This is a genomic window from Erwinia sp. L03-1 (genome assembly GCF_058686115.1).
In genome coordinates this window covers 1,152,822-1,614,194 of sequence record NZ_CM178762.1, presented here as the reverse complement: position 1 = coordinate 1,614,194, position 461,373 = coordinate 1,152,822, and the positions used below count along the sequence as shown (strand labels likewise).

The 461,373-nt window shown below is 53.9% G+C and carries 373 protein-coding genes, 10 tRNA genes, 14 pseudogenes, 1 riboswitch and 1 other annotated feature (1 of these 399 cut by a window edge); of the genes and pseudogenes, 164 read left to right on the top strand and 233 right to left on the bottom strand.

Features of this window, described 5'->3' with window-relative positions:
• Positions 1-467: the beginning of a serine-type D-Ala-D-Ala carboxypeptidase DacD gene (gene dacD, locus AC4PCC_RS07330; protein ID WP_492126906.1), read on the bottom strand. The gene continues 703 nt to the left of window position 1, outside the view; 467 of the gene's 1,170 nt are visible here — the first part of the coding sequence; it begins with the start codon at positions 465-467; its stop codon lies off the left edge, out of view.
• Positions 468-736: 269 nt separating this feature from the next.
• On the opposite strand from dacD, the gene AC4PCC_RS07325 reads away from it, so the two are divergent.
• From AC4PCC_RS07325 to sbcB, 7 genes are all read left to right on the top strand, one after another.
• On the top strand, positions 737-1,885 hold the full coding sequence (locus AC4PCC_RS07325; protein ID WP_492126905.1) for an acyltransferase family protein: 1,149 nt from the start codon (positions 737-739) through the stop codon (positions 1,883-1,885).
• Between the two features lie 320 nt (positions 1,886-2,205).
• Positions 2,206-3,288: an acyltransferase family protein gene (locus tag AC4PCC_RS07320; protein ID WP_492126904.1), complete on the top strand. Its 1,083-nt coding sequence runs from the start codon at positions 2,206-2,208 to the stop codon at positions 3,286-3,288.
• 135 nt (positions 3,289-3,423) lie between these two features.
• On the top strand, positions 3,424-3,786 hold the full coding sequence (locus AC4PCC_RS07315; RefSeq protein ID WP_492126903.1) for a GtrA family protein: 363 nt from the start codon (positions 3,424-3,426) through the stop codon (positions 3,784-3,786).
• Positions 3,783-4,727, top strand: coding sequence for a glycosyltransferase family 2 protein (locus tag AC4PCC_RS07310; RefSeq protein ID WP_492126902.1), 945 nt, complete (start codon positions 3,783-3,785; stop codon positions 4,725-4,727). Before AC4PCC_RS07315 ends, AC4PCC_RS07310 begins: the two co-directional genes overlap by 4 nt.
• Positions 4,717-5,169 (top strand): hypothetical protein, encoded by a 453-nt coding sequence (locus AC4PCC_RS07305; RefSeq protein ID WP_492126901.1) that lies wholly within the window; start codon positions 4,717-4,719, stop codon positions 5,167-5,169. The genes AC4PCC_RS07310 and AC4PCC_RS07305 overlap by 11 nt, the downstream gene beginning before the upstream one ends.
• Positions 5,156-6,400, top strand: a complete 1,245-nt coding sequence (locus tag AC4PCC_RS07300; protein WP_492126900.1) for a hypothetical protein — start codon at positions 5,156-5,158, stop codon at positions 6,398-6,400. Before AC4PCC_RS07305 ends, AC4PCC_RS07300 begins: the two co-directional genes overlap by 14 nt.
• A 106-nt stretch (positions 6,401-6,506) precedes the next feature.
• Positions 6,507-7,934: an exodeoxyribonuclease I gene (gene sbcB / locus AC4PCC_RS07295; protein ID WP_492126899.1), complete on the top strand. Its 1,428-nt coding sequence runs from the start codon at positions 6,507-6,509 to the stop codon at positions 7,932-7,934.
• Between the two features lie 110 nt (positions 7,935-8,044).
• Here the strand turns inward: sbcB and AC4PCC_RS07290 are convergent, their stop codons facing one another.
• Entirely contained in the window at positions 8,045-9,412 is a 1,368-nt protein-coding gene (locus AC4PCC_RS07290; protein ID WP_492126898.1) for an APC family permease, read from the bottom strand.
• A gap of 608 nt (positions 9,413-10,020) precedes the next feature.
• Between AC4PCC_RS07290 and AC4PCC_RS07285 the strand changes: the two are divergent.
• Positions 10,021-10,844, top strand: a pseudogene (locus AC4PCC_RS07285) (NAD(P)/FAD-dependent oxidoreductase); the annotation flags it as partial.
• A 48-nt stretch (positions 10,845-10,892) separates the two neighbouring features.
• Here AC4PCC_RS07285 and AC4PCC_RS07280 read toward each other — a convergent pair.
• The 8 genes from AC4PCC_RS07280 to AC4PCC_RS07245 all read right to left on the bottom strand — a co-directional run bounded on the left by AC4PCC_RS07280 (position 10,893) and on the right by AC4PCC_RS07245 (position 19,245).
• On the bottom strand, positions 10,893-13,151 hold the full coding sequence (locus AC4PCC_RS07280; protein WP_492126897.1) for a glycosyltransferase family protein: 2,259 nt from the start codon (positions 13,149-13,151) through the stop codon (positions 10,893-10,895).
• Positions 13,151-13,960 (bottom strand): glycosyltransferase family 2 protein, encoded by an 810-nt coding sequence (locus AC4PCC_RS07275; protein WP_492126896.1) that lies wholly within the window; start codon positions 13,958-13,960, stop codon positions 13,151-13,153. Before AC4PCC_RS07275 ends, AC4PCC_RS07280 begins: the two co-directional genes overlap by 1 nt.
• Positions 13,961-13,972: 12 nt before the next feature.
• On the bottom strand, positions 13,973-14,329 hold the full coding sequence (locus tag AC4PCC_RS07270; protein ID WP_492126895.1) for a DMT family transporter: 357 nt from the start codon (positions 14,327-14,329) through the stop codon (positions 13,973-13,975).
• Positions 14,326-15,147, bottom strand: a complete 822-nt coding sequence (locus AC4PCC_RS07265) for a sugar phosphate isomerase/epimerase family protein (protein WP_492126894.1) — start codon at positions 15,145-15,147, stop codon at positions 14,326-14,328. Before AC4PCC_RS07265 ends, AC4PCC_RS07270 begins: the two co-directional genes overlap by 4 nt.
• Positions 15,148-15,150: 3 nt before the next feature.
• Complete coding sequence (locus AC4PCC_RS07260; protein WP_492126893.1) at positions 15,151-15,927, bottom strand: NAD-dependent epimerase/dehydratase family protein; 777 nt, start codon at positions 15,925-15,927, stop codon at positions 15,151-15,153.
• Positions 15,928-15,941: 14 nt separating this feature from the next.
• The gene (locus AC4PCC_RS07255; protein WP_492126892.1) at positions 15,942-16,943 is read right to left on the bottom strand and encodes a glycosyl transferase family 2; all 1,002 of its coding nucleotides are present in this window, start codon (positions 16,941-16,943) and stop codon (positions 15,942-15,944) included.
• Between the two features lie 4 nt (positions 16,944-16,947).
• On the bottom strand, positions 16,948-18,072 hold the full coding sequence (locus tag AC4PCC_RS07250) for an NAD(P)/FAD-dependent oxidoreductase (RefSeq protein WP_492126891.1): 1,125 nt from the start codon (positions 18,070-18,072) through the stop codon (positions 16,948-16,950).
• A gap of 345 nt (positions 18,073-18,417) precedes the next feature.
• On the bottom strand, positions 18,418-19,245 hold the full coding sequence (locus AC4PCC_RS07245) for an SDR family oxidoreductase (RefSeq protein ID WP_492127466.1): 828 nt from the start codon (positions 19,243-19,245) through the stop codon (positions 18,418-18,420).
• A 177-nt stretch (positions 19,246-19,422) separates the two neighbouring features.
• On the opposite strand from AC4PCC_RS07245, the gene hisL reads away from it, so the two are divergent.
• The 12 genes from hisL to AC4PCC_RS07185 all read left to right on the top strand — a co-directional run bounded on the left by hisL (position 19,423) and on the right by AC4PCC_RS07185 (position 29,276).
• Positions 19,423-19,470: a his operon leader peptide gene (gene hisL / locus AC4PCC_RS07240; protein ID WP_156485023.1), complete on the top strand. Its 48-nt coding sequence runs from the start codon at positions 19,423-19,425 to the stop codon at positions 19,468-19,470.
• Positions 19,446-19,567, top strand: a sequence feature (His leader region). Its footprint overlaps the gene before it by 25 nt.
• 79 nt (positions 19,568-19,646) lie before the next feature.
• A complete protein-coding gene (gene hisG / locus AC4PCC_RS07235) occupies positions 19,647-20,546 on the top strand; it encodes an ATP phosphoribosyltransferase (RefSeq protein WP_067708359.1) in 900 nt (299 codons plus the stop codon).
• Positions 20,547-20,548: 2 nt separating this feature from the next.
• The gene (gene hisD / locus AC4PCC_RS07230) at positions 20,549-21,856 is read left to right on the top strand and encodes a histidinol dehydrogenase (protein WP_492126890.1); all 1,308 of its coding nucleotides are present in this window, start codon (positions 20,549-20,551) and stop codon (positions 21,854-21,856) included.
• Positions 21,853-22,944: a histidinol-phosphate transaminase gene (hisC, locus tag AC4PCC_RS07225; protein WP_492126889.1), complete on the top strand. Its 1,092-nt coding sequence runs from the start codon at positions 21,853-21,855 to the stop codon at positions 22,942-22,944. The genes hisD and hisC overlap by 4 nt, the downstream gene beginning before the upstream one ends.
• The gene (gene hisB, locus AC4PCC_RS07220; protein WP_492126888.1) at positions 22,941-24,008 is read left to right on the top strand and encodes a bifunctional histidinol-phosphatase/imidazoleglycerol-phosphate dehydratase HisB; all 1,068 of its coding nucleotides are present in this window, start codon (positions 22,941-22,943) and stop codon (positions 24,006-24,008) included. Before hisC ends, hisB begins: the two co-directional genes overlap by 4 nt.
• Positions 24,008-24,598: an imidazole glycerol phosphate synthase subunit HisH gene (gene hisH, locus AC4PCC_RS07215; protein ID WP_067708371.1), complete on the top strand. Its 591-nt coding sequence runs from the start codon at positions 24,008-24,010 to the stop codon at positions 24,596-24,598. The genes hisB and hisH overlap by 1 nt, the downstream gene beginning before the upstream one ends.
• A 5-nt stretch (positions 24,599-24,603) precedes the next feature.
• On the top strand, positions 24,604-25,341 hold the full coding sequence (gene hisA, locus AC4PCC_RS07210; RefSeq protein WP_492126887.1) for a 1-(5-phosphoribosyl)-5-[(5-phosphoribosylamino)methylideneamino]imidazole-4-carboxamide isomerase: 738 nt from the start codon (positions 24,604-24,606) through the stop codon (positions 25,339-25,341).
• A complete protein-coding gene (gene hisF / locus AC4PCC_RS07205) occupies positions 25,323-26,099 on the top strand; it encodes an imidazole glycerol phosphate synthase subunit HisF (protein ID WP_067708376.1) in 777 nt (258 codons plus the stop codon). Before hisA ends, hisF begins: the two co-directional genes overlap by 19 nt.
• Positions 26,093-26,704 (top strand): bifunctional phosphoribosyl-AMP cyclohydrolase/phosphoribosyl-ATP diphosphatase HisIE, encoded by a 612-nt coding sequence (gene hisIE, locus AC4PCC_RS07200; RefSeq protein ID WP_067708380.1) that lies wholly within the window; start codon positions 26,093-26,095, stop codon positions 26,702-26,704. Before hisF ends, hisIE begins: the two co-directional genes overlap by 7 nt.
• A 53-nt stretch (positions 26,705-26,757) precedes the next feature.
• A complete protein-coding gene (locus AC4PCC_RS07195; RefSeq protein WP_492126886.1) occupies positions 26,758-27,234 on the top strand; it encodes a YbaK/prolyl-tRNA synthetase associated domain-containing protein in 477 nt (158 codons plus the stop codon).
• Positions 27,235-27,302: 68 nt separating this feature from the next.
• Positions 27,303-28,100 (top strand): ABC transporter substrate-binding protein, encoded by a 798-nt coding sequence (locus tag AC4PCC_RS07190; RefSeq protein WP_492126885.1) that lies wholly within the window; start codon positions 27,303-27,305, stop codon positions 28,098-28,100.
• 60 nt (positions 28,101-28,160) lie between these two features.
• A complete protein-coding gene (locus AC4PCC_RS07185) occupies positions 28,161-29,276 on the top strand; it encodes a succinylglutamate desuccinylase/aspartoacylase family protein (protein ID WP_492126884.1) in 1,116 nt (371 codons plus the stop codon).
• Between the two features lie 85 nt (positions 29,277-29,361).
• Here AC4PCC_RS07185 and kdoO read toward each other — a convergent pair whose 3' ends face one another.
• The 9 genes from kdoO to rfbC form a co-directional block, all read right to left on the bottom strand.
• Positions 29,362-30,255, bottom strand: coding sequence for a Kdo hydroxylase KdoO (gene kdoO, locus AC4PCC_RS07180; protein WP_492126883.1), 894 nt, complete (start codon positions 30,253-30,255; stop codon positions 29,362-29,364).
• Positions 30,256-30,780: 525 nt separating this feature from the next.
• Complete coding sequence (gene gnd, locus AC4PCC_RS07175) at positions 30,781-32,187, bottom strand: NADP-dependent phosphogluconate dehydrogenase (protein WP_345828187.1); 1,407 nt, start codon at positions 32,185-32,187, stop codon at positions 30,781-30,783.
• A gap of 271 nt (positions 32,188-32,458) precedes the next feature.
• Positions 32,459-34,897, bottom strand: coding sequence for a glycosyltransferase (locus AC4PCC_RS07170; RefSeq protein WP_492126882.1), 2,439 nt, complete (start codon positions 34,895-34,897; stop codon positions 32,459-32,461).
• Complete coding sequence (locus tag AC4PCC_RS07165; protein WP_492126881.1) at positions 34,887-36,029, bottom strand: GT99 family glycosyltransferase N-terminal domain-containing protein; 1,143 nt, start codon at positions 36,027-36,029, stop codon at positions 34,887-34,889. Before AC4PCC_RS07165 ends, AC4PCC_RS07170 begins: the two co-directional genes overlap by 11 nt.
• On the bottom strand, positions 36,026-37,363 hold the full coding sequence (locus AC4PCC_RS07160) for an ABC transporter ATP-binding protein (RefSeq protein ID WP_492126880.1): 1,338 nt from the start codon (positions 37,361-37,363) through the stop codon (positions 36,026-36,028). The genes AC4PCC_RS07165 and AC4PCC_RS07160 overlap by 4 nt, the downstream gene beginning before the upstream one ends.
• Entirely contained in the window at positions 37,353-38,186 is an 834-nt protein-coding gene (locus AC4PCC_RS07155) for an ABC transporter permease (protein ID WP_492126879.1), read from the bottom strand. The genes AC4PCC_RS07160 and AC4PCC_RS07155 overlap by 11 nt, the downstream gene beginning before the upstream one ends.
• A gap of 74 nt (positions 38,187-38,260) precedes the next feature.
• Entirely contained in the window at positions 38,261-39,073 is an 813-nt protein-coding gene (locus AC4PCC_RS07150; RefSeq protein WP_492126878.1) for a glycosyltransferase, read from the bottom strand.
• A gap of 116 nt (positions 39,074-39,189) precedes the next feature.
• Positions 39,190-40,074 (bottom strand): dTDP-4-dehydrorhamnose reductase, encoded by an 885-nt coding sequence (gene rfbD, locus AC4PCC_RS07145; protein ID WP_492126877.1) that lies wholly within the window; start codon positions 40,072-40,074, stop codon positions 39,190-39,192.
• On the bottom strand, positions 40,071-40,607 hold the full coding sequence (gene rfbC / locus AC4PCC_RS07140; protein WP_492126876.1) for a dTDP-4-dehydrorhamnose 3,5-epimerase: 537 nt from the start codon (positions 40,605-40,607) through the stop codon (positions 40,071-40,073). Before rfbC ends, rfbD begins: the two co-directional genes overlap by 4 nt.
• A 483-nt stretch (positions 40,608-41,090) precedes the next feature.
• Between rfbC and rfbB the strand changes: the two genes are divergently transcribed.
• Together rfbB and rfbA are read left to right on the top strand one after the other, a co-directional pair.
• Positions 41,091-42,158: a dTDP-glucose 4,6-dehydratase gene (rfbB, locus tag AC4PCC_RS07135; RefSeq protein WP_492127465.1), complete on the top strand. Its 1,068-nt coding sequence runs from the start codon at positions 41,091-41,093 to the stop codon at positions 42,156-42,158.
• Between the two features lie 17 nt (positions 42,159-42,175).
• Entirely contained in the window at positions 42,176-43,048 is an 873-nt protein-coding gene (gene rfbA / locus AC4PCC_RS07130; RefSeq protein ID WP_492126875.1) for a glucose-1-phosphate thymidylyltransferase RfbA, read from the top strand.
• A gap of 56 nt (positions 43,049-43,104) precedes the next feature.
• Here rfbA and galE read toward each other — a convergent pair whose 3' ends face one another.
• The 14 genes from galE to wbaP all read right to left on the bottom strand — a co-directional run bounded on the left by galE (position 43,105) and on the right by wbaP (position 61,228).
• Complete coding sequence (galE, locus tag AC4PCC_RS07125) at positions 43,105-44,118, bottom strand: UDP-glucose 4-epimerase GalE (protein ID WP_492126874.1); 1,014 nt, start codon at positions 44,116-44,118, stop codon at positions 43,105-43,107.
• Positions 44,119-44,169: 51 nt separating this feature from the next.
• Positions 44,170-45,066 carry a UTP--glucose-1-phosphate uridylyltransferase GalF gene (gene galF / locus AC4PCC_RS07120; RefSeq protein ID WP_492126873.1) on the bottom strand — a complete coding sequence of 299 codons (897 nt, stop codon included), beginning with the start codon at positions 45,064-45,066 and terminating at the stop codon, positions 44,170-44,172.
• A 160-nt stretch (positions 45,067-45,226) separates the two neighbouring features.
• Entirely contained in the window at positions 45,227-46,567 is a 1,341-nt protein-coding gene (locus tag AC4PCC_RS07115) for a lipopolysaccharide biosynthesis protein (protein WP_492126872.1), read from the bottom strand.
• Entirely contained in the window at positions 46,564-47,787 is a 1,224-nt protein-coding gene (locus AC4PCC_RS07110) for a glycosyltransferase (protein WP_492126871.1), read from the bottom strand. Before AC4PCC_RS07110 ends, AC4PCC_RS07115 begins: the two co-directional genes overlap by 4 nt.
• 4 nt (positions 47,788-47,791) lie before the next feature.
• Entirely contained in the window at positions 47,792-49,042 is a 1,251-nt protein-coding gene (gene wcaK / locus AC4PCC_RS07105; RefSeq protein WP_492126870.1) for a colanic acid biosynthesis pyruvyl transferase WcaK, read from the bottom strand.
• A gap of 190 nt (positions 49,043-49,232) precedes the next feature.
• A complete protein-coding gene (locus AC4PCC_RS07100; RefSeq protein WP_067708456.1) occupies positions 49,233-51,449 on the bottom strand; it encodes a phage tailspike protein in 2,217 nt (738 codons plus the stop codon).
• 85 nt (positions 51,450-51,534) lie between these two features.
• The gene (locus AC4PCC_RS07095) at positions 51,535-52,569 is read right to left on the bottom strand and encodes a glycosyltransferase (RefSeq protein ID WP_492126869.1); all 1,035 of its coding nucleotides are present in this window, start codon (positions 52,567-52,569) and stop codon (positions 51,535-51,537) included.
• Positions 52,570-52,679: 110 nt separating this feature from the next.
• Positions 52,680-53,432, bottom strand: coding sequence for a glycosyltransferase family 2 protein (locus AC4PCC_RS07090; RefSeq protein WP_067708462.1), 753 nt, complete (start codon positions 53,430-53,432; stop codon positions 52,680-52,682).
• A 128-nt stretch (positions 53,433-53,560) separates the two neighbouring features.
• Positions 53,561-54,685 carry an EpsG family protein gene (locus tag AC4PCC_RS07085; RefSeq protein ID WP_492126868.1) on the bottom strand — a complete coding sequence of 375 codons (1,125 nt, stop codon included), beginning with the start codon at positions 54,683-54,685 and terminating at the stop codon, positions 53,561-53,563.
• A 41-nt stretch (positions 54,686-54,726) separates the two neighbouring features.
• Positions 54,727-55,632 carry a glycosyltransferase family 2 protein gene (locus tag AC4PCC_RS07080; protein ID WP_492126867.1) on the bottom strand — a complete coding sequence of 302 codons (906 nt, stop codon included), beginning with the start codon at positions 55,630-55,632 and terminating at the stop codon, positions 54,727-54,729.
• A 97-nt stretch (positions 55,633-55,729) separates the two neighbouring features.
• On the bottom strand, positions 55,730-57,910 hold the full coding sequence (gene wzc, locus AC4PCC_RS07075) for a tyrosine-protein kinase Wzc (protein ID WP_492126866.1): 2,181 nt from the start codon (positions 57,908-57,910) through the stop codon (positions 55,730-55,732).
• A gap of 12 nt (positions 57,911-57,922) precedes the next feature.
• Positions 57,923-58,357 (bottom strand): arsenate reductase/protein-tyrosine-phosphatase family protein, encoded by a 435-nt coding sequence (locus AC4PCC_RS07070; protein ID WP_492126865.1) that lies wholly within the window; start codon positions 58,355-58,357, stop codon positions 57,923-57,925.
• Between the two features lie 15 nt (positions 58,358-58,372).
• On the bottom strand, positions 58,373-59,506 hold the full coding sequence (locus tag AC4PCC_RS07065) for a polysaccharide export protein (RefSeq protein ID WP_067708480.1): 1,134 nt from the start codon (positions 59,504-59,506) through the stop codon (positions 58,373-58,375).
• 288 nt (positions 59,507-59,794) lie between these two features.
• Positions 59,795-61,228: an undecaprenyl-phosphate galactose phosphotransferase WbaP gene (gene wbaP, locus AC4PCC_RS07060; RefSeq protein WP_067708484.1), complete on the bottom strand. Its 1,434-nt coding sequence runs from the start codon at positions 61,226-61,228 to the stop codon at positions 59,795-59,797.
• A gap of 802 nt (positions 61,229-62,030) precedes the next feature.
• On the opposite strand from wbaP, the gene AC4PCC_RS07055 reads away from it, so the two are divergent.
• Complete coding sequence (locus AC4PCC_RS07055; RefSeq protein ID WP_492127464.1) at positions 62,031-63,608, top strand: TerC family protein; 1,578 nt, start codon at positions 62,031-62,033, stop codon at positions 63,606-63,608.
• Between the two features lie 126 nt (positions 63,609-63,734).
• Here AC4PCC_RS07055 and asmA read toward each other — a convergent pair whose 3' ends face one another.
• From asmA to udk, 3 genes are all read right to left on the bottom strand, one after another.
• Positions 63,735-65,576, bottom strand: a complete 1,842-nt coding sequence (asmA, locus tag AC4PCC_RS07050; protein WP_492126864.1) for an outer membrane assembly protein AsmA — start codon at positions 65,574-65,576, stop codon at positions 63,735-63,737.
• Positions 65,577-65,599: 23 nt separating this feature from the next.
• Entirely contained in the window at positions 65,600-66,181 is a 582-nt protein-coding gene (gene dcd / locus AC4PCC_RS07045; RefSeq protein ID WP_067708487.1) for a dCTP deaminase, read from the bottom strand.
• Between the two features lie 117 nt (positions 66,182-66,298).
• Positions 66,299-66,940 carry a uridine kinase gene (gene udk, locus AC4PCC_RS07040; RefSeq protein WP_492126863.1) on the bottom strand — a complete coding sequence of 214 codons (642 nt, stop codon included), beginning with the start codon at positions 66,938-66,940 and terminating at the stop codon, positions 66,299-66,301.
• Between the two features lie 286 nt (positions 66,941-67,226).
• Between udk and AC4PCC_RS07035 the strand changes: the two genes are divergently transcribed.
• The 3 genes from AC4PCC_RS07035 to yegD all read left to right on the top strand — a co-directional run bounded on the left by AC4PCC_RS07035 (position 67,227) and on the right by yegD (position 72,067).
• Positions 67,227-67,856, top strand: a complete 630-nt coding sequence (locus AC4PCC_RS07035) for a phosphatase PAP2 family protein (RefSeq protein WP_492126862.1) — start codon at positions 67,227-67,229, stop codon at positions 67,854-67,856.
• 138 nt (positions 67,857-67,994) lie between these two features.
• Positions 67,995-70,601, top strand: coding sequence for a diguanylate cyclase (locus tag AC4PCC_RS07030; protein ID WP_492126861.1), 2,607 nt, complete (start codon positions 67,995-67,997; stop codon positions 70,599-70,601).
• Positions 70,602-70,714: 113 nt separating this feature from the next.
• Entirely contained in the window at positions 70,715-72,067 is a 1,353-nt protein-coding gene (gene yegD, locus AC4PCC_RS07025; RefSeq protein WP_067708498.1) for a molecular chaperone, read from the top strand.
• A gap of 35 nt (positions 72,068-72,102) precedes the next feature.
• Here the strand turns inward: yegD and AC4PCC_RS07020 are convergent, their stop codons facing one another.
• Entirely contained in the window at positions 72,103-73,071 is a 969-nt protein-coding gene (locus AC4PCC_RS07020; protein WP_492127463.1) for an aldo/keto reductase, read from the bottom strand.
• 277 nt (positions 73,072-73,348) lie between these two features.
• Between AC4PCC_RS07020 and AC4PCC_RS07015 the strand changes: the two genes are divergently transcribed.
• From AC4PCC_RS07015 to AC4PCC_RS06980, 8 genes are all read left to right on the top strand, one after another.
• Complete coding sequence (locus tag AC4PCC_RS07015; protein WP_492126860.1) at positions 73,349-74,593, top strand: MdtA/MuxA family multidrug efflux RND transporter periplasmic adaptor subunit; 1,245 nt, start codon at positions 73,349-73,351, stop codon at positions 74,591-74,593.
• Positions 74,593-77,712 (top strand): MdtB/MuxB family multidrug efflux RND transporter permease subunit, encoded by a 3,120-nt coding sequence (locus AC4PCC_RS07010; protein ID WP_492126859.1) that lies wholly within the window; start codon positions 74,593-74,595, stop codon positions 77,710-77,712. The genes AC4PCC_RS07015 and AC4PCC_RS07010 overlap by 1 nt, the downstream gene beginning before the upstream one ends.
• Positions 77,709-80,813: a multidrug efflux RND transporter permease subunit MdtC gene (mdtC, locus tag AC4PCC_RS07005; protein ID WP_492126858.1), complete on the top strand. Its 3,105-nt coding sequence runs from the start codon at positions 77,709-77,711 to the stop codon at positions 80,811-80,813. Before AC4PCC_RS07010 ends, mdtC begins: the two co-directional genes overlap by 4 nt.
• Positions 80,814-80,939: 126 nt before the next feature.
• The gene (gene baeS / locus AC4PCC_RS07000) at positions 80,940-82,325 is read left to right on the top strand and encodes an envelope stress sensor histidine kinase BaeS (RefSeq protein ID WP_067708519.1); all 1,386 of its coding nucleotides are present in this window, start codon (positions 80,940-80,942) and stop codon (positions 82,323-82,325) included.
• 22 nt (positions 82,326-82,347) lie between these two features.
• Positions 82,348-83,055, top strand: a complete 708-nt coding sequence (baeR, locus tag AC4PCC_RS06995; protein WP_492126857.1) for an envelope stress response regulator BaeR — start codon at positions 82,348-82,350, stop codon at positions 83,053-83,055.
• A 161-nt stretch (positions 83,056-83,216) separates the two neighbouring features.
• The gene (trhP, locus tag AC4PCC_RS06990) at positions 83,217-84,584 is read left to right on the top strand and encodes a prephenate-dependent tRNA uridine(34) hydroxylase TrhP (RefSeq protein ID WP_492126856.1); all 1,368 of its coding nucleotides are present in this window, start codon (positions 83,217-83,219) and stop codon (positions 84,582-84,584) included.
• Between the two features lie 241 nt (positions 84,585-84,825).
• Positions 84,826-85,728 (top strand): lipid kinase YegS, encoded by a 903-nt coding sequence (gene yegS / locus AC4PCC_RS06985; protein ID WP_492126855.1) that lies wholly within the window; start codon positions 84,826-84,828, stop codon positions 85,726-85,728.
• A 440-nt stretch (positions 85,729-86,168) separates the two neighbouring features.
• Positions 86,169-87,014: an SDR family oxidoreductase gene (locus tag AC4PCC_RS06980; protein WP_492126854.1), complete on the top strand. Its 846-nt coding sequence runs from the start codon at positions 86,169-86,171 to the stop codon at positions 87,012-87,014.
• Here the strand turns inward: AC4PCC_RS06980 and AC4PCC_RS06975 are convergent, their stop codons facing one another.
• From AC4PCC_RS06975 to AC4PCC_RS06960, 4 genes are all read right to left on the bottom strand, one after another.
• Entirely contained in the window at positions 87,015-89,078 is a 2,064-nt protein-coding gene (locus AC4PCC_RS06975) for an FUSC family protein (protein WP_492126853.1), read from the bottom strand.
• 236 nt (positions 89,079-89,314) lie between these two features.
• The gene (gene fbaB, locus AC4PCC_RS06970; RefSeq protein WP_067708539.1) at positions 89,315-90,367 is read right to left on the bottom strand and encodes a class I fructose-bisphosphate aldolase; all 1,053 of its coding nucleotides are present in this window, start codon (positions 90,365-90,367) and stop codon (positions 89,315-89,317) included.
• Positions 90,368-90,519: 152 nt separating this feature from the next.
• The gene (gene thiD / locus AC4PCC_RS06965; RefSeq protein ID WP_492126852.1) at positions 90,520-91,320 is read right to left on the bottom strand and encodes a bifunctional hydroxymethylpyrimidine kinase/phosphomethylpyrimidine kinase; all 801 of its coding nucleotides are present in this window, start codon (positions 91,318-91,320) and stop codon (positions 90,520-90,522) included.
• Positions 91,317-91,463: a hypothetical protein gene (locus AC4PCC_RS06960; protein ID WP_492126851.1), complete on the bottom strand. Its 147-nt coding sequence runs from the start codon at positions 91,461-91,463 to the stop codon at positions 91,317-91,319. The genes thiD and AC4PCC_RS06960 overlap by 4 nt, the downstream gene beginning before the upstream one ends.
• 36 nt (positions 91,464-91,499) lie before the next feature.
• Positions 91,500-91,602: riboswitch (TPP riboswitch) on the bottom strand.
• 324 nt (positions 91,603-91,926) lie between these two features.
• Here AC4PCC_RS06960 and AC4PCC_RS06955 point away from each other — a divergent pair.
• The 3 genes from AC4PCC_RS06955 to AC4PCC_RS06945 are packed head-to-tail and all read left to right on the top strand — an operon-like array spanning position 91,927 to position 96,755.
• Complete coding sequence (locus tag AC4PCC_RS06955) at positions 91,927-94,227, top strand: type VI secretion system Vgr family protein (protein ID WP_492126850.1); 2,301 nt, start codon at positions 91,927-91,929, stop codon at positions 94,225-94,227.
• Between the two features lie 15 nt (positions 94,228-94,242).
• Positions 94,243-96,264 carry a DUF3289 family protein gene (locus AC4PCC_RS06950; RefSeq protein WP_492126849.1) on the top strand — a complete coding sequence of 674 codons (2,022 nt, stop codon included), beginning with the start codon at positions 94,243-94,245 and terminating at the stop codon, positions 96,262-96,264.
• Positions 96,261-96,755, top strand: a complete 495-nt coding sequence (locus AC4PCC_RS06945) for a hypothetical protein (RefSeq protein WP_492126848.1) — start codon at positions 96,261-96,263, stop codon at positions 96,753-96,755. Before AC4PCC_RS06950 ends, AC4PCC_RS06945 begins: the two co-directional genes overlap by 4 nt.
• 59 nt (positions 96,756-96,814) lie before the next feature.
• Here the strand turns inward: AC4PCC_RS06945 and AC4PCC_RS06940 are convergent.
• The 5 genes and pseudogenes from AC4PCC_RS06940 to AC4PCC_RS06920 form a co-directional block, all read right to left on the bottom strand.
• Positions 96,815-97,708: pseudogene (locus AC4PCC_RS06940) on the bottom strand (IS3 family transposase).
• A gap of 247 nt (positions 97,709-97,955) precedes the next feature.
• The gene (locus AC4PCC_RS06935) at positions 97,956-98,207 is read right to left on the bottom strand and encodes a type VI secretion system tube protein Hcp (RefSeq protein ID WP_492126847.1); all 252 of its coding nucleotides are present in this window, start codon (positions 98,205-98,207) and stop codon (positions 97,956-97,958) included.
• A gap of 1 nt (position 98,208) precedes the next feature.
• Positions 98,209-98,472, bottom strand: a complete 264-nt coding sequence (locus tag AC4PCC_RS06930) for a hypothetical protein (RefSeq protein ID WP_492126846.1) — start codon at positions 98,470-98,472, stop codon at positions 98,209-98,211.
• A pseudogene (locus AC4PCC_RS06925) lies at positions 98,450-98,967 on the bottom strand (DUF2778 domain-containing protein). Before AC4PCC_RS06925 ends, AC4PCC_RS06930 begins: the two are co-directional and overlap by 23 nt.
• A gap of 476 nt (positions 98,968-99,443) precedes the next feature.
• The gene (locus AC4PCC_RS06920) at positions 99,444-99,833 is read right to left on the bottom strand and encodes a hypothetical protein (RefSeq protein WP_492126845.1); all 390 of its coding nucleotides are present in this window, start codon (positions 99,831-99,833) and stop codon (positions 99,444-99,446) included.
• Positions 99,834-100,215: 382 nt separating this feature from the next.
• Here AC4PCC_RS06920 and AC4PCC_RS06915 point away from each other — a divergent pair, with 382 nt between their 5' ends.
• Together AC4PCC_RS06915 and AC4PCC_RS06910 are read left to right on the top strand one after the other, a co-directional pair.
• A complete protein-coding gene (locus AC4PCC_RS06915) occupies positions 100,216-100,464 on the top strand; it encodes a hypothetical protein (RefSeq protein WP_345828240.1) in 249 nt (82 codons plus the stop codon).
• Between the two features lie 100 nt (positions 100,465-100,564).
• The gene (locus AC4PCC_RS06910) at positions 100,565-101,002 is read left to right on the top strand and encodes a GNAT family N-acetyltransferase (RefSeq protein ID WP_492127462.1); all 438 of its coding nucleotides are present in this window, start codon (positions 100,565-100,567) and stop codon (positions 101,000-101,002) included.
• 142 nt (positions 101,003-101,144) lie between these two features.
• On the opposite strand, the gene apbC is transcribed toward AC4PCC_RS06910, so the two are convergent.
• The gene (gene apbC / locus AC4PCC_RS06905; RefSeq protein ID WP_492126844.1) at positions 101,145-102,257 is read right to left on the bottom strand and encodes an iron-sulfur cluster carrier protein ApbC; all 1,113 of its coding nucleotides are present in this window, start codon (positions 102,255-102,257) and stop codon (positions 101,145-101,147) included.
• A 170-nt stretch (positions 102,258-102,427) separates the two neighbouring features.
• Here apbC and metG point away from each other — a divergent pair, with 170 nt between their 5' ends.
• From metG to sanA, 6 genes are all read left to right on the top strand, one after another.
• A complete protein-coding gene (metG, locus tag AC4PCC_RS06900) occupies positions 102,428-104,458 on the top strand; it encodes a methionine--tRNA ligase (protein WP_492126843.1) in 2,031 nt (676 codons plus the stop codon).
• A gap of 155 nt (positions 104,459-104,613) precedes the next feature.
• Complete coding sequence (locus AC4PCC_RS06895) at positions 104,614-105,009, top strand: CidA/LrgA family protein (protein ID WP_492126842.1); 396 nt, start codon at positions 104,614-104,616, stop codon at positions 105,007-105,009.
• A complete protein-coding gene (locus AC4PCC_RS06890) occupies positions 105,002-105,694 on the top strand; it encodes a CidB/LrgB family autolysis modulator (protein WP_492126841.1) in 693 nt (230 codons plus the stop codon). The genes AC4PCC_RS06895 and AC4PCC_RS06890 overlap by 8 nt, the downstream gene beginning before the upstream one ends.
• 126 nt (positions 105,695-105,820) lie before the next feature.
• Positions 105,821-106,705, top strand: a complete 885-nt coding sequence (gene cdd / locus AC4PCC_RS06885; protein WP_492126840.1) for a cytidine deaminase — start codon at positions 105,821-105,823, stop codon at positions 106,703-106,705.
• 163 nt (positions 106,706-106,868) lie between these two features.
• The gene (locus tag AC4PCC_RS06880) at positions 106,869-108,566 is read left to right on the top strand and encodes an NAD-dependent malic enzyme (protein WP_492126839.1); all 1,698 of its coding nucleotides are present in this window, start codon (positions 106,869-106,871) and stop codon (positions 108,564-108,566) included.
• Between the two features lie 165 nt (positions 108,567-108,731).
• Positions 108,732-109,466: an outer membrane permeability protein SanA gene (gene sanA, locus AC4PCC_RS06875; RefSeq protein WP_492126838.1), complete on the top strand. Its 735-nt coding sequence runs from the start codon at positions 108,732-108,734 to the stop codon at positions 109,464-109,466.
• Positions 109,467-109,516: 50 nt separating this feature from the next.
• Here sanA and mglC read toward each other — a convergent pair whose 3' ends face one another.
• The 7 genes from mglC to AC4PCC_RS06840 form a co-directional block, all read right to left on the bottom strand.
• Positions 109,517-110,527: a galactose/methyl galactoside ABC transporter permease MglC gene (gene mglC, locus AC4PCC_RS06870; RefSeq protein ID WP_067708577.1), complete on the bottom strand. Its 1,011-nt coding sequence runs from the start codon at positions 110,525-110,527 to the stop codon at positions 109,517-109,519.
• Positions 110,528-110,546: 19 nt separating this feature from the next.
• The gene (gene mglA / locus AC4PCC_RS06865) at positions 110,547-112,067 is read right to left on the bottom strand and encodes a galactose/methyl galactoside ABC transporter ATP-binding protein MglA (protein WP_067708580.1); all 1,521 of its coding nucleotides are present in this window, start codon (positions 112,065-112,067) and stop codon (positions 110,547-110,549) included.
• Positions 112,068-112,158: 91 nt separating this feature from the next.
• The gene (mglB, locus tag AC4PCC_RS06860) at positions 112,159-113,154 is read right to left on the bottom strand and encodes a galactose/glucose ABC transporter substrate-binding protein MglB (protein ID WP_067708584.1); all 996 of its coding nucleotides are present in this window, start codon (positions 113,152-113,154) and stop codon (positions 112,159-112,161) included.
• Between the two features lie 296 nt (positions 113,155-113,450).
• Complete coding sequence (gene galS / locus AC4PCC_RS06855) at positions 113,451-114,491, bottom strand: HTH-type transcriptional regulator GalS (protein WP_492126837.1); 1,041 nt, start codon at positions 114,489-114,491, stop codon at positions 113,451-113,453.
• A 176-nt stretch (positions 114,492-114,667) separates the two neighbouring features.
• Positions 114,668-115,834, bottom strand: coding sequence for a DUF418 domain-containing protein YeiB (gene yeiB, locus AC4PCC_RS06850; RefSeq protein WP_492126836.1), 1,167 nt, complete (start codon positions 115,832-115,834; stop codon positions 114,668-114,670).
• Between the two features lie 44 nt (positions 115,835-115,878).
• On the bottom strand, positions 115,879-116,544 hold the full coding sequence (gene folE / locus AC4PCC_RS06845; protein ID WP_067708593.1) for a GTP cyclohydrolase I FolE: 666 nt from the start codon (positions 116,542-116,544) through the stop codon (positions 115,879-115,881).
• Between the two features lie 172 nt (positions 116,545-116,716).
• Positions 116,717-117,853 (bottom strand): YbfB/YjiJ family MFS transporter, encoded by a 1,137-nt coding sequence (locus tag AC4PCC_RS06840; protein ID WP_492126835.1) that lies wholly within the window; start codon positions 117,851-117,853, stop codon positions 116,717-116,719.
• Between the two features lie 128 nt (positions 117,854-117,981).
• Between AC4PCC_RS06840 and ptrR the strand changes: the two genes are divergently transcribed.
• The 4 genes from ptrR (at position 117,982) to AC4PCC_RS06820 (ending at position 121,748) form a co-directional block, all read left to right on the top strand.
• Positions 117,982-118,875 carry a putrescine utilization regulator PtrR gene (ptrR, locus tag AC4PCC_RS06835; protein ID WP_492126834.1) on the top strand — a complete coding sequence of 298 codons (894 nt, stop codon included), beginning with the start codon at positions 117,982-117,984 and terminating at the stop codon, positions 118,873-118,875.
• 44 nt (positions 118,876-118,919) lie between these two features.
• The gene (locus tag AC4PCC_RS06830) at positions 118,920-120,044 is read left to right on the top strand and encodes an S-(hydroxymethyl)glutathione dehydrogenase/class III alcohol dehydrogenase (RefSeq protein WP_492126833.1); all 1,125 of its coding nucleotides are present in this window, start codon (positions 118,920-118,922) and stop codon (positions 120,042-120,044) included.
• Between the two features lie 12 nt (positions 120,045-120,056).
• Positions 120,057-120,899, top strand: coding sequence for an S-formylglutathione hydrolase (fghA, locus tag AC4PCC_RS06825; RefSeq protein WP_492126832.1), 843 nt, complete (start codon positions 120,057-120,059; stop codon positions 120,897-120,899).
• Positions 120,900-121,592: 693 nt separating this feature from the next.
• Positions 121,593-121,748: a hypothetical protein gene (locus AC4PCC_RS06820; protein WP_492126831.1), complete on the top strand. Its 156-nt coding sequence runs from the start codon at positions 121,593-121,595 to the stop codon at positions 121,746-121,748.
• A 79-nt stretch (positions 121,749-121,827) separates the two neighbouring features.
• On the opposite strand, the gene cirA is transcribed toward AC4PCC_RS06820, so the two are convergent.
• The 5 genes from cirA to yieE form a co-directional block, all read right to left on the bottom strand.
• A complete protein-coding gene (gene cirA / locus AC4PCC_RS06815; RefSeq protein ID WP_492126830.1) occupies positions 121,828-123,795 on the bottom strand; it encodes a catecholate siderophore receptor CirA in 1,968 nt (655 codons plus the stop codon).
• Between the two features lie 213 nt (positions 123,796-124,008).
• Positions 124,009-124,797 (bottom strand): ABC transporter ATP-binding protein, encoded by a 789-nt coding sequence (locus AC4PCC_RS06810; RefSeq protein WP_492127461.1) that lies wholly within the window; start codon positions 124,795-124,797, stop codon positions 124,009-124,011.
• Positions 124,794-125,876, bottom strand: coding sequence for a FecCD family ABC transporter permease (locus AC4PCC_RS06805; RefSeq protein WP_067708617.1), 1,083 nt, complete (start codon positions 125,874-125,876; stop codon positions 124,794-124,796). Before AC4PCC_RS06805 ends, AC4PCC_RS06810 begins: the two co-directional genes overlap by 4 nt.
• A gap of 150 nt (positions 125,877-126,026) precedes the next feature.
• Positions 126,027-127,493: an amino acid permease gene (locus tag AC4PCC_RS06800; RefSeq protein WP_492126829.1), complete on the bottom strand. Its 1,467-nt coding sequence runs from the start codon at positions 127,491-127,493 to the stop codon at positions 126,027-126,029.
• 225 nt (positions 127,494-127,718) lie between these two features.
• Positions 127,719-128,585, bottom strand: coding sequence for a DNA-binding transcriptional regulator YeiE (yieE, locus tag AC4PCC_RS06795; RefSeq protein ID WP_492126828.1), 867 nt, complete (start codon positions 128,583-128,585; stop codon positions 127,719-127,721).
• 127 nt (positions 128,586-128,712) lie between these two features.
• Here yieE and AC4PCC_RS06790 point away from each other — a divergent pair, with 127 nt between their 5' ends.
• The 3 genes from AC4PCC_RS06790 to AC4PCC_RS06780 all read left to right on the top strand — a co-directional run bounded on the left by AC4PCC_RS06790 (position 128,713) and on the right by AC4PCC_RS06780 (position 136,310).
• A complete protein-coding gene (locus tag AC4PCC_RS06790; RefSeq protein WP_492126827.1) occupies positions 128,713-129,771 on the top strand; it encodes a YeiH family putative sulfate export transporter in 1,059 nt (352 codons plus the stop codon).
• A gap of 85 nt (positions 129,772-129,856) precedes the next feature.
• Positions 129,857-130,699 (top strand): deoxyribonuclease IV, encoded by an 843-nt coding sequence (nfo, locus tag AC4PCC_RS06785; protein WP_492126826.1) that lies wholly within the window; start codon positions 129,857-129,859, stop codon positions 130,697-130,699.
• A 652-nt stretch (positions 130,700-131,351) separates the two neighbouring features.
• Positions 131,352-136,310, top strand: a complete 4,959-nt coding sequence (locus AC4PCC_RS06780) for an RHS repeat domain-containing protein (RefSeq protein WP_492126825.1) — start codon at positions 131,352-131,354, stop codon at positions 136,308-136,310.
• A gap of 98 nt (positions 136,311-136,408) precedes the next feature.
• Here AC4PCC_RS06780 and fruA read toward each other — a convergent pair whose 3' ends face one another.
• The 4 genes from fruA to AC4PCC_RS06760 all read right to left on the bottom strand — a co-directional run bounded on the left by fruA (position 136,409) and on the right by AC4PCC_RS06760 (position 140,769).
• Positions 136,409-138,112 (bottom strand): PTS fructose transporter subunit IIBC, encoded by a 1,704-nt coding sequence (gene fruA, locus AC4PCC_RS06775; protein WP_492126824.1) that lies wholly within the window; start codon positions 138,110-138,112, stop codon positions 136,409-136,411.
• 16 nt (positions 138,113-138,128) lie between these two features.
• Positions 138,129-139,067, bottom strand: coding sequence for a 1-phosphofructokinase (gene fruK, locus AC4PCC_RS06770; RefSeq protein ID WP_492126823.1), 939 nt, complete (start codon positions 139,065-139,067; stop codon positions 138,129-138,131).
• A complete protein-coding gene (gene fruB / locus AC4PCC_RS06765) occupies positions 139,064-140,197 on the bottom strand; it encodes a fused PTS fructose transporter subunit IIA/HPr protein (protein ID WP_492126822.1) in 1,134 nt (377 codons plus the stop codon). Before fruB ends, fruK begins: the two co-directional genes overlap by 4 nt.
• Before the next feature lie 374 nt (positions 140,198-140,571).
• Positions 140,572-140,769, bottom strand: a complete 198-nt coding sequence (locus tag AC4PCC_RS06760) for a proteinase inhibitor (RefSeq protein ID WP_492127460.1) — start codon at positions 140,767-140,769, stop codon at positions 140,572-140,574.
• On the opposite strand from AC4PCC_RS06760, the gene AC4PCC_RS06755 reads away from it, so the two are divergent.
• Together AC4PCC_RS06755 and yeiP are read left to right on the top strand one after the other, a co-directional pair.
• Entirely contained in the window at positions 140,705-140,887 is a 183-nt protein-coding gene (locus tag AC4PCC_RS06755; RefSeq protein ID WP_492127615.1) for a hypothetical protein, read from the top strand. The two genes, AC4PCC_RS06760 and AC4PCC_RS06755, sit on opposite strands and share 65 nt — an antisense overlap.
• A gap of 157 nt (positions 140,888-141,044) precedes the next feature.
• Positions 141,045-141,617 (top strand): elongation factor P-like protein YeiP, encoded by a 573-nt coding sequence (yeiP, locus tag AC4PCC_RS06750; protein WP_067708645.1) that lies wholly within the window; start codon positions 141,045-141,047, stop codon positions 141,615-141,617.
• Positions 141,618-141,690: 73 nt separating this feature from the next.
• Here the strand turns inward: yeiP and AC4PCC_RS06745 are convergent, their stop codons facing one another.
• On the bottom strand, positions 141,691-142,011 hold the full coding sequence (locus AC4PCC_RS06745; protein ID WP_492126821.1) for a YmdA family protein: 321 nt from the start codon (positions 142,009-142,011) through the stop codon (positions 141,691-141,693).
• A gap of 125 nt (positions 142,012-142,136) precedes the next feature.
• Between AC4PCC_RS06745 and AC4PCC_RS06740 the strand changes: the two genes are divergently transcribed.
• The 7 genes from AC4PCC_RS06740 (at position 142,137) to yejF (ending at position 150,658) form a co-directional block, all read left to right on the top strand.
• The gene (locus tag AC4PCC_RS06740) at positions 142,137-143,114 is read left to right on the top strand and encodes a CobW family GTP-binding protein (RefSeq protein WP_345828270.1); all 978 of its coding nucleotides are present in this window, start codon (positions 142,137-142,139) and stop codon (positions 143,112-143,114) included.
• A 43-nt stretch (positions 143,115-143,157) separates the two neighbouring features.
• The gene (locus AC4PCC_RS06735; RefSeq protein ID WP_492126820.1) at positions 143,158-143,865 is read left to right on the top strand and encodes a phosphatase PAP2 family protein; all 708 of its coding nucleotides are present in this window, start codon (positions 143,158-143,160) and stop codon (positions 143,863-143,865) included.
• A 536-nt stretch (positions 143,866-144,401) separates the two neighbouring features.
• Positions 144,402-144,977: a bifunctional murein DD-endopeptidase/murein LD-carboxypeptidase gene (gene mepS, locus AC4PCC_RS06730; protein ID WP_067708656.1), complete on the top strand. Its 576-nt coding sequence runs from the start codon at positions 144,402-144,404 to the stop codon at positions 144,975-144,977.
• Between the two features lie 123 nt (positions 144,978-145,100).
• On the top strand, positions 145,101-146,906 hold the full coding sequence (locus tag AC4PCC_RS06725; protein WP_067708659.1) for an extracellular solute-binding protein: 1,806 nt from the start codon (positions 145,101-145,103) through the stop codon (positions 146,904-146,906).
• A gap of 10 nt (positions 146,907-146,916) precedes the next feature.
• Positions 146,917-148,008: a microcin C ABC transporter permease YejB gene (locus AC4PCC_RS06720; protein WP_345828275.1), complete on the top strand. Its 1,092-nt coding sequence runs from the start codon at positions 146,917-146,919 to the stop codon at positions 148,006-148,008.
• The gene (locus tag AC4PCC_RS06715; protein ID WP_067708665.1) at positions 148,008-149,033 is read left to right on the top strand and encodes a microcin C ABC transporter permease; all 1,026 of its coding nucleotides are present in this window, start codon (positions 148,008-148,010) and stop codon (positions 149,031-149,033) included. The genes AC4PCC_RS06720 and AC4PCC_RS06715 overlap by 1 nt, the downstream gene beginning before the upstream one ends.
• A gap of 2 nt (positions 149,034-149,035) precedes the next feature.
• A complete protein-coding gene (gene yejF / locus AC4PCC_RS06710; protein WP_492126819.1) occupies positions 149,036-150,658 on the top strand; it encodes a microcin C ABC transporter ATP-binding protein YejF in 1,623 nt (540 codons plus the stop codon).
• On the opposite strand, the gene AC4PCC_RS06705 is transcribed toward yejF, so the two are convergent.
• From AC4PCC_RS06705 to rsuA, 3 genes are all read right to left on the bottom strand, one after another.
• On the bottom strand, positions 150,603-150,947 hold the full coding sequence (locus AC4PCC_RS06705) for a YejG family protein (protein ID WP_197473350.1): 345 nt from the start codon (positions 150,945-150,947) through the stop codon (positions 150,603-150,605). The genes yejF and AC4PCC_RS06705 overlap by 56 nt on opposite strands.
• A 269-nt stretch (positions 150,948-151,216) precedes the next feature.
• Positions 151,217-152,416, bottom strand: a complete 1,200-nt coding sequence (locus tag AC4PCC_RS06700; protein ID WP_156485022.1) for a Bcr/CflA family multidrug efflux MFS transporter — start codon at positions 152,414-152,416, stop codon at positions 151,217-151,219.
• A 33-nt stretch (positions 152,417-152,449) separates the two neighbouring features.
• Positions 152,450-153,157, bottom strand: coding sequence for a 16S rRNA pseudouridine(516) synthase RsuA (rsuA, locus tag AC4PCC_RS06695; RefSeq protein WP_067708677.1), 708 nt, complete (start codon positions 153,155-153,157; stop codon positions 152,450-152,452).
• Between the two features lie 234 nt (positions 153,158-153,391).
• On the opposite strand from rsuA, the gene radD reads away from it, so the two are divergent.
• Entirely contained in the window at positions 153,392-155,146 is a 1,755-nt protein-coding gene (gene radD, locus AC4PCC_RS06690; RefSeq protein ID WP_492126818.1) for a DNA repair helicase RadD, read from the top strand.
• 139 nt (positions 155,147-155,285) lie between these two features.
• Positions 155,286-155,570 carry a 50S ribosomal protein L25 gene (gene rplY, locus AC4PCC_RS06685; protein ID WP_067708683.1) on the top strand — a complete coding sequence of 95 codons (285 nt, stop codon included), beginning with the start codon at positions 155,286-155,288 and terminating at the stop codon, positions 155,568-155,570.
• 147 nt (positions 155,571-155,717) lie between these two features.
• Here rplY and yejK read toward each other — a convergent pair whose 3' ends face one another.
• A complete protein-coding gene (gene yejK / locus AC4PCC_RS06680; protein WP_492126817.1) occupies positions 155,718-156,722 on the bottom strand; it encodes a nucleoid-associated protein YejK in 1,005 nt (334 codons plus the stop codon).
• A 157-nt stretch (positions 156,723-156,879) separates the two neighbouring features.
• On the opposite strand from yejK, the gene AC4PCC_RS06675 reads away from it, so the two are divergent.
• From AC4PCC_RS06675 to AC4PCC_RS06650, 6 genes and pseudogenes are all read left to right on the top strand, one after another.
• The gene (locus AC4PCC_RS06675; protein WP_067708690.1) at positions 156,880-157,107 is read left to right on the top strand and encodes a YejL family protein; all 228 of its coding nucleotides are present in this window, start codon (positions 156,880-156,882) and stop codon (positions 157,105-157,107) included.
• A 21-nt stretch (positions 157,108-157,128) separates the two neighbouring features.
• Positions 157,129-158,880, top strand: coding sequence for an LPS biosynthesis-modulating metalloenzyme YejM (gene yejM / locus AC4PCC_RS06670; protein ID WP_492126816.1), 1,752 nt, complete (start codon positions 157,129-157,131; stop codon positions 158,878-158,880).
• 84 nt (positions 158,881-158,964) lie between these two features.
• A tRNA-Pro gene (locus tag AC4PCC_RS06665) sits at positions 158,965-159,041 on the top strand.
• A gap of 394 nt (positions 159,042-159,435) precedes the next feature.
• Complete coding sequence (locus tag AC4PCC_RS06660; RefSeq protein WP_492126815.1) at positions 159,436-159,621, top strand: hypothetical protein; 186 nt, start codon at positions 159,436-159,438, stop codon at positions 159,619-159,621.
• A gap of 144 nt (positions 159,622-159,765) precedes the next feature.
• Positions 159,766-160,779 (top strand): annotated as a pseudogene (locus AC4PCC_RS06655) (IS630 family transposase).
• A gap of 243 nt (positions 160,780-161,022) precedes the next feature.
• A pseudogene (locus tag AC4PCC_RS06650) lies at positions 161,023-161,256 on the top strand (hypothetical protein); the annotation flags it as partial.
• Between the two features lie 144 nt (positions 161,257-161,400).
• Here the strand turns inward: AC4PCC_RS06650 and AC4PCC_RS06645 are convergent.
• The 5 genes and pseudogenes from AC4PCC_RS06645 to AC4PCC_RS06625 all read right to left on the bottom strand — a co-directional run bounded on the left by AC4PCC_RS06645 (position 161,401) and on the right by AC4PCC_RS06625 (position 165,329).
• The gene (locus tag AC4PCC_RS06645; RefSeq protein ID WP_492126739.1) at positions 161,401-162,609 is read right to left on the bottom strand and encodes an IS256 family transposase; all 1,209 of its coding nucleotides are present in this window, start codon (positions 162,607-162,609) and stop codon (positions 161,401-161,403) included.
• A 230-nt stretch (positions 162,610-162,839) separates the two neighbouring features.
• Positions 162,840-162,986 carry a hypothetical protein gene (locus AC4PCC_RS06640; protein WP_492126814.1) on the bottom strand — a complete coding sequence of 49 codons (147 nt, stop codon included), beginning with the start codon at positions 162,984-162,986 and terminating at the stop codon, positions 162,840-162,842.
• A gap of 102 nt (positions 162,987-163,088) precedes the next feature.
• Positions 163,089-163,344 (bottom strand): annotated as a pseudogene (locus AC4PCC_RS06635) (CcdB family protein).
• A 36-nt stretch (positions 163,345-163,380) separates the two neighbouring features.
• Complete coding sequence (locus AC4PCC_RS06630) at positions 163,381-164,409, bottom strand: ElaD/SseL family deubiquitinase (protein WP_492126813.1); 1,029 nt, start codon at positions 164,407-164,409, stop codon at positions 163,381-163,383.
• A 320-nt stretch (positions 164,410-164,729) separates the two neighbouring features.
• The gene (locus tag AC4PCC_RS06625; protein ID WP_492126812.1) at positions 164,730-165,329 is read right to left on the bottom strand and encodes a LysE family translocator; all 600 of its coding nucleotides are present in this window, start codon (positions 165,327-165,329) and stop codon (positions 164,730-164,732) included.
• Between the two features lie 752 nt (positions 165,330-166,081).
• Here AC4PCC_RS06625 and AC4PCC_RS06620 point away from each other — a divergent pair.
• Positions 166,082-166,882, top strand: coding sequence for a 4'-phosphopantetheinyl transferase family protein (locus AC4PCC_RS06620; RefSeq protein WP_492126811.1), 801 nt, complete (start codon positions 166,082-166,084; stop codon positions 166,880-166,882).
• 19 nt (positions 166,883-166,901) lie between these two features.
• On the opposite strand, the gene AC4PCC_RS06615 is transcribed toward AC4PCC_RS06620, so the two are convergent.
• The 9 genes from AC4PCC_RS06615 to AC4PCC_RS06575 all read right to left on the bottom strand — a co-directional run bounded on the left by AC4PCC_RS06615 (position 166,902) and on the right by AC4PCC_RS06575 (position 198,638).
• Complete coding sequence (locus AC4PCC_RS06615) at positions 166,902-168,557, bottom strand: multidrug ABC transporter permease/ATP-binding protein (protein ID WP_492126810.1); 1,656 nt, start codon at positions 168,555-168,557, stop codon at positions 166,902-166,904.
• Between the two features lie 87 nt (positions 168,558-168,644).
• Positions 168,645-169,289 (bottom strand): DNA oxidative demethylase AlkB, encoded by a 645-nt coding sequence (gene alkB, locus AC4PCC_RS06610; RefSeq protein ID WP_067705604.1) that lies wholly within the window; start codon positions 169,287-169,289, stop codon positions 168,645-168,647.
• 31 nt (positions 169,290-169,320) lie between these two features.
• The gene (gene apbE, locus AC4PCC_RS06605; protein WP_492126809.1) at positions 169,321-170,358 is read right to left on the bottom strand and encodes an FAD:protein FMN transferase ApbE; all 1,038 of its coding nucleotides are present in this window, start codon (positions 170,356-170,358) and stop codon (positions 169,321-169,323) included.
• Positions 170,359-170,770: 412 nt separating this feature from the next.
• On the bottom strand, positions 170,771-171,904 hold the full coding sequence (gene ompC, locus AC4PCC_RS06600) for a porin OmpC (protein ID WP_067705608.1): 1,134 nt from the start codon (positions 171,902-171,904) through the stop codon (positions 170,771-170,773).
• A 447-nt stretch (positions 171,905-172,351) separates the two neighbouring features.
• Positions 172,352-173,521, bottom strand: a complete 1,170-nt coding sequence (locus AC4PCC_RS06595) for a beta-barrel domain-containing protein (RefSeq protein WP_492126808.1) — start codon at positions 173,519-173,521, stop codon at positions 172,352-172,354.
• A complete protein-coding gene (locus AC4PCC_RS06590; protein ID WP_067705612.1) occupies positions 173,518-175,659 on the bottom strand; it encodes a type I secretion system permease/ATPase in 2,142 nt (713 codons plus the stop codon). Before AC4PCC_RS06590 ends, AC4PCC_RS06595 begins: the two co-directional genes overlap by 4 nt.
• A gap of 36 nt (positions 175,660-175,695) precedes the next feature.
• Positions 175,696-177,048, bottom strand: coding sequence for a TolC family outer membrane protein (locus tag AC4PCC_RS06585; protein ID WP_345828301.1), 1,353 nt, complete (start codon positions 177,046-177,048; stop codon positions 175,696-175,698).
• 384 nt (positions 177,049-177,432) lie between these two features.
• Positions 177,433-179,823 (bottom strand): hypothetical protein, encoded by a 2,391-nt coding sequence (locus tag AC4PCC_RS06580; protein ID WP_492126807.1) that lies wholly within the window; start codon positions 179,821-179,823, stop codon positions 177,433-177,435.
• Positions 179,824-180,371: 548 nt separating this feature from the next.
• On the bottom strand, positions 180,372-198,638 hold the full coding sequence (locus AC4PCC_RS06575) for an Ig-like domain-containing protein (RefSeq protein WP_492126806.1): 18,267 nt from the start codon (positions 198,636-198,638) through the stop codon (positions 180,372-180,374).
• 611 nt (positions 198,639-199,249) lie between these two features.
• Here AC4PCC_RS06575 and AC4PCC_RS06570 point away from each other — a divergent pair.
• Genes AC4PCC_RS06570 through rcsB form a run of 3 tightly spaced genes read left to right on the top strand, consistent with a single transcriptional unit; the run spans position 199,250 to position 203,728 of the window.
• On the top strand, positions 199,250-200,404 hold the full coding sequence (locus AC4PCC_RS06570; protein ID WP_492126805.1) for an MFS transporter: 1,155 nt from the start codon (positions 199,250-199,252) through the stop codon (positions 200,402-200,404).
• A 20-nt stretch (positions 200,405-200,424) separates the two neighbouring features.
• Positions 200,425-203,076, top strand: a complete 2,652-nt coding sequence (gene rcsD / locus AC4PCC_RS06565; RefSeq protein ID WP_492126804.1) for a phosphotransferase RcsD — start codon at positions 200,425-200,427, stop codon at positions 203,074-203,076.
• 1 nt (position 203,077) lies between these two features.
• On the top strand, positions 203,078-203,728 hold the full coding sequence (gene rcsB / locus AC4PCC_RS06560) for a response regulator transcription factor RcsB (protein WP_067705624.1): 651 nt from the start codon (positions 203,078-203,080) through the stop codon (positions 203,726-203,728).
• Positions 203,729-203,786: 58 nt separating this feature from the next.
• On the opposite strand, the gene rcsC is transcribed toward rcsB, so the two are convergent.
• A complete protein-coding gene (gene rcsC, locus AC4PCC_RS06555) occupies positions 203,787-206,639 on the bottom strand; it encodes a two-component system sensor histidine kinase RcsC (protein WP_492126803.1) in 2,853 nt (950 codons plus the stop codon).
• A 31-nt stretch (positions 206,640-206,670) separates the two neighbouring features.
• Between rcsC and AC4PCC_RS06550 the strand changes: the two genes are divergently transcribed.
• The 3 genes from AC4PCC_RS06550 (at position 206,671) to AC4PCC_RS06540 (ending at position 208,845) form a co-directional block, all read left to right on the top strand.
• Entirely contained in the window at positions 206,671-206,937 is a 267-nt protein-coding gene (locus tag AC4PCC_RS06550) for a hypothetical protein (protein ID WP_492126802.1), read from the top strand.
• 152 nt (positions 206,938-207,089) lie between these two features.
• Positions 207,090-208,301: a winged helix-turn-helix domain-containing protein gene (locus AC4PCC_RS06545; protein ID WP_492126801.1), complete on the top strand. Its 1,212-nt coding sequence runs from the start codon at positions 207,090-207,092 to the stop codon at positions 208,299-208,301.
• Positions 208,288-208,845 (top strand): hypothetical protein, encoded by a 558-nt coding sequence (locus AC4PCC_RS06540; protein ID WP_492126800.1) that lies wholly within the window; start codon positions 208,288-208,290, stop codon positions 208,843-208,845. The genes AC4PCC_RS06545 and AC4PCC_RS06540 overlap by 14 nt, the downstream gene beginning before the upstream one ends.
• 1 nt (position 208,846) lies before the next feature.
• Here AC4PCC_RS06540 and AC4PCC_RS06535 read toward each other — a convergent pair whose 3' ends face one another.
• From AC4PCC_RS06535 to AC4PCC_RS06505, 7 genes are all read right to left on the bottom strand, one after another.
• Positions 208,847-209,119 carry a helix-turn-helix domain-containing protein gene (locus AC4PCC_RS06535; RefSeq protein ID WP_492126799.1) on the bottom strand — a complete coding sequence of 91 codons (273 nt, stop codon included), beginning with the start codon at positions 209,117-209,119 and terminating at the stop codon, positions 208,847-208,849.
• Positions 209,120-209,136: 17 nt separating this feature from the next.
• Positions 209,137-210,114: a fimbrial protein gene (locus AC4PCC_RS06530; protein WP_492126798.1), complete on the bottom strand. Its 978-nt coding sequence runs from the start codon at positions 210,112-210,114 to the stop codon at positions 209,137-209,139.
• A 42-nt stretch (positions 210,115-210,156) separates the two neighbouring features.
• Complete coding sequence (locus AC4PCC_RS06525) at positions 210,157-210,900, bottom strand: fimbrial biogenesis chaperone (protein WP_492126797.1); 744 nt, start codon at positions 210,898-210,900, stop codon at positions 210,157-210,159.
• A 24-nt stretch (positions 210,901-210,924) separates the two neighbouring features.
• A complete protein-coding gene (locus tag AC4PCC_RS06520) occupies positions 210,925-213,435 on the bottom strand; it encodes a fimbria/pilus outer membrane usher protein (RefSeq protein ID WP_492126796.1) in 2,511 nt (836 codons plus the stop codon).
• 92 nt (positions 213,436-213,527) lie between these two features.
• On the bottom strand, positions 213,528-214,112 hold the full coding sequence (locus tag AC4PCC_RS06515; protein ID WP_067705633.1) for a fimbrial protein: 585 nt from the start codon (positions 214,110-214,112) through the stop codon (positions 213,528-213,530).
• Between the two features lie 499 nt (positions 214,113-214,611).
• Positions 214,612-217,251, bottom strand: a complete 2,640-nt coding sequence (gene gyrA / locus AC4PCC_RS06510; RefSeq protein ID WP_492126795.1) for a DNA topoisomerase (ATP-hydrolyzing) subunit A — start codon at positions 217,249-217,251, stop codon at positions 214,612-214,614.
• A 57-nt stretch (positions 217,252-217,308) separates the two neighbouring features.
• The gene (locus tag AC4PCC_RS06505; protein WP_492126794.1) at positions 217,309-217,446 is read right to left on the bottom strand and encodes a hypothetical protein; all 138 of its coding nucleotides are present in this window, start codon (positions 217,444-217,446) and stop codon (positions 217,309-217,311) included.
• A gap of 100 nt (positions 217,447-217,546) precedes the next feature.
• Here AC4PCC_RS06505 and ubiG point away from each other — a divergent pair, with 100 nt between their 5' ends.
• The 4 genes from ubiG (at position 217,547) to yfaE (ending at position 222,582) form a co-directional block, all read left to right on the top strand.
• Positions 217,547-218,275: a bifunctional 2-polyprenyl-6-hydroxyphenol methylase/3-demethylubiquinol 3-O-methyltransferase UbiG gene (ubiG, locus tag AC4PCC_RS06500; RefSeq protein ID WP_345828318.1), complete on the top strand. Its 729-nt coding sequence runs from the start codon at positions 217,547-217,549 to the stop codon at positions 218,273-218,275.
• 540 nt (positions 218,276-218,815) lie between these two features.
• Positions 218,816-221,101, top strand: coding sequence for a class 1a ribonucleoside-diphosphate reductase subunit alpha (gene nrdA, locus AC4PCC_RS06495; RefSeq protein ID WP_492126793.1), 2,286 nt, complete (start codon positions 218,816-218,818; stop codon positions 221,099-221,101).
• A gap of 88 nt (positions 221,102-221,189) precedes the next feature.
• Positions 221,190-222,320, top strand: a complete 1,131-nt coding sequence (gene nrdB / locus AC4PCC_RS06490) for a class Ia ribonucleoside-diphosphate reductase subunit beta (RefSeq protein ID WP_067705644.1) — start codon at positions 221,190-221,192, stop codon at positions 222,318-222,320.
• A gap of 1 nt (position 222,321) precedes the next feature.
• A complete protein-coding gene (gene yfaE / locus AC4PCC_RS06485; protein ID WP_067705646.1) occupies positions 222,322-222,582 on the top strand; it encodes a class I ribonucleotide reductase maintenance protein YfaE in 261 nt (86 codons plus the stop codon).
• 51 nt (positions 222,583-222,633) lie between these two features.
• Here the strand turns inward: yfaE and AC4PCC_RS06480 are convergent, their stop codons facing one another.
• A complete protein-coding gene (locus tag AC4PCC_RS06480) occupies positions 222,634-223,830 on the bottom strand; it encodes a nicotinamide mononucleotide deamidase-related protein YfaY (protein WP_492126792.1) in 1,197 nt (398 codons plus the stop codon).
• 393 nt (positions 223,831-224,223) lie between these two features.
• On the opposite strand from AC4PCC_RS06480, the gene AC4PCC_RS06475 reads away from it, so the two are divergent.
• Positions 224,224-224,655 (top strand): glycoside hydrolase family protein, encoded by a 432-nt coding sequence (locus tag AC4PCC_RS06475; RefSeq protein ID WP_492126791.1) that lies wholly within the window; start codon positions 224,224-224,226, stop codon positions 224,653-224,655.
• A gap of 102 nt (positions 224,656-224,757) precedes the next feature.
• On the top strand, positions 224,758-225,105 hold the full coding sequence (locus tag AC4PCC_RS06470) for a hypothetical protein (RefSeq protein ID WP_492126790.1): 348 nt from the start codon (positions 224,758-224,760) through the stop codon (positions 225,103-225,105).
• A gap of 120 nt (positions 225,106-225,225) precedes the next feature.
• On the opposite strand, the pseudogene AC4PCC_RS06465 reads toward AC4PCC_RS06470, so the two are convergent.
• Positions 225,226-225,453 (bottom strand): annotated as a pseudogene (locus AC4PCC_RS06465) (Tn3 family transposase); the annotation flags it as partial.
• A gap of 51 nt (positions 225,454-225,504) precedes the next feature.
• A pseudogene (locus tag AC4PCC_RS06460) lies at positions 225,505-225,866 on the bottom strand (DDE-type integrase/transposase/recombinase).
• A 215-nt stretch (positions 225,867-226,081) separates the two neighbouring features.
• Between AC4PCC_RS06460 and AC4PCC_RS06455 the strand changes: the two are divergent.
• Entirely contained in the window at positions 226,082-226,318 is a 237-nt protein-coding gene (locus AC4PCC_RS06455) for a type II toxin-antitoxin system CcdA family antitoxin (RefSeq protein ID WP_492126789.1), read from the top strand.
• Between the two features lie 2 nt (positions 226,319-226,320).
• Complete coding sequence (locus AC4PCC_RS06450) at positions 226,321-226,635, top strand: CcdB family protein (protein ID WP_492126788.1); 315 nt, start codon at positions 226,321-226,323, stop codon at positions 226,633-226,635.
• A 413-nt stretch (positions 226,636-227,048) separates the two neighbouring features.
• Here the strand turns inward: AC4PCC_RS06450 and menE are convergent, their stop codons facing one another.
• The 7 genes from menE to elaB form a co-directional block, all read right to left on the bottom strand.
• Positions 227,049-228,464, bottom strand: coding sequence for an o-succinylbenzoate--CoA ligase (menE, locus tag AC4PCC_RS06445; RefSeq protein WP_492126787.1), 1,416 nt, complete (start codon positions 228,462-228,464; stop codon positions 227,049-227,051).
• Positions 228,465-228,557: 93 nt separating this feature from the next.
• A complete protein-coding gene (gene menC, locus AC4PCC_RS06440; RefSeq protein WP_492126786.1) occupies positions 228,558-229,526 on the bottom strand; it encodes an o-succinylbenzoate synthase in 969 nt (322 codons plus the stop codon).
• A complete protein-coding gene (gene menB, locus AC4PCC_RS06435; protein ID WP_492126785.1) occupies positions 229,526-230,383 on the bottom strand; it encodes a 1,4-dihydroxy-2-naphthoyl-CoA synthase in 858 nt (285 codons plus the stop codon). The genes menC and menB overlap by 1 nt, the downstream gene beginning before the upstream one ends.
• A gap of 9 nt (positions 230,384-230,392) precedes the next feature.
• Complete coding sequence (gene menH / locus AC4PCC_RS06430; RefSeq protein ID WP_492126784.1) at positions 230,393-231,157, bottom strand: 2-succinyl-6-hydroxy-2,4-cyclohexadiene-1-carboxylate synthase; 765 nt, start codon at positions 231,155-231,157, stop codon at positions 230,393-230,395.
• Complete coding sequence (menD, locus tag AC4PCC_RS06425) at positions 231,154-232,923, bottom strand: 2-succinyl-5-enolpyruvyl-6-hydroxy-3-cyclohexene-1-carboxylic-acid synthase (protein WP_492126783.1); 1,770 nt, start codon at positions 232,921-232,923, stop codon at positions 231,154-231,156. Before menD ends, menH begins: the two co-directional genes overlap by 4 nt.
• 52 nt (positions 232,924-232,975) lie before the next feature.
• Positions 232,976-234,274, bottom strand: coding sequence for an isochorismate synthase (locus AC4PCC_RS06420; protein ID WP_492126782.1), 1,299 nt, complete (start codon positions 234,272-234,274; stop codon positions 232,976-232,978).
• A gap of 152 nt (positions 234,275-234,426) precedes the next feature.
• Complete coding sequence (gene elaB / locus AC4PCC_RS06415; RefSeq protein ID WP_416249259.1) at positions 234,427-234,741, bottom strand: stress response protein ElaB; 315 nt, start codon at positions 234,739-234,741, stop codon at positions 234,427-234,429.
• A gap of 344 nt (positions 234,742-235,085) precedes the next feature.
• Between elaB and AC4PCC_RS06410 the strand changes: the two genes are divergently transcribed.
• On the top strand, positions 235,086-236,741 hold the full coding sequence (locus AC4PCC_RS06410; protein ID WP_492126781.1) for a glucan biosynthesis protein D: 1,656 nt from the start codon (positions 235,086-235,088) through the stop codon (positions 236,739-236,741).
• 42 nt (positions 236,742-236,783) lie between these two features.
• On the opposite strand, the gene AC4PCC_RS06405 is transcribed toward AC4PCC_RS06410, so the two are convergent.
• The 16 genes and pseudogenes from AC4PCC_RS06405 to lrhA all read right to left on the bottom strand — a co-directional run bounded on the left by AC4PCC_RS06405 (position 236,784) and on the right by lrhA (position 255,719).
• Positions 236,784-237,245 (bottom strand): GNAT family N-acetyltransferase, encoded by a 462-nt coding sequence (locus tag AC4PCC_RS06405; protein ID WP_492126780.1) that lies wholly within the window; start codon positions 237,243-237,245, stop codon positions 236,784-236,786.
• A gap of 28 nt (positions 237,246-237,273) precedes the next feature.
• Positions 237,274-238,572: an HdeD family acid-resistance protein gene (locus AC4PCC_RS06400; protein WP_492126779.1), complete on the bottom strand. Its 1,299-nt coding sequence runs from the start codon at positions 238,570-238,572 to the stop codon at positions 237,274-237,276.
• Positions 238,573-238,816: 244 nt separating this feature from the next.
• Positions 238,817-240,274: an NADH-quinone oxidoreductase subunit NuoN gene (nuoN, locus tag AC4PCC_RS06395; protein ID WP_492126778.1), complete on the bottom strand. Its 1,458-nt coding sequence runs from the start codon at positions 240,272-240,274 to the stop codon at positions 238,817-238,819.
• Between the two features lie 6 nt (positions 240,275-240,280).
• Positions 240,281-241,801 (bottom strand): NADH-quinone oxidoreductase subunit M, encoded by a 1,521-nt coding sequence (nuoM, locus tag AC4PCC_RS06390; RefSeq protein ID WP_345828349.1) that lies wholly within the window; start codon positions 241,799-241,801, stop codon positions 240,281-240,283.
• Between the two features lie 218 nt (positions 241,802-242,019).
• The gene (gene nuoL, locus AC4PCC_RS06385) at positions 242,020-243,858 is read right to left on the bottom strand and encodes an NADH-quinone oxidoreductase subunit L (protein WP_492126777.1); all 1,839 of its coding nucleotides are present in this window, start codon (positions 243,856-243,858) and stop codon (positions 242,020-242,022) included.
• Positions 243,855-244,157 (bottom strand): NADH-quinone oxidoreductase subunit NuoK, encoded by a 303-nt coding sequence (nuoK, locus tag AC4PCC_RS06380; protein ID WP_067705691.1) that lies wholly within the window; start codon positions 244,155-244,157, stop codon positions 243,855-243,857. Before nuoK ends, nuoL begins: the two co-directional genes overlap by 4 nt.
• Positions 244,154-244,708, bottom strand: a complete 555-nt coding sequence (gene nuoJ, locus AC4PCC_RS06375) for an NADH-quinone oxidoreductase subunit J (protein WP_067705694.1) — start codon at positions 244,706-244,708, stop codon at positions 244,154-244,156. The genes nuoK and nuoJ overlap by 4 nt, the downstream gene beginning before the upstream one ends.
• 10 nt (positions 244,709-244,718) lie before the next feature.
• Positions 244,719-245,261 (bottom strand): NADH-quinone oxidoreductase subunit NuoI, encoded by a 543-nt coding sequence (nuoI, locus tag AC4PCC_RS06370; RefSeq protein ID WP_067705696.1) that lies wholly within the window; start codon positions 245,259-245,261, stop codon positions 244,719-244,721.
• A gap of 11 nt (positions 245,262-245,272) precedes the next feature.
• Positions 245,273-246,250 (bottom strand): NADH-quinone oxidoreductase subunit NuoH, encoded by a 978-nt coding sequence (gene nuoH, locus AC4PCC_RS06365; RefSeq protein WP_067705697.1) that lies wholly within the window; start codon positions 246,248-246,250, stop codon positions 245,273-245,275.
• A complete protein-coding gene (nuoG, locus tag AC4PCC_RS06360; protein ID WP_492126776.1) occupies positions 246,247-248,973 on the bottom strand; it encodes an NADH-quinone oxidoreductase subunit NuoG in 2,727 nt (908 codons plus the stop codon). The genes nuoH and nuoG overlap by 4 nt, the downstream gene beginning before the upstream one ends.
• Before the next feature lie 206 nt (positions 248,974-249,179).
• Positions 249,180-250,526 (bottom strand): NADH-quinone oxidoreductase subunit NuoF, encoded by a 1,347-nt coding sequence (gene nuoF, locus AC4PCC_RS06355; protein WP_345828357.1) that lies wholly within the window; start codon positions 250,524-250,526, stop codon positions 249,180-249,182.
• Entirely contained in the window at positions 250,523-251,038 is a 516-nt protein-coding gene (nuoE, locus tag AC4PCC_RS06350; RefSeq protein ID WP_067705701.1) for an NADH-quinone oxidoreductase subunit NuoE, read from the bottom strand. Before nuoE ends, nuoF begins: the two co-directional genes overlap by 4 nt.
• A gap of 2 nt (positions 251,039-251,040) precedes the next feature.
• Positions 251,041-252,854 (bottom strand): annotated as a pseudogene (gene nuoC, locus AC4PCC_RS06345) (NADH-quinone oxidoreductase subunit C/D).
• 121 nt (positions 252,855-252,975) lie between these two features.
• Complete coding sequence (locus AC4PCC_RS06340; RefSeq protein WP_067705705.1) at positions 252,976-253,650, bottom strand: NuoB/complex I 20 kDa subunit family protein; 675 nt, start codon at positions 253,648-253,650, stop codon at positions 252,976-252,978.
• A gap of 15 nt (positions 253,651-253,665) precedes the next feature.
• Positions 253,666-254,103, bottom strand: a complete 438-nt coding sequence (locus tag AC4PCC_RS06335) for an NADH-quinone oxidoreductase subunit A (protein ID WP_067705708.1) — start codon at positions 254,101-254,103, stop codon at positions 253,666-253,668.
• Between the two features lie 689 nt (positions 254,104-254,792).
• Positions 254,793-255,719 carry a transcriptional regulator LrhA gene (gene lrhA / locus AC4PCC_RS06330; RefSeq protein ID WP_492126775.1) on the bottom strand — a complete coding sequence of 309 codons (927 nt, stop codon included), beginning with the start codon at positions 255,717-255,719 and terminating at the stop codon, positions 254,793-254,795.
• Between the two features lie 1,023 nt (positions 255,720-256,742).
• Here lrhA and AC4PCC_RS06325 point away from each other — a divergent pair.
• Complete coding sequence (locus tag AC4PCC_RS06325) at positions 256,743-257,957, top strand: pyridoxal phosphate-dependent aminotransferase (RefSeq protein WP_067705710.1); 1,215 nt, start codon at positions 256,743-256,745, stop codon at positions 257,955-257,957.
• A gap of 224 nt (positions 257,958-258,181) precedes the next feature.
• Positions 258,182-258,778, top strand: coding sequence for a 5'-deoxynucleotidase (gene yfbR, locus AC4PCC_RS06320; protein ID WP_492126774.1), 597 nt, complete (start codon positions 258,182-258,184; stop codon positions 258,776-258,778).
• A 41-nt stretch (positions 258,779-258,819) separates the two neighbouring features.
• Here yfbR and AC4PCC_RS06315 read toward each other — a convergent pair whose 3' ends face one another.
• The 4 genes from AC4PCC_RS06315 to yfbV form a co-directional block, all read right to left on the bottom strand.
• Complete coding sequence (locus tag AC4PCC_RS06315; protein WP_067705714.1) at positions 258,820-260,652, bottom strand: SLC13 family permease; 1,833 nt, start codon at positions 260,650-260,652, stop codon at positions 258,820-258,822.
• 79 nt (positions 260,653-260,731) lie between these two features.
• Positions 260,732-261,391, bottom strand: a complete 660-nt coding sequence (locus tag AC4PCC_RS06310; protein WP_067705716.1) for a sugar phosphatase — start codon at positions 261,389-261,391, stop codon at positions 260,732-260,734.
• Positions 261,392-261,411: 20 nt separating this feature from the next.
• Entirely contained in the window at positions 261,412-261,906 is a 495-nt protein-coding gene (locus AC4PCC_RS06305) for a YfbU family protein (RefSeq protein WP_067705718.1), read from the bottom strand.
• A gap of 148 nt (positions 261,907-262,054) precedes the next feature.
• Positions 262,055-262,507 (bottom strand): terminus macrodomain insulation protein YfbV, encoded by a 453-nt coding sequence (gene yfbV, locus AC4PCC_RS06300; RefSeq protein ID WP_492126773.1) that lies wholly within the window; start codon positions 262,505-262,507, stop codon positions 262,055-262,057.
• A gap of 326 nt (positions 262,508-262,833) precedes the next feature.
• Between yfbV and ackA the strand changes: the two genes are divergently transcribed.
• The 4 genes from ackA (at position 262,834) to AC4PCC_RS06280 (ending at position 268,690) form a co-directional block, all read left to right on the top strand.
• Positions 262,834-264,036, top strand: a complete 1,203-nt coding sequence (ackA, locus tag AC4PCC_RS06295) for an acetate kinase (protein WP_492126772.1) — start codon at positions 262,834-262,836, stop codon at positions 264,034-264,036.
• Between the two features lie 159 nt (positions 264,037-264,195).
• The gene (gene pta, locus AC4PCC_RS06290; RefSeq protein ID WP_492126771.1) at positions 264,196-266,340 is read left to right on the top strand and encodes a phosphate acetyltransferase; all 2,145 of its coding nucleotides are present in this window, start codon (positions 264,196-264,198) and stop codon (positions 266,338-266,340) included.
• A 354-nt stretch (positions 266,341-266,694) separates the two neighbouring features.
• A complete protein-coding gene (locus AC4PCC_RS06285; protein WP_492126770.1) occupies positions 266,695-267,696 on the top strand; it encodes a TIGR04086 family membrane protein in 1,002 nt (333 codons plus the stop codon).
• Between the two features lie 727 nt (positions 267,697-268,423).
• Positions 268,424-268,690: a hypothetical protein gene (locus AC4PCC_RS06280; RefSeq protein WP_492126769.1), complete on the top strand. Its 267-nt coding sequence runs from the start codon at positions 268,424-268,426 to the stop codon at positions 268,688-268,690.
• A 228-nt stretch (positions 268,691-268,918) separates the two neighbouring features.
• Here the strand turns inward: AC4PCC_RS06280 and yfcD are convergent, their stop codons facing one another.
• Together yfcD and yfcF are read right to left on the bottom strand one after the other, a co-directional pair.
• Entirely contained in the window at positions 268,919-269,458 is a 540-nt protein-coding gene (gene yfcD, locus AC4PCC_RS06275) for an NUDIX hydrolase YfcD (RefSeq protein WP_067705729.1), read from the bottom strand.
• Positions 269,459-269,553: 95 nt separating this feature from the next.
• Entirely contained in the window at positions 269,554-270,198 is a 645-nt protein-coding gene (gene yfcF, locus AC4PCC_RS06270) for a glutathione transferase (RefSeq protein ID WP_492126768.1), read from the bottom strand.
• A gap of 219 nt (positions 270,199-270,417) precedes the next feature.
• On the opposite strand from yfcF, the gene AC4PCC_RS06265 reads away from it, so the two are divergent.
• The gene (locus tag AC4PCC_RS06265; RefSeq protein ID WP_492126767.1) at positions 270,418-271,311 is read left to right on the top strand and encodes a TIGR01777 family oxidoreductase; all 894 of its coding nucleotides are present in this window, start codon (positions 270,418-270,420) and stop codon (positions 271,309-271,311) included.
• A gap of 190 nt (positions 271,312-271,501) precedes the next feature.
• Here the strand turns inward: AC4PCC_RS06265 and hisP are convergent, their stop codons facing one another.
• From hisP to pdxB, 14 genes are all read right to left on the bottom strand, one after another.
• Positions 271,502-272,275, bottom strand: a complete 774-nt coding sequence (gene hisP / locus AC4PCC_RS06260) for a histidine ABC transporter ATP-binding protein HisP (protein ID WP_067705734.1) — start codon at positions 272,273-272,275, stop codon at positions 271,502-271,504.
• A gap of 8 nt (positions 272,276-272,283) precedes the next feature.
• Positions 272,284-273,000: an ABC transporter permease gene (locus AC4PCC_RS06255; protein ID WP_067705735.1), complete on the bottom strand. Its 717-nt coding sequence runs from the start codon at positions 272,998-273,000 to the stop codon at positions 272,284-272,286.
• A complete protein-coding gene (locus AC4PCC_RS06250) occupies positions 272,997-273,683 on the bottom strand; it encodes a histidine ABC transporter permease HisQ (protein ID WP_492126766.1) in 687 nt (228 codons plus the stop codon). The genes AC4PCC_RS06255 and AC4PCC_RS06250 overlap by 4 nt, the downstream gene beginning before the upstream one ends.
• 96 nt (positions 273,684-273,779) lie before the next feature.
• On the bottom strand, positions 273,780-274,562 hold the full coding sequence (gene argT, locus AC4PCC_RS06245) for a lysine/arginine/ornithine ABC transporter substrate-binding protein ArgT (RefSeq protein ID WP_492126765.1): 783 nt from the start codon (positions 274,560-274,562) through the stop codon (positions 273,780-273,782).
• Between the two features lie 281 nt (positions 274,563-274,843).
• Complete coding sequence (locus AC4PCC_RS06240; protein ID WP_067705739.1) at positions 274,844-275,413, bottom strand: UbiX family flavin prenyltransferase; 570 nt, start codon at positions 275,411-275,413, stop codon at positions 274,844-274,846.
• A 107-nt stretch (positions 275,414-275,520) separates the two neighbouring features.
• Entirely contained in the window at positions 275,521-277,038 is a 1,518-nt protein-coding gene (purF, locus tag AC4PCC_RS06235; protein ID WP_492126764.1) for an amidophosphoribosyltransferase, read from the bottom strand.
• Between the two features lie 36 nt (positions 277,039-277,074).
• Entirely contained in the window at positions 277,075-277,560 is a 486-nt protein-coding gene (gene cvpA, locus AC4PCC_RS06230) for a colicin V production protein (RefSeq protein WP_067705742.1), read from the bottom strand.
• A gap of 618 nt (positions 277,561-278,178) precedes the next feature.
• Positions 278,179-278,934 carry a cell division protein DedD gene (dedD, locus tag AC4PCC_RS06225; RefSeq protein WP_492126763.1) on the bottom strand — a complete coding sequence of 252 codons (756 nt, stop codon included), beginning with the start codon at positions 278,932-278,934 and terminating at the stop codon, positions 278,179-278,181.
• The gene (gene folC, locus AC4PCC_RS06220; RefSeq protein ID WP_492126762.1) at positions 278,924-280,186 is read right to left on the bottom strand and encodes a bifunctional tetrahydrofolate synthase/dihydrofolate synthase; all 1,263 of its coding nucleotides are present in this window, start codon (positions 280,184-280,186) and stop codon (positions 278,924-278,926) included. The genes dedD and folC overlap by 11 nt, the downstream gene beginning before the upstream one ends.
• 61 nt (positions 280,187-280,247) lie before the next feature.
• Complete coding sequence (gene accD / locus AC4PCC_RS06215) at positions 280,248-281,159, bottom strand: acetyl-CoA carboxylase, carboxyltransferase subunit beta (RefSeq protein ID WP_067705746.1); 912 nt, start codon at positions 281,157-281,159, stop codon at positions 280,248-280,250.
• Positions 281,160-281,304: 145 nt separating this feature from the next.
• On the bottom strand, positions 281,305-281,970 hold the full coding sequence (locus tag AC4PCC_RS06210) for a DedA family protein (RefSeq protein ID WP_492126761.1): 666 nt from the start codon (positions 281,968-281,970) through the stop codon (positions 281,305-281,307).
• A 29-nt stretch (positions 281,971-281,999) separates the two neighbouring features.
• Positions 282,000-282,815: a tRNA pseudouridine(38-40) synthase TruA gene (truA, locus tag AC4PCC_RS06205; RefSeq protein WP_492126760.1), complete on the bottom strand. Its 816-nt coding sequence runs from the start codon at positions 282,813-282,815 to the stop codon at positions 282,000-282,002.
• Positions 282,815-283,825: an aspartate-semialdehyde dehydrogenase gene (locus tag AC4PCC_RS06200; RefSeq protein ID WP_067705751.1), complete on the bottom strand. Its 1,011-nt coding sequence runs from the start codon at positions 283,823-283,825 to the stop codon at positions 282,815-282,817. Before AC4PCC_RS06200 ends, truA begins: the two co-directional genes overlap by 1 nt.
• An 84-nt stretch (positions 283,826-283,909) precedes the next feature.
• Complete coding sequence (pdxB, locus tag AC4PCC_RS06195) at positions 283,910-285,088, bottom strand: 4-phosphoerythronate dehydrogenase PdxB (protein WP_492126759.1); 1,179 nt, start codon at positions 285,086-285,088, stop codon at positions 283,910-283,912.
• A 139-nt stretch (positions 285,089-285,227) separates the two neighbouring features.
• On the opposite strand from pdxB, the gene AC4PCC_RS06190 reads away from it, so the two are divergent.
• The 3 genes from AC4PCC_RS06190 (at position 285,228) to AC4PCC_RS06180 (ending at position 287,747) form a co-directional block, all read left to right on the top strand.
• Positions 285,228-286,139: a DMT family transporter gene (locus AC4PCC_RS06190; protein ID WP_067705754.1), complete on the top strand. Its 912-nt coding sequence runs from the start codon at positions 285,228-285,230 to the stop codon at positions 286,137-286,139.
• Positions 286,140-286,308: 169 nt separating this feature from the next.
• Positions 286,309-287,346: a flagella biosynthesis regulator Flk gene (gene flk, locus AC4PCC_RS06185; RefSeq protein ID WP_067705755.1), complete on the top strand. Its 1,038-nt coding sequence runs from the start codon at positions 286,309-286,311 to the stop codon at positions 287,344-287,346.
• A 104-nt stretch (positions 287,347-287,450) separates the two neighbouring features.
• On the top strand, positions 287,451-287,747 hold the full coding sequence (locus AC4PCC_RS06180) for a hypothetical protein (RefSeq protein ID WP_492126758.1): 297 nt from the start codon (positions 287,451-287,453) through the stop codon (positions 287,745-287,747).
• On the opposite strand, the gene AC4PCC_RS06175 is transcribed toward AC4PCC_RS06180, so the two are convergent.
• Together AC4PCC_RS06175 and fabB are read right to left on the bottom strand one after the other, a co-directional pair.
• On the bottom strand, positions 287,741-288,913 hold the full coding sequence (locus AC4PCC_RS06175; protein WP_492126757.1) for an MFS transporter: 1,173 nt from the start codon (positions 288,911-288,913) through the stop codon (positions 287,741-287,743). The genes AC4PCC_RS06180 and AC4PCC_RS06175 overlap by 7 nt on opposite strands.
• 219 nt (positions 288,914-289,132) lie before the next feature.
• Positions 289,133-290,353 (bottom strand): beta-ketoacyl-ACP synthase I, encoded by a 1,221-nt coding sequence (gene fabB / locus AC4PCC_RS06170; RefSeq protein WP_067705765.1) that lies wholly within the window; start codon positions 290,351-290,353, stop codon positions 289,133-289,135.
• A gap of 155 nt (positions 290,354-290,508) precedes the next feature.
• Between fabB and mnmC the strand changes: the two genes are divergently transcribed.
• The gene (gene mnmC, locus AC4PCC_RS06165) at positions 290,509-292,518 is read left to right on the top strand and encodes a bifunctional tRNA (5-methylaminomethyl-2-thiouridine)(34)-methyltransferase MnmC2/FAD-dependent 5-carboxymethylaminomethyl-2-thiouridine(34) oxidoreductase MnmC1 (protein WP_492126756.1); all 2,010 of its coding nucleotides are present in this window, start codon (positions 290,509-290,511) and stop codon (positions 292,516-292,518) included.
• A gap of 78 nt (positions 292,519-292,596) precedes the next feature.
• Here the strand turns inward: mnmC and AC4PCC_RS06160 are convergent, their stop codons facing one another.
• The 6 genes from AC4PCC_RS06160 to prmB all read right to left on the bottom strand — a co-directional run bounded on the left by AC4PCC_RS06160 (position 292,597) and on the right by prmB (position 297,321).
• On the bottom strand, positions 292,597-292,878 hold the full coding sequence (locus AC4PCC_RS06160; RefSeq protein WP_067705769.1) for a YfcL family protein: 282 nt from the start codon (positions 292,876-292,878) through the stop codon (positions 292,597-292,599).
• A 30-nt stretch (positions 292,879-292,908) separates the two neighbouring features.
• Positions 292,909-293,454 carry an elongation factor P hydroxylase gene (locus AC4PCC_RS06155; RefSeq protein WP_067705771.1) on the bottom strand — a complete coding sequence of 182 codons (546 nt, stop codon included), beginning with the start codon at positions 293,452-293,454 and terminating at the stop codon, positions 292,909-292,911.
• 106 nt (positions 293,455-293,560) lie between these two features.
• Complete coding sequence (locus AC4PCC_RS06150) at positions 293,561-294,364, bottom strand: sulfite exporter TauE/SafE family protein (protein WP_492126755.1); 804 nt, start codon at positions 294,362-294,364, stop codon at positions 293,561-293,563.
• Between the two features lie 9 nt (positions 294,365-294,373).
• Entirely contained in the window at positions 294,374-295,198 is an 825-nt protein-coding gene (gene mepA, locus AC4PCC_RS06145) for a penicillin-insensitive murein endopeptidase (protein ID WP_492126754.1), read from the bottom strand.
• A gap of 4 nt (positions 295,199-295,202) precedes the next feature.
• Complete coding sequence (aroC, locus tag AC4PCC_RS06140) at positions 295,203-296,288, bottom strand: chorismate synthase (RefSeq protein ID WP_492126753.1); 1,086 nt, start codon at positions 296,286-296,288, stop codon at positions 295,203-295,205.
• A gap of 100 nt (positions 296,289-296,388) precedes the next feature.
• A complete protein-coding gene (gene prmB / locus AC4PCC_RS06135) occupies positions 296,389-297,321 on the bottom strand; it encodes a 50S ribosomal protein L3 N(5)-glutamine methyltransferase (protein ID WP_492126752.1) in 933 nt (310 codons plus the stop codon).
• A gap of 184 nt (positions 297,322-297,505) precedes the next feature.
• On the opposite strand from prmB, the gene smrB reads away from it, so the two are divergent.
• Positions 297,506-298,057, top strand: a complete 552-nt coding sequence (gene smrB / locus AC4PCC_RS06130; RefSeq protein WP_345828401.1) for an endonuclease SmrB — start codon at positions 297,506-297,508, stop codon at positions 298,055-298,057.
• 26 nt (positions 298,058-298,083) lie between these two features.
• On the opposite strand, the gene sixA is transcribed toward smrB, so the two are convergent.
• The 4 genes from sixA to AC4PCC_RS06110 form a co-directional block, all read right to left on the bottom strand.
• Positions 298,084-298,566, bottom strand: coding sequence for a phosphohistidine phosphatase SixA (sixA, locus tag AC4PCC_RS06125; RefSeq protein WP_073981000.1), 483 nt, complete (start codon positions 298,564-298,566; stop codon positions 298,084-298,086).
• 170 nt (positions 298,567-298,736) lie between these two features.
• Positions 298,737-300,896 (bottom strand): fatty acid oxidation complex subunit alpha FadJ, encoded by a 2,160-nt coding sequence (gene fadJ, locus AC4PCC_RS06120; RefSeq protein ID WP_492126751.1) that lies wholly within the window; start codon positions 300,894-300,896, stop codon positions 298,737-298,739.
• Complete coding sequence (gene fadI, locus AC4PCC_RS06115) at positions 300,896-302,206, bottom strand: acetyl-CoA C-acyltransferase FadI (protein WP_492126750.1); 1,311 nt, start codon at positions 302,204-302,206, stop codon at positions 300,896-300,898. Before fadI ends, fadJ begins: the two co-directional genes overlap by 1 nt.
• A gap of 164 nt (positions 302,207-302,370) precedes the next feature.
• Complete coding sequence (locus AC4PCC_RS06110) at positions 302,371-302,667, bottom strand: YfcZ/YiiS family protein (protein ID WP_345828404.1); 297 nt, start codon at positions 302,665-302,667, stop codon at positions 302,371-302,373.
• Positions 302,668-303,037: 370 nt separating this feature from the next.
• Here AC4PCC_RS06110 and fadL point away from each other — a divergent pair, with 370 nt between their 5' ends.
• Positions 303,038-304,321: a long-chain fatty acid transporter FadL gene (fadL, locus tag AC4PCC_RS06105; RefSeq protein WP_492126749.1), complete on the top strand. Its 1,284-nt coding sequence runs from the start codon at positions 303,038-303,040 to the stop codon at positions 304,319-304,321.
• 189 nt (positions 304,322-304,510) lie between these two features.
• Here fadL and mlaA read toward each other — a convergent pair whose 3' ends face one another.
• From mlaA to ccmA, 10 genes are read right to left on the bottom strand one after another with little or no spacing between them, the layout of a single operon-like run.
• A complete protein-coding gene (mlaA, locus tag AC4PCC_RS06100; protein ID WP_067705789.1) occupies positions 304,511-305,272 on the bottom strand; it encodes a phospholipid-binding lipoprotein MlaA in 762 nt (253 codons plus the stop codon).
• A 37-nt stretch (positions 305,273-305,309) separates the two neighbouring features.
• Positions 305,310-306,521 (bottom strand): c-type cytochrome biogenesis protein CcmI, encoded by a 1,212-nt coding sequence (ccmI, locus tag AC4PCC_RS06095; protein ID WP_492126748.1) that lies wholly within the window; start codon positions 306,519-306,521, stop codon positions 305,310-305,312.
• Entirely contained in the window at positions 306,518-306,979 is a 462-nt protein-coding gene (locus tag AC4PCC_RS06090) for a cytochrome c-type biogenesis protein (RefSeq protein WP_492126747.1), read from the bottom strand. Before AC4PCC_RS06090 ends, ccmI begins: the two co-directional genes overlap by 4 nt.
• Positions 306,976-307,530 carry a DsbE family thiol:disulfide interchange protein gene (locus tag AC4PCC_RS06085; RefSeq protein ID WP_492126746.1) on the bottom strand — a complete coding sequence of 185 codons (555 nt, stop codon included), beginning with the start codon at positions 307,528-307,530 and terminating at the stop codon, positions 306,976-306,978. The genes AC4PCC_RS06090 and AC4PCC_RS06085 overlap by 4 nt, the downstream gene beginning before the upstream one ends.
• Positions 307,527-309,482 carry a heme lyase CcmF/NrfE family subunit gene (locus AC4PCC_RS06080; protein WP_492126745.1) on the bottom strand — a complete coding sequence of 652 codons (1,956 nt, stop codon included), beginning with the start codon at positions 309,480-309,482 and terminating at the stop codon, positions 307,527-307,529. Before AC4PCC_RS06080 ends, AC4PCC_RS06085 begins: the two co-directional genes overlap by 4 nt.
• Positions 309,479-309,970, bottom strand: a complete 492-nt coding sequence (gene ccmE, locus AC4PCC_RS06075) for a cytochrome c maturation protein CcmE (RefSeq protein ID WP_492126744.1) — start codon at positions 309,968-309,970, stop codon at positions 309,479-309,481. The genes AC4PCC_RS06080 and ccmE overlap by 4 nt, the downstream gene beginning before the upstream one ends.
• The gene (gene ccmD, locus AC4PCC_RS06070; protein WP_492126743.1) at positions 309,967-310,200 is read right to left on the bottom strand and encodes a heme exporter protein CcmD; all 234 of its coding nucleotides are present in this window, start codon (positions 310,198-310,200) and stop codon (positions 309,967-309,969) included. The genes ccmE and ccmD overlap by 4 nt, the downstream gene beginning before the upstream one ends.
• Positions 310,197-310,940: a heme ABC transporter permease gene (locus AC4PCC_RS06065; RefSeq protein WP_492126742.1), complete on the bottom strand. Its 744-nt coding sequence runs from the start codon at positions 310,938-310,940 to the stop codon at positions 310,197-310,199. The genes ccmD and AC4PCC_RS06065 overlap by 4 nt, the downstream gene beginning before the upstream one ends.
• A gap of 58 nt (positions 310,941-310,998) precedes the next feature.
• A complete protein-coding gene (gene ccmB, locus AC4PCC_RS06060) occupies positions 310,999-311,658 on the bottom strand; it encodes a heme exporter protein CcmB (protein WP_492126741.1) in 660 nt (219 codons plus the stop codon).
• Positions 311,658-312,275: a cytochrome c biogenesis heme-transporting ATPase CcmA gene (gene ccmA / locus AC4PCC_RS06055; protein WP_492127459.1), complete on the bottom strand. Its 618-nt coding sequence runs from the start codon at positions 312,273-312,275 to the stop codon at positions 311,658-311,660. The genes ccmB and ccmA overlap by 1 nt, the downstream gene beginning before the upstream one ends.
• A gap of 251 nt (positions 312,276-312,526) precedes the next feature.
• Between ccmA and AC4PCC_RS06050 the strand changes: the two genes are divergently transcribed.
• From AC4PCC_RS06050 to AC4PCC_RS06025, 6 genes are all read left to right on the top strand, one after another.
• Positions 312,527-313,390 (top strand): formate/nitrite transporter family protein, encoded by an 864-nt coding sequence (locus AC4PCC_RS06050; protein ID WP_231877614.1) that lies wholly within the window; start codon positions 312,527-312,529, stop codon positions 313,388-313,390.
• A gap of 476 nt (positions 313,391-313,866) precedes the next feature.
• Positions 313,867-313,942 (top strand) — tRNA-Lys (locus tag AC4PCC_RS06045).
• Between the two features lies 1 nt (position 313,943).
• Positions 313,944-314,017, top strand: a tRNA-Gly gene (locus AC4PCC_RS06040).
• Between the two features lie 74 nt (positions 314,018-314,091).
• Positions 314,092-314,166: transfer RNA gene (locus AC4PCC_RS06035), tRNA-Arg, on the top strand.
• Between the two features lie 179 nt (positions 314,167-314,345).
• Positions 314,346-315,605: a tyrosine-type recombinase/integrase gene (locus AC4PCC_RS06030; protein WP_492126740.1), complete on the top strand. Its 1,260-nt coding sequence runs from the start codon at positions 314,346-314,348 to the stop codon at positions 315,603-315,605.
• A gap of 220 nt (positions 315,606-315,825) precedes the next feature.
• Entirely contained in the window at positions 315,826-317,034 is a 1,209-nt protein-coding gene (locus tag AC4PCC_RS06025) for an IS256 family transposase (protein WP_492126739.1), read from the top strand.
• 193 nt (positions 317,035-317,227) lie between these two features.
• Here the strand turns inward: AC4PCC_RS06025 and AC4PCC_RS06020 are convergent, their stop codons facing one another.
• The 9 genes and pseudogenes from AC4PCC_RS06020 to AC4PCC_RS05980 all read right to left on the bottom strand — a co-directional run.
• Complete coding sequence (locus AC4PCC_RS06020; RefSeq protein ID WP_492126739.1) at positions 317,228-318,436, bottom strand: IS256 family transposase; 1,209 nt, start codon at positions 318,434-318,436, stop codon at positions 317,228-317,230.
• A gap of 61 nt (positions 318,437-318,497) precedes the next feature.
• Entirely contained in the window at positions 318,498-318,890 is a 393-nt protein-coding gene (locus AC4PCC_RS06015) for a hypothetical protein (protein ID WP_492126738.1), read from the bottom strand.
• A gap of 367 nt (positions 318,891-319,257) precedes the next feature.
• A complete protein-coding gene (gene qatD / locus AC4PCC_RS06010; RefSeq protein WP_311092710.1) occupies positions 319,258-319,986 on the bottom strand; it encodes a Qat anti-phage system TatD family nuclease QatD in 729 nt (242 codons plus the stop codon).
• The gene (gene qatC, locus AC4PCC_RS06005) at positions 319,983-321,323 is read right to left on the bottom strand and encodes a Qat anti-phage system QueC-like protein QatC (RefSeq protein WP_311092709.1); all 1,341 of its coding nucleotides are present in this window, start codon (positions 321,321-321,323) and stop codon (positions 319,983-319,985) included. Before qatC ends, qatD begins: the two co-directional genes overlap by 4 nt.
• On the bottom strand, positions 321,320-322,066 hold the full coding sequence (locus tag AC4PCC_RS06000) for a Qat anti-phage system associated protein QatB (RefSeq protein ID WP_492126737.1): 747 nt from the start codon (positions 322,064-322,066) through the stop codon (positions 321,320-321,322). Before AC4PCC_RS06000 ends, qatC begins: the two co-directional genes overlap by 4 nt.
• Before the next feature lie 9 nt (positions 322,067-322,075).
• Positions 322,076-323,845 carry a KAP family P-loop NTPase fold protein gene (locus tag AC4PCC_RS05995; RefSeq protein WP_311092707.1) on the bottom strand — a complete coding sequence of 590 codons (1,770 nt, stop codon included), beginning with the start codon at positions 323,843-323,845 and terminating at the stop codon, positions 322,076-322,078.
• 108 nt (positions 323,846-323,953) lie between these two features.
• The gene (gene hxsA / locus AC4PCC_RS05990; protein WP_176018044.1) at positions 323,954-324,586 is read right to left on the bottom strand and encodes a His-Xaa-Ser repeat protein HxsA; all 633 of its coding nucleotides are present in this window, start codon (positions 324,584-324,586) and stop codon (positions 323,954-323,956) included.
• A complete protein-coding gene (hxsC, locus tag AC4PCC_RS05985) occupies positions 324,583-325,695 on the bottom strand; it encodes a His-Xaa-Ser system radical SAM maturase HxsC (RefSeq protein ID WP_492126736.1) in 1,113 nt (370 codons plus the stop codon). The genes hxsA and hxsC overlap by 4 nt, the downstream gene beginning before the upstream one ends.
• Positions 325,688-326,509 (bottom strand): annotated as a pseudogene (locus tag AC4PCC_RS05980) (His-Xaa-Ser system radical SAM maturase HxsB); the annotation flags it as partial. The pseudogene AC4PCC_RS05980 and the gene hxsC, both read right to left, overlap by 8 nt.
• A 61-nt stretch (positions 326,510-326,570) precedes the next feature.
• Between AC4PCC_RS05980 and AC4PCC_RS05975 the strand changes: the two are divergent.
• From AC4PCC_RS05975 to AC4PCC_RS05950, 6 genes are all read left to right on the top strand, one after another.
• A protein-coding gene (locus tag AC4PCC_RS05975; RefSeq protein ID WP_492125232.1) for an IS3 family transposase occupies positions 326,571-327,721 on the top strand; the annotation gives its coding sequence in 2 pieces (ribosomal slippage) (positions 326,571-326,829 and positions 326,829-327,721; 1,152 coding nt in all).
• Positions 327,722-328,156: 435 nt separating this feature from the next.
• Complete coding sequence (locus AC4PCC_RS05970) at positions 328,157-328,738, top strand: DUF4755 domain-containing protein (protein WP_492126735.1); 582 nt, start codon at positions 328,157-328,159, stop codon at positions 328,736-328,738.
• 136 nt (positions 328,739-328,874) lie between these two features.
• The gene (locus AC4PCC_RS05965; protein ID WP_492126734.1) at positions 328,875-329,519 is read left to right on the top strand and encodes an EcsC family protein; all 645 of its coding nucleotides are present in this window, start codon (positions 328,875-328,877) and stop codon (positions 329,517-329,519) included.
• 63 nt (positions 329,520-329,582) lie between these two features.
• The gene (locus tag AC4PCC_RS05960; protein WP_492126733.1) at positions 329,583-329,900 is read left to right on the top strand and encodes a hypothetical protein; all 318 of its coding nucleotides are present in this window, start codon (positions 329,583-329,585) and stop codon (positions 329,898-329,900) included.
• A gap of 216 nt (positions 329,901-330,116) precedes the next feature.
• The gene (locus tag AC4PCC_RS05955; RefSeq protein WP_492126732.1) at positions 330,117-330,884 is read left to right on the top strand and encodes a HEPN domain-containing protein; all 768 of its coding nucleotides are present in this window, start codon (positions 330,117-330,119) and stop codon (positions 330,882-330,884) included.
• Positions 330,885-331,046: 162 nt separating this feature from the next.
• Positions 331,047-332,087 carry an IS481 family transposase gene (locus tag AC4PCC_RS05950; protein WP_492126731.1) on the top strand — a complete coding sequence of 347 codons (1,041 nt, stop codon included), beginning with the start codon at positions 331,047-331,049 and terminating at the stop codon, positions 332,085-332,087.
• Positions 332,088-332,195: 108 nt separating this feature from the next.
• Here the strand turns inward: AC4PCC_RS05950 and AC4PCC_RS05945 are convergent.
• Positions 332,196-332,489, bottom strand: a pseudogene (locus AC4PCC_RS05945) (winged helix-turn-helix transcriptional regulator); the annotation flags it as partial.
• Here AC4PCC_RS05945 and AC4PCC_RS05940 point away from each other — a divergent pair.
• Positions 332,475-332,588 (top strand): annotated as a pseudogene (locus AC4PCC_RS05940) (SDR family oxidoreductase); the annotation flags it as partial. The pseudogenes AC4PCC_RS05945 and AC4PCC_RS05940 sit on opposite strands and share 15 nt — an antisense overlap.
• Before the next feature lie 57 nt (positions 332,589-332,645).
• Here AC4PCC_RS05940 and AC4PCC_RS05935 read toward each other — a convergent pair.
• The 3 genes from AC4PCC_RS05935 to AC4PCC_RS05925 all read right to left on the bottom strand — a co-directional run bounded on the left by AC4PCC_RS05935 (position 332,646) and on the right by AC4PCC_RS05925 (position 334,118).
• Positions 332,646-332,945 carry a hypothetical protein gene (locus AC4PCC_RS05935; protein ID WP_067705812.1) on the bottom strand — a complete coding sequence of 100 codons (300 nt, stop codon included), beginning with the start codon at positions 332,943-332,945 and terminating at the stop codon, positions 332,646-332,648.
• The gene (locus AC4PCC_RS05930; RefSeq protein WP_067705814.1) at positions 332,945-333,223 is read right to left on the bottom strand and encodes a cupin domain-containing protein; all 279 of its coding nucleotides are present in this window, start codon (positions 333,221-333,223) and stop codon (positions 332,945-332,947) included. Before AC4PCC_RS05930 ends, AC4PCC_RS05935 begins: the two co-directional genes overlap by 1 nt.
• Before the next feature lie 157 nt (positions 333,224-333,380).
• Positions 333,381-334,118, bottom strand: a complete 738-nt coding sequence (locus AC4PCC_RS05925; RefSeq protein ID WP_492126730.1) for a YoaK family protein — start codon at positions 334,116-334,118, stop codon at positions 333,381-333,383.
• A gap of 164 nt (positions 334,119-334,282) precedes the next feature.
• Here AC4PCC_RS05925 and AC4PCC_RS05920 point away from each other — a divergent pair, with 164 nt between their 5' ends.
• The 6 genes from AC4PCC_RS05920 (at position 334,283) to AC4PCC_RS05895 (ending at position 340,004) form a co-directional block, all read left to right on the top strand.
• Positions 334,283-334,498 carry a hypothetical protein gene (locus tag AC4PCC_RS05920; protein ID WP_492126729.1) on the top strand — a complete coding sequence of 72 codons (216 nt, stop codon included), beginning with the start codon at positions 334,283-334,285 and terminating at the stop codon, positions 334,496-334,498.
• 114 nt (positions 334,499-334,612) lie between these two features.
• Complete coding sequence (locus tag AC4PCC_RS05915; RefSeq protein WP_492126728.1) at positions 334,613-334,825, top strand: hypothetical protein; 213 nt, start codon at positions 334,613-334,615, stop codon at positions 334,823-334,825.
• 177 nt (positions 334,826-335,002) lie between these two features.
• Positions 335,003-336,643: an NAD-dependent malic enzyme gene (locus AC4PCC_RS05910; RefSeq protein WP_492126727.1), complete on the top strand. Its 1,641-nt coding sequence runs from the start codon at positions 335,003-335,005 to the stop codon at positions 336,641-336,643.
• 151 nt (positions 336,644-336,794) lie between these two features.
• Positions 336,795-338,066, top strand: coding sequence for a mechanosensitive ion channel family protein (locus AC4PCC_RS05905; RefSeq protein WP_492126726.1), 1,272 nt, complete (start codon positions 336,795-336,797; stop codon positions 338,064-338,066).
• A gap of 144 nt (positions 338,067-338,210) precedes the next feature.
• Positions 338,211-339,437: an L-lactate MFS transporter gene (locus AC4PCC_RS05900; protein ID WP_492126725.1), complete on the top strand. Its 1,227-nt coding sequence runs from the start codon at positions 338,211-338,213 to the stop codon at positions 339,435-339,437.
• 432 nt (positions 339,438-339,869) lie between these two features.
• Positions 339,870-340,004 carry a hypothetical protein gene (locus AC4PCC_RS05895; protein ID WP_492126724.1) on the top strand — a complete coding sequence of 45 codons (135 nt, stop codon included), beginning with the start codon at positions 339,870-339,872 and terminating at the stop codon, positions 340,002-340,004.
• 50 nt (positions 340,005-340,054) lie between these two features.
• Here the strand turns inward: AC4PCC_RS05895 and AC4PCC_RS05890 are convergent, their stop codons facing one another.
• Positions 340,055-340,936 carry an SMP-30/gluconolactonase/LRE family protein gene (locus AC4PCC_RS05890; RefSeq protein WP_492126723.1) on the bottom strand — a complete coding sequence of 294 codons (882 nt, stop codon included), beginning with the start codon at positions 340,934-340,936 and terminating at the stop codon, positions 340,055-340,057.
• A gap of 48 nt (positions 340,937-340,984) precedes the next feature.
• Here AC4PCC_RS05890 and AC4PCC_RS05885 point away from each other — a divergent pair.
• Together AC4PCC_RS05885 and AC4PCC_RS05880 are read left to right on the top strand one after the other, a co-directional pair.
• Positions 340,985-341,603 (top strand): annotated as a pseudogene (locus AC4PCC_RS05885) (AAA family ATPase).
• Between the two features lie 38 nt (positions 341,604-341,641).
• Positions 341,642-341,869, top strand: coding sequence for a plasmid partition protein ParG (locus AC4PCC_RS05880; RefSeq protein WP_492126722.1), 228 nt, complete (start codon positions 341,642-341,644; stop codon positions 341,867-341,869).
• A gap of 85 nt (positions 341,870-341,954) precedes the next feature.
• Here AC4PCC_RS05880 and AC4PCC_RS05875 read toward each other — a convergent pair whose 3' ends face one another.
• The 6 genes and pseudogenes from AC4PCC_RS05875 to AC4PCC_RS05850 form a co-directional block, all read right to left on the bottom strand.
• Positions 341,955-342,332, bottom strand: coding sequence for a hypothetical protein (locus tag AC4PCC_RS05875; protein WP_492126721.1), 378 nt, complete (start codon positions 342,330-342,332; stop codon positions 341,955-341,957).
• A 148-nt stretch (positions 342,333-342,480) separates the two neighbouring features.
• The gene (mazF, locus tag AC4PCC_RS05870; protein WP_064645507.1) at positions 342,481-342,813 is read right to left on the bottom strand and encodes an endoribonuclease MazF; all 333 of its coding nucleotides are present in this window, start codon (positions 342,811-342,813) and stop codon (positions 342,481-342,483) included.
• A complete protein-coding gene (locus AC4PCC_RS05865) occupies positions 342,814-343,125 on the bottom strand; it encodes an AbrB/MazE/SpoVT family DNA-binding domain-containing protein (protein ID WP_492126720.1) in 312 nt (103 codons plus the stop codon).
• Between the two features lie 846 nt (positions 343,126-343,971).
• On the bottom strand, positions 343,972-344,454 hold the full coding sequence (locus tag AC4PCC_RS05860; protein ID WP_492126719.1) for a hypothetical protein: 483 nt from the start codon (positions 344,452-344,454) through the stop codon (positions 343,972-343,974).
• Between the two features lie 1,045 nt (positions 344,455-345,499).
• Positions 345,500-346,444, bottom strand: a complete 945-nt coding sequence (locus AC4PCC_RS05855) for an SGNH/GDSL hydrolase family protein (protein ID WP_492126718.1) — start codon at positions 346,442-346,444, stop codon at positions 345,500-345,502.
• Between the two features lie 497 nt (positions 346,445-346,941).
• A pseudogene (locus AC4PCC_RS05850) lies at positions 346,942-347,058 on the bottom strand (IS6 family transposase); the annotation flags it as partial.
• 31 nt (positions 347,059-347,089) lie between these two features.
• On the opposite strand from AC4PCC_RS05850, the gene AC4PCC_RS05845 reads away from it, so the two are divergent.
• Positions 347,090-347,455 (top strand): hypothetical protein, encoded by a 366-nt coding sequence (locus AC4PCC_RS05845; protein ID WP_492126717.1) that lies wholly within the window; start codon positions 347,090-347,092, stop codon positions 347,453-347,455.
• Between the two features lie 498 nt (positions 347,456-347,953).
• Here the strand turns inward: AC4PCC_RS05845 and AC4PCC_RS05840 are convergent, their stop codons facing one another.
• The 4 genes from AC4PCC_RS05840 to AC4PCC_RS05825 form a co-directional block, all read right to left on the bottom strand.
• Positions 347,954-348,241 carry a hypothetical protein gene (locus AC4PCC_RS05840; RefSeq protein WP_492126716.1) on the bottom strand — a complete coding sequence of 96 codons (288 nt, stop codon included), beginning with the start codon at positions 348,239-348,241 and terminating at the stop codon, positions 347,954-347,956.
• 251 nt (positions 348,242-348,492) lie between these two features.
• A complete protein-coding gene (locus tag AC4PCC_RS05835) occupies positions 348,493-349,302 on the bottom strand; it encodes a hypothetical protein (RefSeq protein ID WP_492126715.1) in 810 nt (269 codons plus the stop codon).
• Between the two features lie 52 nt (positions 349,303-349,354).
• Positions 349,355-349,807 (bottom strand): universal stress protein, encoded by a 453-nt coding sequence (locus AC4PCC_RS05830; RefSeq protein ID WP_067705826.1) that lies wholly within the window; start codon positions 349,805-349,807, stop codon positions 349,355-349,357.
• A gap of 12 nt (positions 349,808-349,819) precedes the next feature.
• Positions 349,820-350,602, bottom strand: a complete 783-nt coding sequence (locus AC4PCC_RS05825; RefSeq protein WP_492126714.1) for an IclR family transcriptional regulator — start codon at positions 350,600-350,602, stop codon at positions 349,820-349,822.
• Between the two features lie 164 nt (positions 350,603-350,766).
• Here AC4PCC_RS05825 and AC4PCC_RS05820 point away from each other — a divergent pair, with 164 nt between their 5' ends.
• From AC4PCC_RS05820 to ypdK, 3 genes are all read left to right on the top strand, one after another.
• A complete protein-coding gene (locus AC4PCC_RS05820) occupies positions 350,767-352,371 on the top strand; it encodes an MFS transporter (protein ID WP_492126713.1) in 1,605 nt (534 codons plus the stop codon).
• A complete protein-coding gene (locus AC4PCC_RS05815; RefSeq protein ID WP_492126712.1) occupies positions 352,368-353,396 on the top strand; it encodes an HlyD family secretion protein in 1,029 nt (342 codons plus the stop codon). Before AC4PCC_RS05820 ends, AC4PCC_RS05815 begins: the two co-directional genes overlap by 4 nt.
• Before the next feature lie 96 nt (positions 353,397-353,492).
• Positions 353,493-353,564 carry a membrane protein YpdK gene (gene ypdK, locus AC4PCC_RS05810; protein WP_156484989.1) on the top strand — a complete coding sequence of 24 codons (72 nt, stop codon included), beginning with the start codon at positions 353,493-353,495 and terminating at the stop codon, positions 353,562-353,564.
• A gap of 41 nt (positions 353,565-353,605) precedes the next feature.
• On the opposite strand, the gene alaC is transcribed toward ypdK, so the two are convergent.
• On the bottom strand, positions 353,606-354,841 hold the full coding sequence (alaC, locus tag AC4PCC_RS05805) for an alanine transaminase (protein ID WP_492126711.1): 1,236 nt from the start codon (positions 354,839-354,841) through the stop codon (positions 353,606-353,608).
• 118 nt (positions 354,842-354,959) lie between these two features.
• Positions 354,960-355,487, bottom strand: coding sequence for a GNAT family N-acetyltransferase (locus tag AC4PCC_RS05800; RefSeq protein ID WP_492126710.1), 528 nt, complete (start codon positions 355,485-355,487; stop codon positions 354,960-354,962).
• A gap of 154 nt (positions 355,488-355,641) precedes the next feature.
• On the opposite strand from AC4PCC_RS05800, the gene AC4PCC_RS05795 reads away from it, so the two are divergent.
• The gene (locus AC4PCC_RS05795) at positions 355,642-357,327 is read left to right on the top strand and encodes a LytS/YhcK type 5TM receptor domain-containing protein (RefSeq protein WP_492127458.1); all 1,686 of its coding nucleotides are present in this window, start codon (positions 355,642-355,644) and stop codon (positions 357,325-357,327) included.
• Positions 357,328-357,352: 25 nt separating this feature from the next.
• On the top strand, positions 357,353-358,084 hold the full coding sequence (locus tag AC4PCC_RS05790; RefSeq protein ID WP_492126709.1) for a LytR/AlgR family response regulator transcription factor: 732 nt from the start codon (positions 357,353-357,355) through the stop codon (positions 358,082-358,084).
• 227 nt (positions 358,085-358,311) lie between these two features.
• Here AC4PCC_RS05790 and glk read toward each other — a convergent pair whose 3' ends face one another.
• Together glk and AC4PCC_RS05780 are read right to left on the bottom strand one after the other, a co-directional pair.
• The gene (gene glk / locus AC4PCC_RS05785; RefSeq protein WP_067705838.1) at positions 358,312-359,277 is read right to left on the bottom strand and encodes a glucokinase; all 966 of its coding nucleotides are present in this window, start codon (positions 359,275-359,277) and stop codon (positions 358,312-358,314) included.
• 159 nt (positions 359,278-359,436) lie between these two features.
• Positions 359,437-361,089: an alpha-keto acid decarboxylase family protein gene (locus tag AC4PCC_RS05780; protein ID WP_492126708.1), complete on the bottom strand. Its 1,653-nt coding sequence runs from the start codon at positions 361,087-361,089 to the stop codon at positions 359,437-359,439.
• 208 nt (positions 361,090-361,297) lie between these two features.
• Between AC4PCC_RS05780 and mgrA the strand changes: the two genes are divergently transcribed.
• Positions 361,298-362,287, top strand: a complete 990-nt coding sequence (mgrA, locus tag AC4PCC_RS05775) for an L-glyceraldehyde 3-phosphate reductase (protein ID WP_492126707.1) — start codon at positions 361,298-361,300, stop codon at positions 362,285-362,287.
• Positions 362,288-362,343: 56 nt separating this feature from the next.
• On the opposite strand, the gene AC4PCC_RS05770 is transcribed toward mgrA, so the two are convergent.
• Entirely contained in the window at positions 362,344-363,582 is a 1,239-nt protein-coding gene (locus AC4PCC_RS05770; protein WP_492126706.1) for an Nramp family divalent metal transporter, read from the bottom strand.
• 441 nt (positions 363,583-364,023) lie between these two features.
• On the opposite strand from AC4PCC_RS05770, the gene AC4PCC_RS05765 reads away from it, so the two are divergent.
• Both AC4PCC_RS05765 and AC4PCC_RS05760 read left to right on the top strand, forming a co-directional pair.
• Positions 364,024-364,986 (top strand): Rpn family recombination-promoting nuclease/putative transposase, encoded by a 963-nt coding sequence (locus AC4PCC_RS05765; RefSeq protein ID WP_492126705.1) that lies wholly within the window; start codon positions 364,024-364,026, stop codon positions 364,984-364,986.
• Between the two features lie 323 nt (positions 364,987-365,309).
• Positions 365,310-366,497 carry a NupC/NupG family nucleoside CNT transporter gene (locus AC4PCC_RS05760; protein ID WP_492126704.1) on the top strand — a complete coding sequence of 396 codons (1,188 nt, stop codon included), beginning with the start codon at positions 365,310-365,312 and terminating at the stop codon, positions 366,495-366,497.
• Positions 366,498-366,548: 51 nt separating this feature from the next.
• On the opposite strand, the gene AC4PCC_RS05755 is transcribed toward AC4PCC_RS05760, so the two are convergent.
• Positions 366,549-367,856: an NtaA/DmoA family FMN-dependent monooxygenase gene (locus AC4PCC_RS05755; RefSeq protein ID WP_492126703.1), complete on the bottom strand. Its 1,308-nt coding sequence runs from the start codon at positions 367,854-367,856 to the stop codon at positions 366,549-366,551.
• A 1-nt stretch (position 367,857) separates the two neighbouring features.
• Positions 367,858-368,778: an aliphatic sulfonate ABC transporter substrate-binding protein gene (locus tag AC4PCC_RS05750; protein ID WP_492126702.1), complete on the bottom strand. Its 921-nt coding sequence runs from the start codon at positions 368,776-368,778 to the stop codon at positions 367,858-367,860.
• An 87-nt stretch (positions 368,779-368,865) separates the two neighbouring features.
• Here AC4PCC_RS05750 and AC4PCC_RS05745 point away from each other — a divergent pair, with 87 nt between their 5' ends.
• From AC4PCC_RS05745 to AC4PCC_RS05725, 5 genes are all read left to right on the top strand, one after another.
• Positions 368,866-369,831, top strand: coding sequence for a LysR family transcriptional regulator (locus tag AC4PCC_RS05745; RefSeq protein ID WP_492126701.1), 966 nt, complete (start codon positions 368,866-368,868; stop codon positions 369,829-369,831).
• 110 nt (positions 369,832-369,941) lie between these two features.
• Entirely contained in the window at positions 369,942-371,024 is a 1,083-nt protein-coding gene (locus AC4PCC_RS05740; RefSeq protein ID WP_492126700.1) for an LLM class flavin-dependent oxidoreductase, read from the top strand.
• Positions 371,024-371,995 carry an ABC transporter substrate-binding protein gene (locus tag AC4PCC_RS05735; RefSeq protein ID WP_492126699.1) on the top strand — a complete coding sequence of 324 codons (972 nt, stop codon included), beginning with the start codon at positions 371,024-371,026 and terminating at the stop codon, positions 371,993-371,995. Before AC4PCC_RS05740 ends, AC4PCC_RS05735 begins: the two co-directional genes overlap by 1 nt.
• Positions 371,992-372,579: a cysteine dioxygenase family protein gene (locus AC4PCC_RS05730; RefSeq protein WP_492127457.1), complete on the top strand. Its 588-nt coding sequence runs from the start codon at positions 371,992-371,994 to the stop codon at positions 372,577-372,579. Before AC4PCC_RS05735 ends, AC4PCC_RS05730 begins: the two co-directional genes overlap by 4 nt.
• A complete protein-coding gene (locus AC4PCC_RS05725; RefSeq protein WP_492126698.1) occupies positions 372,572-374,179 on the top strand; it encodes a rhodanese homology domain-containing protein in 1,608 nt (535 codons plus the stop codon). Before AC4PCC_RS05730 ends, AC4PCC_RS05725 begins: the two co-directional genes overlap by 8 nt.
• A gap of 70 nt (positions 374,180-374,249) precedes the next feature.
• On the opposite strand, the gene AC4PCC_RS05720 is transcribed toward AC4PCC_RS05725, so the two are convergent.
• Positions 374,250-375,002, bottom strand: a complete 753-nt coding sequence (locus AC4PCC_RS05720) for a helix-turn-helix domain-containing protein (RefSeq protein WP_492126697.1) — start codon at positions 375,000-375,002, stop codon at positions 374,250-374,252.
• A gap of 138 nt (positions 375,003-375,140) precedes the next feature.
• On the opposite strand from AC4PCC_RS05720, the gene AC4PCC_RS05715 reads away from it, so the two are divergent.
• Positions 375,141-375,812, top strand: a complete 672-nt coding sequence (locus AC4PCC_RS05715) for a YoaK family protein (RefSeq protein WP_492126696.1) — start codon at positions 375,141-375,143, stop codon at positions 375,810-375,812.
• A 96-nt stretch (positions 375,813-375,908) separates the two neighbouring features.
• Here the strand turns inward: AC4PCC_RS05715 and AC4PCC_RS05710 are convergent, their stop codons facing one another.
• From AC4PCC_RS05710 to AC4PCC_RS05695, 4 genes are all read right to left on the bottom strand, one after another.
• Positions 375,909-376,388, bottom strand: a complete 480-nt coding sequence (locus AC4PCC_RS05710; protein WP_492126695.1) for a nuclear transport factor 2 family protein — start codon at positions 376,386-376,388, stop codon at positions 375,909-375,911.
• Positions 376,389-376,436: 48 nt separating this feature from the next.
• Positions 376,437-377,015, bottom strand: coding sequence for a TetR/AcrR family transcriptional regulator (locus tag AC4PCC_RS05705; RefSeq protein WP_492126694.1), 579 nt, complete (start codon positions 377,013-377,015; stop codon positions 376,437-376,439).
• A 331-nt stretch (positions 377,016-377,346) separates the two neighbouring features.
• Positions 377,347-377,422, bottom strand: a tRNA-Ala gene (locus AC4PCC_RS05700).
• A 45-nt stretch (positions 377,423-377,467) separates the two neighbouring features.
• Positions 377,468-377,543 (bottom strand) — tRNA-Ala (locus tag AC4PCC_RS05695).
• Positions 377,544-377,959: 416 nt separating this feature from the next.
• Between AC4PCC_RS05695 and AC4PCC_RS05690 the strand changes: the two genes are divergently transcribed.
• Together AC4PCC_RS05690 and AC4PCC_RS05685 are read left to right on the top strand one after the other, a co-directional pair.
• Positions 377,960-378,745, top strand: a complete 786-nt coding sequence (locus tag AC4PCC_RS05690; RefSeq protein WP_067705857.1) for a formate/nitrite transporter family protein — start codon at positions 377,960-377,962, stop codon at positions 378,743-378,745.
• Between the two features lie 152 nt (positions 378,746-378,897).
• On the top strand, positions 378,898-379,257 hold the full coding sequence (locus AC4PCC_RS05685; protein ID WP_067705859.1) for a YfeC-like transcriptional regulator: 360 nt from the start codon (positions 378,898-378,900) through the stop codon (positions 379,255-379,257).
• A gap of 265 nt (positions 379,258-379,522) precedes the next feature.
• Here AC4PCC_RS05685 and gltX read toward each other — a convergent pair whose 3' ends face one another.
• Positions 379,523-380,944, bottom strand: coding sequence for a glutamate--tRNA ligase (gltX, locus tag AC4PCC_RS05680; protein WP_492126693.1), 1,422 nt, complete (start codon positions 380,942-380,944; stop codon positions 379,523-379,525).
• Positions 380,945-381,218: 274 nt separating this feature from the next.
• Between gltX and AC4PCC_RS05675 the strand changes: the two genes are divergently transcribed.
• The 4 genes from AC4PCC_RS05675 to AC4PCC_RS05660 all read left to right on the top strand — a co-directional run bounded on the left by AC4PCC_RS05675 (position 381,219) and on the right by AC4PCC_RS05660 (position 381,609).
• Positions 381,219-381,294: transfer RNA gene (locus tag AC4PCC_RS05675), tRNA-Val, on the top strand.
• A gap of 51 nt (positions 381,295-381,345) precedes the next feature.
• Positions 381,346-381,421 (top strand) — tRNA-Val (locus AC4PCC_RS05670).
• A gap of 32 nt (positions 381,422-381,453) precedes the next feature.
• Positions 381,454-381,529, top strand: a tRNA-Val gene (locus AC4PCC_RS05665).
• Between the two features lie 4 nt (positions 381,530-381,533).
• A tRNA-Lys gene (locus AC4PCC_RS05660) sits at positions 381,534-381,609 on the top strand.
• A 165-nt stretch (positions 381,610-381,774) separates the two neighbouring features.
• Here the strand turns inward: AC4PCC_RS05660 and AC4PCC_RS05655 are convergent.
• Positions 381,775-383,310, bottom strand: coding sequence for a M12 family metallo-peptidase (locus AC4PCC_RS05655; RefSeq protein WP_492126692.1), 1,536 nt, complete (start codon positions 383,308-383,310; stop codon positions 381,775-381,777).
• A 367-nt stretch (positions 383,311-383,677) separates the two neighbouring features.
• Here AC4PCC_RS05655 and AC4PCC_RS05650 point away from each other — a divergent pair, with 367 nt between their 5' ends.
• On the top strand, positions 383,678-384,022 hold the full coding sequence (locus AC4PCC_RS05650; protein WP_492126691.1) for a FlxA-like family protein: 345 nt from the start codon (positions 383,678-383,680) through the stop codon (positions 384,020-384,022).
• On the opposite strand, the gene AC4PCC_RS05645 is transcribed toward AC4PCC_RS05650, so the two are convergent.
• Positions 384,019-384,939, bottom strand: a complete 921-nt coding sequence (locus AC4PCC_RS05645; protein WP_492126690.1) for a LysR family transcriptional regulator — start codon at positions 384,937-384,939, stop codon at positions 384,019-384,021. The genes AC4PCC_RS05650 and AC4PCC_RS05645 overlap by 4 nt on opposite strands.
• 94 nt (positions 384,940-385,033) lie before the next feature.
• On the opposite strand from AC4PCC_RS05645, the gene AC4PCC_RS05640 reads away from it, so the two are divergent.
• Entirely contained in the window at positions 385,034-386,059 is a 1,026-nt protein-coding gene (locus AC4PCC_RS05640; protein ID WP_492126689.1) for a bile acid:sodium symporter family protein, read from the top strand.
• 52 nt (positions 386,060-386,111) lie between these two features.
• On the opposite strand, the gene AC4PCC_RS05635 is transcribed toward AC4PCC_RS05640, so the two are convergent.
• From AC4PCC_RS05635 to zipA, 4 genes are all read right to left on the bottom strand, one after another.
• Positions 386,112-387,620 carry a PhoPQ-activated pathogenicity-related family protein gene (locus AC4PCC_RS05635; protein ID WP_492126688.1) on the bottom strand — a complete coding sequence of 503 codons (1,509 nt, stop codon included), beginning with the start codon at positions 387,618-387,620 and terminating at the stop codon, positions 386,112-386,114.
• Between the two features lie 104 nt (positions 387,621-387,724).
• Positions 387,725-387,937 (bottom strand): DUF3820 family protein, encoded by a 213-nt coding sequence (locus AC4PCC_RS05630; protein WP_492126687.1) that lies wholly within the window; start codon positions 387,935-387,937, stop codon positions 387,725-387,727.
• Between the two features lies 1 nt (position 387,938).
• On the bottom strand, positions 387,939-389,957 hold the full coding sequence (gene ligA / locus AC4PCC_RS05625) for an NAD-dependent DNA ligase LigA (protein WP_492126686.1): 2,019 nt from the start codon (positions 389,955-389,957) through the stop codon (positions 387,939-387,941).
• 86 nt (positions 389,958-390,043) lie between these two features.
• A complete protein-coding gene (gene zipA / locus AC4PCC_RS05620) occupies positions 390,044-391,042 on the bottom strand; it encodes a cell division protein ZipA (protein WP_492126685.1) in 999 nt (332 codons plus the stop codon).
• 219 nt (positions 391,043-391,261) lie between these two features.
• Between zipA and cysZ the strand changes: the two genes are divergently transcribed.
• The 5 genes from cysZ to crr all read left to right on the top strand — a co-directional run bounded on the left by cysZ (position 391,262) and on the right by crr (position 396,272).
• On the top strand, positions 391,262-392,017 hold the full coding sequence (gene cysZ / locus AC4PCC_RS05615) for a sulfate transporter CysZ (protein WP_492126684.1): 756 nt from the start codon (positions 391,262-391,264) through the stop codon (positions 392,015-392,017).
• Positions 392,018-392,151: 134 nt separating this feature from the next.
• Entirely contained in the window at positions 392,152-393,123 is a 972-nt protein-coding gene (cysK, locus tag AC4PCC_RS05610; RefSeq protein ID WP_492126683.1) for a cysteine synthase A, read from the top strand.
• 391 nt (positions 393,124-393,514) lie between these two features.
• Positions 393,515-393,772, top strand: a complete 258-nt coding sequence (gene ptsH / locus AC4PCC_RS05605) for a phosphocarrier protein Hpr (RefSeq protein ID WP_067705882.1) — start codon at positions 393,515-393,517, stop codon at positions 393,770-393,772.
• A 225-nt stretch (positions 393,773-393,997) separates the two neighbouring features.
• Positions 393,998-395,725 carry a phosphoenolpyruvate-protein phosphotransferase PtsI gene (ptsI, locus tag AC4PCC_RS05600; protein ID WP_492126682.1) on the top strand — a complete coding sequence of 576 codons (1,728 nt, stop codon included), beginning with the start codon at positions 393,998-394,000 and terminating at the stop codon, positions 395,723-395,725.
• 43 nt (positions 395,726-395,768) lie between these two features.
• Positions 395,769-396,272: a PTS glucose transporter subunit IIA gene (crr, locus tag AC4PCC_RS05595; protein WP_416250272.1), complete on the top strand. Its 504-nt coding sequence runs from the start codon at positions 395,769-395,771 to the stop codon at positions 396,270-396,272.
• Between the two features lie 72 nt (positions 396,273-396,344).
• On the opposite strand, the gene AC4PCC_RS05590 is transcribed toward crr, so the two are convergent.
• The 16 genes from AC4PCC_RS05590 to AC4PCC_RS05515 form a co-directional block, all read right to left on the bottom strand.
• Complete coding sequence (locus AC4PCC_RS05590; RefSeq protein WP_492126681.1) at positions 396,345-396,665, bottom strand: FCD domain-containing protein; 321 nt, start codon at positions 396,663-396,665, stop codon at positions 396,345-396,347.
• Positions 396,666-396,730: 65 nt separating this feature from the next.
• The gene (locus AC4PCC_RS05585; RefSeq protein WP_492126680.1) at positions 396,731-398,080 is read right to left on the bottom strand and encodes an ATP-binding protein; all 1,350 of its coding nucleotides are present in this window, start codon (positions 398,078-398,080) and stop codon (positions 396,731-396,733) included.
• A complete protein-coding gene (locus AC4PCC_RS05580; RefSeq protein ID WP_492126679.1) occupies positions 398,077-398,757 on the bottom strand; it encodes a response regulator transcription factor in 681 nt (226 codons plus the stop codon). The genes AC4PCC_RS05585 and AC4PCC_RS05580 overlap by 4 nt, the downstream gene beginning before the upstream one ends.
• Before the next feature lie 256 nt (positions 398,758-399,013).
• The gene (locus AC4PCC_RS05575; RefSeq protein ID WP_492126678.1) at positions 399,014-400,126 is read right to left on the bottom strand and encodes a filamentous hemagglutinin N-terminal domain-containing protein; all 1,113 of its coding nucleotides are present in this window, start codon (positions 400,124-400,126) and stop codon (positions 399,014-399,016) included.
• A 154-nt stretch (positions 400,127-400,280) separates the two neighbouring features.
• Positions 400,281-401,342: a filamentous hemagglutinin N-terminal domain-containing protein gene (locus AC4PCC_RS05570; protein ID WP_492126677.1), complete on the bottom strand. Its 1,062-nt coding sequence runs from the start codon at positions 401,340-401,342 to the stop codon at positions 400,281-400,283.
• Between the two features lie 376 nt (positions 401,343-401,718).
• The gene (locus AC4PCC_RS05565) at positions 401,719-403,386 is read right to left on the bottom strand and encodes a ShlB/FhaC/HecB family hemolysin secretion/activation protein (protein WP_492126676.1); all 1,668 of its coding nucleotides are present in this window, start codon (positions 403,384-403,386) and stop codon (positions 401,719-401,721) included.
• 61 nt (positions 403,387-403,447) lie between these two features.
• Entirely contained in the window at positions 403,448-404,545 is a 1,098-nt protein-coding gene (locus tag AC4PCC_RS05560) for a filamentous hemagglutinin N-terminal domain-containing protein (protein ID WP_492126675.1), read from the bottom strand.
• Positions 404,546-404,823: 278 nt separating this feature from the next.
• On the bottom strand, positions 404,824-405,720 hold the full coding sequence (gene cysM, locus AC4PCC_RS05555; RefSeq protein ID WP_492126674.1) for a cysteine synthase CysM: 897 nt from the start codon (positions 405,718-405,720) through the stop codon (positions 404,824-404,826).
• A gap of 76 nt (positions 405,721-405,796) precedes the next feature.
• Positions 405,797-406,885, bottom strand: coding sequence for a sulfate/thiosulfate ABC transporter ATP-binding protein CysA (gene cysA, locus AC4PCC_RS05550; RefSeq protein WP_492126673.1), 1,089 nt, complete (start codon positions 406,883-406,885; stop codon positions 405,797-405,799).
• The gene (gene cysW / locus AC4PCC_RS05545; RefSeq protein WP_492126672.1) at positions 406,875-407,750 is read right to left on the bottom strand and encodes a sulfate/thiosulfate ABC transporter permease CysW; all 876 of its coding nucleotides are present in this window, start codon (positions 407,748-407,750) and stop codon (positions 406,875-406,877) included. Before cysW ends, cysA begins: the two co-directional genes overlap by 11 nt.
• Positions 407,750-408,583 (bottom strand): sulfate/thiosulfate ABC transporter permease CysT, encoded by an 834-nt coding sequence (gene cysT, locus AC4PCC_RS05540; RefSeq protein ID WP_067708201.1) that lies wholly within the window; start codon positions 408,581-408,583, stop codon positions 407,750-407,752. The genes cysW and cysT overlap by 1 nt, the downstream gene beginning before the upstream one ends.
• Positions 408,583-409,599, bottom strand: a complete 1,017-nt coding sequence (locus tag AC4PCC_RS05535) for a sulfate ABC transporter substrate-binding protein (protein ID WP_492126671.1) — start codon at positions 409,597-409,599, stop codon at positions 408,583-408,585. The genes cysT and AC4PCC_RS05535 overlap by 1 nt, the downstream gene beginning before the upstream one ends.
• Positions 409,600-413,314: 3,715 nt before the next feature.
• On the bottom strand, positions 413,315-414,211 hold the full coding sequence (locus tag AC4PCC_RS05530) for a Dyp-type peroxidase (protein ID WP_492126670.1): 897 nt from the start codon (positions 414,209-414,211) through the stop codon (positions 413,315-413,317).
• Between the two features lie 128 nt (positions 414,212-414,339).
• Positions 414,340-414,957 (bottom strand): RpoE-regulated lipoprotein, encoded by a 618-nt coding sequence (locus AC4PCC_RS05525; RefSeq protein WP_492126669.1) that lies wholly within the window; start codon positions 414,955-414,957, stop codon positions 414,340-414,342.
• 128 nt (positions 414,958-415,085) lie between these two features.
• Positions 415,086-415,541, bottom strand: a complete 456-nt coding sequence (locus AC4PCC_RS05520; RefSeq protein WP_492126668.1) for a DUF2919 domain-containing protein — start codon at positions 415,539-415,541, stop codon at positions 415,086-415,088.
• A gap of 51 nt (positions 415,542-415,592) precedes the next feature.
• On the bottom strand, positions 415,593-416,018 hold the full coding sequence (locus AC4PCC_RS05515; RefSeq protein WP_067708187.1) for a GNAT family acetyltransferase: 426 nt from the start codon (positions 416,016-416,018) through the stop codon (positions 415,593-415,595).
• A 207-nt stretch (positions 416,019-416,225) separates the two neighbouring features.
• Here AC4PCC_RS05515 and amiA point away from each other — a divergent pair, with 207 nt between their 5' ends.
• From amiA to tkt, 4 genes are all read left to right on the top strand, one after another.
• Positions 416,226-417,098, top strand: a complete 873-nt coding sequence (gene amiA / locus AC4PCC_RS05510; RefSeq protein WP_492126667.1) for an N-acetylmuramoyl-L-alanine amidase AmiA — start codon at positions 416,226-416,228, stop codon at positions 417,096-417,098.
• Positions 417,099-417,151: 53 nt separating this feature from the next.
• The gene (gene hemF / locus AC4PCC_RS05505; protein ID WP_492126666.1) at positions 417,152-418,060 is read left to right on the top strand and encodes an oxygen-dependent coproporphyrinogen oxidase; all 909 of its coding nucleotides are present in this window, start codon (positions 417,152-417,154) and stop codon (positions 418,058-418,060) included.
• 418 nt (positions 418,061-418,478) lie between these two features.
• Entirely contained in the window at positions 418,479-419,429 is a 951-nt protein-coding gene (gene tal / locus AC4PCC_RS05500; protein WP_067708175.1) for a transaldolase, read from the top strand.
• A gap of 125 nt (positions 419,430-419,554) precedes the next feature.
• Complete coding sequence (tkt, locus tag AC4PCC_RS05495; RefSeq protein WP_345828509.1) at positions 419,555-421,555, top strand: transketolase; 2,001 nt, start codon at positions 419,555-419,557, stop codon at positions 421,553-421,555.
• 67 nt (positions 421,556-421,622) lie between these two features.
• Here the strand turns inward: tkt and AC4PCC_RS05490 are convergent, their stop codons facing one another.
• Positions 421,623-422,708, bottom strand: a complete 1,086-nt coding sequence (locus AC4PCC_RS05490) for a DUF1176 domain-containing protein (RefSeq protein WP_492126665.1) — start codon at positions 422,706-422,708, stop codon at positions 421,623-421,625.
• Between the two features lie 897 nt (positions 422,709-423,605).
• Here AC4PCC_RS05490 and AC4PCC_RS05485 point away from each other — a divergent pair.
• Entirely contained in the window at positions 423,606-426,044 is a 2,439-nt protein-coding gene (locus AC4PCC_RS05485; RefSeq protein ID WP_492126664.1) for an autotransporter outer membrane beta-barrel domain-containing protein, read from the top strand.
• A 62-nt stretch (positions 426,045-426,106) separates the two neighbouring features.
• Entirely contained in the window at positions 426,107-427,030 is a 924-nt protein-coding gene (locus AC4PCC_RS05480; protein ID WP_261433654.1) for an IS5 family transposase, read from the top strand.
• 68 nt (positions 427,031-427,098) lie between these two features.
• Here AC4PCC_RS05480 and nudK read toward each other — a convergent pair whose 3' ends face one another.
• Positions 427,099-427,680: a GDP-mannose pyrophosphatase NudK gene (gene nudK / locus AC4PCC_RS05475; protein WP_492126663.1), complete on the bottom strand. Its 582-nt coding sequence runs from the start codon at positions 427,678-427,680 to the stop codon at positions 427,099-427,101.
• 181 nt (positions 427,681-427,861) lie between these two features.
• Complete coding sequence (gene ansP / locus AC4PCC_RS05470) at positions 427,862-429,322, bottom strand: L-asparagine permease (protein ID WP_067708140.1); 1,461 nt, start codon at positions 429,320-429,322, stop codon at positions 427,862-427,864.
• A gap of 361 nt (positions 429,323-429,683) precedes the next feature.
• Here ansP and narQ point away from each other — a divergent pair, with 361 nt between their 5' ends.
• Positions 429,684-431,351, top strand: a complete 1,668-nt coding sequence (gene narQ / locus AC4PCC_RS05465; protein ID WP_492126662.1) for a nitrate/nitrite two-component system sensor histidine kinase NarQ — start codon at positions 429,684-429,686, stop codon at positions 431,349-431,351.
• Between the two features lie 215 nt (positions 431,352-431,566).
• A complete protein-coding gene (acrD, locus tag AC4PCC_RS05460) occupies positions 431,567-434,695 on the top strand; it encodes a multidrug efflux RND transporter permease AcrD (RefSeq protein WP_492126661.1) in 3,129 nt (1,042 codons plus the stop codon).
• A 145-nt stretch (positions 434,696-434,840) separates the two neighbouring features.
• Here acrD and ypfM read toward each other — a convergent pair whose 3' ends face one another.
• Positions 434,841-434,900 carry a protein YpfM gene (ypfM, locus tag AC4PCC_RS05455; RefSeq protein WP_156485018.1) on the bottom strand — a complete coding sequence of 20 codons (60 nt, stop codon included), beginning with the start codon at positions 434,898-434,900 and terminating at the stop codon, positions 434,841-434,843.
• A 103-nt stretch (positions 434,901-435,003) separates the two neighbouring features.
• Between ypfM and AC4PCC_RS05450 the strand changes: the two genes are divergently transcribed.
• A complete protein-coding gene (locus AC4PCC_RS05450; protein ID WP_492126660.1) occupies positions 435,004-435,294 on the top strand; it encodes a GNAT family N-acetyltransferase in 291 nt (96 codons plus the stop codon).
• A 173-nt stretch (positions 435,295-435,467) separates the two neighbouring features.
• On the opposite strand, the gene AC4PCC_RS05445 is transcribed toward AC4PCC_RS05450, so the two are convergent.
• Positions 435,468-435,662: a hypothetical protein gene (locus AC4PCC_RS05445; protein ID WP_067708128.1), complete on the bottom strand. Its 195-nt coding sequence runs from the start codon at positions 435,660-435,662 to the stop codon at positions 435,468-435,470.
• Between the two features lie 140 nt (positions 435,663-435,802).
• Here AC4PCC_RS05445 and AC4PCC_RS05440 point away from each other — a divergent pair, with 140 nt between their 5' ends.
• Genes AC4PCC_RS05440 through AC4PCC_RS05430 form a run of 3 tightly spaced genes read left to right on the top strand, consistent with a single transcriptional unit; the run spans position 435,803 to position 437,491 of the window.
• Positions 435,803-436,162 (top strand): ArsC family reductase, encoded by a 360-nt coding sequence (locus AC4PCC_RS05440; RefSeq protein WP_067708125.1) that lies wholly within the window; start codon positions 435,803-435,805, stop codon positions 436,160-436,162.
• Positions 436,163-436,164: 2 nt separating this feature from the next.
• Positions 436,165-437,292: a succinyl-diaminopimelate desuccinylase gene (gene dapE, locus AC4PCC_RS05435; protein WP_492126659.1), complete on the top strand. Its 1,128-nt coding sequence runs from the start codon at positions 436,165-436,167 to the stop codon at positions 437,290-437,292.
• A gap of 10 nt (positions 437,293-437,302) precedes the next feature.
• Positions 437,303-437,491, top strand: coding sequence for a YpfN family protein (locus AC4PCC_RS05430; protein WP_067708119.1), 189 nt, complete (start codon positions 437,303-437,305; stop codon positions 437,489-437,491).
• A 32-nt stretch (positions 437,492-437,523) separates the two neighbouring features.
• On the opposite strand, the gene AC4PCC_RS05425 is transcribed toward AC4PCC_RS05430, so the two are convergent.
• The 5 genes from AC4PCC_RS05425 to dapA all read right to left on the bottom strand — a co-directional run bounded on the left by AC4PCC_RS05425 (position 437,524) and on the right by dapA (position 443,761).
• Entirely contained in the window at positions 437,524-439,905 is a 2,382-nt protein-coding gene (locus AC4PCC_RS05425) for a tRNA(Met) cytidine acetyltransferase TmcA (protein ID WP_492126658.1), read from the bottom strand.
• A 3-nt stretch (positions 439,906-439,908) separates the two neighbouring features.
• Positions 439,909-440,772 carry a KPN_02809 family neutral zinc metallopeptidase gene (gene ypfJ / locus AC4PCC_RS05420; RefSeq protein WP_492126657.1) on the bottom strand — a complete coding sequence of 288 codons (864 nt, stop codon included), beginning with the start codon at positions 440,770-440,772 and terminating at the stop codon, positions 439,909-439,911.
• A 209-nt stretch (positions 440,773-440,981) separates the two neighbouring features.
• Positions 440,982-441,695 (bottom strand): phosphoribosylaminoimidazolesuccinocarboxamide synthase, encoded by a 714-nt coding sequence (purC, locus tag AC4PCC_RS05415; protein ID WP_067708113.1) that lies wholly within the window; start codon positions 441,693-441,695, stop codon positions 440,982-440,984.
• A 137-nt stretch (positions 441,696-441,832) separates the two neighbouring features.
• A complete protein-coding gene (gene bamC, locus AC4PCC_RS05410; RefSeq protein ID WP_492126656.1) occupies positions 441,833-442,867 on the bottom strand; it encodes an outer membrane protein assembly factor BamC in 1,035 nt (344 codons plus the stop codon).
• 15 nt (positions 442,868-442,882) lie between these two features.
• Positions 442,883-443,761: a 4-hydroxy-tetrahydrodipicolinate synthase gene (dapA, locus tag AC4PCC_RS05405; protein ID WP_492126655.1), complete on the bottom strand. Its 879-nt coding sequence runs from the start codon at positions 443,759-443,761 to the stop codon at positions 442,883-442,885.
• A 157-nt stretch (positions 443,762-443,918) separates the two neighbouring features.
• Here dapA and AC4PCC_RS05400 point away from each other — a divergent pair, with 157 nt between their 5' ends.
• Positions 443,919-444,512: a glycine cleavage system transcriptional repressor gene (locus tag AC4PCC_RS05400; RefSeq protein ID WP_067708102.1), complete on the top strand. Its 594-nt coding sequence runs from the start codon at positions 443,919-443,921 to the stop codon at positions 444,510-444,512.
• A complete protein-coding gene (gene bcp, locus AC4PCC_RS05395) occupies positions 444,490-444,957 on the top strand; it encodes a thioredoxin-dependent thiol peroxidase (protein WP_067708099.1) in 468 nt (155 codons plus the stop codon). The genes AC4PCC_RS05400 and bcp overlap by 23 nt, the downstream gene beginning before the upstream one ends.
• 161 nt (positions 444,958-445,118) lie before the next feature.
• Here the strand turns inward: bcp and AC4PCC_RS05390 are convergent, their stop codons facing one another.
• The 3 genes from AC4PCC_RS05390 to AC4PCC_RS05380 all read right to left on the bottom strand — a co-directional run bounded on the left by AC4PCC_RS05390 (position 445,119) and on the right by AC4PCC_RS05380 (position 448,713).
• Positions 445,119-446,192 (bottom strand): AI-2E family transporter, encoded by a 1,074-nt coding sequence (locus AC4PCC_RS05390; protein ID WP_067708096.1) that lies wholly within the window; start codon positions 446,190-446,192, stop codon positions 445,119-445,121.
• Between the two features lie 80 nt (positions 446,193-446,272).
• Positions 446,273-447,859: a sensor domain-containing diguanylate cyclase gene (locus tag AC4PCC_RS05385; protein ID WP_492126654.1), complete on the bottom strand. Its 1,587-nt coding sequence runs from the start codon at positions 447,857-447,859 to the stop codon at positions 446,273-446,275.
• A 248-nt stretch (positions 447,860-448,107) separates the two neighbouring features.
• On the bottom strand, positions 448,108-448,713 hold the full coding sequence (locus AC4PCC_RS05380) for a DsrE family protein (protein WP_067708090.1): 606 nt from the start codon (positions 448,711-448,713) through the stop codon (positions 448,108-448,110).
• A gap of 822 nt (positions 448,714-449,535) precedes the next feature.
• Here AC4PCC_RS05380 and bepA point away from each other — a divergent pair.
• From bepA to AC4PCC_RS05365, 3 genes are all read left to right on the top strand, one after another.
• Positions 449,536-450,996, top strand: coding sequence for a beta-barrel assembly-enhancing protease (bepA, locus tag AC4PCC_RS05375; protein ID WP_492126653.1), 1,461 nt, complete (start codon positions 449,536-449,538; stop codon positions 450,994-450,996).
• A 233-nt stretch (positions 450,997-451,229) separates the two neighbouring features.
• Entirely contained in the window at positions 451,230-451,793 is a 564-nt protein-coding gene (locus tag AC4PCC_RS05370) for an Ail/Lom family outer membrane beta-barrel protein (RefSeq protein WP_492126652.1), read from the top strand.
• A gap of 662 nt (positions 451,794-452,455) precedes the next feature.
• Entirely contained in the window at positions 452,456-458,416 is a 5,961-nt protein-coding gene (locus AC4PCC_RS05365; protein ID WP_492126651.1) for an autotransporter outer membrane beta-barrel domain-containing protein, read from the top strand.
• A 20-nt stretch (positions 458,417-458,436) separates the two neighbouring features.
• On the opposite strand, the gene hda is transcribed toward AC4PCC_RS05365, so the two are convergent.
• The 3 genes from hda to upp all read right to left on the bottom strand — a co-directional run bounded on the left by hda (position 458,437) and on the right by upp (position 461,213).
• Positions 458,437-459,144, bottom strand: a complete 708-nt coding sequence (gene hda / locus AC4PCC_RS05360; RefSeq protein ID WP_067708076.1) for a DnaA inactivator Hda — start codon at positions 459,142-459,144, stop codon at positions 458,437-458,439.
• An 83-nt stretch (positions 459,145-459,227) separates the two neighbouring features.
• Positions 459,228-460,511: a uracil permease gene (gene uraA / locus AC4PCC_RS05355; RefSeq protein ID WP_067708073.1), complete on the bottom strand. Its 1,284-nt coding sequence runs from the start codon at positions 460,509-460,511 to the stop codon at positions 459,228-459,230.
• Positions 460,512-460,586: 75 nt separating this feature from the next.
• Positions 460,587-461,213, bottom strand: coding sequence for a uracil phosphoribosyltransferase (gene upp / locus AC4PCC_RS05350; protein WP_067708070.1), 627 nt, complete (start codon positions 461,211-461,213; stop codon positions 460,587-460,589).
• Between the last annotated feature and the right edge of the window lie 160 nt (positions 461,214-461,373).

Genomic DNA, 461,373 nt, shown 5'->3' with positions numbered 1-461,373 from the left:
TACTGGTTCATCTGCGTCACAAACGCCGCCTGGCTGCCCGCGACGTAATCCGCCAGCGCCACGCAGGCATCGTTGCCGGAGTCAATGATTACGCCCCGACTCAGGTCGCGTACGGACACTTTTTCCCCCGGCTTAAGAAACATCAGCGATGACCCTTTAAACACCGGATTCCCTGCCGCCCAGGCGTCATTGCCGACGGTTACCATGTCGTCACGGGTAATTCGCTTGCTGTCGATAGCGCGATCGACCACATAACCGGTCATCAGTTTTGTCAGGCTGGCGGGGTTGCGGCGCTCATCGGCATTACCTGCGGTCAGCACCTGACCGGTGGTCGCATCCATCAGAACCCACGAGGCGGCATCAATTGCCGGAGCCGTCATCGGAAAGGCTAACGGATTTTCATCGGCCTGCGCCAGGGAGGCAAAAGCCAGGACCATACTTAAACTTGCAAGCTGACGCTTCTTCACCGGTAAACCCTCAATAATGTGCTGTAGAAAAAAACCAGCCCGTTGTACGGGATCCGGCGCGCCAGTGTGTTAATAAATTGCAAGAAAATATTAATTTTCAGCCGATTAGCCTGCCCTGGCCGTCGGGACGATTTTCAGTTTCCAGGACCAGAGTAAAAATCAGTACCAGGGATAATCTGATAAGTTTCACTTTAGGAACAGTTGACCTTGTTTCTCCGTGTCGCTCCTTTACCGTTCACTGACGAAAAACTTACAATTGAGGGATAGGTATGTCTGCAACACGGGGTTGGTCTACGGAACTGGAGGGGCTGCGTGGCATTGCCTCACTCTGGGTACTGGTTGGACATATCAGCCTGCTGATTCACTGTCATATTACGCTGATATCATCGCCCGGCATTGGCGTCGATCTCTTTATCCTGCTTTCCGGTTACCTGATGGCGAAAAACTACGTCGAGCGTCAGCAAAAAGAACCCTGGCAAAGCACCACGACCATTAAGAAATTCTGGATCCGCCGCTTCTTCCGCATCGCGCCGCTTTACTATTTACTGCTGATCGTGGCGCTAATATATGGCCCGTGGTTTGGCGAAATGCGCGATACCATCGCCCAGTTTTATTCCGCTACCGCCACCGAGTCCTCCCGATATTCTGACCAGTCACTGGCCAATATTCTGACGCATTTCAGCTTCCTGTTTGGTCTGCTACCTGCTTATGGCTTTAATACGGTGCTGCCGGACTGGAGCATCGGGCTTGAGATGCAGTTCTACGCGCTGTTCCCGTTTATTATGCTGGTGGTGCTGCGTTTCGGGTATGCCGCCTCGCTGATAGGCATCATGGCGCTGTGCTGCGTGGGCCGCTATCTGCTGGCCGACTATTATGAAGCCTTCGTGATGCCGTCAATGATTCTGATTAAGCTCAATATGTTCCTGTCTGGAATGCTGCTGGCTGAAGCGGTACGCCGTAAGGCCCTGCTCTATGTGGCTTTTGCCCTGCTGGGTCCGGTTGCCAGCGTGGTGATTGGTCTGCAGGCCATTAAGCTACAGGTAATAATGGAAGTGCTGATGATCGTGGGCATGGCCGCGATTCTGTGGCAGTACGCCCCTGACGGCCTGATGGCCCGTCTTATCGCCCTGCCCCGCAGGCTGCTGAATAACCGCCTGAGTACCTGGCTGGGGGATGTTTCATTTTCCGTTTATCTGCTGCATCTGCTGATTGTCATTCCTGCTATCGCTCTGATGCTGTCTCATACCAGCCTGGGTAATAAAAGTGACATCGTGCGTTTCGTCGCGGTCTGCGCAGTTTGTATACCGATAACCTATGCTCTGGCTGCTCTGCTGTTTAATTTTGTAGAGAAGCCTGGGATTTTGATTGGAAAAAAGGTGCTGGCGAGCCGGCCTTTTGAAAGGGATTTGGTGGGGTGAGAAAAAGCCTTGGATGCAACATATCCAAGGCCTTTAACTTAACAGCTTACTGCCATTCACTCTAACTCTTTACCATAAAAAACCTTGCGTTAGCCTGAAGTTATCAGGAGATAAATATTTCAATGCCATTCATAGCATACTAGCTTTGTTTAAAATACCATCAATTAGTTATAAGCTAACAACCCAACTCGTTGATGATTAACGAATTATTAACAACAAGTGATTGCAATGCCTATAAAAAAATATTGCAACGATTAGTATCAACTTTTATAATTTATAAAATCAATCATTACGGCATCTTTACAATGGCATCGAAAACTGTGGCTGATATTCTCCAAAGGGGGAATAATAATCTTGACATCGTACGCCTTTTCGCAGCATCGATGGTGATCTGGAGCCATGCTTATGCAATCAATAATCCAGAAAAGTTAATCGAACCCATATCTAAATTAACCGGCACTGAGACTGGCGGTAGTCTGGCCGTGCATCTTTTCTTTTTTATTAGTGGATTGTTGGTAACCAATAGTATTTTAACCAAAAAAAATATAATTGAGTTCATTTCAGCTCGTTTTTTTAGAATCATCCCGGCCTTCTCTTTATTATTACTGATAACAGCGATTATAATCGGACCAATATTTACATCTCATTCGGTTGGCGAATATTTCTCAATTCCTTCCTGGCATGGATACATTAGCAATAACCTGTTATTCAACACGCAGTTCGATCTACCAGGCGTATTTACAACGAATAGTTATCCAGGAAGTATCAACGGGGCTATTTGGACTATTCGCTATGAAATCATTTGCTATATTTCCCTGTTGATATTATTTATTGCCTGGTTACCCAGAATAAAATATATTGGAACTGTGATTTGCGTGCTGGTAATACTAGAGCCATACACAGGCATTTTGAAAAACCACCTGGAATCCTTCAATCGCATAGATTTATCGTTAATGTATTCATGTTTTGCTTTTGGTGCCTTATTTGCAATTCATAAAAACATTATAAAACTGAATTATCTCTTTTTAACTTTTGTAGTCTTATGCTATTTAATTTCAATTAAATTCTCACATTCAATTGAAAGAGTATTGTTATCTCTTGTTATTTGCACTTTGTTTTTATATATATCTGCAACTAAGAGCTTAACGAAATTCCATCTAAAATATGATATCTCTTATGGCGTGTATCTTTGGGGCTTTCTTATTCAACAAATAATTTCCCATTTCTTTTCACTAGAAATTTACACCTCGCAAGTTCTTGCCATATTGATTTCTATGGTTATTGGATATATCTCTTCAAAATATATTGAGATGCCCGCCATGGCGTTGCATAAAAAAATCACCAAATATAAGTTACCCTTCTATATAAAAAATAACAGAATTAGTGAGCACGGTGAAAACTAAATTTCTTTAACACAATCTGGATCTTCTTATTCAGAAATAAAAGCTCCAGATAATTCTCATCGTATTTTTATAATTATAATGTATAATACATGAATATTCGATGCGATTGAAACCTGGAAAATTACGGAATTAAGAATGTTTTTACTGTTTACACGTTATGTTTCAGTTGGTGCTATCAACACATTGATCCATTGGATTACATTTGCCACCGGAGTTTATATAGTTGGCATAAATCAAATGTTATCAAATTTTATAGCTTTTTCAATTGCGGTCACTTTTAGTTTTTTTGCAAATGCCAGATGGACTTTTAAATCCCAGGCGAGCTTAGCTCGTTATGTTATGTTTGTATTTTTTATGAGCCTGGTAGCTTTGCTAACAGGTTATATCGCCGATAAAATTTCTTTACCTCCCATTCTAACCATGGTTATTTTCTCATTTTTAAGTCTGGTAATAGGTTTTTATTACAGTAAGCTTGTCGTTTTCAGGGAATTAAAATGAAAATTTCTTTAGTCGTACCGGTTTTCAATGAAGAGGATACCATTCCTGTTTTCTATAATTCGGTAAAAAACTTTCAACCGTTAAAAGATTACGAAATTGAGCTCATCTTTGTAAATGATGGAAGTTCAGACAACTCCAGACATATAGCTCAGGCATTAAGCACGGCAGATGCTTTAGTTGTATTAATTAATTTAACCCGAAATTTTGGCAAAGAAGCCGCGTTATTTGCTGGTTTAGAACACGCCAGTGGTGATGTCGTTATACCTATGGATGTGGATTTACAAGATCCGATAAGCGTTATTCCATTGATGCTTGAAAAATGGAAAGCAGGGGCTGATGTTGTTCTGGCTAAACGCTCAGAGAGAAACAGTGATTCCGCATTCAAAAAGAAAACAGCCACATGGTTTTATAAATTCCACAATGCAATAAGCCATTCTAAGATTGAAGAAAACGTTGGTGATTTCAGATTAATGAATCGTAAAACCATCGAAAATATAAAAAAAATGCCTGAAAGAAACCTCTTTATGAAAGGCGTTTTAAGTTGGGTTGGAGGCACAACTGCAATTGTTGAATATAGTCGTGCTGAGCGCGTTGCTGGTGATTCAAAGTTCAATGGATGGAAACTCTGGAATCTTGCTCTGGAGGGGATAACTTCTTTTTCCACTTTTCCCTTAAGGATATGGTCTTATCTCGGTTTAATTGTAGCTTTTTTATCTTTCGTATATGGAAGCTGGATGATAATTGATAAAATACTTTGGGGGAATAATGTCCCAGGCTACCCATCAATTATCGTGTCAATTTTGTTCCTGGGTGGCGTTCAACTTATTGGCATTGGGGTGCTTGGCGAGTACATTGGAAGAATTTACCTGGAAACCAAAAGACGTCCAAGATATCTTATCAAGGACATTTCATCATCAAGAGATAAGTGTAGTGAAGAATAAATACTCATCAATAATTTTCTTAGGTGCACTCCTTTTTAGTGTGCTTTTTTTAATACTATCCAGACTTTCACTCAATGAATTTCTAAAACCAACATCGCCTTTAGAAGAAAAGAAATCGTCTGGATTTTTTTATCACATTGACGATTGCAATATAAATTCTCGTTTTGCGCTGATCTCTGGCTGGGCCGGTTATATTGATGGTGGAATTGATACCGTAACAAATATCTACGTAGTCGATATAAATGGTGGTTTACATAAAATACAAAAAACAACCATCAGAAGATCTGATATTGTACAAGAAAAAGACAATAATGAGGCATTCGAACATTCCGGGTTCAGTGCTTCACTCTCTGTATCAAAAGATATGAAAATTGCGAATAAATTTGCGATTGAATCAGTTAACAACAACTCGAAGAGTATGGTTTATTATGATTGCAAATAAAAACAAAGTACTTCCGTACTTATTTTATTTTCTTACATTAATTTTTCTATTCTTACTTTCCAGGGCTGTCCACTTAATGTCCGGTGGTGATGATCAAATGTTTCTCCACATTCTGAGTGGAAAAGAATTACTTCCTTTACTCGATCAAAGATATCATGAGTGGAGTGGCCGCTTACCCGTTGAGGCACTTTTGATTTCAACAATAAATATTAAATTATTTTGGAAGATTTTAATTCCTCTATCTGTTCTTCTTATATCTTTCACTATGTGGAAAGCTTTTTTTAAAGATGATTTAAAAGCCTACATTGCTATTCCAGTGTCATTGGCTTTGTTTATGCTCATTACTCCAAGCGTGAATGCAGATGCCGCATGGTGGGTGACAGGATTTTATAATTATTTACTCCCACTATCATTGGGTTGCTGGTCGCTATTGATATTTAAAAATTCCGCCACAACACAACTCCTTCCAAGATCTTTAGCAATTGCGTCACTTTTATTGACCTGTTTTAGTGAACAGATAGCATTACTAATGATAATTGGCTCATGTTCGATTTATTTATTAAAAACCCATAAAACAAAATATGATGTTTTTTTCATAATGACAACATTGATATTAACAGCAATACTCCTGACCGCTCCGGGAAATAGTGGGCGCTTTGCATTTGAAGTTAAAAATTCCATGCCGGAATTTGAAGGTTACAATATAATAAATAAATTAACACTTGGCGTTGACAGGATCAACCACCATGTAAATGACCAATCAAATCTGATCATAAACATAATTTATGTGATGTGCATTTTCAATGTATTAAAAAATAAACTCTTAACTCATAGCGATTATCTGGCCATTGCCTTTATTGCTGTAAAATTAATGGGTTATTTATTGTCATACCTGAATTACAATCTGGTTGATATTATCTACAACAGAAACTATATCAGTGCAAGCTCCTGGTTTGGTTATAAGATATTCACATCGTATTTCTTCACTTTAGCTGCCATTTTTTCTTTAGCCTACTTGTCTTTCAAATATATAGAAAGTAGAAAAAATGCTATTGCCGCTGTTATTTTCATCTTATCTGGATGTGCAACGGTAATGATGATTGGATTTTCACCAACTGTTTATGCTTCAGCACAACGAGTCTTGTTCACTTTCGAAATATGTTTCCTTGCGACGCTTTGTTTGTATGTGAAGCAATTATTCTTCTCCAAACGCAGACAAGAATTATTTTAACAGGAATATAGTTTAACATGCAGGCAAAGGGTTCCTGTCACCGGGTGTGGATAGCAGGAGCCCCCCATACAGGAAGTCAACGAACAAGAGTGGACAGAGAGAAACCGTGAAAAACAACCAACCGCAACCCACCTTCCTTTTCCACGACTACGAAACCTTCGGCAAAAGCCCGTCGCTGGACCGCCCTGCTCAGTTTGCCGGAGTGCGTACGGATATGGATTTCAACATCATTGGCGAGCCAGAGGTGTTCTACTGCCAGCCTGCCGATGACTATCTGCCCCAGCCGGAGGCGGTGATGATCACCGGGATTACCCCTCAGGTGGCGCAGACGAAAGGCATGAACGAAGCCGCGTTCACCAAACGCATCCACCAGTTGTTCAGCGAGCCAGGCACCTGCATTGTCGGCTATAACAACGTGCGGTTTGACGATGAAGTTACCCGCAATCTGCTCTATCGTAACTTTTACGATCCGTATGGCTGGAGCTGGCAGCATGGCAACAGCCGCTGGGATCTGCTGGATGTGATGCGGGCCTGCTATGCGCTCCGGCCAGAAGGAATTGAGTGGCCTGAGAATGATGATGGTTTCCCAAGTTTCCGCCTGGAACACCTGACCAAAGCCAACGGCGTAGCGCATGAGAATGCACATGATGCGATGTCTGATGTTTATGCCACCATTGCAATAGCAAAGCTGGTAAAAGAGAAGCAGCCACGGCTGTATGAGTTCTTATTCAGCCACCGCAACAAACATAAAATCACCACGCTGATTGATATCCCGCAAATGAAGCCGCTGGTGCATATTTCCGGTATGTTCGGCGCATTTCATGGCAACACCAGCTGGATTGCTCCGCTCGCCTGGCATCCGGTCAACAAGAATGCCCTGATCACCTGCGATCTTGCGGGCGATATGTCTCCTCTGCTTGAGCTGGAGGCCGATCAACTCCGTGAACGTCTCTACACGCGTCGTGACGATCTTGGCGATGCCGTCCCTGTCCCAGTCAAGCTGATGCATATCAACAAGTGCCCTGTGGTGGCACCAGCAAATACCCTGCGCCCGGAAGATGCTGAGCGTCTGGGAATCGATCGACAGCGTTGCCTGGACAATCTGGCCCTGCTGCGCCAGCATCCGGAAATCCGTGAAAAGGTGGTCACGCTGTTTGCCGAAGCCGAACCCTTCACGCCTTCTGAGGATGTCGATGCCCAGCTGTATGATGGTTTCTTCAGTGACGCTGACCGCACGGCGATGAATATTATTCAGCAGACTGCACCTGAGAATTTACCGGCGCTGGACCTGACTTTTAACGATGGTCGCATCGAAAAATTGCTTTTCCGCTATCGCGCCCGTAACTACCCCGGTACGCTGGATGAAGCGGAGCAAAATCGCTGGCTACAACACCGTCGCGATGCCCTCAATCCCGAGCGGGTGCAGAGTTACGTGCAGGAACTGGAGACGCTGGTTAATCAGTATGAAGGGGATAACGCGAAGCTGGCACACCTTAAAGCACTGTTTGATTATGCCAGAGAGCTGGTCTCCTGATATCAGAGTGAAGTCAGAAATCGAACCATACCAGGATATAGTGGCGGAGTTCTGAGCTATTGGCATAAAAAAAGGGCGCCGGAGCGCCCTTTTCTTTCAAGCCGGGAATCTTACATCGGCTCTTCAGTGCATTGCGGCACCGGGTTACGGAAACTGCGGGTAACGAAAGCCAGATAAATCAGGCCAATTGTGCCCCATACCAGGCCAAGGATCATGGAGCTCTCTTCCAGGTTAATCCACAGTGCTCCAACCGTCAGTGCGCCACACAGCGGCAGCAGCAGGAAGTTGAAGTTGTCTTTCAGCGTTTTGTTGCGCCCTTCGCGGATCCAGAACTGCGAAATCACCGACAGGTTCACGAAGGAGAAGGCCACCAGCGCACCAAAGTTGATCAGCGCAGTAGCAGTAACCAGATCGAAAGTAATCGAAGTCAGCGCAATCACTCCTACCAGCAGCACGTTAAGAGCCGGCGTGCGCCATTTTGGATGAATGTAGCCGAAGAAACGCTCCGGGAATACTCCATCACGGCCCATCACATACATCAGGCGCGATACGCCAGCATGTGCAGCCATACCCGAAGCCAGAACGGTTACGCAGGAGAAAATCAGAATGCCAAACTGGAAGGCTTTGCCCGCCACATAAAGCATGATTTCCGGCTGTGATGCATCCGGATCCTTAAAGCGTGAGATGTCCGGGAAGTACAGTTGCAGGAAGTAGGACACCACAACAAAGATCACACCACCAATCAGAGCCGTCAGGAAGATGGCTTTCGGGATCACGCGACCGGCATCTTTCGTTTCTTCAGACAGCGAGCTGATGCCGTCAAAACCGAGGAACGAGAAACAGAGGATAGTCGCGCCGGTAATCATCGGCACTACATGCGCATTTTCAGACCAGAACGGCTTGCTGCTCACTAGCGTGCCGGCACCTTCACCGTGAGCGACGCCATAAATGACCATCGCCATGATGGCAACCATTACCACTACCTGCAGCACTACAATCACGCTGTTGAAGTTGGCCACGGTTTTGATGCCTTTCAGGTTTGAAAGGGTCATAAAGCCGACCAGCATCACCACAAAAATCCACGATGGGATGCCAGGCACCAGCGCTTCAAAATAAATTTTTGCCAGCAGGATGTTGATCATCGGCATGAACAGGTAGTCCAGCAGCGATGACCAGCCAACCATAAATCCGACGTGCGGACTGATGGCCTTCTGGGCATAGGTATACGCCGAGCCGGCAGACGGGAAGCGGCGTACCAGCTTGCCATAGCTCAGAGCAGTAAACAGGATCGCGATCAACGCGAAAGCATAGGCCGTGGCCACGTGACCATCGGTCAGGCCAGAGACGATGCCAAAGGTATCAAACAGGGTCATTGGCTGCATATAAGCCAGGCCCATCATGACCACAGGCAGCAGGGTAAGCGATTTTTTCAGCTGAGCGCGCGGCTGAGCCACAGAGGTCTGAGAATTAAGCGACATGATTCAGCCTCCCCATAGAGTCAACCTTTCTGGGTTGAACCATAGGGAAACTTCGCAAATTGCGAGCGTTCTTCTTGATTGGGGTAACGGACTGGCTGGTGGGAGTAAAGGTATAATCTGCCGCGGCGCCGTAGTCGTCGCGCAGGTGCTTGCCGGCTGCGGCCGGAGTAATGAAGTGTGGCCCCATCTTTCTTTTCCTCAACAAGATACGTTAGTGTGTTTAAAGCGTGTATCTATCCGGTTCTGGACCGGCCTCTTTGAATGCAATTGTGTTTTCAGCCAAAAAATAACCGGCGCATCAAATAAGCGTCGGTTATAGATATCATTTTGCTGGGGGCACATTTTGCACTACATACATGGAAGAAGACAAGAGGTTAAGGCCTTCAGTGGCAATTTCTTTGCATGTGGTCAGGGGGATTAGGAAGCGAATTACGTTAGCGCGCACACCGCAGGAGAGTAAAAACCAGCCCCTGGCGGCCGGGCAAAGTTAAGTCATTAATACCGGTAGTCCCCAGAGCTTCACCAATTCTTCGGCACACCGGTGCCGGATTGTCAGTGCGCATACTCCGACCACCTTCTGGGCCGGTGATAATCACATGGAGGGAGTTATGGAACATGTGAAGAGCTACTACGCTGCAACAGTTAATCCTCACGCTCCCTGGCCGCAACTTAACGACAGCATCCAGTGTGATGTTTGTATTATTGGCTGCGGCTTCACCGGCCTGTCATCGGTCCTGTATCTTACTGAAGCGGGTTACGACGTGGTGTCGCTTGAGGCGGCTAAAGAGGGTTTCGGTGCCAGCGGACGGAATGGCGGCCAGGTGGTCAACTCATACAGCCGGGATGTGGATGTTATTGAGCAGCGATACGGTAAAGAGAGTGCTAGCCTGTTAGGCAGCATGATGTTTGAGGGCGCGGCGGTTGTTCGCGATCGGATTGAACGATATGCAATCGGCTGTAATTACCGCCCCGGAGGAATTTTTGCCGCCCTGAATAACCGCCAGTTGCAGCAGCAGCTTAAAGATTAGCGTAAGAGCTGGCAACAGTATGGCAGTAATGAGCAGGAGATCCTCGGCCGGGCCGGAATCAAAAGAGAGATTGCCAGCGATCGCTACGTTAGCGGGCTATGGATCACAGTGGCAGGCATCTCCATCCGCTCAATCTGGCTCTGGGTGAAGCTGAAGCTCTCAGACGCCACGGTGTACGGATTTACGAGCAATCAGAAGTAACCTCTGTGACCTACGTCTATCCGCATCAGGTAGGCACAGTAAAGGGCGATGTCGCGGCAAAACCCGTCATTTTCGCCAGGAACGTCTATCTTGCACCCAGACTGACTCATATTAGTATTCCTTGTGGCTCACAGATTGTCACCAGTGAGCCGCTTTCAGCGGATAAAGCGCTGTCACTTTTACCGAACAATCGCTGCGTGGAAGTCGGTTGGAAGTTTGAAGTAACAGCCCTGAGGCCAGGGCTGTGTGAATTATTGGTAGTGATAATTGATATTGTTACAAAGATAAAGTTTCTTATCTTTCAGCGCGACCAGGCTTACCACTTTTTCGCCAGTTGTTTTCGGCAACAAAAAATGTGTTTCAAATCCGGAACGTCGCAATTGATCATTACCAAAATGCTCAGCAACATCGCTCCTTACCACTGTTCTCGCCCTGGCAAAGTATTCTTTACCTGCAGCATCAGTACCACGAATGAATATCTCATCTGGAGTAGACAAGCCGGAAAGTTTCAAAGCCAGCCAACCATGCATTGAAACTTCACGTTGCTTTTCATCCTGCGAAAAATCTGCACTTTCTATGAATCCCTCACACTGATTTTCTAATGGCATTCCATCATGTTCTACAGCAGAGGATATTTCTCCTACTGATGATTTATTAATCACCACACTTTCTAAAGGAATGTTACTCCATGCAAAATTAAAGTTTTTATCAAAATAATTTGAAGACAAAGAAGTAAACTTTATCTTTTTAACTTTCTCACCCTGGAAAGGGAAGCTGCTTAAAAGAGGTGATGCAACAACTCCATCAGAAGAATTCAAAACATTCAATCGATACTTCTTTTCCTCTCCGTTACTCATAAGATAGTGCACATAGAGTACGTCTCCGCGGTAGATAAGATTTTTAACTCTGGCATACGTACTTAATTTAAAGGCGGGAATAATTTTAACGATTCCATTCTCGTTATCTGGAACATCGATCCACTTATCAAAGGTAGCCTGATGGGAAGTTTCACGAGGTAATTCATATACATGGGATTCATTATTTCGCTCCAACAACATTACAGGCTTATGATTATTATCAATAAAGTTTTTGATTACATGATAATTAAGCATAATAGCCGTCGATGTTAATGGGTCTTCATTAAGGGTATATTTCCCATCAAAAGCATCGAAACTGTTGCAGGTTTCGTCAAAACAGTTCTGTCCGGCATGCCACAATACAAACTGCGGTTTATCCTTACGCTCAAAAAATGTTTTATTTAAATTATCCAGAACAGGAGTCAGCGTCATATAGTTTTGAAACAATGGCCTGTGCTGGTAATTTAATTTATTAGCAAACAAAAACTCATTATTATAAGGATATGCATCAATGCTTTGTGAACCGATAATCTTCATAACATCTGCTGGCAGCAGATATTTATAATATTTTTTCGCCACTCTGTCCATTGGCTTAACATCGAAATCTTCATGAGTATAGAGCGGTGCAGGAATTGAATAACCAGTGACAACCTTAGCACTTGAAATATAAACTAAGCAACATACCGCGCCGACAAAAGCGACACGCCATAATTTTTTATGGTTGAAGCAGGCTATCATTGCCAAAACTGAAACAGGTATAATGAAATAATTAAGATAGTGATCAGCCCTGCCAAATCCCAACTTGATAAAAATAATCATCAATCCATTGAAAGTTAATAATAACGATGGATAATTAAATATTAAAAAAGCATTTATTACTACAAATATTATAAAGAAAGAAAACCAAATATCACGACCCAGCACATTATCATAGGTCATATCCACAGCATTACCAAAGTTAAGCTGTGAATTTATGATAGCGTACTCTTTAATACTTATGACATTATGGAATATAATTAACCCAAAAATTAAATATGAAATGAGTAAAGAAAAAGAAAATAGCAGCGTTGATTTTATATTCCGGTGGTAGATAGCTTTAGATACGAGATAACTACCAAAAGTAGCCGCACCAATCATTCCATAGAGGAACCTGACATAAAATAACATTCCCACAAGCACCCCAAGCATGACTGCAGTTCTGTGGTTAAATGTTTTTTTTGAGATGCATTCAAAATATGCAACCATCAGAAAAGGAAAAAGCAAAAAAATTGGGGGTATAACTATTTTATTGAGGTATAGAAAAAAGATGACTACAAATGGAAGCCAGGCAGAAAAGTAATCTGATAATTTAATCAGATAATACCAAAATACAGTTGCGGCCAGACTCATGAAAGTTAAGGATACCCAGTAAGCAAATTCAGTATACTGAGTAACAGTGCCACCCGTTAACCAATAGAGAGGTCCATAACTGAAAAGAAAATCCTCATTACCATAAAACATCTGGTTCGTCATGTTAATCCACTGCTCTACGCCTTGAATGGAGTTACCATTCAATGGGAATGCATGTAAATATGCGAACAAAACGCTAAAAAGAATGGCAAATAGCTTCAAATCATTTTTAATGAAATCAAATTTAAAGGCTGCCTTCAACATTATTCAATTCCTTTCGGGTTGAACTTACCTAAGCATGCATCAAATAAGGTTTTTAATACCGCATAATTGCCACGGAAGCTGCTAATTTTAGTCGGAACTTCACCTTTAGGATATTTACGTACCGTAGCTAACTCGAGACATTTATACCCTAACTTAGGTGCGCGATAAGACAGATAGGCCAAAAGCTCATAACTCATAAATATATTTCTGAACGGTGCAATCTCAGGATCAAGAAGCATTTTGCTGCTATATGCACGAAACCCCTGCGTGGTATCAGTCCATTTAAAACCAGATGAAAGACTCAGTAATGGAGCATGAATTAAACGAATAGCGAAATGTCGGGATTTAGGCGTATTCTCTGCTACTCCACCGCTAATAAAACGGGATGCCTGTACAAAATCCACGCCCTCTTCCATAGCAGAAATAAAACGTGGTATGGCTTCAGGATCATCTTTGTCATTGCCATCAATGGTAACAATGCCATTATATCCGTGTTCAAGGGCAAACGCATAAGCGCAACGCAACTGTGCACTGAGTTTTCCTGTGCCTGTTTTTAAAAGTAAACCGCTTACACCATTAGATTTCAACTTTTCTAATGCCAGGGATCCATCCTTACTGCCACCATCAATAATAATGATATCGGCATAAGAAGCTACATTCAGTGCAGCCATTCGGCTAAGCAAATTGGTAATGCGATCTCCTTCGTTAATAACAGGAATAACCACACACCAGGGATTCTTTTTTCCTTCCCATAACTGGATATTATAAGTTGGAACTTGCCAGTCAGGTAGGACGTTTTTATTTGTCATTTTTTATATCCCTTATTTCACTTTAACGGTAATCAGAACAACACCTGCGATCACTAAAAATATTCCGGCTGCTGTTGTCCAGTAAAAAGGTTCCCGAAATATCAGAAAAGAAAGCAGTGCTACGCAAGCTACTGCACCAGACGTTAAAATCGGGTGAGCCACATTAAGAGGTAAAAAGGCCAGTGATGCTGCATAGAGTACGAATGCCATGCCATATAACCCTAATCCAAGCCAAAAAGGCCAATTATGTAGCGCAGACATGGGATCGCTCAGCGAGGGGAATTTCCTTGGCGGAATCATAGCCATCTTAATCAATACGCTGGCTGAACCATTGGAGGCTATACCTAGTAACAGGATCAACCACTTCATCTTACTTCTCCGTATTGAGCGACAACGAAAGCCAGCGCTTTTTCAACTGATTCGGTATGTGGTTGTTCTTTAGTTGCTACCATTTCTATGGTGACATAATGCTCATGTAAATATTTATTAATTGTCCGACTAAATTTTGCATGATCTCCCCCTTCTTTCCCGGGAGGAACTAGTCCAGGCTCACTGATATGAACATGACCGATTAACATACTGTATTTGTTGAGAAGTTCTGAGGCATCTTCATTATTAATAGTCATTGCGCCTGTATCTAATTGCATCTTGATCGCAGGGTGATTTACAGCTGCAACAACTTCAGCAGTTTCCACAGAGGTGGTCATGAAGTTTGCACCATAGCAAGTTGGATTGGGTTCAAGACAAATTACAACGGAATGCTGATCTGCTATATCACCCAGACGTCGAAAGAAATCGATAGCGATCGTTTTAACTTCATCATCTTTCAGTTGCTTTTTGTCTCTGTTTTTAGGGGAGCCAAAGACCAATTTCGTTGCGCCAACTCCTGAGGCGATCCGGCAAACTGCGTCCAGATGCTTTAGCATACGCCCCTGAATTTCTTCATTATCAAAAATATTCAATCCCTTAGTGCCAAAAAGCAAAGACTGCATTCCTGTGATAGAAATCCTCTTCTCATTCCACCATCTCCTGACAGCATCAATTTGCTCATCAGTAGCCGTCAGAACATCAGGAAAGTATTTTCCCGGTGCAATATCGATAGCATCTACATGATACTTCTTAAGCAATGCAGCTACCTGGGTGTCTTCTTCGATATCCCAGGCTATATTAGAAATGGATATTTTCATATCTTATGACCGCTTATCTTTAGTTTCTGACTGGGCATAAGCACGAACAGCCATTACAGTTTCTCGCTTGCTGTACTGATAATCTTTTGCCGTTTCAGCGAAAAGGCTGGCATAGAGGCTTTTCATTGCATAATAGCCAGGACTATCAACGACTTCATTTTCAAAATTGAATCCGAAACCATCCTTAGCAATCTCGGCGACAGATACCGGCTCTGCCGTAAGATGGACCAGTTTCAACTGATTTTTAATTGCTATTTCGATGTCATACCAAAGATTAATCATTGGATAAAACTGAAAAACACCACGACTCTCGATTTGTTTAAGATTGTTATCGTTATGAAAATCAAAAATAATATTTTTCCGCAATCCTGGTCCCACTAAACCCGGTAAGCGCACGATAAGAGAGTCGTCAAAATTTTCACTGACAAATTTTTCAAGGTAACGGCGGTGCAAGCCATATGGGTGCAATTCGTGTTCATCCACCAGGCTGTTTTCATCAACGTTTACCGGGATCTTAAAAACATCCACCGTGCTGATCAAGATAAATTTTTTGCACTTAACTGTTTTAAGCTTTTCGATTAAAGAGTTTATTTTGTTCAGATCGTCTACAGGTTCTTTATTAGCTAACCACTTCTGAGCAGGTGCGCCAGCGCAGACAACAATGTCAAAAGTTTCACCACAGATATCTTCAATATTTGTTGAGCGATACAGTGACTGAAAACCACGCTGTTTTAATAACGTCGAACCAACAAAACCAGAAAATCCAATTAGAGCATCCATCTTTCACCTCAAATTCAGTTATCGCGGCCAGTTTGCACCAGATTAGTTTCTGGAGAAATCGAATCACTCAACACATTCACCCGATCTGCATTCAGCATAACGTCGCTATTTCTTTCATAAACAACAGCGTACTCGGATTGATCGCTACTTTCATCCAGAAGTCGTCCTAAATACTCCCCGAAAAAAGCCATCATGATGAACTGTAGGGTGAAAAGCAGTGACATAAAGAGCACCAGTGTTGTCCACCCCTCTACAACATGACCATTCAATAAATGGATTAATACGCTATAGCTGGCGAAAATAAATGCTGCAAGGCTGCCACAGAACCCAATGCCCGACATCCAACGTAGCGGTCGGGAAGAGTTGAACACCATCAAACGCAGTAAACGCCTGACTGATTTCAACATCCCCATCCCCTCAGCTTCATTAAAGGGCGTGTAAGGAAAAGCTCCTGCAGGATAACCTGTTTTCTGGATACGCAAATAAAATTGATGATGGAAACGCCCTACGCGAGTCACTGCATTTACCGCTCTGCGACTCAGACCACGTAATCCGGTGGAATTTGTTGGTAAGTCATACTCTATAGCCCGCAATGTCATATTGACCAGACGACGGATTATTCGATAGGAGAAAGATTTTGGTCGGGTAGTTACCCCAACAACGACATCCTTCCCAGCCCGGCATTGACTCACGACTTCAGGAATGACATTTACAGGATCGGCATAAGGATTCCAGAGTACAACAAAGTCACCTATCGCATTTTCCAGCCCGGCGGCCAGGGCAACATCGATGTAGACTTCAGTGGAAAGATGGATTAACCGTACACTTGGTATGTTTTTCAGGATAAGATCTTCATCTTGTGCATTCGTAGAATTAATGCCTGGAGCAATAATAACCACTTCATAGTCAGTATAATTCTCGTCCAGAATATGATGTACATCAAGCAGTGTTGAATGTATATCCTGTAAACGAGTCTGCACGACAATGACCACTGAAACAAAAGATTCACTTTTCATTGTATTAACTCAATCTAATGACCCGCTCTATTTCTTGAAGAGCATCGTAAATATTGTCTATTTTCCCACCCATGATGCAGTGCAGACCTTGCAACCCATGATTTGCTTTAAACAAGATTGGCCTTGAATCATCTGAGTCACTGCGGGGCAATATCGTTTTCACTTCCCATATTGATTCTTTGTACTGACATTCACTTAAAGAAGGAATATATCGCTGTGCGTCAGCAATCATGTAGCGCCATGCGCTCATTTTCTGAGCTGAGTCATATTTCTCATGAGTGTCTCTGTAGGACTCATTTTTACCATCAGCCCATTGATAATGGGGGGTATACCGAACATGGCTGAAGGAATGCCAGGGGGTTGAAGGGAAAGGCATAACAGAGAAGAAAGGACCGCACATCACGGTAAAACCCATTTTTTTTAAATCATCAGGTACATCGACCAGGCACATCTCTGTCATCTCATGCTTCAGAGGGATCAGTTCAACACCGGAAGCGTTAAGTAAATAGTTAATGCGGGAGTAGGTACAGTTGAAAACATGGTCGGCGTAAATCTCATCTTGTACACCTCCCTTAGTAACTTGCACTGCCAGACCTTTCTCAAGGGGTGCCACCCTCTCGACGACCGCCCCTTTAACTACATTAACCCCGGCAGCCTGTAATCGATCTAACATTATTTCACGCAACTTATGCGAATCAAAAGCATACTCAGTGGTGGTAAAAGCAGCATCGATCATAGCAGGGTTGAGAAGCCGTTGAACTTTTGCTGGTGCTTCCTCACAGTCGGCACCAATGCGGCTACAAAACCGTTTAAACTGGTCAGCACTTACCTTTCCAAGGTGGCTGGAAATTAGATAATATTTCTGAAAATCGCTATCAATACAATCTTTAAACTCAGTGACGAATTGAGGGAAAGATAGCCTGGACCTTAATGCTGTGAGAATGCTTCGGGGGTAATGATATCCATTATGAACCCGGGCCTGATTGACATACGAAGCCCTGGACATCAACTCATCCGCTTTTTCATATAATGTAACGTGGCAACCTTTCAGGGCCAGTTGTTCTGCAACATACAAGCCAAAAAATCCACCGCCTGCAATTACAATCTTGGAATGTGTACTTTTAGCCATCACCGCAAAACCTGCAACTTAAAAGAAGTAAAATTACAACAGGATCTGTTCAGAAAATTCTTACTAATTACTCAATCATACTGCCTGAACTTTGAAAAGAAAACGTAAATAAAGAGAACAGAGTTATTGCTAAGATACCCTTAAGCATGCAACCCATTCAACCTATTGATTTTTTTCTTTTTATCATAAATACCATACAGATTTTAACAATGGCTAATTTTATCAATTCAAGAACATTTTATGATAAAACCTGGCAAAACCCATAGCATAATCAATGGTTAGCAAAAGAACAACTGACCAGAATTTCAGGCCTTAAAATAACATTTTGCCATTAGCATACGTTACTCATTTCAACGGCATCTTCGCCGGGTCAGGATACTGATACTCAAACCCCAGCTCGCTGCAGATCTTACTGCCATCAATAGTCTTACCTTGTCCAGTCCCTTCTTCAGCCCGAAAAACAGGCGCTTCCAGTCCCAGTTGCCGGGCAACAGCGGGATAGAAATCCTGCCGGGCAGGATGCGCGGGCGCACTCAGGTTGTAGATGTGCCCGCCCTTCGGCGTCTGCAGCAGCAGGGTAATGGCTTCGATAACGTCATCCAGATGCACCAGATTAACGCCGTGCTGCCCGTCGGCCAGATTGGTTTTACCCGCCAGAAAGCGGCCCGGATGGCGGTCTGGTCCCACCAGCCCGGAAAGCCGCAGAATATCAACCGAGGTGCCGGGCAGCTGATGCAGCCAGTCTTCCAGCTCCCTCAGCGTTTTGCCCGCATCCGTCACTGGCATAAGCGGGCTGCTCTCCTTCTTCACGCCGGCGCTGCCGCCGTAAACCGACGTTGAGCTGGTGAAGATAATCCTGGGAACAGCATAGGCCAGCGCGGTATCAACGATCTGCTGCACCGCGAGCAGATAGCCCTCTCCCCCTGCGGCGGTGCGGCTGGCGGGCAGCGTAATCACCAGCGCATCAACCTTCATTAACGCATCGAGATCGTCAGCATCACACAGCAGATCGGGCGTCAGCTGCAACAGGTAGCTGTCGATGCCGCACATCCGGGCCGCATCAACGCCGTCCTGCGTTGTTTTACTGCCGGTGACCTGCCAGCCGCGCGCGGTTAATGCCAATCCCAGCGGCATACCTAACCAGCCTAAACCTACTATCGCTACTCTCTTCATCCTGTGACTCCAGAAGTCATCCATATCATTCCTTAAAATTACGCCAGCCCGCGCCCGCTGACAATATTCAGTTGGTGAGCAAATCTTTTCGCCGTTGACAAAAAAGGGTTGCGCGAGGCGTTTATCCTGGTTAGGTTAATGGACACGAAATGAATATACATTCATCCAGGATAATTTATGACACGCGTTCAGTTTACTCACCATCATCACCATCACCCTGACTAGTCTTTCAGGCGATGTGTGCTGGAAGACGTTTAGGATCTTCCAGTGGTGCAGAACGCAAGAGAAGCCCCCGGAAGATCCTCTCCCGGGGGCTTTTTTTATGGGCGTCATCCGGGTAAGAAGAGATGAACTGGCGATAACCGCAGGTAGCAGCAGACAGGATATGAGGATAATTACCGATGTTAGATAACACCCGTTTACGCATAGCTATGCAGAAATCAGGCCGTTTAAGCGATGATTCACGCGAACTGCTTTCCCGCTGCGGCATTAAAATTAACCTTCAGCAGCAGCGGCTGATCGCCTTCGCCGAGAACATGCCCATAGATATCCTGCGCGTACGTGATGACGATATTCCCGGCCTGGTGATGGACGGCGTGGTTGACCTGGGGATCATCGGTGAAAACGTGCTGGAAGAGGAGCTGCTGACCCGCCGTGCGCAGGGTGAAGATCCCCGCTATTTTACCCTGCGTCGCCTTGATTTCGGTGGCTGCCGCCTGTCGCTGGCGATGCCGGTTGACGATGAGTACAGTGGCCCGCAGTGTTTACAAAACTCCCGAATCGCCACCTCCTATCCGCACCTGCTGAAAAAATACCTCGATAAACAGAACGTGGCCTTCAAATCCTGCCTGCTGAATGGCTCAGTAGAAGTGGCCCCGCGCGCCGGACTGGCCGATGCGATCTGCGACCTGGTCTCTACCGGCGCGACGCTGGAGGCCAACGGCCTGCGTGAGGTCGAGGTGATTTACCGTTCCAAAGCCTGCCTGATCCAGCGCGATGGCGAGATGCCCGCCGCGAAGCAGGCGCTAATCGACAAGCTGATGACCCGTATTCAGGGGGTGATTCAGGCGCGTGAATCTAAATACATCATGCTGCATGCGCCGAGCGAGCGCCTGGATGACATTATTTCCCTGCTGCCGGGCGCAGAGCGCCCTACCGTGCTGCCGCTGGCGGGCGATAAGAGCCGCGTGGCCATGCACATGGTCAGCAGCGAAACCCTGTTCTGGGAAACCATGGAAAAACTAAAAGCGCTGGGTGCCAGTTCTATCCTCGTGCTCCCTATTGAGAAGATGATGGAGTAACCATGGCTAATTTCGCGACGCCCATTGACTGGCAGGCCTGTAGCGCGGATGAGCAGCAGACGCTGCTGGCGCGCCCGGCACTCTTTGCCGCAGAAAATATTACTCATACCGTGCGCGAGATCCTCGACCGGGTAAAAGCTCAAGGGGACGAAGCGCTGCGTTTTTACAGCGCGGCCTTCGATAAAACCCAGCCAGATGCACTGCGCGTCTCCGGGGCGGAGATGGATGCCGCAGCCGATCGACTCAGCGATGCGCTCAAACAGGCGATGGCCGTTGCCGTAAGCAATATCGATACCTTCCACCAGGCGCAGATCCTGCCAAAGATAGATATCGAAACCCAACCGGGCGTGCGCTGCCAGCAGGTCACCCGCCCGCTGGCCTCAGTCGGCCTCTATATTCCCGGCGGGTCGGCGCCGCTGTTCTCTACCGTGCTGATGCTGGCCACGCCGGCGCGGATTGCGGGATGTGGGCGCGTGGTGCTCTGTTCACCGCCGCCGATTGCCGATGAAATCCTCTATGCCGCTAAGCTCTGCGGCGTGCAGGAGGTGTTTCAGGTCGGTGGCGCGCAGGCTATCGCCGCCATGGCATTTGGCACCGCCTCCGTGCCCCGGGTGGACAAAATCTTCGGGCCGGGCAATGCTTATGTGACTGAAGCCAAACGGCAGGTCAGCCAGCGGCTGGACGGGGCGACGATTGATATGCCTGCCGGACCGTCAGAGGTGTTGGTGATTGCCGACGAGCAGGCGACGCCGGATTTTGTCGCCTCCGACCTGCTTTCGCAGGCTGAGCACGGGGCGGATTCGCAGGTGATCCTGCTGACGCCCTCACGGCAGATGGCAACAGCGGTGGCGCAGGCGGTCGAAAATCAGCTCGCTGCTCTGCCCCGTGCAGAGACGGCCCGTAAGGCGCTGGAGAGCAGCCGCCTGATTGTCGCCGCTGACCTGGCGCAGTGCGTGGAGATCAGCAATCGCTATGGGCCGGAGCACCTGATTATTCAGACGCGCCAGGCGCGTGAACTGGTAGATAGCATCACCAGCGCCGGATCGGTGTTCCTCGGCGACTGGTCGCCGGAGTCAGCCGGGGACTATGCGTCCGGCACTAACCATGTGCTGCCAACCTATGGCTATACCGCCACCTGCTCCAGCCTGGGCCTGGCAGATTTTCAGAAGCGCATGACGGTGCAGGAGCTGACGCCTCAGGGTTTTTTAAACCTGGCGCCGACCATTGAGATTCTGGCTGCGGCAGAACAGCTGACCGCCCATAAAAATGCCGTTACGCTGCGCGTTGCCGCGCTAAAGGAGAAACAGTGAGCACCTCTATAGAAGAACTTGCCCGAGCGAACGTGCGTGCGCTGACGCCTTATCTTTCCGCGCGACGCCTTGGCGGCAACGGCGACGTCTGGCTAAATGCCAATGAGTACCCGCTGGCGGTGCCTTTTGAGCTCAGCCAGAACACGCTGAACCGCTACCCAGAGTGTCAGCCAAAGCAGGTTATTGAACGTTACGCCCGCTATGCCGGCCTGGCCACGGATCAGGTGCTGGTCTGCCGTGGCGCCGATGAGGGCATTGAGCTGGTGATCCGGGCCTTCTGCGAGCCGGGTCAGGATGCGGTACTCTTCTGCCCACCCACCTATGGGATGTATGCCGTCAGCGCGGAAACCATTGGCGTGGAAGTCCGTACGGTAGAAGCCCGCGAGGACTGGCAGCTAAACCTGCCCGCCATTGCGGAACGGCTGGACGGCGTGAAGGTGATCTACGTTTGCAGCCCGAATAACCCTACCGGCAACCTGGTCAACCCGGACGATCTGCGCCAGCTGCTGGAGATGACGCGGGGCAAAGCGCTGGTCGTCGCTGATGAAGCCTATATTGAATTCTGTCCGTCGGCCTCCGTCGCGGGCTGGCTGAAAGACTACCCGCACCTGGTGGTACTGCGTACGCTGTCAAAAGCGTTCGCGCTGGCCGGGCTGCGCTGCGGCTTTACCCTGGCGAATGCGGAAGTGATTACCCTACTGATGAAGGTGATTGCCCCCTATCCGCTCTCAACCCCGGTAGCCGACATCGCGGCCCAGGCGCTGAGCGAACAGGGCGTGGCGCTGATGAAACAGCACGTAAGCGAACTGGTCGCCACCCGCGAGGAGCTGATCGGCCAGCTGCGCCGCTGTGACTGTGTGGAAGAGGTCTTTACCAGTAATACCAACTACGTACTGGTCCGCTTTACTGCCAGCAGCCAGGCATTTAAAACCCTGTGGGAACAGGGCATTATCCTGCGTGACCAGTCCCGGCAGCCCGGCCTTTCCGGCTGCCTGCGCATTACTATCGGCACCCGTGAGGAGTGCAACCGCGTGATCGCCGCGCTAAGAAATTTACCGGGTACCGCCGCTTCCAGGGAGCAAGCATGAGTCAGAAAGTCCTTTTTATCGATCGTGACGGCACCATTATTTCTGAGCCACCGGAAGATTTTCAGGTGGACCGCATGGACAAGCTGGCCTTTGAGCCGGGCGTCATCCCCGCCCTGCTGGCGCTACAGAGCGCGGGCTTTTCGCTGGTGATGATCACCAACCAGGACGGCCTGGGCAGCGAGAGCTTCCCGCAGGCGGATTTTGACGGCCCGCATAATCTGATGATGCAGGTACTGCGATCGCAGGGCGTGGCGTTTGAAGAAGTCCTGATCTGTCCACACATGCCTGATGAAGGCTGCGACTGCCGCAAACCGAAAACCCGTCTGGTCGCCCCCTGGCTGGAATCGGGTCGGCTCGACGCCGCCAACAGCTATGTCATCGGCGATCGTGCCACCGATATGGAGCTGGCCAGCAATATGTCCATCGGCGGCCTGCTCTACTCCGCCAGCGGCCTCACCTGGCCCGCTATCGCCCAGCAGTTAACCCAGCGCGATCGCCATGCCTGCGTGGAGCGAAATACCAAAGAGACGCAGATTAAGGTGGAAGTCTGGCTGGACCGTGAGGGCAACAGCCGCTTCAACACCGGCGTGGGCTTCTTCGACCACATGCTGGATCAGATTGCGACCCACGGCGGCTTCCGCATGAACGTGGAGGTGAAAGGCGATCTCTATATTGACGATCACCACACGGTTGAGGATACCGGGCTGGCGCTGGGTGAGGCGCTGTTAAAAGCGCTGGGCGACAAGCGCGGCATTGGCCGCTTTGGCTTTGTGCTGCCGATGGACGAATGCCTGGCCCGCTGCGCGCTGGACATCTCCGGGCGTCCGCATCTGGAATACAAGGCCGAATTCAACTATCAGCGCGTGGGCGATTTGAGCACCGAGATGGTGGAGCACTTTTTCCGTTCGCTCTCCTACTCCATGGCCAGCACCCTGCATCTGCGTACCAAAGGTAAGAACGACCATCACCGCGTTGAGAGTCTGTTTAAGGCCTTTGGGCGTACGCTGCGTCAGGCGATCCGCGTTGAAGGCAACACGCTTCCCAGCTCAAAAGGAGTGCTGTAATGAACGTAGTCATTTTGGATACCGGCTGCGCCAATCTCTCCTCGGTAAAATGGGCGCTGGAGCGGCTGGGCTATGAGCCGCAGGTCAGCCGCGAGGCTGATATCGTCCTCCAGGCGGACAAGCTGCTGCTGCCCGGGGTCGGCACCGCCCGCGCGGCCATGGATCAACTGCGCGAGCGTGAGCTGATCGACCTGATTAAGGCCTGCACCCAGCCCGTGCTGGGCATCTGCCTTGGCATGCAGCTGCTGGGTTCACAGAGCGATGAAACCGGCGGCATCACGACGCTTGGCATTATCGACCAGCCGGTTAACCGCATGACCGATCACGGCCTGCCGCTGCCGCATATGGGCTGGAACCAGATCACCGCCCAGGCCGGTAACCATCTTTTCCGCGACATTCCTGAGGGCGCCTATTTCTACTTTGTGCACAGCTATGCCATGCCGGTGAATGCCTGGACTATCGCACAGTGTAGCTACGGCGAAGCCTTCACCGCCGCCGTGCAGAAAGATAACTTCTTCGGCGTGCAGTTCCACCCGGAGCGCTCCGGGGCTGCCGGGGCTCAGCTGCTGAAAAACTTTCTGGAGATGTAACCGGCATGATTATTCCCGCATTAGATTTGATTGAGGGCAAGGTCGTGCGTCTGCATCAGGGCGACTACGGCCAACAGCGCGACTACGGCCGCGATCCCCTGCCGCGCCTGCAGGCATACAAGGCCGAAGGGGCAAGCGTGCTGCACCTGGTGGATCTGACCGGCGCAAAGGATCCCGCCGCACGGCAGATCCCGCTGCTAAAAAAACTGCTGGCGGGCGTCAGCGTACCGGTTCAGGTGGGCGGCGGTATCCGCAGCCGTCGCGACGTTGACGCGCTGCTGGAAGCGGGTGCCACACGCGTTGTGGTCGGCTCAACGGCGATAAAAGAGCCGGAAGCGGTGCAGAGCTGGTTCAAAGAATACGGCGCTGAAGCCATTGTGCTGGCGCTGGACGTGCGCATCGATGCCGATAACCGTAAAGAGGTGGCGATCAGCGGCTGGCAGGAAGCGGCTGGCGTCACGCTTGAAGAGGTGATTGGGCAGTTTGAGGCGGTAGGCCTGAAGCACGTACTGTGCACCGATATCTCCCGCGACGGTACGCTCAGCGGATCGAACGTGGCGCTCTATCGTGAAGTCTCCGCTCGCTATCCGTCGGTTGCCTTCCAGTCTTCCGGCGGTATTGGTTCACTTAACGATATTGCTGCCCTGCGCGGCAGCGGAGCACAGGGCGTCATTGTTGGCCGCGCCCTGCTTGAGAATAAATTCACCGTAACGGAGGCCATTTCATGCTGGCAAAACGGATAATCCCCTGCCTGGACGTGCGAGACGGCCAGGTCGTCAAGGGCGTGCAGTTTCGCAATCATGAAATTATTGGCGATATCGTGCCGCTGGCGCAGCGCTACGCGGCGGAAGGGGCCGATGAGCTGGTCTTCTATGATATTACCGCGTCGTCCGATGGCCGCGTGGTGGATAAAAGCTGGGTCTCTCGCGTAGCGGAAGTCATTGATATCCCGTTTTGCGTGGCGGGCGGCATTAAGACGATTGAAGACGCGGCGCAGATCCTCTCCTTCGGCGCAGACAAGATTTCCATCAACTCCCCGGCGCTGGCCGATCCGGAGCTGATTACCCGCCTGGCAGATCGCTTCGGCGTGCAGTGCATTGTGGTGGGTATTGACACCTGGTTCGACGCAAAGAGCGGGCAGTATCAGGTCAACCAGTATACCGGTGACGAACGCCGTACGCAGGTCACGACCTGGCAGACGCTGGACTGGGTACAGGAAGTACAAAAGCGCGGCGCGGGTGAGATTGTCTTAAATATGATGAATCAGGACGGCGTGCGTAATGGCTACGATCTGGTGCAGCTGAAAAAGGTGCGTGAGGTTTGCAACGTGCCGCTGATCGCCTCTGGCGGGGCGGGCACTATGGAACATTTCCACCAGGCCTTCCGCGATGCCGATGTGGACGGCGCGCTGGCGGCTTCGGTATTCCATAAGCAAATTATCAATATCGCTGAGCTGAAAAAGTTTCTGATTGAAAAAGGTGTGGAGATTCGCGCGTGTTAACTCAACAACAGACAGACCAGCTGGACTGGGTCAAAACCGACGGCATGATGCCGGCCATCGTGCAGCATGCCGTTTCGGGTGAAGTGCTGATGCACGGTTATATGAACCAGGAGGCGCTCAGTAAAACGCTTGAAAGCGGGCAGGTGACCTTCTGGTCGCGCACTAAACAGCGGCTGTGGACCAAGGGGGAAACCTCAGGAAATGTCCTCAACGTGGTCAGTATCACGCCGGACTGCGATAACGACACGCTGCTGCTGCTGGTTAATCCTGTTGGCCCAACCTGCCATCTTGGCACATCCAGCTGCTTCTCCCCCGCGGCATCAGACTGGAGCTTTCTGTATCAGCTTGAACAGCTGCTGGCAGAGCGCAAGCACGCGGATCCCAAAAGCTCCTATACCGCCAGCCTGTATGCCAGCGGCACCAAGCGTATCGCGCAGAAGGTAGGCGAAGAAGGTGTGGAAACGGCGCTGGCGGCTACCGTCAATGACCGTCATGAACTGACCAATGAAGCCTCCGACCTGATTTATCATCTGCTGGTGCTGCTCCAGGATCAGGATTTGGATCTCAGCACGGTCATCAACAACCTGCGCCAGCGTCATAAATAAGCCAGATTTCACCGATAAGGCCGGGCAACCGGCCTTCCACACTGGGGAGAGCGATGAGCACCTTCGAGAAACTTACCGCCCTGCTCGACAGTCAGCAGGCCAGCTACACACTGATGGAGCATGAGCCCACCGGAAAATGTGAAGAGGTGGCAGCCATCCGCGGCACCACCGTCGGTCAGGGCGCCAAGGCGCTGGTTTGTCATATCAAGGGGAACGGCATAAAGCAGTACGTGCTGTCCGTCCTTCCCGCCGATGAGCAGGCAGATTTAAGCAAGGTCGCCAGAGCGGTAGGCGGTCTGCGCGCGTCACTGGCCAGCCCGCCAGAGGTGGATCGTCTGACCGGCTGCGTCTTCGGCGCTATCCCGCCGTTCAGCTTCCACGAGGAGCTGAAACTGGTGGTCGATCCTGCGCTTTTCGAGCGTAACACTGAGATCGCTTTTAATGCCGGACTGCTGGAAAAATCCATGGTGCTTAACGTGCAGGACTACCAGCGCGTTACGTCCTGCGAACGGGCAAACATTATTAAATAGCGATTCACGTACCGCCAACAGGCGGTTAATCTGTTAACTTGCGTAAACTTATTGATAAGAAAGGACTTATGGCAAAATTCTCGCTTTCTACCCGTCTGCGCCAGGCGGCCGCCCTGATGGTTATGACCGGTTGTGCATTCGGCGCTCAGGGTAAAATTGAACAGGTTCGCTTCGCGGTTGACCCGAGCTACCCACCCTTTGAGTCGAAGACGCCACAGGGCAAGCTGGTCGGTTTTGATATCGATCTCGGCAACGCCCTCTGCGAACAGATGCAGGCTAAGTGCGTATGGGTCGAGAATCAGTTTGACGGGATGATCCCGGCGCTGAAGGCGCGGAAGTTTGACGGCATTCTGTCGGATATGGGCATCACCGAAGAGCGCATGAAACAGATCGATTTTAGCGTCCCGCTGTACGATACCCACGTCCAGCTGATTGCCCGTAAAGGCTCCGGTCTGCTCCCTACCGCCGGGTCACTTAAGGGCAAAACCGTTGGCGTGGAGCAGGGAACGATTCAGGAACGCTATGCCCGTGCCAAATGGCAGCCGTATGGCGTCAACGTGGTGCCCTACGGCGACCAGGCTCAGGTAGAGAGCGATCTGGTGTCTGGCCGTCTTGATGCGGTCTTCACCGACGCCGCCCAGGCCGCAATTGGCTTCCTGAAGCGTCCGCAGGGTCAGGATTTTGCGCTGGCCGGCCCGGTGGTTAAGGATCCGCTTATCGGTCCGGGCACTGCCATCGGCCTGCGTAAGGGCGATACTGAATTGAAAACCGCTATAGACAATGCTTATGCAGAAATCCGCAAAAACGGCACCTTCGATACAATCCAGAAGCGCTATTTTGCGACTGATATCTCGGTAAAACAGTAACAGCCTCTGAGCCGCACCTGCGGGCTGCGGCTCTTCACTCCTCTGAAAGCGAATCTACCCATGCAACAGCGCCACCACCCTCTGCTCAGCGCCTCGCTGGGAACCCAGCGTGAAATCATCAGCTACCATTTCGGCAACCCCTCATCCCGCCAGGTCTATATTCAGGCCGCGCTACACGGCGATGAGCTGCCGGGCGTGGCGGTGGCCTGGTATTTAAAACAGAAGCTACTGGCGCTGGAATCCGATGACCGGCTGGCGGCGCAGATAACCCTGGTGCCGGTTGCTAACCCGATAGCCCTCGGACAGCACTGGCATGGCACACACCTGGGACGCTTTGATACCACCTCGGGGCAGGATTTTAATCGCCAGTTTCCGGCGCTCGGCCCCGCCCTTGCCGCCCAGCTGACGCAGCGGCTAACGCAGGATCCTGAACAGAATCGCCTGCTAATCCGCCAGGCGATAGATGACTACTTCAACAGTCACCCTCCGGTCACCGAGCTGGCCTCTCAGCGGCATACGCTAATGCAGATGGCCTGTAAGGCGGACCTGATGATTGATCTGCACTGCGACTGGGAAGCCCTGCCGCATCTCTACACCACGCCACAGGCCTGGCCCGCCATCGAACCGCTGGCGCGCTATATGGGCAGCGAAGTGCAGCTGATCGCCGAGGTATCGGGCGGCGAACCTTTTGATGAAGCCTGCTGCGAACCCTGGCAATATCTGCTGCGCACCCTGGGCGACCGCTTTCCACTGCCCGACGGGCTACTGCCGGTGACGCTGGAGCTGCGGGGCGTCAGAGATGTCAGTCATGTTCAGGCAGAGAAAGACGCCGATGCGATAATCAGCGCCCTGACCCTGGGTGGGTTTATTTATGGTGTAGCACCCGCCCTGCCGGCGCTGCCGCATCCCGCCGTGCCGCTGGCAGGCTGCGAATACATCACGGCGCCCCACTCCGGCGTGATACTTCATCGCTGCAGCCTGGGTGAGTGGATTATGCCGGGCGAGGTGGTCGCCGATATCCTCGACCCGTTAACGGACACGCTTACACCGCTAACCGCCGCATTTGGCGGCAGACTGTATGCACGCAACGGAGGACGGTTCGCCACCGCCGGTATGCTGGTGACCCGTCTGGCAGGGGATGAAGCCTGCCGCGAGGGGGATTTGCTGGTGCCCTGAGGGCTTTGCTAACGCTCGCCTGCCCTTCCCGCTGACCGGCTACAGGCCTTGCCCTGTAGCCCATCTCAGGTCACCTTCTTGATTATTAAATTAACGGCTTACCCAGCAACCCTTCCAGCACCCGTAACGGCGAATGCTGGGGGTTCTGCATCGCATCAACCGGCAGCAGAAAGGTTTGCTCCAGCATAAACTGGCCGCCCATCGCCGCATGCGGCGTTTGGTCTGAGAAGCAGATCCAGCTACTGCCCGTAGGGAAGTCGATTGCCACCTGTGGCCCCTGCTTCTGGTAACCAGTATCAGCCTTCATGGCGTCATGCATTTGTAGCATTAGATGATCGTAGTGGCTGCGACGGCTTTTGGTAATGCCAACAGCGTCTTGCAGCCAGCTGCTCAACGGCGAGTAGGATTTCAGACGTGGTAAGAAGCGTGCGGCCAGCGACGGGAATGTCTCGCCCACCCGCCAGTTACGGCTTTCACCGGCTGGATGAATGTTGGTAAAAATACGCAGGATCCGCTCGCCATAATTGGGGCGGGAAGGAAACGCATCGACGTGCAGACGGCTGTCGTCTTTGCGCCACGAGGTACTTTGCGACCATGCCTTAACCGGATGAACGCGAAGGCTGTTAGTGGGCGTATGCAGCACCTGCTTATATTCGGGAAGAATAGCAGCGATCAGCTGCAAACTGGACTGGTAATGGCGCTTAAGCAGCGCCCGCACGGCCGGTTCCTGCTCAGCGGCGGCAACGCCGGTAAGCTTATCCTTCAAAGGCTGATAGCTAATGTTCTTACGCTTAGGATCAACAATGGCGGGATCCAATAATGCCAGTTCCTGCCCGGTCAGCGCGAATGCCAGCTGTGGCAGATAAATCACTTTGCCCTGTTCCAGCTCGCCAACAACGGATTCGGCGCGCTCGGCCCCCCATCGGGAAAGCGGATGAGTAAGCGTAGCGGTATTAAGAGAGATGCTTGTATCCGACATATCAATGTCCTTGCCAATTATCCCGATGGTTATATTTAACTCATGCTTCCGGGATATTTATTTTTAAAATATGAATTTGATAATGCGGTCAATTCATAAGGTAAAAGGTTGAGGCAAGTATAAGAAGAACGCGGATTCGTAGTTAAACAGAACCTAAACGTAACATTTAGTAGTAATTTAAAACGCACAAAATCATAAAGTAACATTGGGTTAATATTACAGACTGTAATACCGCTTGGCTCTCAAAACTTCTACCGATAACTTATAGCGGGTGCTGTCAGATGATGAGTGAGTCGGACGGTGCGAACAGCTATCTCCTTACAGGACATAATCAGTCCGTCGGGAGAGCGCTACTGCTGAATGGTCGTTTGGGTGGGATACTTGTATGATTCGCAGGATTGACAAGAGGCAGCGAGGAGGAACAAACATTCAATGGGTGACATCTCTCCAGTTTTGCACATGTAAAGTATAAAAAAAAACCACAGTGTTAACTGTGGTTTTGAGAGTGTTAAGCAACTTATTAAATCAATCCAGCCACTCAGTATGGAACACACCGTCTTTATCGATGCGTTTATAGGTATGTGCACCAAAGTAGTCGCGCTGAGCCTGAATCAGGTTAGCTGGCAGTACTGCTGAACGGTAACTGTCGTAATAAGCGATAGCTGCAGAGAAGGTTGGCGTTGGGATACCGTTCTGAACCGCATAGGCCACAACGTCACGCAGCGCCTGCTGGTACTCGTCAGCGATATTTTTGAAGTAAGGTGCCAGCAGCAGGTTGGCGATGTCAGCATTCTCTGCATAAGCATCAGTGATCTTCTGCAGGAACTGTGCGCGAATAATACAGCCTGCGCGGAAGATTTTAGCAATCTCACCGTAGTTAAGATCCCAGTTATTCTCGGTTGACGCTGCTTTCAGCTGGGAGAAGCCCTGTGCATAAGAAACGATTTTACCCAGATAAAGTGCACGACGGACTTTCTCGATAAACTCAGCTTTATCACCCGTAAGGGCTTTAACCGTCGGACCACTCAGTACTTTTGAAGCAGCGACGCGCTGAGTTTTCAGCGAGGAGAGATAGCGGGCAAACACGGACTCAGTAATCAGCGACAGCGGCTCACCAAGATCCAGTGAGCTCTGACTGGTCCACTTACCGGTGCCTTTGTTGGCGGCTTCATCCAGAATCACATCAACCAGGTACTTACCGTCTTCATCTTTTTTGGTGAAGATATCTTTGGTAATGTCGATCAGATAGCTATTCAGCTCGCCTTCATTCCACTGGCTGAAGGTCTTAGCCAAATCTTCATTGCTCAGGTTCAGGGCATTTTTCAGCAGTGAGTAGGCTTCTGCGATAAGCTGCATATCACCATACTCAATGCCATTATGAACCATCTTAACGTAGTGACCCGCACCGTCCGGACCGATATAGGCCACGCAGGCTTCACCTTCCGCGCGAGCAGCAATCTTATCCAGGATAGGGGCAACCAGCTCATAAGCTTCTTTCTGACCGCCAGGCATGATCGATGGGCCTTTCAGCGCCCCTTCTTCCCCACCTGATACGCCGGTACCAATGAAGTTAAAGCCCTGCTCGGACAGCTCGCGGTTACGGCGAATGGTGTCTTTGTAGAAGGTGTTACCGCCGTCGATCAGGATATCGCCTTTATCAAGGTGTGGGGTCAGGGAAGCGATAGTTTTGTCAGTTGCTTCGCCTGCCTGAACCATCAGCAGGATACGACGAGGCTTCTCAAGGGAGTCAACAAACTCTTCGATACTGTAGTATGGAGCCAGCTTTTTACCTTCGTTCTCAGCGATAACTTCATCAGTCTTTTCGCGAGAGCGGTTAAAGATGGATACGGTATAGCCGCGACTTTCAATGTTGAGAGCCAGGTTACGGCCCATAACAGCCATACCTACAACGCCGATCTGTTGCTTGGACATTACATACTCCTGTCATGTAAAAACAATGGCTTATCTTGCCTTCGTTTTATTGCTTGAACTGTCTATCTACCTTAGAGATTATCTATTCTATTGTACATCAGAAATTTAACATTCAAAGCTATCATAGCCATTAGTTTTCCAGACTAATACTTGACAGGTAATCGCAATCAATACAGGCATAGTGGATGAAAGTTAAGCAAAAAATACCGCCGTTTTTCATCTTGTTTACAGTTTGAAATAAAAAAGCCCTCATAATGCGAGGGCTTTAAATCTACTTAACAATTTCGTGGAGGGCACGATTAGATAATTTACGCTTAACATATCGTTGCAAACGATAGGGAATTAAGCGAGTGACAACCTTCACACCAGGTAGCTGGATAATCTTCCAGAGTTTAGCGAGATAAACCTCTTTCCTGGACAGTTGTTCACTGATTGTCCTTATTACTTCGGTATGGGCAATAAGAGTCTTATAATCTATGACCCCCAATTTCCCCTCACGATTCCATTCAGGTTTGATGTAATGATTCAGGTAAAATTCTTTATCTCTTTCTATGCCAACAGAACTCAAAATGTTTAATTCATTCTGATGATCATTCAAACGCTGTGGGTCATTCGCCAGTTGAATGAAAAATGCTTTCAGCGCCGAAACTGACATATCCCAGCGAATAACTTTACTGAAATCTCGATTTTCAACACGTTCTGGAAAAGCTCCAAGATTTGGTACTATTACAGGCAAACCATTTTCAATGGCAATGCTAAGCGTGTAACTGTATGTTTCTGGCCATTGAGCCGGATACCAGACAACATCGGCATTTACTTTCGCAAGAATATTTTTAATATCAGCGTCAGAATACCCACCTAAAACATTTATATTGCTATTCAAAGGTCGAAAAGCATAACCCATTAACGTGAAATCAACAGGATGGCCGTTTAATGAAACAGCCACTTCCTCTAATAATACAGCTCCTTTCTCTTTGCTTATCGCTCCGATAATCAGGACTTTTAACGTATTACTTTTTTCTGGTGGAGTAACTGAGACGTCAGTTAGCTTTGCATGATGATCGATGTGCCATGCACTGATTGCATTGTATTTTTCGCTTGGATAGAGCCGGGCATAACGCGCCTGAGTATCAATCGAAGGGAAAATAACACGATCAGCCCCTCCTAACCATGCAGAAACACGTTCACGCCAGGTTTCCAGAGGCATATACATTGGCACCGGATAGTGCTGCAGACATAAAGCATCCATTGTGGTTAAATCATCACCACAGAAACGTCCGTTACGATCGGTCAGCGTTGGATTTCCATTGACCAGGAAATAATCATGAATAGTAATATCATAGCTGCAATGAAGCCTTTCATGAAGAGAAAGAATTTCTTTACCAAAACCCATTACATGGTGGTAGTGAATGCAGCCAACACCAACAAAACTCAGTAAATCTGTAAGTTTATCAATCCCACTATCAAGCTCAAAAATGATCCGGTCTTTACCCGCGTTTCCTTCAGCAGTTAAAGCTAGAGAGTATGTCCCCTCTTTTTCACCGGGTGATAGCAATAAAAAGTGAATTTTGTTTTTATAAAAAGCGATCAATTCATTAAGGTGAGAAACAACACCACCGCCCATTTTATGGCTGACCAACAAAACTTTGGGTAGTGAACTGACCGAAATCAGCCTGGCCATAATTTGCTGACGCGCTTTTTTTGCAGGATCGGCAGCTATAAATGTCATAACATCTGCAGTATAATTCGGGTGAAGCTCAGCCAGTAATTCCATCGCACGTATTTTTCGAGGGCTTTGCTCACCGGCGAAACTTACACCACCTTTATGGTAGGCAAAGACGTTTAACTGATGATAATTTTTCCAGCCCAGCTTATCTGCGCGCTGGCACCAGTCGTTCTCTTCACCGTAGCCACGCCCAAAGGTTTCAACATCAAAGTAACCGACCTGATTTAAGCAATCCCGACGAATGTACATGCAAAAACCAATGCCAGTAGGGATCTCTATCAGATTATCATGGGTGCCATAAGTCGAGAAGTGATCGTCAAGCTCTTTGACATTCATCCCCAACATAAGTTCGTTGTCTTCGCAGAAGTCAGGGAAGCTACAGATAGTGGCGTTATTTGAGAATGGAGTGATGCTACCAACCCGAGGTTTACTGTAAGCTGCCTCACGAATTCTTTCTAACCAGTCATTTGCAACTTCCACGTCGCTGTTAAGCAATAAAACATCATTACGCAGATGAAGTTGCATTCCTCTGTTGACCGTAGCGACAAATCCAAGATTCGTTTCATTCTCCAGAAGAATGAACGCATTGTTATTGCTACGCTCCCTGAGCCAGGCTGTCAGCTCAGGTTCAGGCGAACAATCGTTTATGACAACCAGTTGCGCCCAGTCAGGCATTGAGCTTAAGGCTGACTCAATACACTCCTGAGTTTCCTCTAAACCGGCATAAACAGGAATAATAACGTCGATTTTTTTATCGCTGTTATCATAAGGCTTTAACAGCGCTGCACGATTCCGAAGCGCTGTTTCCTCAAGCTGCTGGTTCAGGTTTACAATGATTTCTTTAAGCGCCGCATTTTCATCCTGCAAGGCGTTTTTTTCATCATGAACTGCAGCCATGCCTGAAGTCAACTCTTTGATTTTTTTGTCTTTAACGCCATTTTCAATTTCAGACGCAATTGAGTTTTCCTTTTCACTACCATTCATTGGTGTCACCTGCACATTCATAAAATTTGATATGTTTCTTTATAATTTCACTTTCAGTGGGTTTACTTAAGCGAAACCTTACATAATCCAGATCGAAAATGAGTGGATACGGTACCAGGTAAGCAAAAAGATAAAAGCCCAGTCTGTTGATGCGTTCCTGCTTATCATCGCTGGCAAGAATAAAGCTAAATGAAGCATCACCTTTTATAATAACCGGTACATCGAGCAATAAAGCTTCAAGCCCGACACTGGAATTTATGGTAAGTATACTTTCGCATCGGGCAATGAAATCTATGCTGCTGGCAGAGTTATCAACAGTATTATGTGCCTCATTAAGATGAAAAGCACTTCCTGGATGGCTGCGCACAATGAAATCAGCAGCATAATTTAATTTTGCATGATCAAGTAAGGCTTGATTATTAAAGTCATTAGCAAAAGCAATCAGGTTCGAATCATTCTCAACCTGCATAACGACACCTAACTTATACTCACTGGTTAACTCCGGCTGAGGAGACAAGGCAAAATATTGTCGCAATTCTTTAATTGTCAGGTTGAGTTGACACTCTTCCTGGGCTGACGCATAGCGATCCGCAGCTTCAGTATTCCCATTCACTCCCCTGAAATCCAGGTAAGCTGTTGACAAATATTCCGGACCCCTTAATGGTCCCAACTCCATATTCATCACCGGCACTGCCAGCGCTTCACAAGCCTCTGATAAAGATGGACAGTTACACCAGTTGAGAACAACCTCGACGTGATCCAAACCCACTAATGCGTTATAAAATTCTGCTTTAAGGGCCGTATCACTCTGAGTGAGGTAATCAAGAAATGCCTGGTTAGGATTGCCATTATTCTCCAACAATTTTCTTTGCAAAAAATCACTGTTAAAAGAAGTGAAACTCATCTCAGCGAGCTCAGCCTCTGATGGTAAGCGGTAACCCTGCCTTTTTTGCGAATCCCCCAGTAGCTCCCAGCGCTCTTCCTCACGCCATTTATCAAGATCGTGACGGTACTCATCACCGATCAGGAAATGGAGTTGATCGCCATAGGTGGTCAGCAACTTGTAAAATATCCATAGAAAGGGTGCCGCTTGTCCACGAAAAGCAAATGCCGGGAGAAATGCAACTATCATGTTGTCGTCCCCTCTTCGAAAGAGACTTTAACCGGTGCATAGAGCACACCCCCTTGCTCACGCGGCGCCCAATACTTGATCTTTTGCATTGGGCGACGTTGATCAAGTTCTTCACGCTGGCCATTCTCAAGTGAGGCCAGTCCACAGTGGATCAGATAATCACCAGCATTCAGAGGCAGAGCAACTTCATATTTGATCTGGTATTTACCCGGCAATAGATCCAGAGGTTGCCCTGCTGAAATATTATTATCTCCCCAGACATCACCACCCTGTGCACGTGATAATGAAATACCAAGAACAGCTTCTTTAATCTCTTCGGCTACCAGCAACGTGAAACTAAAAGTCAGGTTCTCACCCGCTTTAACCATTGGCTTTTCTTCAAGAGGAGTGCCATCCGCTTTAATGATTCTCATCGATTCTATGATGGCACGTGCGTTGCCAAAACGCTTTTCATCAATTTCCCGGTGGATACCCGTTTGTTGAAGATGCTGCAATTCTTCAATGGTGAACACGTTGCTGTTGTTACTGATAGCATCTACTTTAGGCCTTTGAGGCGTTTCTGCTTGCGAAAGGATCATCCCCTTCTCATAAGCCAGTACAGCGGCTAACACGTCGGTGGTGTCAGCAATTAACTCGCCGTTTTTCATCACGATGCAGCGGTCTGCATATTCCAAAATGCTCCCCGTGGAATGGGTTACCATCAGAATCGTAGTTCCTTTCTTCTTCAGGGCCGCCATGCGATTAAAACACTTGTACTGAAAGCCAATATCACCGACAGCCAGAGCTTCATCAACAATCAATATTTCAGGATCAACACAGGCCTGAACAGCGAAAGCAAGCCGGACATACATCCCGCTGGAATAAGTCTTTACTGGCTGGTCAATAAATTCACCGATGTCAGCGAAACTCAGGATTTCATCGAGTTTCGCATCGGTTTCTGCCTTGCTCATCCCCAGCACGCTGGCGTTGAGATAAACGTTTTCACGACCGGTGAATTCAGGATTAAATCCCGCTCCCAATTCAAGAAGCGCTGCTACTCGTCCATTAATTTCAACACTACCTGCTGTAGGGGACAAAGTACCGCATATCATCTGCAGTAAGGTGGATTTACCCGCACCATTCCGACCAATAATACCTACCGTCTCACCGCGATTAATGACAAAGGAAACATTATGTAATGCCCAGAACTCTTTGTAATAGTTCACAGTTTTTTTGCCCAAAGAGCGCTTTACCCTTGGTAAAATGAACTGTTTCAGCCTGTCTCTAGGGCGGTCGTAGATTTGGTAACACTTACTCAGCCCTTCAATGCGAACGGCAAAATCATTAGAGGACATCTGCAAATCCTTTTCTTGTTTTTTGGAAAAAGGCAAAGCCCAGCCAGGCCACAACAGATGCACAGCCCGTGTAAATAAGCAGCCCTCTCCAGTTAGGCACATGGCCCCAGATCAGAACTTCGCGAGCCTGTTCTATAATAAATGTTAGCGGGTTTAACATAATAAAAATTCTGTATTTTTCAGGAATAGCTGTAATGGGGAAAAACACTGGTGAAAGAAACATCATCACCGTCGTGATGATCATTGTTGTCTGACCGACATCCCGAATATAAACACCCAGTGATGACAACATCCAGGATAGTCCCAGACAAAATATTACCAGCGGTAAGAAAATAGCGGGTAGAAATACACTTGTCCAGTGGACATAACCATTAAAAATAAAAAATGCCAGCATCAAAACAATCAGGCTAATCACAGTATGGAATATTGCTGAAAGCAGGCTAATCACAGAGAGTGTTTCAAGAGGGTAGACAACTTTTTTAACATAGTTGATATTACCCAAAATTATCGTAGGTGCTTTGTTAATAACTTCTGCGAAAAGGCCGTGAACAATCATGCCGACAAAGAGAATCAAAGCAAATTGGGTCTTACTCTGATCCCCACCTACAGACCAGCGGGCTTTAAATGCTACTGAAAAAACAAACGTATAGACAGCAAGCATAAACAATGGATTCAGGAATGACCAGGCAAGCCCCATGCTCGAACCTTTGTAACGTCCGACGACCTCACGTTTTGTCATTTGATAGATCAACTGTTTATGTCGGTTGATTGAGGAAATCATCGCCTTGACAGACAAACTCTGTTTCAAATGTGGGTTACTCATTTTTCACCCCAGTTAATAAAAGCAATATCCCTTTTTTTTACTGAAAACATTACTGCCACCTCAGAAATTAATACTTAAATATCGACTTTCTTGGGAAAAGTGTTCAGGCACTCTCTGTTTTTACAACGTCTGGTACGGTCAAAAAACCATCCCCATTTATTAAAGTATCTAACGGAAGACAAAACATGCTGAAATAACAAGTATTTATTTTTATATGAACCTTTATTAAAAAGATGTGTGATTGTTGCATCAGAGTAATAAACAATATTTGTATGTTTCAGTGCACGCCGACAGAGATCAACATCCTCCATATACATGAAGTATCTGTCATCAAACCCACCCAATTGAGCCAGGAGAGCTGACTCCAGCAACATAAAACACCCAGAAACAGAAGGAACAGTAAATACCTTGGAAAAATCAGCATTTCGCAGTTCGTACTTTTCGTCCAGCTCTTTTGCAAAAGAAGGAATAAAACGCCTGGCAAATAAGTTCACCGGTGTTGGTAAAAGACGACAACTGAATTGTTTACTTCCATCCGGATAGACAATGGAAGGTGATATAAATTTATATTCGTTTCGTTTTGCTGCGTTATAGATTGAAGCAAGGGTACCAGGTGGAAAGTAAATATCCGGGTTGCATATCAAAAAGAATTCTGATTGATCAAGATACCTTTCCATCGCGATATTATGTCCGGCACCAAAACCACGATTACTTTCAGCTTTCAAATAATCTACTCTGGGATCATCGACTGATGCAGCCCAGTCAGCCCCACCGTTGTCAACCAGTACAACTTTGTCTACCGCAGGTTCAGCAAGCAGAGAGTTCAAGGTAGGTTCAATGTCTTTAACTGTATGTTTGTAAAGAACAACAGAAGCGACAATTTGCATTTTTGGCCTATTTTTTAACATTTTATTTAAACCTCAGCCGCTATCAGTATCTGAATTTGCATACTGATATTTCAACTCGCTATCCAATATCCATCAAATCGCACAGATAGAGTTGATCACGATGGTTTAATCTCATTTTTCAGCTTTTGCAGAACCCGATCTACGCTGACTGACCACGCTACCGGCTCAATACCTGCTGCTGCAATTTTGCTGGTGTTAAGCACCGAATATTTAGGACGTTTGGCTGGCGTTGGAAACTGCTCGGTAGGAATTGGAAAAAGCTCCGGCATAGCGGAAAGCATCCCTGCTACATGGGCTTTTAGAAGAATTTCACGGGCGAACTCAAACCAGCTGACTTCTCCCAGACCGCTGTAATGGAAAATGCCCATGGGACGGTTGGTAGAGAAAATGATTTCCATGGCTGCTCTGGCAATATCGCCTGCATAAGTTGGACACCCTTTTTGATCATCAACAATACTTAACGCTCGGCGTTCACTTCCTAATCTCAACATGGTTTTTAGAAAATTGTTGCCATACTCGCTGAAAACCCAGGATGTCCTGAGAACAATGCAGTTTTTATAAGCAAGGGCAGCAACTTCACCAGCCAGTTTAGTTGAACCGTATACACTCTGCGGTTCACATAGGTGTTCTTCAGTGAAGGGTTCATCACTGTCACCGTTAAAAACATAATCTGTGGAGATATGAATCAGGAAGGCATTACGACTTTTGGCTGCAGATACAAGGTTTTCAACGGCCTTAACATTAACTGCCCATGCCCCCTCTGTATCGGATTCTGCTCGGTCTACAGCAGTATAAGCCGCAGCATTAAAGATAACATCAGGTTTAAAGTCAGCAACAATCTGCTTAACAGATTCGGTATCAGTTACATCCAGTGTTGTGCGGTCTGTGGCCAGCAACACCACATGAGGATATTCATCTTTAGCAATGGCTCGGAAGCAAGAGCCAACCTGTCCTGATGCACCAGTCAAAAGCACTTTCATTTGAATAACTCTCTGAACAATTTACCTTCAGCATCTTTCGCAGACAGAAGAGGATTAGTGACCGGCCAACTAATATTTAACTCAGGATCGTCCCATAGCAAACAACCCTCGTTTTTGGGATCATAATAATCTGTACACTTGTATTCAAAATCAGCAAATTCTGAAATAACCACGAAGCCATGTGCAAGACCAGGCGGTACCCAAAATTGATTTTTATTGTCTTCGGACAGATAGACGCCTGCCCACTGACCAAAAGTTGGAGACTCTGGACGAATATCAACCGCGACATCAAAAACTTCCCCGCGAACCACTCTTACGAGCTTTCCCTGAGGTTTTGAAGTCTGAAAGTGAAGACCACGTAAAACACCTTTAGACGAACGAGAATGATTATCCTGTACAAAATCTAAATCAATATTCAGAAGTTCCTGATAACGATCTTTTTGAAATGTTTCGAGGAAAAAACCCCTCTCATCACCGAATACTTTCGGCTCGATCAGTTTTACACCTTGTACAGCAGTTTCAATCACATTCATCCGGACACCGTTCGTCATCTGTAAGCCCCATCGCCAGTCGTCATATCACGCTGACTATCCCGAAAAGTCAGGCTATAAGGGCATAAACCTGCAATCTTAAGCGAGTGATCTTAGCATATAACTCAGGCCGCGCTGAACCCTGCCCGGGCAATCTTTTTCTTAACCCATGCCACCATCGAAAGATCCAGGCAAAGGATGCCAGCTCGCCTGCTTTAGCAATAAATATTCACCTCCCCACCGTGTCATAACGAGAAAATACGTACTCTCCTCCGTCACATTGAGCCAGAATGGTTATCACATGGAACAAAATAGCAGCATATAGCTGAAAAGCCGCAGGCCGGGACTCGTTTTTTAGCTGTATATGGTTGAGCAGAATGGCCTTACAGGTATAATTTATAACCTTGACCTGAGGTCAGGTGAGTCCTCTGATCCTGCAGCTAAATATGCTGGATAAATTCGCGATAGCAAAAGTGTGAGCTTCAAATCATGAAAATTCTTGTAACAGGCGGTGCAGGTTTTATCGGTTCAGCTGTAGTCAGACATCTTATCAACGACACGCAGAACACCGTGTTAGTGGTAGATAAACTGACTTACGCCGGTAATCTTGAGTCTCTGACTTCCGTATCCCAGAGCCCTCGCTATCAGTTCCTGCAGGCAGATATTTGTGATGCAGCAGCAATGGAAAAGGCTTTCGCTGAATTTCAACCTGACTCGGTGATGCATCTGGCTGCAGAAAGCCATGTAGATCGCTCCATTGATAGACCCGCCGCTTTCATCGAAACTAATATCCTCGGTACCTATATCTTACTGGAAGCCGCACGACAGCATTTTGCCTCTCTTGCTGGCGAGCAGAAAACCGACTTCCGCTTTCACCACATCTCGACAGATGAAGTCTATGGTGACCTACACGGCACAGACGATCTGTTCCTCGAAACTACATCTTATGCGCCAAGTAGCCCTTACTCTGCATCAAAGGCTTCCAGCGATCATCTGGTGCGTGCATGGCACCGTACTTATGGCCTGCCAGTCATTATTACTAACTGCTCAAACAACTATGGTCCATTCCACTTCCCGGAAAAACTGATCCCGCTGGTAATCCTTAATGCTCTGGCCGGTAAACCTTTGCCTGTCTATGGCGAAGGACTGCAGGTGCGTGACTGGCTGTACGTTGAAGACCATGCACGAGCGTTGTACAAAGTTGTCTCTGAAGGTGAGGTAGGCGAAACCTACAATATCGGCGGGCATAACGAGCGTAAAAACATTGAGGTTGTCAAAACTATCTGCTCTATTCTTGATGAACTGATTGAGCAGAAACCTGCAGGCATCTCTCATTTTGCTTCTCTGATTACTCACGTTACTGACCGACCGGGCCATGATATGCGCTATGCCATTGATGCTGGCAAAATTGCTCGTGAATTGGGGTGGAAACCGCAAGAGACCTTCGAATCCGGCATCAGAAAAACGGTTGAATGGTATCTGGCTAATCAACAATGGTGGCAGCGTGTACAGAGTGGCGCCTATGCTGGTGAACGTCTGGGTTTAAGCAAGTAACGACTTTAAGGAATTTTATGAAAGGCATCGTTTTAGCCGGTGGTTCCGGGACCCGTCTTTATCCCATCACACGTGGGATATCAAAACAGCTGCTGCCAATTTATGATAAGCCGATGATTTACTATCCGCTTTCCGTACTGATGTTGGCTGGCATCCGGGAAATTTTGATTATCACTACGCCAGATGACCTCCCCTCTTTCCAGCGCTTACTGGGCGATGGCAGCCAGTTTGGCCTGCAGCTGCAGTTTGCCGTCCAGCCTTCTCCTGACGGGCTGGCTCAGGCATTTATTATTGGGGAAGAGTTTATTGCCGGGGAAGCTTGCGCTCTGGTATTAGGTGACAATATTTTCTTCGGTCAGAGCTTCGGTAAAAAACTGGACACTGCAGCACAGTCAGCTTCAGGAGCAACCGTGTTTGGTTACCAGGTGATGGATCCTGAGCGTTTTGGGGTCGTTGAATTTGACGATAAGTTCAAAGCTCTTTCCATTGAAGAGAAACCACTGAAACCGAAGTCACACTGGGCGGTCACCGGGCTCTATTTTTACGATAAGAACGTCGTGGAAATGGCTAAACAGGTTAAACCATCTCACCGCGGTGAGCTCGAAATCACTACGCTGAACGAAATGTATATGGAAAAGGGCCAACTCAACGTTGAACTTCTGGGCCGTGGATTCGCCTGGCTGGATACAGGAACACATGACAGCCTTATCGAAGCCTCGCAGTTTATCCATACCATTGAAAAACGTCAGGGTATGAAAGTCGCATGTCTCGAAGAGATCGCGTGGCGTAAGGGCTGGCTGAAGTATGAGCAAGTAGCTGCACAAGCCAGGCTAATGGCGAAAACTTCATATGGCCAATATCTGCAAAACTTAATTGATGAGAAAAACTGACGCCGGACAGGTTTGAATGTTAAAAGCACAGAAACTACTGTGCTTTTTTATGATGACTACTTATATCCCTGCGGATTCGAACTCTGCCATTTCCAGGTATCACGCATCATCTGGTCGATACCGCGGGAAACGCGCCAGTTGAGCTCTTTGTCTGCCAGTGAGGCGTCGGCCCAGAAGGCGGCAAGATCGCCGTCGCGGCGAGGGGAAATCTGATAAGGAATGGTACGACCGCTGGCTTTTTCGAAGGCTTTAACCATTTCCAGTACCGAGAACCCTACGCCCGCCCCGAGGTTATAGGCTTTATAGCCGCTGATGGACGCAATATGATCCAGCGCTTTAAGGTGACCTTCGGCAAGATCCATCACGTGGATGTAGTCACGCTCACCGGTGCCATCTTTGGTGGGATAATCACCGCCAAAAATATTCACCTTTTCCAGTCGGCCAATGGCCACCTGGGCGATATAGGGCAGCAGGTTGTTTGGGATGCCGTTAGGATCTTCCCCAATCTGACCAGACTCGTGTGCGCCAACCGGGTTGAAGTAGCGCAGCGCAATGGTTTTGAATTCCGGGTTGGCCTTCGCAAAGTCGCGCAGGATGAATTCGACCATCAGTTTCGAGGTGCCGTACGGGCTGGTTGTGCCGCCGATTGGCGTGGTTTCCACATAGGGAACCGGCGCATCCGCGCCGTACACCGTGGCGGAAGAGCTAAAAATAAACTGATTGACACCAGCGGCGCGCATCTCTTCCAGCAGGATAAGGGTGCCGGTCACGTTATTTTGATAGTACTCCAGCGGCATACGGGTCGATTCGCCTACGGCTTTGAGGCCGGCGAAGTGGATCACCGCAGAGATATCATGCTGGGTAAAGAGATTGCGCAGGCAGGCGCGGTCGAGGATGTCACCTTCAATGAAAGTGGCTTTTTTACCCGCCAGCTTTTCTACCCGGCTGAGGGATTCGCGCGAAGCGTTGATCAGGTTGTCCAGTACTACCACGTCGTCGCCGCGCTCAAGCAGCGTCAAAACCGTATGGGAACCGATGTAACCCGCCCCGCCCGTGACTAAAATAGCCATGTTGACTCCTTGCAACCGCGCGCACTGGCGCGGCCATGTTCGAATATCGGATTATTTTGCCAGAATGGTCTGGACTGCCTCACGGAACTCACGGCCCTGGGCGTTGTTGCGTAAGCCCCAGGAAACAAAGGCTTTCATATAGCCCAGTTTGCGTCCGCAGTCGAAGCTTGCGCCAGAAAGCTGGTGAGCGTCAACCGGCTGTTTCTTCGCAAGGCTGGCAATGGCATCGGTCAGCTGATAACGATCCCATGCGCCCGGCTCCAGATTTTCCAGTTCAGTCCAGATATCGGCAGACAGAACGTAACGACCTACGGCGGCCAGATCGGAGTTCAGCGTCTGCGGGTTTTCAGGCTTCTCAACGAAATCGACGATTTGGCTGACCTGGCCCGGGTTGTCCATCACGTCGCGCGTTTTGATGACCGAGTATTCAGACAGATCGGCTTCCGGCATATGATGCGCCAGAACCTGGCTGCGGCCGGTCTCTTCAAAGCGTGCAACCATGGCGGCCAGGTTATAGCGCAGTGGGTCAGCAGTAGAATCATCCAGCAGCACGTCAGGCAGCACCACCACAAACGCTTCGTCATGCAGCATCGGGCGGGCGCACAGGATGGAGTTAGCCAGGCCCAGCGGCTGAGGCTGGCGAACATTCATAATAGTGACGCCCGGTGGGCAGATTGACTGAACTTCGCTCAGCAGTGAACGCTTAACGCGCGCTTCAAGCAGGGCTTCCAGTTCATAGGAAGTATCAAAATGGTTTTCAACCGCATTTTTGGAAGCGTGGGTGACCAGAACAATTTCCTTGATCCCTGCTGCCACGCATTCGTCGACGATGTACTGGATCATCGGCTTATCTACAATCGGCAGCATCTCTTTAGGAATGGCTTTTGTAGCAGGGAGCATGTGCATACCCAGACCCGCAACGGGGATAACTGCTTTAAGCTTGGTCATAATTTTTCCATATAAATGAAGTAAAAAGCGTTCAATCATTATGCATTAAAGAGATGCCGTGGAAGTATAATCTTAATCTGAAAATTTTCCCGCGCTGGTACTAAAAAAAAAGGCAACCGCCTGAGCGATCGCCTTTTTATTATTGTCCAACTCAAATTTATTAAAACCAGCCGCTAAACCACTCCGGCATAATAAACAAATTGTAGTAGCTGACCAGCGCCATTATGCCGACAAACACCACTGAAACCGAGACCCACTGTCGGGCATACGGGATAAAGCGGATGCCAATCACCGGCTTAATAAAGAATGGATGGGCAAAGGCCGAAATGAGCACCTGAGAAATAGACAGCGTCAGCGCCACATACCAGACGTTGGGGTAGAGCCAGGTGGTGGCCAGCACCAGCACCACAATGATGCTTGCCACAATATTCCAGTAAAACTCGACGTTAGTCCGTCCGTTTGCCTGCGAAATTGCGCCCGTCAGGCCGCCCATTGGACGCAGCATGCCGAAGAGAAGCATCAGCGGTATCAGGTGGCCGACGGCTTCATGTGCGCTGCCATAAAGCACCCGCACGATCACCGGTGAAAGGATGCCGATCGCCAGATACATCAGGCTGCTAAACAGCATGATCGCCAGCGTGCCTTTCAGGAACAGCTTCTGAAGCTGCGCCGGTTCATGCTGCTTTTCAGCAAAGCGCGGCAGCGCCAGGCGGTTGATCACCGGCGTAACCAGCTTAAGTGGCTGAAGCACCAGCTCTTTTGCCAGAGAATAGACCCCCAGCATATCGGCTCCCATGACCTTACCCACAATCAGGGAGTCGGCCTGAGTACGCAGCTGATTTATCGTCTGGGATCCGAGCTGATAGACGCCATATTTAATCGAGCTGAAAAAAGTGGCTTTATCAAATTCAAAGGTGGGTCGCCAGGCTTTATCGCCAAACCAAATCATGCACAGAATACGCATGGCGGCATTTGAAAACAGCCCCAAAATAACAGCGGCAACGTTGAGAGAGGTAAAAAAGAGCATGGCAACGGTAAATATAAATGCCAGGAATTTGGTGACCATCTCTATTTTCGCCAGCAGCACCATCTTTTTGGCTTTAATAAAATGAGCCTGATATTGCGACAGCGAACCCAGCACCAGAAAGTTCAGACTGGTGAGCATAATCAGTCCGGTCAGCTGAGGAATATGATAGAAATGTGCGATGGGCCAGGCGATGGCGATCAGCAGCAGCCCGGTTATCAGGCTCAACAGGACGTTAACCCAGTAGATGGTGCTCTGCTCTTTCCGGGTGATGTTCTGGCGATGCACGATATAGCTGCTCATCCCCATATCCTGCAACACCATCGCTACCGCCAGAATGGCGTTGATGATAGCCAGAACGCCCAGTTCATGGGCCTCCAGCCTGCGGGCCAGCACGCCCAGCTGCACGACCTGTAATACGGCGGCGAAACAGGTGCCGCCAAACAGCCAGGCGGCCTGATGTTTTAAACTACTCACGCAAGTTGCTCCAAAAGCTGTGCCAGCTGGCGATAAGCAATATGCTGATTGAACTCGGTTTCTACCCTGGCGCGTGCGGCCGCTACGACCGGTGCCACGTCAATATCGCTTTTCGCCAGTTTGAACAGGATGTCACTTAATGCTCTCGCATCGCCTTCCGGCGCCAGCCAGCCTGAGACGTTATTTTCAATGAGCTCAGGAATGCCGCTGTGATCGGTTGAGACCACGGGCAAGCCTACGGCCATGGCTTCCATCAGGGCAACCGGAATACCCTCCATATCGCCGTCAGCAGCGGTCAGGGAAGGCAGCAGGAAGATGTCGGCTTCATCCAGGTAGCGCTTAATCTCTTCCTGGGGTTTGAATCCGACCATTTTCACGCAGTCTTCCAGCTGTGCCGTACGAATGGTGTCACGCAGTGTCTCTTCCAGGTCACCGTTGCCGATGATGGTATATTCAAAATTCGCGCCCTGTGCCTTAAGGTATTTGCAGGCCTCAACGGCGACGCCCAGCCCCTTTTTCTCGGTCAGACGTGCGACAGAGACGATGCGCAGCGGCGAGTGCAGCGACTCACGCTCTTTCAGATTGAATTTCTCTGGCTCAATGCCCATGCGCGTCACGTGAATTTTTTCAGGCGGACAGCCCATGGCAATCAGTTTGTTTTCCCACAGATGGCTGATAGGCAGCATCAGTTCGGACTGGCGGAACAGGTTGGCATAGTCCTGCTTATGCTCCTCAAGAATATGCCGGCGGGAAATATCTGCACCGTGGAATACGGTCGCCTGTTTGCCCCGCAGCACATTCAGTTCCCGCAGCTTATTCGCCAGCGCACCGGCGTAACCGAAATGCACCAGGAAGACATCGGCGGTAAAGGTCTTCTTCGCATGGGCAACGATGGCAGGCAGCAGAAGCTTGCTGGACTGCGCGCCATAGCGCCCGATATTGAAGGATTTCAATGTGGTCAGGCTGAGGATTTTCGGCAGCACAATCTGCAGGCGCTGCTTCAGCTTGTCCGCGTTGCTCACCTTCTCTTCCGGCAGCAGATAGTGCGTTTTTTCTGCCAGATTGTAGCGATCGAATGCGCCATGGCGGTTCACCAGATCGCCAGGGAAGACGGAGATAATCTCCACGTCATAGCCGCTGTCGATAAAATGGATGACCTGATTGAGCACGAAGGTCTCTGACGAGACCGGAAATCGCATTGTGAAGAATGTAAGTTTCATCGGTTCACCCTAAATGTCTGACGACGTCTGCGGTAATGTTGTTACCCAGAACTCTCTCCTGCTCAACTGCGAGGTCAACCTGCTGTTTTACGGCGTCGTAATTGTCCAGAATGCTGTTAACCCGGGTGATGATGCTGCCATCCATCAGGCTTTTCACATCCGTTGCCATCTCTGGCAGACCCAGCTGGTTCATCACACCCAGAGATTTGTGCTCATAGTTGATTGCCACGGCGGGGGTGCCAAAGTTCATGGAGATAATAGCCGAGTGCAGTCGGGTGCCGATGGTCAGATGGGATTCGCCAAGCAGTATCCCCAGTTCCAGGTCGTTAAACTCATCCATGATGACGTGATACTGATCTTTCTGCACAATGCGGTCGCGCAGCGTCATCGCCACCATACGGTCATCTTTGTTATAGCTGTCAATGCCGGTGCAGGTGGAGAGGGCAACGACCTGATAGCCCCGGTCGATGACCGCATTGATCACCTTAGCAAACGCCTCTTCGTACTCCTGTTGCGTGACGCCCAGGCGCTTATCAAAGGGGGCCAGTTCACGCACGGTTATGGCGACGGTTTTTTTCGCGGCAATCAGCTTCTGCCAGTGCTGCAGGTTATGGCTGGGGTTTTCAACGCTGCGGGCGCGAACCAGAAAGGCGGTATCCGCACCGGAGACCACCTTTTCCGTGGTGATGCTGCCCTTTTTCATCATTTCAAGACTGACGCTTTCACGCAGAACCAGGCTGTTAACGCGTGAAAAAACGAAGTTGGCTATCTCGTTAAATCTCTCTTTCTGGAATGGCCCGACGCTGTGCCCGATCATATAAATCGGCTTCTTTGCCAGCAGCGCGCAGAGCGAATGCTCAAACTGGAGCGGCCCATACAGGTCAACGAAAAATGAGCCGCCGACCTGGATAATCGCATCGTATTGCTTAAGACGGTTGGTAAATTCCTGGAGATATTTTGGCACGGCAAACGATTTAAACAGCCCGCTGCCGCTGATGTGCGCCATCATAATTTTTGGCATCAGGCGGCGTTTGATTTTATCGGTCAGGCTATTTTTGCCCTTCTTTGTTTCAAGAAAGAGCTCATCCGGCATGACCGTCTGCTGTAGCAGGTAGCCAGAGCTGGTTGGATAGCGACTGATGATATCAATGTCCAGATCGTTCCTTGCGAGGTTAAGCGAGTCAATAAGACCGCGTAAAATAGCGCCATCACCACGGTTTCCACATGTATGATTGCCAACTAATAAAATCTTCATAACAACTCCAGAAAAATTTTTGTAATTTTACAAACCGTCACTAACCATAAGTGGTTAATTAATAAGTATAATTGTTCAAAATACCTGCCAGAACACCCATCAATACTGCCTCGCCACTTAATCCATCCGCGATCCGCAACCTGCCAACTGACTCGCTGATGCCGGGCGGCACTCTGGCCGCCCCTTTTTGTTACCCTTTCAATGCAAAATAAGGCACGGCAACCTGTTTGCCGTTAATCACCATCGACACATAGCCTTCGGCCTGTGAGGTATTCACCTCTTCAGCTTTTAACAGCCGTGATTCCAGCAGCACATCGCCCTGCTCGTTAGCCCCAATCCCGGCTTTTCCGTTGTGGAGGGTGAAGCGCTGTAGCGCCTGATGAGCATTTCCGCCTGAAGGTTTATCTGCAAAGGCCATTTTGCTGTCGAACCGCGCGCATTTGCCAGTCATAAACCGGTCCCGGGCGGTCGACTTCATCAGTACGCCAGCGGATGCCAGCCAGCCTGCCAGCTTGACGTAAACGCGGGTATCGGTGTCATAGGGCGTTTCGTACATCACGTCGAGGATCGGGCTGGCCCCTTCTGCATGCCAGCTGGCTTCGAATTTATGTGCTTTACGCTGCAGGCTGATTATGGCCTTGCCGCCGGTGGTTTTGCCGTCCACCACCTGGTTCAGCAGGCTCTTATCGGTGCCGTTGCTGTAGGAGGACTGGCCGAAAATTTCGATTTCCCAGTTGTCGCCGACGTCGGGCGTAAAGATGTTGCCCAGCTCGTACCACTTTTCCTGATTGGTATTGTTGATGATGCGATAGCGCGACGTCAGGTAGTTGTACTTCATGCTGCCGTCAACGGCGATGCCGTAGGACTCCACGCGCGTTGAGCCTCGCTCATAGGCGCTCAGCCATTCGTGGTCGCCCAGCGAGTTGTCTATCCAGCTTCCGGCCTGCAAATTGGTCTGGCGCATATTCAGGCGGGAATTGTGGGCTATCAGCGGATTCGGACAGGTTTCCAGGCTCAGGGCATCAATGATCCACTGGCCGTTGGAAATGTTGCCCGGATGTTCGGAGTGCTCAATCCAGCCGTTATGGATCAGTGACTGACCGCAGCGCTCAAGGTTAAGCACCATCCCTTTGGTACAGTATTGCGCATTGAAGTTTGAGAGCTCGATCGCCGTGCTGTGGTCCCACTTACCTTTCGGCAGGTTTGACCAGACGGACTTGATCACATCGCCGGTACAGCGCAGGGCGTACCACTGGTCGATTTTACAATCGAGCGTATCCATCAGGCTGAGTGAGGTGCCGCCGACCTGAACAAAACGCAGGCAGGCGCCGCGGAAGAACTGTCCGCCTTTGCAGGTATTGTTAAAGAAGCCCTGCCCGTTGTCTTTTACGTCGGTGCGACCGTTAAAGTTCAGGTTGCTGACCTCCACCCAGCGGGCGTTAACCTGGAAAACAAACCCGGGTTTGCCGTCGGAGACGATATTGGTGGCCGGGAAGTAGCCGAAGTTGACCATGGCCCCACAGACGCGGAAAAAGCGCGTCTGCTCGCCGGAGAAATCACAGGCGCTGACGAAGAAGTCACCGGCGGGAAACTGAATGCAGATCTGCTGGTTGGCCTTTTGCGACCAGGCATACATCGCTTTGATGGCCGGTGCCGCGTCGGTTTTACCGTCGTCGATGGCACCAAAATCAAACAGCGTCAGGCGGTTGAAATCGTCCACCACGCGCCGCCAGTGGAAGTCGGTCCCGGAGAAAATCACCCCGCCGTCATCCGGCGCGGCGCTCAGGCTGCCGACGAACTCGCCACCGCCCTGCTCCAGCCCGTTATGCCAGCTGCTGAGCTTAACCTTGGCCCCTTCGAACAGCGGACGCGTTTTTCGCAGATCGTCAACGGAGGCGATTTCGCCAATCAGCTGGTAACCGGCGGGCTGCGACAGGCGCTTACTGAAGGTATTTGCCCCCGGATGGCTGACGTCAGGAATATTGAACAGAACGTTTCCGCCGTCATCCACCACCGCCATGGAGTGCGCGGGCGTGGCAATCAGCGCGCCGTTATCGGCGATAAACTTCTGAAAGGTCCCCTCGTTGAGCGCAATAGGCTGTTCAATCTTAGAGAGCTTACCGCTGGCGTTACGCAGGAAAACATCCGTCAGGTTAGCTGACTGAGTCGGATCGGTGCCGACTTTACCAATGTACAGCTTGCCACTGAAGTTTTTCCAAAAGCGGTCAGGCATGGTGTAGATATTTTCAGGCGTCAGGATCGGGACGTCTTCTTTAGGCAGATCGCTTACCGGTACCTCTTTCAGCGACACGGCGGGCTCTTTTCTGGCAGCCTGGCTCGAGAACGAGCTTACCGAAAGGGCGGCGAAAATGGATGAGAATGCGGTAATTACTTCTCTTCTTTTCATTGATGGAATCCCATAGTCAATGTGCCCCTGGAGGCGTGAATGTGTGTCCCAAAGGCATTGCCCGGCATACCAGAAACCGGTGACATTACACCAGTGAAAGCCAGCTCTCTTTAATGACCTTGCCGTCGAATTTCAGCGAGGTTTCGGCTGTTTTCGCGCTCATGGCAAAAAACAGCGCATCGTTATGTGCGAGCTGGTTCATTTTTTCAATAAAAGCGGTCCGATCATTCATCGCGACCAGAAATCCGTCCTGACTGTCGTTAATAATTTCCTGCGGACCCGTCGGGCAGTCATAGGCGACAACCGGCAGCGCCCAGGACTTGGCCTCGAGCAGCACCAGCGGTAGCCCCTCATAGCGCGAGGTCATCAATGCCATATCGCTGTCGCGGTAGTAGTCGTTGATGTTGGATACCTTGCCGACGAAGTTAACGCTGTCGGTAATCTTAAGCGTCGCCGCTTTGGCCAACAGTTCGCTTTTTAACTCACCGTCGCCCGCAATCACCAGCTTCCAGTCAGGGTTGGTGGCGGCAAAGCCCTGCCAGACGTCCAGCAGCAGGTCGAAGCCTTTCTGATGATCGAGACGGCCAACCGCCAGCGCCTGGCGGTGCCGCACGCTGCGCTGATGATTTTTATACACCACGGGGTTGGGGATAGTCTGGCTGGCGATGCCCCAGCGGGTAAAGACGCTGCGGTCTTTGTCGGTCAGCACGATGACGCGGTCGTAATAGCGTAAAAAGAGGTACTTGAGGAATTTGATCGGCTTGCCGAAAGAGTTAATCGCAATATGCTCGCAGGCGTAGGCCTTTGACGTTTTCTTTTTGCGCGCCAGCAGGCTGTAGAGAGCAAACATCACGCTCAGGCGTCCCATACTGATCAGGAAAACCGCATCAAACCCTTCCTGATTAATGCGCTGCACCGCACTGCGAATAGGATTCTTCACGCCGGCAAAGCTGACGATCTCTTTCACTTTTTCAAACGGATAAAAGGGCTGACCGGATCCTTCCAGCGAATAGACGGTCACCTGATGCGCATCGCCCAGACATTCGGACATAAAGTTGCAAATGTTTTCCGTTCCGGCATAGGAGTAGGCGTCTTTAATCACCAGCACTATTTTTTTCATCGCGAAGTCATCACCTTAATCACATCAATGTTAAATACCTGGTGCTACAAAGAATTTTCGCACCAGGCGGGCTTAGCCTGTGCCCAACTGAAACGTTTCAGTCTGCAACGCTATCTGTGCTTCAGCGCGAACAAAACCCCGTTAACCATGTACCAGACGTAATAGTAATACACTTTTAGTGGATTGTTTTTATAGATAAATCTTAATAAGTCGAGGTGCCACTTCGCCGCTTTGTTTTTATTACGCGAAAGTGAATCACCCAGCTCATAGTAAACAACCAGTTCCTTATTAATTACGCGAGCCTGCCGGTACTGTTCAAAGAGCTCATACAGGAACAAAAAGTCCTCATGACCTTTTTTCTGAAAATAGATACTGCGCGCGGGTCGTCGGTAGCAGACGGAGGAAAAACAGATACGAAACTGCTTTTTCACAAAGCTGTCTTTCATCAGCAAGGGCTTGTTGTAAGTGACGCTGTAGGATTTGGTGCGGGAGTTGTAGCCATAATGCGAGATGACCAGATCGTCACCCGCTGCCAGGGCCTGAACCTGAAGCATCAGTTTATCGCGCTGCCATTCATCATCGCTGTCCAGAAAAGCGATAAACTCCTCTTTTGCGGCGCGCAGGCCAACGTTACGGGTTTCGGCCGCGCCGAGATTGACCTCATTATTGAGCAGGGTAATACGCGGATCCCGGCAGTGCTCCTGCACCAGCGCCAGCGAGTCATCGGTCGATTTATCATTAATCAGATAGATGCGCCAGTCCGTCCAGGTTTGATCAAGTACCGATTGTACCGCCCGCAGGACCGTGCTGTGCGCATTGTACATGGGGATGATGATGCCCACCGTGCCGATTTGATTGTTCATCTGATATCCTGAATCTGAATCGTTAAAAGCCAGCCCTGCCGGGGCAAGGGACGGCAGTCAGCATCGCTGCAAACTGAACGATTAAAAGGGTTATACGTAAGACGGCCAGGGGAACCCTGGCCAGTTAATCAGAAAAGCCTGAAGAGTGGTGCAACGCTGTAGCCGTCGATCGACTGTACGGACAGGATGGTGTTATAAGCCAGATAGTAGGACGTCATGGCAAACAGCAGCGCGAAGTTGAGGATCACGTTCCTGATACGCAGCATCAGGAAGGCCAGCAGCAGTGGCTCACAGTGCAGGAACAGGTTCCCCACCCTGCCTCCCAGAATCGAGAAGTCTGAGAAGACGATACGGACGGCCGCACCAGCGGAGTAAGCGATAAACAGCAGGTAGGCCAGGCGATCTTTTTCCGTGATGGAGTTGCGGAAGTAGACCACCGTAAAAAAGGCAATAAAGGCGATGTTCTTTAAGTTCGCCAGACCGAAAACCGGCGAGGCGACGTCAAAGTTGGTCCCGCTGTAGCCCATGGCCCTGTCACCGATCACCGGTACGATCCCCAGCGAGTCAAGAAACAGCCTTTTACCGCCGACTATCCCCAGTGGAATAGCGGCAATCACCATCGCCAGGCCAAAGTATTTACGCTCTTTCAGGAACAGGAACGGCGTCACCATTAGCACGGCATAGCCGGTTGAGTGCGACTGCGAACTGAGCACCAGAAAAATAATCGCCAGCAGGTATTTCCGTCCCGCGGCGGAGCAGATGCAGGCCACCGCGAAAGCGCTGGAAAGACCGAAGCGGATCTGGTTCATATCCTTATTGATAAACAGGTGCGCAGAATAGAGACAGAGCGAACACAGAATCAGCGGCGAATATTTTTTATAGATCCACGCGTTGGTCGATACCGCGATAAATGCAATGAACAACAGGAAGTAGTAGCTCTGCTGGGTAAACCATGACAGCACCCACGCCAGCAGCATAAACAGATTTTCGTACCGATAAACGTTGGCTACGGTCTGATAACCACTCATTTCCGTCTGACGGGAAAAGTCGTGGAAAAAGCCCAGATATTGCCAGTCATCAATCCCGGAACCGGGTCCCCTCATCCCGGCGAAAAGGATCAGGCCAACCGCACCGATAAAGAAGAAATAGGTCACTACCCTTTGCATTTTAGGCTGCGTCAGCTGGCCAATGGTTGCCAGCTCAAAAAGACAAAAAATGAGCAGTGTGTAGCTAATTATCCAGTATATCGCCATTCTTTTCCCCACCGCGCTATCTTTCCTGGCGGAAGATAACGCTATTTTCTACCGAACCGCTGGCTGACTTTATCCTTCAAACGATTGATAAAGTAGGTACGGTTATCTTTATTTGTTAAGAAAAAGTAGCGAATAAAACTCACGCTGGCCTGGAGAGACTTGCCATCCATTTTGTATCTCAGCGGCAGCTTATACGCTTTATAAGTATTGATATCGCGCTGGGTGAGATAAGGCTTCATGGTATCCAGCCAGAAAAGTGAGTAGTTAACCGACTCGCCCTTATGTTTAGACCCAAATTGAGTGATCAGATGATAGTTAGCCAGAGGCTGCTCAATCATCACGAACTCATAGCCCTTTTTGTCTGCACGGATGCAGAAATCATAATCCTGATGGCGAATATAGCGGGTGTCGAAGCGAATATCTTCGGCATATTCGCGCTTCATCACCAGGGTACTGGTCTGAATAAAGCCGTAACAGCCAAACAGATATTCCGCCACCGTCTCGTTGCGGCCTGGTCGCTGCATCGGCATCACCTTCAGGAAATGACCATCCTGGATGATATTGACCTGGCTGAAAATGATGCTCTTCTGGCGACCCTCGGCTTCCAGTCGCTGAATGGTTTTCACCGACTCCAGCAGCTTGTCGTGGTGCCACTCATCATCCGCATCCAGGAAGCTGATGTAATCCCCGGTCGCCAGCTCAATGCCTTTATTACGGGCACCCGAGCCATTCAGTTTTTCCTGCGACAGCACGAGGTTGATTTTGAGCTTACTGTATTTTTCCGACTGCACTACCGCGGCTAACTTATCCGCGTCGCTGGATTTGTCATCAACAATGATGACCTCAAAGTTTTGCCAGGTCTGCGCAGCCACGCAATCTAATGTGGTTACGATAGATTCAGATGCATTGTATGCAGGAATAACTATCGAAAAGAAAATATCCTTCATTGCAGGCACCTTTAAACGTCTAAAAGAAACGGCCTTAATCGCCACGCTATCGGAAGTAAAGTGACCTTCCCTCAGATGGGAAGGTCATCGCACTCCGCTAGCTTTTCGCATCCTGCTTGTAGCTGTAATCGTAATAGTCGTAGCCGTATCCATAGGCGTTAGCCGCTTTACGCACCACGGCGTTAAGGATCACACCTTTAATCTCAATGCCGTTCTGGGCAAAGCGCTTATAGCTGATATCCAGCTCTTTCAGGGTGTTGGTTTCAAAACGCGCCACCATCAGCGAGGTACCGGCCATCTTGCCGATAACCGAAGCATCGGTCACCGCCAGAATCGGTGGCGTATCAATCAGCACCAAATCGTAGTTCTTGCTCGCCCATGCCAGCAGCTCCTGCATACGGTTATGCATCAGCAGCTCGGACGGGTTAGGTGGCACCTGTCCACGCGGCAGGAAATCAAATCCGTAAGCGCCCTGCTGGATCAGTTCGGTGGTGAACGGCGTTTTACCCGACAGAATGTTGGACAGGCCCGTTTTGCTGCTTGCCCCTAACAGTTCGTGGGTATAGCCACGGCGCATATCACCATCAATAAAGAGCACTTTCTGACCGGCTTTCGCCACCAGCGTCGCCAGGTTTGAACAGATAAAGGTTTTACCAATACCCGGGCTGGCGCCGGTAATCATCAGAATGTTGTTTTTCGCTTCCATCATCGCAAAGTGCAGGCTGGTACGCAGGCTGCGGATCGCTTCGATTGACAGGTCAGTCGGGTTACCCAGCGCCAGCAGCGTGTTATGCGGGTCGGTTTTGCCCAGACCGCGCTTCGTCAGCGCTTCCGTATCCTTCTTACGCTGCCATTCAGACAGTGGGACGCTCGCATAAACGTTCATACCCTGCTCTTCCAGCTGATCCGGGCTGTCGATGCCGTGGTGGAACAGCGCTTTCAGCAGGATATAGCCGACGGAAACCACCAGACCTAACATCATGCTGGCAAGGATCAGCAGCATCTTCTTCGGTGCAACCGGGCTGCCTGCCGTTTCCGCATGGTCAACGACGCGAACATCGCCGACGGTGCTGGCTTTGCTGATGTTCAGTTCCTGCTGACGATTCAGCAGCTGCATGTAGATCTCCTGACCGGACTGAACGTCACGCGTCAGACGCACGATTTCCTGCTGGGTCTGCGGCATCTGACCAATTTTCTGGTTCAGCTGCTTCTGCTGATTTTCCAGCGTCTGGCGTTTTTCCAGCAGCGCGCGGTAGGTTGGGTGATCCTTGGTGAACAGCTGAGAAACTTCGGCTTCCTTAAAGGTCAGCTCGTTAAGCTGGCTCTGGATGCTGACCGATGAATCCAGCGCAGATTTCGCTTCAAGCGACATATCGACTGAATCATTCTGGCGACGATAGCTGTTAAGCTTATCTTCCGCGGCATCAAGTTTTTCACGCACGTCCGGCAGCTGCACCTTCAGGAACTCAAGGCTCTTCTGAGCTTCCGCGGATTTGCGGTCAATATTCTGACCCACATAGTTATCGATCAGTTGATTCAGAACTTTACTGATCAATACTGGATCTTCGCCGGTGTAGGTCAGACCCAGTACGCCAGTGTCTTTACCTTTATCCGCTACCGCCAGATTATCGGTCACCAGTTTGATCGCCTGCAGGTCCGACAGTTTGGTGACCGTGAAGTCGGTCCCTTTATCAACCTGCTGGATGCCGCTGACCAGCATACTCACGCCATTATGATTTTCCAGCTGGCCTACTTTACCTTTAAACAGCTCTTTACCGTCTTTGCTAACGGTGTAGCTGTCCGGGCCGTTAACCTCAACCTCGAGTTCACGCTTTTCCCAGTCGGTCGGTACGGTAAGCTGGGGGATCTCAAGCTGACCCGGCTTATTGCCCATAATGCGGGACAGGCCTTTACCAATCACCGGCAGGTAGTTTTGCTGAACCAGCACGTCCAGCCCCAGATCGTGAACGGTTTTACCCACCACCATACGTGAGGTGACGATCTCCACTTCCGTGGCGGACATCGGCTGCGCGTTCGGCATCATCTGCGTCAGGTCGTTCAGCACGGTATTGGAATTTTTGTCTTCCACCTGCACCATCGCGTCGGCGCTGTAGATTGGCGTGGCAAACAGGCTGTACAGCGTACCCAGCAGCATAAACAGCGCTGTGACGGCCACAATTACCCAACGATGGTCAATCAGCTGCCCCACCAGATGCGCCAAATCCCATCCGTTAGATTCCTCTTTCGGCGCAGACGGTACCTTACTTTTTATATTCATGGATAATCCCAACTATCGGCTTAATGCGTTGACCCATTTCTGGGCAGCGTTTTCGAGTAATCCGTACACAGCTTCAAAGGCTTCGCGGCTTTTCTTGTAGGGATCCGCTATCTCCTGCTGGTTAAGCCAGTGACCAAACAACATGGTCTTGCCGCGTACGGAGGGGTTAATACGATTGACCTGATCCACATGTCTTTTTTCCATCACCAGAATCAGGTCGTAATCCCGGCACATGCCCGAGGTGAGCTGCTGAGCCACGTGGCCATCCAGCGACAGGCCATGTTCGCTGGCAACGCTGCTTGCCGTACCGTCAGCCGCATAGCCCGTCATTGCGCTAAGGCCCGCAGAGGCAATCTTTTTATCGGGCAGCGCCGCTTTCAGCAGCCGCTCCCCGGTTGGAGAGCGGCAGATATTGCCGACGCAGACCACTAAGATCGAATTAATCATAATGTTCCCGGAGAATTACCAGTTATGAATAGTCTGTACGTTGCGCGTCGCATCGTAGAGGCCGCTAATGGTTGGGACCAGCTGTGAAATAACACGGTTCCAGTTCGCCAGAGGCGTCGCGGTCACATAGACGATGTCATAAGGCTGGAGCTGGAATTCGGAACCCATCACCATCGCCGAGGCGTCTTTAGTATTCAGCTGATAAATATTGGCGATCTTGCTGCGGTTCTGCCCTTTGATGGCGCGAATAACGAATACACCAGTAGCATTAGCCGTCGTCTGATCCATGCCCTGCGCGCTGCCCAGCGCTTCAGCCAGCGTCATGCCGCTGCGGTCCATTTTCAGCGTGGCCTGCTGTTTCACTTCACCCATCACAAAGACCTTCAGATCGTCATTGCGCGGAATGTAGAGAATGTCGCCAGGGTAGAGCAGATGGTTTTGCGACAGGTCGCCGTTTTGCATCAGCGCCTGGAGAGAAACGGGGATCTCTTTGCCATTGTGAGTGAGGACGACGTTACGCCAGTCGGCGTTCTGCGTCAGACCTCCTGCTGCGTTAACGGCATCAAGGATCGTTAAGGGGACGTTGGTAATCGCCTGCTGGCCGGACGTGGTGACTTCACCCGTCACGTAGGCTTTCTGCGATTTAAACGAGGCCACGCTGACGTCAACCTGCGGGCTTTCAATATACTGTGCCAGGCGGTTCGAGATTTCATCACGAACCTGCTGTACGGTACGGCCTGCTACGCGGACGCGACCAATATAAGGATAGAAGATGGTGCCGTCAGAGTGAACCCAGTTGCCGGTATCGCTGGCGCTGCGGTACTGACCGGCAGGGGTGGTCAGCTCTGGGTGATCCCAGACGGTAACGGTCAGGACATCGCCAATGCCGATCCGGTACTCATAGTTCTGCAACTCATTTTGCAGGCCGCTGTTCGGCTGGGCAACCACGGGCTGCGGACGCATCTGCTCCACCAGGCCCGGCGTCAGAGGGAAGACGTTAACGTACTTATCAATATCAAAATCGCTGTCTTGTTGCTTAATAACGTCTTTTCCGCTGGTGGAAAGACCAGAGCCCGGTGCAATAGTACATCCGGACAGAAGAGCTGCTGATACCATCAGGGGTATCAATTTCGTTTTGATTGTAATCATCTATCTCATCGCTATCAGTAATTTGATTGATAGTGGCGAATCCGCCGCTGTGTAGCGTCATGCAAAAGTTATAAAGTGAGTCTCACATCAGGCGCTGTAACTGTCAGTCATTTTAATTAACTCCCTATCCTTTTATGCCTTGCCGGTTTGATTAAAACCGACGCTTAACATTCGTCAATAAAAAAGTTTGTTTAGCTAGCAAGTCAATGACAGTTAACAGTCAAAAGACGCTGGTAATACAGAAACAGGCCTTGCGACCTGCTCCCGATTGACGGGTAACCCCGTGAATCAATAGGCACCATCACGTTTTAAAACAACGCCGATGGTTTTGAACAGAATGGCGATATCATTCCACAGCGACCAGTTTTTGACGTACCAGGAGTCAAAATAAACGCGTGTTTCATAATCAACATCGTTACGCCCGCTGACCTGCCAGAGGCCGGTCATACCCGGTTTTGCCATAAAGTAGTAGTCAACGTCACCGGCGTAGCGCTCCAGTTCATCTTCGATAACCGGACGCGGCCCGACCAGACTCATATCTCCGCGCACCACGTTCCACAGCTGCGGCAGCTCATCCAGGCTGGTTTTACGGATAAAGTGGCCGATACGCGTAATGCGTGGATCGTTTTTCAGCTTAAAGTCTTTGTCCCATTCGGCGCGGGCCACGGGATCGGTGCGCAGCACTTCTTCCAGCACTTCCTTCGAATTCACTACCATTGAGCGGAATTTAAGGCACTTGAACTTGCGCCCATTCATCCCGACACGCTCATGGCCATAGATAGGTTTACCGCCGTCGCGCGCCACCATAAAGATCAGTACGGCCAGCGCAGGCATCAGCATGGTAATAATCCCCAGCGCCCCGACCAGGTCGAACGCACGCTTCAGGATGCGGGATGTACGCTTAGCCAGATTATTGCTGACGCGCAGGATCATCACTTCATGGCTGAAAATATAGGCCATGTCCGTACCATAAAGGGGAACGCCGCGCAGGGAAGGGATAACCGAAACGGAACGGCAGTTGTGCTTGGCGAGATTCTTCAGCCAGAGGTCGCGATACTGACTCTGTTCGTACTCCACCGCGACGATGAACTGCGTTTCGCTGTTCACTCTCTGCCACAGCGACTCTTCATCACGAATAACGGGTACGCCAAACAGAGCAAGTGCGGGAGTGGTGTTATCAACATCGTAGAACGCGACGACGTCAAAGCCCATCACTTCTTCGCTTTGCAGCGCCAGCCAGGCTTCCTCGGCGTTCTTGCCGCTACCGATAATGATCGACTGTTTTTTCCACAGCCCGTAGTGATTAAGCACGCGCTTGACCAGTGCACGACCAATCGGGATCAGTACCAGTGCTAATAACCAGGTCATCACCCAAATCCAGCGTGACATATCCCACTTCGAGAGGGCGGTAATGGAAAGGTCAATCACCGAGAAAATCAAAATGCTTTTGAAGATCTCTTTTAATTCAAACCAGAAAGGCTTGCGATAGGTGTAGTGTCGCAGACGCACCCAGAACCAGCCAATACAAACTATTGAGAGGATGATGTGTGTGGCAATTTTTAAATGAAGATCCTGCGAGGAAATATCTTCCAGCATATGGCCTGGAAACGCTTTAATCAGCAGGATAGCAATAAATAAAGAGGCATTAAATAAAATGAGATCTGAGAGAGCCAGTGACAGTTTAATCAACAACCCTTTGAAGGTGTATTCAATATCGCGCATAGTTAACTCTTAATTATTTTTCGAAAGCCTGTGCTTTATTAATTCCATCACTGGAAATAATTGCGTGTTTTTTAATCACGTCATTTATTACACAGAAAACGTATTTGGGAGTCGTGTAAAAGGTCATCTTAACTGACGTTGCAGCAGAGAATTGACATGTAAAATCAACAACACATGACGGGTCACAAGAGAATTGAACGGAGCTAAAAGCCCTCTCCGGACACGCTACCGCCCCTGGCTTGTAGCTGCCAATGCGCTGTAACGCTCATATTTTGTTGGTTTTATCCTGTCCTCTCTGAGCGGCAGGCTAACGTGTTTCGTCTTAATGTGCGTATGTTCGCAAAAAAGAACATCGAAATGCCGTTTTGCCACATAACCACAGACATTTCCTAACACGTTGCTATACTAGTTATAAATGGCCTGTTTACAAGAGTCTCTCCCCGCCCGCACTGTCTTTTAGGATTAAGACTACCTTTGCTGCCAGACTGTCGCGCACATATCCTGTATCCCCTGTGGTTGAAATTGAGATTTACTCCCTGTGGGACTAAGATTAATCCTGAACACTTTCTCTCCACCCGTTAAGTATCTACCAGATTGCTTTACCCACCTATACGAATAATCTTGAAAAGCGTGCGTACGCTAATTGGTAATGGCGCGACAGAGTGATTTCATTTGATGATTATCCCTGCCGTGGTTATTTATCAGAGCCAGCTTCCGCCGCTGATGGGTTTATTTGTGGTATTGATCAGGATTCACTATCATCATAAAAATTTCTTAACGCCGATTGGGTGAGTATCTAATGTTGGAATGGATCGTCGATCCGTCTGTGTGGGCCGGGCTGGTGACGCTTATTGTGCTGGAACTGGTACTGGGCATCGATAACCTTGTTTTTATTGCCATTCTTGCTGAAAAGCTCCCCCCTGCCCTGCGCGACAAAGCGCGCATAACCGGGCTGCTGCTGGCGCTGGTGATGCGTTTGCTGCTGCTGGCGTCCATTTCATGGCTTTCGTCTTTAATCACGCCGCTGTTTACCCTTGCCGGTCACCCATTTAGTGCACGGGACCTGATTATGCTCACGGGCGGGGTTTTTCTGCTGTTCAAAGCCACCATGGAGCTGAACGAGCGTCTGGAGGGAAAGGATGCAGACGAAAATCCACAAAAGCGTGGGGCTAAATTCTGGCCGGTAGTGGCGCAGATCGTGGTGCTGGATGCGGTGTTCTCGCTGGACTCGGTCATTACCGCCGTGGGCATGGTCGACAGCCTGGCCGTGATGATGGCGGCAGTGATCATTGCCATTTTCCTGATGCTGCTGGCCAGCAAGCCGCTGACGCGTTTCGTCAATGCGCACCCCACCATCGTGATTCTGTGCCTGAGCTTTCTGCTGATGATTGGCTTTAGCCTGGTGGCGGACGGCTTTGGTTATGCCATCCCTAAAGGCTATCTCTACGCGGCCATTGGCTTTTCAATCATTATTGAGGCGCTTAATCAGCTGGCGCAGTTTAACCGGCGGCGTTTCCTGTCTGCGAAATCTCCGCTGCGTAAGCGTACGGCAGAAGCGGTGCTTCGCCTGCTGCGGGGCGACCCTGACCGCAGCGAGCTGGACAGCGAAACTGCGTCTCTGGCACCCGACTCCGCTGAAAACCAGGCCATCTTCAACAAGCAGGAGCGAATGATGATTGCCCGCGTACTGGGCATGGGACAGCGCACCGTCAGCAGCATCATGACCTCCCGCCACGACGTGGAGCACGTCGACCTCGGCGAATCGCCGGAGAAGATAATGGCGCTGCTGGACAGTAATCAGCATACGCGGCTGGTGGTCACGGATAACAGTGACGACCCTCTGGGCGTGGTTCATGTTATCGATCTGTTGCAGCAGGCGCTGCACGGCAACAGCCTGGATATCCGCGCGCTGGTACGTCAGCCGCTGGTGTTTCCGGAACAGCTTACCCTGCTGCCTGCGCTGGAGCAGTTTCGCAACGCGCGAACCCACTTCGCTTTTGTCGCGGATGAATTTGGTTCGATAGAAGGCGTCGTGACGCTGAGCGACGTGATGGAAACCATTGCCGGGAATTTACCCAATGAGGGGGAGAATAGCGATCCCCGCTACGACATTCAGCAAAACGTCGATGGCAGCTGGACGGCAAATGGTCATATGCCGCTGGACGATTTGGTCATGTACATGGCGCTGCCAATTGATGAGAAGCGCGATTATCATACCCTGGCAGGATTACTGATGGAGCATATGCAACGGGTGCCGCAGGCAGGAGATGAGATTCAGATCGGCGACACGCTGTTCCGTATCCTTCAGGTTGACAGCCATCGGGTGCAGAAGGTGCAGATTGTTCCGCTGGCCGTCAGCGAAGAAGATTACGAGGTATAGGCTTCGGGGAGTGGAATAGGTTTCTCAGCGTCAGGATCGAGGCAACGAAACCCTTCTCAGATACGCGCTCCAGGTCCAGAGAATGGCGTAAAGCAGGGCCGGGGGATCCCTCCCTCCCGGCCTCGTTTATAAATCCTTAATCAGCTTCTGCACGGATCCGCGCTTATCGCTGTTCTGATTACGATCGGCCCACTGCTGCAAACGTTTTTTCGCCTCATCCTGTAGCTGCTGTCGCAGCACCTGATCAATCTGCAATGAGTAATTCAGCGCCGACCAGGGCCCGTAAACGCGTAGCGGCACGGGGGTTTGTTGCAGGCGCCGGACGATCTCGTCATCACCCTGCCAGCCCTGCGTCACTGTGATACCAAACGTCATATCCGCCTGCTGGTTTGCCAGGTTCACCCCCCCCTCGCCGCTGTAGTTCAGCATCGACGAGGTGCCCTTTAGCGAATCAAAGGCCAACAGGCCCTTATTGAGCGTGGCGCCGGCGGTGATATGCTGCAGTGCGCTACCTGCCGGATGGTCAGACGGCCCGCGCACGCGATCGCTGCTACGCTCAACCGCACGCTGGATCATCTGCTGAAAGTTAAGCCCCGCCATCTGGGCATCCGACAGGCTGACGTCCGCCCTGCCCTGCCAGTCGTGCCGGAACGAACGCACTGACAGGCCTGTTCCGCTGAAATTCCCGGTCAGGCTGAGGTTTCCACTCAGCGATGCCGGAAGGTCAAACGCCTGCAACAGTGGCGCCACGGGAATATCACTGAGTACCGGCTGAAAGGCGATAGCCGACACGGCATTTGCCACATCTATGCGCCCCGGCAGCGAGAACTCTCCCTCACCAACCTTGCCGCGCAGGGTAGTGAGATTCAGAATGCCCTGCTGACTGGCCGCATCAACCTGCACCTGATCCAGGTCCATCCCGCGCCAGCGCATTTTGTCGACGGTGAGATTAAGGCTGCCGTCCAGCGCATTTAACGGTGAATCGGCATTACTCCGCTGGGCGGGCTGGGCAATAACCGGTCCGGGAGCGGCGCGCTGGGCCTGTATGCCCTGGCTGCCGTTACTGCCATTAAGCGTCAGCCCCAGCAGGGAATCCATGTTCAGCGAGGGAGAGTGTAAATTAATATCGAGCTTTGGACGTTCGGCCAGCGTGCCGCTGACGCTTCCCGTCAGCTGACTGTCGTTCGCCTGCAGCGAAAGGTTTTTCAGGCTGAACGCCTGGCTGTCACCCTGCCAGCTCAGCTGCATATTTGCCTGACCCTTCACGCCGTTGGTCGGCAAATCCGCGCCGGTGAGCTGGTAGTCAAGCTGATTAATGGTCGCTGAGAACTGCCCGGGATAGCGGCTCATATCCGTATCCGCGTTAACATGCACCAGCAGTTCGCGCTGATCGCGACTGATGCGACTGCTCAGATCCAGATGTGCCTGTTTCTGCCTGTTCTGGGAGAGCTGAAAATTCAGATCGCGGAAATTAATTTGCTCGCCATTGCTTTGCTGCCAGATCAGCAGGCTGTCTGCCATGCGCAGTTCGTCAATATCAAACTTCCATCCCCGGCTGGTTTCCGGCGGACGGCTATCCCGGGGCGCCATCGGCGTATTCGCGGGCTGCTGACTGTCGCTGTCGGGCGTCATACGGATAACCGCGCCTTTTAGCATCACCTGCTTAACCGACAGCTGGTGAGAGAGAAGAGGGAGAAGGTGCACGTCCAGACGCATATTTTCCGCGCTGACCACCGGCTGTGCGGCCCCGGGCGCAGTCAGGCTCATCGGCCCCGACAGAATGCTTAGCTGTGGCCAGACGTGCCAGCGCAGATCGCCATTCAGTGCCAGCCGGTAGCCGCTACGCTGTTCCACCTGGCTGGTCATATAGGTGCGAAAGTCGTTAGGATTGATCAGCAATACCAGCGCAGTCATTCCGGCTACTATCACCACCAGCAAAATGGCCAGCGTGGTAATGAATCTTTTCATGCCTTCCCCTCAGTGCCTGAGACTTAATCTTTGTCGATACGGCTGGCATCAGCGCCCTGCTGACCCTTATATTTCGCGTCCTGCCGACGGTTATAGGGTCGGGCCGCCGGTCCTGAAAGCGGTTCAAAACTCAGTGCGCCAATCAGCATACCCGGACGTAGCGCCAGAGGCAGCTTACCTGAATTATAGAACTCAAGCACGATACGTCCCTGCCAGCCGGGATCGATACGGTGCGCCGTCACGTGCACCATCAGGCCGAGGCGCGCCAGCGAGGAGCGGCCATCCAGCCAGCCGACCAGGTTATCCGGCAGGGTCACGGACTCAAGCGTGACCGCCAGCGCCAGCTCGCCGGGATGAAGATAGAAAGCTTCGCCTTCCGGCAGCACGATCTCATCGCTCATGACGCGATCCAGCGCGGCACTCACCTCATCCTTAGGGCCGCTCAGATCAATAAAGGCGGCCGTGTGTCCACGAAAGGTCCGAAACTGGTTGCCCAGGCGCACATCCACGGTGGCTCCGTTAATGCGTTCAACCGGTGGGCGCGGCGCAATGTCAAGCTGCCCGCTGTCGAGCCAGGCTTCAATGTCGCTGTCGCATAATCTCATGGTGGCGTCTCCACTAGGTCTGAATGGGCTAAAACTGGCAGGAAGGCTGGGACAGGTGCGCTTCCTGCGCGTTGTGCCACCCGCGCCCTTCATCTGGCAACGGGTGACCTTATCCTGCTATTCGAAGAACTGATTAATTTTGGCTTTCAGAATATCAATGGCGATACGGTTTTTACCCCCGCGCGGCACGATAATGTCGGCATACTGCTTGGAAGGCTCAATAAATTGCAGGAACATTGGACGAACGGTTTTCTGGTACTGCGCCATGACCGAATCCATGGAGCGGCCCCGTTCGTTAACGTCACGCTTCATACGGCGCATCAGACAGATATCCAGCGGCGTATCGACAAATATAGAGAAGTTCATCTCCTGGCGCAGTCGGGCGTCGGTCAGCAGCAGGATGCCTTCAAGGATAATGACCTTCTTCGGCTTAAGCTGGATGCACTGTTCGGTACGGGTATGCTCGACGTAGCTGTAAACCGGCAAATCGATCGCCTGCCCGGCCTTAAGCCTCTGCAAATGCTGGAGCAGCAGGCTGTGATCCATGGCGCTGGGATGATCGTAGTTGGTTTTCACCCGCTCATCCATGGTCAGATGGCTCTGGTCTTTGTAGTAAGCGTCCTCAGGGATCACACCAATATTTTCATCACCGACCCGGTCGCGGACTTCGCGATAGAGCGTACTGGCAATAAGACTTTTCCCGGAGGCAGATGCGCCGGCGATACCTACGATGACGCACTGGTGCGACTTGTCAGTCATAAATTAAAGACCTGGTTACTGATTGTCAGAGACAATGGAGAGGAGGATTTCGCGCGTAATTATAGGGATTTCGGGGGTTTGATGCCAGCGAAATGCGACATGACGCTTTTAAGACTTTCCCGTTATGCGCTAAAGAGGTTCACCGTTAGAATGACAATAGTGAGACAGGCTTCACAATTTTAGCCCGGTCATTGCGCCTGGCAAACGACAGACAAACAATGGATCACGACCAGACAGCCCCGGGTGAAAGCCCGTCTGCCCCGTAACACAATAAAAAGGAAATCAGGTGTCCTGGCATATTTTGCATTTTTTGACCTATTTCGGCGACAGCATGTTGCTTATCCCGACCGCCGTCATCATGGCTATTTTGATTAACTGGAAAAACAGCGACCGTCGTGCGGTTTGGTACTGGGTGCTGGCTTTTTGTGCCGCAGGCGCGATTGTCAGCCTCTCTAAAATTGCCTTTCTCGGCTTTGGCATCGGCAGCGCACGCTATAACTTCACCGGATTCAGCGGCCACAGCGCCATGTCCGCGACGCTATGGCCAGTAATGCTCTGGCTGCTGAGCGGCCGTCTGCCCCCACTCTGGCGGGGATTTGCGGTCGGCATCGGCTATCTTATCCCGTTAATGGTCGGCGCATCCCGTCTCATCCTCAACTACCATTCCCATAGCGAAGTCTTCGCGGGGCTCATCCTCGGCTTTACGCTGAGTAGCGCCTTCCTGGTCAGCCAGCGCCATGCCCAGCTTAAGGGCTTTTCTACCGGCCAGCTCACTATTGCTCTGCTGCTGCCCCTGGTGCTGCTGGGCCACGGAAAACTGGCCACCACGCAGCAGTTCCTGCAGCGTCTGTCGGTGCATATTGCCGGTATCGATCATGCCTGGACACGCGCTGAGCTGTTAAAAATGCGCCAGTAGTACGCAAGCCCGGCTAATCAATCGTCCGAATAACGCACTGTTTTGAATTCTGGCAGGCATTCAGAAAGGGTTATGCTAGCATGTTCTGAGCAACGCTTACTGCGCTGACGTGACCGCCTGTCCCCGCTGGAATTGTTAATGACGACTCAGACTCCTTTACAGGCTAGCCCGACGGCTTTATCCCACGGGATGCTGGCGTTATCGCTTGGCGCACTCACCTTTTCGCTGGCGATATTCTGCCTGATGCTGATTAAACTCGGGGGGCCTGTTTCGCCACTGTGGTTCCCCACGGCGCTGATGACCATCGTCGTCTTCCGCCTGCCGTTCACCTCCCTGCCCCTGATCCTCCCCGCCTGCCTGGTCGGGCTGACCGGGGCAAATGCTATGATGATGGGCCCCTCCCCGGAGGTCGTGACCTTTGCCCTGCTTAATCTGCTTCAGGCTGCTTTCGGCGGGGCAGTGCTGCGTCGTCTGGTTGACCCCCTGGCACCGCTGGATACCTTGCTGAGTTGGGTAAAAATCGTGGCGTCAGTCGGTTTGCTGGTACCGCTGCTGGGTGGGGTGGTCGCCACGCTGCTGCTCAACGTCGGCGATCGTTCGAATCTGCACTTCTTTTCTACCTGGGTTATCTCGGAAATGATTGGCATGCTGGTGCTGGGGCCGGTCTGCCTGCTGTGGCGCAGCGACTATTTCCACAAAAACTTTAGCCAGCACGTGCTGCTGGAAACCCTCCTGACCCTAGTCGGAACGCTCGTGTTGAGCTATCTGGCATTACGTTATCTGCCGTGGCCCTTTACTTTTGTTATTGTTGTGCTGTTTTACAGCGCGGTACGCCTGCCGCGCTTCGATGCATTTGTGGTCTTCCTGGCGACGCTGGCGATGATGTCCCTGATGCTCACGCTACATCTGCTCGATTTGCGCTCAAACAGCGGGTGGTTTACTACCCGTACCCCCTGGCTGCCCTTCCTGATGGCCATCATTCCCAGCCATATTATGACGCTGGTGATGCACTCTTTTCGCGAAGAGAAGAAGCACATTGTGGAGAGCGAAACCCGCTTTCGCCACGCCATGGAGTTTTCAAAAATTGGCATGGCGCTGCTCTCCCCGGAGGGGCAGTGGGTACAGGTGAATAAATCGCTCTGTTTGCTGCTGGGCTATCAGACGCACGAACTGTTGCAGCTCACCTTCCAGCAGATCACCCATCCCGAAGATGTCGGGGCCGATCTTGCCCACGCCCGGACGCTTCTACAGGGTGAAGAGGAGAGCTACAGCCTTGAAAAGCGCTATTACCATCGAAGCGGCAGGATTGTCTGGGCAAGACTCGCCGTCTCGCTGGTGCGCGATGGCGAACGTCAGCCGCTCTATTTTATCTCGCAGATTGAAGATATCACCGAGCTTAAAAAAACCGAGGCGATCAACCGTCGTCTGATGCAGCGGATCACCCTGGCCAATGAGGCGGGCGGTATCGGCGTGTGGGACTGGAACCTGCGAACCGGCAGGATAAACTGGGATAAACGGATGTGTGAGATTTATCAACTGGCGGAAGACGCGCAGCCGACCTATGACACCTGGGCTGACATGCTCCTGCCTGCCGACCGGCAGATGGCCACGGACGCATTCAACCTGGCCACCCTGACGCCCGCGCCGCTGGATATTCACTTTCGCATTAACACCGCGTCGGGCATTCGCCATATTCGCAGCCAGTCGACGCTAGTGCTGGACGAAAAGGGCCAGATGGAAAGGATGCTGGGTATCAGTCAGGACATGACGACAATGCGCCTGCTGACAGATGCGCTCTACCAGGAAAAAGAGCGGATGCATATTACGCTGGATTCGATTGGCGAAGCGGTGATCAGCACCGATAAAGCGATGCGGGTAACCTTTATGAACCCGGTAGCGGAAAGTATGAGCGGCTGGACGCAGGAGAACGCGGCGGGTAAGCCGATCGGTGATATTCTGCGTATAACCCGTGGTCATAGCGGCCCCGCCATGGAGATCCTGCTGGAGGGCGAACCGTCATGTGAAGTTACCCTGCCGGATATCGACAGGGAGCTGGTGCTGCATAACGCGGCCGGCACGCAGTATGAAATTCACTACACCATCACGCCGCTGAAAACTCAGGAAGGGGAGAGTATCGGCAGCGTACTGGTGATACAGGACGTCAGTGAGTCGCGGAAAATGATGCGCCGCCTGAGCCACAGCGCCTCACACGATATGCTGACCCGCCTGCCTAACCGCGTCAATTTTGAGCTCCAGCTCCAGCGACTGCTGCAATCGGCACGGGATGATCTTCAGCAGCACGTACTGGTATTTATCGACCTCGATCGCTTTAAATCGGTGAACGACAGTGCAGGACACGCGGCCGGAGATGCCCTGCTGCGCGAGCTGGCAGGCGTCATGAGGCAACGGTTAGGCAGTGGCGACATGCTGGCACGCCTGGGCGGTGACGAATTTGGCGTACTGCTGACCGACGTGACGCTGGAGGAGGCACGCGAGAGAATTTCCCGCACGGTACTGGCAGTGAACGAATACCGCTTTATGTGGCAGGGTCAGCGCTACCCGATTGGCGCCAGCGCGGGCATTACGCTGATCAATCGCCATAACTGCAACGGCAGCGAGGTGATGGCGCAGGCCGATCTCGCCTGCTACAACGCCAAGCATAGCGGGCGCGGGCAGTTCTCAGTATACGATCCCGCTCTGCTTAAGCATCTGAACCCCCTGCTCTCTCGCCGTGAAAACGAGTAGCCCGACGCGCTCACCCCACTCAGATCAGGCGATTTAATCGCGCGGGGTTCTTGCTCTCCACGCGGCCCTGGGCTAAAGTCCCCCCCTTTTTTCACCGCTCGCGGAGGGGACATATGTTTATCGGCTTTGATTACGGTACGGCAAACTGCTCGGTAGCCATCATGAACGAGGGCGCACCCGAACTGCTGCCTCTGGAGCAGGGCTCGACCTTACTGCCCTCGATGCTGTGTGCACCGACCAGAGAGGCCGTCAGTGAGTGGCTTTTTCGTCACCATCAGGTGCCCACGCCGGACGCGGAGAATCAGGCGATCCTGCGCCGCGCGGTGGCCTTAAATCGTGAAGAAGATATCGACGTCACCCCCGGCAGCGTGCAGTTCGGCCTCGCCTCGCTGGCGCAGTATATGGAAGACCCCGAGGACGTCTGGTTTGTTAAATCCCCTAAGTCGTTCCTCGGCGCAAACGGACTTAAACCCCAGCAGGTCGCCTTTTTTGAAGATCTGGTGTGCGCCACGATGCTGCATATTCGCCAGAAGGCTGAGCAACAGCTTAACGGCAGCGTCAGCCAGGCGGTGATTGGCCGCCCGATCAACTTCCAGGGGTTAGGCGGCGATGAGGCCAACCGTCAGGCGCAGGGAATTCTGGCGCGGGCAGCCTCCCGCGCAGGCTTTAAGGACGTTGAGTTCCAGTATGAGCCCGTCGCGGCCGGACTGGACTTTGAAGCGACCCTCACCGCCGAAACGCGCGTGCTGGTGGTGGATATTGGCGGCGGTACCACCGACTGCTCGATGCTGCTGATGGGGCCCGAGTGGCATGACAAGGCGGATCGTAGCAGTAGCCTGCTGGGCCACAGCGGCTGCCGCGTCGGCGGAAACGACCTGGATATCATGCTGGCATTCAAAGAGCTGATGCCGCTGCTGGGATTAGGCGGCTCGACCGTTAAGGGCATCAACCTGCCCGCCCTGCCCTGGTGGAATGCGGTGGCAATTAACGATGTACCGGCGCAAAGCGACTTCTACGCCACCGCCAGCCGCAGACAGCTGCAGGATTTGATCCGCGATGCCGCCGAGCCTGAAAAGGTGAAACGGTTATTAAAAGTCTGGCAGCAGCGGCTGGGCTATCGGCTGGTTCGCGCGGCGGAAGAGAGCAAAATCGCCCTGTCGGATCGCCAGCAGGTTGGCGCACCGCTGAGCTTTATTGAGGCATCACTGGAGACGCTTATCAGCGTGGATGCGCTTCAGGCGGCCATATCTCAGCCGGTTGAGCGCATAAAGGAGCAGGTGAAACTGGCGTTAGCCGCCAGCGGCACCCGCCCGGATGTGGTGTTCCTCACCGGCGGCAGCGCGCGCTCGCCGGTGCTACGCCAGGCGCTAAGCGAACTGCTGCCTGACATCCCGCTGACCAGCGGCGATGACTTCGGCTCGGTCACCGCCGGACTGGCGCGCTGGGCGCAGGTGATGTTCCGCTAAAGCCTTATGCCGCGCCAGCGAGGTTCAGCTAAGCCTTAAGCCTGACCGGCACTGGCGTCGGAGAGCGCACGCAGATCCGCGTCGCTTAACTTCAGCGCGGCGGCTTTCGTTAGCTCGTCAAGCTGGGCCAGCGAGGTCACGCTAACAATCGGTGCCGTAATGCTGGGTCGGGCAATCTGCCATGCCAGCGCGACCTGCGTTGGCGTGGCGTTATTGCTTTCAGCCACCCTGTCGAGCGCCTTCAGGATGCTCAGCCCGCGTGGGTTGAGGTATTTCTGCACCACGCCGTCGCCGCGCGGGCTCTTACTGGCATCTTCCGGCCGGCGGTATTTACCGCTCAGAAAGCCACTCGCCAGGGAATAATAGTTAATCACGCCCAGCCCGTTCTCGCTGGCGACCTTTTCCAGCCCGCTTTCATACTCTTCGCGATCGTAAAGATTATATTCCGGCTGGAGCGTTTCATAACGCGCCAGCCCCTGTGCTTCGCTGACCTTTAACGCTTCCGTCAGCCGCTCTGCCGTATAGTTAGAGGCCCCCACTGCACGCACTTTGCCCTCTTTAATCAGCGCGTCGAAGGTCGCAAGCGTCTCCTGTAGCGGCGTGTCGCTGTCGTCGCGGTGGGCCTGATACAGATCGATAGTGTCGGTTTGCAAACGTCGCAGGGAATCTTCAATCGCCTGGCGAATGCGGGCCGGTGCCAGCCCGGTTTTTCCGTCACCCAGATCCATACCCACCTTGGTAGCCAGCACGATTTTATCGCGCTTGCCGCTCTGCTTCAGCCAGTTGCCGATAATGGTCTCCGACTCGCCGCCCTGGTTGCCGGGTGCCCAGCGCGAATACACATCAGCGGTATCGATGAAATACAGCCCTTTCTCAACCAGCGCATCCAGCAGTGAGAAGGAGGTTTTCTGGTCGATTGTCCAGCCGAAAACGTTGCCGCCGAAGGTGAGCGTGGGAACCTGAATGCCGGTGCGGCCTAATGAACGGTGCTCTATCTGACTCATCATGTCTCTCCTGAAATGAATGATTTTCGCGTGCTAACTAGCGTAGCAAACATTGTCACGTGCGCGTGGTACATTTGTGGCATAACATTTTCAGTTTATGAGTACTTAAGTTATCAAACGGAATCGCGCCTTACGTCGCTGACAATAAAGCAGAAAAAATAGCCTTAATTCATATTTCATTCATTTTTACACCCTTTAAACTGGTTAAACTCACAGGCTTAAGGATCGCCGTTCGATCCAGAGGACACCCCATTGCTACCGGAGAGCGCTTAACAACATGAAGACCAAACGACCTTCCCGCAGGATCCTGCTTATTCTGATCGTCGCGGCCTGTGCAGGGGGTGGCTACATCTGGTGGCACAGTCAGCAGGCAGCCTCGCCGCCAAACGCAGAACATGCCCGGCAGGCGGGAGCCAGTGGGAAAGGTGAAGGTGGCCATCGCGGCGGCAGCGGCGCGCCCACGCCGGTGCAGGCGGCAGAAGCCGTCAGACAAAGTGTGCCGCAGTATCTGGCTGGCCTGGGCACCGTTACCGCGGCCAATACGGTCACCCTGCGCAGCCGCGTGGATGGCACGCTGATGGCGCTGCACTTCACCGAAGGGCAGCAGGTGGAGGCCGGACAACTGCTGGCGGAGATCGACCCGCGACCTTATCAAATTGCGCTGATGCAGGCGCAGGGGCAGCTGGCAAAGGATCAGGCGACGCTGGCTAACGCCCGCCGCGATCTGGCGCGCTATGAATCCCTCGTCAAAACCAACCTGGTATCACGTCAGGAGATGGACGCGCAGCGTGCGCTGGTCAGTGAGACCCAGGGCACGCTAAAGGTTGATGAAGCCAGCGTCGCCAGCGCCCAGCTTAATCTCACCTACAGCCGCGTGGTGGCGCCCATCTCGGGCCGCGTTGGCCTGAAACAGGTAGATGTGGGCAATATGATCGCCAGCAGTGATACCACCGGGATTGTGGTGATTACCCAGACTCACCCCATCGACGTGGTGTTTAGCCTGCCCGAAAATGACATCGCTACCCTGCTAACCGCGCAGAAAAGCGGCCTGCCCGTTCCGGTTGAAGCCTGGGACCGCACGAACAGCAGGCTGCTGACCCAGGGCAGCCTGCTGAGTATGGATAATCAGATCGATGCCACCACCGGCACGGTGAAGCTGAAAGCGCGCTTTAGCAACAGCGATGACATGCTGTTTCCCAATCAGTTTGTTAACGCCAGGCTGAAGGTCAATACGCTGGAGGATGCCATCGTTATCCCGACCGCTGCGCTACAGCTGGGCAACGAGGGCAATTTCGTCTGGGTGGTAAACGCTGAGAGTAAGGTCAGTAAAAAGCAGGTTTCCGTCGGGATGCAGGACAGTCACAGCGTGGTGGTGAAGGCCGGGCTGGATGCCGGAGAGCGGGTGGTCACCGACGGCATTGACCGTCTGAAAGAGGGCGCACAGGTTGAGGTCATTGCACCGCAGTCTACTTCCGGCACCCCGACCAACAGCGTGCTGCCCACAGCGGGAGCAGGTGTCTGATGCAGGTGATGTCCCCTAATCCGGGCGGCGGCCCGTCGCGCCCGTTCATACTACGCCCCGTCGCCACCACCCTGCTGATGGTGGCTATCCTGCTGGCTGGCATCCTTGGCTATCGCGCCCTGCCCGTTTCAGCCCTGCCGGAGGTCGATTATCCGACCATTCAGGTCGTCACGCTCTACCCCGGTGCCAGCCCGGACGTGGTGACCTCGGCGATCACCGCCCCGCTGGAACGCCAGTTCGGCCAGATGTCGGGCTTAAAACAGATGTCTTCCCAGAGCGCCGGCGGGGCATCGGTAGTAACGCTACAGTTCCAGCTTACCCTGCCGCTGGACGTGGCCGAGCAGGAGGTGCAGGCGGCGATCAATGCCGCCACCAATCTGCTGCCGAATGACCTGCCTAATCCACCGGTTTACAGCAAAGTTAACCCGGCCGATCCGCCGATTATGACCCTTGCGGTCACCTCCACCAGCATGGCGATGACCCAGGTCGAAGATATGGTGGAAACCCGCGTGGCGCAAAAAATCTCCCAGGTGTCCGGCGTCGGGCTGGTCACCCTGGCGGGCGGGCAGCGTCCCGCCGTGCGTGTAAAGCTGAATGCTCAGGCCCTGGCGGCGCTGGGACTGGACAGTGAAACCATCCGCACCGCCATCAGCAATGCCAACGTTAACTCGGCTAAAGGCAGCCTGGACGGCCCGGAGCGCGCGATAACCCTTTCCGCCAACGATCAGATGAAATCTGCCGAGGATTATCGCCAGCTGGTCGTCGCTTACCAGAAGGGCGCACCGGTTCGCCTTGGCGATGTCGCCAGCGTCGTGCAGGGTGCCGAAAACCGCTGGCTCGGTGCCTGGGCCAACCGGCAGCCCGCCATTGTACTGAATATTCAGCGCCAGCCTGGGGCGAACATTATCACCACCGCCGACAGCATCCGTCAGATGCTCCCCGCGCTCACCGCCTCGCTGCCAAAATCGGTGGAGGTCAGGGTTCTCACCGACCGCACCACCAATATTCGCGCCTCGGTTCACGACGTGGAGTTTGAGCTGATGCTCTCCATCGCGCTGGTGGTGATGATCATCTATCTGTTTCTGCGCAACGTCCCGGCCACGCTGATCCCCGCTGTGGCGGTGCCGCTGTCGCTCATCGGTACCTTCGCGGTGATCTGGTTCCTCGGCTTTTCGATCAACAACCTGACGCTGATGGCGCTCACGATCGCCACCGGCTTCGTGGTGGACGACGCCATCGTGGTGATTGAAAACATCTCCCGCTATCTCGAAAAGGGTGAAAAGCCGCTGGACGCGGCGCTGAAAGGGGCCGGAGAGATCGGTTTTACTATCATTTCGCTGACCTTTTCGCTGATTGCGGTGCTGATCCCGCTGCTGTTTATGGGGGATATCGTCGGCAGACTGTTCCGCGAATTCGCCGTCACCCTGGCGATCTCGATTCTTATCTCGGCGGTGGTCTCGCTGACCCTGACCCCGATGATGTGCGCGCGCATGCTCAGCGCAGAATCACTGCGAAAACAGAACCGCTTCTCGCGCGCCAGCGAGGCGATGTTTGATCGGGTGATTGCCGCGTATGGCCGCTTACTCCGCCGGGTCCTGCATCACCCCTGGCTGACGCTCACCGTGGCGCTGAGCACGCTGGCCATCACCGTCCTGCTGTGGATCGCCATTCCTAAAGGATTTTTCCCGCTCCAGGATAACGGCATTATTCAGGGGACACTGCAGGGGCCACAGTCGGTTTCCTGGAGCAATATGGCCCAGCGACAGCAACAGGTTGCCTCAATCATCATGAAGGATCCGGCGGTACAGAGCCTGACCTCCTATGTAGGCGTTGACGGGACCAATCCCGCACTTAACAGCGGTCGCCTGCAAATAACGCTTAAACCGCTCAGCGAGCGCGACGATCGTATTCAGGCGGTCATTGCGCGTTTGCAGCACGATATTGCTGCGGTGCCAGGGGTGACGCTTTATTTACAGCCGGTACAGGACCTGACCATAGATACCCAGCTCAGCCGGACCCAGTATCAGTTCAGCCTGCAAACGGGATCGCTGGAGGCATTAAGCCTGTGGGTACCGAAGCTGGTGGAAACGCTCTCCGCCCTGCCGCAGCTGAAAGACGTCAGCAGCGACTGGCAGGACCAGGGACTGGAAGCCTATATCCGGGTGGACCGCGACAGCGCCAGCCGCCTCGGCATTACCATGGCCGACGTGGATAATGCGCTCTATAACGCGTTCGGCCAGCGGCTGATTTCCACCATCTATACTCAGTCCAGCCAGTACCGGGTGGTGCTGGAGCACAACACCACCGAAACGCCCGGTCTGGCAGGCCTGGACGGCATCCGTCTGAAGAATGCGTCGGGTGGTACCGTGCCGCTCAGCGCTATCGCGCGCGTTGAGCAGCGCCACGGGGCCTTAAGCATCAACCATCTGGATCAGTTCCCCTCCACCACCTTCTCCTTTAACGTCAGCGACGGTTACTCGCTGGAAGAGGCGGTGAACGCCATCAGTGAGGCGGAACGAAATCTGGCGATGCCATCCGATATCATCACTCACTTCCAGGGCAGTACCCTGGCCTTCCAGGCCGCCCTGTCGGGAACCGTCTGGCTGATTGTGGCCGCTATTGTGACGATGTATATCGTGCTGGGCGTGCTGTATGAAAGCTTTATTCACCCGATCACCATCCTCTCCACGCTGCCGACGGCGGGGGTCGGTGCGCTGCTGGCGCTGCTGATCAGCGGCAGCGAGCTGGACGTTATCGCCATCATTGGCATTATTCTGCTGATCGGCATCGTAAAGAAAAACGCCATTATGATGATCGACTTCGCGCTGGCGGCGGAGCGTGAGCAGGGTATGCCCCCGGGTGAGGCCATTTATCAGGCCTGCCTGCTGCGCTTTCGACCGATTCTGATGACCACGCTGGCCGCGCTGCTGGCCGCGCTGCCGCTGATGCTTAGCACTGGCGTGGGGGCCGAACTGCGCCGACCGCTGGGCATTGCCATGGTGGGAGGACTGATCGTCAGCCAGGTGCTGACCCTGTTTACCACGCCGGTTATCTATCTGCTGTTTGACCGTCTGGCGCACGCCCTGCGTCGCCGCTTCCGGCGGGAGGCGGCAGAATGAGGTTTTTTGCGCTGTTTATTCACCGTCCGGTGGCGACAATTCTGCTGACCCTTGCCATTACCCTGGCGGGGATACTGGGTTTCCGGCTGCTGCCGGTCGCCCCGCTGCCGCAGGTGGATATTCCGGTGATCATGATTTCCGCCTCGCTGCCCGGCGCCTCACCGGAAACCATGGCGTCGTCGGTTGCCACGCCGCTGGAGCGGGCGCTGGGCCGCATCGCGGGGGTCAGCGAAATGACCTCCACCAGCTCGCTAGGCATGACGCGAATTATCATGGTGTTTGATTTCGACCGGGATATTAACGGTGCCGCGCGCGACGTACAGGGTGCCATCAACGCCGCGCAGAGCCTGCTCCCCTCCGGGATGCCTGACCGCCCCCGCTGGCGCAAGATCAACCCCTCCGATGCGCCGATTATGATCATGACGCTCACTTCGGACAGCTGGTCGCAGGGCAGGCTGTATGACTATGCCTCGACCCAGCTGGCGCAAAAGCTGTCGCAGATTGAGGGCGTCGGTGACGTCACGATTGGCGGCAGTTCCCTCCCCGCCGTGCGCGTGGACCTCAATCCGCAGGCGTTGTTTAATCAGGGCGTGTCGCTGGATGCGGTACGCACCGCCATCGCTAACGCCAACCAGCGCAGGCCACAGGGGGCCGTTGAGGATGCCGATCGGCGCTGGCAGCTCAAAACCAATGATGCGCTGCAAACCGCCGCTGACTACCGGCCACTGGTTATTCACTATAACAATGGCGCGGCGGTGCAGCTTAAAGACGTGGCCAACGTCACCGATTCGGTACAGGACGTGCGTAATGCCGGTATGGCCAATGCGCGACCCGCGATTCTGGTGCTGATCCGCAAGCTGCCTGACGCTAACATCATCGCCACGGTTGACCGCATCCGCGCCGAAGTGCCCGAGCTGCGCAACCTGATCCCCGCTTCCGTCGAACTGAATATCGCGCAGGATCGCTCCCCAACCATCCGCGCATCGCTGGCGGAGGTTGAGCATTCGCTGGTCATCTCCGTCGGGCTGGTGATCCTCGTGGTGTTCCTGTTCCTGCGCTCCGGCCGCGCCACGCTAATTCCCGCCGTTGCTGTACCGGTCTCCCTGATTGGCACCTTCGCGGCAATGTACCTGTGCGGCTTCAGCCTGAACAACCTGTCGCTGATGGCGCTAACCATCGCTACCGGTTTCGTGGTGGATGACGCCATTGTGGTGCTGGAAAATATTTCACGCCACGTTGAAGCGGGAATGAAGCCGCTGCAGGCGGCGCTACAGGGCGTGCGCGAGGTCGGCTTTACCGTGCTGGCGATGAGCCTGTCGCTGATTGCCGTGTTCCTGCCGCTGCTGATGCTCGGCGGGCTGATCGGCCGCTTCTTCAAAGAGTTTGCGGTTACCCTCTCGGTGTCGATTGCGATCTCGCTGGTGATATCGCTGACGCTGACGCCGATGATGTGTGCCCGCCTGCTGCGCAACCGCACGGCAGACCCACGGCCGCGCAAAACGGGCATCGGCAGCCTGCTGCTGCGTCTGCAACAGGGTTACGGTCGCTCACTGCGCGTTGTGCTCAACCATGCGCGCTGGACGCTGCTGGTCTTCCTCGCCACCATCGGCCTGACGGTTTATCTTTACGCGACCATTCCGAAGACCTTTATGCCCGAGCAGGATACCGGGCGACTGCTGGGCTTTATTCAGGCCGACCAGAGCATTTCTTTTCAGGCAATGCGCGGCAAGCTGGCGGATTTTATGACTATTGTCCACGCCGACCCGTCGGTCGAAAGCGTGATGGGCTTCACCGGGGCCGCCGGGACCAACAGCGGGGCGATGTTTATTTCGCTTAAGCCGCTCAGCGAGCGCACCGAAAGCGCCCAGGCGGTGATTGCGCGGCTGCGGGTGAAGCTGGCGAAAGAGCCGGGGGCCAGCCTCTATCTGATGGCAGTGCAGGATCTCCGGGCGGGCGGGCGCGAGTCCAATGCCGGCTATCAGTATACGCTGCTCTCCGACAACCTTGACGACCTCAGGCAGTGGGAGCCAAAAATTCGCCAGGCCTTTAGCACGCTGCCGCAGCTGGCAGATGTGAACTCCGATCAACAGGATAACGGGGCAGAAATGGCGCTGACCTACGACCGGGAAACCATGGCGCGTCTTGGTATCGACGTTGCAATGGCCAACGATCTGCTGAACAACGCGTTCGGCCAGCGGCAGATTTCCACCATTTACCAGCCGCTAAATCAGTACAAGGTGGTAATGGAGGTGGATCCGCGCTACACCCAGGATATCGGCTCGCTGGATTTAATGTATGTGGTGAACAGCAGCGGAAAGGCTATCCCTCTCTCTTACTTTGCCCACTGGCTACCGGCCAATGCCCCGCTGTCGGTCAACCATGAGGGGCTGTCTGCCGCCTCGACCATTTCATTTAACCTGCCCGAGGGCGTCTCCCTTTCTCAGGCCTCTGCCGCCATCGAGCGCAGTATGACCTCACTGGGCGTCCCGGCCAGCGTTCGCGGCAGCTTTGCCGGAACGGCGAAGGTCTTTGAGCAGTCGCAGAGCAGCCAGCTGTGGCTGATCCTGGCGGCCATCGCCACGGTCTATATTGTGCTGGGCATCCTCTATGAGAGCTACGTCCATCCGCTGACCATTCTTTCCACCCTCCCCTCAGCGGGCGTGGGGGCGCTGCTGGCGCTGGAGCTGTTTGGTGCGCCGTTCAGCCTGATTGCGCTAATTGGCATCCTGCTGCTGATTGGGATTGTGAAGAAGAATGCCATTATGATGGTGGACTTCGCCCTGGAGGCCCAGCGCAGCGGCGAGCTTAGCGCCCGAGAGGCGATTTTCCAGGCCAGCCTGCTGCGCTTCCGGCCCATTTTGATGACGACCCTTGCCGCGCTGTTTGGCGCCCTGCCGCTGGTACTCACATCGGGTGACGGCGCGGAGCTGCGCCAGCCGCTGGGCATTACCGTGGTGGGGGGGCTGATAGTAAGCCAGCTATTGACGCTTTACACCACGCCGGTGGTCTACCTCTATATGGATAAGCTGCGCCGCAAGAAGCGTCCGGGCGCACAGGGGGCTGCCGCCTCTGTCCTTAGCCGTGATTCAGGAAGCCAGTAGCGAATGGATACCCTTCCCCGCCTGGCTTTGCGTGGCAGGCATTATTGCGCTACCGGCGCTGGTGTTCTGGCGGGTGCCGACAGATATGAGTGAAAATGTGCGGCTGGATCGCAGGAGGAGACCGTGATGTTCACGAAGTTACGTATCGGCATAACCGCCAAGCTGTTTGCCGCAATATTTTCAACCTGCCTGCTGGTGGTGGCAACCATGCACCTGGGGGTGAGGCTTAGCTTTGAGCATGGCTTTATTGACTATATCAAGAAAGGCAACGAGCAGCGGCTGGTGATGCTGAGCGATGCGCTCTCCGATCAGTATGAGCAGCACGGCAACTGGGATTTTCTTCGCCATAACAACAAGCTGGTCTTCCAGATCCTGCACTCGCTGGAGCAGAATCCGGATGCCAGCACTCACCTGCCCCCGCACGGCTGGCGAACGCCGTTCTGGATTATCGATCAGCAGTATCACGTGATGATTGGCCCACGCGGACCGATACCGCCGGAGGGCACGCGCCGCAATATCACCACCAGCGACGGGCATATTGTCGGCTGGGTCATAGGTTCGCCCCCGGAGCGGCTGACCCGCAGCGCCGATATCAACTTTGAGCAGCAGCAGAAACGCACCAGCTGGATTATCGTTGGCCTGACCATGCTGCTGGCAGCGCTGGTCACCTGGCTGATGTCGCGCGGACTGCTGGCTCCGGTCAAACGGCTGGTGGAAGGTACGCACCGCCTGGCGGCCGGGGATTTTTCCAGCCGCGTACAGGCCAGCAGCCGCGACGAACTGGGCCGGCTGGGGCAGGACTTTAACCGACTGGCCGGTACGCTGGAAAAAAACGAAAGCATGCGCCGGGCCTTTATGGCCGACATCTCCCATGAGCTGCGCACCCCGCTGGCGATTCTGCGCGGCGAACTGGAGGCGATACAGGACGGCGTGCGTCAGCTGACGCCGGCATCCATCGTCTCGCTACAGGGAGAAGTGGCTACCCTCACCAAGCTGGTGGATGATGTCCATCAGCTCTCGCTCTCGGATGAAGGGGCGCTGGCCTATCGCAAATGTAAAACTGACCTGGTGCCGCTGCTGGAGCTGGTCGCGAGCAACTTCACCAGCCGCTTCAGCGCGCACGGCCTGACCCTGACGCTCCGGCTGCCGGAGCAGGCCCCGCTGTTTGGCGATCCCGATCGGCTGATGCAGCTGATGACCAACCTGATTGAGAACAGCCTGCGCTACACCGACGCGGGCGGCGGCCTGACCATCAGCGTCAGCAGCCTGCCGGGCCAGCGAATTGTGCAGTTTGAGGATACCCCTCCCGGCATTACCGACGAGCAGCGCCAGCAGATATTCGCGCGTTTCTACCGCGCCGAAAGTTCGCGCAATCGCGCCAGCGGTGGCTCGGGCCTGGGCCTGGCTATCTGTCAGAATATTGTTGAAGCGCATGATGGCCGCATTATGGCCGATCACGCAGATGCGGGCGGCGTGAAAATTACGGTACACTTACCCTATCATGATAACTGAACCCTCTTCCCCGCAGGATGCTATGAATCAGGAACAGCAAGACCCGCTAATTTTAGTGGTTGAAGACGAGCCTAAACTGGGCCAGCTGCTGGTGGACTACCTACAGGCAGCCAATTACCGCACCCATCATATTTTGCGCGGCGACGAGGTGCTGGAGTGGGTAAGGCGCACGCCCCCCGATATGATCCTGCTGGATCTGATGCTGCCCGGGGTTGACGGCTTGACGCTGTGCCGCGAGCTGCGCCGCTTCACCGAGCTGCCGATTATGATGGTCACCGCCAAATCTGAGGAAATTGATCGCCTGCTCGGGCTTGAAATTGGAGCGGATGATTATATCTGTAAGCCCTTCAGCCCACGCGAAGTGGTGGCGCGGGTCAAAACCATCCTGCGGCGCTGCCAGCGTACGCCGGAAGAGATCCAGCAGGCCTCGCTGCTGGTGATTGATGAAGGCCGCTTCCAGGCCAGCTGGAATAACAGCATGCTGGATCTGACGCCCGCTGAATTTCGCCTGCTAAAGACGCTGGCGCAGGCCCCGGGGCAGGTCTTCACGCGCGAGCAGCTGCTTAATCAGCTGTATGATGACTATCGGGTGGTGACCGACCGCACCATTGACAGCCATATCAAAAATCTGCGCCGCAAGCTGGAGGCGCTGGACGCCGATCAGCCGTTTATTCGCGCGGTTTACGGGATGGGTTACCGCTGGGAAGCGGATGCGGGCCGTTTGATCTGACCCCTGTGGCCTGACGCCAGGTTGACGCGCAACCTTTGATCTGGCGCCATTTACATTACCCCCTCCAGCTTTTACAATCCCCGCACATTTTGTCAGGCCATCCAACAGGCGGCCCGACGCCGCTTTCCCGACGAATTTCTGACCTCAGACTGGATCCAACCATGTTCAAACCGGAACTGCTTTCCCCTGCCGGTACGCTGAAAAATATGCGCTACGCCTTCGCGTACGGTGCAGACGCAGTGTATGCAGGCCAGCCACGCTATAGCCTGCGCGTGCGCAATAATGAATTTACCCATGAAAACCTGGCCATTGGCATCAGCGAAGCGCACGCACAGGGTAAAAAATTCTACGTGGTGGTCAATATTGCGCCGCACAATGCCAAGCTGAAAACCTTTATTCGCGATCTGCAACCGGTGGTGGAGATGGGGCCGGATGCGCTGATCATGTCCGATCCCGGCCTGATCATGCTGGTGCGCGACGCGTTTCCGCAGATGGATATTCACCTGTCGGTACAGGCAAATGCGGTGAACTGGGCCACGGTAAAATTCTGGCAGCAGATGGGGCTGACCCGGGTGATCCTTTCGCGCGAGCTGTCGCTGGAAGAGATTGCTGAAATTCGCCAGCAGGTACCGGAGATGGAGCTGGAAATATTTGTCCACGGTGCGCTCTGTATGGCCTATTCCGGGCGCTGCCTGCTCTCTGGCTATATCAATAAGCGCGACCCAAACCAGGGAACCTGCACCAACGCCTGCCGCTGGGAGTACAAGGTGCAGGAAGCCAAAGAGGATGAGACGGGCGCTATCGTACATCAGCATCAGCCCATTCCGGTGCGCAACGTGGAGCCGGTGCTGGGCGAGGGGCAGCCAACCGATAAGGTCTTCACGCTGGAAGAGGCGATGCGCCCGGGCGAGTATATGACCGCCTTCGAGGATGAGCACGGCACCTACATTATGAATTCCAAAGATTTGCGCGCGGTGGCACACGTTGAACGCCTGACGCAAATGGGCATCCACTCACTTAAAATCGAAGGCCGTACCAAATCCTTCTACTACTGCGCCCGCACTGCTCAGGTTTATCGCCGCGCCATTGATGACGCCGCCGCCGGGAAACCGTTCGACCCCTCGCTACTTGAAACGCTGGAGTGCCTGGCGCACCGGGGTTACACCGAAGGTTTTCTGCGCCGCCACCGCCATGACAGTTATCAGACCTATGACCGCAGCTATTCGGCCTCTGACAGCCAGCAGTTTGTCGGTGAATTCACCGGCGAGCGTCGCGGCAATTTGGCGCGGGTGGATGTCAAAAATCGGTTCAGCGTGGGCGACAGCCTGGAAATGATGACCCCGCAGGGGAACGTCACATTCAGCCTGGCGGAAATGGAAAATAAAAGTGCGCAGCCGGTACAGGTTGCGCCGGGCAACGGCCACTTTGTCTGGATCCCGGTGCCGGAAGAGGTCGATCTCGCGTATGCCCTGCTGATGCGCAACCTGGGTGGAACCCCGGCGGTCGCCGAGGAGCAAATTGTTACCTGAGGTAACTTTTATTAGAATCCGGTCACACTCCCCGCTGCGCTAAGTCGTTATAATGCGGGCTGCTTAAAATGAGTAATTCTAAACAGCAGTATTGACCAGGAACCACCTCTTCAGCCCGTCTGGCTCCCCCCGGCGGGCTTTTCTTTTTTTCAGGTTTCGGACTGCTCCTTATCCCGGCGGCGGCGGATATGCTATAACTGATGCAACTGCGGCCTCTGGCCAGACTGATGAGATAAAAAATATGGATAAACATTCGCTTACGCTGATGATTCTCAACGGCAAAGGTGCGGGAAATATTGCCCTCCGCGACGCTATTGAAACCCTCCGTAAAGAAGGTGTGCCGATAGAAGTCCGGGTGACCTGGGAGTACGGGGATGGTGAGCGCTACGTCAGAGAGGCGGTCGATCTTAAGGCGACCACCGTCGTGGCGGGCGGCGGCGACGGCACGATAAATGAAATCGCCACCGCGCTGGCCGGGCTGGATGCCGCGCAGCGTCCAGTACTGGGCATTATCCCGCTTGGCACCGCAAATGACTTTGCCACCAGCGCCGGGATCCCTGACGAAATGGAGAATGCCGTACGCCTGGCCATTGTTGGCAAAGCAACGCCAATCGACCTGGCGCGGGTTAATCAGTCCCGCTACTTTATCAACATGGCCACCGGCGGCTTTGGCGCGCGCATCACCACGGAAACGCCCGCAAAGCTGAAATCGGCCCTTGGCGGCGTCTCCTACTTTATTCACGGCCTGACCCGAATGGATGCCCTGAAAGCAGACAGCTGCGAACTGAGCGGCCCCGACTTTCACTGGCAGGGCGATGCGCTGGTGATTGGCATTGGTAACGGACGCCAGGCAGGCGGGGGGCAGCGGCTGTGTCCTGCGGCGCTGATCAACGATGGCAAGCTGGAGCTGAGTATTTTCACCTCGAAAGAGATCCTGCCCACGCTGCTCAATTCGGTTATCGGCGGTGACGATGAGAACCCCAATATTATCCGCGCCTCGCTGCCGTGGCTGGAAATCACCGCGCCGCATGAGATGACCTTTAACCTGGACGGCGAGCCGCTGAGCGGTACGACCTTCCGCATTGACGTGCTCCCCGGCGTCATTAACTGTCGCCTGCCGCCGTCCTGCGAACTGCTGGCCTGACGCGCTGTGTAAACCGCTCCCCGTTGTCGCGTATTCCTGCTGCGCGTATAACAGGAGCGGGTACAGCAATTTAGCCTGCACGTCTTATGGACAGCCGTTCGCTTATTTAAACGGCTGCCCATAAATATGCGATGCCAGCTCACGTCGGCAGCCTGCTTATCGCCCCGTCTTAAGCTGTGGCCCTGTTTGGTAAGGCTATTGACCACACATTCGGGAACATTCAGACACCCGAAATAATATTATTCAATACCACGGCTATATTTTAAATCCTGACGTCTTTATTTGATTTCCCTTCTCCGTAACCTGTAAACCCGCCGGAATTTTATCAGCATAATAATATAGATATTGTTATATAAAGCCGTTTTGGGCTTAGATTACGTGGTGGCAGAAAATAAAATAGCGCCTACACTTACCCCTTTGCAATAAAACAGGGGAACGATATGAGTAAGAATATTCTAATTACAGGCGCGGGCACCGGTTTTGGTAAAGAAGTGGCATTCAGACTCGCCGCTTCCGGCTTTAACGTGATTGCCGCCGTAGAGATCGAAGCCCAGGTTTTCACGCTTAAACAAGAGGCTGCGAAAAAAAATGTGGCGCTCCGCGTTGAAAAACTCGACATCTCCGATGCCGATGACAGGCTGGCGGCCTCCCGCTGGGACATTGATATTCTGCTCAACAATGCGGGTATTTCTGAAGGAGGCGCGGTTGTCGATATCCCCGAAGAGAACCTGCGTAAGCAGTTCGAGGTTAACGTCTTCGGTACTATCTTACTGACCCAGCTTTTCGCCAGAAAATTTGTGGCAAGAAAGTCCGGCAGGATAATCTTTATGTCATCCGTCGCGGGTATCACCACAGACCCCTTCGCAGGTGCTTATTCTGCCTCCAAGCATGCGCTTGAAGCCTTTGCAGAAGCGCTGTTCAAAGAGCTGAAAGAGTTCAATGTTAACGTCGCTACCATTAACCCGGGTCCCATTTTAACCGGCTTTAATGACCGTATGTTTGAAACCTGGCAGCGCTGGAAGAAAGATGAGCCCGCCGTCTTTGACTATGCAAAAATTGCCTTCCCACACGAACAGTACGACCCGGAGCATGTCTATGCCCTGACCGTCAACGTCGTGAAGGAGGAAATTACCCGCTATCGCAACGTTGTCCCCACTGAATTAGAGGAAGGGACCAAACAGCAGATGGATGCGGTATGGTCCCGTCAGCAGCATACGGACAGCAAACGCAGTGAAGAGGTCGAAACGGCATACCAGATGTCGCCGGAAACCCCTAACGGCAAATAGCTACTCTGCCACGCTCAGGCGGTTTCCGGGCCACCTGAGCGTCGGGTAGAGCGCCAGCCGGATATTAAACAGGTAAAACAGCGGGCTAAACAGCTGGATGTCTGCGCGACACAGCGCCTCTGTTTTTATCAGCTGCCGATCCAGCTCGTGAAGCAAATGCTGTGGCGGCTCAAGGTAAATATTCCGCAGCCGCTTTTTAAAATAGTCATTAATTTCAGACATCACCCCATCCGCTTCCACGCCCTTCTCCTTTAGCAGCTGCTGATGGCGAGCATAAAAGTCATAGCAGTTTACGCCCAGCCAGATTTCCGTGATCAAATTTCCCCCCAGCGCCACGCCGGGAGTCGGATCAACCTTATTTCTCGGCAAAATAATATTAATTTTATCTACCATGCTGGCGACATATTGCTGACGTGATAGCAGCGACGAGGCGTTAATTTTAATTTCCGTCGTAAACTGTAGCAGCTCCTTTATTCCCCGGCGCAATACGCGACGGGCCGACCATGCCGGTCTTTTATTGCGGATAATCGCCGTGACGACAACCGCCAGTACGATACCCACTACGGTCGAAATTGATGCGTTAATAATCGACAGCAGATCCGGCTTGAGATGATGGGTCATCCCAATAAAGCCAGGGATCTGGGTGGCGATAATCAGCCCGATAAAATTGGTGGAGGGGTTAGCGATGATCAGCCCGAGTACCATCAGGCCAGGTGCGAGGCAGATAATCAGCGCCTCCCAGCTGGTGGCCATCGGAATAAAGATCCCCACGTAGACGATGCTGATAACTATGGCGAACAGCACGCCCTTAAGAAAGACCTTCATTGAGGCAATGGGACTGTCCTGCGAGGCGAAAAAGGAGCAGACCACGGCAGCCATCATCGGCGCGGTCGCACCATCTTTCCAGCCGGTACCTATCCAGAACAGGCAGCCAATCATGGTGGCGGCAAAGGCGGTAAATGAGGAGAGCAGGATCAGACCCTTGTCGGCATGCTTGCGTATCAGCTTAACGCTGCCGCGTTTTTTCTCATTCCCCAGCTGGCTGACGCGTTCTTTGGCGCCAAACCAGGATTCGGTAATGCGCACAAAGTTGAGCAGCCGCTCCATCAGACCCGTCAGCAACAACGCCTCTTCCGCACTCATTTCCCCAGCGGCGTACTGCGCCTGAATTCTTTCCTGTGAATCGCCAATATTCTCGCGTATCGCCACGGCACTTTGGCCCTGCTCCGGGCTGTTGAGCCAGCTAAGAAAATGACTAAAGGAGGCACTGACGAAATCAGGAAAGGCAATCCCCTGTTCCGCCAGCAGGCTGAGGCGTTTTTCAATCGCGGTCAGGGTGGGGATCAGGTAAGAAAGGTGCTGGTACTGCGCGCTGACCAGCCGGATAAGCCTGCGGGCTGAGTCTCCCTCGTAGACGCAGTGAGTAATCAGCGTTTCAACGGCCAGCGGATAGTTCGCCATCTGCACCAGAATATGTTCCCTTTCCGGCGGGCGTTCTTTCGATTCGGTCGTGAGCAGCTCATTGCACAGCTTCTTTGCGCTTTCAAACCAGTTACCGACGCTATTTTCCAGCAGATCGCGCATGCGTACCGGAAAAACCAGCATATGAATCAGGCTGCTGCAAACAATTGCCACGGTAATCTCTTCGACACGCGAGATAACGGTATAGGTAATGGAGAGCGGCGTAGTGACATCGGCAAAGCCCATGATGGCGGCACTGTATCCCGCCAGCATAAAGACGTAGCTTTTTGGCGTTCTGTCATGAAGCGAAAGGTAAAGACAGCAGGCGACCCAGAGCGATACGCTGAGGCTGAACAGCAGCGGATGGGTGACGGTGATCGGGTAGACAAGGAAAATGAAGATGCCGCCCAGCACGGTCCCCAGGAAGCGAAACAGCGCTTTTGACAGGGTGGAGGCGGAGTAGAGCTGTGATATGACGTAAACCGAGACCATCGCCCAGGCGGGCTTATCCAGGTTTAATTCAAGTGCAATATATAACGCTAAAAATGCCGCGGCGCAGGTTTTAGCTGCAAACAAAAGCGCATTTTTTGTTAACCATTTCATCGTTTTATCAACGGCTCGCGAAGTGCTAAAACACTATTTTATCCTGTCCGGATGCAGAGTAGTGCCGTTAGCTACGCGCAAGTGTGTAACAAAATAATGAAAGGACAAGTTCCTCCGCCTGCGCACTGAGAAACGTCGGTTCAGGCGCCCGGACGCTGCCGGAATGCCCCTCAGGTGTTGGAGATAGCCCGATGAGCTATCTCCATTTTTTCACTGTCGCAATCACCTGATAAGCGTTATGCGATGGTGATATCTTTTGCCAGGTAAACATCCTGCACGGCGTTAATCAGCGCGACGCCATCCTTCATCGACTTCTTAAACGCCTTACGTCCAAGAATCAGTCCCATACCGCCTGCACGTTTATTAATCACCGCCGTGCGCACCGACTCTGCGGTATCCGTTTCGCCTGCCGATGCACCGCCCGAGTTAATGAGCCCGGCGCGACCCATATAGCAGTTGGCCAACTGATAACGCACCAGATCGATAGGATTATCGCTGGTCAGCTTGCTGTAAACGCGCTCATCGGTAGAGCCAAACTTAACGGCGTTGTAGCCGCCGTTATTTTCAGCCATTTTCTGCTTAACAATATCCGCACCGATGGTGGCTGCCAGATGATTGGCCTGTCCGGTCAGATCGGCGCTGGCGTGGTAATCGACCCCGTCTTTCTTAAAGTCATTATTACGCAGATAGGCCCACAGCACCGTCACCATGCCCAGCTCGTGAGCACGCTCAAAGGCCGCTGAAATCTCCTCCAGCTGGCGGCGCGACTGCTCAGAACCAAAATAGATGGTTGCTCCCACGGCAACGGCGCCCAAATTAAAGGCCTGATCCACACTGGCGTAGAGCGTCTGATCGTACTGGGTGGGATAGCTTAAGGTTTCGTTATGGTTAAGTTTCACCATAAAGGGAATACGGTGTGCATAGCGTCGCGAAACGGAGGCCAGCACGCCATAGGTTGAGGCCACGCAGTTGCAGCCTGCTTCAATGGCCAGTTCAACAATGTTTTTCGGATCAAAATAGAGTGGATTGGCGGCAAATGAGGCACCCGCCGAATGCTCCACTCCCTGATCCACCGGCAGGATCGAGAGATAGCCGGTCCCGGCCAGACGGCCGGTATTGTAGAGCGTTTGCATATTGCGCAGAACGGCAGGAGAACGATTGTTATCAATCATCACGCGATCAACATAATCCGCGCCCGGCAGGTAAAGACTCTCCGCGGGAATGGTCATACAGCGGTGCTGTAACAGAGAGTCCGCTTCTTTACCCAGTAACTGTGCAATATCCAACATGTTAGCTCCTGATCGATCGTGTGAAAGGGCGAACGGCTTTCGCCCTCTGCGTGGATTTCATACACCCACCATCCTGGACCCTTTCAGTCTGCTAATGCAAATTGCTGACTCCATTTTTCAGAACGATCCCAGTACTCATAAATTGCCACTCCCTACCACCAGCGATAAAAGTGGTGTACCGGGCCTGCGCCGTGGCCGACTTCCAGCGTATCGGCCTGCTCCAGCGCGCCCTGAAGCCACTGCCGCGCCTCCTGCATGGTGGCGCTCCAGTCATCATGACGAGGGCGAAGCGCCGCCAGTGCCGCTGAAAGCGTACAGCCCGTGCCGTGCGTATTGCGTCCAGGCACCCGGGGCGCGGTAAAACGCTGTTCGCCCTGCGAAGTCAGCAGCCAGTCGGGGCTTTCGCTATCGTGCAGGTGGCCGCCCTTTATCAACACCGCCTGACAGCCCAGCGCCAGCAGCGCCCTGCCCTGTTGCCGCATTTCGCTCTCAGTGCTGGCGATATCGCATTCCAGCAGCGCAGCCGCCTCGGGCAGGTTCGGCGTGATCAATGATACGTGTGGCAGCAGGCTCTGACGCAGCGTGGCAACGGCGCGAGGGGTAAGCAGCGCATCACCGCTTTTCGCCAGCATCACCGTATCCAGCACCGTCCAGCGCATATCTGCCGCGCGAAGCGCCTTCGCCACCACCTCGACAATGTCGCTGTCCGCCAGCATGCCGATTTTTACGCTGTCGATGCGCACATCCGTCAGCACCGAGCTGAGCTGCGCGGCCACAAAGTCCGCATCAACGCGCATTACCGACTGCACGCCACAGGTATTTTGCGCCACCAGCGCGGTAACCACGCTGGTGCCATAGGCGCCAAGAGCCGAAAAGGTTTTCAGATCGGCCTGAATACCGGCCCCGCCGCTGGGATCGGTTCCGGCAATCGTCAGTGCATTAATGCGCTTCATGCAACCTCCCCGGCGGGCGACAGGCGGACGACAGCGTCAGATGCGGCATCCTGATTCAGGCAGGAAATACGCGGCAGGCGCAGGGGGAACAGGAGAAATGAGGCGACGGGTTCGCCCGCAACACAGGTGTAAGATTGGTTCATTATCGCGCTCCCAGCCAGCAGGCAGGAAGGCGAATGCGCTCAGGCATCTGACTTCCCTCCGCTGGCATTATCCAGTTCAGGTTCGACGGGTTTTTCTCAGCCCTTTCTTTGGAAAGAAACGGCACCCCGAGTCATTAACAATTACTTAATTTCTTGTAAGCTTTATGGTAAGTGGCTTGCTGGCACAAGCCTGTGTCCAGATGCCCAACCGCATCGCCTTACGCATAAGAAGATTATCACAGTTCTATACCAGTTTTATCACACCATTTATCACTTTTCAGGTGGCCAAATTCAGTAAACCACTAAAAGGTACGGTAATTACCACTGCAAATCATATTTGATTTCGCGGCCAGTATCCTACCAACCCCTTGCTTTTTATGTTTAAAATACAGACAATACCATCATAGATTAAAGGGTTTTTTCTCTATTCGGACATGACCGGATAACCAGACAGGATGGCACCATGTTGACGGATACAACGGCATCAGGCAATGCATCGCTCTCCTACTACACTCTTGCTATAAATGGCAGCCCGATCACGCCCGACATACTCCGTTTTCGCGGCACAGAATGCCTGAGCAGACCTTTCTCATGGCGTATTGAATTCACCACCTCACAGCACGTTCACGGAGAAGATGTCCTGCTGAAATACGGCAGTTTCCATATACGAAGCGGCAAAGTTGTTCATGGCATTATTACCGGCTTTGAATGGCTCTCCACCAGTACTGACACGTCTCATTATGCTGTTACTCTGGAATCACGTCTTGCCCTGCTCTCCCGTTCCCGGCGCTGCGCCATTTACCAGAATCTCTCTGTACCTGAGGTGGTGGAACAGGTGCTGCGTTCACACGGGCTGGAGGGGGCGGATTTTGAGTTTACGCTTTCCCGGCACTATCCGGTTCGTGAACTGATAACCCAGTGGCGGGAAACCGACCTGCAGTTTATTCAGCGCATCCTGTCTGAGGCAGGCATCTGGTTCCGTCAGGAGATGAACGACGTCACAGAGCTTGATGTTACGGTCTTCGGGGACAGCCAGCTTCACTATATCTTTAACGGTACCCTGCCATATCATGAACCTTCCGGACTGTATGATGGCGCGGAACTCTGCTGCTGGGGCGTGCGTACCTGGCATAACGTGGTGACGGGAAAAGTGTCGGCCCGTGATTACAATCATCGTACAGAACCGGAGCCAATGGATGTTGCTGTCTCAGTACGTTCTCCAGCCGTTACAACAGGCGGGCATTACCGTTATAGCGAACCCTATCTTAACGCCGGAGAGGATTCGGACCCGGAGCCTGAAACTGAAAGTGGTGCCTTTTATACCCGTATCCGCCATGAGCGCGAGCTGAATAAATCCGCTTATCTACACCTGTTCAGCAATGCTCACTGGCTGAGCCCGGGGAGGGTGATTGACCCCGCTGGCGCAAACCTGCACGACCTTAACGACGGGGTGATTATCGTCTTCACATCGTATCGTGGTTCGCGGGACACGCGTCTGTATGTTTCGGTATGGGGAATGCCGTACCGGGAGGAATACTGTTTTCGTCCTGCTAAAATTCCTCGTCCTGAGATCCACGGAACGATACCGGGCCGCGTGGAGAGCCGTGAAAAACATGATCCGTACGCGCATCCTGACGAGTCAGGGCGTTACCGGGTACGGATGGACTTCAATCTGGAAGAGTGTGAACCAGGATTCGCTTATCCGTGGCTGCGCATGATGATGCCCGTGGCCGGGAATGAGCATGGCTGGCATATGCCGCTTGTCGACGGCACTGAAGTGGGCGTGGCATTTCATAATGGTGACCCGGACCGCCCTTATATTGCGAATGCTTTCCATGATTCAGAGCACGCCGACATCGTTACCCGTGACAACCGCAGCCAGAACATTCTGCGCACCGCAGGGAGTAATGAGCTGCGAATGGAGGACCTGCGCGGTAAAGAGCATATTGCGCTGACCACTCCGTATGGCGCTTCACAACTCAGTCAGGGCCATATTACTGACGAACAGGGCAAACCCCGAGGCTCCGGTTTTGAACTGCGTACCGATGAATATGGCGTTATCCGCGTGGCAAAGGGGCTGTTCATTACCGCAGACGGGCAGGCCAGAGCAGCAGGTGAAGTGCTGGATAGGGAAACCGCGCTGAAGGAAATAGAGGTCTGTCAGAGTCAGCTCCAGGCGCTGGCCGCAGCAGCGGAACAGGCGCAGGCGCTGGAAGCGGATATCGCCAGCCAGATAGCGATGTTTAATGAACGACTGAAGCCGCTTAACGGGATGATTCATTTCCACGGGCCGGAGGGCGTGGCGTTTACCAGCGGTGAGCATATGCAGCTTACCGCAGCAAAAAATATTGCCGTCAATGCAGGAGGCGATATCAGCACCGGTTCGATGGGGAACACCACCATCATGGCAGGCGAGAAACTGGGTCTGTTTGCCCGTACCGGAAAACTCAGCGTCATTGCCAGCGAAGGCCCGGTGGAAGTGCAGGTGCAGAATGGCGAAATGCACCTGAGTGCAGAACAGAAACTCAGTATCACTGCCATGGGTGATATTTTGTTTGCCGGGAAGAAACGGGTAACGTTAATCGGTGGCGGCAGCTATCTGAAGATAGAAGAAGGGAAAATAGAATACGGCACTGACACGACTTATACGCGTAAGATTAAGCGTTCCCATCTGACTGCGTCTGCGGCCCTACCTGTGGACTACCCCTCAACCACAAAAGCGGGCGAGCATCCTGTAACCACTGACGTTTTTTCATTTTCATAAGCAAGGAACGCACTGATGCAAATTTCACCGCCTATACTATTTCACCGGAATGCCAATGAAGAGTACGCCGCATGGATAATGCGAACAATGCCTGTCGTTCCGCTCCGTGGCTTTCCGGTAAACGGTGTTGAGTCATGGCACGGTGGCATTCATATTCCCCATACCGATACCGGCGCTTTAGCCAATCCACTGAGAGCCGTTGCTGATGGTGTGGTTGTTTATGCAAACTATCCTGCGCCCTCTGAAAAACGTGATACAAAACCGCTGAATTATGACGGCAGCACGGATAACGGATGCGTGCTTATTCGTCATGAAATGCTCATTGGAGAAGACCCGGTATCGTGCGTGTTTTACTCACTGACTATGCACATGAAGCAAGTTCGCCCCGAAATTCAGGGTAAAGCCGGTGTAACCATCAGACGGGGCCAGGTGATTGGTACAACCGGCATGGTCAGTGGGGGTAACGCTTACCATTTCCAGATTTGTTGTCCTTCCGACATGCTGAAGATGCTGTGTGGACGCGACCACGGTCATCTGGATGTTACCTCCCCAGGTAGAGTAAAACCCGCTTATGGTAATCGCTATTTCTTACTTCCTGAAGGCACAGCCATTTATGAGGGAGGTACGCCTTACGGACTGTCAGCATCCCCCTGTAGCGTCACCACAGAAGCGCTCTATATTATCCACGAAGGCGCTAAAACCCGGACTCTGCATAAGGTCGGAGAGAACTACCAACCTGTCGCGGAAACGGCCATCGCTGTGGACTATATCTGCGAACCCACAGCAGCAGTCAGCGGACATGAAACATACAGTGAGTGGGTACGTGTGGCCTACCCCGGTGGTGAAGGATGGGTTGATGTTTCGTACCCGGCGGTGAAGACCTGGACGGATGCCGATTTCCCTGACTGGGCAGGCTGGACCCTTGTTGATGACGATACGACGCCAGAGGGTCAGTGTAATTCGGCGACAGTAAAGAAAGCGTTGGAAAAGCAGAATGCTGTTTTTACCCGGTTTATCTGTCAGTTTCCACTAGAGTGGGATTTTGCATCGTTTGATACCCGTTTTTCATGGCTGAAAGCACCAAATGATTCGCTGCCTGAGTCTATGAATGATGAGAGTTACGCTGCGCTGAAGGAACATGCCAGGGCGCTATCGTTCTTCGATAAACTCCCCAAAGACACTCAGAAGGAGTTAACTGGCCTGGTCTGGCATTTCGACCCTCGCGGCCTGATGATCCAGTTACACAAAGCAGATCGTCGACTTATTTATTACAGCGCGAACGGTAGTAAGAGCAAAAAAATGAATGATTTCACCGTTGACGATATGCGATACGGTGATTTAACCAAAGAACAGATACTGGTGCAGGGGAAACTGAATCGGGTAAACCTGTTTGGTAAGGAATTTAAGGTCAACCTGTTTGATTTTAACAAAACGGTGGATGAGCACTTCGCCAGCATGGACAGTATGGCCTTCTGGACGGCATGGGGTGAATATGCACCTCTTATCCAGATCATGCTTGAAAAATTCAGAAAAAATGAAGGGGGCGTATTACGACACGAACTGCTTAACAGGGCATTTCTGGAACATGAAACCACAAAAAAATGCGTGAATACAATTAAACAAATCATTCGAGAAATCCTTCATGATAATGAATTCAATCAATTATCTAAAGATGATTTAGATAGCCTGACGGCGAAAATATCATCGAGAGTAAAATTGCCAAAATTTGATGATTTAGACTGGTTCAATGGACTTGGAATTACAATCCATGACACCTACTCAACAAAGATATATCTTGATGGTTTCGAGATCATGGAGATTGAAGTTGGCGGTTTTGGTCGTAAAAGTTTTAAGGCACGGCTGGCATTTAAGATACAAGATCATTTCGGACTGGATATTGGTGACATGAATGGGAAAACTTTTGAACTGTCCCCTTGGTTTTGCTCCTGGTTCATATTACAACGCTATAGAAATTATGGTTTTAAACCTTTTATCAATGAAGCTAATTTTAACGTATGGATGGAGGGAAGGGAATGACATCTCGTTGGACCAGGGTCATTATAGCGATGGTGATATGTTTTTTTATATACATCCCTTACATATGTTTCATTCGCCATGGAGAGATTGCAGAAGTTTATCAAAACATTGACTTTCGAATTAGATCTGAGAAAGAATGTAAATCCACAGTCATATTAGTAGATAACGCACCAATCTCTCATTATGCACAAAAAAGAATATGGCTCAAAAATAAAGATGAAATCATCAACGAATGGCGGCCCCTTACAAATAAATGTGATGATATTGTTCTTGTAAAAAACAACCCGGAGCGAGCGAGTGATAATGCTGAGCTTGATTTTTGGATAGGTGAAAATCAGGTTTGTTTAAAAGGAGCGCTAAAGGGAGGGAAATGTATACCCAAAGATGATATATTGTTTTTTATTAGTTCAGGAAGAACAACTCTTGATGATGCAATTATAGACGAAATAAATGGTAAGCCTGTTTATGTGTACTTCCCCTCCAGAGCATGAAACTTAGCTTAAACGCCATTCTGTCACCTTGATCTTACCCGCGTAATGTGGACACAGCACTAAGCGAGGGTCTGGTTTTCGAACTGTTCCGGGCTGAGGCCACCGCAGGCACTATGGCGACGCCAGCGATAGTAATCACACTCGATATAATTAAACACCGTTGTCCGCATTATTCCCCGGCTGGCAAAACGTTCTCCGTGAACATATTCCACTTTCATTGAATGGAAGAAGCTCTGTGCGCAGGTACGTGATGTCACCGCATCATTTCTGGTTCGGACCGCTGGCGCTGAAGTCCTGCTTCAGCAGGTTCTCTGACACCGGCAGCCCGTGCTCACTGTAACTGACCGGGCTGAACCGCCGGGAGGCCTTTGCACGCAACCCCTGCCGCCGCAGGCTGGAAGCGATGGTTTTAACGTTACACGTTAGACCCTGCTCCCGTAGTTCATCTGCCAGGCGCGGCGCACCGTAGCGCTGTTTCGCCTGTGTGAAGGCGTCACTGACCGCAATGTCGCAGTCCTGCCTGAAGCGCTGATGCGCATTGATAACCCGGCACCGGTTGCACCAGGCCTGCCAGTCACTGCGGGCCACGCGCAATACCCGGCACAGGGCTTTGATGCTAAATTCAGCCTGGTGGTTTTCGATAAAGACATACTTCATTTCATGCGCTTCGCGAAGTATGTCGTGGCCTTTTGGAGAATGGCCAGCTCCTCGTCCCTCTCCGCCAATAGGCGTTTGAGGCGGGCAATCTCTGCTGCCTGTTCACACTCTCGCTCAGAGGACGTTGCCTGGCTCTGCTGCTTGCTACGCCAGTTATAGAGCTGGGATTCATACAGACTGAGTTCGCGGGCAGCGGCAGCGACACCGATGCGTTCTGCAAGCTTCAGGGCTTCGTTGCGAAATTCAGGCGTATGTTGCTTAGGTGGCTTCTTACTGGTTGATACGGATTTTGTCATGTGAGCTACCTCTGGTTGAGAGTTTACTCACTTAGTCGCGTGTCCACTATTGCTGGGTAAGATCATTCGGCTTAGCGTCAGGCGGCTGACGCATGTTTATCAGGGCGCATCACTGAACTGGCGCTTGAGAGAGGGAAAAATTTGCACGTTATGAATAGTCATTTATCTGATATGGAAAACAGGGAGAGAGATGTAGAATCAGCAGCAAGTAAGACAGGCTCCTGCTGCTTCTGTTAGCTATGGCTTCTTAAGCTGTTGCTCGTTCATTCCAGGCATCAGTATATTGGATATTGCCATCCACAATTCGCCAGGTTATTTTTTCATACTGTAAGCTGACGCTTTCAACGTGATTCATTTTATCATTGCCCGCTAATTTAACATTAGGCACACCACAGTTAACACCCGTAATTTTTACGCTTTCCATTAACAGGGTATAATAACAAACCTCTTGCCCTGCACCGCCGTCATCTTTAAGCCACATATACGGAGGAATTGGCATATTATTTTTTCCTTATTTTACTGAGTAGTTTTATTGCTATTATGCATATCCCTGTAGTGATTATTAAGACAGAGACAACATCGAGATAAAAATAAGCATCATAAATCGACTCTGCATTTATATCGCCACTAATAAGCAGAGCTAATTTACTTGCAAGGATGTGATTGATGTAGATCTCAGGATTACCAAGAATCCGAGCTACAGCAATCATCATAATAATAAAAAATACTGTTTTTGCAGCCCTACGGGCAAGTGCTTGAGCCATTAGCGACTACCTCAACCCAACCACGAGCCATAAGGGAACGCATACAAGGCACTTGTATCGGGGCAGTATTAAGAAGTGCATTTCTAATGAGTGCGTAATCTGAGTTGTGTGCAATAGTTATACACCCTTCGGATACTGTTCCCGGATGGAGCCTAAATAACCCACGGTAAATACCATCTATCCAGATTCCATCATCAATACCCCAGTCATCCTTGTATAAGGCGAACCACTCATCACGACAAAAGGCAGCTCCATGACGGATTTTATTCCATGTATCCTGAATTTCTGCTTTTCTTTTTGAGAAGAACCCTCCAGAACCACGCTCAACAATCCAGTATTTACCCGGTGGTAATGGACCATCACCTTTAATGGCACTGCAGGCCCCCTTGTTTCGGTAAATGTCATTACCAGAAAAGCTATAAACACACCAACACCATACAGATTGAAAGGGGCATAATCAGCACCATTCAAAATCATCTTCCCTTGTAATGCCATATATCACCTCATATCCTTATACTTAATGCGTGATTATGCTACAGATGATTTATTGTACGATCAACATGAATAGTTAATTTTCATAACTCTCATTTTATAATCTCTTTTTAGGCTAAATCAGTTTTTATTTTCCATTTTTAATAATAAAAAAGAATCATAAAGATTTTATAAGAAATTTTCACTTCAAGCTTAACTATAGTTAACCTATTCTGTATCTAATCAAGCCGGGTGATGCTTATTTCCGGAAGGTGAAATTGAAGAACGCTTCAACTGGCGGCAGCACGAGCGGGAAAAAGAGGGCTTTTCTACCCGCTGGGTTGATGAAACTGCGCCCATACCGGACAATGGCGCTCTATTATTACCGGCACCATAGAACGGCCGGTAAATCAACCTGTGTAACTGTCACGCTATTAAAAGCGATCGCTCTGGCGGTCACATTACGCGTTCTTAAAACACCTCATCCCCTGCTGAGGGCCTTATTCGCAGGGTTGATCTGAGAAGTCCTGGTGCCCACGTTCCGGATGGCACTTCTGCAATTTCTCCTGCGATAATAGGGTCCAGACGCCCTCTTTTTTAACCAGAGAAAATACCGTTTTCTCACTGGCTAGTGAATCATCAAAGAGTCCGCTTTCTTCGATCGTTACCGTTGCGGTGTCGGGTGACTCGCCCCCACTAACCTGCTGAGTTATCGTCAAAGGCGTGATCTCCTCCTGAAAACCCTCTCCCATCGCCCTGACTGCGAGATTAAGGGGAGTCGCAGATCCGCAGAAGCTGTCGCGTTCTGGCCGTTTTTCGTTACATCCCGTCAGCAGCGAGGCTAACAGGCAGGCTGTAAAGATCGAGGCTAAAGAGTGAGTTAAATCCATTTTATTGATCCCTGTGAAATAAAAAACCTGAGAAGGAAAACGAGCTTAAAATAAAACCTTTTGAGGTTAACGATAATGTGCTTTAAATATAACCTTTTGAGGTCAATGATAAATAGAAATTTAGCTTAAACGCCATTCTGTCACCTATTCATACCGTCGGCTTCCGCTGATCCTTCAGGCCCCTTACGCCACACGACCACGATGACTGTACGGGCACCCCTCACTTACGCGCCCACGCCATGCAGACGGAGCGGATCACCAACACTCATCCCCACTACATATTAAAAATGGCTTTATCCCTGCCCACATTTTGCTAAAGTCCGACATTCCGCTAATCTGAGGGGCACCCTGCCGGACAGACAGGCAGCAGACGGGAAAGTACATGATTAGACCGCTTAATGAAGAATATGGCATCAGCGTGGCGGCACTGAAGATGCTGCAATACCTGAAACAGATTTCACGCGGCGATGCGTCGTTTTCGATTCTGGACACCACTCTGAATCACCGCTGCAACGTCACGCCACCGGATAATTTCAAACTGCTGGATCAGCTGTTTGAGGCCGGTAAGATTGATTACGACTACCGGGGAACCGGGCTTGACAGCGAACGGCACGTCAAGCTGGTCAGGTAGCGCCCCCACCGGGCCATGCGGGCGCACGGCGCGTTCGGGGACGTCGTTCCGCTGGCGGCCGACATCTGGCTAAGGTCCGGCTAAAACAGGATTATAAATGATAAATGTGCGGCCCTTTACCGAAGCCGATCGCCCTTTTCTGCGTACGCTGTTCCTTGCCTCGCGCAGGGCTAGCTGGCCCTGGCTTGACGGCAGCGACTGGCGGCTGGAAGACTTTGACCGGGTCACGCTGGGCGAACGTATTCTGGTCGCGGAGGAGAACGGCCACCGGCTGGGTTTTGCCGCCCTGCTGCCGAACGATAATTTTCTGCATAGTCTGTTTGTCGATCCCGACGCGCAGCGGCGCGGCGTGGGTCGTGCATTACTGACCAGGGTGCAAAACGGGTTTACCTCTACCGGCGCACTCAAGTGCCTGAAGGCGAATAAAGCCGCTGCGGCCTTTTACCAACAGCACGGCTGGCGAATATTGGCCGACGGCGAGAGCGAGCAGGGAGAGTACTGGCTGATGCACTTTGTACGCGGTATGAAGCCAGGCTAATGGCGCTCACACCCGGGTATGCGCCCCTGCGGGTACAGGTTACCCGCCCGGGTCAGGATGGAACAGCCGTAGCGAGGTAAATTTACCTGACTCTGGCTCAGCCTGTAAGTCCAGTTGACTCTGGCTCAATCTGTGAGTGCCGTTAAAGCGCGCGGAAGGCAATATCAGCCGGAACCACTTCGCCCTGCCAGTAAAGCTGGGCGGCGACCTCTCCCGCCAGCTGACGATACAGCTGAGTCAGCTCGCTGTCCGGACGGCGCACCACCGTGGGCAGACCGTCGTCCAGATCCTCGCGCAGCGTAATATGCAGCGGAAGCTGGCTTAGCAAACGCGTATGGTACTGGCTGACCAGCTTCTCCGCCCCGCCGCTGCCGAAGATCGATTCAGCATGGCCACAATGGCTACAGATATGCACGCTCATATTTTCCACCACGCCCAGCACCGGCACGCTGACCTTCTCAAACATGACTATCCCCTTGCGGGCATCCGCGAGAGCAATATCCTGCGGGGTGGTGACCACCAGCGCGGCGGTAACCGGCACGTTCTGCGCCAGCGTCAGCTGAATGTCTCCGGTGCCCGGCGGCATATCCAGGATCAGATAGTCCAGCTCTGACCAGAGCGTTTCATTCAGGAGCTGCATCAGCGCCTTGCTGGCCATCGGGCCGCGCCACACCATGGCATTATCTTCCGTTACCAGGTAGCCGATGGAGTTGGTCGCCAGCCCGTGAGCCATAATGGGCGCCATATGGGTGCCATCCGGCGACGTAGGCCGCTCGTCCCGCGTACCGAGCATATCGGGGAGTGACGGGCCATAAATATCGGCATCAAGCAGCCCGACCTTGGCCCCTTCGGCTATCAGCGCCAGCGCCAGATTCACCGCCGTGCTGGATTTTCCCACCCCGCCTTTGCCGGAGCTGATGGCAATGATGTTCTTCACCCCTTTAACGCCCGGCTGGTTTTTCACCCGCTTCAGCGTGGCGACCTCGTGGCTCAGCCGCCAGCTAATCGCCTCTGCGCCGGTCAGACGCAGCAGCTCGGCGCTGGTCGTCTCTTTCAGTACTTCAAACCCGCTGTTCCAGACGAAAGGCATCAGCAGGTCAATATGCAGGGTATTATCCATCAGCGCGCAGTGGTGCAGCGCCTTAAGCGAGATGAGATTAGCCTGAAGCGTTGGATGTTCAAAGTGGGTCAGAATACCCATCACTATGGCGCGCAGCGCTTCCGGAGAGTGCTGCTGCTGGGCGTTTAACGACATCCCGGCTCCTTTTTTCAGTGTGAGGTGTAATCGTTAAGCATATCAGATGTCGCTTAAGCCAGCGCGATGCCCGGCAAAATCCCGAATCGGGATCGCAGTACAGTTTACGCAGGGACGACACTCGGTTACCATCTATCCCCCCTATTTAAACAGGTATAGCAAGTCTTACTATGACTCAAGTCGCGAAAAAAATATTGGTAACGTGCGCCCTGCCGTACGCTAACGGTTCCATCCATCTCGGCCACATGCTCGAGCATATCCAGGCAGATATATGGGTTCGTTACCAGCGAATGCGCGGCAATCAGGTTTACTTCATCTGTGCGGATGACGCGCACGGCACCCCGATCATGCTGAAGGCTCAGCAGTTGGGTATTGCCCCCGAGCAGATGATTGCCGACATGAGTCATGAACATCAGACTGACTTTGCCGGTTTTGACATCAGCTATGATAACTACCATTCGACGCACAGCGACGAAAACCGGGAGCTTTCCTCGCTGATTTATGGCCGCCTGAAGGAAAATGGTTTTATCAAAAACCGCACCATTTCACAGCTTTACGATCCGGAAAAAGGCATGTTCCTGCCGGACCGCTTTGTGAAAGGCACCTGTCCGAAATGTAAATCGGCCGATCAGTACGGTGATAACTGCGAAGTATGCGGTGCCACCTACAGCCCCACCGAGCTGATTGAACCTAAGTCCGTGGTGTCGGGGGCGACGCCGGAAATGCGCGATTCTGAACACTTCTTCTTCGACCTGCCCGAGTTTAGCGAAATGCTCAGGGCGTGGACGCGTTCGGGCGCGCTCCAGGAGCAGGTCGCGAATAAGATGCAGGAGTGGTTTGAATCGGGGCTGAATCAGTGGGACATCTCCCGGGATGCGCCCTACTTCGGCTTTGAAATCCCCGATGCGCCGGGCAAATATTTCTACGTCTGGCTGGATGCCCCTATCGGCTATATGGGCTCGTTCAAAAACCTGTGCGACAGGCGTGGAGACATTGATTTCGACGCCTTCTGGAAGAAGGATTCCGACGCCGATCTTTATCACTTTATCGGCAAGGATATCGTCTATTTCCACAGCCTGTTCTGGCCAGCGATGCTTGAAGGCAGCAACTTCCGCAAGCCAACCAACCTGTTCGTGCATGGCTATGTGACGGTTAACGGCGCGAAGATGTCCAAATCACGCGGCACCTTTATTAAGGCCAGCACCTGGTTACAGCATCTGGATGCGGACAGCCTGCGCTACTATTACGCCGCCAAGCTCTCCTCGCGCATTGATGATATCGATCTGAATCTGGAAGATTTCGTGCAGCGCGTTAATGCCGATATCGTCAATAAGGTGGTGAACCTGGCCTCGCGCAACGCGGGTTTTATCAACAAGCGTTTCAACGGTCGGCTCTCTGCCGAACTGGCCGATCCGGCGCTGTATAAAACCTTTACCGATGCCTCGGTCAGCATTGGCGAAGCCTGGAGCAGCCGTGAGTTCAGCCGCGCGGTGCGTGAAATTATGGCGCTGGCGGACATGGCTAACCGCTATGTAGACGAGCAGGCGCCGTGGGTAGTGGCGAAGCAGGAAGGGCGCGATGCCGATCTCCAGGCAATCTGCTCGATGGGTCTGAACCTGTTCCGCGTGCTGATGACCTGGCTGAAGCCGGTGCTTCCTTCACTGAGCGCGCGCGCTGAAGCGTTTTTAAACCAGACCCTGAGCTGGGAGGGTATCGAACAGCCGCTGCTCGACCACGATATCTCTGCCTTTAAGGCGCTCTACAGCCGTATTGAGATGGATAAAGTCAATGCGCTGATCGAAGCCTCCAAAGAGGATGCCGCCGCCAGCCAGCCTGCCCCAACCGGCCCGCTGGCCGATGCGCCCATTCAGGAGACGATTAGCTTTGATGACTTCGCCAAAGTGGATATGCGTATCGCGCTGATCCAGGACGCCACGCTGGTTGATGGCTCTGACAAGCTGCTGCGCCTGACGCTGGACGTGGGCGGCGAAACGCGCCAGGTATTCTCGGGTATTCGCGCGGCCTATCCGGATCCGGAGGTGCTGAAGGGCCGCCTGACGGTGATGGTGGCAAACCTCGCACCGCGTAAAATGCGCTTTGGTCTTTCCGAAGGCATGGTGATGGCGGCTGGCCCGGGCGGTAAGGATATCTTCCTGCTCAGCCCGGACAGCGGCGCACAGCCGGGAATGCAGGTTAAGTAAGCCTGTACGGCGGCATTATTCGCCCGGGCTGGCCGGGTCGAATAAAGCACATTGAGGGGCGACAGGGTTCGCCCCTTTTTTATTCTCACCGCCTGAGTCACACTACGCTTTATTCTCCATCATGGGATTCACGTTCATCAAAGCAGGAGTTCCTCATGCGCCGAGCGCTGTCAATTATCTGGCGATACCTTCGCGCCTTTATCATCATTTATCTCTGTCTGTACGCCGGAAACGGCATCGCTTCCCTGCTGCCGGTGGCTATTCCCGGCAGTATTATCGGCATGCTGATCCTCTTTGCGCTGCTGGCCTCACAGATTATGCCGGTTGAGTGGGTCAGGCCCGGCAGCCACCTGCTTATCCGCTATATGGCGCTGCTGTTTGTGCCCATCAGCGTCGGCATAATGAACTACACGCAGGTATTGAGCGCGCAGTTTGGCCCGATTGTTATCTCCTGCGTCGTCAGCACCTTTGTGGTTCTGCTGACCGTTGGCCTGATTTCGCACCGTCTGCACGGCAGAACAGCGGGATTACCGGAGGCGGAAAATGAGTGATATCTGGTGGTCGCTGCCGCTTACCCTGCTGGTGTTCCTGGCAGCCCGTAAACTGGCCGCTACGGTGAAAATCTCGCTGGTTAATCCGCTGCTGGTGTCCATCGTGGTGATTGTGCCGCTGCTGATACTGCTGAAGATGCCCTACGCCCGCTATTTTCAGGGCAGCTCGCTGCTGAATCAGCTCTTGCAGCCCGCCGTGGTCGCACTGGCGCTCCCCCTCTACGAGCAGATGCATCAGATTCGGGCGCGCTGGAAGTCGATTATCAGCGTCTGCTTTATCGGCAGTATGACCGCGATGATCTCCGGCACGGCCATTGCCCTCTGGCTGGGCGCGTCGCCGCAAATAGCGGCAACCATTATGCCTAAGTCCGTCACCACGCCGATTGCCATGGCCGTTTCCGCGACCCTGGGCGGCATCCCGGCGATCAGCGCGATCTGCGTACTGATGGCCGGCGTGCTGGGTGCGGTTTTTGGTCATATGCTGCTTAACCTGTGCAAAATAAAGAGCAAGGCGTCGCGCGGACTGGCCATTGGCAACGCGTCGCACGCGCTGGGCACCGCCCGCTGCGCCGAGCTGGACTATCAGGAAGGGGCTTACAGTTCGCTGGCGCTGGTGATCTGCGGCATCATTACCTCGCTGCTGGCACCCTTTATCTTCCCGATCATGATGCACCTATGGCGGTAAACTTGCGGCAAGTCCCGCATTTGTAGATTCTTTTTCACATATTACATTGTAAATGTGAACAAAATCACATACAACGCTGCGGAGGCTCGCCAGAATAAGCGGCCAAATCTGCCAGAGAGGCCTGATATGCACCCACGTTTCCAGGCAGCGTTTACCGCGCTGCCCACGCCGCTGCAGAGCGCCCTGCTGCCTGTACTTTCCCGTGATGATTTTGCGGCTTTTTTCACCCCGCAGCAGGTTGAAGAGATCAAAAATGTTTGCGGTCTGAACGATCGCGAGCTGGCGTTTGCCCTGCTGCCGCTGGCAGCCGCCTGCGCCGTTGCCCCGCTTTCTGACTTTAACGTCGGCGCGGTCGCGCGCGGCAAAAGCGGCCATTTGTGGTTCGGTGCCAATATGGAGTTCAGCGGCGCTACCCTGCAGCAGACGGTCCATGCCGAGCAGAGCGCGATTACTCACGCCTGGCTCATGGGCGAACGGCAGCTGGAGGCGATCACCGTTAACTACACACCCTGCGGCCACTGCCGCCAGTTTATGAATGAGTTAAACAGCGGAACCGCGCTGAAAATCGATCTGCCAGGACGCGACACCGCCACGCTCGGCCACTATCTGCCGGATGCCTTTGGGCCGCGTGACCTGGCGATCCAGACCCTGTTGATGGATGAGACTGACCAGGGTATTCAGCCAACGGGCGATGCGCTGACGCAGGCAGCCCTTCTGGCCGCTAACCGCAGCCATGCGCCTTATACCCAGGCCTGGAGTGGCGTCGCGCTGGAGGCGTCGGACGGCGCTATTTTTGCCGGTTCCTATGCGGAAAACGCCGCATTTAACCCCAGCCTCCCGCCGCTGCAGGCCGCGCTGATTTTGCTGAACCTGTCCGGGCGCAGCGTGCAGCAAATCCGGCGGGCGGTACTGGCTGAATCAGCGGAGGCGAAGGTGGTTCAGTACCAGGCAACCGACGCAACGCTTCGGGCGCTGGGCTGTAACCATCTGACCGTGACACCGCTGGCCTGACCCCATTATCCCGCCGTGGGTGCGGCCAGATGGCCCATTGCGCCGCACCTTAACGGCAATAGTGCTGCTGCTTTTGTTATCAATTGTTAACAAAAGCTGTACTTTCAGATGAATTATTTTAGGATTGTTCCACATCTTCCCGCTTCGAATGAGTAATACCCGCATGGAACTCGACTACGAAAGTAAAAGACCGCTCTATATCCCTTACGCTGGCCCTATCCTGCTGGAATTCCCCCTGCTGAATAAGGGCAGCGCCTTCTCCGTCGAAGAGCGTAACGATTTTAACCTCAACGGGCTGCTGCCTGAAACGGTGGAAACCATTGAAGAACAGGCCCAGCGCGCATGGCGACAGTTTGAGGATTTCAAAAACGATAACGACAAGCACGTCTACCTGCGCAATATCCAGGACACTAACGAAACGCTGTTCTATCGCCTGCTGGACAATCATCTTGAAGAGATGATGCCGATTATCTACACCCCAACCGTGGGTGCTGCCTGTGAACACTTCTCTGAAATTTACCGTCGCGCGCGCGGGCTGTTTATCTCTTACCCTAATCGCGGCAACATTGAAGATATGCTGCAAAACGCCACCAAGCAGAACGTTAAGGTGATTGTGGTCACCGACGGTGAGCGCATTCTTGGCCTGGGCGACCAGGGGATCGGCGGTATGGGGATCCCAATTGGTAAGCTGTCGCTGTATACCGCCTGCGGCGGGATCAGCCCGGCCTATACCCTTCCTGTGGTACTGGACGTCGGCACCAACAACCAGCAGCTGCTGAACGACCCGCTGTATATGGGCTGGCGTCACCCGCGCATCACCGGCGAAGAGTACGATAACTTCGTGAACGAATTTATCCAGGCCGTGAAGAGCCGCTGGCCAAACGTGGTGTTGCAGTTTGAGGACTTCGCGCAGAAAAATGCGATGCCGCTGCTGGAGCGCTATCGCGATGAAGTGTGCTGCTTTAACGATGACATTCAGGGCACCGCGGCGGTCACCCTGGGGACGCTGATTGCGGCCAGTCGCGCAGCGGGCAGCACCATGAGCGAGCAGACGGTGGTCTTCCTCGGTGCCGGTTCTGCGGGCTGTGGTATTGCCGAACAGATTATCGCGCAGATGAAATCCGAAGGACTGAGCGACGAAGAGGCGCGCGCGCGCGTGTATATGGTCGATCGCTTTGGCCTGCTGACCGATAAACAGCCGAACCTGCTCAACTTCCAGACGAAGCTGGTACAGAAGAGTGAAAAGCTGACGCACTGGGATGTCGCGTCTGACTCGCTGTCGCTACTGGATGTGGTGCGTAATGCGCGTCCTGACATCCTGATTGGCGTATCCGGTCAGCCGGGCCTGTTTAGCGAAGAGATCGTGCGGGAAATGCACAAGCACTGTCCGCGTCCCATTGTGATGCCGCTCTCTAACCCCACGTCACGCGTTGAAGCCACGCCGCAGGATATTCTGGCCTGGACCGAGGGTGCGGCACTGGTCGCGACCGGCAGTCCGTTCTCGCCGGTGCTGCTGAAAGAGAAAACCTATCCTGTCGCCCAGTGTAATAACTCCTACATCTTCCCGGGTATCGGCCTGGGCGTCATCGCCTCGGGCGCAACCCGCGTGACCGACAGTATGCTGATGGCCGCCAGCCGCGCGCTGGCAGACTGCTCTCCGCTGGTCAATGACGGCAGCGGTCCGGTACTGCCTGAGGTGAAGGATATTCAGGGCGTATCGAAAGTGATCGCCATGGCGGTGGGCAAGGCTGCCCAGCTGGCAGGCGTAGCGGTAGTGACGTCTGAAGACGTCCTGTCGAAATCCATCGCCGCTAACTTCTGGCTGCCGCAGTACCGTAATTACCGTCGTACTTCAATTTGATCCTGCTGCCGGGCGTCACCCTCGCCCGGCTTCTTCCCGCCTTCTGTTCCGTCCCGGCGCGTATTGTGCGAAATGCCACCATATGGTGCACCGCTGCTTGCTTCGTTTCGTCGGGTAAAGTAGCCTTGACCCATCCTTAGGCAGCAACGCTGAGCAACGTCCGGCATGGTAAAACGCTTGATTTATGGTCTGATTATCATCGCTACGCTGATGGTAGTGACCGCGCTCGGCCTGGATCGCTGGATAAGCGTCAAAACCGCGCCCTGGGTCTACGACGATCTTAAATCTTTGCCGCACCGCCAGGTGGGCGTGGTCCTGGGTACCGCTAAGTACTACCGGACCGGCGTCATTAATCAGTACTACCTTTACCGCATTCAGGGCGCAATTAACGCCTACAACAGCGGTAAGGTAAACTACCTGCTGCTAAGCGGTGACAATGCCCAGCAAAGCTACAACGAGCCGATGACCATGCGCCGCGATCTGATTGCCGCAGGCGTAGACCCGGCAGATATCGTGCTCGACTACGCCGGGTTTCGCACGCTGGACTCGATTGTGCGCACCCGCAAAGTGTTTGATACCAACGATTTCATTATTATCACCCAGCGTTTTCACTGTGAGCGCGCGCTGTTTATCGCCCTGCATATGGGGATTCAGGCCCAGTGCTACGCGGTGCCGTCGCCGAAGAATATGATCAATATTCGCGTACGTGAGGTGGGTGCCCGCCTGGGCGCGCTGGCAGACTTGTATCTGATGAAGCGTGAGCCGCGTTTTCTTGGCCCGCTGGTGCCCATTCCGGCAAGACAGGAGGTGGCGGAAGATGCCCAGAGCTACCCCGCCGTGACGCCGGAACAGCTGCTGGAGCTACAGGAAAAGCTGGAGAAAAAACCGCACGACCCTTAGTGAGGGCGTCATTCTGCCCGACGCCCGCACGCGGCGGGCGCAAGAGAGCTTTACTTCTTCCGCGAATATTTCAGCGAGTCGAGCGCTACGGCGAAAATGATAATGCCGCCCTTAATAATATACTGCCAGTAAGGGTTCACGCCGATATAGGTCAGGCCGTAGTTAATCACGGTGAAAATCAGCACCCCGGTGACCACGCCCGCTACCGTCCCTACGCCGCCCGCGAAGGAGACGCCGCCCACCACGCAGGCCGCTATCGCATCCAGCTCATACATAAAGCCCAGATTGTTGGTCGCCGATCCAATACGCCCGGCTTCCAGCATGCCGCCGAAGGCATAAAACACGCCCGACAAAGCGTAAATCAGGATCAGGTTAAAATTAACGTTAACGCCCGAGACCTTAGCCGCTTCCGGGTTACCGCCAATGGCAAAGATATTTTTACCAAAGCGGGTTTTATTCCACAGTACCCAGACGAAGAAAATGGCGATAGCCGCGTAAAAGGTAATGTACGACAGCTTGAAATCACCGAAGCGGATAAACCCCTGCGCAAACGTTGAGAACTTCTCGTCAAAGCCCGCAATCGGCGAGGCACCCACATAATCGTAATAGAGTGAGTTAATGCCGTAGACGATAATCATGGTGCCCAGGGTGGTGATAAAGGGCGTCACCTTTAAATAAGCAATAATCAGCCCATTCACCAGCCCGATAATACCGCCGATAAAGCATACCGCGAGGATAACCAGCGGGATGGGCACCGTATCCATCTGCGGGAATACCTTATTAGCGTTATCCATCGCCTGGAGCAGCGTCGCGGCGACAACCGCCGCGAGGCCGACCTGACGACCCGCTGACAGGTCGGTACCCTGGGTGACAATCAGCCCGGCAACGCCCAATGCAATAATAATACGTACCGACGACTGGGTTAAAATATTGCTCAGGTTCATTAAGCTCAGGAAGGTGGGATCCTGAAAGATAATAATCGCCAGCAGCACCAGTAATACAACGTATATTCCGCCCTCTTTCAACCAGGTGAGCGCACTTTTCTTATTAACTGCTTTCATGGTAACAGCCCTTACCTCATTAAAGGTGCAATGATGCCAAACGTAATATTTCGTTTTGCGTAGCGGTTTTTGTGTCTACTATGCCTGCAACCATGCCGTTACTCATTACCAGAATCCGGTCGGTAATGCCTATCAGCTCTGGCATTTCGGAGGAGATAATAATAATACCCTTCTCTCTCTTCGCCAGCTCTGAAATAAGCTGATAAATTTCAAACTTTGCCCCGACGTCAATGCCGCGCGTTGGCTCATCCAGCATTAATATTTCAGGCTGGGTGAGCAGCCAGCGGCCAATAATAACCTTCTGCTGATTCCCTCCCGATAAGGAGCCAATCGACGTGCGGTGTCCCGGCGTTTTCACCCGCATGGCATCAATAACCCACTGGGTGTCGCTTTTCATCCGCTTATTATCAAGCAGGCCCACGCTGTTTTTATATTTACGAATATTGGAAATCAGAGAGTTAAAGCCGATATCCAGGAAAGCGTAAATACCCGTCGCGCGACGCTCTTCGGTAACCAGCGCAAAGCCGTGATTAATTGCTTCGTTGGCGCTGTGGTTATTGATTTTTTTGCCGTGCAGCCGGATGGTGCCGCCGGATTTCTCGCGAATGCCAAACAGGGTTTCGACAATATCGGTGCGCTTTGCCCCCACCAGTCCGGCAATGCCCAGAATTTCACCCTTGCGCAGATCGAAGGAGATATCGCGGATCGACGGCTGGCGCAGCGAGGTGAGGTTGCGCACTTCCAGAATGGTTTCCCCCGGCACGTTCGATTTATCCGGGAAGCGCTGATTGAGCGAACGCCCCACCATCATCGCTATAATCTTATCCATATCCAGCCCTTCCAGCGGCTGGGTAATAATCCACTGACCGTCGCGCAGGATAGTTATCTCATCACAAAGCTGGAAAATTTCCTCCATTTTATGCGAAATATAAACGATCCCGCAGCCGCGCGCTTTCAGCTTACGGATGATCGTGAACAGATGATTCACCTCTTTTTCCGTCAGCGAGGAGGTCGGCTCATCCATAATGACGATTTTTGCATCATAGGAAAACGCTTTGGCAATTTCGATCATCTGCATCTGCGATACGGACAGCGTAATCACTTTATCGCGCGGGTCGATATTAATATCCAGCTCGTCGAATATCGCTTTGGTATCGCGATACATTTTATCCTGATCGACAAATATGCCTTTTTTCGGATAGCGCCCAAGCCACATATTATCCATTACGGTGCGCTGGAGTACCAGATTCAGCTCCTGATGCACCATCGACACGCCGTTTTCCAGCGCTTCCTTCGCGCTGTTAAAATTAACTTCCTGGCCCTGAAAAAGAATGGTTCCCGCGTCTTTGCTGTAAATGCCAAACAGGCATTTTAATAACGTCGATTTCCCCGCGCCATTTTCCCCCATCAGGGCATGGACGGAGTGCGGACGCACTTTCAGATTTACATGGTCCAACGCTTTCACACCCGGGAATGACTTACTGACATCGGTCATCTCCAGCAGATATTCGCGCTGTGTTTGCACTTTATCACTGGCCATAGTTCTACCTGGCTAATCGTTGCGTGAAACCAGGCGGGCCCGATCGCCAGCCCGGTAGCGGGCGCAGAGGGCTGCGCCCGTCAGATCTGAGTTATTTAGAGAACTGGGCCAGGTTGTCTTTATCCACCGGCACGTACGCCACGCGTACCACTTTGCCATCCAGTTTGTACTGGGTGCCTTCGGTTGCGGGCTTGCCAGCGGCCAGGTTTTTCGCCAGTTCAAAGGTCGCTTTCGCCTGGTTCCCGGCATCGTTCAGCACGGTGCCGGCCATTGCGCCCGATTTCACCATGGCCAGCGCTTCCGGCAGGGCATCAACGCCGAAGACCGGTACGGAGGATTTGTTATGGGCTTTCAGCGCCTCAACGGCACCCATGGCCATCGCATCGTTATTGGCGATGACCACTTCAATTTTGTTGCCGTTCGGGCCGGAGAGCCAGGCATCCGTCTTGTCTTTCGCCTGGGCCGTGTCCCACATCGCGGTATCAAGATGCAGCTGCTGGGTTTTCAGGCCATCTTTATTCAGGGTGTCGATAACATATTTGGTGCGGGCTTCCGCATCCGGGTGGCCAGGCTCGCCTTTAAGCAGGACGAACTGGATCACGCCATCTTTGTTCAGATCCCATGACGGGTTGGCTTTCCAGTGTTTCTCTATCAGTTCGCCCTGCTTCACCCCGGACTCTTTTGAGTCGGTCCCGACGTAATACGCTTTGTCATAGCTGGCCAGCGCTTTGGCGGTCGGCTCTTTATTGAAAAAGACCACCGGAATATCATTCGCTTTGGCTTTCGCTATCACCACTGCCGCCGCTGCCGGGTCAACCAGATTGATTGCCAGCGCCTTAACGCCTTTGGCGACCATTACATCGATCTGATCGTTTTGGGTGGACTGGCTGTTCTGTGAGTCATTCATCAGCAGCTGGATGCCCGCGCTGTTTTTGGCTTCTTTCTCGATGTCTTTACGCACGACGGACATAAAGTTGTCGTCATATTTGTATATCGTTACGCCGATACGGGTGTCGGCGGCGTGAACCGCTGCACCGAACATCATGCTGGCAGCCAGGGCGGTGAGGGTGAAAGCCTTCTTCATAATATCTCCGGTTTTAAACAGGGTGGTCTGCGGCGTCGCGGGTCTGCAACAGCGCGATCCCGGCGAGGCGTTAAGGTTGACGTAACGTTAAGCAAAGCCAAATATTTGTTAAATAAAAACGACTTCCCCCTGCGGTACCACTTCCGAATGGCAATGTAAGTAATTATTTCACATCGCCAGAAACCGCCTTCATATAAGGGTTGACCTGCGTTACATAATGTTTCATTGCCGTCAGGTCGCAGCCATCATAGAGAATGGGATGTTAATTAACTGTGAATTTACTCACAGATTGAAAACGGTTACACCAGAGATTCACCTGAGTTAGTGACCGGCTCCGCATTTTGGCAGAACGTTACCGAATGACGGCGTACCAGCGTGGGCATAAAGCAGTGCTGTTCGCTTTCATCCAGCTCACCAGCCGCGCCCCTGAGTGCTAATTCTGTCGCCAGCTTTGCCATAGAAATAATCGGGTAGCGCACCGTCGTTAACTGCGGATCGGTATAGCGTGAAATGGGAATATCATCGAAGCCGACCAGGGATAACGCCTGCGGTACCCGGATGCCGTTATCCTTCAGTGCGGCCAGCGCGCCTGCCGCCATACTGTCGTTGTAGGCAAAAACCGCACTCAGATGCAGGTTGCGGCCAAGCAGTTCAACCATTGCCGCTTCGCCCCCCTGCATATCCGGCTCACCGCTGGCTATCCAGTTTTCCGGCGGCAGAATGCCCTGCTCCAAAAGCCCCTGCCGCCAGCCCTCACGTCGCTGATGCACATCTTCAATCCCGTGGCTGGAGGCCAGATAACCGATACGTTGATGTCCCTGCTGATGCAGCATGCGGGTGGCCATCAGCGCACCGCTGACGTTATCCAGACAGACGCAGCGGTGTGCGTAGCCCGGCACCACGCGATTGATCAGCACCATGCCGGGCACCTCGTCCATCAGCGAAATCAGCTCTGCATCCTCTAGCGCCTTCGCATGCACCACCAGGGCATTACAGCGCTGACGGATCAGTACCTCAATGGCATGCCGCTCTTTGTCTGCCTGATGATAGGCGTTGTTAATCAGCACGTGCTTTTGCCAGCGCTGGGCAACGGAATCCACCGCCTTGACCAGCGCACCAAAGAAGGGATCGGAGACGTCCATCACGACAACGCCAAGGGTATCGCTGACCTGGGTAACCAGCGCCTGAGCATTGGCATTGGGTCGATAGCCGAGGCCCTCGACCGCCTTTAACACCGCATCGCGGGTACTCTGCGTGACCACGGCGCTGTTATTCAGTACGCGTGAGACGGTGGCCACCGAGACGCCCGCCGCGCGGGCGACATCACGAATGGTCATCATGGGCAGTTGCCCGGAGAGAATGATCGTTGCATAGCCCTTCCAGATGTCAGGTTGACTGGAGGCTATTCTTACAGCATCAGCGGCGGGGCTACGTGAAAGTCGTCACAGGGATGAAAACGGTTACAACGCTTTATCCTGCCTTTGTGAGCGGCATCATCTTCCTGACGACGCGGATATTACTCCTTTCCCGGATAGCCCGCCGTCAGGGGCCGCCCGCCGCTCAGCAGCGTCAGTCTGCGCCATAGCCATTCAACCGGCCCCTGACGGAAATGGCTCAGCCAGAAGAGGGAAAACAACAGGTTGATCAGCCAGACGGCAGGCACCATCGCCACCAGCTGCCAGCGATCCCATTGGTTAAACCAGCCCAGGCGGTTAAACAGGGTGGTGCATATCAGGGTTTGCAGCAGATAGTTGGTTAGCGCCATACGCCCCACGCAGCTCACTGCCCGGGTTATCCTCAGGCGCGACAATGTGGGCCAGTAGCCAAAACAGAGCGCCGCGTACCCTACTGCCTGTAGCGGCGCGCTGATTTCACGGGGAACCTGCAGAAAAAAGCCGGACCAGCGGAATTCCCAGCCGGAAGCCCACTGTAAAGCGATAGCGGGAAGCTCAATCAGCCAGGCCAGCGAGATGAGGATCGCGGCGGTGCGACGATAATGTGCCAGGCTATAGCTGCCTTTCAGCCAGCCGCTGCGCATCAGGGCGCTGCCGACCATCATCAACCCGGCCAGCTGCCAGCCATACTGCACGGCCAGCGCCATCAGGCCGGATGAGAAGAGATTGAGCCGGTTCAGAATCGCAGGCCAGCCCCCCTGGGTCTTCCAGAAGGTTTCGTACTGCACGTCGGCAAAGCCCGGGAGCCAGCTACTGTTGGGATGCACAGCGGCCCCCAGCCCCAGCACGACAAGCGCACAGCTGCCAACCAGGTAGAGCATTACGCCGGTATTGAAGAGCTGACGGCTGGAGGAGACATCGCGGATCATCCGCCAGACCACCAGCCCAATCAGCCCGTAGTCGAACAGAATATCGCCGTCCCACAGAAGCGTGCCGTGCAGGAAACCTAACAGCACCAGCCAGGTGAGCCGCGCCTGGAGCCAGCGTTTGCCGCGCGGCAGCAGCATCTGCAGACCGGCACCAAACAGCAGGGCAAACAGGGCAAGGAATTTTTCCTGGGCAAAGAGATCGACCAGCGCCCAGCACCAGGCGTCATAATCCGGCGGCAGCCCGTGCCAGGCCGGATTAAGGTAGGCGGCCCGGGGCAGGCCAAACGCGATGATATTGAGCAGCAGAATGCCCAGAATAGCCAGCCCACGGATAAAATCCAGCGTGTGAATACGCGGCATGAGGCCTGTCCTGTGTTAAAGCAAAACTGATGGCCCGTCAGGCATCAGCTATGGCGTACTGCGCGAAGAAACTCCTGCCGCGTGTTCTGGCTGGATTTGAATAATCCTCCCAGCGACGTGGTGGTGGTGGCACTGGTCGCATCGCGAATGCCGCGCGCCTTCACGCAGTAGTGTACCGCATCAATGGATACGGCCACGTTATTGGTGCCGAGCAGGGTTTGCAGCGCCACCAAAATCTGCTGGGTAAGGCGCTCCTGCACCTGCGGGCGCGAGGAGAAAAACTGCACGATGCGGTTAATCTTCGACAGGCCGATGACCTTTTCCTTAGGGATGTAGGCCACGGTGGCCTTACCGTCGATAATGACGAAGTGATGTTCACAGGTGCTGGTCAGGGTGATATCACGCACCGTCACCATTTCATCGACCTTCATCTTATTTTCGATAACGGTAATTTTGGGAAAGTTGGCGTAGTCGAGACCAGAGAAGACCTCATTAACGTACATTTTCGCGACGCGATGCGGCGTTTCGGCCAGGCTGTCGTCTGTAAGGTCCAGATTCAGTAGCTGCATGATTTCAGTCATATGACCGGCGATCAGGCGTTTGCGGGTTTCGTCATCCATTTCACGCGCAGGCGAGCGTAACGGGGTTTCCAGTCCACGCGCAAGCAGCGCTTCGTGAACCAGTGCGGCTTCCTGACTTAACGTAGCCATGGCGATCTTTTCTCCAGCGGGTGTTATTCCGGCCCCGGGCGGGACCGGCAAAAATTCTGAGGCGCTATTCTGGTACACAATGCGACGTTAATCCAGTGAATCAATTTAAACCGGGATGAAACTGTTTCACGCAGCTTCAGGCACAGGGTACTCAGGATGCGGGTGGCATCTTTTACGCCGCCGCCGGGTCGCGCTTCCAGACCAGCGCGCCGGCCACCAGCAGCGCCACCCCGGCCACGTACAGCGCGGGCTCCAGCCGGTGCGTTAGCTGGGTGGAAAGCGCCGACAGCAGCGGCCCCAGCAGCTGACCTACCGCATAGCCAGTGGTCAACAGGCCCGCCATGTAGCGGGCATGCTGCGGCACCAGCTCGCGGGCGTAGTGCAGGGTAAGCTGCACTACGCAGAGAAAACCGCCCCCCATCAGCACCGCACCCAGCGCCAGACCGCCGATCCCCGGCATCATCTCGACGACAAAGACCCCTGCCGCCTGCGCCCAGAGCACGATCGCCAGCCGGACGTTAGCCTGACCGAAATGGCGGGTGAGAATGCCAAGGCCAATGCCGATAACCGCTGCCCCGCCAAATATCGGCCAGACGTACTGGGCAAAGGGACTGCCGGGAAAGCGCGAAACCGCCATCTGTGACAGAAAGGTCGCGGGCAGGATATAGCCAAAACCCGCCAGACTGTAGCTCCAGACCAGCTTTTTCAGACCCAGCGTCAGCACCAGCGGCGCAGGTGCCGTTTCAGGACGGTGAAGCTCCCCGGGGCCCGGCAGGTTGCGGGCAATAAGCGCAATCAGGACCAGCGCCAGCAGTCCGTAGGCCAGCCACGCCATAGCGGCGCTGACGTGTTGTCCGTGCAGTACGACCGCCAGCATGCCGCTAAGAAAGATCCCGGTTCCCGGCCCGGCGAAAACGGCGGCGCTCAGTCCGGCACGGCCATATTTATGCAGCTGTTCATTACTCCAGGCGGCAATCAGCACCATGGCCCAGCCGCTGGCCCAGCCAATCAGAAAGCGGACGATGCCATGCAGCCAGGGTCCTTCAACGCAGGCTGAGAGCAGCGTCAGCCCCACCGCCCCCCAGACGCCGACCTTCAGACGACGCTCCACCCGTCGGGTCGCGCGCATGGCATCGTAAGAACCGCACAGATAGCCGAGATAGTTGATGGCGGCCACTACCGCCGCGCTGGTCAGGGAGAGCTGATGCTCGCCGATCATCAGCGGCACCTGTGGGGTGAAGGCAAAGCGGCCAATCCCCATCGCAACCACCAGTGATAAAAAAGCGCTCAGCGCCACGCGAAAAGCCATATCCCCGCTCCTGAAGTTAAATGCGCCCGTCGACAGCTTGCCGACAAAGGGTTGCCAGTATGATGCAGTATCGCTACACTGACGGAAAGTGAATAATCATCACCAACTTGCTTACAAAAAGAGAAGGCATGGATCTGACGCAGTTGAAAATGTTCTGTTCAGTAGCGGAAACGGGTTCGCTGGCACGCGCGGCTGAGCAGCTGCACCGCGTACCCTCCAACCTGACCACGCGTCTGCGCCAGCTGGAGCAGGAACTGGGGGCCGATCTCTTTATCCGTGAGAAGCAGCGCCTGCGCCTTTCGCCGGTAGGGCATAATTTTCTTTGCTACGCCCAGCGCATTCTGGCGCTGAGTGAGGAAGCGATGAGTATGGCGCATAACGGCGAGCCGGGAGGCAATTTTGCCCTCGGCTCAATGGAGAGCACGGCGGCGACCCGCCTGCCCGTGCTGCTTGCCGCTTATCATCAGCGTTACCCTGGCGTGGCCCTGTCGCTGATAACCGGCACCTCTGGCGAGGTTATCAGCCGGGTACGCGAAGGTACGCTGGCCGCGGCGCTGGCCGATGGTCCCATTACGGCGGACGAGCTTAACAGCTGCATTGTCTTCCATGAAAAGATGGTGTTGATTTCAGGTCTCGGCCATTCGCCCATTAAACATCCCGCCGATGCCGTGGGGGAAACGCTGTTTGCCTTTCGCCCCAGCTGTTCCTATCGGCTGCGCTTCGAAAACTGGTTTCGCAGCAGCGGCATTCAGCCCGGCGGTTTTATGGAGATACAGTCTTACCACGCGATGCTCGCCTGCGTGGCCAGCGGCGCGGGACTTGCCCTGTTGCCCGAATCGGTTCTCGAGCAGCTTCCGGCTCGGGCGGGCGTCCAGCGTCATGCCCTGCCCGCTGACGTCAGCGAGACCGACACCTGGCTGGTCTGGCGGCGTGACGCCTTTACCCCTAACGTAAAGGCACTGAAGTCGCTAATTATTGAGCACATCGACGATGCGTCAGATCCTGACGAAATTCGTCCATAATTAATAATCCCCCTGATGCACTGAAACGACTAAAGAGAATAACTATGGAAATGATCAAAACGCGCGCCGCCGTGGCCTGGGCTGCCGGTGAGCCACTCAAAATTGAAGAAGTTGATTTAATGCCACCGCAAAAGGGCGAAGTGCTGGTGCGCATCGTGGCAACCGGCGTGTGTCATACCGATGCTTACACCCTTTCCGGCAAGGATCCTGAGGGCGTGTTCCCGGCCATCCTCGGCCATGAAGGCGGCGGTATTGTTGAAGCCGTGGGCGAAGGCGTCACCAGCGTTGCCGTGGGCGACCACGTTATCCCGCTTTACACCCCGGAGTGTGGTCAGTGTAAATACTGCCTGTCCGGTAAGACCAACCTCTGCCAGGCCATCCGTACCACCCAGGGTAAAGGGCTGATGCCGGATGGCACTACCCGCTTCTTTAAGGACGGTAAACCCATTTTCCACTATATGGGTACCTCGACCTTCTCCGAATATACCGTGATACCAGAGATTTCACTGGCGAAAATCAGCAAAGAGGCGCCGCTTGAAGAGGTGTGTCTGCTGGGCTGTGGCGTGACCACCGGCATGGGTGCGGTAATGAATACCGCCAAAGTGAAGGAAGGCGATACGGTGGCGATTTTCGGCCTGGGCGGCATTGGTCTGTCTGCCATCATCGGCGCAAAAATGGCGAAGGCGGGTCGCATCATCGGTATTGATATCAATACCAGCAAATACGATCTGGCAACCAAACTGGGCGCAACCGATCTGATTAACCCGAAAGACTATGATAAGCCGATTCAGGAAGTGATCGTTGAGATGACCGATGGCGGCGTGGATTTCTCCTTTGAGTGCATTGGTAACGTTAACGTGATGCGTTCAGCGCTTGAGTGCTGTCATAAAGGCTGGGGCGAGTCGGTGATTATCGGCGTGGCGGGCGCGGGAGAAGAGATTTCAACCCGGCCTTTCCAGCTGGTGACCGGGCGCGTCTGGCGCGGTTCCGCGTTTGGCGGCGTGAAGGGTCGGACTCAGCTACCGGGTATCGTTGAGCGTTACATGGACGGCGAGTTCCAGCTGAACGATTTTATTACCCATACGATGCCGCTGGAAGAGATCAATGACGCGTTTGATCTGATGCATGAAGGCAAGTCGATCCGTTCCGTGGTGCATTTCAGTAAATAATCGGGAGGATTAATGGCGTCCACGCTGGAACTACTTGAAGAACATCGTCTGTTTGGCGGCTGGCAGCAGCGCTATCGCCATCGTTCTGCCACCCTGAACGCCGATATGACGTTCAGTATTTTCCTGCCCGGCCCTAAGCGCGATGCGCCCCCGCCGGTGGTCTATTTTCTGGCTGGCCTGACCTGCACCGATGAGAATTTTGCCACTAAGTCGGGTGCGCAGCGCGTGGCGGCTGATTTGGGTTTGGTGCTGGTGATGCCGGATACCAGCCCGCGGGGAGAAGGCGTAGCCAATGATGAGGGTTACGATTTGGGCCAGGGCGCAGGATTTTATCTGAACGCGACCGAAGCGCCCTGGAAGCCCCATTTCCGCATGTACGATTACATTAACGAGGAGCTACCGGCACTGGTTGCCAGGAATTTTCACGTTAGCGATCGTCAGGCCATCATGGGGCATTCGATGGGGGGGCACGGTGCCATTATGCTGGCTTTGCGTAATCCGACCCGCTTTCGTTCCGCGTCGGCGTTTGCACCCATTGTTAACCCGATGGAGGTGCCCTGGGGGCAGAAGGCGTTTAGCGCCTATCTGGGCGAGGATCGGCAGGCATGGCGCGAGTATGATAGCTGCTGGCTGATGCGTCAGGCGTCATCAACGCCGCCATTGCTTATCGATCAGGGTGACGGCGATCAGTTCCTGGCCGATCAGCTGCACCCGGAGAGGCTGGAAGCGATTGCTCAGGAGAAGGGTTTTCCGTTAACCGTGCGGATCCAGCCGGGTTACGATCACAGCTATTTCTTTATTGCGAGTTTCGTGGAGGATCATTTGCGCTTTCACGCTGAGCATCTGCTGGCGTAACGAGGTTGTTTTGCGCGTATAGAGGGTTCCCATCGGGGAGCCCTTTTTTTTGGGCGGTCCGGGGTGCCGCCTGGGGGTGGGGGCCGGCAAAGGTCCGGGGTAGTCGCCTGGGGATGGGGGCCGGTGCGGCAAAGGTCCGGGGTGTCGCCTACGGGTGGGGGCCGGTGCCTGGCGGTCCTCGCGCCGCGCGTGGCGCGGTTCCTTCGCTCCGTTCGTCGACCTTTCGGACCGGGCATGACGGGACGTCCCTGTCCCGGCATGCCCTTGTGCCAGCATCCCTGCTGGCCCATCCGGGTCGTCCTCTCTCCACTCAGCGCTACGGATTGCCTGTCACCGGCCCCCACCCGTCTGCTCCTTTCGCATTGTGCTCGCTGCGGGTAAGAGCGGTTCCGGGGGTAACATAAACTCTTTCGGTAGGTTTGGAAGAGGAAGAACTCTGCAAAAAACTCAGCGCTATAGGCTGGGCAGGCGCTATCAAAAGCACATTACCGGATTACCTGCCAGTGGGCCGGGCGGGCTACAAAGCCTGAGCGTTTTTAGGGCTTAACTGGAAGTCGTGCTGATGATACCTGCGGAGAGCTAAAGGGTTTTACTCAAAGCAGCTCAGCAGCCTGAGAGGTGGACAATCCCTGCGGTTGACGGGCATCCCGCAGCGCTGCGGCGAGGACGGAGGGCCAGGCGAGGGCAGCAGGGATGCTGCACTCAGGGAGCGGCGGGCAGGGATGCCCGCTCGCGACCGGGCCGTCCGGCCCGGCGTCGGAGCCAAAGGCACCAGGCAAAGCCTGTAGCTGCGACGCCCGGCAAACGCTGGGATTGTCCACCGGAAAAGCCGATATTGCAGCTTCATGACGCCCGGCGAACGCTGGGATTGTCCCCGGAAAAGCCGATATTGCAGCCCGGCGAATGCTGCGCGGGCCACATGGACGCCTTAGAAGGTGTAATCCACCGCAGCGAAATAGCGACGGCCATCTTCGTTATAGCTATAGCTATCACGTTCCAGCGCCTTATCCCCCAGATTCATCACCCCCGCTTTCAGCTTCACTGCCTTAGTGGCCCGCCAGCTCCCCCCTGTGTTCCATAGCATATAACCGCCCGGCGTCACGCCGTTGTTCTTCAGGGTCCGACGCTGCCCTGAATAGTTCGCCTGTAGCCAAAATGCCCAGTCCGGCAGCGGTGACCAGTCCAGCGTCCCGTTGGCGGTATGCAGCGGCAGCTCCTTCAGTGGCTTATTGCCCCCATCGCTAAGATCGCGCCCGTCGCTGTAGGTATAATTCAGCGACAGCTTCCACGCGTCCGTAAAGGGAACAGAAACCTCACTCTCCACGCCGGTAATGCGCGCTTTATTCACATTGTAATAGCGGAAAATGGGCTTACCGTCCTTATCAAACCCCACAAAATTACTGTAGCCGGGTGCCAGCTCTTTTGAGGCGGTACGCGCCACGCTGATCATATCGCTAATATTGTTCTGAAAAGCCGTAATGCTGCCGGTTACGCCATCAAGCAGCCCGTCCTCTCCCGCATAGTAAAGACCCAGCTCCACGCTCTCGCTGGTTTCTGGCTTAAGATCTTTACTACCGACAATACCGCAGCCGCCGCGACAGGAGTTCGCCTGCCAGTCAGGGCTGAGCTGTAGCAGCGAAGGCGCTTTAAACGCGTTGGCCCAGCCGCCTTTCACCGTCAGGGTATCGCTGGCGTTATAAACCAGATAGGCGCGCGGACTCCAGTGATCGCCATAAGTCTGATGATCATCCATACGAACACCGGTGGTCAGCGCCAGCGCGTCGAAAATTCGCCACTCATCCTCGACAAAAAGGGCAAACTGGCTGGCAGAAGTGCGTCCACTGCCCGTCAGGTTGACCGGGTCCGTCAGCGTATCATGTCGCATTTCGCCCCCGAAGGTCAGCAGCTGGCTGATATCGGCCAATGGCATAACCAGCTTGCCTTCCAGCGCATTGTTCTGCGCCACGATATTATCGCTACCGGTATAGTTGTCTATCCGATCGCCGTAAAAGCGCAGTTCGGTATTCACCCCGCCCCAGCGGCCATTGTGGCCCAGCGAGTAGTTCTGCCGTTCCAGGCGGTTCTTGTCCAGCGAGTCGGAATCACGATCCTGACGGTTCACGCCGTAGCCCAGGGTCAGCTCCTGATCATCCGTCGGCGTCAGCGTAAATTCCACGTTGGCATCGCGGGTGGTGTAGCCCTCAATGCGCGGCGACAAGCCCGTCGCCGAGGTGGAAGACATCTGCTGACTGTCCTTCCCCCGCCTGCCCAGGCTACCGTAAATTTTCGCGCCCAGCAGATCCTCAACAATCGGCCCGCTGGTAAAGAAATTGCCATTTTCGCTGTCACCACGATCGCGATGCTCCTGCACCGTGGCATCGGCGCTCAGCGTCCCGTGCCACGCCCTGCCTACCTTACGGGTAATGATATTCACTACCCCACCCAGCGCATCCGAGCCGTAAAGCGAGGACATCGGTCCGCGCACCACCTCAATACGTTCAATGGCATCGGCGGGTATCCAGTTGAGGTCGAAGTCATTATGTCGAAACACGGCATTTCGCGAATTGACCCGCTTGCCGTCGATCAGAATCAGCGTATAGCTGCTATCCAGCCCGCGCAGGCTGACGCCTTTACGGTTATCGCCTTCGTTACTGAGCTGTATGCCGGGAACGTCGCGAAGCACGTCGCTGAGGTTTTGTACGGGCCTGCGTTGCAGATCTTCAGCGGTAATAACGCTGATGCTGGCGGGGGCGTCTTTGAGATTCACTTCTACCGAGGACGCGGTGACAACCATCGTCTCTTCTTTTTCATCACGTTCTTCAGCCGCAGCCGGGAACGCCAGAACCAGTGCGGAGGCGCACAGCCCACCGCGTAACAGAGGGTTTAATCTGAACATATCCTTCTCCTTGGTAATGCTTAATGTGTTATCAGTCCTTTTGCTCACACTTAAAACAGCCAATTTTACCGCTACCGGTTCACCGGTTTATTTTTTAATACGGGGCGCAAGCGCCCCGCTTACTGCTGGGGTAACGGGGCGTAAACCTTAACCGTTACCCTTAAAGCATCGTAAGTATCTGAAGCATCTGAAGCATCTGAAGCATCTGAAGCATCAGAATACCGGCGCGGTCACCAGACCATCAATTAGCACCTGTGGCGTACCCTGAGAGCAGCGCTCAATGCGCCCTCTTACGCCGTAGACGCTTGCCAGGCTCGCCGGAGTGATAACCTCTTCCGGCGTACCGTCAGCGATCAGCTCGCCGTTTTTCAGCATCAGTACGTGTTCGCCGTGACGCAGCGCAATATTGATATCGTGTACCACGACCACGGTAATGATATTTCGCCTGCGGGTTTCCCGCCGAACGAGATCCATTACGTGAAACTGATAGTTCAAATCCAGCGCGCTTAGCGGTTCATCAAGCAGCAGAAGTTCCGGCCGACGGATTAGCGACTGGGCCAGACCCACCAGCTGTTTTTGACCGCCAGAGAGCTGGTCCAGATAGCATAAAGCCAGATGGGCGATGCCCAGCTGATCCAGCAGGGCCATGACTTCCGCCTCGCTATCGGCGCTGCTGCGGCCACCGGATGCGCGCTGCGCAACAATAATCGATTCCAGCACGTGCAGATGAACGCCTGCAGGTAACGACTGTGGCAGATAAACCACACGCTCCGCACGACGGGCAAACGGCAGCGACATCAGCTCACAGCCATTGACCCACAGTTCGCCATGCGCGCGGTTTAGGCCTGCCAGGGACCGCAACAGCGTAGATTTACCGCAGCCGTTTGGCCCCAGCAGCACGGTGATCTTCCCACGTGGTAAACAGGGAACATTCAGATTACTGATGACCCTGCGCTTCGGATAACCGGCATGGAAACCGCTGATCGTTAAACCGTCCATCAGACCGTCCCCCGGTGGCGCAGAATAATACTCAGGAAGAAAGGTACACCGACCAGTGAAGTGACGATCCCGACCGGAATAATCACTCCGGGGATCAGGTTTTTCGACACGACCGACGCCATGGACAGTACCAGCGCGCCAGTCAGCGCACTCGCAGGCAGATAATAGCGATGGTCTTCACCAAAGATCATACGGGCGATATGCGGTGCCACCAGGCCAATAAAACCAATCGGTCCCACAAAGGCGACCGCCAGCGCAGAGAGAATACTGATACGCAGCAGCGTACCCAGACGCAGACGCCGCACGTCAATGCCAAAACTCACCGCGCGATCTTCGCCCAGGCGCAGCGCCGTCAGCTTCCATGAACTCATCATCGAGAACGGAACCAGTATCGCAAAGGCCAGCGTCAGCACGCCCAGCTTTTGCCAGGAGGCGCGCGCCAGGCTGCCCATGGTCCAGAACACCAGCCCCTGAAGCGTGTCTTCGCTGGCGATAAACTGCATCATCGAGACCAGCGCATTAAACGTAAACACCAGCGCGATGCCAAACAGCACCACGCCGGAGGTGGCAACCTGCGTCCAGCGGGTCACGCCATCCAGCATCAGCGCGGCGATCAGCGCAAAGATAAAGGCATTACCCGAGATAAACCACTGGTCAGGAATGCCGGGGATGCCGATACCCAGTACGATAGCCAGCGCGGCACCAAAGGCGGCGGCAGACGACACCCCAAGGGTAAAGGGGCTGGCCAGCGGATTATTCAGAATGGTTTGCATCTCTGCCCCTGCCAGGCCGAGCGAGAGTCCTACCACCACTGCCATCAGCGCATAGGGCAGGCGAATGTCCCAGACTATAACGCGCGTTCCGGCATCAACACTCTCCGGCGACAGCAGCGTCCGCCAGAGATCATGCAGGGAGAGCCCGGACGGACCCAGCGTAAAATCCAGCATGAGCGAAGCGAGAATAGCCAGTACCAGCACGGCCATCAGCAGCAGGCGATAGCGAAGCAGCTGATGGTAACGTCCCATCACGCTCTCTTTAGGCTGTTTTTCGACGTACTGCATGGAGTCGTGGGTCACACTCATGGTTAATACCTGTAATTGTTCGCGCTGAGGCAGGAGAAGCAGCGGCGTAACAATAAAGCAAATGATAATGGTTATCAATGGTATTAGTAGTAAGAAGCTGTGACCAAAAGGGCGCGGAAGCCGCGCCCTGTGCGTATCACGCTGTCTGAATTAGCGATTACTGGAAGGGAATACCATCTCGCTGTACTTCACAAAACGGGTTTTTTTGGTCAGCCGGTAGCCCAGCCAGATAATCAGGAACAGCGGCAGACCAATATAGGTGGCCGCAACCGAATACCAGTCGATACGATCCTGCAAAAAGGCCTGATAGTTCTGTCCCAGGGTGATGGTCAGACAAAGAATAAAGGCAAAAATCGGGCCCAGCGGGAATAGGCCTGAGCGGTAAGGCAGTTCGGCGACCGAATGCCCCTGCGCGATATAGCCCCGGCGGAAACGATAATGGCTGATGGCAATACCCAGCCAGGCGATAAAGCCGGTCATCCCGGAGGTATTCAGCAGCCAGAGATAGACCGTCTGGTTGCCAAACATCGAGGAGAGAAAACAGAGCCCGGCGACCACGGTGGTGGCATACAGCGCATTACGGGGTACGCCGCCTTTCGACAGCTTGCCAAAGATGCGCGGCGCTTTGCCTTCCCGCGCCAGGGTAAACAGCATACGGGTGGAGGCATACATGCCTGAGTTACCCGCCGACAGCACCGCCGTCAGGATGACGGCATTCATCACCGCCGCCGCCGAAAGCAGACCCGCGTGTTCGAACACCAGGGTAAAGGGACTTACGCTGATATCCTTCACGTCGTTACGCAGCAGGCGCGGGTCGGTATAAGGGATAAGCAGGCTAATCACCAGTATCGCCAGCACGTAGAACAGCAGAATACGCCAGAACACCTGGCGCACGGCGCGGGGGATGTTCTTCGCCGGATCCTCGGACTCACCGGCGGCGATGCCAATCAGCTCCGTTCCCTGGAAAGAGAAGCCGACAATCATTGCCACGCCGATCATGGCTGAAAAGCCGCCGGAGAACGGTGCATCGCCGATTTGCCAGTTGTGCCAGCCGGCATTCTCACCGCCGCGCAGAATGCCCGCGATCATCAGCACGCCTACCGCGATAAAGATAATGACCGTCACGACTTTGATTAAGGAAAACCAGTACTCCGCCTCACCAAAACCCTTTACCGAGATGTAGTTAAGCAGAAAAATCACGCCCATAAATAGCGCGCTCCAGATCCAGCCGGGGGTATCAGGGAACCACCAGGTCATCACCAGCTGGGATGCCACCAGATCAACAGCGATGGTCACAGCCCAGTTGTACCAGTAGTTCCAGCCCAGTGCGAAGCCAAAGCCTTCCTCAACGTAGTTCGCGCCATAGGTGGCAAAGGAGCCGGTGACCGGCATAAAGGCAGCAAGCTCCCCCAGGCTGGTCATCAGGAAATAGACCATCAGGCCGATCAACACATAGGAGAGCAGCGCCCCGCCCGGACCCGCCTGGGAAATGGTCGCACCCGAGGCAACAAACAAGCCGGTACCAATTGAACCCCCAATGGCGATCATCGTCAGATGACGCGCCTTTAACTCACGCCTTAGCGCAGGCTGTTCTGTTGTTTTTTTGTCCTTAACCATCTTGAAATGCTGTATCCTGGATAAATAAGGCGCGATTGTAACAAACTCCCCCCGCAGGGATAGTGATTCCACCGCGATATAAGATAGGTTCATGATCAGCCCGGAATTATAAGCAACAGCCCCTTATCCCGCGTCAATACCACGGTAATACTTATAACGCAGGTGCCAGGGCAGGCATATCGCGGTCAGGGACTAGTCGCTGAGGAGCACAACAGCGGTCAGGGACTATTCGATACAGTAGCTGAGGAAGCGCAGCAGCGGTCGGGAAAGATGTTTCTGCCGATGGTGGATACGATACAGCGTCCGCTTGAGTTCGGGCAGAGGAATGGCCACCTCGCGCAGCGTTCCCAGCGCCAGCGGCTCCTCTATAACCCGGCGCGACAGGCAGCTGATGCCCATGCCGTGACGCACCGCATGCTTGATTGCTTCTGAATTCCCCAGCTCCAGCGCCAGCCTGAACTGCGGCAGATGGGAAAGCAGCAGATAATCGACGATTTCTCGCGTCCCCGACCCCTTTTCACGCAGGATCCAGGTGGCGCTGGCCAGCGTATCAAGCGTGACCGGCTGGTTGAAGATATCTGCATCGGGTGCGGCAAACACCACCAGCTCATCCTCCAGCCAGGGTTCGCTTATCAGATCGGGTCGGTGACACGGGCCTTCAATCAGGCCAATATCGACCCGAAAGTCGGCGACCGCATTAATCACTTCCTGGCTGTTACCGACGCTCAGCTCGAGCGGCAAATCAGGATAATCGCGGCGCCAGCCGGCAATCATGCCAGGCAGCAGGTAATTGCCGATGGTACTGCTGGCATAAACCCGCAGGGCGCCGTTGTCCTCACGAAACAGCTGCTCTATTTCCATTGCCTGTTCCAGCAGCGCCAGCGCACGCGGGTAGAGCAGCCGCCCATGTTCGTTCACCACCAGCCGTTTGCCCACCCTGTCAAACAGCTGGACGCCGATCTGCCCTTCGAGATCGGCCAGTGCTGCGCTGACGGCCGACTGGGACAGCGACATTCCCTGTGAGGCCTGAGTGGTGGATCCACTTTTCAGTACCTCGCAGAACACCTCCAGCTGCCTTAACGTGATATGCATAACTTCCCCCTCTCCATCTGATAATGGCCCTAAATCTATCTCTAATAGTGGTTAATAATAAATATATAATCTATTTCTCTTTTAAACCAGCATTCTCCATGCTGTACGTATTGAAAAGGAGCGAGCCATGACTGATTTTACTTTCCCCACTTTCCCTGCGCGACCAGAGCGCTTTATTCCGGGATTGCTGATGGCGCTGCTGCTCGCCGCAGCCGCCACCTGGCTGAGCGCCCTGCCGGTGATAGCCTCACTCGGGCTGGGTGCGCTAACGCTGGCGATTATTGTCGGGGTCGTTTTCGGCAACACGCTCTACTTTCGCGTTGCGGCCCGCTGTGATGTGGGCGTGTTGCTGACAAAGCAGCGTCTGCTGCGGCTGGGGATAGTGCTGTATGGCTTTCGGCTGACCGTTCAACAGCTCACGGAAGTGGGCATACGGGGCATCGCCATTGATTTGCTGACCCTCAGTTCAACCTTTTTTATCGCCTGCTGGGCAGGACGACGCCTGCTGGGCCTCGATCGGGAGTCTGCGTGGCTGATCGGTGCAGGCAGCAGTATCTGTGGCGCAGCGGCAATTCTGGCGACGGGACCGGTGATCAAAGCTGATTCAGCGAAAGTGGCCGTCGCCGTTGCCACCGTGGTGATTTTCGGCACCCTGGCGATTTTCATTTATCCCCTGCTCTACCCCTATGCGCATAGCCTGTTTCCGCATCTGACGCCTGAAATCTGGGGCGTTTATACCGGGTCAACGCTGCATGAAGTGGCACAGGTTGTCGCTGCCGGACACGCCGTCGGCCCGGAAACCGAAAACGCTGCCGTGATCGCGAAGATGCTGCGCGTGATGATGCTGGCTCCTTTCCTGCTGCTGCTCAGTGCCTGGGTAAAACGTACGGCCAGCCAGAGCGGTACCCTAAAGACCAGGATCCAAATCCCCTGGTTTGCTCTGCTGTTTATTGTCGCCGTACTGGTCAACTCGCTGCATCTGCTACCCGCCTCGCTGGTTAGCGGACTTACCCAGGTCGATAATGTGCTGCTGGCTGCCGCAATGGCGGCGCTGGGGTTGACCACCCGCTTTGCAGACCTCAGGCAAGCCGGTACAAAACCCCTTATGCTGGGTGGACTGCTTTTTATCTGGCTGATCGCCGGCGGTGGCATTATCAACCTGACCGTACAGCATCTGTGGTCATAACTTACCGTGCAGCATCTGTGGTCATCGCTTACCGCCTGCGGTTATCATTGCGGCCTGAAAAGAGGCCAATAACAGGAGAGATGGCATGAAATATATTGGTGCCCACGTCAGCGCAGCGGGCGGCGTAGACAAAGCAGTGATCCGCGCCCATGAACTGGAAGCCACGGCCTTTGCGCTTTTCACTAAAAATCAGCGCCAGTGGCGGGCCGCGCCGCTCAGTAGTGAAGTGATTACCGCCTTTCGCGAGGCCTGTGAAAAATACCATTTCACCTCCGCGCAGATCCTACCGCACGACAGTTATCTGATTAATCTTGGCCATCCGCAGCAGGAGGCGCTGGATAAGTCTCGTGAGGCGTTTTTAGATGAAATGCGCCGCTGTGAACAGCTGGGACTGTCGCTACTTAACTTTCACCCCGGCAGCCATCTGCAACAGATTGATGAAGAGGCGTGCCTGAAGCGCATTGCCGAGTCTATCAATATTGCGCTGGACCAGACTCAGGGCGTGACTGCCGTCATTGAAAATACCGCCGGACAGGGCAGCAATCTGGGATTCCGCTTTGAGCATCTGGCGGCGATTATTGATGGCGTAGAGGATAAATCACGCGTCGGCGTGTGTATTGATACCTGCCATGCCTTTGCCGGAGGATATGATTTACGTACGGAGGCGGCATGCGTGGACACCTTTGCTGAATTTGATCGCACGGTGGGCTTCGATTTTCTGCGCGGTATGCATCTCAACGATGCTAAAAGTGAATTCGCCAGCCGGGTCGACCGTCATCACAGCCTGGGTGCAGGCAATATTGGTAAAACGGTATTTAGCTGGCTGATGAAAGATGCGCGTTTTGATGGCATTCCGCTGATTCTGGAGACGGTAAATCCCGATATCTGGAAAGATGAAATCGCGTGGCTCAGGTCAGAGCAAAAGTAGTACTGCCAGATATTTTATGGCAAAGAATCCTGCTGTGCCTGTCTGCCACATTGCTCATTTCGCGGACATTCCGCGAGAAAAGAGAGCTGCGTCCTTACCCAACATCCCAGGATCGCATAAAGGCGGCATCACAGCAGGCCCCATGAAGCCTCTATCGCTGAGTAACCGAAATGGGCACACAGGCAGCCAGAAGTATTATTCTTATCAGTGAGTAAACTTTTCACCAGAGATGGCTTAACTGAAAAAAAGCGGCGTTAGCCTGTTAGTCGCTATTTAATACCCCCTTACTATTTCCCTTCGTCAACGTTAACGTACCCATAATATTTCTCGTCATGCCCCCGCCATAGCTTAACCCCACCCTCTACCACATCGTTTAAAATTATATTTTCATTTATGCCAGGCATTAAGAAATATTCATAAAATAATTCAGAAAATCATTCATTTTGTTGACAGATATATTTTAAAAGCACGTAATGAATTAATAATATCGAGTAAAAAACCAGGGCCCCGCGTTATATCGATTAGCGATTAATGGTGCTTTATTAAAAATTCAAATAGCCATGAGGGGTTTTAAAATGTAAAAAGTAGAATGCACGTTATAAACTGGAACGTTTCCAAGTACAGAATACAAATAATCATTAAGGAACACATCATGTTCGATTTTGTCGAGTCTCGCGCAATAAAAGTGAGTAACAGCCCTCTACCAAAAGTGGACCCACAAACGGGGCAACTGATATTTTCAATTCCTATTATTAACATCATCAGTAACGAGCATTTAGGACCAGATTTTAACTTCACGCTGCATTATCGACCAAATTATATATCTGAGCAGTACGGAAGGGGATTTTATGCCAACGTCAGTCAATTTGATTCGAAGAATATGTCTCTTATAACCAGAAGTGGGAAAATATACTATCTCAAGAGAAACGTATATCCTTACGAATTCGTCGATGACCGGCCACTTGATTTTAAATTTTATAAAAAAGGAGATTTTCATTACATTACACATAAAAATGGAATTGTTGAAAGACTTTCGGGTGACGGATCGATCAAGAGACTTGACAACTTATACTCGCCTTTGGGTGAAGTGCTCTATTTCACCTGGATAAAAAGAGATGAAGTAGATTGTCTTACTGAGATTAGAGACCCTAGCACCACTTACCTCCAAATAGTGAACTTTGAGAAAGAAATAACATTTATAAGTTACCCAGCAATAAACAACTCTCCAACAATAACACTCGAAATCGCCAATAAAAGAATAGTAAAAATAATTAAAGGAAAAGAAAAAAACACAGTGTGGTCTCTTGATTATCATGATGAATCTGCCAACAGGCAAGGGAACTTCATCAAGCAAATATCATCCCCTTTTCAGGTTAAAGACTATTTTCATTTGAATACAGTCGGATTTTATGTTCCTGAGCGAAAGGATCTGAAAGTCCCCTATATAAAGCAACATGATCACACACAGTACATTAATGAGGAAATGTTCACGTATACAAAACGCTATGAATTTACCGATACGAATTACTTAGGTTGGCGGGGGAAAAGGACACGTGATTTGGAAGAGAACGAAGATTACCTTTATGAAGTCTCAGAAATAGCCAACAACAATCATGACCAGCCTTATTCATATCAAAGCATTGAAAGTTATACCGTCGACGTTCCTAAAAGTTCACCGACGACCCAAAAAGAATACAAAATATCCAGAATGTATAATAAGTTTCATCTTAAGACTGATGAATATACAGAGATAAGTCATAAAGATGATAAAAATAGGATATTGAAGCGAGCAGTAAAATCTGTTTCCTTACATTACCCCGCTCTTGATTACAAAGGATTTGCAGAGCAGCCAGTTAATTACAGTAAGGTAGAAAAAATAACAACTGAATTCAAATTAGGAGATTCCGCTTATAAAAATAGAAAAACAGAAGAGTTCTCCTATGACGACTATGGAAATATCACGTCATCTAAAAACTCAGATGGGCGTGAAGAAAAAATAGAATACTACCCTGCTAAAGGAGATGTAAATTGCCCGCCAGATATTAATAATTTTGTCAGATTTATTAAAATGATATCACGAAACACGAGATCCGTAATTTATACATATGGGAAAATTGACGCCTACGAACAAGATTTCAGGGATCAAGCCTATGCCGTAGTTTGCCTGAGTGAGAAATACTTTAGTGCAGGGGCGGTATGCGGTTTGATATCGCATGAATACAACAAAGATAAAAATGAACACTCATTTGGACGAAAAATTAAGGAATGCATTTCTTATTCTACACATGATCAAAATACATTAAGAACCATGGAGTTAAAATGGACACAGGGTGCCAGTTACAACAGATATACAATAATTTGTGAAAAAAAATTCTCACCCGAACCGGATGGTACTAAAGCAGTTTTTCAGCAAACGGCATGGTCACTCCCTTTATACCAAAAAATATACGAAATAGACATTTTCGGTAACAAAACCACTTATTCTTATAACGATCAAAATATGCTGAGTATTATTACTCATTGCCAGGGACAAAAGAACGAAAAGAAATTAATTTTTAATTATACATTCACTGACAACCAAATGATCACCAGTTATACAGATAATGAACACCTCTTTAGCGTGGAAAGCCGCATGGATGTAGATGGGCATGTATGCAAAACACTGCTTTCAGGAATAAAGCCTGACAGTCAAAAACAAATTTTGTCTATGGTCTTACGTGATATTACCGGGAAAATAAAAAGAAAGATCACTAACGATTTTACGAATCAGGGAAAATTTATAAATTCACTTAAAGAAGAATATTTTTACAACATATGGGATAACCTTGAGCGAGTTGAAAAAGGAGATGGAACTGTAGGTCACTATAATAATCAACCAATCTCTGATATTTTCAGCTCATTCTGGTCGGGCGCTGATGCAAATAACAAAAAAACCACTACCGCTGCGCTTTTCAAGATTATGACAAAAGGAAAGCTGAGTGCTTTTGGCCGGTGGAATGGCGAGGATCATCAGTTGCAGTACGATCTTACTCAGATGGAATATGATAATTTTGGAAGAACAACTAATATAAAAAAACCCGACATTCCTTTTACACTCAATCTTATATATAACCAGGAGGGATTAATTTCAACCCAGGAATCAATAAAAAACAGCACTTTAAATTACAACTATAAATCCGGCGTTAGAGAGCCATCAGATATTAGTGTTAGGGATGGAAATGTCAGCACCTCGATTCTATCTGCAACCTACGACAGTTGGGGTAGGATATTAAAAAACGGACTCATTTCTTACACCTACGATTCACAAAGCGTTACGTCAAAGAAAATGAATGATAAGGAAATTATTAACTTTACCTATTACCCTGAATTTCTTAATAAAATAAAAAGTCTCTCTTTCGATACTACTGTAAGAAATTACACCTATGATGCAAATAATGGTCTTGTTACCCGAATATCTGAAAATACTTCACAAGGGGAAAAATACTACGAGTATCAATATGATCCCTTTGGACATGTTATTATCGAAAAGAATAACTACCATAACAGCATACTAACGTCTGAAAATGATAGCACCATTAATGGAAAACCACTCCTTACAAAAACAACTGGGGCACGCAATTCTACTTTTAAATATAACGAAGATGGCTTTATCACTGGCACCGCAGGGGTTAAGTCTACAACAGATATTACTTATAATAGCCTTTCTCTCGTTGAAGAAAAAAACTCTTTTACTAAAGACTCATTAAATAAAATCCTTATGCGTCATCGTTACGATGAGTTTGGTCGATGCACTAACTATCTGATTATGACTGAAACACCCCGATTTAAAAAAACTTGCGAAGTTCATTACTCTTTCAACACCCTCGACAAACTGACGCAAAGGGATTTCCTGATAGAAGGAAACCTGATAAAAAAAGAGACTTTTTTATATAACTCTAATAACAAACTTATCAGTTATCAATGCGATGGTTTTCCGCCTGAAAATTCTGATAGCAGAAAGATAAAGAAGCAAACCGTTGTGTGGGATGGGTTCGACAGGATAATCTCACTCAGCGAAGAGTCGGAGGATAATATAATCAAGAAATCACTATTTATATATGGTGATACTTTATCTCCATTCAAACTAACCAGGCTCACTCAAGTTGACAACAATAAACCTTTAGCAGACCGTTACATTACCTATGATGATGCAGGTAGGATAACGAATGATGGCTTTGGTCAAACCTATACCTATGATACCGTAGGCAGGCTTTCTGGCTGTAGAAATGAACAGGGAGTACATTCTGAGTATACCTACGATTGCCGGGACAGAATTATTTCTGTTAAAACTGGTAATAAAGTAAGGGAATATTACTACGTGGGTGACACGCTGCTGAAAATCAGGACGGAAGGTAAGACAACAGTTTTCCTCGATAATCTCTTCGGTAGCTGTGTAACCGATAATATAACAAATGAAGAAGTCTATAACCTGGTTGCTACCGACGTTCGTGGAGAGTCATTAATAAGAATTAACCCTGCGGAAGATACATCCCTGAATTTTTCGGATTACCTTCCATGGAAGGATTACTGTACTACAGGGGCTAACTCAAACCGCAATGATAAAGGGTCTTTTGATATTACCAGCGGTTGTTATATTATGGGGCATGGTACGCGATTCTATCACCCCCGGTTAAAACAATTTTTGACGCCAGACCTGCTCTCTCCTGTTGCAGGGAAATACATTAATCCCTATAGCTATTGTGATGGTGACCCGGTTAACTACAGCGATCCTACGGGTGCTATGAGCTTACATGCCTGGGGCAATATACTTATCGGAACCGGTCTTATTGCCAGCTCATTGGCGACCGATGGAATGGCCTCTGTTGCGAGTTTCCTCGTAAGAAATCTCACCTATTTTAGTGGTGCTACTGCTGTCGCCTCTGGCGTACTTGAACACTCTGATCCTAAGCTGTCGGCAAAAATGGAAATGGCGTCATTAGGATTTGGCATCGCAGCAATAGGATTAGAAATTGCTAAATTTTCATATAATTTGATAAATGAATCTCAGCCTTCCAGCTGGGCTTTTTACACATTCCCTGACCAGAAAGACCAAAATTTACCAGCCTTTATGACAAATTATATGGGTAGGGGCATAGCGATGTACTCTACCCATGGCCTACGTGACTCTCCTATGTTGATGAATCGCGCCGGCGATATGGTTGATGCATTCTCTGTTTCCAAAAACGATATAATCCCCATGTTTAATACAGCTACGCGTGATGGAGAATTGAACCTGGCCAGGGATACTCCTTTATTACTCGTATCCTGCTATGCGGGTCGCACCAGTGCAGCTTTGGAAGTTGCCCAGTTTATTAGAAGACCTGTCGCTTCTTATCTTAACGAAGTCTGGGCTTACACTGATGCGGCCGATGAGGCCTTTATTGCTAATCCCTCAGCTAAAGCCTATCCGGCTTACGGTTCTAAAAATAAATTTCACAAGCTTTCATCCTGGCTTAAAGGAGAGCCAAACTGGACAATTGCTCCCTACCATATATATTATCCCGATGACTTTTTTGACGGTACGCACGATATTGAAGCGGTACTTCAGTTTAATAAAAATTTCCACAGCTGAACTGGCTGAGAAATTATATTATTTCTGATGAAAAGTAGTTATCAACATGAAACATAAAAAAAGCGCGGTTGCCCGCGCTTTTTTTCATCAGAGGGGTATCAGGCTTTAGCCAGCTCCGACTCGGGACGCTTCAGTACCGCGTAGGAGAGGCCCGCCACCAGGGTTCCCACGATAATAGCCATCAGGTAACCCATAACCGGGGTGATAGCTCCGGGGATCAGCAGAACAAACAGGCCGCCGTGCGGCGCCATCAGCTTCGCGCCCACCGCCATGGAAATGGCACCGGTCAACGCGCCGCCCACAATGCAGCAGGGCAGTACGCGCATCGGGTCGCGTGCGGCAAAGGGAATGGCCCCTTCGGAGATAAAGCACAGGCCGAGAACCAGTGCTGCCTTGCCCCCTTCCTGCTGGCCTTTATTAAATTTCCTGCGCGCCACCAGCGTTGCCAGCCCCATTGCCAGCGGAGGAACCATGCCCGCCGCCATGATTGCCGCCATCGGCGCATAGGTTTGCGAACTGAGCAGGCCGACGCCAAAGGCATAGGCCACCTTATTGACCGGGCCGCCCATATCGGTACACATCATGCCACCCAGTACGGCACCCAGCAGCACTGCATTGGCCGTTCCCATATTCGCCAGCCAGTGGGTCAGCCCTTCCATGATTTTAGCAACCGGCGTGCCGACCACGTAAATCATCAGCAGGCCGGTGACCAGGCTGGCGATTAGCGGGATAATCAGAATAGGCTTGAGCGCCTCCATACTCTGCGGCAGCCTGAGTTTGGCGCTGATAAATTTTGCCGCATAGCCGGCAATAAAACCGGCAATAATCCCACCGAGGAAGCCCGCGTTAATGCTGGTAGCGAGCATGCCGCCAATCAGGCCCGGCGTCAGGCCCGGGCGGTCGGCGATGGAGAACGCAATAAAGCCAGCCAGCACCGGAACCATCAGCGCGAATGCGCTACCGCCGCCGATTTGCATCAGCGCCGCCGCCAGCGTGCCTTGCTCTTTGAAGGCGGTAATACCGAAAGCAAACGACAGCGCGATGCTCAACCCCCCCGCTACCACCATCGGCAGCATATAGGAGACACCGGTTAACAGATGACGATAGGCACCCGCGCCCTCTTTCTTCTCTTCACCCTGTGATGCTGAGCTACTGCTCCCTTTAGGCTGATAAGGCTTCGCTTCCGCGACCGCTTTATCCAGCTCCTGGGCGGTTTTCTTCAGCGCCAGTCCGGTAGAGGTGCGATACATTGGCTTGCCGGCAAATTTCGCCAGATCCACCTCAATATCCGCTGCCACGATGACCAGATCAGCTTCTGCCACTTCTTCTGCCGTAATGGTATTGCCCGCGCCCACGGATCCGCGCGTTTCCACCTTAACCCACCAGCCGCGTTTTTTCGCTTCGGTATCAATGGCTTCTGCTGCCATAAAGGTATGCGCCACGCCGGTTGGACAGGCGGTAACCGCGACAATGCGTTTTGCCCGCTGTTCGCTTAGGGCACCTGCTGGCGCCTGCGCTGGCGAGGCTGCTGGCGCGTGCCAGGTTTTAGCTTCGCTTTGCGCCGTGGTTAGCACCGCGTCTGGCTGGCGCATGAGCTCTTCGATATCAGCAACGTATACGGATTTCCCGTCAAGGCTGGCGTCGGCGGGGATACTTTTTCCTGCCACAATCACCCGATCTGCCTCAGCCAGGCTGTCGGTCAGCGTCACGCCCAGTTTCACCGCAGCGGCGGTTGCCATGTTTTTTGCCAGATAACCTGTCGCCAGGCCCAGCGAAGAATCAATTATCAGCAGCGTTTTCAATGTGCTTCTCCTGCTGTCAGTTAAATGGTTCCAGCTTGACGCGCGCCATCATTGCGGCCAGCTGGGTACGATCGGTAATGCCAACGTTGCTCTGACTGACGGCCAGGGCCGCCACGGCCGTAGCCAGTCGAAGCGTATGCTCGCTGGATTCGCGCATCAGCAGGCCATAAATCAGCCCACCAACCATTGAATCCCCGGCACCCACGGTGCTTACCACTTCACACGCGGGCGGTTTGGCAATCCATTCACCTGAAGCATTTACCCACAGTGCGCCTTCCGCACCCAGTGAGATCACCACGTGAGCAATACCCTGTTCGCGCAGGGCATGTGCCGCTTCTATTACATCCTTTAACGTCGGAAGTTTGCGTCCGGCCCAAATCTCCAGTTCGCGTCGGTTTGGCTTCACCAGCCAGGGCGCAGCTTTAAGGCCCGCTACCAGCGCTTCACGGCTGCTGTCGAAAATAATGCAGGGGCAGTGGGTACGCAGCGCACGCATCCAGTCGGTAAACGCATCCGGATCGACGCCGGCCGGCAGGCTACCGCTGACGCAGACCATATCAAACTGGCCCAGCCACGTGAGTGAGTCGGTCGTAAAACGCTCCCAGTCCTGCCCCGTAACCTCAAACCCCGAAAAGTTGAGGTCCGTTACGTCTCCGCCTTTCTCAGTGAGCTTAACGTTGATACGGGTACGGCCTTCGACCACCTGAAAGCGATTAGCAATACCCAGTTCGCTGAACAGATGCTGAAAGCCATCCTGATTCTCTTTACCCAGGAAGCCACCAACGGTGACATCGATCCCCAGGTCCTTCAGCACCTTAGCAACGTTTATCCCTTTACCCGCCGCATGCAGACCGGTGGTTTTTACCAGGTTTACCTCGCCCCGTTCGATTTCAGGCGTATAACCCACCAAATCGTAAGCCGGGTTCAGGGTGATAGTAGCGACGCGCCTGCTCATGATGCCCCCTCGCCAAGACCGCCAGAAATTGCCTCACCAATGGCCTTAATTGCCTGTGGTGCATCTTCCCCGCTGGCGGTAAAACGCAGCCGGTGGCCTTTCTTCACCCCCAATGCCACAACTTTCATCAGGCTCCGGCCATTGGCCGGCTTGCCGCTTCCGTCGAGATTCGTCACGGTGACGTCGCAATTAAACTGTTTGATCACCGTGACCAGCGCGGTGCCGGGACGGGCATGCAATCCATGTTCGTTGCGAATGGTGAACTCTTCCGTCAGCACATCCGCCTGTTCCGAGACTTCACTGGTTAGTAGCGCAAGAATACCCGCTGCATCGGCACTCAACAGGCGATCGGCTTTCTGGCTCATCAGCAGGTCACTGAGGTAGTTCAGCACATTTAGCGGGCTGTCATCGTTGACCGCCACGGTCACCAGCAGCGCCGCTTTCTCACCGTCAACCTCAAAGGGCGTGGCGCTGCGACTGACGGCGACCGCGCTGGCAAGATTGCCCTCGGTGCTGTCACTCAGCCAGACGCCCTGTCCCAGGTTAAGCGGGCGGGAGGCGATGACACGGCTAACAAAGGTCGCATCGACTGCTCCCGCCTGCTGTAAGCGGCCCGCGTTAAGCGCCTGAAGCGTCATCAGATCGCCGGTGGCAACGTCGGTAGTAATCAGCGAAGTATCAAACTTAAATTCCCCTGCCAGCTTTTCGCCCATCAGCAGGCTACGCAGCGTTTCGGCTGAATCGGCACTTCTTAGCTGCTCAGCCACGCTGTCATCGCTGAGAACGTGGGTCAGCTGACGCAGCAGCGCGAGATGTTCATCAGACTTTGCCGCGATACCAATTACCACCCAGGCGGTCTGATCCTCGCCCCAGGCGATACCCTGCGGAAACTGATACACCTGGACGCCCGTTTGCAACACCAGATCGCGGGTATCCGTGGTGCCGTGAGGGATAGCAATACCGTTACCCAGATAGGTTGAGGTCTGCTGCTCCCGGGCGAGCATACCGTCAACGTAACCTTCTCCCACGTTGCCCGCACGAGTAAGTGCGGCAGCAACCTGACGAATGGCATCCTCTTTGTTTTCGGCAGTCGCGCCGGGATGAATAGCGGACAGTTCAAGCTGGAACATAATTCTCCTCGCTGCTTAGATTGAATCGTTTCAGCTAATTTATGAAAACGCGTACGCTCTCTGGTCTAACACGCTGAACGGACAACGCTGAAACGTTTCAATCAGTGTGTTCTTCTTCGCCTCGGCGATGCAAGTTTTACCGCTGGTTGGGTAACGATTTTTTGATGCCACGCACATTTTATCGCTTCTTTCTGGAATTATCGGGCCGAAAGCGTTCTCGGGGAGCAAGTCAGCTGAAGCTAAGCTGACACCTCTCGCGCCGGGAAAATCGCAGAATGCGGGGGGCCGCCGCCAGGGAGGGATCCACACCCTGTCTTTTGCATATCGCATCCGGGGTTTGCAACAAGGTGGAGCGGCAGAGAACGCAATAAAGGTTAAGGTGCCGTTTCAGCTTCAAGCTGAATAAGCCAGGTCAGGGCTTCGTCCCGATGGGTGAAACACATATCTGACCTCGCCTTTAAGCTGCCGCAAACGCTGGGGCGCAGGGGCGAAGTGAAGATCTTACACATGAAATTATCAGCAAGCTGGATACAGCGCGTGTTCGCGGGCTTCCCCTGCGGCATGCCGGGAATGGGGCTGGAGATCGAAGGGGCTATGCAGCACGCTCCGCAGTCGGTACGACATTCCATCAAAAGACCTCGGGGAAAAATCAACGGTAACGGAGCGTCAGGTAGCGCGGCAGGCGTTTAAAACGTGAACATAGCAGGCGGCCTGAGTGAATACTATTCTTTAATGACATTCTGAGAAAAGTGTCCTGCATGACTGCCGTTCAGCACTTGCCTGAATCCTTGCGCAAGAGTAAGTTGTCGCGAGAATTTTCCCTGGCCCTTTTTACTGAGATTTTTATATGCCAAGAGCGAACGAAATTAAAAAAGGTATGGCCGTAAGTTTCAACGGCAAGCTGCTGTTAGTGAAGGATATTGACGTTCAGAGCCCGAGCGCACGCGGGGCATCGACGCTGTATAAAATGCGTTTTACCGATATCCGTACCGGTATGAAAGTGGAAGAGCGCTTCAAGGGCGATGACATTATTGACACCATCTCTCTGAGTCGACGTCAGGTGACCTTCTCCTACATTGATGGGGACGAGTATGTCTTTATGGATGACGAGGACTACACGCCCTATATCTTTAAAAAAGAGCAGATTGAAGAGGAACTGCTGTTCCTGCCCGAGGGCGGGATCCCGGGTATTCAGGTCCTGACCATGGACGGCCAGATTCTGGCGCTCGAGCTGCCGCAAACCGTTGATATGGAAATCGTGGAAACCACGCCGGGTATTAAGGGCGCCTCTGCCAGCGCCAGAACAAAGCCAGCTACCATGATAACCGGCCTGGTTATTCAGGTTCCTGAATATCTGAGCAGCGGCGATAAAATACGCATTCATATTCCCGAGCGCCGCTATATGAGCCGTGCGGACTAATCACTACGTGATAAATTCGGCAACGTCCTTGCGCGCGGCCGAATTTGTTATATTATAACAATTGTCGGGCGTGCTAATTGTAGTTGACGGTCATAATCCCCATTTTGTGCTGTGCATCGAGCCATTTCACCTGCGTTTGCCCCAGCTCAGCAGGCAGCGCCTGCGCATCAGGAGGCGTGATGTAGACCTGGGTTTTACCCTGCTTAAAACAGGATGTTCTGATCAAGTCGGACTGCTGGTCGATTTCGCAGCCGGGCGACACAATCGCCCCCTGAAAGGTAAGGGTGCCAGAGCCTGCACTGGCCTGTGACTCTCCTGCCAGAGCGGTTTCCGTCCATAGCGGGATGAGCAGACTGACCACAGTCATTTGCACTGCAATTTTTACGCCATTCATAGTTACCTCGTCGATTAACTGCTGGCACTTTGAAGATAGTCGTTGGTGGGCAGGTAAGTTAATTATCGGCATCGGTGAGCAGAAGATTAATTCACCTTTAGCTGAATGCGCAGAGAGAGGAAAAGATGGCACGAGTTAATTTAATCACCGGATTTCTGGGCAGCGGCAAAACCACCACCCTCCAGCATCTTCTTTCTCAAAAACCGGCAGACGAAAAATGGGCGATACTGGTTAATGAGTTTGGCGAAGTGGGTATTGATGGGGCCCTGCTGGCAGAGAGTGGCGCTATCCTGAAAGAGATCCCCGGCGGCTGCATGTGCTGCGTGAACGGCCTGCCGATGCAGGTTGGGCTGAATATGCTGCTTAAGCAGGCCCAGCCCGATCGCCTGCTGATCGAACCCACTGGCCTCGGGCACCCCAAACAGATCCTTGATATGCTCTCGGCGGATGTTTACCGCCCCTGGCTCACGCTGGATGCCTCATTATGCCTGCTGGATCCGCGCCAGCTGAGCGACAGGCGCACCGTTGAAAACGAGAATTTCCGCGATCAGCTGGCGGCGGCCGATATTATCGTCGCGAATAAGGAAGATCGCTGGCTTGATGCCGACCGGCAGGCACTGCACGAATGGCAACAGCAGGATCCACTGAGCCGTCCGGTCATCACCGCCTCCTTTGGCAGAATTGATGCGCAGCTTTTGCGCCAGCCGCGTAAAAACCAGCAGACGCTTCCTCGGCCAGCCCATCATCATGGCCAGCCCGCTTCGGGCCTTGCCGCACTAACACTAAAGCCTGATGCACGGTGGCGCCGTTCGCTAAATCAGGGCCAGGGGTATTTCGCCTGCGGCTGGGTATTCGATAGCGATACGGTTTTTGATACCGTCGGCCTGCTTGAATGGGTACGCCTCTCTCCGGTCACGCGGGTTAAAGGTGTGATGCGCATCCAGGAAGGGTTGGTTAGCGTTAATCGTCAGGGTGACGACTTTCATATCGAGACCCGCCAGTCTTCGCCACCTGACAGCCGCATTGAGGTCATCCATGAAGCGGAAGCGGACTGGAACGCGTTACAAACATCTTTGTTGCAACTTCGTTTAACTTTCGTGTAATAATCTACGCCGTTACGATTTCTTAATTTAACCTTAAGACGAAATGACTGCTAAACGCTTACTTTCTATCCTGGTGCTTAATGCACTTGGCCTGGCGCTATTTTTCTCGTGGTATCTGCCCGCCCATCACGGTTTCTGGTTTGACATTGATAAAAGCATTTTCTACTGGTTCAATGAAAGACTGGTCACCAGCAAACCCCTGCTGTGGTTCGTGGCCATTACCAACTATCGCGCTTTTGATGGCGTCTCGCTGTTAGCAATGGGTGCGCTTTACCTGAGCATCTGGCTGCATGAAACCCCTCAGGGCCGCCGTCGCATGCTGGCCATCGGTATTACTATGCTGCTGGCTGCCGTCGTGCTTAACCAGCTCGGCCATCTGATCCCGGTTTCGCACCCCAGCCCCACTAAATTCTTCCCGGACGTTAATCATGTCACGCGCCTGACCGGCATACCGACTAAAGATGCGTCAGCGGACAGCTTCCCCGGCGATCACGGCATGATGCTGATGATTTTCGCCTGCTTTATGCTGCGCTATTTCACTCGCCGCGCCTTTTTAATCGCGGTAGCGATAGTACTGATTTTTGCCTCTCCCCGCATAATGATTGGGGCACACTGGTTTACTGACGTGGTGGTGGGTTCGCTTTCAATTGTGCTGGTCGGCATGAGCTGGCTGTTAATAACCCCGGCCAGCGACTATCTGGTCAATGTGGTTAATCGCTATTTACCTGGAAAATATAAGCCCGCTAAGTAAATAGTAGTCTGTTAATGCTTTGCGGCAGGCAGCATCGTAATGCTTATCTCATTTATTACGGTGCTGCTTAATACCCTTCTTCGCTCACAGACATAAACGCTTCGCCGGAAATAACTGAACAAAGAACGACGAGGGTGCTGCCCTGGCAGCAGTTTATGCCATAAAAAATGCTTTCAGACCGACATTTAACTACGTTCTGCATCATGCCCCTCTTTAACATCTGAATATCTTCTTTACCCTCATGATTCCTGCACATTTGCCGATAAAACGGCCATTTTAATATTCTTATGTTTCACATCATTAAAACCTATAAAAAAGACGCTAAAACCCCTCGCCATGCCGTCTGTAATCGGTTAATCTCATTTTCGATTAGGCCAACGCTGTAAGATATTTCCTTAATTTACACTTTTAACTGTGCTCTCTGGCACATTTTAGAGGTTCAGGAATTGTCTTACCCCTGTGCGCTAATTAATCTCGTTCCGTTTCGTAATATCTGACGACTTCGTCGTTAAGGACTTCAAGGGATCACAAACATAATGGTCAAGTCTCAACCGATGCTGAGATATATCTGGCGGGTTTTACCTGCTGTCGCCTTAGCGACGTTACTGTCAGCCTGTAGTTCGACCAACAGCAGCAACAATGCACAAACTGATACTCATGCAGTTAAGAGCCAGGACGGCTTTTTACTTCAAGCGTCTCAGGATGAATTCGAAAAAATGGTTCAGAACGTGGATATTAAATCCCGACTGATGGACCAGTATGCGGTCTGGAAAGGCGTTCGTTATCGCCTGGGCGGCACCAGCAAACGCGGCATTGATTGCTCTGCATTTGTACAAACCACCTTCCGTGAGCAGTTTGGTCTCGATCTGCCGCGCTCCACCTACGAGCAGGAAGACACAGGGAAAAGCATTCAGCGTACAAAGCTGCGCCCCGGTGATTTAGTGCTGTTCCGCGCCGGTTCAACCGGTCGCCACGTCGGCATTTATCTGGGTAACGATAACTTTGTCCATGCCTCAACCAGCAGCGGCGTGATGATCTCGAATCTGAACGACAACTACTGGAAGCATCGCTATCATGAGGCACGGCGCGTTCTGACCCGAACGCAAAGCTGATTTCGATCCCCTGAAGTCTGCGAAAAACGAGAGAGAAAACGCTGCCGCAGCAGCGTTTTTTTTTGCCTGCTGCCAGGCGTGATAACGGGATGTTGGCATTAACGGTGGGAGCTAAGTAACTTTATGATATTGCGCTTTGCTTTTATACTTTTCAGCTGCATGGTGACCACGGCCCAGGCTGAGAATATTAATGAGAGTTACGCGTTTGCACAGCTCGGCGAGCCTAAATATGCCGTCGATTTCTCCCACTACGATTATGCCAATCCCGCCGCGCCCAGGGGCGGTAATATTACGCTTTCGGCGGTGGGCACCTATGATAACTTTAATCGCTTTGCCTCACGCGGCAATCCTGCGGCGGGCACTGACACGCTGTATGACCGGCTGTTTACCTCATCAGAGGATGAAGCCGCCAGCTATTATCCCCTGATTGCCGAGTTTGCGCGTTATCCTGATGATTATCGCTGGGTGGAAGTTTCCCTGAATCCCCTGGCTCGCTTTCATGACGGCAGCCCCATCACCGCCCGCGACGTGGCCTTCACCTTTAACAAATTTATGACGGAAGGCGTACCGCAGTTTCGGGTGGCGAATAAGGGTGTGACTGCCCGGCCTATTTCCGCGCTGACCGTGCGGTTTGACCTGCCTGTGGGTGATAAAGATCGGGTACTGTCGCTGCTGTCGCTGCCGGTATTCCCGGAAAAATTCTGGCAGCATCACCGACTGGATGAACCGCTTCGCACTCCACCTCCGGGCAGCGGTCCCTACCGGATAACCGCCTGGAAAGTCGGACAGTCTGTTACCTGGTCGCGCGTGAAGGATTACTGGGCGGCAAATCTGCCGGTGAATAAGGGTCGCTTCAATTTCGATACGATCCGCTACGACTATTATCTTGACGATAACGTTGCCTTTGAAGCCTTTAAGGCGGGCGCGTTCGATTTCCGCGCCGAGAGCTCGGCTAAAAGCTGGGCCACACAATATCGCGGCAGCAACTTTGACCGCCATCTGATTATTAAGGATGAACAGCCCAACACCGCCGCCACGGATACCCGCTGGCTGGCCTTTAATGTGCAAAAGCCGCTGTTTAAGGATCGCCGCGTGCGCGAGGCCATTTCGCTGGTATTCGATTTCGAATGGATGAATAAGGCGCTGTTCTATAATGCGTACCGTCGAACCGACAGTTATTTCCAGAATACCGAATATGCCGCGCGGCATTATCCCGATGCAAAAGAGCTGGAGATCCTTGCGCCCTTTAAGGGAGAAATCCCCGATGAAGTATTCACGCAAATTTATCACCCTCCCCATACTGACGGTAGCGGGTATGACCGCGATAATCTTCTCAGGGCGCTGGCCCTGCTTAAACAGGCAGGCTGGGAGATAAAAAACCAGAAGCTAACCAATCAGCAGACGGGGAAGACATTCAGCTTTGAACTGCTGCTGCGCAGCGGGGAGAATAATCAGTGGGTACTCCCCTTCCAGCACGCGCTGTCACGGCTCGGTATCCAGCTTACCCTTCGCCAGGTCGACAGCTCACAGTATCTGGCCCGTGCGCGCAGTCGTGATTATGATATGCGCCCCATCAGCTACTTTGCTTTCCCCATCCCCGATCCCTCACTGCGGCTGGTCTGGGATTCGGCGTATCTCGCCTCCAGCTATAATGCCCCGGGCGTCGCCAGCCCGGTAGTTGATGCGCTGATAAAGCAGATCATTCAGCACCAGGGGGATAAAAACGCGCTGCTGCCGCTGGCAAGATCGCTGGACCGCGTCCTGCTGTGGAATGATTACATGATCCCGATGTGGTATAACGCCCGCGATCGCTATGCCTGGTGGAATAAGTTCTCAATGCCGGCGATCCGCCCTGCCTGGTCACTGGGCTTTGACAGCTGGTGGTATGATGTCAACAAAGCCGCGCAGCTGCCGGCACAGCGTCGTTAAGGAGCAAAGAGTGGGTGCCTATCTGCTACGCCGGCTGCTGCTGGTCATCCCCACGCTGTGGGCGATTATTACCATCAACTTTTTTATTGTGCAGATTGCACCCGGTGGTCCGGTTGACCAGGCGCTGGCCAATATCGAGTTCGGTCAGAGCACCGGACTACCAGGCGGGGGCGGTGCTTCCGACAGCCATGCGCGCGGCACGCCGAATTCGATGCCCGGCGACAGCCAGTATCGCGGTTCCCGGGGACTGGACCCGGAAGTGATCGCCGAAATAACCCGCCGCTACGGCTTCGATAAGCCCCTGTATCAGCGCTATTTCGACATGCTGTGGCACTACGCGCGCTTTGACTTTGGCGACAGCCTGTTTCGCAGCAGTTCGGTTATTCAGCTCATTAAACAGAGCCTGCCCGTTTCGGTGACGCTGGGGCTGTGGAGCACGCTGATTATCTATCTGGTTTCTATCCCGCTCGGCATCAACAAGGCGGTACGTAACGGTAGCGCCTTCGATACCTGGAGCAGTACGCTGATCATTGCGGGCTATGCTATCCCGTCATTTCTGTTTGGCATCGTGATGATTGTGCTGTTCGCGGGCGGCAGCTACCTGGACTGGTTTCCCCTGCGCGGGCTGGTTTCTGCCCGGTTCGACGCGCTCCCCTGGTATGGTAAAATTACCGATTATCTGTGGCACATTACGCTGCCGGTACTTGCCACCGTTATCGGCGGCTTTGCCACCCTGACGATGCTCACCAAAAATGCTTTTACCGATGAAATTCGTAAACAGTATGTGGTAACCGCCAGAGCGAAGGGGCTGGATGAGAAAAAAATCCTTTATCGTCACGTCTTTCGCAACGCCATGCTGCTGGTTATCGCCGGGTTTCCCGCCACCTTTATCAGCATGTTTTTTACCGGATCGCTGCTGATTGAAGTGATGTTCTCCCTCAATGGACTCGGCCTGCTGGGCTATGAAGCGACCCTGCAGCGTGACTATCCGGTGATGTTTGGCACGCTCTACATCTTTACGCTGATCGGCCTGCTGTTGAATATCCTTAGCGATATCACCTATACGCTGGTTGATCCACGCATTGATTTTGAGGGGCGCTAATGAAAAGGTTGAACCCGGTTAATCAGGCACGCTGGGCGCGTTTTTGCCATAACCGACGCGGTTACTGGTCGCTGTGGATTTTCATCGCGCTGTTTATCCTCTGCCTGGGCGCTAACCTGCTGGCAAACGATAAGCCGCTGATTGTCCGCTACCAGCAGCAGACTTATTTTCCCCTGCTGGTGAATTATACCGAAGCCGATTTTGGCGGCCCGCTGGCAACCGCGGCGGATTATCAGGATCCCTGGCTTAAGTCGCGCCTGAGCCAGCACGGCTGGGCCGTTTGGGCGCCGATCCGTTTTAGTGATAACACCATCAACTTCGCCACCCGCGTCCCTTTCCCCTCGCCCCCCTCCGCGCAGAACTGGCTGGGCACCGACGCCAACGGCGGGGATGTGCTGGCAAGGATCCTCTATGGCACACGCATTTCCCTGCTGTTTGGGCTGACGCTGACGCTTATCTCCAGCGTGATGGGCATCATCGCAGGCGCGCTACAGGGGTACTACGGCGGAAGAGTGGATTTATGGGGCCAGCGCTTTATTGAAGTCTGGTCCGGTATGCCCACGCTGTTTCTGATTATTTTGCTCTCCAGCATCATCCAGCCGGGATTCTGGTGGCTGCTGGGAATAACCGTGATGTTTGGCTGGATGCAGCTGGTCGGCGTGGTGCGCGCCGAATTCCTGCGCGCGCGCAATTTTGACTATATTCGTGCGGCGCAGGCGCTGGGCGTCAGCGACCGGCACATTATGTCACGCCATATGCTACCGAATGCCATGGTCGCGACGCTCACCTGGCTGCCGTTTATTCTGTGCGGATCGATAACCACGCTGACCTCGCTCGACTTTCTCGGCTTTGGCCTGCCGCTGGGCTCTCCCTCACTGGGGGAGCTGCTCCTGCAGGGGAAAAACAACCTTCAGGCTCCGTGGCTGGGGATTGCGGCCTTCTTCTCGCTGGCGATCCTGCTGTCGCTGCTTATTTTTATCGGCGAGGCGGTTCGTGACGCCTTCGACCCCAGTAAGGTGCACTGAGTATGTCCCTGCTTATTGTGAAAGACTTAAGCATCGCCTTCCGCGCCTCCGGGGTCGAAAGGCGGGTGGTGGACAGCCTGTCGCTCTCCGTGGAGGCGGGTGAAACGCGCGCCCTGGTGGGAGAGTCCGGCTCGGGGAAAAGCGTCACCGCCCTGTCAATTATGCGCCTGCTCCCGTCACCGCCGGTGGTTTATCAGCAGGGTGAAATACATTTTGCCGGGCAGAACGTACTGACCGCCGACGAGCGCACGCTACGCGGCCTGCGCGGCAACCGCATGGCAATGATTTTTCAGGAGCCGATGGTGTCGCTCAACCCGCTGCACACCGTTGAAAAACAGCTGTATGAGGTACTTTCGCTGCATCGCGCGATGCGCAGAGAGGCGGCGCGTGCCGAAATGCTGACCTGCCTGGACCGCGTAGGGATTCGCGACGCCGCCCGGCGGCTGAAAGATTTCCCGCATCAGCTCTCTGGAGGCGAGCGTCAGCGCATCATGATCGCCATGGCGCTGCTGACCCGTCCCGAACTGCTGATCGCCGATGAGCCAACGACGGCGCTGGACGTCTCGGTCCAGGCGCAGATCCTGACTCTGCTGAACGAGCTAAAGCAGGAGCTGAATATGGGGCTGCTGTTTATCACGCACAACCTGAATATTGTGCGACAGCTGGCGGATAACGTCACGGTGATGCACAACGGCAAGGGCGTGGAGAGCAATACAACCCGACGGCTATTCGACTCGCCCCAACATCCTTATACGCAAACGCTGCTTAATGCTGAGCCGGAAGGCAGACCCGAACCGGCAGACAGCCACGCCGACCCGCTGCTTCGCGTCAGTCAGCTTCAGGTTGCCTTTCCGATCAAACAGGGCCTGATGCGCCGGGTCACCGGTTACCATCACGCGCTACGTTCGCTCAGTTTTGTACTTCGCCCCGGGGAAAGTCTGGGGCTGGTGGGAGAGTCCGGCTCGGGCAAAAGTACCACCGGGCTGGCGCTGCTGCGGCTTATTTCGTCACAGGGTGAGATCTGGTATCGCAATCAGCCGCTGCACCAGTGGGATCGGCGAAAGATGCTGCCGGTGCGGCCAAAAATCCAGGTCGTATTCCAGGATCCCAACTCTTCACTCAATCCCCGGCTAAACGTGCTGCAAATTATCGCCGAGGGGCTACAGGTTCATCACCCTGCCCTCAGCGAAAAGCAGCGCGAGGCGCGCGTGATTGCAGCGATGCAGGAGGTGGGGCTGGATGCGGAGACGCGGCACCGCTACCCCGCCGAGTTTTCCGGTGGGCAACGCCAGCGTATCGCCATCGCCCGGGCGCTGATATTACAGCCGGAGCTGATTATCCTTGATGAGCCGACCTCATCGCTCGACAGGTCGGTTCAGAAACAGATCCTGACGCTGCTGAAAAAATTGCAGCGCGATCGCCAGCTGGCCTACATTTTCATCAGCCATGACTTACAGGTGGTCAGATCGCTCTGTCATCAGGTGGTGGTGCTGCGGCAGGGTGAAGTGATTGAGCAGGGAGAGTGTGAGGCGATATTCTCCGCCCCAAAAGAACGCTACACGCAGCAGCTTATAGCACTGAGTGATTTCGCCATGTTTCCGCAATCCCCACGCCAAAGTTCTTAAGGCGGCAGGTGGTGGCGCTTTCATCATGACGGGTCACGAACAGGCAGGGCTGTCCGTCCCACTCTACCACGGCGCACTCAAGCTTGATGTCCGCCAGTGCCTCTTTGATCATTTGCATGATATCCCATGCCTGCTCCCCCTGGTGGCTGAGCAGGCTAAGGCCAATCAGATCGTCATCGCCAGCGACGCCATTCAGCGTCAGCGGCTCTACGCTGAGTTCGGACGATCCCGTGCCCCAGCGATAGCTTTGCGGTAATCGGTGTACGACAGAATGTTGTAACATAGTCAGCTAAACTCCCCAGTTCAACAGCGAGTGCAATGCTATAACAGCCGTTTTTTCACCAACGGTAGATATTGCACGGCAGGATAAAGCAAGGGCAGCATCACCTGAACAGGGTCGTTTTGAGCGTTGCCTCACGTTCCAAGGCTATATTTACCGCGTCACGGCGTGAATAACAACCATTTTTGTTGCATATAGGTAAATTTTAGCAGCGTTACATTCACATTAAAGCAACATAGTCGACACTCAGCATCCCCTGACCTGTGGGAAGGATGCAATCAGACCGTTACGCCTTTACGCGGTCGGGCAGCGTAGAGGAAGAGTAGAACGGAGACTGTCGCGCAGATAAAGATCGACCCCACCATTGGCCAGGCCGAGTGGAAGGAGAGCGTGGAGAGCAGCGCCCCCACCAGCGCGCCCACGCCAAATCGCAGCGTGCCCGCCAGCGACGACGCCGTGCCTGCCATATGGGGAAACTCTTCCAGAATGACCGCCATGGCATTGGAGGAGACCATCGCCACGCAGCCAATAAACATCGCCACACCAAACACCAGCGGCAGAAAGCCCAGATTGAACGCGCTAACCACCACCATCCACACGCCCATGCTGAACTGAATCAGCAGCCCGAGACGGAACATTGCCAGCGGACCAAAGCGACGGACGCAGCGGCTGTTAAGCAGCGTCATCAGAAACAGGAAGACGATATTCAGGGCAAAGTAGTAGCCGAAATCCTGCGGGCTGATGTGGTTCAGCTCAATATAGACAAAGGGCCCAACGTTGAGGAATGAGAACAGCCCGGCAAATGAGAAGCCGCTGGCCAGCATATAGCTGAATACGCGCTTGTGGCGGAACAGCGACAAGAAATTTCTCAGGGTGGTACGCAGATGGAATTTCTGTCGCTTTTCACGCGGCAGCGTCTCTTTGATCTGGGTCACAACCAGCACGGTGGTGACCACGGCGGCCAGCGAGATGGTCCAGAAGATCGCGTGCCAGCTCCAGACCAGCAGCATCCAGCCGCCTACGATGGGGGCCACCAGCGGTGCAATGGTGGTGACCAGCATCACGAATGACATCATGCGGGAAAACTCTTCCTTCGAGTAGGTATCCCGCATCAGCGCGCTGATCACCACGCTGCCCGCCGCTGCCGACAGGCCGTGCAGCAGACGCATAAAAATCAGCTGGTCGATTGACTGGGAAAGCGCACAGGCGGCCGCGGCGACGGCAAAAATCAGCGTCCCCACGGCAATGACCGGTTTACGTCCAAAGCTGTCCGCCAGCGGCCCGTAAATCAGCTGCCCGAGAGCAAACCCGAAGATATACAGATTAAGCGTCATCTGCACGCTACCCGCTGATACCCCGAACTCGTGGGCAATTTGCGGGAGCGCAGGTAAATACATATCAATTGACAGCGGCATTAACATCGCCAGCAGGCCAAGGATCACCACCAGCCCCAGCGACGAATTCTTTTCCTTACGCACCCTCATCTACCCCACACAAGCTTCTGGTTATGATCAACGGGTCGGCAGACCCACGCTGGCAATTTCTTCTTCGGTCAGGGCACGGTATTCACCCGGCTGCAGATCCTCGTCCATGGCTATCGCACCAATGCGCTCACGGTGCAGCTCCACCACGCGATTGCCGACCGCTGCAAACATCCGTTTTACCTGATGATAGCGGCCCTCACTGATGGTCAGACGCACCTGATGTTCGTCGATAACGTCCAGCCGGGCCGGTTTGGTCAGGTCTTTTTCGTTATGCAGCTGGACACCCGCGGTAAACTGCGCCGCCGTATCCTCCGCCAGCGGCGACTCCAGCGTCACCAGATAGGTTTTTTCGCAGTGATGGCGAGGCGAGGTAATACGGTGTGACCACTGGCCATCGTCGGTCATCAGCACCAGGCCGGTGGTATCAATATCCAGTCGCCCTGCCGCATGGAGCTTATAAGCGGTGGGCTCATGCAGGAAATAGAGCACCGTTGGGTGATCGGGATCGTCAGTGGAGCAGACGTAGCCCTGCGGCTTATTCAGCATGAAGTAGCGCGGTCCGAGCTGCTGCTGTAGCGGATTGCCATCATACTCAACCTGGCTTTCAGGGTTCAGCCTGAACGCACTTTCCCGTACCACTTCCCCATCAACCGTTACCTTACGCGCCCGTATCTCGCGTCCCGCGATGGCGCGGCTGACTTCCAGCTGCTGAGACAAAAATTTATCAAGTCGCATTAAATCTGCACTGCCTGTTTAGTAGATATGAAAACCGACGCTCCTGACTGCGGAGCGTTTGAAGAGAGAGAACGCGTGGATCCTGACTGTTCTGCCCATCACCGGGGAGACTGAACAGCGCCCCCGGATACCGCCTCAGTATATAGGGAGTTAGCGTCGAGGCACAGAGGCTGACGGGCATGAAGCGGCCTTTCATGTCATAATGCGGTTTTGCTCCCTGATCCTCCGAAAACCATGTCGTTTACTCTGCGCCCCTATCAGCAGGAAGCGGTTGATGCCACGCTCAGCTACTTCCGTCGTTCTCATCAGCCCGCCGTTATCGTGCTGCCCACCGGCGCGGGTAAAAGCCTGGTTATTGCCGAACTGGCCAGGCTGGCACGGGGACGCGTGCTGGTACTGGCGCACGTCCGGGAACTGGTGGCGCAAAACCACGGTAAATACCTCGCCTACGGGCTGGAAGCCGATATCTTCTCCGCCGGGCTGCAGCAAAAACAGAGCCGCAGCAAAGTGGTCTTTGGCAGCGTCCAGTCGGTGGCCCGCAACCTGTCGCAGTTTGAGGGGGAGTTTACCCTGCTGATCGTCGACGAGTGCCACCGCATCAGCGACGCCGATGACAGCCAGTATCAGCAGGTGCTGAACCATCTGCGCTTAAGCAACCCGCGACTGCGACTGCTGGGCCTGACCGCGACGCCCTATCGCCTGGGGAAAGGCTGGATTTACCAGTTCCACTACCACGGCATGGTGCGCGGCGATGAGCGGGCGCTGTTTCGCGACTGTATTTATGAGCTGCCGCTGCGCTATATGGTGAAGCATGGCTTTCTGGTGCCGCCGGAAAGACTGGATATGCCGGTGGTGCAGTACGACTTCAGCCGCCTGACCGCCCGTGAAAACGGTCTGTTTAGCGAAGCGGATCTCAACCGTGAACTGAAACAACAGCAGCGTATTACGCCGCATATCGTTCAGCAGATTGTGGAATTTGCTCAGGACCGTCAGGGTGTCATGATTTTTGCCTCCACGGTTGAACACGCGAAAGAGGTGCTGGGCCTGCTGCCGGAGGGTAAGGCCCTGATCACCGCCGGGACGCCTGCCGCCGAACGTGACGCGCTGATTACCGCCTTTAAGGCGCGCCAGCTGCGTTACCTGGTTAACGTGGCGGTACTGACCACCGGCTTTGACGCGCCGCACGTAGATCTAATCGCCATCCTGCGCCCTACCGAGTCTGTCAGCCTCTATCAGCAGATTGTCGGGCGCGGCCTGCGCCTTTCCCCGGGGAAAACCGACTGCCTGATTCTGGATTACGCCGGCAACCCGCACGATATTTTCACGCCTGAGGTGGGCTCGCCGAAAGGAAAAAGTGACAATAAGCCGGTGCAGGTATTTTGCCCCGCCTGCGGGTTCGCCAATACGTTTTGGGGTAAAACCACCCCGGACGGTACCGTGATTGAGCATTTTGGCCGCCGCTGTCAGGGCGTACTGGAGGATGACGAAGGCAATCGTGAACAGTGCGACTATCGCTTTCGCTTTAAGCAGTGTCCGCACTGCAATGCGGAAAACGATATTGCCGCCCGGCGCTGTCATCAGTGTGATGCGCTGCTGGTGGATGCCGACGATATGCTAAAAGCGGCGCTCAAACTTAAGGACGCCCTGGTTCTGCGCTGCGCGGCAATGGTGCTGGAAACCGGCAGCGACGAAAAAGGGGAGTGGCTGAAGGTGCGCTATTATGATGAGGAAGCCACCGAGGTCAGCGAGCGCTTCCGGCTCTCCACGCCTGCCCAGCGTACCGCCTTTGCGCAGATTTTCCTGCGCCCCCACCAGCGCGCCCCCGGCATCCCGCTGGTGTGGAAAACGGCAGCGGATATTGTTGCCCTCCAGCCCCTGCTGCGTCAGCCCGACTTTATCGTGGCGAGAAAGCAGCGCCATTTCTGGCAGATTCGGGAAAAAGTATTCGACTACCAGGGGCGCTATCGCCGCGCCAATATGCTGCGCTAGCGCCACGACGGTTTAATTCATTGCCGCTGGCGCGAAACCTGGGCTATAATGCGCCCCGCTTTTGCTTTCGCGAAAGCTGAACACTCCAACCTGTTGCTGGGTCGCCTGTAGCAGGATAATCAAATAAAGAGATTGAACAATGTTCACTATCAATGCAGTAGAACGTAAAGAGCAGGGCAAGGGTGCGAGCCGCCGCCTGCGTACAGCTAACAAATTTCCGGCCATCATTTATGGCGGTAACGAAGCAGCTGTTGCTATCGAACTGGACCACGACTACGTGATGAACATGCAGGTTAAGCCTGAGTTCTACACCGAAGTGCTGACTCTGGTTGTTGATGGCAAAGAGTCAAAAGTAAAAGTGCAGGCTGTACAGCGTCACCCGTTCAAGCCAAAACTGCACCACATCGACTTCGTTCGCGCTTAATCGCCCGTTTGAAATCCTGTGAAGAAAACGCCGCGTAATGCGGCGTTTTTTTTTGCCTGCAATAGCGACGCTGTTTGTCGCGGCGAACAACGTCGCTCAAACAGTAACGTTGTTCGCCGCGGCTAAGATTCTGCTCAAACCGCGATACTATTTGCCGCTACTGCGGCGCTGGAGCTGGTCACGCAGGTTGGGCGGTGTGCCTTTGATCGTCAGCGTGTCCGTTGCCGGATCCCAGAAAATGCGCTCGCCTAACAGCATTGCGTCAAAATTGAGCGTTAGCCCACCGCCGCTGCCGGAAAATTTGGTCAGCTGGCGCAGCGTGCTGCGATCGGCCGGAAAACTCTCCTCCAGCTCATATCCCTGCTCCTGCGTAAAGGCCTGGAAGCTTTTTTCACCGAGCGGCGCCAGCTCTTCAGAAAGCCCCTGTAATGCAATCTCCTCGCCCGCCTGCAGCTGTTCATTACAGTAGCTGTAGACCTGCTGCCGATAGTTCTGCCGCTCATTTTTATCGAGAGTGGCCTCAGAGCAGTAGTCGTCTACCGCCTGCAATAACCCGCGGTTCTGCGCTTTGGTATCCAGACCCACGCTGGCGCCGAGGAAATCCATAAAGAAGTCGGCAACTTTGCGCCCTACTCTTCCCCGCAGGAAGGTAAGATAGCGCGTTGACTCCGGATGGGTTTCCCATTCGGTCAGGTCGATACGCGCCACAATATCGGCATGGTTGATATCCAGATAGTGCGTGCTGCTGATATCCAGCTCTTCATTCACGCGCATGCTGTTCTGGCTGTTCAGTACCGCAATCAGCAGATAGTCGACCGCCAGATAGCGGTAGTGACCGAACAGCACCACGCCGCCTTCCGCAAACGGATATTTTGCCAGCTCATCACGCAGTCGACCCGTTGCCGCACGGCTGAACGCGAGGAAATCATCCTCACCCTTACGGCAGTTGCGCAGCGCCTCGGCCAGCTCGCTCTCTTCGTTAAACAGGCCGTAAGCTTTGTTCTTGGCGCTGTAAACACGATGCAGTTCTTCCATCATCGCGGTGACCGGAGCATTCGCGGGAAGCAGTGATTCGCGCAGCACCAGCTCAAGCGTCTGCTCGTCGCGCTTGATCAGCTGGTGAAGAGCAATCTGCTCGATATCCAGACTCATGGTAAACTCTCCTTTTGATGTAGGCGCGTATTCAAACACCGAGTGCGACGGCGATCAACAGGCAACAACTTTAACCGGGCGTTGACGATAAAAGAGCAGAAAAAATCGCACTTTTACGTTAAGATGCCGCCCTTTAACACTGAATAAACTCGACCTTATGCCGCAATCATCCCGTTACAGTGACACCCGCGTGGAAAAACTCCTCGCCGAAATGGCCAGCGTACTTGAAAAAGACAAGGCCCCCACCGATCTTTCCCTGATGGTACTGGGAAATATGGTGACTAATTTACTTAATAACAGCGTATCGCCTGCTCAGCGCAGCACGCTGGCTCGCTCCTTCGCCGACGCGCTGCAGGCTTCGGTACGTGATGATAAAGCCCATTAATGTGAAGATTCAGACTCTGCTATGGTAACAAATCGGCAGCCCTACCGAGAAAAAGTGTCCCAGATGATTAGCTGGGGGCACTGGTTCGCCCTGTTTAATATTATCTTTGCCTTTATTCTGGGTAGCCGTTACCTGTTTGTTACCGACTGGCCCGCCTCGCTGGCAGGACGCATCTATGCGTTTACCAGCTGGATTGGTCACTTCAGCTTTATTGTGTTTGCCGCCTATCTGCTGATTATCTTCCCGCTCACCTTCGTAGCGATGTCCCAGCGGCTGCTGCGCTTTCTCTCTGCCATTATCGCGACCGCCGGGCTGACGCTGATTCTGGTGGACAGCGCAGTCTTTAATCGGTTTCATCTGCACCTTAACCCGGTGGTATGGGAACTGGTCGTTAACCCGGATCAGAGTGAGATGGCCCGCGACTGGCAGCTGATGTTTATCAGCGTACCGGCCATATTTCTGGTCGAGATGCTGTTTGCCACCTGGAGCTGGCAAAAACTTCGCAGCCTCAACCGGCGCAATTTTGGTAAGCCGCTGGCGCTGCTGTTTATCGCGGCGTTCTTTACCAGCCATGTGATGTATATCTGGGCGGATGCGAACTTTTATCGCCCTATAACCATGCAGCGCTCCAACCTGCCGCTCTCCTATCCGATGACCGCCCGACGCTTCCTGGAGCGGCACGGCCTGCTGGATGCGCAGGAGTATCAGCGACGCCTGGTGGAACAGGGTAACCCTGAGGCACTGTCGGTCACCTATCCACTAAACAACGTCACCTTTAGCGACGCCGGTACGCGCAATAACCTGCTGGTGATCACCGTGGATGGATTGAACGAGGCTTCAGTGGCGAAAAGTCTGCCGCACCTGAAGCAGTTTGCCGATGAAAACGTCAATTTCACCCATCACTTTAGCGCAGGCTTTACCGGCGACAGCGGCCTGTTTGGCCTGTTTTACGGAATTTCACCGGGCTATATGGACGGCGTGCTCTCCGCGCGCGTCCCCTCTGCCCTGTTTGGCGCGCTGAGCAAGCAGGGTTACCGGTTCGGTTTATTCGCCTCCGACGGCTTCAATGCGCCGCTCTACCGTCAGGCGCTGCTGGCAGATTATTCTCTGCCTGCATCAAAAAGTCAGCCGAACTCGCAGACCACCCTACAGTGGCAGCGCTGGCTGGACGGGCAGAAGAATAGCACGTCGCCGTGGTTCTCCTGGCTGTCACTGTCGGGCATGGCGGAGCCAGCGGGTAATGCGAAAGAGTTCGCCCGCCGCTACGCGCGCAGCGCAGCCGACGTGGATACGCAGATTCAAAACGTGCTGACGACGCTGAAAGATAACGGCATGCTGGATAAAACCGTCGTGGTGATCACCGCCCGCCACGGCATTGCGCTGGACGGCGACACCAGTATGGGTAACCGGTCCAATCTGCAGGTGCCGCTGGTGGTTCACTGGCCGAACACCCCTGCACAGCAGGTGGACAAGCTGACCGGGCATCAGGATATTATGACTACCCTGATGCAGCGCCTTCTGCACGTCAGCACCTCTGCCTCGGACTATTCACAGGGAGAGGATCTTTTTGCCGCTGCCCGTCGGCGCGACTGGGTGATTGCCAACAGCGATCGCCAGCTGGTGATCACCACGCCTTCCGTCACGCTGGCGCTGGATGCTAACGGCAGCTACAAGGCATGGGATAACCAGGGGCATCGGTTAAAAGATCATAAGCCTCAGCTCGCCCTGCTGTTGCAGGTGCTGACCGATGAGAAACGTTTCACCGCCGATTAATGGCTGGCACTGTATAAATTCAAAGCAGTCAACGCGTTAGGCGCTTGCAATTGCAGATGAAATGAGTAGTATAAGCCCACGTGTCGGCACGTAGCGCAGCCTGGTAGCGCACTGTCATGGGGTGTCAGGGGTCGGAGGTTCAAATCCTCTCGTGCCGACCAAATTATCCCCGAAAAAAGCAGCCTCTTATGGCTGTTTTTTTTGTTTAAAGGGAATTTATCATGGTAAAGTTGTGGTAAAACGTAATCAAAACGGTAGCCGGTAGCGGTTCATTGCATACTTTTCTGAGCTTCGTGACAATTACCTTGAAAACAACCTCTGCTACAGCGCCTTGTCATTAATCTGTATATTCACCAAGGCTGATTAAATCCACAGAAGCGATGACATAGCAGCCCAGACTATTATTGCCTAAATCCCATTAGCCGGAAGAGACGTTCGGGTGATTTGAGTTGGTTAAATTTTTTTCGGCAATGGCCGATGATATCACCTCAATTCAGGTGGCCAAATTCAGTGTGCCACTACAGTTAATACTATAAACCTTAAGGAGACATGATTATGACTAAGAAAATTGCAGGCATTTACGACACCAAACAACAAGCGTGGGAAGCAATTGAAGCTTTCCGTGGTGTAGATTCAGCTTTAGAAAATCCGAAACTTGTAGGTCTTTACAAAGAGCTTGCTGACGCTATTGAAGCAGACTTAGTTAAAGAAGGAAATACCATCCCAGATTTCAAGTTATAGGTGATCACGGGTGGTAATCTGGCAAATATACAAGAGCAGGCTAAATTAGCGTTCCGAATAGTAGATCATCTGAAGGGAACTCAGCCCGGATTGTGCGATCTGATCAATCGCCAAACGAATACTAATCACCTACCGGACTGAGCGATGACGATCATAGCACCCGTCTCCCGAAATGAACGACGCCTGATGCAGAAAACTATCCACAAAACCTGGGATAAGGATACTGCCGTGCTGATGCTGCACCGCGGCAAGAGTGTCAGCGACGTTGCCAGAATGCTCTGCTGCGCCAGTTAATCCGTTGGCCGCTGGATTAACTGGTTTATCCTTTATGGCATCGATGGCCTGAAATCGCTTTCCCCGGACGTGGGCGCCGCTGGCCTTTTGAGCATATCTGCACGCTGTTACGCGAGCTGGTAAAGCACACGCCAGGCGACTTTGGGTATCAGCGTTCACGGTGGAGCACGGAGCTGATGGCAGTAAAAATCAGAGAGATAACTGGCTGCTGTCTGCATGCTTCTACTGTCCGTCGCTGGTTACCTGCCGTCGGTCTGGTGTGGCGCAGAGCCGCGCCCACACTGCATATATGTGACCCGCACAAAGATGAAAAATGGCGGCAATTCACAAAGCGCTGGACGAATGCAGCACAGGGCATCCGGTATTTTTCGAAGACGAGGTAGATATCCATCTCAATCGCAAAATTGGTGCAGACTGACAGAGACGAGGCCAGCAGGTACGCGTTGTCACGCCGGGGCAGAACGAAAATATTATCTGGCAGGAGCACTCCACAGCGGCACCGGCCGGGTCAGTTATGTGGGTGGCAGCAGTAAAAGTTCGGTGCTGTTCATCACCCTGCTAAAACACCTGAAAGCGACTTAACGGCAGGCAAACACCCTCACGTTAATCGTTGATAACTATATTATTCATAAGAGCAGAGAAACGCTGCGCTGGCTGAAGCACAACCCGAAGTCCAAGATAATTTATCAGCCGGTTTATTCACCATGGGTTAATCACATTGAAAGGCTGTGGCAGGCGCTACACGAAACCATTACCCGGGATCATCAGTGCCGGTCAATGTGGCGGCTGTTGAAAAAAGTACGTCATTTTATAAAAACTGTCAGTCCATTTCCGGGTGGCAACCACGGACTGGCAAAAGTGTAGCGATATTAGGATCACTTTTTTAGCCTTGACGAAAGATATGGAGCAAGCATCAAACATGCTCATCTTTATCCAGGATGATTTTCACAGCATAAAACAGGTCTTCTAGATGCATTGATCGTCAGCAGCTTAGAACACTTTTTGCTTAACACAGTTGAGTTAATTACTATGTCCGTGCGATTAACTTGGTGGCAGGGCATCATGTACAGCTGACGCCATATTTGAACACACGCGGAGAATGGATGCATGGCACGTCAAATTGCCCCCGGTTACTGTGTTGTAGAACGTCCCGGAAACCTTGCTTTTCAAGCCAGGGAGCTGTTCAGGGATACCCGCTCCCCTGCGGCCAGCCTGTTTATGAAACTCAATGCAGATACACAGTGGCTAAAGCCGGGTCAGATATTGATCGTTGCAGACCCGGATACGGCTGCACCGATCGCTACGCAGATGCTGTACAAACTCAGGCAGGCAAAACAAAGTAGGTGTTGGCGGTGTAGCATGCGCGGCAGTAGGATCTATCGCCGGAGGCTACGCTGGTAGTGTGGCAGGTGAGAAACTGGTCAATATGTTTTTGGAGTCAACCGGTGATGACCCTGTAAATAATTCTGTGTAACTGCCACCATATTAAAGGTGACCGCTCAGGCGGTCACCGAACTCGATAATAAAACGACTCATTGCCAGCCGCCAGTTTCGGATCGGCATATTCCATTTTTTTGACGCATCCCTGATCGCCAGATAAATAACCTTCCGTACCGAGTCGTCTGTCGGGAACACTTTGCGTTTCTTTATCGCCTGACGGATCACGCTGTTTAGCGACTCGATCGCATTGGTGGTATAGATGGCTTTGCGGATATCGGGGGGATAGCCGAAGAACGTATTAAGATTTTCCCAGTGCGTGCGCCAGCTTTTGCTGATTTGCGGGTACTTCTCGTCCCAGACGTCTGCAAACTTATCCAGCGCCATCAGCGCCGCCTCTTCGGTCGCAGCCTGATACACCGTTTTCAGCCCGCCGGTGACTGCCTTGTAGTCTTTCCACGACACGTATTTCAGGCTGTTGCGCACCATATGGATGATGCACAGCTGGATATGCGTTTGGGGATAAACGCTGTTTATCGCATCCGGGAAGCCCTTCAGACCGTCCACGCAGGCAATCAGGATATCCTGAAGGCCCCGGTTTTTAAGCTCCGTCAGCACGCTGAGCCAGAACTTCGCGCCTTCATTTTCTGCCAGCCACATACCCAGCAGCTCTTTCTGGCCTTCGGTATTAATGCCCAGTGCGAGGAAGACGGCTTTATTAATCACGCTACCACCGTGGCGAACTTTTACAACAATACAGTCAAGATAAACAATGGGATAAAGTGCATCCAGGGGGCGATTCTGCCACTCTGTGACCTGCTCTTTAACCGCATCGGTGACTTTAGAAATCAGCGTGGGTGAAACATCCGCGTCGTACATCTCTTTGAAGGTGGCGACGATTTCTCGCGTGGTCATGCCTTTGGCGTACAGGGACAAAATCTGGCTGTCCATCTGGGTAATACGTGTCTGATTTTTCTTTATCAGTTGCGGTTCGAAGGAGTTTTCACGGTCACGCGGCGTGCTCAGCTCGATTTCGCCGTCGTCACACAGCACCGTTTTTGAAGAGTAGCCGTTGCGGGTATTTGAGCCTGATTTGGGGGCATTTTTCTCATGCCCGAGATGGTCAGTCAGTTCGGCATTGAGTGCCGTTTCCACGGTAAGCTTCGTCAGCATGCGGGAAAACGCATTGAGATCGGCTTCGGTTTTAAGGCCTTTAGCCAGTTCAGCCGCAAGGGCCCTGAGTTTCTTTTCGTCCATAAATTGCCTGTCTCCGTTGTTGGAGTGAAGATATCAAAAACAGGCAGATACACAATTTAAATTACAGGCTCCCGGTGATTGAACATATACTAGCCAGGTCAGGATTATTCTTTGGACTATTCGCCAGTTTACTTATTTTTATATCGTTTTTTCTCTACCTGGCCAATAAGCGTCGTTATGAAAATTTAGTCTTACTTTTCAAAGAAAAATATACATTCCCCGCTCCTGCCTCATTTAACCATATGGTTGGTTTTTTTGGTGTTTTCCCCATGAGCAGATTTTTTATCAAATTGAGCAAGAAACAGAAGATTTTTTTGCTCAGGCAAAACGACCCTGCTTATAATTTTTTGAGGAGAATGACTTAAAAATTCAGCCATGGATGAGGTATTTATCCGCCATGTGGATGACTGCGACTGCGTTTTATCTGATTTCTATATTAGCTGCCATTATATTATCTGCGGTCAGGTGAGCAAAAAATATCAGGGAAGAAAATCAATCGCAGTTTTGATCTGGGTACGATAAGGGGAAGCATCGCAGAACACAGCCCCCAGAGAACAAGTGGGAACTCTCGCCATCTCATGGGTCATAACTGCATACTCATTATCATCAGTCAGTCTGACAAGCGAAACCAGCCGTTCCGGTCGTGTGCTGTATGGATACTTTAAACGGCAGCCGCGGGATCGCAATCCTGCGGTTCAGCCGGCTGAGAATATCACTTGTGACATCAGGCAGCAGGGGCGGCGGTCATTGAGTCAGGTCTGCCACGCACCTCTACAGGATGCTATATTCATACAGTTGACGACGGATCTGGATATTAAATGTCGTTTGATCTTCTGCTGATAATTTTGCAAAATCACCAACGAACTCTTTAAGCGTCTCTACTGGTTTTTTCTCCGGGGATTTGGCGAGTGCCTCTATTGCTTTAACCACAAATACCCCACATCCGTTTGGCACGTTTCCCTGCATATCCCCATTAATGAATGCGATATTCTCTTTAAGCACTCCTGCTGCTCTTGCTGAATCAATCAAGTTATTTTTTGTATTTTCATTTAAATCACCTAAGGAATTAAATACAACACACTTATTTATATGATCGGATCCATCTTTATACAAAGCAAACATGACCCAGTGATCCCCTGTATTTACCGGAAAAACCTCCGGCTTATCAGAAATATTATTGGATTTTATTTTTTCACCGATCTGTTCAGACAGCATATTTATGTTTTTTTCAGGCTCAATCAGTCCAATGGGGAAGTTTAATGACAAATTATCAGCGTCCTGATTTACATTATATATGGCAGCATTTATTTCATCCGTTGTCAGCATACGAGCGCGACTCCACAAATCCTGGTCGACAAACTGCTCGAACGGTGATTGGCTCCTGTTCCCGGCGCTGAATATAGCGGTTACATCCTGTTTCTGCGTTGCATGAGTTAAGGCAGAACCCGCCATATAAAGCAGTTTAGAGGGAGAATTAAACTTACTCCTGTCTGGATCATTTGCTTCTTTAGTTTTACACGCCGTTTCATATAATTTAAGACTGGCCAGTTGAATCTCTTCGTCTATCCCGTTCTTCCCCTCGGTTTTTCCGCTAAACAAGCCAAAAAGGATATCCTCAGATCTTTTACCTGCCTCATCATTACGAAGGGCAATGTTATGCAAAATATCAATACAATCGACGTTGCCATCTGCTGCTGATTGACCCAATACATCAAGAGTTTTAATATCCACATTGTCTGTGAATAAGTTATCGAACTGTTTTAAATTTATCTGATAACGAGAATACAAATCAATATTCATTTTTTTCCTCTCTTAGAGCTAAGGAACATAACTAATTTTCACATCTTATATGTTAAATCACTCGGCAGTAAATGTATTTCAATATTCGCTTTTCTGTAGGTTTACCGGATGATCAGTTAAGCGATGTTGTGCTAACCATCGTTTAACAACAGAGCATGCACCTGGAAGAATCGGGCTACGTTATCGCCTGTTTTCTTAACCAACGTGACGAGTGAGATAATTTTTTTGCTGCTCTGGGGTCAGTCCGGGCACAGATCTGGGGCGTCTGGCGGGGGGGTTCTAACTTAATGCCTGCGGATTTTTTAATTAGCCTGAATTCATCACATCAGGCTATATAATGAAAAAGTCATCAGTAGCAGCCCGCCAGCGGTATTGATGGTTCTTTTCAACCTGAGTGGGTTAATTTTCCTGGCGGAAAAAATGAGTATATGGCTGATGACAATAAGCCAGATGCTCATAACGAGCACATGCACGGAAGCCAGGGTCAAATAGTGGCTAATGCCCCCCTGTTTTCCGGCAAATTGAGATACCACCGTCAGATAAAACATAATGGCTTTCGGGTTAAGAACGTTAGCCAGCCATGCCTCTTTCACCGTAACGGACGAACGCCTGTTATCAGGTTTGTCTGGCTTTGATGTAAGGCCGCTGAGGATGAGCATAATCCCTAACCACAGAAGATAGGCTGTCCCTGCTATTTTCAGTGCAGCAAAAATGGCTGGCGATGAGACAACTACCGCAGTTATCCCAAGCCCGATAAGAAGCGCGTGAGTGTATATGCCCAAAGCCGTTCCGGCCAGCGTCCTGAATAGCCCCCTACGCCCGCCAGCCAGAGCGCTGCTCATCACCAGCGTGAAGCTTGCTCCGGGGGTGAGAGCTACAGGCAGAAGTGCGGGCATAAAGCCGATAAGATTAATATCCATATTCTTTGGATTTTAACTGAGATGCTGTAGATCTGCCAGTTCGGCGGGTATGAAGAGCCATTCGCTATCCGTTTTAGGTGTCAAAACAATCCTGAGAGGAATGCAAATGAGTGTTCCCGCAACTCTCCGAATGTAATTACAGTTAAATGTTCTCGTTTATTTCACAAAATGCGCCGGATATAAATAATTACAGCCGGGGGGGGGCAACCCTCTACAGTTCACATGCGAGGGTAATTATCAGGACTGGCTTAGCATAAACAAGCATGCAATGACTCTTTTCTTCAGATACTTCTCCTGCTGTTGATATGGTAGTTTATTAGCTGGTTTAGCTCATACTCATTTTGAAAGGGAAATAAAATGATAACGATACGACTGCTGCTTCTTACCCTGGTTTCTTTCGGCATTTTATCATGTGCTTCATATAGCTATGATGGAAACGACGGATATGATGGGTATCATGCCAAAAAGCCCAGCACATTCAGCCCTACTCCGGTGTATTCCGTTAATGATAAAGGCGAGGTTAAACGCGACAGACGTATGGAGCAGGTGTCAGGCCGGGGTTGTGCTGATAATAGTACTAACTGCGACAGACCTTTCGGCTGGTAACCTGCCTGCAAAAAGTTAGTTAGCGCACCTTCCGGCACCCTGAAATAACGGATTCACTGGTCCCAGCCAAAAGGTTTTCACCCGAGGCGGTGCGCTACTCTATAATGCCGTTAACTGTTTTCACTGCTCATAAGACGGGAGCCACGGTGGCCGACACACTCCAATCTCAAACGCCCCTCTTTCGCTGTGGAAACGCACCTATCACCTTTCCGGTGGTGCCCGACGCGCACTTTCTCGGTGATATCGTCCGCACCGCCCTGCCCGACTTCCCTGCCATAACCCTTTTTCAACTGGGGTACTGCCCGGAGGTTTACCATCCGACGCTGTTCTCCACGCTGGATATACCGTTTCCCGCACACTTGCAGCGGGCAGTCGACAAGCGTCAGGCAGAGTATCTTGCCAGCCGCTATCTGGTCAGACAGGCGCTGTCGCACTATGGCATTGAGGGATATATTCTCAGCAATGATGCGCAGCGTGCGCCGATCTGGCCCGCTGGCATCGTCGGATCGCTGTCGCATACCCGGCATTGCGTCAGCCTGCTGCTGGCGTCGGCAGATTGCGCGCTGCTGCCCGGCGTGGACTGTGAAGAGGTGATGCAGGGCAAAACCGCGCAGGAGCTGGCCAGCACGATTTTGAATGAGGAGGAAAGGCAGCAGCTTGAGCAGAGCGGCCTGCCGTTTGCCACGGCGCTGACCGCGGCCTTTTCACTAAAGGAGAGCCTGTACAAAGCGCTTTTCCCGTCGCTTCGACAGTTTATGCATTTTAGCGACGCGGAGATTATCTCCTGCTCACCGCAGGCAGAGCGCGTAACGCTCAGGCTGCTGAAGGATTTCTCCCCGCGCTTTCCCGCCGGATGCGAGTTTAGCGGGCATACGCTGAGTGACGCCAGTCATCTGCTCAGCTGGGTCATCGTCGAGGGGGCACATGACGCTACGAAGGCGCCATAAAAGCCCGGCCTGACTGACGTCAGGCCCCCAGCGTCCCGGTGCGTTTTACCGCATCCAGCGTAGCCTGTTGGCGATCTTCCCCGGTCAGCTCACTCAATCGACCGTCACGCATCTCCAGCAGGCGATCGGCATGCAGGAAATAGCTGTCGTCGTGGCTGATGGCGAGAATGGTTTTACCCATCTCATGCAGCCATGGCAGCAGTTCACGATAGAATATACGGCGGAAATGCGGATCCTGATCGGCCGCCCATTCATCAAGCAGCAGGATATCACGCTGTTCGGCCACCGCCAGCAGCAGCGCCAGCCGCTTACTCTGGCCTTTAGAGAGCGCCAGGTTAAGCACCTTGTTACCGTTAAGCTTAATCTTGTCGCGCATTTCCAGCCGCTCAAGCCACTGCTCAACCCTGACAGGGTCGGCGGCCTGGCCATTATCATCAATCAGGCGATCGAACAGGTGAACGTCCGTGAATACCGCTGAGAACAGGCGGCGATAACTCTCCCTGTTTGAATCATCTATTACCTCGCCATCCAGCAGGATCTGCCCGGATACCGGCGTATAAAGCCCGGTCAGCAGCATCGCCAGCGTCGATTTTCCACTGCCGTTCCCGCCAATCAGAAAGACCCGTTCACCGCGCCTGAGCGTCATACTAATCGGCCCGACCTGGAAGCCGCGATCGCCATAGTGGAAAACCAGATCCTTAAGCTCAAGGGTCTGCCAGCGCTTCGCCTCGCCGGGGGCAATAAACTCTGGACGGTAATCGGCCAGCCGGAAGGCATTCAGCTTGTTAAAGGCAACCTGGGCGCTGAGCAGCGTGGGCAGCGCGCCCACCGCAGAGAGCAGCGGCGTGCGCAGAAACAGCAGCGTCAGTGAGTAGGTAGCCGCCACGGCGGTGTCCGCCCAGCCAAGGGTATTCGCCATATAAAAGACCAGACCAATGGCGCCCAGCATCATAATGTTGGACCAGTTTACCGCGCTGAGGTGAAAGGTATCGGCGCGCACGATATGGTGACGGTAGTTTTTGGCGTTTTCCTGATAGAGGTTTTCAAAGATCATTCGCGCCCGCTGGCGGTTAAGCGCCAGCTCCTTACGTCCATCAATGATGGTCTGATAGTCCGCGTAGAGGTGGTCCTCGGTTTCGCGCAGCTTAGCCATATGGCGATAAACCCGGGAGACCAGCAGCCAGCCGCCGATAATGGTTATCGTGACCCAGACCGCAGTAACCAGCAGCATGCGGGGCGAGAGCCAGGCCAGATAAGCGGCAGAACCGAGGGTCAGGATAACGCCCTGGATCAGCTCCGGCAGGCGCACAAAGGCAATTGTGATGTTGCGCACATCGCTGGTCAGCCCCGCCAGCAGCTGCGCACTGCCGATCTGCCCGATACGTTCCACCTGGGTATCCAGAATGCGTTTGATAAATTCGCCGCGCAGACGCCAGACAAAATGGTGACCGAGCATCGTCAACGCCAGCTGAGAGGCGAGGGTCACCGCCAGCAGCAATAGCAGCAGCCCCAGGAACTGCGGCAGTACCGCCAGTGAGGCACCCAGGGTCACAATCAGCTCGCGGTTAATAAAAGCGATCAGCCCGATGCCGAGGGCGGCACTCAGCAGGCTCAGGGCAATGACGCCCAGAAACGGCCAGCGGTACTGACGGTAAACAACGTGAAGCAACTCCATGACATCATCCAGGTAAAGTCTACGCAGCCTGCAGTTTAATGACTGCCCGGACGATATCAATAACTATTCTCACTTGAGAACCTGCCGCTAACGGAAAGCGCGACGGAAGGTCAGGTTATAGCGGAATGCGCCGGTGGCGGGATGGATACCCGGCTTCAGCGGCAGAATGCCGTGAAAGCGCAGCCTGGACGGGCCGCCCCACACCACGATGTCGCCATGTTCCAGCAGCACCCGCTGAGCGGCATCACCGCGCTCGAAGCCGCCAAACTGGAACACCGCCGGCAGCCCCAGCGAAACGGAAACGATAGGCTGCCTGAGATCCTCTTCATCCTTATCCTGATGCAGGCTCATCTTCGCCCCCGGCTCGTAGCGGTTGATCAGGCAGGCGTCAGGCTGAAAACTCTCAAATCCGGCCTCTGCCGCACAGGCGGCAGCCAGGGCGCGAAACCGCTCCGGCATCGGCGGCCAGCGCTTGCCAGTGGCGCTGTCCTGAACGCTATACTGATAGCCCCGGGCGTCGGTTGACCAGCCAAAGTTCCCGCAGTTGGTCATGGCGACCGACATGCGGTGGCCGCCAGGGGTAATACGGTGATGAAACGGGTTTTGCGCCGAGACCTCGCTGACCAGCGTCATTAGCCCCGCCGCCTCATCGCGCGCGCGGCGGCGCAGGATAACGGCCCCCTCGGCCAGCGGCTCCGCCCAGGGGGCGTCTTCACTAAAAAAGTCCAGCATGGTGGCTCCTGAGGGCAGCGCGCTGCTCCGGTTATTGCCGGATAAAGGCTTTAAACTGTGGCGACATCCAGGTTACAAAGCCATCACCCTGCTTAACGATCAGATAGACGGCGAGCTTCTCCCGCAGCGCCAGCGCCTTAGCTTTCTCCTCGCCCAGCACCATCAGCCCGGTATCCCATCCGTCGGCTTCCAGCGCCGTGGTGGCAATCACCGTCGCCGACACCAGCTTATGCTGAATGGGGCGTCCGCTGACGGGGTCAATGACGTGGGAAATTCGCTTGCCGTCCAGTTCATAGTAGTTGAGGTAGCTGCCCGAGGTGCTGATACCGTGCCCCTGCAAGTCCACCACGGCCTGTACCGCGTTCTCTTTGTCGGTCGGTTTTTGAATCGCCACCTTCCAGGGGCGCCCCTGCGCATTCATGCCGCGGGTCAGTACCGCGCCCCCGACGGAAACAAGGTAGCTGTTAATGCCCTCTTTCTCCATCAGGCGTGCCAGATGATCGGTGGCAAACCCCTCCCCGACCGTTGACAGGTCAACATAGAGGCCGGGCAAATCTTTTTGCAGCCAGGCACCCTCAGCCTTCTGAATCACCTGCAGATGCGGCAGGCCGGTTAGTGCGCGGGCGGCATCAATCTGCGCCTGGGTGGGGGTTTTTACCGGCTGCTTATCCGGTCCAAAGCCCCACAAATTGACCAGCGGCCCTACGGTGATGTCCATCGCACCGTCGGTTTTCTTCCCGATACGCAGCGCAAGCGTGACGATGTCCGCCATATTATCGCTGATCGGCTGCGGGTCTCTGCCGCGATACTGATTAAATTTGGAAAGAGCGGAATCGGGTTTCCAGGTCGACAGCTCCCGATCGTCCTCGTCGAGCTGCTGCTGAACCGCTTTTTGTAGCGCATTTTTACGCTCAGGCGCGACGCCAGCCAGGCTAACCCTCCAGAATGTTCCCATTGTGCGTCCTTCAAGAACCAGCCCCGGATCGGCAGGACTCTGGTTTTGATTGTCACAGCCGGTAAGGGTAATAAATGCTGCTAAACCAGCATAATACAGCGTGTTCTTCTTCATCAAAGCTCAACAACCTTTAGTAAATTTTGGTCCGAAAACGGTCCTTTCTGCCGCTATCTGCCCGGGATAATGACTTGATTATCATAAAAATGCTCACCAGAATGGTTGCCCGACGCAGCTCTCTGAGAGCGGCAAAACCCTGGATACAGAGGAGATCCGCTATGATCTATTTTCTACTCCTTGCCGTATGCACCGCGCTGATTATCTTTTCAGGCTATAAGCATTACAAGCAAACGCATACCAAACAGCTCTATCGTCCACATCGTCGCTAATGCGGTCTCGCAGTAGCAGCAGGAGAAGGAGCAGACGTTCAGGGAGTGAATATAAAGGGCAAAAGAAAAACGAGAAGGCAACCGGAGTACTTTGAAGGGAAAATAAACAGGGAGCGCAGCGGTGCTGCGCTCCAGCCAGTTTAGAACTGGTAGACCAGGCCCAGCGCAACGATGTCATCCGTATTGATGCCCGCAGCGTCGGTAAACTTACTGTCATCCAGCAGGTTGATCTGGTAATCAACGTAGGTGGACATATTTTTGTTGAAGTAGTAGGTCGCACCCACATCAACATACTTTTTCAGGTTCTGTGAGCCATAACCCTGAATGTCGCTGCCGCGAGAGCTGACAAACGCCAGGGAAGGACGCAGACCGAAGTCGAACTGGTACTGTGCAACCAGCTCCCAGTTATCCGCTTTATCCGCATAGCCGTAGGCCGCATTCGGGGTGTCATCCGTAGGGGTACTGCCGAAGCGGGTGGCATTGTAAGAGCGGGTATACATCGCCGCCAGGTAGATGCTGTTGGCATCATATTTCAGGCCGCCGGTGTACGCGGTGGCTTTATCACCCCGACCCAGAATGGTTGAACGGTCTGCCGTGCCGCCGTTCTGCTCCGTGGTGCGGTCAGAGCTGAACATCGCACCCCCGATACCAAAGCCGGAGCCGAGATCGTACGTGGTTGACAGACCCCAGCCATCACCGTTCTGTCCGAGCGTATCACGCCCATTTGGCGACTCGGTGGCGCTGCTGTTTTTACCCTGGTATTGCAGGGCAAAGTTCCAGCCGTCAACCAGGCCGAAGAAGTTATTGTTACGGTAGGTCAGCATGCCGTTACCGCGCTGGAACATAAAGTTATCCGCGCCGTAGGTATCCCCACCAAACTCTGGCAGTACGTCGGTCCATGCGCCGATATCGTAGGCCACGCCGTAGTTACGACCGTAGTCGAGTGAACCGGAATCACCGAATTTCAGACCCGCAAAACCTACGCGGGTGTAGCTGTTGGCGGTGCCTTCAGATTCTGCGTTATTCAGTGCTGCCTGGTATTCCCACTGACCATAGCCGGTCAGTTCGTTTGAAATCTGCGTTTCACCTTTGAAGCCAAAACGCATGTAAGACTGGTCGCCGTCGTTACTGTCGTTATCAGAGAAATAGTGCAGGCCATCTACTTTGCCAAACAGATCAAGTTTATTTCCGTCTTTGTTGTAGATTTCAGCCGCGCCTGCTGAACCTGCTACCAGCATTGCAGGAATCATCAGGGAGAGAACTTGACGTTTCATCTATTATTACCCTCTGGTTATATTATAATTGCCACTGCTTACTGAATATTTGTTATTCAGCTGAAAGCCCATACTAGTGACCAGCGCGTAATAATCTATAAAGAAAATGATACCAAATTTCCGAATGTGTTTCATACTGTAACCAATCTATTGCCAAACGTAAATTTCGCGGGAATTTTACACAGCACGTATCGCTAATAATGATGGCACGGATTATCAAGAATCCATCAATAATTAATCAAGTATCTGTTTTTATTGCATTTTTTAAAATGTCATTTCTGAGCACTGAATGATAAAAATTAGTGACCATCCGGTTATACAATAACTCCGCTATCATCATTTTATTGCTGTATTACCCTCATTCAACCCGAATGTTTTGCTTTACCCTGATTTCAGCCGAACCTTGCGTTCGGCTTTTTTTATTTTCGGGGGGGTATCCGCAGATTATCAGCGCTCGCGCAGCGATTCCTTCACTTTATTAAGCGGTTTTATCAGATAATCCATAACTGATTTCTGACCGGTTTTAATTTCAACATTCGCCACCATACCGGGAACAATAGGGAATTTACGCCCTGCCCTGTTCGCCAGTTCCGCCTTCTGCGTACGTACGTAAACGCGATAATAGTACTGATCGCGTTTTACCTCATCCTGCAGGGTATCGGGGGAGACGGTTTCCACCTCGCCCGGCAGATCGCCATAGATGGATGAGTCGTACGCCGTCACCTTGACGGTGGCGGGCAGGCCGGGCCGGATATAGGCAATATCACGCGGATTGATGCGCGTTTCGATCAGCAGCTGATCCTCCAGCGGCACGATTTCCATCAGCTTGCCGCCGGGCTGGAGCACGCCGCCCACGGTGGTGACCTGGATATCCTTGACGATCCCGCGTACCGGCGAATAAAGGGTGGCACGGGTGAGCTGATCCTCTTTACCGGTCAGCACCTCCAGCTGTGCATCCAGATCGGCGTTATTCTTCACCTGCTCTTCACGCGCCCTGACCGCATAATCGTTCTTCGCTTCATCAATTTTACCGCGCAGCTCGCTGATTTGCCGCCGCAGCCTGATCACCTCCACCTGCCCGGCGGCCCCTTTTGCCACCAGTGGCTCCGTCATGCGCAGTTCATCCTGCACCAGCTTCATTGACTGGGTTAAATTGCTGACGGTTTCATTCAGATTTCGGCGTCGCGACTGATAAAGCTGGGTTTCCCTGGCCACCAGAGCCGGCTCTTTCAGCGTCTGCTCACTGAACCGCAGCGGCGCGCCGGTCAGCTCGGAGCGCAGTCGCTCAGCCGAAGCCGCCAGCGTGCGGGCTTTGGCCGCCGCCTCACCAAAGTTAGAGCGAAAACGCGTCGGATCGAGCCGGGCCAGCACCTGCCCCTTCTCGACAATGTTCCCCTCATGGACGTTAAGCTGGTCAACGATGCCGCCGTCCAGGCTTTCGATCACCTGCGCGCGGCTGAGCGGCGTGACCTTGCCGGTACCCACGGTGACCTCATCCAGAATGGCAAAGTGCGCCCAGATGAAAAACAGCGCCAGCGCCGCCGTGCACAGCCAGATAACGGAGGAAGTCCGGCGCTCGTTGCGTTTCATACTCCGGTCAATCAGTAGCAAACTCATGCCGCATCCCCCTTGCCAGCAGCCTGTGGTGAGGCGACGCGCAGGATCTCATCGCGCGGGCCATCAGCAATAATCCGTCCGTTATCCATGACCACGATACGATCCACCAGCTTGAGCAGCGCCGGGCGATGGGTGACCAGCACCAGCGTTCGTCCGGCCAGCCAGCCCTGCATCTGACGGATAACGTGCTCTTCGAGCTGCTCATCCATGGAGGCGGTGGGTTCATCCAGCAGCACCACCTGCGGCTGACGGAGGATCATCCGGCTGAGCATCACCATCTGGCGCTGTCCGCCCGACAGTCCCCTTCCCCCTTCGTTGATAATGCGGTCAAGACTGGCCGCATCCTGCTGGACCAGGCTGAGCGCACCGCTGATACGCAGCGCCTGAAGCATCTCCTGCTCGCTGGCATGGGGATTACCCAGCATCAGATTCTGCCTCAGCGTGCCGAAGAACAGGCGTGAATCCTGCGACAGCCAGCCGAGCTGGCGACGCAGATCGATTGGGTCAATCCGGCGGATATCCACCCCGTCGACGATCACCTTACCCTGGGTGGCCAGCGCCTGCCCGGCCAGCATCCGCAGCAGCGTCGATTTACCCGCCCCCACTTTACCCAGCAGGGCGATCCGCTCGCCGGGTTTGATCTGCAACTGCCCAACGGTGACCACATTTTTGACGTTTTCCTCGTCGTAGCTGTACTGCACGCCGCGCAGATCGTAGTGCCCGGTGAGCGTGGGGCAGTGCGCCATTTCGCCCTCTTCCGGCTGGTCGAGCGGCTTTTTCAACAGCTCATCCAGCCCGTTCATGGCGCTTTTCGCGTGCTGCCAGCGCGAAAATACCATCGTCAGCTGCATCAGCGGCGCGATGGTGCGTGAGGAGAGCAGGCTGCTGGCCACCAGCGTACCGGTAGTAATTTCACCGCTGAGCACCAGATAGACCCCGGAAACCAGCATCCCCGCATAGGTGAGCTGCTGCACGGTTGAGGCCCAGCCGGTCAGCCGCGCGCCCCACAGCCGCTGCTGCATACCAATTGCCGCGCTCACCTCATGGGTCTGCTCCCACTGGCGCTGGAAATAGGGCTCCGCCTGGAGGGATTTAATGTCTTCAATCCCCTCAATGGTCTCCACCAGCACCGCGTTGCGCAGTGCGCCCTCACGCAGCCCCTCTTTCGCCAGTTTCGCCATCGGGAACTGCACCAGCAGCCCGGGAATGACAATCAGCGGGATCGCCAGCAGCGGCACGATCACCAGCGGACCGCCGATAAACGCCATAATAAACAGAAACAGGATCACAAAGGGCATATCGGCGGCGGCCCCGACGGTCGTCGAGGTCAGCAGCTCGCGCACCTGGTCAATTTCCCGCAGCTGGGAGATAAAGGAGCCGGTCGATTTAGGTCGGGCCTCATTGCGAATGCTCATCGCGCGGGCGAACAGCATCGACGACACCTTAAGATCAATGCGCTTCCCCATCAGGTCGGAAACCTGGGTGCGCATCAGGCGGATCAGATACTCAATGGCGGCCGCAATCAGTACGCCCGTGAACAGCACCCACAGCGTGGATTCCGACTGCGCGGGGATCACCCGGTCATACACCTGCATGGAAAACAGAATGCCCGCCAGCGCCAGCACGTTCCCCACAATCGACGCCAGCGAGATCTCCATGATCCGCCGCCCCATGCCGCGAAAATTTTCCCAGAACCAGTGCTTTTTATAGGGCTGAACGAACTCGTCAATGCGCGCATCGCGCGCCCGCGCGGCCACGCCAATAATGCCCACCTGCGGCTGGCTTTGCGCCAGCAGCAGCGTCAGTTCACTTTCGCGTACCACATCGCCGCCGTCGCTCAGCCAGTAGCGCGCGTGACCTTCAGCGTCGATGGCCTCTACCACCACCACGCTGCCATTTTCCATGATCAGGACCACCGGGGTGACCTCCTGCCGCCAGCGGATTTTTTCACGCGGCATCATGGTCATATGCAGGCCCAGCAGGCCAGCCAGACGCTCCAGCTGCTGGCCGGGTGCCAGGTGCTCAAACCAGCGCATCTGCTGGCGCAGCGTTTTGCCATCTGCCGGTTTGCCAAACCGAGCCGCCACGCGGAGCATTGCGTCAATCCAGTTCTCGGTGCTTGCGGTCTGTTTACTCATAATACTGCCTTATTCTGTTAAGGTGCCCGGCCAGCGTCAGAGCGAAGGAAGGGTTTGCCCGCTGGAGGCTTCACGATCGATGCCCATGATATCCAGCAGATTATCGACCGCGGCGGCATAGCGAACCGTGGCGTCCCAGCCGTCATACAGCGCCGTCAGGCGGCTGCTGTCGGCCTGAAACACGTCCTGTTCGACGCTCAGCAGATCGTTGAGGCTGCGCTTGTTGAGCTTATATTCGTCGGCGTAGACCGCGCGGGTGTGATCGGCACTGCCGAGCTGCTGCTCCCCGGCCGTTTGCCGCTGCTGGGCGCCGATCATATCGGCGTAGGCGGTGGAGGCGTGCTGATTGATATCCAGCTTCGACTGCTGGATCGCCGCGACGGCAGCCTCTCTGTCGCCCTCTGCGGCGCGGGTCTTCGCACTGACCAGCCCGCCCTGATAGAGCGGCGCCTCCACCTGGAGCTGTAATTCATCGTCCCAGTAGGACTGTCGGCTGTTTTGATAGCGGGTGCGTCCGGCTTCCACCTTGAGCGTTGGCCAGTGGTTGGAGGCGGCCTGATGGACACGCTCCAGTGCGGCCTCCTGTTTGGCCTGGGCGCTGCGTACGGCGGCGCTTTTCTCATAGGCGATCTTATCGAGGGTGACCTGCTGGTTAAGCAGCGACTGCGGCAGTTCGGGCAGATCGCCCGCGACCACGCCGGTTAGCACCGTCAGCTGGGCCTGCGCGGTGCGTTCCCCGGCGCGATACTGCTCCAGCGTCGCATGCATCCCGGCGATGCGCGTTTCCGCCTGTAGCACGTCAGACTGCGAACTCAGCCCGGCGTCGGCACGCATTTTGGCGATCTCTTTGACCCGCATCAGCGAGGCCACGTTATTGCGCGAGGCTTCCACCAGCGCACGGTAGCGCTTCACCGACAGATAGGCCTGGAGCGTGTCCTGCGCGACCGTGGTCATGGTGTCGTACAGCGCGTAGCGGTAGGCTTCCGAGAGCTTATGCTGTTCATCTATCGCGCCGCCGGTGCGGCCAAAGTCGTACAGCAGCTGGCTGAGCGTAATGCCGCCGGAGCCATTGTTGTTCAGGCTTCCCGAGGAGTCGGTCTGGTGAGAACGGCCGCCAGAGGCCTGGAGTGAGAGCTGGGGATACCAGGCGCTTTTTGCCGCATCCAGATCGGCTTCGCCCACGCGGATTTGCGCGGCAGCCTCGGAAATTTTGGGATTGCGGGCAAACGCGCGCAGTATCGCGTCACGCAGCGTCAGCGTGGCGACCTGCTCCTCACTGGGCGCGGCCCGCCAGTTAAACTGGGCTTTGGGTTCGGACGCCGCCAGCGCATGTTGTCCCAGCGTACTGAACAGCGCGGCCACGCAGAGTGAAACCCACTTCTTCTTCATTTTGACACCACTTTCCCATTAGAAAAAATAATGTGATGCCGGACAAATAGCGCAGGAGCGGTATCCATCCGAACGTACGTAAGCCAACGCCCGGCAGGGCGCTAATCTGTACCTGGTGACAAAGGATTACGCAGTAATCCCTGCGAGAAAGGGGCAATATTTAGTGCCAACGTGGCGTCGTGTAATGAAAAAATTCCGACGCTATCCGTCTGTTATTTTGGTTATTGCGTTTTTTAGCTCTTTTTCGTAGATTTAAAAATGGCCCTTAAACCAACATATTTTTCAACAATAGCCCATACAAGAAATTTACATAAACATAAAATATACTTAACTTTACACGTCCTGCACCAGAATGTCCTGCTCCGATGCAGGGTAAAACCCGATTTACACCACGTATGCCTGGAAAGTGTGCTGATTTAGCAGATCGCCCAGCGTACTCTCAGAGACCAGCGGGGCATGATGGCTGGCATCGGCCGCCTGCACACCGAGCGTTCTGTCGGTTGGCGTTGCCCAGATCCCCCCTTCCGCCTGGGGATCGCCGGTAAGCCGGACGGCGGTCAGGTCGACTTTCGCCTCCTCCTCTGCCGAAGCATGAGCCAGCGGGGCTGCCTCATGCAGCCCCGGTTTACCCGCCAGGGCGTGCTGCTCACCGGTGACCTCATGCTTTGCACCACTCACCGCTGTAACCGGCGTGCCGGTGAGCGTCGACAGCAGCGTAGTGATGCTGTTATGCGCCGCAGGCTCGCCACCCTTTTCATCCTGATCCGCCAGCGCGGCGGAGGCGACGTTCACCTCATCTCCGCTACCTTCCAGCGCTTCATAAGCGGTCACGCTGTTGGTGGTGCTGGTGTCAATATCGGCACTCACCTGGTGCACGGATTCAAACGAGTTACGGGCGATATCCGCGACGGTAAAAAGCATCGTATTGAGCCCGTGCGTATTGAGATCGTTGATGTTGACTTCTGCGCTCCACTGACCGTTTTCGCCGAAGTTCAGGCCGTATAGCATGTAGTCGCCCACATTCAGTGACGCGCCGATGATGGGGAATTCGCTCTGTACCGTGCCGTTCACCGTGACCCAGGTCGCGCCATCGTGTTGACTGACGTCGCTGTTGGTCAGGTCATTTACCGTAAAGTGGGGTTCACTGGAGGAGTGCGTGATCAGCCAGACATCGCGCGTCGCACTGGCTCCATTACCGTTAGGATCCAGGGTGGAAAAGTTCAGCGTATATTTGCCATCGTGCAGCGCCGCAAGCGTTTCCCCATTGATATAGGCCATCCATGTGCCATCGGCTGCCCCTACCCGCCCCTCATAAACCTTGCCATTTAACGTTATCTCGATGTCCGTACCGCTCGGCAGATGCGAAGAGGTACCGGTGATTTCAATGCCAAACTGCCCTTCATAGATATTCAGGGCATCGTCATGTGAAATGGGGTCAACGGTAAGCGTGGGCAGGGTTTCGTCGGAGCCGTAAATGTTCAGGCTTTTCCCGGCGGTAGTTTCATTTCCCGCCGCATCCGAGATTGAAAATTTCATGCCATATGTACCTTCGTCCATCGCCTGGATAACCGACGGGGCGAATTCAAAGTGCCAGCGGCCATCCTCCTCAACGGTGGTAGTCCAGGTCTGCTGGTTAAAGATCAGGGTGACGGTTCGGCCCGCCTCTTCAGCATCGGTGGTACCTGACACAATCAGCGGGTCGTTAATTTCGCTGCTGTCGATCATATTGTCACCGGCTATAGTCTCAACGCTTAGCGAAGGTGCGGTGATGTCCATCATAAAGCTGGCGGTGGCGGTTCCCGTTTGCCCCCACATATCGGTAGCCGTCACCGAGATCAGGTTTTCACCGATACTGAAATTGCGGTCCATGTCGTCCATGCTGAGTGGAAGCGACCAGTTGCCTGCACTATCCACTTCGGCGTGGAATGTCGTGCCGTTAAGGATGATCTCCACATGTTGGCCTGCGCTAACTGAGCCAGTGGTGCCGCTCAGTAACTGGTCGTTATGGAACTCCTCATTATTCAGCCAGCCGTCGCCAAACGGCGTATCAACGGTGGGGTGAGGCGCTGGCGTGGCTTCCGGGGGAAGTGACGCCTCAACGGTAATGCGTTGATTGGCAGACGAGGTGCCCCCTACCGCGTTGGCAAAGCTGACGCTTAACACCGCCTGACCGGCCGGTAAGGACAGTAACGCCTCGCTGGGGATTTCCACGCGCCAGCTGCCGTCGCTGTTTACGGTAGTGGTCCAGGTATTACCGTTCAGACCAACCGTGAGCGTCGTGCCGGGATCGAGATGGGTACTGGTACCGTCCAGGATTTGTGCCGAGTGTTTTTCCTCTGAGCTCAGCACGCGGTCGCCGGTAAAGGGGTTAACCTTAATCGTAGGTCCGGAAGCCGCGGCCAGCGCGAAGGAAGTCACCTCCCCCACCGTCGTGTCGCTGGCTACGGTCGCACCCTCTGTGGCCGCAGCAGCGTTAGCCAGGGTTAGCCCGCTGACTGGCGTCGCCTGCGCGTCGGACAGCGTGGCATTACCGGCGCTCACCGGCGTGATAGATTCGCTGGCGCTCACTGACGCGATATCAGGCGTAACGGATTCGCTGGCGTTCACCGGCGCGGTGTCCGACGTAACGGATTCGCTGGCGCTCACCTGCGCGATATCGGGCGTAATGGAATCGGTGGCAGAAATTGATGGAGAAGTTGCTAACCTTTGCTGTGCGGATTGCGCACTCTCTGCTAGCGACGCGTTTTTCTCGCGACTCTGTTCTGAAGTAGACATGGTGACCCCTTTGTGCCGGATATAGACATCATTGATTGGCAGGAAACCGACAGCGTCGCTGGTGTTTTCCTGCAGTACTGCCAGTAGGCACTTTTTCAGCGCCGGCTGTTGTCCGGTACTCTGGGATCGACAATCAATCCTGAACAGGGAAAATGGTTAAAATTATCAGCGTAAAAACGGCCCGCTACTGGCAAGCGCCAGCGAAGATAATTTAAATAATATTTAGTACCATTCTCAGCAAGGAATCCGGGCGCAGGGTTATTTTTTAACTTAAAGTCAGTAAGTTAAAATCATAATCGTTGCTTATATCAGCACTGGCATAAGACAAGCTAGTCCTGAACAAGCGCCTTTACCATTGGCTAAATTCTGGAAATTCATCCTGACTGAAAATTTAATTAGATAAGTATTTTCGATATTACTTACATAAAACTTACACCTTTTTTTCCCTCCTTTTTTATGAGACGGATCACGCCCGCTAACTCATTGATTAACTCCTCTTTGGGGAAGAAGCCCTGCACAAAACCGCGCTTTGTGCAGGGCGTTTAAGCTTATGCCACCACGACCTGGAGCGCATGCTGCACCAGCACGTCGCCCAGCGTATTGGCCGCGTCAAGGGCAGAGTTGTGATAGATGTCATAAACCTGACCCTCTACCGTTCTCTGGCCTGCCGTTGCCCACACGCCGCCATCACCGTTAGCCAGCTGGACCTTATCGCCCTCAACCCCTTTAATCAGCAGATCGTCGTTCTGGCTGTCGGTAATATTCAGCGCCTCGCTCAGGTTGAGCTTGACGGTATTGTTACCCGCCTTACCGAGATCGATGATTTCAATATGCTCGACCTTCATGCCCAGCGACGTCAGATCCAGCGTCATATGCTCCCCACCCAGTACCAGCGTATCGGTGCCTGCACCGCCGTCGATATGGGTGAAGTTGAGCGAACTGACGGTGACCGTGTCGTCGCCGCTGCTGCCGGTTACCGAGGCGCCCTCAGTGGTAGTGCCGTCCGCCAGGGTAATCACTACGCCCCCGATGGTGTAGCTGCTGTCGTCGGCAGCGGCGGTGGTGGACGTTGTGCTCTCCTCCGCACTACCGGTCGTCGCCGCCGCGCTGGTGGCCGTGCTGCTATCGGTACTGCTGGTATCGCTGTCGGTCACCAGCGTGGAGTGAACCCCCGTGCTATGCGCCGCTGCGGTGGTGCTATCCTCGCTGGTTGTGCTGGCTGAATGCGTAGTGGAGGTATCGCTGGTGGAGTCATCCGCCATCACCGCCAGCAGCGTGGCCGCACTGGTGGATGCGGCTGCCACCGGCAGCAGCGACCCCAGCAGCAGCGTGGTGCTGGTGGAAGCCGGGTTACCCGCGACGTCCACTGCCGTCACCGTGACGATGCTGCTGAGGCTGAGAGCCGTGAGCAGCCCGCCTGCAAACTTCACGCTGTAAAGCCCCCGTGCATCGGTGGTGGTTTGCAGCGTGGTGCCGTTTAGCGTGACGTTCAGCTGTGTGCCCTGAGCCAGGTTTTGCGTACCGCCCGAAATGGTCAGCCCGGTGATCAGCACGCTGACCAGGCTGGTGACCGCATTCACACCTATATAAGGCAGGTTATGCGTCACCGCCGTAAAGCTCTCGTTGGCCGACGAGGTATTGCCTACCGCATCAGTGAGGGTGACGGTGACCGTCTGGCTACCGTCAGCGATGTTGCGCAGATCGCCAGACGGTACGCTGACGCTCCATGCCCCGCCCGCGCCGACCGTGGTGGTGTAGATATTCCCCGCCACGTTGACCGACACGGTGCTGCCGACTGCATTCGTCGAGGTGCCGCTCAGAGTTTCGGCAACGTTCGCCTCACTGAGGTTCAGGTAGTGATCGCCGCCAAACACCGAGCTGTTAGTCAGCGTGACGGTTGGCAGCGTATGGATACCCACCAGCACGCTTGAGCTGGCGGTGCCCGCATTGCCAGCCGCATTGGTCAGCGAAGCCGTTACCGTATCGGTGCCGTCCGGCAGTGCAGCCAGCGTGGCGACGGGCACCGTCACGCTCCAGGCACCGTTGGCACCCACCGTGGTAGTCAGCGTGGCCGAACCGACGCGGACGGTCAGGGTAGATCCCTCCGCATTGGTGGTGGTCCCGGTGATGGTTTGCGCGCTGAGTGCGTCCGTCGCATTCAGCAGGCCATCCCCGAAGATGCTGGCAATCACCACCGTTGGCGGCGTCTGCGCAATCACGCTCAGCAAACCGCTGCCGGTGGCAGTGTTGCCATAGCTGTCGCTGACCGTGGCATTGACCGTCTGCGTCCCGTTAGCCAGCGCGGCAAGGTCAGTTTTTGGCACGTTCAGCGTCCAGGTCCCGGCACTGCTGACCGTGGTGGTGTAGGTGATGCCACTTAGCGTGACGCTAACCGCCGCACCCGCCGGAACGTTACTGGCGGTGCCGCTGATCGTTTGCGCCGTGGTGAGGTCGGCGGCACTCAGTACGCCATCGCCAAAGAGGGTATTCAGCGTCACCGCAGGCGTGGTGTGGGTTCCTACCTTCACGCCGCTGCTGGCGGTCGCGATATTACCCACCGCATCGCTTACCGAGACGCCGACCGTCAGATTACCGTCGAGCAGCGTGCTGAGGATCGCCGGCGACACCTGTGCGGTGAAAGTCCCGCCCTGCGCAACCGTGGCGGTCACCGTACTGTTCCCAAGGTTGATGGTCACCGTGGATCCGGCGGCAACGTTGTTGGCGGTGCCGCTAATGGTCTGCGTGGTCAGCGACTCCAGCAGGTTCAATACGCCGTCGCCAAACAGCGTGTTCAGCGTAACCGTTGGCAGGTTGTGTACGCCCACAATCGCCCCCGCGGTCGCACTGGCGGTATTTCCCGCGCTGTCGGTCACGCTTACGGCCGCCGTCAGGTTGCCGTCGGCCAGCCCCTGTAGCACGGATGGCGTCAGCGCCAGGCTAAAGGTACCGTTAGCGGCCGTGGTGGTCACGTACGGCGTGCCCGCCAGCGTGACCACCACGCGCGAACCGGCATCGGCTCCGGTCACTGTTCCGGTCACCGTCTGGCCGAGCGCCGCATCCGCCAGATTCAGCAGGCCGTCGCCGAACAGCGTATTAATACTGACCGTCGGGGCGGTGAGTTTAACCGCCAGGCCTGCGGTGGTGGAGGCGGTATTGCCTGCCGCATCGGTCAGGCTGGCCCCTACGGCCAGGTTGCCGTCGGTGAGCGTAGCCAGAATAGCGGGCGTGACGGTGGCGCTGAACGCCCCGTTCTGTCCTACCGTCGCCTGTACGCCTGAGTTGCCTATGGTCAAAATAATGGTGCTCCCTGCGGCAGCGTTGCTGACGGTGCCGCTGATGGTTTGGTTAACCAGCGCATCGGCAATATTGAGGATGCCGTCGCCAAATACCGGGCTGAGTGTGATGGCAGGCGGCGCGGTGAAAATGCCTATATCGACCGCGCTGGTGGTGGCGTTACCCGCCGGATCAACGACCCTGACGCTCAGGGATTGCGTCCCTTCCGCCAGCGAACTCAGATCCGGTACCGGAATCGTGACGCTCCAGCCGCCGTCCGTTCCCACCGTGGTCTGGTAGGCTTTGGTGCCGAGCATTAGGGTGACCGCCGAACCGGCCACCGCGTTGGAGACCGTTCCCGTCACGGTCTGCGCCACCGCGGCTTCCGCGATATTCAGCAGGTTATCGCCGCCAAATAGCCCGGTGAGCGGGGTTAGCACCGGCGCTTCCAGCAGGGTGGTGATGGTTTCCGGCAGGGTACGCGTGTTCCCGGCCGCATCGGTGAGCACCAGATCCAGCGTCGTCGGTCCATCGCTCAGCAGCCCCAGCAGGCTCGGCGGCACGACCAGCGCAAAGCGGCCATCCTGACCCACATCTGCCGTTACCGTGGTGCCGCCCAGCGTGAGCGATACCGTCGCGCCAATGCCCGCCGCGGTGGCTACGCCACTAATGGTCTGCGCCACCGTCGTATCCGCCGCGTTAAGGAAGCCGTCCCCGAACAGGGAATCCACCACCAGCGTCAGCCCGGCATTGACCACTTTGTTGACCGTCAGGGTGGCATCCGTCTCGTTTCCGGCGGCGTCGCTGACCCGCAGGCCAAATACCAGCGCGCCGTCGTTAAGGCTGCTCAGCGCCTCCGGTGCCAGGCTGATGCTAAAGGTGCCGTCGGCGTTAACCAGGGCTGTCGCCAGCGGCGAGCTATCGCCCAGATAGAGCCCAATGGTCTGGCCAGCGGCACCTGAGGCGGTACCGGTCACCACCTGCGTCGCCAGAATATCCGCCGCGTTCAGCACGTTGGTGCCTAACAGGGCATCCACCTGGATCAGCGGCGCGGCGGTGTCGACCTGGAAGTCATGCGTGACCGAGCCAACGTTACCCGCTGCGTCCGTCAGGCTGACGGCCAGCGTATTGCCCGCCTGGCCCAGCGCCTGCAAATCGCCTGCGGCCAGCGCGACCGACCAGCTGCCGTCCGCCTGTACCACGGCGCTGTAGGTTTTGCCATTCAGCGTGAGGTCAACCGCACGCCCCGCTTCCGAGGCGGAGGCCGTACCGGTAACGGTCTGACCCAGCGCCGCCTCGCTAACGTTCAGCACATCGTCACCCGCAAAGGCATTGATGGTCAGGGTCGGTGCCGTACGATCCACCAGCACGCTGGTGGTACTGTTATAGGTCGTACCGTCATCGGTGGTCAGGCTGGCTGTTACCGTCAGCGTCCCTTCAGGTATGTTGGTGGCATCGTTAGGAACGGTGATGCTCCAGGTCCCATTCGCATCGACGACGGCTGAGGTTTCCGTCTGTTGCACGCCGTTGATGGTCACGGAAACTTCGCCGCCCGTAGAGGGGAGATTGGCGTAGGTGCCGCTTATGGTCAGGGTTGCCGCGTCGCTGCCGTTGATAATGTTGTCATCCGAGAGCGGCGCCAGCGTCAGCAGCGGCGTGTCTGGCACGGTCAGATCGACCGCCACGCTGGCCGTCGCCGTGCCGGTGTTCCCCGCCGCATCGGCAATGCTGACGCCGATGGTGCCGGTATCACCGGTGGTACCCAGCTGCGCCAGGATCGCCGGAGACAGGCTGACCGACCAGCTGCCGTCCGCCTGCACGTAGCCGCTCACCGTTGCCGTACCGACGGTGACGGTGACCACTTCGCCGGTGCTGGACTCGCTGGTGGTGCCGCCCAGGGTCTGCGTGGTCAGGCTTTCCAGATAGTCCAGCGTACCGTCGCCGGTAAACGGGTTAATGGTGATGGCGGGCGCGACGGTATCGACCACGAAGCTGCCGGTTGCCGTGGCGGCGTTGCCATTCACATCGGTAGCCAGCACCGTAATGGCCTGGTTCCCCTCTGCCAGCTCCGTCAGGCTGTTGCTGGCCAGATCCAGCGTCCAGGTGCCGTCGGTGCCAACTGCGGCGGTATAGTTGGTGCCGCCGAGCGTAACGGTCACCGTCTGACCGTCACCCGTTGCCCCGGTGGTGCCGCTTAAGGTTGCGCCAGCCGCTACTTCCGCCGCATTCAGGAAGCTGTCGGCAAAAGGCACGTCCAGCGTCGGTACGGGCGCAGTCAGCGCGGCGGTGAAGTCAAGGCTGGTCGTGCTGGTATTGCCTGCGCCATCGGTAACGGTGAGATCGAGCGTATGCGTCCCGTTGTCCAGGGCGTTTAACGCGCCCGCAGGCAGGGAAACGCTCCAGTTGCCCTCCGCGTCCACCGTGCCGTCCCACACCAGTCCCCCCACATCAATATGGATCTGTGCGCCCTGGTTTGCCCCCACCACGCCGGTGGAGCCGGTCAGGACGATGGCGGCACCCGCCTCGCTGATATTGAGCACGCCGTCACCAAACGGCGTATCAATCACCGGCGCGGGCAGGCTGAGCAGCGCGTTGAAGTTCAGGTCTGCGGTATCGGTGTTACCCGCGATATCCGTGGCGGTGACCGCCAGGCTGTGGGTACCGCTGCCCAGCGCGGTGAGCTGCGCGGGCGTCAGGGTCAGTGACCAGTCACCGTTGGCGCTGACGTCTGCCGCAAGCGCGGTGCCGCCATCAATGCTGACGGTCACGCTCTGCCCCGCCGCAATTTTGCCGGTCGATCCGCTGAGAGTCTGCGCCACGGCCGCTTCGGCCACGTTGAGCTGTCCATCGCCAAACGGCAGCTGGATTGACACATCCGGCAGCGCATTGATGTCCACAACCAGCCCGCCGCTCACCGTGCCGACGTTGCCGACGGCATCCGTTGCCACGATGCTAACCGGCCAGTTGCCATCCGGTAAGGTCACCAGCACGCTGGCAGGCAGATCCAGACTCCAGTCGCCGGTGGTGGTATCCACGGCGGCCTGATAGGCGGTGCCGTTAATGATCACGCTGACCGTCTGTGGGCCGGTAATACCGGTTACGCCGTTCAGCACGCCACCTGCCGCAGCCTCCGTGGCATTGAGCAGGCCATCGGTAAAGGGCGTAATCAGGGTTGGCGCAGGCAGTCCGGTCACAATTTCGCTAAAGCCCAGTTCACCGGTGCTGGCATTGCCTGCCCGATCGGTGACGGTCACGCTGATCCTGTGGTCGCCATTGCCGAGCGTAGCCGCCAGGGTCGGCGTCAGCGTTGCCTGCCAGTTGCCGCTTTGATCGACCGTGGCCGTGATGCTGTTGTCATCAATGGTCAGGGTGACGGTCTGTCCGTTACCGACAATACCCGTGGTACCGGTTATTGCCTGATCGACCCCGGCCTCCGCCGCGTTTAGCAGGCCGTCGATAAACGGCGTGTTGATGGTGGCAGCAGGCAGCGTATTCACCAGCAGTTCAACGCTGGCCCCGACGCTCGCCGGATTCCCGGCGGCATCGGCACTGGTCACCGCCACCTGGAATGCGCCGTCCCCAAGGGCGGTCAACGCGTCCGCCGGAACGGTGGCGCTCCAGCTGCCGTCGGCATTAACCGTACCGTTAAAGGTCAGGGTGCCTATCGTCACCGTGACCGCGGTGCCCTCGACCAGATTGGTCGCAACGCCGCTCAGGGTCTGATCGGTCGCCGCCTCAGCCGCATTCACCAGGCCATCGACAAACGGCGTCGCTAACGTCAGCAGCGGCAGGGTATTCACCGCCACGCCGAGCGCAAGAATGTTGCTGGTGGTGTTGCCGCTGGTGTCGGTGACCGACACCCCCACCTGAGCCTGACCATCAGCCAGCTGTAGCAGATCGCCGCCCGGAATGGTCAGGTTCCAGTTGCCATCGGCGTCTGAGGTGGCACTGTAGAGTTTATCATTGAGGGTGACGCTGACCGTCAGGCCCGCGCCGGTGGTGCCGCTGACCGGCAGCCCCGCCACGGCTTCCGCCAGGTTCAGCACGCCGTCCGTGCCCGCATCAAGCCGCGCATCCAGTAACGGCGGCGTGGTGTTGACCGTAAAGTTTTCCGCCGTGGTGGCGATATTGCCCGCCACGTCGCTGCCGCTGGCGGTGACGCTGTTGCCTCCCTGACCAAGCGCCTGCACGTCCGCAGCCGGTACGGTTGCGCTCCAGGCCCCGTCCGCATCGACCGTGCCGGTATAGGTCTTGCCGTTCAGCGTCACCGTCACCCTGTCACCGGCAGGAATATGCTGGCTGGTTCCGGTGAGGGTCAGGTCGCTCTGTGCTTCCTGATAGTTCACCGTGTCATCGCTGGTGACCGGATTGATCGTGAGGGTCGGTAAATCCGCCGCCTGGGCAATCACCGTCACATCATGCGTGGCGCTGGCGACGTTCCCGGCGATATCGCTGACCGACGCGCTCAGCGTTTGGGCGCCATCCGCCAGCGCGCCGACTGCGGCGGCCGGGACGACGGTGGTCCATGTGCCATCGGCCTGTACCGTCGCCGTGTAGGTCATCGCATTCAGGGTCAGCGTAACCGTCTGTCCTTCCGGCACATTGGTGGTGGTACCGGAGAGAGTGAGATCCTGGCCCGCCTCCACCTGATTGATATAGTCATCGCCGGATACCGTACCGACGGTCAGAGTCGGCAGATCGGCAGTCGCGGCGTCCACGGTGACGTTCAGCGTCTGGGTGGTGACGTTTCCGGCCAGGTCAGTGAGCGTAACGATCACCGGATAGCTGCCATCGGCCAGCCCCAGGGTAACGCCTGAGGGCAGATCCAGCAGCCAGCTTCCATCGCCCTGCACCGCCTGCTGGTAGGTCTGGCCGTTAAAGGAAATCGAAACCTGCTGGCCCGCTTCGCTCACCGAGGCCGTACCGCCTATGGATATCGGCTGCACCATTTCTGCCGCATTGATAACGTTGTCGTCCGCGATGGCGTTAACATTCAGCGCCGGGGCAATCAGATCAACGGTGATCGAGCTGTCCGCCACGCCGGTATTGCCCTGCGCGTCCGTCGCAGTAACGGTAATCAGCTGAATGCCCTCGCCCAGCGCCTGCAAGGTCGCGGCGCTGACGGGGAGCGTCCAGTTGCCCGCGTTATCCACGTTCGCCGCGTAGTCGGTTCCGGCAATATTGACTACCACCGTCTGCCCGGCACCGTCAGCGCCGGTCGTCCCGCTCAGCAGCTGATCGCTCTGCGAAGTGGCGATATTGACATAGCCATTGACGAAGGGATCGGTGATCTCCGGCTGTAGCGCAGCGGTGGAGAGGGTCAAATCTGAGGTCTCGCTCACGGTGTTGCCTGCCGCGTCGCTAAGCGTGACCACCAGCGGATAGCTGCCGTCAGGCGATGCCTGTAGCAGACCCGCTGGCAGTTGCAGGCTCCAGTTGCCAACGTCATCGACCGTTGTGGTGTAATTCTGCCCGTTGAGAGAAACGGTAATGAGCTGCCCGGCTTCCGCACCTGCGCTGCCGCCGCTAACGGTGATTTCGGCAGCCGCTTCGCTGGCATTGACCACGCCGTCTCCGGCGAGGGTATTCAGCGTCAGCGTAGGAGGTACGGTATCCACGCCGAATGGCACCGCCAGCGTATTGCTGTTGCCCGCCGCATCGGCCACGGTTACCTGAAGTGCGTTATCGCCCTGCGGCAGCGCCTGCAGCGCCGTGGAAGGCACCACAACGCTCCAGTTGCCGTTGCTGTCAACCGTGCCGGTAAAGGCCGCGTCACCTACGACTACCGAAACGACCTGTCCATCGCCCGTTACGCCAGTGGTGCCATGTAAAGTTTGCGTTACGGCGGCTTCGCTGCCGTTAAGGATGCCGTCAGCAAACGGCGTGTCCGCCGTTGCCAGCGGCAGGGCGTTAACCTGCACAATCAGCGTGTCGCTGCGGGTCAGGGTGGCTCCCGTCGCATCGACCACGCTGGCGGTCAGCGCCGCCGCACCGTCAGGCAGCCCCGCCAGCGAGGCGGCCGGAATAATAATGCTCCACACCCCATTCGCGCCCACCTCGCCGGTAAAGGTCTGGTTATTGAAGGTGACGGTCACCGTGCTGCCGGCGGTGACGTTTTCCGTCACCCCGCTCACGATCAGCGCATCCTGTGCTTCTGCCGCATTCAGATAGCCATCACCGCTCAGCGGATCGATGGCAATGCCCGCCGCCAGATTGTTAACGGTGACGTCATGGGTAACATTAACCGGATTGCCGGCCACGTCGCTGACTGCCACGTTAAACGTTGCCGTACCGTTGTCCAGCGCAGCGAGAGCGCTGGCAGGGATCGCCACGCTCCATGCGCCGCTGGCTGCAATCTGCGTAGTGTAGACCTGGCCGTTGAGGCTCACCGTCAGCGTCTGCCCCGGTTCCACGTGAGTAGCAGTCCCGCTTAACAGCTGTTCTGTTTGCTGTTCCGCGCCGTCCACGATGTCGTTACCCGCAAAGGCATCAATGGTCAGCGTCGGCAGATCGTTTGCCGCCGCTTTCACCGCCAGCGTCGTCTCCGTGGCGCTGCTGTTACCCGCCGCGCTGGTCGCACTCACGCTGACGGCATAGCTGCCGTCGGCCAGCGCGACCAGATCCGCCGTTGGGATGGTCAGCGTCCACTCGCCGGCGGGCGTAACGGTGGTGGTATAGGTCACCCCGTTTAGCGTGACCACAATGGCCGCGCCGGATTCGCTGGTCCCGCTGACCGCCAGATCGTCACCCTGCTCGGCGGCGTTAAGAATATTATCACCGGCCAGGGCAGCGAGGGTGACCGCAGGCGGGAGAGTGTCGACGGTGAGGGTCAGTTCGGTAGTGGCCGTGTTACCCGCCACATCACTTACGGTGACCGTCGCCGGGGTAGTACCCTGGGGCAGTTCCTGCAGGACGTTACCCGGAAGATCGACGCTCCAGTTACCGTTACCGTCCACCGTACCGGTCAGGGTCACGCCGTTAATTACCACGCTTACCGCCTGGCCATCGCCGGTTTCGCCGGTGCTGCCGGTCAGCGTCTGCGTCGTCGCGGCCTCCTCTGCGTTCAGCGTGCCATCGGTAAATGGCGTATCAATGGTGAGGGTGGGCACGGTGGTAATGGCGATGTTGAGCGTCGTATCGCTGGTCACCGTATTTCCGGCCGCATCCGTTGCGCTGGCGGTAACGGCGAGCGCCCCGTCCGGCAGTGCGAGCAGCACGGCGGAGGGCACCACCACCTGCCAGCTGCCGTTTGCCGCCACCTCAGTCTGGTAGTCCGTGCCGTTCAGGGTCACCGTGAGCGTACTGCCCGCCGGGACGTTGCTGGTGGCACCGAAGAGGGTCAGATCGCCCTGCGCCTCTGCGGCGTTCAGATAGCCATCGCCGCTTACCGGCTCGATCGCTACCGCGCTGAGGGCAGTATTCACGGCGTAATTACCCACTGCGGTCACGACGTTGCCTGCAATATCCCCCACCGTTACGCTGTAGGTCTGGCTACCGTTTTCCAGTCCTGCCAGCGCGGCGGCAGGAATAAGCACGCTCCATGCACCGCTGGCCTGCACCAGGCCACTGTAGTTGACATCATTGAAGGTGACGGTGACGGACTGGCCCTCCTGCACAAAGGTGGTGGTGCCGGTAATGAGCTGATCCACCTGCTGTTCCGCGCCATCAAGAATATTGTTACCGGCGAATTCTTCCAGCGAAAGCGTCGGCAGCGTGGCGGCGTCGGCCACCACCGTTAACGGCGCTTCCCCGGTGGTCACGTTGCCCACTGCGCTGGTCGCCACCACCGTCAGCTGATAATTGCCGTTGGTCAGCCCGGCCAGGTCTGCCGCCGGGATCGCCAGCGCCCACTGGCCATTGGCGCCCACCGTGGTGGTGTAATCTGTTCCTTCCAGGGTCACGGTAATGGTGGCGTTCTGCTCGCCCATGCCGCTGACGGTAAGCGGCAGCGTCTGCTCTTCCGCATTCAGCAGGCCATCGCCTGCCACCGGATCAATAGTCAGCAGCGGCGGCGTCAGATTCACAATCAGCGGGGTGCTTTGCGTGGTGATATTCCCCGCAGCATCGTTCACCGTCACGTCAACCGTATATAAGCCGTTGGTCAGACCTGCCACCTGCGCCTCAGGAACCGGCAGCGACCAGCTGCCGTCAGCGTTGACCGTGGTGGTATAGACCGCCTCATTGAGGGTGACGCGCACGCTATCGCCCACCTCACCCGTGCCGCTGACGACCAGCGGCTGGCCCTGTTCGGTGGCATTAATCACGCCATCCCCCGCCAGCGGCGCCAGGGTAAAGGTCGGTGGCGTGGTGTCCAGCGCGATAGCATGCGGCACGGTTACCGAGCCGCCATTAGCCGCGGTGGCGGTGGCTGTGAAGGCGTAGTCGCCGTCGGTCAGTCCGGCCAGGGCGCTGGCGGGGATCGCCGCCGTCCACAGGCCGTTTGCACCGACCGCGGCGGTATAGTTGACGCCGTTAAAGGTCAGGGTGACCGCCGTGGTCTCATCCGGCACGCTGCCGGTGACGGTAATCCCCTGCGCGGCTTCGGCCGCGTTAATAACGTCGTCGCCCGCCACGGTGTTAACGACCAGGGTAATATCCACCGTGGTATCCAGCAGCAGGGTGGTATCCTGCGTGGCCGCATTACCGGCTACCGAGGTCACCGCAACGGTCAGGGTGTTGTCGCCTTCGGTGAGGTTAGCCAGCGTGGCGGCTGGCACGTTAACCGCCCACAGCCCGTTGCTGCCGACCGTGGTGGTGAAGGTGTCGCCTGCCAGCGTCACCGCGACGGTATCACCAGCACTGCCGGTCCCGGTAATATCCAGCGGCTGCCCCTGCTCCGCCTGGTCAATAATGTTGTCACCGGTAACGGGATCGAGCGTAAAGGCCGGGGCTGAGGTGTCGACGGCCAGCGGCAGAGTTTGCGACGTGGTATTGCCGAAGGCGTCGCTTACGGTCACCTGCACGCCGTAAGGGCCATCAGCCAGCAGCGCCAGGTCAGCTGCCGGAACGGTGACCGCCCAGCGGCCGGTGTCTTCTACTACCGTTGTATATTGCTGTCCGTTCAGCAGTACGTTAACCGTATCGCCCACGCTGCCTGTCCCGCTGATGTCCAGCGGGCTGGCCTGTTCAGCGGCATTAATAATGCCATCTCCGCCCGCCAGTGGATCGAGAGTGACCGCCGGTAGCGTGGTAGCAATGATCACCGCCGCCGGTGGAAGCGCCGCGGTGTTGCCCGCCACGTCGGTCACGGTTACCACCAGGGTAGTTTGCCCCTGCGGCAGGGCCTGGAGGATCTGCGGATCCAGCGCCAGCGTCCAGACGCCGGAACTGTTGACCGTTGCCGCATAATCCGTTCCGCCAAGATTCACGCTAACCGTCTGCCCGTTGCCCAGCTCACCCGTGGTGCCGTTCAGGGTCTGAATAATATCTGCTTCGTTATGGGTCAGCGTGCCGTCGGTAAACGGCGTTTGCAGCGTCGGGCTTGGCACGCGGGTGATATAAACGTCCAGCGTATCCTGCGAGGTATAGGTGATACCGCTGCTGGCGGTCACGCTGGCGATGGCCGTTTGCGGTCCGTCAGCCAGTCCGGCCAGATCCGCCGCAGGCACCGTCACCGACCAGCTGCCATCCGCATTGACGGCGCTGGTGTAGCTGACCCCACCCAGGGTGAAGGTCACCGTGCTGCCGCCCGCGACGTTAGCCGTCACCCCGTTTACCGTCAGCGCGGACTCTGCCTCAACGGCGTTGAGGTAGCCATCGCCACTCAGCGGCTCAAAGGCGATGCTGCTGAGTGTGTTATCGACGCTAAAGGTTTTCTCGCTCAGACCGGTATTGCCAGCCAGATCGGTCACCGTGGCGCTAAGGGTTTGCTGACCGTTAGCCAGCAACGCCAGCGCTGCCGCCGGGAGGGTAACCTGCCAGCCGCCGCCGGTTTCAATAGTGGTGGTGTAATCCTGCCCGTTAAGGGTCAGGGTCAGGGTTTGTCCCGCCTCGACGTTAGTTGCGGTACCGGTCAGGATCTGATCAACCTGCTGCTCGGCACTGTCAATGACGTTATTTGCGGTGACGTCAGAGATGAAGATGGATGGCGCAGACTTATCGACCACCAGCGGCGTGCTGGTCAGGGTGGTATTGCCTGCCGCATCGCTGGCGGTGACGTTCAGCGTATAGCTGCCGTCGTTCAGCGCGTTCACCACCTCACCAGGAATGGTCAGCGCCCACTGCCCGTTAGGGGCAACCACTGCGGAATACGCCACATTGTTCAGCTCAACGCTGATGGTGTTACCCGCTTCGCCCGTGCCGTTGACCACCAGCGGCTGCGTGCCTTCTGCCGCATTCAGATAGCCATCTTCCGAGGCGGCATTAATCGTGACCACCGGCGGCGTCAAATCGACTACCAGGGTACGGATCAGCGTGGTGGCGTTACCCGCCGCGTCGGTTGAGGTCACGACTACGTCATAGCTGCCGTCGGCCAGCGCCAGCAGCGCGGCAGGTGAAACGGTAATATCCCAGCTGCCGGTGGCGGAGACCGTTCCGGTCAGGGTCTCACCGTTCAGCGTCAGGCTGATGGTGTCCCCCTGCTCGCCAGTGCCGCTGATGGCGAGCGGCTGGCCCTGTTCAGCGAGGTTGAGCTGATAATCTTCAGAGATGGCCGCTACTGTCAGCAGTGGTGGGATGGTATCCACGATAAAGCTGCTGGTTAGCGTGGTGGTGTTGCCTGCGGAATCGGTCGCGGTCACGCTCAGGGCCGTGCTGCCCTCCGGTAGCGTTTGCAGTGCCACCCCAGGCAGCGAGACGGACCAGTTACCGTTAGCATCGACGGTGCCGTTATAGGTGATGCCGCCGACCACCAGGCTTACCGCCTGCCCAATGCCCGTTACGCCGGTGGTGCCGGTCAGCGTTTGATCGATACCCGCCTCTGCGGCATTAAGCGATCCGTCAGCAAATGGTGTATCAAGGGTGAGGGTAAAGTCAGGATTAACGCTGGAGTTCAGGTTATGGGTGGTAGTGATTTCATTGCCGTTGATGTCGGTGGTGGTCGCCGTGACCGTCAGGTTGCCATTAGGCAGGCCCGTCAGTGCGCTCGCAGGTACGGTGACGCTCCAGCTGCCATCGCTCTCGGTCAGGGTGGTATAGTTAACGCTGTTAAAGCGCACCAGGATCCGTGCGCCCGTCGAGACAAAGCGGCTGCTGCCGCTAATGACCAGATCGCTCTGCGCCTGAACGGCGTTCAGCATGTTATCGTCGCTGATCACCCCAATCGCCACGGCGCTGAAGGTGTTATCCACGCTGTAGCTGCCGCTGGTGCTCGCCGGATTACCGGCGATGTCGGTTACGTCGACGGTATAGTTTTGCGCACCGTTTGCCAGCTGAACAAAGGCGCTGGCCGGGATCAGCACGCTCCAGCTGCCGTCGGCCTGCACGGTGCCGGTATACTGGTCGCCGTTCATGGTTACCCTGACCTGCTGCCCCTCCTGTACATGGGTGGTGGCACCGGTCATCGGCTGTGACAGCCCCTGTTCCGCACCGTCCAGCACGTTATCGCCGGTAAATGCAGATACGCTGATGGTCGGCAGGTCAGCAGCCTCGGCCACGACCGCCAGCGGCTGCGTGGCGGTGGCAACGTTACCGGCCGCGTCGGTAGCCTGCGCGGTGATGTCGTAGCGACCATCGGCCAGCACGCTGACGGCGGCAGCCGGGACGGTCAGGGTCCAGTTGCCGCTGCCGTCAGTGGTGGCCTCATAGCTGACGCCGTTCAGGCTTACCACCACGGTGGAACCGACCTCTGCCGTACCGTTCAGCAGCAGATCGTCGGCATGCTCGGCCGCATTAAGGTAGCCATCACCGGATATGACCGCCAGCGTTACCGCCGGCGGGACGGTATCGACGGCGATGGGGGCCAGGGCGGTGGCAATATTGCCGCCCGCGTCCGTCGCGGTAACGCTGATATCATACTTACCGTCCGGCAGCGTTTGCAGGGTTGAGGCGGCGATATCCACGCTCCACTGCCCGTTGCCATCCGCCACCGTGCGGTAGCTTACGCCGTCCAGCTCAACAACCAGGGTACTGCCCGCCTCCGCCGTGCCGCTCACGGTTAGCGGCAGGTTATGGGTTTCACCGTTGATAACGCTATTGTCGCCCACGGCGGTGATGGCCAGCACAGGCGGCGTAGTGTCCACGGTCAGCGGCGTGACGGACGAGAGACTGTTGCCCAGCGAGTCCGTTACCGTGACGGTAATCTCCTGGCTGCCCTCCGCCAGCGCCTGCAACACGTCCGGCGTCAGCGTCAGGCTCCAGGCGCCGGTGCTCGCGTTAACAGTGGCAGGATAGCTGATGCCGCCTATCGTCACGCTCACCGCCTGGTCCGGCCAGGCCACCCCGGAGTTACCGGTGAGGGTCTGCGGCACGGCCGCCTCGCTGGCGTTCAGAATGCCGTCGCCAAAGGGGGCAACGATCTCGATATTATTGCTGATTTGCGTGCGAACCAGCAGATCGCTTTCGCTGGTCACCGGGTTATTGGTCGCATCCACTCCCGTGACCACCAGCGTGTAGGTGCCGTTCGCCAGGCTATCCAGCGCGGAGGCGGGAAGCGTCGCACTCCAGCCGCCACCGGCGGCAACCGTCGTGGCATAATCCACGCCGTTGAAGGTCACCGTCAGGGCGGTTCCCTCCGCCAGGCCAGTGCTGCTGCCGCTGACCACCAGATCGGATTGCGCTTCGGTCGCATTCAGCGCGTTGTCACCGCTGACCGGCGCGAACGCCAGCGTGGCGACGCTGCTGTCCGTCGCCACGACAAAACTCCCGCTGGCGGTCGTGCCGTTACCCGCCACGTCGCTGACGCTGACGGTGAAGCTTTGGGTTCCTTCCGCCAGGGCGCTCAGCACCGTGGACGGCAGGGTGATACTCCACCCGCCCCCAGCCTGTACCGTGCCGGTAAAGGTATCGCCGCCGGCCAGCACCAGCGTAATCTGCTGTCCAGCCTGAACGTGGCTGGCCGTCCCGGTCAGCTCCTGATTAACCGCCACCTCCGCGCCATCCAGCACACCGTCGCTGGTCAGCGGGTTGAGGGTCAGCGCAGGCAGATTGCCGAACTGGGTAGCAAAGGTGACGTCGGTGTAAGTTGTACTGCTGTTGCCGGCCGGATCGGTGGCGATCACCGTGACGGTATAGGTGCCATCGGCAATCGCGGCCTTGTCCGTATCACTCAGCGTGACGGACCAGGCACCGGTCTGTGCATTAACGGTTGCGGTCAAATCAAGACCGTCAAGCCGCACCAGCACCTGGCTTCCCGGCTCGGTGACGCCGCTGATTTGCAGCGGCAGGGCTAACTCTCCGGCGTTGACGTAACCATCGCCGGAGAGGGTATCGACGGAGACGGTCGGCGGGAGGGTATCAATCGAAATCGTGCCGGTTTGCGCGGTGGCGTTACCTGCCAGGTCAGTTGCCGTAATACCGATTGTCGCATCCCCGTCGGCGATCTGTTGCAGGTCGGAGGCGGGTATATTGACGCTGAAGCTGCCGTCCGCATTGACAATGGAGGTATAGGTCAATCCGTTCAGCGTGACGGTCACGGCGTCACTGCCCGGGCTGGAGCCGCTGATGGTCAGCGGCTGCGTCACCTCACTCTGATTCAGCGGGCCGTCGGGTAGCGTGACGCTGAGCACCGGCGGCACGGTCATCACGTCAAAGGGGGTGATTGTGGTGGCGCTGTTGCCCGCCGGATCCGTGACCAGCACGGTAAATTCATTCCTGCCCTGCGGCAGATTTTGCAGAGCGTCGGCGGGCAGCGAAAGGGTCCAGCTGCCGTCGCTGTTGACCGTACCGGTATAGCTCACGCCCCCCAGGGTCAGGGTGACCGTCTGGCCGGACGCGGCTACGCCGGTGTTGCCCGTGATCGTCTGTCCGGCACTCGCCTCGCTGGCGTTCAGCACGTCATCGCCGAAGGGCTGTTCCGGAGTGGCATCCGGCATGACGTTTCTGACATCCAGCGTGGCGGGGGTGCTGTTTTGTACCATTGTCCCGTCTGCCGCCATGGCGGAGGCATTAAACAGGTGTGTACCGACTGAAAACTGCTGCAGGTGCTCGGGAGGAAGGGTAACGCTCCAGGTTCCGTCAGCGTTAATGGTGGCACTATAGGTCCGGGAATCCACCGGGTTCGCGACCAACAGGATCCTCAGAAACGTATTCGCTGGCTGGGGATCGACGGTGACATTTATCACCGTGCCCGCCGCCAGCCCGGTTGACGTACCAGTCACAACCAGAGGCGCCTGCGCCTCCTCGGCGCTGAGGTAGCCATCCTCGCTCACCATATCAATGCTGACGCTGGCCAGGGAGGATGAGAGAACGGTAAAGTCGTGGCTGGCACTCGCCGTCACGCCTGCGGCGTTAGTGACGCTGGCACCAATAGTTTCAGAGCCATCGGCTAATGCCTCAAGGGCGGCGGAAGGCACGGAGAGGCTCCAGCTGCCGTCCGCGCCCACGGTTGTGGTGTAGGTCTGCCCGCCAAGGGTGACCGTGACTGTTTGTCCCTGCTGAACGTTGGTCGTGGTGCCTGAAAGCGTTTGTGACATCTCCTTTTCGGCGCCGTCCAGCACATCGTCTCCGGCGAAGGTGGCGATAGTAATTCCGGGCGCGGCGGGTACGGTCGCGCTGGATTCAACGGTGATATTTTCACTGGCGCTGGCGCTGTTACCTTCGTTATTGGTGACGCTGGCGCTAAGGGTATTTGCGCCATCCGGCAGCGCAGCTAAGTCCGCTGTCGGCAGTGAGATACTCCAGTGCCCTTCAGCATCCACGCTGGCGGTGTAGGTTTTACCATTGAGCACCAGGGTGACAAGGCTACCGGCTTCGGCATTAGTGGTACTGCCCGTCACGGTCTGAACGCTGGTTTTTTCGCTCGGGCTGAGAATTGCATCGCCGGTAAAAGGGTCAATCGTCAGGGTGGGCGCGATCGGGGTGGTGCCACCGCCTGGCGTCGTCGTTCCGCCGCCAGGGGTGGTGCCATCCGTTCCACCCGGTGTGGTGCCGCTGTTGCTTCCGCCGCCGCCGCCGCCGCCGCCACCGCCGCTGGCCAACGCGCCGATACCCAGCCCCGCCAGGCCCAGTGCGCCGAAACCGGCGGCGGTCATTACGCCGCTGGTTGCCCCCGTGTCAGCCAGCAACAGAGTATCAATCGCGCCCAGCGATTCGTACTGCGGCGTCATCGCTACCGCCGTCTGGAGATCGCCCAGCTCGCTGGTGACTGGAAATAGCGCATGCTCAGCGGGATTAACCCCATCGTCGAAGACCAGCTCGCTGTGGTCACCGTCGACGTCATCCAGGAAGAATTTTTGATAGCGCACCACGCTACCGTCGTGCATATGCAGTACCAGGTCATTACCCTGACGGTCAAACTGGTTAACCATGGCTCGGGTGCCGTGAATCTTCACCACGCTCGGTTGATTCAGCGGAACGGTATGCGAGGTTCCCGCAGTGGCTTGTGAAAGGAGTTTACCGTCGTCGCGAGAAAGAATTTCAGCGCTGCCATCATTAATTAGAGCCATAAGACCTCATATACACCAGATGTAGTTTTAAAGTTTACGAATAAAAACATGAAGAAAATCTTCACATTAATCGCAACATAAAGTTTCACCAGTCTGAAAATCAGACCGGTCTTCACCTGGGATACAAGCGATCTTTGGCAGATCATTAACAGCAAAACGCGGTAAAATTGGACAGCCAGTCTTACTATTTATAATTTTTCATTTCAGATAGTAAGAAAGAATATGCCCAGCTAACGTGATAAAAATCTATCGAAATAATAAGAAAAACTAATTAAAAAGCATAGCCTGCGATTTTATTCCGGAACTAAATGCGCTCATTATTTCCATAAATTTACGGTAATCATCTGATTTGTCTTAAGGAAAAATTTCGCTTAAATGAATAAATTGGCGGCGCTGTTAGGCTTTTTTTCCTGCCCACCGGGGAGGGAGACGCGTCGATCCACGAAATAATTTATAAGGTATTGTGACAGACGGCACAGGCTGGCCCTAAGGCAAATGCGCACTATTTAGCCACCCCGGGCGATACTCGTGCTGCCCCGTCGCCTTTTCTTCATTCACAAGGCGGGATGTGATAAAAAGTAGCGCTCTTCGCAACAGGCGGATAAACAACAATGACCATCAGGGATGTCCGACAGGCCAGCGCCAGCGCGGGTGCCACCCGGCAGGCGACGCGTACCGTATTTTTTATTGCAGGTATGGGCATGGCCGCCTGGGCACCGCTGGTGCCTTATGCCAAAGATCGCGCGCAGCTCACGGACGGCGCCCTGGGGACGCTTCTGCTGTTTTTGGGGCTGGGTTCGCTTATCGCGATGCCCCTGACCGGCATGCTGGTGGGCCGTTTTGGCTGCCGCAGCATCATCGCGCTGGGCAGCGCGTTTATATTGCTGGCGCTGCCGCTGCTGGCAACGCTGGACACCCCGCTGCTGCTCTCGCTGTCGCTAATGATTTTTGGCGCCGCTATCGGGCTGGTTGATGTGGCAATGAATATCCAGGCCGTTGAAGTGGAAAAAGCCTCCGGCCGCGCCATGATGTCCGGCTTTCACGGCTTTTTCAGCGTGGGGGGCATAGTGGGCGCCGGTAGCGTGAGCGCCGCCCTGGCGCTGGGGCTTTCGCCGGTTCAGGCCGTCGCCCTGATTGCCGTCGTGCTTATCGCTCTCTTCGCCCTGTGCCAGCGTCACCTGCTCAGCCAGCGCCTTCATCAGCAGGGCGCGCCGCTGTTCGTGCTCCCCCAGGGCTGGGTGCTGTTTCTGGGGATACTTTGCTTTATTCTGTTTCTGACCGAAGGGTCGATTCTCGACTGGGGCGCGCTGTTTCTGACCCAGCTGCGCGGCCTGCCGCATTCTCATGCCGGCCTGGGCTACGCGCTGTTCTCGGTTGCCATGACGCTGGGCAGGCTAACGGGAGACCGTATCGTTCGTCTCTGCGGGCGTACGGCGACGCTGTGCTGTGGCACGCTGTGCGCGGCAGGCGGTTTGCTGCTGGCGGTGTTCATCCCCAGTGCGACCATGACGCTCGTCGGTTTCGTGCTGGTGGGATTAGGCGCATCAAACGCCGTACCGATTATGTTCAGTGCCGCAGGAAATCAACGCGTCATGCCGGTTAACCTGGCGATTTCGTCAATGACAACTATTGGTTATGCGGGTATTCTGGCAGGTCCGGCGCTGATAGGGTTTATTTCGCAAGGATATGGTCTGGCAGCGGCTTTTAGTGTGATTGCCGTTCTGCTGCTCATCGTCGCCGCCAGCGCCCGGCTGATAACACGTTAACTGAGATCTCACGCTACGCTATGCTGCCATACAAATTTCCCCTAACTTCAGGTAACGTCACGCGCTTCTTCGTGGTGTTTATACTGGTCCTGCTGCTGGGCATCGGGTTTATGATCCATAGCGCGGTGAGCTGCTGGCTTACGGATAAACGCTATGCCATGACGGATATCGCCCACGCGATGCAAAAGCGCGTAGATACCTATCGCTTCGCCACCTGGCAGATTTATGAGAACCTGGCGGCCAGCGCGGCGGGAACACCGCCTAACAGCCTGCAGGAGACGCGGCTGCGCCCGGACGTCTACTATCTTGAAAAAACGCGGCGTAAAACCGAGGCGTTAATCTTTGGCTCGCACGACAGCAGCACGCTGGATATGACGCAGCGTATGTCTAACTATCTCGATACCCTGTGGGGCGCCGAAAACAGCACCTGGTCGATGTACTTTCTTAACGGTCAGGACAACAGCCTGATCCTTATCTCTACCCTGCCGCTTAAAGATATGGCAACGCGCTACAAAGAGAGCGCCATCAGCAATATTGTCGATGCGCGGCGCGCGGAGATGCTCCAGCAGGCTAATGCGCTGGATGAGCGGGAAAGCTTCTCCTCCCTGCGTCGTCTGGCCTGGCAGAACGATCACTACTTTACGGTGCGAACCACCTTCAACCAGCCGGGCCATCTGGCAACCGTGGTGGCCTTCGATCTGCCGATTAACGACCTGGTGCCGATGAATATGCCGCTGGAGAACTTTCAGCTTAAGCAGGATGCGGCGGGAAGCAGTGAAATTAGCGATGCCGGGGACGTGACGCAGAGTACCCGGATAACCCTGGCTAACCCCAATGTGGAAATCTCCGCCTCGCTCCCCAGTACGCCGCTGGAGTTAGTTTATCGGGTGCCCCTTACCGGCCTGCTGGTGGATACGCTGCACAACCTGATGTGGCCGCTGCTGGCCAGCTTTGCCATGCTGATTTTGTCGTTTATCGGCCTGTTTATGCTGCGTAAGCAGTCGCTGCGCCCGAGTGAGAATCAGAGCGCCGAACTGGACTCGCTGCGGGTGCTGAACGAGGAGATTGTCGGGAGCCTGCCAGTGGGGCTGCTGGTCTACGATTTTGCCAATAACCGCACCATCATCAGCAATAAAATTGCTGAGCATCTGCTGCCGCATCTGAACCTGCAAAAAATCATCAATATGTCCGATCAGCATCAGGGCGTGTTGCAGGCGACCGTCAACAATGAGGTCTATGAGATCCGCCATGCCCGCAGCCAGCTTTCACCCAATACCCAGCTGTTTATGATGCGAGATCAGGATCGCGAACTGCTGGTCAATAAAAAGCTGCAAAAAGCCCAGCAGGTACTGGATAAGAATCATCAGACCCGCCAGCAGCTACTGCAAAATCTCGGCCACGCGCTGAACCGTCCGCTGGCGGACGTCATTACGCGTTTACAGGCAACGGGTGCCAGCGATGAGCTAAGCGATGCGCTCGAGTCGGCGCAGGCCCTGAGCAGGCTGGTGGATGATATCGTGCTGCTTAATCGTCTGGAAACGCTCGACTGGGCACCGGACGCGGGCGCCTTTAATCTGCAAAGCCTGCTCGATGAGCTGGTGTCAGAAGCCCTCCCCTCCCTGCGGCGTAAGGGGCTGGCGCTGGTAGTAGGTAATCGTCTGAATCTTGATGAGAATCGCTTTGGCGACCGCCGGGCGCTGTATAAAATCCTCTCAACCCTGCTACATTACGCCATCACCAGTACCACCTGGGGACGCATCAGCATTGAAGTGACCTCCCCGGCCGATCGCCCTGATCGCCTGTCGATTGAAATGGTCGATACCGGATCGGGTCTGACCGTGGATGAGATGGGCAATACCGACTTCCCTTTCCTTGGCGAAACCACGCAGGATCGCTTCGGTCAGGCATCCGGGCTGGCCTTCTTCCTTTGCAAGCAGCTCTGCAAGCAGCTGGGGGGACACCTGGAGATTGTCGCGCGTCCTGATATCGGCACGCGATACAGTATTCAGGTCCACGCGCCACAGGAGAATTTGCAGGCGCAGGAGGAGAAGCTGCTGGAGGGCGTGACCGCGCTTATTGATATTACCGTGGACGATATCCGAAAAATTGTCGTCCATCAGTTAGAAAACTGGGGCGCCAGCTGCATCACGCCTGACGAACGTTTTTCCGGTCAGGATCATGATGTGCTGGTGACCGACGACCCGGCGCGCCTGACGCCGTGGTCGCTATTACTCACGGATGATGAAGTGGGCTACAGTGCACTGTCGAAAGACAAGTTCAGGGTGAACTTCAATATCAGCAGCGCGATGCAGGATGCGCTGCTTCAGCTTATTGAACTTCAGCTGGCCCAGGACGATACTGACCCCGACCAGAGCGATCGGCAGGAGGATGTGCAGCTTTTTGCTCCAGGATATTTCCAGCTCTTTGTTGATACAGTACCAGATGATGTCAAGAGATTGTATAATGAGGCAGCGGAAAGGAACTTGAGTTCACTTGCTCAGACTGCGCATCGCCTCAAGGGCGTGTTTGCCATGCTCAATTTAACACCGGGCAAGGAGCTTTGTGAAACGTTAGAACTGCACATTAAAGAGTGTGACGATTCAAACATTAAAAATACCACCAGTGAGATTGACCTTTACGTCAACCATCTGCTGCAGCAAGGTAACCAATAAAATGAACAACCTGAACGTAATTATTGCCGATGACCACCCAATTGTCCTGTTCGGTATTCGTAAATCACTCGAACAAATTGAATGGGTAAACGTAGTCGGCGAGTTCGAAGACTCCACGGCCCTGATCAATAATCTTTCCAAGCTTGACGCTAACGTGTTGATTACCGATCTGTCGATGCCAGGCGAGAAGTATGGCGACGGCATTACGCTTATCAAGTATATCAAGCGTCACTATCCGGACCTGTCGATTATCGTTCTTACCATGAACAATAACCCGGCGATCCTCAGTGCAGTGCTCGATCTGGATATCGAAGGCATTGTCCTGAAACAGGGTGCCCCCACCGATCTGCCTAAGGCGCTGGCCGCCCTACAGAAAGGCAAAAAATATACGCCGGACAGCGTGGCAAAACTGCTGGAGAAAATCAGCGCGGGCGGCTACGGCGACAAGCGTCTCTCTCCAAAAGAGAGCGAAGTGTTACGCCTGTTTGCCGAGGGTTTCCTGGTGACTGAAATCGCCAAGAAGCTGAACCGCAGCATCAAAACCATCAGCAGCCAGAAGAAATCGGCGATGATGAAGCTCGGCGTCGAGAACGATATCGCGCTGCTGAACTATCTCTCCTCCGTCAGCACCATGCCGATTGAGAAAGACTGATAACCCTTCGGCATAACGATAAAGGGTGGAGCTTAGCTCCACCCTTTTTTTGCCTTCGTCAGCCTTCCCGGCTTTTTCTGACCCGCTCGGCATAAAAGGCCAGCGTCTTTTGTAGCGTATCAAGGGTGACCGGCTTGGAGAGACAGTTATCCATCCCCGCTTCCATACAGCGCTGCTTCTCCTCCGCCAGGGCATTCGCCGTGACGCCCACGACCGGGAAGGTCAGCCCCAGCTGACGCAGGCGCTGCGTCAGACGGTAACCGTCCATGTTCGGCATATTCACATCGGTCAGTACGATATCTATCTCGTTGCGGCTCAGCACGTTCAGAGCATCGACGCCATCCTGCGCCGTTTTCACCCGGTACCCCAGCGATCCCAGCTGATCGGAGAGCAGCATCCGGTTAATGGGGTGATCGTCTACCACCAGAATCAGGATATCTTCGTTACCAATGTCCGACTCGTTAGCCTCCGGCAGGGAGGTTTGCGCATCCGGCAGCGCCACTTCGACGCGATAGATGCGCCCCAGCAGCACCGGCAGTTCATGAGGCGTGGTGGTGCCATAGACCCAGCGGCCAGCGGAAAGCTCCTGGGGACCATCGTTATGGCTGCCGTCGAAGCGGATGATGCCGCGCGCGCCGGTCTGCGTCTGGAAGTCGTAGTCAGTGACCACCACATCATCGCTGCCGCAGCTCCCCTCCTCCAGACGCTGAACGTCAAGCCCGTGCTCGCGCAGCAGCTTCTCTAAAAAGACCGCCAGCGCCTCGTTGCGAACTTCAAGCCAGCAGCGCTTGCCCAGCAGCCCCTCATTGTAGACGGGCGTCATCACCTGACTTTTATACAGCGGGATGCGTATGACAAACTGGCTACCCATGCCGGGTTCGGAATCGACTTCAATATCGCCGTCCATCATATTGATCAGCTTTTCGCAGATGGCCAGCCCCAGACCGGTCCCCTGGAAATGGCGCTGGACGCCGCTTCCTACCTGGAAAAACGGATCGAACAGGCGGGTGATCTCTTTCGCCGGGATCCCCACACCGGTGTCACGGACCCGAAATGCCAGATAGCCGTCTTTGACATAGGCGTGAAGCACTATGCCGCCGGTATGGGTGAATTTGATGGCGTTATTAAGCAGATTAGAGATGACCTGCTGCAGGCGGAGCGGGTCGCCATCCAGCGATACCGGCACGTCGCTGTCGATAAAGACCCACAGCGTCAGGCGCTTTTTGACCACCATCGCCAGGTAGTTAGAGGCGATATGGGTTATCACCTCACGGGGTGAGAATTCGCGCGGCTCAATGCGCAGCTGCTCGGACTCAATTTTCGAGAAGTCGAGAATATCGCTGATGATTTTCAGCAGCAGGCTGGAGGAGTTGTTCATCGCGGTCACCAGCGACTCTACCCCCTGCGGCAGGCTGCGGGTTTGCAGCAGGTCGAGGTTGCCGATAATGCCATAGAGCGGCGTGCGCAGCTCATGGCTAACGGTCGCCAGGAACATTGATTTCGACTGGCTGGCCTGCTCGGCCGCCTGCGCCATCTCCTGCAGCGACTCTTCCATCTTCACGCGCGCGCTGACGTCAACCAGCACGCATATCGCCACGTTTTCATTGCGATAGCGAGAGTGGACGAAGCTGATTTGCAGGTTGGTATTACTGCCGGTCAGCACATCCACAAAATTGACCTGCTGGCCGCAGATTATTTCAATCAGCCGCTGGCGATCTTCCTGCGTCAGCATGCTCAAATAATTGTGGGCCAGCTCATTGCTGAGGATATTAGTGCCATCGCTGGTGCGCAGAATACAGATGCCAACCGGCGCGGAGGCAACAATCTTACGGTTGAACTGCTCGTGCTCTTCCAGGCGGTGTGCGTTATCTTCGGCTGGCAGAAACATCCGGCGTTCAAACAGCCAGGCCAGGGTAAACAGGAGTATGGCCCCGATCACATTCAGCAGGATGGCATTGATAATCAGAATTTTCAGCTTTTCGACCATCTCGTTGGTCTGCACCGAATAGACCACGGTCAGCGAGGAAGGCGTCAGCTGCTTCTTCATTACCAGCTGTTTATAACCGTTGATATAGCCAAACCAGCTGCTGTCATCCGGTAAGTCATCCAGAGAAATCCGGTGCGCGGAGGGTGAGGAGGACATCACGCGCTGGTTGCTCTGATCGAGGAGCGTGGCGCTGACCGGGAAACTACCCGGTGTCACAAAATCCTCGACGCGAATCGTTTGCTCAATGCCCAGCAGCGCAGCCATTTTATTGGCGACGTAAACGGGCGTAACCATATAATAATAACCCACGCCAGGCTGGCTGGACGGCGCTATCCAGAACAGGCTGCTTTTGCGCTCCTCATCATTGCCGTTGCGGTATTTCAGGATGCGCTCATGCAGGGTTTTCAACGCGCGATCGCGGTCGGCCGAGACATTACCGACGCCGAAATCCGCCAGACACAAGCTTTCTCCGCCAATAAAGAAGACGCGGTTTAGCTCGTAAGCGGAGGAGAAATTCTCTTTCCAGTAGTGCAGGAAGTAGCTCAGGGATTCCAGCGAGCTGCGCCAGGTATTGCTCATACCGCTACAGTCAGAGTCAGAATAGAGCGGAAAGAACTGCGGTAGCGTGGTTTTGCCCGGAAACACCCCGTTGAGCACATCAAGGCCGTTGGCCGAGGCGTTTAGCCGATTCTCGGCGATAAATTTAAGCTCACGCGTGACGTCTGCCGAATGGCGGACATACCACTGCGCCTGCTCAACGTTAGCATTGAACTCCTGGCGAACCTGGGACTCTTTCTCGTGCAGGACGTTAATGATGTAAAAAGTGGTCAGCAACGCTCCCAGGGTCCAGAGCATAAGCGCCAGCGCCCGAAACAGATAGCGGGAGATCTTTAACGTGGTTCTGAACGAGACAAGATATTTCAAGCGAAACCTATAGTGGCGGCTGCAGCATGGTGTGAATTTTGATGCCGCTACAGTACCGTCAGAACAGGAAAAAAGCCAGATCGCGCCGGTTATAAGCGCCAGAAAATCGGCGGTTTTGCGCACAAAATGTCAGGCTGGTGTGCACAAAATAAAACGTCACGGACGGGTTCCGTCAAACAGCCGCATTCTCTTGCAGAGTCTCGATATGCCCCTCACTCAATGCACGACCGGTTATGTAGAAATGCTGGCGAATAAATGCGGTTTATCGTTACCGCGGTTGCGCTGGCTGGTCGATTAAATTCTATTTCGTAACGGAAAGGTTTATACTCCCCATGAATTAATCCTTATAACGTAAACGTCTTAATAATTTACCCTTAGCAATTCTTATCAATCTGCTAATGGGCCAGCTATACAATTTCACAACAGGGATTACCAGTAAAAGGGGAACGCATGGCTTATTTTATCAACAATAAAATAATCTTTAATCCAGAGGATAATTCTCTTTCGCTGATAAACAACCCGGAAAGTCGGGTGGCAATTTCTAACCCGGCACGTCGGGTTTTACAATTGTTGATCGACCATTCAGGTACAGTCGTTCTGCGTGAAACTTTTTTTAAAAAGGTGTGGGATGATTACGGCCTGAACGCCAGCAATAACAACCTGAACCACTGCGTAAGTAAGCTGAGAAAAGTGATGGTCACCTTAGGCTATCAGGATGAATTTATTGTTACCGTACCCAGAGTGGGCTTTATCATCCATAAAGGGACAATAATTATCTGCCAGCAGCCGCCTGTGACACAAAATAATTCTGGCGAATTTTCTTCCGCCTTAAGTCAGACTATTAGCACAAATACAGATCTCTTTGACTCAGAGGGTCGCGATGCAGATGCGACGCCTGTTCCACCTGTAGCGGAGCGGAGCGCGACAGATGATCCTGCCATCCCGTCCCGCCCGCCCGCAGCAGTCACGCTGGTGGCTAAAGGTGAAGGTGATGCCGCCAGACCTCCGCAGGCGGAACGTCATCCTGCGAAGCAGCATGGTGCCCCCCCTGATGTTGCTGATAGTCAGCATGCTGAGCATCACGCTGCCGACCATCCTGTCGCTGACTATCACGTCTGCAATAGCGCCGTGGTGGAGGATAAGCCCGCAGATAATCCTGACGAGATACGGTTTACACCTGCGGAGCAGGATGCTGAACTTTCGGCGATGCCAGGAGATAATGAGCGCAAGCGCTTAACGCAGTCCGCACTTTACAGCACCAAAGGTGCTGGTAAGGATACTTACAGAATATATTATTTAATCAACATCTTAATTTTTACTCTGTTGCTGGTATGGGGCATGAGTCTGTGGGGAGGAAAAAACGATCCCAAGGCCGTGCTCAGGGTGGCAACACTCAACGGCTGTACCCTTTATAGCACCGCGCCACTCCTGCCCGGCCATCGGGGTGATTTTATTGAGCGTGCTGCCGAATTTATTAAAAATAAAGAAATCGTTTGTCATCCCGGTAATGTTTTATTATTTCAGAGCGAGAAAATGACCTCAATGATAAACACCGGCTCGGCGCGAGAATTTATGGCACAGTGTAATATAGACGCTCACCAGAAGATAACGCTTTGCCTGAGTTATTATTACAATGACAGGACTATAAATGTTCAGCCATAAGAAACGACCTTCTTCCAGGTTACTTATTATTTCAGCACTTTTGATACTTAATTTTTCTGCAATAGCATGTGTGATTTACCTTAATAAAGCCCGTGGTATTCAGGAAGAATTCCCGATCAATATTTCCTGTAGAGGAAATATGATTGTCGAAGCCAGGTATGATAACCTGCAGGCAAAAATGGTCAGTTCGCTATCATTCAGGTTCCTGAATAACAATAAAATCCTTATTTCACTGAGCGGCGTGAGCTATTTACGCGATAAGAATAATAGCCTGATCAAAAGGGATATTATCCTCAGAAATGTTTACTATGACTATGTGCATGAGAGTAAAGACTCTGCGGTATACTCTCTCACCAGCAGCCGTATCAATAGTGATGCCGTCGACAATGTTGATGCTAAAACGGCAAAGCTGCTCCTGCTAAACAGCTTTTTTATAACCGGTCATACCGATACCCTGCTGCTGAGAAAGTATGATGACAATACTATGCTGATAGAGACAACTCAGTCGCCGGTAGCCCTCTGTGTGTTCAGCCCCCTGCGCTGACCTATATGTAATGAAGGTAAAGACGAAATCCGCAGGCCTCCGCGTAGCGAGCCAGGGTGCTGAAACTGGCCTGCGCCGGGCGTTTTTCAAGCCGGTTAATGGCAGGCGGGGTGATGCCCAGACGTCTGGCAAGCTCGGTTTTACTTATCCCCGCTTCCTCGCGCAGCGAGATGAGTAATGCCAGGATCTGAGTTTCCCCGGCGCTATAGCGATCTGCCCCCTCGTCCTGCGGCTCTTCCAGCGCACGCGCGCGCATTTTTTGCTTGCTGAGCATGTGTTTTCCCTGCCGGTTCAGTAATAGTTGATTTTAACGATCACTGACGCATCAAATTGTCCCAGTTTAATCGCCTGACCGGGTATGGCGCTGATCGTAGCGGTGAACTGCTTAGTTATCTCATTTACATTATTGAGACTGGCAAAATCGTCATAGCGATTGAAGGTAATGGCCTCATTTTTATCGTTATAAAGCACCAGCTTAGTGCCATTTGCTAAATTAATGGCTTTGCTGTCCCACAGCGGGCTGGCGGTGGAAAATTCAGCCTGGAGGGAAAAATTATCCATGCACCCCTGCTTCACGGCCTTAATCGCAAAGGGCAGCGATACGCCGGCAGACCGGGAGAGCTGCGTGCTTTGCAGCATACCAAAGTCGACGATCTGTGACTCCGGATAAACCTTCAGATCCGAACCGCAGGCCAGAAAGCGGATCCCCTGAAGCCCGGAGAGATTGTATTTAAGGTTCTTCGCGCCGGGCATTTTATTGATCCCCCGGCTGCCATCGAGCTGGAAAACCGTAAACTGATCGGCACCCTGATAGTATCCGCCAGACGGCGGATTACCGGTGACCTTGATATACAAACGAAAGGTAACGTTTACCGTGACGTTTTGCCCTTTGACGATCGGCGAACTGTTGGTGCTGAGGCGCTGCTCGTTTTGCTCCAGATCCTGGCCGTTGTAGCTTACGCCCAGCAGCAGCCCCTGACCGATAGACTCGGATTTCGGATTAAAATAGAAATGGACAATATCGGTAATGGAACCCAGCACGTTATCGCAGTACGCCGTCACGCTGATGTCGTTTGACTCCCAGATTTTCGTCCCGGGCGGCACGTTAGCCGGAATAGCCAGTTTTCCAACCGGAATAGCGGGTTTGTTGACAATGCCGGTGCCTTTTTCTACGCAGTCCAGCGCCAGTGCCTGATATGACACCAGCAGAAGCCCCAAAAGCAGGGCCAGCTGGTGCGCTACGCGTTTAACAATCTCTGACATGTGCATCCCACCCCTCCTGAGTAATCAAATTGTGCAGATGAAGATCCATCATTTCTGCGAGTCCTGAGTTTTCGTTACCCGCTGGCAGAGAGTGGTGTCGCAGCGATACCGGTTAACCTGTAATCCACCGTAGTCATCCATATAACCAATGCTGTACTGGTGACTGACATAGCCGCTGCCCGTTAATGTTTTCGTGGTGAAGGGTGCCAGCATCAGGCTGTCAAAGCCCGGCACGTTGCCCTTGTTGTCTTTGCCGAGGTAGCCCAGCGTAATATAAAACGGCGTGGGGTTGACCAGCTTCAGCCCGTTATCCACGCGGCTTACCTGCAACTGATCCTGCCAGTGGTCACGAACCTGCTTTAGCAATTGAGTGGGCCGATAAAACAGCTTTACCCGGCTCTGGATGGCCACCTGCATAACATTGGCTAAGCCGCTTTTGGGCGGGACTTCACGCACGTTAAAGTAAAACAGCGACTCGCGGTCGGTGGGCAGTGCAGCGGTGGCCGGTAGCTGTAGCACGCGAATCTGGCTCTTCTGCCCGGCATCGATCCGCTGCATCGGCGGCAGTGCCACCAGCGGTGAAGTGATTTTTTCTCCCTGCGCATTTTCCAGCCAGACCTGGGCCAGATAGGGCAGCTCTTTACTCTGGTTTTCCACCATGACGCTGATTGATTTATCACTGGCATTGTAGATAATTCGCGTGCGGTCCAGATTCAGTGCCCCCATAGCGGGGGCAGCGAGGCTGGCGGCTAACAGGCAAAAGGCACTACAGAGTGTTCGATTATATTTCACGCTTCTTCCTTAACTGATTTTGCGTTATTGCGTTTTTACACAGGGCAGCAGGATCTGCGCGCCCGGTTCTTTCTGCTGCGTGGGGACCTGGATCCTGCACTGCTGCCCGTCTCCCCACTGCACCGTCAGGGATTTTTCACCCGATATCCCGGAAAGCCAGGCCAGTCCGCCGTCGCCGACCAGGCCCGCTTCCAGGCCGGAGCTGTTATCCATAACCGTTGCGCCCAATGGTGGATAACTGCCGTCGGCCCGACGGATCACCGCCAGCATGCGCTCCCCTTTGACTGCCCGAACCTGGCGCAGCCCGATCGCCCCTTCCGTCAGCGTCTTACTCACCACCGTGTTATAAACCTCCACGTCATCCGGCAGATGGTTGATGTCGATGCGGATATCAGAGGTCTGGTAGCTGGAGAAGCCATTGACCACGGCGATGCCGTAACGGTTAGTGACCGATGCGCCGTTGCTGACCGGGATCCCCGGCACACCCGCTGCGATCATCATTCGGGGTTCGCTTCCGGCGCTGCTCTGATGCAGGGCGGCCCCGGCGGCGGTCGCCGTGATCGATCCGTACCAGTTAGCATTGAGCGAGCGATAGTCATCGTCTTTCACGCTGCCGTTCAGACCCAGCTGGCCCCAGGGCGACATATGCTGATAGTTGGCGCGGAAAACGCCTCTGCCCTGTTGCAGATCGGGACTGCCGCCGCCGACGCCGACGCGCCAGCTGTTATTGGGATCCTGGCTGTTGTACCAGGAGGCCGTTTGCGAGAAACCATTTCGCCGATCCTGCTGCGCGTCGTAGCTCACCTGCTGCCCGGAAGAGATCGGCAGGCTGAGTGAGAGAAACATCTGGTTCTCATCCGTTGTTTGATAGCGCAGCTTGCTGGCTGACAGGGTGGCTGATACGCCTCTCAGGGACCCGATATCGAAAATTTTGCTCACCGACAGGCTGTAGTTATTCCCTGAACTGGCGTTCCAGTAGACGTTATGCGTAGCCGAGAGAAAAAGCGTGATCGCGGGCCAGGGCAGATACTGGTTGGCGCTGAGGGTATAGGTCTGCTTATCATCTCTGGAATAGCCGCTGCCGTTCACCTTGTTGAGATACTGCCCGAGTGACATAAAGGTCCGGTCTGCATACCGGTAGCCAGCAAAGGTGACCTGGCTACCGGTACTCTCGAAGCGTTTGGAGTAGTTCACGCGATAGCTCATGCCGGTCTCTTTGCCGGCCTGGGGCAACACGGCCGATGAGCGTGTGGCATCCACCGAGACGGCACCGAAATCCTCCAGATTCTGACCTATCCCCATTGCCAGCGCCTGATAGCTGCCAGTGGTGGCGATAAGGCCGCCATAAAGCGACAGATTATTTAATGCTCCCCATGACATTTCGCCACTAAAAAAACCCGGCTGTATCACGTGATTACTGCTGCCGCTGGCAGGTTTACCCATTGCGCTTTTAAAGCGTACCTGGCCTTTGCGGGTGAGGAACGGCAGGCTGGCGGTCGTGACCTGATAGCGCGTGACGCTGCCGTCCTCCTCGGTAATTTCCACATCCAGCGCGCCCTGCACTGCTTCGGTAAGGTCCTGAATGACAAAGGGGCCAGGCGACACATTGGTCTGGTAAATGATGCGGCCATTCTGGCTGATGCTAACCTTCGCGTTAGTTTTGGCAATGCCCGTGACCTGGGGCGCATAGCCGCGCAGTGCGGGCGGCAGCATGCGCGTGTCGCTGTTAAGCGTGACGCCGACAAAGCGAAAGGATTCAAAAATATCAGAACTGAAGTTAGTCTGACCGGCAGTCAGCCTGGCCCCCAACGCCGGAAGCGCGCGATAAAGGTAAGTCTGGTTCCAGCTCAGTTTGCCGCGTGATGCCGCGTCGGACGGACGCGACGCCTGGTACTGATAGTCCGCGCGTGCGCGCCAGGGACCGAGGTTGAATCCCGCCGTGCCATAGCTACTGATGCTGGATGAGCTGGTGCCGCGGTGCGGCTGGTAGGTGCTGGCGAAAAGGTTATAGTCGAGTAGTGCGCCATTCACCCCTTCATCCCACTGTGACGGTGGCACCCAGTTTTCGTCATGAAAGGTTAGCCAGGCCTGCGGCATAATTATATTGAGGGTTTGCTTCTCACGATCGTAGCGCGTAGTGACCTCTTTTTGCTGATCCAGCGAGGAGCACTGCCCCTGATGCCAGAGGGTCAGGCGCGCAGCGGCCTCTGGGGTCAGGTCAAAACGTTGAACCAGATCGGGCGGCAAACAGACCCGACTGTTTTTGTCTTCCCCCTCAGGGATAAAGTTAACCAGCAGGCGATCGCTGACCGTCCGACCGTTCAGTAATACGTCTACCTGGTATTCCCCAGGTGCAATATAGTTAGCTATCTGAAAGCGCGATAAATCTATATTTTTCCGATCGCTGGAATCCACGAAATTAAGGTTAAATTCTACAGCTCTGGCGGAAAAGGTCGCCAGGCATCCGGTAAGATAAATAACAAGCCCTGCCAGTATTCTGGCTATTGTTGATGTTCGTCCTGGTGCAAACAACATAATAAAGTCGCTTCTTATAATTCTCTGAAAACCCGGTGTGGCGCATGGATAAAACGGTGAAATAAAGGGGAGTTCCCTCCCCTTAAAAAAAGCTATTTATAGTTCAGGGCGTAGGTCGCCTGCGATACGAGGGTACCTGTAGACACGGGCTGGCTATTGGCTTCCACCCGCGCAGCAAACTTAAGCTCGTTGTTGCCGTTGGCCAGTGGAATATCAGCTGAGGTATCACCGACCTTGAGCAGAGAACCATTGGCATCGATCAGGCGGATACCCGCACCCTGTGCGCTACCGGTGTTTGCCAGCAGGTCAGTCTTGCTGCCGTCCGGCGTACCGGTAAAGGTGACCGCCACCTTAGACATAGCGGGATACTGTACGTTACCCGCCGTCTGCGCACTCAGGCTGCAATCCTGCAGGTGAATAACGTAGTTAACGTTTTGCGAATATTTATTGCCGGTTTCCAGCACCTTATTAGCAATCTGCCCCATATCAACGTTGATATCTTCATCCCCGGCGGCAATGGAACAGGGCGCATTAATTACCGTGCCGGTAAAATGAATACGACCTGAACCCTGGTCAGTACCGGTCGGTGCTTTGACCGCGGTATCATCGGCAAAAGATGAAGCGGACATGGCAGCGGAAAGCACAATAATGGCGGTTTTGATCCTGACGTTGAACATAATTAATCCTTGAGTTAATGACGGTAGCCTTGAGCGATATTATTCGCTGTACCGAAGAGAGAACCCCTCTCTTGCCAGATCAATATACTGATATTTGCTTTTTAACGGAATAATAACTTGAGCAATTCAAATATTAAGATTTTTATTCTGTTATATACTTTAAATTAACCATTCCCAGCGGAAAATTAACTCCTGCGTTAAATGAATTAACATTAAATTGCTTTAATCCAGCGCCCCCTGCTTCACCTGGCGCTGAAATTAAGCTTTATTTCACAAAATATTTACATCTTCAGGCATTACCCTGCGTATTTCCGGCACGGGTAAAAGGGCCTGTTCCTTTATAACGGTGGCTGGGGACGTTAACGCGATCAATTTCTCAGGTGAGCACCCGAATCAATATGAGGTTGCAGCAATGAAGGGAGGTTTTATTAGTACAAAAAAAAAGCCGGTTCAACTGAACCGGCTTTTCCGTATGACGCCTTAACAAAGCGGTGAGGCGTTATTCCTCGTCGTCACCTTCTGGTGCTTCATCTTCGCTGTCGACTTCCGGGGCAATATCATCATCCCCTTCTGCCACGCTGCCGTCGATGGCATCCAGCTCTTCTTCAGCAACCGGCTCGGCTACGCGCTGCAAGCCAACCACGTTTTCATCTTCTGCGGTGCGGATCAGGATAACACCCTGGGTGTTACGCCCTACCACGCTCACTTCAGAAACGCGCGTACGCACCAGCGTTCCGGCATCGGTAATCATCATAATCTGATCGCTATCGACAACCTGTACCGCGCCAATCACCGGTCCGTTACGCTCGGTAACCTTGATGGAGATAACCCCCTGCGTCGCACGGGACTTGGTCGGATATTCGCTGTTGGCGGTACGTTTACCGTAGCCGTTCTGCGTTACCGTCATGATTGCGCCATCGTCACGCGGCACAATCAGTGATACCACGCGATCGCCTTCCGACAGTTTAATCCCGCGCACGCCCGAAGCCGTACGACCCATCGCCCGCACCGCGTTCTCCGCAAAGCGCACGACTTTACCGGCGGCAGAGAAGAGCATGGCTTCATCGCTGCCGTTGGTCAGTGCCACGCCAATCAGCTCATCGTCGTCACGCAGATTGACCGCAATAATACCGGCGCTGCGTGGGCGGCTGAATTCCGTAAGCGCCGTTTTCTTCACGGTACCGCTGGCGGTGGCCATAAAGATATTCCAGCCTTCAGCATACTCGCGCACCGGCAGAATGGCGGTGATACGCTCGTTCGCTTCCAGCGGCAGCAGGTTGACGATTGGACGTCCACGCGCGCCACGGCTGGCTTCCGGCAGCTGATAGACCTTCATCCAGTAGAGACGGCCCCGGCTGGAGAAGCACAGGATAGTGTCGTGGGTGTTAGCCACCAGCAGGCGGTCGATAAAGTCTTCTTCTTTAATACGTGCGGCCGATTTGCCCTTGCCACCGCGACGCTGCGCTTCATAGTCGGTCAGCGGCTGATACTTCACATAGCCCTGGTGAGACAGGGTGACCACCACGTCTTCCTGGTTGATCAGGTCTTCAATATTGATATCGGCGCTGTTTTCGGTGATTTCAGTGCGGCGCTTGTCACCGAACTGATCGCGGATCAGCTCCAGCTCTTCGCGGATCACTTCCATCAGGCGCTCTGAGCTTTCCAGAATACGCAGCAGTTCGGCGATCTGCATCAGCAGCTCTTTGTACTCGTCCAGCAGCTTCTCATGCTCAAGGCCGGTCAGCTTCTGCAGACGCAGATCCAGAATTGCCTGTGCCTGCTGCTCGGTCAGGTAGTACTGGCCGTCGCGGATACCGAACTCATCTTCCAGCCACTCGGGACGGGCAGCGTCATCGCCAGCCCGCTCCAGCATTGCCGAGACGTTACCCAGATCCCACGGACGCGCCACCAGGCCCGCTTTCGCTTCTGCCGGTGAAGAGGCGTGGCGGATTAGCTCAATGATCGGATCGATATTCGCCAGCGCAATGGCCAGCGCTTCAAGAATGTGCGCACGGTCGCGGGCTTTACGCAGCTCAAAAATAGTGCGGCGCGTCACCACTTCACGGCGGTGGCGAACGAAGGCTTCCAGAATGTCCTTCAGCGGCATAATCTTTGGCTGGCCCTGATGCAGCGCCACCATATTAATACCGAAGGAGGTCTGTAGCTGGGTCAGCGAGTAGAGGTTATTCAGTACCACTTCCCCCACGGCGTCACGCTTCACCTCAATGACGATACGCATACCGTCTTTGTCTGATTCGTCGCGCAGGGCGCTGATGCCTTCCAGACGCTTCTCTTTCACCAGTTCTGCGATCTTCTCGATCAGGCGAGCTTTGTTCACCTGATAAGGAATTTCGTGAATGATGATGGTCTCGCGGTTGGTTTTCGCATCCACTTCCACTTCGCCACGGGCGCGGATGTAAATTTTGCCGCGTCCGGTGCGATAGGCTTCTTCAATGCCACGGCGGCCATTAATAATAGCGGCGGTAGGAAAGTCCGGCCCGGGAATATGCGCCATCAGCCCTTCAATGCTGATGTTTTCATCATCAATATAGGCCAGACAGCCGTTGATCACTTCGGTCAGGTTGTGCGGCGGAATGTTCGTTGCCATCCCCACCGCGATACCGGACGCGCCGTTAATCAGCAGGTTAGGGATTTTGGTCGGCATAACGGCCGGGATCTGCTCGGTGCCGTCATAGTTTGGCACGAAGTCGACGGTCTCTTTTTCCAGATCCGACAGCAGCTCATGAGCAATTTTAGACATGCGCACTTCGGTATAACGCATTGCAGCGGCGGAGTCGCCATCTACGGAACCAAAGTTACCCTGTCCGTCGACCAGCATATAGCGAAGTGAAAAAGGCTGCGCCATACGCACAATGGTGTCGTAAACGGCGCTGTCACCGTGAGGGTGATATTTACCAATAACGTCGCCGACGACACGGGCGGATTTTTTATAGGCTTTATTCCAGTCATTACCCAGCACGTTCATGGCGTAGAGCACACGACGGTGTACTGGTTTCAGGCCATCGCGAACGTCTGGCAAGGCACGGCCAACGATGACCGACATGGCATAATCAAGGTAAGAGTTCTTTAATTCTTCCTCAATATTAACCGGTGTGATTTCTCTGGCTAGATCGCTCATGGAGCCGCTATCCCTCTACGTTATACCCGGATTCTAAGGTGCGAAAGTATATCACCTTTAGCCCTGGTGGTGAACGGAAAGCGTCGATTTGAGCGCTTTAACGCCGTCCATTCCTGATTCTCCGTTAAACGGGCTGCTGGCGACTTCGGCGGCCACGGCAGGCAGGGCCACGGCGTGATGCGTTGGATATTTCATCTGCCGGGTAAACGGACCGGGTGGGCGCAGGCAACTCCGCTGCAACTTGCGGGATGAAGGGTATATACTTGCGGCAAACATTGAAGGGAGTGACCAGGTAATGAAGGCAGAACAGAACGCCGCCACGGCGAATGTGGACCAGAAAGAAATTGCCAAATTCGAGGCGGTAGCGTCGCGCTGGTGGGACCTGGAGGGAGAATTCAAACCTCTGCACCGCATCAACCCGCTGCGCCTCGGCTATATTGCTCAGCACAGCGACGGCCTGTTCGGTAAGAAGGTACTGGACGTGGGCTGCGGCGGCGGCATCCTGGCAGAAAGCATGGCGCGCGAGGGTGCGGAGGTGACCGGCCTGGATATGGGCGCGGAACCGCTGGCGATCGCCCGTCTGCATGCGCTGGAGAGCGGCGTTAAGGTGGATTACGTTCAGCAGACCGTGGAAGAGCACGCTGACCAGTTCGCCGGGCAGTATGACGTGGTGACCTGTATGGAGATGCTGGAGCATGTACCCGACCCGCGCTCGGTGGTTCACGCCTGCGCGAAGCTGGTCAAACCCGGCGGCGAAGTTTTTTTCTCTACGCTAAACCGTAACAGCAAGTCCTGGCTGATGGCGATTGTGGGTGCCGAGTACGTTCTGCGTATGGTGCCGCGCGGCACTCATGATATTAAGAAGTTTATTCGCCCGGCCGAACTGTTGAACTGGGTCGATGAAACGCCGCTGCGCGAGCGTCATATCATTGGGCTGCACTATAATCCGCTGACCAACAGCTTTAAGCTCGCTCCCGGCGTTGACGTTAACTATATGGTGCATACGCACTGCCTCGCAGGTTAATACGTCCTGCGCTCAGCTCCGCCATGCTCTGCGACCGGCAACTGGCAACTGGCAACTGGCAACTGGCAACTGGCAACTGGCAACTGGCGGCATTTATAATGCCGCCGTTCACCCGAGGCAATAGCATTGTTTGCCAAAACGGACCGGCTAAAAATCTGTTTTTTTTACCGCCAGGGCCGCGACGAACAAAAATCAGACTGGCGCGAGCGAGCGGTTTTCACTCAAAGTTACCCCTGCCATTTCTCAACTGAACAGGAAACCCGCTTCCGATCATAGAACAAAAAAAAAGATCAACCTGTTGACATGGCGGCACGCCTTGATAAACGAGGACTTAGGAAAAATACCCCCCTCTGAACAGTAAAATGGCGGTAAAATCAAGCCTTGTTAAGCGCGGATAAATATCTAAAATACTCACCATATTGATACAAATACTTCCCTAACCCCCTATATATAGTGTTTATCCACAGAGTTACTCACATCTGAAGATGCTGTGTATAACCGGGGGATACTTTCGACTTACGGACAGGATAACTACGCGACATGAATCAGAGTCTGCTTGTCACCAAACGCGACGGCCGCAAAGAACGCATCAATCTTGATAAAATCCACCGCGTGCTTGACTGGGCTGCCGAAGGGTTGCAAAACGTCTCCGTTTCGCAGGTTGAACTGCGCTGCCACATCCAGTTTTATGAAGGGATCAGGACCTCTGATATTCATGAGACGATTATCAAGTCTGCGGCGGATCTGATCTCCCGCGATGCGCCCGACTATCAGTATATGGCCGCGCGCCTGGCGATTTTCCACCTGCGTAAGAAAGCGTACGGCCAGTTTGAGCCACCAACGCTTTATGACCAGGTGAAGCGCATGGTCGATCTCGGCAAGTATGACCGCCACCTGCTGGAAGACTACAGTCAGGAAGAGTTCGGGCAGATGGACGGTTTTATCGACCACTGGCGCGATATGAATTTCTCCTATGCCGCGGTGAAGCAGCTGGAAGGCAAATATCTGGTGCAGAACCGCGTCAGCGGTGACATCTACGAAAGCGCGCAGTTCCTTTATATCCTGGTCGCCGCCTGCCTGTTCTCCGGCTACCCGCGCGAGACGCGCCTGGACTACGTTAAGCGCTTCTACGACGCTATCTCGACCTTTAAAATTTCACTGCCTACGCCGATTATGTCCGGCGTGCGTACGCCGACCCGTCAGTTCAGCTCCTGCGTACTGATCGAATGCGGCGACAGCCTGGATTCCATCAATGCCACCTCCAGCGCGATTGTGAAATATGTCTCTCAGCGCGCCGGTATCGGCATCAACGCCGGCCGTATTCGCGCCCTGGGCAGCCCGATCCGCGGGGGAGAAGCCTTCCATACCGGCTGTATTCCTTTCTATAAGCACTTCCAGACCGCCGTTAAGTCCTGCTCGCAGGGCGGCGTTCGCGGCGGCGCGGCCACCCTCTTCTATCCTATGTGGCATCTGGAAGTGGAAAGCCTGCTGGTGCTGAAAAACAACCGTGGCGTCGAGGGTAACCGCGTACGTCATATGGACTACGGCGTACAGATCAATAAGCTGATGTACCAGCGCCTGCTGAAGGGCGAGGATATTACCCTGTTCAGCCCGTCCGACGTACCTGGCCTGTACGACGCCTTTTTCGCCAATCAGGACGAATTCGAGCGGCTGTATACCAAATATGAGCAGGACGACAGCATTCGTAAGCAGAAGATTAAGGCCGTCGAGCTGTTTTCGCTGATGATGCAGGAGCGTGCCTCAACGGGCCGTATCTATATTCAGAACGTTGACCACTGCAATACCCACAGCCCGTTCGATCCCAGCATTGCGCCGGTACGTCAGTCTAATCTCTGCCTTGAGATCGCCCTGCCGACCAAGCCGATGATGGACGTTAATGACGAAGATGGCGAAATCGCCCTCTGTACGCTCTCTGCCTTTAACCTGGGCGCGATTGAGAGCCTGGACGATTTGGAAGAGCTGGCCACGCTGGCGGTGCGCGCGCTGGATGCCCTGCTGGACTATCAGGACTATCCGATCCCGGCGGCAAAACGGGGCGCGATGGGCCGCCGCACGCTGGGTATTGGCGTCATCAACTACGCTTACTATCTGGCGAAGCACGGCGTACGCTACTCCGACGGCAGCGCCAACAACCTGACGCACAGGACTTTTGAAGCCATTCAGTACTACCTGCTGAAGGCGTCAAACAATCTGGCGAAAGAGCAAGGCGCCTGCCCGTGGTTTAATGAAACCACCTACTCTCAGGGCATTCTGCCGATCGATACCTACAAAAAAGATCTGGATGCGATCGGTAACGAGCCGCTGCACCTGGACTGGGAAAGCCTGCGCGAAGAGATCAAAACCCACGGTCTGCGTAACTCCACGCTCTCTGCCCTGATGCCGTCTGAAACCTCATCGCAGATTTCTAACGCCACCAACGGTATTGAGCCGCCGCGCGGACATATCAGCATTAAAGCGTCCAAAGATGGCATTTTGCGTCAGGTGGTGCCGGAGTATGAGCGCCTGAAAGACAGCTACGAGCTGCTGTGGGATATGCCGAACAACGACGGTTATTTGCAGCTGGTCGGCCTGATGCAGAAGTTTATCGACCAGGCAATTTCGTCCAACACCAACTACGACCCTACACGCTTTGCTAATGGTCGCGTACCGATGAAGCAGCTGCTGAAAGATCTGCTGACCGCCTACAAATTTGGTGTGAAGACGCTTTACTATCAAAACACCCGCGACGGTGCGGAAGATGCGCAGGACGATCTGGCCCCTTCCATTCAGGATGACGGCTGCGAGAGCGGTGCCTGCAAGATTTAATCGTTAACCCTGGGACAGGGCAGCCTGTCCCCCCTCTTCTCTTCTCACGGGCTGGTGTTATCGGCCCGCGTACGATGGACAGATGCTAATGGCTTACACTACGTTCTCGCAGAATAAAAACAATCAGCTGGATGAACCGATGTTTTTCGGCCAGCCGGTTAACGTCGCCCGCTATGACCAGCAGAAATATGACATTTTTGAAAAGCTGATTGAAAAACAGCTCAGCTTCTTCTGGCGCCCTGAAGAGGTCGACGTATCGCGTGACCGCATTGACTATCAGGGGCTGCCGGATCACGAAAAGCATATCTTCATCAGCAACCTGAAGTATCAGACGCTGCTGGATTCAATTCAGGGAAGAAGCCCTAACGTGGCGCTTCTGCCGCTGATCTCCATTCCTGAACTGGAGACGTGGATCGAGACCTGGGCGTTTTCCGAAACGATCCACTCTCGCTCATATACCCACATTATCCGCAACATTGTTAACGATCCGGCCATTGTGTTTGATGACATCGTGACCAATGAGCAGATCCTGTCGCGCGCGAAGGATATTTCCTCGTACTACGACGATCTGATTGAGATGACCAACTACTGGCATCTGCTGGGCGAAGGTACCCACCAGGTTAACGGTAAGTCGATCACCGTCAGCCTGCGGGCGCTGAAAAAGCAGCTCTATATCTGCCTGATGAGCGTTAACGCGCTGGAAGCCATTCGCTTTTACGTCAGCTTTGCCTGCTCCTTCGCCTTCGCCGAGCGCGAACTGATGGAAGGCAACGCCAAAATCATCCGCCTGATCGCCCGTGACGAAGCGCTGCATCTGACCGGCACGCAGCATATGCTCAACCTGCTGCGCAGCGGTGAAGACGATCCTGAGATGGCTGATATCGCGCGCGAATGCCGTCAGGAGTGCTATGACCTGTTTGTGCTGGCTGCACAGCAGGAAAAAGAGTGGGCGGAATATCTGTTCCGCGACGGTTCCATGATCGGTCTGAACAAAGATATCCTGTGGCAGTATATTGAGTACATCACCAATATCCGCATGCAGGCGGTCGGTCTGGATCTGCCGTTTAAGACCCGTTCAAACCCCATCCCCTGGATTAACTCCTGGCTGGTATCGGACAACGTGCAGGTGGCACCACAGGAAGTGGAAGTCAGCTCTTACCTCGTCGGTCAGATTGACTCTGAAGTCGGCGCAAACGACTTCGACGACTTCCAGCTGTAAAATGGCGGGAACGATCATTACGCTGCGTACCTCAGGTACGCAGCTGCACTGCCAGGATGAGCATCGCTCGCTGCTGGACGCGCTGGAGTTTCATCAAATCCGCGTGGAATATCAGTGCCGGGAAGGCTACTGTGGCTCCTGCCGCACCCGGCTGCTGAAAGGTGAAGTGTGCTATGCCGCCACCCCGCTGGCATTTGTCCAGGAGGGCGAGATCCTCCCCTGCTGCTGCCTTGCCAAAGGCGATATCGAAATCGAGATGTAAACCGGCTGTTGCGACCCAGGCCGCCAGAGCCGGTTATTATCAGGCTTCGCGTCAGGCTTTTAGCGTCCCGACCACGTCAATCCAGCCGTATCCCGTTGTCACCTCCATGCCGTTCATCCAGCGGCACAGCATATTCAGCGCCATCATCGCCGCCACGTCCTGCCGGGCTTTGAGCCCGTGTCGGTTAACGTTGAATTTTACCGTCTGGCCCCAGCTTCCTTCCGGCGTGTGTAGCGCAAAAGCCAGTATGCCCTCTTCCATCCCTCCGACCACCAGGGCAAGATCGGCCCCTGTATCGCGGGCAAGCTGGCTGCCGCGCGCGACAATTTCGGACAGGGTTTCACTCCGCGCAGGCAGAACGTTTCCCGCCGCCAGTGGCGCAGCCGCGGAGGCCAGCTGCCACTGCAGCAGCCCGGCGGTAAACTGTTCGCTTACCGCCAGACGTAAATTCTGCTCCTTCAGACGGCGGGACACCTGTTCCGGCAGAATTTCAGTCCCCTCGAATATCACACTCTCGCCGACAATGGCGCGAACCTGCTGCCAGAACTGCTCCATTTCGGCCAGTTTCGAGGCCGGGCCGTTCAGCTTAAGCTCAATGATCGGCATGGACGCGCGATAGCCCATCACCACGCCTTCCGGCAGCGGCAGCGGCTCGATCTCCGAGGCCAGGTCGCTCTCACCGCGTCCAAAGGTGGTCATACGCAGGCAGACCGGCGGTGCCGGCAGGGAAAATCGTGCTTTCAGACGGGGCAGAATCTGCTGTTCCACCATCACCTTGTATTCGGAGGGCACGCCGGGCGTAAAGAAGATCCAGCAGCGGTTTAGCTGCATGGCGAAGCCGCAGGCGGTACCAACCGGGTTATCCAGCATTTCCGCCCCGGCAGGAATTTCAGCCTGCTTGCGGTTGCTGTCCGCCATTTTACGCCCCCGCCCGGCGAAGAAGGCTTCCATTTTTGCCAGCCACGCCTCCTGCATCACCAGCGGCACGCCCGCCGCTTTTGCCGCCGCCTGGGCGCTGAGATCGTCGCTGGTCGGCCCCAGTCCGCCGTTAACAATCAGCACATCGGCGACCTTGCTGCGTTCGGTCAGCACGGTAACCAGCTCGTTGATATCGTCGCCAACGGTCTGGCGGCTGGTCATGGGCAGGCCGTTTTGAAACAGCACCTCTGCCAGCCAGGCCGCGTTGCTGTCTACAATCTGGCCGTGCAGCACTTCATCGCCCGTTGCCAGCATCTCCACTCTAATCATTATCTTTTCCGCTTTTGGGTAGGGTGAATTAACTGTATGAAGCAACGGGGAAAATTACAACGTCGAATTTAAGCGCATTGCGTCCTCTGAATTCCACGTTATGCGCGATAAATCGCGCCGCTACAAATTTATAGCCCCTCTTATGGCGCGCAATACTGTACATTCAGCTCACGCACATCCGCTGAGCGTCAAACCCTTACACCAGCATTAACAGCAGTATTCGGCAGGGGGAGCAATGCGCCCTTCGGACATGGCACATTAATTTTATTAGCCATTAATGGCACAATTTCGTTATGAAAATACCACACGGAAATAAACAGGCTAATGGCAGGCGTTAACGATTCACTGTCTTTCAGTACGGCAGGATAGGGTCAGTTACGGATACGCGAAGGCGTGGTTTACCGCTATTACAACGATTTGGGGCCCCATTCAGGAAACTGTACCTGGAGGGTTGGTACGCTGGCTCATTTTGGCGTATGTACCGACGAAGAGCTGAAAAGGCCCGTGACTGCCAGCGATATAAACACGGCGCTGGCAAAGCATGTACATAAAGTCGAACGGTATATTCGCCGTAAAGTACACCACCATCGTCTGACCCAAGCCCAGTTCGACGGACTGGTTTCGTTCATTTACAACGTGTCCGATCCGTCGGCCGTGATGGAAGCGGCCGATCGTGGCGACATGAAAACGGTACGCGATAAGATGCTACAGTACATTTATATTTTTAAACATGACGCTAAAGGCCGCAAAGTAGGCAACCCCAAAATTTTAGCCCCGCTTTACAAAAGAAGACTTGAAGAAGCCGCTCCGTTCGGACAGGAATAATATGATTAAAAAATCATCAGTCGCTCTTCTGTTAACATTGTGTGTATCCACCACGGTATTTGCGGCAGCGATAGAGAAACAGATGCCCGGCTGGATACCCTGATGGGAGCTGATTCGCACGGACAATACCATCAGTTTTTGAATCAGCTGCAGAAAGCGGTTAAAGAAAAGGATAAAAAAAGCGTTGCTGCGATGGTCGACTACCCCATTACTGTCACCGTCAGCCATAAAGCAACTGATATTGCTGACAGCCATGCATTTGTTAAGGCATACGACAGCATGTTCACTGACAGGCTGGTTAACATCATTCTGCATCAGACGTATGCAGGCCTGTTCGTCAACAGTACGGGTGTGATGGTCGGCCCGCAGGGAGAGCTGTGGTTCAGCGGCCTGTGCACCGTCAAAGACTGCAGCAGGTTTGATATCAAAATCATGCAAATAAATAACTAACAGCGCGATACTATGATGCCTCGTGTGGTTAACGATATTGCGAAATACTGGTGCCAGCTGCATCGTGAGATGAGGCGTTCTGTATCTGGCCGGGTGGCACTCATATAGAGGGTTTGACGGTCAATGATGTAAAAAACCACGATAAGGCGATAATTTATTGTTTAGGCTGAGGTTTAATGGCCGAAGTTCTCCCTTCAGAATATCCTCCGGCAATGTGAATGAGTAATGTCCCAGCATATTGATATGCCCGTGCATCAGCGGTGACAGCCGGGCGATATGTTCATCATCCGGTGCTTCACCCATTGTTGCTCTGATATGTGAAAGTGCTTTCTGCATATAGAGTGAGTGGCACTGTTGCAAAGTTCACGATGAGGTGGCCTTTTGTATTATTAAAAGACCTTACATTTCAAAGACCCGGCTCACCAGACGCATCTCGCCCAGGGGAGCACCATAATAAAATGTTGAGGCCTGACCTTTACGCAGTGCACGCATAACCTCAATACCTTTGATTGTGGCGTAAGCCGTCTTCATGGATTTAAATCCCAGCGTGGCACTGATTATTCTTTTCAGCTTCCCGTGATCGCATTCAATGACGTTATTCCGGTACTTAATCTGTCGGTGTTCAACGTCAGGCGGACACCGGCCTTCACGTACGTTTCATCAATGTGCCACGGGCAAAGAGCTGAAGGGTTACGCCAGTACCAGCGTACCGTCCACAGGATGATGTCACGTTGAAAATGCCGGCCTTGGAATGGGTTCATGTGCTGCTCGGTCAGCAAAAAGGGGGCGATAGATTTACCACCTCCAGATTTTTGCAACAGAGCCGTCCAATCAACATTTCAGACAGTTAATTTCTTAACGTGGTTTTTCGCATGGTGGCCCTCGAATCCCTGCAATAATTTTCGAAATTGCATTTTTGGTGTTATGGTACGTCTCATTACCCGTGTTTATTACACGGCATTTACGCGAGGTATTTATGGCAACAACACAACGAGCAACGCAAAGCGTTACCATGACCGTAGAACGAGCCATACTCAGCCGTGCGCGTGAGGCTGGAATCAATCTCAGTGCCACCCTGACCGCGGCCCTTAATGCTGAACTACGCCAGTACGAAGCGAAAAAGTGGCAGGAGGAAAATAGCGAAGCGCTGGAAACTCTTAACCGCTTTCACGATGAACACGGTTGTTTCAGCGATGAATACAGGACGTTTTAAGAATGCAGTTCACTGTGTACAGTAATACCGGGAAAAGCACCGTCTATCCCCTGCTGCTTGATGTAACCAGCGATATTATCGGCCAGTTGAACCGCAGGATCGTGATCCCCCTGCTGCCTGTTGAAAAGTACCCTGGCAGTACACGTCCCGAACGACTGGTTCCGCTTATCAGACTGACCGACAATAAAGAATATGCAGTTATGACACATGAGATAGCGAGTATTCCCGCTCGTTCTCTGGGGGATATTTTTTGCGATGCTTCCCTTCATCGTACCCAGGTTAAAGCCGCGATTGATTTTCTTCTCGATGGTATTTAATCCCACCCTCCGGGGCTGCCATTTTGTTTCGGTTAGCCTCGAAATTTGATTCACCAAAAAAGGTGTTATGGGAAATGAACTATCTAAATGCCCCCCTGGTGGATATATAAAAAATTGCGGGGATCGTAGCGACCATCGTCTGGATCTTCTCTTAGAGTTTTGTGCACACTCCCCTGTGAGGATTTTGACTGGTACCCAGTATCTGAAAAAATTGGCAGTGTCAGAAACCAGGGAAAAGGTGTGATTGAGAAGATATAGGTTATGTCATTCAGAAATTAAACTGTTTCCTCCGGGACGTCTTTCGACAATATTTTTAGCTTATGAGCCATCCCACTCCACTCTGGTACGGCGTTAATTGACGTTAATTTATTTATAAGCTGTGACTAAATTATTCACCTGGTCCAGAACCTCCATCACCCTCCATTACTCCCGCTTTCGCCTAGCGCTACCCAGGCCATAAGCCGCTTCCTTGAAATTTTAACCCCGCCGCCGCTCAGATCGGGCAGCCTGTACCATGCTACCGGCCGCTGGAAACCGGCCAGCCTGCTGCCTGCCCAGTCGGCAATCTCTGCCAGCGTGGCGGCCTCTGTTGCTACCAGCGCGACCGGGCGATGACCATATTCAGCGTCCTCGCGCGGCACAATAAAAACCTGTGAAATAGCGGGATGCGCCAGCAAAGTCTGCTCGATCTGCTCGGGCTGAATACCTTCTCCGGCAGAGAAAAACTGATTATCCATGCGTCCGCACACCCGAAGCTCCCCTGCCCGCCACTCGCCTCTGTCGCGGGTAGAGAACCAGCCCTCCTCATCCAGCAGCGGGATCAGGTCACCGTTTCGCCAGTAGCCGCAGCCGAGCGCCGCCGACCGGATCTGGATCTGGCCGTCATTAATGCGGATGCGCTGCCCGTGAAGCGGCAGGCCCACGCCCTCTTTCCCATCTGCCCGCTTAGCGGCCACGGTGGAGGCGGTTTCCGTCAGGCCATATCCGCACCAGCAGGCGATGCCGCGCGCTTCCGCCTCCGAGGTTAACGAGGCTGGTATTGCCGCTCCACCCAGCAGCACGGTATGCAGCGTTTCCGGCAGCGAGGGCTGCTGCAACACCCGCCAGAGCTGAGTAGGCACCAGCGAGGCGAAAGTGGCGTTTTCCAGCGCCCGGGACAGGGGTAGTTCGCCCGGTAGCACCAGCCCGGCCCCCATCAGCAGCCAGCGCCAGATAATGCCCTGCCCGGAAACGTGAAACAGCGGCAGGGAGAGCAGCCAGCTCTCTTCGGCGGTAAACCCCAGCCGCTCACACACGCCCGACGCACTGGCCAGATGCGCGCTGAACCTGTGTGCCACCGCCTTCGGGGTGCCGCCGGAGCCGGAGGTAAAGGTCAGCGTGGCGATGTGGGCGGGATCCCACGCGTGTGGGATGACGCCCGACTGCTCCGCCAGGGTCAGTACACGGAGTGCAGTTTCGCTTTCGGGGCGCAAAAAACGGGACGCAGGGAGGGAGTCGATTTCTCTTTCAGCCGTCAGGATAAACTCTGCATCAAGGCCGCAGAGCATCGCCGTCAGCTGGGCAGCAGGGAGTCGGGGGTTGACCGGTATCAGCCGCGCGCCGCATTTGAGCAGCGCCAGATATGCCAGCAGGCTCGTTTCACCGTTCGCTCCCCGGAGCACCACGGCACTGCCGCAGCGTACCCCCTGCTGGCTGAACCCAACGGCCAGACGCTCAATCCTTGCGGCCAGCGTATGCCAGTCGTAGCCCCGTTCACCGCAGCAGAGCGCAACTCGCTGCGGATAACGTCGCGCCCAGCATAGCCAGGGCCAGTCAGTTAGCTCTGTCATATGCTCTCCAGCTCACCCTGCGAGACAACGGGCGGCATATTCAGCTCTGCCATATGCTCTCCAGCTCACCCTGCGAGACAACGGGCGGCATATTCAGCTCTGCCATATGCTCTCCAGCTCACCCTGCGAGACAACGGGCAGCGCGCTGCCGGGCCAGCAGCGGATAAGCTGCTGCTGCATTAGCGCAAGCGTATCCAGCCCGGGCACCGCATCCGGCGTCAGCCAGCGGGCGATGCGCGCCAGCTGCGTCAGGCCCAGGCTCGACTCCAGCGAGGAGCCGATCACCGCGACCAGCCCCGCCCGCTGTGCAAGCTCTACGCGCTGGCGAACGGCGTGCAGGCTGCCGGTCAGGGTGGGTTTGATGATGACTGCGCGAAGATGAGGCTCAGCCGTCAGGGTGAAACCCGGCTCGCGCGCGCTTTCATCCCAGCCCAGGGCGATGCCCGTCTCCAGGGCAAAGCGGCGAGACTCTGCCGCCGTGCGGCACGGCTCCTCAATAAACGCGATACGAGAACGGTATTCGCTGGCGACGAAGTGGGCAAAGCGGGCGGCTTTATCGGGCGACCAGCTGCGGTTGGCATCCAGCCGCAGCGTCAGCCCCGGCACCGCTTCCAGCAGCAGATTGACCATTACGCCATCGCGCACCGGTTCGTACAGCCCTAACTTCATCTTGGCGACCGTCGCGCGCTGTTGCCGCAGCCTGTCGATAAGCTCATCGGGATCGCCATTGCAGAGAAGGGCACTGTCGTAATTCCCCTCTCCCGGGAGCTCGCCGGATAATTCCGCCTGGGCACAGCTCAGACCAAAGGCAACCGACGGCAGCCGACTTTCGCTGTCCGGCTCGCCCCGACACCAGCACGACAGCCATGCGATGGCGTCCTGCCGCGCCTCGTCCAGCGACTCAGCGCTGAATCCGACCAGCGGCGCGATCTCTCCCCATCCTTCGCGATCGTCTTCCTCAAGCCTGACCAGCAGGCCGGATCGGGTTTTGATGCGTCGGTCCCGCAGAACCGTGCCCGCCTCAAGGGGGATCGCATAGTAAAATAACGCGGCGCGGCGCATCAGGGATTCCGCGTAAATTTACTGAAGTCGGGCTGGCGCTTCTGATTGAACGCGTTACGCCCCTCCTGCCCCTCTTCCGTCATATAGAACAGCATGGTGGCATTGCCGGCCAGCTCCTGTAATCCGGCCTGACCGTCGCAGTCGGCGTTAAGCGCCGCCTTCAGACAGCGCAGCGCCATCGGGCTGTTCTGCAACATCTCGCGACACCAGCTTACCGTCTCCTGTTCCAGCGCGGCCAGCGGGACCACCGCATTGACCAGCCCCATCTCCAGCGCCTGCTGCGCACTATACATCCGGCACAGGAACCAGATCTCCCGCGCCTTTTTTTGCCCGACGATACGCGCCATATAGGCAGCGCCCCACCCGCCGTCAAAGGAGCCGACTTTAGGCCCGGTCTGACCGAACTGAGCATTATCAGCCGCGATGGTCAGGTCACACAGCATATGCAACACCTGTCCACCGCCCACCGCGTAGCCCGCTACCATCGCCACCACGGGTTTAGGACAGGTGCGGATCTGCCGCTGGAAATCGAGCACGTTAAGATGGTGGACGCCCGATTCATCACGATAGCCGCCGTAGTCGCCGCGAATTTTCTGATCCCCGCCCGCGCAAAACGCCTCATTCCCCTCACCGGTGAGGATAATTACCCCCACCCGCTCATCGTGACGGGCATTGTCTAACGCCTTAATCATCTCCTTAACCGTTTGAGGCCGAAAGGCATTGCGCACCTCTGGGCGGTTGAGGGTGATTTTTGCAATACCCTCCGGTGATTTGTGAAAGCGGATATCGCCATAGCCGGCGCTACAGTCCAGCCATTCAACCGGTGCCGATAACATTTCTGGATCAGGATAGATCATGATTGTTCCTTAGTCGGGAAGACGCTGCGCCAGATGGCGGGCGAACGCCTGGGGATTGGCCCGATGGGCGTTATGGCCCGCTGCGGGGAGGGTTTCAAATGGAATTCCAGCCTGCTCTGCCAGCGCTCTGAAACGGCGATCCTGTTCTCCACAGAGATACTGTAGCGGGCAGGTGAGCTGCGCGAGGTCAGGGCGTAAATCGGGCTGTACGGCGAGTGACGTAGCCATCAGCATCTCCGCCAGCGCCTGCGGATGATTGTTGCGGCGCAGGGCGATCAGCGCATGGCGCTCAGTTTCACCGAGGTCGGCAAAAACGGCCTGGCGGTACCAGTCGTCAAGGGTCTGCTCCAGCGGTTGCTGACGGAATCTCCTGGCCCAGGCCCGATCGTTTTCACGTCGCTGCTGCCGCTCTTCATCGCTGGTCAGCCCGAAATGCCCGCCCTCGACGGTCAGCCCCAGCAGATCGCTGCCGCCGTGATGGCAGGCGTGGTATAACGCCACGCGACCCCCGAGCGAATAGCCGATCAGCCAGTAGCGTTTCACCCGATGAAAGCGCAGCGTGGCGGTGAGACGTTCAGAGATCTGCTCGAAATCGGCTACCCGCTGCGCGCGGGAGCCACCGTGTGCGGGCAGGTCAATACTGAGCTGGGGACTGTCAGGAAAGTAGCGCTGCACGCTTAGCCATTCTGCCCCGCTGCCAAGAAAACCATGCAGCCAGACCAGTACCGGCCTGTCGCTGACGTGCTTACCGCACCACTGCGCGTGAAGGATCATCGTGCGTCCTTACCGGCTTCAGCCAGAAACTGCGCCGCGGCCTGTTCCTCTACCCGCAGCTCTATCAGGGCGGCGCCGCTCTGCCACCCCTTGTCTACCGCTGCCAGCAGCGCCTCCCAGCTCCGGGGCTGATGATAGGCGAGGCCGAACAGGGCCGCCGCGCCGGAAAAATTGACCTGCTGCGGCAGGGCAAAAAAGCGCTCACGCTCGGCTTTCGGCGTGGGCAGCATCGAGAAAATCTGCCCACCGTTGTTATTCACCACAATCAGCACCAGCGGCGCACTGCCCTGGCGCAACAGGGCGAGACTGTTGATGTCGTAAAGCGCAGAGAGGTCGCCCACCACGGCCAGCAGCGGCTGCCCGCTGCCGCGCTGTACACCGGCGGCGGTTGCGATCGGGCCGTCAATGCCGCTGGCACCACGGTTAGCAAACACCGGATAGCCCGCCGGAAGCTGCGCCAGGGCATCCGCCAGCCGGATGGTCAGGCTGTTACCGAGGAACAGGCTGCCCTTTTCAGGCAGTAGCGCCGGTAACCGGTGCGCCAGCTGCGCCTCGCCGAAATGGTCGAGCGCCCGGTGCAGATTTCCCCGCGTTTGTGCCACCCGCGCGTTTAGCCTGCTGTACCAGGGTCGCTGCGACGTGAGAGGATCGGTATCGTGCCGCGGATCTGGCTCCAGGGATGAATCTGCGTCCTGCCGGAGGTTTGGCATCAGGGCAGAGTTGCCCGTCAGCTCTGACGCTGGCGCGACGGCAGGATGGGCCGCCAGCCAGGGGAGAATGTCAGCGACAATGCGCACGCCGCGATGGTGGGTGGGGTCTCGCCTGCCCGGCATCGACTCAATCAGCCAGAAGGCGTCGGGCTGTGTGTCGCCCAGCCAGCAGCTAAGCTGTTTACTGGTCAGGTGACTGCCGAACTGCACCACCACCTCAGTCGCCGACAGGATGTCACGCGTTTCCGGCTGCCGCAGCCAGACTTCAGCGCTGGCAAGCGGCTGTCCGCACTGTGACTGAACGTCGGCCAGCAGGGGCCAGCCCAGCGCGCTGGCCCACGCCGCCAGCGCGATGCCCTCCTCCGGCGTGATTTTCCCGGCGATCGCCACGCCGCGTTTTTGCCGCAGGGTGGGCCACTTTGGCTGAACGGGTATCGCGGGCCGCGCGGGCATACTGAGCCAGGGCTGGTCGCTATGCCACCAGTCGCCCAGCGCGTCGTGCCAGTCGCTAAATGCATCAGGATCGCCGCCATACAGCGGTTCGGCAAACGGGCAGTTGAGGTGTAGCGCGCCCCAGCGATGTTCACCAAGCAGCGCGTCCACCGCCGAAACCAGCCAGCGGGCGGGAATATCCGGCGTGGGTCGAGGAAGGTTACATGCGGCGGCGACCTGCCCGGCAAACAGCCCCGGCTGCTCAATGGCCTGATTGGCCCCACAGTCGATTAGCTCCGGGGGACGGTCGGCAGTGAGGATAACCAGCCTTTCACCGGTAAGCCGCGCTTCGATAATCGCCGGATAGAGGTTAGCAGCGGCTGTTCCCGAGGTCACAATAACCGCCACCGGCTGGCGCAGCGCTTTTGCCAGACCCAGGGCAAGGTGCCCGAGGCCCCGCTCGTCGAAGTGAGTGTGACAAATCAGAGTGGCATGCGCCGCAGCTTCGAGCGTCAGGGGCGCGGATCGCGACCCGGGAGCGATGCAAATATGACGCACGCCGTGGCGCGTAAGGGCTTCAAGGATAACGCCCGCCCAGCGGCGGTTGAAGGTGCTGTGTGACATAACCCGCTCCGAAATCAAGCCAGGCTTGCAGTATAAAAGCAGCAGGCCGCGACTATTTTGATTTGAGGCAGGATCCCGCAGTTAAATCGACATTAAACAGGGAAGCCAGTCCCGCCGCCTTACGGTTAAGCTCCTGCCACTCACTCTGCGCTTCAGACCCGGCGACAATCCCCGCCCCGGCATACAGTCGCACGAGATTTCCCTCTACCCCGGCTGAACGCAGTGCGACGGCAAATTCGCTCACCTCCGCGGAAAGATAGCCTACCGACCCCGCATACCAGCCGCGTGGGAAGGGTTCATTAGCGGCAATAAACGATCTGGCGGGCTGACGGGGCAGCCCGGCGACGGCCGCGGTAGGTTGCAGGCGCGACAGGCACAGCAGGTCGTCCGCACGCGCCAGGCTGGCGCGAATTCTGCGCCGAAGATGCTGAACGTGCCGCAGGCGAAGGGTCTCTACCGGCAGCACATCCAGGCCGGCGGTAACCGATTGCAGGCGCAGGCAAATATCTTCCACCACCATGCCATTCTCACGCAGGTTTTTATCATCCTGCAGCATCTCGTGTGCCAGCCTGTCGGCCTGGGCGCCATCCGCTGAACTGGCACAGGTTCCTGCCAGCGCCTCGGTTAAGAGCCGTAATTCACGGCGGTGATAGAGGCGTTCCGGGCTGGATCCAATAAAGGCGCGGCCCGGTTCAAGCGCCAGCAAAAAGTGATAGCAGTGCTGGTTGATATCACGACTGGCGGCCAGCAGCGACGCCGCCGACACCGCGCGGGTAAAACTCAGGTCGGTGGCGCGGGCCAGCACCACTTTATCCAGATCCCCTCGCTGAATTGAGGCCAGCGCGCGTTCGACCAGCCCGGTCCAGTCGTGGCATTGCGGCAGATGCGTAAGCCCGCTCAGCGGGTCGGGGAGATCCCCGACGTCGCGTGCAGGAAGGAGGCCATCGAGAAAGGCGATTGCCCGCTGCGCATCGGCCGGAAGTGAGACGGCATCATGCAGAAAAATGCTCAGGGTAGTCCCCTGCAAAAGCAGACGGGGGAGAAACAGAAAGCTGCGGGTAAGCCCAAATTCATTGGCGCCCACCAGCTTCCAGCCGGGGGGCAACGTCTCAAGCAGTTGACGGGCATCTGCTGCCGACTCTGCACGCATCACCTCACCGCAGGCGGTAAGCGTTTCGCCTGTATCACGCGGCTGCCAGTAGAACTGCGGCCAGACGGCCTGTGCGGCCAGCCAGCGAAGTCCGTCACTGTCGGCAGGCAGCAGGGTATCCAGCCTGGCGTAGCCGGGGCGGCTATCGGTAATCTTAAGCAGCTGCTGACGCAGATGCTGGATCGCGGCAAAAATTAACACGACTGTCTTCCCGGGCTGCGAAGAATGCCGCTATTTTACGCGTGAATCATTCAGCTATTTTGATCCAGACCCAATTCAGACTCGCAATCAGGTTTTTTGAGCATAAAAAAACGGGCGCCTTTTCAGACGCCCGTTCAGTCAATCCGTTAGCCTTAGCGACGGGCCAACAGCAGACCCACAACCAGACCCAGCGCGGCACCGACGCCGACACCCTGCCATGGCTTGTCGTGAACGTACTCATCCGCGCGGTCAACGGCCTGCTTAGCGCGAGCATAGTAGGAATCAGCCGCATCGCTGGCGCGGGATTTCACCTCTTTCAGCGATTTTTCCGCTTTGGCTTTCAGCTCAACATACTTCTGATCGGCCGTGTCGCCTGACGAGTTGAGAACATCTTCCAGCGTTTGGGTTAACAGCGCCAGATCGTCATCTACACGGGTATCTTGTGGTTCATTATTTTTAGTAGCCATAACATCTCCTTGTGCGAATTAATTTTCTTCACTAACTATAGACACTTTAAGAACTTCTGCCGCTTAAATGGACCAGGAATTGACTGATAAAATGCCCGATCCGGTGAATAATGCGCCAGTTGAAAAAAACCGGGATTAAACGGAATACACTGCTTTGATTAGATTAATCTGATAAATTTCGCAGCAGTGAATTTTCAAACCGCTACGCTGTCGTACCCCTCTGTGACCTTGCTCACACCTCGGGTAAAGCAGGCTGCGTTTCGTTCGGGTCGTGACGCAGCTGATGTGCATCAGTGCGCGACAGGCTCTACACACTCCGTTCAGCAAAGGAAATGACTTCTGGCATGAATCGAAGAATGTTTATGAAAGCGTCAATGGCTTTCGCTACGGTAAGCGGGATGTCCGGTTTATCAACGTTATTTGCTCAGGCCGCCTGGGCAGACACCGATATTGCCGACGGCACGGCGAAACGATTTGATTTCGACGTGCTGAAAAAGATGGCCGCCAGTCTGGCCAAACAGCCCTGGAGCGGCGCGCCAGCGCCTCTGCCGGAAACGCTGGCTACGCTGACGCCGCAGGCCTATAACGAAATCCAGTATGACGCCAACCACTCGCTGTGGAATGCCACGCCTGACCGTGAGCTGGACGTACAGTTCTTCCACGTGGGGATGGGATTTAAGCGCCGCCTGCGCATGTTTTCCGTTGATGCCGCCAGCCGCGAAGCGCGTGAAATCCACTTCCGGCCTGAGCTGTTTAACTACAATAACGCGAAGGTTGATACCCATCAGCTTGAGGGCAAAACCGATCTGGGCTTTGCCGGCTTCCGCGCCTTCAAAAAACCCGAACTGGCCAGTAAAGATATCGTTTCCTTCCTCGGCGCCAGCTACTTTCGCGCCGTTGATGAGACTTATCAGTACGGCCTGTCCGCGCGCGGCGTGGCCATTGACACCTTTAGCAGCAAAGAAGAGTTTCCGGACTTCACCGCGTTCTGGTTTGAAACGCCGGCCGCGGGCGACACCACCTTTACTGTCTATACCCTTCTTGATGGAGCAAGCTGTACCGGTGCCTTCAAGTTTGTTATCCACTGCGACGATAAGCGGGTGGTGATGGAGGTGGAAAACCACCTTTATGCCCGTAAGGATATTGACCAGCTCGGTATTGCGCCGATGACCACCATGTTCAGCTGCGGCAATAATGAGCGTCGCATGTGCGATACCATTCACCCGCAAATCCATGACTCCGATCGTCTGGCGATGTGGACCGGCACCGGCGAGTGGATCTGCCGCCCGCTGAACAATCCGCAGCGCCTGACCTACAACGCCTACCAGGATGAAAATCCGCGCGGCTTCGGCATGTTGCAGCTGGATCATGATTTTCAGGACTATCAGGATGTGATCGGCTGGTACAACAAGCGCCCCAGCCTGTGGGTAGAGCCGGTTGGCAAGTGGGGCAAGGGGGCCATCAATCTGATGGAGATCCCTACCACGGGTGAAACGCTGGATAATATCGTCTGCTTCTGGCGTCCTGCCGATGCCATCAAGGCAGGCAGCGAGCATAGCTTTAGCTACAAGCTTTACTGGAGCGGCCTGCCGCCGGTCCGCAGCGGCCTGTCGCGCGTAAACGCCACGCGCACCGGCATGGGCGGTTTCCCTGAGGGTTGGGCACCGGGCGAGCACTATCCTGACGTCTGGGCGCGTCGTTTCGCGGTGGACTTTGTCGGTGGCGATCTCAAAGCCGCTGCGCCAAAGGGGATTGAACCGGTAATAAACGTGACGTCAGGCACCATCAAACAGGTGGAAATCCTCTACGTTGAGCCGATTGATGGCTACCGTATCCTGTTTGACTGGTACCCCAACAGCGACTCCACCGAGCCGGTAAACCTGCGCCTGTTCTTACGCACTAAGGATGAGACGCTGAGTGAAACCTGGCTTTATCAGTACTTCCCGCCGCCGCCCGATAAGCGCCGGTACGTGGATGACCGCCAGATGACCGCTGGCTGATACGAAAAGGGCGAGGCTTTCTCGCCCTTTTATTTCACCGCTTTACGCCCCCGCTGACCTTTCCATATCAATATGCGGAATATTGTCTTCCAGATAAGCGTCGCTCACCGGCGTAAACCCGAAACCGGCATAGAAGCGTTGCAGATGGGCCTGCGCAGAGAGAAAGATGTTGTGCTGTGGCCAGTGCTGTTCGCAGCGACCGACGGCCTGCTCCATCAGCCGGTTACCCAGGCTCAATCCACGCGCTTCACTGGCAACAATAACCCGGCCAATTTTCACCGGTTCACTGGCCGTTTGCGGGGCCAGCAGGCGGGCACAGGCGACCAGTTTGTTATCCAGCATGCCCAGCAGATGGCGATTTTCACCCAGCAGATCGATGCCGTCCACATCCTGATAGGGGCAGTTTTGCTCAACCACAAACACCGCGCTGCGCAGGGCTAACAGCTGGTAGAGCTGCGCCGTGCTCAGTTCACTGTGATGCAGATCGTGCCACTCGGGTTTCATGCGTTTTCTCCGTTTCAGCCAGTGGCATCTACTTTAGCTGTAATCGCCTGCGGAAACGACTCTGCCGTATGCGTCCTGCTGCGGGCGCAGTGACTTTTTTAAGCAGCGTTACGTAGTCCATCAACAGACCGGGCGTCCAGGTCATGCCTTCCGCACGGCTGCGTACCAGCCCCAGCAGCCAGAATTGCGGGTCAAATAAGAGCGCAAATCCCCGCATACCCCGTTCGCTTAATATCCCCTCCATCGCCACATCCAGCGCCTGCATAACGCTGGTTGAACAGTTGCGCGATGTCAGGTTATAGGTCGTATCTGACGAATAAATTTGCCAGTAGTTTCGCAGCGCCTCGGCATTGTAATGCGGTAAATGGATACGGTGGTCAGGCAGGCACCAGTCGTCAATTTCCTGCTGGAGCGAGGGCAGAAAACAGCCCGACACGTCGTACTCTTCCCCTGCGCGCAGTACGGCGCGGAAGTTCGTGAAGTTGCGATCGATATCCTTTACCGGATAGTGGCTGATGTAAATCTCCTGCTCCAGGGAGAGCGCAGCATGACCGGCTGAAATGATGCCGTGCTGATCCACTGCGGCAAGATAGCGATCGATAATTAACCGCCGGTCGGTGACCTCAGCCGATCCGACCGGCGTCCACACCAGCACCTTGAGCGGAGCCGCCGGTTCGCGGTCCGGAAACGGGGGGTGGACATAGGCCGTACCGTGCGGGCGGCGCAGCCCGCGCGAGGTGTACATCGGCAGGCTGGTAACCGAGGCGTTTTCCGGCAGCCGCCAGACCTGCAGGGCCATCGCCATGGTTGCCGCCCCCCAGGCCAGCAGAACCAGCGCAAAGCAGAGTGGAACGGTGATGTGATGATGAAAAGGCCAGTTGCTGAAGATCACGCCGCTCAGGCCGATCTCCGTCAGCCCCAGCATCACCTTCCTGCGCCAGAGTCGGCAGCGCATCAGCGAGGTAGAAATCAGCCGGAACAGGCCGTCCAGCAGGAATGCCACCCCGAACAGCAGCGAAGCGGTGACATTGTTATCGGCGGGATCGCTGAAAATCAGAAACGCGATCAGCAGAAAGGCGCAGCCTTTCGCCATCCCCGGCCAGTCAATGCGTAAATCGGCCACCCCTGCCGTTATACACTCCCCTGCCCCGGCAACAATCAGCAGTAAGGCCAGCATATTGAGCGGCACCGACAGCAAACCATCCTGAGCAATATCAATGATGATAGCGATCCCCAGACAAAAGCAGATCAGGGCGACCCCGACCAGCGTCAGCCAGCGTGCTTTCAGCAGCTGCGCGCCCATCAGCAAAAATAACAATCTGAGCAAAGGATCTCTCCGGCCTGAGTTGTCTGTTACAGACATTCACTACTGTATCCGGTTAAGACGATGCGCCCGGGAAAGCGTTCAGTCGTTCGGCGGTTAAAGCACGTCTGTTTACTAACCGTTAGCAATGGCAGGCAACATACGCCAGTTTGCTTAGTTTTTGCTTAATGCGTCAGGTGTACACAGGAAAAAAGAGCGCAAAAAAAACGGGCTCCCAGGGGAGCCCGTTTTATCAGCAGGGTGAGAATTACATTAAGGGCTGCGCCATCTGCACCAGCGAAATCAACGGCTGAGGATAGACACCGAGCAGCAGTACGAGGATGGCAGAGATCAGCACCACGACGCCGCCTGCGGTGAACGCCCAGTTTGCCGGCGTATCACGCTGCAACAGCTCCGGCGGGTTGAGGTAGAGACTGACGGTCACGCGCAGATAGTAGTAGAGGCCAATGGCGCTCCCGACAACCACTGCGCCGGTCAGCCACCACAGATGCGCCCCCACGCCCACCGCGATAATATAAAACTTACCGATAAAGCCCAGCGTCATTGGGATCCCGGCCAGCGACAGCATCATCACCGTCATCACCGCCGACAGAATCGGACGATGCCAGAACAGGCCACGATAGGAGTAGAGGGAGTCCGCATCCGGCCCACGGTAAGGGCTGGACATCAGGCTGACCACGCCGAACGCACCCAGGCTGCTGAACAGGTAACCTGCCAGGTAGACCCCGACCGCTTCCAGCGACAGCTGGTGAGTCTGAATAGCGATCAGCGCCACCAGCAGATAGCCCAGATGCGCGATAGAGGAATAACCAAGCAGACGCTTAATATTGGTCTGCGAAATGGCCATCAGGTTACCGAAGAGGATCGAGGCAACGGCGATGAGCGCCAGCACCATCCGTACCGCTTCGCTGTCCGCTACCGGCGCATCGAGGAATAAACGCATCACCACGCCGAAAATGGCAATCTTGCTGGCGGTTGCCAGGAAAGCCGATACCGGCGCGGGTGCGCCCTGATAAACATCTGGCGTCCACAGGTGGAAAGGCACCAGTGACAGCTTGAAGCCCAGACCGACGATCATCATGCCCAGCCCTGCCAGCAGCAGTGGCTGATGCAGCAGACCGTCGTTCAGGCTTTTGCCCAGCGCCAGGAAGCTCAGGTTGCCGGAATCGGCATAGATAAGCGCCATCCCAAACAGCAGGAAGGAGGAGGCCACCGCTGACATAATGGTGTATTTGATGCTGGCTTCCAGCGAACGCTTTTGCTGGAAGGCGTAGCCCACCAGGCCAAACAGCGGCAGGGAGATCAGCTCAATGCCAATGAACAGCGACGCAAGATGGTTCGCGCTGGCCAGAACGATACCGCCTGCCGCTGCGATCAGCACCAGCAGGTAGAACTCTTCGCGGTTATCGGGATAGGTCGCCAGCCACGGGTAGGCAAAGGTGCAGGTCGCCAGGCTGGCAAGGATCACCAGTCCGCTATAGAGCATCGAATAGCCATCCACGCGCAGCAGCGGCGTAACGTCCATCGCGCCGACGTGCCCCACAAAAAAGAGCGAGAACAGGGCAACGTTAAGACCTACCACCGCCAGCGTGGCATTGGCGAAGTGGTTGCGCCGCCACGCAATGGAGAGCATTACCACGACCACCGTCAATCCGACGATCAGCAACGGCAGTAGCGCGATCAATTGTTGAGGAGTTATTGTCATGGCGAGTTACGGCCTTGTAGTTAAAATTGAAGCGGTATACCACTGCTGAATGTTACTCATAGCGGCATGAGAGGTATCCAGAATCGGCTGCGGGTAAACGCCCAGCAGCACCAGCAGGACCACCAGCACCATAATCATCAGAAACTCTCTGGGCGACATTCCGCGCAGCGGCGTTTCAGACTTGGGTGCGCCGTAGTAAGCACGCTGCATCATAACCAGTGAATAAACGGACGCGAACACCAGCCCAAAGGTCGCGATGACGATAATCACCGGCACGGACCTGAAGCTGCCGGTCAGGATCATAAACTCACCCACAAAGTTACCGGTCCCCGGCATCCCCAGGTTGGCAACGGCGAAGAACAGCGACAGTCCCGGCAGCCACTTGATGCGTGACCACAGGCCGCCCATCTGGCGCATATCACGGGTATGCAGACGCTCATACAGCTGACCGCAGAGGATAAACAGCGCGGCAGCAGAGAGACCGTGAGCAATCATCTGCACCACCGCCCCCTGGAACGCCAGCTGGCTGCCGGTGTAGATTGCAATCAGCACGAAGCCCATATGCGAAATGGAGGTATAGGCAATCAGGCGCTTAATATCGTACTGCGAGAAAGCCATCCACGCGCCGTAGAAGATGCCGATAATCCCGAGCCACATGGCGATCGGGGCAAATTCCGCAGAGGCGTGTGGAAACAGCGGCAGCGCGAAGCGCAGCAAACCATAGGCCGCCGTCTTCAGCAGAATACCCGCCAGATCCACCGAACCCGCCGTGGGTGCCTGACTGTGCGCATCCGGCAGCCAGCCGTGCAGCGGCACTACCGGCATTTTTACCGCAAAGGCGATGAAGAAGCCGAGCATCAGCACATATTCAACGGTGTGCGACATCGGCGTTTTCAGCAGGTCTTCGTAGTTGAAGGTCCAGATGCCCGTAGCGTTGTAATGCACAAAGACCAGCGCCAGAATGGCAATCAGCATCACCAGACCGCTGGCCTGGGTATAAATAAAGAATTTGGTTGCGGCGGTAATACGGGTTTTACCGTCCGATGCCTTATGACCCCAGAGTGCGATCAGGAAGTACATCGGCACCAGCATCATTTCCCAGAAGAAGAAGAACAGGAACATGTCGATGGCAAGGAACACGCCAATCACGCCGCCGAGGATCCACAGCAGGTTCAGGTAGAAGAAGCCCTGCCACTTTTCAATCTCATTCCACGAGCAAAGCACAGCCATCACACCGAGCAGGCCGGTCAGCACCACCATTAACAGCGACAGACCGTCCAGCGCCAGATGCACGTTAATGCCGAAGCGCGGGATCCAGGAGACGAGGAATTCCGATTGCCACTGCGGCAGGCCCGCAGCCTGCGTTAACGAATAGCCTCCCTGCATCCAGAGCTGCAGCGAGAGTACCAGCGTCAGTCCCATCGAGATCAGCGCTATCCAGCGCGGCAGTTTGCTGCTTATGCGCTCAAGCTGCCAGCATAGCAGGCCACCGATGAACGGGATGAGTATAAGCCAGGGTAACAGCATGGCGGTATTTTCCCTTCTTTTGTCCCCGTTTGGGCTATCTCACTCGGTATTTTGGCTTCCGGCAGTGCTCGCAATCCTCACCTACAAAAGTAGGCTGCGGTTGCTGCGCGCTGGCGAAAACCAAACTCCCGTCGCCGATAACGCCCATTTATCTGGGGAATATTTTCAAAATATATTTATTGGGCTGGAGCAAACCGCACCACCCCGCCCACTAACCTTTAAACCACCATCAGCAGCGCCAGCACCACGACGGCGCCGATGCTCATGGAAGCGACATACCAGCGCAGATAGCCGTTTTCACTGACCACCAGCCCCTTGTTCGCCACGCGGGAGAACAGAGCAGGCAGGTTCATCAGCGTATTCAGCGGATCGCGTGACAAAAGTCTGGCGACAAACAGGTAAGGTTTGACGAAAACTTTGTCATACAGCCAGTCGAAGCCCCAGGCGGCAAACCACCATGTGCTGAAGAAGCGGCCCGGCGCGCTGTTGGCAATACGGGTGACCAGCGTCCGGTTGCCCAGCCACAGCGCCGCAGCCAGCAGGATGCCGACAATCGCCACCACGCCAGAGGTGATTTCAAGCTGAAGCACACGGTCATGCGCCAGCCCGGTGGTCTCTGGCAGTACGCCCCTGAGCGGAGGCACAATCATCGCGCCAATAAAGGTCGAAAGGAGCAGCAGTACGATCAGCGGCAGATGGTGCGTAATGCCTTTGCCCGCATGCGCGTGAATTTTCTCTTTCCCGTGGAAGGTGATAAAGATCATCCTGAAGGTATAGAGCGAGGTCATAAATGCCCCGACCAGACCGGCCACCATCAGGTTGATATGCCCGTTAGCCAGCGCACCGGCCAGGATTTCATCCTTACTGAAGAAGCCCGCGGTGATTAGCGGCAGCGCCGACAGCGCCGCGCCCCCCACGAGGAAGCAGACGTAAACCAGCGGGATGCTTTTACGCAGGCCACCCATTTTGAAGATATTCTGCTCGTGGTGGCAGGCCAGAATCACCGAACCCGAAGAGAGGAACAGCAGGGCTTTAAAGAACGCATGGGTCATCAGATGGAAGATAGCGGCGTCCCAGGCCTGTACGCCAAGCGCCAGGAACATATAGCCAATCTGACTCATGGTTGAGTAGGCCAGCACCCGCTTGATATCCGTCTGCACCAGCGCGGCAAAGCCCGCCAGTACCAGGGTCACCGCCCCGATAATCCCCACCAGATGCAGGACTTCCGGCGTCAGCAGGAACAGGCCGTGCGTTCGTGCAATCAGATAAACCCCGGCGGTTACCATGGTCGCCGCATGGATCAGCGCGGAAACCGGGGTTGGCCCCGCCATCGCATCCGCCAGCCACGTTTGCAGCGGCAGCTGAGCCGATTTGCCGACCGCGCCGCCGAGCAGCATAAGCGTGGCCCACTGCAGCATATGATTATCTGCGGCAAAGTGCGCCGGTGCCAGCTCGACCATTTCCCGGAAGTTCAGGGTGCCCAGCTCGTTGTAGAAAATAAACAGCGCGAAAGCCAGGAACACGTCACCGACGCGGGTAATGATAAAGGCCTTCATCGCCGCCGCGCCGTTTTTCGGATCGGTATAGTAGAAGCCAATCAGCAGATAGGAGCAGAGGCCCACGCCTTCCCAACCGAGATACATCAGCATCAGGTTGTCGGCCAGAACCAGAACCACCATGCTGGCGATAAACAGGTTGGTATAGGCGAAAAAGCGCGAATAGCCCTCTTCTCCCCGCATATACCAGGAGGCAAACATATGGATCAAAAAGCCCACGCCGGTTACCACCGACAGCATGGTCAGCGACAGGCCGTCCAGCGTCAGGTTAACGTTAATGGTGAAGTTGCCCACCTGCATCCAGGTCCACAGCGCCTGGTTAAAGACCGCCTGTCCGTGACTGAAAAAATCGATTCCGACATAAATCGTCACCAGCGCCGCCAGACCGACGGACCCCATACCTACCGCCGCCGACAGGTTTTCCGACCAGCGGCCCCGGGAGAAGGCCAGCAGCAAAAAGCCGATAAGCGGAAAGAGAACAGTTAAATAGAGAAGATTCATCCGCGCATCTCGCTCACTTTATCAATGTTGAGGTTCTGACTGCGGCGATGAAGCTGAAGCAGCAGTGCCAGACCGATACTTGCCTCGGCCGCGGCCAGGCTGATGGCCAGGATATACATCACCTGACCGTCCGCCTGCCCCCAATATGCCCCTGCCACCACAAACGCCAGCGCAGCGGCGTTAATCATGATTTCCAGACTGATTAACATAAACAGCAGGTTGCGGCGAATGACCACGCCGGTCAGCCCAAGGACAAATAAAATAGCGGCCAGAATCAGACCATGTTGCAAAGGGATCATGCGTGTTCCTCCTTCCTGGCATTTTCAGCGTCTTCCGGGCGATTGCTTAACACCTCACCCACGCGTTTTTCGCGGCCAATGTGATACGCCACCACCAGACCCGCCAGCAACAGCATTGAGGCAAGTTCAACCGCCAGAACATAAGGGCCAAACAGGCTGATGCCCACCGCTTTCGCGTCGATCATCGACCCCGCAATACCGCGATCCTGAACGGAGAGGATGGCGTAAATCATCACCGCCAGCAGTACCAGCGACAGCAGACCGGGGCCTATCCAGGCGCCAGGCTGTAGCCACTGGCGCTCCTGCGCCTGTACGCTGTCGCCCAGGTTGAGCATCATCACCACGAAGACAAACAGCACCATGATGGCACCCGCGTAGACGATAATTTCCAGCGCGCCGGCAAAATAGGCACCCAGCGAGAAGAATACGCCGGCAATCGCCAGCAGTGAGATGATCAGATACAGCAGCGCGTGCACCGGGTTGCTATGGGTAATAACACGTAGCGTGGTGAGTACCGCCACCAGTCCGCAAAGATAAAACGCAAATTCCATGCCTGGCTCCTTAAGGTAACAAGCCCTTGACGTCGACAGGTTTGGCTTCATTTTCAGCCTGACCTTTGTCTTTCCCGTCGATTGCCATACCCGCCATCCGGTAAAAATTATATTCCGGGTATTTGCCCGGGCCGGAAATCAGCAGATCCTCTTTTTCATAAACCAGATCCTGACGCTTGAACTCACCCATTTCAAAGTCCGGGGTAAGCTGAATCGCCGTGGTCGGGCAGGCCTCTTCACACAGGCCGCAAAAAATGCAGCGTGAGAAGTTGATGCGGAAAAACTCGGGATACCAGCGGCCATCCTGCATTTCAGCTTTTTGCAGCGAAATACAGCCCACCGGACAGGCAACCGCGCACAGGTTACAGGCCACGCAGCGCTCCTGACCGTCGGGATCGCGCGTCAGCACGATGCGCCCACGATAGCGCGGCGGCAGATAAACCGGCTCTTCCGGATACATCATGGTTTCACGCTTCGCGAACGCGTTCATACCAATCAGAAATATACTGCGAACCGTGGTGCCAAAACCCACCACAATGTCTTTTAATGTCATTGTCTTACCCCTTACTGCGCGTTGTACAGAATCACTGCGGCGGTGGCCAGCAGGTTCAACAGCGTCAACGGCAGACAAACTTTCCAGCCGAACGACATCACCTGGTCATAGCGCGGGCGCGGTAACGCAGCACGAATCAGTATGAACATCATCATGAAGAACGCCGTTTTGATCGCAAACCAGAAGATCGGCGGCAGCCACGGACCATTCCAGCCGCCGAAAAACAGCGTCACCATCAGCGAGGAGACGGTAACAATCCCGACGTATTCACCCACAAAGAACAGGCCAAACTTCATTCCGGCATATTCAATATGATAACCGTCGGCCAGTTCCTGCTCCGCTTCCGGCTGGTCAAAGGGATGACGGTGACAGACCGCAACGCCCGCAATGGCAAAGGTCAAAAAGCCGAAGAACTGCGGAATGATATTCCACAGATGCTGCTGGCTGTTGACAATGTCGACCATATTGAACGAGCCCGCCTGTGCTACCACACCCATCAGCGACAGGCCGAGGAACACTTCGTAACTCAGGGTCTGTGCCGAGGCGCGCATCGCCCCCAGCAGGGAGTATTTGTTGTTACTTGACCACCCGGCGAACAGCACCGCGTACACGGCCAGCCCGGCCATCATCAGGAAGAACAGCAGCCCAATATTGAGGTCCGCCCCCATCCAGGTTGAGGTCACAGGAACAATAGCCATCGCCAGCAGCAGCGAGGTAAAGGCGATCATTGGCGCAAGCGTGAAGATCACCCGGTCGGTAAACGGCGGCGTCCAGTCCTCTTTGAAGAACATTTTGATCATGTCCGCCACCAGCTGTAGCGAACCGCCCCAGCCGACCCGGTTGGGTCCGTAGCGGTTCTGGAACAGGCCGAGCAGACGACGTTCGCCGAAGCTCATAAAGGCACCACAGCCCACCACGACAAACAGGATCACAAGGGCCTTAACCACAGCAATCAATACGTCAATAACTTCCGGTGTCAGCCAGCTCATTGTGCCGCCTCCTGCAGATTGTCAATGTTGGCACCCAGCAGGAAGGGAGGAATACCCGGCAGGCCAATCGGCAGCCCTACCTGCCCCGCCTGTAACGTTTCGGAGAAACGTACCGGCAGACGCAGGGTTTCACCGGCACAGCTAAACTCCACGGTGGCCCCCGCATTTACGCCAAGCGTTGCCGCATCTGCCGGGTTAACCATGGCATACAGTGCGGGCATACGCTGCTGAATCACCGCTGAACGCTGCGTCATCTCCTCGCTGCCAAACAGGTGGAAGTAAGGCGCTACGCGCCAGCGACCCACCTGACCGGCAAAGGCGACCGGCACCACGTCGAACCAGTCCATCTGTGCTTCACCGGCCTCGAACAGTCGAATGCCCGGGTCGCCATTACGCAATTTCCCGCCCACTTCAGCCTGGAATTTATTCCACGCCTGCGGGGAGTTCCAGCCCGGCGCCCATGCAAAGGGGATCTGCGAACGCGCGGCTGAGGGCTGGTTGTTACCTTCCATTGAGAAGGCAAACATGGTGTCCTTATCCTGCGGCTGACGCGGCTCATGTACGCTGATGTTAGCGCGCATGGCGGTACGGCCGCTGGAACGCGCAGGGGAGCGCGCCAGTTTCTGTCCGCGAATACGGAAGCTGGCATCCGGCGCGGCGTCTTTGATCGCGGCCAGCTGCGGCAGCGCCTGAACGCAGGCGTCGATCACATGGTCAAGCTGGGTCCAGTCCACTTCACGGCTGCGGATAGTGCTCTGCAATGAGTGCAGCCAGCGCCAGCTTTCAAGCATCTGCACGCTGTCGTTATAGTAGGCTGGGTCGTAAACCTGGAAGAAGCGCTGCGCGCGGCCTTCCTGATTCACCACGGTGCCGTCGCTCTCTGCAAAGCTGGCGGTGGAGAGGATCAGCCCCGCCCTGTCGCTGGTCGCCGTGCGCTGGTGATCGACCACAATCACGTTAGCGGCATTGCTTAACGCTGCGTCCACGCTGGCCTTAGGCGCATGGCGATAGAGATCGTTTTCCATCACGATAACCGCATCCGCCGCGCCGCTTGCCAGTTCGTCCAGCGCCGCTTCCAGCGGTTGCCCACCGATCAGGCCCAGACCTACGCTGTTAGCCGCACCGGAAAGCAGGGTAATGCCAACGTCCGCCCCACGGCCCTTCAGCGCTTTTGCCACATTGGCAGCCGCGTGGATAACGGCTTCGCTGCCCGCGTTAACGCCGGAGATAATCAGCGGCTTTCTTGCCCCGGCCAGCGCCTGGACGATAACATCAATTTTTCCGCTCAGCGTCCGATCGATATCGCTGACCGCCGGTGCCGTTTCATCCAGCGCGTGAGCAATGGCAAAGCCCAGACGAGCCTGGTCTTCCACCGGTGCACAGTAGCTCCACGCGGCGATGTCATCCATGCGGGTGCGATCGACGTTGGTAACAAAAAGCGGATGTTTGGCATGTTGTCCAATATTCATAATGGCCGCAATCTGCCAGTCCGCGACTTTCTGCGCGGCGGCCATCTCACGCGCTTTGCCCTTCACCGCCTGGCGTACCGACAGTGCCACTCTGGCACCGGTCTGGGTAAGGTCTTCGCCCAGCACCAGTACCGCATCATAGCTTTCAATTTCACGCAGGGCAGGCGTGTGAATGCCGCCGTCGCGTAGAATATTCAGCATCAGCTCAAGCCGCGCCTGTTCAGCGGCCGGGATGCCGGTAGAGAAGTTTTCAGCGCCAACCAGCTCGCGCAGAGCGAAATTGCTTTCAACGCTGGCGCGCGGAGAACCAATACCGATAACCTTCTTCGCCTGGCGCAGCACGTCCGCCGCGCCCTGCATTGCCTGTTCGGCGTTGAGGGCGATCCAGTCATTGCCGCGACGCTGCATAGGCTGACGTGGCCGGTCTTTCAGGTTCACATAGCCATAGCCAAAACGCCCACGATCGCAGAGGAAGTACTGGTTTACGGTGCCGTTGTAGCGGTTTTCGATACGCCTGAGTTCGCCGTAGCGCTCGCCCGGGCTGGTGTTACAGCCTACGCTGCACTGCTGGCAAATGCTCGGGGCATACTGCATATCCCATTTACGGTTATAGCGCTCGGAGTGCGTTTTATCGGTAAAGACGCCGGTCGGGCAGATCTCTACCAGGTTACCGGAGAATTCACTCTCCAGCGTGCCATCTTCCGTACGACCGAAATAGACGTTGTCATGCGCGCCGTACACGCCAAGGTCGGTACCGTCCGCGTAATCTTTGTAGTAGCGAACGCAGCGATAGCAGGCGATACAGCGGTTCATTTCGTGCGAGATAAACGGACCGAGATCCTGATTGCGGTGGGTACGCTTGGTGAACCGATAGCGACGGAAGCTGTGGCCGGTCATCACGGTCATGTCCTGCAGGTGGCAGTTGCCGCCCTCTTCACAAACCGGACAGTCGTGCGGGTGGTTAGTCATCAGCCACTCCACCACGCTTTCGCGAAACTCTTTCGCTTCACCGTCATCAATGGAGATGAACGTGCCGTCGGAGGCCGGGGTCATGCACGACATGACCAGGCGACCGCGGGTGTCTTCGGCATTTTGATATTGCTTCACCGCGCACTGGCGGCAGGCGCCCACGCTTCCCAGCGCCGGGTGCCAGCAAAAATAAGGAATATCGAGGCCGAGCGAGAGGCAAGCCTGTAGCAGGTTGTCCGCTCCATCAACGTCATATTCTTTACCGTCTACATGTATTGTAGCCATAGTGAACATGCTTCCGTAAGGCTCATACGAGCGTTAAACACAATTCTCTTTGCCCTTCATCTTTCCGGCCACAGCGGTGTTGACTGCGTTCTCTTACCCCAGTCACTTACTTATGTAAGCTCCCGGGGATGCGTTCTCTTGTCGCCTTGCTGCGACCGGAAAGCTATTGGGCAAATTAGCGGCGATTTATCGCACTAAATATTCATTTACCAGCGGGCTTTCAGCAGGTTAGCCTGGATGCCCGCAATCGCGTGGGCGTTACTGAACACCTGCGGGGCAATGCCTGCTTCGAACTCTTCGCGGAAATATTTGATCGCGCTTTGCAGCGGCTCTACGGCACCCGGGGCGTGCGCGCAGAAGGTTTTCCCCGGTCCGAGCTGACGGCAAAGTTGCAGCAGCGTTTCGATATCGCCCGGCTGCCCCTCTTTCCGCTCCAGCGCGCGCAAGATTTTGACGCTCCACGGCAGGCCGTCACGGCATGGCGTACACCAGCCGCAGGATTCGCGGGCAAAGAACTCTTCCAGATTGCGCACCAGCGAGACCATGTTGATCTCATGGTCAACCGCCATCGCCAGCGCCGTACCCAGACGGCTGCCCGCTTTACCGATGCTGGCAAACTCCATCGGCAGGTCGAGGTGTGATTCGGTCAGGAAGTCAGTCCCCGCCCCACCCGGCTGCCAGGCCTTGAATTTCAGGCCGTCGCGCATGCCGCCAGCGTAATCTTCCAGGATTTCGCGCGCGGTGGTGCCAAACGGCAGTTCCCAGACGCCAGGGTTTTTAACCCGGCCCGAGAAGCCCATCATCTTGGTACCGGTGTCGTCACTTGAAGAGATGCTTTTGTACCACTCCACGCCGTTGGCGAGGATGGCAGGCACGTTGGACAGGGTTTCCACATTATTGACGCAGGTGGGTTTGCCCCATACGCCAGCGGAGGCCGGGAAAGGCGGCTTGGAACGCGGGTTCGCGCGACGCCCTTCCAGGGAGTTGATCAGCGCCGTTTCTTCACCGCAAATGTAGCGCCCCGCCCCGGTGTGAACGATCAGCTCAAAGTCGAAACCGGTGCCGAGAATGTTTTTACCCAGGTAACCGGCTTCGGTCGCTTCAGCAATCGCCCGGCGCAGGTTCACTGCCGCTTCGATATATTCGCCGCGCAGGAAGATGTAGCCCCGGTAAGCTTTCAGCGCAAAGGCACTGATCAGCATCCCCTCCACCAACTGGTGCGGCAGTTGCTCCATCAGCAGGCGGTCTTTATAGGTGCCGGGTTCCATTTCATCCGCATTACACAGCAGGTAGCGGATATTCATCGACTCATCTTTCGGCATCAGGCTCCACTTCAGCCCGGTGGAGAAGCCCGCGCCGCCGCGCCCTTTCAGGCCGGACTCTTTTACCGCCGCGACGATTTCGTCCTGAGACAGCGTCTTTAGCGCTTTGTCGGCACCGGCGTAGCCATTTTTGCTGCGATACTCATCAAAGAAGATGGGTTGCTTATCGTCGCGCAGGCGCCAGGTCAGCGGATGCGTTTCCGCCGTACGAACGATCTCTCTGACTGTCATGGATACTGCTCCAGCAGGTTGACGATGTTTTCCGGCGTCAGGTGAACGTGCGTATCGTCGTCCACCATCATCGTCGGCCCCTTGTCGCAGTTGCCCAGACAGCAGGTGGGCAGCAGCGTGAATCGGCCATCCGCCGTGGTCTGCCCCGGTCTGATGTGCAGATTCTCTTCCAGCGCCGCCTGAATGCCCTGGAAACCGGTGATATGGCACACCACGCTGTCGCAGTAGCGGATCACATGACGGCCCACCGGCTGGCGGAAGATCTGGCTGTAGAATGTCGCCACGCCTTCAACGTCGCTGGCCGGTATGCCCAGCACCTCAGCGATGGCATGGATAGCGCCGTCCGGCACCCATCCACGCTGTTTCTGCACGATTTTCAGCGCTTCAATTGAGGCCGCGCGCGCGTCTTCGTAATGATGCTTTTCATGCTCAATGGCATCACGCTCTGTCGCGCTCAGCACAAACGCGTCGTGGTTATCGATCGTTTCGATCGCAATTCTTTCCTGATGCATAGTTAGCGGTCCACGTCTGACATAACAAAATCGATACTACCGAGGTATACGATCAGATCGGATACCAGGCTGCCGTTGATCACCGAAGGGATCTGTTGCAGGTGCGGGAAGCTCGGCGTTCGCACACGAGTGCGGTAGCTCATGGTGCTGCCGTCGCTGGTCAGGTAGTAGCTGTTAATCCCTTTCGTCGCCTCAATCATCTGGAAGGATTCATTGGCTGGCATCACCGGGCCCCATGAAACCTGTAGGAAGTGGGTGATCAGGGTCTCGATATGCTGCAGGGTGCGCTCTTTCGGTGGCGGCGTGGTCAGCGGATGGTCCGCCTTAAACGGCCCTTCCGGCATGTTGTTCAGGCACTGTTCAAGAATACGCAGGCTCTGGCGCATCTCTTCCATTTTCAACATAACGCGGGTATAGGCACAGCTGACGCCGTCGCCAATCGGGATTTCAAAGTCGAAATTTTCATAGCCTGAGTAGGGACGCCATTTACGTACGTCAAAGTCCAGACCGGTAGCGCGCAGGCCAGCACCGGTGGTTCCCCAGGCCAGCGCCTCTTCCATCCCGTAGGCAGAAACGCCTTTTGCACGGCCAATCAGCACGCTGTTTTTCAGCGCGGTCTGCTCATAGGCTTTCAGGCGTTTCGGCAGCCAATTGAGGAATTCACGCAGCAGCCGATCCCAGCCTTTTGGCAGATCGTGCGCCACGCCACCAATGCGGAACCAGGCGGGATGCATACGGAAACCGGTTATCGCTTCCACAACGTCGTAAATTTTCTGGCGGTCGGTAAAGGCAAAGAACACCGGTGACATCGCGCCGACGTCCTGAATAAAGGTGGAGATATAGAGCAGATGGCTGTTTATGCGGAACAGCTCTGAGAGCATCACGCGGATCACATCAACGCGTTCGGGGACCTTAATGCCCGCCAGCTTTTCAACCGCCAGCACATAAGGCATTTCGTTTACGCAGCCGCCGAGGTATTCGATACGGTCGGTATAGGGAATGTAGCTGTGCCACGACTGACGCTCACCCATTTTCTCCGCGCCACGATGGTGATAGCCCACATCCGGGACGCAGTCGACGATCTCTTCGCCATCCAGCTGCAGCACAATGCGGAAAGCTCCGTGCGCTGAGGGGTGGTTAGGGCCGAGGTTGAGGAACATAAAGTCCTCATTAGCGGTGCTGCGCTTCATGCCCCACTCTTCCGGCTTGAAGGTCATCTGCTCCATCGCCAGATCTTCAGTCTGTTTGGTCAGCTCAAAGGGGTCGAATTCGGTGGCGCGCGCCGGATAATCTTTACGCAGCGGATGACCTTCCCACGACTGGGGCATCATGATGCGCGTCAGGTGGGGATGGCCATCAAAGGTGATGCCAAACATCTCCCAGGTTTCACGCTCATACCAGTTGGCGTTAGGGAAAATTTTGGTCAGGGTTGGGACGTGCAGATCTTTCTCAGAAAGCGCCACCTTGAGCATAATATCGCGATTACGCTCAATGGAAATGAAGTGGTAGAACACGGAAAAGTCTGCGGCAGGCAGGCCCGCGCGGTGGGTGCGAAGGCGCTCATCCATGCCGTGCAGGTCGTAAAGCATAACGTAAGGCTGCGGCAGCTTGCGCAGGAATTCCGTGATTTCCAGCAGCTGTTCACGCTTCACCCACACGACCGGCACGCCGGTGCGGGTAGGCTGAACGGTGAAGGCATCGGGCCCAAAACGGTTACGCAGCTCGCCAATCACCGGGTCATCCAGGTGATCGCGGGTTTGCCATGCTGGCTGAGCGAGATCTTGCGTGGTCAAATCAGTCATAAGTTATTCACCATGTGGGCCTGCGTGCAGGCGCTCATTATTGGCGTCAGGACGGGCCTTGCGCGGGTTGTGGTTGTTATGCGCCGGGTTTTTCAGGCCACGTCCATAAACTGCAGTGCCCTTTGCGGGCATTCTTTAAATTTCGTCAGGCGTACGAAGCGTGGTAACGGCAATGCGCTCGCCCTGCTTACGTTCACGCTCGGACTGCATATTGGCGCGATACACGCCCTGGTCGCCAACCACCCATGAAAGTGGACGACGCTCTTTGCCGATCGATTCCTGCAACAGCAGCAGCGCCTGCATATACGCCTCTGGGCGCGGTGGGCAGCCGGGGATATACACATCAACGGGCAGGAATTTATCCACGCCCTGCACCACAGAGTAGATGTCGTACATGCCGCCGGAGTTAGCACAGGCACCCATCGAAATCACCCACTTAGGCTCCAGCATCTGGTCGTATAGACGCTGAACGACCGGTGCCATTTTGGTGAAACAGGTACCGGCAACCACCATAAAGTCCGCCTGACGCGGCGAGGCACGAATAACTTCCGAACCAAATCGCGCCACGTCATGTACGGCTGTAAATGACGTGGTCATCTCTACGTAACAACACGAAAGGCCAAAGTTGAACGGCCACAGAGAATTTTTGCGCCCCCAGTTCACCATGTCATGCAGCGCGTGTTCGAGCTTGCCCATATAGACGCTTTGGTGAACGTGCTTTTCCAGGGGATCGCTGACGATTTCCTGTTTCTGCAGGGGATAACGGTCATTCTCACCGTTCGGGTCGGCGCGGGTGAGCGTATAGTCCATCTTAATGCCTCGCTGTTACTGCGTATGACGATTGGAATGCGAAATGGTGGTTGGCTTGACCACGATGCGGCGCGGAGCAGGAGCCCAATCCAGTGCACGTATACGCACCAGATAAACCAGACCAGCTAGCAGTACCAAAATGAAAATCGTAGCTTCCACAAAGCCGGTCCATCCGCTTTCGCGAATGGCGGTCGACCATGCGTATAAATAGAGGGCTTCAACGTCAAAGATGACGAAGAACATGGCCACCAGATAGAACTTGGCGGACATGCGCAGCTTAGCCGTACCGACGGGCGCGGCACCGGACTCAAAAGGGGTATTTGTATAGCGTCCGCGTGCTTTACCGCCCAGAAACCAGGCCCCGGCTAACATCGCGCAGCACAGACCGACGGAGACAATGAGAAATACAGCGAATGCCCAGTGATGGGCAACAATTCCATTAGTAGTTGACATGCTTTCTGCTTCACTCACACAGTGATGTCCGGCGTACTGCTCTGTCTCGGCAGCTGACCCACCACATCGATTCAAGGGAAAAAATAAAAAACCTTATAAATTTTACTGTCTTTTTTGATAAGACAGCAGTTTTATGGGGTTTTTTACTCCTTTCTATAACCTTTTGTCAACTTTGACAAAAGTATCCACACGTTAATTTACACCCGCAGTATTTATTTAACATATGATGCGCAGAAAGTGAGCTAAATCGAGTCAGTCTCATCCTGTGAACAAAGTGTAGCGGGTATTCCCCTGCATGGATCGAGGTTTTAACACGCTCTATTCTCGCAGGAATTGCCTGCTTTTCCTGCCCCTCACCAGGGTTATTTTTTTGATCCAGGACACAGTTTTATCTTTTATGAAGAAAATCCACTCATCCCCCAGGGGCGAGGGCCGCGCGGGCTGGCGCTAGTTGAGAAGAGGAATCATTTAAAAAAGTTTAACCAGAGGCATTTCAGGGTTTTAAAACGGACCGAACAGGCCTGTAAAGCAGCAGAAAGTTTATTGCAGATAATCGGGTAGAAACGGGCAGAAAATTACAGCAAAAAAAAGCCTTCCCGCTTTACATCACGGGAAGGCTTTATTTATCTCAGTTTCCCCTTATTTATCTTAGATAAATAACAGGTTGAGAAAGACTAATTAACTTAAGACTATTCAGCGTCGTCGGTAAGATCGCCGCTATCCTGCACAGCCAGAGCGAGGTTATAAGGATCGTTACTGGACTCCATCGCATTAAATATCGCCAGAGCCAGCTCATTATCGCTTTCCGGGTTACGGCAGAGTAAATATTCGGTGTCCGGCAGTACCGGCAGGCCTTCAGCCGCGCCCATTACCCGCAGTTCCGGGCTCATCATCTCAACCGGGCGTGCAGTGACACCCAGCCCGGCCTTAACCGCAGCACGAACGGCTGCAAGCGTTGAGGCCACGTAGGAGATGCGCCATGGGATACCTGCCTCGTTGAGGTGGTCGATAGCCATGTCACGATACGGGCTTGGCTCATCCAGCAGCACCAGCGGGATCGCTTCCCCGCGCTGGAAAATGTAGTCAGCCGCGCAGTACCATAATGTTGGAGAAGTACGCAGTACCTGCCAGGTAAAGTTCATCGGGCTGGAAGTGGTGACCACCAGATCGACTTCGCCCTGGTTTAACATCTCCATCATAAAGGGGTTACGCTTCACCCGCACATCTATAGCCAGCTTAGGATAAACCGAGGTCACACGGTTCAGCAGAAACGGCAGGATGGTATCGGAGGTGTCATCGGATGCACCAATAGTCAGGACGCCCTGAATATTGCTGTACATCAGAGAAGTACAGGCCTCGTCATTAAAGCGCAAAATTTTGCGCGCATAGCCCAGCAGCTGGATACCATGCTCAGTCAGTAATTTATTGCGGCCATGTCTGGCAAACAACTCTTTGCCTACCAGTTGTTCAAGGCGTTGCATCTGCTGGCTGACCGCTGACTGCGTTCTGCATACCGCGGCGGCAGCGGCCGCAAAGGTATTCAAATCGGCTACGGCAACAAACGTTCTCAATAGATCAAGGTCAAGATTGAGGATGGGACGATTTGTACTAGTCATTTTTTTCTTCACTTTATAAGTTTTTATTAACAGCTATCCTGGTGTTTTCCCTTAGATATCAAATTGGTATCAAGGAAATCTATCGGTAATGCGTTCGAAATTCGTGGCGCATTACTTTTTATCGCAGACCCTACAACCTTGCCAGGCCAGAACCTAAGATAAATCTTTAGGTAATAGCCGTAACAGGTTCTTCGATCTGATACATCTCTAACGCATATGGCCCTAACCCATAAGGATCAGAAAGCCAGGCGGTTAAGGGGGAGCAGCGTATGTTGAGATACAATTATCCAGACTGCGCACCCGGCATTGTAAAGCAATCATCAAAAACTTGATGGATTAAAAGTTGCTATATTCTCACGCCACTATTAAGAAACCCTTAAGCTTAAAGGCAACAAAAATGCTGATTATGCCACCTGTAATACCTGCATATTCAGTGCAAAGTCCGCTGAACATTATCCTGACATACTGTCGATTAATTTTTAAGCCCAAAAGCGATTATTCTTATCAGTAAAATAAGATTTTATTGGCCAACCCCCGTCACATCAGCATTCCGCCATAAAAATTTATCATTTCTTACACATTTATTCCTGGAGCAGGAACCCAGGTAACGACAATTGCATTGCAGACATCCAGCAACCCATTATGCTGCGCTGGTTAAAAATAATACAGTCAGTGAAGTTTTTTTTGACAATAACCGCATGCATTAATGCACCATACTTAACCAAATACTGCCAAAAAAGTTTTGCCTCATATGAATAAACTCGCTGATTTTATCCCCCTCCGGCCCCAGATTTACGCCATATGCACCAATCGGCACGATTAAATATTTATGATATTAATTAACTACTAAACAACCTTACTTCCCTTTGACCCTGCCCGGCCCGGTTCATTCATATGGATTTGTTGGATATCGCGGGCTAAAGCCGTTCAGCACCCTTCAAAAGTGCCGGTGACAGGAGTACATTGTGCAGGTTTTAATTTTCCACGGCAGGAATGCGGCTCTGAGAGTTTAAGGCGAGAAAAATGAACCCAATTAATAAGTCCGATAAGCTGGATAATGTGTGTTACGACATTCGTGGTCCGGTACTAAAAGAAGCAAAACGTCTGGAAGAAGAAGGCAATAAAGTCCTTAAACTGAACATCGGCAACCCGGCCCCCTTTGGTTTCGAGGCGCCTGACGAAATCCTTGTCGATGTCATCCGTAACCTGCCCAGCGCGCAGGGCTACTGTGATTCAAAAGGCCTGTACTCCGCGCGTAAGGCGATTGTGCAACACTATCAGGCAAGAGATATGCGTGATATGACCGTTGAAGATGTCTATATCGGCAACGGCGTCTCCGAGCTTATCGTGCAGTCAATGCAGGCGCTGTTGAACAGCGGTGATGAGATGCTGGTGCCTGCGCCCGATTATCCGCTTTGGACCGCGGCGGTCTCGCTCTCCAGCGGTAAGGCGGTGCACTATCTTTGCGATGAATCGGCCGGCTGGTTCCCCGATCTTGATGATATCCGCAGCAAAATTACGCCGCGCACCCGGGGCATCGTCATTATTAACCCAAACAACCCGACAGGCGCGGTTTATAGCAAAGAACTGCTGATGGAAGTGGTTGAGCTTGCGCGTCAGCACGATCTCATTATTTTCGCCGATGAAATCTACGATAAAATTCTTTACGATGCCGCGCAGCATCATTCGATTGCCGCCCTGGCTCCGGACCTGCTGACAGTAACCTTTAACGGCCTGTCCAAAACCTACCGCGTGGCGGGCTTCCGTCAGGGCTGGATGGTGCTTAACGGTCCGAAAAAGCATGCTAAGGGCTATATCGAGGGACTGGAGATGCTTGCGTCGATGCGTCTTTGCGCCAATGTCCCGGCCCAGCATGCCATTCAGACTGCGCTGGGCGGATACCAGAGTATCAGCGAATTTATCGCGCCGGGCGGCAGGCTGTATGAACAGCGCCAGCGTGCCTGGGAGCTGATCAATGATATTCCGGGCGTCAGCTGCGTGAAGCCAGACGGCGCGCTGTATATGTTTCCGCGCATTGATGCCAAAAAGTTTAACCTGCACGACGATCAGAAAATGGTGCTGGACTTCCTGCTGCAACAAAAAGTTTTGCTGGTTCAGGGGACCGCCTTCAACTGGCCATGGCCGGATCACGTGCGTATCGTTACCCTGCCCCACGTAAACGATCTGGAGATGGCGATCGGTAAATTTGGTCGCTTCCTTGAAGGATACCGCCAGTAGGCCAGGGCTGCCATCAGACAGACGCGGCGTCGCCTGGCGTGCTTCACATGCCATTCGTCCACAGAATGCAGTCGGAGGTGCCTCCGGCTGCCATTAGCCCGATGAAGGCAGCTGGCGCTGCCTCTGCCTGCCCGATCCCTACAGCCTGATTGGCACAGGGTGTATACTTGCACCGAGGGCCGGGACACTCTGGCTCAGTCGCCAACGCACAGGAAAACCGCCCGATGAACCAGAGCCATTTTTTTGCCCACCTCTCACGTCTTAAGCTGATTAATCGCTGGCCACTCATGCGTAATGTGCGGACTGAGAATGTGTCTGAACACAGCCTGCAGGTTGCGATGGTGGCCCATGCGCTGGCGGTGATCAAAAATCAAAAATTCGACGGTAATCTGAACGCCGGGCGTATCGCACTGATGGCGATGTATCACGACGCCAGCGAAGTCCTGACCGGCGATTTGCCGACGCCAGTGAAGTATTACAACGCGCAGATCGCCCACGAATACAAAAAAATCGAGAAAATTGCCCAGCTGAAGCTGATTGATATGTTGCCGGAAGAGCTGCAGGCCGCCTACCGCCCACTGCTGGATGAACACCAGCACAGTGAAGAGGAGACGGCGATTGTTAAGCAGGCTGACGCGCTGTGCGCTTACCTCAAATGTCTGGAAGAGCTGTCGGCGGGAAATCACGAATTTCAGCTGGCTAAGGCGCGGCTGGAAAAAACGCTGACGGCGCGTCACAGCCCGGAGATGGACTATTTTGTCGACGTTTTCGTACCCAGTTTCAGCCTCTCTCTTGATGAGATAAGCCAGGAATCTCTTTAATAAAGCCTGCCGGGTATGAAAAGGAGGCGGCGGCTAACCCGCTAAAAAGGAAACAGCACCGGCACCATCACTACGCTGACCACCATAATCAGCAGGGTAAAGGGGACGCCGACCTTCACAAAGTCACTGAATTTGTAGCCTCCCGGGCCAAGAACCAGCGTATTGACCGGTGAAGAGACCGGGGTCATAAAGGCAGCCGAGGCCGCCACCGCCACGATTAACGTAAAGGGATAAGGTGAAACGCCCATCTGATGAGCGGCAGCCACCCCAATAGGGGCCATAAGCACCGCCGTGGCGGTGTTAGAGATAAATAAACCAATGGTTGCACAGAGTGCGAACAGGCAAAGCAGCATCATATGTGGGCTGCGCCCCCCCGCAATGCCCATCAGCCCATCTACGATAAGCGTTACCCCACCCGTTTTTTGCAGGGCCAGCGCAAACGGCATCATCCCAACAATCAGAATGATGCTGGGCCAGTGAATGGCCCGGTAGGCGCTCTCCATATCGATGCAGCGGAATTTTCCCATAAGCAGGCAGGCAATCAGCGCCGCTATCGCGTTGGGGATCTCGTCGGTGAGCATCATTGCCACCATCAGCGCCAGAGAAAAAATCGCGTGGGGGGCCTGACTGTGAGCGGGGGCAACGTCGTCAATCTCAGCGGGCAGGTTGAGCATAACCACATCACGCGTTTGCTGCTGTAACAGGCGAATCTTCTTCCAGTCGCCGATCACCAGCAGGATGTCCCCCTGCTCCAGCGGTAAGTCAATCACCGAACCTTCATAGAGCTGACCCCGGCGGCGCAATCCCACCACGCTGGTGTCATAGCGGGTACGGAACGTGATTTCACGCAGCGTTTTTCCCGCCAGCGTCGAGTCCGGCACGATCAGCACCTCGGCCAGCCCTACGTCCTGCGCACGATCTGAAAAGTAATCTCCCCGCAGGATCTTTGGCTCAAGCCGCTGTTCGCGTAAAAACTCGCGTAAATCGGTACCGGTAGCGGAGATATCAACAAGCAAAATGTCCTGCGCCCGAAATTCGGTGGTTCCGCTGACGGGAACCATCACCCGACGAAACTTGCGCCAGCGTTCCAGCCCGACCACGTTAATGCCGTAGCGCTCACGAAGCTTTAAGTCATCCACCCGCTGGCCAATCAGCGGCGAACCGGCCCGAACTGCCAGCCTTCTGGCGCGCCCACTCAGCTTATAGTCACGGATGAGGTCCTGCCAGCTGCGCCGGGGGTGCCGCATGGCTTCACTCTCACTCTGCGGAGTCACCAGCCAGAAGCGCGCGATCAGCATATAGCCGATGCCCAGCATCAGGGCGACCAGCCCGATGGGCGTGACGTCAAAGAAGCCAAAGCCTTTGAGTCCCTCCCTGACCAGCTCGCTGTTAACCACCAGGTTTGGCGGCGTTGCAACCAGCGTCAGCATGCCGCTAATCAGCCCGGCAAAACTCAGCGGCATCATCAGGCGGCCAGGCGATCGCTTCATCTTCGCCGCCACGCTGAGCACTACGGGAATAAAAATCGCCACTACGCCGGTCGAACTCATGATTGCGCCCAGCCCCGCCACCGTGAGCATCAGCAGCACCAGCATACGGGTTTCACTGCTTCCGGCCATTTTTATCAGCCAGTCGCCCATTTTAATCGCTACCCCGGTGCGCACCAGGCCAGCGCCAATCACAAAGAGCGCAGCAATCAGTATCACGTTAGGATCGCTGAACCCCAGGGTCGCTTCCTGGAGCGTCAGCGTGCCGCTGAGGACAAACGCGACGATGACCAATAGCGCGACGACATCCATGCGCAATCGGCCACTGGCGAATAACAGCACGGCCACCAGCAATAAACCGATTACCCAGATAAGCTCTTTATTCACGGCAACCCTCTGTACGTTAACGGGAACGGTACAGATTGTGGCATAAAAAAACCCCGCATAAGCGGGGTTAAATCATCTCTTAGTGCTTTCGGTGTACATCAATGCTGCCGTCAGGGTTCTTATGCACAATCAGCTCTTCAAGGGAGCTGAGTTGCATATCGACATCTTCCAGTCGCGGCGCGCCCGCAGGCGGATTAACCGCAAGCACATGGCAGCCTGCTGCCAGTCCCGAGAGGATCCCGGCGGCGGCATCTTCGACAACGACGCACTCTTCCGGCTCCAGATCGAGCAGCTGAGCGCCCAGCAGATACGCATCCGGCTCCGGCTTGCCATTCTGCACCCGCTCGGCGGTGACCAGCACTTCCGGCTCGGGCAGCCCCGCCGCCTTACGTCGGGCCGATGCCACCGGCAATGAGCCTGATGTCACAATCGCCCAGGGAATGTCTAGTTCGTCAAGCGTAGCCAAAAGCTGCATGGCACCCGGCAGGGCGGTGATCCCGTCGGTATCCTCAGCCTCACTCTTTTCCAGAGCAAAAAATTCCTGCTGAATCGCCTCGTCCGACGCCCCGGCCATAAAATGGCGCAGTGAGGTAATTGCCTGCTTGCCGTGAATAAAATTCAGCACGTCATCCGCTGCAATACCGTGACGCGATGCCCAGCCTGTCCAGGCGCGTTCGACCACCGGAAGTGAATCCACCAGCGTGCCGTCCAGATCAAACAGAAAACCTTTACACTTCACTACGCTCTTCCTTACCCAACTCAGGCGTTGATGATTTGCGCGATCTCATTCGCACTCAAATGGTACTGCCTTGGACAAGTGTGCCACACAGTCAGCATCCGTTGGTACTTTTCCCACATCGGCGTCTGGGCATTAAAGCCATGAAGGCTGGAATCAAAGTGCGTATAACGCCCCTCCACGTGCACCATAAACCGCACATAGCCAAGCAACTGCGCTTCTGTAGCCGCGTCAAAGCCATGAAACATCAGTCGGCGCGCTTCAATAACGCTGGGATCTTTCAGATTAGTCCAGGAAACGTGCAGTGCGTGATGCATCTCCATAATATCAATCAGCGTTCGGCACTGGGCTTCGCTCAGCGCACCGAACTCACGATCCAGCTCGCGCATTTGCAAACCGTAGCCGCGCTCGATGATTGTCTGCTGACGGCGATAGCTCTCAGCGTTATCCGGGTCGAGCATGCTCATGATTTTATACTGATTAGCGAGGATCAAGCGTTGAGGGGCGGTCATTTCCATTATGAACTCCTGCATCGGGGTAGAGAAACTGAAATCGGAAGAATGACTCAGGATCGCATAACCCGCCTGCAGGCGGTATGGCAAGGTGACGGTTCTTTGATTCAGGCCGGGTTTTTCGTGGCTTTAAGACGTTAACCCCGCCATTGCATCAAAGATCGTCCAGAAAGGTTTTATCAAGCTGTCTGAAGGCCCGCTTCAACACGTCGGCCAGCGACTGATAGGTCGGTTTACCCTCAACGGGTGCGATGGCCTGTCCGGCAGCCTGCAATTTTTCACGAACCTCGTGGAACCAGCTCAGCAGTGCAGGCGGCAGTGGCGTAACAGAGCGCTTGCCCAGCCACCACAGTCCCTGCACAGGCAGGCTACAGGCAAACAGGGCGGTCGCAATGGCCGGTCCGAGCTGCCCCCCGAGGGCAATTTGCCAGGTCAGAGAGAAGATAGCCAGCGGCGGCATAAAGCGAATGGCGAAACGCGTTGCGCGAGTGACTCTATTCTCAGGAAACATAGGGGCGAGGCGCTTATCGACTGGCCACGTCTTCATATAATACTGCCCGTTCTGGAACAGTTTAAACCAACCGACGCTGCCTGATTCATTAGCCATAGCTGACCTCAATTCTGAAGAGATAAAATTAATAACACGCTTAAACAACTTTACACGACATTTTTCAAAAAATTTTGTCTTTAAAGGGCTCTCTGGTTATCCTGTGCGCATTTGTTGACTACCTGTTGCAGGGTTGCTGCCGCCTGACGGGCTTATGTGCACTTAAGCGGCAACAATCAAAAAATCGCGTAAATTTTCTGAGATTTTTTTGCTTTCGGACAAAATTTTCCAGGAGCATATTGTTCATCATTAATGTCCTGCTTTCATGCGTCACGCTGATAGCCCGATCGCGTTTTTTTCGCCACTTTTAACTAATAGGACCTTCCATGTCGAGTAAGTTAGTTCTGGTTCTGAACTGCGGCAGTTCTTCGCTTAAGTTTGCCATCATCGATCCTGCAAGCGGTGAAGAGTACCTCTCCGGTTTAGCCGAATGTTTCCACCTGCCCGAAGCACGCATCAAGTGGAAGATGGAAGAGGGCAAACAGGAAGCCACGCTGGGGGCAGGTGCCGCGCACAGCGAAGCCCTCAACTTCATCGTTAAAACTATTCTGGCACAAAAAACCGCCCTGTCAGCACAAATTACTGCAATCGGCCATCGCATTGTGCACGGTGGCGAAAAACTCACGCACTCGGTTATTATCGATCGTGATGTGATACAGGGTATTAAAGATGCCTCTTCCTTCGCTCCGTTGCACAATCCGGCGCACCTGATTGGCATTGAGGAAGCGATGAAAAACTTCCCGCACCTCTCTGATAAGAATGTCGCGGTTTTCGATACCGCTTTCCATCAGACAATGCCTGAAGAGTCCTATCTCTATGCCCTGCCCTACTCACTCTATAAAGAGCACGGCATCCGACGCTACGGCGCGCACGGTACCAGCCACTACTACGTCACTCAGGAAGCGGCCAAAAAGCTGAACAAGCCGGTCGATGAGCTGAATATTATCACCTGTCACCTGGGCAATGGCGGCTCCGTCTCCGCCATTCGTAACGGTAAGAGCGTGGATACCTCCATGGGCCTGACGCCGCTCGAAGGCCTGGTGATGGGCACCCGCTCCGGTGATATCGATCCCGCCATTATCTTCTTCCTGTACGATACGCTGGGCATGAGCGTTGACGCGATTAATAAGATGCTGACTAAAGAGTCGGGCCTGCTTGGCCTGACGGGCGTGACCAGCGACTGTCGCTATGTGGAAGATAATTACCAGGCGAAAGAGGATGCCAAACGGGCGATGGATGTTTACTGCCACCGTCTCGCCAAATATATCGGTTCCTATACCGCGCTGATGGAAGGTCGACTGGATGCAGTCATCTTTACTGGCGGCATCGGCGAAAATGCCGCGATGGTGCGCGAGCTGTCGCTGGCGAAGCTGAGCCTGCTGGGCTTTGAAGTCGATCATGAGCGCAATCTGGCCGCGCGTTTTGGTAAATCCGGCTTTATCAGCAAAGACGGCACCCGGCCTGCTCTGGTTATTCCAACCAATGAAGAGCTGGTCATCGCCCGTGATGCCAGCCGTCTCACCGCATAAGCACGTCTTCCGCCAGCGCAGGCTGGCGGCATTAATTTTGACACTAACAACTACATACCCGGTATAACGGGAGCTGTGGCAGAGAGAAGTCTCGGCTTGCTGACCCTGAAGCAAGCGCCGCCTGCCGCCGTTATAAAAGGTTAACAAGAGAGGTTTATCGTGTCTCGTACCATTATGTTGATTCCTACCGGCACCAGCGTCGGCCTCACCAGTATTAGTCTCGGCGTAATCCGCGCCATGGAACGCAAAGGCGTCCGTCTCAGCGTGTTTAAACCTATTGCTCAGCCGCGCACCGGCGGCGATGCCCCCGACCAGACGACCCTAATTATCCGTAAAAACTCGTCCATCCCTGCTGCCGAGCCGTTACAGATGAGTCGCGTCGAATCGCTACTGGGCACCAATCAGCAGGATGTGCTGATGGAAGAGATCATCAAGCGCTACCATGAAAATACGAAAGATGCCGAAGTGGTGCTGGTTGAAGGACTGGTCCCGACCCGCAAACATCAGTTTGCCTCCGCGCTGAACTATGAAATTGCTAAAACGCTGAACGCCGAAATCGTTTTTGTTATGTCGCTGGGCAACGATTCGCCAGCGCAGTTAAAAGAGCGCATTGAACTGACGCAAAGCAGCTTTGGCGGCAGCAAAAATAAAAGCATCACCGGCGTGATCATTAACAAGCTGAACGCCCCGGTTGACGATCAGGGACGCACCCGCCCCGATCTCTCTGAAATTTTCGATGATTCCACCAAGGCCAGCGTCGCCAATATCGATCCGAAGCAGCTGTTTGCCAACAGCCCCCTGCCGGTACTGGGCTGCGTCCCCTGGAGTTTCGATCTGATCGCGACGCGCGCGATTGATATGTGCCGCCATCTGAATGCCGATGTAATTAATGAAGGGGATATCCAGACCCGACGCGTCAAATCGGTGACCTTCTGCGCGCGCAGCCTGCCACATATGCTGGAGCATTTCCGTCCCGGCTCTCTGCTTGTGACCTCAGCAGACCGCCCCGACGTGCTGGTCGCCGCCTGTCTGGCCGCGATGAACGGCGTGGAAATTGGTGCCGTACTGCTGACCGGTGGCTATCAGATTGACGAGCCGATCCGTAAGCTTTGCGAACGTGCTTTTGCCACCGGCCTGCCGGTGTTTATGGTGAAAACCAATACCTGGCAGACCTCACTAAGCCTGCAAAGTTTTAATCTTGAAGTGCCTGCCGACGATACCCAGCGCATCGAGCGCGTGCAGGAATATGTCGCCAGCCACATTGATGCCGAATGGATTGACTCGCTGACGGCAACCTCCGAACGTAGCCGTCGCCTCTCACCTCCGGCTTTCCGCTATCAGCTGACCGAGCTGGCGCGCGAGGCGGGCAAGCGCATTGTCCTGCCGGAAGGCGACGAACCGCGCACGGTTAAAGCGGCAGCTATCTGCGCCGCACGTGGCATCGCGACCTGTATCCTGCTGGGTAATCCGGATGAGATCCAGCGCGTGGCAGCCGTTCAGGGCGTTGAGCTGGGCAAGGGTATCGAGATTGTTGACCCGGATGCCGTGCGGGAGAATTACGTACCGCGCCTGGTCGAGCTGCGTAAAAGCAAGGGCATGACGGAAGTCGTCGCTCAGGAGCAGCTTGAAGACAATGTGATGCTCGGTACTATGATGCTGGAGCGGGGAGAAGTTCACGGCCTGGTTTCGGGTGCGGTACACACCACGGCGAATACTATTCGTCCGCCGCTACAGTTAATTAAGACCGCGCCGAACAGCTCGCTGGTCTCTTCAATCTTCTTTATGCTGCTGCCTGAACAGGTACTGGTGTATGGCGACTGTGCAATTAATCCGGATCCTAATCCGGAGCAACTGGCAGAAATTGCCATTCAGTCCGCAGATTCCGCCACCGCCTTTGGCATCGAGCCTCGTGTGGCGATGATCTCGTACTCTACCGGCAACTCCGGCGCAGGCAGCGACGTTGAGAAAGTGCGCGAAGCGACGCGCATTGCCAAGGAGAAGCGTCCCGATCTCATTATTGACGGTCCGTTGCAGTACGACGCCGCCATCATGGCTGACGTGGCGAAATCCAAAGCGCCAGATTCACCGGTCGCAGGCCGGGCAACCGTGTTCATCTTCCCGGATTTGAACACCGGTAATACCACCTATAAAGCCGTGCAGCGCTCTGCCGACCTGATCTCAATCGGGCCAATGCTGCAGGGAATGCGCAAGCCGGTAAACGATTTGTCACGTGGCGCGCTGGTTGACGACATCGTTTATACCATTGCGTTGACTGCGATCCAGTCAAAGCAGGCTGAAGGCTAATCGGGTCTGAGTTTTCTATGGCGGGTCATTCTCGACCCGTCTTTTATTAAAAAGCGTGCTTAGCCGTTGAGTGAACTTTTAGCGGAAAAAGGCGATCTTAGTCCCAACCCCCCCTAAGAACATTCCAAAATCCTATATTTTCGCCTGAGACATTCATCTCCCTAAAGTCATTTCCTCATCCAACCTTCCATTAACTCAATAATTCTCAACAAGAATTTAATTTTTTATTTTTTTTCTGGTAGAAACAACCGATTGCGACCAGGCTTATCACCAGCAGGGCGTATTAGATAAAGTCATTAATAACGATGTTTGATTATGACATCGAATAACTATCCGACTAAGGGAGACTTCGCAATGAGTGATACTCAAATCCATCCGGTTTACAGTGAATTAAACACGGGTATACCGCTTAAGCGTATTTCGTGGAGCGCCGTTTTTGCAGGCGTTATCATTTCCATCGTTATTTATTTGTTACTCACCATTTTAGGCACGGCAATTGGTGCTACGACAATTGATCCGCTTAAAGAACAAAATCCAGTGGACGGTCTCGGTAAAGGTGCGTTGATCTGGACCGGCCTTTCAATGCTTATTTCTATTGCAGCGGGTGCATTTATTACCGGTCGGCTGGCCCAGCGTGAAGGCGCGCTGCACGGCGTGCTGATGTGGGCAGTTAATACGCTGATTTGCGTCTGGCTGGTGGTGTCGGTATTAAGCAGCGCGGTAAGCGGCACGGCCAGCGTCATTGGTTCTGGCTTCAGCTTACTGGGTAATGGTATTTCTGCCGTTGCGCCTTCTGTCACTCAGGCAGCAAAGGATAAGCTACAGGAAAATAATATCGATCTTAACAATATCCAGAATGAGCTTGAAACCACGCTGCGCCAGACCGGGAAATCCGAGTTGCAGCCTGAAAATCTCAAGCAGGATGCCAACAATGAGAAAAACCACGCACAGAACCAGGCTGAAAAAACCGCTACGCATCAGCAGTCAGCGGATACTGATTTAGCCAACTGGTTCCAGGGCGTTATTCAGCGCAATCAGTCAACGCTCCAGGCTGCTGATCTTGATGCACTGAAAAATATTATTAAAGCACGTACAGGCAAAAGCGATCAGGAAGTTGATCAGATCGTTGCCCAGACGCAGCAGAGTTATCAGCAGGCGTATCAGAAATATGAAGAGTTGAAGAAACAGGCTGAGCAGAAAGCGCGTGAAGCCGGTGATAAAGCAGCCTCTGCCACGGCTAAAGCCAGCTGGGTGACACTTATCATTCTGCTGATTGAAGCTGTTATCGCAGGTTTCCTGGGCAAGGCCGGTCGTAAAAGCCAGCCGCATCAGGTGAATCAGGTAAATGTGCATTAATTAATATCGTTATCTGCATTACCCGAAGGGCCAGCCAGCGAGCTGGCCCTTTTTGCATTTAAAGCAGGGGGAGGGAATTATTAGGCGCGATAAGGGCTTAGTGCTGTCGCCTGGAGGGCCCCGGACGGCAGAGGCCTGGGGTGCCGACGGGTAGGGCCTGGCGCGGGAAGGTTGTTGGGGTCGCCTACGGGTGGGGCCCGTTGCCTGGCGGTCCTCGCGCCGCGCGTGGCGCGGTTCCTTCGCTTCGTTCGTCGACCTTTCGGACCGGGCATGACGGGACGTCCCTGTCCCGGCATTCCCTTGTGCCAGCATCCCTGCTGGCCCATCCGGGTCGTCCTCTCTCCACTCAGCGCTGCGGATTGCCTGTCACCGGCCCCCACCCGTCTGCTCCTTTCGCATTGTGCTCGCTGCGGGTAAGAGCGGTTCCGGGGGTAACATAAAGTCTTTCGGCAGGTTTGGAAGAGGAAGAACACTGCAAAAAACTCAGCGCTATAGGCTGGGCAGGCGCTATCAAAAGCACATTACCGGATTACCTGCTAGTGGGCCGGGCGGGCTACAAAGCCTGAGCGTTATTAGGGCTTAACTGGAAGTCGTGCTGATGATACCTGCGGAGACTAAAGGGTTTACTAAAAGCAACTCAAAAACCTGAGAGGTGGACAATCCCTGCGGTTGACGGGCAATCCGCAGCGCTGCGGCGCAGACGGAAGGCTAGGCGAGGGCAGCAGGGATGCTGCTCTCAGGGAGCGGCGGGCAGGGATGCCCGCTCGCGACCGGGCCGTCCGGCCTGGAGTCGGAGCCAAAGGCACCACGCGGAGCGTGGCGCGAGGACGCCCGGCAAACGCTGGGATTGTCCACCGGCATCGCAGGTATTGCAGCCCAAACAACTAACCAGCCAACGCTGAGATTGTCCACCGACACCGCAGCTATGGCAGCCCAAACAACTAACCAGCCAACGCTGAGATTGTCCACCGGCTTCACAGGTATCGCAGCCTAAACAACTAACCAGCGAACGCTGGGATTGTCCACCGACACCGCAGGCATCGCAGCCCAAACAACTAACCAGCCAACGCTGGGATTGTCCACCGACACCGCAGCTATGGCAGCCCAAACAACTAACCGGCAAACGCTGGGATTGCCCACCGAAACAGCGGGTATGCAACTTGCGCGTCCAGGAGTTAAGCCCGGTCAACGCCGGGGTTGTCCACCGACACAGCGTCTACCGCTATGCTTGTGCTTGCGACAGGGTACGTCCCTGCTCGTTATTACGACTCAACCAAAGTGACAAAGCTTTTAAAGAATCATCGGTAAACTCGTCGCAGCGGGCGGTTATCTCTTCCGGCGTCATCCAGAAAACTTCATCAACTTCCTCTTCCTGCATCGCAAAAGGCCCGTGCGACACGCAGCTGAACAGTCCTCCCCATACCCGGCAGTGCTGATCCTCAAAGTAAAACAGACCATGCTCGGCGAAAGGAACGGCGGCAATACCCAGCTCTTCTTCGGCTTCGCGTCTGGCTGACTCAAGCATCTCCTCCCCGCTCTGCACCACCCCACCGGCGGTTGCATCAAGCATACCCGGCATAAAATCTTTGCTCTCGGTACGGCGCTGCACCAGAATTTTTCCCATCCCATCGTGTACCACAATATAGGTTGCGCGATGGCGCAAACACTGTGCCCGCATCTGCGCACGGCTGGACTGTGCAATAACCTCGTTATCTTCGTTAACGATATCTACCCATTCCGTGCCGCGATCTTGCTCGACCATCCGTAACCCTTATTCGTTCTGGCGCTTTGCGCTCGTTGATTCGTGCCCGCGCAGTTTGCCACGAGCGACCAAAAATTAATAATCCTTCTATGTCATTAACCGGCGTTTTTTAATGATTGTGACAGCCAGAGATGAACGGACGCGCGTTGCCACTGAAAATGGGCGTAATCAACCAGACGATCTGGCACCGGATCGCCGTGAAGCGCCAGACGATTAATCATCACAGCCACATCCGTATCCACAATTGACCATTCCCCAAACAGATTCTGCTGCCCTGCTATCAGTAAACGTCCGACGCCTGAAAAAAGCCTGTTGGCAGAGGTGGTTGCAGCCTCGCTGAGAGGCGGGAATTTTTCAGCAGCAAAAAGCACTTCCGTCGGTCGCTCCTGCCGCAGAGGTAAGAAATCGCTGCGCAGCCATGCCTGGATTTCGCGGGCCCTTGCACACTGTTCACGGTTGCCCGGGTACAGGCGCTCAAACTCCGGCGCAGGGAAACGCGCTTCCAGATACTCTTCGATGGCAGAGGACTCGGAAAGCACAAAGTCATCGATCTGTAACGCCGGAACCCGGTGAGTCAGCGAAATATCACCCCATGCGGCAGAGAGATGCTCGCCGCTCGCCAGGTCAATACGCCGGGTGGTAAAGGGCATGCCTTTTTCACTGAGAGCAACGAAAACGGACATCACATAGGGGCTAAAAAAACAGGCATCTGACCACAACGTTACGTTAGGGTAATTCATTCCCGGCTCCGGAGAAGATCGCGTGTGCATTCTGTTTACCCATTTTTTTACTGGAAGGCAATCGTGATCGGTGGGAATACCACGCAGAAAAAAAGAGAAATTCAAACCTGTGACGCTCTCTGCTCAAAAAGGCTGTGCTTTACTGCACCCTGTGTCAGATTCACCTAAGCTAATAGCAGGCTGTTAGATGATTAACACCACTCTAAAAGGACACTCAGCATGCACATTTTACTGACGGGCGGTACCGGCCTGATTGGCAGCCACCTTATCCCCCGCCTGTTACAGCGCGGCGACAGCGTCAGCGTGGTCACCCGTAATGTGGCCAGCGCACGCAGCAAGCTGGACGAGCGGGTCAACCTGTGGTCAGGGCTGGAGCAGCAGCGCGATCTTAACGCCGTTGACGCTGTTATCAATCTGGCGGGCGAACCCATCGCCGATAAGCGCTGGAGCGACACGCAGAAGCAGCGGCTGTGTGAAAGCCGCTGGCAGATAACCGAGCGCCTTACCGCCCTGATACATGCCAGCAGTACACCGCCCTCGGTATTGATCTCCGGTTCCGCCACCGGCTACTACGGTGATGCTGGCGATGTGGTACTGACCGAAGAGGATCCCGGTCACGACGAATTTACACACCAGCTCTGCGCGCGCTGGGAGTCGCTGGCGCTGGCGGCAGAAAGTGATCAGACGCGCGTCTGCCTGCTGCGTACCGGCGTGGTACTGGCGAAAGAGGGCGGCGCCCTGAGCAAAATGAAGCTGCCCTTTAAGCTGGGTATTGGCGGGCCGATCGGCACCGGTAAGCAGTATATGCCGTGGATCCACCTTGAGGATATGCTAAGCGCTATTCTCTGGCTGTTGGATAGCAGCAGCCTGCGCGGTCCGTTCAATATGGTTGCTCCCTACGCGGTGCGCAACGAACAGTTTGCCGCTACCCTGGGAGAAGCAATGCACCGCCCGGCCTTTATGCGTACCCCGGCCAGCGCGATAAAGCTGATAATGGGGGAGTCCTCGGTATTGGTACTCGGTGGTCAGCACGTGCTACCGAAGCGGCTGGAGGAATCGGGATTTGATTTCCGCTGGTATCAGCTGGATGAGGCGCTAAAGAATGTGGTCTGAACCACAGGGGCCGCGAGCTGAACGATAGCACCGTATCAGCCCGCATACGCATACATACTGGCCCTACGCGTCAGGATGCCTGTTTTCGTCGCGATGCGATAACCGCGCCGCATTCCGGATCATCCCGGAGCACGGCGCGGAGAATCCTGTTAACTTTCAGCTAACACCGTTACCTCAGAGCGAAACCCGTCTACTTCAGCACACCGGAGAGAAACTGTTGCAGGCGCGGGCTTTTGGGATTATTGAACAGCTCGTCCGGCGGACCCTCCTCCTCTATTTTCCCCTGATGCAGGAAAATCACATGGCTTGAGACGTGACGGGCGAACTCCATTTCGTGGGTGACAACCACCATGGTTTTACCCTCCTCCGCCAGCTTCTGCATAATCCGTAGCACCTCGCCCACCAGCTCCGGGTCGAGCGCCGAGGTCGGTTCATCAAACAGCAGCACCTCTGGCTCCATCGCCAGCGCACGCGCAATAGATACGCGCTGCTGCTGGCCGCCCGACAGGTGGACCGGATATTTCGCCCGGGCGCGCTCGTCAATCCCCACCTTCTCCAGATACCGGATGGCGCGATCGTGCGCGTCGGCTTTGCTCAGACCGAGAACCTGCATCGGCGCCTCCATAACGTTTTGCAGCACCGTCATGTGACTCCACAGGTTAAAGTGCTGAAAGACCATGGTCAGACTGGTACGCAGCGCCCGCAGCTGCTCCTTATTGGACACCTTAAGCTGACCGTCGGTATCGCGCACCAGGTTAATGGTCTGGTTATTAACAGAAAGCGTCCCTTCGCTGGGCTTTTCCAGAAAATTAATACAGCGCAGGAAGGTACTTTTTCCCGAACCCGATGAACCGATAATACTGATCACATCACCGGCGTCAGCCCGCAGTGATACGCCCTTCAGCACCTCATGCTCACCGTAGCGCTTATGCAGTTCAGTTACGTTTAATTTATTTTCGGCCATAATTTTGCTCAATGAGTCGATGAGGGTTTAACGTGCGCCAGCCAGCGTTTCTCCGCCATGCGGAACAGACTAATCAACACATACGAGATAATCAGGTAGAGGATGGCGGCAATGCCAAACGCCACGAACGGCTGATAGGTGGCGGAGTTAATATCCCGCGCCACCTTCAGCAGGTCCGGTACGGTCGCGGTAAAAGCCAGCGCCGTGGAGTGCAGCATCAGGATCACTTCATTACTGTAGGCCGGCAGCGCGGTGCGCAGTGCGGAGGGCAGAATAATGCAGCGATAAAGTTTAAAAGGAGAAAAGCCATAAGCGCGGGCCGCTTCAATTTCACCATAAGGGACAGCACGGATCGCACCGGCGAAAATCTCGGTGGTATAGGCACAGGTATTCAGCGTGAGTGCCAGCAGCGTACAGTTCAGCCCGCTGCGGAAGAACGCGTTAAGCAATTCGTTGCCCTTTACCACCTCCAGCGTGTACATACCGGAATAGAAGATCAGCAGTTGAACATAGAGCGGCGTACCACGAAAAATATAGGTAAACAGCCAGACCGGAAAACGCACCGCCCTGATGGGGGAAACGCGGGCAATGGCCAGCAGTACTGCCAGGCATCCGCCCAGCACAACGGAAATAATCAGTAGCCACAGGGTAATCGCCACGCCGGAAAAGCGATAACCGTCCGTCCACAGCAGGGCTTTCCAGTATTCCTGAATAATATCGATCATAAGTCAGCCCTTTTTACACCCACCGAATACCGGCGTTCCAGCCACCACAACACGCCGTTAGAGAGCGTGGTAAATATCAGATAGATAATGCCGGCCACGATGGCAAACCAAAACGGCTGCCAGGTACTTTTTCCCGCCAGCTGCGTTGCCTTAACCACATCTTCCAGCCCCAGTAACGAAACCAGCGCCGTTGCTTTCAGTATGACCTGCCAGTTATTACCGATACCGGGCAGCGCATAACGCATCATCGCCGGGAACAAAATGCGGCGGAAAGTTTGTGAAGAGGAGAAGCCGAACGCCGTCGCTGCTTCCACCTGCCCTTTTGACACCGCCATCCAGGCACCGCGAAAAGTCTCGGTAAAGTAAGCGCCATAGATGAAACCGAGCGTAATAATACCGGCCACCATCGGGTCGATATCAAACTGGCTAAGCCCCAGCAGGTCGGTAAGCTGGTTAAGGGCAATTTGCAGGCCGTAAAAAATCAGCAGCATCAGAACCAGATCGGGCACACCGCGAATTAGAGTGGTGTAGCCTCCAAAGATTATCCGCAGTGGACGATTAGAGGAGAGTTTGGCGCCCGCACCAACCAAACCGAGGATGACCGACAGCAGCACCGAGCTGAGGGCCAGCTCAAGCGTAACCAGCGCGCCCCTGAAAATGACATCAGAATATCCATACAGCATAAGCATTTCCTGTCTTAAATTTCACTACGCGTTTTACCGACAGCAGGCAGGTAAAACAGGAGCCGCCATTTTCGGCAAGCCCCCTGACAGGTTTTCTTAACCGCCGTACACGTCAAAGTCGAAATATTTTTTAGCCAGCTTGTCGTAGGTGCCATCTTTACGCATCGATTCAAAAGCTTTGTCGATGGCCGCCTTCAGATCGGTTTCATCTTTGCGCATGCCTATTCCGGTTCCCACGCCAAAGATCTTCTCATCCTTCACCGCCGGACCGGCAAAAGCAAAGTTTTTACCCGCAGGCTGTTTCAGGAACCCTTCGCTGGCGGCAACCTCATCCTGGAAAGCCGCATCAATTCGACCCGCCGTCAGATCCTGATACACCTGGTCCTGGTTTGCATAAGGCGTGATGGTTACGCCTTTTGGACGCCACTCCTGATTTGCATAGGTTTCCTGCGTGGTACCCTGAAGCAGTCCGATAGTTTTGCCCTTCAGCGAGTCCACGGTTGGCAACAGTTTGGAGCCTTTTGGCGCAATCAGACGGGCATTGGCTGCAAATAATTTTTCAGAGAAGGCGATCTCCTGCTGACGTTTTTCGGTAATCGAGAGGGAAGAGATAATGGCATCAATCTTCTTCGCCTTAAGCGAGGGGATCAGCGCGTCAAAATCGCTCTCTACATACGTACATTTGGTCTCCATACGTTTGCAGATCTCGTTAGCGAGATCGATATCAAACCCAACCAGCTGCCCCTGGGCATTCTTTGATTCAAAGGGGGCATAAGTAGGATCGTTACCAATGCGCAGCGTCTTCGGTGCGGCAGCAAATGCGCTACCTGCGGAAGAGAGAGCCAGCAGCAGAGAAAGAGCCAGGACCTGCTTTTTCATAGATTACCCTCAAGATGAACTTTTATTATGGCGTTATGATCTGTTCGCGCCGTTATGGCCAATGTTATTTGCAGGTTTCATGCCACTTTTACGCGGGTGTGCCCCACGGTTGCGCAGCCCGGTCGCCACGCTCTGTTACAGCGTAAGCGCCCGGATTCTGAGGAAATATATAGCAGATTTGTTGAGGCGGAGCGGCGGCAATGTTGCATTTTGGTGCATCAGATGCACGAAATGCGATTCAGCGCCCGCTATTGCACTAATGTCGGGCAGGGAAGCGAATTTTATGCACCCTGCCAGCGCGTAAACAGATCCTTATCAAGTTCGATATCAAACTGATCTATCACTCTGTTAACTGTCTGATCGACAATATCCATTATCTGCTGAGGACGGTGATAGAAGGCAGGAACGGGGGGCATAATGATTGCGCCTAACTCCGCCGCGCTGGTCATCATACGCAGGTGCCCAAGGTGCAGCGGCGTTTCCCTTACGCAAAGTACCAGCCGACGACGCTCCTTCAGCACCACGTCTGCCGCGCGGGTTAGCAGCCCGTCGGTGTAGCTGTGAACAATGCCGGAAAGGGTTTTCATTGAGCACGGCAGGATAGCCATCCCTTCGGTCTTGAATGAGCCAGAGGAGATGCTGGCAGCAATATCGCGCGCATCGTGAACCACATCGGCCATCGCCTGGACCTCACGCAGCGAATAATCGCTCTCCAGCGCCAGGGTTTGTCGCGCCGCCTGACTCATTACCAGGTGCGTTTCCACCCCGCTGACCTGCTGCAATATTTGCAGCGTGCGAACGCCATAAATCACGCCGCTGGCGCCTGAAATGCCAATAATGAGTCGTTTCATGGTTAACCTGCTTTAATCATTGAAAGGCCAGCTCCCGCCCGCCAAAAAAACAAATGGGCCGGAATCGCTTCCAGCCCATCAACTCTGTTGCACTCTCGCTAAGGGTATTAGCCTTCGTTGTGCATTTCCAGGTTTTCTACTTCATTCTGACGCGCCATTGCTTTGGCATCGTCATTGCGTAACGACTGGAGATACTCAAGATAGCGCTGATCGACATCTTTGGTCACGTAGATACCGTTAAAGACCGAGCACTCAAACTGAACGATATCCGGGTTTTCTTCACGTACGGCTTCGATCAGGTCATTCAGATCCTGGAACACCAGCGCATCTGCACCAATCAGCTGGCGGATCTCTTCCACTTCACGTCCGTGCGCAATCAGTTCCGTCGCGCTGGGCATATCAATGCCATAGACGTTAGGGAAACGCACTTCCGGTGCCGCTGAGGCAAGGTAGACTTTTTTCGCGCCTGCCTCACGGGCCATCTCGATAATCTGTTCGGAGGTGGTCCCACGCACGATGGAATCATCAACCAGCAGGACGTTCTTGCCGCGAAACTCCGCGCGGTTAGCGTTCAGCTTACGGCGCACGGCGCTGCGGCGCTGGTGCTGCCCCGGCATGATAAAGGTGCGGCCGACATAGCGGTTTTTAACAAAGCCCTGACGATACGGCTTGTCGAGGATGCGGGCGATCTCCAGCGCGATATCGCAGGAAGTTTCCGGAATGGGGATCACCACATCAATATCCAGATCTTCCCACTCACGGGCGATTTTCGCGCCCAATTTGGTGCCCATGCGCACCCGTGCACTGTAGACGGAGATTTTGTCCAGGAACGAGTCCGGGCGGGCAAAATAGACGTACTCAAACAGGCAGGGATTGAATTTCGGGTTTTCCGCGCACTGACGGGTGAAAAGCTGGCCCTTCTCGGTCACATAGACCGCTTCGCCCGGCGCCACATCGCGCAGGAATTCAAAGCCCAGGGTATCAAGTGCCACGCTCTCAGAGGCCACCATATATTCACAGCGACCGTCCTGCATGCCGCGTTTGCCGATAACCAGCGGGCGAATGCCGTTAGGATCGCGGAAAGCGACCAGGCCATGGCCAATAATCATTGCCACGCAGGCGTAAGCGCCGCGAACGTGCTGATGCACGGCCGCAACCGCCGAAAAAATATTCTCTGCTTCCAGCGGGTAGTGCTGAAAACGATCCAGCTCCTGCGCAAAGATATTCAGCAGGATTTCAGAATCGGAGGTGGTGTTCACGTGACGACGACCGCTTTCAAACAGCGCGCGGCGCAGTTCGTGGGCATTGGTCAGGTTACCATTATGCGCAAGTGTGATGCCGAAAGGCGAGTTGACGTAGAAGGGCTGCGCTTCAGAAGCACTTGAGCTTCCGGCAGTAGGATAGCGTACGTGGCCAATCCCCATATTCCCCTGCAAACGCTGCATATGGCGGGCTTCAAATACATCGCTAACCAGACCGTTTGCTTTACGCAGGCGGAAGCAATTCAGTGCATCGATGGTGACAATGCCAGCGGCATCCTGCCCACGGTGCTGTAGCACCGTTAACGCGTCATAAATCGACTGGTTGACCGGCATAAAACCGGCGATTCCGACAATACCGCACATAGGGTCATTTCCTCATAAGCCGCAACCCCGGCTCAATTACCGGGGCAAAAAACTCGACGTGCTTTTCAGATAGTCAAAAAACCACCTGATGATGTAGCTGAACTGGGGGACCAGCTGGGACTGTTGCCAGTCCGGGCTTTTAGAAAAGCCGGTGAATGTATCAAGGAAGAACAGCATCGCCGATACGATCAGCACGCCGCGCAACGCCCCGAAACAGACGCCGAGTACCCGGTCAGTACCCGACAGCCCGGTTTTTTCAACCAGTGAACCAATAACGTAGTTGACGATGGCCCCGACTAACAGCGTGGCAACGAACAACACCGCAATAGCGATCCCATTTCTGACCAGTTCATCGTTGAATCCAGTGAGCCAGACGGCCAGGAAGGCGTAATAATGACTGGCGACAAAAAATGCGCATCCCCAGGTGACGAGTGATAAAGCTTCCCGAACGAACCCGCGGATCAGGCTGACCAGTGCCGAAAAACCGACAACCGCAATAATGACGTAATCTATCCAGACCATGAACTCTTCCAGCGACTGTGCCCCTGCCTCAGATCCCGCCTCTTGTTGCCTGTGAGAAACGTGCTTCACCATGCAGAAAAAGAGGACGTAACCGGAGTTCGGGGCGAATTCTAACAGAAAAAGAAAACGTTTGCGTACGGTTTTCCTTTGCCAGTTTAATTAAAATGTTGCGCAAAAATAATACGCACTTATGTCGTCTCTCATCCGCTCATGAGGATGCTGCACTCTGATAAAGTAATTATTTGATTCATAATAAATAATGGAGCAACTGGGAGCGATAATGCAAGGGACTCAGGCACGCAATTAACTGCTTTGTAAGGCTGAGGCTTTCAGATTAACAGGTACAGACTAACAGTCCACGGCGCTGAACAACCCTGCGCAAATCACAGGCACCCTCTATGTTTCCTGTACCCTAATACCCACGTCGCTAACGCTGTTCCTTCATCGCGAATACCAACGTACTTATGCTGTTCCTTCATCGCGAGCACCAACGTGCTTATGCTGTTCCTTCATACCGCGAATACCAACGTGCTTATCCTGTTCCTTCATACCACAAGTAGCCCCGCAGCCCCGCAGCCCCGGGATTATCCCTGATCCACAGGTCTGCGAGGCAGGTTATCAGTGCGCGCTGTAGGGTTTAACCACGCCGCCCAGTCCGGAAATTCCCTGTAGCTCACCAACGGCGGCCTGCATTTTCGCTTTGGAGGCGTCGGGGCCGACATAAAGGCGGGTGATTTGCCCCTGGACCGGCGTAGAGGGCTGAGTAAAGGCCCGGTAGCCGGACAGACGCAGTTTCGCGACGATCTCATTCACCTTAGCCGCATTTTTCAGTGCGCCCAGCTGTACGACCCAGGCCTGGCCTGACGGCGCGGCTTCCGGCTGCGCTTTCTGGCGCGACTCCGCTACAGTGGTGGATTCATCTTCTGCGGAGGGCCGCGGCTTTTCAACCAGCTTCGGCGCAGGCTTTTCAACCGGTTTCGGTTTTTCCACCGGCTTCGGTTTTTCGACGGGCTTCGGCTTTTCAACCGGCTTCGGCTGAGCAGCCGGTTTAGATGGCTGGACCGGAGGCGGTGCGACCACATCCGGCTCGTTTACCGACTGCGGCGCCGTTGAACCGCTCTCAGCCTGCGAGCTGTTCTCACTGTTGCTGCCCATCGTCGCGGCACCTTCCGGTGGCTGGGCGGGCAGTGGTTGTGTTACCGACGGAACCATATCGGTTTCCTGCTGATCGCCCGGTTTTGGCACCAGCGGGATTGCCGCAAACTCTTCTTTATAGTGCTTCTTTTTACCGTCCAGCAGCCCTGGCAGCACGATCACGCCCAGCGCCACAATGATGATGGTTCCGACTAAACGGTTCTGAAACTTACTTGCCACTGCCGTTCTCCGCTTCTATCGTTTCCATTACCTGAGCTACGGTATGGAATGAGCCACATACCAGTACAATATCCTGTTCCGCTGCCTGCTTCAGTGCCTGGCGATATGCGTCAGCCACGCTGGAAAATGCCTTCGCCGCGGGCAGATACGCCATCAGCTGTTCAGCCGTGGCACCGCGCGGCCCATCAAGAGGCGCGCAGTACCAGCTATCGATCACCGGGCTGAGGCAGGCCAGCGTACCGGCGATGTCTTTGTCGTGCAGCATACCGACCACGGCATGGGTCCTGCCAACGTCAGGCAGCTCGCCTAATCGTTCGGCGAGGTAAGCCGCCGCATGAGGATTATGCGCCACGTCAAGGATTACCCGTGGCCCCTGTGCGACGGTCTGGAAGCGCCCCGGTAACACGGCCTTAGCCAGCCATTCGCGCAGGATAGCCTCATCCACTTTCAGCGGCGATGCACGCAGCGCAGCCAGCGCCGTCGCCGCATTGGGTAAGGGCACCTGCGGCAGCGGCAGCCCGCTCAGCGTACCCTGTGCATCGCTGAACGACCAGCAGTGCGCCTGGGCGGTATATGACCAGTCATGACCCCGCCGGAATAAATGCGCCCCCAGTGAATCAGCCACTTCTGCGATAGTGTCTGGCATATCGGGCTCGCCCACGATGGCGGGTTTCCCGGCACGGAACACGCCCGCCTTTTCACGACCAATACTTCCCCGATCCGGCCCAAGCCAGTCGGTATGGTCGAGCGCGATGCTGGTGATCACGGCCACATCCGAATCTACAATATTGGTGGCATCAAGACGGCCACCCAGCCCGACCTCAAGGATCACCACGTCAAGCGCCGCACGTTTAAACAGCCACAGGGCGGAAAGCGTGCCGTATTCAAACCAGGTCAGCGAGGTTTCACCGCGCCCTGACTCGATATCGACAAAGGATGCAATATGCTCAGATTCAGCCAGCTCTTCGCCCTGAATACGCACGCGCTCGGTATAGCGAACCAGATGGGGCGAACTGAAGACGCCGACGCGATAGCCAGCCGCCATCAGCAGCGTTTCCAGCATACGACAGGTTGTGCCTTTGCCATTGGTTCCCGCGACGGTAAAAACAAAGGGGGCGGGGGTAAGCAGGTCGAGCGAGGTAGCCACGCGCTGTACGCGTGCCAGCCCGAGTTCGATAGCCTGAGAATGCAAATTCTCAAGATAATGAAGCCACGTGGCCAGGGGCGACGTGGCTTGAGGAAGATTATCCATGTGTCCCGTTCACAACGTTACGGTGCATTGGGGAAAGGGCTTGCGCCCTTTCGGGAATCAATCAGGCCTCGTGGCTCTGAGGTGCATCTTCGACCACCTCTTGCGGGGCGTCTTCATGCGGCTCTGGCAGATTCATCATCTTGGCCAGAATCGTCGCCAGCTTAAAGCGCATCACCGGGCGGCGCACGATCATATCAATCGCGCCTTTTTCGATGAGGAACTCGCTGCGCTGGAAGCCAGGCGGCAGTTTCTCGCGCACGGTTTGTTCGATAACGCGCGGGCCGGCAAAACCGATCAGCGCTTTAGGTTCAGCGATATTCAGATCGCCCAGCATGGCGAAACTGGCAGAAACGCCGCCCATGGTCGGGTCGGTCAGTACGGAGATATAAGGAAGCCCCCGCGCCTGCATTTTTGCCAGCGCGGCGCTGGTTTTCGCCATCTGCATCAGCGACATCAGCGCTTCCTGCATACGGGCACCACCAGAGGCTGAAAAACAGATCATCGGGCAGTTGTCTTCCAGCGCCTGCTCAACCGCACGAACAAAACGCGCGCCGACCACCGAGCCCATCGATCCACCCATAAAGGAGAACTCAAAGGCAGCAGCAACTACGGGCATATCGTACAGCGTGCCTTTCATAACGATCAGAGCATCTTTTTCACCGGTGTCTTTCTGAGCCGCTGAAAGACGGTCTTTGTACTTTTTAGAATCCCTGAACTTGAGCAAATCCTTCGGCTCCAGCTCGCTGCCCAGCTCAACCATCGAGCCTTCATCCAGCACGCTGTGCAGACGATCGCGACCATGCATACGCATGTGGTGGTCGCATTTCGGGCAAACTTCAAGATTACGTTCCAGCTCGGCGCGGTAGAGAACCTGGCCGCAGCTGTCACACTTGGTCCAGACACCTTCCGGAATACTGGATTTGCGCGTTGGGGAGATTGTGCTCTTATTGAGAATTCGTTCAATCCAGCTCATTGATGACCTTTCTGTTTGAACCTGGCTTAACCAGTTTTCTTTTTCCACGCCGCCGCAGCAGCGCAGACCGTAAATGTCGCTCATTAAACCATAACCGCCCGACGCTGTGGATAAAAATCTGGCCGTCGGGCACGTGTTTAATGCGTTACGACTGCGATTTAGGCGGCTTTGCCGCACGCCGGTGACGCATAACCTCTATGACGCCCGGCAGAATAGAGACCAGGATTATCGCCACAATCAGATAATGAATATTCTTCTGTACCGCTGGCAGGTTACCAAAGAAGTAGCCCGCGTAGGAAAACAGCAGCACCCAAAGCAGTCCGCCCGTCACATTAAACAGCGCGAAGTGGCGGTAGGACATTTTACCCATGCCGGCCACAAAGGGGGCAAAAGTGCGAACAATTGGAACAAAGCGCGCAAGAATAATCGTTTTCCCGCCGTGGCGCTCGTAAAACTGATGCGTTTTATCCAGATAGCTGCGACGGAAGATTTTCGACGACGGGTTACTGAACAGCCTGTCGCCAAATAAACGCCCGATGGTGTAGTTCACCGCGTCACCCAGAATGGCGGCAATGCACAGCAGCAGCGCCATCATATGCACATTCAGCGCACTGTCGGGTATTGCCGCCAGCGCGCCCGCCACGAATAACAGCGAGTCGCCCGGCAGGAATGGCGTGACCACCAGTCCGGTTTCACAAAACAGGATAAGAAACAGAATGGCGTAGATCCAGATGCCGTACTGCGCAACCATTGCCTGTAGATGAACATCAATGTGCAGAATAAAATCAATCAGGGTGTGAATCATTTCCATACTTGTTTCCCTAATACTTCGGACCAGGATTAATCCACGAGGAACAGCGGTCCCATCGGCGGACGAGGTAAATCATAGCGTTCGGGATAATCGACCGCCACCAGGTAGAGCCCTTCCGCCCTGCCGGTTGCGGCAGCCAGCTTGCGATCTTTTGCCGCCAGCAGTTCTGCCATCCAGCTTTCCGGCTGATTCCCACAGCCTACTTCCATCAGGCTGCCGACGATGTTGCGTACCATATGATGCACAAAGGCGTTCGCCTTGATATCTACCACCACGTAGGCTCCGTAGCGGCTGACGGTGAGGTGCATCAGGTTGCGCCAGGGCGTACGCGACTGGCACTGTACCGCGCGAAATGACGTGAAGTCATTCTCACCCAGCAGGCACTGACCGGCACGCTGCATTTTTTCAACATCCAGAGGATGATAAAAGTGGGTCACGCCGCCGTGCAGGATCGCCGGGCGCAGACGCCGGTTGTAGATAACATAGCGATAGCGGCGCGCCGTGGCGCTGAAGCGGGCGTGAAAATCATCCGGCACCGCTTTGACCCAGCGAACGGCGATGTCAGGCGGCAGGTTAGCATTCACGCCCAGCGTCCAGGCCGCATCCTTGCGCACCGACGAGGTTTCAAAATGTACCACCTGGCCGGTGCCGTGAACGCCCGCATCGGTGCGGCCCGCGCAGAAAACGCTGACCGGATGATTCGCCACCGCCGCCAGCGCTTTTTCCAGCTTTTCCTGGACGCTTCTCACTTCCTGCTGCCGCTGCCAGCCATAATAGCGGCTACCGTCATATTCAATGCCGAGCGCCACTTTATGTGACGGCTGCGGCAGTCCCGCGTCTGACATCAGTACAGATACTCCTGCACCAGCTTCTCGGCGGTTTTTATCGCCATCAGCGCGCCACCAAAACGCACGTTATCTGACACTGACCAGAACTGCACCATTTCAGGTATGCCGTAATCATTACGTACGCATCCCAGATTGAGCTGAGCACTCCCGGAGGCATCGCCGACCTGGGTGGGGTAATCGTCCTCGTCAGACAGCAGGATATCCTCCGCCTGCGCAAGCGCGTCTCGTGCTTCCTCAGCCGACATCGGCCGCAGATTTTCGATGTGTACTACCTGCGCGTTGCCGTAAAAAACCGGTGCCTGAACCGTGGAAACGGTGATCGGCAGGCCTTCATCCTGAAGAACTTTCCGCACCTGATCGACCAGACGGCGCTCCTGCACTACGCTGCCCTCGGCATCAGGCAGCAGCGGCAGCATATTGAACGCCAGCTGGCGATCGAAAAACGTTTCCTCCGTCGGCAGGCCGTTGAGCAGGCGGGCACTTTCCCCGGCCAGCGAATCCACGGCGGCTTTGCCGTGCGCCGAGGCGGCAATCAGGCTGGTGACCTGTAAACGACCAAGGCCAGCAACATCAACCAGCGGTTTAATCGCACACAGCAGCTGACTGGTGACGCTATCGGCAACGCTGATGATATTGCGGTTGCGGTAGTCGGCCAGCACCTGCGGGTTGACGTCCGGCACCACCAGCGGTACGTCCGGCTCAAGCGCGAACAGATCGCTGGAGTCAATCACCAGGCAGCCGCTGTTGGCCGCCTCATCCGCATAACGTGCCGAGGCCTCACGACCGGCGACGAAAAAGGCCAGCTGCACCTGCGACCAGTCAAATTCATTCGCATCCGTGACCAGCAGTGATTTGCCCTCGTAGCGCAGCGTTTCGCCCGCGCTGCGCTCGCTTGCCAGCGCATACAGCTCACCAACCGGGAACTGACGTTCAGCCAGTAATTCCAGTAAAGCTCTCCCTACTGCGCCTGTCGCGCCCAGTAGCGCGATATTCCAGCCGTCAGACATGTTGGTTTACTCCAGAAATGACATAAAAAATTAAGGGCGGTGCAGTACCGCCCGGAGAAGCATTCTATTCCGTCCGGCCAGCGTTCAGCCTGCGGAAAGCGGATGAAAAACCGCATTAAAACCCAGTTTTTTCAGCAAAAGCGCCGTCTCTTCCACATCGCAGCTTACCCGCAGTGAAGACCACTCACGACGCTCAAGATAATTTTTGCGTAGCCGGTCAAACTCTCCCGGTATAGCCGCCACCTTCCGCAGCGGCGCATCATCGCGGCGCACATCATACACCAGATGCACCACTCTTTTTAGCGTTGCCTGATCCAGCCTGCCGTTAAGGGTAATATGGGTAAATTCAGGCGCGGGCAGCAGCGTATCCAGCGCCACCTGCTGCGGCTGGCCGAGCCAGGCCGTCCAGGCTTCAAAGACCTGGGTGGTGCCGCGCGCTTTACCTTCCAGGGTATATCCGGCTATATGCGCGGTGGCAATATCAACTTTTTCCAGCAGCGGCAGGGAAAGTTCGGGTTCGGGTTCCCACACGTCCAGCACCACGCTGAGATCGCTGCGCTGTTGCAAAACCTTCAGCAGTGCGGCGTTATCCACCACCGGTCCGCGACAGGCGTTGATCAGGATGCTGCCGGGCTTCAGCGCCAGCAGCAGCGCCTCGTCGGCCAGGTGCAGCGTTTTGTACTCACCCTGCTTATAAAGCGGCGTATGGAAGGTGATTATGTCCGCCTGGGCGACCACCGCGTTGAGCGGCAGGAAATCCTCCGGGTCGCCACGATCGGCGCGCGGCGGGTCACACAGCAGGGTACGAATTCCCAGCGCCTCAAGCCGCGCCTGCAGACGACGGCCAACATTACCCACACCGACGATACCTACCGTCCGATCTGTCAGCTGAAAGCCGTCGCGTTCCGCCAGCAGCAGCAGCGCAGAGAAGACATATTCGACCACGGCAATGGCGTTACAGCCGGGGGCAGCCGAAAAGGCAATCCCCTGCTCTTTCAGAAAAACCTCATCAATGTGATCGGTGCCAGCGGTGGCGGTGCCGACAAATTTTACCGGCTTACCGCTCAGCAGCCCGGCATTCACTTTAGTGACCGAACGCACCATCAGTCCATCCGCATCATCCAGCGCTGCCGGGGGGACGGGACGCCCCGGAACCGCCACCACATCACCGGTGCGGCTAAAGAGTTCCCGGGCATAGGGCATATTTTCATCAACGAGGATTTTCACAATCGGTTTCCTGCATAAGCCAGTGAGGGCAGACATTCTGCCACAAACCCGCTAAAGGGATAAGCCTTCGGTGCGGCGGCCCTCTGCGGTAAGGGTAAAGTCGGATTATCAGTATCTGTCCTCTACCTGAGAAGGTTACACTGGTCACCATGATGAACGTAATCCCGGGCTGCCTGTGAATTTCCTGTTCCCTCTGCTGGCCGTATTAATCTGGTCGGTTAACGCAATTGTTAGCAAAGTTTCTGCCGGCGCGATCGATCCCGCCGCCATCTCCTTTTACCGCTGGCTGCTGGCCCTGCTAGTGCTCACGCCGTTTGTATTACCCGGCGCCTGGCGCAATCGTCAGCAGATTAAGCCGCTGTGGTGGAAGCTGCTGGTTCTTGGACTGCTGGGCATGGTGCTGTATCAAAGCCTGGCCTATTACGCTGCGCACAGCGTTAGCGCACTGTTTATGGGGATACTGAACGCGCTGATCCCGCTGCTTACCGTGCTGATCGGAATTGTACTGCTGCGCCTGGCACCCACAATGGGGATCGTCATCGGTAGCCTGCTCTCGTTTGGCGGGCTGGTGTGGCTGGTCAGCGAGGGCCATCCTCAGCGGCTGCTGGCGCAGGGGCTGGGTAAAGGTGAGCTGATGATGTTCGCGGCCTCTACCTCGTATGCCCTTTACGGCGTACTGACGAAGCGCTGGGCGATTGCCCTGCCGGGCTGGCAAAGCCTTTACGTACAGATACTGTTCGGCGTGCTGATGCTGCTGCCCAATTTTCTGCTGGCGCAGGACGTCTCCTTAAATCTGCATAATATCCCGCTGGTGCTATTTGCCGGGATCCCGGCCTCTGTGGTGGCACCTTTCCTGTGGATCCAGGGCATGGTGCGTATGGGTGCCAATACGGCCTCTGTTTTTATGAATCTGGCCCCCATTTTTACCGCCATTATTGCCGTGCTTTTTCTGCACGAACAGTTACACAGCTATCACTATATTGGCGGGGGAATTACTCTGCTGGGGGTGATTCTGGCACAGCGACTGCGCACGCCGCTGATGTTCCGGAAGGCACGGGCAGATGGGAATAACCCGCCCCCGCCCTGACGGTGCGTGTCTGCCCGCAGCTGGCAGACCTGCCCCATTTTTCCCGGTACTGAAAATAATTGCCCTGGCAGCCCCTCGCCTCTACCTATCGCAGGGCGGGATTGTTATCATGGTGAATCAACCTTTCCGGCGCGCCCCGGACACAGACCTTTAGTGAAGGATTTTTGCCATGCAACCTCTCAGTGGCCCCGGTGCGCCGATACCCGGCGATCGCTCGACGATCGATGCCAGAACGGATGCCAGTCGCACTGGCCCGGGCGATCAGCCACTGTCTCCCGCGCAGCGCACCACGCTGGAAAGACTGATTGTAAAAATCATGTCGCTCAGCGCGCTGAAATCGCCTGAGCTGTGGGCAGGAATGCGCCACGAAGTCGGTGTAAAGAATGATGCAGGACTGCTGGCGCGCCACTTTCCCGCGGCCGAACAGTTTCTTAATACACGTCTGTCGCAGGTACAAAATACCCACGCCACCCGCCAGCTGTTTCAACAGCTTACCGACCTGCTGCCCGCGGGTAACAATCGCCAGGCAGTCAGCGACTTTATTCGTCAACAGTTTGGTCATACCGTACTTAGCTCGCTGAATCCCGATCAGCTGCGCCAGGTGCTGACGATGCTGCAAAATGGTCAGATGGCTATTCCTCAGCCGCAGCAAAACCGCATTACCGATCGTTCGTTGCTGCCTGCGGAACACCATACGCTTAACCAGCAGATTGCCCGACTGGCGGCGGCGACCGGCGAACAGCCCGTTAAGCTGTGGGCTTCGGTACTCAAAGTTGTCAATCTGCACAGCGGCGATCCGATCCCTTCGCGTCTCTTTCCGCTCCTGACCCAGTATTTACAGGTTAGCCAAACGCTGAGTCAACACGCTGCGCCAACGCTGCCAATGCTGCTGGCCTCGCTGAAAGTGCCCTCTGACCATGCAGAACAGCGGCTGCTGGAAGACGCCAGTCAGCAGCGCTTCCAGCTACCGCCGCAGGCAGTATTAACGCCGTACCAGGCACAGGATTTGATGAATCTGCTGTTTGCGCGTCGAGCCGAACGGCTGAGAGAACAGCCGCTGGCGGACAGTGAGATCCATCCCCAGCCGATTGTGGCGCCGCTATTTGGCTATGTGCCGCAGGTACTGCAACCGATCGTTAATCGCCCGGTATTCACGGCCTTCGCGGTACTGGTGCTGGTTGGCTTTCTGCTGTGGGTCCTTCTCTGAGTTAACCGCTGACCGTTAGCAGCCGCAGTCCCGCACCTGGGACTGCGTGGGCCGTCACCGCCGAATTCATCAATAACGGTCATTTGCAGGCGCATCTGCGATTAATGCGCAGGCTTTACGCCAGTCGCCGCAATCTGCTGCTGGATGAGATTCAGCATAAACTGGGCGACAAGCTGCAGATCATGAGCCGGGGTAATGGGTTACAGCTGGCCGTGACCCTGACCGGCGGGGAAGAAGAAAAATTATCGCAGCAGGCGCGCGCCGATGGGCTATTGCTACCGCGACTGTCGCCTCTTTATGCCTCAGCGTCGCCGCCACAGGGCTGGCTACTCGGTTTCTCCGCCCTGACGCGGGCGGAGATTATTCATGCCGTCGATAAGCTGGCGCGGTTGCGCTACTGACGGCCGACGGTCATGACTACGGCAATACCCAGCAGTGCGCAGGCAGCGCCAGCGAGATAAACCGAGCCGTAGCCCAGAGATGTTGCGAGGATCCCGGTTAACGGCCCGCTGGCACCGTAGGCGATATCCTGAAAGGCGGAAAAACCGCCCAGCGCCGTGCCGCGCACCTGGGGAGCGACACGCTTCACCACTTCAACCCCCATCGCCGGGAATACCAGCGAACAGCCACAGCCGGTCAGCGCAGCGCCCGCCAGCGCCATCGTTCCGCTACTGGCGAACCCCAGGATTAGCAGCCCAATGGCTTCAACCAACAGCGAAATTAGCGCCACGCGCACGCCGCCGAGGCGGTCCGGCAATCCGCCAAACAGGACGCGGACCAGAACAAAAGCCAGGCCAAACGCGGTAAGCGCCAGCCCGGCATTGCCCCAGTGCTGACTGGCGAAATAGAGCGAGGTAAAAGTGCCAATAACGGCAAAACCCGTCCCCTGGAGCGCCAGCGCACAGCCCGGCGACAGAATTTGCCCAATCACCTTCCACAGCGATGGACGCTCTCCTCCCTGCGTGGGCACGGGTTTGACCCAGACGTTGAACAGCAGAGCGACCAGCGGCAGAAAAATCGTGGCAATGCCCATCGCCAGAAAGCCCCACTGGCTGTGAAGCCATAATCCCAGCGGCGCACCGGCCGCAAGCGCGCCGTAGATCGCCATACCGTTCCATGACATCACCTGCCCCGAACGCTTTGGCCCGACCAGACCCATGCCCCAGGTCAGATTCCCGGTCAGCAGCTGGCTTTCGCCAAAGCCCAGCAGCAGCCTGCCCACCACCAGCAGCGCAAACTTTGCCATCACCGGTACTGGCAGCACCGCCGCCAGCACGTAGGCGACTCCAACCAGCGCACAGGCCAGCATGCCCTGTAGCGTCGATCGCTTTGCGCCACGCTGATCGGCCAGCCTGCCCGCGTAGCCGCGCGTCAGCAGCGTGGCGAAAAACTGAATGCCGACGGCCACGCCGACCATCACGTTATTCAGCCCGAGCTGCTGATGGACAAACAGCGGAATAACCGGCAGCGCCAGCCCGGCGGTAAGGTAAGTTAAGAATACAGCGAATGAGATACTGCCCAGCGAAACCGTCGCGCTGGCAGGGGATGTGATAGTAACCGCAGACATAGTGTCACGCCTCTCCTTGTAATAACGTAAGGGTGCGTTAACTACGCGCACCCGTGTTGCCGATGCCGAAGCAGCGGAACGGATGCGTTGGTTAACGTTAAACGCTTACGCAACATCGTGACGACGTTGAAGGCGTTAACTTAAATAAAAAGCGTCTGACTGGCAATAAAAAAAGGGACAGCCCTTACGGACTCTCCCTTTTTTTGCAACCCACGGTGATTACAGCTTGCGCATCACCAGCGTGGCGTTGGTGCCGCCAAAGCCGAAGCTGTTGGACATCACGGTCTTCAGCGTCTGCTCGGTCGGTTTGGTCACGATATTCAGACCCTCAGCAGCAGGATCCAGCTCGTCAATGTTGATGCTCGGGGCAATGAATCCGTGCTCCAGCATCAGCAGCGAGTAGATTGCTTCCTGAACGCCTGCCGCACCCAGTGAGTGGCCGGTCATCGCTTTCGTCGCTGACATCGCAGGCATCGCGTCGCTGAACACTTCACGGATTGCGCCCAGCTCTTTCACGTCACCCACTGGCGTGGACGTACCGTGCGTATTCAGATAGTCGATTGGGGTATCCACTCCCTGCATCGCCAGTCGCATACAGCGCATTGCGCCTTCGCCAGATGGTGCAACCATGTCCGCACCATCGGAGGTTGCGCCGTAGCCAACCACTTCTGCATAGATGTGAGCGCCACGTGCCAGCGCATGCTCCAGCTCTTCAACCACGACCATGCCGCCGCCGCCTGCAATAACAAAACCATCGCGGCTGGTATCGTAAGTACGGGATGCCAGCTCAGGCGTTTCGTTGTAACGGGTTGAGAGCGCGCCCATTGCGTCGAATTCGCAGGACATTTCCCAGCACAGCTCTTCGCCGCCGCCGGCAAATACCACATCCTGTTTGCCGAGTTGGATCTGCTCAACGGCGTTACCGATACAGTGCGCAGAGGTCGCACAGGCCGAGCTGATGGAGTAGTTGACGCCGTGAATTTTAAACGGGGTTGCCAGGCAGGCGGAAACGCCGGAGGCCATCGCCTTGGTAACCATATAAGGACCCACGCCGCGCAGGCCTTTAGCGCGCATGCCGTCAACGCTGGCTGCCTGGTTGTAAGGTGAACCGCCGCCGGAACCGGCAACCAGACCCACGCGCGGGTTGTTCTGGTACTGCTCGTTGGTCAGGCCAGAGTCTTTAACCGCTTCCAGCATAGAGATATAAGCATAAATGGACGCGTCACTCATAAAGCGCAGACTTTTGCGATCGATGAGGCTGGCGATTTCGTCTTTAGAAAGTTTGACGTTACCCCAGATGTGACTACGCATGCCGGAATCTTTTAGCTCCTGAGAGAAGGTAATGCCGGAGCGACCTTCACGCAGGGACGTCAGAACTTCCTCCTGGTTATTACCAATGCTGGAGACGATTCCCAGGCCTGTAATCACTGCACGTTTCATTCAATACCTCATAACTTCTATATTAGGATTCGAGGAGCACTTTAGCTTACAGTTGTACGCCGAACAAGTCCGATCAGCATTTTACTTTTGTAAATTTGCGCGAGCTGGCTCACACCGTTACAATCGCGGCACTGCCTGATAACTGAGCTTTTGCCGTGAAAAATGTCCCCATCGAGCACGCCGAACTGAGCTGGAATGAAGAAGGTACACCTGTATCCCGAGCATTTGGCGATGTCTATTTTTCTAACGAAAGCGGCCTTGAAGAAACCCGACACGTTTTCCTTGGCGGCAACCAAATACCCGACCGCTTTGAACACCATCCCAGAGCACTGTTTATTACCGCGGAAACGGGGTTTGGCACCGGACTGAACTTTTTAGCCCTCTGGCAGGTGTTCGATCAATTCAGGCAGCAGCATCCGGACTCAAGATTACAGCGTTTACACTTTGTCAGCTGTGAGAAATATCCGCTTAATCTTGCCGATCTGACCAGTGCTCAGTCCCGCTGGCCGACGCTGGCGAAGTATGCCGCCGCGCTACAGGCACAGTGGCCCGTTGCCCTGCCCGGCTGCCACCGCCTGTTGCTGGATGAGGGCCGCGTCACGCTCGATCTGTGGTTTGGCGATATTAATCAGCTGATCCACACGTTTGATGACAGCCTGACGCAGCAGGTTGATGCCTGGTTTCTGGATGGCTTTGCGCCATCAAAAAATCCGGATATGTGGACGCCGGAGCTGTTCGCCTGCATGGCAAAGCTGGCGCGTCAGGGCTGTACGCTGGCGACCTTTACCGCCGCGGGTTTTGTCCGACGCGGACTGACCGATGCCGGTTTTGAGGCAGGAAAGCGCAAAGGTTTTGGCCCAAAACGCGAGATGACCTGCGGCGAGATGAAGGCGGCCTCCCCCGTGCGTAAACAGCAGCCGTGGTACGCCCGCCCGGCGGCAGAAGGCGACGACATTGCGCTGATTGGCGGCGGCGTAGCCAGCGCCCTGCTCGCCCTGGCGCTGCTGCGACGCGGTAAAAACGTCACGCTCTACAGCGCCGCCGCGCGGCCCGCCGCAGGTGCCTCCGGTAACCGCCAGGGTGCGCTCTACCCGCTGCTTAATCATCACGACCCGGCGCTGGCGACCTTTTTTCCCACCGCCTTCACCTTTGCCCGACGCCTTTATGACGCACTTGCGCTGTCGTTCGATCACGACTGGTGCGGCGTCACGCAGCTGGCCTGGGATGAGAAGAGTGCGGAAAAAATCGCTAAAATGCTGACCCTGGCGCTGCCGGATGAGATAGCCCGCAGGGTTGATACTCAGGAGGCCGAAGCGCTGTGCGGCGTTGAGACAGGATGCGGTGGCATGACCTACCCGCTGGGCGGCTGGCTTTCCCCCGCCCAGCTCACGGCACAGCTGCTTGAGCGGGCAGAACGGTGCGGGCTCAGGCTGCACTGGAATCACCGCCTGACCGGACTGACGGAGCAGAATGGCCGCTGGACGCTCAATTTTTCCGACCTGCCGAGCCAGCAGGCTCCGACCGTCGTGCTGGCGACCGGACACGAACTCGCCTCCTTTCCGCAAAGTGAAAAAATACCCGCCTATCCGGTTAGCGGCCAGGTGAGCCATATTCCCACCACGCCCATGCTGGCGCAGCTAAAGCAGGTACTGTGCTACGACGGTTACCTGACACCGGCTAATCGACATAATCAGCATCACTGCATCGGTGCCAGCTACCATCGAGCCGACAGCTCAACGGCCTACCGCGAGGCCGATCAGCAGGAAAATCGCCAGCGGCTGATCCGCTGTCTGCCCCATCAGGCGTGGCCAGAGGAGGTGGATGTGAGTGCAGGCCAGGCCCGAAGCAGCGTGCGCTGCGCCACCCGCGACCATATGCCGATGAGCGGCCCGCTGCCGGACTATGCGCGTACGCTCGCGGAATACACCACTCTGGCGCAGCATAAGGACCAGGCAGCAGACGCCCCACTGCATAACGGTCTGTTCGTTCTGGGCGCGCTGGGGTCGCGGGGATTATGCAGCGGCCCGCTCGCCGCCGAGGTGCTGGCCGCCGAACTATGCGGCGAACCGATCCCGCTGGATCGCGATACGCTGGCCGCGATGCATCCCAACCGTTACTGGGTCAGGAAGCTCCTGAAGGGAAAAGCAGTGAAAACCTTCGACTAAACCTGATTTGTGATACCAACAGAAAGGATGCAAATTCTCAGCAAAGGGTAAAGCTGAGAATTAACAGCCTTTCCTTAATCAGGCAGACTTACGCGCCTGGAGAAACAGATTGTCCCACATGCCAATCACCAGCGCCTGATCGCGCGGCGAGAGCTCGCCGGCCTGGATGGCGTTTTGCAGGCTTTGCTGCACCTGAATTTGCAGGGCCTCCGGCGTATGTTCGCCCGACTGTTCGATCTCTGCCACCGCCAGGGTCAGGTGACCACGCAGATAGCCGCTGGCAAAAAGCTCGTCGTCGCTGGCACTCTCCACCATATCGTCGATCAGGGCCAGGATCCGCGCTTCAAATTCGTCAATCATATCGTTCCTCTTGCTTGCTTTCCCCCATCATCACAGATCTTCCGGCCATGGAAACTGTGACGCGGTTAGCGGGGGCGTTGAGTAATAAGTGCAAAGTTCGGCAATAAAGCGCGCCGGGCGGGCGGGTATGCCCTGTTCAAAGTACGTCATCACCTGTGCATGAACCCTGCGCTGAAAAGCGATGCGATCCGGCTCACAGTCTCCACTGAGATTGTCACAACTTACGTTGAAGGGAAACCCTGCTGCAACACAAAACAGCCACTCCAGCGCCTGGGGCTTAATTTCAACGGATTCAAACTGGCTTTGCGTCGTGGCATCGCGTCCGTCCGGGCAGTACCAGTAGCCAAAATCAACCAGTTTACGGCGTTCGGCCCCGGCGATACACCAGTGAGAAATCTCATGCAGAGCGCTGGCGTAGTAGCCGTGAGCAAAAACCACGCGGTGATAATTCACCTCGTCGTCAGCAGGAAGATAGATCGGTTCGTCATCGCCTTTAATCAGGCGGGTCTGAAAGTCCTGATAAAAGCAGCGGTCAAAAATCTCAATCAGCTGTGAATAATCGTGTGTCGTTCTCATGATTCGTTTCTTCTGGAACAGATCCGCGCAGGATGGCTGCTGCGCGTCGGAGGGAGAATGTTACTGGCCTGCGCCATCCCTGACAGGCCCAAACGCCGTTATTATCTCAGGCAAATAGCTGGTGACACCAGGCTGCAATTGCCGCGCCGTGGCTGTCATACAGCAGTTTGGCGCTCATTACGGCAGAGACGGTGACCACCATCGGACGGATCAGCGCCTGTCCGCGGCTGAGCACCATCCTCGCGCCCAGTCTGGCGCCACAAATCGCCCCCACCAGCATCACCAGCCCGGTTCCCCACACCACCTTGCCGCCGAACATAAAAAACAGCAGGCCGCCCAGGTTAGAGGTGAAGTTCAGGACTTTAGCATGCGCGGTGGAGCGGGCCAGGTTATAGCCGCAGAGCGTGACAAAGGCCAGCGCGTAAAAAGAGCCAGCGCCGGGTCCGAAAAAACCGTCATAAAAGCCGACACAGCCTCCAGCCACCAGCGCAAAAGGCAAACCGTGCAGCCGGCGATGACGATCCTCTTCGCCCACTTTCGGCATCAGTAAAAAGTAGAGTCCGATAGCAATCAGCAGCAGCGGCAGGACCTGACGCAGCAGTTCAGCATGGATATGCTGGATCAGGATTGCGCCCAGTACCGAGCCAACAAAGGCCATGGCGATATTGAGCTTCTGCTCGCGGAGATCCACCGCCTTACGCCTGACAAAGTAGAGGCTGGCAGAGAAGGAGCCGCCAACGGACTGCACTTTATTCGTCGCCAGCGCCTGCGCCGGAGAAAGCCCAAACGACAGCAGGGCTGGAACCGTCAGCAGCCCGCCACCTCCGGCAATGGAGTCAATAAACCCGGCCAGCATAGCGATAAAAAACAGCCCCGCAACCAGCAGCGGGCTGACGACAAACCAGTCCATTCTTTGTCCTTACAGAAGATGTTTATCCAGCAGTGCCTGACAGGCGGCCGGAAGCGGCGGCGGCTCACGTTTTACCGGTTTCCCGCTGCCGGGCTTCGGCGGGGCAAACCAGCTCTGCAACTCTGCGCCGCAGCCGTCGCCCGGCGGTGGAGCGGGCTGATCCTGACACTGCTGGCTTCCCGCCGGACAGCGCAGACGCACGTGCATATGTGCCCGATGACCAAACCAGGGCCTTACCTTGCGCAGCCAGTCGCGATCCGCTCCGGCATCGGCGCAGAGCTGCTGTTTAATCGCCGGATTAACAAAAATGCGCGTGACGTCACTGTCCTTCGCTGCCAGCTTAATAAGGCTGTCGATTTGCGGCTGCCAGTGTCGGGCGACAACGCTTTTGCCATCGGCCGAGACCAGATCAAGTGGCTGCGGCTTTAGCAGCATCCGCTCACTCCAGCGGGTCTGAGGCAGCTGTAGCCAGATATCCACATCCAGCCCGGACTGGTGGCTGGCGTGACCGCTGCTAAAGCGCCCGCCCGCCGCCATGCCCATATCCCCGATCATCACCTCGCCCAGATGCAGGTTATGCACCTGATTGCTGAGCCGCTGGATAAACAGGATCAGATCGGGATGACCAAAGTAGCGGCGCTGATCCTGACGCATCACCTGATAGCCGGTGGCATTAAGCGGCAGCGTTTCCGCGCCTACGATACAGCCATTTGCAAAGGCGCCAATGGACTGCGACACCCCGGGGATCGGCTGGCGAATAGATTGCCAGGGCGTGGCGGCATAGCTGGCGGTGCCAATCAGCAGCGCACTCAGGGCGAACAGAATCTTTTTCACAGGGTCACCAACGTGGGATGTCCGTTTTCACGTCAGCGTTTTGAGCACGCTGGCGCAGCAGGTGGTCCATCAGGACAATCGCCATCATCGCTTCAGCGATAGGCACCGCGCGAATACCCACGCAGGGGTCATGGCGACCTTTAGTGATCATTTCCACCTCTTCGCCAAAGCGATTGATGGTTTTACCCGGTACGGTAATGCTCGAAGTGGGCTTCATGGCAATCGTTGCAAGGATCTGCTGGCCGCTGCTGATACCGCCGAGAATGCCGCCAGAGTGGTTGCTCTGAAAGCCGTCCGCGCGGATCTCATCCCGATGCTCACTCCCGCGCTTATTAACCACCGCAAAGCCGTCACCGATCTCCACGCCTTTCACCGCGTTGATGCTCATCAGCGCATGGGCCAGGTCAGCATCCAGGCGGTCAAATACCGGTTCGCCCAGGCCTGGCGGGACATTCCCGGCTACTACGGCGACCTTAGCGCCAATGGAATCGCCCTCTTTTTTCAGCGCGCGCATCAGTTCGTCAAGCGCATCGAGCTTAGATGGATCGGGGCAAAAGAAAGGGTTCTGTTCGATCTGATCCCAGTCCCGCAGCTCACAAACCACATCGCCCATCTGCGCCAGATAGCCACGCACCACAATCCCGTGTTTCATTTCCAGGTACTTTTTGGCAATCGCCCCGGCCGCCACGCGCATAGCCGTTTCGCGCGCTGAGGAGCGCCCGCCGCCGCGATAGTCACGCAGACCATATTTCTGTTCGTAGGTGTAATCCGCGTGGTTAGGGCGGAAGACATCTTTGATGGCGCTATAATCCTGAGAGCGCTGATCGGTATTCTCAATCAGTAAGCCGATGCTGGTGCCGGTGGTGACGCCTTCAAACACGCCGGACAGAATTTTGACCCGGTCAGGTTCGCGGCGCTGAGTGGTATAGCGCGAGGTGCCGGGACGGCGGCGATCAAGATCGTGCTGAAGGCACTCTTCGGTAAGGGGAATTCCCGGCGGTACGCCGTCAACAATACAGCCGAGCGCCACCCCATGGGATTCCCCAAAGGTGGTGACGCGGAAAACCTGCCCAATCGTGTTACCAGCCATCTTGACCTCTTAATTCTGTTTTAAAGGCTCACTGTTAGCCGCCGGAAACCCTCTGGTGAGGGCTTCCGGCGGGGTACCTAATCAATGCTGTATAGGGTTTTTAATCTTTAAACATGCTGAAATGGTGCGCAGCGTCGATAATTTGCTGCCGCGTCAGCATAAACACGCCGTCCCCGCCGTTGGTGAACTCCAGCCAGGTAAAAGGCACATCGGGATACTGTTCAATCATATGCACCATGCTGTTGCCCACTTCACAAATCAGCACGCCCTTTTCGCTCAGATAATCCGGCGCATTGGCCAGAATACGACGCGCCAGCTTCAACCCATCGCGGCCCGCCGCCAGCCCCAGTACCGGCTCATGGCGGTATTCATCGGGCAGATCGTCCATGTCCTCTTCATCCACGTACGGCGGATTAGTCACAATCAGATCGTAAGGCGTTTTCGGCAGCTCCCGGAACAGGTCGGCACGGATGGGCGTCACGTTGTGCATCATCCCGTGTGCGTCAATATTCTGCTCGGTCACCGCCAGCGCATCGGTAGAGATATCGACCGCATCCACCTCAGCCAGCGGGAAGGCATAGGCGCAGGCAATGGCCAGACAGCCGCTGCCGGTACACATATCCAGAATATGCTGCGGTTCATCGGTGACGATCCCGTCAAAACGCGCATTGATCAGTTCGCCAATCGGTGACCGGGGCACCAGTACGCGCTCATCGACGTAAAATTCATGGCCGCAGAACCAGGCTTTGTTGGTCAGATAAGCAACCGGAATACGCTCATTGATGCGGCGGATAACGCGCTCAACAATCAGATTACGCTCGCTGGTCGTCAGCCGCGCAGTGCGCATGTCTTCCGGAATATCCAGCGGCAGATAAAGCGACGGCAATACCAGCTGGACGGCTTCGTCCCACGGGTTATCGGTGCCGTGTCCATACCAGATCCCGGCGGCGGAAAAGCGGCTGACCGACCAGCGCAGCATGTCCTGAATGGTGTGCAGTTCCCTGACTGCCTCATCAACGAAAATTTTGTCCAACGTGCCCTCCACAGGCCTGGCGACTCTCTGGCCGCTAGTTTGCCATGAAGCGCAGCTAAATTCAGCGCAGCAGCGTGAAAAAGCTGACATTTGTTTTCAGATGGCAAAAGTCAGGTAGACTGGAGGTATTATTGCAGCGGATTCAGGATAAACCGCGTCCAACTCAGCGGGATTACGGCAGAAAATGAGTAAAAATAAACCTCTCAGCACCGAGGACCTGGCCCTGTTTCGTGGGCTGATGACTGGAACGCGTCAGCTGGCCCAGGATACGATCGTCCATAAGCCGGTGCGCAAAAAGATAAGCGAGGTGCCACAGCGGCGCCTGCTGTCAGAGCAAATTGACGCCAGTCACTACTTTTCAGATGAGTTCCAGCCGCTGCTGGCCGAAGAGGGTCCGGTACGTTATGTACGCAGCGACGTCAGCCACTACGAGCTGAAAAAGCTGCGTCGGGGTGATTACACGCCGGAGATTTTCCTGGATCTGCATGGTCTGACGCAGAAGCAGGCTAAATCAGAGCTGGGCGCGCTGATTGCCGCCTGCCGCCGCGAGCACATCTTTTGTGCCAGCGTGATGCATGGGCATGGTAAACACGTGCTTAAGCAGCAGACGCCGCTGTGGCTGGCGCAGCATCCGATGGTCACAGCCTTTCACCAGGCGCCAAAGATGTTCGGCGGCGATGCCGCACTGCTGGTATTGATTGAGATCGAAGAGTGGCAGCCGCCCGAACTTCTCTGAGCGGCGCGGGGCTGGGCTGCCGAAGACTACATCGCTTTTGCCAGCTTGGATGGGCTAACCTGCCAGACAAGCGTTCCGCAGTCTTTATCTGCATTGTATTCAATGGAGGCGATAGCTGAGGTAGCGAACATGGGCGGTGCTTCCTGGGGACAAAGCTCGGAGACGAGATAGCCCACCAGCGGCAGATGGGAGATAACCAGCGCGGAGTGCACGCCCTCTTTTGCCAGTGCCTGGAGGTAGCAGGCGACCAGCGCCGGATCGCCGCCAGGCGTCAGCTCCGGCAACACATCCTGCCCGTCCGGCAGCGGCAGCGCCTCGCGCACCGTCGCCAGCGTTTGCTGAGCGCGTAAATAGGGACTCACCAGCACCCGCTCAATATCCACCTTCTGGTCATTGAGCCAGACAGCCATCTGGCGTGACTCATCGCAGCCGCAATGAGTGAGAGGTCTTACTGAATCACTGGCCGCATCGAGCGCCGCGTCGCCGTGACGCATAATGAAAACTTGCATAATGCACCGCTGTTGTTAAACAAAAACGCCGGAAAACACAGCTCTCCGACTCTTCATTCTGTGAATGAACGCTGTGTTGTACCCTAATGCCTTAATGCGAGTCAACCGATTGTTTACTAAATGAGCGCTTTGCAGAATAGGCCCATTATCCCCCTTCTGAGAGCAAAAATCTAACCCGCTGAATCGGCATAGCTATTTAATTCCTCCCCATCGGGCCAGAATTTTGCCCGACTCAGGGCCATTTCGCGCAGCCGTTCGCAGGGGGTAAATCGCTCACCGTGCACCTGTGTCAACCGCTCCAGGGTCCGCACCACCTCTTCCGCACCGAGCCTGTCCATGTAGCGGAAAGGCCCCCCCAGGAAGGGTGGAAAGCCGACGCCAAACAGGGCGCCGATATCGCCATCGCGGGGGGAACGGATCACCTGTTCATCCAGCGTCCTCGCCGCTTCATTCAGCATCATCATCACGCAGCGCTGGGCAATATTTTCAGGGCTGAGGTGTGCCCGGGGGGTGAGGTTAAGCAGCCTGTAGATGTCGGGATCGGCCCGTTTTTTTCTGCTCAACCGGCGGCCGTCATACAGATAGAAGCCCCGGCCGTTTTTTCGACCTTTACGATCGTCATTCAGGATTGCCTCTACCGCTGCGGGCGCGCTGAAACGCTCTCCCCATGCCTCGGTCAAAATGGGCAGAATATGCGTACCGATATCAATGCCTACCTCATCAAGGAGCTGGATGGGGCCGACCGGAAAGCCAAACTGCACCAGCGCGTTATCTATCGCCTCTGTCGGCTCTCCTGACAGCAGGCAGTGCAGCGCTTCATTTATATAGGGCGCCAGAATGCGGTTAACGTAAAAACCCGCGCGATCCGCCACAACAATTGGCGTTTTGCCCAGTTTTTTCGCCAGCGCGACGGTAGTGGCAACCGTTTCGGCACCGGTCCCCGCATGCGGGATCACCTCAACCAGCGGCATTTTGTCAACCGGGCTGAAAAAGTGCAGGCCAATAATGTTTTCCGGCCGCTGCGCCCCGGCAGCGATATCGCCGATGGGAATAGAGGAGGTATTCGAGGCAAATACCGTTTTCGGGCCGCAGTGCGCCTCAACCTCCGCCACCATCTCCTGCTTCAGGGGCAGCGCTTCAAACACCGCCTCCAGCACCACGTCACGCCGGGAGAACCCGGAGAAATCAGTACTGCCCGTGATAAGCGCCATCTGCTGCTGTCGCTCGGCCGGGCTGATTCGCCGCTGACTGACCTGTTTCGTCAGGCGATCCCAGCTGTATTTCATCGCGTGGTTAATGCCCGCGCCGTTGATATCTTTGATACGCACCGGCAGCCTGCCGCGCGAGGCCACGACGCGGGCGATCCCGCCGCCCATCAGCCCACCGCCCAGTACGCCGACTCTGCCGATCTCATAAGGCTGCGCGTCCGCTCCCGGCTCCTTTTTCATTTCGCTGGTGGCGAAGAAAATACTGCGCAGCGCGGCGGACTCCGGCGTCATCGCCAGCTGACCAAAGGCTTTGGCTTCCGCCTCATAGCCGCTACCGCTGCCGTGCTGCAGGCCGATACGCACCACGGAGAGGATTTTGTCGGTGGCCGGATAGTTACCCCGGGTTTTGGCCCGGATCTGTCTGCCGGCGATGGCAAAAAGTAAGGCCCGCCCGGCAGGCGCATTAAGCAGCCGCTGGCGCAGCGGCAGCGCTTTTTTCAGCGTCCTCCCCTGCAATACCCGATTTACCGCCGTATCCAGCAGGACAGACTGCGGCACCACCTCATCAACCAGCCCCATTTTCAGCGCCTGACGGGCACGCAGAGTTTTGCCGCTGAGGATCAGATCCAGCGCGGCGGAAGTACCGACAAGCCGGGGTAGCCGCTGCGTGCCGCCCGATCCGGGTAGCAGGCCCAGCTGAACCTCCGGCAGGCCAAGACGGGTTTTATCATCCAGGGTGCAGACGCGCTGATTGCAGGCCAGCGCCAGTTCAAGACCGCCCCCAAGGCAGGCGCCGTGGATCGCTGCCACCACCGGCACCGGCAGCGCGGCAATCTCCGCCATCACCTTTTGCCCTTCCCGCGCCAGCGTTTCAGCCTCTCCCGCCGTTTTACATCCGGCGATCATTGCAATATCGGCCCCGGCGATAAACGAGTCCGGCTTACCTGAAATAAGTACTATCCCGGCCAGCTGTGGATTTTCGCGGGCACGGGCAATAATCTCGCGGATTTGGCTGGCAAACTCTGCCCTGAGCGTATTCACCTTCTCGCCGGGAACGTCCAGAGCGATCACCGCCACGTTGTCGGTGCGCATGGTTAGCGTGAACGCCGTTGGATTTTCCATCACTCTGCCTCCAAAACCATTGCGGCACCCAGGCCCCCGGCCGCACAGGCGGTGACCAGGCCCAGGCCGCCTCCGCGTCTGCGCAGCTCATTCAGCGTCTGGGTGATCATCCGCGCACCGGTCGCCGCAAAAGGGTGACCATAGGCAATCGATCCGCCCAGCACGTTGAATTTTTCGTCATCCACTTCCCCCAGCGCCTGGGGTCTGTTCAGAATATCGCGGGCAAAACGCGGGTCCGCAAACATTTTTAAATTGGCCAGCGTCTGTGCGGCAAAGGCTTCGTGCATATCAATCAGCGTCAGATCGCCGAGTGTAACGCCTGCGCGATCCAGCGCCAGCGGTGAGGCCCAGGCCGGGCCCAGTAGCATGTCGTGGCGCACATCAATAGCGGTAAAGGCATAGCTGCGCAGGTAGCCAAGCGGTGTAATGCCCAGCGATTTTGCCCGCGATTCGCTCATCAGTACCACCGCGGCGGCACCGTCGGTGAGCGGCGTGCTGTTAGCGGCGGTCACCGTGCCATGGCGGCGATCGAAAGCAGGCCGCAGCTTTGCATAATCCGCAAGGCTTGAATTCAACCGCACATTATTGTCCTGCGCAAACGGAGCGTGCCAGGGCGGTACACAGGCGGTCATCACCTCACCGCTCAGCCTGCCCTCCTGCCATGCCTGCGCCGCTCGCTGATGTGAGCGATGCGCCAGCGCATCCTGCTGCTCGCGGGTAATCGCATGGCTTTTTGCCATCTGTTCGGCGGTATCGCCCATCCGCAGTCCGGTAGAGTATTCCGCTACGGCGGGAGGAACGGGCAGCAAATCGCGCGGCCGGAGCTGGCTGATTAGCTTCATTTTTTGCGAAAAGTGCCTGGCCTTGCTGAGGTCCACCAGCACCCTGCCCAGCTTTTTGCTCACGCCGATGGGCAGAACCGAAGAGGAATCGGCTCCGCCCGCAATACCCGCCTGAATATGCCCCACCATCAGGCTTTCCGCGACGCTGGCTACCGCCTGAAAGCTGGTCGCACAGGCGCGGCTGACGCTCCAGGCGTCAGTATGGACGCTCATCCCGGTGCCGAGGACGATTTCCCGCGCAATGTTGGGGGCCTCCGGCATCTGCACCACCTGACCAAAAACCAGCAGCTCAATTACCTCAGGAGGAAAGTCGCTGCGCGCGAGCAGTTCGCTAATCAGCATCTGGCCCAGCGCCACGGCCGGAATGCCGTGAAGCGCGGTCGCCTGCCGGGCAAAGGGAGTGCGTAATCCGTGAGTAATGGCGATGCGATCGCCGCTGCGCGTTAGCAAAGGTAGCGCTTTGCTCATTCTTATCACCTGTTAAAGGGTCGCGGGCATCATTGCCAAAGAGGTCAGACCTCTAATGTTAACAAGGATTTTACAAGGTGCACGGAGGGAGGGATAAAAATGAGAGGAAACACACGCTTTGTGCCCCGGTGAGCAGGCGACAGCGGCTCACCGGCACGAAGAACTTAACGCAGGCCGAGCTGGAAGATCATGGTTTCAGCCTGGCAGCTAAAGGTAAAGTCTGCGTCCAGGCGCACGCCCTCTGGCGCTTCGCTATAGCGGCTGGTGATAACACAGGGTTCGGATTCAATGCTGCGGGCTTTTTCCGTCAGCTGGGCCAGCATAGCCGCGGCCTGCTGTTGATCGTTATACAGCTGACTCCAGCTTGCCGTGCAGTCGGTGTTATCCATGATAGTGCCAACGTCAACACAACAGCAGGCCGCGGTTTCATTGGCGCTGCATTTATTAATGGAATGCGTCATAGGATCTCCAGTTATCTGCCTCAGGGCAGCGCGTAATTAATTGTCTGCGCCGAGTTTACGCCTCTCTTTCAGGATTGTCTGACGCCAGCCTGAATTAACGGCGTTTAGTGATGAATATCACAGTTAAATTTGATCTAACGCAAACTGAGGCGCCCTGAAACGTTATCCGGCGGTATTTGTAATAGAGATCTCTTTTTTATGATCATTTCTGCAATATCTATAAAACAATATTGCTACTTAGACACAGGTCGGACCTATACTGTGGCACTGGTCTGATTTGTGAGCCGTATATCAGCCCCTACAATTCGCGATCCCCTGTTACGTTATGTAACAGAGCTTAATAAAAAATCCCGATAATGAGGTTGTGGTCATGAACCATAAATCCCTGTTTAATAAGTCTTCTCTTGCGGTGGCAGTCGCAATTATCTCGTCAAACGTTTCAGCAGCCGGCTTTCAGCTTAACGAGTTTTCCGCTATTGGTCTGGGACGCGCCTATTCTGGTGAAGGCGCAATGGGGGATACCGCCGCCTCTGCCAGCCGTAATCCCGCCACAATGGCGCTGATGGATCGGCCCATGTTTTCCGTCGGTGCGGTATTTATTGACCCTGATGTCTCGGTTGACGGTAATAGCCCCACGGGCCGCAGCCTGAATGCCAATAATATTGCCCCCACCCAGTGGGTGCCGAATATTCATTATGTTCAGCCGCTCAACGATAGCTGGTGGCTCGGCGCCTCCGCCACCTCCAATTATGGTCTGGCAACGGAATATAATAGCGATTACACGGCAGGCCCCTACGCCGGTAAAACCGATTTACAGACCGTTAATCTTAATTTAAGCACGGCTTATCGCCTGAATGAACATTTCAGCTTCGGCGTGGGCTTTGATGCCGTTTATGCCCGTGCCAAAATTGAGCGCTATGCGGGTGAAACCGGTTCAGCGCTTGGACTCCCTGCGGATACGCAGATCGCCCGCTTAAAAGGGGATGAGTGGGGCTATGGCTGGAACGCAGGCATTCTTTATGAAGTGGATAAGGATAACCGCTTTGGCTTTACCTATCGTTCTGAAGTGAAAGTCGATTTTGATGGCGACTACAAGAGCAGCGTGCCGGGCTATCTCAATCCCATTAATCAGGCGCTGAATCTCGGCCTGCCTTACGGCACCAACGGCAATACCATTCCCGGCTCGCTGAGCCTGGATTTGCCGGAAATGTGGGAAGTCTCCGGCTATCATAAAGTCGCCCCGCAATGGGCCGTCCACTACAGTCTGGCTTATACCAGCTGGAGCCAGTTTCAGCAGTTGAAAGCGACCGGCAACGGCGGCCAAACGCTGTTCTATAAAGATGAAGGTTTCAAAGATGCTTACCGTATCGCGCTGGGCACCTCCTACTTCTACGACGAGAACTGGACGTTCCGCACCGGTATTGCCTTTGATGACAGCCCGGTTCCTGCCGATAAGCGTTCAATCTCCATTCCCGATCAGGATCGCCTGTGGCTGAGCGCGGGTGCCTCCTACGCCTTCACGCCGGATGCCTCTGTCGACGTTGGCGTCTCCTATATGCATGGCCAGCACGTCACGGTTGAAGAAGGACCTTACACCTTCAACTCTACCGGCAGGGCCTGGCTGTACGGCGCAAACTTTAACTACAAGTTCTGATTTAACCTTTCAGCAGACGAAGTCAGTCGGGGGGAGAACGCGCTTCTCCCCTGCTCCCTGTGCTCAACGCGCGTCAATTTAAAGTGGGACCTTCACCGATGCGCGGTTCAGGCAATCCGTCAAGAGGGGCGCGACAAGGAACGGTCGGGGAGTTTCCTCTGCCGTTCCACTGCCGCTGCGCGGGAGGGTTTAGTTAGCGTCGATATCGTTGAGATCGCCCTGAATCGCCGAGGCGTTCGGATTTTCCTGCGGGATCAGCTTGCCGTCGCTGGCCAGGAAATCGTGGCGCTGGAAATATGCCGCGCGCACGAAGGCGTAAGGATCGTTAGAGTTGCGCAGGATCGCATCGGAGTCCAGCAGCTGAGCTCGGGTTTCTACCCCTTCCAGCGCCCACTTCCCTGCTGACAACCACCAGGTCAGCCAGCTAAGCGGTGCGTAGAGATCATCCACCAGTCCACCGGCGTCTTCACGCGGAGTGAAGCTGCCGTAACCGGGCACTTCCACGTATGGCCCGTAGCCCACACCATAGTTACCCAGCGTGCTGCCGAAACGGCGCGGCTCTTCCTTAGCAAGTTTGGGATTAGCCATCCCCGCGACGTCGATAAATCCACCCAGCCCCAGCACGGTATTCAGGAAGAAGCGGTTGAAGTGGATCATCGCTTTATAGGGCTTACCCTCAACAAAATAGTTCACCATCGTGGAAGGTTCACTGAGGTTGCCGAGGAAGTTGCTCAGACCGGTACGTGCCGGGATCGGCACGTAATCACGCCACGCAACGGCAACGGGGCGCACCACATAAGGGTCCAGAACGTTATAGTTAAAGTTAAACATTGACCGGTTAAACCCTTCCAGCGGATCGGATCGTCCCTGCGGCTCATCCGCCGTCTGGGAGCTGGCGCACCCTATCAGCAGTACGCTCGCCAGCGCGATACCCGTCACACGGTAGCTCATATCTCGTTTCCTGTAGTCTGTAGTCAAACGCCTGCGGTTACTTCTGCTGCCGATCAATCGCAATCGACAGCTGCTGATGCCCGTCAAACGGCGTTACTGCGCTGGTACCGAACCAGTCTCCGGCCTGTGGGTTGGCACTGCCATCGCGTGAGATACGCACCCGAACCAGAACCTGATGCTGCGCGGAAAGCAGGCGTTCCGGCATCATGGCATTGCTGTCGTCCAGCGTCAGCGTAAGTGGAAAATGGCTTAACGGCATTTTTTTTACCGCCACGGGGACGGGAGAAACACCATCGGAAACGGAAATATACAACACTCCGCCTTCCGGTAACATTTTTTCTGCCTCCGGCGCCAGGGTGACGTTGAGCGCCAGTCGGCTTGTCTGCCTGCCCGCATCGGTGCGGGCCTGCTCAATGCTGCGCCGTATTGTGTCCGACCGTTCATCGTCAGCCGGTAACAATTGTAACATCTTTTGCCATTCTGCTATGGCCTGGTCGTAATCCTGTCGGGCAAAAGCATTAAATGCTAACAGACTGTGAATCCGCAGATTCGTCCCGTCCTGCTTAACCATTTCACTCAGCATCTGCGCCGCCTGGCGGAGATTCTGCGGATCCTGCGACCGCGTCAGGACATCAGCATAGCTCAGTTTGACCTCGGGGTTATCCGGCGCAAGCTGCATCGCGTGCTGGAAAGCCTGTGTCGCCGTGGCCGCGTTATTCAGCACCATGCCAATACGCCCCAGCATCAGCCAGTCATTCACGTTGCTGGGATCGTTCTGCAACGAGGTGCGGATCCCCAGCCCGAGCCGCGCCAGCTGATCCATGCTCAGAGGTTCGGCTTTAGGATCCATCACCTGAGCGCGCAGCGCAGGCAGGTCGAGCTGTGCCTGCTGCCATGACATCACCTGCGCAAAGCCGCCGGTTTTAAAATAAAAGCCCAGAGTCACGACAATTAACAACAGGATCCCAGGCAGCAGTACCCAGCGGCTCAGGGTGCGCGCGTGGATCTGCTCATCCTCAGGTATATCCAGCAGCAGCGTTTGCTGCAGCTCACGGATCATCTCCGCGCGTTCACCCACCACGCCCTGGGCTTCATCCTCTTCCAGCTCCCGCAGGCGCTGGCGGTAAAAACGCGTATTTAGCGCATCGCGCTCCGCCGCCAGCGGTGGATGCCTGCGTCCACCGGCAATCAGCACCAGGCCGCAGGCCGCGATCAGCAGCACCAGCAGGGTTAGTAAGAATGCACTCATGATTGCTTCCCATTGTTCTTCAACAGCGCATCCAGTCGCTTCTGCCCGGCATCATCCAGTGGCGGGGCGATAAGCTGGCGCTTTCTGCTACGCAGAATAATCACCAGCGCGCCAATAATCACAAACAGCACCGGGCCCGCCCAGAGGATCAGCGTGGACGGCATCACCGGCGGGTCGTAGGTCACGAAGTTGCCGTAGCGGGCCACCATATACTGCTTAACCTGCGCCGGGCTCTGCCCCGCCTGCAGCAGCTCGTAAACCTTCAGCCGCATGTCGCCAGCGATCATCGCATTCGAGTCGGCAATGCTGTTGTTCTGGCATTTCGGGCAGCGCAGCGATTCGGTCAAATGGCGATACTGCTGCTCCTGTGCCACCGAGGCGAAATGGTAGGTATCAATATTACCGGCCAGCGCGCTCAGGCTAACCAGGCTTATCACGATCAGTAAAAAACGTTTCATACACCTTCCCTGCTGTATTTGTCCCAAAGCGGCTTCACTTCCTTCACCCAGACATCGGCATTCATATCCCCCGCGTGGCGGTAGCGGATAATTCCTTTGCCATCAATCAAAAAGGTTTCGGGGGCACCATAAACGCCCAAATCCAGCCCCAGCATACCGTCACCGTCATACAGGCTTAGTGCATAAGGATTACCCAGCGTATTCAGCCAGTTAATGGCCTTACCGCGATCGTCCTTATAGTTCAGACCCACCACCCGCACGCCCTGTGCGGCCAGCACGTTGAGATACTGATGCTCTGCACGGCAGGTGGGACACCATGTCGCCCAAACGTTAAGCAGCACGGGTTTACCGTCGGTCAGCACCGTGCGATCGTAGGTTTTCCCCGGCTGGTTAAGCGATTCCAGCTTAAAGACCGGCACCGGCTTGCCCACCAGCGCGGACTCCAGCAGCGTGGGATCGTCACCGTTGGCGTTGCGCGTCAGCTGCCACATCAGCGCAGCGGCCACCAGCAGAAACAGCACCAGCGGCAGGTAAAGTATCTTCTTATTCATGTCGCCTCCCTTTCGGCCTTCCGGCGTGAGCGATAGCGCGGGTCGAGCAGGCAGAAAATGCCGCCAACCGCCATAAATACCCCGCCGAACCAAATCCAGCGCACAAAAGGTTTGTAATAGATGCGCACCGCCCAGGAGCCGTCATCCAGCTCTTCACCCAGCGCAGCGTAGAGATCGCGGGTCAGTCCGCCGCTAATCGCTGCTTCAGTCATCATGGTGTGCGCCACGCTGTAGTAGCGTTTCTCCGCCTGTAGCGTCGCCTCGTGATGTCCCTGACGGGTTACGTCGATAATGCCCGCGCCGCCGGTATAGTTTGGCCCCTGTATCTTCTGCACATCGCGGAAGGTGAAGTGATAATCGTGAATATCCACGGTATCGCCAGGCCGCATCCGCACATCGCGTTCCACACTGTAGTTCTGGCTGAAGGCGATACCGATAACGGTGACCGCCACGCCAAGATGGCCGAGCACCATGCCCCAGTGGCTGCGGGAGAGATGACGCAGCCCGGCAAAAAAGCGGTGGCGATGCGTCGCCCGTTCGTGCAGCTCCATCAGGGTCAGGAAAATGACCCACACCGCCATCAGCAGGCCGACGACGGCCATCGCCTCAATGCGATCCTGCATCAGCCACGGCAGCAGAATCGACAGCACCAGCGTACCAGCCACGGCAATGCCCAGCCTTTTCCACAGCTTTTGCGGCTGGTCACGCCGCCAGCGCACCAGCGGACCCACGCCGAGCATCAGGGCCAGCGGGGCCATCAGCAGGGTAAACAGGCTGTTAAAGAAGGGTTCCCCTATCGAAATGCTGCCCAGTCCGAGCTGCTTATGCACCAGCGGCAGTAGCGTTCCCAGCAGCACCACCAGCATCGCGGCGATCAGCAGCACGTTATTACCGAGCAGGAATGACTCGCGCGACCACACTTCATTCTGCACCCGGCTGCGCACCTTGCTGCCCTTAATCGCGTAGAGCAGGAGTGAACTGCCAATGACGATCACCAGGAAAGCGAGAATAAACATGCCGCGTGCGGGATCGGAGGCAAAGGAATGCACCGAAATCAGCACGCCGGATCGCACCAGGAAGGTGCCCAGCAGGCTAAGGGAAAAAGCGGTAATGGCCAGCAGCACGGTCCACGCCTTAAAGGTGCCGCGCTTTTCGGTCACTGCCAGGGAGTGGATCAGTGCCGTCCCGGCCAGCCACGGCATAAAGGAGGCATTTTCCACCGGATCCCAGAACCACCAGCCGCCCCAGCCCAGTTCGTAATAGGCCCACGCCGACCCCAGGACAATGCCCATGGTCAGAAATACCCACGCGGCGGTGGTCCAGGGACGCGACCAGCGCGCCCAGGCGGTGTCGAGCCTGCCCGCCATCAGCGAGGCGATAGCAAAGGCAAACGCCACCGAGAAGCCGACGTAGCCCATATAGAGCAGCGGCGGGTGAAAGATCAGGCCGATATCCTGCAACATCGGGTTAAGGTCGCTGCCGTCAATGGGGAAATCAGGCAGCGTGCGGGTAAAGGGATTCGATGTCAGGGTGATAAACAGCAGAAAGCCAAGGTTGATCATCCCCATCACCGCCAGTACGCGAGCGATAGCATCCTGCGGCATGGTCCGGCTGAACAGCGCGACTAACAGCGTCCAGGTACTGAGCAGCAGCAGCCACAGCAGCAGCGACCCCTCGTGTGCCCCCCAGGTGGCCGCCACCCGGTAGTAAACCGGCAGCAGCGTGTTGGAGTTGGCCGCCACGTAGGCCACGCTGAAATCATTTACGACGAAGGCATGAACCAAAATCATAAAGGCGGCGGCAATGCAGGCGAACAGCGCATAGCTGAGCGGCCGCGCCAGCCCCATAAGGCGGACGTCCTGACGCGCCGCGCCCCACAGGGGGTAAATGCTCAGCAGCAGCGAAAGGGCCAGCGCCAGACAGAGCAGGAAACTGCCGATTTCCGGCATCATGACTGGCCTTCCGCTGCGGCTGCCTGCCAGGCCGTGGCCGGGCTTTTATGGTTCTTTTTCATTGCATCCTCAATTTCCGGCGGCGTGTATTTCTCATCGTGCTTCGCCAGCACCTCTTTGGCATTCACCAGGTTGCCCTTCTCCAGCACTCCCTGTGCTACCACGCCCTGCCCTTCACGGAACAGGTCGGGCAGGATCCCCAGGTAGGTCACGCTAATCACGCCGTTACCGTCGTACAGTTTGAACGAGACCTGTAGCGTATTCGGATCGCGCTTCACGCTGCCTGGCATCACCATTCCCCCAACGCGCAGACGCTGGCCCGGTTCGGGTTTGCTGTGATCCTCTCCTTTCCCATTCAGTATTTCACTGGGGGTATAAAACAGGTCGATGTTGGAACGCAGCGCGTACATCACCAGCGAAGTGGCAAGTCCAAGGCCGACCAGGATCGCCACCACCACCATCAGGCGATTTTTACGACGGGTATTCACGGTTGATCTCCTGCCGCTTCACCGGCGGCTTTTTGACTTTTTGCCGCACGGACGCGGCGTTCGCGCGACTGGCGCTTACGAATATCGGCCAGCAGCCAGCGGCGCTTTAGCAGGGTGTGCAGCACGAGCCCGCCCAGCGCGAGCAGGGTACAGGCAACGGCCAGCCAGACGTAGAAGGCATAGCCGCCCATGGCGAAGAACGCCGGCCAGGATGAAAAAGCGGGGGTCATCGTTTTTGCCCTCCTTTTGCCACCACGTCAGCTACCCACGGGCGATGACGCTCGGTAAAGAGCAGCAGATTACGTAAACGCATCAGCGTCAGGGAGATAAACAGCAGCAGATAACCGAGAATCGACCAGCGCAGCGGCGTACGCATACTGGGGTCAATGGCCTGCTGAAGTATGCCGGAGGAGCCCTGGTGCAGGGTATTCCACCACTGTACTGAATAGTGAATGATGGGCAGGTTAACCATGCCCACCAGGATCAGAATTCCCGCGGCCCGCCCGGCCATACGACGATCGTCAAAGGCATTCGACAGGGCAATCACGCCCATATAGAGAAACAGCAGTACCAGTTCGGAGGTCAGCCGTGCATCCCAGATCCACCAGGTGCCCCACATCGGCTTTCCCCAGGCCGAACCGGTAACCAGCGCAATAAAGGTGAACACCGCGCCAACCGGCGCCATCGCCGCTGCCGTCAGGTCGGCCATTTTCCACTGCCATACCAGACCGACAAACGCGGCGATGGCCATTGAGGCGTAGATGCCCATCGACCACATCGCGGCGGGCACGTGGATATACATGATGCGGTAGCTGTCGCCCTGCTGATAGTCGGCGGGCGCGAAGCCGAAGCCCCATATCCAGCCTAAACCGAGCGAGGCAACCCCCAATACGGCAAACCAGGGGAACAGCCGGCCGCATAACCCGTAGAGCCGGTCAGGCTTGCCCTGTTGATGTAACCATTTCCACATTATTATTTTGCTCACATTCAAAGAAAAAGCGTTCTGGTGTTTTTTTATAAAAATACGGTTAGTGCACGCTTACGCGCAGCGCGGCTGCGGTGGCAAAAGGCGCCAGCGTAATGCTGGCGACCAGCATGGCGCCCAGAATCGCCAGGAATCCGTCAATCGGCAAACCCTGTCCCGCCGCGTCTATCGCTGCACTGGCAAAAATCAGTACCGGCACCGCCAGCGGCAGCACCAGCAGGCTAAGCAGAACGCCGCCGCGTCGTAAACCGACCGTCAGCCCCACGCCTATCGCGCCCAGCAGGCTCAGCGTTGGCGTACCCAATAGCAGCGTCAGCGCAATGGCGCGCCAGCGGGCAAAGTCGAGCGAGAGCAGCAGCGCAGCCAGCGGAGAGAGCAGCAGCAGCGGCAGCCCGGTCACCACCCAGTGAGCGGCCACTTTCCCTAATACCGTTATCGGCAGCGGGGCGGGCAGCAGCAGCAGCTGTTCCAGCGTTCCATCGACAAAGTCATCGCGGAACAGACGCTCCAGCGCCAGCAGCGATGAGAGCAGCGCCGCGACCCAGACGATGCCCGGGGCAATACGCGCCAGCAGCTGGGGTTCCGGCCCGATACCCAGCGGAAACAGGGTGATGACGATCAGGAAAAACCACAGTGGGTTAATGATTTCAGCGCCGCTGCGAAAAGCAATACGCAGCTCACGCTTTAGCACGCGCCAGAACATCAGGTTAGCTCCACAGAGGTCAGTGAGAGTTTGCGAACCGTGCGATGCGACGCGGGCAGGTGCTGATGGGTCGTCAGAATGACCAGGCCGCCAGCAGCCGCATGGCGCTCAAACAGCCCCGTCAGCTTATTTACCCCGGAGACATCAATCGCGGTCAGCGGCTCATCCAGGATCCACAGCGGCGAGGGACTCAGCCATAGCCTGGCCAGCGCCACGCGGCGCTGCTGCCCTGCCGACATCAGGCCCACCGCCACCTCTTCGTATCCCGTCAGTTCGACCTCATCCAGTGCCGCCAGCAGAGCCTCTGCCGAATGGGCGGGGTGAAAAAAACGCAGGTTCTCAAAGGCGGTCAATACCGACTTCACGCCGGGCTGATGGCCGAGGTAGAGCAAATCCGCATGATAGCGCTCACGCTGGCGATGAACAGGATGTTGATGCCAGCGCACATCGCCCTGCTCAGCCCGGCTCAGGCCTGCGAGGATGCGGAGCAGCGAGGTTTTTCCCGCGCCGTTAGCGCCTTCAATCTGCACGATGTCGCCCGCTGAAACGGTAAAACTAAGATCGCTAAACAGCGTACGTTCATCTCGAACGCAGGTGAGATTGTGGGCTTCCAGCATCAAATTACGTCGCACTCGTGAATGTTGAATGAAATAGTACCACAGGAAATCATGGCATCGCAGTCTCACGACGTACGTCTCATACCCATGGCATGCGCATTATGCCCGCAAAAAACAGGGAATATGATGAAAAATACCGCATGGTTAAAGCTTTGTTACCCTTATCATTAAATACCGTTACATTCCGCCTGCCGGGAAACCCGCTACGCTTATCAGGCACATTATGTATCAGGGCCGACAGGAGCAGCCAAGTGAACGACAAAACCAATAAAAAAAGTGATGTTGAAGTTGACAGCAAAGAGAGTGAGAGCGGCGAAGAGATTGAGGTGAATGAAGAGGCCCTGCCCTCGCGCGCAGCGGCGGTGCATGAGCAAATTCGACAGGAAGGTGAAAAAGAGCTGGAGCGCGATGGCTTAGCGCTGCTGTTTTCCGCCGTTGCGGCGGGCCTGTCGATGGGGGCCTCGCTGATGGCGAAAGGGATATTCCACCTTCATTTCGAGGGGGTCCCAGGCGCCTTCTTACTGGAGAACTTCGGATATACCTTTGGCTTTATTATCGTCATCATGGCGCGTCAGCAGCTGTTTACGGAGAACACCGTGACCGCCGTGCTGCCGATAATGCATAAACCGACCGGCCGCAATTTTCTGCTGCTGTTGCGTTTGTGGGGCATCGTGCTGGGCGGTAACCTGATTGGGACGGCGGTGGCTGCGCTGGCCTTTATGCATATGCCCATTTTCGATGAGGCCACGCGCACGGCATTTATCGGCCTTAGTCAGAAAGTGATGGAAAACTCACCAGGCGAGATGTTTGCTAAAGCGATCGCTTCAGGCTGGATTATCGCCACGATGGTCTGGATGTTCCCTTCAGCGGGCACGGCAAAGCTCTGGATTATTGTGCTGATGACGTGGCTGGTAGCGATAGGCGACTTTACGCATATCGTGGTCGGTTCCGTCGAAACGCTTTTCCTGGTGTTTAACGGCATTATCAGCTGGAAGGAATTCCTCTGGCCGTTCGCCCTGCCCACTCTGGCGGGAAACATCATCGGCGGCACCTTTATCTTTGCGCTGATAAGCCATGCGCAAATCCGCAACGATATGAGCAATAAAACGTCGTAATGACTCAGGCAATATGAGCAATAAAACGTTGTAATGACTCAGACAATATGAGCAACAACAGGTTGTAATGACTCAAAGGGTAGCCGCTGGACGCAGCGCGCTACCCCCTTCTTTGCAGAGGCTCAGTTAAAGAGTGCGAAGGTTTTAACGTAAAATGAGCTCGCAAACAGCACGTATCCCAGCCATACCAGCAGGATCAACCCAATTGAAAATTTCAGTGACATAGCCTGTTCCTCTCTTTCACACAGCAAGGGTGCCCCTTGCTTACATGGATTTACATTAGAACGCGGCGAGCATGGAGATATTGATCCAGCGCAAGTAAGCATGCGTAAAGAGAATTCAGATAATCTCGAATGAAACATATAAAGCCGCCGCTGAAAAAAACAGCACCTAAGCGGCCTGTTTTTGCCCCAGCTCAGATATTTGATATTCCTCAACATTAACGACAAATTTTATGATACTATCCCTGTCGCTCTGGGTCGTTAGCTCAGCTGGTAGAGCAGTTGACTCTTAATCAATTGGTCGCAGGTTCGAACCCTGCACGACCCACCAGGCGGCCATCGTATAATGGCATTACCTCAGCTTCCCAAGCTGATGACGCGGGTTCGATTCCCGCTGGCCGCTCCAACTGCTTGAAAATACGTGAGCAGTTACGCTAAGATACTGCCCCTGGCGAAGAGTATGTCGCCATCTTGTACCGCGTCTCCTTAGTTAAATGGATATAACGAGCCCCTCCTAAGGGCTAGTTGCAGGTTCGATTCCTGCAGGGGACACCATATGTTAGCCCACCTAAGTATTTTAAAGTCTAGTCAACTCTTCAACTTCAATCACTTACCTTCCGTTTGTAGCCCGTTAACGTACACCGTCATATTTCAAAATCCACGCTGTTTTGTTGGTACATATGTTGGTATTTTAAGTTCGATAATGCAGATACCATCAGAAGAGGGTTTTTAGTATGGCACTCACTGAGTTAACAGTAAGAAATACAAAGCCTTCTGATAAACCCGTCAAATTAACAGACGATAATGGTATGCACCTGTTGATCACCACAAGTGGTTCCAAGTATTGGCGTTTTCAGTATCGCTTCGCTGGTAAACAGAAAATTCTCGCACTGGGTGTATATCCTGAGGTTTCATTGTCAGAAGCCAGACGAAGAAGAGATGAAGCCCGTCAGCTCGTTGCAAACCATGTAGACCCAAGTGAAAAGCGCAAAGCAGAAAAGATTGAGAGCAAAGGCTTGCTAACATTTGAGCAAGTTGCAAGAAAATGGCATACCAGTAATAGAACCTGGTCAGACAGTCATAGAACTACCGTATTGAACAGCCTTGTTACCCATTTGTTCCCTGTCATCGGTAAACGTTATCTTAGCGATCTAAAGACTCGTGATTTGTTGGTTCCGCTGAAAAAAGCAGAAGCATCAGGACACAATGAGCTGGCTTCCCGCTTACAACAACGCATTACAGCGGTAATGAGGTATGCCGTTCACAATGCGTTAATTGAACTGAATCATGCAAACGACCTCGCTGGTGCAGTTGTTTCCGCTAAAAGTGTCCATCGCCCTGCCCTTTCTCTGGAACGATTGCCAGAGCTTATGAACCGTTTGGAAGCATATAAAGGAAGAGGTATTACCCAAATTGCAGTGCAGTTAACACTCCTGACCTTTGTCCGTTCGAGTGAACTGCGATTTGCTCGCTGGGCAGAAGTCGATCTCAAAAATTCACTGTGGACTATCCCCGGAAAGCGACAACCTATGGAAGGGGTAAAATATTCTGCAAGAGGGGCAAAGATGAAAACCCCACATCTGGTTCCACTAAGCACACAAGCCAAAGCACTTATGGAAGAGCTTCATACGATCAGTGGTAACAAAGAACTTATGTTCATTGGTTTTACTGGGGATGACAAACCTATCAGTGAAAACACTGTCAACAAAGCACTCAGGACGATGGGCTACGATACGAAAGTAGAAGTCTGCGGGCATGGTTTCAGGACTATGGCATGTAGTGCCTTAATCGAATCGGGATTATGGTCGAGAGATGCTGTGGAAAGACAAATGAGCCACCAGGAACGCAACAGTGTCCGGGCTGCTTACATACACAAAGCGGAGCATTTGGAAGAACGGAGACTCATGTTGCAATGGTGGGCTAACTATCTTGAAGCTTGTAAAGAAGAAGCACAGACACCTTTTTCCTTCTCTATTAAGCATTCAGAACAGTGAATAGCAAACGATACGTATTTAATAATTTATAATCGATAACTCAATGTGGGCTGCGAATATCTATTAAGAATTTAAAGCCTCCCTTTGTAAGTTAATTCAAAGAGGTTACTCATGAGTATATCGAAATAATGTGATGTTTGTGGTAAGTAGAGCCTGTAATTTAAATTGTGTATCTGCCTGTTTTTGATATCTTCACTCCAACAACGGAGACAGGCAATTTATGGACGAAAAGAAACTCAGGGCCCTTGCGGCTGAACTGGCTAAAGGCCTTAAAACCGAAGCCGATCTCAATGCGTTTTCCCGCATGCTGACGAAGCTTACCGTGGAAACGGCACTCAATGCCGAACTGACTGACCATCTCGGGCATGAGAAAAATGCCCCCAAATCAGGCTCAAATACCCGCAACGGCTACTCTTCAAAAACGGTGCTGTGTGACGACGGCGAAATCGAGCTGAGCACGCCGCGTGACCGTGAAAACTCCTTCGAACCGCAACTGATAAAGAAAAATCAGACACGTATTACCCAGATGGACAGCCAGATTTTGTCCCTGTACGCCAAAGGCATGACCACGCGAGAAATCGTCGCCACCTTCAAAGAGATGTACGACGCGGATGTTTCACCCACGCTGATTTCTAAAGTCACCGATGCGGTTAAAGAGCAGGTCACAGAGTGGCAGAATCGCCCCCTGGATGCACTTTATCCCATTGTTTATCTTGACTGTATTGTTGTAAAAGTTCGCCACGGTGGTAGCGTGATTAATAAAGCCGTCTTCCTCGCACTGGGCATTAATACCGAAGGCCAGAAAGAGCTGCTGGGTATGTGGCTGGCAGAAAATGAAGGCGCGAAGTTCTGGCTCAGCGTGCTGACGGAGCTTAAAAACCGGGGCCTTCAGGATATCCTGATTGCCTGCGTGGACGGTCTGAAGGGCTTCCCGGATGCGATAAACAGCGTTTATCCCCAAACGCATATCCAGCTGTGCATCATCCATATGGTGCGCAACAGCCTGAAATACGTGTCGTGGAAAGACTACAAGGCAGTCACCGGCGGGCTGAAAACGGTGTATCAGGCTGCGACCGAAGAGGCGGCGCTGATGGCGCTGGATAAGTTTGCAGACGTCTGGGACGAGAAGTACCCGCAAATCAGCAAAAGCTGGCGCACGCACTGGGAAAATCTTAATACGTTCTTCGGCTATCCCCCCGATATCCGCAAAGCCATCTATACCACCAATGCGATCGAGTCGCTAAACAGCGTGATCCGTCAGGCGATAAAGAAACGCAAAGTGTTCCCGACAGACGACTCGGTACGGAAGGTTATTTATCTGGCGATCAGGGATGCGTCAAAAAAATGGAATATGCCGATCCGAAACTGGCGGCTGGCAATGAGTCGTTTTATTATCGAGTTCGGTGACCGCCTGAGCGGTCACCTTTAATATGGTGGCAGTTACACAGAATTATTTACAGGGTCGGTAAGTAACTTCGCGATTTAGACCAATAACTTCAAACTGAATAAAAGCCAGCAATCAATACCTGGCTTTTATATTTTAAAGAAAAATATTTTACATATACTTTATAATCTTTTTCTAAAATTGACCCTGTAAATAATTCTGTGTAACTGCCACCATATTAAAGGTGACCGCTCAGGCGGTCACCGAACTCGATAATAAAACGACTCATTGCCAGCCGCCAGTTTCGGATCGGCATATTCCATTTTTTTGACGCATCCCTGATCGCCAGATAAATAACCTTCCGTACCGAGTCGTCTGTCGGGAACACTTTGCGTTTCTTTATCGCCTGACGGATCACGCTGTTTAGCGACTCGATCGCATTGGTGGTATAGATGGCTTTGCGGATATCGGGGGGATAGCCGAAGAACGTATTAAGATTTTCCCAGTGCGTGCGCCAGCTTTTGCTGATTTGCGGGTACTTCTCGTCCCAGACGTCTGCAAACTTATCCAGCGCCATCAGCGCCGCCTCTTCGGTCGCAGCCTGATACACCGTTTTCAGCCCGCCGGTGACTGCCTTGTAGTCTTTCCACGACACGTATTTCAGGCTGTTGCGCACCATATGGATGATGCACAGCTGGATATGCGTTTGGGGATAAACGCTGTTTATCGCATCCGGGAAGCCCTTCAGACCGTCCACGCAGGCAATCAGGATATCCTGAAGGCCCCGGTTTTTAAGCTCCGTCAGCACGCTGAGCCAGAACTTCGCGCCTTCATTTTCTGCCAGCCACATACCCAGCAGCTCTTTCTGGCCTTCGGTATTAATGCCCAGTGCGAGGAAGACGGCTTTATTAATCACGCTACCACCGTGGCGAACTTTTACAACAATACAGTCAAGATAAACAATGGGATAAAGTGCATCCAGGGGGCGATTCTGCCACTCTGTGACCTGCTCTTTAACCGCATCGGTGACTTTAGAAATCAGCGTGGGTGAAACATCCGCGTCGTACATCTCTTTGAAGGTGGCGACGATTTCTCGCGTGGTCATGCCTTTGGCGTACAGGGACAAAATCTGGCTGTCCATCTGGGTAATACGTGTCTGATTTTTCTTTATCAGTTGCGGTTCGAAGGAGTTTTCACGGTCACGCGGCGTGCTCAGCTCGATTTCGCCGTCGTCACACAGCACCGTTTTTGAAGAGTAGCCGTTGCGGGTATTTGAGCCTGATTTGGGGGCATTTTTCTCATGCCCGAGATGGTCAGTCAGTTCGGCATTGAGTGCCGTTTCCACGGTAAGCTTCGTCAGCATGCGGGAAAACGCATTGAGATCGGCTTCGGTTTTAAGGCCTTTAGCCAGTTCAGCCGCAAGGGCCCTGAGTTTCTTTTCGTCCATAAATTGCCTGTCTCCGTTGTTGGAGTGAAGATATCAAAAACAGGCAGATACACAATTTAAATTACAGGCTCCTAAAATTATCATGCTCACCATTATCAGGACTTAATATACTATTTACCTTAACTTTTTCTTCTTTAACCCTTCTTCTGACCAGCATGTCCTCAAGGCTGTTATCAAAATTATTATCAATCAGTTCTTCTACGATCCAATGCTCAACCCCACCATTTTTTTCAGTATAATGACCTGATAAATCAAAGTTATTTATTATGAATAGTGCTTTTTCAGCAAACTCAATTTCAAAATACTTCCAAAAAATATCGATTATTATATTCCCCCCTGGAGATTCTGTGAAGTGGTCATATACTCCCCTTTCAATAAGTAATTTTGATGTAGTCTCTCCAAGCCTAACCACGACTTCTTTTATATCATCATCTGTTATTTCTGTCTTATCCATGTCAAACCTCCTCTTTGAGTGAATATCCTATAATGTTTTATCGTATTTTTTATTAAAGTCAACCACGTTTATTTTATTAACACATTGAGCACCCTATTTTTGGCAAGCGGCCTAAATATTTTAACTCGCTTCAATACCGATAAAAGTTCAGTATTTTTTCTTTTATCTAGACTTAAAAAGACTAAAGATAAAAACACACAAAAATAAAAAAACTCAACACTATAAATAAAACTCATTGAAATTAATCTTGCTTTTGTTTTAATAATACTGGATCATTTAACTTAACCAAAAATCATTAAGTCATAGCCTTAGGTTAACGAAAGGGATTCTTCCCAGTGTTGTATCATGTTTAATGACCTATAAAATATTATTTAAATTTAAGTATACTCCTAAAGTTCTCTTCTATTTTAGCTTCAACATATTCAGGGTCGCATCCCCATATCTTGGATATGCCAGCAATGGCTTTTTCAACATCCCAAGGAAATAAACTCTTTCCTGAGACCTTAGCAAATGGTCCATCAGTTTCAGTCAATAATCTGTCTTTAGGTATGAGTTCAATTATTCGCTTTCCTTTAACAGAGTTCAGCATTGCAGGACCAACTGAGAACCACGCACCAATTTTAACTGCATTTCTCAATTCTAATTCCGAACCAGTAAACCAATGAAAAATAGGAACGCCATCGATTCCCTTGAGTTGATCAACTACTTCTGTAGCTGAGGATCTTGAATGTATCGACATAATCCTCCCACCTCCATGATGGACTTTCTTTAATATATGTTTGAAAACTTTAAGTTGCACATCCACATATTGTTTATAATCTTTCCCTCCATCAAGACCGACTTCACCAATATATTCCACCTGGGGAAATAACATGTCGAAAATATCTAACTCCTTGTGTCGAATATGTGCGAGTTCGGGATGCAAACCTAATGCCGTTTTGATCCGCTTATTCTTAGAAACAAGCCTATTCGTCCCAATATATGCTTTAGGAGTTGTTGTTATAGAAAGGACATAAAGTCCTTTCTCATTACACTTTTCAATAATATCATTTGGATTTTTATAAAGATCCAAATGGCAATGCATATCAAGCTTCAAATCACTTTTTCCCTTTTTAAAAACCTTTCTACTTCAAGCAACCCATTTAAAAAAACCCTTTCATATTTATCAAGATCACAAGAATTAAGTCGCCCAGACTTTAATATCCAAGATTTCAATTTTCTATTTTTTGATTTATCTATAGCCAATAAAACAGAATTTACATCATCCCTTCCATCTTTCTTATTTTTAACAAAATCACGTAAGGTTGGATATGTGCCATGATGATAGGAAATCGTCTCCTTCAAATTGCTTTGAATTAATGATGACCGCCTAATCATACAAGGAACACAATACCCACACTGTCTATTTTTTCTTTTCCAATGACTACATGAAACAGTAAGATCAATTATCGAAGATAAAGTATTAAAATCTTTGCACCCACTTACCATTTCTCCTTTTGTCATGAACTGATAAGGATTATTTAACTCAACTCCAAAACCTACATTATCAAAAAGCTGCTGGATCATTTCGATAAAATATGGATGCGTAGTGCGAGTGCTTAGAGAACCGACTCTCCGGGAGGTCAAAGGTGCATTTAAAGAGATAAACCCGTTCTCAGGGACAAATATAGACAACTTATTATAATTATTTACTTTTTTTACCGCATAAGCACCAACGAGTGAAAATGCCAAAAAATTTAAACTCCTTGTTCTCATTGTGATATCTCTCGGGATGCCTCGGCCAATAGGATTTGCACTTGAACGTAATCTGGAGAAAATGCCTTTCCCTTGAATTTTACGGGCTATTGCATCTTGTTTAGATTTATCCCCCTTATACGAATGACTAATCAGTAGGGGCTTATTTCCTGAAGTTAATAAATCTATAACACCTATTGCACTGTCAAGGCCTCCAGAAAATAGTGATACACTATCTAATCCATTGAGGTTTATCAACCTCCTTCCGTTAACAGCTTTAAATGGCTGTGGTGGTTTAGGACCATCCTTCTCAAAATTTAGATTCCAAACATCGCCACTAAGAAATTGTAATGCTTTTTCAAGTAGTGGTTTATTATTATCCCATACCTGAGGGTTAATTAATGAAACTGATAGATTTATATTTCTTGTCCAACCATCAAAACACACATCTCTTTCAATAAAAGTATCAGCAGCAGTGACAGCAAGTGAAATTGTTAAAAAATCCATTACATCATCAGATATAGTCACTCCCAATCTTTTTATTGCATCGTAAATTGGCTTACCTATAGTTGCAATGTCTTCTCTTGGCCTTTTACCATTTTTAGAAACGACACCATCTCGTGAATATATCTGAACAGATACAGTTTCTTTGTTGGCCGCTGGTAACTTTGTATAATCAGAGTTAATATAAATGTTCATTCTTCATATCCTTTCCATTCATCCCAGACTTCTCTTATAACATCTTTTTGTATGGCTATTATGTCTTTTTTGGAAAATACTCGTATATTATTACTTAACTTTGGCTCCATTATATTATCAACGGTGGCACTAATAAGTTGATGTAAAGAATTTTCTGCTACCTGTAATTCTTTGGCGGTCTCTGCATTATTCCATGCTTTACCAGCATCCATTGTGATTTGTAAAAAAATGCTATCCGTTAAATAACAAATCATTGTTTCAATGATTACATCGTCAGTTATGTCTGACGGATCGAAAACTGACTTTCCATTCAAAGCTTCCACTAAAGCATCATTCATGGCAGTTTGAATTTTGTCGGCATCTTCAAGTCCTTCAGATAAAGAATGTGATATTCTCGCAATTACATCTTCACACTCCATTCCTTTGAGACTATCAAGGTCTACCAAAGGATTCATATTAGGATCATTGGTAACACCATCACTTAATAATTCAAATAAACCACCGCCAACATTGATGATATTCCCTAAACGAGCATTAGTAGATTCAGAACCTCCTGTAACTTGTCTAGCATAACGTCCTAATGCACCTTTTAATGCCGTTGCATCTCTGTTACGAGCAAATCGGCCAAATAATGTCCTAAATCCACTAAGATTATTGCTTTTACCGTTATGTGACTGATCAGCCCAAGGCGGAACTAATTCATTTCCATTCTTAGGTCCTTTACTCGATTGAGATGTGCCCATTTTTTATCCTTAATTATTCCAAGCTTTATTTTTAAGAAGCATATTCATCCAGTGCGGCTGCTCATGTATTCCAGTTATGAATCTCTTAAGGCTTTTTGCTGCCTCTAAATTACTATCTGCTAATAAAACAGCACCCGCAAAACCGTCTGGCTGATTACTCCATTCCGTTATACTTCTTAGATGCTCAATTATTCCTTCCATAACTGGAATAACCTCATCTTTAGAAATATCCTTTAATGCTTTTGAAGCTGCTTGTGAACTTTTTCTTTTTGTAGATACTAATACACCTAATGCATCTCTTGCTTTAGGTGATAGACCAATAACATAATGCCCCGCAGGCATAGTCTCACGAGAAAGATATACAGCAGCCCTTAAATTTTTATCACTTAACTTTGGTTCAAGCTCTAACCATTTCAGAATAAAATCACTTGTAGACTCATCTTTTTTCCAGGCTGGAGGAACATAATCTGGGAGTTCAACTAATCTTTCGCTTTCAAGGTTACTTATAACTTTGTTGTAATTTTTATTGGTATCGATCATAGAATACAATGCATTGGCTGCTTCTTCTCCAGCACATCTTTCAAATATTACTAGTTTCGTTATAACATTCTCATCTAAAGATATTTTTCTTCTTCTTGCAATATTAGATCTCATTTTAACGACATTTAGTAATCTTTTTACAATTCTCGGATTGCCATGAATTATAGGTGATGTAGCGAAAATAGGTGCTATCCGATCCACTTGGTCAAATGAAATTGCTAACTCAATATTATCTTCACACTTTAGAATTTTAAGTGCATCTTCCTTTTTCATCGGATCTTGATGCCATGACTCTTGTAGTGATACTTCCAATGCTATTCGAAGATCTTCAACTAAATTTTCATCTACTCCTAAATTTACTGCATGGAGTAAGAAAAGATATGACCTAATCTCTAATAAACCTGTTCGCGGCACTCTTATAGGAACTTGAATCAGTTTGTCCAAATAATCGATATGATGCCTAGCAGAAGTGCCTTTAAAGTATTCAGAAACGGAAGTTCTTATCATATCCTCATCAGCGGCTATTACAAAAGCAGTGTTAGGAAGAAACAAAAATAGCCTTATCGCCTCAAGAGTTTGAATTGCATTGTGAGGCAAGCACCGATCTAAATTATCAATAAATACAATTAACTTTTTATTCAAGTTTTTCAGTATATCATTATACTCATTTCTAAATAAATTAATTTGTTGTGGTGGAGTGGAAAGCTCTTTATCTTTTATCAATCCTAATTTAGCTATTTCGCTCCCTGACTTCATACTATCTTGGTAGTTATCTTCGTTTATTCCATTATTAAAAACATCCTTAACTGCATTTAATCCTCTTGAAACAAGCCCACCTGTAGGAATACCGTGAGCTAAGGCTATCCCTTCAATTGTTAACCCTAAAGCTCTTACTTTATCGACTCTATTAAAGAGATTAAACGTTTTCTTAACAACTCCCTCATCACCTTGGGCAGCTTCATTTAACTTTGTTGCAATCACTTCTAACAAAGCAGCCCTGGCATCATCATACCCCTGATAAAGCCATGCATCGAAATTCACGACCAAAATTTCTTCACCGGCCTCATCACTAATTTGCTTTTCAATTATTTTCAACAATGATGACTTACCAGCCCCCCAGTTGCCAAAAACTCCAATTGATACAGGCAACATATTATTTGATTTTAAGATATCTACAGCTAAACTCGATACTTCTCCGAAATTTAGATAGTCAACACTTGATTCAAAATCCGACCACATGACCAATTCCTTTTTTTAAAATAACATTATGAATAATTAAACCCTTAAAACTCTCTCAAAATAAAATATCAATATTATTTGAAAGACTAATTTTTAAATTAATTTTTCTTAACGGGCCAGGATGTTCAATGAATTTAACAACTGTGTATCAAAAGTTTCTCTTACTGGAGTAGGCAATCCATTCGCAACCCTATAATTCTTGATTGCTGTCCTTGTGGCTGGTCCCATACTCCCATCGATGTTGCCGTTATAGAAACCTTTATCGAGTAAGGCGAATTGCACCCTCATGATTAACCGCTTACGTTTGTCTGTATCCGAAGTTAGCCCGCTACTCGCTCGATTGGCACCTGTAGTTCCTGCTGAGTTTGTTGTGGTTGTGCTATCTGTGTCATTAGAGCGAAGTGAACGGACAGAGGAGGACGAGGACGAACGAGTTCCTGAACTGGATGAGTCTGAGGTGCTTGGCGAGCTGTATGTCTTGGGGTAGTAAGGAGTGCTTCCGCCATAGTAGCCACCGCCTGATGAGGAACGGTGTGAGCTGTGGCTACGATGAGAACTGTGACTCCTGTGTCCGGCAATGTAGAAAGGCACTTCGGTGTTGAGCGGGGCTATCACCAAATCATGTTCGTTCAAAGTCATACCAGGTAAGTCACTGGCACCAGTAGATGAATCACTTGCCCAAACTGAATTATTAAGAGCCAAAAAACCAGGAAGCAGAGCCGCAAGATTAAACTTTTTCATATTATTGGTCTCGGAGGTTGATGAAAACGGCCTTTTGATGAACTGAAATAACCAGCACAGGAAGACTTCTGAGTGCATTCATCACATTCTTTTGGATAGTAATTTTTCCAGTCAGAGATCGACTGAGTTGCAAAATTCCATGCCCTTTCAGGAAGGTGGCATAGTGGATAATTGAAGATGGTAAGAGGGATACCTGACCTGTGTGCAGTGTCTACAGCCGAAAGGATTTGTTCTCTGTAGTTGTCGTGCTCTATGAAGATTGATGACCAGTTCTTACGGGCCCATCCAATCGACTCCAATCCCATAAGGGAGATCTGGTTAATGTTCGAGAACACACGACCAGCAAACTCAACGATGTCATCAAGCTCGCTGTAGTTAGCCTGAGTGGGGATGACTCTCAGTTCTATGTTGATCCCTGAGTTACCGGCATTGATCAGTCCCCTGACTGTTTCATCAAAAGCTCCCTCGCTTCCGACCAGATAGTCGTGCACTGATGCTCTTGAAGAATAAAGCGGTATCCCAAACGTGATTTTGAGCTTATCGCTTCTTTCCTTCATCTGCTGGGTAAAGCTGACATCCGCAAACTTCCGTCCGTTGGTTAGAACATGCAGTGCTGTCTCAGGGGAATTTTCGATTATGAAGTCCAGAAAATGCAGGAAGTCTTCGCCATAGAGCAAAGGCTCTCCCCCGCTCACTCCCACTACTCCATTCAGAGAGAAGGAAGCGATAGCGAGAGCTGACTGGTTGAGAAGCCAATCATCGTTTCCAGCTTTAGGAGGCTGAGAACAAAACAGGCAACTGTTGTTGCACCTTTCAGTGACCAGGACAGTGTTATGGTTTGCTCTACGGGACAGAATTACCCGGAGCATGTTGCCATTATTGACGATCCCAATGTCACCATCTTCTATGGAATCGTAAAGCTCCTGACTCATAATCGAGTCTGCAAAATATGCAGGCAGTCTGGAATCGAGTTGTGTTGCAGTGACAAGCAAATTTGGCAGATAGAATTGAGGATTCTCGGGCTTGGTTTTACATAGGCAATAGAAGCCTTGCTGAACTGGTAAGTCTGATGAAAACCGGAAAATATCGTTTCTCAGCACCTCAGACATAAGCCCACCTTTTGAGCATTTCAGCCATTGGTCCATCCTGAGAGATTTCATTCAGCAGGAAGCGGAACATCCCTTTGTGATACTGGCAAAAGGTTGACCGACTCTTGTCACCAACAGGCTCGCCATGAACACTGATGTTCTGACAAGGATCTGCTCCACAGAAAGGTTGGTAAGCACAGGTATCACAACCGGGCATGGCGAAATTAAATGAAGATGAGAGAGCGGAACGGTAGTATTCGTTGCTACTGAATGACAGTGAAGCAAACTCTCCTGCACTGAAATCTGCTTCGGGATTTACTTTCTGAAGCATACGGCTTTCGTCGCTACCGTAGACCTTGCCGTCATAGTTGAACAGGATGCAGTTCAGCACGACTCCACTTGGTGATTTCAGATCTGCATAACCACTGAAACCCGGATTAAAAATCCGCTTTAGATGGATAGAGGCTGAGTGCTCAACGACAGGTATGCCTTTCTGATTCTGAAGCAACACTTCCTGCATCAGCTCTTTATAAAAATCAAAATATTCCGGCATTGAAAAAGTGAAGCTCTGCTTCTGAGCAAACCCGTAGGGACTTACAGGCCGGATAAACATGTCAGTGAGTCCAAGGGACAGATGAGCATCCACTATGGAGGCTGGTTCTTTTGTCAGCTCTTTTGTAACTGTTGTAACCGTAGCTACCCGATTTGCTCCCAATTCTTCTGTGATTTTCTGAATGCCTGTCACGGCTCTGTTGTGAGCCTGAGAGTCGGTGAGGATACGGTTTTTATTGTGGACGGCTTCATTACCATCAAGAGAGACAGAAAAAGTGATATGATCTTACCCGCGAATAGTGGACACGCGACTAAGTGAGTAAACTCTCAATCAGAGGTGACTCATGACAAAATCAGCATTAACCAGCAAAAAACCACGTAAGCAATATACGCCTGAATTTCGCAACGAAGCCCTGAAGCTTGCTGAACGCATCGGGGTAGCAGCCGCTGCCCGTGAACTTAGTCTGTATGAATCGCAGCTTTATGCCTGGCGCGGTAAGCTGAAAAATGCACATTCCTCTTCCGAACGTGAGCAGGAAATGTCTGTTGAAATTGCCCGCCTTAAGCGACAACTGGCGGAACAGGCAGAAGAGTTGGCCATTATCCAAAAGGCCGCGACATACTTCGCGAAGCGCCTGAAATGAAGTATGTCTTTATTGAAAAACATCGGGCTGAGTTCAGCGTCAAAGCCATGTGCCGTGTGCTTCGGGTTGCCCGCAGCGGCTGGTATGTCTGGTGCCTGCGTCGCCATCAGATAAGCCCACGTCAGCAGTTCCGTCGCGTCTGCGATGAGGCCGTCGGTAAGGCATTTACTGAGGCAAAACAGCGTTATGGTGCGCCTCGTCTTGCTGACGAACTACCGGAATACAACATCAAAACCATTGCTGCCAGCCTGCGCCGTCAGGGACTGAGAGCAAAAGCCTCCCGCCGGTTCAGCCCGGTAAGCTACCGTGAACACGGGCTGCCCGTGTCTGAGAACCTGCTGAAGCAGGATTTTTACGCTAGTGGTCCAAACCAGAAGTGGACAGGTGACATCACGTATCTTCGCACGGACGAAGGCTGGCTCTACCTTGCAGTGGTGATTGACCTGTGGTCGCGTGCAGTTATTGGCTGGTCAATGTCACCACGGATGACAGCGCAGCTTGCCTGCGACGCACTGCAAATGGCACTGTGGCGGCGTAAACGTCCGGAAAATGTCATTGTTCACACTGACCGTGGTGGTCAGTACTGCTCATCGGATTATCAGAGCTTGCTGAAACGCCATAATCTGCGCGGGAGCATGAGCGCAAAAGGCTGCTGCTATGACAATGCCTGCGTGGAAAGCTTCTTTCACTCACTGAAGGTGGAATGTATCCACGGAGAGCGCTTTGCCAGCAGGGAAATAATGCGGGCGACGGTGTTTAATTATATCGAGTGTGATTACAATCGCTGGCGTCGCCACAGTGCGTGCGGCGGTCTAAGCCCAGAACAATTTGAAAACCAGAATCTCGCTTAGGGCGGTGTCCACATTACGTGGGTAAGATCACCTTTCCACTTTGTTACTCCCTACCAAAACACTAGCGATAAAAAATCACTCGCAATCATCAAAGAAAGGACCGCTGGGAAAAAAAGATTTTCTATTTGATGCCTCTTAAACCTGCTAGTTATCAGTAGTTTAAAACTACACATTAAGTCAAATTCGCTATCTATTCTTATTAATAATCATATCGATAGGAAAAACCGATCGATCGTTTTTACAGATCAATTTTGCTATCATGATAGTTTATAGCTATCAAATAGATCTGATCGATCGGTACAAATGATTTGCTAGACACTCATTCCAGGCCGTAATGTAACTTCAAACGAAGCGTTATAGCTCACTGATTTATCAGCAAAATAAGCTGATGGATGCGTGCGCTCTGAATCCAACGAAACAATACCGGATGGTTCAATGACAACAATGACTGTAGTTAAGCAGCCTAATTTCCTGATGATGAAACGAGTATGGATTGCAATCGCTCTGCCAATTGTCATCTTCTACTTCATGGGTATGAGAGGATTAGTGCAACTCGCTATTATTTGGGTTTGCGCAAGCATCATGCTCTTGATGTTTGCTTATAAAAAATTCCGAATTAAGAAGTGGAATGCCAGCACCAGAGATGTGTTCGGAGAGTCTGACGGCATGTGGAGCCATGAGTTCGGTCCAACTGCTATGAAGCTCGATGAAAAACGGGGACTGATCCATCTCAAGGAAGAGAACAAACAAAAGACCTATCCGTTCTCAGCAATCAAAGAGTGGCGATACAATTTGTCTACTACGAGAGAACGGGCTGGTATCAACAAAGAACTCGACCGCACTCATGATTTCAGTGAGTCAGGCTTTTACATCGCAGTAGACGATGTTCAGTATCCAGAATGGAGAGTAATGTTCTTTCCCCAAAAAGGTGACTTCAACTCACAAGAAGGCATCCGGGATACGGAACTGCAACTTAAGCGCTGGATGCATATCTTTGACAATGTAATTAATAAATAAAATTTAATGCATTGTTTATCAGCAACTTAAAAAAAACCAATCGCGCGATTGGCTTTTTTTACTTATTAACTATAAAGATAAACTTAACCATTCCGATAAGTTCTATGTTTTCATAAAATTCCAATAGGGACTTAGAATGGCTGAAGCGTTAAACGAAGGTAAAATCATGCAGGCTCTGAACTGGGCCTACGATAAGGCTCTGGATGGAAGCATACCAGGAACAGACTCGGCCTATGAAATGGCGGAAAGCTATCTTAAAGGCGATGACACTTTAGTTGAAAAAGTAAACTCTCTCATTCGCTGGCAAAATACTAAATCAGCCACAACAGGATTTATCTCCGGCCTTGGGGGAATCATAACCCTTCCTGTAGCCATCCCCGCAAACATAGCTACAGTCATTTACGTTCAAATCCGCATGATTACAGCCATCGCTCTCATGGGCGGATATGATGTAAAAGATGATCGCGTAAAAACCATTGTCTATAGCTGCCTTGCTGGAAATGCCGCAAAAGACATACTCAAAAGCACGGGCATTATCATCGGTTCCAAAATGTCCACTCAGTTGATCAAAAGTATTTCTAAGGAAACCATTTTTGCCATTAACAAGCAGGTCGGTTTTAGGTTACTGACAAAGTTTGGTGAAAAAGGGGCGATAAACTTGGGCAAGATGATACCTGTTGTAGGTGGGATCATAGGAGGAACATTCGATGGTGTATCAACCAATATAGTTGGAAATATTGCTCGTAAAACATTCATAGAGACAAGCCCGCTATTACAGTAGCACTCTAAAATTTATAAAAAAAATATTAATTTAATTAAAATTAGTAATTACAAGGATTTTAAAATGAATTTTGACTTTCAATTATCTTACTCAGTCATACCTAAAAAATACGATTCAGAACATGAAAATGCAGCGGCAAATGTAAGAAGAAAACTGAGAGAAATTGATGAGTGGAAAAAAACTGAACACATTGAAACTGTATTGACAGGATTTATCGAGCTTAAGAAAGATATAAAAAAACAAAAAAGAAAGGAAGCTGAAGAATTGATAAAATCTGTAATAAGTGAAATAATGTTTGAGGCTGATGCTTATTACAAAGCCGATGTCTATGTAAGCCTAATGGTGGATACGCTTGGTAGCGCAATGGAATTCACAATCTAATTGATAAAGATTAGATTAAATAATGTATGAACACAGAGGTTCTGGAGGCTGAAGAGCTTAAATGGGGTTTTATTATAGTGAAAGAAACCTTAGTTATGTGCTCTGGAGTCGAACCAGAATCTCTACCTTCGCAATAGACACAATCTATTTATGCCTATTAAGCAGGTTCTCGGAGTATGTTACCGTTACACCAGCACAACCCGGAGTATATCAATTATGATAAGTAATAGCAAGGCCTATGAAGTTTTAAAAGGACAAACACAGTCAAGCCTAGATTTTGCGGTTTTATGCTGCAATGCAGTTCCTGCTCTAAAAGGTTACATAAAAGCACTGGAACATGGTTCAGTAAAAAAACTGCCTGATGCTGATTACTTTAAAGGTGAACCTAACATAGAACAATTAAGGGGATTTAGTCAAACTTATAAAAAAAATCTCGGCAAGCTTATATTTATAAATACATTTAGTTACTTCGAGGCCTATTTTAAAGAGTTAATTGCTGAAATTGAAATTTTTCATGGTGGTAGGGAACACTTCGAAAAGGAGTCATTAAAAAAACAAAAAAATAATATGAACAGCCTTTTGAATGAGAGAATTAGAATCAGCTCGAATAAATTAAGAGGGTATAAGAAAAAAGCCCATCTATTAAAATATAGAAAGCATATCGATGTTCTCAACCACACTGATTTTAGGTTTCCCTCTGAACTATTTTCAACATTTGGTTTAGTAGAGTTGTTTAAAAACTATTCTGATTTAAAAGCATTCCAAATCCCACATGTAGCTCAATATGCTTTTGGTGTTGATTTCCCATCTGAAGACATTGAACAGTATCACCAGTATAGAGTTTTAAGAAATGATATTGCTCATGGTAAATCTCGCGAGATTGAATTTAAAGAAGCGATAGCAATGAACTATTTCATGAGAAATTTAGCTCTTAAAATCGACCAGCAGGTAGTCAAACACTTTTTAGTAATCGAGTTTATATAAAATTAATGAACGTTATGATAGCAGAAAAGTTATCACTCTGACTTTCTGCTATCATTTAGCTGTATTAGTCGCGACTTGATCTGACATATGGCCTTGAAAGGTTGAGAGTTACCGGTTTTGATATGGGTGTCGAATCCTTATACAAAACACGAGGTAACTCTCATGCTTCATACTACCAATCCCGTCATCAAACACAAAACTGGTTTGCTTAATCTGGCTGAAGAACTCAGCAACGTATCTAAAGCCTGTAAAATCATGGGCGTCTCCCGTGATACATTTTACCGTTATCGTGAACTGGCTGATGAAGGCGGTGTGGATGCGCTGATTAACCGCAGCCGGCGCGCTCCCAATCTCAAAAATCGTACTGACGATGCAACTGAGCAGGCCGTTACTGATTATGCTGTTGCGTTCCCTGCTCATGGCCAACACCGGACCAGCAATGAGCTGCGTAAACAGGGCGTTTTTATCTCAGGAAGTGGCGTCCGTTCTGTCTGGCTGCGCCACAATCTTGAGAATTTCAAAAAGCGCCTTAAAGCACTGGAAGAAAAAGTGGCTCGTGAGGGTATCGAACTGACTGACAGCCAGATTGCCGCACTGGAACGTAAAGCAAGTGATGACGAGGCCTGTGGCGAAATTGAAACCGCTCATCCGGGTTATCTGGGGTCTCAGGACACGTTCTACGTGGGAAACCTGAAAGGTGTTGGACGTATTTATCAGCAGACGTTCGTGGATACCTACTCGAAGGTCGCTCACTGCAAGCTCTATGTCACCAAAACGCCGATTACAGCAGCAGATCTGCTGAATGACCGTGTGCTGCCGTTCTACGCGTCTCAGGGACTACCTATGCTGAGAATATTGACCGACAGAGGCACAGAGTACTGTGGCAAAGTAGAGCAGCATGATTACCAGCTTTATCTGGCAATAAATGATATCGACCACACAAAGACCAAAGCGATGTCGCCGCAGACGAACGGCATCTGCGAACGGTTCCACAGGACGATATTGCAGGAGTTTTATCAGGTAGCATTCCGCAAAAAACTGTATGGCGAACTTGATACATTACAGTCAGATCTTGATGAATGGCTGGTTCACTATAATAATGAGCGAACCCATCAGGGGAAAATGTGCTGTGGCCGGACGCCAATGGAAACGTTACTTGATGGAAAACACATCTGGGCTGAGAAAAATTTAAACCAGATGTAATCTGACGGACACCTGTATAAATAACCTGTAACTGTCAGATCAGGTCTGAGCTAATACATATCAGTATACGGTCACAAGACATCCTGACTGACAAAACTCGCACCCTTTTTACGCGGGGGGTTCGGTCTCTTCCGCACTTTCCCCCGCATGGGTCAGGTCATACGCGGCCTGGGCTTTATCCAGTGCCGCTCCATGTTCCAGCGCCCAGTCATACAGCGCGATAAACGGCTGTTGTAACGTTTGTGCCAGCGGCGTGAGGCTGTATTCAACCCCAACCGGGGATGTGGGAAGAACTTCGCGGATCACCAGGCCATTACGTTCGAGTCGCTTCAGCGCATCTGCCAGCGCTTTATGGGTGATCCCATCCAACCGACGACGGATTTCATTAAAGCGGGAAGGCCTGAAGAAGTGGCCAACGCCGCGCTGTTTCTGGCAAGCGATGAAAGTAGCTACATTGCAGGCGCTGAAATTTGTGTGGATGGCGGCCTGACGCAGGTTTAAACGCTAACGGATAATGATCTGTTTCTCAGCCATCCCCGGATGGCTGAGGCGCGCCCCTTACGACTTGCTCACCGCATAGTTTCTGACTTTATTATTTTCCATCTGTACGGTCAGCGTCTTACCCTCGGTCGTGTCCCTTGCCCTTGCCTGACTCCAGGTCCACATCAGGATCTGATGCCCCTCCGGATATGGGGTTTCCGAGGTGGGCTGACCAAAAAGCGCAATCATTTCCTGCCTCGTGGTCGTGCCCTTGTGGATTTTGTTAAGCCGCGCATCGTCGAAATCCTGGCCAACGGAGGCGGTACACCCGGCAACCGTCATTATCAGGCATAAAACTAACCATACTTTTTTCATCATCAGGGCCGCGCGCTCTTTCTGCCGGAGAGGTAACGAACGCCCTCAGGTCCAAAGAATTCGGAATGGGGCTCATCGCGCTGGAGATGAAACACCTCGCCCACACGCCAGGTTTTTTCCCCGCTCTGACTAAGAATGGTTATCTCACCCGCCAGAATCAGCGCTTTCGCTTCAAAGGGATGCGCGTGATGCTCCAGCCTGCCGTTAGGTTCGCGCTCCACCACCACCGGCGTGTCAAAACCCTGCTCAGCCAGCTGTTTTACGAATTCTTCCTGCTGCATGGTCACTCCGGATAAACACAGGTATTCCGCTAAGATAGCCTGACTGCCCACACACTTTCAATTTATACCGGGCTTGTCGGCGCGCGCCCTCTCGCCTTTGCTGCTAACCGGCCGCGCATAGCCGCCCGCAGCCCCCTGTCGCAGGCACCGCCAGGGGCTATTTCAACGTACCGCTCGCCGCAGCGGAATAGCGCGCTTTGGCATGATGCAGCGAAAGCAGGGACATCACCATCAGTACGCATCCGGCGACAATCAGAAAAGCATACCCCAGCAGGCTCCAGGCCCAGATACCGACGATCCCCCCGACCAGAAATCCCGCTATCGTCAGCGCATGGAGCTTTAACCGATCGAGATATGCCGTGGCTTCACTGGGGGACTCCTGCCGCCGCAGGATATCAATCAGCATCGCCATTTCAATACCAATATCGGTTGCCGTGCCGGAGACGTGCGTTGTTCTGACGCGGGCATTCGAAATCCTCGTTACCACGGCGTTTTGCAGCCCCATCAGCAGGCTCAGGGCCAAAATGAGCACCGCCCCTGGCAGGGTGAAGCTCAGCTCAGCCACGCCAAGCACTATTAGCGCCAGCGCTTCAATAACAATAACGAAAGCATAGATGCCGCGTAGGCCTCTGCGCCGTCCGGCATTGATAATCAGCGTGGAGAGTACGGCGCCAAAAATAAAAAACAGTACGATGGACAGGAAGAACAGGCCGCCGTTCCACCTGAACCGGGCCAGATTATCGGAAAGGGAAGATACGTTACCGGTCATGTTGGCAGCGAAAAATCCTACAATTTCAAACGCCACCGTATTAAGCGCACCGGCAACGGCGGCCAGCAGACAGGCCAGCCAGCTGTCAGTATTGAGCGTTCTGGCTTCATCGGTACGAATCAACATGCTAATTTCTGTGCGTGGAGAAAGGGATGCATTATTTTCTGCCCAACCAATGGGAAACTCAAGTTGCTTAATCGCGCCAGAAAAAAGAGCAATACGGTCGGCCTTAATTTAGTAAGCTTCCTGCCTGTGGAGAGGTAAATGTTCAATGATAAGGATATTCAATTATGCTGCTTACCCTGCTGCCCATTTTAGCTATTCTGTTTATTCTGCTTTTTATCGTCTGTTTTATTATTTTCCTGGTCAGGCTTTCCCGCGAGGGTGACGCCAGTTTCGGGCTGGCCCTTATCGTGCTCATTTTACCCTTTGTGGCATTCTATTGTGCTTTCTGGTACGTCAGCCTATACCTCGCGACATTAGGCATTAACCCTACCCTCTTTTAGGTACGATTCGTCGGAGGGAGAGATAGGCGATAAATACCCCGCTACTCCGCTGATTGATTGCTCACCGCACACTTACACTGAGGGAAAGTTAATCACGCCCGTTGTGGAGTCCCTATGCCAGACAAAGATCCTATTGTTGAACGCCTCACCGTTGAGGTACTTGCCCTGCGTCATATCGTGCAGATGCTGATTGCCTACGGCAATGTGCCTACCGGCGGCAAGCTGAATAAATACCTGCTCAAGGTCGCGGATGATACTGAACACCGCGATGAACGACACGGCAATAAAGCCATCGCCGAGGCGATTCGCAGCTACATTAAGGACTGATTTTCTGGCTATTCTTTCCATAATCATCGCCGCCTGAGCAATGTGCCAGAATGCAGATATCGGATTTTGTTACATTAACCTGCCGCCCCGCTGAATGTTTTCGACCAGGCTTACTCCTTATTAAAACAAGACCTCGTGATCAGTTTTCACGTTCAGGACTCGTAAGGAGTAACCATTATGTCGTCACACGCCAGAGAAGATAAGCCCGCTGCCGTTCCCCCTTCGCCACTCTCTTCAGCACAGCAAAACAAAGGTACGGCCTTTAGCGAAGCGGAACGTAAAAAACACCGACTGGAAGGGCTGCTGCCGCCCATCGTGGACAGTTTGCAAACCCAAATCCAGCGCGTTAAAGAGCACCTCGGCGGCAAGCCTAACGACATCGAAAAATATATCTACTTGCAGGAACTGGCGAATCGTAATGAAACGCTGTTTTATGCCACGCTGATGTCCGATCCCGTCACCTTTATTCCCCTGGTTTACGATCCCACCATTGCGGATGCCTGTCTTAAGTATGGCCATATTTATCGCCAGCCGAAGGGGATGTATCTGACGCGGGAAATGAAAGGCAGGCTAGCTGAGGTGCTGCGCAACTGGCCACAAAAGGACGTCCGTTTTATCTGTGTAACCTCCGGTGGACGGATTTTAGGACTGGGCGACATTGGTGCTAACGGTGCGCCTATCCCGGTAGGAAAGCTCCAGCTCTACACCGCCTGTGCCGCCGTCCCGCCAGAAGGCCTGCTGCCTGTCCACCTGGACATTGGCACCAGCAATAAAAAACTGACGGGTGACCCACTTTATACCGGCCTGCGCAAAGCCCCCCTTGCGCAAAAAGCGCTGGATGAGCTGCTGGATGAGTTTGTCGCGGCGGTGGAGAGCGTCTTCCCCAGCTGCTGTATTCACTTTGAGGACTGGAAAGGCAGTGATGCGGTGCGCTATCTACAACGCTATCAGAGTCGGGCCCTGGTTTATAACGACGATATTCAGGGTACGGCAAGCGTGGTGCTGGCTGGCCTGATTACGGCCCTGAAAACCACTGGCGGCAAGCTGTCACAGCAGCGCGTGCTCTTTGCCGGTGCTGGCTCCGCTGGAACGGGCATCGCTAATATGCTGGTTGAGGCGATGGTGCTGGAAGGCGCAGAGCGGGAAGAGGCTCGCCGGGCAATCACGCTGTTCGATAAGGACGGGCTGATTGAGACGGGGCGTAAAAAACTCTCTGCTGAACAGAAGACCTTTGCCCGGAAGGCTGAACCCCAGTCCGATCTGCAAAAAGTGGTGGAAGCGGTTAAACCTACGGTGCTTATCGGCGTCAGTACGCAGGGGGGGCTGTTCACCGAGAAGGTGGTTAAAACCATGAGTAAGCTGAACGACCGGCCGATTATCTTCCCACTTTCCAATCCGACAGATAATGCAGAATGCACCGCAAAACAGGCCTATCAGTGGAGCAAGGGCAAAGCGCTCTATGCCGCGGGTGTGCAGTTTGGCGAGGAAAACGTACAGGGTGAAACGCGCTATCCGGGTCAGGCCAATAACTTTTATATTTTTCCGGCGGTAAGCCTGGCGGTGTACGCGGCACGGCCCAGGCGTATTGACGATCGGCTGTTTATAGAGGCAGCCCGCGCCTGTGCGCAGCAGGTCAGTAAAAAAGATCGCGATCGGGGGATGCTCTACCCTTCTCAGGCCGGGATACTGAAAACGGAAAAAGCTATCGCCCGCCATCTGGTGCGCTATCTGTTTGATAACGATCTGGCGGGGGTGGAAGAGCCGGATGATATTTCCCGCTGGCTTGATAAGCTGAGCTACAAGCCCCGTTACGAGTAAATGCGTGTCGCACTGATTTGATCGGAAGACGCAATTCGCGATATCCTGCGGACGAGCTGTTGATATAGTTCATTTTATGCCCTTCATGCGTCAGGTTCGACGACCTGGCGCAGCATGGCTGGACGATGAATTTAACAAGGATGATAACGTTATGCATGACTACCTGACACAATGGCTCAGCGCCTTTGATCTGCCCTACGCCTCTTTTATCGCTGTATTCGCCCTGCTCGGCATTATTCTGCTGATCTCCCTGCTCGTACACGGCCTGCTGCATCAGGGCGTTATTCCCCCCCTCCGCAGGCTGGCCGGGAAGTCGTCAAAGCAGTGGCCACGATCGTTTATTGATAAGAAACTGCTCAGCCGTTCAGCCCTGCTCCTCCAGGGGATCCTGCTCCAGCTGCAAATTGCACTTTTCCTGCAGGGCATTGAGCCGCTGCATACCGTGCTGGTGGTGTTCAGCCAGGTATGGATGATGACGTTCAGCCTGCTGATGTTTTTCTCGCTGCTGGATGTGCTTCTTGAGGTAACGCAGCGACAGGCCATTGCCAGCCAGCTCCCCCTTCGCGGTATTTTTCAAAGCCTGAAACTGATTGCCGCGCTGCTGGTTGTGCTGATGATTATCTCAGTGCTAATTGGTAAATCCCCGCTGGTGCTGCTGACCGGGCTGGGTGCCATGACCGCCGTACTGATGCTGGTATTTAAGGACCCCATTCTCGGTTTAGTGGCCGGGATCCAGCTGTCAGCCAACGATATGTTGAAGATTGGCGACTGGCTGGAGATGCCTAAATATGGCGCAGACGGCGACGTGGTGGATATCGGTCTGACTACGGTTAAGGTTCGCAACTGGGATAAGACCGTCACGACGCTTCCTACCTACGTGTTGATATCAGATTCATTTAAAAACTGGCGCCCGATGTCAGAATCCGGCGGACGCCGCATCAAGCGCAGCATTAATATTGATACCACCAGCATCCATTTTCTCAGCGAGGTCGAGGTAGCCAGGTTAAAGCGTGCGCAACTGTTGACGCCCTACCTGGAAGGCAAAAGTGAGGAAGTGGAAAACTATAATGCCCGGCTGAATTGCGATCTCACCACGCCGCTTAATGGCCGCAGGATGACCAATGTCGGTACCTTCCGCGTCTGGCTGGAAGCCTGGCTCAGGGCGCATCCGCGCAGCCATAAGGAGATGACCCTGATGGTACGCCAGCTGGCGCCGGGTCCCTCTGGCCTGCCGATAGAGATTTACATGTTCACCAATACCACCGCCTGGCTGGAGTATGAAAATATCCAGGCTGATATTTTCGATCATATCTTTGCCGTACTGCCTGAATTTGGCCTGCGCGTTCATCAAATGCCTACTGGCAACGATCTGCGACAGCTGCGGCTGACGGAACAGGATAATGCTATCCCGGCGGATCGCTAACGACCTGCGGCTCAGGCTACCTTTCATACCCTGTGAGAGGCATTTCATTCCGCGCGGGCGGCAGTTCATGCCTTAATCAGCCCGCGCGCGAAAGACCCGACATATTCTGTGCTCAATTTATTAAACTTTCATCGGGAGTTTTCCATGAGCACATCCCCCGTCAACGTCAGCGTTAATCGTACCCGCTGGCTAACCCTGATCGGTACGGTTATTACTCAGTTTGCTCTGGGTTCAGTCTATACCTGGAGCCTGTTTAACGGCCAGCTGTCCCACAAGCTGGATGCGCCAATCAGCCAGGTGGCTTTCTCATTTGGCCTGTTGAGCCTGGGGCTGGCTATCGCCTCTTCGCTGGCGGGAAAGCTTCAGGAGCGTTTCGGCGTACGCCGGGTGGCCATCGGTGCTGGCGTGCTGATGGCGGTGGGCTTTTATATGACCGCTCACGCTAACAATCTCTTTATGCTGTATCTCAGCGCGGGGGTGTTAGTGGGCCTGGCCGACGGCGCGGGCTATCTGATGACGCTTTCAAACTGCGTAAAATGGTTTCCAGAGCGCAAAGGGATGATTTCCGCCTGTGCCATAGGTGCCTACGGTCTGGGCAGCCTTGGGTTCAAATTTATCTGTAGCTATCTGCTGAGTATTAACAGCCTGGAGACGACCTTTGTTATTTGGGGCGGACTGGCAATGGTGATGATTATCCTCGGCGCGTTGCTGATGAAAGACGCCCCACAACAGCCTGCGGCCAGGCCGGGTGAAATCAATCGGGCGCGTGACTTTTCGCTGGCAGAAGCCGTACGTTTACCGCAGTACTGGATGCTGGCGCTGATGTTCCTGACCGCCTGTATGAGCGGTCTGTACGTGATTGGCATTGCGAAAGATATCGGCGAAGGGCTGGTACATCTCTCATTACAGACGGCGGCCAACGCGGTGACGGTGATTGCGGTTGCCAACCTGAGCGGTCGCCTGATTCTCGGTATTCTTTCCGATAAAATGCCGCGTATTCGGGTGATTACGCTGGCACAGGTGGTTTCGCTGGCGGGAATGGCGATTATGCTGTTCAGTCAGATGAACGAGTTGACCTTTTTTATCGCCATTGCCTGTGTCGCCTTCAGTTTTGGCGGGACCATTACCGTTTATCCTTCGCTGGTGAGCGATTTCTTTGGCCTGAATAATCTGACTAAAAACTACGGGCTGATTTATCTGGGCTTTGGGATTGGCAGCGTGTTGGGTTCGCTGATCGCCTCGCTGTTTGGCGGGTTTATTGTGACTTTTAGTCTGATTATGGCGCTGCTGATTGTTTCGCTGGTTTTGTCAGCCTCAATTCGATTGCCACATCGTCCTGCTGATAATAAGAGCCATCTTCAGCATGTCTGAGAAGATCGTGTGCGGCAAAGGTCCGGAGTGTCGCCTATAAGGGGTGCCTGGTAGTTGTAACTGATGCTGCAAAGGTCCGGGGTATCGCCTACAAGGGGTGCCCGGTGCCTGGCAGTCCTCACGCCGCGCGTGGCGCGGTCCCTTCGCTCCGCTCGTCGACCTTTCGGACCGGGCATGACGGGACATCCCTGTCCCGGCATGCCCTTGTGCCAGCATCCCTGCTGGCCCATCCGGGTCTTCCTCTCTGCGCTCAGCGCTGCGGATTGCCTGTCACCGGGCCCCACCCGTCGGCTTATTGTATTGTGCTGGCTGTGGGTTAAAGGCGGTTTCACTAAAAGCAATTCAGGCGCCTGAGAGGTGGACAATCCCTGCGATTGACGGGCAATCCGCAGCGCTGCGGCGAAGACGGAAGGCCAGGCGAGGGCAGCAGGGATGCTGCACTCAGGGAGCGGCGGGCAGGGATGCCCGCTCGTGACCGGGCCGTCCGGCCCGGAGTCGGAGCCAAAGGCACCACGCAACGCGTGGCGTGAGGACGCCCGGCAAACGCTGGGATTGTCCATCGGCTAAGCAGATATACCAGCCGGGCGTTAACCCCTCTGACGCTACCGGGCAGCCCCCTACTTCATACCAAAGATCGGCTCCGGCAGGCCTGCCACCTCTACCCTGACCGCAAAAAGATCGCCAGACTGTGGGTATGTCTCCAGCTCCTCGACGCTACGATCCTCACGGGAGCTGGTGATATACAGCGTCTTAAGATCCGCTCCGCCAAATGCGACCATCGTCGGCCAACGAACCGGCAATGGGATCTCATCAACAATTCGGCCATCCGCCGGATCGATGCGGACAATACGCGCCCCATCGAACATTGCCGCCCAGTAAAAACCTTCGCTATCTACCGCTGCGCCGTCGGGCTGACCGCCCTCACCCTGCGCAAATTGACGGACCACCTCACGCGGGCCAATCTCGCCCCGTTCGTCCATTGGGTAGCGATAAAGCAGCCCGTGTGGCGTATCAGTCTGGTACATCCAGCGCCCGTCCGGCGAAAACGCAACGCCGTTAGAAATCATGATATCTTCAGCCTGAACAGTCAGCTGAAGAGCCTCGTCCACCCGACACAGCTTCGCGCCGTTACGATCCTGCGGCTCCCACAGGCTGCCGCACCAGAAACGACCAAGGCGATCCACGCCTCCGTCATTAAACCGACTGCGTTCAGCATCGCCAGGATTAGGCGCAATGCGACTAACAACCTGCCCCTGCTTATCCAGCTGAAAAACGCCGCTGCGCATCGCGGCGATAAAGCCCCCCTGATGATGCAGTCCGAAACAGCCGATATGCTCCGCTACCGGCATAACCTGATGAGCGCCACTCTGCGGATCGAAGCGATGCAGCGCGGGGGCCAGAATATCAACAAAATAAAGCGCCTGCTCACTGACCGACCAGACCGGGCATTCCCCCAGTTCAGCCTGCACCGCAAGTACATTTTCTACCTGATAACGCATAACGTCTCCTTTAAATGAATGCGAATAGTTTAGGTCATCACCGCCAGTTTGCCTGGTTCAGAAGGGCAGAAGGTAAATAAGGGGTCTGGTAAAACGACTGCGGCGATCAACGTCAGTAGCTGCCTTGCCAGTTCGGGTAAAAAATTGCAGTTGTAGATACAGACCCACAGATGAGCCTGACTAACTGGAATAAAGCAGAGAAAGCAGCATTCGATGTTTACACCGCAGCATCAGAGAAAGACGTTTACCAGGTAAGAAAAGATCTGGCTGAATATGACTTGTGATTATTGATGGAGCCGGTTCTCTGTCAGTTATTACTTCCGCAGCGGTGATGGTCAGCGACCTGATTATCATCCCGGTAACACCCAGCCCTCTGGATTTTTCCGCTGCCGGTTCTGTCGTCACGGTACTGGAAGCCCAGGCTTATAATCGTCCGGTAGAAGCTCGATTCCTCATCACACGGAAAATCGAACAAGCCACCATGCTTAACGTTCTGAAAGATAGCATTGCTCAGACGGGTATTAAGCCGTTTAAAACTGCGATCACACAACGCCAAAGTTACGTTAAATCCGTCATGGAGGGTGAGAGCGTTTTCGATACCAACGATGGAGCAGCAAAGGGCGAGATAGCCATTCTGACGCGAGAAATACTCGAATCATTTGAGTAAAAACTCATATACTTATTTCAGCATATTAGAGGTTATGTATGGCACTAACTAAGCAACTTACATCAAAAACAATGAGTTTCGGTGAGCATCGAGATCTTGAAAAAGTCGTCAATAGCACACCCACGGGAAAGCAAAAGAGAGTCAACGTTAACTTTGATGAAGAAACACATATCCGCTTCAAAGCGGCGTGTGCAAAACAAGGTGCATCTATTACTGATGTTATAAAGGACTTGGTTGATAGCTGGCTGAAAGCAAATGACAGGTAACTTACTTAAATACACATATGAGTAAAAACTCATATATAATAATAAGAGAGTATAACCATCCAGAGATACTCTCTTGTTAAGCAGATCAATGCTGCTGTGGCTCTGGAACATCATCGTTAACAGACGGACTACTTCCAGCATCGGCTTCTTTCTGCGCGGCAATGAGCGCATTGGACTGCTTGCGAGTGAGCACCGGCCGCGAACGGTTAGCTGCGTAAAATTTTGCGACAGTTACAACTTCCTCACCGGTAAACGTCTGTGGATCGTCCGGGTTATTTTTAAGGCTGTTCTTCGTAATCTGGAGAGCAACTACTTCCGGATCAACATTATTGGCGAGCTGCGATGCTACACGTTTCGCTGAATGACCTGTCCTGCTTGTCTGGTCAGACGTAACTTGATCCCAAGTATCAAGTGCCGCATCCTTTCCGCTTCGCAGTGTGCCTCTAATCTTTTTAACTGTCATATTGCACCTCAGTAGATACTTCAATAAAAATGTGTAATCACACATTTACTCAAAAACACATGTATTTTCTTTGAGAACACTGATCTGGTGCATAAATTTTTTATGTACCAGATCAGTGTTGGCCAAGCAAAGCGCGGCAGGGATTTTCTCATCCAATTAGAGCCTTAGCCTTTGCTCTGATCTCAGCAAGTTCTTCAGGCGATACAGTGCCTTTTTTTGTTACTTTTCGCGCTCTCCAGTCAACACAGGTAACTTGATCGGCAAGAGCAACACTTTCGCGGCTACCCGATAGTTCTACCTCAAATGGATAGCCTTTAGCTTTAGTGGTGCACGGAACGCAAAGCAGCAACCCTACGGGATTATTGTAAGAAAAAGGGCTAAGGACGACAGCAGGGCGATGGCCCCCCTGTTCGTGACCTTCTACGGGGTCAAAATCCAGCCAGATTAGATCACCAGAATTTGGTACGTAACGTGAAACCATTTAGATCAATTCCTTTCCAACTGGCGAACCAAAATCTATTTTTCCGTGAACGTTATCTGGTGTGATACCTGATAACAGTACATCCAGTGAATACTCTTTAGATTTCAATGGTACTAAAACAATTTGGCCAGCTTCATCAATTTTCAAATCGAGTTTATCTTCGACATTAAGTGCTGCTGCTTGCATTACGCTGGCTGGTATTCTGATCGATGGGCTATTGCCCCATTTTTTTAGCGTTACTGTTGTCATTAACATTTCCTCGCTCATATTTGTAGATACATTGTAGAGGATAAACAATGTATCTACAAGCATCCCCCTTCCTGCCAGACTGGTTTTTTTAGCTTACTTTTAGCGATGAATTGGGTAAGGGCGAAAAGCGCCTTTTCGCTGCATTGCGTCTCGTTGACTCCATGCCTCCGGCTAAGGTTGGAGGTGCTACTTAAAGTCTTTTGGGGAGCATAGCGACCATGCCGAACCGGCGCGGCTGTTTGGCCGCTGCAAGGGCGGTCATTATCGATTTTCCCCGTTATCCACAGAACTTATCCAGCGAATAAGTAGATCTTTAATGAAATTAAGTAGGTCGAAGACCTGATTGTTTTGCAGTTAACTATTCGTTGATTGCAGATAATCTCATTTCCCTGTTTGCAGATAACTGTGCATAAAAGATATAGCGGCGCTGTTGATGAGGGTTTTGGCCGAATTTCGATGAAGTTATCATGATGAAGATGGCTAAAAAACGAGCTACCCCAGCCGATGGACAACGAACATCCTCCGCAGGGAAACGGATTAGTAAAAAGAGGGCGGGTTAGTGAGGCGGGGTTGTGCCTGGCTGCTCCATATTTACCAGTTCAAGCTGGTAAAGCTGAGTCCAGACCATTTTTTCAAACTGCTGAGGGGTTAGATGGTGTATATCACCCTTCATATCACGGAAAATACGCTCGGCCACCTGACGCTTTCGCTCATCGAACGGTAATTCGGCCAGCTTAGGGGTCTGAAGTCCAATGGAACGGAAACGTACGTTAGTAAAGTGACTCTCTGATATATCGAAACATAACTGACATAGAAAAATGCCATCAAAAAGGTCTTTTTTTAATCGATAAATGATGTTTAACGGCCAGCGTTGTCTACTAACCGATTTTTCAGACAGATTTTGATCTCTTACCGTACGTTTTCGTACGGTTGGCCCTCAAATCCCGTAATAAGTTTATCACCTCCGAATTTTTGCAACAGCGCCTCAAAAACTGTACCTTGCTCAGTTGGGTGTCCAACTTTTGGGGTGCAGTTTACTACTGGGGGTTTATTACAGTGAGTCCTTAAGACCCCTATGACAGTAAATTTGTCACCATCATGTATTTGTAACATCTCCTCTTCGCTCGCACGTTCATAATCATCGTCATTATCAACATCCAGTTCATGGCCCTCGACGAACTTTGAAACTAAAATATTGACAGCTTTATCCTTAAACACAGTTGTCGCAAAGCGTGAGTAATCTGGATCATTGTTGGCAATATTTAAATATTTACTTACCCGTTCGGGATTGACATTTCTATGTTCTTCCGCCCCCCCCCCAGTCAAAAAACTTATCATGGCAATCAGCAGGAACTTTAACGACAAAATCATCGAAACGATAGCAAGCGCCATAAGACCCAGCACCAAATTTATGTTTTGGTTCGAATTGTATGCTATCCAGCTTATCAATGAAGCAATCTATTACAGGGCGCACTGTATTTTTCAGCATTATCGCTAACGAGGGTATTACCAGGTGAGGAATGAAGCATTGATGCCAGAAAAAAACATTTTTAATTATTAATGATTTTTATATTTTCGCTTATTTGACTCACATTTATTGACTGATTACTGTTATGTAACTAAGTGGTTTTAAGTCTATAACCTGCAAGCACGTGAGATGTGAAAAAATTACTTATCATTATTTTTACCTTAGTTCTCAGTGATCCTAAGAAAGTAGTTACAAACTGATTACATAACTTCGAGCAATGAATCTAACTTATCATCCATTGTATCCCTAATCCAAAGTATAAAACGGCGCACTGGTATTTCGCCCGCGTCCACAGGATTTCAATCAGCTTCATTTCCGGACTATAATCTGGGGGGTTAAGCAGAAACATATTATGCTTATGCCCGTATAACCAGATTTTCCGCATCTATCCCGTGGTGGGTACATGCATTATCCAGCAATAAAGATTTCAAACAGTCATCGCTTTGATGACTGTGCTTGAAAAAAGTCACACCATCCCGAGTGTTACTGCCTAAAACAGACTGTTGCCCGTATAATTAAGCGCCAAGAAAAAGAAATATTTATAATGACTCTGAGACTCCATTTTAGATGAACTGCCCCGGGGATTCTACCCGTGCATCACCGGCGGTGACATCGGCAAGACCCGCTTCATCTAAAAACTCCAATTAAATAGTGATTATGTTTAATTTTATTCCATCAAAATGTGAAGCCTCTTATCAAAATTTGGGATAATAATATTGGAAAAAATTGTCTTTGCATGACGCAAGACCAGTAACTGTCATTAAACTTGCAATTATAAATACTGAAAGACACTTTTCTTTAAGGATAGGATTTTCACTGCAACTAACGGCTAAGTCCTTGTCGTATTAACAGCAACTGGCGAAAAATGTGGTACATGGTTAGGAAGATGAATTATCGCTTTGAACATTTCTACCCCCTGAACTCATTGGTAATAAATTCATGGATTTTCATTGCAAAAATGGCATGCAATTCTTGTGTTGGATGAACGCCATCATTAAATAAATATTTTGGTGAAATATCTAATGGACCTTTTCCGCCAATGTACCCCTGATGAAAAGGTTCGCTGGTATTGTAACCTATGTCATTTGCAATATTAATGGTTGATGTCAACACTTCATTGAGATCGAAAAATTTAACGTTAGCTCCATTTTTAACATTAATATCAGAAACTTTACTGGACAATAACTCATTATGTTGCGACGATAGCTTTTTTAATTCTTCCCTTTTTTCCTGAGTTTCAGCCTCAGCAAATGGCGTTTGTGAAAAATCTGGTATACCCATCACAAGAATGTTCTTAGCTCCTTTTTCTATCATATTATTGATATTTTTAATCTGATCATTAACGACCTTATTGACATCTTTCTTATTGTAGGAAATATAATCATTCGAACCAATGCAGGCGATGGCCAAATCGTCTTTACCGAATTTAAGCCCACTTATTTGTTTTTTCATACTTGAGATAAACATAAATAATGGATTCAATTTACAGTAATTACCAGCAACGGCCCCTCCTTCAGCTTTTGTCACCACAGCTACGTTCATATATCTCGGTGAGGCCAGAAAATCAACCCATGTATAACCATTGGTGAATCTTCCATCATAATACTGGGGTGATGAAGGCATCAGGCCTGATGTTTTAGAATACATTTTTCCTGTCGAATCAGATAAACTATCTCCCAGGATAATAAATTTTTTAAATGGTACCCCCCCCATTTTGCACGTTGAATTTTCTAATGAGATAATTTTTTTTATCAAAGAGAATTTGGAAGATACATGACTATCAACAATATCATATTTGCTGAATCCTCTGGTGTCTTGATGAAAAATTGGGTTTCTTTTAAAATGTGCAGTCATATTTTGTTATCAACATATTAATTAATGGATCACTAGATGAGTAGCCTGTTTAAAGAAATTTTTATTCAAAACATTAACGTCGTATGTAAAATACAGTATTCCGTCATAGTTTATACCGTTCTTTCACGGTACTTCAATACCCAACAGAAGCAGTTTCTCCAACTCTGAGTCCTCCTCACAACTCAGCAGATTTATTCAAAATCCATCGTTCTGCTGGTATCAAATTCCTTTCCCCCGACTGGATATATGAATTTCATAACGAGGCATTTTCCAAAAAAATCTAACCCTTCGCATATGCAATAATATTCATCAATCAAAGTCAATACTATCAATAAATGATCTTTTATTCTGTAAGAATGCCACAAAGTGGCATGAAGGTGCGAGCTAAGACTGAATAGGGGGCTGACACTCAGTGGAAGACACTGTTGCGTGATAAACTTATTACGGCACTGTTGCAAAGTTCGTGATGAGGTAGCCTTTTGTCTTATTCAAAGGCCTTAAACGTCAAAAACTCTGCTTACCAGACGCATCTCGCCCAGAGGATGACGGATATAGAAGTTTTCCGCCTGTCCTTTACGCAGCGCACGCATTACCTCAATTCCTTTAATGGTGCTTTCGTCGAAGCCACCATAGACAAAAAAGACCATGGCTCGTACCGTCTACGCCTTCCTGCTCAACTGGCATCGCCATGTCATCAGTGATGATTATCAGACTGTCTGGGGCGCTAAAATCTGGGTGAGCGGCATGATTCAAGTCGGCCGCTTCCAGGTCTATGATGATAGCCAGAAGCACTTTATCGATATTCTGACACGGGCCGGTATGGGTGTCGGCGGCTTAAAGCCTTGGGATGCGTTGCTACTTAATGAGCAGCAAATATCTAACTGGAACCCTAACGCGCTGAGCATTGACACTGCTGACCAAATTCTTGCCATAATCTCGACCTTCGATCGTTACCGCTCATTGGGTATCACGACTTATGACGTCAACCAGCCTCAATTTAGAATGGCCTGATTTAAAATGACCCGCTTTGGCGGGGTTTTGTTTGTCTATTTTTCGGATCAATGGGTTTTGTTGAATAAACAGGGTTTCATTTAGGATAATTCTGCCGTCAATGGTTTTTTTCATCATTGTTTGATGCCCATTAATTGTACAGCCATGCAAAATAAACTGAATTATCTGGACATATCTTTATAAAAAAAACGACAAACGCGGCATTATTTCTCCACTATTTGCCACTAACCTTGGTGGCGTAAGGTAAATGAACTCCTAACATTCAGATAAAGATGCCTGAACGGAAGGATGTACCATGCAGGGCAGTAGATGCGGTCTACAATAAGTATCAGGGCATGGGTGAAAACACCTTGCCCGGCATGGGGTTCGTAAAGATTTGATATCGCTAATTACGGGAAAAAGCTCACTTCCCTGGCGGGCAAAGCCTGCGCACAGCAATATAACAATAAAGAAATAACGCTATTCAGGGCGGGGGATTTCCCCGCCCTTTTTTATACTTTATCCCTTAATACTGTAATTACACTGATACCATGCTTTCATTAACCCCGGAAGACGGCTCGCCTGAGGTTTAATCGGTTCGACGGTGTCAAAACCCCGATCGGCACAATAGCGTTGCACATCTTCTTGCATCGCCGTTTTATTTACCGTTGTCGGATTAAAGCGATACTGAACGGTATTTACAGCCGGGTCTTCATCCACTCTTTCAAATGCCCCAGGTTTACCTGACGTACAGCCTGCTAATAGCAGTGCAGCCAGGGCAACAAGGCAGGGAATACTCTTTTTCATCTCATGATTCTCCTCTGGTGCGGCATGATATCAGCCTCTGCTCCCCACGCTATCGGAAAAAGCTATATTTGCGCTTTCTTTAGCCGACATTTGCATTAACTTACCTATTGATTCGATTCAGCGAACCGTCTGGCGTCATTGGCGAGGGAGTGCGATTATGCAGTCAGACACAGCAACGAGTCTGCACCACACCAGGATTTACTATAAAATTACAATGTTTTATGCCCGCGGCGAGCGGGCTTTTTTTTTGCTTAATTTGCATTTCCGCTGAGTATGATACGCAAAACGGCCGCAGAACGCTTAACCGGAAGTGCCAGCACGGATTGATACAGATCGAGGGTCATATCACAGAGTTTAGTCCGGTTAATGTCTGGCTCGGCAGGTGTATTGAGCGTTTGCAGGTCGCTGCCCCATTTCCGATAGAGCGTTCGGACAGTCGTGTGTAAATCCCGATTTGCACCCGACGCATCCTGCTGCGTTACCGCTCCGCTGGCGTGATGCAGAAAGCTGTCCATTGCATCTTTCTCACGACTTAACAGCGATTCCGGCAACAGTTCATCGGTATTGATCCCGCCGCTGACCTGAGGAAAAAGGAATTTGAAACACAGATTGGGATCTTTCTGCCGCAGCACCTTCATCTCTTCGACTGAAATACGCATATAGGCAACCACATCGCTGTCGCTGGCGTAAGCGAGTCGCTGATTAAGCAGGTCAGCAAGATCGGGCCGCAGCCGCTGCCGGGCTTCCGCTTCACCGGCTCCCTCTTTCAGCGCCGTCAGATATTCCTGCTCAATTTTTTTATACAGGTCAGGCTGCTGGGCTTTTACCGTGCGCCAGACCGGCTGCAGGGCCAGATGCCTGACTGCCTCAGCGATTTTCTCTGCATGCTGCTCCTGCGGCAGCCGCCATCCAAAATAATAGAAATTTCCGGCAAAGAGCAGGGAAAGTGCCAGTATGGCGGCGGTTGTCTTACTGAAGGCGCCGCGTTTTTGCAGCAGTATGAGCACGAAAATAACGGCAAGGCCGGAGATAAAGGAAATAAGGGTAGGCTGTGAAATCAAAATGGCATCCTGTTATGCAGGGCCAGCTTGCGCCAGCCCTGATAATGAAGCGCTAGTCGGCGCGTACGTCCACCAGCACCGGACAGCTGGCATGTTCGATCACGGCCGCACTCACCGACCCTTTAAGCAGCCGGTTAAATGAGGAGAGATGGCGGCGCCCCATAATAATCATCGCCGCGTGCAGCTCGTTCGCCACCGCTACAATCGTTTCCGCCGATTCACCGGCTACCACGCGTCCGGTTGCCGTAACGCCAGCGGCCTGTAAGCCCGCCAGCGCCTGACGCACGGCGGCCTCGGCGGTGTTCTGCTCGTCCAGGGCCGCGCCAAAGTCACCCGGGTCTTCTCCGGCCTCAATAATCCAGGCGCCAGTCGTGCTGGCGTAGCTGGCATCAACGCAGCATAAGACCACCACCTGTGCCTGAAGTGCGCAGGCCTGCTCACTGGCCAGCTGTACGACCTTACGGGCAATAGCCGAGTTATCCACGGCCACTAAAAGCGTTTTCATATCCCTCTCCTGTCAGTTACGAAGGGCCACCTTGCCTATCTCATCCACCAGCGCCTCTTTGCATTTAAGGATCTCGGTACGATAGAGCGCCTCATGCTTTTGAAAACGGGTGGATGGAACCAGTAAGCTAATGGAAAAGCGCCCCAAAATAGTATCGATCGCTACCGCCATAGTAGAAATCCCTTCCAGCGTCTCACCGCGGTCATAGGATAATCCGGTACGGCGGATCTCATGCAGCCGCGCAAGCAGCTCTGGAAATGCCTTTACGGTAAGGTCTGTCATCGCCTTATAGGCATCGCCCACCAGCGCCCGGGCCTGCTCATCACTGTCCAGCGCCAGCAGCGCTTTGCCGCCTGAAGTGCTGTACAACGGCAGGTTAAGACCGATGCGTGGTACCACCCGCAGCTCGCGGTCGGCCACCACGCAGTGAACAATCGCCAGCTGAACGCCACTTGCCCGCGCCAGCGACACGGTTTCGCCAGTAGCATCACTCAGCGCCTGTAGCCACGGCTGAGCAATGGCCACCACGTCAGTATGCAGCGTAGCAATGAGTCGCAGCAGCGCCGGGCCCAGTCGCACTCCGCCAACGCCGTGGCTGCGCACCAACTGTACCGAGTCCAGCGCACTCACGATCCGCTGTACCGTCGAGCGCGGCAGGGAAACCGCCTGAGCGATTTCACCCAGGCTCATGCCGTTCGGACAGTCACCCAGAGCATTCAATATTTTAGCCGCCCGTGCGATGACCTGAATCCCACCCGCACGATCTTCATCCCGCGGGATTGAAAGTTCAGACATAAGCGTTCCTTCTTTTTGGATGGCGATACTTTAGCACTAATTTATCCTCACCGGCACGCTGTACCGCATTGCAATACAGGTTATCGCAGAGTAATATCGTCAGCCACTGTATCGCTATGCAATACAGTGCACCAATAACCCTATTTTTCCTGCGGAACCCTGTTATGAATGCTGTACCGGCCCCGGCCCCTCATCCTTTTACCCTGCGTCTGGCGCTGGGAATGGTGGGCGTGCTGATAGCGGCGATGACCTCGGGGCTTAATGACCGCGTCACCGACCTGGCACTGGCCGACGTGCGTGCGGCGATTGGCTTTAGTTACGACAGTGCAACCTGGATAACTTCAGCATGGCAGGCAGCGGAAGTCTCAGCGATGATGGTTGCACCCTGGTTTGCCGTCACTTTCTCACTGCGCCGGTTTGCGCTGGTGATGACCTTTGGCTTCGCCGCCACCGGCCTGCTGCAACCCTTTGCGCCCACGCCCGGCCTGTTTGTCGCCCTGCGGGTCGTTCAGGGCCTGTTCGGCGGCGCGCTGCCGCCGCTGCTGATGACCGTGGCGCTGCGTTTTTTACCGCCGCCGTTCAAACTCTATGGCCTTGCCGCCTATGCGCTGACTGCGACCTTCGGTCCCAATATCGCTGCCTCGCTGGCCGCTTTCTGGACCGACTCTGTCGGCTGGCAGTTTGTTTTCTGGCAGGTAATACCGCCCAGCCTGGTGGCTGGCCTGCTGATTGGCTGGGGGATCCCTCAGGATCCGCTGCGACTGGCCCGTTTTCAGCAGATCGATCTGTTCGGCATGCTGACCGGCTGTAGCGGAATGGCGCTGTTGATCCTGGCACTCGGCCAGGGTGAACGACTGGACTGGCTGAACTCACCGCTAATCGCCGCCATGCTGCTGGCTGCGGCCGCCCTGCTGGTGGTGTTCTTTATCAATGAGTGGTTTCACCCCGTGCCGCTGTTCAAATTGCAGATGCTGGCGCGCAGAAATCTGAGCCACGGACTGCTGGTACTGGCGGGCGTACTGCTGGTCGCGCTTTCCGGTTCCGCTCTGCCATCGGCCTGGTTTGCTCAGGTAGGGGGGTTCCGCCCTGCACAGTTTGCTCCGCTGGCGCTGATTATCGGTCTGCCTCAGCTGCTGATCGCACCGCTGCTCGCCGCCCTGCTCAATCTGCGCTGGATTGACTGCCGCTGGATGCTGACCCTCGGCGCGATCCTGCTCAGTCTCTCCTGCCTGATGGGTATGCAGCTGACGGATGAGTGGAGCAGACAGAATTTCTGGCTGATCCAGACGCTTCAGGCTTTTGGGCAACCGATGCTTATTTTGCCAGTGCTGATGAGCGCCACCAGCGTGGTTCAGCCGCCGGAAGGGCCTTACGCCTCGGCGATGTTCAATACCGTGCGGGGTTTCTCCAGCGTCGCGGCAGGTAGCCTGGTCGAAAACTTCCTTACCCACCGCGAGAAGTTTCATTCTCATATCCTGGTCGATCAGCTGGGGAATCGGCCCTGGCTGATTACGGCGGATAATGCTGCCAGTGCGGGCCCGCTCTCGCCACTCCTGCCGGACGGATCAGTCAGCTCGGTGGAAAATGTAGGCCACTTTGCCACGCTGGTTAAACATCAGGCGGTGATCCTCAGCATCAGCGATGGCTACCTGCTGATTATCGGTGCCGCACTGCTGCTGGTCCTGCTGACGGCGTGGCTACCAAAACGCGTGTATCCGCCACAAACGCTTCTTCAACATCCTATCCAGGTGCCAGGAAAATTATCATGAGTTTAGTCACTGCAAAACGCCCTCTGCTTTTAGCGCTGCTGCTGATCCTGCTGCTGGCCTGCGCCTTTGTTATCTGGTCAGCGATGCGCCACCATCATGCCCGGACCGATGATGCGACGGTGGTGGCCGATTACACGCTGGTCGCACCCAAAGTGTCGGGTTATATCCGTACGGTGAACGTCAGCGATAATCAGCAAGTGAAGGCGGGCGACACGCTGGCCACGATTGACGACAGCGATTACCGCGTGGCGCTGGAAACGGCACAGGCAAACCTGGAAATCAGTCAGGCAAAGTTAAGCAGCGTACAGGCTCAGCTGGAACAGCAGCAGGCGGCGATCGCGCAAAGCGATGCGGCAGTCAGCGCCAGCGAAGCCACCCTTAACTATGCGCAGCAGAATGCCGGGCGCTACCGTCGCCTTCTGAACACCGGCACCGGCACTGCGGATGAGCAGCAAAAAACCCAGGCGGCCATGCAGGAAGCCGCCTCCCAGCTGCGTCAGAGCCAGGCAGCCGCGCTCTCGGCTCGTAAACAGACCGGTGTCCTGCGCGCCAGCCTCCGCCAGGCGAATGCCGATATCGCGGCTTCGACGGCGGCAGTCGACCAGGCCCGCCTCAACCTTTCTTACACCCTTATTCGTTCGCCGGTTGATGGCACCGTCGGCCAGCGTACGGTGCGGCAGGGCGCGTGGGTGACGGCAGGCACGCGCCTGCTGGCGGTCGTGCCCCTCAGCCAGTCTTACGTGCTGGCTAACTTCCTGGAAACGCAGCTGGGCGACGTCAGATCCGGTCAGCCCGTGACCCTCAGCGTCGATGCCCTGCCCGGCGTCACCCTGCATGGGCGCGTTGACAGTATTGCACCGGCTACCGGCTCAACCTTTGCGGCTATCACCGCTGATAACGCCACCGGTAATTACACTAAAGTCACCCAGCGCCTGCCGGTAAAAATCGTGCTGGAGCCGGGTCAGGTTGACCGGACGCGTCTGCGAGTGGGAATGTCAGTCATTGCGGAAATTGAACCGCGTTAACGGTGGGGGTATTCTCAGCGTATCCGACTTTATTCAGGCGAGAATAACGGGTAAATTGACCCGCTGTTCTGCCATCACCGCTCAGAGGACGCGTTTGTGAAATATGCACTGATGGGAATTTCGTTCATTCTGCTGATTTGGGTTGGCACTTTTTTACTGATGCTGTAACCCCTGGCCAGGGGCCAGGCCTGACGGCCCGGCCCCTGTCGTTAAACGTCCTCTTCGCTGGCTTTAGTGGTAACAGGAAGAAGGCCGTCCGCACGAAACATCGCCTTGATCCCTCTTACCGCCTGACGAATGCGATCGCTATTTTCAATCAGCGCAAAGCGCACGTGGGTGTCACCGTAATCACCAAATCCGATGCCTGGGGAAACGCACACTTTCGCTTCCTGTAGCATATGTTTGGCGAAGTCCAGCGATCCCATTGCGCGGTAGTGGTCGGGGATCTTCGCCCAGACGTACATGGAGGCTTTAGGGATTTCAACCATCCACCCCGCCTCATGCAGACCTTTAATCAGCACGTCACGGCGGCGTTTATACTGTTCAGCAATATCGCGCACGCACTGCTGATCGCCCTCCAGCGCGGCGATGGCCGCCACCTGTAGCGGCGTAAAGGTGCCGTAGTCGTGATAGCTTTTGATGCGCGCCAGCGCAGCAACCAGCTCCTTATTCCCCACCATAAAGCCAATACGCCAGCCGGCCATATTGTAACTTTTCGACAGGGTAAAGAACTCTACCGCCACCTCGCGTGCGCCGGGCACTTCCATAATGGAGGGCGCTTTCCAGCCGTCATATACGATATCCGCATAAGCGAGGTCGTGGATCACCAGCACGTTGTACTGCTTCGCCAGCGCGATAACCCGTTCGAAAAAATCCAGCTCCACGCACTGGGCGGTGGGATTTGACGGGAAGCCGAGGATCATCATTTTCGGCTTCGGATAGCTTTCCCGGATCGCCCGCTCCAGCTCGTTAAAAAAATCTACACCCTCAACCAGCGGTACCGAACGGACCTGGGCACCGGCAATCACGGCGCCATAGATATGAATCGGATAGCTGGGATTTGGCACCAGCACCGTATCACCGTGATCCAGCGTTGCCAGCATCAAATGGGCCAGCCCTTCTTTCGAGCCAATGGTGACAATCGCCTCTGTTTCAGGATCGATATCAACCTGATAGCGGTCGGCATACCAGCGAGAAATGGCGCGACGCAGGCGGGGAATGCCGCGCGAGGTGGAGTAGCCGTGCGTATCATCGCGCTGGGCGACGGTACAGAGTTTTTCAACGATATGCGGCGGCGTAGGGCCATCGGGATTCCCCATGCTGAAATCAATAATATCTTCACCGCGACGGCGCGCGGCCATCTTCAGTTCGGCGGTAATATTGAAAACATAGGGCGGAAGACGTTCGATACGGGAAAAACGACGAGCAGAGCTGATGTCAGCCATTGAAACCTCTGATTTACGTTAGCGCCCGGACCGTCCGAGCGACGCCGACCAGAAACTGGTCTGTCAGTAAACATATCGCAGGCAGTCCGGGCCTGTCGAGAGGAGGCATAACATTTTTTTAACGATCGCGCGCCAGGCAACCAAAGGTCCAGTCATTCACCCACTGACCGCGCAGCAGGTAATTCTCACGCAGCGTACCCTCAAGCTGGAAACCGTTTTTCTCCAGCACCCGTCGCGAAGGCCAGTTCCCCTCCACCACCTGCGCCCTGAGCTTATGGAACTCACAGGTCTCAAACAGGTAGTCCACCAGCGCTGACAGCGCTTCGGTGCCATAGCCCTGGTTAAAATGCCCGCTGAGCAGCGAGTAGCCCACTTCAGCCTGACGCCAGGGGATCCATTCGGCATTCGCGCCAATCAGGCCGATGGCTTCACCCGTTTCCGCCAGGCGGATCGTCAGGCAGAGCATATGGTAGCTGGTCACCTGCCAGGGCGCGAGGCGCAGGGTAAAACGCTGGCGAATATCGTCCTCCTGCGGGATGTCGCTGATAAATGCCATGCTGGTTTTATCCCGGTGTACCTGTTGAAACAGCTGCCAGTCGTCTGGCGCCAGGCGGGTCAGTCGAAGCCTGTCAGTGGTAAGTTGCATAAATATCCTCTGGCGGTCTGCAAGATGAAAATTGATCAAGATACCTGTTCGGGGTGATCCACGACCTCATGCCTGGCACAACCTCCCCACTTTACATATTATAGGCGATGACTTTTTCACGTCTGCCGAGGCGCCCGTGCACACGACCTTTGATATGCTGCTTGCCGTATTAGAACGCGCTGCCCTGATGCTGATTTGCCTGTTTTTTATGACCCGCATTCATCAGTTTCGTCAGCTGCTGCAAAAAGATGAGCACTCATGGCAGGAGTTGGTTGCGGTCACGGCGATTTTCAGCCTGTTTGCCCTGTTTGGTACCTGGAGCGGCATTAACGTTGAGGGCTCACTGGTCAACGTGCGCACCATCGCGATTATGTCCGGCGGCATTTTATTTGGGCCCTGGGTCGGCATCATTACCGGGGTGATTGCCGGTCTGCACCGTTTTCTGACGGACATTCACGGCGTCAGCGCGGTTCCCTGTCTGATCACCAGCATCATCGCCGGATTTGTTTCCGGTGCGATTAACCTTAAGGTTATCAAGGAAAAGCGCTGGAGCGTAGGTATTCTTGGCGGCATGCTGTGTGAATCACTGACCATGCTGCTGATCGTGCTCTGGGCGAGGCCATTTTCTCTTGGCCTGGAGATTATTAGCGAAATTGCCCTGCCGATGATCCTCGGTGCCGCCAGTATTGGCCTGATTGTGCTGCTTATTCAGAGCGTTGAGGGGGAAAAAGAGGCCATTGCTGCCCAACAGGCCAAGCTGGCTCTGGATATCGCCAATAAAACGCTGCCGCTGTTTCGCCAGGTGAACAGCCAGTCGATGCGCAGCGTTTGCGATATTATCCGCAGCGATATCAACGCGGATGCAGTAGCCATCACCAATAAGAACCAGATCCTCGCCTATGTCGGCGTCGGGGAAGAGAACTACGACAACGGTGATGATGACATCAGCCCGACCACGGCCAAAGCCATCGCCTACGGTCAAATCATTATCAAAAATAACGATGAAGCGCACCGCACGCCGGAAATTCATTCGATGATCGTCATTCCCCTGTGGGAAAAAGGCGAGGTCACCGGCACGCTGAAAATCTATTATCGCCATGCCCACCGCATTACCTGGTCGCTACGGGCGATGGCGATTGGCCTGTCGCAAATTATCTCTACTCAGCTGGAAGTCTCCCGCGCCGAGCAGCTGCGGGAGATGGCCAACAAGGCGGAGCTGCGGGCGCTCCAGAGCAAGATAAATCCCCACTTTCTGTTCAACGCCCTTAACGCCATCTCCTCCTCCATTCGCATCAATCCCGATACTGCCCGCCAGCTGATCAGTAATCTCGCCCGTTATCTACGCTATAACCTTGAGCTGAACGATGATGAGATGATTGATATCAGGAAAGAGCTGTATCAGATAAAAGATTATATCGCCATTGAACAGGCGCGCTTTGGCGACAAGCTCACCGTGATTTACGATATTGATGAAGAGGTTAACGGCGTGCTGCCCAGCCTGCTGATCCAGCCGCTGGTGGAAAACGCCATCGTACACGGCATCCACCCCTGTCGGGGTAAAGGGGTGGTCACGCTCAGCGTGAGGGACCAGGGCGACCGGCTGCGTATTTCAGTGCGCGATACCGGTCATGGCATCAGCGAGGAGGTGGTCGCCAGAGTCGAAAAAAACGAAATGCCCGGCAACAAGATTGGTCTGCTTAACGTCCATCACCGGGTCAAACTGCTGTACGGTGAAGGGCTGCATATACACCGGCTGATGCCGGGCACGGAAATTGCCTTTTACATCAGTAAAAACGGGGCGATCCTGCCGGAAAAACAGCGTATGTCACTGACGGCCTGAGGTCGTATCAAGCGGAAATAAGCCTGTGAAAGCGATTATAGTCGAAGATGAATTTCTGGCGCAGCAGGAGCTGAGCTGGATGATTGAGCAGCATAGCCAGCTGACCATCGAGGCAACCTTCGATGACGGACTGGATGTCCTGAAGTATCTGCAAACCCACCAGACGGATGTCATTTTTCTGGATATTAATATCCCCTCGCTGGACGGCGTACTGCTGGCGCAGAATATCAGTAAATTCGCCGTCAGGCCGCTCATTGTCTTTATCACCGCCTGTAAAGAGCATGCGGTGGAAGCCTTTGAGCTGGAGGCATTTGACTACATCCTTAAGCCCTACCATGAGATGCGTATTGTCACTATGCTGCATAAGGTGGAGAACACGCTGCAGCAGGCGAAACTGCACACCGCGCCCGGGGCCATACGTCCCCAGCCCCGCACGGTAAATCTGCTGAAGGATGAGCGCATTATCGTGACCGATATTAACGATATCTACTATGTCGAAGCGCACGAGAAGTTAACGTTTGTTTATACCCGGCGTGAAGAGTATGTGATGTCGATGAATATCTCAGAGTTTTGCAACCGCCTGCCCGAAGATGCCTTCTTTCGCTGCCATCGCTCCTGGTGCATAAACCTGAGCAAAATTCGCGAAATCGAACCCTGGTTTAATAACACCTATATGCTCAAACTGCGCGATCGGGACTTCCAGGTGCCGGTCAGCCGCAGCAAGGTGAAAGCGTTCCGTCAGTTAATGGGGCTGTAAACGGGAAGCGAGGATGCCAGCTAATGCAGGAGTTTAAGAGAAGCATGGATGCCAACAGCGCAGTTGACTAAAGATAAGCGCGGATGCCAGCCGGGCAGTGGGCTAAAGATATTCGTGGATGTCTGAGACCGCTGTTAAGGATAAGTGACAGCTCCAGCGGCCCATGCCGCTGTCGCCTGTCAGGGGGAATGCCCCCAGGGCCGCTGTGGCCCTTGAGGGTGGCGCATTTACAGAATGCTGCCCAACACCTGACGCAGGTGAGCCCCGGCACCCAGCAGGCCCGGCTGGTCGTGAGTGATAAGGTAAACGGGGATATTCTGCACGTAATCCTTAAAGCGCCCTTTATCCTCAAACGCCGCGCGGAAGCCGGACGCTTTGAAAAAGGAGAGGAAGCGCGGCACAATGCCACCGGCAATATAGACGCCGCCAAAGGTACCCAGATTTAGCGCCAGGTTACCGCCAAAGCGGCCCATGATCACACAGAACATCGCCAGCGCGCGACGGCAGTCGGTGCAGCTATCGTCCAGCGCACGGGATGAAACGTCCTTCGGCTTCAGGTTATCCGGCTCCCGCCCGTCGGATTTGACAATCGCCCGATAGAGGTTAACCAGGCCCGCGCCCGACAGCACGCGCTCGGCAGAGACGTGGCCCAGCTCGGCGCGCAGTACTTCAAGGATCAGGTCTTCCTCTTCGCTATTGGCAGCGAAATCGACGTGGCCGCCCTCGCCCGGCAGGCTGACCCAGCGCTGGTCAACGTGCACCAGATGCGCCACGCCCAACCCGGTTCCCGCACCGTAGACGGCAATCGGCTTGTCCTTCACCGGTTCGGTCCCGCCGAACTGCATAACGTCCTCTTCCGAGAGCATCGGAATGGCCATCGACACGGCGGTGAAGTCATTGATAATTTCCAGATGCTCAAAGCCAAGATTAGCCTTCATTTTGCTGCTGGAAAATGCCCAGTCGTGGTTGGTCATCTCAACCCAGTCTTCCGTGATCGGGCAGGCGATAGCGATACAGCCATCGGTTATGTCCTGCTGCTGCTCGTCAAGATAAGCGCGGATCACCGCTTCCAGGCTTGCAAAATCTGCTGTGGAGAACGTTTTGGCTTGTGACAGGGCACCGTTCTCAACTTCACACAGTGCCAGGCGGGCGTTAGTGCCGCCGACATCACCTACCAAAGCATACTTAGTCATTATTGTTTTGCTCCGCTTACGTCATTTAAACACACTATAAATTTCCCCCGCTGAAACAACAACGCCCTCCACACAATGGAGAGCGTAAAAAGCGCTGCCGCCGCCTACCTTACCTGCCTGCACGCCACTTGCCCACGGGCATCAATCCTAATTACGTCTTTAACCGCCGTTACGCTGGCTCATGGATGCGCTGACCGACTGTAACAAAGGGGGGATATCCATCTGCGGCAGTACCACTTCAACCAGCGACAATCGGGAAGTTTGCGCGATAACCCGCATAACCTCAACCAGCTGCGCCGTTTCCGTTATCCGCCAGCTCTGGGCTTCGTTGCGCACGCTAAGACCGCCGGGAAGCTGGGTCCAGTTCCACTCAGCAATATCATTGTAGCGCTGATGCTCGCCATGGATAGCCCGCTCCACGGTATATCCACTGTTATTCAGCACAAAGATCACCGGTTTCAGCCCATCACGCAGCATCGAGCCCAGCTCCTGTATCGTTAACTGTGCGGCACCGTCACCGATAAGCAGCACGACCCTGCGTTCAGGGGCGGCAATCTGCGCACCATAGGCAGCGGGAAGCGTGTAACCAATCGATCCCCACAGCGGCTGGCAGATAAAGGTCACTTCCTCAGGGAGCCGCAGCACCGCTGCACCAAAGGCGGCGGTCCCCTGATCGGCCAGCACGATATCACCGGGCCGTAGAAAATCCTGCATGGCCTGCCAGAGCGTACTCTGGGTCAGCCTGTCGGAGGGCGCGTTGCTCAAGGCGGGCGGCGTGGGCAGCGTCAGATTCCAGCCGCTGGTATAACGCCGCGCGAGCTGATGGACGATCTCCAGCGCCTGCGCCATGGGTAAGGGCGAGAACGCCTCCTCACCTATCTGACTTTCGTGAAGGTCTATCGCAATGGTTTTGGCGCTGTCGATTTGCTGGGTAAACCCGGCGGTAATGGAGTCAGTGTAGCGCACGCCCAGGGTAATAATCACTCCAGCCCGTTCGATAATCGACTGCGTCTTGCCCGCACTCGCTGCCCCGGCGTAGGTTCCGGCAAAGCCATCCAGAGACTCCGGCAGTACGCTCTTACCCATCAGCAGGGTGGCAAAGGGCATCGGTATTTCGGTCAGAAACTGGTGCAGCGCGGGCCTCAGCCCTGCCCGGTCGGCGAGAAAATCAGCCAGCAGCGCGACGCTCTTTGCCGCAGCGAACCGCTGCTCAACGGCGCGGGAAAACGCCGCAGCTACCTGCGGAGCAGCAAGCTGCGGCCTGGAAAGCGCTGCGGCAGGCGCAGCGATGCTGGCCTCCGCCACGTCGGTAGCCAGATAAATGTAAACCGGTCGACGCGCGTGCAGGGCAATCTGCAACAGGCAGTCGATCTCCGCTGCGGCATTTTCTGGCGTTAGCACCGCCTGCGCGGCCGTCACCTCCTGAGAGATGCGCAGAAAGTGATCGTAGTCGCCGTCTCCCAGCGTATGGTGTAGCAGCAGCCCGCTGCGGCTGTTCTCCCGGGCGGGGGCACCGACGATATGCACCACCGGCAGATATTCAGCATAGCTACCCGCTACCCCGTTGAGGGCGCTAAGTTCGCCGACGCCAAAGGTGGTCAACAAGGCACCTGCTCCCCGGCAGCGTGCATAGCCATCCGCCGCGTAGGCCGCATTCAACTCATTGGCGCAGCCTACCCAGGCGATATCCGGGCTGTTGATAACCTGGTCAAGAAAGCGAAGATTGTAATCCCCCGGCACGCCGAAAAGATGATCGATCCCTGACTGGTGTAAGCGAGAAAGCAGATACTTCCCAACGGTGCAGCTTTTCATGGTTTTCCCCGGTAAACAGCAAACGTAGTAGAGAGTATTGCCGATTATTTTCACTGCGTTAAAGATGCACGCCAGCGCTAAACGGCAACAAAGCGTTACGCCTCGGAATTTTCCTCAAGTTGCGATCGGCCCCGCTATTCCATTTAGTGTAACCGTATACACTGCTATGCTTTAGGTAAAATCGGCCCGACACTTACAGGAAATTTCAATGGTTTATCAGGCAGATGCACAGCGTTACGGCGGAATGGTCTATCACCGCTGCGGACGAAGCGGACTTAAGCTCCCGGCCATCTCACTGGGGCTGTGGCACAATTTTGGCGATGCCACCCGGCTGGACAACAGCCGTCAACTGTTACGACATGCCTTTGATAACGGTATCACCCATTTTGACCTGGCCAATAATTACGGTCCCCCTCCCGGCTCGGCTGAGGAGAATTTTGGCCGCCTGCTGCGGGAAGACTTTGCCCCCTATCGGGACGAGCTGATTATCTCCTCCAAGGCGGGCTATACCATGTGGGATGGCCCCTATGGCGACTGGGGATCGCGGAAATATCTGGTCGCCAGCCTTAACCAGAGCCTTAAGCGTATGGGTATTGATTACGTCGATATTTTTTATCATCACCGGCCTGACCCGGAAACCCCGCTGGAAGAGACGATGATGGCGCTGGACCACATAGTGCGCCAGGGCAAAGCCCTGTATATCGCGCTCTCTAATTATCCGGCCGACCGCGCAGCAGAAGCCATCGGCCTGCTGAAGCAGCTGGGAACGCCCTGCCTTATCCACCAGCCGAAATACTCCATGCTCGAGCGCGCGCCAGAGCAGGGTCTGCTGGATGTGCTACAACAAGAGGGGGTCGGCTGCATTGGCTTCTCTCCGCTGGCGGGAGGCATACTTACCGATCGCTACCTGAACGGCATCCCGGAAGACTCGCGAATCGCCAGCGGGAGCCAGTTCCTCAGCGCCGATCGGCTGACGCCGGAAAATATGACCCGAGTGCGTGAGCTTAATGAGCTGGCGGCGCAGCGCGGTCAGAAACTGTCGCAAATGGCGCTGGCATGGGTGCTGCGCGGCAACCGCGTCACCTCCGTACTGATTGGGGCCAGCAAAACCAGCCAGATCGACGATGCCATTGGCATGCTCGCGAATCCTGATTTCACTGAGCAGGAGCTGGCGCGCATCGACGCCATACTCGGCTAAAAGCATGAGGGGCTGAACACCGCGTCAGCCCCGCTATTAACACGCCGGCTTTAACGTTAAAGATTAAGCGCCATCGCGACCAGCAGGTAGAAGTTCAGCGCGACCACTATGGCTACGATCACCTTACCTACCGTCTGCATCAGGCGGGAGTTCACCATATCCCCCATCAGTTCGCGATTGCCGGTGAAAGCCAGCAGCGGCACCAGCGCCAGGGCGATACCAAAACTCAGCAGAACCTGACTCATCACCAGGATCCGGGTAGGCTCCCAACCGGCCATAATCACAATGAAAGAGGGCAGCATAGTAATGACCCGGCGTACCAGCAGCGGAATATGGATATGGGTAAAACCCTGCATCACCACCTGCCCGGCCAGGGTGCCCACCACGGTCGATGAGAGGCCAGCTGCCAGCAGGCTCAGACCAAAGACCAGCGCAGCCGCGCGTCCCAGCAGCGGATCGAGCGTAAGCCAGGCCTGCTCAAGGTCAGCAATCCCGGTATGACCGCTGAAATGAAAGGTCGCCGCCGCCGTTGCCATCATCGCCAGATTCACAAATCCAGCAATGGTCATGGCGATAGCCACGTCCAGCTTGGTCGAGCGATAACGCTCCGCCCGCGTGCCGCCATCCGGACTTTGAGTCAGCGAGGAGTGCAGGTAGATGACGTGCGGCATAATGGTGGCACCCAGCACGCCCGCTGCCAGCAGCACCGCATCCGCGCCAGGCAAAGCAGGAACGGCCATCCCGCGCACCAAATCGGCGATTTTAGGTTGGGAAAAAAACAGCTCTATGACATAGGCTGCCGCCACAAACAGCAGCAGGCCGCCGATCACCAGCTCAAGGGGCTTTTGCCCACGCCGTTGCAGCATCAGGATCAGAAAGGTCACCACCCCGGTCAGGACGGCGCCCTGTAAAAGACTGACGCCAAATATCAGCTTGAAGCCGATCGCCGCCCCGATAAATTCTGCCAGGTCGGTCGCCATCGCAATGATTTCAGCCTGCACCCAGTAAAACCAGACGGCAGGACGGGGAAAGCGGTCACGGATGTGTTCGGCCAGATTCTTACCGGTGGCGATACCCAGCTTGGCAGACATCAGCTGGATAACCATCGCCATAATATTCGCCCACACCACCACCCACAGCAGCTTATAACCATAGGAGGCACCCGCCTGAATATTGGTGGCGAAGTTGCCGGGATCGATATAGCCGATAGCAGCAATAAAGGCCGGACCCATAAGTGCGAACTTAATTTTACGTGAACCACGGGCGATCTGCTCCACGGTGCGGCCTTCCAACATAGTTATTTCCCCTGCTCATCACCTTAGAATCGCATTGTCTTTTAGATGATAATGATTATCAAGTGTACGAAGATGGGTTGTTGTTATCGCTGTGATAGCCAGCGGTAAGAAACATAGCAAAGGCTATACCTCAGGGCAAATTACGTCACTGCTAACAAATGAGCAACTCTTTTAACTCTAGGTGAGAGAGTAAGACCTCACAAGCCGTCGGGTGTCTTTTAATTAAGGGTAGCCTTCGACAGAGCAGTGACTCGCCTTCCCTCTGTCACCAACGCACCGGTTTATGGATGCACTAATGCCTGGCACAGGAGACAGCATGGAGACACTTTTGTGCTAAACCGCCATGGCTTTACCGCTATTCTGTCGAATTCCATAAACTACAGTATGGCAGGCCACTGTTCCGGTATAATCCTGGCTACAAAAGATGGAATGGAGAAGCGCATGGCTAACAGGAAAGCTAAAAGTAGTGCGAAGGGTACCCCGACCCCACATGACCTGGTGTTTAAACAGTTTCTTACGCATTCCGATACCGCACGGGATTTCATGCAGCTGCATCTGCCCACAGAACTGCAGGCTGTCTGTGACTTCAGTACCCTCAAGCTGGAGTCAGGCAGCTTTGTGGAGGAAAGCTTACGCCCTTACTTTAGCGACGTGCTCTACAGCCTGAGAACCAAAGCCGGTGATGAGAGTTATATCCACGTACTCATCGAGCACCAATCCACACCGGACAGACATATGGCGTTCCGGCTTCTTCGTTACTCAATTGCGGCTATGCAACGCCATCTGGACGCCGGGCATAAAAAGCTGCCGCTGGTGATCCCGGTACTGTTCTACACGGGCAGGCGCAGCCCCTACCCTTATTCAACACGTTGGCTGGACGAGTTTAACGATCCTGAGCTGGCCGAAAAGCTCTATAGCGCTGACTTTCCAGTGGTCGATGTGACAGTCATCCCTGATGATGAGATCATGGGCCACCGCAGTATGGCCGCATTGACGCTGCTGCAGAAACATATTCACCGGCGCGATCTGGCTGACCTGCTGGACAATCTGGTCAGCCTGCTGCTGGCAGAACACATGACAGGACAGCAGCTGATTTCACTGATAAACTATCTCGTACAGGCAGGCGAAACTTCAGACGCAGAGGCCTTTGTACGCGAACTGGCACAGCGGGTGCCGCAACATGAGGACGAACTGATGACCATCGCGCAGCAGCTTGAACAGAAGGGTATCGAGAAGGGTATCGAGAAGGGTATCGAGAAGGGTATCCAACTGGGCAGACAGGAAGGTCGCAATGAAGCCAAACTCGAAGTTGCCCGTACCATGCTGCAGAACGGCCTTGACCGCGACACCGTCATGAAAATGACTGGTCTGACCGCAGGCGATCTGGCGCAGATCCGCCACTGATCGTTGTCCCTGTCCCATCAGCGTACACTGACAGGACAGGGACATTACCTTCAGCCTGCTCCCTGCCCCTGAGGAATGTACGGAAAGAGCAAATCCGCCCCTCGTTCTCCTGACCCACCAACCCTGCTCGAAAAAAACCCTTCGCCTACATTTCCCTGCAGTTATGCTTCAGACCCTCAACAGCGTCAGGATGTGATCGCGAAGAGAGTTCTCAACAGAGAGGCGATAGGTAATTGTTATATTGTGGATTAGCTCTCGTTTTTCCATGTCCCGTTACATAGAATGTGCAGCGAAATATAACAGCCTTCAAATTTGGAGCATACATGTCCCGCATTCTGCATTTTGCTTTAGCACTGGGTGTCGTCACGCTACTGGCCCTGCTGGTGAGTAGCGATCGCAAGAACATTCGTATACGTTTTGTTATCCAGCTTCTGGTTATTGAGGTGCTGCTGGCGTGGTTCTTCCTCAACTCAGAAGTCGGCCTCGGGTTCGTGCAGGGCTTTGCCGGGTTTTTCGACAAGCTGCTCTCCTATGCTGCACAGGGAACCAGCTTTGTTTTCGGCAACATGAGCGATAAAGGGCTGGCCTTCTTCTGGCTTAACGTGCTCTGCCCGATCGTCTTTATCTCCGCGCTGATCGGCATTTTGCAGCATTTCCGCATTCTACCGGTTGTTATCCGCGCGATTGGCACCGTACTGTCGAAAGTAAACGGCATGGGTAAGCTGGAGTCTTTCAACGCGGTAAGCTCGCTGATTTTGGGACAGTCAGAAAACTTTATCGCCTACAAAGATATCCTTGGAAAAATGTCGCAGCGCCGCATGTACACCATGGCGGCTACCGCGATGTCGACCGTATCAATGTCTATCGTCGGTGCCTATATGACGATGCTCCAGCCGAAGTACGTGGTGGCGGCGCTGATCCTGAATATGTTCAGCACCTTTATCGTACTCTCGCTGATTAATCCCTATCGCGTCGAGAGTGAAGAAGACCTTAAGCTGAACGATCTGCATAAAGGGCAAAGCTTCTTTGAAATGCTGGGCGAATATATCCTGGCCGGTTTCAAGGTGGCCGTGATAGTAGCGGCGATGCTGATTGGCTTTATTGCGCTGATCTCCGCCATTAACGCACTGTTTGACACCATATTTGGAATCAGCTTCCAGGGCGTGCTGGGCTATGTGTTCTATCCGTTTGCCTGGGTGATGGGCGTGCCTGCGGGAGAAGCCCTGCAGGTTGGCAGCATTATGGCCACCAAGCTGGTTTCGAACGAATTCGTGGCCATGATGGACCTGCAAAAAGTGGCCGGTACCCTTTCGCCGCGCGGCGTGGGCATCCTTTCCGTGTTCCTTGTATCGTTCGCCAACTTCTCGTCTATCGGCATCGTGGCCGGTGCGATTAAGGGCCTGAACGAGCAACAGGGTAATGTGGTTTCCCGCTTTGGTCTGAAGCTGCTGTACGGCTCAACGCTGGTGAGCATACTGTCCGCCTCCATTGCCGGGCTGGTGCTGGGCTAAACTGTCCCCTGCCCAGTCGGTTATCAAGGCGACCCTGTCGGGTCGCCTTTTTTATTGCAGCGGCAGGTCGAGATGGTCACGCAGCGTCCTCCCCGCGTAATCCTGACGAAAAGCCCCCCGCTGTTGCAGCTCCGGCACAACGTAGTCCGCAAAATCATTGAGCGATGCGGGCATATCGGCGGGCATCAGTACAAAACCGTCGCAGGCTCCGCTGTCCACCCAGAGCGTCATTTCAGTGGCTATCTCTGCCGCGGTGCCGACCATCACCGGGAACGACGCGCTCGCCGCATAAGTTTTAGCGACCTGCGCCAGGGTTTTCCCCTCGCGGCGCGCCTGAGCGATAACATACTCAAAGCGCCCTTTACTGCCGCTAATATGCGGAAAAATATCCGGGAAAAGCGCATCAGGATCGTGCTGTGACAAATCGTAATTCATGCTGGCGGACATAAAGCTTAGCCCGGCCAGCGGGTTGACCAGCTCATCCAGCAGACGCCGCTTTTCCTCCGCTTCCCGGCGCGTTGCGCCCACTATCGGCATCACGCCGGGCAGGATTTTACAGGCTTCCGGCTGGCGGCCCTGCGCAAGCATCTCCGCTTTAAACTGCTGGTAAAACTGCTGCGCCCGCGCCCGTTCCGGCTGCACGGTAAAAATAACTTCGCCCACGCGGGTGGCCACATCGCGGAAATCCTGTGAGACCCCGGCCAGAATCTGCACCGGCCTTCCCTGCGGAGAGGCTGCCACCGTCAGCGGCCCCTGGATCTGGAAATGCTCGCCGTGGAAATGGGTGTAGCTGACCTTTTGCGGATCAACCCAGACCCCTGAGGCTTTATCAGCCACCCGCGCATCGGGTTGCCAGCTCGCCAGCAGTCGGTGTACTGCATCAATAAATTCCCCGGCACGCTGATAGCGCGCGTTGTGCCCCATATGCTGCGTTCGGCTGAAGTTACGCGCCTCACCGTCGTTAGTGGAGGTAACGGCATTCCACGCCATGCGCCCGGCGCTAAAGTGATCGAGGGTCGCCAGCGTGCGGGCGGCGTGAAAGGGTTCACCGTAGGTGGTGGAGAGCGTGCCGCCCAGCCCGATGCGATCGGTAAACAGGCCAAGCGCGGTAAGCAGCGCCATCGGTTCCGGGCGGGCATAGCCGGGACGATACTGCACGGTGGTGGCGATATCGCCGCCGTAGATGTCGTCAATCGACAGCTTATCGGCCACGAAAGCAAAATCAAACTTCGCCTCCTCGGCTTTTTTAACCAGCGTCAGCCAGGTGCTGAGCTGCATCGGGTCCGGGTTTTGCGCCCCGGGATGGCGCCAGCCGCCTGCATGCAGCCCGGTATCGCTAAGATAGAGTGCAAGATGCATATTACTTCCTCTGCGACAGGCTGAGATCGACGAAGGCTGCGGCGCTGAGCGGTTTGGGGATCAGGCCATTCTTCACGTACAGGTCAGCGGTATTCTGCTGCACGTTAAGCACCTCCTGATTGTTATCATCAATGCTATTCACCTCCCGCTTCACCTTCAGCAGCGCCACCGCCTGCGGAATACGCAGCAGCTTACTGATTGACGCCGCATATGCCTCGGGATGCTGCTCACCCCACGCGCGGGCGCGCGTCAGGCGCTGGCTGAAATCAACCAGCTCGGCCCGTTTGCTGGCGATGGCGCTGTTGCTGGCTATCAGGTAGTTGATCGCCGGGTAGTCACGGCCGTCGGCAATAATCTGCGCGCCGGACTGGGACGTGGCGAAAGAGACGTAGGGTTCCCAGGTCGACACCGCATCCACTCCACCCTGATCCAGCACCAGCGTCGCTTCGGCTGGCGTGGTAAAGACAAATGAGACGCTGGCCGGATCGACACCCGCACGCTTCAGTGCCTGTAGAGCCAGGTTATGGCCAGATGACCCTTTCACCGTCGCAATGCGCTTTCCGCGCAGATCCTCCACCCGATGGACCGCACTGCCCTTTTTGACAATCAGCGCATTGCCGGCATAGCGCGTGGCCAGAATCCCCTTCGCATCCAGTCCGGCGGCCACGGCAAAGGTTAGCGGCGCATCGCCGACCGAACCTGCGTCAATGGAGCCGGCACGCATCGCCTCCAGCAGCGGTGCTGCGTTAGCAAATTCATGCCACTCCAGGGTATAGGGGGTATTTTTTAGCTCTCCGGCGGCCTCGAGGATGGCGCGGGCGTTGCCGCGCTGATCGCCGACGGCCAGCGTATTGGCCGCCAGCGCTGGCGTGGACAGTAACGCCGCGATCAGGCCGAGGGTATTCAGGGTGAATGCTTTCATCTGATGTCTCAATATGAGTAAAAAACTGAGACTACCACCGGCTTTTTTATTCTCTAAATGCATTATACGCGCATTCAATATGCAAAATTGACATATCTGTTTGCGGGCGCGCTGCTTATGCTGAGCCTCTTTGCCGGTGGAAAATGGAAAATGAAACTCGACGATCTGCAAGCCTTTGTCACCCTTGTTCAGCTACAGTCGACCCAGCAGACGGCTGAAAAACTGGGTCTGACGCAGCCCGCGGTGACCCGCCGCGTGCAAAATTTTGAAGAGTCGCTTGGCGTTCAACTGCTCGACAGACAGACCAGGCCCCTGAAACCCACATCCCTGGGCTGGCAGGTTTATCAGCAGTGCCAGCGTATTGCCGGTCAGGTGAATGAACTCAATCAGCTGGTGGCGACAGACGCGCCACCCAGCGGCGTGCTGCGCTTCGGCCTGCCTCACACTCTTTCCGATACCACGCTGCTGCCCGCGCTGGCGCTGATGCAGTCTCGCTATCCCCACCTCCAGCTGCGGCTAAACAGCGGCTGGGGCGATCGGCTGCTGGGATCCCTCGATCAGGCCGCGCTGGATGCGGCGCTGCTGCTGGCCCCTGCCGATAAAATTTTCAATGACGCCCTCAAATCGACGGCGCTGGGAGACGTGCCGCTGGCGGTCGTCACCGCCGACGACGGCGAGCCACTGCCTGCCACGCTGGCGGCCTGCTATAAGAAGGGGTGGATCCTCAACCCTGACGGCTGCGGCTTTCGCGCGACCCTTGCGCGAGCGCTGGCCGATCGCGGGCTTCCCCTGACGCTGAATGTCGAAGTTCAGGGCGTGGCGATGCAGCTGGCGCTGATTGCCGCAGGACGCGGGCTGGGTATTATGCCGGAGATACTGGTGAAGCACAGTTCCCCTCAGCATCGGGTGCGCAGCGTGCCGCTGGCAGACTTTGCTCCCATTAGCCAACTCTGGCTCGTGCACCCTTCCCTTCCCGCAAATCAACAGGCGGCGGTGGCGGTATTTGCTACTGAACTGGCGAAAGGGTATCACCCGGACGAGGACCGACATTAGTTAGTTTTTATATTAGCTACGTACAATTATGAATTTCACACATATTAGATTTCAGCTTAGGGTTTTTTCTCTGTCGGTAATTTGCCGGCCTTCCTCCAGGAGAAAACGTCATGGGCATTCAGTTCCTTGGTATGATCGGCCACCGGCTGGCGTCAGAAATCATCGCCCCCAGCGGCCCGCTTTTTAATAAACAGTATATTGCAGACTTCGCCCAGGCCCATGAGCAGGCAGGCTTTGACCGCGTGCTGGTCGGTTACTGGTCAGATCAGCCTGATGGCTTTCTGGTTACCGCCCATGCGGCGGCGAATACGTCGCGCATCAAATTTTTACTGGCGCATCGGCCCGGCTTCGTCTCCCCGACGCTGGCCGCCCGCAAGCTGGCCACGCTGGACCAGCTAACCGATGGCCGACTGGCCGTGCATATCATCAGCGGGGGCAGCGACGCGGAGCAGCGTCGCGACGGCGACTTTCTCAACAAGACGCAGCGCTACGCGCGCACCGATGACTTCCTCAGCGTACTGCGACAGGGCCTGGAAGCCGATCATCCCTGGGATCATCAGGGAGAGTATTTCCTGACTGAACAGGCGTTTTCCGCCATCAAGCCGGTGCAGGCGCACCTTCCGGTCTATTTCGGTGGCTCCTCGCCCGAGGCAATTGCGGTTGCCGCGCGTCATGCCGATGTGTTCGCTCTCTGGGGCGAGCCGCTGGCGGGCGCGGCGGAAACGGTGCGCACCGTGCGCGCCGCCGCCGCTAAGCAGGGCCGTGAAATCGGCTTCAATATCTCTTTCCGTCCCATTATTGCCCCAACGGAGAAGGAAGCCTGGGAGAAGGCGGAACATATTCTGGAGACGGCGCGCAACAAGCTGACCGCGTCCGGTCACGATTTTGGCCTGCCGAAACCGCAAAGCGTGGGCGCGCAGCGGCTGCTTGCCGCGGCGAATGAAGGGGCGCGGCTGGACAAGGTTCTGTGGACCGGCATTGCCAAACTGGTGAGCGGCGGCTACAACTCCACCGCCCTGGTCGGCACGCCGGACCAGGTGTCTGATGCCCTGCTGGACTATTACAACCTGGGCATTGAAAGCGTACTTATCCGCGGCTTTGATCCCCTCAACGATGCGCGGGAGTATGGTAAACAGCTGATCCCGCTTACGCGGGAAAAAGTGGCGGCACGTCGCGTAGCAAGGAGTGCCTGATGCGATTTTCACTGCTTGTTTTCGGGCTGGCCGCTGCCCTCTCACTGAGTGCCAGCGCGGCGGAGAAAGTTACCCTTAAGCTGGGGGACGTTAAGGGCGACCGGTTTATCTCGCTGCGTGAATCGGGCCAGCTGAAGGATCTGCCCTACGACCTGAAACTGACCTCGTTTGACTCCGGCGCGCCAGTGCAGGAAGCGTTAAACGCCGGTGCGCTGGACATTGGCTTCACCGGCGATCTGCCGTTCCTGTTCGTGTTTGCCGCAGGCGCGCCGGTGAAGGCGGTGGGCGCCTGGCAAAACAATCCGGACAGTATTGCGCTGCTTACGCGACCTGATAGCGGTATTCACAGCCTGAAGGATCTTATAGGTAAACAGATCGCCGTAAACCGCGGAGGCTGGGGCCATTATCTGCTGCTGGGCCTGCTGGAGCGCGCGGGCCTGAAACTCCCGGACGTGACGCTGCGTTTTCTTGGCCCGGTCGATGGCCGGGCGGCGCTTGCCAGCCACGCCGTGGATGCCTGGGCCACCTGGGAACCCTATGTTTCTTCTGCGGAGGAAGTGGATAAAGATGTGAGGGTGCCGGAGGGCGGCGGCAAAGGGATCCTTTCCGGCTACTCCTATTCGCTGGCGCGGGAGGAGGCGCTAAGGGATCCGGCTAAGCGGGAAGCCATTGCCGATTTAATGACCCGCCTTGCCAGAGCACAGGTCTGGGCTGCGCAGCATCCGCAGGCGTTTGCCAACGCCCTCTCAACATCACTGGGCTTCCCACCCGCGATCGCCGCCCGCTGGATTGCCAGCGCGCAAATCCGCCCGCTGAACTTTACTCCACAGGTGGCCGATACCCTGCAAAAGTCGGCTGATTTTTTCTTTAACTATCACGTGCTGCCAAAACGTATCGACGTTCATCAGGCGTTTGACTACGACCTTTCCGCGGGCGCCAATCAGGTTGCCTCTGAACAGGGGATCAAATAATGCCTCTTCAACATCACCGGCTGCGCGACTTTGTCAGGAGCCTGGCCTCGCTGCTGGATAGCCATCCCAGCGAGGAAACCATTCTGCACCAGGGTCGTCAGCTCCTCGGTGAACTTATCCGCCATGATGACTGGCTTGGGCCGGAATTCGCCCAGCCGGATCCTGAACGTTATCAGCAATATCTGCTGCACGCCGATGCGCAACAGCGTTTTTCGATCGTGAGCTTCGTCTGGGGGCCTGGTCAGCGCACGCCGATACACGATCACCGCGTCTGGGGGCTGATTGGCATGCTGCGCGGCAGTGAAATTTCTCAGGGGTATCGATGGGAGGCTCAGGGCCTGACGCCCGACGGCGAGCCGGTTCGCCTCGAACCTGGCAGCGTGGAGGCCGTCTCGCCCGCAGCGGGGGATATCCACCGCGTCAGCAATGGGCAGGATCGCGTTTCGATCAGTATTCACGTTTACGGCGGCAATATTGGTGCCGTAAAGCGGGCCGTCTATCAGCCCGATGGCAGTGAAAAAACCTTTATTTCTGGCTACAACAACGCTTTTTTACCCAATATATGGGATCTTTCACATGACTGACACACCACTACATTTTCGTCGCGCAGCCGAGATTCGATCCGCCCTCCTTCAGCACCAGGAGGTGGCGCTCATCGACGTGCGCGAAGAGGCGTACTACGCCACCGGCCATCCGCTGTTTGCGGTTAATATCCCCCTTTCGAAGCTGGAGATTGAAATCCTCAACCGCGTGCCCCGGCTGGCAACGCCGGTGACGATCTACGACGGCGGTGAAGGACTGGCGGCCGTCGCGGCCGCGCGCTTATCCGCGCTTGGCTACGCTGATGTAGCGCTGCTGGAGAATAACCTGGCAGGCTGGCAGACGGGCGGCGGCGAGCTGTTTATTGACGTCAACTCCCCCAGCAAGGCCTTCGGCGAGCTGGTCGAAAGTCGTCGTCACACGCCCTCTCTGCCTGCGGAAGAGGTGAACGCCCTGCTGCACAGCGGCAGCCCGGTGGTGGTGCTGGACAGCCGCCGCTTTGATGAGTATCAGACGATGAGTATTCCCGGCGGCATCAGCGTACCGGGTGCTGAGCTGGTATTGCGCGTACGGGATCTGGCTCCCTCGGCGGAAACAACCATCGTCGTTAACTGTGCGGGACGCACCCGCAGTATTATCGGTACGCAGTCCCTGATTAATGCCGGGATTGATAATCCTGTTTATGCACTGCGTAACGGCACTATCGGCTGGACGCTGGCCGGATTGAAGCTGGATCATGGGCAAACGCGCCGCTTTGGCAAGGTGAGCGAGAATGCAAAAATTCAGGCTGCAAAGGGCGCGCGAAAAGTCGCCGATAGCGTCGGCGTTAAGCGTTTGTCAGGCACGCAGCTCAGCCAGTGGCAGGAAACACGTACGCGCTATCTTTTCGACGTGCGTGACGCAGAGGAGTACGCCGCGGGGCATCTGCCGGGCGCGCGTCACGTGCCGGGCGGCCAGCTGGTTCAGGAAACCGATCACTACGCCAGCGTCAGAGGGGCGCAGGTGATACTGGTTGATGATGATGGCGTACGGGCCAATATGAGCGCTTCCTGGCTGGCGCAGATGGGCTGGGATGTGGCGGTAGTGGACGGGCTTACCGCCGCCGATTTCAGTGCCACCGGGGCCTGGTCGCCTACTATCCCTGCCCTGCCCCCTCAGGAGGAGGTTGAGCCTGCCGTACTGGCAACGTGGCTGGATCAGGGAGGCATCCAGCTGCTGGACTTCACCACCAGCGCTAACTACGTTAACGGCCATATACCCGGTGCCGCCTGGCTACAGCGGACGCTGCTGACCCAGAAAGGGAAAGAGGCGATACCGGCTGCGCAACGCTATGTGGTGACCTGCGGCAGCAGCATGCTGGCGCGCTTTGCGGTTCAGCAGATCTCCGGGCTGACCGGCAGGCCGGTGGTGGTGCTGAAGGGCGGTAACACGGCCTGGAAAGCCGCAGGGTTGCCCGTGGAACAGGGAGAGACAAGGCTACTCCAGCCGCGCGACGATCGCTATCGCCGCCCCTATGAGGGCACCGACAACGCCCCCGAAGCGATGCAGGCTTACCTCGACTGGGAGTTTGGTCTCATTGCCCAGCTGGATCGCGATGGCACGCACGGCTTTCACGTCCTGACGGAAAGCGTCGCCGGGGCGTAAAGCGTTCATCAGACAGCGTCGCGGGATAAGGGCCCATCGGGCCCTGAACACCAGAGACAGGCGTGTTCAGTCAGCTTTGTATCGATGCCATATATTGCCTGGGCGACATGCCCATCACCCGGGAAAACATCGTGGAGAAATTGTTGCCTCCCTGGTATCCGAGATCCAACGCCACCTGGGTTACGCTAAATCCGCGGGATAACCGTTCTACTGCACAAATGACCCGGTAGCGATTGCGCCAGTTCAAATAATTCATTCCCGTTTCCCTGATAAATAGCCGGGAAAGGGTTCTTTCGCTACAGCCTGCCCTGTCAGCTAATTGTTTAAGAGAATAGTTTTGCCCTGGAGAATGACGCGTGAGATCGACTGCCATCCTTAACCGACGGTCATGCCCGTAAGAGATAAATAAATCCAGGCGCTTTATCACCAAATTGAGCTGGTGAATAATCAACGACAGGATCATTCTGGCATCGCCGTTATCCCGCTCCGGTCGGGAAAACTTCACCACCTCCTCCAGGAGCGCTTTTAACAGCGGCGTGGTGGTAAAGGTACGGCACCGGGCCTCCACACCATTGGCATGATCCGCCTGGATAAAGCAGTTAATGATTTCAGACGATTCACTGTAATAAATACTGTGTGGTAAGCCGCAGGTTATCCAGACCGCCCGCCCGGGGGGAACCAGCCGCAATCCTTCTTCGGTTTGAACCGATAGCGTCCCCTTAATAACCAGGGTCAGTTGCACGGTGGGATGGTGATGGCGGGCCATCCGCGCACCCTTTTCATGAATCACATATTCCCCGCGCAGCGGCAATTGCTCTGACATTGTCCTCACCTCAAACTCTTCTGTCGGTTTGGCAGAATTATCTCTTATTGCTTCTGCAATAATGACAGCCAACAGAACTGATGGCGAGCTTTGTCACTCTCCGACAGGGCATATAGCCAACTCCATACAGGAATATTCATGCAATCATTTCACCGCCTACTGGCTCCGGCGCTAAGTTTTAACGGCGGGTATGTCGACACCGTCGGTTTCCTTGCACTACAGGGACTCTTTACGGCGCATGTGACAGGCAACTTCGTTACCCTGGGCGTCAGTATTGTGCATGGAGCTTCCGGAGCGTTTGGCAAGATAATCGCCCTGCCACTTTTTGCCCTGGTGGTAGGTCTGACCCATCTTAGCGCCTCTTCGCTACAGCAAAAGGGCATTCCCCCGCTACGCCCGCTGTTAGCCGCCCACACATTGTTATTAGCGCTATTCTGCGTGCTTGCCATATCGCTGGGTCCATTCAGGGATGGCGATAGCCCCCTGGCCATTTTAACGGGAATGACGGCTGTCTCGGCAATGGCGATACAAAATACGGTCTCGCGCCTGCATATGAAAGGCATGCCACCCACTACGCTGATGACCGGTAACGTTACACAGATTGCCGTTGATTTCTTTGAGTTAATTAGCCAGGCCGGAGTTGAGAAACGAGGCGTTATTAAAAATAGAATGAAGCCGACAGGAAAAAACCTGCTGGGCTTTGCGGCAGGCTGTACAGGTGGGGCGCTGCTGTATCGCGGTGTCGGTTTGGGGTGTCTGATTGTTCCTGTATTCGTGGCTGTATGGGCGTGGGTTACCACTGAAAAATAGTACGGGTTGGGACAGATACTCACATTCTGATTTGATGACATTATCCTGTCCCAACGCCCATTTCATCAGGTCCCGTTTGGCAAAGCGCAGGCTGAATCAAAGACCCAGATCTGACAGACCGGGATGGTCATCCGGGCGGCGCCCTGCCGGCCAGTGGAATTTGCGGTCTGACGCTTCGATCGGCATATCATTAATACAGGCAAAGCGTCGGGTCATCAGGCCATCTTCGTCAAACTCCCAGTTTTCGTTGCCATAGGAGCGAAACCAGTTTCCTGAATCGTCATGCCACTCATAGGCGTAACGAACGGCAATGCGATTATCGGCAAAGGCCCACAGCTCTTTTATAAGGCGATAGTCCAGCTCTTTACGCCATTTCCGTTCAAGAAAGGCTTTACACTCATCGCGGCTCTCGACGAATTCGGCGCGATTTCGCCACCGGGTATCGACGGAGTAAGCCAGCGAGACTTTTTCTGGATCGCGGCTGTTCCAGCCATCCTCGGCCAGACGAACCTTCTCAATGGCTGATTCGCGCGTAAAAGGGGGAAGTGGTGGGCGTGGGGTCTGACGATCGGACATAGCAACTCCCTGGTTTAAAATACAGTCAGATCATTTGATCAAGCGGCATCAGGCTGGCGCAGAACAGGCCCTCTCCAGCAACGTTATGGCAATCGTTTTGGCACTCGCAGCGGCTTCGGGATCGCCCATCACTTTTGCCACGGTAATGGCCCCATCTATCAGGATTAGCAGCTGTCTGGCCAGGGCTTCCGGCTGTGCGCACTCTGCCCGTTCACACAGTAAAAGCGCATAATTGAGTAATTTCTTCTTGTGTGACTGACTTATCAAACGCACCGGATCGGCGGGGTTACCCACCTCGCCTGCCGTGTTGATAAACGCACAGCCGTGAAAATCAGGCGATGTAAACCACCCGTTGAGTACATCAAACATTTCCAGAATGCGCGCGCGCGGGTGAGTCTCTTTTTCTGTCTCACTGCAAAACCATGCCATCCATCGCAGATCGCGTGCCGCTAATACCGCAGCGGTTATCTCATCTTTATTCGCAAAGTAGTGATAAATACTTTTTCTGGACACACCGGAGGATTTTACTAAAAGGTCCATGCTGGTAGCCTGAATACCTTGCTCATAAATCAGTCTCCCGGCAGTAATGAGAATTTTTTCGCGCGTATCCAGGTTTTTTGTTTTCATGATGCGAATGTAGAACGTTCGTTCTCCTCTGTCAACGCAATAAATCTTTATTAACAGAAGGACAAGGTTTAAAGGAATACCGACAAAGACAGAATAAGGAGGGGCTGCCAGAAAAACCGGTCAGGGAAAGTACAATGAGAAACAACGCCATTTTATTAGACACAACAACGTGAGCGGTATGACCCGGCGTGATTTCGCGGACTTACTGTTGAATTATAATTGATTTGAGCGTTGAAAATCTGGCGAACCCACTCGACAGAGCTGGTGGCCATCATAGCGGGAGCAGAAATGTGTTTTTTGGGAACGAAGGAATTCGATGTCAAGAGATGATTGGTGGAGATAAGCGGGATCGAACCGCTGACCTCTTGCATGCCATGCAAGCGCTCTCCCAGCTGAGCTATACCCCCACAACAAAGAAACTGCTTTTCAGTCCAAATCTGCTGGTGAAGATTTGGTGGAGCTAAGCGGGATCGAACCGCTGACCTCTTGCATGCCATGCAAGCGCTCTCCCAGCTGAGCTATAGCCCCGTACCGAAAAACCTTGTCGTCTTGACGGCGGGGATAATATGAAACAGCGTCTGCGGTGTCAACGGCAAATTACCGATCTGCGGTCAATCGCTGAAAAAGCCGCCATTATGCGTTTTTTTTGGCAGCCTCTCTCTCAGACCCGGCAGCATAAACGCGCTCAGGCCTGCATGTTGGGATGCATAAAATGCCGCGCCGAAGCAAATTAAGCCACAATATGACTACACCCCTCTTTTGGCCGCCGCAATCATGTAAACAAGGCGTTAAAAACAGCTCTAATCGGCCTTGTTTTTGTTAAGAGCGCGTGTAAAACTGCGTCGTTTTTGACGGCCAGCCCGCACACAGCAAGGTTCAGGCGCATTTTCCTGACGCGATGCCTTTGGCCATTTTCATTATCACACCAGAAACTTAGAGCTACTATGTCCTCCTATTCACCTAAAGAAATTGCGGCGTTCGCCATTCAGTCGGGCGTTGCCAAAAGCCAGTATTCCGTCGCCACGCTGATTATCCTCGGTTTTATGGCCGGTGCATTTATTGCCGTTGGATTTCTGCTGGATATTCACGTTATCAACTCCCTTCCTGCTGACTGGGGTTCGTTCAGTGGACTGTTAGGGGCCGCCGTATTCCCGGTCGGCATCATTCTGACTATTCTGGCGGGAGGGGAGCTTCTGACCGGTAATATGATGACCCTGCCCATCGCCTGGTTTGCCCGCCAGATAAGTGGCTTAAGCCTGCTGCGTAACTGGTTCTGGGTCACCCTGGCGAACTTTGTCGGCAGCCTGGCCGTCGCCTGGTTCTTTGGCCATATTTTGGGCATGACCGAAGGTGACTACCTGAAAAAAACCGTTGCCATCGCCACGGCTAAGGTGAATGCCGATTTCACCCACGCTTTTATCTCAGGTATTGGCTGTAACTGGCTGGTGTGCCTGGCGACGTGGCTGGCCTTTGCCAGTAAAGACGTGGTAGGCAAAATTTTTGGTATGTGGTTCCCGGTTATGGCCTTCGTTGCCATCGGCTTCCAGCACGTCGTCGCCAATATGTTTATCGTCCCGGCCGCTATTTTCGCCGGTCAATTAAGCTGGGCAGCCTACCTGCCTAATTTTACAGCTGTTTTTCTGGGTAACACCGTCGGCGGTGCCGTCTTTGTTGGTCTGGCCTATTTTATGGCTTACCGTTCACAGCTGAATGCCGTAGTCCCCCGCTAATATCAATGCCCCCTGTCTTCAGGACCGGGGGTTATTGTTCTCCCGATCTGCCTGCCAAATTTTCTGCCCCTTTTAAGGCTTCCTGTTAGTTGTTCTGGGAACATTTTGCTGTAATATGATCGTGTTACATAACTCGCAAAAGGGATTGCACAATGAAAAAGGAATGGTTAACGCCAGAAGAACTGGCGCAGGAAACGGGTTTCAGTCGTCAGACCATCAACAAATGGGTTAAGAAAGAGCAATGGACAACCGCGCCTAAACCCGGCGTTCAGGGCGGTAAAGCACGGATGATATTTATTGATGAGCGGGTTAAAAACTTCCTCAAATCTACGCGTCACGCCGCTGAGCCCACCGCTACCTATCGCGTAACCCATAATTCCCTTCCTGCCCTGCTAATGACGTCACTCCAGCAGATGAATGCCGAAGAACAGGATCAGCTTTACTCACTGTTATTACGCGAAGGCATACAGGGATTATTGAATCGGCTAAGTATTCGCGGTAACGATCAATAAAAGAGGTTCGCCGGGCGGGAGATGACCCTTCGTCCGGTTGTTCCGGGAGCTAACATGGGTTAATACGATTGTGGCCCCTGGAAACCGGCAGCGCCTGCTTTCATCACACCGCAATCAGTTACATCACTGCCAGATGAAAAGCTGCCTGCCGGGCTGCATTACCCTGACGTATCTCAGCGCTAAGGATGACGGGTCCATTTGGCGCTGGCTAGAAAAAAGCCGTTCACCTGGTGTCAGGTAAACGGCTTTTCGCTGCACGATTTTATCAGACTGACTGCTGAGCTTCGCGCGCCTCAATCCAGCGGAGGGCCTGATTAATGCGAGCGACGCAGCGCGACTTGCCGATAGCATGGACCGTGACATCAAGTGCCGGAGACTGACCCGCGCCGGTTACTGCGACACGTAAAGGCATGCCCACTTTGCCCATGCCCACTGCAAGGTCGTCAGCGGTAGCCTGAATAGCCTGATGTACGCTTTCAGCCGTCCAGTCGCTCAACGCGCTAAGCTTGTCACGCACGACTTCCAGTGGCTGGCGTGCCACTGGACGCAGATGTTTCTTCGCGGCGTCAGGATCAAAGGCGTCAAAGTCCTCATAAAAGTAGCGGCAGGATGCAGCCATCTCTTTCAGCGTCTTACAGCGCTCACCCAGCAGCTTCACCAGTTGGGCCAGTTCAGGACCGGTGCGCGTATCTATCTTCTCCTGCTCGATATGCCATTGCAGGTGCGTCGCCACATATTCCGGTGCCAGCGAATTGATGTAGTGATGATTCAGCCACTGTAACTTTTCAGTGTTAAACGCGCTGGCTGATTTACTTACCGCGTCCAGACCAAACAGCTGCTTCATCTCGTCGATGCTGAAAATTTCCTGATCGCCATGCGACCAGCCCAGACGGACAAGATAGTTCAGCAACGCTTCCGGCAGATAACCATCGTCGCGATACTGCATCACCCCTACCGCACCGTGGCGCTTGGAGAGCTTTTTACCGTCGTCGCCGAGGATCATGGATACGTGCGCGTAGACCGGTACCTGAGCACCAATTGCCTTCAGGATATTAATCTGACGGGGCGTATTGTTGATGTGATCCTCACCGCGGATAACATGGGTAATTTCCATATCCCAGTCGTCGATCACCACGCAGAAGTTGTAGGTCGGCGCACCATCGGTACGACGAATGATCAGGTCGTCCAGCTCCTGGTTACTGAATTCAATCGGCCCACGGATCTGATCGTCGAAAATAACCGAACCTTCCTGAGGGTTACGGAAACGCACCACGCAGGGTTCATCATCAGCATGATGCTCATGGCTGTCAAGGCAGCGACCGTCATAGCGCGGCTTCTCATTATTAGCCATTTGCGTTTCACGCAGCGTCTCAAGGCGCTCTTTGGAGCAGTAGCATTTATAGGCCGTGCCTGCTTCCAGCATCTGGTCAATGACCGTGTTGTAGCGATCAAAACGTTTGGTCTGATAGTACGGGCCTTCATCCCAGTCCAGACCCAGCCAGTTCATTCCGTCCATAATGGCATCAATAGCCTGTTGGGTAGAACGTTCCAGATCGGTATCTTCAATACGCAACACGAACTCGCCGCCCTGATTACGGGCAAACAGCCACGAGTATAGCGCGGTGCGCGCGCCGCCAACGTGCAGGTAGCCCGTGGGGCTGGGAGCGAAGCGGGTTTTGATTTTCATTAACAGCTGCCTTATTACGCTATCAGATTCGGCCATTGCCGGAGGAGGTCTGATAAAGACCAAAAGAGAGTGGGCAACATTCTACCATCTGCAAGCGAATCCTCAACGCCATTCCCCCGCTTACTGCCAGGGTTAGCGGTAATCCCCCCCGGCAGACGGGCGTTTTTGCATAAAAGCCCAACATCTTGTTTAAATTTAAGACGAACAGTGATTTTCGTTTCAAAAACCGTTGACTCATTTCCCGCGATCCCTATAATGCGACTCCACACAGCGGGGGTGATTAGCTCAGTTGGTAGAGCATCTCCTTTACACGGAGGGGGTCGGCGGTTCGAGCCCGTCATCACCCACCACTCTAAACCGGTGGCTCCGCAGTGTAGGCAGTACCAGACGTGTACAGAAATGGGTGATTAGCTCAGTTGGTAGAGCATCTCCTTTACACGGAGGGGGTCGGCGGTTCGAGCCCGTCATCACCCACCATTTCTGAACAGGTTGTTATGAAGTACCGAAGTGGGTGATTAGCTCAGTTGGTAGAGCATCTCCTTTACACGGAGGGGGTCGGCGGTTCGAGCCCGTCATCACCCACCACTTCGGGTCGTTAGCTCAGTTGGTAGAGCAGTTGACTTTTAATCAATTGGTCGCAGGTTCGAATCCTGCACGACCCACCAATGTAAAAAGGCGCCCTAAAGGCGCCTTTTTGCTTTTCTGCATTTGCTCATTTGCTCATTTGCTCATTTGCTCATTTGCTCATTTGCTCATTTGCTCATTTGCTCATTTGTTCATTTGTTCATTTGTTCATTTGCTCAGCATTTGACCCTTCGGTATCATTAATTTCACTGACAGTCAGAGAGATAAACCCATGGCTTGCCGTACGGCGCAGAGTTAATATCCGGCGGCATATCCACCGAGTAAAAGTTCTGCCTGTAAATCTTCTCTTTATATGAAACCTTTTCGCCATAACTACTATAGAGTTTTTTACTCTCCCACTCTGTGTAGCCCGGACAGTTACCTGACGGATTGGGAACGGGATCCGGAGATGTGGTATAAAAGTTTGCAGCTGCTTCGCGGCGTTCATTTAGCCGACGGGCATTATCCTCGTATTTGGCACTTCCCATGGGAACACCATTGTAGGTGATGCGCGGATTAGAGAAATAATTCAGGCGCGGACAGCTCCCGGTCTGACAATTATAGGACATAATAGTACGCCACTTAGGCTGACTCGCTGCCACTTCATATTTAAATCCATGCCGGTAACAGGGCTCACGCGTTGGCGCTCCCCCATACTGATACAGATCGTGGCTGGCTCCTATGTTGTGCCCCATTTCATGAGCAAACGTATAGGTGCCCGTCAGAGACGAATATCGGATGACCGACGCAGCATTTGCCTTAGTGGCATCTACCGTTCCATTCCCCGTACCCGAGGTATCTTTCACCAGCATCACTACCAGATCGGCACCGGTTTTATCCCTGAAGGCATTAATCTCTTTGCTCAGCGCGGAACCCGAACTGACCAGCATTTGCCTGCGCATACTGGAATAATCGCCCATTTCATTATATGTCGCATCCAATATGCCCGCATTTTCAAAGGTTATTTTAACATCACTGTTTTTCGCGCCCTGATTCGCTTCGGCAAAGGCAACCGATGCCAGCGCGTTGATGTTCAGTGAAGCCATTACCGCTCGGGACTGGTTGGTCGTCACTAATGCCACTCTGATCGTACTTTGCTCTTTAACCGGATCAACGAATTGTCCTGGATTATCCGGGCAGACGATAGCGGCTTTGCTGCCGGAGAAAACAGGCAAGGATTCGTCGTTGTTATCTTCCGAAACTTTAGCTTCATCTACCCTGACGATAGCAACCTGCCCAGTGCCGCCGCTGAGTGGAAAGATCTGATAAAGCTGCCCACGGGTTCTGAACGTTCCAGCCAGCGTATTATGATTAAACACCAGCGTAGCCACATTTTCAGGATCGGTAATGGCCCCTTTTCCCATTTCACCTCTTACTAACATCGGGTCTGTTGAGGCATGCTTTGTTGCTGTCCCCGTCCAGGTGTAACTCTCATCGTTATTGAGGATCGAGGACCACCGCTTATATTCAACGGTATTACCTGCCGTAGTCAGCAATGTCAGTTTAGCGCTGTCGGGATTTAATATTGAATAGTCAATGCTTGCTAGTCGTATTTCACGGGTGGAACGAGCAACAGTAATATCTGAAAGAAATATATTTTTTGATTTATTAACGCCATCCTGCCCGCCTGGGTTTTGCAGATGCGAGATAAGTGGAGGCGCAGCATGTGCCAGCGTAACCAGACATATTGCGATATAAATAACATTAAAAAGAAACGCTCCGATCGCCCATTTTTTTTGCATTATAGTTTACCTGTTTGAAATGAAAAACAGTCAGCCACCTGACAGGCCCCTGTTTCCTATTCTGGCAAAGCACCGAGGGATAGCAAATTCACTCAGTGATATTCTCAATTATTTTCTATTGATAAATTCTTTATTATTATTCTCTGAATAACAGGAAATATATTAATCACGCCTGACCGCTAACCACATCTTTTCTTATACTGCTCAGGGGCGGCGTTCATCGTCTCCGTCGCCCTGCACGCTACCGGGCTTCAGGTCCTGCCTGCGCACCTTTTCGCATTCTTAGCGATTTTTTTACGAATTCTCTTATCAAGTATCTCCTTTAACCCTCCGATAACCGTACTGGTCTATTACAAAGGAGAATACGATGACGACTATCAGTGGTAGCAGCACAAGTTCAATTGGATCGGCAAGCTCGGGCGGCGGTTCAACCTCCCAGATTGCCACGCTGACCAAGCAGATTACTCAGCTGGAAAATCAGCTTAAGAGTCTGGGCACTGACGATTCGCTCACTACCGAGCAAAAGTCAGAGCAGGAACAGCTTATCCAGAGCCAGATTCAGATGATCGAATCTCAAATCGCCCAGATTGAGCAGCAGCAGGCGCAGAAGGCTCAGGAAAAGCAGGAAGCGAAAAAAGAGACGGCCAGCCCCAATGTAGCCGATGGTATCAACCGCCCAACGGCGACCAACTCAATTAACGTTTACGTCTAAAACGCCGGCATGATGCGGCGTTGCTGCGTCAGCAGGATTGCCTGCTGACGCACTTCCTGCCAGATAGCCTCTGCTGCCGGCGTAAGCGAGCGGTTTTTACGTCGTACCAGCATAATCGTCCTGTTGATTTCCGGTACCATTCGCCTGACAAGCAGCGGCCTGCCCTGCGGCAGCGGTAGCGCCAGCGCGGGCAAAATGCTGATACCTATCCCCGCCTCCACCATCGGATAGAGCGTGGCCGGGTGACCGATTTCCTGCACTATCTCCGCCCTCACCTGCTGCACGCGCAGCGCTTCATCAATCAGCACCCGACTGCCAGAGGTATAATCCTGGAGCACCAGCGGCCGGTCGTTCAGCATTTCCCAACTGATGGTTTGCTCCAGGGCCAGCGGATCGTCCTGACGGCAAAGCAGGAGAAACGGCTCATCGAGGATCGGTTCACAGGTGAAATCTTCAACCGTTAAAGGGCCAATGACGATGCCGAAATCCACTTCCGCGTTACGCACGCTTTGCAGTACCCACTGCTGTGGCCGGTCGCGCAGCATTATCCTGATGTCAGGGTAGTTTTGCTGGCTGGCCGCCAGGCACTGGGGCATCAGATGAGCTGATATCGTCTGGCTGGCCGCCACTCTTACCGTACCGCTGCGCTGCTGCCCATAGCTGCGAACATCCAGCAGCGTGGTGTTCAGCTCCTCCAGCAGACGCTCAAGCCGACTGGCAAGCTGTTTGCCCGCCTCGGTCAGCATCACCTCCCGGGTGGTGCGGTCCAGCAGGCGAATCCCCATTTCCCCCTCCAGCTCCTTGATGCTATGACTGACCGCAGACTGACTCAGGCCAATCTGCTGACCCGCCTGGCTAAAGCTACCCTGCTGTGCCACGGCAACGAATACCCGTAGCTGGCGAAGCGTATAATTCATCTGTTTTATTCATATATGGATTCAATAAATCAATTTTATTTCTAAACCCGTCCGGCGCACAATAGCCCCATTGTTTTTTAACCAGGCATTAACAATGGGACTCTTCCGCATTGATCCACTGATGTTAAAATTGATTATCACCGTACTGCTGGCGACGTTCATCCCCGCGCGCGGTCATTTCGTCGACGTGTTTGAATGGCTGACGACGGCGGCTATCGCCCTGCTGTTCTTTATGCATGGCGCTAAGCTTTCGCGTGAGAAAATTATCGCGGGTGGCGGTCACTGGCGGCTTCATCTCTGGGTGATGTGCAGCACCTTTGTGCTCTTTCCCCTGCTGGGGTTGCTGTTTGTCTGGTGGCATCCACTGCCGGTCAGCGCGGAGATTTACACCGGCTTCCTCTATTTATGCATCCTGCCTGCCACCGTTCAGTCAGCTATTGCCCTGACCTCACTGGCAGGCGGTAACGTTGCGGCGGCGGTTTGCAGTGCATCAGCCTCCAGCCTGTTGGGCGTGTTTATCTCTCCGCTGCTGGTGAGCCTGGTGATGGACGTCCATAACGACGCCGCCAGTGGTAACCTGGAGCAGATCGGTAAGATTATGCTACAGCTGTTGGTACCCTTTTTGGTCGGCCACCTTTCACGACGCTGGATCGCCGGATGGGTAGAAAAACATCGTGGGCTGATTGGTAAAACGGATCAGGCCTCCATTTTGCTGGTTGTCTATTCCGCCTTTAGTGAAGCCGTTGTGAACGGTATCTGGCACCGCGTCGGCGTCAGCACCCTGCTGTATATCGTGGCGGGTAGCCTGGGTATCCTGTTAGTGGTGTTACTGATCAACCTGCTGGCGGCCAGAATCTTCGGGTTTAACCGTCCGGATGAGATCACCATTCTGTTCTGCGGCTCGAAAAAAAGCCTCGCAAACGGCGTCCCGATGGCCAATATCCTGTTCCCGTCGGCATCGGTGGGGATTATTGTACTGCCGCTAATGATCTTCCATCAGGTGCAGCTGATGGTCTGTTCACTGCTGGCACAGCGCTATAAGAAGGCCGGAGAAAAGCTGGCGCAGCAGCAGGCGCAAAATGAAAAAGCGCCTCAGAACGTGGTGCAGTCGCAAAAATAGTTACGCTGAGAGCCCGTCGGAGGATAAGCCTGGCGGCTGTTCTTCGCTGGGCTCAAAAGCTTCGCGTCTCTGTTTTATTCACTCCTGCCTGCTGCTTAGCATCACTCAACCCGCGACCGGGCAACGTCTGACAGGCCCCGCCCTTATTGCGCGGCGCGGCAACAGGATAGCTTTCATCTGGCGTAATATAGACTTCCGTAGTCGCGACATAACCATCCCGGAAAAGTGCTTCAACGTAAGCGGCCTGCCAGCCTTTATCCGGCTTCACCAGCGTCAGCGTTATATTACTCTTTATGGGTAGCCCAGAAGACTCATAGTTAGCGCCGCACGCCAGACGGAAGTCGCGATCGTTGGCATTATAGGCCCGCCACAGGGTTAACTTCTTAGGATGCTCCGTAAACTTAATATCCAGCAGCCCCTTTTTTAACGACGCACGAATTTTGGGTAAGGGCTTTCCGCTCTGAATGCGGTTTATAAAGGGAATTAATGACTGTTCGGCAAAACGACCAATACCTGCATGGTCGCTGTTAGGGACTACCCTGAGAGACTTCATGCCCGGCAGCCGATCATAATAGTAGCGGGAGCTGTCAGGCACATAGAAATCATCACTGCTGGCATTAATAATATATTTTTTAATGGCCAGCCGTTTTTTATAGGCTGAAGACAGATATTCAAGCGGATCCTGTATCCTGAGCAACTGGCTGAAATTCGGCATATCAATATGGGTATCAATGCCCTCCTGATAATAAGGCGAGAACGCTACTGGCCAGTTATGACCATATACCCGATATATATGCTGCAATACCTGCCTGGTACTCAGCATATCCATAACAAAGGGCGCGATCGCCTCCACCCTGGGATCGGCAATTGCTGCCAGCCAGCTGCTCCAGCCACGTTTGGAAAAACCGGTGACGATGAACTCTTTAATTTTCCATTCCCTCAGCTCCCTTTCTGCCAGCGACATTGCCTGTGATACGCTGGCAGCCATAGGAATATGGAGCGGTAAAAGTGATCGCTCAGCCGGGTTTTTCATAAATAATGACCAGCTATGGGCCACGCTGTTATCTTCCGCTCGCGCGATATTATCGTCATGCCAGGTCTGATACTGATTAGGGACATCATTCAGTGAGAGGATAATGGTGCGCGTTGCCTGAGCCAGCGCCGTCAGCTGGGCGGGGGTCATATCGCTGGTCGCAACGGGAGACTTATTGTCGAAGTTGTTATTCGTGCCATTATTAATAAAAATAACCGCCGTCCTCATTTTCGCTCTGGGCGGAATATAGATATCTACGTCATGCCGCCACTCTTCAGGCTGAACCAGATGGGCAGGCGACCAGAACTGTGAATTCATATGATAGTGTGAAATAGTAACGTCGGCTACCTGCGTTTCGTTTAACCGCGTATATTTAGGATGCGAGGCGGTGATTTCTTTTGTATAACAGGGTAATACATCACTAAAGTCACGCCTTTCGCTCAGACAGCGGTCGCTGTGCCTGTTTTCTTCAGCCGAAGAAGTCATAGCGATAAAAATCAGTAAAGCAGCACCATATTTCATTTCCATCACATTACTCCTCCGATCATCTTTATGATGAGGTCAGGCGTAAATATGATTCATATTATTTACTGGTACAAATCAATTATTAGTGTTAAAGGCTTATTAAATATTTAACGGCGTAGCGGATTAATCAGCCCCTCAAGCCCCTCTATTTTAATGGCCAGCGTCAGCTGCATCAGCTCACCCAGTTTTCCCTCAGGAAATTCGCCCTTACGGGCGAACCATAGCAGATAAGGCTCCGGCAGATCGATAAGTCGCCGCCCTTTGTATTTACCAAAGGGCATTTCGGTGTTGGCAATGTCAATCAGCTGCTCTTTTTCCATCTCAGTTATCCAGCAGGCGAATGAGCTCAGCCTCGTCGATAATCTTAATATCCAGCGCCTGGGCCTTCACCAGCTTAGAGCCTGCCGCTTCACCGGCGATAACCAGATCCGTTTTCTTCGACACGCTGCCGCTGACCTTAGCGCCCAGCGCAGCCAGGCGATCTTTTGCCTCATCGCGAGACAGAATGGTCAGAGAACCCGTCAGCACCACGGTTTTTCCGGCGAAGGGGCTGTCAATTTCGTCTTTATTAACCACCTCAACTGCCGGCCAGGTGACGCCTGCCACCTCGATCAGCTGGCGAATCACTTCCCGGTTGCTCTCTTCGTCCATAAAGTTTCGCACGTGGCTGGCAACCACCTCGCCGACGTCCTGCACGGCGATCAGCTCTTCTAAAGAGGCGTTGATAATGCTTTCAATCTTACCAAAATGTGCAGCCAGGTTGGCGGCGGTCGCTTCGCCCACCTCGGTAATCCCCAGAGCATAGAGAAAGCGGGCCAGCGTGGTCTGCTTCGCTTTTTCCAGCGAGCTGACCAGGTTTTGTGCTGATTTTGGCCCCATCCGATCCAGGCCCGTCAGCTTGCCGGCGGTAAGGCTGAAGAGATCGGCAGGCGTTTCGACATACTGTTTTTCCACCAGCTGGTCGATAAGTTTGTCGCCCAGGCCATCAATATCCATCGCCCGGCGTGAAACAAAGTGCTTCAGTGCGCCTTTACGCTGCGCGCCACAGATCAGGCCGCCGGTACAGCGTGCAACCACTTCTCCCTCTACCCGCTCTACATCCGATCCACATACCGGACAGTGGCCAGGAAACACTATCGTACGGGCATCATCCGGGCGGTCGGCCGCAACCACGCCCACAACCTGGGGAATAACATCCCCGGCGCGGCGGATAATGACGCGATCGCCGATATGCAAACCCAGGCGATCAATTTCATCTGCATTGTGCAATGTCGCATTGCTGACCATCACCCCCGCTACCTGCACCGGCTCCAGTCGGGCGACCGGCGTAATCGCGCCGGTACGACCCACCTGAAACTCTACGTCCCGTACCCAGGTCAGCTGTTCCTGCGCCGGGAACTTAAACGCAATCGCCCAGCGCGGCGCGCGGGCGACAAAGCCAAGCTGTTCCTGGAGTTCCTGAGAATCCACTTTGATGACCACGCCATCAATATCAAAACCGAGCGTCTCACGCGCCGCTTCCACCTGATGATAAAACGCCAGTACCTCTTCCGGAGTGTGACACAGGCGAATACGATCGCTTACCGGCACACCCCAGGCTTTAAGCTGCTGGAGTCGGGCGTGGTGCGTACGCGGCATATCACCGCCTTCCAGCAGGCCGAAACCGTAGCAGAAGAACGTCAGGGGGCGTTTAGCGGTAATGCGGGGGTCAAGCTGGCGCAGCGAACCTGCCGCAGCGTTGCGCGGATTAGCGAACACCTTGCTCTCTTTGCGACGCGCTTCCTCATTCATCGCCTCAAATCCCGCCTGCGGCATAAAGACCTCACCGCGCACTTCAATACGCGCGGGGATGTTGTCCCCCCTCAAACGCAGCGGGATGGCGCGAATGGTGCGCACGTTGGCGGTAATATCTTCACCGGTGGTGCCGTCGCCGCGCGTGGCCGCCCGCACCAGCAGGCCGTTTTCGTACAGCAGGCTGACGGCAAGACCGTCCAGTTTCAGTTCACAGCAGAAGGTGATGTTATCGCTATTTTTCAGCCTGTCCTGTACCCGCTTGTTGAAAGCGAGATAGCTCTCTTCATCAAACACATTATCCAGCGACAGCATCGGCACTTCATGCCGAACCTGCCCGAATGCGCTGAGCGGTGCGGCCCCCACGCGCTGCGTCGGCGAATCCGGGGTAATCAGCTCAGGATGCGCCGCTTCCAGCGCCTTAAGCTCCTGCATCAGACGATCGTACTCCGCATCAGGAACGTCCGGCGCGTCTAAAACATGATACTGGTATTCATGATGGCGGAGGGCAGTTTGAAGCGCGATAATTTGGTCTTGAACGGATTGCATAGCGGCACCATAACGATAAAAAACCCCCGGCAGGCGGGGGTCTTGTCAAACGTGAATTCAGGTTGTCATCCCGACCCGGTTGCGGTTCAGGCGTTAGCCTCAATCACATCACGAATACGGTTTTTATAAGTTTCCAGCTTTTGCGGCGTCATCATGCGGCGCTCATCATCCAGAACCACGCCGCCAACGTCGTCGGCAATACGCTGTGCGGACTGAAGCATCAGCTTGAAGTTCTGATTGGCATCACCGTACGAGGGCACCATCATAAAAATTGAAATGCCGGGCGTGGAGAAGTCGGACATCTCATCCGGATTGAATGATCCGGGCTTAACCATATTGGCCAGGCTGAAGAGGACCGGACCACTGCCCGCCGGGCTGAGATGACGATGGAAGATATTCATTTCACCAAACTGGAAGCCAGCCTGCAGGACTCCTTGCAGCAGCGCCTCACCATTCAATACACCGCCTGCATGTGCGCCGACGTGCAGCACCAGCACCGTCTCTTTTGCGCGCTCCTGCCGTGGAGGCGCAGGCTTTTCAACTGGCGCATTGGGTTGAGCGTCTTCCTCAACGACCGGATCGAAAGCAGGTTCAAAGGTCGGTTCGACAGGCTCTGCCGGAACGGCCACGGGTTTAACCGGCGGGGCTGATGGTCGCACAGGCTGAGGACGCTGAACGGGTTCGGCGACGAATTCAGGTTCCTCAGGTTCAGGCGCATGGGGAAGCTCACCGCTAAACAGAGGATCCAGTTCCGGCTGCGTATCAGCCAGCGGCTGATGTCGCACAGGCTTTGCGGGTGGGCGAGTCTTTGATGGCCGCGTTGGCGCATCATCAACGCTGCGGGCTTCGAAACCAGGCTCAGCCTCATCATCCCCGCGCGAGCGTGGGCGCTGCACCCGCACTTCCCCCACGCCATCATCAGCGTTGTCGAAAGACTCTTCTTTATCCTGTTTTAAACGCTTGTGAGGGCGATCGCGAAAAACGGATGAGCGCTCTTTACGGCTGGTCCAGAGGCCATGAAGTAAGAGCGCTATTATGGCGATCGCGCCAACAACGATTAATATCAGACGCAAATCCTGCATCATTGTATTCTCTGTTGTTCCAATACCTTGCCACCGCGGCAAACTTTATCCTCTAACTGTATTTGCCCTGGGTAACAAGTGCAAGTCCATGCAGTATTTTCTGACAAATAAGCGTGCATCAACACGGTTTTTTGCTGCTTTTTCATGCAAAAGCCCCTCGGCCTGCATAAATGATCGCGTTATGATAGCGCCGCATAGCCGCATAAAGGAGAAAAGCAGCCTATGACCCGACATCACTCCCCCGCTCGCTCGCAGGGTATCCACTATTTTTCCGAAGGGTGGAGGCTGGTTCGTCTGCCCGGTATTCGCCGCTTCGTCATTGTCCCGCTGCTGCTTAATATCGTGCTGATGGGGGGCGCATTTATCTGGCTGTTCTGGCAGCTCGGTAAATGGGTTCCCGCGCTGATGACGCTCATACCTGGCTGGCTACAGTGGCTGAGCTATCTGCTATGGCCACTATGCGTGATTTCGATTGTGCTGATATTCAGCTACTTCTTCTCGACGGTCGCTAACTGGATAGCCGCCCCGTTCTGCGGCCTGCTGGCTGAACAGCTTGAGGCAAGGCTGACCGGTAAACCACTGCCCGATAGCGGCTGGGGCGCGCTGGTCCGGGATCTGCCGCGCATTATGAAGCGCGAATGGCAAAAGTTTGTCTGGTATCTTCCCCGCGCCCTTGGGCTGCTATTACTCCACGTTATTCCGGGTTTTGGCCAGACGGTGGCACCGCTATTGTGGTTTCTCTTCAGCGCATGGATGTTATCTATCCAGTACTGCGACTACCCGTTCGATAATCATAAGGTCAGCTTCCGGGAGATGCGTCAGGCACTGAAACAGCACAAAACCGACAATATGCAGTTTGGCGCCCTGGTCAGCCTCTTTACGCTGGTGCCCATTCTGAATTTAGCGATCATGCCAGTCGCCGTTTGCGGCGCAACGGCGATGTGGGTGGATCGCTACCGCGGGCAGTACAGCCGTTAGTAGAGGCTGCTTATGCCATTTCATTTACCCTTATTGCTGCATAACATATATATATACGATTTCTTCACTTCCTTGAGAAATTGAACGGGGTATGCTCTTAGTATTCCCAAAATTTCATACAGTAAGGACGGGCTATGAGTAAGATCTATGAAGACAACTCGTTAACAATCGGTCATACGCCGTTGGTTCGACTGAACCGCATCGGTAACGGTCGCATTCTGGCAAAAGTTGAGTCACGCAACCCCAGCTTCAGCGTTAAATGCCGTATCGGTGCCAGTATGATTTGGGACGCTGAAAAGCGCGGTATTCTGAAACCCGGTATTGAACTGGTTGAGCCGACCAGCGGTAACACCGGTATTGCGCTGGCCTACGTAGCCGCCGCACGCGGCTATAAGCTCACGCTAACCATGCCTGAAACCATGAGCGTTGAACGTCGCAAGCTGCTGAAAGCGCTGGGTGCCAGGCTGATCCTGACCGAAGGCGCCAAAGGAATGAAAGGCGCCATCGCAAAAGCGGAAGAGATCGTTGCCAACGAGCCGGATAAATTTGTTCTGCTTCAACAGTTCAGCAATCCGGCTAATCCGGAAATTCATGAGAAAACCACCGGTCCCGAAATATGGGAGGATACTGATGGTGAAGTTGACGTATTTATTGCTGGCGTCGGCACCGGCGGTACGCTAACCGGCGTGAGTCGCTATATTAAAAACACTAAGGGTAAAAAAGAGCTGATAACGGTCGCGGTTGAGCCTACCGATTCGCCGGTTATCGCTCAGGCGCTGGCGGGTGAAGAGATCAAGCCTGGCCCTCACAAAATTCAGGGGATTGGTGCCGGTTTTATCCCGGGCAATCTCGATTTGAATCTGATTGACCGCGTGGTGGCTATCTCTAACGAAGAGTCCATTTCGACGGCCCGTCGTCTGATGGAAGAAGAAGGGATCCTCGCCGGTATCTCCTCCGGCGCAGCCGTTGCGGCCGCGCTGAAGCTTCAGCAGGAAGAGGCATTTGCCAATAAAAATATTGTCGTGATCCTGCCTTCCTCTGGCGAACGCTATCTGAGTACTGCCCTGTTTGCCGATCTCTTTACCGAGAAAGAATTGCAGCAGTAATGCCATTTGCGCTGAATTGAGTAAAAAAGCACCCAAATGGGTGCTTTTTTGTGGACTGCGTCAAACTTTTGCCTGGATGCAGATTGCAATTACCCGCCAGTGTCTGTTATCTAAGCAACCAATTAATTCGGCCCGTGAAATTAATCGCCCTTTGAACTGGATCAAGCTGAATCGATTTACTGGTTTGGCGCGGCAGCCTAAATAGCGGCATAATGGGGCAAGGGAAAGCGAAGCGTGGATCACTGAATGCGCATCGCCGATTCCAGCCTGACCAGCGCAGTTTTTGGCGCGTTATTGAACGCAGACCAGCGCGACACATCCAGGCTAAAGTCTCGCTCTCAGACTAGACTTTAGTTCAACAACATCAAACGACATAAGTTGGGGAAAAATAATGTTCCAGCAAGAAGTTACCATCACTGCACCAAACGGCCTGCATACCCGTCCTGCTGCGCAGTTTGTGAAAGAAGCGAAAGCATTTAACTCAGACATTACCGTGACGTCTAACGGCAAGTCAGCCAGCGCAAAAAGCCTGTTTAAGCTGCAAACGCTGGGTCTGACTCAGGGTACCGTCGTCACATTGTCGGCGGAAGGCGAAGACGAGCAGAAAGCCGTTGAGCATCTGGTTAAGCTGATGGCCGAACTCGAGTAAACCCTCTGACTGTCTGCTCACCGCCTTATCAGGTGAAATTAGTGCAAACATATTGATCGCGGACAGCTTGTCCGCGTTGTTGCTTTCGTAAACTCCTTTGCGGGCCAGCCGAAGGCAATGTTCAAATTGCAAAAAGCCTGATGCGCCCGGCTCGCTGAGTAGATTAGCCGACAGTCCAGGATTGATCGCCTCAGGTGATTATCAGTTATAAAAAAAGGTAGGGTTATGATTTCAGGAATTTTAGCATCACCGGGTATCGCTTTTGGTAAAGCTCTTCTACTGAAAGAAGATGAGATAGTTATCAACCGGAAAAAGATTTCTGCCGACCTGGTCGGTCAGGAAGTTCAGCGCTTTCTCGATGGTCGTAAAAAGGCTTCAACGCAGCTGGAAGCGATCAAAATCAAAGCCGGAGAAACCTTCGGTGAAGAGAAGGAAGCCATCTTCGAAGGGCATATTATGCTGCTGGAAGATGAAGAGCTGGAGCAGGAAATCATAGCCCTGATTAAAGACGATCTGGCTTCTGCTGACGCGGCCGCATTCTCTGTGATTGAAGGCCAGGCGAAGGCGCTGGAGGAGCTGGACGACGAATACCTGAAAGAGCGCGCGGCTGACGTACGTGATATCGGTAAGCGTCTGTTGCAGAACATCCTTGGGCTGCACATCGTTGACCTGAGCGCCATTGCGGAAGAGGTTCTGCTGGTCGCTAAAGATCTGACGCCTTCAGAAACGGCTCAGCTAAACCTGGACAAGGTGCTGGGCTTTATCACCGACCTCGGTGGTCGCACTTCCCACACCTCGATTATGGCCCGCTCACTTGAGCTGCCCGCTATCGTAGGCACTGGAAACGTGACCAGCCAGGTAAAAAATGGCGACTTCCTGATCCTCGACGGGGTAAATAACAGTATTTACATTAACCCGACTTCGGAAAAAATTGACGAACTGAAGGCGATCCAGACCCAGTACGTTACCGAAAAGAACGATCTCGCCAAGCTTAAAGATCTGCCGGCCATTACGCTGGATGGGCATCAGGTTGAAGTCTGTGCCAACATCGGTACCGTGCGCGACGTTGCGGGCGCAGAGCGCAATGGGGCTGAAGGCGTTGGTCTGTATCGCACCGAATTCCTGTTTATGGACCGTGAGTCACTCCCGACCGAAGAAGAGCAGTTCCAGGCGTATAAAGCCGTTGCCGAAGCAATGGGCTCACAGGCGGTGATTGTTCGCACGATGGATATCGGCGGCGATAAAGACCTGCCCTATATGAACCTGCCAAAAGAGGATAACCCTTTCCTCGGATGGCGTGCGATCCGCATCGCAATGGATCGTCCCGAAATTCTTCATGCCCAGCTACGCGCCATCCTGCGTGCCTCGGCATTCGGTAAGCTGCGCATTATGTTCCCAATGGTGATCTCCGTTGAGGAAGTGCGTATTCTGAAAGGCGAACTTGAGAGCCTGAAAAGCCAGCTGCGCGAAGAAGGCAAGGCCTTTGATGAGAGCATTGAGGCGGGCATCATGGTTGAAACCCCGGCGTCAGCGGCAATTGCCCATCATCTGGCGAAAGAAGTCGATTTCTTCAGTATCGGTACTAACGATCTGACTCAGTACACGCTGGCGGTCGATCGTGGCAATGAATTAATCTCCCATCTGTATAACCCAATGTCTCCTTCGGTGCTGACGCTTATCAAGCAAGTTATTGATGCATCTCATGCTGAAGGTAAATGGACAGGCATGTGTGGTGAGCTGGCAGGCGATGAACGTGCTACACTACTGTTATTGGGAATGGGGCTGGACGAGTTCAGCATGAGTGCCATTTCTATCCCACGCATCAAGAAAATTATTCGTAATACGAATTATGAGGATGCGAAGGCATTAGCAGAGCAGGCAATGGCTCAACCTACAGCGGACGAGTTGATGAACCTGGTCAACAAGTTCATTGAAGAAAAAACACTCTGCTGAGACCTCGTGACGCTGGCCCAATATTACTGCTTAGGAGAAAATCATGGGTTTGTTTTCAAAGCTTTTTGGCGATAAGTCAGATACCTCAACTGGAGCCATTGAGATTGTCGCACCGCTGTCAGGAGAGATCGTCAATATCGAAGACGTACCGGATGTGGTGTTCGCAGAAAAAATTGTTGGCGACGGTATCGCTATCAAACCGACTGGCAATAAAATGGTTGCGCCGGTTGATGGTACCATCGGTAAAATTTTCGAAACCAATCATGCATTTTCCATTGAATCAGACAACGGCATCGAGCTGTTTGTCCATTTTGGGATTGATACGGTTGAACTGAAGGGCGAAGGCTTTAAGCGTATCGCTGAAGAAGGGCAGAAGGTTAAAAAAGGTGACGTCGTCATCGAATTTGATCTGGCGCTTCTGGAAGAAAAAGCGAAATCTACGCTGACGCCAGTGGTCATTTCCAATATGGATGAGATCAAAGAGCTGGTTAAACTAACGGGTAACGTTGTCGTGGGTGAAACCCCGGTTATCCGCATCAGAAAATAATCAGCGCTTCTTGAATCAAAGCCCTCTGAGCAATCAGAGGGCTTTTTTTGCCTGTTTCCGCGTGATGTGCGATCAGGCGCTTATCCGCAATGCCTGCCGCAAATCAAACACCTCGGGAGAAGTCTTGAGATTAAGCTGTTGCTCAATAACATTCAGATGCTCTTCCATCAGCGTCTGAGCGAGCCGGATATCACCTGTTTTTAACGCCTCAATGATGCTGCTGTGCTCGCCGCACTGACAGTCAGGGGCATCATGCCGGAGGTAGAGCGACACGATAAGCGAACTGCGTGCCATCAGATTGGCCAGAATTTCGCGCAGCACCGGGTTGTCGCTAATCTCCGCCAGCAACAGATGAAATTCGCTCAGCTGCTTACTGGGAACTGCTTTACTCATCCCTACCTCATTTGAAGTGATGTGCAAACGTTTGGCTCTCGCGATGATACCACCGTAGCGAGAGGCTACACTACCCAGTGCGGCAGTTTGATGGTCAGCTCCAGACCGCCATTTCTGCCGTTAAACGCACTTACCTCCCCCTGATGAGCCAGTACCACCTTGCGTACAATGGAAAGCCCCAGCCCATACCCCTTGCCGGAGAGAGGCGTATTAACCCGTACAAAAGGATCAAAAATGCTTGAAAGTTTGTCGGCATCGACACCCGGCCCCTGATCGGTAACGTTCACCGACAGCCAGCCGTTTTCCTGCCGCAGGGTTACGCTAACCTGCTGCCCCTGAAGAGAAAAACGCAGCGCGTTGCGGATCACATTCTCCAGCGCTGAGCGGATCAGCTTGGCATCGCCCTTAACGGTATAGTCAGCATTTCTGTCAGCGAAGAGCAAAATGTCTACGCCGGGTATCTGCGCCTCATAGCGTGCATCGTTAGCCACCGCCTCTAAAAGCCCGTACAGATCAAAGTACTGCTCATCCGGCAGGCTTTCATGCTCGGCTCTGGAAAGCGTCAGCAATTCGCCAATCATTTTGTCCAGACGCCGCGCTTCTTCATCAATCCTGTCCAGCGACTGACCAACTGATTCGGGCGTCTGTCGGGCCAGTCCGGTAGCCAGCTGCAGCCGCGCCAGAGGTGACCGAAGCTCGTGGGAGACATCGTGCAGCAGCTCTTCACGCGCTCTGACCAGCACGGATAACCGTTCAACCATGGAATCGAAATCCTGCGCTACCGCCGACAGTTCATCGTGACGACGGCGCATGGCCGGAAACAGGCGTACCGAAAGATCGCCCTTGGATACCCGATCAAAACCTTTGCGCAGCTGACGCATGGGACGGGTCAGATTCCAGGCCAAAAAAAGACTGAATAACAGGCCGCCAAAGCCCGCCATAAACAGCAGCGGCTCCGGAACATTAAGGAAATGTCTGGGCGGGCCGCCCATATTGCTGTCGTTCCGCAGCCCCGCCACGTCATAGCGCAGCTGATACTGTCGGCCATCTGCCCCGCTTACCCACTCGATAACCTCTTTCGGAAACTCACCGTTCAGTACATCACGATTGAGATCGCTGCGCGGCTTCTCCTGAGGAGGTTTATTCATCATCTGAATCGAAAAGAAACGCCGATCGCTGGCTGGCCAGTCCGCCATCATATCGTTGAGCGCTTCTATACCACCACGTTGAAGCACGGATACGGCAGAGGTCATTTGCAGGTTTACGATGCGCCTGGCGGTCAGGTTTTCTGGCGGCTCATGATGCTTGCCGTACAGTGAAAAACTCAGCCATAGCAGCTGGCTCATCAGCAGAAACGTCAGCCAGAACCCCAGCAGGATCTTCCAGAATAGCAGCCCGCGAAATCCAGCCGTCATCGTATGCGATAACCTATGCTGCGGACGGTCTCGATGGTTACGGTATCCTGTGTCAGGGCCACGAGCTTCTGGCGAATATTGCTGATATGCACATCCACGCTGCGATCGTAGGCTTCACGAGGACGGCCAAGCCCTTTTTCGGACAGCTCATCCTTTGATACCACGCGATCCGGCGCGCGAATAAGCAGATCCAGCAGGTTGAATTCCGAAGCGGTGAGATCGAACGGCTGCTTCCTCCACTCGCTGATACGCGTGGCGGGATTAAGGGTCAGGTCACTCCAGACCGCCATCTCTTTACTCTCGACAATGACTGGCTGCTCGTCAACCCGGCGCAGCACGGCGCGCAGCCTGGCAACCAGTTCGCGCGGGTAACAAGGTTTAGGCACATAGTCATCTGCCCCCATTTCCAGCCCGATCACGCGATCGATATTGTCGCCTTTCGCCGTCAGCATAATCACCGGCAGACGGCAGTTTTGACGAACCTGGCGAAGCACGTCGATACCACTCATATCCGGCAGCATAATATCGAGGATCATCGCGCTGTATTCACCCGACATGGCTCCTTCGATTCCGGCCTTGCCGTTTAGCACCAGTGAAGCATCAAATCCTTCTGTAATCAGATACTGACTGAGCATCGTGCCCAGTTCGAGATCGTCGTCAACCAGTAAAATTTTCATGCGCACTCTCTTATAGATTCAGCCGCTATTTTCGCCTGTTATCGGAACAATAGCAGCCTGTTTTACCCAATCCTTACATGTTAACTCAAGGTGTGAACGAGGTGATGTTCTTTATTAGTTAACAGAAAGATTAGCCCACAAAGTATCCTGTCCCTCTAAGCAAAAAAAAACTGCCCACATAAATGCGGGCAGGAAGTTTAAAAAACATGACCACGTCAGGGTGACCAGGCCGATAAGGCCGGTCACGGGGACGCTGTTATTTCAGCATGGTAAAGCGGCCGGTCGATCCTATCTGTGCATAAAGACCACCAATATCTGCTTTACCACTATTTTTGTAGCTATCCGTACGGATTAGGGTGGTGGAAGTAGAAGAAATCGTGCCCCCGGCAGCATTTTCTACAGACTTAGCCTCAAGTAAATTATCGCGTGCACTCATTTTTCCACGATTGATAAGGCCTTCAGCGGAAGTAATCAACATCGACGCATCCGATGACAGACTGCCAGTCTTCTCGTTGGTGATTCGGCCGCTGGCATCAAGGGAAAGCGTGCCTTTGGCGGCAATTGCTCCTGCATTACGCACTCCAACACCTTTTTCCGATCCCACCATGCTGATGCGATCTGCATACATGCTTCCCAGTGTAGAGACGTCCAGGGCATAAGAGGGACGAGCGGCACTGGTGGAGACGCTATTATAGATGGCATCAGTCCGCCCTTTCTTCCTTGCTACGTTCATTTCCCCGGTCAGGATTGCCAGATCATTTGCCTGAATCTCGCCATTCACTTTTACTGCGCGTGCGATGATATCGGTATAATCTGTCTTACCAGACTTCAGACCACCTTTATCAATAATGACGTTCCCATCTGTAATCTGGAAATAGATATCACTACTACCAAAAATACTGGTATTAAAGGCATCAGGAATGGTTTTACCGGCCACCAGAGATAGACGGTTGGTATTGATTGAACCACAGCCGTTACAATTAATGCCTGCTGGATTAGCAATAATCAAATCAGCCTTTTTGCCCGCAACTTCCATCAGACCATTAAGCTGGCTGGGTGCGCCTGAATTAGCGTTCACTTCAGCAATAATTACGCTTGCCGGGCCATTTGTGAAAATATTATTCAGCAGGTTATTATTGGTGGATATTTTACCCGCGAGCTGGCTGTTGGTATCTGACATGCTGTTGTTAAACACGACGCCTTCTTTACCAACATTAAATTCAGGGTAAATGTTATGTGATATGCCTTTAATCGGCGCATTAATATCAATAACGGGCACCGCACCTACTGAAAATGCAGCACAACCTAAGCTCATCGCGATAAGTAACGACGATTTATTTAACTTCATTGAATTGCTAATAAACTTCATAAAATAAAATCCTTTTTGAATTTTCAAGTAAAAGTGCACTCAACAATTTAAGTTCACTGATTTATAAATATGCAAGCTTCACTAAAGCGAGCATTTATTTACGGGATGAGTCTATGACTCACATTATACACCTACAGACCAACACAACGCTTTTCTATTTAATATATTTTATGCCAGATGGGGAAAAATGAACGGCATCCTCTCCAGCAAAAACAATACCTTTGTTGTTAAAGTTTTTTGAAGTAACGAAGACATTTTTATCCGCTGAGATGATCCCATTTTTCATGTTTTTCACAGAGGCTGCCTCTAAATCCAGGTTAGTCGTAGCGCTCATTTCACCCTGATTAACTATTGTGTCTCGTACATAGACAGACAGGAGATTTCCTGAATGCATTTTCGCTGACTGATTATTAGTAAAACTACCTTTAGCCTTCAGGGACAGCAGATCATTAGCCTTCATCATCCCCGCGTTACGGACGCCAACGCCAGCTTCATTTCCTTCCAGAGTAATACGATCGGCATACATGCCGCCCAGGGCAGTCACATCCAGAGCAAAAGCAGGTTTCCCGAAATAGCTAGTGGAGTTATTAAACACAAAGTCTTGTTTCCCCGGATGACGCGAAACCTCGATCTTACCTGTGAGTAGCGATAAGTTCTTAGCCTGAACCAGGCCATTGACTTTCACTGCCCTGGCAATAATATCGGTAAAGTCGGTCTGACCTGGATGCATACCGCCCTCACCAATCGTAACCTGTCCTTTATCAACATTAAAGAAAATGGTTGCCGGATTCCATTTATTGGATAAAACGGAACCAGCAACAAGGGAAAAACGGCTGGTGTTAATTGAACCACAGCCATTGCAATTAATACCAGCGGGGTTAGCGATAATCAGCTCAGCTTTCTTACCTGCTACTTCCATCATGCCGCTCAGCTGACTCGCTGCGGGAGACTTTGAGCGGACTTCTGCAATAATGATACTTGCCGCTTTATCCAGATGACTATTGCCGTTGATTTTTCCAGCGAGTTGGGTATTTACTGCTTCCAGACTATTATTAAATATCACACCCTCTTTTCCAACATTAAATTCCGGAAAAATGTTATGCGATACTCCATTTTGAATTGGATTGTTAATGTTATGAATGGGTGCTGCATTGGCATAAAACATGCTATTACTTAACACCGCCACTACAGATACTAACAATTTATTAAATTTCATATGAAATGTCCTTTTTGATTAAAATAATTAATTGCATCGCAAGCTAATTATTTAAAAGCACTATATATCTTCAGGAGCCCCATACTCCTTCAAATCACTGCGAGTCATCCCGTTCCTGGTTATTGCCTATCGTGGGCGTGCCAGGCACAATGCAGATACGGCATGACTCCATTCCCGTCGCCGTGACTCGCGCATCCCTGCGATCAACGTTGTGCTCAGCTACATGGCTCCAACAGATATACTCTAAGGAAAAGGTAATCCCCCCAGCAGAAAGATTATGCAGCATTACAATAAAATTTAAATAGCAATAATTAGAATGACAGACAATTAAACAATATCCCTAAAGAAGGATTCCTGTAACATTCATAATAAATTACTAATATTGCCAGTTGACGGAAAAGCCAAGATTTACAGAGTCAGTTTGAAAATTAGCGGGTTTATACAATGGCGCCCCCAAAAAAAGGTTATATCCCGTATTCCATTTCCAGCCGTTGATCCCAATAACGCTGCCCATCAGCTGCCTGCCAGACAATGATTCGCTTCCTCTGCCCATAACCCGACCATAATCCACACCGAGATAGAGTTGTACACCGTGGGCAGGGTAATTTAAATTAAGTGTGTTGCCCCATAAATAGCCCTGGCTTGCATTAAGATTGTATTCACCATCGAACCCCCTTACGGCCCAGCGGTTACCTAAGATAAATTTCTCCTGGGGGGTCAGCCTGTCAGGTGAAATCTGCAAAAGGTAATTGGTCTGATAGCTCATATTCTGCTGTGCGAGAGTAAATGGAACGGTCAAACCCGTCGATAGCGTGGCTATCCTTGCCTGCGGACTGTAGCCAATGGATTGCCTTATGGCTTCTGGTTGCGCATTAAACCAGCCCAGATTACGCTGGAAAGAAACCGCTCCATCCAGGTCGCCCCATTCCAGATAGCGCTGATGTTTCAGAGTCGTTTTCAATGCTGTACTATTGCGCTGCTGTAGGGATAACTCCGTCGTTTCGATGTAATTTCTCGATCTTTTTTTCTGTAACTCGACGCCAAGGGTAGTTTTTGAATTCCCGCTACGGGCAATAACCCGTTTCGCGCCCACGCTTAAGCTATTACTTTGGCCATGAAAGCGAAAGGTGGCGTAGTCACCGGAGATTTTCTGCTCAAACCTTGATTTAGCGCCAAAGATATCGAACGTCCAGTAGCCAAAGGGCGCTGAGTAGTAGAAATACTGGTTACTTGACCCTCTGGCGTCCCTCTTGAAGAGGTTTCCCCCGGCTGCAACCATCAGGTTATCGTTAATACCGCCAGGATTATCAAGATAGAGCGTTGCACCTGCCTGATAACGCCCCGTATACCGGCTTCCTGAATCATCCATCCACAGCCCTGCCCGCCATAGTCGTGATCCAGCGTGTTTTACGTTGATCTCGCTCCCCCCCTCGCTTTCCCCTGGAGTAAGTCGGATACGGGCCTGTGTCCCATAAACACGCTGCATATTCTCCAGACCCTGTTCAAGATCGCGGAGGTTAAGGAGGCTTCCTTTCCTCATAGGAAAGGTCGTGAAGAGATTGATGTTGCGCTCGTCTGCCTGCGTCAGCTGGAAGTTATCAACCACGCCGGGGATGATAGTAAAACGCAACGTGCCAGCATTAACATCCTGCTCGGGGATCTCTATACGCGTGGTAATATACCCATAACTGATAAGTCTGTTTTGTAACGCAGTTGAGATTGCTGTTGCACCTTTGATACCAATGCAGCGTCCTGTTCCCTGGTTAGCAAACTGTTTCAGGTAAAGCCGATAGGGGAACTTATCAACATTCTCTAATGTTATTTTCTTTATCACTACGCAGGGTTTTTCATCCGGGAAATCGATAATCTGAGGGTCTTTAACCTTATTTTCACCCCGAACAGCTTTACCAGGCTTAGCACTACTCTCTTCCCTTACTTTATCCTGTACACTCTGATTGATTTCACGCTGTTCAAGCGTAGAGGAAAAAGCAGAGGGTAAAACGGTAATGGTTAATATTAAAGTAATAAATTGCGCGATATTCAAAGTAAAATTCCCTTTTTATTAAAACCCCTGAACCATCCTGTTCAGGGGTGACTACTATATTTTAGTTGATGAATTTCGTTCCATCAGGACTGAAGTGTGCAGCAAAACCGTTTGCTGCAACCTTACCGTTATTTTGGAATTCATCTGCAGTCACAAAGATGTGATTTTCGGAAGAAATATTACCACTCTCACCGTTGATAACACGTTTTCCCGTCAGCGTGACGAAAGAATCTCCGCTAATTTTTCCGTGATTAATGATGTGATCGTCCTTCATACCGATAGAGACAAAATCTCCGGTAATACCTGCTGATTTTTCATTCACAAAGTTACCTTTGGCAGTGAGCAGGAGATCGCCTTTCGAGACTATTGTTCCTGCATTCCGCACACCCACGCCTTTGTCTGTACCCACCAGAGTGATGCGATCGGCATACATGCTACCTAATGATGAAACATCCAGCGCCAGTTCCGGGCGGTCGCCGGAGGAAACTGAGCCATTGTCAAAGAAGAAATCGGCCCGACCCGGTGCGCGAGCAACGGTAATCTCACCGGTATGCAGATCCAGATCTTTTGCCTGAAGTTCGCCATTTACTTTAATTGCGCTGGCAATAATATCAGTAAAATCGGTCTGACCTGACTTCATCCCGTCATTACCAATCGTCACCTGGCCTTTGCCAATGGTGAAGAAGATGGATCCTGATGATGTGCTGCTGAGGTTATCAACCAGCGTTGAACCCGCAGCCAGAGTGAGACGGCTGGTATTGATCGAACCACAACCATTACAATCAATACCCGCTGGATTAGCAATAATCAGCTCAGCTCTATTTCCAGCAACTTCCATCATGCCGTTCAGCTGGCTTGCTTTTCCAGATTGCGAACGCACTTCTGCCAGAATCACCCGAGCTGATTCATTGGAAAAATTACTATTACCCGCGATCTTACCCGCCAGTTGCGTATCACTCGCGTTTTTACTGTTATTGAATATAACGCCGTCATGACCTACGTTGAATTCAGGGTAAATATTATGTGATACACCGGCGGTAGGTGATTTGATATCAATAACCGAAGCCGCGCCTGCTGTAAATACGCTGCCACTTAAAATCGCTGATACGAATAGAAAAACTTTCGTCGCGCCGTTTTTTTTACTTTCGAAATTTTTCATAATAGTCCTTTCATATAATAAACAATCCATAATAAAACTCATGCATTAAATAAACACCCAATACAGTTTAAATGTATAACAGGCGTTAAGCTTCTAACATGCATGAGTTAATAATCTTCACACAATCCACAATAAAAGGGAAGTGAATTTAAATAAAATACAAACCAGCTAATTAGGTCCAGATAAAACCGAATAAGTCCTGATGCAGTACATTTATCTGAACCATAAATAAAAAAGTTAATCGAATAATTGCTACGCATCTTATTTATTACATAATCTTATACGCTTTGATAAGAGTGAAAAACACCTGTAGATAAATAACGGTCGCCACGATCGCACACTATTGCTACAACAACACTACCAGGCATGCTTTCCGCCACCTGTATTGCACCGGCGATCGCGCCGCCGGAACTCACTCCGCAGAAAATACCTTCGCGTTGGGCCAGCTGGCGCATCGTATTTTCTGCCAGCTCCTGAGTCATATTAATGATGCTGTCCACCAGCTCGGGTCGAAAGATGCCCGGCTGATAGTCACCCGACCACCGGCGAATACCTGGAATGCTGCTGCCCTCAGCGGGCTGAAGCCCAATAATCCGCACCTCGCGACTCTGCTCTTTCAGAAAAGCCCCTACGCCAGTAATCGTACCGGTCGTTCCCATGCTGCTGACGAAATGGGTCAGTCGCCCCTGCGTCTGCCGCCAGATTTCCGGCCCGGTGGTGGTGTAATGCGCTAGCGGATTATCCGGGTTATTAAACTGATCGAGCAGTTTACCCTCGCCTCTTGCCGCCATATCTGTCGCCAAATCGCGAGCGCCTTCCATGCCCATTTCGCGGCTCACCAGGATCAGCTCTGCGCCGTAAGCGCGCATTGCCGCCTGGCGCTCCAGACTCATATTTTCCGGCATCAGCAGGCGAAGCACATAGCCTTTCATAGCGGCAATCATCGCCAGCGCAATACCGGTATTGCCGCTGGTCGATTCAATAAGCACATCCCCCGGCTGAATTTCACCCCGCCTTTCAGCCTGCTGAATCATCGAAAGTGCGGCACGATCCTTCACAGAACCTGCAGGGTTATTCCCTTCCAGCTTAAGCCAGATTTCACTGCCGTTGTCGGGCGTCAGCCGCTGAAGTTTAATCAGCGGCGTATTACCGATGGTATTTTCCAGGGTGGTCACAGAGTTATTCCCGAATCTGGCAGAAAAGTGGCAAAAAAAAGGTCAGGCAAGCCTGACCCGGTTCCAGATGAAAATATCAGGCGCTTTGCGCAAAGGCAACCTGTCGCAGCGGCGTATCGCCTTTATATAACCGAGCCTGCTGCAGGCCAACAAAGAGGCGCTCGCCGCGAACCGGTGCAGCCTGGGAACCCTCGACCACCAGCGTTACAGGCTCCTGTCCCCAGCCGGATGGCTGTGCCACTACCTGCCAGAAATGACCACGCGGGCTGACCTCAAGGATGTGCACCGGCAGTGGCGTTTCAAGACTGCTCTGCTGGCTGACGTCTATCTCCCAGGGGCGCAGGAACAGCTCCACGGCTCCCTGATGTGCCGATGTATAACCCAGTGGCCAGTGATGTGCGCCTACCTGGAATTGGGCGCCATGGACCTCGCCATCGAAGCGGTTTATCTCACCGAGAAACTCCAGCACGAAGCGTGTTGCCGGATCGCGCCACACATCGTCTGGGGTGCCAACCTGCTCAATATTGCCCTGGCTCATCACCACCACCCGGTCAGCAACTTCCATCGCCTCCTCCTGGTCATGGGTGACAAACACGCTGGTAAATTTGAGCTCCTCATGCAGCTGACGCAGCCAGCGACGCAGCTCTTTACGCACCTGCGCATCCAGTGCACCAAAGGGTTCGTCCAGCAGAAGTATCTGTGGCTCGACCGCAAGCGCACGCGCCAGCGCGACCCGCTGCTTTTGGCCACCCGAAAGCTGCGCAGGAAAGCGGGATGCAAGGTGTCCCAGCTGCACCATCTCCAACAGTCGGGTCACCTTCTCTTTAATCGCCGCAGACGATGGCCGCTCACGACGCGGAAGTACCGTCAGACCGAAAGCGATATTATCGAACACCGTCATATGGCGGAATAGCGCATAGTGCTGAAAAACAAAGCCGACCTGACGATCGCGCGCGTGCAGATGACTCACATCCTTGCCATGAAAGCTGAGGCGCCCACTGCTCTGATTTTCCAGACCGGCAATAATGCGTAGCAGCGTGGTTTTTCCTGAGCCGGAAGGCCCCAGTAGTGCCACCATCTGACCGGAAGGGATATCCAGCGAAATATCGTTCAGCACCCGGGTGCGACCGAATGATTTGTTAATGCTACTGATTTCAATGCTCATGATTCCCCTCCTGTTCCAGACGCTTATGCTGATGCTCTAACCGCCACTGCACAGCACTTTTGACAAACAGCGTCGCTATTGCCATCAGAGTCAGCAGGCCAGCGGCCGTAAAAGCGCCAACGATGTTGTAATCCTGATGGAGTAATTCAACCTGTAGCGGCAGCGTATAGGTTTCGCCTCGAATGGAGCCTGAGACAACTGAGACTGCGCCAAACTCGCCAATCGCGCGGGCATTGGTTAACACCAGCCCATAGAGTAGCGCCCAGCGAATATTTGGCAGCGTCACCCGGCAGAACATTTTCCAGCCGGATGCCCCCAGCAATATGGCCGCTTCGTCTTCATTGCTGCCCTGACTGAGCATTACCGGCACCAGTTCCCGGACCACGAATGGGCAGGTGACGAAAATGGTTACCATCGCCATGCCCGGCCATGAAAACATAAGCTGGATATTATGCGCATCCAGCCAGCCGCCCGCCGGGCCGTTAACGCCCCAAAAGAGCAAATACATCAGGCCTGCCACCACGGGCGATACGGCGAAAGGAATATCAAAAAGCGTCAGCAAGAGCTGGCGGCCAGGGAAGTCAAACCTCGTGACCAGCCACGCCAGCAGCGTCCCGAACACCAGGTTTACCGGTACGGTAATCAGCGCCATCAGTATCGTCAGCCAGATCGAATGCAGCATATCGCCGTCTTTAATATTACTTAAGATGGCACCAATGCCGCCGGAGAAAGCGCTGACAAAAATAGCAATCAGCGGCACCACCAGCAGTCCAAGTGAAATCAACATCCCCAGCGCGATAAGAACCCATTTACCCCAGTTAGCGCGGCTTCGTCCGATACTGTTAAGTGCGGTTACATCCGCCATTAGTGACCTCCAATACGACGGCCAAATCGGCTCTGTAAGGTATTAATCGCAAACAGCAGCAACAGAGAAGCGGCCAGGATGACTGAAGCAATTGCGCTGGCTGCGGGGTAGTCAAATTCCTGTAACTTGACGAATATCATTAGCGAGGTGACTTCGGTTTTCCACGCAATGTTCCCGGCGATAAAGATCACCGCGCCAAATTCTCCCAGACTGCGGGTAAAAGAGAGAGCGGTACCAGCCAACAGCGCAGGAGCAACCTCCGGCAGCACCACGCGACGAAAGCTCTGCCACGGCGTGGCCCCTAAGGTTTCCGCGGCCTCTTCATATTCCGGCCCCAGCTCTTCCAGCACGGGCTGTACGGTTCGTACCACAAAGGGAATGCTGGTGAAGGCCATCGCCACGGCAATGCCCAGCCAGGTATACGACACTTTTATATCAAACTGGGCTAACCACTGACCGTACCAGCCATTGACCGAAAACAGCCCCGCCAGGGTCAGACCGGCTACCGCAGTGGGCAATGCAAAGGGAAGATCCATCAGACCATCGAGCAGGGCGCGGCCCGGGAAACGATAGCGCGTCAGGATCCATGCCATCAGCATGCCGAAAAAGGCGTTGAAAATAGAGGCTGCTCCCGCTGAAAGCAGAGTGACTTTATAGGCGGCGATCATTTGTGGGTTGGTCACTACCTGCCAGTACTCATTCAGCGTCATTTTCGAGAGCTGCATTAATAACGCGCTGATCGGTAACAAGAGGATCAGGCAGGTAAAAAACAGGCTGCTGCCCAGGCTCAGTCCGAAGCCGGGCAGCACGCGCTTACTTTTGGAGGCAAACATTACTGATGTCCTGCTGCTAATAATTTATCCAGCTCACCGCCGTTAGCAAACTGGGTTTTCATCACCTGCTGCCAGCCGCCGAAGGCCTCTTCTACCCGAAACAGGTCAACCTGCGGAAAGCGATCTTTCTGCTGGGTCATCAGTTGCGGGTTGTTCACGCGGTAGTAATATTGCGTCATGATTTTTTGCGCAGGTGGGCTATAGAGGTAATTCAGGTAAGCTTTCGCCGCCGTTTTAGTGTGGTTAGCGTCGACATTCGCGTCGACCCAGGTTACCGGGAATTCGGCAAGGATGTTGTTTTTCGGCACGATGACTTCGTAATCGCCTTGCGGATACTGATTACGAATGTTGTTGACCTCGGATTCGAAGCTTATCAGCACGTCTCCCAGTCCTCGCTCAACAAAGGTGGTGGTCGCCCCTCGCCCACCGGTGTCAAATACCTGAACATTTTTAACAAACTGCGTCATAAATGCTTCCGTTTTTGCTTTATTCCTGCCATCCGCTTTATCGGCAGCTCCCCAGGCGGCGAGCCAGGTGTAGCGCCCGTTACCAGAGGTTTTTGGATTAGGGAAAATCAATTTAACGTCGTTTCTGACCAAATCACGCCAGTCATGGATGTTTTTTGGATTCCCCTTGCGAACCAGAAAGGCCATGGTCGAATAAAAGGGTGAGCTGTTATTGGGCAGGCGCTGCTGCCAGTTTGCCGGGATAAGGTTGCCGCGATCGTGCAGGATTTGAACGTCGGTTATCTGGTTGTAAGTGACCACATCCGCCTTAAGGCCCTGCAGAATGGCGAGCGCCTGTTTGGAGGAACCCGCATGAGACTGTCTGATGGTGAGTTTGTCGTTGCTGTGCTGCGCGTTCCACTGTTGTTCAAAAGGCGCATTCAGGGTGACAAAGAGCTCACGTGATACGTCATATGAGCTGTTTAGCAGTTCGGTAGCCTGGGCTGAACTGGCCAGCAGCAGCAAGAGAGCGAAACCGCCTGTGCTTTTTTTGTGGTTCGCTAACGTCATTATCCACCCTGGTCATTCAAACTGGCCGTACGCCTTTGCAGAGCGCTCAGTGTATTTATAACCAGACGAAAAGCAGTAACGGTTTTATATACCGTTTGGTGATTTACAAGTTTAAAACGCTATAAGGGTGTGGAATTATTTATGCAGGTGGCAGAAAAGGAGTTTAGTCCGGTGACAGGGGAATATTACGGGAATTGAAGTCAAAATCGGTTCCGGTGACAGGGTTATGTTGCGGGCTTAAAGTCAAAAACCGCTTCGGTGACAGGGCTATGTTGCGGGTCAGAACGCCGGGGCGCCGTAAACCCCTCCCTGGGGGCTTCACTGCCGCATCCCTGCGGCAGAGACCCGGCTTATCTGCTCCGCAACACCGCCTTCTGGCTGCGGCGTGGCCTGTTAGTGTTCTGGCAGCGGCTAAGGTCAAAACCGGCTCCGGCGACAGGGCTATGTTGCGGGTCAGAACGCCGGGACGCCGTAAACCCCTCCCTGGGGGCTTCACTGCCGCATCCCTGCGGCAGAGACCCGGCTTATCTGCTCCGCAACACCGCCTTCTGGCTGCGGCGTGGCCTGTTAGTGTTCTGGTAGCGGCTAAGGTCAAAACCCGCTCCGGCGACAGGGCTATGTTGCGGGTCAGTACGCCGGGACGCCGTAAACCCCTCCCTGGGGGCTTCACTGCCGCATCCCTGCGGCAGAGACCCGGCTTATCTGCTCCGCAACACCGCCTTCTGACTGCGGCGTGGCCTGTTAGTGTTCTGGCACTGAGTCATCTCAGAACCTACTGTAGTGGCACTGACTTTATTGCAGGCCTAAAAACTAAAATCTGCATCGGGGTACGGCCGACAAGAAGGACAAGAGGTGCTTATGAACCTAATGGGGTTATGTGTTAAGAGTTCTTTAAGCTGAGGCCAGGTGTGAAAAGGTTTTTTAGCCGCGACAACACAGCCCGAGGCCAGGCGGGGACCGCTGGCTGAGCGGACCGTCGAGCGCAGGGATGCGCGAGTCGAGCCCACACGGACGTGCTTGCGGCGGGTCCGCGTGACAACGGTCCCCGCAGGGCTTTGCACCGGGTACCCGCAACAACAGTAAACGTCACAGGTGCCAGTTCCCCACACACTGTAATCCATAAGGTCAAAACCTGATCCGGTGATACGGCTATGTTGTTTGCAGGCAGGTCAAAACCCGCTCCGGCGACACGGCTATGTTGCGGGTCAGTACGCCGGGACGCCGTAAACCCCTCCCTGGGGGCTTCACTGCCGCATCCCTGCGGCAGAGACCCGGCTTATCTGCTCCGCAACACCGCCTTCTGGCTGCGGCGTGGCCTGTTAGTGTTCTGGCAGCGGCTAAGGTCAAAACATGTTCCGGTCACGACGGCCTTGCCTGTCGAAAACTTTGCAGGCCGGGGCCGCACGACATGAAGAGGTTTTTAACAGCGACAACACAGCCTGAGGCCAGGCGGGGACCGTTGGCTGAGCGGACCGTCGAGCGCAGGGATGCGCGAGTCGAGCCCACACGGATGTGCCTGCGGCGGGTCCGCGTGACAACGGTCCCCGCAGGGCTTTGCACCGGGTACCCGCAACAACAGTAAACGTCACAGGTGCCTGTCCCCCACACAGGGTAATCCATAAGGTCAAAACCTGATCCGGTGATACGGCTATGTTGTTTGCAGGCAGGTCAAAACCCGCTCCGGCGACAGGGCTATGTTGCGGGTCAGAACGCCGGGACGCCGTAAACCCCTCCCTGGGGGCTTCACTGCCGCATCCCTGCGGCAGAGACCCGGCTTATCTGCTCCGCAACACCGCCTTCTGGCTGCGGCGTGGCCTGTTAGTGTTCTGGCACTGAGTCATCTCAGAACCTACTGTAGTGGCACTGACTTTATTGCAGGCCTAAAAACTAAAATCTGCATCGGGGTACGGCCGACAAGAAGGACAAGAGGTGCTTATGAACCTAATGGGGTTATGTGTTAAGAGTTCTTTAAGCTGAGGCCAGGTGTGAAAAGGTTTTTTAGCCGCGACAACACAGCCCGAGGCCAGGCGGGGACCGTTGGCTGAGCGGACCGTCGAGCGCAGGGATGCGCGAGCCGAGCCCACACGGATGTGCTTGCGGCGTGTCCGCGTGACAACGGTCCCCGCAGGGCTTTGCACCGGGTACCCGCAACAACAGTAAACGTCACAGGTGCCTGTCCCCCACACAGGGTAATCCATAAGGTCAAAACCTGATCCGGTGATACGGCTATGTTGTTTGCAGGCAGGTCAAAACCCGCTCCGGCGACAGGGCTATGTTGCGGGTCAGAACGCCGGGACGCCGTAACCCCCTCCCTGGGGGCTTCACTGCCGCATCCCTGCGGCAGAGACCCGGCTTATCTGCTCCGCAACACCGCCTTCTGACTGCGGCGTGGCCTGTTAGTGTTCTGGCAGCGGCTAAGGTCAAAACCGGCTCCGGCGACACGGCTATGTTGCGGATCAGAACGCCGGGACGCCGTAAACCCCTCCCTGGGGGCTTCACTGCCGCATCCCTGCGGCAGAGACCCGGCTTATCTGCTCCGCAACACCGCCTTCTGGCTGCGGAGTGGCCTGTTAGTGTTCTGGCAGCGGCTAAGGTCAAAACCCGCTCCGGCGACACGGCTATGTTGCGGGTCAGTACGCCGGGACGCCGTAAACCCCTCCCTGGGGGCTTCACTGCCGCATCCCTGCGGCAGAGACCCGGCTTATTTGCTCCGCAACACCGCCTTCTGGCTGCGGAGTAACCTGCGGGTTCTCTGGCAGTGGCTAAAGTCAAAACCTGCTCCGATTACGACAGCCTTACATGCCGAATATTTTGTAGGCCCGAGCCGGACGACATGAAGAGGTTTTTAGCAGCGACAACACAGCCCGAGGCCAGGCGGGGACCGTTGGCTGAGCGGACCGTCGAGCGCAGGGATGCGCGAGTCGAGCCCACACGGACGTGCCTGCGGCGGGTCCGCGTGACAACGGTCCCCGCAGGGCTTTGCGCCGTATCACCGCAAGGACAGCAAACTTTACAGATACCAGCCAGGTTAAAACCTACTCCGGTAATACGACGGTATTGTTTGCAGTAAGGTCAAAACCCGCTCCGGCGACAGGGCTATGTTGCGGATCAGAACGCCGGGGCGCCGTAAACCCCTCCCTGGGGGCTTCACTGCCGCATCCCTGCGGCAGAGACCCGGCTTATCTGCTCCGCAACACCGCCTTCTGACTGCGGCGTGGCCTGTTAGTGTTCTGGCACTGAGTCATCTCAGAACCTACTGTAGTGGCACTGACTTTATTGCAGGCCTAAAAACTAAAATCTGCATCGGGGTACGGCCGACAAGAAGGACAAGAGGTGCTTATGAACCTAATGGGATTATGTGTTAAGAGTTCTTTAAGCTGAGGCCAGGTGTGAAAAGGTTTTTTAGCCGCGACAACACAGCCTGAGGCCAGGCGGGGACCGTTGGCTGAGCGGACCGTCGAGCGCAGGGATGCGCGAGTCGAGCCCACACGGATGTGCCTGCGGCGGGTCCGCGTGACAACGGTCCCCGCAGGGCTTTGCACCGTATCACCGCAATAACAGCAATAACAGCAATAACAGCAATAACAGCAATAACAGCAATAACAGCAATAACAGCAAACGTTACAGCTGCCAGCAAACTAAGTCCCACACAGGGTAATCCATAAGGTTAAAACCGGTTCCGGTAACAAGCCTGTATTGCGCGTCACGGCTCGAACTACAGCGCGGCCAGCTGTGCCAGCGATGGCGCGTAGAAATAGCTGCCGCTGACCGGCTTAGTAAAACGCAACATCGCATCGAACTTGCCGTCCGCCTCACCAAACATACTCAACAACTGACGCTCTATATTATAAAGCGTGGCGCAGTAGGCGAGAAAAAACAGCCCGCTGGCACCGCTGACTGAGCCCCAGGGCAAACTCTGACGCAAAATCTTCAACCCTTTGCCCTCCTCCTTAAGGTCTACGCGGGACACGTGGGAGGTCGCAGGGCGGGCATCTCCATCCAGCTCCTCGTCGGTCACCTTGCTGCGGCCAATAATCTGCTCCTGCTTACTCACCGGCAGACGATTAAACATTTTCAAATTATGCTCCCAGCGCTGGCTGAAGACATAACTTCCCCCTGCGTTCTCGCCCGCATCAATAATTGCTACGCGCTGGCGCTGATCCCCTTTTGGATTCTCCGTACCGTCAACAAACCCGCTCAAATCACGATCTTCAAGACAGCGGAAGCCGTGCGTCTCTTCCTCTACATGCCAGGCTTCACCAAAAGCGCTCATCGCCGCCTGGGCGAGATTAAAATTCACATCGTGTCGTGCGGACTGGATGTGGATCAGAATATCGCGCTGGGTGGCCGGTGCGATACCCTTGCCCAGCGGCAGAAAATCCTTAAGTTCATCCGCGGAATGGGTGGGGTTCAGATCGCGCCATAGTGCGCTGCCAAAGGCAATAACCGCCCCGAGTGCGGCATCTGGGAAACGCTGCTGAAGCTGTAATAGCTGGCGCGAAAACGCCCCGCAGGCCTGGCGGATATCCGCCAGATCACCCTGCACGGTCGCTTCAAGATAAATGGCAAAACGGCAGTGTTCGGGCAAAATGCCGCTCTGAAACTGGGACATCCGGTAATTCTCCCTGGTAAATTGTCTGCAACTGGCGCTGGCAGACAGTTTACCCGGATTTTTACGCGGTACGCTTTTTGTCAGTAAAAATTATACTTCCGTTTGATTCTACTCAAAAAATGGGGAGGTTAGCTGCGCCAGATTATTTTGCTGATGGTCCATTTTTTCAATGTATCATCCGCTGGCATCAGGCCTTCAGGACCGTGCCACTCTCCGCGAAACAGATAGCTGATATGCTGACTACCGGGAGCCTTACATTCCACGCCATCGGCGTCACTACCAGTGCCCTTCTGGCAGACGTTAAAGGCCTTGCTATAAAGGTCACTAAACGGCGTGCCGATTTTTTTGCCGTCAGCGGTGGCAATATCACTATCCATAACGTCAATGCGGGAAATCGTGGTATTACCGGTCACTTCAACGTTGACCTGCTTCTCTTTAACCGCCTGGAAGAAGGTGACCACTCCACCATTTTCGCCGCGCATGCCTTTACGCACCTCATAGTTTCCACTCAGGCCATCGCTGATAGCCGCTTCATTCATTGCGGTAGCGCCGTTCAGGCCGCCTACGCCCTGCTCCGTTACCTCGGGTGAAGAACCGAACCAGTGCCATGGAGCCAGACTCGACCAGGAGTAGGTCAGCGGATTCCACCAGGTGGCTCCGCTGCTGGACTCTGAAGAGGAGTCGCTGCTGGCGCAGCCAGTCAGAACCAGAGCAATGGCAAGAAGCGCCGGGCGAACAGTTTTCATTACAACTCCTGAGATAATCAAAAACGACTAGTGCTATGAGTGCCGATCGGCGAAAAAGTTTTATACCGTGTTTCCAGCATGACCCTAAAAGCCTGATATGCGGGTTTGCTGGCCAGAATGAAGCGGGTTTAGCCTGCGTTCAGGGCCGGGTCAAAACAGTCATGCAGACGCTGATTCAACCACAGATAGCACAGCGCGAGCAGATCGAAGCCGCTAAAAATGATCGCCAGCGGTGAGAGATCTTCTTCGCCCAGCCAGAGGGTGATGCCCTGTACCAGCAATGTGGTTAACAACGTCAGGCATAGCACGCCGCGCCAGGTGCGCCATAGGCGGGGAAACCGTTGGCGATACCCGGTCAGCAGCAGTCCCAGTGCGGCAGGGACGCCCAGGCCCAGCCCGGTCCAGAATACCCGGGAGTCAGGATAAAACAGCTCAAGCAGAGTAGTGCTCTGCTGCTTCGAGGCCGCCGCCGCGGCGAACAGAACCCATGTTCGCGCCTGCAACAGCAAAACGGCCCAGAAACCCAGCGGTAGCGTCAGCTGACCTTTAGCATCGTAATCATCGGGAGAGTACGTGTGGATCACCTCTTCAGCCCCTCCAACAGATCGCGGGTAAGCTTCTTGCTTAACAAAATATTAGTACTCACGATCTTCAATCAGACGTTTGCCGAGCAATACGCTGTCCTGCATTTCGTAATCGAGCTTTTCATAAAAGCCCAGCACCGCATCATTTTCCTCGCGCACCATCACGTTAATTTTCGGGCAGCCGCGCGCAATCAGTTTCTTCTCCAGACGGTTGATCAGCGCATTGGCAAAGCCACGCCCCTGATAGTCAGGATGAACCCCCAAATAATACGCAGACCCCCGGTGACCGTCGTAGCCCCCCATCAGCGTACCGACAATCTCACCGCCAACGACTGCCACCAGAAAAAGGTCGGGATCGTGATTAAGCTTTCTTTCGATATCCATTTCAGGATCGTTCCATGGCCGTAACAAATCACACCGCTCCCAAAGCGTAATGACTTCTTCAAAATCGTCCTGGCTGAAAACGCGGATTTCCATGGCGTTGCCCCTGATGTTAATAATAATTTGCTGATTATCACGCTTTCTTCTGCGGGTGCAAGTCTGCAATCCCTGGAAACCGCAAAAAAGCGACGCTGCATAAGTAGCTGGCTGAAATAAAAAGTAAAAAGTTGCAATAGTTCCCTTCTCGCTCTGGGCCAATTGTTACGATATAACAACAGGCAAATTGTGCCCGAGGACGCAGTAATGACTAAATTCGGTCTGATGACCCCCTTAACGACCCGCCGCCAGCTGCTGCTTTCCGGCCTGGCGCTGGCGCTGCTGGCCCGGAACCCGGCCAGCGCAAAAGAAGAGCCGCTGCCCAAATCAGCCTTGCGCAACGGCCGCGCGCCTACTCCGGCCCCGCCTGCGGCAGCGGGTAAAAAAATTGTCATGATTGATCCGGGTCACGGCGGCATTGATTCCGGCGCCGTCGGTGAAGAGGGGTCAGAAGAGAAGCACGTGGTGCTGGAGATCGCTAATCATATCCGTCAGATGCTGAGCAGCCATCCCCATATCGAAGCCCGACTGACAAGGGAAAGCGACCATTTTATTCCGCTCGGTGAGCGGGTAGAGATTGCCCATCAGCACGGCGCGAACCTGTTTATGTCCATCCACGCGGATGGTTTCACCAGCCCGGATGCCAACGGTGCATCGGTATTTGCACTGTCGAATCGCGGTGCCAGCAGCAGCATGGCACGTTACCTCTCCAAAAGAGAAAACGCCGCAGATGAGGTGGGCGGCGTTAAGTCGTCGCAAAAAGATCATTATCTGCAGCAGGTGCTGTTCGACCTGGTACAAACGGATACCATCAAAAACAGCCTCACGCTGGGCAAGCACGTACTGAACCAAATTCGCCCGGTACACCATCTGCACAGCCAGCATACCGAGCAGGCTGCCTTTGCCGTGCTGAAGTCGCCGTCGATCCCGTCGGTACTGGTGGAAACGTCCTTTATCACTAACCCTTCGGAAGAGCGGCTGCTGGGCAGCACGGCGTTTCGCCAGAAAATTGCCAGTGCCATTGTTGGCGGCATTATCAGCTACTTTAATGAGTTTGATGCCAATAACCGCCACCCATAAAAAACGAATATGACGTATACTGCGCGCGTTATTTTTTTAATGCAGGCTAAGCCATGAACGCACCCGATATTGCCCAGGTTAAACAGTTTTTACTGAGTTTACAGGATCGTATTTGTCATCAGCTGGCACAGGCTGACGGTAGCGCCCGGTTTGAAGAAGATAGCTGGACGCGCGAAGGCGGCGGTGGCGGACGCAGTCGGGTATTGCGCAAAGGCGCTATTTTTGAGCAGGCCGGGGTGAATTTCTCCCACGTTCATGGCGATATGATGCCAGCCTCTGCCACGGCGCACCGCCCCGAGCTGGCGGGCCGAAGTTTTGAAGCGATGGGCGTGTCGCTGGTTATCCACCCGGAAAACCCTTACGTGCCGACCAGTCATGCTAACGTGCGCTTTTTTATCGCCGAGAAGCCGGGTGCCGAGCCGGTATGGTGGTTTGGCGGCGGCTTTGATATGACGCCCTACTATGGTTTTACAGAGGATGCGGTGCACTGGCATCAGACCGCCTTCGATCTCTGTCAGCCGTTTGGGGAAGATGTTTATCCGCGCTATAAAAAGTGGTGCGACGACTACTTTTTTATCAGGCACCGCAACGAGCAGCGCGGTATCGGCGGGCTGTTCTTTGACGACCTGAACACGCCGGACTTTGATTACTGCTTCCGTTTTATCCAGGCCGTGGGCCAGGGCTTTTTACAGGCCTATCTGCCAATCGTTGAGCGGCGTAAAGCACTGCCGTGGGGAGAGCGTGAACGCGACTTCCAGCTTTACCGTCGCGGACGTTATGTAGAATTTAATCTGGTCTGGGATCGCGGCACGCTGTTCGGCCTGCAAACCGGGGGCCGCACCGAATCTATTCTGATGTCCATGCCACCGCTGGTTCGCTGGGAATATGACTTTAAGCCCCAGCCTGGATCGCCAGAGGCTGCGCTCTATAATGATTTCCTGCCCGTGAAAGCGTGGATTTAAACGTTCTTTCGCAGCGGCCCGCTTATGCGCCGGCCGCTGCGACAGTCTCCGCTGCCCCTCCAGGCAAAGTCTCGTGGCACGTTCTGGGCGGCTTCGGGCTTAAGCGCATTAGATGCGCAACGCCAGGTTTGTCCCTCGCTATCCTCTTCTGTCCTGTCTGTTTTCCCTGCGCTGAAAAGTGACGCCCCGGCGGAAATCTCTGCGAGTGCTACACTTATGGATGCGACGATTTTTACCCGTCAGATTTCCAACCATTGGGTCAACCCATTGCAACAATCAGAGAAAACGCATTTTCATTACCGCACGTCTGATGCAATGTTTGGCCCAAGAATATAATACCGTGGTGGTGAGACGCGCTGTCAGCAGGCGTACCGTCGCGGTTATTAGCTTTGCAGATTGCCCATCAAGGAGCCAAGAGATGAACCAGCTAGACGCACTGAAACAATACACCACCGTAGTGGCTGACAGTGGCGATATCGAATCGATTCGTAACTACCATCCGGAAGATGCCACCACTAACCCGTCTCTGATCCTGAAAGCCTCCGGCCTCGATTCCTACAAGCACCTGATGACTGACGCCATTGACTACGCCAAAAAGCAGGGCGGCAGCAAAGAAACGCAGATAATCAACGCCAGCGATAAAGTCGCCATCAACCTCGGTATGGAAATTCTCAAGAGCGTCCCTGGACGCGTGTCTACCGAAGTTGACGCACGCCTCTCATTTGACCGCGGTATGTGTGTCACTAAAGCAGAGAAGCTGGTGAGAATGTATGAAGACAACGGTATTGACCGTTCACGCATCCTGATTAAGCTGGCTTCTACCTGGGAAGGGATCCGTGCGGCTGAAGAGCTGGAAAAAAACGGTATTAACTGTAACCTGACGCTGCTTTTCTCCTTCGCCCAGGCGCGCGCCTGCGCTGAAGCCGGCGTATTCCTGATTTCTCCCTTCGTTGGCCGTATTTATGACTGGTACAACAGCCGTAAACCCCAGGACCCCTACGTCGTGGACGAAGATCCGGGCGTGGTCTCCGTGCGTAAAATTTACGAGTACTACAAACAGCATCGTTATAACACGGTCATTATGGGTGCCAGCTTCCGTAACGTGGAGCAGATCCTGGCGCTGGCTGGCTGCGACCGCCTGACCATTTCACCTAACCTGCTTAAAGAACTGCAGGCCAGCGATGCGCCGGTTGAACGCAAACTGACGCCGTCGACCGAGTGCTTCCACCAGCCCGCACAGCTTTCTGAATCCGAGTTCCGTTGGGAACATAATCAGGATCCAATGGCGGTTGATAAGCTGGCTGACGGTATCCGTCAGTTTGCTGTCGACCAGCAGAATCTGGAAAACGTGCTGTCCGCCAGACTGTAAATCATTCCAGAATGGGCGGCATTAGCCTCGTAGCCAATCAGGCAGTAGGTAACCCGGGCGATAATATTCGCCCTTAATGCGTTATATCGCCCATTTTATCCCACCAAAAAATCAGGGAGAACAATATGTCTTCACGTAGAGAGCTGGCTAATGCTATTCGTGCGCTGAGCATGGATGCCGTGCAGAAAGCCAAAAGTGGTCACCCGGGTGCCCCAATGGGCATGGCCGATATCGCCGAAGTGCTGTGGCGCGATTTTATGCATCACAATCCCACCAATCCGGCCTGGGCCGATCGTGACCGCTTTATCCTGTCCAATGGCCATGGCTCCATGCTGCTGTACAGTCTGCTGCACCTGACCGGCTATGACCTGCCGATTGAAGAATTGAAGAACTTCCGTCAGCTGCACTCAAAAACGCCGGGTCACCCGGAACTCGGGTACACGCCAGGCGTTGAAACTACCACTGGCCCACTGGGTCAGGGCCTGGCCAATGCCGTTGGTCTGGCGATTGCCGAGCGCACGCTGGGCGCGCAGTTTAACCGTCCTGGCCATGACGTGGTTGATCATCATACTTATGTCTTTATGGGCGACGGCTGTCTGATGGAAGGCATTTCGCACGAAGTGTGCTCGCTGGCTGGCACCCTGGGCCTGGGCAAGCTGATTGGTTTCTACGATCACAACGGCATCTCAATTGATGGTGAAACTGAAGGCTGGTTCACCGACGATACCGCTAAGCGTTTTGAAGCCTATAACTGGCACGTCGTTCATGAAATTGACGGTCATGATGCTACCGCCGTCGCCAATGCTATCAAAGAGGCGCAGAGCGTTACTGACAAGCCATCCCTGATTATCTGTAAAACGATTATCGGCTTCGGCTCGCCGAACAAAGCAGGCAAAGAAGAGGCCCACGGCGCAGCGCTGGGCGATGAAGAGATTGCGCTCACCCGCAAGCAGCTTGGCTGGAACTATCCACCGTTTGAAATTCCGCAGGAGATTTACGCTCAGTGGGATGCCAAAGAGGCAGGCGCGCAGGCGGAGAAAGCCTGGAATGAGAAGTTCGCCGCTTATAAAGCCGCACATCCTGAACTGGCGAAAGAGTATGCCCGCCGCATGGACGGGGGAATGCCGGAAAACTGGCAGCAGGAAACGCAGAAGTTCATCGAAGAATTGCAGGCTAACCCACAGAAAATCGCCAGCCGTAAAGCGTCTCAGAATACGCTGGAAGCCTGGGGTAAAATTCTGCCTGAATTCCTTGGCGGCTCCGCTGACCTGGCACCGAGTAACCTGACGATGTGGTCTGGCTCGAAGTCCATCAAAGAAGACCATGCTGGTAACTATATCCACTACGGCGTGCGTGAATTTGGCATGACCGCCATCGGCAACGGCATCGCGCATCACGGCGGGTTTGTTCCTTATACCGCCACCTTCCTGATGTTTGTAGAATATGCCCGTAACGCCGTGCGTATGGCCGCGCTGATGAAAGCCCGACAGATTATGGTCTACACCCATGACTCTATCGGACTGGGCGAAGATGGCCCAACCCACCAGCCAGTTGAGCAGATTGCCAGCCTGCGCGTGACGCCAAATATGAGCGTCTGGCGCCCCTGTGACCAGGTGGAGACGGCGGTAGCGTGGAAACATGCGGTTGAGCGTCATCATGGCCCCACAGCGCTTATCCTGTCACGTCAGAACCTGGCTCAGCCAGAGCGTACCAAAGAGCAGCTCGAGAATATCTCACGCGGCGCGTACGTGCTGAAAGATAGCGAGGGTACACCAGATGTGATCCTGATTGCTACCGGCTCGGAAGTTGAAATCACGCTGGGTGCAGCCGAGAAACTGACGGCGGAAGGCCACAAGGTACGCGTAGTCTCTATGCCTTCAACCGACCTGTTCGATAAGCAGGATGTGGGCTATCGCGAATCAGTATTACCTTCTACGGTGAGCGCTCGCGTGGCCGTAGAGGCCGGCATTGCCGACTACTGGTATAAATATGTCGGTCTGAATGGCGCTATCGTCGGTATGACTACCTTCGGTGAGTCTGCCCCTGCGCCGCAGCTGTTTAATGAATTTGGCTTTACCGTTGAAAACATTGTCAGTCATGCTGAGGCGCTGCTGAAGCCTCACTGATTGTTTTCTGAATGATCAAAGCCCGGCTCCCTTGCCGGGTTTTTTTTGCCCTTCACCCGCCCGCCCCTTACTGGGATGTGATCTCGACGCTGGCGGTCGGTGATTTTTGCGTAGTCCACAGCGACGGCCAGTCATCACTACTGTGCCAGGCGTCGCAGGTACTCTCTTCTGCATAGTCAGCCAGCACAAACTCCCTGCCATCATACTGCCAGCGCGTCGCCAAACCACAATCTCCCAGCCCCCGGCCCTTGTTATAGGTTAACAACGCGCCACTGCTGGCATCATATTCGGCGTTGACCAGCTCTAACTGCTTTTCGGTATGTGACGGGGGAATAAAGGGTAGCGTCAACGTCACCCCTTTCGCCACATAGGGCAGCGAACGCGTCACCTCAAAGGCTAAATCAATGACGTTGTAAGCACCCATTTCACAGCTGATAAGCAGGAGAGCTTTCTGGTCGCTTAGCGGTGCCACACTCACCTCGCGCCGCTGCGGATCAAGCGAGCATTCGTCCGTATTGATACGCCAGGTACCAAAATCAATCAGCCCCGTTGTCTCATCGCGCGTCAGGGCCAGCGGTGGATGGCTGAGAGGCATAATGACGGGCACTTCAGGTTGGGGAGTGACATCTTCTGCGGAGCGGCTGCCCCGCTTCACCCATGCACTCATCCCATTAACTCTTCCCTGGATGTCGTCCATCAACAGCAGAGCGGCCTTAAGACCCTGTAGGGAGATGCTCGCATCGGGCCGGTACAGAAGCTGAATAGCGCCCGCATCCATCACCTGCTGTAAAAATTCGTCAATGGAGATGGCGTGTGACGTCGTCAGATGATGAGGTTCAACTTCCCAGTGTTTCAGGTCGAACCGGAGCCGCTGCCCGTCAAGCAGCAGATTATCTTTCAGCGGCGCGCCATTAAGCTCACCGCTGTAGTGGTTACCATAATCTATTGAAATAAGGGGGCGGTCGTTGACGCCAGCGTGACGACTGACGGTCATAACCAGACCTTTATCGCCAGGGAAACTTCTGGCCACACAGCTATTAAGGTTATTACAGGTAATCTGCCAGTTAGAAAATGTTTTATGCAGCGGCTCGGCGTGCAGCGACAAAGCCGTCAGAAATAAGGAAACAAAAGGCAATATCATCCAGTAAGGCATTGATCACGGGTATCCCAGAGTTACGTGAAGCAATAAGCGTAGCCTAATGGTTCACCTTTAGGTGAAGTTTATCAATTGAGCGCCCATATCATGACGCAAAGTTAGAATTACGGGTAAAAAAGAACCAGTCATTACTGGAGTCATCTTCGCTGCTGACCGAAAGGACCTCAATCAGATTAATCGGACATAGTAGATAATGAGACATCACCCTCTACGCTATACCAGCAGTTAATAAGCGCGGGGCTGTCACACTGGTCCAGTTTAAAATCTACCCACTCTGTTAACGGGTTAAACACGCCCGTAAGGTTTATTTTTAACAAAAAACTATGGCACTACCATTAATAAATTACGCTTTACGAATTCATTAAATATAATGAATGAGTTCTTTCAGATTTGCCAACAAATGCCCTCCTCACCTTTCATTCTTTCCTTAAAATACACGTGTACTGGCATACTCAATAATAAAAATAAAAACAACCATTTATCAATAACTTAAACATGGACTTCCGACCATGACACTGCCACTGTTTGACAAATAAACCCAAATTAGCTTTACTCGAAATAATAAAATAAATAGAATAAAAAATAAAAATACGTGAAAAATACCATTCTACCGCTTCCACAATACCATATATAACCAGAGTCAAGGCACCACGCATTAATCCTAAATGACTGCCAATCGTTCCACAATGAGATAGTTCTCCCGGCGTCACTGTGCTACAGCTGATGAATTTTAAAGATTATTGGCCAGTATTTACCTATAAAACCCAAAAATATTAACCTCTTATTTCATTAGACCGAATATGAAAAGGATATGTACCGTGTCAGCCTCTCGCCTCACCCCTGGACTGAATACTATCCACTGACAGTACCAATATATAGCTAAGGATAATGCCCGTGAAAAATTTAAAAGTTAAAACCCGCCCCCTCAAAACTAACAGACACCAAAAAGATATAATCAAAATATTAACCTTCAACATTATTAGCAGTCTTCTCATCTCCCCTGCATATGCTATTGTATTAACCGATGGTAAAACTGGGTATGTTACTGAAAACAGTACGAGAAATTTATGGGAGGTACGGAATGCTACGCTCAATGTCAATCAGGGAGGAAAAACGCAGGGTATAACCTTACGGGGAGGAGTACTAAACATGGAAGGTGGAGATACTTATATCGAGCCAGACGCAAGACAAATATCTCAGGCTATATCGTTACAGGATAACAGCCAGGCAACCATTAACAACTCGACTATTACAAACGCAATGCCGGAACGTGGTTTGGCAATTGGTGTCAATGGCGGATCTAAAGCAACAGTAACCTCATCTGTGCTTAATGCTAATGGTCGGGGTTTTACTACCAGTGGATTAAACACCCTCCTGGTCTTAAATGACTCTGTAGTCAATGGTAAAGACGATGGTTTAACCAGTCAGTTTGGAGGTGGGATCGGCGGCACGATTTTCGGTGGAACGCTGCAGGCATCTAACAGTGCAATAACCGGCGACAAGCTCGGGTTGATGCTTTTGCTCGATGACGACGATGCTCAACCGGTCGCGATACTTGATAATACACATATAACAAGCAGTAACGGCAGCGCTATACTGGCTGGGGCGAGGAGTTCTTACAGTACAGGAGTGATAGGATTACAAATCAATGCTGGCAGCGTTTTAACGGCAGGCAATGGCACACTTGTAGAAGTGATTAATGGAAATACGCTTAATCTTTCCATTGATAATAGTGACCTTAGCGGTAATCTCATCGCCGACCAGACATCGGTTCTCAATGCCGTACTGAATAATAATGCTGCTTTACATGGAAATATCGAAAACCTTAATACGCTGACCGCCGATAAAAGCGAAATCGAGGGTAATATCGGTTTCAAAGAGGGTTCGGAGGGGCGGGTTCAGTTAAATAACGATAGCAATATTCAGGGCGATATCACCGGAGTAAAGATACTCGAAGCCCGTAACAGCCGCATAACGGGGAACATCAGTCCAGAAGACGCACAGGCAGCCGAAGTCACCCTGCAAGATAACAGCGCGATTAACGGCGACTTAAATAATATTAACAAACTGACATTGGCTCACAGTACTATCATCGGGCGGGTATTGGCAGATTCACCCGCCTTTACTGCGGCTGAACTTTCTGACGACTCCCTGATTGAGGGTAACCTGAGCCAGATTTCATCTCTGAGCCTTAATGCCAGCCGTATAACAGGCGATATTATTGGCAGCGAGGACAACGCCACAGCGGTGTCATTAGCCAATAAATCTGCTATTGAAGGCAACCTCACTCTGCCAGCCTCCGTCACGCTTGATAACAGCCGAATAACAGGCGATATCACTGGTAGCGAAGCCCATCCCACAACTGTATCCCTGGCCAGCGGATCCGTCATTGATGGTAACCTCAATGCTATCCATACCCTTGCGTTACAGGACAGCCAGCTTACGGGTAATGTGACTGCAGATGGTACAACCGGGTCTTCAGTCAGTCTGAGTGGCAAAACATCCCTGCTGGGAAATCTGGAAAACTATGACAGTATCTCGGTCAGGGATAATGCCATGTGGTCGCTGATTCAGTCAGCAAACATTCGTCGCTTAGCGCTGAATTCGGGTAGCGTTAACCTGAATAGCCAGGATAATAATTACCGCACTCTGACGGTAAATAACCTCGAAGGAGAGGGGCTTTTCTTACTTCGCACAGATATTGCTGCCAACAAGGGGGACCAGCTGATTATCAATGGCCAGACGAGTGGATCCCATCTTCTGTCGATAACCAATACGGGAGACGAGCCAGACCATTCGCTGCCACTGACGGTGGTGAGAACAGCAGATGGAGGAGGAGATTTCAGTCTGCAAAATGGCCGGGTTGATGCCGGAGTCTATGAATACAGACTTCAGCATCAGGGTAATGACTGGGATCTGTTAAAAACAGAGGAATTGACGCCCTCGACTGAAACAGTGTTGAGTGTGGTAAACGCAACGCCTGCTGTATGGACAGGTGAACTTAATACCGTCCGGGGACGACTGGGCGACCTGCGAACGACAGCAAAACATGATGGAGGCCTGTGGACACAATACATGGGACAGGAGACCCACGTGAGTCCCGGTGGTGGAATCAGCTACAAACAAAAACAGTCTGGCCTGGCAATAGGGGGAGATAAAGCTTTCGATGTGAGAGAGGGCAAACTCCTGACAGGTCTGTTTACCGGCTACAGCGATAATGATATTAATGCTCATTATGGCAACAGCAATATTGACAGCTACTTTATCGGTGGATACACCACATGGATGGCAGACTCAGGTTGGTTTGTGGATTTGATGGGCTTTGTTGAATAAATCGAACTTTTGGCCGCAATCAGGATCAGATCACCACATCTCTGACCCTGTAGTGGTACCCCGTGGCAAAACAAACGTTCAAAATCACCAATTGGAAAGCCTACAACAAGGCGCTCATCAATCGGGGTTCACTGACATTCTGGCTCGATGAGTCGGCCATTCAGACCTGGTATGACGAACCAAAAACGGCGTCACGTGGTCGTCCACAACGTTATTCTGAGCTGGCCATCTCCACTGTTCTGATGCTCAAACGCGTCTTTCGCCTCACATTACGCGCTGCTCAGGGATTCATTGACTCCATTTTTACCCTGATGAATCTTCCGCTCCGTTGCCCGGATTATTCCTGCCTCAGCAGGCGGGCTAAGTCCGTCAGCATCCCTTTCAAAAACCCGACACGCGGTGAGATTGCCCATCTGGTAATCGATTCCACCGGATTAAAAGTCTTCGGTGAGGGCGAATGGAAGGTGAAAAAACACGGCCAGGAGAAGCGCCGTGTCTGGCGGAAACTGCACCTGGCGGTGGATGCTGATACGCATGAGATTATCTGCGCTGACCTGTCCCTGAACAACGTGACTGATGCAGAGGCATTCCCGGGGCTTATCCGTCAGACGCACCGGAAAATCAAAGCCGCCTGTGCTGACGGGGCTTATGACACAAAACGTTGCCACGACGAGTTGCGTCGCAAGAAAATTAAGGCGCTTATCCCGCCGCGAACGCGCGCCGATTACTGGCCGGTGGAGTATGCCGACAGAAATCAGGCGGTGGCGAGGCAACGGCTGACGGGAAGCAATGCGTACTGGAAATGGAACACGGCTTACAACCGGCGGTCAGTGGCGGAAACGGCGATGTACCGTGTTAAACAACTGTTCGGTGGTCACCTGACGCTGCGTGACTACGATGCGCAGGTCGGTGAGGCTATGGCCATGATCCGTGCATTGAACAAAATGACGCGTGAAGGGATGCCAGAAAGTGTGCGGATTGCCTGAGGAAGTCAGTGACGAGAGGCGCTTTTATCTAAATCCGATTTATTCAACAAAGCCTCAGCACGGGTGAATCAGACGAGACGCAGCCAGCCTTCAATCAGGGCATGCTGTAGCAGCATCACTGTTTTTCCATCTTTGATCCGTCCTTCGCCAATCATCGCCCACGCCTCTGGAAAAGAGACTTCCATGACGTCAATGTCCTCATCCTCTACGCCGCCGCCTGCATTTTCACGCAGCGAGTCGTCATATTCGGCGGCGAAGAAATGCAGCAGTTCGGTGACCCCGCCCGGTGACATATACATATCATAGAGCTTTCGGACCTCCCCCACGGCGAAGCCCGTTTCCTCGATTGCTTCTTTACGAATACAGTCTTCCGGGGAATCATCATCCAGCAGGCCAGCGCAGGTTTCTACCAGCATCCCGCTCTCATTCCCGTTAAGCCAGGTGGCAATGCGGAATTGACGGGTGAGGATGACGCTGTTCTTTTCGCGGTTATAGAGAAGGATAGTTGCGCCATTTCCCCGATCGTAGACTTCGCGCTTATGCCGAATCGTTGAGCCATCGCTGGCGGTAAGATCGTAGGTGTAGTTACGCAGTACAAACCAGTTTTCGGACAGGACTTTGTTCTTAATGACTTCAATTTTGGCGGACATCTGGACTCCATTGCGTTGCCGGGAGTCTGCCATCATAAATCTGCAAGGCAGCGAAAACTATCTCAATTCTGAAGGTGCGGCCGGACTGGATTGCTCACTCTTATGCCTATCAGGCCGGGAGCATAAAAAAAAAGCGGCTCCAGAGAGCCGCCTTTTTATTCAGTAAGAGCAGTGGATCCGTTTACTCAGCCTTAGGCTGCTGGTGCTCAGTTGCGGCTACGGCATGAACCCGTTTGCGAACACCAAACCACCCCAGGATCAGCAGGAGCGCAATCAGCGGAATCGACGCAATAGTCCAGGTCCCGTTCGGATAGTCAAATGCCATCAGCACCAGTACGCTGGCCAGGAACAGCAGCGTCAGCCACGAGGTAAAGGGTGCCCAGGGAAGCTTAAAGCTAACGTCCTCAGCCTTACCCTCTTTGATCGCTTTACGCAGGCGCATCTGACAGACAACAATAAATGCCCATGAGGAGATAATGCCCAGCGAGGCAATATTCAGCACAATTTCAAATACCCGCGACGGAACGATGTAGTTCAGCCAGACGCCAACGACATAGACGCCGATAGTGACCAGAATGCCCATATAGGGAACCTGCTGACCGCTCATCTTCGACATAAACTTTGGTGCTGACCCGCCCATCGACATCGATCGCAGAATGCGTCCGGTCGAATAAAGGCCAGAGTTAAGGCTGGAGAGCGCGGCGCTCAGCACCACGATATTCATGATGCTTCCGACGTAGGGCACGCCCAGCTTGCTGAAGAAGGTCACAAATGGGCTCTGACCCGCCTGGTAAGCGTTCCACGGCAGCAGCAGCACCAGCAGGACGACCGAGCCAACGTAGAACAGGCCGATACGCCAGATAACGCTATTAATCGCTTTCGGCAGCATGGTTTTCGGATCTTTGCACTCCCCGGCCGCGGTGCCGACCAGCTCAATAGAGGCGAAAGCAAAGACGACCCCCTGCACCAGCACCAGCGCAGGCAGCAACCCATGCGGGAAGAAGCCGCCGTTATCACTGATCAAATGAAAGCCGGTTGCATTGCCATCCAGCGGCTTACCGCTGCCGAGGAACACCACGCCGACAATCAGGAAGATAGCAATGGCCAGGACTTTAATCAGGGCAAACCAGAACTCCATTTCGGCAAACCACTTCACACCGATCATATTCATGGTGCCGACGATTGCCAGCGCGCCCAGGGCAAATACCCACTGCGGCACATCGCCAAACGCCCCCCAGTAGTGCATATAGAGTGCAACTGCGGTGATATCAACAATACCGGTCATGGCCCAGTTGACGAAATACATCCAGCCCGCGACGTAAGAGGCTTTTTCGCCAAGGAACTCGCGCGCATAAGAGACAAAGTTGCCGCTGGAGGGGCGGTGCAACACCAGTTCGCCCAGCGCACGCAGAATGAAAAACGAGAAGATGCCACAAACTAAATAGACAATCGCCAGCGCAGGGCCGGCAATTTGCAGACGCGCGCCTGCCCCGAGAAACAGACCCGTACCGATCGCACCACCAATGGCAATCATCTGAACGTGACGATTATCCATTGCTTTGTGATAGCCGGAGTCATGAGAGTTTAACCAACGTCTTCTGGCGGCGCGTTTATCCGCCCCTGCTTTTTTATCAGCTTTCATTATCTGTCCTATTAACCTGTCCACAGTGATAGGCGCAATCAACCCGGCGATCCGATCTGTCGCTGACCGACCAAACGATTGCGCGGCAGCACGAACGCCCCGGCACCAGCCCACTTTCTGTAATTATATGCCTGTTGAAAGTGGGAAAATTGCGGCGATGCATCCTAACCGTTCTACAAAGATGACGCAAAAAATCTGCAGCGGAAATCGTGTGCTTTTGTAATTTTTGCTCTTAAGCGCAAAAAAATGTGCAGCCACTCACGTTCGACCGGCTTTCATCCGGGGCTTTTACCGCCCCTGTGTTCAGTGTGGCGAGCCTGACTGAACGCGATATACTCACTCATCTTCTGGGGGATCAATTATGTTAAAACGCTCAGTGACGGGCAGCCTGGCTCGCGTACTGTTTGCCATCGTATTGCTTTCGGTTCTGTCTGGCAGTCTGGCCCTGCTTACGCTGTCAGCCAGCCTGAATGATGCCGAGGCGGTAAATATTGCGGGTTCGCTACGGATGCAAAGCTACCGCATCGCGCTGAACGCCTCGACCGGAAAACCTGGGATTAATGAAGATATTCTGCGCTACCGGGAAACCCTTGAGGCACCGGCGCTGCGGGCGATTGACAGGCGCTATGTGCCCTTTAGCGTCCGTGAGCGCTATCATGAATTGCTGCATAGCTGGCAGTCCCTTCAGCCTGCGTTGCAGGCGGGGAATACGCTGCCCTACCGGCAAAACGTTGCCCTTTATGTCGACCAGATCGATCGTTTTGTGCTGGCGCTACAGCGCTGGGCGGAACTCAAAATGAAGCTGGTCGCCGCGGCCAGCCTGTTGGGCTTTGTGACCATTACCCTGCTGGTATTCTGGACGCTGCGTTCGGTCCGCCGCCAGGTGGTGGTACCGCTCCAGACGCTGGTAACGGCCAGCGAGCAGATCGAGCGCGCCCATTTCCGACACGTGCCGCTGGATACCGCGCTGCAGAACGAACTGGGGGTACTGGCGCGGACGTTTACCCGCATGTCCGGTGAACTGGAAAAACACTACCACCTGCTTGAGGAGACGGTGAGAGAGAAAACCCGTGATTTGCGGCAGGCTAACCGTCGTCTCTCCCTGCTGTATCGCTGTTCCGAAACCCTGGGAAGCCATCCCGATATCGCCCATAGCCTGCCGCTGGTGCTCCAGCAGATCCTCCAGTATGAGGATCTTAGCTGTATCTCTCTGACCGCCCCGCCCCTGGGTGAGATAACCGCAGGGATGCCGGATCGGGCGATGCCCTGGCACAGCCAGCCTCTGTCGCCTGCCACAGGAAATGCTATCGAACTGCGCTGGCAGGCAAAACAGAGCAAAACACGGCTGATGCAGGGGTTAGCCCCCCTTCTGTCGCGCTCGCTTCAGCTGGCTCAGGCCCAGCAAAAAGTTCAGCATCTCCTGCTGATGGAGGAGCGCGCCACCATTGCCCGGGAGCTACACGACTCCCTTGCGCAGTCACTTGCCTGGCTTCGCATTCAAATCGCCCGTCTGAGACGCGTGGTCAGCGAGGATAACGCGCCCGCCAGGGCGGTCGTCGGTGAAATGGATCTGGCGCTAAATGAAGCGAATCGTCAGCTCCGTGAGCTGCTCACCACCTTTCGCCTTTCGATAGAACCGGGTGAACTGTTAACTGCGCTTCACCAGGTGATTAACCCGCTACGTAAGCAAACGCGCGCGGTCATTACGCTCACCGGAGAACCCGCCAGCCGCCAGCTGGAACCGCAAAAGCAGATCCACGTGCTGCAAATCGTTCGGGAAGCGTTACTGAATGCTATCCGCCACGCTGAGGCTTCGGAGATTATTGTGCGATGTGGCATAGGTAAAGGCGGCGATAACCGGATTGAAATTAGTGATAATGGCTGCGGGATCCCACCTCTGCACAGCCCGGAAGGACACTATGGGCTGTCCATTATGCAGCAGCGGGCCGGCGGCCTTAATGGACGGCTGACTATCACGCCTTCACCAGGCGGTGGCACAAGCATACTGCTACAGTTTCCGGCGGCCTGAAAGTGCGCGGGCGTCTGATAAGCGCTGGCACGTTAATTTACATTTTCTCCTAAATTTCTCCACGATTCTTCACCGCCCGACGAGTAGAGTTAAACCGGGTCAGGCGGCAGCGAACTGCATAATAAAAAAGCCGTTAAATGGATTTCAGCGGTGCCCGCCAGCGGACAGGATGAATGCAATACCTATCCCAATCAATCAGCCTGGAGCGCCCGTTAATGGCGAATTTTTTTATCGATCGCCCAATCTTTGCCTGGGTGATAGCGATTTTGCTTTGCCTGACCGGCACACTGGCAATATTTTCCCTTCCCGTTGAACAATATCCACAGCTGGCTCCGCCCAATGTGCGCATTACAGCCAACTATCCTGGCGCCTCAGCGAAAACGCTGGAAAACACCGTGACGCAGGTGATTGAGCAGAATATGACCGGAATAGACAACCTGATGTATATGTCTTCCCAGAGTAGCAACACCGGTCAGGCGACCATCCAGCTGACGTTCACCGCAGGCACCAACCCCGACGAGGCGCGCCAGCAGGTGCAGAACCAGTTGCAGAGCGCACTGCGCAAGCTGCCACAGGCGGTTCAGTCGCAGGGCGTGACGGTGACCAAGACGGGCGACACAAATATCCTGATGGTGGCATTCGTCTCTACGGACGGCAGCATGAAGAAACAGGATATTGCCGACTACGTGGCCAGTAACCTTCAGGAGCCGCTAAGCCGCATTGACGGCGTGGGTGAAGTGGATACCTACGGATCGCAGTATGCTATGCGCATCTGGCTCGATCCCAATAAGATGATTAACTACGCGCTGACCACCTCCGACATCGTCAACGCTATAAAGTCGCAGAACAGTCAGGTGGCGGTGGGCCAGCTGGGTGGGCTACCCTCGGTTGACCGACAGGCGCTTAATGCCACCATTAACTCGCAGTCGCTGCTAACCACCCCCGAACAGTTCAGAAATATCACCCTGCGCGTCAATCCGGATGGATCGGAGGTCAGGCTGGGCGATGTGGCCGAGGTCGGGCTGGGAGCTGAAAAGTATGATCTCCTCAGCCAGTATAATGGCCAGCAGGCCTCAGGGCTGGGGATCAAACTGGCCTCCGGGGCCAATGAGTTAGACACTGATAAGCGGGTACGGGCCCGTATCGACGAGCTGTCCCACTATTTCCCCCATGGCCTTGAGGCGAAGGTCGCTTATGAGACGACGCCGTTTGTAACGGCGTCCATTGAAGACGTGGTGAAAACCCTTATCGAAGCGGTGCTGCTGGTCTTTGTGGTGATGTACCTGTTTCTGCAAAACCTTCGCGCGACCTTAATCCCTACGCTGGCGGTGCCGGTTGTACTGCTCGGCACCTTTGCCGTCCTCTCAGCCTGTGGATTCAGTATCAACACGCTGACTATGTTTGCCATGGTGCTGGCGATTGGGCTGCTGGTCGACGATGCAATCGTGGTGGTTGAAAACGTCGAACGAATAATGAGCGAAGAGGGGCTTCCCCCTCGTGAGGCAACGCGTAAATCAATGGGGCAGATCCAGGGGGCGCTGGTTGGCATCGCGCTGGTGCTGTCGGCGGTATTTATTCCCATGGCTTTTTTTGGCGGTACGACAGGCGCTATCTATCGTCAGTTTTCAGTCACTATCGTCTCCGCGATGGTGCTGTCGGTGTTGGTGGCAATGATCCTGACGCCAGCCCTGTGCGCCACGCTGCTTAAGCCGCTGGAAAAAGGCCATCATCACGGTCGCCGGGGTTTCTTCGGCTGGTTTAACCGGATGTTTAACCGCAATGCCGAACGCTATGAGCGCGGTGTAGGGAAAATTCTCGCCAAGGCGGGCCGCTGGCTGGTGCTGTATATGGTGATTATCGCCAGCATGGCGCTGCTCTTTCTGCATTTACCCACGTCGTTTCTGCCGCTGGAGGACAGGGGCATCTTTACCACGCAGATACAGCTGCCGCCGGGTTCGACCCTGCAGGAGACCAACAGGGTCGTTGATAAGGTCGAAAAGTACTATCTGACGCAGGAAAAAAACAATGTTGTATCGGTATTTTCAACCATCGGCGCGGGTCCGGGCGGTAATGGGCAAAACGTTGCGCGCATGTTCGTACGGCTGAAGGACTGGCAGGATCGTCCCGGTGCCAGTAATACCTCATTTGCCATTATTGAGCGGGCGACAAACGCCTTCCGTAGTATCAAAGAGGGCCGGGTTATTGCCAGCAGCCCGCCAGCCATCACGGGTATGGGGAGCGCCGCGGGATTTGATATGGAGCTGCAGGATCATGCGGGCGCAGGACACGACGCGCTGATGAAGGCGCGCGATCTGCTGCTGGCAAAAGCGGATGCCAACCCCTTGCTGGCGCGTGTGCGCCACAATGGTCTGGATGATACCCCGCAGCTGCGGATAGATATCGATCAGCATAAGGCGCAGGCGCTGGGCATATCGCTTGACGATATTAACAACACGCTACAGACCGGCTGGGGCTCCACCTATGTTAATGACTTCCTGGATCGGGGCCGGGTGAAAAAAGTTTATGTTCAGGCTGCGGCCCCCTATCGCATGCTGCCGGACGATATCGGTAAATGGTACGTGCGCAACAGCAGCGGTGGCATGGTGCCGTTTAGCGCTTTCGCCACCACCGCCTGGGAAACGGGCTCGCCCCGGCTGGAACGGTATAATGGCTACGCGTCGCTGGAGATTGTGGGTGAACCAGCCCCCGGCGTGAGTACCGGTACTGCGATGGACATCATGCAAAATCTGGTCAGCCAGCTGCCCGGCGGGATTGGTCTGCAATGGACCGGCGCCTCATTACAGGAGCGAATGACCGGTTCTCAGGCCCCGGCGCTCTATGCTATTTCGCTGCTGGTGGTGTTCCTTTGCCTGGCGGCGCTGTATGAAAGCTGGTCCATTCCGTTTTCCGTCATGTTAGTGGTGCCACTGGGCGTAATTGGTGCGCTGGTAGCCACCTGGCTACGCGGTTTGGAAAACGACGTCTATTTCCAGGTCGGACTGTTAACGGTTATCGGCCTGTCGGCGAAGAACGCCATTCTGATTGTTGAATTTGCGAATGATATCAACAGTCAGGGCCGTGCTCTGCTGGAATCAACGCTGGAAGCAGCCCGGCAGCGTCTGCGCCCCATCCTGATGACCTCGCTGGCCTTTATTTTCGGCGTACTGCCCATGGCTATCAGTAACGGCGCTGGCTCAGCCAGCCAGCATGCGGTTGGCACCGGCGTAATGGGTGGAATGCTCTCGGCGACGGTACTGGCAATTTTCTTTGTCCCCCTGTTTTTTGTACTGGTTCGCCAGCGTTTTCCGGCCAGCGCGAAACCCTCAGGCGTGCAGGACAGATAACACGACCCAATAAAAAAGGCAGCGACAGGGCTAAAACCAGCCACTTAAGATGGCGAGGATTAGCCTGCTGCTGCCTTACATTGGGTTCAGGTACGCAGAAAAGTGTCACCGCTATTTCCTTATCCCGGATGCAGATTGCGCGAATTTAACGCGCCAGCATCGCTTCTATAAATTCTTTCCAGTTCCCCAGCTCGACATCAATCATGCTACACCCCCGCGTTAAGATGGCTTTATTATAAGAATATTCCTAATTTTATAAAAACACTTTCACTCACTTACTGCTATCGGCAAGGCTTATCAAAACTGTAATGGCTACGGCACACGCGATAAGCGATATGACCTGGGCCTCTTACCTCTCGGACGTCATTATTGATGTGGATTATCAGGGGAAAGGGTACGGTGGTCAGCTTATGGCAGCAATAATGGAAACCCTGACACCCTGCGGTAAGGTCTTTATCTATTCAATGCCAGAAAAAATTAGTTTCTATCAGCGCCTGGGCTTCGCCGAACTGACGACCGGCATGATCTATGCGCAGGGTGAGGCACTACTGCGGCTGGAGGAAAAGGGGTTTATCAAAGCCCGCATTCAGGAAGCCTGAGACGCTCTTTTACCTCATGCCCAGGCGCGCACTGAGCCCTTGAACGAAATGACGTGATGATTGCATCGTTCAGGCATATAGCCATGCCGCTATGCCATTGTGCCGTTGTGCCATTGTGCCGTTGTGCCATTGTGCCGTTGTGCCATTGTGCCGTTGTGCCGTTGTGCCGGACGCTATTTCAGTACGATTACCTTATCGTAACCACCGCTTTCGCTGTCGATATGCGTCTTTGCGTCGGGATGCTCGGCCAGCACGGCCTCAACAATATGGTTAAACTCTTCGCAGCGGCTCGGCTGCTTACGAATAATCACGATCGTAGACTGGGTCTCTTCTACCGTATGGGCAGAAGACGCTTTCATATAGTTCATATTGTCCCTCCGTTGCTGAGTCAGCTGCTTTAATGGTATCCCCGCCTTCCCTGCTGCCATGCAGGCGCATCCGATGTAGACTAACCGCCTGAACAGTGTTGAATAGTATAGAAACCCACAGAAAAAAGAAGGGAACCGTTATGCTTACAATGTATGGCATTAAAAACTGCGACACAATCCGAAAAGCGCGTAAATACCTTGAGGCACAGGGCGTGGCGTTTCAGTTCCATGACTACCGCGCAGACGGCGTGGATGCGGCCCTGGTGCAAAAATTTATTGCTACGCTGGGCTGGGAGGCGCTGCTAAATACGCGCGGCACCACCTGGCGTAAACTGAGCGACGAGCAGCGCAACGCAGTAAATAATGCCGAAAGTGCGCTGGCGCTGATGGTCGAACAGCCTGCCACGATCAAACGCCCGTTGCTCTGCGGCGCAGACGGCTCTATGCTGCTGGGTTTCAGTGAAAGCACCTACACGCCGTTTATCCAGGAGAAGCCGTAATTATGTTTTGTCCGGTCATTGCGCTGACGCAGCAGCTTATTCGACGCCCCTCCCTCAGCCCGGATGATGCTGGCTGCCAGGCCATTATGATCGAACGCCTGCGGGCGATGGGTTTCACCATAGAACTGATGCCCTTTGGCGATACGCTAAATTTCTGGGCCTGGCGTGGGCAAGGCGAGACGCTGGCGTTTGCCGGCCACACCGATGTGGTCCCTCCCGGCGACGGCAACCGCTGGATCAACCCCCCCTTTGAGCCGACAATTCGTGACGGCATGCTCTACGGTCGCGGCGCGGCAGATATGAAAGGTTCGCTGGCGGCGATGATTGTCGCGGCTGAGCGCTTCGTCAGGGCTTTCCCTGACCACAAAGGCAGGCTGGCCTTTCTGATCACTTCAGATGAAGAAGCCAGCGCCACGTACGGTACGGTAAAAGTGGTCGAGGCGCTGATGGCCCGTCAGGAACGGCTGGACTACTGTCTGGTCGGAGAGCCATCCAGCACCGAAGTTGTCGGAGACGTCGTGAAAAATGGTCGCCGCGGCTCAATGACCGCCAATCTGACTGTCCACGGCGTTCAGGGACATGTTGCTTATCCTCATCTGGCCGATAACCCGGTTCACCGCGTGCTGCCCGCGCTAAATGAACTGGTGGCCATTGAGTGGGATCGGGGCAATGAATTTTTCCCGCCCACCAGCATGCAAATTGCTAACGTTCAGGCCGGGACCGGCAGCAATAACGTTATTCCAGGCGAATGTTTCGTACAGTTCAACTTTCGCTTCAGTACTGAGCTGACCGATGAGCAGATCAAACAGCGCGTAGAGGCGCTGCTGGAAAGTCATCAGCTCCGCTACAGCCTGGAGTGGAAGGTCTCCGGCCAGCCGTTCCTGACGCCAACCGGGGAACTGGTGAGCGCGGTGGTGAACGCGGTTGCGCACTATAATGAAATTGAGCCGCAGCTGCTGACCACTGGCGGCACATCGGATGGCCGCTTTATTGCCCGGATGGGCGCGCAGGTGGTCGAGCTGGGGCCGGTTAACGCCACCATTCATAAAATCAATGAGTGCGTTAAGGCGTCGGATCTGCAACTGCTGAGCAGGATGTATCAGCGCATTATGGAACAGTTAATCGCTTAAAGGAGTAAATATGGAACTATTAAAAGAGTACTGGTGGGTTCTGGTCATCGTGGTGATGGTAGGCATACTGATGAACGTCTACAAAGACCTCAAGCGCATCGATCCCAAAAAATATCTGGATAATAAGCCCGATCTTCCCCCGCACCGCGATTTTAACGATAAGTGGGACGATGGCGATGACTGGCCGAAGAAGAAATAGGGCCGGGCTTAAAAGATAGCAGACTCAACCGCTTAGGCTGTGGAGACTCCGCTGGCGCCGTCGCGTATCACTGCCATTTCCGCTTTCAAACGCTGACTGCGCGGCGCATCCAGCGCTTCCAGGGCCTGCTGCGCCTCCAGGCGCCAGCCGGTCAGTAGCGCTTTGCGCCCGCTCAGCCCGAACCGTTCGCAGAGTATGGCGGCTTCCACACCCTCCTCTACCGCCCCGTGCAGTAATACCAAATCGAACACGCTGTGGCGCAGCAGACGCCCCAGCGATCCTACGCAGGCCTCGAAGGGACGCTGTGCCCACGCAAAGCCAGCCAGCTCATGCCAGTCATCGTCATCAAGTCGCCGATCGGCTACGACCGGAAAGTCGAGACCGGTTAGATCAATCCTTTTTTTCAGCCATGGCCAGTCGCACACCAGCCGCTGTACTGCGCGGGTGCAGAGCGCTTTACCCCGATCGCTAACCGGCAGCATGGCCATTGCGCTATAACAGCCGCTGCTGGCCTCCTTTTGACTGCCCAGTCGTACCAGAGAGAAGCCACACGCGCGCCAGAATGCCCACAGTGATTCGGTAAAGCCAAAACTGACCGAGAGAAAATCGAGCTGGCCGGATTTGTCCAGGGTGCGCAGCACCATTTCCCGCCCCACGCCCTGGCGACGCAGTGCGGGAGCGATGGCAATGCGGCTGATGCGACGCGAGCGCATCTGCGCTGCCTCTGCAAAGCCAGCATGGGCCGCAAGCGACTGCGCAACAAGATTACCACGCGGGCGGCGAAAGCCAGCCCAGACGGCGTTCGACAGCGTCTCCGACAGCCTGCCCTCATCCGTCAGCCACAGCGCCCCCTGTACCTGCTCGCCCTGCAACGCAGCGCTAAAATGCATCCCCGGTGCGTCCATCATCCGCCGCAGATCCAGCGGCGACGTGCGATAGTGGGCGCTCGCCAGCAGCTGATAAATGGCCGAGAGCTGAGAAGGGTTGTGCTGCCAGTCAGCCTGTTCGGGAAAAATATAGCGAACGTCGCCTGCCCCAGGCTCGGGTATGAGGTCTGCGAACAGCAGCGCATCTCCGGTAAAGCGCTCGAGCGGATCGTCGGCGGCCCAGCGCAGCGGCTCGTCCAGCGTCAGCAGAGTGGCATCCGGCAGGGTGGCACAGAACTTCAGTAAAAAACCGCGCCCCGTTCCCTCGTACCCCTGAAGCGTAGTAGTCAGTAATACGCGCGGGTAAAGCCTGACCAGCCGGGTAAGAAGCGGCGTGGGGATGGCAGCCGCCTCATCGATCAGCAGCCAGTCGATGCCTGCCGGAAGGTGATCTGGAGGCGTTGCCAGCAGGCGGTCCGGCGCGATAAACGCAAATTGTTCGCCCGCGAACTGCTCCAGCACGGCGGTTGATACTTTTCCCGGTGCCGTAACCAGGCAACGTCCGGGCCAGCGCGCGGCAAGCTGGCCCGCCAGCGCCGACTTCCCCCTGCCCCGGGGGGCAATCAGCACAAAAATCCCCGGGTCGCTGGATAGCAGCCGGTTCAACAGCCTCTGCTGCTGTAGCATATGCTTCGGCTGCCAGTCAGATTCTGTGGGAACGGGAGAAAAGGATGAGGATTGAGATGGCGTCGCAGCCCTCGGCCAGTCAGGATCCCCGGGCAAGTCAGGATGCAGCACCGGCAACGCCAACGGCATCGGCACCGGCACCGGCACCGGCACCGGTGAAGGCTGATTTGGTTGAGCGATCAGCGCAACGTCCTTATCCTGCTGAATCAACGCCTGTAACCGCCGGATAAAGTTTGGCGTGGCGACAGGTAAATCACGTTCACTCCAGCGCAGCGAATCGTTATCCGGCAGCGCCGCCCAGCTCTGCCAGGGTGGCACCAGCATCAGCAGCCAGCTCCCGGCCTCCAGCGTCCCGGCGAGTACCGCCAGCGCCTCGGCGTGAAAACCCTGGCGCGCATCGAAAACCGCGTGACGAAATTCGCGCCCCAGCAGCGTGCGTAGCACAGGAAAAACGCAGTGCAGTGGGCTTTGCGGCTTATCCCCCAGCCACAGCCAGTCGCCAGGAAGCGCACTGATCCACTGCCGTGCCTGCGCCTCTGCCCACGCCGACGTACCGCTTAGTACCAGCAGGCGGCGCTGACCCTGGCGCCTGAGCGCCACAGTTTGCCGCTGTAAGGCTTCATTCTGCTGCGTTAAACCGTCAGTTTTCAGCGGCAAGGCTTCATTCTGCTGCGTTAAACCCTCAGTTTTCAGCGGCAAGGCTTCATTCTGCTGCGTTAAACCCTCAGTTTTCAGCGGCAAGGCTTCATTCTGCTGCGCGAGCCTTTCAGCTTGCCGTAATGGGCCACCAGGCTGTTCAGGCACGCCGGATTTCTCAGGCGGCAGCGGGCTATGCGTTTCCTGCATCAGGCGGTCAGTCATGGATTAATGCGCAAAGGTATCGCACTGCCCCTGGTCGCCGCTGTCATAACCTTTTTTAAACCAGCTGTAGCGCTGCTGTGAGGTGCCATGAGTAAAGCTGTCGGGCACGACGCGCCCCTGACTCTGCTGTTGCAGGCGATCGTCGCCAATCGCTTCGGCCGCGTTAAGCGCCTCCTGCAAATCGCCCGGTTCCAGCACCTTTTCCTGCTGCATATAGTGTCCCCACACACCGGCAAAGCAGTCGGCCTGTAGCTCCATTTTCACCGACAGCTGATTGACCTGCTTCTGGCTGGCACCCTGCTGCATCTGGCGAACCTTTGGTTCAATACCCAGCAGCCGCTGCACATGATGCCCGACCTCATGCGCAATTACGTAGCCCTGAGCAAAATCGCCATCGGCGCCGAGTTTGTTTTTCATCTCGTCATAAAAGGAGAGATCGATATAGACCGTGCCGTCGTTGGGGCAGTAAAACGGCCCCATCACCGACTGTCCGGTACCGCAGCCGGTACGCGTGGCGCCGCGATACATCACCAGCTTCGGAGGCGTATAGGATTTTCCCATCTGCTGGAAAATTTTCTGCCAGGTATCTTCGGTCGTCGCCAGGATAACCGAGGTGAACTTAGCCGCTTCGTCCTGTTGAGGAGCAGACCGCTGCTGCTGCTGCGCAGGCTGAGAAACAGTGGTTGAACCGCCACTCAGCAGTGGCGTTAAATCATAACCGTAATAGCCCGCGATCATCACGATGACCAGCAGAATAATGCCCCCTTTCCCACGGGGGATACGCATCCGGCCTCCGCCCATTGAGGCGGGTTGATCATCACGGCGATCTTCTACATTATCGCTCTCACGACGCCCTTGCCAACGCATACACTACCCCTTGTTATTATCGCCCAGCGGCGGGTGCAGTGATTTTAGTCGGGAGAGCGGGCGAACACCAGTCCGGAGGCTAACCGCTGCCGCGCACTGCGGAATATGGCGCTGCGCGGATGACAGACGACTACTGCCAGTCCAGCTTTAGCCGGACTTCTGGCGACTACTGCCAGTCCAGCATTAGCCCGGACTTCTGGCGACTGCTGTCAGTCCAGCTTCACGCCAAGGCGGTTAGCGACTTCTTCGTACGCCTCAATCAACCCGCCCAGGCTTTGACGGTAGCGATCTTTGTCCATTTTGTTCAGCGTCTCTTTGTCCCACAGACGCGCGCCGTCCGGTGAGAACTCATCACCCAGTACGACTTCACCCTTGAACAGGCCAAACTCCAGCTTGAAGTCCACGAGGATCAGACCGGCATCCGCAAAGAGTTTGCTCAGCACCTCATTGGCGCGGTAGGTCAGCTCACGCATGCGCGCGAGGTTCTCTTTATTCACCCAGCCGAAGGTTTCGCAGTAGGACTCATTCACCATCGGATCGTGCTTCGCATCGTCCTTCAGAAACAGATCGAACAGCGGTGGGTTGAGGACCAGCCCTTCCTCCACGCCCAGACGTTTAACCAGCGAGCCTGCCGCACGGTTACGCATTACGCACTCTACCGGCACCATATCCAGCTTTTTTACCAGCGCTTCATTGTCTGAAAGCAGCGCTTCCATCTGGGTTGGGATCCCGGCTTCCTGCAATTTGCTCATAATGAAATAATTAAATTTATTATTAATCATTCCTTTACGGTCAAACTGCTCAATACGTTCACCGTCCAGTGCTGACGTATCGTTGCGGAATTCGAGAACCAACAGATCCGGGTTTTCGGTGCTGTAGACGGTCTTCGCTTTGCCGCGATACAACTCAGCCAGTTTTTTCATCTTGTATAACTCCAGGCGTTAATTCGGGATTGAACAGAAATTACCGGTCACTATTCTATTATCTGCGGCGAAAAAATCGAAGCAATCGTTTACGCAGCCGCAAATAAAAAAGGCCGGACGTATCCGGCCTGATGCTTTTACTTGCTAAACGCGGCCTGGAAGACCGGGACCAGCGCATCATTTTGCGACTGGGTTAGCGTATGCCCTTTCGGATCGAGGAACTGCAGGCTGCTGCGGTTATCCAGATCGCCGACCTGTAGCTTATAGTCGCCACTGGTCAGGCCCGGATCTTTCGCGCCCAGCTGATCCCAGGTCTCGCTGTCAGGCGTTTTGTAGGTCACTTTCAGGCTGCCCTGAGAGTGATTTTTGTCGGTTACCTTCATGCCAACGCGCTCAAGCGCGGCGGGCAGACGTTCCCAGACGGTATTGAACGGTGCACGGACGATAAGGTCAGGCAGGCCGGTATCGTCAGCCCCGCTCTGAACGTCGATCTGCGTAGTGCTGCGTTTTGCGGCGGCATCATCGCGAAGGGTTTCGATTTTATCCAGCCCCATGCTCAGCTCGTTCAGCATCTGCGCGGTGTAGCGCTGCTGCTGAACCGGCGAGTTAACGCCTTTGTTTTCCTGCTGTAGCTCAAGCAGCTTAACGGTTAACGCCTGCTGGTAGCCCTGCTGCTGTACGCTGATCTGGTAGCGGCCACGGTACTGATGGTCTTCATCCGCACGGTTCCACTGAACCCAGTCGGTCGTTAGCGTCTGGCTGGCGTCGGTGCGGCTGGCAATCGGGTAGTTCCGGGCCTGTACCACATCAACCACCTGTGGCCACAGCGCACCGCTGCGGGTGTTATCCAGCATCAGCACGCCGGAGTTACCGGCAAACTGGGTGCGCGCGCCGTTAATCAGCGCCAGAGGCTGCGCCGGTGGGCGAATGTCCAGGGCCTTACCGACTGCGCCTTTACTGCTGACTGGCGGGATGTCGTAGTCACCGTTTTGCAACGGAAGGATCATCCCGGCCGGGGCGTGCAGATCGCTGATATCCGCCGCTTTCAGATAGGATTCATCACCGCTGACCTGGCGCTTATAACGCTGATCGCTTGAGCAGGCTGCCAGCAGCATGACCAGTGACAGGCCAACGACTTTTGCGACCAAAGTTTTTTGTACTGAGTAAGCCATTACTTCTCCATAAATTTAAAGCAGACCCGCGTTTTTCAGCGCCTGCTCAACAACCGGACGACCGGCATCAGTCATCGGCGTCATCGGTAGACGCAACGTGTCGGTTGCAATTAATCCTAACTTTTTCGCTGCCCATTTGACCGGAACAGGATTAGGCTCAATAAATAGCTTCTGGTGCAGATGCATCAGTCGCTGATTAAGGCGTCGCGCTTCTTTAAAATTACCCGCTTTTGCGAGTTCGCACAGTGCAGCCATTTCACGAGCGGCAATATTTGCCGTAACGGAGATAACGCCCTGCCCGCCTAACTGCATAAAATCGAGGGCGGTGACATCATCGCCGCTGACAAGGACGAAATCATCTTCAACCAGCTCTTGGATCTGACTAACCCGCGATAAGTTCCCGGTGGCTTCCTTGATTCCGATAATATTTTCGATTTTCGCCAGTCGACCCACGGTTTCGGGCAGCATGTCACAGCCGGTACGGGAAGGAACGTTGTAGAGCATCTGCGGCAGATCGGTGCTTTCAGCAATGGCTTTGAAATGCTGATAAAGCCCTTCCTGAGTGGGACGATTGTAGTAGGGGGTGACGGTCAGGCAGCCAACCACGCCGCTGTTCTCGAAACGTTTCGTCAGTGATATGCCCTCTGCCGTGGCATTAGCACCGGTTCCGGCGATCACCGGAATACGCCCATCGGCCAGTTCCAGCGTCATCATCACGACATCGCCATGTTCTTCATGGCTGAGCGTGGCGGATTCACCGGTGGTACCCACCGAAACAATTGCCGAGGTTCCGCTGGCGACGTGATAATCAATCAGTTTTTTCAGACTCGCGCGGCAGACATGCCCTTTATCATCCATCGGCGTAACGAGTGCAACAATACTTCCCGTAAACATTAGCCATCCCCTCCATAAACAAGTGCTTCATGGTACGTTTGACCGCTATTGAAAAGCAAGCAGACAAGCCGCCAGGCCCCTTGGCAGAGGGTATTTTTTATGTTTACCTTACTGTTATCACAATTGCTAATTATCAAGACGGACAGGAAGCATCATTTTGCCGCAGTCTCAGCTTCATCATCTGGCTATTACCGCCGTTGGCGTTGACCGACCGGGAATAGTAAACACTATTACCCGCCATGTTAGCAGCTGCGGCTGCAATATCGAAGACAGCCGCCTGGCCATGCTGGGTGAAGAATTCACCTTTATTATGCTGCTCTCCGGCAGCTGGAACGCGATCACGCTGATTGAGTCAACGCTGCCGCTGAAAGGGGCCGAACTTGAGCTGCTGATCGTGATGAAACGCACGACGTTTCGCGCACGACCACCGATGCCCACCACGGTTTGGGTGCAGGTTGAGGTGATCGATTCCGCTCACATTATTGAACGCTTCACCGATCTGTTCTATTCCCATCAGATGAACATTGCTGAGCTGGTCTCGCGCACGCAGCCAGCGGAGGAGAATCAGCCTCCCCTGCTCTACATTCAGCTGACGGCACATAGCCCGGCTCATCAGGATGCCACATTCATTGAGCAGGCTTTTAACAAGCTATGTACAGAACTGGATGCGCAGGGCACTATTAGCGTGGTCAAATATCCACAGCACGAAGAGAAAATGGAGAGTAACGATGAATCCACTGAAAGCCGGTGACCTTGCGCCGAAATTTAGCTTGCCCGATCAGGATGGCGAACAGGTAAATTTGACCGACTTCCAGGGGCAGCGCGTTTTGGTTTATTTCTATCCCAAAGCGATGACGCCGGGCTGTACTGTCCAGGCGTGTGGCCTGCGAGACAGTATGGACGAGCTGAAAAAAGCGGGCGTCGACGTGTTAGGGATCAGCACCGATAAACCGGAAAAGCTGTCGCGCTTTGTTGAAAAAGAGCTGCTGAATTTCACCCTGCTTTCCGATGAGCATCACGAGGTTTGCGAACAGTTTGGCATCTGGGGCGAAAAAACCTTTATGGGTAAAACCTACGACGGGATCCACCGTATTAGCTTTCTGATCGGTACCGACGGCAGGGTTGAGAAAGTGTTTGATGATTTTAAGACCGCTAATCATCACGATATCGTGATGGACTACCTGAAAGCAGTCTGACCTGTTGAAGGGCGAGCTTATCGCCGGACGCAGAGGGTAAAACAGAAGGGCGAAACGCTTCGCCCTTCTGCCATGATCAATCACTGCTACGGCCGCACGTTATCTGTCGCGATCAATGGCAGCCACGGCAGACGCTGCTTTTCACATCGCGCTGAATACCGCTACGGCAATCGCCGCTTCTCATGATGATGCTCTTCAGGCCAGGCGTGGACGACCGCCTTAACCAGCGTAGCCAGCGGGATGGCGAAGAAGACGCCCCAGAATCCCCACAGTCCGCCAAAAATCACCACGGAGAGGATAATCACCAGCGGATGAAGGTTGACCGCTTCCGAAAACAGCACGGGTACCAGAATATTGCCGTCCAGCGCCTGAATAATCAGGTAGACGATGATCATGGTCCAGAAATCCCCGCTCAGCCCCCACTGCGCCAGGCCCACGCCAATCACCGGAAGGGTAACGGCAAGCGCCCCCACGTAGGGGATTAATACGGAAAACCCCACCAGCACCGCCAGCAGCAGGGCATAGTTCATGCCAATAGCCAGGAAACCAATCCAGGTGGCGATCCCGACCACCACCATCTCCAGCACCTTGCCACGAATATAGTTTGATACCTGCTGGTTCATCTCCACCCACACCTGACCCGCCAGCCCGCGATTGCGCGGCAGGACACGACCGATGGCGGCCAGCATCTGCGCTTTATCCTTTAGCAGAAAGAAAACCATTAGCGGCACCAGCACCAGATAAATCGCCAGGGTCATCAAACCGACCAGCGAGGCAAGTGAATATTTCACCAGCTGATCGCCCATCCCGCTAAGCCGGCTGCGCAGGTTCTCCACTACGATATCAACAATGCCAACGTCCATTAGCGTAGGAAAACGCTCCGGCAGGCGGGTGGCAAAACGGTACAGCCCGGTCAGCATCGTGGGCAGCTCGTGGGCCAGGTTAATGCCCTGCTGCCAGGCCACCGGTGCAACGATCAGTACCAGCACCAGCAGGATCGAGGCAAAAATTACCAGCACGATGCTGGCCGCCCAGGTGCGTGAACAACCCATACGTTCCAGGCGCACGGTCGGCCACTCAAGCAGATAGGCCACCACCAGCGCCACCAGCAGCGGTGCCAGCAGGCCGTTAAAGAAAAACAAAATGCAGAAGGCGGCAATCAAAATCGCCAGCAGCGCGATAGCCTGGGGATCGCTGAAACGGCGGCGATACCACTGTATTAACAGGTCGAGCATGGCGTAAATCCTTGCGTACTAAAAGTGGCGGGAGTGTACCTGAAACGGGCTGCCGCTGTCGCGTGGCAGGACAGCGGCGCTTATGGCGCAGCCATCCCGCAGGATTGGCTGATTATCACGCAGTTGCGCCCGGCATTTTTCGCCTGATAGAGCGCGTCATCCGCCTGCTTAAACGTTCGCTCCATCGGCATATCGTCCGCTGACCATAGCGCCACCCCAATCGAAATGGAGATGCTGCCAACGGTTTCCAGCCTCTGCTGCTCATTTTTCTGCCGTACGCGTTCGGCAATGGCCGCCGCCATTTCGCGATCGGTCCCGGGCAGGATCATTAAGAACTCCTCGCCGCCGCTGCGACAAATAACATCGGTCTGCCTTGAGCTGCTAACCAGCTGCCGGGCCACCGTTCTGATCACGTCATCACCCACGTCGTGACCCCAGGTATCATTAACCCGCTTGAAATTATCTATATCTAAAGCCAGTACCGCAAAAGGCTGGCGCGTGGCGAGAAAATACTCCAGTACCGCATTCAGGCCACGGCGATTGAGCAAGGACGTCAGGGGATCGGTTTGCACTTCAAATTTCAGGCGGCCAATTTTTTCCTGCAGCATGCCGATACCGGCGAGTAAGGCACGTTTGATCTGCGAGGCTTCATAGTACCAGGAGCGAATATCTTTTATCTCGCCGGATACGCCCTGCGCATCCATCTGGCTGGCCTTGCGCGCGAGCTGCCATAAAGGCAGGGCGATCAGCCGCGCCAGAATCCAGGCACACACCAGCGTCAGTAAGGCAAAGGGCACCGAATGCTGCAACACTTTCAGCAGCAGGCTGCTGAGTGGCGCGAGCGTGGCCTGCGTCGGCTTCATCGCGACGATAGTCCAGCCCGCAGTCGGCACGGTCGCGTAACCGGCCAGCATCGGCGTACCGCCAGGTGGGGTAACCTGACCGGAACCGTTCCCGTTGGCTTTTTGCTGCAAATCGCTGATTAACGGTGGGATTTTCTGCCCGATAAGCCTGCCATTCTGATGATACAACACGCGGTTATCATCATCGACCACATACAGCGACGATCCGTCACGGTAAAATTGCTCACCCAATAGCGCATTGAGAATGCTTTTTTTCTTCAGGTAAATAGTGCCGCCGACAAAGCCGAGGTAGCGTCCATTTTTCGCCCGGATCGGCCAGGAGACGAAGACCATCAGATTATTGGCCGCCGAAATGCTCGGGCGTGATATCAGGGGCCTGCGCTCTGAAAGCGCCTGCTCGGTGGCCGCCGTTTTCAGATGCATACCCTTCAGCATCAGCGACTCCGGTGAGATGGCCCGGACCCAGCCGCTGGCATCGACGATTGCCACGGAGTTAAAGCTGTTAGTCTGCTGCCGAAGGCGCTCGACCTCATGCTGAAGCACCGCGTCGCTCTCCTTTTCCGCGCCCAGTATTTTTGCACTATAGGCAAGCTGGGACTGGGCCAGCTGAAAGAACATTTCGGTCGTGGAGGCCAGCTTGGTGGCGTAGACGCGGTTAGACTCCAGCGTATTATTGATCAGCACTTCTCGCTGTACGCGCCAGGTGGCATACAGCGAATTGGCCAGCGTAATGACGATGCTGGTGATGGCTAAAAGCGTAATAAGCGTACGCAGGTCCGTTTTTGGCCGACTCAGCCTCAACATAGACCCACCTCAACGAGACGTTTCATATCAAGCGCCTTATTATTATCTGTGCGCGTTTGTCTGGAATTTGCGTTATGCCCTGGTAAAGCACGGCGCTGATTGTACAGGTTTCGTGCTTTTTGGGAATATTTGAAAGCTTTACCACGGCAATAAACTTCCCTGTTTTGCAGGTTCGTTTATAGTGCGGCAGCTATGTCAGAGGGAACGAGGCGGGTCGGTGACCCGCCGGAGAGAGTGAGACCGCGAGATTACATGGCGAGGAAAGCGTAACCCTGGTTTTCCAGCGTGGAAACGGTCGTCGGGCTGGAGAGCGCGTGGGTGACAGATTTATCGATCCAGTCGCGCTGGAAGTGGTGGAACGCAACGGACTGGTCGCATACGGATACGTCAACGCCGCTGGCCCGCAGCTCGCTAATTAGCTTGAGATTTGGGTTATCAATACCGAACATCTTTTTGTAGTGCGCGTTATTCAGCATCGCGGGGGTACCGTCTCCGGTGACCGACACCACAAACTTCAGCTTGTCCGTCGGCACGCCGGAAGCGACATAGAGATTGACCACGCGCGCAACGCGTTGCAGCCCCAGGTTCGGATCGTTAGGGCCATTTTCAGCTTTGGTGATTTGAAAAACGACCTTATTGCTGTCACCTACCGCAGGTTTATACGCCGCGTCAGATTCGTAATGAATTTTCCCATACCCATCGACCGTCGGCGTGGTCCAGAATCCGGCGGGATCGGCTGGCTCGCTGCTAAAGCGCTCGCTAATTTTCGACGCTATTTCAGGCGCCTGAGAAAAACTGGCACCAACAAAACCCGCAACGACGGCGATTAAAACATAGGATACTACTGGACGCATGAAATGCTCTCCACTCAGGACAAGGAGCCAAACGGCTGATAAATAAAATAAGCAGGAATTCGCAAAACCTCTGCCGTAAAAGAGATATACCACAGCAATAACGGAATGTTTGCAGTGGTTTATTCTACGAATTTGCCGCTGGTTACAGGATGAAACACCTGATGCGTCGTCATTACTTATAAAATAACTAGTTTCAGCGCAGACATTAAAAATAGCCGTCCCGCCTGTAAAATGAGCGCAGGTATCGGACTCTGGTAATGACTTCGCGAATATCAGTGAACCGAGAAGGGTAGAATGGAAATAAACGGATCTGTTTTCCTTTTTTTATAATAACGTGCTGGATCGATAAATTTAAGACCCAGCAAAATAATCAGTAGATTTACTTAACATTTTGATGCCAGCAAAGACCTGTCCGGCGAAAGCTTTTCAGACTTTACCTAATCAAACTTCATGCCATCATCAAATTAATTGAATAAATTTACCTAACTTTAATTTCGTTCCGCGCGTACCCCGCATTTTCTCCCCTCTTTACACCAGGTAAACTACCCTGTCGGGATGATGATACCCCTGGCCTACCGAGGATGACAGGCTAGCGCCTGGGGCACAGGCGGCATCCGACGCCCACCTGCCTCAACCTGTTCAAATTTTTCCATGCAAAATAGGGGATTTTGAACATTTTGCTTACTTTATTGTTCCCGCTGGCCGTTTCCTTCTCGTTTCACCTTCATTTACTATAGATTGATGTCACGATTGCCGGATGGTCGCCGCAAAGCATGCTATCCGTTTCCGGCCACGCCGATCTTCATTGCGATGAGATTCAGGATGCTAAACCGTTTTAAACAATGCGCGATTGCGTCGTTACTGCTATCACTCTCAGCCACCGCTGTTCCTGCGTTAGCCGACATCAGCGACAACCTGCCGGAAATCGGGACCACGGCGGGCAGTACGCTGTCGATTAACCAGGAGCTGGCGATGGGCGATTTCTACGTTCGCCAGCTGCGCGGCAGTACGCCTTTGATCAATGACCCGCTGCTGAATGATTACATTAATCAGCTGGGACAGCGGCTGGTTGCCCATGCCTGGTCGGTGAAAACCCCGTTTCACTTCTTTCTGGTCGATAACGATGAAATAAACGCCTTCGCCTTTTTTGGCGGCAACGTGGTGCTGCACTCTGCCCTCTTTCGCTACACCGACAACGAGAGCCAGCTGGCCTCGGTGATGGCGCATGAAATTTCCCACGTCACCCAGCGCCATCTGGCGCGGGCAATGGAGCAGCAGCGGCGTGACGCTCCCCTGACCTGGGTGGGCGCGCTGGGATCTATTCTGCTGGCGATGGCCAGCCCGCAGGCAGGCATGGCGGCGCTCAGCGGCACGCTGGCGGGATCGCAGCAGGGAATGATCAGCTTCACCCAGCAGAATGAGCAGGAGGCCGATCGGATCGGGATCCAGGTACTGCAACGCGCAGGATTCGATCCCGAAGCGATGCCGGACTTTTTGCAAAAGCTGGCCGATCGCTCGCGTTTTTCCACTAAACCCCCGGAAATTCTGCTGACCCACCCGCTACCCGACAGCCGGCTTACCGATACGCGCAACCGGGCAAATCAGATGAAACCGGTGGTGGTACAGTCTTCCGAGGATTTTTACATGGCTAAAGTACGTACGCTGGGCATGTATTCACGGGGCGGTAATCAGCTGAGCGACGACCTGCTGGACACGTTAAGCAAGGGCAACAGCCGGGAGCAGACGGCAGCACGCTATGGCAAGGCGGTGCAGTTTTTGCAGGCCAAAAGCTTCGATAACGCGCAGAAAATTATTGCCCCGCTGCTGGCAAAACAGCCGGATAACGTCTGGTATCTGGATATTATGACCGACATTGATATCGGCCTGAAGCAGCCGCAGCGGGCCATCGCGATGCTGCAGGCGGCACATGCAGCCAGCAGCAACCCGGTGGTTCAGCTCAATCTGGCTAACGCCTATGTGGAAGCAAAACAGCCCGCCGCCGCCAGCAAGATCCTCTATCGCTATACCTGGGTGCATAAGGACGATCCTAACGGCTGGGATCTGCTGGCGCAGGCCTGTGCCGATCAGGGGCTGACGGACGAAGAGCAGGCTGCACGGGCGGAAAGCCTGGCGCTAAACGGCCAGTTGGACCAGGCTATTCGCAGCCTCAGCAGCGCCAGCGCCGCTGTACCGCTGGGCAGTCTTAAACAGGCGCGCTATGACGCCCGTATCGATCAGCTGCGAATGCTCCAGCAGCGTTTCCGCCAGTATCAGCGCTCATAAGCATTGAGCGCTGCGCGGATAGCCACCGTGATTGTTTCGTCAGACTTTCTATGGCTAATTAATTGCGCTCACAGGCAGGATAAAATTACCCTAATGATTAAATAATCAATTCAGTGATAATATCACAAATTAATACGGCGTTTATGTCGGTGATATACATGTCGTTTAATTACGGATGGTAAGATGCGTAGCCATGATTAATGCCCCTCTATTTATAACTCATGGTGGAAAGCATGAAAAAAACGACAGCGCTGACCGTCCTTATTGCCGGGCTTATTATGAGTGCAACCGCCGTGGCAGATAGCCACAGCATTTCGGTCGGTTACGCGCAGAGTAAAGTGCAGAACTTCAAGAATATGCCCGGCGTTAACCTACAATACCGCTATGAGTGGGACTCGCCGGTGAGTTTACTCACCTCGTTTACCGCGTTACAAAATGACGAGGATGAATCAGGCAACTTCATGGGTATCAAAACCAACGATCATGTTAAAGCGGAATATTATTCTTTGATGGTCGGCCCGGCCTGGCGTCTTAATGATTATATCAGCCTGTATGCACTGGCAGGTATGTCACACAGTACGATGGAGCGCAACGCCCGTGATTATGACTACTATGGCCATCCGGAACGCATTAATTTTTCCGACAGGTCTAATGCCTTCGCCTACGGTGCCGGCGTTATTTTTAACGTAACGGAGCACGTTACCCTTAATGCGGGCTATGAAGGTTCACGCACGAGCGTTGAAGCGCAAAAACGTTCAGTTAATGGTGTAAACGTTGGAATGGGGTACCGTTTCTGATGAGACAGGCACTCCGCTAATAATCGAATACGCTGTTACATTGCAGGGGCGGCTACAAAAGAGGGTAACACCCATCCCGGGGGTTACCCCATTTCACGCTTCGCTGACTTCGGCAATAAACTTTTTTTACTCCCTCCTGATGTTCTCTTTATTTTACAGTGGCGCTAAATCGGTCTCTGGCCGCACGATAACATCGTGCCAGTGATGACAAAAGAGTTAATTTATCGTACCACTGTAATTTATTTTCACCTCCAGATCGCCTCAAGCCCCCTTCCTCCTTAATAGATAATTTAAAGAAAAAACACTTTCCAATCTGAACAACTCAAATTACTGATAATTATATTTAAAGTTATTTAAAAATATTACAGTCTCAGCTTTAATATCATAAGGCTATTCCTAAAGAGCGTTTTTCTCGATAGCGAGCATTAACTGACGATAGACATTTCAGCAGCTAAGTGATGTTATTTCATTCAGCAAAAAGCAATTTTGCGCGTACGAAAATAGTTATTTCTACAAAAAAAATGCCTTAAACATGTCGTTTAACGTCATGTGGGCTTTGTCTTTTCTCTCTGGAGGAAAACACTTTGTTTAAATTAAATCCTGTACTTCTGAGCCTTATCGCTGCGCAAGGTATGTTATTCCCTTTATCAAATGCCTCCGCGGTGGAACTTAAACCCTTCACGCCTGAATTTAACGATAATAAGGTTGGCGCTTATTGCCTGTGCGACGGCAGTACGCAGACGCTAAGCGGTTTACCGCGCTTTACGCCGGGTGTTAGCGGCGAAGTCAGCATCACGCTGGATGAGTTACAGCGCGCCGGCCGCATTCAAAGTGATAATTTAATTGGCAGGGAACGTATCGACGTGGGTGATAAAAATCTCAGCGTTGGCGTTCCCGATCGCGATAATCCCGATGCCGAATGGACCTCCGTATCGGTTTATGACAGTGACGGCATCAGAGATTTGACGCCCATCGGTCTTAATACGTCCGTGCAAGACTTTGTGGATGTAAATGATGCGCAGTATATCGACGCGCGCGTGGCGTCGGTTGGCAACGGCACGCTTAACATAGACATCGGCGAGCACGGTGCTGCGCCCAGCGCCAGTAACAATAGCTGGTCGATGGCGGCAAAACAGAGCCAGCTATTTTCCGCCACCCGACAGGGGCATCTCAACTGGAATTCAGACAACCGTATCGCCTTCACCGCTGCCACAACGCCCTACGACGGACATTCGCTGGCGCTGGAGGATGAGAAAGTGGTCACCTGGGCCGGCATGTTTACCGTCACCGCGCTGGATGGCGGCACCAGCACCTTTAACGTTAACAGCCTGGACGATTTGAAAAATTACAATAACTGGCTAATCGATCAGCTTTCGAACGGCAACCTGCGGGCGAATAGCTATGATACCGAATTCAATAAAGCCTTCTCGTACGGTTACTCTGCCGTCACCTACGCCATGGGAATTAAAAACTATAAGGATGAGATCACGCAGCCGCTGGGCGATCAGGTCGTCATGCGCGCCGATGGTCCCAACGCCAGTGTGAAAATCAATGCCGGTAAAACCCTGGAGGTGCAGGACAGCCACACCGCTGCCGTACGCGCCAGCAATGGTGCAACCGCCATTATTGACGGCAAACTCGCCACCACCGGGCCGATACTCGCGGAAAGCAGTGGCCTGGAGCTGAACACCGGCGCCACCGGGATCAATAACGGTGTGATCAACGGCGGTTTCTTCAACAACGCCGACGGCACGGGGGTGGATACCAGTACGCTGGGCTATACCGATAAGGCCGTGGCCGTGAATGAAGGCAGCCAGTTTACTAATAACGGCGTGATTAACCTCGCCCTCGGTAACAGCTGGGGCAGTAAGGCCATCGGGCTCGACAACGGGAGCGCGATCAATAATGGCAATATTAACGTCGGTATAGCGGATGTGTATAACAGCGGCAATACCCGGGGGACCGGGGTGAATTACGGCTTCGGCGGCTCCTTTATCAACGCTGCGGGCGGTACCATTTATATTGGCCGCACCCCGCAGAATGCGATAACGGATGCCACCAGCGATGTCGCCGTTAATCTGGCCGGAACCGTTGCCGCAATTGACCCTTTTAACGACGGGGAAGCGGTCAACGAGGGTCGTATTGTTATCGGATCCAAAGTGCAGAACGCCGTCGGCATACGCATTGATGGGGGAACGGATACCCTGGCGCTTAACGCTGGCGTAATCGATGTAAACGGGCGTGCGCAGTCCAAACCCGCAGAAAATATCGCCATGCAGGCCATTGACGCCGGCAGCGGCGGACGGATTGGTAATATCGGCACCATCAACCTGAACGGCGATAACAGCACCGGCATTAAGGTCACTGCCCGACCTGGAAGGACGGCCAGCGTCTACTCCTCCGGTACGATAAATGTTAACGGCGATGCCGATGCCTGGAACGGGACGCGCAACACCGCCGTCTGGGTGACGGGCTTACCGGGAGAGTTTGGTAATATACCGGCCGGCAGAGCCAATGCAGATCTCACCGGGCCCATTAATCTGAACGGCGATGCGGCCATCGGTATCCGCGCAGAGGGCTCTGCCACCGTTAACGTCTCACCTGTGGCGGTGCCGAAATTGTCCGGCGGAGACTATCAGATTGCCTTCCTCGCCATCGGTCCGGATGCCAAAATTAACCTGCCCGCTAACCTTAATTACGCCAGCAGCGGCAGGTATTCTACTCTGTTCCGTAATCAGGACGGCGCCGATTTCGATGGCACCGGCCTGACGCTTACCGCCAGCGGCGGCGGCTCAACCGCCATTGTCGGCAGCGGTGCAGGGACGGATATCGCCACCCATAACGCAATCCTCAATATCAGCCCATACGGCACTGGCGTGCTGGTTGAGGGGGGTGCACAGGGCACGATTGATGCCGCAACCCGGTTCAACCTGACGGGCATTGATGCCGTGGCGGCTACGGCCGACGGCGATAAACACGATCTGTCAATGAAGGCCACCAATCCGCCCGCCCAGCCTTACGCCACCACCTCGCTGACTATCCATGCTGCGATAAGCAGTATTTATAGCGGGACGACTGGCCTGCTGGCGCTGAATCAGGCGCAGCTGGTTAACACGGGCAATATCAATTTAGCGGGTGAATCCAGCAACGGGATTATTGCGCGCTATGGCGCTAACGTAACGAACAGCGGCGACATCAGCGTGACCCGCAGTGGTATCGGGCTTTATGCCGACGGTTACCCCTACGTTGGCGACGGCACCACGCCAACGATCATCACCAATACCGGAACGCTAAACGTCATCGGCGGGACAAGCCAGGTGATGTCACCCACCTACGGCGCCATCGCCTACAACTCGCTGGGCCGTATTGACCAGAACGGCACCATCAATCTGTATGGCAACAATGTTGTTGGCGCAAACGCTTTTAACGGCGCCAGGATAAATCTTGGGTCAGAAAGTAATGTGGTGTTTCACGACGCCAACCAGACCGCCTATCAGGTGCAGGACGCAGACAGCAGTATTTATAGCAGCAACGGCGGCAGCATCAACGTCAGCACCGACGGGTCGACGCTCTACCGCGCGACCAATGGGGCTTACCTCTATCCGCTGGTCTCCGCTAACGTTGCGCTGAATGGCGCAAACAGCACCGGTGTGGATGTGTCTGGTGCTAATACTTATGCCTATCGCACCGATAATTATGCCGTTAACGGTGAGGGCGCCACGGCCATACGCGCCAGCTGGGGCGCCCAGGCAATCATCTCTAACCCCATCACGCTGAATGGCAATAATACTCTGGGCGCGAGCAGCAGCGGCGATGAGGCCGATATCTATGCCGCCTCCCTGATTAATGGCGGTGGCACAAATATTACCGCCCTGGACGTGAGCGGTGCCTCCAGAATATTCAATCAGTATCAGGGAAGGGTCGATCTGAGCGGTCCCAGCAGCACCGGCGTGCGCGCGCATGATGGCGGTACATTTATCAACCGTGGCTACGTCCATGTGGCCTCGGGGACCGGCGTAGATATTAGCGCCGGGGATGGCTATTTTGTGCCAACGGATAGCGAGCTGCGGGTGGATGACGGCATCGCCGCGCTGCGCGTTGGCAGCGGCGCCGCCCTGAAGATTTACGGCGACGGCCAGGGTGCCAGCTTTATCGGGGCCGGCGGCGCGGCGGATGCGCTATTGCTGGACAGCGGCGCGCAGTGGCTTGAGGCTAACGATATCATCCTGACTGCCTCGGGAAGCGGCAGCGCCCTTCACAACCGCGCGGGAACGGAGAATATCTCCCTGCAAAACGTCAGGCTCGACGTTCAGGGCGGTACCGGCATTCGCTCCTCACGGTCATTCGATGCGGATGGCAGCGCGTCAGTGATGGTTAACGGCAGCGGTACCGGCTATCTGTTTGCCAGTGAAGATGGCTCCACCACCAGTAACGATCTGCTGATCGGCCCCGGCTACGCCATTGATGTCACCGGCACCGGTACCGGCGTGCGCGCCAATACCAGCGGGCGGGTTGTATCCCAGGGCTCGATTAACATTGCGGACAGCAACGGCGGCTCAGCGATTGTCACCAGCACCGCCAGTGAGGTGCTTAATCAGGGATCTATCACTTCCCAGAGCGTGGCGTCACCGATCATTGACCTGCGCGGTGGCCAGACGGTGTTTATCAACGAAGGCACCATTACCGCACCGAACCCCGACACCGTGGTGGTGGCAGGCGGGGCAACCAATGATGTGATTGCCCTGCTGGACGGTAAGGTGGTAGGGGATGTCGATACCGGCAACGGCACCGACTCCCTGATCATGACCGGCGGCACGCTGAACGGCAGCCTGACCATGGGCACCGGCACCGATAACCAGGCCGTTCTGCAGAAGGTCAGCCTGGCGAACACCGCGCATATCACCACGGCAGGTGGGACGGGCAGCACCCTGACCCTAAGTGATATTGAGGCGCGCGGCGGCTCCTTCGCGGCGGACAATCTCAGCAAGGGTACCAACATCGGCGCGGGATGGAGCACGCTGAACTTCTTCCGCTCCCTGTGGCACTTAACGGACAATATCAAACTGGCGCACAGTACCATCAATATCGACAGCGGTTCGACGCTGTTCGCCGGGGATAACGTCAACCCCGTCCTCCAGGGGGCGACCGGGGATTCACTGATCGTCAATAACGCCGGTACGCTGGATCTGACCAACGGCGGTACGGCGGTGGGCGATACCCTGACCATCGACGGTGACCTGGCCTCGGCGGGTGGCCGCCTGCGGCTCAACTCAAATGCCACGCAGAGTGACACGCTGCGCGTCAACGGTAACGTCAGCGGGACGACGTTTATTGACGAGACCCTGAGGGGCGGCGCGCTGGCCGACACCAACCGCAATGGGGTCGTCGACCCTGCTGAGGGCGTGTCGCTGGCGCAGGTTTCCGGTAACGCCAGCGCGGGAAGTTTTGCACTGCAGCGCGGCTACGTGGCGTCGGGGCCCTGGCAGTACAGCCTCTACAGCTTCGCGCCGGGCAGCAGCGATGCCAGCCAGCGCCAGGTGAATGGCGACGGTAACGCCTTCTGGGATTACCGCCTCGCCAATACCTATGTCTGTGAAGATGGCTCGCTGTGCCAGCCTCAGCCCGGTAACGGCAAAGTGGCGGCGCGTCCGGCAGTCACCCCACAGGTGCCTTCTTACATTTCGGCACCCGTTGGCCTGGCCTATTACCAGCTGGCGGTGACCGACGATCTGCATAAGCGCCTCGGCGAGCTGCGTCAGCAGCAGCGTAACCCGGATGCCCTCGGCGGCGAGATGTTTATCCGCTATCTCGGCTCAAACCTCACCTACCAGAGCAATCGCGGGCTAAGCCAGTATGGCTACGACGTCGACCTCGACTACAGCGCCGTACAGCTGGGCGGCAACCTGCTGAAAATGGACGGCGCGCATGACAGCCTGCGCGGCGGCGTGGCCTATACGCGCGGCAATACGCGTATCCGGCCTCATGCGGCAGATGGCTACAGCTCAACCACCTTCGACAGCGACAGCGTGGCGCTGTACGGCACCTGGCAGCGTGATAACGGCCTCTATCTGGACGGTTCGCTGGCGTGGAACTGGCATCGCGGGGAGACGGATATCGCCCGTGAGAAAAAGGTCGCCTCACCGAAGGGTAACGGCTGGACGGCCTCGCTGGAGTCAGGCTATCCGTTTGAATTCGCTAACGGCGTGCGGCTTGAACCGCAGGCGCAGCTGACTTATCTGCGTCTTAAAATGGACAGTCTCACCGACAGCGATCGTACCCGCGTCTCCTGGGATACTTACGATCAAACCATCGGTCGCGTGGGGGCCAGGCTGGATCGTACCTGGGAAGATGACAGTCAGCGGCAGTACACGCCTTACCTGCGCACCGACTACTATCGTGGCTGGGGCGGCACGGCGAAGGTGAAGGTTGGTTCGACGGAGAGTGATGCCAGCCAGAACTTTAACAGCGGCAAGTTTGGTCAGATGTGGGACGCAGGCATCGGTGGCACCACCACCTTTAAAAACGATGTATCGCTCTATGCCGAAGCCGATTACCGTAAGGAGATCGACGGCAGCGGCGCGAAAGGCTGGCGTTACAATGCGGGCCTTCGCTGGTCATTCTGAGTCGTTAGTATCACGGGCTCTCAGAGATCCAGCGCCTCCTTAACGAAGGGAATCGTTAGCTTGCGCTGGGCACTGATTGAGGCACGATCGAGCTTATCGAGAGTGACAAACAGGGTGCGCATCTCTCTGTCGAGCCTTTTCAATAAAAACCGCCCGACGTCCTCGGGCAGTTCAAACCCACGAAGTCTGGCGCGCAGCTGGAGCGCCTGAAGTTTGTCTTCGTCACAGAGTGGCTGAAGCCGATAGATCTGCCCCCAGTCCAGCCTGGAGGCGAGATCGGCCAGCTTTAAATTCAGCTGACGCGGCGGACGATCGCCAGTGATCAGCAGGCGGGTTCGCCCGGTTTCAAGAATGCGATTGTAGAGATCAAATATCGCCATCTCCCAGAGCTCGTCCCCGGCAATGCATTCAATATTATCAATGCAAATCAGCGACAGCTGCTCCATCCCGTCCAGTACTTCCGGAACAAACCAGGTACGCTTATCCAGCGGCACGTAGCCGACGGCCTCACCGCGATCGGAAAGCTCGGCACAGGCGGCGTGCAGCAGATGACTGCGCCCTCCCCCTTCGCGCGACCAGAAATAGAAATAGCTGCCATGCTGCTGATGCAGTGCGCTTTGCAGCGCAGCGATCAGCGACGGATTTTCACCCGGCCAGAAGCTGGCGAACGTTTCGTCATCGGGCAGATAGAGTGGCAGAGAGAGCTGTGCCGGAGTGTTCAGAAGCACCTCAGTATTGATCGGGCAAAATCCGGCGGAAGTTTATCACACCTTCGCAGGGATAATAAACGCAGGCCGCCGTTGCGCCAGGATCAGCGATCGTCGCTATCCTCGGGATCGAGAATGATCTCCTGTGGACGTACCAGGTCGATCGCTTTAAAGATGAGGCTCAGCAGAATACCCACCAGCGTGGCCAGCGCCATTCCCTTTAGCTCCGCCGCCCCAATATGCACGGTGGCCCCGCTAACGCCGATGATCAGAATAACGGACGTCAGGATCAGGTTCTGTGCTTTGTTATAGTCCACCTTCGACTCAATCAGTACGCGGATCCCGGAGGTGGCAATCACGCCGTACAGCAGCAGCGAGACGCCGCCCATCACCGGTACCGGCACCGCCTGAATCGCCGCCGCCAGCTTACCCACGCAGGAGAGCAATATCGCCAGAATCGCCGCACCGCCAATCACCCAGGTACTGTAGACGCGGGTTATCGCCATGACGCCGATATTTTCTCCATAGGTGGTATTGGGTGTGGAGCCGAAGAAGCCGGAAAACACCGTGGATATGCCGTTAGCAAACAGGGAACGATGCAGGCCCGGATCTTTCAGCAGGTCTTTTTTAACGATATTTGCGGTCACCACCAGATGGCCAATATGCTCGGCGATAACCACCAGCGCGGCGGGCAAAATCGTCAGCATGGCAAACCATTCAAAACGCGGGGTATAAAAGGTAGGTAGCGCAAACCAGGGTGCCGCCTCAACCGGTGCCCAGTTAACGACACCCATTGCCCCGGCAAGCCCGTAGCCCACCAGCACCCCGATAAGGATCGGGATAATCGCCAGGAAGCCGCGGAACAGCACCGAGCCCAACACCGTCACCGCCAGCGTAACCAGCGAAATAATAATGCTTTTATCGTCAACCGCTGCGCCGCTGGCCGGTAACAGCCCCGCCATATTAGCCGCGACGCCCGCCAGCTCCAGCCCAATTACCGCCACAATGGCGCCCATCGCCGCCGGGGGGAACATCACGTCCAGCCAGCCCGTTCCGGCCTTTTTCACCACCAGCGCCACCAGGCAGAACAGCACGCCGCAGAGAATAAACCCGCCCAGCGCGACCTCATACCCTAACGGCAGCAGCAGCAGCACCGGCGAGATAAAAGCGAAGCTGGAACCGAGGTAGGCCGGGATTTTGCCTTTACAGATAAACAGATACAGCAGCGTACCGATGCCGTTAAACAGCAGCACGGTGGCCGGATTAATATGAAACAGGATCGGCACCAGTACCGTTGCACCGAACATGGCAAAAAGATGCTGAAAGCTGAGAGGAATAGTTTGCAGCAGCGGTGGCCGCTCGCTAACGCCAATTGCGCGACGCGTCATATCTTTACCCTTTCTTTAATTATACCCAATAAAAAGCCGACTCTGCGGTCGGCTTAGCGTTTAATAGCGGCGTACTTATTTAGTACCGAAGATCTTATCGCCGGCGTCCCCGAGCCCGGGAATGATATATCCCTTATCGTTCAGCCCCTGATCCACCGACGCGGTATAGAGTTCAACATCCGGATGCGCCTTCTCCAGCGCCGCGATACCTTCCGGGGCAGCCACCAGTACCAGCACCTTAATGCTGGTGCAGCCTGCGTTTTTCAGCAGGTCGATGGTGGCGATCATCGATCCGCCGGTGGCCAGCATCGGGTCAACGACCAGCGCCATACGCTCTTCAATATTAGAGACCAGCTTCTGGAAGTAAGGCACCGGTTCCAGCGTCGTCTCATCGCGATAAACGCCGACCACGCTGATGCGCGCGCTCGGTACGTGCTCCAGTACGCCTTCCATCATGCCCAGACCGGCACGCAGAATGGGCACCACGGTGATTTTTTTGCCTTTAATCTGGTCAATTTCTACCGGGCCATTCCAGCCTTCGATGGTGACCTTTTCGGTTTCTAAATCGGCGGTGGCTTCATAGGTCAGCAGGCTTCCCACTTCCGACGCGAGCTCACGAAAACGCTTGGTGCTAACGTCATGTTCACGCATCAGACCCAGTTTATGTTTGACCAGCGGGTGTGTGACTTCCACGATTTTCATTGTTCTACTCCCGGAGTGTTAAGCTGCAAAAAAAAATCGCGAGATTATAGCGCTATTTTCTCACCATGCTCTATGACTTAATGCAACTTCTGCCGTATCCGCGCACTTCCGTCATCATAATCTGACACCTGACCCAGCACAACGCGTGGTAAGAAGGCGC

Bases quoted from the DNA above. Each gene is read 5' to 3' on its own strand.
- AC4PCC_RS07325 (WP_492126905.1), top strand. From the start codon at position 737: ATGTCTGCAACACGGGGTTGGTCTACGGAACTGGAGGGGCTGCGTGGC.
- AC4PCC_RS07315 (WP_492126903.1), top strand. From the start codon at position 3,424: ATGTTTTTACTGTTTACACGTTATGTTTCAGTTGGTGCTATCAACACA.
- AC4PCC_RS07310 (WP_492126902.1), top strand. From the start codon at position 3,783: ATGAAAATTTCTTTAGTCGTACCGGTTTTCAATGAAGAGGATACCATT.
- AC4PCC_RS07300 (WP_492126900.1), top strand. From the start codon at position 5,156: ATGATTGCAAATAAAAACAAAGTACTTCCGTACTTATTTTATTTTCTT.
- AC4PCC_RS07290 (WP_492126898.1), bottom strand. From the start codon at position 9,412: ATGTCGCTTAATTCTCAGACCTCTGTGGCTCAGCCGCGCGCTCAGCTG.
- AC4PCC_RS07280 (WP_492126897.1), bottom strand. From the start codon at position 13,151: ATGTTGAAGGCAGCCTTTAAATTTGATTTCATTAAAAATGATTTGAAG.
- AC4PCC_RS07275 (WP_492126896.1), bottom strand. From the start codon at position 13,960: ATGACAAATAAAAACGTCCTACCTGACTGGCAAGTTCCAACTTATAAT.
- AC4PCC_RS07270 (WP_492126895.1), bottom strand. From the start codon at position 14,329: ATGAAGTGGTTGATCCTGTTACTAGGTATAGCCTCCAATGGTTCAGCC.
- AC4PCC_RS07265 (WP_492126894.1), bottom strand. From the start codon at position 15,147: ATGAAAATATCCATTTCTAATATAGCCTGGGATATCGAAGAAGACACC.
- AC4PCC_RS07260 (WP_492126893.1), bottom strand. From the start codon at position 15,927: ATGGATGCTCTAATTGGATTTTCTGGTTTTGTTGGTTCGACGTTATTA.
- AC4PCC_RS07255 (WP_492126892.1), bottom strand. From the start codon at position 16,943: ATGAAAAGTGAATCTTTTGTTTCAGTGGTCATTGTCGTGCAGACTCGT.
- AC4PCC_RS07250 (WP_492126891.1), bottom strand. From the start codon at position 18,072: ATGGCTAAAAGTACACATTCCAAGATTGTAATTGCAGGCGGTGGATTT.
- AC4PCC_RS07245 (WP_492127466.1), bottom strand. From the start codon at position 19,245: ATGAAGAGAGTAGCGATAGTAGGTTTAGGCTGGTTAGGTATGCCGCTG.
- hisG (WP_067708359.1), top strand. From the start codon at position 19,647: ATGTTAGATAACACCCGTTTACGCATAGCTATGCAGAAATCAGGCCGT.
- hisD (WP_492126890.1), top strand. From the start codon at position 20,549: ATGGCTAATTTCGCGACGCCCATTGACTGGCAGGCCTGTAGCGCGGAT.
- hisB (WP_492126888.1), top strand. From the start codon at position 22,941: ATGAGTCAGAAAGTCCTTTTTATCGATCGTGACGGCACCATTATTTCT.
- hisH (WP_067708371.1), top strand. From the start codon at position 24,008: ATGAACGTAGTCATTTTGGATACCGGCTGCGCCAATCTCTCCTCGGTA.
- hisA (WP_492126887.1), top strand. From the start codon at position 24,604: ATGATTATTCCCGCATTAGATTTGATTGAGGGCAAGGTCGTGCGTCTG.
- hisF (WP_067708376.1), top strand. From the start codon at position 25,323: ATGCTGGCAAAACGGATAATCCCCTGCCTGGACGTGCGAGACGGCCAG.
- AC4PCC_RS07195 (WP_492126886.1), top strand. From the start codon at position 26,758: ATGAGCACCTTCGAGAAACTTACCGCCCTGCTCGACAGTCAGCAGGCC.
- AC4PCC_RS07190 (WP_492126885.1), top strand. From the start codon at position 27,303: ATGGCAAAATTCTCGCTTTCTACCCGTCTGCGCCAGGCGGCCGCCCTG.
- AC4PCC_RS07185 (WP_492126884.1), top strand. From the start codon at position 28,161: ATGCAACAGCGCCACCACCCTCTGCTCAGCGCCTCGCTGGGAACCCAG.
- kdoO (WP_492126883.1), bottom strand. From the start codon at position 30,255: ATGTCGGATACAAGCATCTCTCTTAATACCGCTACGCTTACTCATCCG.
- gnd (WP_345828187.1), bottom strand. From the start codon at position 32,187: ATGTCCAAGCAACAGATCGGCGTTGTAGGTATGGCTGTTATGGGCCGT.
- AC4PCC_RS07170 (WP_492126882.1), bottom strand. From the start codon at position 34,897: ATGAATGGTAGTGAAAAGGAAAACTCAATTGCGTCTGAAATTGAAAAT.
- AC4PCC_RS07165 (WP_492126881.1), bottom strand. From the start codon at position 36,029: ATGATAGTTGCATTTCTCCCGGCATTTGCTTTTCGTGGACAAGCGGCA.
- AC4PCC_RS07160 (WP_492126880.1), bottom strand. From the start codon at position 37,363: ATGTCCTCTAATGATTTTGCCGTTCGCATTGAAGGGCTGAGTAAGTGT.
- AC4PCC_RS07155 (WP_492126879.1), bottom strand. From the start codon at position 38,186: ATGAGTAACCCACATTTGAAACAGAGTTTGTCTGTCAAGGCGATGATT.
- AC4PCC_RS07150 (WP_492126878.1), bottom strand. From the start codon at position 39,073: ATGCAAATTGTCGCTTCTGTTGTTCTTTACAAACATACAGTTAAAGAC.
- rfbD (WP_492126877.1), bottom strand. From the start codon at position 40,074: ATGAAAGTGCTTTTGACTGGTGCATCAGGACAGGTTGGCTCTTGCTTC.
- rfbC (WP_492126876.1), bottom strand. From the start codon at position 40,607: ATGAATGTGATTGAAACTGCTGTACAAGGTGTAAAACTGATCGAGCCG.
- rfbA (WP_492126875.1), top strand. From the start codon at position 42,176: ATGAAAGGCATCGTTTTAGCCGGTGGTTCCGGGACCCGTCTTTATCCC.
- galE (WP_492126874.1), bottom strand. From the start codon at position 44,118: ATGGCTATTTTAGTCACGGGCGGGGCGGGTTACATCGGTTCCCATACG.
- galF (WP_492126873.1), bottom strand. From the start codon at position 45,066: ATGACCAAGCTTAAAGCAGTTATCCCCGTTGCGGGTCTGGGTATGCAC.
- AC4PCC_RS07110 (WP_492126871.1), bottom strand. From the start codon at position 47,787: ATGAAACTTACATTCTTCACAATGCGATTTCCGGTCTCGTCAGAGACC.
- wcaK (WP_492126870.1), bottom strand. From the start codon at position 49,042: ATGAAGATTTTATTAGTTGGCAATCATACATGTGGAAACCGTGGTGAT.
- AC4PCC_RS07100 (WP_067708456.1), bottom strand. From the start codon at position 51,449: ATGAAAAGAAGAGAAGTAATTACCGCATTCTCATCCATTTTCGCCGCC.
- AC4PCC_RS07095 (WP_492126869.1), bottom strand. From the start codon at position 52,569: ATGAAAAAAATAGTGCTGGTGATTAAAGACGCCTACTCCTATGCCGGA.
- AC4PCC_RS07090 (WP_067708462.1), bottom strand. From the start codon at position 53,432: ATGAACAATCAAATCGGCACGGTGGGCATCATCATCCCCATGTACAAT.
- AC4PCC_RS07085 (WP_492126868.1), bottom strand. From the start codon at position 54,685: ATGGCGATATACTGGATAATTAGCTACACACTGCTCATTTTTTGTCTT.
- AC4PCC_RS07080 (WP_492126867.1), bottom strand. From the start codon at position 55,632: ATGAAGGATATTTTCTTTTCGATAGTTATTCCTGCATACAATGCATCT.
- wzc (WP_492126866.1), bottom strand. From the start codon at position 57,910: ATGAATATAAAAAGTAAGGTACCGTCTGCGCCGAAAGAGGAATCTAAC.
- AC4PCC_RS07070 (WP_492126865.1), bottom strand. From the start codon at position 58,357: ATGATTAATTCGATCTTAGTGGTCTGCGTCGGCAATATCTGCCGCTCT.
- AC4PCC_RS07065 (WP_067708480.1), bottom strand. From the start codon at position 59,506: ATGATTACAATCAAAACGAAATTGATACCCCTGATGGTATCAGCAGCT.
- wbaP (WP_067708484.1), bottom strand. From the start codon at position 61,228: ATGCGCGATATTGAATACACCTTCAAAGGGTTGTTGATTAAACTGTCA.
- asmA (WP_492126864.1), bottom strand. From the start codon at position 65,576: ATGAAAAGATTCATTACCACGCTGGCCATTTTGCTGGTGGTGATAGTA.
- dcd (WP_067708487.1), bottom strand. From the start codon at position 66,181: ATGAGATTATGCGACAGCGACATTGAAGCCTGGCTCGACAGCGGGCAG.
- udk (WP_492126863.1), bottom strand. From the start codon at position 66,940: ATGACTGACAAGTCGCACCAGTGCGTCATCGTAGGTATCGCCGGCGCA.
- AC4PCC_RS07030 (WP_492126861.1), top strand. From the start codon at position 67,995: ATGACGACTCAGACTCCTTTACAGGCTAGCCCGACGGCTTTATCCCAC.
- yegD (WP_067708498.1), top strand. From the start codon at position 70,715: ATGTTTATCGGCTTTGATTACGGTACGGCAAACTGCTCGGTAGCCATC.
- AC4PCC_RS07020 (WP_492127463.1), bottom strand. From the start codon at position 73,071: ATGAGTCAGATAGAGCACCGTTCATTAGGCCGCACCGGCATTCAGGTT.
- AC4PCC_RS07015 (WP_492126860.1), top strand. From the start codon at position 73,349: ATGAAGACCAAACGACCTTCCCGCAGGATCCTGCTTATTCTGATCGTC.
- AC4PCC_RS07010 (WP_492126859.1), top strand. From the start codon at position 74,593: ATGCAGGTGATGTCCCCTAATCCGGGCGGCGGCCCGTCGCGCCCGTTC.
- mdtC (WP_492126858.1), top strand. From the start codon at position 77,709: ATGAGGTTTTTTGCGCTGTTTATTCACCGTCCGGTGGCGACAATTCTG.
- baeS (WP_067708519.1), top strand. From the start codon at position 80,940: ATGTTCACGAAGTTACGTATCGGCATAACCGCCAAGCTGTTTGCCGCA.
- baeR (WP_492126857.1), top strand. From the start codon at position 82,348: ATGAATCAGGAACAGCAAGACCCGCTAATTTTAGTGGTTGAAGACGAG.
- trhP (WP_492126856.1), top strand. From the start codon at position 83,217: ATGTTCAAACCGGAACTGCTTTCCCCTGCCGGTACGCTGAAAAATATG.
- yegS (WP_492126855.1), top strand. From the start codon at position 84,826: ATGGATAAACATTCGCTTACGCTGATGATTCTCAACGGCAAAGGTGCG.
- AC4PCC_RS06980 (WP_492126854.1), top strand. From the start codon at position 86,169: ATGAGTAAGAATATTCTAATTACAGGCGCGGGCACCGGTTTTGGTAAA.
- AC4PCC_RS06975 (WP_492126853.1), bottom strand. From the start codon at position 89,078: ATGAAATGGTTAACAAAAAATGCGCTTTTGTTTGCAGCTAAAACCTGC.
- fbaB (WP_067708539.1), bottom strand. From the start codon at position 90,367: ATGTTGGATATTGCACAGTTACTGGGTAAAGAAGCGGACTCTCTGTTA.
- thiD (WP_492126852.1), bottom strand. From the start codon at position 91,320: ATGAAGCGCATTAATGCACTGACGATTGCCGGAACCGATCCCAGCGGC.
- AC4PCC_RS06960 (WP_492126851.1), bottom strand. From the start codon at position 91,463: ATGAACCAATCTTACACCTGTGTTGCGGGCGAACCCGTCGCCTCATTT.
- AC4PCC_RS06955 (WP_492126850.1), top strand. From the start codon at position 91,927: ATGTTGACGGATACAACGGCATCAGGCAATGCATCGCTCTCCTACTAC.
- AC4PCC_RS06950 (WP_492126849.1), top strand. From the start codon at position 94,243: ATGCAAATTTCACCGCCTATACTATTTCACCGGAATGCCAATGAAGAG.
- AC4PCC_RS06945 (WP_492126848.1), top strand. From the start codon at position 96,261: ATGACATCTCGTTGGACCAGGGTCATTATAGCGATGGTGATATGTTTT.
- AC4PCC_RS06935 (WP_492126847.1), bottom strand. From the start codon at position 98,207: ATGCCAATTCCTCCGTATATGTGGCTTAAAGATGACGGCGGTGCAGGG.
- AC4PCC_RS06930 (WP_492126846.1), bottom strand. From the start codon at position 98,472: ATGGCTCAAGCACTTGCCCGTAGGGCTGCAAAAACAGTATTTTTTATT.
- AC4PCC_RS06920 (WP_492126845.1), bottom strand. From the start codon at position 99,833: ATGGATTTAACTCACTCTTTAGCCTCGATCTTTACAGCCTGCCTGTTA.
- AC4PCC_RS06915 (WP_345828240.1), top strand. From the start codon at position 100,216: ATGATTAGACCGCTTAATGAAGAATATGGCATCAGCGTGGCGGCACTG.
- apbC (WP_492126844.1), bottom strand. From the start codon at position 102,257: ATGTCGTTAAACGCCCAGCAGCAGCACTCTCCGGAAGCGCTGCGCGCC.
- metG (WP_492126843.1), top strand. From the start codon at position 102,428: ATGACTCAAGTCGCGAAAAAAATATTGGTAACGTGCGCCCTGCCGTAC.
- AC4PCC_RS06895 (WP_492126842.1), top strand. From the start codon at position 104,614: ATGCGCCGAGCGCTGTCAATTATCTGGCGATACCTTCGCGCCTTTATC.
- AC4PCC_RS06890 (WP_492126841.1), top strand. From the start codon at position 105,002: ATGAGTGATATCTGGTGGTCGCTGCCGCTTACCCTGCTGGTGTTCCTG.
- cdd (WP_492126840.1), top strand. From the start codon at position 105,821: ATGCACCCACGTTTCCAGGCAGCGTTTACCGCGCTGCCCACGCCGCTG.
- AC4PCC_RS06880 (WP_492126839.1), top strand. From the start codon at position 106,869: ATGGAACTCGACTACGAAAGTAAAAGACCGCTCTATATCCCTTACGCT.
- sanA (WP_492126838.1), top strand. From the start codon at position 108,732: ATGGTAAAACGCTTGATTTATGGTCTGATTATCATCGCTACGCTGATG.
- mglC (WP_067708577.1), bottom strand. From the start codon at position 110,527: ATGAAAGCAGTTAATAAGAAAAGTGCGCTCACCTGGTTGAAAGAGGGC.
- mglA (WP_067708580.1), bottom strand. From the start codon at position 112,067: ATGGCCAGTGATAAAGTGCAAACACAGCGCGAATATCTGCTGGAGATG.
- galS (WP_492126837.1), bottom strand. From the start codon at position 114,491: ATGATGACCATTCGTGATGTCGCCCGCGCGGCGGGCGTCTCGGTGGCC.
- yeiB (WP_492126836.1), bottom strand. From the start codon at position 115,834: ATGCCGCGTATTCACACGCTGGATTTTATCCGTGGGCTGGCTATTCTG.
- folE (WP_067708593.1), bottom strand. From the start codon at position 116,544: ATGGCTACGTTAAGTCAGGAAGCCGCACTGGTTCACGAAGCGCTGCTT.
- AC4PCC_RS06840 (WP_492126835.1), bottom strand. From the start codon at position 117,853: ATGGCTTTTCGCGTGGCGCTGAGCGCTTTTTTATCACTGGTGGTTGCG.
- ptrR (WP_492126834.1), top strand. From the start codon at position 117,982: ATGGATCTGACGCAGTTGAAAATGTTCTGTTCAGTAGCGGAAACGGGT.
- AC4PCC_RS06830 (WP_492126833.1), top strand. From the start codon at position 118,920: ATGGAAATGATCAAAACGCGCGCCGCCGTGGCCTGGGCTGCCGGTGAG.
- fghA (WP_492126832.1), top strand. From the start codon at position 120,057: ATGGCGTCCACGCTGGAACTACTTGAAGAACATCGTCTGTTTGGCGGC.
- AC4PCC_RS06820 (WP_492126831.1), top strand. From the start codon at position 121,593: ATGCTGCACTCAGGGAGCGGCGGGCAGGGATGCCCGCTCGCGACCGGG.
- cirA (WP_492126830.1), bottom strand. From the start codon at position 123,795: ATGTTCAGATTAAACCCTCTGTTACGCGGTGGGCTGTGCGCCTCCGCA.
- AC4PCC_RS06805 (WP_067708617.1), bottom strand. From the start codon at position 125,876: ATGAGTGTGACCCACGACTCCATGCAGTACGTCGAAAAACAGCCTAAA.
- AC4PCC_RS06800 (WP_492126829.1), bottom strand. From the start codon at position 127,493: ATGGTTAAGGACAAAAAAACAACAGAACAGCCTGCGCTAAGGCGTGAG.
- yieE (WP_492126828.1), bottom strand. From the start codon at position 128,585: ATGCATATCACGTTAAGGCAGCTGGAGGTGTTCTGCGAGGTACTGAAA.
- AC4PCC_RS06790 (WP_492126827.1), top strand. From the start codon at position 128,713: ATGACTGATTTTACTTTCCCCACTTTCCCTGCGCGACCAGAGCGCTTT.
- nfo (WP_492126826.1), top strand. From the start codon at position 129,857: ATGAAATATATTGGTGCCCACGTCAGCGCAGCGGGCGGCGTAGACAAA.
- AC4PCC_RS06780 (WP_492126825.1), top strand. From the start codon at position 131,352: ATGTTCGATTTTGTCGAGTCTCGCGCAATAAAAGTGAGTAACAGCCCT.
- fruK (WP_492126823.1), bottom strand. From the start codon at position 139,067: ATGAGCAGGCGCGTCGCTACTATCACCCTGAACCCGGCTTACGATTTG.
- fruB (WP_492126822.1), bottom strand. From the start codon at position 140,197: ATGTTCCAGCTTGAACTGTCCGCTATTCATCCCGGCGCGACTGCCGAA.
- AC4PCC_RS06755 (WP_492127615.1), top strand. From the start codon at position 140,705: ATGAAATTATCAGCAAGCTGGATACAGCGCGTGTTCGCGGGCTTCCCC.
- yeiP (WP_067708645.1), top strand. From the start codon at position 141,045: ATGCCAAGAGCGAACGAAATTAAAAAAGGTATGGCCGTAAGTTTCAAC.
- AC4PCC_RS06745 (WP_492126821.1), bottom strand. From the start codon at position 142,011: ATGAATGGCGTAAAAATTGCAGTGCAAATGACTGTGGTCAGTCTGCTC.
- AC4PCC_RS06740 (WP_345828270.1), top strand. From the start codon at position 142,137: ATGGCACGAGTTAATTTAATCACCGGATTTCTGGGCAGCGGCAAAACC.
- AC4PCC_RS06735 (WP_492126820.1), top strand. From the start codon at position 143,158: ATGACTGCTAAACGCTTACTTTCTATCCTGGTGCTTAATGCACTTGGC.
- mepS (WP_067708656.1), top strand. From the start codon at position 144,402: ATGGTCAAGTCTCAACCGATGCTGAGATATATCTGGCGGGTTTTACCT.
- AC4PCC_RS06725 (WP_067708659.1), top strand. From the start codon at position 145,101: ATGATATTGCGCTTTGCTTTTATACTTTTCAGCTGCATGGTGACCACG.
- AC4PCC_RS06715 (WP_067708665.1), top strand. From the start codon at position 148,008: ATGAAAAGGTTGAACCCGGTTAATCAGGCACGCTGGGCGCGTTTTTGC.
- yejF (WP_492126819.1), top strand. From the start codon at position 149,036: ATGTCCCTGCTTATTGTGAAAGACTTAAGCATCGCCTTCCGCGCCTCC.
- rsuA (WP_067708677.1), bottom strand. From the start codon at position 153,157: ATGCGACTTGATAAATTTTTGTCTCAGCAGCTGGAAGTCAGCCGCGCC.
- radD (WP_492126818.1), top strand. From the start codon at position 153,392: ATGTCGTTTACTCTGCGCCCCTATCAGCAGGAAGCGGTTGATGCCACG.
- rplY (WP_067708683.1), top strand. From the start codon at position 155,286: ATGTTCACTATCAATGCAGTAGAACGTAAAGAGCAGGGCAAGGGTGCG.
- yejK (WP_492126817.1), bottom strand. From the start codon at position 156,722: ATGAGTCTGGATATCGAGCAGATTGCTCTTCACCAGCTGATCAAGCGC.
- AC4PCC_RS06675 (WP_067708690.1), top strand. From the start codon at position 156,880: ATGCCGCAATCATCCCGTTACAGTGACACCCGCGTGGAAAAACTCCTC.
- yejM (WP_492126816.1), top strand. From the start codon at position 157,129: ATGGTAACAAATCGGCAGCCCTACCGAGAAAAAGTGTCCCAGATGATT.
- AC4PCC_RS06660 (WP_492126815.1), top strand. From the start codon at position 159,436: ATGACTAAGAAAATTGCAGGCATTTACGACACCAAACAACAAGCGTGG.
- AC4PCC_RS06645 (WP_492126739.1), bottom strand. From the start codon at position 162,609: ATGGACGAAAAGAAACTCAGGGCCCTTGCGGCTGAACTGGCTAAAGGC.
- AC4PCC_RS06640 (WP_492126814.1), bottom strand. From the start codon at position 162,986: ATGGCTGAATTTTTAAGTCATTCTCCTCAAAAAATTATAAGCAGGGTC.
- AC4PCC_RS06630 (WP_492126813.1), bottom strand. From the start codon at position 164,409: ATGAATATTGATTTGTATTCTCGTTATCAGATAAATTTAAAACAGTTC.
- AC4PCC_RS06625 (WP_492126812.1), bottom strand. From the start codon at position 165,329: ATGGATATTAATCTTATCGGCTTTATGCCCGCACTTCTGCCTGTAGCT.
- AC4PCC_RS06615 (WP_492126810.1), bottom strand. From the start codon at position 168,557: ATGGAGTTGCTTCACGTTGTTTACCGTCAGTACCGCTGGCCGTTTCTG.
- alkB (WP_067705604.1), bottom strand. From the start codon at position 169,289: ATGCTGGACTTTTTTAGTGAAGACGCCCCCTGGGCGGAGCCGCTGGCC.
- apbE (WP_492126809.1), bottom strand. From the start codon at position 170,358: ATGAAGAAGAACACGCTGTATTATGCTGGTTTAGCAGCATTTATTACC.
- ompC (WP_067705608.1), bottom strand. From the start codon at position 171,904: ATGAAACGTCAAGTTCTCTCCCTGATGATTCCTGCAATGCTGGTAGCA.
- AC4PCC_RS06595 (WP_492126808.1), bottom strand. From the start codon at position 173,521: ATGAGTTTGCTACTGATTGACCGGAGTATGAAACGCAACGAGCGCCGG.
- AC4PCC_RS06590 (WP_067705612.1), bottom strand. From the start codon at position 175,659: ATGAGTAAACAGACCGCAAGCACCGAGAACTGGATTGACGCAATGCTC.
- AC4PCC_RS06585 (WP_345828301.1), bottom strand. From the start codon at position 177,048: ATGAAGAAGAAGTGGGTTTCACTCTGCGTGGCCGCGCTGTTCAGTACG.
- AC4PCC_RS06580 (WP_492126807.1), bottom strand. From the start codon at position 179,823: ATGTCTACTTCAGAACAGAGTCGCGAGAAAAACGCGTCGCTAGCAGAG.
- AC4PCC_RS06575 (WP_492126806.1), bottom strand. From the start codon at position 198,638: ATGGCTCTAATTAATGATGGCAGCGCTGAAATTCTTTCTCGCGACGAC.
- AC4PCC_RS06570 (WP_492126805.1), top strand. From the start codon at position 199,250: ATGACCATCAGGGATGTCCGACAGGCCAGCGCCAGCGCGGGTGCCACC.
- rcsD (WP_492126804.1), top strand. From the start codon at position 200,425: ATGCTGCCATACAAATTTCCCCTAACTTCAGGTAACGTCACGCGCTTC.
- rcsB (WP_067705624.1), top strand. From the start codon at position 203,078: ATGAACAACCTGAACGTAATTATTGCCGATGACCACCCAATTGTCCTG.
- AC4PCC_RS06545 (WP_492126801.1), top strand. From the start codon at position 207,090: ATGGCTTATTTTATCAACAATAAAATAATCTTTAATCCAGAGGATAAT.
- AC4PCC_RS06540 (WP_492126800.1), top strand. From the start codon at position 208,288: ATGTTCAGCCATAAGAAACGACCTTCTTCCAGGTTACTTATTATTTCA.
- AC4PCC_RS06535 (WP_492126799.1), bottom strand. From the start codon at position 209,119: ATGCTCAGCAAGCAAAAAATGCGCGCGCGTGCGCTGGAAGAGCCGCAG.
- AC4PCC_RS06530 (WP_492126798.1), bottom strand. From the start codon at position 210,114: ATGCACATGTCAGAGATTGTTAAACGCGTAGCGCACCAGCTGGCCCTG.
- AC4PCC_RS06520 (WP_492126796.1), bottom strand. From the start codon at position 213,435: ATGTTGTTTGCACCAGGACGAACATCAACAATAGCCAGAATACTGGCA.
- AC4PCC_RS06515 (WP_067705633.1), bottom strand. From the start codon at position 214,112: ATGTTCAACGTCAGGATCAAAACCGCCATTATTGTGCTTTCCGCTGCC.
- gyrA (WP_492126795.1), bottom strand. From the start codon at position 217,251: ATGAGCGATCTAGCCAGAGAAATCACACCGGTTAATATTGAGGAAGAA.
- AC4PCC_RS06505 (WP_492126794.1), bottom strand. From the start codon at position 217,446: ATGAAATATCCAACGCATCACGCCGTGGCCCTGCCTGCCGTGGCCGCC.
- ubiG (WP_345828318.1), top strand. From the start codon at position 217,547: ATGAAGGCAGAACAGAACGCCGCCACGGCGAATGTGGACCAGAAAGAA.
- nrdA (WP_492126793.1), top strand. From the start codon at position 218,816: ATGAATCAGAGTCTGCTTGTCACCAAACGCGACGGCCGCAAAGAACGC.
- nrdB (WP_067705644.1), top strand. From the start codon at position 221,190: ATGGCTTACACTACGTTCTCGCAGAATAAAAACAATCAGCTGGATGAA.
- yfaE (WP_067705646.1), top strand. From the start codon at position 222,322: ATGGCGGGAACGATCATTACGCTGCGTACCTCAGGTACGCAGCTGCAC.
- AC4PCC_RS06480 (WP_492126792.1), bottom strand. From the start codon at position 223,830: ATGATTAGAGTGGAGATGCTGGCAACGGGCGATGAAGTGCTGCACGGC.
- AC4PCC_RS06470 (WP_492126790.1), top strand. From the start codon at position 224,758: ATGGGAGCTGATTCGCACGGACAATACCATCAGTTTTTGAATCAGCTG.
- AC4PCC_RS06455 (WP_492126789.1), top strand. From the start codon at position 226,082: ATGGCAACAACACAACGAGCAACGCAAAGCGTTACCATGACCGTAGAA.
- AC4PCC_RS06450 (WP_492126788.1), top strand. From the start codon at position 226,321: ATGCAGTTCACTGTGTACAGTAATACCGGGAAAAGCACCGTCTATCCC.
- menE (WP_492126787.1), bottom strand. From the start codon at position 228,464: ATGACAGAGCTAACTGACTGGCCCTGGCTATGCTGGGCGCGACGTTAT.
- menC (WP_492126786.1), bottom strand. From the start codon at position 229,526: ATGCGCCGCGCCGCGTTATTTTACTATGCGATCCCCCTTGAGGCGGGC.
- menB (WP_492126785.1), bottom strand. From the start codon at position 230,383: ATGATCTATCCTGATCCAGAAATGTTATCGGCACCGGTTGAATGGCTG.
- menH (WP_492126784.1), bottom strand. From the start codon at position 231,157: ATGATCCTTCACGCGCAGTGGTGCGGTAAGCACGTCAGCGACAGGCCG.
- menD (WP_492126783.1), bottom strand. From the start codon at position 232,923: ATGTCACACAGCACCTTCAACCGCCGCTGGGCGGGCGTTATCCTTGAA.
- elaB (WP_416249259.1), bottom strand. From the start codon at position 234,741: ATGGCTACTAAAAATAATGAACCACAAGATACCCGTGTAGATGACGAT.
- AC4PCC_RS06410 (WP_492126781.1), top strand. From the start codon at position 235,086: ATGAATCGAAGAATGTTTATGAAAGCGTCAATGGCTTTCGCTACGGTA.
- AC4PCC_RS06405 (WP_492126780.1), bottom strand. From the start codon at position 237,245: ATGAAACCCGAGTGGCACGATCTGCATCACAGTGAACTGAGCACGGCG.
- nuoN (WP_492126778.1), bottom strand. From the start codon at position 240,274: ATGACAATAACTCCTCAACAATTGATCGCGCTACTGCCGTTGCTGATC.
- nuoM (WP_345828349.1), bottom strand. From the start codon at position 241,801: ATGCTGTTACCCTGGCTTATACTCATCCCGTTCATCGGTGGCCTGCTA.
- nuoL (WP_492126777.1), bottom strand. From the start codon at position 243,858: ATGAATCTTCTCTATTTAACTGTTCTCTTTCCGCTTATCGGCTTTTTG.
- nuoK (WP_067705691.1), bottom strand. From the start codon at position 244,157: ATGATCCCTTTGCAACATGGTCTGATTCTGGCCGCTATTTTATTTGTC.
- nuoJ (WP_067705694.1), bottom strand. From the start codon at position 244,708: ATGGAATTTGCGTTTTATCTTTGCGGACTGGTGGCGGTACTCACCACG.
- nuoI (WP_067705696.1), bottom strand. From the start codon at position 245,261: ATGACATTAAAAGACATTGTGGTGGGTTTTGGCACCACGGTTCGCAGT.
- nuoH (WP_067705697.1), bottom strand. From the start codon at position 246,250: ATGAGCTGGCTGACACCGGAAGTTATTGACGTATTGATTGCTGTGGTT.
- nuoG (WP_492126776.1), bottom strand. From the start codon at position 248,973: ATGGCTACAATACATGTAGACGGTAAAGAATATGACGTTGATGGAGCG.
- nuoF (WP_345828357.1), bottom strand. From the start codon at position 250,526: ATGACAGTCAGAGAGATCGTTCGTACGGCGGAAACGCATCCGCTGACC.
- nuoE (WP_067705701.1), bottom strand. From the start codon at position 251,038: ATGCATCAGGAAAGAATTGCGATCGAAACGATCGATAACCACGACGCG.
- AC4PCC_RS06340 (WP_067705705.1), bottom strand. From the start codon at position 253,650: ATGGACTATACGCTCACCCGCGCCGACCCGAACGGTGAGAATGACCGT.
- AC4PCC_RS06335 (WP_067705708.1), bottom strand. From the start codon at position 254,103: ATGTCAACTACTAATGGAATTGTTGCCCATCACTGGGCATTCGCTGTA.
- lrhA (WP_492126775.1), bottom strand. From the start codon at position 255,719: ATGACTAGTACAAATCGTCCCATCCTCAATCTTGACCTTGATCTATTG.
- AC4PCC_RS06325 (WP_067705710.1), top strand. From the start codon at position 256,743: ATGAACCCAATTAATAAGTCCGATAAGCTGGATAATGTGTGTTACGAC.
- yfbR (WP_492126774.1), top strand. From the start codon at position 258,182: ATGAACCAGAGCCATTTTTTTGCCCACCTCTCACGTCTTAAGCTGATT.
- AC4PCC_RS06305 (WP_067705718.1), bottom strand. From the start codon at position 261,906: ATGGAAATGACCGCCCCTCAACGCTTGATCCTCGCTAATCAGTATAAA.
- yfbV (WP_492126773.1), bottom strand. From the start codon at position 262,507: ATGGCTAATGAATCAGGCAGCGTCGGTTGGTTTAAACTGTTCCAGAAC.
- ackA (WP_492126772.1), top strand. From the start codon at position 262,834: ATGTCGAGTAAGTTAGTTCTGGTTCTGAACTGCGGCAGTTCTTCGCTT.
- AC4PCC_RS06285 (WP_492126770.1), top strand. From the start codon at position 266,695: ATGAGTGATACTCAAATCCATCCGGTTTACAGTGAATTAAACACGGGT.
- AC4PCC_RS06280 (WP_492126769.1), top strand. From the start codon at position 268,424: ATGCTGCTCTCAGGGAGCGGCGGGCAGGGATGCCCGCTCGCGACCGGG.
- yfcD (WP_067705729.1), bottom strand. From the start codon at position 269,458: ATGGTCGAGCAAGATCGCGGCACGGAATGGGTAGATATCGTTAACGAA.
- yfcF (WP_492126768.1), bottom strand. From the start codon at position 270,198: ATGAATTACCCTAACGTAACGTTGTGGTCAGATGCCTGTTTTTTTAGC.
- AC4PCC_RS06265 (WP_492126767.1), top strand. From the start codon at position 270,418: ATGCACATTTTACTGACGGGCGGTACCGGCCTGATTGGCAGCCACCTT.
- hisP (WP_067705734.1), bottom strand. From the start codon at position 272,275: ATGGCCGAAAATAAATTAAACGTAACTGAACTGCATAAGCGCTACGGT.
- AC4PCC_RS06255 (WP_067705735.1), bottom strand. From the start codon at position 273,000: ATGATCGATATTATTCAGGAATACTGGAAAGCCCTGCTGTGGACGGAC.
- AC4PCC_RS06250 (WP_492126766.1), bottom strand. From the start codon at position 273,683: ATGCTGTATGGATATTCTGATGTCATTTTCAGGGGCGCGCTGGTTACG.
- argT (WP_492126765.1), bottom strand. From the start codon at position 274,562: ATGAAAAAGCAGGTCCTGGCTCTTTCTCTGCTGCTGGCTCTCTCTTCC.
- AC4PCC_RS06240 (WP_067705739.1), bottom strand. From the start codon at position 275,413: ATGAAACGACTCATTATTGGCATTTCAGGCGCCAGCGGCGTGATTTAT.
- purF (WP_492126764.1), bottom strand. From the start codon at position 277,038: ATGTGCGGTATTGTCGGAATCGCCGGTTTTATGCCGGTCAACCAGTCG.
- cvpA (WP_067705742.1), bottom strand. From the start codon at position 277,560: ATGGTCTGGATAGATTACGTCATTATTGCGGTTGTCGGTTTTTCGGCA.
- folC (WP_492126762.1), bottom strand. From the start codon at position 280,186: ATGGATAATCTTCCTCAAGCCACGTCGCCCCTGGCCACGTGGCTTCAT.
- accD (WP_067705746.1), bottom strand. From the start codon at position 281,159: ATGAGCTGGATTGAACGAATTCTCAATAAGAGCACAATCTCCCCAACG.
- AC4PCC_RS06210 (WP_492126761.1), bottom strand. From the start codon at position 281,970: ATGGAAATGATTCACACCCTGATTGATTTTATTCTGCACATTGATGTT.
- truA (WP_492126760.1), bottom strand. From the start codon at position 282,815: ATGTCAGACGCGGGACTGCCGCAGCCGTCACATAAAGTGGCGCTCGGC.
- AC4PCC_RS06200 (WP_067705751.1), bottom strand. From the start codon at position 283,825: ATGTCTGACGGCTGGAATATCGCGCTACTGGGCGCGACAGGCGCAGTA.
- pdxB (WP_492126759.1), bottom strand. From the start codon at position 285,088: ATGTCTGCCCTCACTGGCTTATGCAGGAAACCGATTGTGAAAATCCTC.
- flk (WP_067705755.1), top strand. From the start codon at position 286,309: ATGCAACCTCTCAGTGGCCCCGGTGCGCCGATACCCGGCGATCGCTCG.
- AC4PCC_RS06180 (WP_492126758.1), top strand. From the start codon at position 287,451: ATGCGCAGGCTTTACGCCAGTCGCCGCAATCTGCTGCTGGATGAGATT.
- AC4PCC_RS06175 (WP_492126757.1), bottom strand. From the start codon at position 288,913: ATGTCTGCGGTTACTATCACATCCCCTGCCAGCGCGACGGTTTCGCTG.
- fabB (WP_067705765.1), bottom strand. From the start codon at position 290,353: ATGAAACGTGCAGTGATTACAGGCCTGGGAATCGTCTCCAGCATTGGT.
- AC4PCC_RS06160 (WP_067705769.1), bottom strand. From the start codon at position 292,878: ATGATTGACGAATTTGAAGCGCGGATCCTGGCCCTGATCGACGATATG.
- AC4PCC_RS06155 (WP_067705771.1), bottom strand. From the start codon at position 293,454: ATGAGAACGACACACGATTATTCACAGCTGATTGAGATTTTTGACCGC.
- AC4PCC_RS06150 (WP_492126755.1), bottom strand. From the start codon at position 294,364: ATGGACTGGTTTGTCGTCAGCCCGCTGCTGGTTGCGGGGCTGTTTTTT.
- aroC (WP_492126753.1), bottom strand. From the start codon at position 296,288: ATGGCTGGTAACACGATTGGGCAGGTTTTCCGCGTCACCACCTTTGGG.
- smrB (WP_345828401.1), top strand. From the start codon at position 297,506: ATGAGTAAAAATAAACCTCTCAGCACCGAGGACCTGGCCCTGTTTCGT.
- sixA (WP_073981000.1), bottom strand. From the start codon at position 298,566: ATGCAAGTTTTCATTATGCGTCACGGCGACGCGGCGCTCGATGCGGCC.
- fadJ (WP_492126751.1), bottom strand. From the start codon at position 300,896: ATGGAAAATCCAACGGCGTTCACGCTAACCATGCGCACCGACAACGTG.
- fadI (WP_492126750.1), bottom strand. From the start codon at position 302,206: ATGAGCAAAGCGCTACCTTTGCTAACGCGCAGCGGCGATCGCATCGCC.
- AC4PCC_RS06110 (WP_345828404.1), bottom strand. From the start codon at position 302,667: ATGACGCATTCCATTAATAAATGCAGCGCCAATGAAACCGCGGCCTGC.
- fadL (WP_492126749.1), top strand. From the start codon at position 303,038: ATGAACCATAAATCCCTGTTTAATAAGTCTTCTCTTGCGGTGGCAGTC.
- mlaA (WP_067705789.1), bottom strand. From the start codon at position 305,272: ATGAGCTACCGTGTGACGGGTATCGCGCTGGCGAGCGTACTGCTGATA.
- ccmI (WP_492126748.1), bottom strand. From the start codon at position 306,521: ATGAGTGCATTCTTACTAACCCTGCTGGTGCTGCTGATCGCGGCCTGC.
- AC4PCC_RS06090 (WP_492126747.1), bottom strand. From the start codon at position 306,979: ATGAAACGTTTTTTACTGATCGTGATAAGCCTGGTTAGCCTGAGCGCG.
- AC4PCC_RS06085 (WP_492126746.1), bottom strand. From the start codon at position 307,530: ATGAATAAGAAGATACTTTACCTGCCGCTGGTGCTGTTTCTGCTGGTG.
- AC4PCC_RS06080 (WP_492126745.1), bottom strand. From the start codon at position 309,482: ATGATGCCGGAAATCGGCAGTTTCCTGCTCTGTCTGGCGCTGGCCCTT.
- ccmD (WP_492126743.1), bottom strand. From the start codon at position 310,200: ATGACCCCCGCTTTTTCATCCTGGCCGGCGTTCTTCGCCATGGGCGGC.
- AC4PCC_RS06065 (WP_492126742.1), bottom strand. From the start codon at position 310,940: ATGTGGAAATGGTTACATCAACAGGGCAAGCCTGACCGGCTCTACGGG.
- ccmB (WP_492126741.1), bottom strand. From the start codon at position 311,658: ATGTTCTGGCGCGTGCTAAAGCGTGAGCTGCGTATTGCTTTTCGCAGC.
- ccmA (WP_492127459.1), bottom strand. From the start codon at position 312,275: ATGCTGGAAGCCCACAATCTCACCTGCGTTCGAGATGAACGTACGCTG.
- AC4PCC_RS06030 (WP_492126740.1), top strand. From the start codon at position 314,346: ATGGCACTCACTGAGTTAACAGTAAGAAATACAAAGCCTTCTGATAAA.
- AC4PCC_RS06025 (WP_492126739.1), top strand. From the start codon at position 315,826: ATGGACGAAAAGAAACTCAGGGCCCTTGCGGCTGAACTGGCTAAAGGC.
- AC4PCC_RS06020 (WP_492126739.1), bottom strand. From the start codon at position 318,436: ATGGACGAAAAGAAACTCAGGGCCCTTGCGGCTGAACTGGCTAAAGGC.
- AC4PCC_RS06015 (WP_492126738.1), bottom strand. From the start codon at position 318,890: ATGGATAAGACAGAAATAACAGATGATGATATAAAAGAAGTCGTGGTT.
- qatC (WP_311092709.1), bottom strand. From the start codon at position 321,323: ATGAACATTTATATTAACTCTGATTATACAAAGTTACCAGCGGCCAAC.
- AC4PCC_RS06000 (WP_492126737.1), bottom strand. From the start codon at position 322,066: ATGGGCACATCTCAATCGAGTAAAGGACCTAAGAATGGAAATGAATTA.
- AC4PCC_RS05995 (WP_311092707.1), bottom strand. From the start codon at position 323,845: ATGTGGTCGGATTTTGAATCAAGTGTTGACTATCTAAATTTCGGAGAA.
- hxsA (WP_176018044.1), bottom strand. From the start codon at position 324,586: ATGAAAAAGTTTAATCTTGCGGCTCTGCTTCCTGGTTTTTTGGCTCTT.
- hxsC (WP_492126736.1), bottom strand. From the start codon at position 325,695: ATGTCTGAGGTGCTGAGAAACGATATTTTCCGGTTTTCATCAGACTTA.
- AC4PCC_RS05970 (WP_492126735.1), top strand. From the start codon at position 328,157: ATGACAACAATGACTGTAGTTAAGCAGCCTAATTTCCTGATGATGAAA.
- AC4PCC_RS05965 (WP_492126734.1), top strand. From the start codon at position 328,875: ATGGCTGAAGCGTTAAACGAAGGTAAAATCATGCAGGCTCTGAACTGG.
- AC4PCC_RS05960 (WP_492126733.1), top strand. From the start codon at position 329,583: ATGAATTTTGACTTTCAATTATCTTACTCAGTCATACCTAAAAAATAC.
- AC4PCC_RS05955 (WP_492126732.1), top strand. From the start codon at position 330,117: ATGATAAGTAATAGCAAGGCCTATGAAGTTTTAAAAGGACAAACACAG.
- AC4PCC_RS05950 (WP_492126731.1), top strand. From the start codon at position 331,047: ATGCTTCATACTACCAATCCCGTCATCAAACACAAAACTGGTTTGCTT.
- AC4PCC_RS05935 (WP_067705812.1), bottom strand. From the start codon at position 332,945: ATGATGAAAAAAGTATGGTTAGTTTTATGCCTGATAATGACGGTTGCC.
- AC4PCC_RS05930 (WP_067705814.1), bottom strand. From the start codon at position 333,223: ATGCAGCAGGAAGAATTCGTAAAACAGCTGGCTGAGCAGGGTTTTGAC.
- AC4PCC_RS05925 (WP_492126730.1), bottom strand. From the start codon at position 334,118: ATGTTGATTCGTACCGATGAAGCCAGAACGCTCAATACTGACAGCTGG.
- AC4PCC_RS05920 (WP_492126729.1), top strand. From the start codon at position 334,283: ATGCTGCTTACCCTGCTGCCCATTTTAGCTATTCTGTTTATTCTGCTT.
- AC4PCC_RS05915 (WP_492126728.1), top strand. From the start codon at position 334,613: ATGCCAGACAAAGATCCTATTGTTGAACGCCTCACCGTTGAGGTACTT.
- AC4PCC_RS05910 (WP_492126727.1), top strand. From the start codon at position 335,003: ATGTCGTCACACGCCAGAGAAGATAAGCCCGCTGCCGTTCCCCCTTCG.
- AC4PCC_RS05905 (WP_492126726.1), top strand. From the start codon at position 336,795: ATGCATGACTACCTGACACAATGGCTCAGCGCCTTTGATCTGCCCTAC.
- AC4PCC_RS05900 (WP_492126725.1), top strand. From the start codon at position 338,211: ATGAGCACATCCCCCGTCAACGTCAGCGTTAATCGTACCCGCTGGCTA.
- AC4PCC_RS05895 (WP_492126724.1), top strand. From the start codon at position 339,870: ATGCTGCACTCAGGGAGCGGCGGGCAGGGATGCCCGCTCGTGACCGGG.
- AC4PCC_RS05890 (WP_492126723.1), bottom strand. From the start codon at position 340,936: ATGCGTTATCAGGTAGAAAATGTACTTGCGGTGCAGGCTGAACTGGGG.
- AC4PCC_RS05880 (WP_492126722.1), top strand. From the start codon at position 341,642: ATGGCACTAACTAAGCAACTTACATCAAAAACAATGAGTTTCGGTGAG.
- AC4PCC_RS05875 (WP_492126721.1), bottom strand. From the start codon at position 342,332: ATGACAGTTAAAAAGATTAGAGGCACACTGCGAAGCGGAAAGGATGCG.
- mazF (WP_064645507.1), bottom strand. From the start codon at position 342,813: ATGGTTTCACGTTACGTACCAAATTCTGGTGATCTAATCTGGCTGGAT.
- AC4PCC_RS05865 (WP_492126720.1), bottom strand. From the start codon at position 343,125: ATGCTTGTAGATACATTGTTTATCCTCTACAATGTATCTACAAATATG.
- AC4PCC_RS05860 (WP_492126719.1), bottom strand. From the start codon at position 344,454: ATGGCGCTTGCTATCGTTTCGATGATTTTGTCGTTAAAGTTCCTGCTG.
- AC4PCC_RS05855 (WP_492126718.1), bottom strand. From the start codon at position 346,444: ATGACTGCACATTTTAAAAGAAACCCAATTTTTCATCAAGACACCAGA.
- AC4PCC_RS05845 (WP_492126717.1), top strand. From the start codon at position 347,090: ATGGCTCGTACCGTCTACGCCTTCCTGCTCAACTGGCATCGCCATGTC.
- AC4PCC_RS05840 (WP_492126716.1), bottom strand. From the start codon at position 348,241: ATGAAAAAGAGTATTCCCTGCCTTGTTGCCCTGGCTGCACTGCTATTA.
- AC4PCC_RS05830 (WP_067705826.1), bottom strand. From the start codon at position 349,807: ATGAAAACGCTTTTAGTGGCCGTGGATAACTCGGCTATTGCCCGTAAG.
- AC4PCC_RS05825 (WP_492126714.1), bottom strand. From the start codon at position 350,602: ATGTCTGAACTTTCAATCCCGCGGGATGAAGATCGTGCGGGTGGGATT.
- AC4PCC_RS05820 (WP_492126713.1), top strand. From the start codon at position 350,767: ATGAATGCTGTACCGGCCCCGGCCCCTCATCCTTTTACCCTGCGTCTG.
- AC4PCC_RS05815 (WP_492126712.1), top strand. From the start codon at position 352,368: ATGAGTTTAGTCACTGCAAAACGCCCTCTGCTTTTAGCGCTGCTGCTG.
- alaC (WP_492126711.1), bottom strand. From the start codon at position 354,841: ATGGCTGACATCAGCTCTGCTCGTCGTTTTTCCCGTATCGAACGTCTT.
- AC4PCC_RS05800 (WP_492126710.1), bottom strand. From the start codon at position 355,487: ATGCAACTTACCACTGACAGGCTTCGACTGACCCGCCTGGCGCCAGAC.
- AC4PCC_RS05795 (WP_492127458.1), top strand. From the start codon at position 355,642: ATGCTGCTTGCCGTATTAGAACGCGCTGCCCTGATGCTGATTTGCCTG.
- glk (WP_067705838.1), bottom strand. From the start codon at position 359,277: ATGACTAAGTATGCTTTGGTAGGTGATGTCGGCGGCACTAACGCCCGC.
- AC4PCC_RS05780 (WP_492126708.1), bottom strand. From the start codon at position 361,089: ATGAAAAGCTGCACCGTTGGGAAGTATCTGCTTTCTCGCTTACACCAG.
- mgrA (WP_492126707.1), top strand. From the start codon at position 361,298: ATGGTTTATCAGGCAGATGCACAGCGTTACGGCGGAATGGTCTATCAC.
- AC4PCC_RS05770 (WP_492126706.1), bottom strand. From the start codon at position 363,582: ATGTTGGAAGGCCGCACCGTGGAGCAGATCGCCCGTGGTTCACGTAAA.
- AC4PCC_RS05765 (WP_492126705.1), top strand. From the start codon at position 364,024: ATGGCTAACAGGAAAGCTAAAAGTAGTGCGAAGGGTACCCCGACCCCA.
- AC4PCC_RS05760 (WP_492126704.1), top strand. From the start codon at position 365,310: ATGTCCCGCATTCTGCATTTTGCTTTAGCACTGGGTGTCGTCACGCTA.
- AC4PCC_RS05755 (WP_492126703.1), bottom strand. From the start codon at position 367,856: ATGCATCTTGCACTCTATCTTAGCGATACCGGGCTGCATGCAGGCGGC.
- AC4PCC_RS05750 (WP_492126702.1), bottom strand. From the start codon at position 368,778: ATGAAAGCATTCACCCTGAATACCCTCGGCCTGATCGCGGCGTTACTG.
- AC4PCC_RS05740 (WP_492126700.1), top strand. From the start codon at position 369,942: ATGGGCATTCAGTTCCTTGGTATGATCGGCCACCGGCTGGCGTCAGAA.
- AC4PCC_RS05735 (WP_492126699.1), top strand. From the start codon at position 371,024: ATGCGATTTTCACTGCTTGTTTTCGGGCTGGCCGCTGCCCTCTCACTG.
- AC4PCC_RS05725 (WP_492126698.1), top strand. From the start codon at position 372,572: ATGACTGACACACCACTACATTTTCGTCGCGCAGCCGAGATTCGATCC.
- AC4PCC_RS05720 (WP_492126697.1), bottom strand. From the start codon at position 375,002: ATGTCAGAGCAATTGCCGCTGCGCGGGGAATATGTGATTCATGAAAAG.
- AC4PCC_RS05715 (WP_492126696.1), top strand. From the start codon at position 375,141: ATGCAATCATTTCACCGCCTACTGGCTCCGGCGCTAAGTTTTAACGGC.
- AC4PCC_RS05710 (WP_492126695.1), bottom strand. From the start codon at position 376,388: ATGTCCGATCGTCAGACCCCACGCCCACCACTTCCCCCTTTTACGCGC.
- AC4PCC_RS05705 (WP_492126694.1), bottom strand. From the start codon at position 377,015: ATGAAAACAAAAAACCTGGATACGCGCGAAAAAATTCTCATTACTGCC.
- AC4PCC_RS05690 (WP_067705857.1), top strand. From the start codon at position 377,960: ATGTCCTCCTATTCACCTAAAGAAATTGCGGCGTTCGCCATTCAGTCG.
- AC4PCC_RS05685 (WP_067705859.1), top strand. From the start codon at position 378,898: ATGAAAAAGGAATGGTTAACGCCAGAAGAACTGGCGCAGGAAACGGGT.
- gltX (WP_492126693.1), bottom strand. From the start codon at position 380,944: ATGAAAATCAAAACCCGCTTCGCTCCCAGCCCCACGGGCTACCTGCAC.
- AC4PCC_RS05655 (WP_492126692.1), bottom strand. From the start codon at position 383,310: ATGCAAAAAAAATGGGCGATCGGAGCGTTTCTTTTTAATGTTATTTAT.
- AC4PCC_RS05650 (WP_492126691.1), top strand. From the start codon at position 383,678: ATGACGACTATCAGTGGTAGCAGCACAAGTTCAATTGGATCGGCAAGC.
- AC4PCC_RS05645 (WP_492126690.1), bottom strand. From the start codon at position 384,939: ATGAATTATACGCTTCGCCAGCTACGGGTATTCGTTGCCGTGGCACAG.
- AC4PCC_RS05640 (WP_492126689.1), top strand. From the start codon at position 385,034: ATGGGACTCTTCCGCATTGATCCACTGATGTTAAAATTGATTATCACC.
- AC4PCC_RS05635 (WP_492126688.1), bottom strand. From the start codon at position 387,620: ATGGAAATGAAATATGGTGCTGCTTTACTGATTTTTATCGCTATGACT.
- AC4PCC_RS05630 (WP_492126687.1), bottom strand. From the start codon at position 387,937: ATGGAAAAAGAGCAGCTGATTGACATTGCCAACACCGAAATGCCCTTT.
- ligA (WP_492126686.1), bottom strand. From the start codon at position 389,957: ATGCAATCCGTTCAAGACCAAATTATCGCGCTTCAAACTGCCCTCCGC.
- zipA (WP_492126685.1), bottom strand. From the start codon at position 391,042: ATGATGCAGGATTTGCGTCTGATATTAATCGTTGTTGGCGCGATCGCC.
- cysZ (WP_492126684.1), top strand. From the start codon at position 391,262: ATGACCCGACATCACTCCCCCGCTCGCTCGCAGGGTATCCACTATTTT.
- cysK (WP_492126683.1), top strand. From the start codon at position 392,152: ATGAGTAAGATCTATGAAGACAACTCGTTAACAATCGGTCATACGCCG.
- ptsH (WP_067705882.1), top strand. From the start codon at position 393,515: ATGTTCCAGCAAGAAGTTACCATCACTGCACCAAACGGCCTGCATACC.
- ptsI (WP_492126682.1), top strand. From the start codon at position 393,998: ATGATTTCAGGAATTTTAGCATCACCGGGTATCGCTTTTGGTAAAGCT.
- crr (WP_416250272.1), top strand. From the start codon at position 395,769: ATGGGTTTGTTTTCAAAGCTTTTTGGCGATAAGTCAGATACCTCAACT.
- AC4PCC_RS05590 (WP_492126681.1), bottom strand. From the start codon at position 396,665: ATGAGTAAAGCAGTTCCCAGTAAGCAGCTGAGCGAATTTCATCTGTTG.
- AC4PCC_RS05585 (WP_492126680.1), bottom strand. From the start codon at position 398,080: ATGACGGCTGGATTTCGCGGGCTGCTATTCTGGAAGATCCTGCTGGGG.
- AC4PCC_RS05580 (WP_492126679.1), bottom strand. From the start codon at position 398,757: ATGAAAATTTTACTGGTTGACGACGATCTCGAACTGGGCACGATGCTC.
- AC4PCC_RS05575 (WP_492126678.1), bottom strand. From the start codon at position 400,126: ATGAAGTTTATTAGCAATTCAATGAAGTTAAATAAATCGTCGTTACTT.
- AC4PCC_RS05570 (WP_492126677.1), bottom strand. From the start codon at position 401,342: ATGAAATTTAATAAATTGTTAGTATCTGTAGTGGCGGTGTTAAGTAAT.
- AC4PCC_RS05560 (WP_492126675.1), bottom strand. From the start codon at position 404,545: ATGAAAAATTTCGAAAGTAAAAAAAACGGCGCGACGAAAGTTTTTCTA.
- cysA (WP_492126673.1), bottom strand. From the start codon at position 406,885: ATGAGCATTGAAATCAGTAGCATTAACAAATCATTCGGTCGCACCCGG.
- cysW (WP_492126672.1), bottom strand. From the start codon at position 407,750: ATGGCGGATGTAACCGCACTTAACAGTATCGGACGAAGCCGCGCTAAC.
- cysT (WP_067708201.1), bottom strand. From the start codon at position 408,583: ATGTTTGCCTCCAAAAGTAAGCGCGTGCTGCCCGGCTTCGGACTGAGC.
- AC4PCC_RS05535 (WP_492126671.1), bottom strand. From the start codon at position 409,599: ATGACGTTAGCGAACCACAAAAAAAGCACAGGCGGTTTCGCTCTCTTG.
- AC4PCC_RS05530 (WP_492126670.1), bottom strand. From the start codon at position 414,211: ATGTCCCAGTTTCAGAGCGGCATTTTGCCCGAACACTGCCGTTTTGCC.
- AC4PCC_RS05525 (WP_492126669.1), bottom strand. From the start codon at position 414,957: ATGAAAACTGTTCGCCCGGCGCTTCTTGCCATTGCTCTGGTTCTGACT.
- AC4PCC_RS05515 (WP_067708187.1), bottom strand. From the start codon at position 416,018: ATGGAAATCCGCGTTTTCAGCCAGGACGATTTTGAAGAAGTCATTACG.
- amiA (WP_492126667.1), top strand. From the start codon at position 416,226: ATGACTAAATTCGGTCTGATGACCCCCTTAACGACCCGCCGCCAGCTG.
- hemF (WP_492126666.1), top strand. From the start codon at position 417,152: ATGAACGCACCCGATATTGCCCAGGTTAAACAGTTTTTACTGAGTTTA.
- tal (WP_067708175.1), top strand. From the start codon at position 418,479: ATGAACCAGCTAGACGCACTGAAACAATACACCACCGTAGTGGCTGAC.
- tkt (WP_345828509.1), top strand. From the start codon at position 419,555: ATGTCTTCACGTAGAGAGCTGGCTAATGCTATTCGTGCGCTGAGCATG.
- AC4PCC_RS05490 (WP_492126665.1), bottom strand. From the start codon at position 422,708: ATGCCTTACTGGATGATATTGCCTTTTGTTTCCTTATTTCTGACGGCT.
- nudK (WP_492126663.1), bottom strand. From the start codon at position 427,680: ATGTCCGCCAAAATTGAAGTCATTAAGAACAAAGTCCTGTCCGAAAAC.
- ansP (WP_067708140.1), bottom strand. From the start codon at position 429,322: ATGAAAGCTGATAAAAAAGCAGGGGCGGATAAACGCGCCGCCAGAAGA.
- narQ (WP_492126662.1), top strand. From the start codon at position 429,684: ATGTTAAAACGCTCAGTGACGGGCAGCCTGGCTCGCGTACTGTTTGCC.
- acrD (WP_492126661.1), top strand. From the start codon at position 431,567: ATGGCGAATTTTTTTATCGATCGCCCAATCTTTGCCTGGGTGATAGCG.
- AC4PCC_RS05450 (WP_492126660.1), top strand. From the start codon at position 435,004: ATGGCTACGGCACACGCGATAAGCGATATGACCTGGGCCTCTTACCTC.
- AC4PCC_RS05445 (WP_067708128.1), bottom strand. From the start codon at position 435,662: ATGAACTATATGAAAGCGTCTTCTGCCCATACGGTAGAAGAGACCCAG.
- AC4PCC_RS05440 (WP_067708125.1), top strand. From the start codon at position 435,803: ATGCTTACAATGTATGGCATTAAAAACTGCGACACAATCCGAAAAGCG.
- dapE (WP_492126659.1), top strand. From the start codon at position 436,165: ATGTTTTGTCCGGTCATTGCGCTGACGCAGCAGCTTATTCGACGCCCC.
- AC4PCC_RS05430 (WP_067708119.1), top strand. From the start codon at position 437,303: ATGGAACTATTAAAAGAGTACTGGTGGGTTCTGGTCATCGTGGTGATG.
- AC4PCC_RS05425 (WP_492126658.1), bottom strand. From the start codon at position 439,905: ATGACTGACCGCCTGATGCAGGAAACGCATAGCCCGCTGCCGCCTGAG.
- ypfJ (WP_492126657.1), bottom strand. From the start codon at position 440,772: ATGCGTTGGCAAGGGCGTCGTGAGAGCGATAATGTAGAAGATCGCCGT.
- purC (WP_067708113.1), bottom strand. From the start codon at position 441,695: ATGAAAAAACTGGCTGAGTTGTATCGCGGCAAAGCGAAGACCGTCTAC.
- bamC (WP_492126656.1), bottom strand. From the start codon at position 442,867: ATGGCTTACTCAGTACAAAAAACTTTGGTCGCAAAAGTCGTTGGCCTG.
- dapA (WP_492126655.1), bottom strand. From the start codon at position 443,761: ATGTTTACGGGAAGTATTGTTGCACTCGTTACGCCGATGGATGATAAA.
- bcp (WP_067708099.1), top strand. From the start codon at position 444,490: ATGAATCCACTGAAAGCCGGTGACCTTGCGCCGAAATTTAGCTTGCCC.
- AC4PCC_RS05390 (WP_067708096.1), bottom strand. From the start codon at position 446,192: ATGCTCGACCTGTTAATACAGTGGTATCGCCGCCGTTTCAGCGATCCC.
- AC4PCC_RS05385 (WP_492126654.1), bottom strand. From the start codon at position 447,859: ATGTTGAGGCTGAGTCGGCCAAAAACGGACCTGCGTACGCTTATTACG.
- AC4PCC_RS05380 (WP_067708090.1), bottom strand. From the start codon at position 448,713: ATGCGTCCAGTAGTATCCTATGTTTTAATCGCCGTCGTTGCGGGTTTT.
- bepA (WP_492126653.1), top strand. From the start codon at position 449,536: ATGCTAAACCGTTTTAAACAATGCGCGATTGCGTCGTTACTGCTATCA.
- AC4PCC_RS05370 (WP_492126652.1), top strand. From the start codon at position 451,230: ATGAAAAAAACGACAGCGCTGACCGTCCTTATTGCCGGGCTTATTATG.
- uraA (WP_067708073.1), bottom strand. From the start codon at position 460,511: ATGACGCGTCGCGCAATTGGCGTTAGCGAGCGGCCACCGCTGCTGCAA.
- upp (WP_067708070.1), bottom strand. From the start codon at position 461,213: ATGAAAATCGTGGAAGTCACACACCCGCTGGTCAAACATAAACTGGGT.